Raw genomic sequence first — 455,678 nt, 5'->3', positions numbered from 1 at the left:
GACGGCTGCACCGAGGCGATCGGCGAGGTGGGCGGGTTCTCCTACTCGGTCGACGACTCGCAGCGGCTCTATCTCATCGAGACCGCCGAGAAGGGGCTCGACTGGCTGCGCCTGCACGCCAAGGGCCGCCCGGGGCACGGCTCGATGGTGCACGACGACAACGCTGTCACCGCCCTCGCCGAGGCGGTCGCCCGGGTCGGCCGGCACCGCTTCCCGGTGGTCGTCACCCCGACGGTCCGGGCCTTCCTCGAGGAGGTGTCCGACGTGCTCGGCATCGCCCTCGACCCGGAGGACCCGGAGACCGCGATCGCCAAGCTCGGCCCGATCGCCAACATCATCGGCGCCACGATCCGCAACACCGCCAACCCGACCCGGCTCGCCGCCGGCTACAAGGACAACGTCATCCCCGGCCGGGCCACCGCCACCATCGACTGCCGCAGCCTGCCTGGCCAGTCGGAGGTGCTGGAAGCGCAGCTGCGCGAGCTGGTGGGGCCCGACATCGCCATCGAGTACATCCAGCGCCAGCCGGCCCTGGAGACCACCTTCGACGGCGACCTCGTCGAGGCCATGTCGGCCGCGCTGCGGGCCGAGGACCCGGGCGCCCGCCCGGTGCCCTACATGCTCTCCGGCGGCACCGACGCGAAGGCGTTCTCGCAGCTCGGCATCCGCTGCTTCGGGTTCGCCCCGCTGCGGCTGCCGGCCGACCTGAACTTCTCCGCGCTGTTCCACGGCATCGACGAGCGGGTCCCGGTGGACGGACTACAGTTCGGCGTGCGGGTTCTCGATCGGTTCCTCCGCACCTGCTAACCCGTGTCCGGTGCCTGCGCCCGACGCGGACTCCCCATCTCGAAGGGACAACCTCGCATGACCGACCAGCACGGTGAGCTGGACGCCGCCCTCGAGCGTGTGATCGACGCGGCCCGTCGCCACCTGGCCGCCGTACGCGCCGCGCAGGGCCGCATCGACGACGACGACGTCTGGCAGGCGTACGTGGCGTTGAACAACGCCTCCTACGCGTACGACGAGCAACTCCTGGACGCCTTCGGCGAGGTCACCCCCTGGGACGTCGACTCGATCGACCCGGACGAGGCCGACGAGCGCTTCGGCGGCGGCGCGGAGGGCGTCGAGGCGACCGACCCGCACCCGCGGGTCATCTCGGTCCGCCAGCGCCGCGACTACCGGGTGCCCAGCATCTCGGCGCTCATGCGGGTCGCCGAGATCGCCCGCCGCGAGGGCACCCCGGAGGACGACGAGCCGGCACCCGTCGAGGGCGTCGGCGAGGCGGTGCTGGAGCTGCTGCAGAGCGGCGACGGCTCGCTCGGCGCACTGGACATCCCGGAGCTGGAGCCGCTCGACGGGGTGGTGATGGTCAGCGAGGTCGGCACCCCGGTCGACCTGGAGTCGTTCGACGACGACGACCCGGTGGGCCCGTTCCAGCCGGCCGCCGACGACCGGCTCGTGGGCCGGCTCGACGAGCACCCGTTCCTCGAGCTGGACGACGAGCACGACCACGCCCACTAGCCGCGTCACCCCGGGGTCCTGCCGTGCGGCACGGGCCCCGGGGCGCGGGCGTCGCTCCGGCGGCCGCCGGAGGGCCGCCGTCAGTACGACAGGCCCGGCTGCGGCTGGTTGATCCGCCGACGGCGCAGCATCACCTGCCGCGTCCCGTCCCGGAACAGCCGTACCCGGGCCAACTCCCATCCGGAGAACTCCGCCTGGATCGCCAGCTGCACCGCGGCGGTCACCCGGTCGACGTTCGGCGGCAACCGCAGCGGCGCGTATTCGTAGTCCATGGGCCCTATGCTGCCCAGCCCGGCGACCGTTTGCCACCCCTTGCAGGCGTGACCGGGACCGCTGCCGGGAGGTTCGTGCCGTCCTGGGCGTTACTCCGCCACGGAGTTGGCCGCGAGCAGCCCGGCCAGCGCCGGCGCGGACAGCGCGACGGCCCGGGCGCTGCCCGGGTCCACGGCGAGCCCCCACGACGGGTCCGGCCAGTCGGCGAACAGCTCGGCGCAGGGCATGGCCACGAACGGCACCCCGTCCCCGGCGAACGCCGTGAGGGCGTCCGGTGAGGTGAACACCGGCAGCAGGTTCGCCCCGGTCGCGTCGCCGACCACCGTCCAGGGGAAGTCGCCGTCGGGCGTCGGGTCGCCGGCCAGCGGGACGCACACCGTGGCCCCGGCCAGCAGCCCGAGGTATCCGGGCAGGTCCCGGCGCTCGGCGGCCGCGACGAGGCGGGCCGTCACCTCCGGCTCGGTCGTGCGCGACGCGGCCGCCGCGGGCTCCGGGCCGGCGCTTCGGCCGGACGCGGGGCCGCCGTCCGCCCCGCCCGCGGCGTGGGCCGCCGTCGCGCCGCCCGCGTCGGCCGCGGTCCGGGCCGCCGGCACGGCGGCGGGGCCGGCGGCTGGTGCGGCGGCGTCGGGTGCCGGGGGCACGGGCCGGCAGGAGAGTGCCGCCGGGTCGCCGGTCAGCACCTCGGCGGCGGTACGGGCGACGAACAGGCTGAGCCGGTCGAGCTGCTCCGGCGTGCGGGGCGTCTCGTACCACCAGGCGGCCCCGCCGGTCGACCGGCGCCAGCCGAGCGCCGCCAGCCGGGCCTCGTCGTACGCGGGACACAGCGCCCGGACCACGTCGCGGCGGACGAGCAGGCGCAGCCCGCGGGGGCCGGCCGACAGCTCCAGGTCGGTGTCCCGGTCGCAGCGGGCGAGCGTGTCGCGCAGACGCGCGACGATGTCCGGCCAGCTCGGCGGCGTCATGCCGGCGTGTCCGGCAGGCGGCCGCCCAGCCGTCCGAGCCGCTCCACGGTCTCCTCCAGCCGGCGCATCGCCGAGAAGTCGCCCGGCTTCCCGAACAGGTCGGTCAGCCCCGCGCCGAGCGTCGCGTCGAGCCCCTCGGTCCGTTCCTCCATCTGCGTGGTGGCGGCCGCCCGGGCCCGCCCGTACGCCTCGAGCACCACCTCCGCGACCCCCTCGGTGCCGAGGCGCAGCGCGGCCGGGGCGAGGGTGAGGCCGGTGAGCACGCCGGCGGCGTCGACGGTCGCCGTGACCAGACCGGACTCGTCGGTCGCGGTGCCGGACAGCTCGGCCAGGTCGTCGCGGAGGCCGGAGAACCGGCGCTCGATGTCGGCGATCCGGCCGGCCAGCGCGTCGAACGCGGACGACGGGTCAGTCATGTGGATCCTCCCCCGTGGACGGTCGCACCGGGGTGGTGCCCGGTGGCCGGGAAATCGTATCGTCGGTGCGCCGGACACACGGGGGAGGAACGGGCATGCCGCCGGACATCGAGGTCGACGTGCAAGCGGTCCGTCGACTGGAGACCGCAGCGAGACAGGTGGCCGGCTCGCTGGCCGCCCTGGAGGGGCGGATCGCCTCGGCGGGCGACGTGCCGTCGGACGCCTTCGGCCACCTGCCGTTCGCGAGCGACATGCTGCGCGACAAGTACGCCGAGCAGGTCACCGACGGCATGGACCTGTTCCGCGCCGCCAACGCCGCGTTCGACCGGGTCGCCGGTGCGCTCGGCGACACCGTGGCCGCGTACGAGCGCAACGAGCAGGAGATCGACGCCGGGTTCAAGGCCATCCAGTCGGGGATGCCCCGGTGAGCGGTCCCGCCGGCAGCGCCGTCCAGCTGTGGAACGGCCTCGACAACGCCCTCTCCGGCGTGGAGGACGCGGTCGACAGCGTCTGCCGCACGCTGGCCTGGCCGCTCATCCAGCTCGTCGACATGGTCGACGGTGAGCCCGCCGCGCTGCAGGCGAAGGCCACCGAGTGGGACGCGCTGGCCGCCCAGGTGCGGGAGCTGGCGCAGGGACACCGCAGCACCCGGGAGGCCGCGCAGCCCGGATGGCGGGCGCCCTCCGGCGACGCGTACGGCGAGCGGCTGGCCGAGGTCGAGCAGCAACTGCTCGACCTCGCCGAGCAGTTCGCGGCGACCGCGGAGTACCTGCGGGGCGTCGCCGAGGCCCTGCAGATCGTCCACGACGTGCTCGTCGACCTGTGCGTCGAGTTCGTGAACTGGCTGCTGGTCACACTGGTGACCGCCCTGGTCATGGCGCCGTTCACGGCCGGGGCGTCGTGGGCGACCGGCATGGCCGTCTCGGTGACCCGCGGCATGATCACGGTGACCCGGGCGCTCAAGGTCATCAAGCCGCTGGCCACCCACCTGCAGAAGGTCATCAGGCTGCTCCAGCGCGTGCTCGTCTACCTGCGCAAGCTGCGCAGCCACCTGGACAAGCTGGTCGACAAGCAGAAGGCGCTGCGCAAGGGCATGAAGTCCGTCAACAAGCGGCGCGCCGCCGGCAAGGCCGACAAGTGGTACCACAAGGTCACCGACCCGGTGAAGGGCACCTACAAGCTGGGCAAGTCGGGCTCGCCGTTCGACATGAGCAACCTCGATCGCGTGAAGGCCCTCCGCGAACACGGCCTCAGCGAGGGCGCCCGGGTGATCGGCCGGGACTGGGCCACCAACCTGCCGTGGAACGTGCCCAACAGTGTCGTGCACGGCGTCACCTGGGGTTCCGTGGCCCTGGTGAGCGGCCTCTCCGTGCCCGGGGCCGACCAGGTGAGCGACCGTGTCGACCAGGCGGTGCAGGACGGCGCCGACTGGATCGACCAGAATGTCTTCGGGCAGCCGCCCGCCGACCAGCCGGCGGGTCGCTAGGCCGGTCGAGGAGGCAGCACGTGACGTCAGGGGATCGGGGTCGGCTCGGTCGGCTCGCCGACGCGGTGCTCGGCGGCGCGCGGGCCGCCCGCGACAAGGCCCGCGAGCTGCGCGACGAGTTCCGCACCAGCGACGAGCCGGAGCGGGCCCTCGTGGCGCCGCTGGTCGCCGGCCAGGAGCTCCGTTACGTGGGGCTCGCCCCGGTCCGCACCCCCGAGACCCACCGCGCCGGCAGCCAGCTCGCCGACCGGATGGGCGACGAGCTGGCCGACGCGCTCGACCCGCGCGCGCTGTTCGGGCTGCTGAACATCGTCAACCCGGTGGTCTGGGTGGACGCGGTGATGACTCCGGTGCGGCTGGCCGCCGGCGTGCTGCTGCTGCCCGGCAAGGCCGCCGCCGTGGCGGCCGGCGTGCCAGAGGAGGAGGCGCCGGAGACGGGCCCACCGCACCAGCCGACCCAGCGGGAGCCGCTTCCGCTCACCGAGGAGCAGGAGGCGTTCCGGGCGCTGTTCCGCCTCAGCCGTTACCGGCCGCTCGCCGACCAGCTCGCCGAGATCGCCTACCGGCGCCGGTACGTCTTCAGCGGCGACCTCGCCAGCCTCGCTGGCAGCCTGCTGCTCTTCCTCGACCGCTACACGGGCACCCCGCTCGCGGTCACCGACACTCATCTGCATTTGCTGCGGATGGGGCGCCGCCCCGACGAGGGGCGTCCCGACCGGCGCCAACCGCGCGTGTTGTGGAGCGTCGAGCGCCGCCGGGTCACCCGCATCGACTCGGAGCACGGCGCCCGGCTCGTGCACTTCCCGTCCACCATCGCCTTCGACGACGGGTCGTGGATCCGGATCGTCAACCCGGCCACCCGCGACGACCAGTCCCGCTTCCTCGCCGCGGTCCGCGAGATCCCCGGCAAGCGGCCCACCCCCTGACCGGGCGGCCGTCGCGCGAATCCGCCGGCCACGCGCTGCCGCCTGCCGGCCGCCGGCTGCCCGCCAGCGGCTGCCGGCGGCGCCTGCCGCCGGGGACGCCGGTCGGGCCCGGTCGGTCAGCTGTCGCGTTCGGGGTAGCCGACGGGCACCGCCGACACGTCGTCCAGCGCCGTGGTGATCTCCTCGGGCAGCGTCATCCGCTCCACCTGCAGCGCGCCGAGCAACTGGCCGACCGTGCGGGCGCCGAGGATCGGCGCGGTCACCCCGGGCCGGTCCCGGACCCACGCCAGCGCCACCTCCAGAGGCGAGACCCCCAGCCCGCCGGCCGCGGTGGCCACCGCCTCGACGATGCTGGAGCAGCGTGGCTCCAGGTAGGTGGCGACGAAACGCTCGAAGTGCGGCGACGCGGCCCGCGAGTCGGCCGGGCGGCCGTGCCGGTACTTGCCGGTGAGCACACCCCGGCCCAGCGGCGACCAGGGCAGCACGCCCAGGCCCAGCGCGTCGCAGGCCGGCAGCACCTCCCGCTCCACGCCACGCTCCAGCAGGGAGTACTCGACCTGCGCGGCCACCACCGGGGCCCGCCCCGGCCACGCCGTCTGCCAGGCCGCCGCCCGAGCCGTCTGCCAGCCGGAGAAGTTCGACACCCCGACGTACCGCACCCGTCCGCTGGCCACCGCGTGGTCGAGCGCCGCGAGGGTCTCCTCCAGGGGCGTGTCCGGGTCGTAGCCGTGCACCTGGAACAGGTCCACGTGGTCGGTGCCGAGGCGGCGCAGCGACGCGTCGAGCGTACGCAGCAGGTGCCCCCGGGAGTTGTCGCGGCGCCGGCCGTTGCCCGGCCGCAGCCCCGCCTTCGTGGCGATCAGCAGCTCGTCGCGGGGGACCAGGGCGCCCAGCAACGACCCGATCACCGACTCGGCGTCGCCGTCGCCGTAGACGTCGGCCGTGTCGATGAGGTTGCCGCCCGCGTCGAGGTAACTCTTCAGCTGGGCGGCCGCGTCGTCGGCGTCGGTGTCCCTACCCCACGTCATGGTGCCGAGAGCGAGCCGCGAAACCGCCAGCCCGCTTCGGCCGAGCGGTCGCTGTTGCATGGGTGAACCTTATTTCGAACCCGCCGCAACCGATATCCTCGCTCCCGTCATGTCTCCCGGGTTCTGCCGGTGTTCCTGCCGGCGGAACGCCGGATCCCGCCCCGGCGAGCCGAAGCGGTGAGCCGGTGGTCGGGCCGTCCGCCGGCATTGCGTAACCTGATGCGACCTGTGGTGCGGATGGGGGAGGACGATTGCGACTCGGGCTCAGCCTCGGATACCAGACGGCGTGGAGCACGCCGGCCGACCACCTGGCCCTGGCCCAGGAGGCGGACCGGCTCGGCTATTCGGTGGTGTGGGCGGCGGAGGCGTACGGCTCCGACTCGCCGAGCATGCTCGCCTGGATCGCCGGGCAGACCGAACGGATCGACGTGGGCAGCGCGGTCATGCAGATCCCCGCGCGCACACCCGCCGCCACCGCCATGACCGCGGCCACCATCGACGCCCTCTCCGGCGGCCGGTTCCGCCTGGGCCTGGGGGTGTCCGGCCCACAGGTCTCGGAGGGCTGGCACGGCGTACGCTTCGCCAAGCCCCTGGCCCGCACCCGCGAGTTCGTGGACATCGTCAAGCTGGCGGTCGGCCGTAAGGAGGTCGCGTACGCCGGCGAGCACTACACCCTGCCGCTGCCCGGCGGCCCCGGCAAGGCGCTGCGGCTCAGCTTCCACCCCCCGCGCGAGCACATCCCGATCTACCTGGCCGCCGTCGGCCCGAAGAACCTGGAGCTGGCCGGGGAGATCGCGGACGGCTGGCTCGCCGTCTTCTACGCCCCCGAGTTCGCCGAGGAGCAGCTCGCCGCCGTCCGCGCCGGCCGGGCCCGCGTCGGCAAGGACCTCGCCGGCTTCGACGTGGTGCCGTCGGTCCCCGTGGTGGTCGGCGACGACGTGGCGGCCTGCGCCGAACTGGTCCGCTGGTACGCGGCGCTGTACGTGGGCGGCATGGGCAGCCGGCAGCAGAACTTCTACAACCAGCTGGCCACCCGGATGGGCTACGGCGACGCGGCGCGCGAGGTGCAGGACCTGTACCTCGCCAAGCGGCAGCGCGACGCGGCCGCCGCGGTGCCGCTGGAGTTCATCGACCGGACGTCGCTGCTCGGCCCGAAGGAGCGCATCGCCGAGCGGATGCGGGAGTACGCCGCGGCGGGCGTCACCACGCTGTCGGTGAACCTGTTCGTGGCGGACCGGGACAGCGGCGTGCAGACGCTGCGCACCGTCGCCGAGGCGCTGGAGCTGGCCGGAGTGGCCGAGTGACCTGGGTCGAGGCCATCGTCCTGGGCATCGTCCAGGGGCTCACGGAATTCCTGCCGATCAGCTCGTCGGGGCACCTGCGGATCACCTCGGCGCTCTTCTTCGGGCGCGACGCCGGCGCGTCGTTCACCGCCGTGACACAGCTGGGCACCGAGGCGGCCGTCCTCATCTACTTCGCCAAGGACATCTGGCGGATCGCGCGTACCTGGATCGTCGGCCTGTGGGACCGCTCGGTCCGCTCCAGCCTCGACTACCGGATGGGCTGGTACGTCATCGTCGGCACCATCCCCATCGGGATCTTCGGCTTCCTGTTCAAGGACCAGATCCGTACCGCCGGGCGCAACCTCTGGCTGGTGGCGACCACGCTCATCGTCTTCGCCTTCGTGCTCGCCTTCGCCGAGTACTGGGGCCGGCAGACCCGCACCCTCGAGAACTTCCGGATGCGCGACGGCGTCGTGATGGGCTTCGCCCAGGCCATGGCGCTCGTCCCGGGGGTGTCCCGCTCCGGCGGCACCCTCACCGCCGGCCTGTTGCTCAACCTGACCCGGGAGACGGCCGCGCGGTACTCGTTCCTGCTGGCCATCCCGGCGGTGGTGCTGTCCGGCGTGTTCAGCCTCGGGGACGTCTTCGAACCCGCGGCGCCGGGCACGGCCGCCCCGACCGTCGCCATGCTGATCGTGGCCACGATCATCGCCTTCGGCGTCGGGTACGCGGCCATCGCCTGGCTGCTGCGCTACGTGGCCCACCACACCCTGTACGTCTTCGTGCTCTACCGGGTGGCTCTCGGCACCCTGGTCCTCGCCCTGCTGCTGACCGGTCAACTCAGCGCCACCTGACCCGGGTCCGGACATGCCGCTGGCCGGCACCCCGTTCGGGGTGCCGGCCAGCGGTCGTTGCGTGCTTGTGTGGTTGTCAGCTGTTCCAGTACTGGGCGACCAGGTCGGCGGCCTGCTGTTCCCACTGGGCGTACGCGTCGGGGTAGGCGGAGACCTGTACCGTCTGCGCGGCCTGGGTCAGCGGCATGTCGTGCCAGCCGTCGATCTGCTTGAGGCCCTTCTGGAAGGCCATGGTGGAGTACTCGGGGTCGGTGATCTGCTCCGGCGTGCCCCAACCCGAGCTCGGGCGCTGTTGGAACAGGCCCAGCGAGTCGTGGTCGTTGGCGTCACCCAGGTGACCCAGGTTCTCCAGCTTCGACTCCTGCAGGCTCGTGGCGATGGAGATGACCGCGGCCCGCTCGTCGAGGCCGGACTTCTTCGTCGCCGCGATGATGGCCTTGGCGTTGTTGGTCTGCTCGTCGTCCAGGGCGATGTGCGACTGCGCGCCCTGGGTGCCGTGCGGGATCAGCTTGGCCTTGTCCACGGCCGGCTTGTCGGCCTGCACCACGGCGACGGGCTTCATGTCGTGACTCGGGGTCGCGGCGTGGGCGGCGATGGGGCCGGCGGCGACACCGGTGGTGAACGCCAGACCAGCGATACCCAGCACACTCTTACGCAGCATCGTGTTCTTCATGATCGTGTTCATGAGGAAAGCTCCTTTGGGGGTGAGACACCCACACGCCTCGGGGGCGGCTGTTTGCGTGGGTGCGAGCACCAACAGAGGCGCCCTTTCGTGAAACAGAAAGTCTGTGCGGGCGTGCCCTTGGGGGGTGGCTAACGCCCGGGGGAACGGCGCGGATGGGCGGGGGTGCTCCACCGCGCCGGGTCCATGTCCAACGACCGGCGGCCCGCCATCATTCCGGGGGCCTACGCTCGGCCGGGTCCGTGTGTAACGACCCGCGGCCCGCCATCATTCCGGCGGGCGTGTGCTCGGGCCGGGTCCGTGTGTAACGACCGGCGGCCCGCCGTCATTCCGGGGGCTGGCGGCCCGCGTCTGCGGGCTGCTTCCTCGGCCGTCGGGGATAGTCAACGCCCCCGGCCCGCCCACGATTCCGGCCCCACGATGCCACCGGTCACACCGTCAAACCGGTCAACACGGGCCGGATGACACGTCCGGCCGAAGACTGAACCGGACATCCAGGCACACATCTCGCGGTGGTGAGGATCCGGAGACGGCCTCGAAGATCCGTCGGCCCTGCGTTCGAGGCGTGACGTCCCGCTCATCGTCGACCCGCACCCGGCCCGCCCTCGACCTCGTGAACCCGGCAAACGCCCCGGCAGCCGTCCCGACACCGCGCGAACCGGACATTCAACCCAGCCGTCGAACCGCGGCCTGCCGTCTACGGCTCTACGCCTCACCGCGTTGGCTTCTGCGCGTCACCGCGCGAGCATGCGCCCGGGCAACCACGCGCCCGCGCAAGCATGGCGCCCGCGCAAGCATGGCGCCCGCGCAACCGTGGCGCCCGCGCAACCGTGGCGCCCGCGCAACCGTGGCGCCCGCGCAACCATGGCGCCCCGCGCAACCACGCGCCCGCGCAATCATGCGCCCGTCCCGACCTGAAAGCGGCGAACCGGACATTCATGCCACCGGTTCGTGCCTGCCCCGGCATGATCCACTCGACTTCCTGGAAGTCGCGGTGTCGGCCAGGGCCAGACACCGCGACATCAAGGAACCCGAGTCGATCAACGCCAACCCGCGCCGGCACTCCGGTCGGCACCCGCCAGATCGACTCCAGTTCGCCGATCTGGCGGTATCCGACGCATCGGGATACCGCCGTATCGCCGCAACGGAGTCGATCAAGACGGCGAGCCACGGCGGGCCACGCGGCACGCTCGGCGGACGGCGAGCGCCTCGACGGGGCGCGGTGGCTGCCGACGGCCCGCCGGTTCGCCGCCGGCCCGCCGGTTCGCCGCCGGTCCGCCGGCACGCCCGCCGGTCCGCCGGCACGCCCGCCGGTCCGCCGGCACGCCCGCCGGTCCGCCGGCACGCCCGCCGGTCCGCCGGCACGCGCCCCGGCCCGCCGGCACGCCGCCGGCACGCCGCCGGGCACGCCGCCAGCCCGCCGACGGCGCGCCGTCCACCGACGGCGCGGCGCTCGTGGCGCAGCCCTGGGCGCGGCGCCGGTCGCGGGGCAGGTTCTAGGGTGGTCACCGTGGCGACCCTTCTGCTTCTGCGACACGGCCGGACGACCGCGAACGCCGACGGTGGCCTGGCCGGCCGGCAACCGGTCGAGCTGGACGAGACCGGCCGGGCGCAGGCCACCGCCGTCGGGGAGCGGCTGCGCGCCGTACCCCTCGCGGCCGTCGTGACCAGCCCGTTGATCCGCTGCCGGCAGACCCTGGAGTTGGCGCTGCCGGACGCGTCCCCGGTGGTCGAGGAGGGGCTCATCGAGTGCGGGTACGGCGCCTGGGAGGGGCAGCCGCTCAAGAAGCTCGCCAAGGACCCGCTCTGGCCCGTGGTGCAGCAGCACCCGAGCGCGGCGGTCTTTCCCGAGGGGGAGGCGATGGCCGCGATGGCGGCGCGGGCCGTGGCGGCGGTGCGCTCGTGGGACGCCCGGGTGACCGCCGAGCACGGGCCGGAGGCGGTCTGGCTGGCGTGCAGCCACGGCGATGTGATCAAGGCCATCGTGGCGGACGCGCTGGGCGTACATCTGGATCTGTTCCAGCGGATCGTAGCCGACCCGGCCTCGGTGACGGCGATCCGCTACACGCCGTTGCGGCCGTTCCTGGTGCGCCTCAACGACACCGGTGGCGACCTGGCGGCCCTGGTGCCGCCCGCGAAGAAGCGGCGCCGGCGGGCGCCGCGGCGTACCGACTCGGACGCGGCCGTGGGCGGCGGCGCCGGCGCGTCCGCGTGAACGGTGACGGGGGACGGATGTGACGCCGATCGCCAGGAAGGGCCGGACGCGACGATTCGGGTCGGTGGGGTGCGCGGTGCCGTGGCACGCCGGATAGGGTCGTGGGTATGACCCACCAGGTGCACGCCTTCGAGCCGCCGGAGCGGTTCGTCGCCGGGACCGTCGGGCCGCCGGGGGAGCGGACGTTCTTCCTCCAGGCTCGCGGCGGCGGCCGGCTGGTCAGCGTCGCGCTGGAGAAGGTGCAGGTGTCCCTGCTCGCCGAGAAGCTCGAGGAGCTGCTCACCGAGGCGCACCGCCGGTTCGGGGTGGATCTGCCCGAGCCGCCGGCCGCCGTCGGCGACAACGACCCGCTGGACACGCCGGTCGACGAGGAGTTCCGGGTCGGCACCCTGGGGTTGGCCTTCGACGTCGACACCGCGACCGTGGTGATCGAGGCGATCGCGGCCGGCGAGACGGAGGCCGAGGTCGAGCTGGGCGGCCCCGAGGACGACGAGGACGACGAGGAGCCGGACGACGACCTCGACCGGCTGCGGGTCCGGCTGACCCCGCAGGCGACCCGCGAGTTCATCGAGCGGGCGCGGCGGGTGGTCAACGCCGGGCGTCCGCCCTGCCCCCTCTGCGGCCAGCCGCTGGATCCCGCCGGGCACCTCTGCCCGCGGCACAACGGTTACCACCGGTGACGTCGTCCAACACCCAGCCCCGACAGGACGGCAGCGCGGCGCTCCGGTTGCTGCGCGACGGCGAGCTCACCCTCGAGGGACGCCTCGTCGACGCGTCGAACGCCACGCTGCGCGGCGTGCTGACCCTCGACGGGGTCAGCGCCCACTGCGTCTACAAGCCGGTGCGCGGCGAGCGTCCCCTCTGGGACTTCCCGGACGGCACTCTGGCCGGCCGGGAGGTCTCCGCCTACCTGGTCTCCCGTGCCACCGGCTGGGATCTGGTGCCGCCGACCGTGCTGCGTGACGGCCCGTTCGGCCCGGGCTCCTGCCAGCTCTGGATCGACGAGCCGGCCGACGCGGAGCCGCTCGTCGGGTTCGTGCCGGACGAGGCCGTGCCGCCCCGCTGGTTCGCGATCGCGGCGGCCCGGGACGACGACGGCACCCCGTACGCCCTGGCGCACGCCGACGACCCGCGGCTGGCCCGCCTCGTGGTGCTCGACGCGGTGATCAACAACGCGGACCGCAAGGGCGGGCACGTGCTGGTGGGCCCGGACGACCGGATCTACGGCGTGGACCACGGCGTGAGCTTCCACGTGGAGGAGAAGCTGCGGACGGTGCTGTGGGGTTGGGCCGGGCGGCAGCTGCCACCGGACGCCGTGCAGATGCTCGACGCGCTCGCCGGCCAGGTGGCCGGGCCGCTCGGCGAGGAGTTGGCCGAGCACCTGACGATCAGCGAGGTGGCCGAGGTGGCCGCCCGCATCGACCGGCTGCGCGACAGCGGCCGATTCCCGCTGCCCCCCGAGGACTGGCCGGCCGTTCCCTGGCCGCCGGTCTGACGGCCGGCGGACCAGACCGACAGCCGCACGGCCCGGACGGACGCCGGGCGTACCCGCGCTGTCATGTTGATCACCCGCGGGCGTGCCCTCCCGGTGTCGGCCGGCTGGTTAGGCTGGCGGGCATGGAACCGTGGGCGGGACACGAGGTGCCGCGGCTGCCGGGCAGGGGCGGTCCGCTGGCGTTGTACGACTCGGCGCGGCGGGGTGTGTACCCGAGCGATCCGTCGGACGCGGCGCGGATGTACGTCTGCGGCATCACCCCGTACGACGCCACACACCTCGGTCACGCCGCCACCATGATCACGTTCGACCTGGTGCAGCGGGTGTGGCGGGACGCCGGGCGGCCCGTGCGGTACGTGCAGAACGTCACCGACATCGACGACCCGCTGCTGGAGCGCGCGGCGCGCGACGGTGAGGACTGGGTGGTCCTCGCCATGCGGGAGACGGCGCTGTTCCGGGAGGACATGGAGGCGCTGCGGATCATCCCGCCGGAGCACTACGTGGGTGCCGTCGAGTCGATTCCGGACATCGCGGAGAAGGTCCAGGTCCTGCTGAAGGACGGTGCCGCGTACCGCCTCGACGACGGCACCGGCGACGTGTACTTCGACATCGCGGCGGCGCCCCGGTTCGGGTACGAGTCGAACCTGAGCCGCGAGCAGATGCTCGAGATCTTCCCGGAGCGGGGCGGCGACCCGGACCGGGCGGGCAAGCGTGACCCGCTCGACCCGCTGCTGTGGCGGGGCGCCCGCGAGGGCGAGCCGTCCTGGCCCGGTGGCGAGCTGGGCGCGGGCCGCCCGGGCTGGCACATCGAGTGCGCGGTGATCGCCCTCAACCTGCTGGGCGACCGGATCGACGTGCAGGGCGGCGGCAACGACCTGCTGTTCCCGCACCACGAGGCGTCGGCGGCGCACGCCGAGCGGTTGACCGGTGAGGCGCCGTTCGCCGACCACTACGTGCACGCCGGCATGATCGGCCTGGACGGCGAGAAGATGTCCAAGTCGCGGGGCAACCTCGTCTTCGTCTCGCGCCTTCGCGCCGACCGGGTCGACCCCATGGCGATCCGCCTGGCGCTGCTGTCGGGCCACTACCGCAGCGACCGGACGTGGACCGACGAGCTGTTGGCCACCGCGCAGGAGCGACTGGCCCGCTGGCGGCAGGCCGCCGCCGCGCCCGCGGGGCCGTCGGGGGCCGAGCTGCTGGCGGGCGTACGCGCACGGCTCGCCGACGACCTGGACAGCCCCGGTGCGCTGGCGGTGGCCGACGCCTGGGCCGAGCAGGCCCTGGCGGGCGCGGGGGACGACGCGGCGGCTCCGGCGCTGTTCGCGGACACCGTCGACGCCCTCCTCGGCATCCGCCTCTAACACCCACCACCCGCCACCCGGCGACCGCTCCACGACGCTTGATCGACTCCGTCTCGCCGATGTGGCGGCATCCGGCACGTCGGGACACCGCCACTTCGGCGACATGGTGTCGATCAAAACGCCGGGACGCGCTCCAGATCGACTCGGCTTCCTGGAGGGGCGCGGCATCGGTCAGGCCACGGGCCGACATCCCGACTTCCAGGAACCCGAGTCGACCCTGAAGCCCGACGCCGCGGACGTCAGCCCAGGACGAGCCCCGGGTCGGGGTCCGGGTCCTCGGTGGGGGCCGGGACGCGGTACTCCTCGGTGAGGGTGGTCATCGGGCCGGGCCAGGTGGCCTGGGCGACCTCGATCGGTTTGTGCGCGCCGTCGTAGGCCACGTGCAGCAGGTGCAGCACCGGGGTGTCGGGCCGGATCTGGAGTGTCTCGGCCTCCTCACGGCTGGGCTGGCGGGCGCTGATCGTGTCGGTGGCCGTGACGTACCGCCGGCCGGTGGCCTCCTCGGCCTCCTGGTAGAGCGGGCGGCCGAACGCCTCGGCCCGTTCGAGCGACGTGCCGGCCGTGTCGGCGGGGAGGAACCAGGAGGCGCCGACCTCGACGGGTGAGTCCTCGGTGCGGACGAGGTGGCGGCGGCAGAGAAGTTCGGTGCCGTCGGTGACGCCGAACGCGTCGGCCACCTCGGGCGGCGCGGGGGAGCGGCCGACGGAGACGAGCTGCTGCCGGTACCGGGCGGCCAGGTCGGTGTGGTAGCCGCGGAAGCCGCCGTACCGTCCGCGGGACAGGCGGTTGAGCCGCCGCCGGGTGCCCCGGACGTACGTGCCGGATCCCGGCTTGGTGATGAGGACGCCCTCGACGCGGAGCTGGTCGACGGCGCGTTGCACGGTCTGCTTCGCGACGCCGAACAGCTCGGCCATGGCCGGGATGGACGGCAGCCGCTCGCCCGGCGCCCAGTCGCCTCGCCGCACCCGCGCCTTGAGCTGGTCGGCGATCTGCCGGTGCGGGAACTCGGCCGCGCCGGGGTTGATCTGCATGTCGGCCTCCTCGATCACATCTAGGTTCCTAGGATGCCGTAGGGAGGGTGAGCGGCGCCACCCCGACACGCGCACGCCCACGCAGGCCGACGGGGCGTCGGAGGACGGACAGCGGAAAGCCCGGGGTACGACGGACGCGTCGTGCCCCGGGCTACGGCGGGGGAGAGGCGGCTACCAGGAGCCGGCGGTCGGGCCGGCCGAGCCGCCGCGCCGCCGCAGGTACTTCTCGAACTCCTGGGCGATCTCGTCGCCGGTCAACGGGGTGATGCCCGCGTCGCCGACGCGCTCCTCCAGCTCGCGGACGTACTCGCCGAGCTCGGCGTCCTGCTCGGCGGCGCTGCGCACCCGCTGCTCCCACTCGGCGGACTCCTCGGCCAGGTCGGCCATCGGCACCGGCAGGTCCACGACCTCCTCGACCCGGTGCAGCAGGGCGAGGGTGGCCTTGGGGCAGGGCGGGTTGTTGGCGTAGTGCGGCACGTGCACCCAGAACGAGACGGCGTCCACCTCGGCGCGGGTGCACGCGTCCTGCAGCACGCCCACGATGCCGGTGGGCCCGTCGTAGCGGGTGGGGGTGAGCTGGTAGCGCTCGGCGGCCCGCGAGTCGGAGGCGCTGCCGCTGATGGGCAGCGGCCGGGTGTACGGCACGTCGGCGAGCAGCGCGCCGAGCAGCACCACCCGCTCGACCTCGAGGCTGTGGCAGATCTCCAGCACCTGCTCGCAGAAGGTGCGCCAGCGCATGCTCGGCTCGATGCCGCGGATCAGCACCACGTCGCGGTCGGTGCCCTCCGGGCTCGCGACCATGAAACGGGTCGTCGGCCACTCCACCCGCCGGGTCTCGCCCTCGGCCATGGTGATGGTGGGCCGGCTCACCTGGAAGTCGTAGAAGTCCTCCGGGTCCAGCTCGGCGACCTGCCGGGCCTCCCAGACCTGCTCCAGGTGCTCGACCGCGGCGGTGGACGCGTCCGCGGCGTCGTTCCAGCCCTCGAATGCGGCGATGGCCACCGGCGAGCGCAGCACCGGCAGCCCGTCGAACTCGGTCACGCCGTCACCTCACCCTGCTCGTGGCGGCCGGCGACGCCGGGCGCGGTCGTCCGCCGGTGGTGCACGGTGGCGTCCCTGTTCTCCTTCACGTCCGTCAGCCTACGTGCCGGGCCGGGCTGCGGCCCGTCGGCCGCGCCGGCCGGGCCACCGGACAACCGGACAGGAGCGGTCGAAACGGACACCGTGATCCCGCCGACATAATGTGGGACGACGGGCTGGGAACGGTCGCCGGGCCGCGTGCCGCACTAACCTGAACCCGTGCGGACTTCGTTGCTGGATGTGCTGGCCCATCGGATCCTCGTCGCCGACGGGGCGATGGGCACGATGTTGCAGGCCGCCGACCTCACCCTCGACGACTTCGACGGGCTGGAGGGCTGCAACGAGATCCTCAACGTGACCCGTCCGGACGTGGTCCGCGGGGTGCACGAGGCCTACCTTGCCGCTGGCGCCGACTGCGTCGAGACGAACACGTTCGGCGCCAACCTGCCGAACCTCGGCGAGTACGACATCCCGCACCGCATCCGGGAGCTGTCCGAGGCGGGGGCCCGCATCGCCCGCGAGGCCGCCGACGCCCACAGCACGGCCGACCGTCCCCGCTTCGTGCTGGGGTCGATCGGCCCGGGCACGAAGCTGCCGACCCTCGGCCACGCCCCGTACGCGGACCTGCGCGACGCGTACCAGCAGAACGCGGCCGGCCTCATCGAGGGCGGCGCGGACGCCCTGATCGTGGAGACCTGCCAGGACCTGCTCCAGGTCAAGGCCGCGATCGTCGGGTCGAAGCGGGCGATGGCCGAGCTCGACCGCGTGGTGCCGATCATCTGCCACGTCGCCGTGGAGACCACCGGGACGATGCTGGTGGGCAGCGAGATCGGCGCGGCCCTGGCGGCGATCGAGCCGCTCGGGGTGGACCTCATCGGGCTCAACTGCTCGACGGGCCCGGCCGAGATGGGCGAGCACCTGCGTTACCTGTCCCAGCACTCGCGGATCCCGCTGTCGGTGATGCCGAACGCCGGCCTGCCGGTGCTCACCGCCGACGGCGCGTACTTCCCGCTCACCCCCGTGGAACTGGCCGACGCGCTGGAGCGGTTCGTCGGCGAGTACGGCGTCTCGCTGGTCGGCGGGTGCTGCGGCACCACCCCGGAGCACATCCGCGTGCTGGCGGAGCGGCTGCACGGCGCCGCCGCCGCGCCGCGTACGCCCCAGCACGAGCCCGGCGTCTCGTCGGTGTACCACCCGGTGCCGTTCGCGCAGGACGCCTCGGTGCTGATGGTGGGGGAGCGGACCAACGCCAACGGCTCCAAGGCGTTCCGCGAGGCGATGCTGGCCGAGGACTGGCGGGCCTGCGTGGAGATCGCCCGCAGCCAGGCGCGGGACGGCTCGCACCTGCTGGACCTGTGCGTGGACTACGTGGGCCGGGACGGCACCCGCGACATGCGTGAGCTGGCCGGGCGCTTCGCGACCGCGTCCACCCTGCCGATCATGCTGGACTCGACCGAGCCCGCGGTGATCGAGGCGGGGCTGGAGATGCTCGGCGGGCGCTGCGTGGTCAACTCGGTGAACTTCGAGGACGGCGACGGCCCGCAGTCCCGGTACGCGCGGGTGATGCCGGTGGTCCGGGAGCACGGCGCGGCCGTGGTGGCGCTGCTCATCGACGAGGAGGGCCAGGCCCGCACCCGGGACTGGAAGGTCCGCGTCGCGGTGCGGCTGATCGAGGACCTGACCGGGCGCTGGGGGATGGACCGGTCGGACATCCTCATCGATGCGCTCACGTTCCCGATCGCCACCGGCCAGGAGGAGACCCGCCGCGACGGCCTGGAGACCATCGAGGCGATCCGCGAGATCGCCCGACGCTACCCGGGGGTCAACTTCACGCTGGGCATCTCGAACATCTCCTTCGGCCTGAACCCGGCCGCCCGGCAGGTGCTCAACTCGGTGTTCCTGCACGAGTGCGTGCAGGCCGGGCTGACCTCGGCGATCGTGCACGCCAGCAAGATCCTGCCGATGTCGAAGATCCCGGAGGAACAGCGCGAGGTGGCGCTCGACCTGGTCTACGACCGGCGCCGCGAGGGGTACGACCCGGTGCAGCGGTTCATCGAGCTGTTCGAGGGCGTCGACGCCGCCTCGGCGCGGGCCGGTCGCGCCGAGGAGTTGGCCGCGCTGCCGCTGGACGAGCGCCTCAAGCGACGGATCATCGACGGTGAGCGCACCGGCCTGGAGGCTGACCTCGACACCGCCATGGCGGAGGGTCGCGCACCGCTGTCGATCATCAACGACATCCTGCTCGACGGGATGAAGGTGGTCGGCGAGCTGTTCGGCTCCGGCCAGATGCAGCTGCCGTTCGTGCTCCAGTCCGCCGAGGTGATGAAGAGCGCGGTGGCGTACCTCGAGCCGCACATGGAGGCCGTGGAGGACGGCGGCAAGGGCCGCATCGTGCTGGCGACCGTGCGGGGCGACGTGCACGACATCGGCAAGAACCTGGTGGACATCATCCTGTCCAACAACGGCTACGAGGTGGTGAACATCGGCATCAAGCAGCCGATCAGCGCCATCCTCGACGCGGCCGAGGAGCACCGGGCCGACGCGATCGGCATGTCCGGCCTGCTGGTCAAGAGCACGGTCATCATGAAGGAGAACCTGGCCGAGATGGCCAGTCGCGGGGTCGCGGAGCGCTGGCCGGTGCTGCTCGGCGGTGCCGCGCTGACCCGGGCGTACGTCGAGGACGACCTGCGGTCGATGTTCCCCGGCCAGGTGCACTACGCGCGCGACGCGTTCGAGGGACTGTCCCTCATGGACCGGGTGATGGCCGCCAAGCGCGGTGGCGCGCCCGTGGTCGACCCGGAGCGGGAGGCGGCCCTCGCCGCAAGGCGGGCCCGCCGGGAGCGGCAGCGGACGGTCGTCACCGAGTCGCTGCCGGCGCTCGACGACGCCTCGGTCCGCTCCGACGTGGCGCGGGACGTCGAGGTGCCCGCCCCGCCGTTCTTCGGCACGCGCGTGGTCAAGGGCGTGCCGCTGGCGGACTACGCGGCGCTGCTCGACGAGCGCGCCACCTTCCTGGGGCAGTGGGGGCTGCGCGGCGCGCGTGGCGGCACCGGCCCGTCGTACGAGGAGCTGGTGGAGACGGAGGGGCGCCCCCGGCTGCGCTACTGGCTGGACCGGCTCATCGCCGACCAGGTGCTCGAGGCGGCCGTCGTGTACGGGTACTTCCCCGCGTACAGCGAGGGCAACGACCTCGTGGTGCTCGACGAGAACGGCCACGCCGAGCGGGCCCGGTTCTCCTTCCCGCGGCAGCGGCAGGAGCGGCGGCTGTGCCTCGCGGACTTCTTCCGCCCGCGCGGCGACGAGCTGGACGTGGTGGCGTTGCAGCTGGTGACCGTGGGGCAGCCGGTCAGCGAATACGCGGCGAAGCTGTTCGCCCGCAACGAGTACCGCGACTACCTGGAGGTGCACGGGCTGTCCGTGCAGCTCACCGAGGCGCTCGCCGAGCACTGGCACAAGCGGGTGCGCTCGGAGCTGACGTTGCCCGACGGCCGTACGGTTGCCGACGACGACCCGGCGGACCTGGCCGGCCTGCTGCGCACCGACTACCGCGGCTGCCGGTACGCGTTCGGCTACCCGGCCTGCCCGGACCTGGAGGACCGGGCGAAGGTCGTGGAGCTGCTCGGCGCGGAGCGGATCGGCGTGCAGCTGTCGGAGGAGTTCCAGCTGATCCCGGAACAGGCCACCGACGCCATCGTGGTGCACCACCCGGAGGCGAGCTACTTCAACGCCAAGTGATCAATGCACGTTCGTTGACCCGCGGCGGAGCACGCGACGTGGCCCCGATTTCGATGATCGTGCCGTCTCCAGGCCGTCGGGGCGGTCCTCGCTGGCCGGCAGTCAGTCTCGACGGAGAAACTCCAGGAGTCGGGCGGTGACTTCAGCGGGCTGTTCCTCGAAGATCCAGTGGCCAGAGTTCTCGATGACGCCGCCGCTCACCGTCGTGGCGTATCGCCTGGCCTGGCTCAATACCGCCTCTTCGAGGCTGCCGCGGGCACCGAGGGCAAGGACCGGCATGGGGAGCTTCGTCTTGCCGTACTCGGCGTTGTCGGCGATGTCTTGGGGGAAGGCCCGGAAGTATTCGAAGCTGGCCCTCAGGCGCGCGTCGTCTTGCAGGTACCGCGCGTATTCGTCGACATCTTCGTCACCGATACCGGTCTTCTGCACTCGCATCGAATCGATGAACCGCTCCACCCAGAGGGCCTCCCTGCCGTTCACCATCCGTTCGGGCAGCCCGTTGGAGAGGCTGAAGAAGCCGAAATTCCATGCGCCCGGTCCCTTGGGCGTCAGTGACGGGAACTGGTACAGATTCTGGTCCGGGATGGGCGCCTCCGTGAGTACGAGCTTGCTCACCTGTTCGCTGTGGGCGGCGGCGTACGCGTACGCGACCATGGTGCCGATGTCATGCCCGACGAGGCTGATGTCGCGTTCGAGGCCGAGTTGGCTGAGTAGGCCGTACACGTCGCGGGCGAGGGTCTTCTTGTCGTAGCCTCCGGCCGGGGCGTCACTTCCACCAGCTCCCCGCAGGTCGGGCGCGATGACCGTGTAGTGCTCGGCAAGCTCCGGCAGGATCTTCCGCCACATGTACCACGTCTGCGGATAGCCGTGCAGGAGCACCAGGGTGCTGCCCCGCCCCCCGCGGAGGTAGTTGATCGTGATGTCACCGACAAGTGCGGTCTGCTCGGTGAACGAGTCCGGAATGCGCTCGCCGTCCATATGGCCACACCCTCCCTCGGCAGATGCAGTCGGTGGGCTACCCGTCCCCTGGACCCGATACACGTGCTACGAGCGCGACCGAGCCCCCGGCCAGCGCCGCGGACCGATTGCGACCTCGTTGCCGGACTGTGGGGGACAATCGCCGTCCTGACCATGACCGCCTGCTAGCGTGCGCGGATGGATCATCTGGGGCTCGTCGCCTGGCCGCCCGATCCGATCAGGACGGAGCGGCTCGTGCTCCGTGAGTCCGAGGCGCGGGACCGTGCGGCGTTCATCGAGCTGCTCGCCTCGCCAGAGGTGAACACCTACCTCGGCGGCCCTCGACCGCGTGACGAGCTCGAGCGCGAAACGCCCGAGGTGCCCGAGCGGTGGCCCGGAAGTTTCGTCGTGGATCTCGACGGGGCGATGATCGGCCAGATCCTGCTCAGGAGGGCAACGGGACACCGTCGCCCGGCTGCCGTGGGGAAGGCCGATCTCGGTTACCTGTTCCTGCCGCGGGCGTGGGGATTCGGGTACGCCGCCGAGGCGTGCGCGGCGGCACTCGGCTGGCTCGCCGGCGTGCTTCCCGGCGAGCCGGTGGTGCTCACCACGCAGACCGCCAACACCGGCTCGATGCGTCTCGCGGCGAAGCTGGGGTTCGTTGAGGTGGAGCGGTTCGAGGCCTGGGGCGCCGAGCAGTGGCTCGGCATACGGGGTCTGCCCGGTGCTCGGCATGGTGCTGCGTAGACCGGTGGCGGTGGTGGCCGTCTGCCTGGTGACCGCGTGCGGTTCCCCGTCAACTCCCACAGTGGATCGATCGACGGAGGAGACGAGCTTCTCCACCGCGCAGGCGTCGGGCTCAGCCGTACCGGCGAAGCCGGTGGTCCCGGCGACCGGTGGGTCCGGCTACTCCGCGACGCTGTCCGGACGCCTGGTCGCGCCCGATTCCCTGCCGCCCGGGTTCACCGTCCAGATAGCGACCAGCATGCCGTCGGATGCCGGGGATCAACGCCCCGGCGTCGCCGTAGCCTGCTCGGAACTGATCCCCCTGCTGTCGGCAACCCGGCTGACCGGGACACCGTCGGCGATGGCCGCGGCCACCCTCGGCTATGACGGGGATCCCGACGACTTCTGGGTGGGAACCGAGGTCCTGCGGACCTACGCCGACGACGGTGCACGACGGGCGATGACCGACCTGCGAACCGTCATCGCCCGTTGCCCCACCGTCGCGTCGTCCGGCCAGGTCGTCGGAGGCAGCTACCGCTTCGCGGCCGCGCCGGGGCCGCCACTGGGTGATGACAGTGTGCACGTGAGCTGCAGCATGACGTCCGGTGCCGACACGCTGGAGTGCGACAGCGTCCTCGTCCGGACCGGAACCACCCTGGTGGTCGTCCAGGAGCAGGGCAACAAGCCCGGCGGCCACCGACACCTCACCCCACTCGCCGAAGCCGCGCTCCGCAGATACCGGTCGACCGGCACCACCTGATGGTGATCAGAGGCCCTGCCCGATCTCCACCAGATACCCGTCCGGGTCCCGCAGATAGCAGCGGATCTCCGTGCCGTGGTCCTTCGGCTCGGTGAGGAAGTCCGCGCCTCTGGCTTTCCATTCCGCATAGAGCTTCCGGATGTCCCGCACCCGCACGTTCATGGCACAGCTCAGAATGTTGGGATCGGGCGGTGCCTTGGCCTGGACCATCGGCTTGTCGTCCGTCGGACCGCCCTCGACGTTGATGATGATGTAGCTGTTGAAGAACTTCATGATCAACGGGTTTCTCTCGTGGACGCACGTCGCTCCGAAGACCCGCTCGTAGTACTCGCGGGAGCGGTCCACGTCCCGGACGATGAGCAGGGTCGCGAGGAACATGCCGTCTTCGGGCTCGAAATAGTCCGGAGCCGGGTTGACCAGGGCCATGACCACCCCCGTGTCACGTCAGGGGCGGCCGTATGCCCGGGAGGGCTCGACCTAAACGTCGGTGTCTCCCGCCCGTGGCACGGTCGTGTTCCGGTCGGCATGGTGCGTCGGCGGGGCGGGTTGCGCGGTGGGTCCGGCGCTCACGGCGATGCTGCCGAGCAGGGCGAGCGCCTGCGCCGAGGGTGTGCCGGGTTCGGCGTGGTAGATCACGAGAACCTGGTTGTCGGTGCCCGCCACGATCAGCTTCTCCCGGTGCAGATCCAGGTCACCCACTTCCGGATGGTGCAGCCGGGTCCGGCTGCTGGCGCGGCGGACGACGTCCTGCCGGGCCCAGAGCCGCCGGAAGCGTTCGCTCTTGATGGAGAGTTCGCCGACGAGCGCCACCAGGCGGGGGTCGGTCGTCTCGGCGCCCATGACGGCGCGCAGTTGGCCCACGGCGGCGGCGGTGGCCTGCTCCCAGTCGTCGTGGAGCTCGCGGTCCTGCGGATCCAGGAACGCGGCGGCCAGCCGGTTGACGCCGGGACGCATGTTGGGCGACAGCGCCTGGGCCAGTTGGTTCGCGGCGAGCACGGTCAGATAGCGGTCCTCGACGAACGCGGGCATGGGCAGCGCGTCGAGCAGGCGGAGCGTGCTGGCCGGTACCCTCTCGGCGCGGCCGTGCGGAGCACGCGTGGGCCGGGCCTGGGCGAGGGCGTACAGGTACGTCGTCTCGTCCGCGTCCAGTTGAAGGACCCGGGCGAGGGCGCCGAGCACCTGGGCGGACGGCGTGCGGTCGCGTCCCTGTTCGAGGCGCAGGTAGTAGTCGGTGCTGATGCCGGCGAGCATCGCGACCTCCTCGCGACGCAGTCCGGGGGTACGGCGCTGTCCCGTGGCGGGAATGCCCGCGTCCTCGGGCCGCAACCGCTCGCGGCGCGCCCGCAGGAACTCGCCGATCGGGTTCGTCCGCCCCTCCATGCCCCCACAGTAGGACGGCTGCCCGGCCCGGTGACTGTTCCTGATTTCCCCAGGAAGACGGGGACCTGTTTGCGCGCGCCCACATTGGCGATTCTGGACCGGTCGACCTGGCCAGCGGCCCGGTCATACTTCTCAGGTAAGGACAGGGATATGAGAACGTTACAGCTCGGCGGCCTCACCGTCTCCGCGGAGGGGCTCGGCTGTATGGGCATGAGTTCCATCTACGGCGCCGCCGACTGGGACGAGTCGATCGCGACCATCCGACGGGCACTGGACCTCGGCGTCACCCTGATCGACACGGCCGCCGCCTACGGCGTCGGTCACAACGAGGTTCTCGTCGGGCGGGCGATCGCGGGCCGACGCGACGAGGTGCAACTGGCCACCAAGTTCGGCATCGACCTCACCACGGCGCGGGGCAAGACTGTCATCAGGAACGAACCCGACGCCATCAAAGCCGCCGCCGACGCCTCGCTGCTGAGGCTGGGCACCGACTACATCGACCTGTTCTATCTGCACCGGGTGGACCCGCAGGTGCCGTTCGAGGACTCGGTCGGCGCCCTCGCGGACCTCGTCCAGGAGGGCAAGGTGCGTCACATCGGCCTGTCCGAGGTCACGGGGGACCAGTTGCGCGCCGCCCACGCGGTCCATCCGATCGCCGCGGTCCAGAGCGAGTACTCGCTCTGGACGCGTGACCCGGAGACGGTGGTGGCCGAGGCGGCCCGTGCGCTGGGTGTCGGTCTCGTCGCCTACTCGCCGCTGGGCCGCGGCTTCCTCACCGGCACCGTCGACCCCGCTCGACTCGCACCGAGCGACGGGCGCCGCCGCCTGGCCCGCTTCACCGACGAGGCCGCGGCAGCCAACCAGGCGATCGCCGACGGCGTGCGGCGGATCGCGGAGCGCAGGGGCGTCACGGCGGGTCAGGTGGCCATCGCCTGGGTCGCCGGTCGGGGCGAGGCCCTGGGCATCCCGGTGGTGCCGATCCCCGGCACCAAGCGGGTGGCGTGGGTCGAGCAGAACGCCGCCGCCCTGGACGTGCGGCTGACGGCGGACGACGTGGCAGCCCTCGACGCGTTGGCCGGTCAGGTCGTGGGCGCCCGCTACTAGGAACTGTCCGTCACGACTCGTGCCAGGTCCATCGCCGTCAGCACCGGTCCGGGGGAGGCCGTCACCCGGGGTCGCTGAGCCGTTCGGCCCGGGCGTGCAGGTAGCGCTGCTGCGCGAGGTTCGTCGACCGGTCGGCCGCCGTCCGGTAGGCGTCGCGGGCGGCGGTACGGTCGCCGAGCAGCTCCAGCAGGTGCGCCCGGGCGGCGGGCAGGCGGGGATCCCCGGCGAGCCGGTCGTCGGAGGCCAGCGCGTCCAGCAGGGCGAGGCCCTGCGGGGCGCCGCGGCTCATCGCCACGGCGACGGCGTGGTTGAGCGCCACCACGGGGTTGTCGACCATGTCGCGCAGCACCTCGTACAGGGCGGTGATCTGGGCCCAGTCGGTCTCCGCCGCGCTGGGCGCCTCGTCGTGCAGGGCGGCGATGGCGGCCTGCACCTGGTACGGCCCGACCGGGCCGCGGGGGAGGGCAGCGGCCACCAGCGCGACGCCCTCGGCGACCTGGTCGGCCTTCCAGCGGCCGCGGTCCTGCTCGGCCATCGGCACCAACTCGCCGTGCGGGCCGATCCGGGCCGGGGCCCGCGCGTCGGTGAGCAGCATGAGCGCGAGCAGCCCGGTCACCTCGGGGTCGTCGGGCAGGAGCCGGTGGACGAGCCGGGCCAGCCGGATCGCCTCGGCCGCCAGGTCGGCGCGGAGCAGACCCGGCCCGGACGTGCGCGCGTACCCCTCGTTGAAGATCAGGTAGAGGACGTGCAGCACCGCGGCGAGCCGTTGCCGCCGCTGCGCCTCGTCCGGCATCGCGAAGGGCACCCCGCTGTCACGGATGCGCTGCTTGCCGCGGGTGATCCGCCGGGTCATGGTGGCCTCCGGCACCAGGAACGCCCGGGCCACCTCGGCCGTGCTCAGCCCGCCCACGGCGCGCAGCGTGAGCGCGATCTGCGAGGCGGGGGAGAGCGCCGGATGGCAGCAGAGGAACAGCAGGATGAGGCTGTCGTCGCCGTCGGCGGGCGGTTCGTCGGCGGCCGGGGCCACCCGGTCGGCGGGGAGCACCCACCGGGCGACGGTGTCCTCCCGCCGGGCGCGTGCCTGCTCGCGGCGGAGCAGGTCGGTGAGCCGGCGGGCGGCCACCGCGATCAACCAGGCCCGGGGGTTGTCCGGTACGCCGTCGCGCGGCCACCCGGTGGCGGCCGCGATCAGCGCCTCCTGGGTGGCGTCCTCGGCCGTGTCGAAGTGGCCGTAGCGGCGTACGAGCGCGCCGAGGACCTGCGGCGCCAGCTCGCGCAGCAGGTCCTCGACGGACGTGGGCACCGTCAGCCGGCCAGGTCCTCGATGCCGTCGACCACCGGGCGCACGTCGACGTACTCGCCGGGGGCGTCCGGGTTCACGAACCCGGCGGCGATCTCGGTGGCGCGGTCGAAGCTCGCGCACTCGACGATCGTGAACCCGGCGAGGACCTCCTGCGTCTCCGCGTACGGCCCGTCGGTGACCACGGGCAGGCCGCCGTCGACCTGCACCCGCCGGGCGTGCACCGGCGCGGTCAGGCCGCGCGCGTCGACCAGCTCACCGGACTCGGCGAGCGCCTGGTGGACCTTCTCCATGTGCGCGTGCATCGCGGCGACCTGCTCGGGCGTCATCGCCGGCTTGTCGCCCGGGCGCCCGGTCAGCACGTCGTAGTCCTGCTGCGAGCCGTACAGCATGATCATGTACTTCACGGTCTGCTCCTTCCGCCGGCGCCCGTGCGGCGCCGCTCACCGGAGACGTCGTCGCCGCCGCCCGGTTCCGGACATCACCGGCCGGCTCACTCCACCCGACCGGTCGCGAGCAGGGCCGAGGTGGGCAGCCCGAGCAGCCCGTCCGTGTCGAGGTACCGCGCGGTGAGCCGGTCGTACTCCTTGCGGACCCGTTCGCGCAACTCCGCCGGCGCCCCCACCAGCAGGTGCCCGAGCTGGCCGATGCCACCGGCCGGTCCGGCCCACCAGTCGTCCGGGTCGGTCCGGTGCACCCAGGACAGCGTCTCGCACCGCACCGCCGCCAAGCCGGCGCCACGCAGCAGCCCGGTGAGACCGGCCGGCGTCCGGTCGAAGTCGTTCTCGGCGGCGAGCCGGGGCAGGTCGGGCCGCAAGGGTCCGCCGGCAGCGGCGTACGCCTGCCCCCAGAGCCGTTGCAGTGGCGGCTGCGGGTACGGCCAGACGGTGACCGCCACGTGCCCGCCAGGGCGTACCACCCGGGCCAGCTGCGCCATGGCGGCGCGCGGGTCGCCGACGTGGTTGATCACGAAGTTCGCCACCGCCGCGTCGAAGGTGGCGTCGGGAAAGGGCAGGTCCGGCAGCGCGGCCCGGACGAAGCGGCCGTCGGGCCGGGCCACGCGCGCCGCCGTGATCATGCTGGCCTCGGCGTCCACGGCCGTGACCGTCGCGCCCCGGGCGGCGGCGAGCGCCCCCACGGTGCCCGGCCCGGTGCCCACGTCCACCAGCCGGGCGCCGGACCGCGCTCCGGCCGCGTCGAGCAGCATGGGGGCGGGATACGCGCAGAGCCGGGCGTAGCTGCGGGCGTACGCGTGCGCCCGCCCCGCCCACCGACGGCGCTCGTGGTCGTCGAAGGTCGTCATCGGCGGTGAGCCTAGCCGCGCGCGGGACGCCACCGCGAGCGCGGCGCCGCTACCGTCGGCTCATGACACTGTGGATCGTGCTCGTGATCGTGGCCCTGCTCCTGGTCGGCTGCTTCGGTTACGTGTGGTGGCGGGACCGCGGCCGGCTCAGCTCGGCCGACGACGCGACGGCCGCCCGCGAGGCGCGGGGGTCCCAGCAGCGGTACGAGGTCGAGCGGCACCAGTCGCAGGGGGAGACCTGGAACACCGGCCGGCAGGGTGGCGCCTGACCGACACGGGCGCCGGTTCCTGAACCGGCCGCGCCGCCGCGCCGTGAACGATGACGCATGGGTGCGGCGCGGCCGGGGTACTGGCTGCGGCAGCACGGACGCCGGGGAGGGCACTGTGAGGATGGGCTCGGCACGTCGTTCTCGGGGTCTGCTGGCCGGCCTGCTGGCGGCGGTGGTCGCCACGGCCGGCTGCTTCGTGGGCGGGGTGTCGGGCCCGTCGCAGGGCGAGGAGCCGGCGCCGCGCCGGTCGGCGGCGGCGCCCGACCCGTCGGTCACCCGTGCCGACGGCACCACCAGCATCGAGGAGTTCGCCGACGACGTGGCCGACGCGCAGGCGGTGGCCGAGCGCTACTGGGCGGCGCAGTTCCGGTCGTCGGGGCAGCAGTTCCGGCCGGTCCGGCGCATCGTCCCCTACCAGCGGGCGGGGGAGGTCTCCTGCGGCGGGCAGCCGCTGCCGCGCAACAACGCCGTCTACTGCTCGCAGGGCGACTTCATCGCCTACGACGTCGCGTGGTCGGTGGCCGCGTTCCGGCAGGTCGGGGACGCGTTCGTGTTCTACCTGCTGGGCCACGAGTACGCGCACGGCATCCAGGTGCGCCTCGGCATCCGCTACGACTTCACCATTCAGCAGGAGCTGCAGGCCGACTGCATGGCCGGCGCGTACCTCGGCGACTCGGTGCGCTCCCGGGCACTCACCCTGGGCGAGGGCGACCTGGACGAGTTCCGGGAGGGGCTGGCGGCGGTGGGCGACGACCCGGACCAGCCCTGGTTCGCCGAGGGGGCGCACGGCACCGCCGAGCAGCGCACCGAGTCGTTCTTCCGCGGGTACGAGCGGTCGCTGTCGGCCTGCGACCTCGGCTGACGGCATTCCGGGGCCGGTGCCGCGCGGGCGGACGTTGGCGTGGGTCACCCGCGCGGGCACCGCGGCGAGCGGCGGGGGTGGCCCCTGAGAGGATCCGGGCATGTCCCTGGACGATCCGCGCACCAGCCGTCACCCCGCCGCCGTGCTCTTCGACATGGACGGCACCCTGATCGACAGCGAGAAGCTGTGGGACGTGGCGCTCACCGAACTCGCCGAGACGTACGGCGGGACGCTGTCCGACGCCGCCCGCAAGGCGATCGTCGGCACCAGCATGGCCGACTCGATGCGGATCTTCCACGACGACCTCGGCCAGCCCGAGCGGGACCCGGCGGTCAGCGCCGCGTGGATCGACGCCCGGATCCTGGAGTTGTTCGGGACCGGGCTGCAATGGCGGCCCGGCGCGCTGGCGCTGCTGCGGGCGGTCCGGGCCGCCGGCATCCCCACCGCCCTCGTCACCTCCAGCGTCCGGCCGCTCGTGGAGGTGGCCCTGGAGACCCTGGGCCGGGACAGCTTCGACGCGGTGGTCTGCGGCGACGAGGTGGACGCCACCAAGCCGCACCCGGAGCCGTACCTGACCGCCGCCCGGATGCTCGGCGTGCCGATCGAGCGGTGCGTGGCGATCGAGGACTCCGCCTCCGGTGTGGCGAGCGCCCTGGCCGCCGGGGCCGCCGTGCTGGCCGTGCCCGCCGAGGTGCCCCTGCCGGCCGCCGAGGGCGTCCACCAGGTGGAGAGCCTGACCGCCGCGGACCTGGAGCTGCTCGCCGCGCTGCTCGGGCAGCGGACCGCCGACCGGTGAACGCGACGAGGGGTCCCGCCGGCCGGCGGGACCCCTCGCGCATGCCGGGTCAGTCGTGGGCGATGGCGCCCAGGACGTTGATCCGGGCGGCCCGGATCGCGGGCAGGACCGCCGCGATCACTCCGACGACCGCGGCGAGGCCGAGGAAGACCCCCATCTGGGACCAGGGCAGGATCAGGTCGGTGATGCCCTCGTCCTGAAGCGCCTCGACCACCGCGGCGCCGAGACCGGCGCCCACGACGACGCCCAGCAGCGCGCCGAACACCGAGATCACCACCGCCTCCACGGTGATCATCCGCATGGTCTGCGCCCGCCGCAGGCCGATGGCCCGCAGCAGGCCGAGCTCCCGGGTGCGTTCCAGCACGGACAGCGCCAGCGTGTTGACGATGCCGAGCACCGCGATCACGATGGCCAGCGCCAGCAGGATCTGGATCATCGTGAGCAGCCCGTCGAGCTGGCTGGCCTGCTGGTCGATGAACGCGTCCCGGTCGGCCACCGAGACCTCGGGCGAGTCGGCGAGCAACGCCTCCACCTGCGGCTGCACGTCGGCCACCCGGGCGCCCGGGTCCAGTTGGACGAAGCCCTGGATCGGCTGCGGGATGGCGAAGTCGCGGGCCGCCTCGGCCGGCAGGAGCACCCCGCCGGTGAGCTGCGTGCTCGCGTAGATGCCGGTCACCGTGTAGGTGGTGGGTTCGCCGCGGGCCAGCTGCACCGGCACGGTCGAGCCGACCGAGAGCCCTCGGTCCTTTGCCGTGTCCGAGCTGACGAGCATCTGGCCCGGCCCGAGCCGGTCGATGTCACCGGCGGTGGGCTGCACCCCGAAGATCTGCCGCAGCGCGCCCGCGTCGCTGCTCGCCCCCACCCAGGTGCGTTCTCCGCCGACGACGGCCATGTCGCCGTACTCGCCGTCGACCAGGCGGACGCCGGGGATCGCGGCGGCCTTCTGGAGCACCGCCGGGTCGAACGTCGGCGGCCGGGGGCCGCTCTGCACGCCCGAGATCACCAGCTCGGCCTTGATGGTGTCCTGGGCGAGGCCACTGATGCTGCTCTTGGCCGAGTCCAGGATCACGGTCACGCCGGTGACCAGGGCGATGCCGACCATCAGCGCGGCGGCCGTGATGGCGGTGCGGCGCGGGTTGCGCCCGGAGTTGAGGCGGCCCAGCTTGCCCGGCACCGACCAGGCGAAGATCGCGCCGAGCAGGCTCACCACCGGGCGGCTGATCAGCGGGGTCAGCAGCGCCACCCCGATGAAGGCGAACAGCACCCCGGCCAGGATGGTGACGAGCGTGTTGCCCCCGGCGTTGCCGCCGAGGCCGAGCGCGAGCAGCACGGCGCCGACCGCCGTGACCAGCCCGCCGGTCACGGTGATCTTGGTGAGTGGTCGGTCCGGGGTCGCCACGTCCTGCATGGCCGCGATCGGGGGGATCCGCGACGCCCGCAGCGCGGGCAGCAGCGCCGCCACCACGGTGATCACGAGGCCCACCGCGAACGCGCCGATCACCGCCGACGCCGGGACACCGAGGCCGGCCAGGGTGAGGCCGCCCGCGAGGTTGCCGAACGCCCACGCCAGCAGCGCGCCGATGCCGATGCCGGCGGCCAGGCCGAGCACCGAGGCGATGAGGCCCACCGCGACGGCCTCCAGCACCACCGAGCCGATCATCTGCCGGCGGCTCGCGCCGACGGCGCGCATGAGCGCCAGCTCCCGGGTCCGCTGCGCCACGATGATCGAGAAGGTGTTGAGGATCAGGAACGTGCCCACGAGCAGCGCCACCGCCGCGAAACCGAGCAGGATCCGGTTGAAGAAGGACAGCGCCTCCTTGAAGCCCTCGGCGGCCTCGGTGGAGAGCTGCTCGCCGGTCTTCACCACGAACCCGTCGCCCACCGCGGAGGCCACCGCGTCGCGCAGCGACTCGTCGGACACCCCGCCGGCCGCCTTCACCGAGACGCTGTTGAACGTGCCCGGCTCGCCCAACATGAGCCGCTGAGCCGTCGGCGTGGTGAACATGATCTCGTTGGCGCCGCCGATCGAGTCCCGGTTGCCGCTGTAACCGAAGATCCCGACGATGGTGAACTCCCGCTTCGGCTCCAGCGGGGTGAGCACGCCCACCCGCTCGCCGAGCTGCACCTTTCCGGCGGTGGCCAGGCCCTTGTTGATGACGATCTCGTCGTCGGCGCGCGGCTCCCGACCCTCACGCAGCCGCACCACGTCCGACTCGCCCGTCCAGTTCTCGCCGAGCTGCGGCGGCCCGAACGAGGCGACCGCCTTGCCGTTGCTGCCGATGAGCCGCGCGCCGTCGGCGGCGACCACGCCGGTGGCCTCGGCCACGCCGGGCACCGCCCGGACGGTGTCGACCGTCGCCGCCGCGAACGGCGGCGCGGTCTGCTCGCCCTCCATCTCCGACATGGCGATCTTCGGCTTGGCCGCGACGTTGACGTCCACGCCCTCGTACGCGTCCGCGAAGATCGAGTCGAACGTGCGGCCGAGCGTGTCGGTGAGCACGAACGCGCCGGAGACGAACATCACCCCGAGCACGACCGCCAGGCCGGAGAGGATCAGCCGGAGCTTGCGGGCCAGCAGGCTCTTCAGCGTCGCCCGGATCATCAGCCGTTCACCTCGGCCGGGGCGTCCAGCTTCTTCATGGTGTCCAGCACCGTCTCGGCGGTCGGCTCGATCAGCTCGGAGACGATCTGCCCGTCGGCGAGGAACACCACCCGGTCGGCGTACGCGGCGGCCGTCGGGTCGTGGGTCACCATGACGATCGTCTGGCCGTGCTCGCGTACCGAGTTGCGCAGGAAGTTCAGCACCTCCGCGCCGGCCCGCGAGTCGAGGTTGCCCGTCGGCTCGTCGGCGAAGATCACCTCGGGGCGGGACACCAGCGCCCGGGCGCACGCCACCCGCTGCTGCTGGCCGCCGGACAGCTGCGCCGGCCGGTGGTCCAGCCGATCCCGCAGGCCGACCGTGTCGATCACCGTGTCGTACCACGCCGGGTCGGGCTTACGCCCGGCGATCGACAGGGGCAGCAGGATGTTCTCCTTGGCGCTGAGGGTGGGCAGCAGGTTGAACTGCTGGAAGATGAACCCCACCTTGTCCCGGCGCAGCTTCGTCAGCCCGGCGTCCCCCAGACCGGTGACCGTGGTGTCGCCGATCGACACCGTCCCCCGGGTCACCGTGTCCAGGCCCGCCAGGCAGTGCATGAGCGTCGACTTGCCGGACCCGGAGGGCCCCATGATCGCCGTGTACCGGCCCCGCTCGAACTCCGCGCTGACCCCCCGCAGCGCGACGACCTGAGCCTCGCCGCTGCCGTACACCTTCCACACGTCGCTCGCCCGGGCCGCGGCCTGCGCCTGCCGGCCTACCGTCGCGGTCACGTCGTCTCCCTCTTCCGATCGGTCGATCCGCGCCGCCCCCCGCTGGAATCGGCGCGGCAGTTCCCATCCTCGGCGCTTCCCGGCGCGGTTCCGTCCGCCTCCGGTCGGAGCCGTGGCGGATTTCCACGCTGCGGGTGCCCCCCATCCCGGCTCAGGGTTGCCCCTGACCGGCCGCGTCGTCGACGGGATTTCGACGACACCGCGGCCACGCTAGGAACTCACGCCGCGTGAGGGTCAACCGTGCCGAGCCGCTTGCGGTCACGGTAGGTGACGGAGGCAACCGCGCCGTCGCGCCCCAGAGTGAAAACGCGCGTACGTCGGAGGGGCAGCCGGACGGCCGGCGCTACGCCCGGGGGCGGACCAGGCCCGTCTCGTACGCCAGGACGACAGCCTGCACCCGGTCGCGCAGCCCCAGCTTGGTGAGCACGTGCCCCACATGCGTCTTGATCGTGGTCTCGCTCACCGACAGCGCCGCGGCGATCTCCGCGTTCGACAGCCCCCGGGCCACCTGCACGAGCACCTCCCGCTCGCGGTCGGTGAGCGCGGCCAGCGAGCGCGGCGGCGCGGCGTCCGGGTCGGGCAGCGCCTCGGCGAACCGGTCCAGCAGCCGCCGGAGGATCCGCGGCGCCACGACGGCCTCCCCGGCGGCCACCGTGCGGATGGCGGTCACCAGGTCCTCGGCCGGCACGTCCTTGGCCAGGAACCCGCTGGCCCCGGCGCGCAGCGCCCCCACCACGTACTCGTCGAGGTCGAACGTCGTGAGGATCAGCACCCGCACCGGCAGACGGGCGTCGACGATCGCGCGGGTCGCGGCCACCCCGTCCATGCGCGGCATCCGGATGTCCATGAGCACCACGTCGGGCAGCAGGCGACGGGACAGGTCCACCGCCTCCACGCCGTCGCCGGCCTCGGCCACGACGTCCAGGTCACCCTGCGCGCCCAGCACCATCCGGAAGCCCGTACGCAGCAGCGGCTGGTCGTCGGCGAGCAGGATGCGTACCGGCCGTGCCGCCCGATCGGTCATACCGTCTCCCCGTTCCGCCCGGTCACGCCGCGACCGACCCCGACCGCTCCACGGGAATCCTCGCGTACACCCGGTAGCCGCCGCCGGCCCGCGCGCCGGTCCGCAGGACACCACCGTAGAGCCCGACCCGCTCGCGCATGCCCACCAGTCCGTAGCCCAGCCGGCCCGTGTCGGGCACCGGTCCCCGGCCGGTGTCGGTGACGCCCGGCGTGCCCTCGACACGCACCGGCACCGGCAGGCCGGCCTCGCGAACCTGCTCGGCGAGCGTGTCGACGCTCGCGAGCCCCGGCTGCGGCGCGAGCTCCGTCCGGCCGCCGTGATCGTCGTCGCGGGTGAGCCCCGCGTCATCCCCGAGGAGGAGAGGTCACTCGTCGGCGCCGGGCGCCGCCGGCCGCGACCGGGCGTCGCGCAGCGGGTCGGCGCCGGCCGCGCCCAGCGGGAACGGCGGCGGTGTGCCGCCGAAGCTCGGGCAGAGCGCCTGGTGGTTGCACCAGTCGCAGAGCCGGCTGGGGCGGGGCCGGAAATCCTGCCGCGCCGTGGCCTGCTCGATCGCCCGCCACAGGGCCACCACCGTCCGCTCGAAGCGCAGCAGCTCCTCGGCGTCGGGGGCGTAGTCGCAGACCTCCGCGTCACGCAGGTAGAGCAGTCGCAGCACCCGGGGCACCACCCCGCGGGTGCGCCAGAGCACCAGCGCGTAGAACTTCAGCTGGAACAGCGCCCGCGCCTCGAACGCCTCCCGCGGCGCGCCGCCGGTCTTGTAGTCGACGACGCGCAGCGCGCCGTCCGGCGCGACGTCGAGCCGGTCGAGGTAGCCCCGGATGAGCAACTCGTCGTCGACCACCGCGGAGATCAGGCTCTCGCGCTCGGCCGGCTCGAGACGCTGCGGATCCTCCACCGCGAAGTAACCCTCGAGCAGCGCCGCCGCGGAACGGAGGAACTCGGCCACGGCCGCGGGATCGCCACCGGCGGGGAACAGCTCGGCCAGCTCGGGTTGCTCGGTGACCAGCCGGTCCCACTGCGGGGCCACCAGGTCGCCGGCGGCGGCCGGCGTGCGGCCGGTGGCCGGCAGGTCGAACAGCCGCTCCAGCACGGCGTGCACGAGCGTGCCCCGGGCCTGCTCGACGGAGGGCCGCTCGGGCAGGCGGTCGATGCTGCGGAACCGGTAGAGCAGCGGGCAGGTCTTGAAGTCGGCGGCCCGCGACGGCGACAGCGACGCCCGCACGGTCGCCGGAACCTCCGCGGGGGTCGTGGGCTGCTGCGTGGTCACCGGATCCGCCGTCATGTCCGGAAGGTTAGGGCACCGGTGTGACACCGCCCGCCCCCGCCGCCCGCGCGGCGGGCCGGGCGGAGTCCGTAGCATCGTCCCGATGGAGCAGACCTCCCGGCGGCGGCGCCGGCCCGGCGGCCCCGGCCTGACCGTGGGGCGGATCTTCGGGGTGCCGCTGCACCTCAACGGCTCGATGCTCCTGCTCTCCGCGCTGATGGCCGTGCTCTACGCCGAGTTCGCCCGCCACCAGCTCGACCTGCCGCAACTGAGCGGCTACCTCATCGGCGTGGGTTTCGTGTTGTCGCTGCTCGGCTCGGTGCTGCTGCACGAGCTCGGTCACGCGCTCACCGCCCGCCGCTACGGCATCGGCGTCCGCGGGATCACCCTGGAACTGCTCGGCGGCTACACCGAGATGGACCGCGACGCCCCGTCCCCCCGCGTCGACCTGGTCGTGTCGCTCGCCGGCCCGGCGGTCTCCGCGGTCCTCGGCGCCCTCGCCGTGGCGGCCACCCTGGCCCTGCCCGACCGGACGGTCGTCAACCAGCTCGCCTTCCAGCTCGCCGTGAGCAACGTCATCGTCGCGGTCTTCAACATCCTGCCCGGGCTGCCGCTGGACGGCGGTCGGGCGCTGCGCGCCGCCGTGTGGGCGCTCACCCGGGACCGGCACCGCGGCACCGAGGTCGCCGGCTGGGTGGGACGGGCCGTGGCCCTCGGCACCGGGGCGCTGGTCGTGGCGCTCACCCTCACCCGCTACCTGGCCCCGCTCGCGCTGCCGCTCATGCTGCTGGTCGCGTACACCCTGTGGCGCGGCGCCGGGCAGTCGATCCGGTACGCCCGCATCAGCCGGCGGTTCCCGCTCATCGACCTGTCCCGGCTGGCCCGGCCGGTATGGCCGGTGCCCACCGGCACCCCGCTCGCCGAGGCGCAGCGCCGCGGCGCCGAGGCCGGCCCCGCGGGCGCCGCGCTCGTGGTCACCGACGGCGCCGGCCGGCCCGTCGCCCTCGTCGACCCGGCCGCCGCCGCGGCGGTGCCCGCCGAGCGCCGGCCCTGGCTCGCGGTCGACGCGGTGGCCCGCTCGCTGGCCGGCCTGCCCGCGTTGCCCCTCGGCACGGACGGGGAAGCGGTGATGGAGACCGTGCAGACCCACCCGGGCGCGCAGTACGTCGTGACCGCAGGCGAAGATGTCGTCGGCGTTCTGCACATCGCGGATCTCGCCAGGCTCCTCGAACCCGACCGGAAGATGAACACGTGAGCGCAACTCCTCCCGCCGTCCCGGCCGACCCGGGCGCACCGGCGCCCGCCGACCGTCCGGGACTGCCGCCGGTGCACCGGGGCCCGTTCCGGGTCGGTGACCGGGTGCAGCTGACCGACCCGAAGGGGCGGATGCACACGATCACCCTCGAGCCCGGCAAGGCGTTCCACACCCACCGCGGCATCCTGGAGCACGACGCGCTCATCGGCCTGCCCGACGGCAGCGTCGTCACCACCAGCGGCGGCGGCACCGCGTTCCTCGCCCTGCGCCCGCTGCTCTCCGACTACGTGCTCTCCATGCCCCGCGGCGCCCAGGTGATCTACCCGAAGGACTCCGCGCAGATCGTCGCCATGGGCGACATCTTCCCCGGTGCGAAGGTGCTCGAGGCCGGCGCCGGCTCCGGCGCGCTCAGCTGCTCCCTGCTGCGCGCCGTCGGCACCGAGGGGGAGTTGCACTCGTACGAGGTGCGCGACGACTTCGCCCAGATCGCCCGCCGCAACGTCGAGGCGTTCTTCAACGGGCCGCACCCCGCCTGGCGCCTGCATGTGGGCGACGTGGCCGAGTGCCGGGAGACCGGTTTCGACCGGATCATCCTGGACATGCTCACCCCCTGGGAGACCCTCGACATGGTCGAGCGGGCGCTGCTGCCCGGCGGCGTGTTCATCGGCTACGTGGCCACCACCCCCCAGCTCTCCGAGCTGGTCGAGGCGCTGCGCGAGCGCGGCGGCTGGACCGAGCCGCGGGCGTGGGAGTCCCTGGTGCGCGACTGGCACGCCGAGGGCCTCGCCGTGCGCCCGGACCACCGCATGGTCGCGCACACCGCGTTCCTGGTCTCCGCGCGCAAGCTGGCGCCCGGGGTGACGGCCCCGCCGCGCCGCCGCAAGCCGAGCAAGGGCGCTGAGGCGTACGTCCAGCGCCGCCAGGTGCTGCGGGAGGCGGAGGCGGCACGGCAGGCCGTGGCCGCCCAGGCGGCCGCGGCGGGCGCCGCGACGGCGGGGGAGATGGACACGCCGTGACGGTCACGGGCGGTCTGGCATGAGCGGGCGGGTCGTCCGCGTCGATCAGAACGACGGCGGCGTCGAGCGGAGGGAGTCGGCGGCATGAGCAGCCCGGGTTACGGCGGTGGGGACCTGCCCGCGGTCTTCCCGGACTGGTCGCCCTACCAGGACCTGGAGTCGGCGGCGCGGGCCTACCTGCGGGACCCGGACGTCGCCCTGGAGGCGCTCGGCGGGGTGCTGCGCGGCGCGTCGGTGCTCGGCTTCACGCTCGAACGTTTCGTCAACGAGGTCAACGGGGTCTGGCAGGAGGTCGTCGTCTGCGACGGCAGCCGGCTGATCCTCTGGCACGGCGAGGACGTCCCGGCCGGCGAGGGGCCGCCCGGCTCCATGACCTCGTCGCTGCGGGTGGTGCCGGTCTCCACGGTCACCGAGGTGGGCTGCCGGCGGCGGCTCACCCGCTCCGACAGCGGCGAGGTCCGGGTCGACAGCATCGACGTCTACCTGCTGCTCACCTCGCTGGACGAGGCGCCCCCGCCGGAGGAGATGGCCGGCGCGCCCCGGCACGACGCGCTGCGGTTCGGCAAGACGCTGGACGACGGCGGCGCCGGCCAGATCGCCCGGTTGGAGGAGTTCGCCCGCCTGGTCGCGTCGGTGGTCGGCCGCCCGTTGCTCTGACCGGGCGCCGGCGCCCGGTCAGATTCGGCCCGGGCGGCCGGCGGTGCGGATCAGTCGTCGGCCTCGGGGCCGGCCACCTCGACGCCGTCACTGCCGCGCACCACGTGGATGCACTCGCCCGGGCACTCCTTCGCCGAGTCGATCACCTCGAGCCGCAGGTGCTCCGGCACGCCGACGCGGCTGCCGGGGGCCTGCAGCAGCTCGCCGTCGGGGCTCTTCACGTAGGCCAGGCCGTCGATGTCGAACTCGAAGACCTCCGGCGCGTACTGCACGCAGAGTCCGTCGCCGGTGCAGAGATCCTGGTCCACCCAGACCTGAAGCTCGTCCGTCGCGACCTCCGCCACCGGAGCACCCCCCATGTTCTCCCGTCCCACGCCCCGACGGTACCCGAACGGCCGCACCGGTCCCGCCGGCCCACCCTTGGCGATCAAGGTTCGGTGACAGGGGCGTTGCGCGGGACCGAATCGCGCTCATAGCGGCTAGTGTTAGGGCAGAACGTTCAAGCCCCCCGGGGAGGTGGGACGTGGCACGCAGCGACGACGCGGACTCGCGCGCCGCACGGTGGGAGAAGGAGGCCCACGATCTCTCCACGCAGGTCGCGTTCCTGCAAGAGGAACTCGCTCTGGTGCGGCGCAAGTTGACCGAAAGCCCCCGACACGTCCGGCAGCTCGAGGAGCGGCTGGCGGCCACCCAGGCCCAGTTGGCGCGGCTGACCGAGAACAACGAGCGGCTCGTGAGCACTCTCAAGGAGGCTCGCGCGCAGATCGTGACGCTCAAGGAGGAGATCGACCGCCTCGCCCAGCCACCGAGTGGCTACGGTGTCTTCCTGGCTCGGCACGACGACGGCACGGTCGACGTCTTCACCGGCGGCCGCAAGCTGCGGGTCGCGGTGTCGCCGTCGCTCGACGTCGCCGAGCTGCGACGCGGGCAGGAGGTCCTGCTCAACGACGCCCTCAACATCGTCGACGCGTTCGGCTACGAGCGGGTCGGCGAGGTGGTCATGCTCAAGGAGGTGCTCGAGAGCCCGGGCGGCGCGCCGGGTGACCGGGCGCTGGTGGTCTCGCACTCCGACGAGGAGCGCATCGTGCACCTCGCCGAGAGCCTGATCGGATCCTCGATCAGGGCCGGCGACTCGCTCATGATCGAGCCCCGCTCGGCGTACGCGTACGAGCGGATTCCGAAGAGCGAGGTCGAGGAGCTGGTCCTCGAGGAGGTGCCCGACGTCGACTACTCCGACATCGGTGGCCTCCAGGCGCAGATCGAGCAGATCCGCGACGCGGTGGAACTGCCGTTCCTGCACGCCGACCTGTTCCGCGAGCACCAGCTCCGGCCGCCGAAGGGCATACTGCTCTACGGCCCGCCCGGCTGTGGCAAGACCCTCATCGCCAAGGCGGTGGCCAACTCGCTGGCGAAGAAGATCGCCGAGCGGCGCGGCGAGGAGAAGCACACCAGCTACTTCCTCAACATCAAGGGTCCGGAGCTGCTCAACAAGTACGTCGGCGAGACGGAGCGGCACATCCGGCTGATCTTCCAGCGGGCCCGGGAGAAGGCCGGCGAGGGCACCCCGGTCATCGTGTTCTTCGACGAGATGGACTCGGTCTTCCGCACCCGCGGCTCCGGCGTCTCCTCCGACGTGGAGAACACGATCGTCCCGCAGCTGCTCAGCGAGATCGACGGGGTGGAGGGCCTGGAGAACGTCATCGTCATCGGCGCCTCCAACCGGGAGGACATGATCGACCCGGCCATCCTGCGCCCAGGCCGGCTCGACGTGAAGATCAAGATCGAGCGGCCGGACGCCGAGGCGGCCAAGGACATCTTCTCCAAGTACATCCTGTCGGGCCTGCCGCTGCACCCGGACGACCTCGCCGAGCACGGCGGCGACGCGCAGGCCACCGTGGCCGCGATGATCGACGCGGTCGTGCTGCGGATGTACTCGGAGACCGAGGAGAACCGGTTCCTCGAGGTCACCTACGCCAACGGCGACAAGGAAGTCCTGTACTTCAAGGACTTCAACTCCGGCGCGATGATCCAGAACATCGTCGACCGGGGCAAGAAGATGGCCATCAAGGAGTTCCTCACCTCCGGCCGTAAGGGGCTGCGCCTGCAGCACCTGCTCGACGCCTGCGTCGACGAGTTCCGCGAGAACGAGGACCTGCCCAACACCACCAACCCGGACGACTGGGCCCGTATCTCCGGCAAGAAGGGCGAGCGGATCGTCTACATCCGCACGCTCGTCTCCGGCGGCAAGGGCGCCGAGGCCGGCCGGTCCATCGAGACCGCCAGCAACACCGGCCAGTACCTCTGACGAACCGACGATGGGCCGGCGAGCGATGCGATCGCTCGCCGGCCCATCGTCGGTTCCGGTGGGGCCCGGACGCGTGGACCGTCAGCCGACGAAGATCCACCGCCTGGAGACCAGGTAGTTGACCACCGCCAGCGACGCGGTCGTCAGGACCTTCGCCAGGAGGTACGGGGTGCCGCCCCAGGTCAGCGCCGAGACCAGCACCACGTTCGCGGTGAGGTTCGCCAGCACCAGCGCGAGGTAACGCCCCACCTGCGGGACCACCTGCCCGGAGGAGCCGAAGGACCACGCCCGGTTGAGCGCGAAGTTGACCCAGAAAGAGGTCAGGAAGGACAGCGCCGCGGCCACCGGGATCGGAATTCGGAGAACTCCGTGATAGACGAAGAGCGAGCCCGCGTCCACCGCGACGCTCAGGCCGCCGACGAGGAGGAAGCGCACCGCGCTGTGCCGCGCCAGCACACGTACGGAGTACGCAACAGGTGACAGCAAGTGATCTCCAGCGAGGGAGCGGAGCCGCAGGCGCCGACGAGGCAGATTATCGTCCGGCTGTCCGCCCGGCGGGGCTTCCGACACGAGGAGCGAGGGTCGACGTGTCTGGTGTCGCGAGTCCGCCCGCGGTGGGCGACGCAACCCGCCCCCGCCACGGGGTCCGCCACTGGGCGCTCGCCCTGGTCGCGTTCTTCCTGGTCATCTTCGCGTGGTCGATGGCCGCGCCCTACGACGGCACGCCCGACGAGCGCGATCACGTCGTCCGTGGCGCCGGCGTCGCCGAAGGCCAGATCGCGCCACCGCCCGCGGCGGCCAAGAAGGGCACCGGCGCGTTCCAGACCGTCCCACGTGGACTCGTCCGCGAGCAGTGCTGGCAGTTCAAACCGGAGGTCTCCGCCGCCTGCGCCCAACCGCCCGGCAGCGACGACACCCCCACCCGCGCCGGCAGCGGCGCGGGACGCTACTTCCCGCTCTACTACGCCCTCGTCGGCGCGCCGCTGGCCGTCTGGCCCGGCTGGCCCGGGGTGCTCCTGGCCCGCGGCATCAGCGCGCTGCTCGGCGCGGCCCTGCTGGCCGGGGCGTACGTGGCGCTGCGCAACCGGACCCGGACCGGGCTCCTGCTGGGCGCGCTCGTGGCGGTCGCCACCCCGATGGCCGTGCACATGGCCAGCGCCGTGAACCCCAACGGTCTGGAGATCGCGGCCGGCATCGCGTTCTTCAGCGCCACCATCCCGCTCTTCCTCGGCGACCGCAGCGGCACGCGGAACCTCGTCGTGCTCGCCGGACTGAGCGGCCTGCTGCTCGCGGTGCTGCGCCAGACCGGCCCACTGCTGCTGGCCACCGCCTTCGTGGCCTTCGCCTTCCCGCTGCGGCACAGCAACCTGAAGGTCCTGATCCGGCGGCGGGCCGTGCTCGTCTGGGCGGCGGGGATCGTGGTGGCCACCCTCGCGGCGCTCGCCTGGAGCATCCGGCAGCACAGCTCCTATCTCGGCGACTACTCGCGGGGCAGCCTGACGACGGGCCAGGCGCTGCTCCTCGAGGCCGAGCGGTGGCGGGGCTACCTCGACCAGATCGTCGGGGTCACCTCCTGGCTCGACGCCCGGATGCCCTACCCGCCCTACCTCGTCTGGCATCTCGTGGCCGGCGGGCTGCTGGTGCTCGGGCTGGTCATGGGCAACCTCCTCGACCGGGCGCGGTTGCTCGTGCTGCTCGCCGGGGCCGTTCTCGTGCCGTCCGGCCTGCAGGTCGCGATGGTCAACGAGACCGGTTTCATCACGCAGGGGCGGTACATGCTGCCCCTGCTGTGCGGTGTGCTGATCTTCGCGGCCTGGGTCGCCGAACGACGGGGCTTCACGCCGGCGCAGGGACGCTCGTACGCCCGACTCGCCGTGGTGACCCTCCTGCCCGTCCACCTGTTCTGCCTCGCCTTCACCATGGTCCGTTGGCAGAACGGCCTGCCGAGGAACCTCGGGCTGAGCAGCCTGAACCCGCTCAGGGGTGACTGGCATCCGGTGGTCGGTTCGCTCACGCCGCTGCTCGCCGCCACGCTGGGGCTGGTGTTGCTGGGGTGGCTCGTCTGGACCGGCGCCTCGGGCGGGGACCAGGCCGCGGCGGACCACCCGGACGCCGCCCCGGACGACCGGCCGGGCCACGACGGGACCACGGCGCCGGACGGAAACGGAGGGACGGAGCCGTCCGAGCCGTCGCGCCTGCAACCTGTGCCGGCCCAAGGCGGACTACGCTCGACGTGGACGGGGGACCGGTCGGGCGAGCGGAGCGGGTAGGTCGATGAGCGTTAGACGGATCATGGGCACCGAGGTCGAGTACGGCATCTCCGTGCCCGGCCAGGCCGGAGCCAACCCGATGGTCACCTCCTCCCAGGTGGTCAATGCGTACGGGGCGCGCCCGGAACTCAACCGGGGCGGCCGCGCCCGCTGGGACTACGAGGAGGAGTCCCCGCTGCGCGACGCCCGCGGCTTCACCTACTCCGGTGCCGCCTACGACCCCGCGGAGGCGCTCGCCGACGAGGATCTCGGGCTCGCCAACGTGATACTCACCAACGGTGCCCGGCTCTACGTCGACCACGCCCACCCGGAGTACTCGACGCCCGAGGTGACCAACCCGCTGGACGTGGTGCGCTGGGACAAGGCCGGCGAGCGGGTGATGGCCGAGGCCTCCCGGCGCGCCGCCACCATTCCCGGCACCCAGCCCATCCACCTCTACAAGAACAACACCGACAACAAGGGCGCCAGCTACGGCGCCCACGAGAACTACCTGATGCGCCGGCAGACGCCGTTCGCCGACATCGTGGCGTACCTGACGCCGTTCTTCGTCACCCGGCAGGTGGTCTGCGGCGCCGGCCGGGTCGGCATCGGGCAGGACGGCAGCCAGAGCGGCTTCCAGATCTCCCAGCGCGCCGACTTCTTCGAGGTCGAGGTCGGCTTGGAGACCACCCTCAAGCGGCCCATCATCAACACCCGCGACGAGCCGCACGCCGACGCCGACAAGTATCGGCGGCTGCACGTCATCATCGGTGACGCGAACTTGTCGGAGATCTCCACCTACCTGAAGGTCGGCACCACGGCGCTCATCCTCAGCATGATCGAGGAGAAGGCGCTCAGCCCGGATCTCGGCATCGCCGACCCGGTGAGCGAGTTGCGTGCGGTCAGCCACGACCCGTCCCTCACCCACCTCATGCGGTTGCGCGACGGTCGACGGCTCACCGCCCTGGACGTGCAGTGGGCCTACTACGAGCGGGTGCGGTCCTTCGTGGACGACCGCTACGGCGTGGACGCCGACGAGCAGACGGTGGACGTGCTGGCCCGCTGGGAGAGCGTGCTGGACCGGCTCGGCCGCGACGCCATGCTCTGCGCCGACGAGCTGGACTGGGTGGCCAAGCTGCGGCTGCTTGAGGGCTACCGCGAGCGTGAGAAGCTCGGCTGGGGCTCGCACAAGCTGCAGCTTGTCGACCTGCAGTACTCGGACGTCCGCCCGGAGAAGGGCCTCTACCACCGGCTGGTCTCGCGGGGCGCGATGAAGACGCTGCTCAGCGACGAGGAGACCCGTCGGGCGATGACCGAGCCGCCGGAGGACACCCGGGCCTACTTCCGCGGCCGCTGCCTCGCCCAGTACGCCTCCGAGGTGGTCGCGGCGAGCTGGGACTCGGTCATCTTCGACGTCGGCCGTGAGTCGCTCGTCCGGGTACCGATGATGGAGCCGGAGCGGGGCACCCGCAAGCACGTCGGCGCGCTGTTCGACCAGTGCGCGAGCGCCAAGGACCTGCTGGAGACGCTGACCGGGGGCTGACCCGTCCGGTCCCGAGGGCCCGTCACCGCGTCAGACAACGGCGCGCGGCGGGCCTTCTGTCGCTCCCAGGGGGTAAGTTTCTCGCAGGAGATCGTGGAGGAGGCACCCAATGGCCACTCGTGACAGCGGCGGGCAGTCGCAGTCGGGCAAGTCCCGCCAGGGCGAGGAGATCGAGGACGTCACCACCGAGGCCAACCCCGAGGTCGCCGAGCGGCACGCGGAGATCACCGAGGACGTCGACGACCTGCTTGACGAGATCGACTCCGTCCTGGAAGAGAACGCCGAGGAGTTTGTGCGGGGTTACGTACAGAAGGGCGGCGAGTGAACCAACCGGTGCGGATCGGGCATGCCGCGCCGCTCGGATGATCAAACTGGCCGCCGGCGCTGCCGTGACCGTGGGGAATGGAAGTCGCTCGAAGAGTTCTGCGTGAGCAGCACGCGCCCAAGCGGTCGCGGCAGCTACTGCAAGCCCTGCTTCAACCGTCGATCCAAGGCCAGCTGTGCAGAGCGGGTCAGGGAGACGCGCGGCCGTGAGGTGAAGGTTGCACCTGATGTCCCGGACCGGCACCGGTTCCGCGCCGACTGTGGAACGGTGAAACCCGTAGTTCGACGAGCTCCTGGCCGACCAGGGCGGCCTCCGCGCGGTCTGCGGCACCCCCGATCCGGAACATCTGGACCACGATCATCGCACCGGATGGGTGCGCGGGATACTCTGCTTCAACTGCAACGGTGGTCTTGGCCGGTTCCGCGACAGTCCCGAGCGGCTGGCCAGGGCGATCACGTACTTGAGAGGAACCACGTGGCAGCGGGTTTTGATCCATCCGGGCGTCTACCAGATGTGTTCACCAACGCGGGGACGTCCTCCTTCACCTCGTTCCTGAGCAAGGTGGCTCCCGAGATGCTGCCCGGGCGGCGGCCGTTGCCCCCGGGCATGGCAGCCGACATGGCGCCGCACGCGACCACGATCGTGGCGATCTCCGCCGCCGGTGGCGTGGTGATGGCGGGCGACCGGCGGGCCACGATGGGCAACCTGATCGCCCAGCGGGACATCGAGAAGGTGCACCCCGCCGACGCGTACTCGCTCGTGGGCATCGCGGGCACGGCCGGCATCGGCATCGAGCTGATGCGACTGTTCCAGGTGGAGCTGGAGCACTACGAGAAGATCGAAGGCGCCATGCTGTCGCTGGACGGCAAGGCCAACCGGCTCGCCTCGATGATCCGCGGCAACCTGGGCGCCGCGATGCAGGGACTCGCCGTGATCCCGCTCTTCGCGGGCTTCGACCTGGCGGCCACCGACCCCGTGAAGGCCGGCCGGATCTTCAGCTTCGACGTCACCGGCGGCCCCTACGAGGAGACCGGCTACGACGCCATCGGCTCCGGCTCGCTGTTCGCGAAGTCGGCCCTGAAGAAGCGGTTCCGGGCGGGGCTCGCCATCGACGACGCGGTCCGGCTCGCGGTCGAGGCGCTCTACGACGCCGCCGACGACGACACCGCGACCGGCGGGCCCGACCTGACGCGTCGCATCTACCCGGTGGTGATGACCGCGACGGCGGAGGGCACCCACCGGCTCACCGACGCCGAGACGGCGGCGATCGCGGAGGCCGTGGTCTCCGCTCGGATGGAGAACCCGGGCGGCTGAGCCGGCCGGTCGGAAGTCGTCAGCAGTCGTCCGGACAGCGTCAAAGGAGAAACAGCCGCCGTGGCCATGCAGTTCTACGCCTCGCCCGAGCAGATCATGCGCGACCGCTCCGAGCTCGCCCGCAAGGGCATCGCCCGGGGGCGCAGCGCGGTGGTCCTGAGCTACGAGGGTGGGGTGCTCTTCGTCGCCGAGAACCTCTCCAGCGCCCTGCACAAGGTCAGTGAGATCTACGACCGCATCGGGTTCGCGGCCGTGGGTCGCTACAACGAGTTCGAGAACCTGCGCCGTGCCGGCGTGCGGATGGCCGACCTCAACGGGTTGAGCTACGACCGGCGGGACGTGACCGGGCGGGCCCTCGCGAACTCGTTCGCGCAGATCCTCGGGGCCATCTTCACCGAGCAGTCGAAGCCGTTCGAGGTGGAGATCTGCGTGGCGGAGGTCGGCGCGACGCCCGACGACGACGAGCTCTACCGGCTCACCTACGACGGATCGGTCAACGACGAGCCCGGCCGCATGGCGATGGGCGGCCAGGCCGAGGCGATCACCGGCGTGCTGAAGGCCGAGCACCGGCCCGACATGTCGCTCGGCGAGGCGGCCAAGGTGGCCGTGAAGGCGCTGAGCAGCGTGGGGGGCGAGGGCGGGGCCGCGCGCACCATCGCGGCCAACCAGCTGGAGGTGGCGGTCCTCGACCGGCGCCGGGTGGGACGGACGTTCCGCCGGATCACCGGCGCGGCGCTCACCGCGCTGCTGGACGGGGACGCCGCGAAGGCGGATCAGCCGGCCGCGGGTGGCCCGGAGACGCCGACGACCCCCACGGAGGAGTCGGGGAAGCCCACCACGTCGGCGGCCTCGGCGGACCTGGAGAACAAGCCCGGCACGCAGAGCGAGCAGTAGACCGTCCACCAACGCCGGGGCTCGCCGACAGGCGGGCCCCGGCGTTCGTGTCCGTCCCGTCGGCCCGTGCCGAGCGAGAAACGCCGGCCCGGCCGTCCGGGCGACCGGCTCCGAGCGGCGGGCGGTCAGCGGCGTCGCAGCAGCGGCTTCACCAGGGCCCAGTAGGCGCTGGCGACCACGTTGAACACGCCCATCCCGACGGGCACGTCGACGTTGGACGGCTCGACCCGTGCCGTCATCAGCTCGGCGATGACCCCGTCCGGGACACTCCGCTCGCTCTGCAACCGCCGACGTCGGGCACGCAACCAGGCCCGGTTGCGCCAGAGCCAGGCCCACCCGCGGAACTTCTGCCGCGCCCAGCCGCCGCCGAGCGCGGTCACGACCATGGCGGCCTCGGTGAGCAGGAGGATGGGGGCGAGCATCGCGAGGGTGCGCGCCTCGTACGCCGTGAGCAGGCTGATCAGGCGATTCCGCTCCACGAGGTAGAACTTCAGGGCGTTGCGCGAGAACGCGTAGTGGTGCCGGACGACCGCGTCCGGGACGTACTCCAGGCGCAGGCCGCGTTGCCAGAGCCGGAGGCTGAGCTCGGTGTCCTCGTGGTAGGCGAAGTACTCGGCGGCGAAGCCGTCGAGGTCCTGCCACAGGCTGCGACTGATCGCGAAGCAGCACCCGCTGAGCGACGGCACCGGGGTGCGCCGCGCGTGGGCCGAGGCCGGTTCACCGTTGCCACCCGACCAGGAGAGACCGATGAAGTGCAGCGGGTTCCCGGAGCTGTTGATCAGATCGGGAGTGTCGGCGAGACGGATCGAGCCCATGGCCGCGCCGACGCCGGGCTCCGCGGCGACAGCCACGATCTTCGCGACGGCGTCGGCCGCGACGACGGCGTCCGAATTGACGAAGACCAGCCAGTCGCCCCCGGCCTCGGCGGCGCCGATGCGGCAGCCGCCCGAGTAGCCGGTGTTCCCCTGGGGGCGCAGCACGCGTGCGCCGGGCAGTCCCTTGACCACGTCGATGCTGTCGCTCGTGCACCCGTTGTCCACGACGATCAGCTCGACGTCGACGCCGCCGCTGGCGAGCACGGCCTGGGCGGCGTCGACCAGCCACGGTTCCGGACCGTAGGCGAGCATCACGGCGCTGACGCGGGGACGACTCACCCGCTCCCTCCGGACGCGCCGCTGGCGGCGGTCGCAAGGGTCGGGGTGGGCGTCGGGGTGGACGGGCGGCGCCGCCGCAGGAGCAGCGCCATGGCGGCGACCACCACGACCGAGCCGACCGTGTAGCCGATCTCGACGCGCAGCGCGACGGACAGCGGGGCGAGCGTGGCGACGACCAGCGCGGCCACACCGACGGCCCACGCCACGGCCTGCGCACGGTGCCGGTCGAGCGCGAGCAGGGCCTGACCCAGCACCATGGCCCAGAGGTAGGCGAGGGTGGCCACCGCGAGCCACGCGAAGTCGGCGTGGCCCAGCACGTCGGGCGCGTCGAAGAGCGCGCCGACCAGCCAGGGGCCGAGCAGCACGGCGCCGAGCGCGCCGAGAAGGCCGAGCGCGGTGACGACGCCCAGCGCCCGGCGCAGCAGGCCGTGGAAGGCGGTGTGGTCGCCGGTCGCGGCGGACGTGGCGAGCCCGGGCAGCAGCGAGGCCTGCAGGGAGGCGAAGACGAACAGCGGGATCCGGACCAGCACGAGCGCGGAGAGCAGCGCGCCCGCGGTGGCCTCGTCCGACGGGGCGAGAACGCGCGCGTTGATCACGCCGACGTTCACGACGACCTGCGACAGCAGGCTGGAGGCGGTGAGCAGGCCGAGACCGCGCAGCAGCGCCGGCCAGGCCACCGGCAGGCCGCCGCCGACCGCGCGGAGCACCGGTGGCAGGGTGGCCACCACGCTGATCAGGGGCGCGGCGACCAGCACCGCGCCGTACCAGACGGGTGAGGTGACGCCGGCCAGGCCGAGGAGGGCGACGAGCACGATCCGCAGGCCGCCGTCGACGCCGAGCTGCCCGCCGTACCAGGGGAAGAGCTGCAGGCCGGAGAGGACGCCGCGGGTGGCGTAGGCCACGGCCATGCCCACGAGCGACCCGACGAGCACCCAGACCATGGCCCCGTCGCCGCCGAAGAGCCGGTCGGCGAGCAGGCGGTGGGCGGCGAGGATGACGACCACCATGAGCGCGAGGACCGCCGTGGCGAGGGCGGTGCCGCGGGCGAGCACGGGGCCCGGCGGCAGGCCCTGCGTCCGCCGGGCGGCCACGATCCGGGCGACCTCCTGCTCGACCGGCAAGAACAACCCGATGCCGAGGGTGAACACGATCGACCAGAGCACCGAGAGGGACGAGTAGTCGGCCTTCGTGAGGCTGTGCCCGGCCACCGCGAGGTGGACGTAGGAGGCGAGCCCGAGCAGGCCCAGCCCGGCGCCGACGGCGATGGTGCCGGGGGGAACGAGGTTCAGCAGGCGGCGCATCACCGGCGGATCAGGGCCAGGGTGAGGACGGCGAAGGCCCGGCCGAGGTAGATCATGGCCTTGGTGGGGGAGTGGCTGGGTGTGCCCGCCATCCGCTTGCGCATGGCCACCGGCACCTGCCGGATCCGGTATCCGCGGCGCGCGGTGTGCACCAGCGTCTCGACGGTGTCGCCGAGGTACTCCACCGGGTACCAACGCGCGAACATCTCGATGACCCGCCGGTTGGCGGCCCGGAAGCCCGAGGTGGTGTCGGTGAGCTTCGTCCGGGCGATGCGGGACAGGACCGCGCCGAGCATCACCATGGCCCAGCGACGGGGACCGCGGACGCTGTAGTCGCCCTCGCCCGCGAACCGGGCGCCGATCACCAGGTCGTTGTCGTCGAGCAGGTCGACCAGCTTCGGCACGTAGCGGGGGTCGTGCTGCCCGTCCGCGTCGATCTGGATCGCCACGTCGTAGTCGTGCTCGTGGGCGTAGCGGTAGCCGAGCCGCATGGCCCCGCCGACGCCGAGGTTGTACGGCAGGCGGGCGACGCGGGCGCCCGCGGCGGCCGCGACGGCGTACGTGCGGTCGGTGGAGCCGTCGTCGACGACGAGCACCTCGACGCCGGGCAGCTCACCGCGCACCTCGCGGACGACCTCGCCGATGGACCCGGCTTCGTTGAGCGCCGGGATGATGATCAGGACTCGCTTGCCGTTAACCATCGTGGGACACCAAATCGTTCCGGGCCGCCCGCTCGGCCTCGATCTCGGCGCGCAGCAGGGCGAAGTCTTCGGCCAGGGTGCGGGTCTCCTCCTCCAGGGCGCTGACCTCCCAGCTCAGGTGCACGCACACCAGCAGCAGGAAGACGATCCCGAGGAAGAGCACGAGGCTGACGCCGGAGGCGACGCCCAGGAGTTCCGCGACGTTGTCCAGCAGTCGGGGGAACAGCGACAGCGGGATCACGATCAGCAGCACGCCGAACCAGAGCATGCCGTACTTCTCGCGCAGCTGCCGGCGGCGCAGGAGCTCGATGATCGTGCCCAGCAGTATCAGACCGGTCAGGCCGGTGACGAGGGTGAGCTTCATGTGTCCTTCCACGGGGGAGCGGAGGAGGCGAAGGCGGCCGCGAGAGTGTCGTGCCAGTCCGGCATCGCTGTCAGGCCCGCGGCGGTCCACCGGCTGTGCCCTAGCACACTGTACGCCGGTCGGCGCGCCGGACGCGGGAGCCGGTCGCTCGTGGTGGCGCGGATCCGGTCCGGGTCGAGCTGGTGGAGCGTGAACGCGGCGCGGGCGAGCCCGTACCAGGTCGTCTGGCCGGAGCACGTGCCGTGGTAGATGCCCGGGGCGGCGCGGCCGGCGAGCGCCGCGTCGGCGAGTTCGACCAGCCGGGTCGCCAGGGCGTACGACCAGGTGGGCTGGCCGTGCTGGTCGTCCACGACGTCGAGGCGGTCGTGCTGCCGGGCCAGCCGCAGCATGGTGGCGACGAAGTTGCGCCCGTGGGCGCCGTAGAGCCAGGCGGTTCGCACGACGTAACCGGTGTCGGGCAGCAGGCGGGTGACGCTCTGCTCGCCCATGAGCTTGCTGCGGCCGTACGCGTTGATCGGCGCGGTGGGCGCGTCCTCCGGGTACGGCCGGTCGGCGTCGCCGGCGAAGACGTAGTCGGTGGACATCTGGATGAGGCGGGCCCCGGACCCGGCGCACGCCTCGGCGAGGCGGGCCACGCCGTGGCCGTTGACCGCGGTGGCGGCCTCCTCGTGCGCCTCGGCGCCGTCGACGTCGGTCCAGGCGGCGCAGTTGACCACGATGTCGTGCCCGACGACCGCGGCTCGTACGGCCGCGGCGTCGGTGATGTCGAGGTCGGTCCGGGTGGCGGCGGTCACCTTCAGGTCGGACCGGGCGCCGAGCACGTCGAGCAGGTCCCGGCCGAGCATTCCGCCCGCGCCGGTGACGAGCAGCCGTGTCATGCCGATGCGGCCTGCTTCAGCGGCTCCCACCAGGCCCGGTTCTCCCGGTACCAGCGCACCGTCTCGGCGAGGCCGTGGTCCAGGTCGATGCTCGGGGCGTACCCCAGCTCCTCATTGATCTTGGTGATGTCCAGCGAGTAGCGGCGGTCGTGGCCCTTGCGGTCGGCGACCGGGACGACCCGCTCCCAGCCGGCGCCCACGGCCTCGAGCAGCCGGCCGGTGAGCTCCTTGTTGGTCAGCTCGGTGCCGCCGCCGATGTTGTAGACCTCACCGGCGCGGCCCTTCTGCTGCACGAGGGCGATGCCCCGGCAGTGGTCGTGCACGTGCAGCCAGTCCCGCACGTTGCCGCCGTCGCCGTAGAGCGGCACGGTGCCGCCGTCGAGCAGGTTCGTGACGAACAGCGGGATGACCTTCTCGGGGAACTGGTACGGCCCGTAGTTGTTGGAGCAGCGGGTGACCACCACGTCCATGTCGTGGGTGCGGTGGTAGGCCAGCGCCAGCAGGTCCGAGCCGGCCTTCGAGGCCGAGTACGGCGAGTTCGGCGCGAGCGGCCACGTCTCCGTCCAGGAGCCGGAGTCGATCGAGCCGTACACCTCGTCCGTCGAGACGTGCACGAACCGCGCGGTGCCGTGCCGCAGCGCGGCGTCGAGCAGGGTCTGGGTGCCGAGCACGTTGGTGGTGACGAACGGCGCGGCGCCGGCGATCGACCGGTCGACGTGCGACTCGGCCGCGAAGTGCACGATCACGTCGTGCTCCGCGACGACCTCGTCCACCACGGCCGGGTCGCAGATGTCGCCCTGCACGAAGCGCAGCCGCGGGTCGGCCCGCACCGGGTCGAGGTTCGCCCGGTTGCCCGAGTAGGTGAGCTTGTCGAGTACCGTCACGGCGGACGGCTCGATCGGCGGCACGCCCGCGGCACTGCCGAGCGGCTTGCCCAGCAGCAGTCGGACGTACTCCGACCCGATGAATCCGGCTCCGCCGGTGACGAGGATCCTCACGGGTCCGGAAGTGTACGCGAAGCGGCGCCGCGACCGGGGGCGGCGGCCCGGGTCTCCGGTTCCCGGCGCGGCCGGTAGTCTCCTCGGGTGCGCGGAATCCTACTCGCCGGCGGCACCGGGTCACGGCTGTGGCCGATCACCCGGGCCGTGTCGAAGCAGCTCATGCCGGTCTTCGACAAGCCGATGGTCTACTACCCCCTCTCCACGCTCGTGATGGCCGGGGTCCGGGAGATCCTGGTGATCACGACACCGGAGGACCAGGACCAGTTCCGGCGGCTGCTCGGCGACGGCAGCCAGTGGGGCCTGCGGCTGGAGTACGTGAGCCAGGCCCGCCCGGAGGGCATCGCCCAGGCGTTCGTGCTCGGTGCGGACTTCATCGGCGACGAGGCCGTCGCGTTGGTCCTCGGCGACAACATCTTCCACGGCGTCGGCCTGGGCCGGCAGCTCGTGGCGCACGGCGACCTGATCGGCGGGCGGGTGTTCGCGTACCCGGTGGCCAACCCGGAGGCGTACGGCGTGGTCGACTTCGACGCCGACGGCAAGGTGCTCTCGATCGAGGAGAAGCCGGCGCGGCCGAAGTCCCGGTACGCGGTGCCGGGGCTGTACTTCTACGACAACCGGGTGGTCGACATCTCCCGCAAGCTCACCCCGAGCGCGCGCGGCGAGCTGGAGATCACCGCGGTGAACGAGGCGTACCGGGAGATGGGCGAGTTGTCCGTCACCGTGCTCGACCGCGGCACCGCCTGGCTGGACACCGGCACGTTCACCTCAATGATGCAGGCCGCCGAGTTCGTCCGGGTCATCGAGGAGCGCCAGGGCCTCAAGATCGGCTGTGTGGAGGAGGTCGCCTGGCGGGCCGGCCTCATCGACGACGAGCAGCTGCGGACGCTGGCCGCGCCACTGACGAAGAGCGGCTACGGCGACTACCTGCTCGGGCTGCTCGCGGAGTCCGAGGCGGTGGGCCGGTGAGCGCGAGGAGTGAGCCGGGTTTGCGAGCCCCGCAGTCGCGAACGGAGATGGCGCTGTGAAGATCCGGCCGCTGAGCATCGACGGCGCGTGGGAGATCACGCCGCAGCAGCACGGCGACCCGCGCGGCCTGTTCATGGAGTGGTACCGCTTCGACCGCCTCGCCGAGGCGGTCGGGCACCCGCTGCGGCTCGCGCAGGGCAACCTCTCCGTCTCGGCCCGGGACGTGGTGCGGGGCATCCACTTCGCCGACGTCCCGCCCGGCCAGGCGAAGTACGTGACGTGCGTACGCGGCGCCGTACTGGACGTGGTGGTCGACCTGCGGGTCGGCTCGCCGACCTTCGGCCGGTGGGAGGGCGTCCGCCTGGACGACGCCGACCGCCGCGCCGTCTACCTCGCCGAGGGGCTCGGCCACGGCTTCTGCGCGCTGACCGACGACGCGACGCTCAGCTACCTCTGCTCGACCACCTACAACCCGTCGGGCGAGCACGCGGTGCACCCGCTCGACGCGGACCTGGACATCCGGTGGCCGGCCGAGGTCCCGCAGCTGTCGGCCCGCGACGCCGCGGCGCCCACGCTCGCGCAGGCCCGCGAGAGCGGTCTGCTGCCGGACTACGAGACCTGCCGGGCGTACGTGGCGACCCTCGGGCCGGACGGTATGTCGCGGTCGGACGGGGTTTGACCGCACCACCGCGCACGACGTGTGGTGTGACAGTGACGAACGGGCCCTCCGGGCGGCTAATGTCACACCATGGAACGGCGAATCTTCGGCCTCGAGACCGAGTACGGCGTCACCTGTACCTACCGCGGGCAGCGGCGGCTCTCCCCGGACGAGGTGGCCCGCTACCTCTTCCGCCGCGTGGTGTCCTGGGGCCGGTCCAGCAACGTCTTCCTGCGCAACGGCGCCCGGCTCTACCTGGACGTCGGGTCGCACCCCGAGTACGCGACCCCCGAGTGCGACTCGGTGGTCGACCTGGTCGCGCACGACCGGGCCGGTGAGCGGATCCTGGAGGGGCTGCTCGTCGACGCCGAGAAGCGGCTGCACGACGAGGGCATCGCGGGCGAGATCTACCTATTCAAGAACAACACCGACTCGGCGGGAAACTCGTACGGCTGCCACGAGAACTATCTGGTCTCCCGGCACGGCGAGTTCGGCCGGCTGGCCGACGTGCTGATCCCCTTCCTGGTCACCAGGCAGTTGATCTGCGGGGCGGGCAAGGTGCTGCAGACCCCGCGCGGCGCGGTCTACTGCCTGTCCCAGCGGGCCGAGCACATCTGGGAGGGCGTGTCCTCGGCGACCACCCGCAGCCGGCCGATCATCAACACGCGGGACGAGCCGCACGCCGACGCCGAGCGCTACCGGCGGCTGCACGTGATCGTCGGCGACTCGAACATGAACGAGGTCACCACCCTGCTGAAGGTCGGCACGGCCGACATCGTGCTGCGCATGATCGAGGCCGGGGTGGTGATGCGCGACCTCTCGCTGGAAAATCCGATCCGCGCGATCCGGGAGGTGTCGCACGACATCACCGGCCGGCGCAAGGTGCGGCTCGCGTCCGGCAAGGAGATCAGCGCCCTGGAGATCCAGCAGGAGTACCTCGCCAAGGCGACGGAGTTCGTGGAGCGCCGCGGCGGCGACCAGACCGCCAAGCGGGTGGTGGAGCTGTGGGGCCGGGTGCTGCGGGCGGTGGAGACCGGCGACCTCGAGCCGGTGGCCCGGGAGATCGACTGGGTGACCAAGCTGCGGCTCATCGAGCGTTACCAGCGCAAGCACGACCTGCCGCTGTCGCACCCGCGGGTGGCGCAGATGGACCTGGCCTACCACGACCTGCGCCGCGGCCGCGGCCTGTACGCGCTGCTGGAGCGGCGTGGCGAGGTGGACCGGGTGGCCACCGACCCGGAGATCTTCGAGGCGAAGGAGACGCCGCCGCAGACGACGCGCGCCCGGCTGCGCGGCGAGTTCATCCGGCACGCGCAGGAGAAGCGGCGCGACTTCACCGTCGACTGGGTCCATCTGAAGCTCAACGACCAGGCGCAGCGCACCGTGCTCTGCAAGGACCCGTTCCGGGCGTACGACGAGCGGGTCGAGCGGCTCATCGCCAGCATGTGACGGTGTCCCGGCCGGCCGGCGCGGTGGCGCGCGTCGCCGCGGCGGCCGGCCGGGTACGCTGACCGGGCCATGACGACATCCCCGAGGCCCGAGCCCACCGAGAGCGGCCGGCAGCGCCAGAACTGGGTGGAGCGCCGCCGTGAGAAGATCCGCGCCGAGATCGAACGGAACCGGCGCGGCGAGTACACCGTCCCCACGTGGGTGCTGGCGCTCGCGCTGGTGTTGATCGTCGGTGGCTGGCTCGCCCTGATCTTCCTCGCCTGACGGCACCACCGGCGACCGCCTCCGCACCCCGCGATCGTGCACGTGTTGCCCGGGCATACCGGTCGACAGCCGCGAACCACGGGCCCGAACTGCACGATCGCGGCGAGGACAGGGGTGACCCGCGTGGGCCAGCGCCTGGCCCGGTCGGGTCGCCGCGGCGGGTAATCGGCCGCCGTCGTCGCCGCGAGTCCGCCGCCCGTGCTCCCCGAACCGGCCCGCGCCGGCGACCACCGGGACGCCACGACGCGGGAGGCGATCATGAACGACACGAGGGTGCCGCAGCCGGAGCGCGGCGGCAGGGGCTGGCGTGACCCGGGGCCGCGGGACGTCGTGCGGGACCGGGAGAACCCGGACCTGCTCGTCCCGCCCGCCACGGACGCGGGGACGGTGCCGAACCTGCGGTTCTCCTTCGCCGACGCCCACACCCGGATCGAGCAGGGTGGCTGGACCCGCGAGATCACCCAGCGGGAGCTGCCCGTCGCCACCGAACTCAGCGGCGTCGACATGGCGCTGGAGCCGGGCGCCTACCGGGAGCTGCACTGGCACAAGCAGTCGGAGTGGGCGTACGTGCTGCGCGGCAGCTGCCGCATCAGCGCGGTCGACCAGGAGGGACGCAACTTCCTCGACGACGTCGGCGCCGGGGACCTGTGGTTCTTCCCGCAGGGGGTGCCGCACCACATCCAGGCCCTCGACGAGGGCGTCGAGTTCCTGCTGGTCTTCGACGACGGCGCCTTCTCCGAGAACGGCACCTTCCTCATCAGCGACTGGTTCGCGCACACCCCCCGGGAGGTGCTGGCGAAGAACTTCGGCTGGGCGCCGGAGCTGCTGGACCGGCTGCCCGAACGGGAGAAGTACATCTTCTCGGGGCAGCTTCCGCCGCGGCTGGACCGGGACCGGGTGATCAGTCCGACCGGCGACGTTCCCCGCACCTTCAGCCACCGGATGCACGCCCAGGAGCCGCAGCGGTTTCCCGGCGGCACGGTCCGCGTGGCCGACGTCTCCACGTTCGCCGCGGCCACCACCATCTGCGCGGCCCTCGTCGAGGTCCAGCCGGGCGGGCTGCGCGAGATGCACTGGCACCCCACCGACGACGAGTGGCAGTACTACATCTCCGGGCAGGGCCGGATGGGCGTCTTCGCGAGCACCGGCGCGGCCCGCACCTTCGACTTCCGCGCCGGCGACGTCGGGTACGTGCCCTTCGCGTACGGCCACTACATCGAGAACCTCGGATCGGAGCCGCTGGTCTACCTGGAGATGTTCCGCACGCCCCGGTTCGCCGACATCTCGCTGAGCCAGTGGATGGCGAACACGCCGGCCGAGGTGGTGGCGGACACGATCAACCTGCCTCCGGAGGTGATCGCCGGGCTGCCGCGGGAGAAGCGGCCCGTCGTCCGCTGACCCGGGCCCGGTGACCGGGGACGCCGGTCACGCGAGCTGCGCGGCGGCGTGCCGGCCGGCGGCCGCCGCCGTGAGGAAGTAGGCGTGGTCGGCGTCCAGGCCGCGGCCCATGGTGGACAGCGGCACGCGGCTCGCCCGCAAGGCGGCGTCCAGCCCGTCGGTGGCGACCCGGACGATCCGGTGCCGGGCGGCGAGGGGCGCCAGCGCCGCGTCCACCTCGCCGGCGAGGGCCGGGTCGAGGCCGTCGGGCACCACGAGGTCGGCGGAGGCCAGCGCCACCCGGCCGTACGCGGTGAGGCTGTGGTGCGACACCCCACGGTGGCGGGGGCGCGGGTCGGCCGCCGAGACGCGCAGCGAGCCCACGGGCCGGCCGCCCAGCGTGGCGGCAGCGTTGACCGCCTCCCCGACCGCCACCCCGGAGAAGCCCCAGCGGGTGCCGGTGCCGAGGTTGCCGGGGCCCTGGGCGACGACCGCGACGTCAGCGTGGAGCACGTGCCGGGCCGCGAGCAGCCCGCTGTGCAGCGTTCCCGCCTCCAGGTCGCCGCCGAAGGCCTGCCCGACGCTGATCGTGCCCACCAGGTCGTCGCGCAGCCCGGCAAGGGTGCGGGAGAACCAGGCCGGCAGCGCGCCGCCGTCGGTGAGCACGTACGCGACGCGGGCGTGCGGCGCGTCCGCGCGGACGCCGGCGAGGATCGCCGGCAGCGCCGAGTGCAGGTCGGCGGTGACCACCGGCATCCCGCCGAGGTCCTCCGCGGCCTCCAGCACCGCGCGGTGCGGCGAGGCCTCCTCGTCGACGCCCAGCAGGATCGGCTGCAGCGGGGTGTAGCGGGTCTTCACGAGGTGACCGGCGTCGCGGGTGTCACGGGCCTGCGGCGGGTCCGGCGGCAGCCGGTCCGGCAGCGCCACCACGAGGGCGTACCCGCCGGTGCCCAGTCCCATGAGCAGCGCGCCGGCGTTGAGCAGCACCCGGTCGCCGGGCTCGGGACGGCCCACGAGGTGCGGGTAGGCCAGGGCCCGCATGGTGGTGCCGTCGGGCAGGGCCACGTCCAGCTCCACCGCCCCGGCCCACTGCCGCCGCAGCGCCGTCACCGTCCCGGACCGCCATCGCACCATGACGGGCACGCTAGCGGCGCGACCCGGAGCGCCCGCGCCCGGGGCCGCGGGCCCTGCGTCGCGCGTTCAGCGCAGGCCCGGGTCCACGGGGCCGTCCCCGAGCGGGGCCTCCGGCTCGCGACGAGCCGCACGGGCGCGGAGCGGGCCGCCCGTCGGGTCGAGGAACAGGTACCGGATCTCCGGGTAACGCTCCCGCAGCCGCCGTTCCGCCTCGTCGGCGGTGGCCTCGATGGCCGCGCCGGTGGCGTCGTCGCGGAAGTCGACCTTCGCGGCGACCAGGATGTCCTCGGGGCCGAGCTGCATCGTGAACAGCGTGCCGACCCGCTCGACCTCCGGCAGCCCGGCCAGGGACTGCTCCATCTCGCGCCGGATCCGCTCCGGCACCGCGCGCCCGACCAGCAGCGAGAGGTTGCTGTACGCGAGGGTCGCGGCGACGACCAGCAGCAGCACGCCGATGAGGACCGAGGCGACGCCGTCCCAGAGCTCGTCGCCGGTGAGCTCGGACAGGCCGACGCCCAGCCCGGCCAGGATCAGCCCGATGAGCGCGGCGCTGTCCTCCAGGAAGACGGCCTTCACCGTGGTGTCGGCGGTCAGCCGCAGGTACCGCCGGGGCGTGGTCCGCCAGCGGCGTGACTCGCGGCGCACCTGGCGCGCGGCCCGGGCCAGCGACACCGACTCGATGACGAACGAGACGGCCAGCACCACGTACGAGACGAGGTAGTCGCCGCTGTGCTCGTGCACGAGGATGGTCGTGACGCCGTGCGTGATCGCGAAGCCGGCGCCGCCGACGAACGTGAACACGGCCGCGAAGAAGGCCCAGACGTAGCTCTCCTTGCCGTACCCGAACGGGTGCCGGGCGTCGGCGGGCCGCGCGCCGCGGCGCAGGGCCAGGAAGAGCAGCACCTCGGTGGTGGTGTCGGCCACCGAGTGCGCGGCCTCGGAGAGCATCGACGCGGACCCGGAGATCAGGCCGGCCACCAGCTTGGCGGCCGCGATGGCGAGGTTCGCGGCACCGGCGACGACGACGGTGCCGACGCTCTCGGACTTGGCCTCCGCTTCGGACATGCGGCAACCCTATGGCCGCCCGCGCCGGACCGCCCGGGGAGCGGCGCCGGCCGTGCCGTACGCCATTCGCATCGGTCAGCCGGCGCGCCCGCGTGGGTGCACGCCCACGGCGCGCTGGCTGCTAGCGTCTACCCGTGTCCCGGACCCGTACCGAACGCCTGGTCAACCTGGTGATCTGTCTGCTCTCCACGCGCCGGTTCCTGACCGCCGCGCAGATCGCCGCGACCGTGCCCGGCTACGAGCACGATCCGGACGACGCGCGTGACCACGAGGCGTTCCAGCGCAAGTTCGAGCGGGACAAGGCCGAGCTGCGCGAGCTGGGCGTTCCGCTGGAGACGGGCACGGCGAGCGTCTTCGACGCCGAGCCCGGCTACCGCATCGCGCCCCGCGAGTACGCCCTGCCGGACATCCCCCTCGAGCCGGACGAGGCGGCCGCCGTCGGCATCGCCGCCCGGCTCTGGCAGCACGCGGGCCTCGCCGCCGCCGCGTCCTCGGGGCTGGCCAAGCTGCGCGCCGCGGGCGTGGACGTGGACCCGCAGGCCACGCTGGGCCTGGAGCCGATGGTCACCGTCGACCCGGCGTTCGCGCCGCTCACGGCCGCCGCCCGCGACCGCCGGGAGGTCGGCTTCGACTACCGGGTGCCCGACCGCGACGCCCCGACCCGCCGCCGGCTCCAGCCGTGGGGCGTGGTCTGCTGGCGGGGCCGGTGGTACGTGGTCGGCCACGACCTCGACCGGGACGCGACCCGCTGCTTCCGGCTCTCCCGGGTGGTGGGCCCGGTCCGGGTCACCAGCGATGCCGGCGCCTACGAGCCGCCGGCCGGCGTCGACCTCATCAGCCACGTGGCGCGGTGGTCCGGCCCGGTCGAGCGCACCGGGCGCGCCGTCGTGCTCGCCGCCCCCGGCCGGGCCGCGGGGCTGCGTCGCTGGGCGGTGGACGTCACCGCCGGGCCCGAGGGAGACCGGCTCGTCCTGCCGTACGCCGACCCGGACTGGCTCGCCGGCCACCTCGTGGGCTACGGCCCGGACGTCCGTGTGCTCGACCCGCCGGAGCTGCGCGAGGCCATCATCCAGCGGCTCAAGGAGATCGCCACCCGCCACGACGACCTCGCGGCCGCGGGGGGCCACCGATGACCCGGCCCGCCGCGCGGGGCGGGTCCCGCGCCTCCGCCGACCGGCTGGCCCGGCTGCTCAACCTCGTGCCCTACCTGCTGGCCCGCCCCGGCATCGAGATCGCCGAGGCGGCCGGCGACCTGGGGGTCACCGAGCGGCAGCTGCGGGAGGACCTGGAGCTGCTCTGGGTCTGCGGGCTGCCCGGTTACGGGCCGGGCGACCTCATCGACATGGCGTTCGACGGCGACCGGGTCACCATCACCTACGACGCCGGCATCGACCGGCCGCTGCGGCTCACCCCGGACGAGGCGCTCGCCCTGGTGGTTGCCCTGCGGATGCTGGCCGAGACGCCCGGGGTGGCCAACCGGGAGGCCGTGGAGCGCGCCCTCGCCAAGATCGAGAACGCGGGCGGCGACCTCGTGGCCGCGCCCGTCGAGGTGCGGCTGCCGGCCGACACGCGGCGGGTGGAGGAGCTGCGGGCGGCCGTCGAGCGCGGTCGGGCCCTGCGGATCACCTACTACACGGCGGCCCGCGACGAGACCACCGAGCGCACCATCGACCCGCTGCGCATGCTCATGGTCGGCGGTCGGGCGTACGTCGAGGCGTGGTGCCGCCGCGCCGAGGCGGTCCGGATGTTCCGGGCCGACCGCATCGACGCCGTCACCGAGCTCGACGAGCCGGCCGTCGTGCCGCCGCAGGCGCGTCCGCACGACCTCACCGAGGGGGTGTTCCGTCCCTCGCCGGACCTGCCGCTGATCACGCTGCGCATCGGCCGCGGCGAACGCTGGATCACCGAGTACTACCCGTGCGAGCGCGTCGAGCCCGGCGAGGGCGACCAGTGGCTCGTCTCCTTGCGGGTCACCGACCTCAACTGGGCGCGCCGGTTCGTGCTGGGCCTCGGCCCGGACGTCACCGTGGTCGCCCCGGCCGAGCTGGCCGACCAGGTCCGGGCCGCGGCCACGGCGGCGCTGGACGCGTACGCCCGTCCCGCGCCCGCCACCCGACGCGACCCGGACCCGGCCGCCGACCCGGCGGTGGCGGCCGGCCCCCGGTAGGCTGACCGCCGTGGTGATGTGGATCGTGCTCGCCGTGGTGCTGCTCGCCCTCGTGGTGCTCGCCGTGGCTGTCCGGGCCGTGCTGACCCGGCTGCCCGCGCTGCGCCGCGCCGCGGTGGCCCTACAGCGCCGCCAGGCGGAGGCGCAGGCGCTCGCCGGGTCCGCGGAGGCGCTCGGGGAGCGGGCCGAGACGCTCCAGCAGCAGCTTGCCACGGTCCAGCAGCGTGTCGAGCTGATCCAGGCCAGACGTCGCGGCTGACCGGGGGCCTTCCGGCGGGTCCGTGCCCCGCCGTCCGGTTCGCCGCCGTCGGCCCGTCGATCGACGGGTGTCGCGTCGCCGCGCGGTCCCGCCCGCTCGCGCGCAGGCTCGAACCCGGGCGGGTGGTTGACGGGACACTCCGGGTTGGTCAAGACTTCACCGGCCGGGGAGAACCACCGCCTCCCGGCGGGTGGCAACGGGCCGAGACGCACGTACGATGGGCTCCGTTACACCCCTGCTGTCTCACAAGCGACTGGAGCTTCCCATGGGTGCCCTCAAGCCGTGGCACATCGCCGTACTCGTGGTCGTGCTGATCCTGCTCTTCGGCGCGAAGCGGCTCCCCGACGCGGCCCGCTCGCTGGGCCGGTCCCTGCGGATCATCAAGGCCGAGACGAAGAGCCTGCACGATGACGACCGCGACCTGGCCGAGAAGGCCGACGCGCAGTCCGGCTACCAGCCGCTGCCGCCGCAGGCCGCGCAGCAGCCGCAGGCGACCTACCAGGCCCCGCCGCAGCAGCCGGTCGTCGACCCGGTGCAGCGCGTCCGCGACAACTGACCGAGGGGCCCGAAGACCGTGGCGGCCTTCGCGCTACGTAAGCGCGGCTCGAACAACTTCCAGCGGGCCGCCGACGGCTCGATGACGCTCATCGAGCACATCCGGGAGCTGCGCAACCGCCTGTTCCGCGCCTCCCTGGCCATCCTGGTCGGTTTTATCCTCGGGATCGTTTGGTTGGGCGGGCCGGTGCTGCACCTGTTGCAGCAGCCCTACTGCGACCTGCCCAACTCGCGGCTCGCAGACGGCCGGTGCAACTTCGTCCAGCTCGGGCCGGCGGACCTCTTCCTGCTCAACCTGAAGATCGGGTTGTGGGTCGGTCTGATCATCGCGGCGCCGATCTGGCTCTACCAGCTCTGGGCGTTCATCGCGCCCGGCCTGCACAAGCACGAGCGGCGCTACGCGTACGTCTTCACCGGGCTCGCCGCGCCGCTCTTCGCGGCCGGCGCGGTGCTGGCCTACTTCGTGACCGCCAAGGGCCTGGCGTTCCTGCTCAACGTCACCAACAGCGAAGAGATCACCACCACCCTCGACATCACCCGTTACATCTCGTTCGTCACGAACCTCATCCTGCTGTTCGGGGTGGCGTTCGAGTTCCCGCTCATCGTGCTCATGCTCAACTTCGTGGGCCTGGCCAGCGCGAAGCGGCTGTTGAGCTGGTGGCGGGTGGCGATCTTCGTGTTCTTCGCGTTCTCCGCGGTGGTCACCCCGACGCCGGACCCGTTCGGCATGACGGCCCTCGCCGTGTGCCTCTCCGCGCTGTACTTCGGCGCGGTGGGTGTGGCGTTCGTCAACGACCGGCGGCGTGGCCGGGGCCGGGAGGTCTACGCGGGCATCGGCGACGACGAGGTGTCGCCGCTCGATCTCGACCCGGAGCCGGTCGAGGCCGGGCAGCGCGTCGACGCGTCCGGGCCGATCGACGCGCCCGAGCCGATCGCCTCGCCGGCGCCGATCGAGCGCCGGTACGACGACATGACGTGACGTTGCGTCACCGCGCCGGCATCCGCCCGGAGCGCCCGCACGACACGCTGACGCGCGCACGCCGCCCGCACCGGGCGGCGTTCGCCGTACCGGTAGGTTCTCGGCCGTGACCGCGAAAGATCACCCCTCCGCCGACCCCGACGGTCCCGTGGCGGTGCTCGCCAACCCGGCGGCCGGCCGGGGCCGGCACCGGGGTCTGTTGCCGGCGCTGCTGTCTCGGCTGGCCAGCGCGGGCCGGGAGGTGCGGCTCCTGGAGGCGCGCAGCGCCGAGCAGGCCGAGGCCGTGTGCCACGCCGCCGTGGCCGACGGGGTGGCCGCGCTGGTCGCGGTCGGCGGGGACGGCACCGTGCACCGCGCGCTGCAGGCCGTCGCGGACACCGCGGTACCGTTCGGTCCCGTGCCGGCGGGCACGGGCAACGACTTCGCCACCGACACCGGGTACCCGCCCGACCCCCTCGCCGCTGCCGAGGTCATCGCCGGCGCGCTGCGCGCCGGTCGGGCCCGGCCGGTGGACCTGGCGCGGCTCACCGGCCCGACCGGTCCGACCCGCTGGTACGGGGCGGTGCTGGCCGCCGGCTTCGACGCGATCGTCAACGAACGGGCCAACCGGATGCGCTGGCCGCGGGGGCCCCGCCGGTACGACCTCGCGATCCTCGTGGAGCTGGCCCGGCTGCGTCCCCGCCGGTACAAGCTTCGCCTCGACGGCGAGCCGCACGAGGTGGACGCGGTCCTGGTGGCCGTGGGCAACTGCCCCAGCTACGGGGGCGGGATGCGGATCTGCCCGGACGCCGACCCGGCCGACGGCCTGCTCGACGTGGTGGTCGGCGGCCGCCTCGACCGGCGCACGCTGCTCCGGCTGAAGCCGAGCATCTACCAGGGCACCCACGTTCGGCACCCGCTCGTGACGAGCTACCGCGTCCGGACAATGGAGCTGGCGGCCGAGGGCATCACCACGTACGCCGACGGGGAGCGGACGCTGGAGCTGCCGGTGACGGTGACCGCCGTGCCGGGCGCGCTGCGGCTGCTGCGGTGACCCGTGCCCGCGCGGCGCCGGGGGCCCGGTCGGCTCAGGCGCGCAGGACCAGGTCGACCACCGCGCCGAGGCCGTTGGGCCGGCCCGCGTCGGCGCAGGGCAGCACGAGCGCGGCGCAACCGGCCTTCACGGCGCCGGCGTCGGCCGGTGTGTCACCCACCATCAGCGTCTCCTCCGGGTCGACGCCGAGCATCCCGCAGGCGCGCAGGAAGATGGCCGGGTCGGGCTTGCAGCGGCCCACCTCGTACGACAGCACGAACGCGTCGACGAGGCCGGTGAGCCGCCACGCGTCGAACAGCGGCCGAAGGTCGAAGCCGATGTTGCTCACCACGGCGACCCGGATGCCGGCGTCGCGCAGCGCGGCGAGCGTCGGGGCGGTGTCGGGGTAGGGGACCCAGCCCTCGGGCACCAGCACCCGCTCGTAGAGCGCGTCGGCGAACCCCTCGATGCCGGCGTCGACCGTCTCGGCGAGCCCGGTGTAGGCGCCCCGGTGGGCGTGCTCGTAGAGGTCCCGGTCGGCCCACAGCTCGGCCAGCCCGGGCGGCACCCGGGCGGGCAGGGGGCCGCCCGCCCGGCCGGCGGTGAGCAGCCGGTCGGCGAGCGCGGTGGCGCGGACCGGCTCCAGCTCCACCCCGCACGCGGCCGCGGCCCGGAGCACCCACTCGCGGGGCTCCTCGACCTGCGCGAGCGTGCCGTGGAAGTCGAAGAGCACCGCCTTGACCGGCCGGCGGGACGGCTGTGGACGGGCGGCCGAACGGTCGCCGCCCGGGGCGGATGTCTGGGATGGTTCGGGTTGCTCCGGCACGTCGTGCACCCTACCGACCGCCTCCGACGGCCGGTCCGGTCGGCCTTGTCCGGTGCCGTGCCCCGGCACGCATTAATCTTGGTGCCATGTCGAGTCCCGCCGAGCGGTACGCCGCGGCGCGCCGCCGGGCCGCGCAGGCCTCCCAGTTCCCGGCGCTGGAAGAGTTCACCCTTGACCTGGGATTCGATCTCGACGACTTCCAGCGGGAGGCGTGCCAGTCGCTGGAGCGGGGCAGCGGTGTGCTGGTCTGCGCCCCCACGGGCGCCGGCAAGACCGTGGTCGGCGAGTTCGCCGTACACCTGGCGCTGCGCGGCGGGGCCGCGGCCCCGGCCGGCGGCGCGGAGGCCGGCGCGGGCGGCGGCCGACGCAAGTGCTTCTACACGACGCCCATCAAGGCGCTGTCGAACCAGAAGTACCACGACCTGGTCGACCGCTACGGCGCCGATAAGGTCGGCCTGCTCACCGGGGACAACGCGATCAACGGCGACGCGCCGGTGGTGGTGATGACCACCGAGGTGCTGCGCAACATGCTCTACGCCGGGTCGAGCACCCTCGAGGGCCTCGCCTACGTGGTGATGGACGAGGTGCACTACCTCGCCGACCGGTTCCGCGGCGGCGTGTGGGAAGAGGTGATCATCCACCTGCCCGCCTCGGTGACCCTGGTGTCCCTCTCGGCCACCGTCTCCAACGCCGAGGAGTTCGCCGACTGGCTCGTCACCGTCCGCGGCGAGACGGCAGTGGTGGTCAGTGAGCACCGGCCGGTGCCGCTGTGGCAGCACATGCTGGTCGGCAAGCGGATGTTCGACCTGTTCCACGACGCCGACGCGGCCCGCAAGCACGACGTCCACCCGGAGCTGCTGCGCTACACGCGGGACACGATGCGCCGCCTGGAACTGGGCGAGGGGCGCAGCGCCGGCCCGGGTGGCGGCCGGCGCGGCCCCCGGTGGCGCGGCCCCCTGCGCCCCGACATCGTCGACCGGCTGGACCGGGAGGGCCTGCTGCCGGCGATCCTGTTCATCTTCAGCCGCGCCGGCTGCGACGCGGCGGTCCAGCAGTGCCTCGCCGCCGGGCTGCGGCTCACCTCGCCCGAGGAGCGGGCGGAGATCCGCCGGGTGGTCGAGTCGCGTGTCACGGCCATCCCCGGTGAGGACCTGGCGGTCCTCGGCTACTGGGAGTGGCTCGACGGCCTGGAACGCGGCCTGGCCGCGCACCACGCCGGGATGCTGCCGGCGTTCAAGGAGGTCGTCGAGGAGCTCTTCGTCCGCGGCCTCGTCAAGGCGGTCTTCGCCACCGAGACCCTCGCGCTGGGCATCAACATGCCGGCCCGCTGCGTGGTGCTGGAACGGCTGGTCAAGTACAACGGCGAGGCGCACGTCGACCTGACGCCGGGGGAGTACACGCAGCTCACCGGCCGGGCCGGCCGCCGGGGCATCGACGTCGAGGGGCACGCCGTGGTGGTGTGGTCCCCGGAGACGGACCCGCGGCACGTGGCCGGCCTGGCCTCCACCCGCACGTACCCGCTGCGGTCCAGCTTCCGGCCCTCCTACAACATGGCCGTCAACCTGGTGGGCACGGTCGGCGCGGAGCCGGCGCGGGCGCTGCTGGAGTCGTCGTTCGCCCAGTTCCAGGCGGACCGGTCGGTGGTCGGCCTGGCCCGACAGGTGCAGCGCAACACCGAGACCATCGAGGCGTACGGCGTGGAGGCCGCCTGCCACCACGGCGACTTCGACGAGTACTTCGCCCTGCGGGTGGCGATCGCCGATCGAGAGCGGGCGCTGGCCCGACAGGGGCAGTCCCAGCGCAAGGCGGCGGCCGTGACGTCGTTGGAGCGGCTGCGGGTCGGCGACGTGATCCGGGTGCCCTCCGGGCGTCGGGCGGGGCTCGCCGTGGTGCTCGACCCGGCGACCGGCGGCTTCGGCGAGCCGCGTCCGCTGGTGCTCACGCAGGACCGCTGGGCGGGGCGGGTGAGCCCCAGCGACTTCACGACCCCCGCCGAGGTGCTCGCCCGGATCCGGGTGCCGAAGCACTTCAACCACCGGTCGCCCGCGGCCCGCCGGGACCTGGCTGCCGCGGTGAGCGCCACCGGGCTGGACCGGCACGCGGGCCGCCGCGGCGGCCGGTCGCGGCAGCCGGTCGGCGAAGACCACCAGCTCAGCCAGCTCCGCTCCGAGTTGCGGCGGCACCCGTGCCACGCCTGCCCGGACCGGGAGGAGCACGCCCGCTGGGCCGAGCGGCGTCGCCGGCTGGAGCGTGACACCGAGGAGCTGCGGCAGCGGGTGGCGGGGCGGACGGGGTCGCTCGCCCGCACCTTCGACCGGATCGTGGCGTTGCTGACCGCCCGCGGCTACCTGACGTCAACCGGTGAGGTCACCGACGCCGGCCGGATGCTGGGCCGGATCTGGAGCGAGGCGGACCTGCTGGTCGCCGAGTGCCTGCGCCGCGGCGTGTGGGACGGGCTGTCCCCGGCCGAGCTGGCGGCCGCCGTGTCGGTGGTGGTCTTCGAGGCCCGCCGCGACGTGGACGAGCGGGCGTCTCTGCCGCGCGGCCCGGTGGCCGACGCGGTGGACGAGACGATGAAGCTGTGGAGCGACATCGAGGCCGACGAGGCCGCGCGGGGTCTCGCCGTGACCCGCGAGCCGGACCTCGGCTTCGCCTGGCCGATCTACCGCTGGGCCCGGGGCGAGGCCCTCGCCAAGGTGCTGGCGAGCGGTCACGAGATCGACGGGGAGATGCCGGCCGGTGACTTCGTCCGCTGGGCGCGGCAGGTGGTCGACCTGCTGGGGCAGCTCGCCGACTCCGGCGGCGCGTCGGCCGACCTGCGGTCCACGGCACGGCAGGCGATCGCCGCGGTCAACCGGGGCGTGCTCGCGTACCACGCCGCCGCCTGACGGGCGCCCGACGGGTCGGAGGCCGGCCGTGGGTGGCGGTGTGGGTACCCGGCCCGCGGTCCGGCCACTGGTCACCTGACGAGTCTGATGACTCAGAGGCATATTTATGCCTCTTAGTCATCACGCGCGACGGGACACCGCTTCCGGGCGCCAGGCGCGGGTGCCATGTCCTGCCGCCGGCGGTGGCGTCAGGGGCGGTCGGCGAGCGCGTCGACGAGGCGGCGCGTCGAGCCGGCGAGGTTCCACCGGCGGGCCAGATCCATGAGGCCGTCCGGGTCGACGGGGGCGGTCGGCAGCGCGGTGGGCAGCTCCGGCAGCGGCACGTCGAGGGCCACCCGGACCACCTTCGGCGCCACCGCCAGGTAGTCACGGGCGGCCGCGAGCTTGGTGCGCAGGCCCGGGGCGAAACCGGACCGGGGGTCGTCGAGCGCGCTGAGGATGCCGGCGAGGTCGCCGTACCGCTCGATGAGCCGCGCCGCGGTCTTCTCCCCGACGCCGGGGACCCCCGGCAGCCCGTCGCTCGGGTCGCCGCGCAGCGCCGCGAAGTCGGCGTAGCGCGCGGCGGGCACGCCGTAGCGTGCCTGGACGGCGGCGTCGTCGCAGTCGTCGAGCTTGGCCACGCCGCGGCCCACGTAGAGCAGGCGGACGGGTCGCGCGTCGTCGACCAGCTGGAACAGGTCGCGGTCGCCGGAGACCACCTCGACTGGTGCGGGCTGGGTAACCGAGAGCGTGCCCAGCACGTCGTCGGCCTCGTAGCCGGCGGCGCCCGCGGTGGTGATGCCGATCGCGGCGAGCACGTCGAGGATCACCGGCACCTGCGGGGTGAGCGTGTCGGGCACGACCTCGCCGCCCTCCGGGGCCAGCCGGTGCGCCTTGTAGGACGGCAGCAGCGCCACCCGCCAGTCGGGCCGCCAGTCGTGGTCCATGGCGCAGACCATCCGGTCGGGTCGGCGGGTGCGGACCAGGGTCGCGAGCATGTCGAGGAAGCCGCGCACCGCGTTGACCGGGGTGCCGTCCTCGGCCCGGGCCGCGGACTCGGGGACGCCGAAGTAGGCCCGGAAGTAGAGGCTCGGGGAGTCGATCAGCAGGATCGGAGGTCGGTGTGCCACGCGGGACAGCCTGGCACAGCCCACCGACGAACGACAGCACCCGGCCCGGGCGGTCAGCGCCGGTCGTCGCCCCGGTCGCCGTAGAGGACCGCCCGGCGGGCCACGGCCTGCACCAGGTAGCTGGTGACCAGGAGGACGACGGCGACGATGACCTCGACCCAGGCCGCCACGCCGTCGGCCACGGTGAGGCCGATCACGAGCAGCACCAGGCCGGCCAGCGCGAGCACTCCGGCCCACAACGGCCATCGCCGCCGTGCCGCGTGCCGCGCCGGCCTGTCATCTGCCACGTCGGTCCTTCCCGGTCCCGCTCCCCGTACGGGCGCCTCGTGTCAGGCTATCGACGGGCGGGCCGACCCGGACCGGGAACGGGTATGCGCGTCGCGGCCCGGCGCCGACGAGGCCGGGTCACCGGCCGGCGGGTTCCGGGGTCGGTGCGGGCGCGGCGTCCCGGTCGTGGTCGGTGAGGTCGCGCAGCCGGCGGACGGGGGAGAGCAGCAGCGCCAGCGGAGCGCAGACGACCGTGGCCGCGAAGACCAGCAGGGTGGCCCGGGCGCCGATGGGCCCGGCCAGCGCACCGGCCGCCAGGCCGCCGACCGGGATCGCGCCCCAGGAGACGAACCGGACGGTGGCCATCACCCGGGAGAGCAGATCGGGTGGGCTGGCGATCTGCCGGTAGGTCCGGGTGGTCACGCTGAGCACCACCACGCCGCAGGCGAAGACGATGTTGCCCACGGCGAAGGCCGCGTACGCCGGCCAGCCGGTGCCCAGGGGCACGAGGAACGCGCCGCCGACGGCGACCAGGCACGAGACGACCAGCGCCCGGGCGGTGCCGAGCCGGCCGGTGATGCGTGGGGTGAGCGCCGCGCCGACCAGCGAGCCGACGCCCTCGACCGCGAGCAGCACGCCGACGAGTCCGGCCGGGGCGTGCAGCTCCCGGACGAGGTAGAGCGGGTAGAGCGCGAGCTGCGCGCCGCACACGAAGTTGACGGCCGTCGCGGCCCACATGCCGGGGCCCATGACCGGGTGGTACGCCACGAAGCGCCAGCCCTGCCGGATCAGCTCGCTCATGGGCGGCGTGTGCGCCGGCGCGTCCGCGCGGCGGGCGGGCAGGGTGCGCAGCAGCACCGCGGAGGCCAGGTAGCTGATCGCGTCGACCAGCAGTGTGGGCACGGCGCCCAGCGCCTGCACGGCCAAGCCGCCGATCGAGGGGCCGCTGAGCTGAGTGGCGGCGTGGGTGGCCGAGGTGAGGCTGTTGCGTGCCTGCAACTGGTCGCGGTCGACGATGCTCGGCAGGAAGGTCGCGTTGGCCACGTCGAACAGCACGTTGGCGAAGCTGACCACGAGCGCCGTGACCACCAGGTGGGCGATCGTGAGCTGATCCCACCACCAGGCGAGCGGCACCGACGCGACGGCCACGGCGCGGGCGAGGTCGGCGGCGACCTGGGTGCCGCGCAGGGGTAGTCGCTGCGCGATCACCCCGGCGGGCAGGCCGATCACGATCCAGGCCACGTAGCTGGCGGCGGCGATCAGCCCCATCTGGAACGGCGTGGCGTCGAGCGCGGTCAGCGCGGTCAGCGGCAGCGCCACGGCGCCGACCGCTGACCCGAGCGCGCTCGTGGTGAACGCGGTCCACCACCGCCAGAACACCCCGGCTCGGCCCTCGATGTCCAAGTCACCTACCCCCGTCGGACGCGAACCAGAGAGTTCCAAACTGGAACGGACTATAGTCGAAGTGGATCCGAGTGCGGGAGGTGGGATGTGCGACGGGCCGACCTCGCGGACGCCGACTGCGGCATCGCGCAGGCGCTGGGCGTCCTGGGCGACTGGTGGACGTTCCTCATCGTGCGGGACGTGGCCGGGGGAACGACCCGCTTCGACGCGCTGCAACGGGAGCTGGGTGTCAGTCGGCGGGCGCTGACCGAGCGGCTCGGCGCGTTGGTCGCGCACGGCGTGCTGGAACGGCGGCCGTACTCACAGCACCCGCCCCGCTTCGACTACCTGCTCACCCGCAAGGGCGAGGGCCTGCTTCCGGCGTTGATCGCGTTGCAGGACTGGGGGACCCGGCACGTGATGGGCGACGGCGGACTCACCGCGACGGCAGCGGCCGGCTCGGCCGAGGCGCGGCGGGCGCACGACCTGGTCGGGCGTCGGCTGCCCGAGGTGAGCCTGCCCGGGCCGGACGGGTCGCCGGTCGCGCTGGCCGCGGCCGACGAGTGGACGGTGCTCTACTGCTTTCCCGGGGCGTACCCGCCGGGGAGCGCGGGCTACCCGCCGGGGTGGGAGGAGATCCCGGGTGCCCGGGGCTGCACGCTCGAGTCGGCGACCTACGCGGACCGCTACGCCGAGTTCCGGGCCGCCGGCGCCGAGATACGGGGCGTCAGCACCCAGCGTCCCGACCAGCTCGCCGACTTCGCGGCGTACGCCCGGCTGCCGTTCCCGCTCCTGTCGGACCAGGACGGTCGCCTGGCGGCGGGGCTGCTGCTGCCAACCTTCCGCGCCGGCGGTGTGGCACGGCTCAAGCGGATGACGCTGCTCGTCGACCCGGCCGCGGTGGTCCGGGCCGTCCAGTTCCCGGTGACGGACCCGGCCGGCTCGGTGGACGAGATGCTCGATTTCGTCCACCGGAGCCGGCCGGCCTGATCCGCTCCCGCGGCGAGGGTCAGGGCAGGACCCACCGCTGGTTGGCGCCGGCGAAGCAGTCCCAGATCTGCAGCCGGGTGCCGTCGGCGGAGCTGTTGTCGGTGGCGTCCAGGCACTTGTTCGACTGCGGGTTGCGCAGCGTCCCGTTGGACTGGGCCTGCCAGACCTGCGCGCCGCTGCCGTTGCAGTCCCAGAGCTGGACCTTCGTGCCGTTGGCGGTGCCGCCGCCGGCGATGTCGGCGCACTTGCCGAGCGCCCGCAGGGTGCCGTCGCCGCCCACCGTCCAGCGCTGGGCCGCGCTGCCGTTGCAGGTCCAGAGCTGGACCGCCGTGCCGTTGGCGGTGCTGGCCGAGGCCACGTCGACGCACTTGCCGCCGATGCCGGTGATCGGGCCGGTCCGCCCGCTCGGCGGCGGGGTGCCCCCGCCCATGACGGTCTCGTAGATGGCGCTCACGAGGGAGGTGCCGTCGTTGCGGTCCTGCGACAGTTCCCAGTTCATCATGCCGCCGGCGTTGGCCAGCGCCCACTGCGTCTTGCGCTTGACGGTGGGGATGCCGTTGTAGCACTGCTGGGTGCCGGCGACCGTGGTGCAGTCCCGGTTGGCGTTGGCCGGATCCATGCCCACGAGCGCCGAGTAGGTGTAGTAGCCGGGCCGGCTGTAGAAGGGCACGCCGAGCACGGCCTTGCTCGCCGGCAGGCCGCGCGCCTTCCACCCGTTGACCGCGTTGATCGACCAGTCGTAGTTGGCGTGCGGGCTGCCGCCGTCGTACGCCATGATGTTCAGCCAGTCGACGGCGCCGAACACGCTGGTCGGCACGCCCTGCACGTAGTAGCCCTCGGAGACGACGGCGGCGGTGAGCAGCTTGCCCCGGCTGTGCAGGGCGCTGCCGAGCTGGGACATGAGCAGGCTGTAGTTGTTGGCCGAGGTGCCCGGGTCGGGGTACTCCCAGTCCATGTCGACGCCGTCGAGGTTGTACTGGTTGACGAAGTTGACCACGTTGTTGACGAACGTGGTGCGGGTGCCGGAGTTGGCGGCGAGCGCCTCGAACGCCGAGTCGTTGCCGTCGTTCCAGCCGCCGATCGCGATCGACACCTTGACGTTGTTGGCGTGCCCGAGCGACACGAGCTGCGACAGCTTGCCGGGGTTCTCGACCGGGTTGAGGCCGCCGCTGCTGGTGGGCAGCGCGAACGCGTAGTTGATGTGGGTGAGCTTGTTGTACTGGATGGCGTTGACGTCGCCGCTCCAGGACGGCATGTAGCCGACGCTCTTGAAGCCGTTCGGCAGCACCGCGGCCTCGGCGGTGGCGGGGGAGAGGGCGAGGGTGGCGCCGGCGGTGGCCAGCGCGAGCAGGCCGGCCGCGAGGGCTGATCGGCGGGGGCGTGGTGAGGACATCGGGGGCCTTCCCGTGGACGGGTCGCGGTGGGGTGCCACCACGGGCCGGCGGGCCGCAGGGACAAGGGCCGCCGAACCGTGGCGTACGGGTGGAACGGGGTGATTTCCTCGAGGTGGCCAAATCTTAAAGAGTGTTAACTGTCGGAGTCAACGACGTCTCTCGATGAGTTGGAGAGCGCTTACCGACGCGCCGGTCCGCTAGGTCGCTCCCCAAACGACCGTTAAGCTGACGGCGTGGGAATCGACGAGCTCTACCCGCCGGAGCGGCTCGCCGCCGCCCGCCGCGCCACCGCCGCGGCCGGGCTGGACGCGCTGCTGCTCACCCCCGGGTCCGACCTGCGCTACCTCACCGGCTACGACGCCCGCGTCAGCGAGCGGCTGACCTGCCTCGTGCTGCCCGCCGAGGGGGAGCCGACGCTGATCGTGCCGACCCTCGAGCGGCCCGCCGCGGAGGCGTCGCCCGCGCCGGCCACCGGCGTACGCATCGTCGACCACGCCGACGGCACCGACCCGTACCCGCTGGTCGCCGCGGCGCTCGGCGGGCCGGTGGGCGCGGTCGGGCTCGCGGACCGGATGTGGGCCGAGCAGGTCCTCGCGCTGCGCGCCGCCCTTCCCGACGCGCGGCAGGCGCTCGCCGGGGAGGTCCTGCGGGAGCTGCGCATCCGCAAGACCCCGGCGGAGATCGCGGCGCTGGCGGAGGCCGGCGCGGCCATCGACGCGGTGCACGAGCGGATGGGCGAGTGGCTGCGGCCGGGCCGCACCGAGGCCGAGGTGGCCGCCGACATCGCGACGGCGATCCGCGCGGCCGGGCACGTACGCGTCGACTTCGTCATCGTGGCGGCCGGTCCCAACGGCGCGAGCCCGCACCACGACACCTCGGACCGCCCGATCGGGGCGGGCGAGCCGGTGGTCGTCGACATCGGGGGGACCATGCCCTCCGGCTACCGGTCCGACTGCACCCGCACCTACGTGGCGGGCGGGCCGGCGCCGGCCGAGTTCACCGACTACTACGACGTGCTCCGGGAGGCGCAGCGCGCCGCGGTCGAGGCCGTACGGCCCGGCACGAGCGCCGAGGCGGTCGACGCCGTCGCCCGGGACCTCATCGCCGACGCGGGATACGGCCCCGCCTTCCTGCACCGCACGGGGCACGGCATCGGGCTCGACGGCCACGAGGAGCCGTACGTGGTGGCCGGGAACGCCCGGCCCCTGGAGCCCGGCATGGCGTTCTCGATCGAACCGGGCATCTACCTCGCGGGGCGTCACGGCGCCCGGATCGAGGACATCGTCGTCTGCACGACGGACGGCGTACAGCGGCTCAACATCACCCCCACGGAGCTCACCCCACTATGACTGTCGACCGGATCCTCCCCACCGACGAGGCCCGCGACCTGCTGGACCTCGCCACCGACCTCGCCGACCGGGAACTCGCCCCGAAGGTCGCCGGGTTCGAGGAGCGCGCCGAGTTCCCCCGCGAGGTGCTGCGCACGCTGGGCCGGGCCGGCCTGCTCGGCCTGCCCTACCCGGAGGAGTACGGCGGGGCGGCCCAGCCGTACGAGGTGTACGTGCAGGTGCTCGAGATCCTCGCGAGCCGGTGGCTCGCCGTGGCCGAGGCGGTCAGCGTGCACACCCTCTCCTGCTATCCGGTGGCCCAGTTCGGCACGGACGAGCAGCGCAAGCTGCTGCCCGACATGATCGGCGGGGAGCTGCTCGGCGCGTACTGCCTCACCGAGCCGCAGGGTGGCTCGGACGCCGCGGCGCTCACCACGCGGGCGGAGCGCGACGGCGACGCGTACGTGGTCTCCGGCACCAAGGCGTGGATCACCCACGCCAGGTCGGCGGACTTCTACAACGTCTTCTGCCGCACCGGCGGGCCCGGCTCGAAGGGGATCTCCTGCCTGCTCGTCGACCCGCGCACGCCCGGCGTCGTCCCGCAGGCCGTCGAGCGCACGATGGGCCTGCACTCCTCGCCCGTGGCGCAGATCGCCTTCGACGGGGCCCGGGTGCCCGCCGAGCGCCTCATCGGCGGCGAGGGGGTGGGCTTCACCATCGCCATGTCCGCCCTGGACTCGGGGCGGCTGGGCATCGCGGCCTGCGCGGTCGGGCTGGCCCAGGCGGCGCTGGACTACGCCGTGGCGTACGCGAAGGAGCGCCGGCAGTTCGGGCAGGCCATCATCGACTTCCAGGGTCTCGGCTTCATCCTGGCCGACCACGCCACGCAGATCTCCGCCGCCCGGGCGCTGCTGCTCGCCGCGGCGCGGCTGCGCGACGCCGGCCGGCCGTACGCCGTGGAGGCGGCCAAGGCGAAGCTGTTCGCCACCGACGTGGCCATGCGGGTCACCACGGACGCCGTCCAGGTGCTCGGCGGGGCGGGGTACGTGGCGGACCACCCGGTCGAGCGGTACATGCGGGAGGCCAAGGTGCTCCAGATCGTCGAGGGCACCAACCAGATCCAGCGGCTGGTGATCTCCCGGGCGCTGGCGAAGGGCTGACCGACCGACGGTGGCGGTGCCGGTGCGATGTGTCGTGTGCGCCGCGCCGGCAACCGGGTCGCGCGACGCATCGTCGCCGTGCGGCGTTTTTACCGGTAGGTTGCACGCCGTGGAGGAGACCGACCGCGCCATCGTCGCCGCGCTGACCGCTGACGGCCGGCTGTCGTACACGGACCTGGCGGAGAAGGTGGGCCTGTCGGTCTCGGCGGTGCACCAGCGGGTGCGCCGGCTGGAGCAGCGGGGCGTCATCCGGGGCTACTCGGCGCGGGTCTCGTTCGAGGCGCTGGACCTGCCGCTGACCGCGTTCGTGGCGATCCGGCCGTTCGACCCGTCGCAGCCCGACGACGCGCCCGAACGCCTGGCCCACCTGCCGGAGATCGACTCGTGCTACTCGGTGGCGGGGGAGGACTTCTACCTGCTGCTCGTGCGGGTGGCCGGGCCGGCCGACCTCGAGCGGGTGCTCCAGGAAATCCGCACCGCCGCGAACGTCACCACCCGCACGACCGTGGTGCTGTCCACCCCGTACGAGAACCGGCCGCCGAAGATCAGTGCCGAGCCACCGAGTCGGGGGCGGTCCCGGGTGCCGGAGGAGCGGGCTGGTTCCAGCGCAGGATGACGTGCCGTCCGTGCTCGTAGCCGAGCACGCTGACGGTGGCGGTGTCCAGCCGCAGCAGGCCGCCGGCCGACGGCGGCAGGCCGATCCACCGCGCGCCGAGCACCCGCAGGCTGTGCGCGTGGCCGACCAGCCCGACCGTGCCCCGGTCGAGCAGGGGCGCGACGCGGGCGAGCACCCGGTCGAGCCGCTCGCCCACCTGCGCCGGTGACTCGCCGCCGGGGCAGCCGTCGGTCCAGATGTTCCAGTGCGGGTCGTCGTCGTGGATGTCCACGGTGGTGCGTCCCTCGTAGTCGCCGTAGTTCCACTCGGCGAGGTCCTCGTCGACGGCGTCCACGGTGAGACCGGCGAGCTGGGCGGTGCGCAGGGCCCGCATGCGGGGGCTGGCGAGCACGGAGACGAACCGCCGGCCGGCCAGGAACGCGGCGAGGGTGCGGGCCTGCCGCTCGCCGTCGGGGGTCAGCTCCAGGTCGGTGTACGAGGTGTGCCGGCGGCTGGCGCTCCAGGTCGTCTCGCCGTGCCGGATCAGCAGGAGCTCTCCCATGCGCCCAGTCAATCACGCGCCGGGGAGGCCGGGGCGCGGGTGCCGGGCACGGGCTACCCGGCCAGGGACTGGGTGCCGAGCACCGTGAGCAGGGCGAGTCGGTCGGCGTCCGCGGTGCCCGGCGCGGCGGTGTAGACCATGATCCGCAGGTCGGTGCCCGCGACGGTGAGCACGTCGCAGTCCAGCGTCAGCGTGCCCACCCGCGGGTGGTCGACGGTCTTGCGCGCGGCCTCGTGCCGGCCGACGGCGCCGGCGTCCCACAGCTCGGCGAACCGCCGGCTGTTCGCCCGCAGGTCGCCGATCAGCCGGCTCAGGCGGGGGTCGCTCGGGTAACGCCCGGCGGCGACGCGCAGGTCGGCCACCAGGGCGGCCTCGAACCCGCGCCGCTCCTGCGGGGTGATCCGGGCCCGGGAGCCGGCGCCGAGGAAGTGCCGCCACACGCCGTTGCGTTCCGCGCCCTGCCAGCCGGACGGGTCACCCATCAGCGCCGCGTACGGCGGGTTGGCCACCAGGAGCGTCCAGGAGGCGTCGTAGACCGCGACCGGGATGCCGGCCAGCCGGTCGAGCAGCCGCTGGACGCTGGGGGTGATCGTGGTGGGCATCGTCTGCGGGCCCGGCGGCGCCAGCCCGGCCAACCGGTGCAGGTGGGCGCGCTCGGGGTCGGACAGCCGCAGCGCCCGGGCCAGGGCGGCCACGACCTGCGCCGAGGGGTGGGAGGCGCGGCCCTGTTCGAGGCGGGTGAGGTAGTCGACGGAGATGCCGGCCAGCAGCGCCAGCTCCTCCCGGCGCAGCCCGGCCGCGCGTCGGGCCCGGCCCGCCGGCAGGCCCGCGGCCTCGGGCGGCACCCGGTCGCGCCAGCGGCGCACCGTCCGCCCGAACTCCGCCGTCGTCATGACCCCAGTCTGCCCCGCCGGCCGGCGCCCAGGGTGGCACTGGCATTCCCAGGAAAACCGGACGCTGGTCGGTCCCGCTGGCCCGGCGCAGCGTTGAGGCATGACGACGACACTGATCACCGGAGCGAACAAGGGTCTCGGCTTCGAGACCGCCCGCCGCCTGCTGGCCGCGGGGCACACCGTCTGGATCGGCAGCCGGGACGGGGAACGCGGCCGCGCCGCCGCCGAGCGCCTGGGCGCCCGGTTCGTCCCGCTCGACGTGACCGACGATGCCTCGGTCGCGGCGGCGGTGCGGACCGTCGAGGCGGCGGGCGGCCTGGACGTGCTGGTCAACAACGCCGGCGTCGAGGGCCGCAGACCGGACAACGGAATCGTCGGGGCTGCGGAGGTCACCGCCGAGGACATGCGGACGACGTTCGAGACCAACGTCTTCGGGCTGGTCCGGGTCACCCACGCGTTCCTGCCGTTGCTGCGGCGTTCCGCCGCGCCCGTGGTGGTGAACGTGAGCAGCGGGCTGGCGTCGGTGACCCTGCTGGCCGATCCGGCCGCGCCGGGGTACGGCTATCCCGGGGTGGCGTACCCGGCCTCGAAGGCGGCGGTCAACATGGTGACGGTCCAGTACGCGAAGGCGTTCCCGGAGATGCGGATCAACGCGGTGGAACCGGGGTTCACGGCGACGGACCTGAACGGGCGCACGGGCACGCAGACCGTCGAGGACGGTGCCGAGGTCATCGTCCGGATGGCCCAGGTGGGACGGGACGGCCCGACCGGCGGCTACTTCGACGTCCACGGCCGCCTGCCCTGGTGAGCGAACGCGGGCCGGCGCCTCCCGCGCGTCACCCGTGCGGGGTGTCCGGGGCGGCGGCTTCCAGCTCGGCGATGGTGCCCGACATGATGGTGCGGACGTGCGCGGTGATGTGCTCCGCGGGCCAGTCCCACCACGCCACCGCGAGCAGCCGGGCGATGTCCTGCTCGCGGTAGCGCGTGCGGATGAGGCGGGCCGGGTTGCCGCCCACGATGCCGTAGTCGGGTACGTCGCCGGTGACCACGGCGCCGGCGCCGATGATCGCGCCGTGTCCGATCCGTACGCCGGGCAGGATGGTCGTGCCGTGGCCGAACCAGACGTCGTTGCCGACGACGGTGTCTCCCCGGTTGGGCAGGCCGGTGAGCAGGTCGAAGTGATCGGACCAGGAGCCGCCCATGGTGGGGAAGGGGAAGGTCGAGGGGCCGTCCATCCGGTGGTTGGCGCCGTTCATGATGAACCGCACGCCCGTGCCCAGCGCGCAGAACCTGCCGATGACCAGCTTTTCCGGCCCGTAGTGGTAGAGCACGTTGCGCGTCTCGAACGCGGTGGCGTCGTCCGGGTCGTCGTAGTAGGAGTACTCGCCGACCTCGATCAGCGGGGACGTCACCAGCGGCTTGAGCAGCACCACCCGCGGTTGCCCGGGCATCGGGTAAAGGACGGTGGGGTCGGCAGGCACAGGCATGGGGATTCCTCATCGGTGGGGGTCCGCGGCCGTTTCATGATCGTCGCACCGCGTCGCTCGCGACATCCATTTGGCGGTCCCGCCCGACACGGTCGTGCCAGTGCCGGCGCCAGTGCCAGTGCAGTGCCGGCAACAGCGCCGGTGCCGGTGCCAGTCGGCGCCCGGTGGCAGTGCCGGCGCCTGTCGAGCTGCCCCGTTTTGGGGCACGCGGGTCGCGGCCCCGGGTGCACCGGGCGCGACACCGGCCCCGCGCCCCTTTTCCGTGGCAGCTCGACAGCGTCCGGTGGAGGTCGACGGCACGCCAGGATGAGGCAACGCCTGTCGCTCCGCCCACAACCTATCTTCCTAGGATGCTATACGCGACGTGCGCCCGCGCACCTCGTTTGCGGCAGAACGCGCCGGGCACGCACAAGGCAAACACCGCAATGGGGCGAGGAGGCACGATGAGCTTCACCGACAAGGCGAAGAACAAGATGGAGCAGATGAGCGGTGCCGCGAAGGAGCGCATCGGCGACCTGACGAACAACGAGCGCATGCGCGCCGAGGGCGCCACGCAGCAGAGCGAGGCGCGCGCGAAGGAGGGCGCCAAGGACCTGGGCCAGGGCGCGCGCGACACGTTCCGGGGTTGACCGGTCGGGCGGCGGCCCGGGGGCTCACAGCCCCGGGCCGCCGCTTCGCGTCCGCGGTCGGTGGCCGCCCGGGCTAGTCTCGCGGGCGTGACGGTCCTGCGGTCCCTCGTGCTGTTCGCCCTGGCCGCGCTCGCCGAGATCGGCGGGGCGTGGTTGGTCTGGCAGGGCTGGCGGGAGCACCGGGGGCTGTGGTGGATCGCCGCCGGCGTGGTCGCGCTCGGCGTCTACGGCTTCGTCGCGACGTTCCAGCCGGACGCGCACTTCGGCCGGATCCTCGCCGCGTACGGCGGCGTGTTCGTGGCCGGCTCGCTGGGGTGGGCGGTGCTGGTGGACGGGTTCCGGCCGGACCGGTGGGACCTCACGGGCGCCGCCCTCTGCCTGCTCGGCGTCGGCGTGATCATGTACGCCCCGCGCTGACCGGGCGGTCATGCCCCGTGTGCGGATGGCCGTCGACGAGCAGCATCGCGGTGAGCAGGACGATCACGACGGCCAGGTGCGGCGCGGCGCCGACCGTGGCGCCGAGTGGGGTGGTGGCCAGCACGAGGGCAGCGGTCACGAGCCGGCTGGGGCGCCCTCCGGTGCGGAGGACCCGGCGGCTGTCGGCGATGGCGAGCAGGAACAGGGCGACGCCGCCGGAGAGGGCGAGGGCGTTGGCCCAGCCGGCCGGGTCGGCGGGGTGGCTGACGACGGCGTGCAGGCCGGTGGCGGTCGCGATGACGCCGAGCAGCAGCACGAAGTGGGCGACGATGTAGACGCGGGCGGCGTACCGGCTGCGGGTGCCCTGGTCGGCGCGGTCGAGGGAGGCTTCGTCGGGTCCGGTGTCGGTGAAGTAGGTCCACCAGAGGGCGGCGGGCAGGGCGAGGGCCATCACGACGGCGAAGGCGGTGCCGTAGCCGAGGTGGTCGTGCGGTGCGCCCATGCCGATGGAGACGACGGTCTCGCCGAACGTGACGATGACGAGCAGGCTGTGCCGTTCGACGAAGTGGGCGGGGCGGATGTGGAAGTGTGCGGCCGCGCCCAGCCAGGAGTGGCCGGGCAGCAGGTACGGCAGGGCGGTCTGGGTGAAGACGGCGGCGGCCCAGAGTGCGGGTACGGCGGGTCCGGTGAGCAGGCCGGCGGCGATGACGAGCAGGGCGGCGCCGAGATTGTAGGGGGCGAGGCGCCGGACGGCGGCGCGTGCGGTGCTGTGGCTGAACAGGCCGAGGTGGACGGTCACGACGATCAGGTAGCCGATGCCGAAGAGCAGGCCGCTGCCGGTGAAGGCGTCGGGGATGGCGACGGAGGTGAGCAGGAACCCGGCCATGCCGGCGAAGAGCAGGAGTTTGCGGGTGGGGTTGCGGGGTGGGACGTGGTTGGTGAGCCACGCGTAGCCGGAGTAGAGGTACCAGAGCAGGCCGAAGATCAGGACGACGCGGCCGAGCCCGATCCAGCGAAGGTCGTCTTCGAGGAGGGCGACGAGTTGGGTGATGGTGAGGACGAAGACGAGGTCGAAGAAGACCTCGACGGGGGTGACCCGGTCGGCGGTGTCGGGGGCGGGTGGCCGTCGGTCCATGTCGGTGGAGGGTAGCGGCCGGCCGGGTGGGGCCGGTGGGGTCCGTGACGGCGTCACCCCCGGGAAGGGCACCTTCCCGGGGGCGACGGGCGTTGTCGTGTCAGTCGTCCTGGTGTGCGGTCCACCAGCGCTGTCCGGCGTCGGGCAGGGTGTCGATGGGGTCGTAGTAGGCGTACCGCTTGTTGAGTGCCTCCAGGTCGGCGGATTCGATGGAGGTGCGGTAGTTCTTGGTCCAGTAGGAGATGCCGCGTTCGCGGTCGTACTCGGTGAGCATGTGCACCCAGCGCTTGCCGACGAAGGGGACGTCGCAGACGATCCGCGGGGTGGCGTAGCCGGGCAGGTAGCCCATGATGTCGTGCTGGAGCTGTTGGGCGTGCCAGACGGGGACCCGCCAGTGTTCGGCGTTGGGGATCATGTCGCACATGTAGAAGTAGTACGGCAGGATGCCGGCTTCGCCCTGGAGGGCGAAGCAGAGGTCGAGCAGGTCGGTGCTGGTGGCGTTGACGCCGCGCATGAGCACGCCCTGGTTGCGGACGTCGCGGACGCCGACGTCGAGGGCGGTCTGGGCGGCGCGGGCGACCAGTGGGGTGAGTGACTGGGCGTGGTTGACGTGGGTGTGGATGGCGAGGTTGACGCCGCGGCGGGCGGCGGTGCGGGCGACGCGTTCGAGGCCTTCGACGACGTCGGGCTGGAGCCAGTGCTGGGGTAGTCCCATGAGGGCCTTGGTGGCGAGCCGGATGTCGCGGATGGTTTCGATCTCGAGCAGGCGCATGAGGTAGGACTCGAGGTTGCGCCAGGGGACGTTGGCGACGTCGCCGCCGGAGACGACGACGTCGCGGACGCCGGGGTGGGCCTTGAGGTAGGTGATGTGGGCGTCGTAGCGGTCGACGGGTTTGAGGGTGAGTTTGAGCTTGTCGACCGCGGGGGTGGAGTTGCCGACGAGGTCCATGCGGGTGCAGTGGCCGCAGTACTGCGGGCAGGTGGAGAGCAGTTCGGCGAGGACCTTGGTGGGGTAGCGGTGGGTGAGGCCTTCGGCGACCCACATGTCGTGCTCGTGGAGTGAGTCGCGGCTGGCGTAGGGGTGGGAGGGCCAGTCGGTGCGCCGGTCGGAGGCGACGGGGATCATGTAGCGCCGGATGGGGTCGGCGAGGAACGCCTCGGTGCTCATGGGCGCGAACGGGACCATGGTGTTGAGCATCTGGGGCGGCACGAGCATCGACATGGTGGCGTGTGCGGCCTGGTCGGTGGCGAGGTCGTCGTAGAAGGTCTCGTCGACGAGATCGCCGAGGACGGCGCGCAGTTGCTTGATGTTCTTGACGCAGTTGACCCGTTGCCACTGGGCGGATTCCCACTGGTCCCGGGTGACGTGGCGCCAGCCCGGGAAGCGGGTCCAGTCGGGTTCGACGAGTGGGGCGCGGCGGTATTCGTAGGGCTGCCCGGCGGTGGGTGCCGCGGTGGGGGTGGGGCGGGCGACGGGGATGGTCTCCACCGGTTGGGTCTGGGTCACGGCCCCTCCTCGTGGTGCGGGTGGTCAGCGGCCCGAAGGCTACTGGAAATTATCCGGTGAAGAAATTAGTCTGCCGGAAGTTTTCCCGCTACGCGAGCCTTGATCGGGGCTTCGGGCGGCTGGACAGGGGAGGTCGGCGTGACGTCACCGGTGGGTCTGCACCGCGTCGTGGAACCGGTGGGGGTGCTGCCGCAGGCGGCCTGGCGGCTGGACGCGAGCCCCGAGATCGCCGCGAACGAGGTGCGGATCCGGGTGGAGCGGCTGAACCTGGACGCGGCGAGCTTCCGGCAGCTGTGGGAGAAGCACGGCGGCGACGGGGACGCGGTGCGCGCCGAGGTGCGGGAGATCGTCTCGACGCGGGGGAAGATGCAGAACCCGGTGACCGGGTCGGGCGGCATGCTGATCGGCACGGTGGAGGAGGCCGGGCGGCGGTCGCCGCTGGGGCTGAAGCCGGGGGAGCGGGTCGCGACGCTGGTGTCGTTGACGCTCACCCCGTTGGTGATCACCGACGGGTTGGCGCGGTGGGACGGGCGCAGCGAGCAGGTGCCGTGCGACGGGTACGCGATCCTGTTCGCCCGGTCGATCGCGGCGGTGCTGCCGGCGGACGAGGATCCGCAGCTGTCCCTCGCGGTGTTGGACGTGTGCGGGGCGCCGGCGCTGACGGCGCGGGTGGTGTCACGCTACGTCGCCGACCGGGCGCGCGAGGGGGATTCCCGGCCGGTGACGGTGGCGGTGATCGGCGGCGCGGGTAAGAGCGGGTCGCTGTCCCTGGCGGCGGCGCGGCGGGCGGGCGCGGCACGTACCGTGGGCGTGGTTCCGGTGGAGTCGGAGCGGGACGCGCTGGCGGCGGCCGGTCTGGCGGACGTGGTGGCGTTGGCCGACGCGCGGGATCCGGTGGCGGTGTCGACGGCGGTGACCACGGCGCTGGGGGTGCCGGCGGACGTGACGGTGGTGTGCGTGGACGTGCCGGGCTGCGAGCACGGGGCGATCCTGGGCACCGCGGACGGCGGCACGGTGGTCTTCTTCTCGATGGCGACGAGCTTCGCGGGGGCGGCGCTGGGCGCGGAGGGCCTGGCGGCGGACGTGACGATGCTGGTGGGCAACGGGTACGTGCCGGGTCACGCGGAGCTGGCGTTGGGGTTGCTGCGGGCGGAGCCGGGGGTCCGTCGGCTGTTCGAGTCCCGGTTGGCGGCAGACTGATTCTCATGACGAACCCCTCGACGTTGTACCGCGGCGGAGTGCTGCACTGCCCCGCCGACCCGAACGCGACCGCGTTGCTGGTTTCCGGTGGGCGGATCACCTGGTTGGGGGTGGACGCGGACGCGCCCGCCGCGGACCGGGTGGTGGACCTTGCCGGCGCGTTGGTGACGCCGGCGTTCGTGGACGCGCATGTGCACGCCACGGACACCGGGTTGGCGCTGTCGGGGCTGGACGTGTCGGGGGTGCGGTCGGCGGGGGAGCTGCTGGACGCGGTGGCCGGGTTCGCGGCGGGGTTGCCGGCGGACGCGGTGGTGCTGGGGCACGGGTGGGACGAGTCGACCTGGGCGGCGCCCGAGTTGCCGGACGCGGACGCGGTGGGGCGGGCGGCCGGGGGCCGGCGGGTGTACCTGTCGCAGGCGTCGATCCATTCGGCGCTGGTGTCGCGGGCGTTGCTGGCGGCGGCGCCGGAGGTGGTGGCCGCGGCGGGGTACGACACGTCGGGGTGGCTGCGGCGGGACGCGCACCACGTGGTGCGGGCGGCGGCGTTCGGGTCGGTGACGCGGGCGCAGCGGGTGGCGGCGCAGCGGGCGGCGTTGGCGCACGCGGCGTCGCTGGGCATCGCGGCGGTGCACGAGTGCGGCGGGCCGGAGATCTCCGACGAGGAGGACTTCACGGGTCTGCTGGGCATCTCGGGGGCGGGCCTGCCGGAGGTGTACGGGTACTGGGGTGAGCTGGGTGGCGCGGCCCGGGCCCGGGAGCTGGGTGCGGTGGGCGCCGGTGGGGACCTGTTCGCCGACGGGGCGTTGGGGTCGCGGACGGCGCACGTGTCGCAGCCGTACTCCGACGGGGAGGCGGGGGCGTGCGGGCACGGGTACGTGACCGCGGAGCAGGTGCGTGACCATCTGGTGGGCTGCGCGGCGCACGGAATGCAGGGCGGGTTCCACGCGATCGGTGACGCGGCGATCGGCACGGTGCTGGACGGGTTCGCGCAGGCGGCGCGGGAGCTGGGTGTGGACCGGTTGCGGGCGGCGCGGCACCGCGTCGAGCACGCGGAAATCATGAGCAAGCGGTTGATCGCCGGGTTCGTGGAGTACGGGATCGTGGCGAGCATGCAGCCGGCGTTCGACCGGTTGTGGGGTGGCGCGGGCCGGATGTACGAGTCGCGGCTGGGTCTGGACCGGTCGTTGGCGTCGAACCCGATGGGCGCCATGCACGGTGTCGGGGTGGCGTTGGCGTTCGGGTCGGACTCGCCGGTGACGCCGCTGGACCCGTGGGGGTCGGTGCGGGCCGCGGCGGCGCACCACAACCCGGTGCAGCGGATGAGTGTGCGGGCGGCGTTCGCGGCGCACACGCGTGGCGGGTGGCGGGCCGTGCACCTGGACAACGAGGGGGTCCTGGCGTTGGGGGCGCCGGCGACGTTCGCGGTGTGGGAGACGCCGGCGGGTGTGGACCGGGGGCTGCCGGTGCTGCTGGCCGAGGATCCGGAGGCGCGGGGGCCGGAGGATCCGACGCCGTTGCCGGTGTGCCGGCGCACGGTGCTGCGCGGGAACGTGATCTACGAGGAAGGGTCTTCGTGACAGGAAAGCTTGACCTGGATCCGGCGCTGGTGGCGCGGGCGCGGGAGTTGGCGCGCCGCGCCGGGCAGCCGGTGGTGGACCTGGCCCGTAGTCACACGACGGTGTCGGTGGAGCGGGCGGTGCTGCGGTTGGCCGGTGTGGCGGGCGCGGACCCGGACGGTATCCCGTGGGTGAACCGGCTCGTGGACGCGGTGGTCGCGGACGTGGGGCTGGGGCACGGGGTGGCGGCCGCGGTGTTCGACGCCCTCGCCCGGGAGCAGATCACCGACGTGACGTTGCTGGCGCAGAAGGCGGCGGCCGGGTCGGTGCGGTTCAGCCAGCCCACCGGAAAGGCGGCCACGGCCGCCCGCCGCGCGGCCCGGAAGGCGGTCGCCGCGGGGGTGCGGCAGATCGACCGGCGGCGCGCCGAGCGGGAGCGCCTCGTCAAGCGGTACGGGGATCCGGCGCAGCGGCCGTGGATCTACCTGATCGTGGCGACGGGTGACATCTACGAGGACATCCCGCAGGCGCAGGCCGCGGCGCGGGCCGGCGCGGACGTGATCGCGGTGATCCGGTCGACGGGGCAGTCGCTGCTGGACTACGTGCCGGAGGGCGCGACGCGGGAGGGGTTCGCGGGCACGTACGCGACGCAGGAGAACTTCCGGTTGATGCGGGCGGCGTTGGACGCCTCGTCGCGGGAGCTGGGCCGGTACGTGCGGCTCACGAACTACGCGTCCGGGTTGTGCATGCCGGAGATGGCGACCCTCGCGGGTCTGGAGCGGCTGGACATGATGCTCAACGACTCGATGTACGGGATCCTGTTCCGCGACATCAACCCGATCCGCACGTTCGTGGACCAGCGGTTCTCCCGGCAGGTGCACGCGCGGGCCGGGATCATCATCAACACCGGGGAGGACAACTACCTCACCACCGCCGACGCGGTGGAGGAGGCGCACACGGTGACGGTGTCGCAGCTGCTCAACGAGTTCTTCGCCCACGAGGCGGGGTTGGCGGACTGGCAGTTGGGGCTGGGGCACGCGTTCGAGATCAACCCGGATCTGCCGGAGTCGTTCCGGCTGGAGTTGGCGCACGCGTTGTTGGCGCGGGAGCTGTTCCCGGACGCGCCGCTGAAGTGGATGCCGCCGACGAAGCACATGACGGGGGACGTGTTCCGGGGCAACCTGCTCGACGGGTTCTTCAACCTGGCGGGCACCATGACCGGTCAGGGGATCCTGCTGGTGGGGATGATGACCGAGGCGGTGGTGACGCCGTGGTTGTCCGACCGGGACATCGCCCTGCAGAACGTGCGGTACGTGCTGGGCGCCGCGGGTGGGTTGCACGAGGACTTCGTGCCGGCGCCGGGCGGGTTCATCCAGCGGCGCGCGAACCAGGTCCTCGGTGAGGCCGTGGAGCTGCTGGAACGCATCGGTGACCAGTCGCTGCTCACGGCGATCGCGGAGGGGACGTTCGGCATCATGAAGCGGCCCGCCGACCGGGGGAAGGGCCTCGACGGGGTGGCGGAGCACGAGGGCGACTACTACAACCCGGCCACGGACCTGCTGGAGCGGGCGGCATGACGGAGAAGAAGATCGTCCGGCCGTACGGGGACACCACCGGTGACGGCATGGTGCAGGTGTCGTTCACGCTGCCGGTGCCGCACGACAAGCGGGCCGAGGGCGCGGCGGTGCAGTTGGCCGCGAAGATGGGCATCGACCCGGCGATGCTGGTGCACGCGAAGCAGATGGGCGACGGCTACACGTTCTTCGTGGTGTACGGGCGGGTGAACCACCTGGTGGACCTGTCGGCGGTGCAGGTGGTGGAGCGTGACTTCCCGCTGCTGTCGGCGAAGGAGGTCAACGCCCTGGTGAAGCAGAGGATGCGGCGGAAGCTGTCGGTGGTGGGGGCGTGCATCGGCACGGACGCGCACACCGTCGGCATCGACGCGATCCTCAACGTGAAGGGCATCGCCGGGGAGAAGGGCTTGGAGTACTACCGGGAGTTGAAGGTCACCAACCTGGGCGCGCAGGTCAGCGTCCCGGAGCTGGTCGAGGCGGCCCGGCGGGAGAAGGCCGACGCGGTCCTCGTGTCCCAGGTCGTGACGCAACGCGACGCGCACCTGCACAACACCCGGGAGATGTCGGCCGCGTTCCGGGAGGCGATGCCCGCCGGGCGGCGGCCGCTGCTCATCGTCGGCGGTCCCCGCTTCGACGAGACGATGACCGACGAGTTGGGCGTCGACCGGATCTTCGGCCGTGGCACCACCCCCGGCGAGGTGGCGAGCTACCTCGTGCACGCCCTCATCACGAACAGGAAGGCGAAGGCCGCATGAGCGATCCGCGGGTCGGGTTGACCGTCACCCACCGCCGGTACGTGCCGTACTCCCACGCCCACTACGCGGGGAACCTGGTCGACGGGGCGTACGCGTTGGGTCTGTTCGGTGACGTCGCCACCGAGGTGTGCATCCGCACGGACGGTGACGAGGGGCTGTTCGCGTCGTACGCCGACGTGCAGTTCAAGGCCCCCATGAAGGCCGGTGACGTGCTGGAGGTGACGGCCACCGTCACCCGGGTCGGCACCCGCAGCCGCACCATCGACTTCGCCGCCCACGTGGTGTGCCGGGGCCGCCCCGACAGGAGCGAATCCGCTGCCGAGGTCCTCGCCGAGCCGATCGTGGCGGTCACCGCCACCGGCACGGTGGTCGTTCCGCCGCCGGCGTGAACCTCGCCGTCTGCGCCGACGTCGGGTCGACGTACACGAAGGTGGCGGTCGTCGACCTCGACGGCGGCGGGCTGGTCGCGGCGGCCGCGGCGCCCACGACGGTCGGGACGGACGTGCTGCGCGGCCTCGACGCGGCGGTGGCGGCGGCCACGGCGGGGCTGCCGGCCGGGGACGCGCCGTGGTACGTGTGCTCGTCGGCCGGTGGTGGGTTGCGGCTGGCGGTGGTCGGCTACGAGCGGCTCGTCACCGCGCAGGCGGGCCGGCGGGTGGGTCTGTCCGCCGGCGCGGACGTGGTGCACGTGGCCGCGGGCCGGTTGGGCGCCGCGGACCTGGCCGCGTTGCGGGCGGCCCGGCCGGACGTGGTGCTGCTCGTCGGCGGCACGGACGGCGGGGACGCCGACACGCTGACGCACAACGCGACGCGGCTGGCGCGGGCGCGGTGGCGGGTGCCGGTGGTGCTGGCCGGGAACGTCGACGTGCGCGACGAGCTGGCCGGGCTGCTGGCCGGGGCCGGGGTGCCGGTGACGGTGGCCGACAACGTGCTGCCCCGCATCGGGGTGCTGGCGCCGGCGTCGGCGCGGGCCGCGATCCGGGAGGTGTTCCTGCGGCACGTCATCGGGGGCAAGCGGCTGTCGCGGGGCGGCCGGTTCGCGCGGCTGGTGCGGGCGGCCACCCCGGACGCGGTGCTGACCGGTGTGGAGGTCCTCGCCGACGAGGTGGGCGGTGACCTGGCGGTGGTGGACGTCGGTGGGGCGACCACCGACGTGTACTCGGTGCTCACCCCGGACGAGCGGGCCGCCGGGCCGGGCCGGGAGGTGGCCGGCACGCTGTGGCGCGCCCGCACCGTCGAGGGGGACCTGGGCATGCGGTGGAGCGCGCCGGGCGTGGTGCGGGCCGCGGCGGAGGAGCGGCTGCTCGCCCCCGGTGAGCAGGAGGACCTGGCGCGGGCGGCCGCGGTGCGGGCGGCCGAGCCGGGGTTCCTACCCGACGGTGCGGCCGAGCAGGCCGTGGAGCGGCGGATCGCGGAGCTGGCCGCCACGGTGGCGCTGCGCCGACACGCCCGCGGCGGCGCCACCGGTGAGCGGGGCGGCCGGGACCTGCGGGACGTGCGGCTCGTCGTGGGCTCGGGTGGGGTGCTGCGGCACGCGCCGCCGGGTCACGCGGCGCAGGTCCTCGCCGCCGTCCTGGCCGACCACGCGGGCGGGTGGCCGCTGCCGCGGGCGGCGCGGGCCGTCGTCGACGTCGAGTACGTGTTGGCGGCCGGTGGGCTGCTCGCGCAGGAGCATCCGGGGGCGGCGGGGACGCTGCTGCGTCGTCACCTGACCACGGATTGACACCTGTCGGGGCGACACGCCGTGGTGCGACACGCGACAGGCCGGGGGCGGGTTGACAGGCCCCGGGGGGCAGCACGTACCGTCTTTGAGTCCTACTACGGGAAGCGGCTGTTGTTCGCTTCGTCCCTTCGTCCGCTGGCCGAGCGACACGTGATTTCGTCGCGGCGGCCAGGTCCAGCGGGCGGGGGTCGGCGGGGCGGCGCGAACCGGCCGCGGTAACCGGTGTACGGGCAGGGTGAGGTGCACGGCCAGTAGACAACGGCCGGGCGGGGGCAGCCAGTCCGCGTCAGGTCGGTCCGAAGGTCGGCGTGCCGCATCCTCGCCCCACCGGCCGGGGAGGGCCTGGGAGCATCGGGGCGCGGCGCGAGCCGCGCCCCGATTTTCGTGTCCGCCGGTCAGCGGCCGCGGGGGCGGGCCCGCACGTGCAGGCGTTCGCCCTGCGGGCCGAACAGGGTGATCAGCTCGACGGTGTCGGGGCCGGGGTTGAACAGCCCGTGCGGCACCCGCGTGTCGAACTCGGCGACCTCGCCCGGGGTGAGGGTGAGGTTGTGGTCGCCGAGCAGCAGTTGCAGCCGCCCGGACAGCACGTACAGCCACTCGTAGCCCTCGTGGGTCTGCTGTTGGCCCGGCCCGCCGTGGGGGGTGTTCGGGGGCAGGATCTGCTTGAACGCCTGCAGGCCGCCAGGGCGGCGGGTCAGCGGCAGGAACGTCACGCCGTGGTGCACGATCGGGCGGGCCCGCACCCGTGGGTCGCCGACCTCGGGGGCGCCGACCAGTTCGTCGAGGGGCACCTGGTGGGCGCGGGCCAGCGGCAGCAGCAGCTCCAGGGTGGGGCGGCGCCCGCCGGACTCGAGCCGGGACAGGGTGCTCACCGAGATGCCGGTGGCTTCGGCGAGCTGGCTCAGGGTGGTGCCACGCTGTTTGCGCAACGCCCGCAGCCGCGGGCCGACCGCGGCGAGCACCACCGCCTCGTCGTTTGCCATAGCGGCAACAATACTTGTCGCCCCAGCGTGTGGGGTGGAGCGTGGGCGGCGAACGGAGACGACCCAGGGGGTGGCAGGTGGACGACAGGTACGACGTGGTGGTGGTCGGCGGCGGCGCGGCCGGGCTGGCGGGGGCGCTCGCCCTGGCCCGGGCGCGGCGCTCGGTGCTCGTGGTGGACGCCGGGGAGCCCCGCAACGCCCCGGCCGCGCACGTGCACAACTACCTCTCCCGGGAGGGCACCGCGCCGGGGGAGCTGCTCGCCGCCGGGCGGGCCGAGGTGACCGGCTACGGCGGGCAGGTCGTCACCGGCCGCGTCGAGGCGGCCGCCCGCGACGGCGGCGACTTCACGCTCACCCTCGACGGCGGGCGTACGGTGCGGGCGCGGCGGCTGCTGGTCGCCACCGGGCTCGTCGACGAGTTGCCCGACGTGCCCGGGCTGGCGCAGCGGTGGGGCCGCGACGTGCTGCACTGCCCGTACTGCCACGGCTGGGAGGTGCGCGACCGGCGGATCGGGGTGCTCGCCACCGGGCCGACGGGGGTGCACCAGGCGCAGATGTGGCGGCAGTGGAGCCCCCACGTGCTGCTGCTGCACCACGGCGCGCCGCCGCTGACCGCCGACGAGGCCGAGCAGCTCGCCGCCCGGGAGATTCCCGTGGTCGACGGCCCGGTCGCCGACCTCGTGGTCGAAGGGGACGCGATCACCGGCGTCCGCCTCGCCGACGGTGAGGTCGTCGCGTTGGACGCCGTGGTGGTGGCGTCGCGCACCACGGCCCGCGCGGAGTTCCTCGCCGGGCTCGGCCTCACGCCCGTCGACGTGGAGATCGGCGGGCACGTCGTCGGCACCCAGATCCCCGCCGACGCGACCGGCGCCACCGACGTGCCGGGCGTGTGGGTGGCCGGGAACGTCGCCAACGTCCTCGCCCAGGTCATCGTCTCGGCCGCCGGCGGCCTCGCCGCCGGGGCGGCCATCAACGCCGACCTCATCGCCGAGGACACCCGCGAGGCCGTGCACGCCCGCCGCCACCAGGTCGCCACCATGTTCACCGAGGAGGCGTGGGAGGAGCGTTACTCCGCGCGTCCCTCCGTGTGGAGCGGAAGACCCAACCCGCAGCTCGTCGCCGAGGCCGCCGCCCTGACGCCCGGCCGGGCCCTGGACGTGGGCAGCGGTGAGGGCGCCGACGCGGTGTGGCTCGCGCAGCGGGGCTGGCAGGTCAGCGGCGTGGACATCTCCCGCACCGCGCTGAAGCGGGCCGCCGGCCACGCCGAAGCCGCCGGCGTGGCCGCCCGGATCGACTGGGTCCACGCCGACCTGCGCGAACAGCCGCCCGCCGAGGCCGCGTACGACCTGGTGAGCGCCCAGTTCATGCACCTGCCCGCCGACGAGCGGCGGGAGCTGTTCGCCCGGCTGGCCGCCGCGGTAGCCCCGGGCGGCACCCTGCTGATCGTCGGGCACCACCCGCGGGACCTGCGCACCGCGGCGCACCGGATGCACATGCCGGAGATGATGTACACCGCCGACGACGTCGCCGCGCAGCTCGACCCCGCCCGGTGGGAGATCGTCGCGGCGCAGGAACGGCCCCGGCCGGCCGTCGACCCGGAGGGGCGGGACATGACCGTCCACGACGCGGTGCTCGTCGCCCGCCGCCGGCCCTGACGGCACACCCGGCCGCCCGCGCCCGCGGGCGGCCGGGGCCGCCGGCCGGGTAGCCTTCACCCCCGTGATCGTGGTGAACCACCGGTGACGGCCGTCGACCGGGACGAGACGCGCGCCGACGCGGCGGAGCCGCGCCCGGCCGCCGCAGTGCGCCCGCTGCCGCTGCGCGTGGCGGCGCCGATGGCCGTCGCCGCGGGGCTGGCCCTGCTGGCGGCGTTCCCCCCGTACGGGGTGTGGCCGCTGGCGCCGGCCGGCGTGGCGCTGCTGGCCGCGGCGGCCCACCGGCGGCGGCTGCGCGCCGGCGCCGGCCTCGGCTTCCTCGCCGGCGTGGCGTTCTTCACCCCGCTGCTGGCCTGGACGAACCTGCACACCGGCTACCTGCCGTGGGTGCTGCTGTCCCTGCTGCAGGCCGGCTACCTGGCGCTGCTCGGCGCCGCCACCGCCTGGGTGTCCCCGCTGGCCGACCGGGCCCGCTGGTGCTGGGCGCCGCTGACCGGGCTGCTCTGGGTGGGGCAGGAGGCGCTGCGGGACCGGACCCCGTTCGGCGGGTTCCCGTGGGGGCGGCTCGCGTTCAGCCAGGGCGACTCGCCGCTGCTGCGGCTCGCGGCGCTCGGCGGCGCCCCGCTCGTGACGTTCGCCGTCGCGGTGGCCGGCGGGCTGCTCGTGGCGGCCGGGTGGCGGCGGTGGGACGCCGGCGCGTGGCGGAACCCACGCTGGTGGCGACCCGTGGCCGGGCTGACCGCCGGGGCGGTGCTGCTGTGCGCGGCGGGGCTGCTGATGCCCGTGGGACGCGCGGGAGGCGGCGCCACGGCCACCGTGGCCATCGTCCAGGGCAACGTCCCGCGGCTCGGCCTGGACTTCAACGCCCAACGGCAGGCGGTGCTCAACAACCACGTCGACGCGACCCTCGACCTGGCCGCCCGGGTGGCCGCCGGCGCCCAGCCCCACCCGGACCTGGTGGTGTGGCCGGAGAACGCCAGCGACATCGACCCGCTGCGCAACCCGACCGCCGGGGCGCGGATCTCCGAGGCCGCCGACACCATCGGCGCGCCCATCCTCGTGGGCGCGGTGCTGTCCGGGCCGGGCGTCGGGCAGGTCCGCAACGCCGGCATCCTGTGGCGCCCCGGCGCCGGCCCCGACCTCGACCAGCTGTACACGAAGCGGCACCCCGTGCCGTTCGCCGAGTACGTCCCGCTGCGCGACCTGGCCCGCATGGTCAGCAAGCAGGTCGACCTGGTGCGCGCCGACTTCGTGCCCGGCACCACCCCCGGCGTGGTACGCGCGGGGCCCGTGGTGCTCGGCGACGTGATCTGCTTCGAGGTGGCCTACGACGAGGTGGTGCGCGACACCGTCACCGGCGGCGCGCAGCTGCTCGTCGTCCAGACCAACAACGCCACGTTCGACGTGGCCGAGGCCCGCCAGCAACTGGCCATGGTGCGGCTGCGGGCGGTGGAGCACGGCCGGCCGGCGTTGATGGCCTCCACGGTCGGTGTGTCCGGGTTCGTGGCCCCGGACGGGCGGGTAAGCGACGCCACCGGGTTCAACACCCGCGAGGTGGTGGTGCGGCAGCTGCACCTGGCCGACGGGCGCACCCTCGCCACCCGGGTGGGCCTGTGGCCCGAGGCGGTGTTGGCCGGCCTGGCCGTGGCCGCCCTGGCCGCGGCGGCGGTCCTGCGCCGCCGGCAGCGCGTCGCGCCCGCATAGGACCAGCCGGTACGCCGGCGGGAGCGGAGGGGGACCGTGAACGAGGCGACCGACCCGACCCGGCGGGCCGCGGGCGTGCGCGGCGTCGGCCGGGTGCTGGTGGTGATCCCCACCTACAACGAAGCCGACAACGTCAGCGAGATCGTCGACCGCGTACGGCGGGCCGCCCCCGCCGTGGAGGTGCTCGTCGCCGACGACAACAGCCCCGACGGCACCGGCGCGATCGCCGACGCGCTCGCCGGCACCGACCCGCGGGTGCACGTCCTGCACCGCGAGGGCAAGCAGGGCCTCGGCGCCGCGTACCTGGCCGGGTTCGCGTGGGCGCGGGAGCGCGGCTACGACGCGGTCGTGGAGATGGACGCCGACGGCTCGCACGCCCCGGAGGACCTGCCCGCGCTGCTGGACGCCGCCCGCGACGCCGACGTGGTGATCGGGTCGCGGTGGACCAGGGGCGCGCAGGTGGTGAACTGGCCGCTGCGCCGCCTGGCGCTGTCGCGCTGCGGCAACCTGTACGCGCGGCTCGCCCTCGGCATGCCCGTCTCCGACGCGACCGGTGGCTACCGGGTCTACCGGCGCAGCGCCCTGGACGCCATGGACCTGGCCTCGGTGTGCTCGCAGGGCTACTCGTTCCAGGTGGAGCTGTCCAGGCTGGCCCACCGGGCCGGAATGCGTATCGCCGAGGTGCCGATCACGTTCGCCGAGCGGGAGCGCGGCGACAGCAAGATGAGCCCGCTCATCGTGGCCGAGGCGCTGTGGCGGATCACGACGTGGGCGGTGGCCGACCGGCGGCAGGCGATCCGGCGCGGCCTGCACGGCACCCCCAACGGTCAGGTGCGGTGGCCCTGAGCGCCACCGTGTCATGCTGGACGGGGGGCGACGGTGGCGCCGCCGGCGCCACGGCCGACCGGATGAGGTGAGATGCGCCGAGGACTGAGGTTCGTACCGCTGGCCCTGCTGGTCACGGTGGTGCTGGAGCTTGCCGTGTTCGTCCTCGTGGGGCGGGCCGTCGGGTTCGGCGCCGCGCTGCTGCTGGTGTTCGCGGTGTCGCTGCTGGGGCTGGTGCTCCTGCGGCGTGAGGGAATGCGGGCGTGGCGGGGCTTCCGCGCCGCCGCGCAGGCCGGTCAGCCGCCGGGACGGCAGGTGACCGACGGGCTCGTGGGGCTGCTGGGGGCGCTGCTGCTGGCGGTGCCCGGGCTGGTGACCGGCGTGGTCGGGCTGCTGCTCATGGTGCCGCCGGTGCGCGCCCTGGCCCGCGCCGCGGCGCAGCGGGCCGCCGAGCGCCGGGTGTCGTCGATGGTCGCCGGTGACCTGTTCGGGCCGCGCCGGGTCCGGGTGCGCCGGGGCGCGCCGCAAACCGCCCCGCCGCCGCAGGCCGAGGAGCCGGTCGTGGTCGACGGGGGCCGCGCGATCGAGGGTGAGATCGTCGACCGCTGAGCGTGGACACGACGGCGCCCCGGGGAGTTATCCCCGGGGCGCCGTGTCGTCGGTGTGGTCAGGCCCGGCCGCGGCGGGTGCGGACCTCCTGCAGCCGCTCGGCCAGGATGTCCTCCAGCTCCGCGATCGAGCGACGCTCGAGCAGCATGTCCCAGTGGGTACGCGGCGGCTTGGCCTTCTTCTGCTCCGGCTCGCTGCCGTCGACCAGCCGGGCGACGCTGCCGTCGAACTTGCACTCCCAGGTCGTCGGGACCTCGGCGTCGACGGCGAACGGCACCTCGAACTGGTGGCCCTTGGCGCACAGGTACTCGCGGGTCTGGCGTGGCGCGAGCTCGGTGTTGCGGTCGGATTCGTAGCTCACCGCGCCCAGGCGGCTTCCGCGCAGCATACGCTCGCCCATGATCGACTTCCCCTCGTTCGTGGTGCTGGTCTACTCGTGTAACGGTTGGTGCCCGCCGGGTCATTCCCGCCCTGGGGCGCGTGCCGCCCACGGCCGGAGCCTGACCAAGGGTAGCCGGCCGTCCCAGCGGCCCGGCGCGGTCACCCGCGGCCGGACGCGACGGTGAAGGTGTCTCGACTGTCCCGGCGATGTTAACCGCCCCGAGGTCGCCGAGGTTGCGCCCGCCCGGCGCACCGGCCCCGTCCGTTCACGCTGTGGAGCTGCGCCGTTTCGGGGCACGCGGCCGTACGGGTGCCGGTGCCTGTCGAGCTGCCCCGTTTCTGGGGCACGCGGTTCACCGCCGGGGTTCACCGGACGCCGGTGGTGACAACCGCCGCCCCATCCCTGGGGCAGCTCGACAGCGCGCCAGGCGATGGAGCGCGCTGGCCGGCGAGCGGTCGAACATCCCGGAGGCGTCAGGCCGCCGGGGTGGGCGGCAACGGCAGCGGCAGCCCGGGCAGGCCGTCGATGCTCGTGGCCACGTGGTCCTTCTTGTCGAAGTAGGCGCTCAGGGAGGCGTCGTCCTCACGGGCGAACCGCTTGCCGTGCAGGTCACGGTCGGCCTCGTACCGCATGAACGGCACGGCGTAGCCGCAGGTGTCGCGGATCAGATCCGCCCGCACCACGATGATCGCCCGCAGCCCGTGCAGGCTCGGGTCGATGTCCGGGAAGTGGCCGATCAGCTCCCGCCAGCGCGGATCGTCACGGAAGACCGGCTCACCGCGGCCGTGCACCCGGACGATGTTCGGTGGGCCCTGGAACGCGCACCACATGAGCGTGATCCGGCCGTTCTCGCGCAGGTGGGCGACGGTCTCGGCGTTGCTGCCCGCGAAGTCCAGGTACGCGACGGTCTGCTCGTCGAGCACCGCCCACGACCCGCGCAGCCCCTTGGGGGACAGGTTGATGGTGCCGTCGCCGGCCAGCGGCGCGGTGGCGGTGAAGAACAGCGGCTGCTCCTCGATGAAGGCCCGAAGCCGGCCCTCGATGCGTTCGTGTGTCTTTCCCACCCGGTCATCCTTCCCGTCGCCGCCTTCCGGAGTCGCCCCGCCCGGCCACCGTCCCAGCGTCCGGATCGGCGGCGGCGCGTCTCACCCCACCGCCACGTCGGCGCCGGCGCCCGCCGCGGGGGTGGTGCCGAGCCGCGCCAGGGCCGCGGCCAGGTCGCTCACCTGGCCGGCGAGCTGGGCGACCCGCTGCTGGGCGGCGTCCCGGTCGGCCTCCGCGGCGTGCAGGCGTACGGTCAGCTCGGAGAGCCGGCCCTCGACGGTGGCCGCGGCCCGACGGGCGGTGTCCAGCTCGGCGGCCAGGGCGTCGCGCCTCGCGGCGGCGCCGGCCAGCTCGGTCCGCAGGTGCTCGGCCGCCACGACGGCCTCCTGGCGCGCGGCCTCCGCCTGACGCCCGGCGGCCTCGGCGCGCTCCCGCGCCCGGTCGGCCTGCTCCCGGGCGCGCACGGCGTCGGCGGCGCCGGCCCGGGCGCGGGCGGTGTCGGTGCGGGCCTGCTCGATCTGCCGGCGCACGTCCTCGACCTCGGCCCGCCACCGCTCGGCACGGTCGACCGCCTCGGTCGCGTCGCGCACGGCCCGTTCGGCGTCGGCCCGCGCGGCGTCCCGCTCGGCGGTGACCTCGGTGGCCCGGCGCCGTTCGGCGTCGCGCTCCGCCCGCACGGTACGCAGCTCCTGCCGTGCCGCGTCACGATCCCGCTCGGCCTGCACCCGCAGCGCGTCCGCGGCCGTGGCGGCGCGGGACGCCTCGTCCCGGGCCACCTCGGCCTCGGCGGCCCGGCCGGCGTCGAGAGCGGCCTGCTCCGCGGCGTGGTGGGCGGCCTGGCGGGCGGCGTCCCGCTCGGCGAGCGCCGCCCGCGCCTGCTCGCGCGCCGCCGCGGCGGCCGCCGCCGCGTCCTCGGCGTCGCGGCGCGCCTCGTCCCGTTCGGTCTGCGCCGCCGCCACCGCGGTGGCCGCCTCGGCGCGGGCCTGCGCGAGCTGCCGCTCCACCCCCACCGGGGACAGTTCGGCGTGCAGCGCCTCGGTCAGCGTCTCGACGATCTGGTCGAGCCGGTCCACCGCCTCCCAGGTGCGCGCCACCTGACCGGGCAGGCCGGGGGCGTTGCGGTGCCGCATCCGGCTGTTGCGGGACGCGCGCTGGCAGGCGCCGTCGTTGTCGCGGCAGTACCGGAAGGGCCGGCCCGCGCCGACGCGTTGCGGCACCGGCCGACCACAGTGGGCGCAGGGACGGGTGTCGGCGGGGGTGGGGTCGGCGTCCATCGAGGCCGAAGTCTAGTGCGGCGGCCGGAGCCGCCCGCGGAGCCGACTCAGGGCACGGCCACCGCTGCGCGGGACCGGTCGGCCGCGATGCGCACCGCGAGGGCGCCCAGCACGGTGCCCATCACCCAGCGCTGCACCCGCAACCAGGCCGGCCGGCGGGCGAAGAACGAGGCCAACGTGCCGGCGGTGAGGACGATCAGCCCGTTGACCGTCAGCGCGATGCTGATCTGCGTCAGCCCGAGCACGAGGCTCTGGGCGGCCACGTGACCACGCTGCGGGTCGAGGAACTGCGGCAGCAGCGACACGTACAGGATGGCGATCTTCGGGTTGAGCAGGTTCGTCACGAGGCCCATGGTGAACAGCCGCCAGGGCCGCTCCGGTGGCAGCGGCGCCGGCGTGAACGGTGACGCCCCGCCCGGGCGCAGCGTCCGCCACGCCAGCCAGAGCAGGTACGCGGCGCCGGCCAGCTTCACCGCCGTGTAGAGCGCCGGCACCAGCACGAACACGGTGGCCAGCCCGGCGACCGCGGCCACCAGGTAGACCCCGAAGCCGGCGGCGACCCCGAGCAGCGAGACGAACCCGGCCCGCCGCCCCTGCGTCACCGACCGGGAGACCAGGTACACCATGTTCGGGCCGGGCGTGAGCACCAGCCCGACCGCCACCACGGCGATGCCCACCAGCGCGCCCGTACCGACCACGATCGCCTCCCACCGTTGTTGATCACCTCGACCGTACGGCCGCGCCCGCCGCCGGCCGAGAGCCAACCGGCGCACGGTGGACCGCGGGCCCCGGCGCCGGTGGGAATGCCCCTGGCCGGCTGGGCGCTGTGCGTACCGGCGAGGCGCCGACGGTCGGCGCGTTACCGTGTGTGGCGGGGAGGTGTCGAGTGACGAGCATGTGGGAAGCGGCCGTGGAGGCGCAGATCCGCTCCGCACAGGAACGCGGCGAGTTCGACAACCTGCCGGGCGCGGGCAAGCCGATCCCCGGCCGGAACCTGCCGTACGACGAGTCGTGGTGGATCAAGAGCTTCATGGAGCGGGAGAAGCTGCCCAGCGACCTGCTGCTCCCGACGCCGCTGCAGCTGCGCCGCCGGGTGGAGCGGGTGCCGGACGAGGTGCGTGACCTGCCCAACGAGGCCGCCGTCCGCGCCTTCTGTGCCCTGCTCAACAACGAGATCCTGGCCTGGCTGCGCCTGCCGACCGGCCCGCGGGTCGTCGTGCGGCCCGTCAACGTTGACGAGGTCGTCCGCCGCTGGCGCGACGAGCGCCGAGCCGCGGCAGCAGCGCCACCCGCCCCGGCGGCTGAGCCCGACGCGGGCACGCCCCGGCGGGTGTGGCTGCCGTGGCGCCGCCGTTCCGCGGCCTGACCCGACGCGCCCCGGTGCGGCAGACTGACGTCGTGTCGATCATCCTCTCCGCCCCGGCGACCGTATCCGCGCCGGAGCTGCTCCTGCGCCCCTGGCGGGACGACGACCGGGACGCGCTGCTGGCGGCCTACCGGGATCCGGTGCTGCGGCGGTGGACCAGGATCCCGGTGACCACCCCGGCGGACGCCCGCGACTGGCTGGACCGGGCGCGCCGGGAGTGGCGCGACGGCAGCCGGCTCAGCTTCGCCGTGCACGAGCCGGACGCCGACGGCGGGCACCGGCTCGTGGCGAACGTGGTGCTCAAGCGGGTCGCGCCGGGACGGCCGGACGCCGAGGTGGGCTACTGGACGGCCGCGCCGGCGCGCGGGCGGGGCGTCGCGGGCCGGGCGGTGGACGCCGTGAGCCGCTGGGCGTTCGCCCGGTTCGGGCCGTCCGGCCTCACCCGGCTGGAGCTGCTGCACCAGATCGACAACCCGGCCTCCTGCCGGGTGGCCGAGAAGTCCGGTTTCCGTTTCGTGGAGGTGCTGCCGGCCCGGCCGCCGTTCCCGCGGGACGGGCACCGCCACGTACGCCTCGCGGAGCCCGTTCGCTGAGAGGCGCGGGATTGCCGTCGCAGCGGCGGCTCGGTGGTTGTTATGGTTGGCGTGGCGAGATGATCAGACCAGGGAGGTCGGACATGGCAGGTGACGACGACATCTCCGGGTGACACCGGACATGTTCGGCCGCTGGCCGGCGCGGGTTCGCGCCGCCGCCGGGGCCGTGCCGTCGTTTCCTCGACCCTGTCTTCCGCCGGGCGGCGCCGCGGCGCGCCCGCCATCATTCTCCGAGGTCTGTCGCATGTCCCGCGCATCCATCGTCGTCTCCAACCTCTCCTTCTCCTGGCCGGACGACACCCCCGTCTTCGAGGACCTGTCCTTCACCGTCGGTGAGGGCCGCACCGGTCTCGTCGCCCCGAACGGGGCCGGGAAGAGCACCCTTCTCAAGCTGATCGCCGGCGAGTACGCGCCGACCGGCGGCACCGTGTCGGTCGAGGGCGTGCTCGGCTACCTGCCGCAGACCCTGCCGCTCGCCGCCGACCTGACCGTGGCGGAGGTGCTCGGCGTCGCCCCGCAGATCGCGGCGCTGCACGCCATCGAGTCCGGCGACACCGACGAGGAGCACTTCGCCACCATCGGCAACGACTGGGACATCGAGGAGCGCACCCGCGCCGAGCTGGACCGGCTCGGGCTCGGTGACGTCCCGCTGACCCGGCGCCTGCACACCCTCAGCGGCGGGCAGGTGGTCTCCCTCGGTCTGGCCGCGCAACTGCTGAAACGGCCCGACGTGCTGCTGCTCGACGAGCCGACGAACAACCTCGACGCCGACGCCCGCCACCGGCTCCACGCGGTGCTCGACGAGTGGCGCGGCGCGCTGCTGCTGGTCAGCCACGACCGGGCGCTGCTGGACCGGATGGACCGCATCGCCGAACTCGACCGCGGCGAGCTGCACCTGTACGGGGGGAACTTCACGGCGTACTCGGAGGCCGTGCGCGCCGCCCAGGAGGCCGCTGAACGCAACGTCCGCAACGCCGAGCAGGAGGTGAAGCGGGAGAAGCGGGAGATGCAGCAGGCCCGCGAGCGGGCGGCCCGACGGGCGAGCAACGCCGCCCGCAACCTGAAGAACGCCGGCCTGCCGAAGATCGTCGCGGGGGGACTGAAGCGCAGCGCCCAGGAATCCGCCGGCCGGTCGAACGAGACGCACGCGGCGCGGGTCAGCGACGCCCGTGCCCGCCTCGACGACGCCAGTCGCGCCCTGCGCGAGGACCAGGCGATCGTGGTCGAGCTGCCCGACACCACCGTCCCGGCCGGCCGGACCGTCTTCGAGGGCGCGGGCCTGCGGATCAGCCACGGCGGGCGGGCGGTCTTCGCGGGCGACGGCGTCGACCTGACCATCCGGGGGCCGGAGCGCATCGCGCTCTCCGGCCCGAACGGCGCCGGCAAATCCACGCTGCTGCGGCTCGTGAACGGCGACCTGACTCCCGACGAGGGCGGGCGGATCCGGCGGGCCGACGGGCGGGTCGCGTACCTGTCGCAGCGGCTGGACCTGCTCGACCTCGACCGGACCGTGGCCGAGAACCTCGCCGCGTTCGCCCCGGCGATGCCCGAGGCACAGCGGATGAACCTGCTCGCCCGGTTCCTGTTCCGCGGCGCCCGCGCGCACCTGCCGGTGGGGGTCCTCTCCGGCGGCGAGCGGCTGCGGGCCACCCTGGCGTGCGTGCTCAACGCCGAGCCGGCGCCGCAACTGCTGCTGCTCGACGAGCCGACGAACAACCTGGACCTGGTGAGCGTCGCCCAGCTGGAGAGCGCCCTCGGCGCGTACCGGGGCGCGTTCGTGGTGGTCAGCCACGACGAACGGTTCCTGCGTGACATCGGTGTGGACCGGTGGCTGCGGCTCGACGACGGCCGCCTGCGGGAGACCGGCCCGCCGGAGGCCTGAAGCGCCGCCGGCGCGCGCAGCCCGGCCGTGGGCGGCCCGAAACGGCGTTGCCCGGACCGTGGAAGCGGGGCTAGGGTCGTGCGCGTGACTGCCGGGTCGGCCATGGGCCACGAGCGAGTGAGGCACCCGGCCGCTGAGTGAGCGCGGCGCGGGCCCGCGGCCCGCCGCCCATCGTGTGCGAGCGCCTTCCCGTGATCCGAGCGGCCCCGTCGGCCGTTCCTCCTCCGAACCGTCCCGCCGCGGACGCCGCCGCCGGCGTCCCGCGGCGTCCCCGCGTACCTGCGAAGCGAAGAAAGCGGAGCATGCCCAACGACTTCAACCGACAGATCATCGACGAGTTCCGCGCCAACGAGGGCCGCGTCGGCGGACCCTTCGAGGGCGGGCGGCTCATCCTGCTCACCACCACCGGGGCGCGTTCCGGCGCGCCGCACACCACCCCGCTGGGCTACCTGCCCGACGAGAGCGGCCGCATCCTGGTCATCGCCTCGGCCGGCGGCGCACCCCGGCACCCCGACTGGTTCCGCAACATCCAGGCCGACCCGCACGTCACCGTGGAGGACGGCATCTTCACCTACCCGGCCCGGGCCGTGGTCCTCGCCGGTGCCGAACGCGACGCGGCGTTCACGCGCGCGGCCGAGGCCGACCCGGGCTGGTCCGCGTACCAGGCGAAGACGACCCGGACGATCCCGGTCGTCGCGCTGGAGCGCATCGGTGGCGGTCCGCCGCAGGCGGCGTCCTGGGGCGCGGCCCTCGTCCGGATCCACGACGCGTTCCGCCGCGAGCTGGCGCTGATCCGCCGGGAGGCGGCGACGGCCGGCCCACGGGTGGGCGCGCAACTACGGGTGAACTGCCTGGCCGTGTGCCAGGGGCTGCACCACCACCACACGCACGAGGACGACGGCATGTTCGTGGGCCTCGCGGCGCAGCGTCCCGACCTCGCGCCCACACTGGACCGGTTGCGGGACGAACACGTGCGGGTGGCGGCCCTCGTCGACCGGCTGCGGGCGGTCGTCGGCGACCAGGACACCGACCCGGCGGAGGTACGCCGGCAGGTCGACCAGCTCACCGACGAGCTCGAACGCCACCTCGCGTACGAGGAGGAGCAGCTCGTCCCGGTGCTCGACGCACTGGGGTGAGGTGTACGCCCGCGCCGCCGCTGTCGCCGCCGCTGTCGGCGGCGCGGGCGGCGGCGCGGGCGGCGGTCCACGGTGACCGAGGAGGTGTATCGCGCCGAGCCGGGAAAATCTGTCGCCCGTGCCTGTCGATTCGGGCGTCCGCCGTTCGTCTTCCTGGCACACGCCGGCAGCCACGACGATGGGAGTCACACGATGAAGTACATGCTGCAGGTCATCGGTTTCACCGACGCCGAGTTCGCCGAGGGTGAGGGGCCGGCCGCCGAGGAGTTCGTCGCCTGGCTGCAGGCGCTGACCGGCGCCGGCGCCCTGGCCGGGGCGGGGTACCTCGACGACTACAAGCTTGCCACCAGCGTCCAGGTCAACGGTGCGGGCGAGCAGCTCATCACCAACGGGCCGTTCCCGGAGAGCCGGGAGTACCTGGGCGGCTGGGCCATCGTCGACGTCCCCGATCTCGATGCGGCCCTGGCGTGGGCCGCGAGGTGCCCGGGGGCGAAGTACGGGCGGGTCGAGGTCCGCCCGGTACTGGGCTGACCGGTGCCGGACCCGACGGCGGCCGGCTCCGTCGAGGCGGTGTTCCGCGAAGACTGGAGCCGGCTGCTGGCCGTTCTGGCGGCGCGTCTCGGTGACCTCGACCTCGCCGAGGAGGTCGCCTCCGAAGCGATCGAGATCGCCCTGCGGCGCTGGCCGGTCGACGGCGTGCCCGACCAGCCGCTCGGCTGGCTTGTCACGACAGCCCGCCGCAAGGCCGTCGACCGGATCCGCCGCGACCGGACGTATGCGCTGCGTCTGGCCGAGCTGCAGGTGGAGACCGACCGTGCGGTCCCGCCCGAGGCCGCCGCGGGCCATGCGCTGCCCGACGAGCGGTTGCAGCTGTTCTTCACCTGCTGCCACCCCGCCCTGCCGTTCGAGGCGCAGACCGCGCTCACCCTGCGGTTCCTCGCCGGATTGTCGACGCCCGAGGTGGCGCAGGCGTTCCTGGTGCCGTTGCCGACCATGGCCCAGCGCATCGTGCGCGCCAAACGCAAGATCCGCGACGCTCGGATCCCGTTCCGCGTGCCCACCGGCGCCGAACTGGCCGACCGACTACCGGCCGTGCTGCGCGTCATCTACCTGATCTACACCGAGGGCTACGCGGCCAGCGCCGGTGATCAACTGCTGCGGATCCACCTCAGCGACGAGGCGATCCGGCTGGCCCGCATCCTGCACCGCCTGATGCCCGGCCAGCGTGAGGTCACCGGGCTGCTCGCGCTGTTGATCCTGACCGACGCCCGTCGGCCTGCGCGTGTCGATCCGGCCGGCATGCCCATCTCGCTGGAGGACCAGGATCGGAGCCTGTGGGACAGACACCTCATCGCCGAAGGCCGCCACCTTCTGGCCCAGGCACTGGACGGGCCCGCCGGGCCGTACGCGATCCAGGCCGCGATCGCCGCGCTGCATGCCGAAGCACCCGACATCGACAGGACCGACTGGGCCCAGATCGTCGCCCTCTACGATCTCCTTCTCGCCCGCGCCGGCTCACCGGTGGTCGCCCTCAACCGGGCCATCGCCGTCGCCATGCGCGACGGTCCCGAAGCCGGACTCGCCCTGCTCGAAGGGCTCGCCGCCCACGAACAGCTCCGCGCCTACCACCCGCTGCCCGCCGCGCGCGCCGAGCTGCTGCGCAAACTCGGCCGCGTCGACGAGGCCGCCCGCGCGTACCAGCTGGCGCTCGACCTGGTGGGCAACGAGGCGGAGCGGGCCTACCTGGCGCGCCGCCTGCGCGACCTCACCGAGGGGTGACGCCACCGGGCACGCGACCCGTGGGGGCAGCGGGCCCCGGGTGCGGCGCCCGCCCGGGCGCATGCGCCACGATGGGGCACCATGGACAAGCCAGCTCAGCGCCCCCGCGCCCGGGACCTCGGCGTCGTCGTCGGGACGCTGCCCACCGGGCCGCACAACGCCGTCACCGACGTTCCCGGGGTGCTCGTCGGGCACACCACGCTCGACGACGGTCACGACCTGCACACCGGTGTCGCGGCGGTCGTACCGGGCCAGCTCGGGCCGGGCCGGTGGACGCTGCCGGCCGCCGTGTTCACCGGAAACGGCTACGGCAAGCTCGTCGGCTCGACGCAGGTGGACGAACTCGGCGTACTCGAGTCACCGGTGGTCCTGACCGCGACCCTGTCGGTGTTCCGCGCCGCGGACGCGGTCCTGACCCACCTCATGCGCCACCGGCCCGAAGGCCTGTCGTTCAACCCCCTCGTGGGCGAGACCAACGACGGGCACCTGTCGGACATCCGCCGACGCCCGATCACCGAGGAACACGTACGGGACGCGATCGCCGCAGCGACGGGTGGTGTGCCGGCGCAGGGGTGCGTCGGCGCGGGCACCGGCACCACGGCCCTGGGGTACAAGGCGGGGATCGGCACGTCCTCCCGGACGGTGCCGCGGCCCGGCGGCGCGGTGACGGTCGGGGCGCTCACACAGTCGAACTTCGGCGGACTGCTGACCGTCCTCGGCGTCCCGATGCCGGTCGAGGAACTGGTCCCGGACGCCGACCGGGCGGAACCGGCCGGCAACTCGTGCATGATCGTGGTGGCGACCGACGCGTCCCTGGATTCCCGCCAGCTCGGCCGGATCGCCCGTCGGGCCGTCTTCGCCATGGCCCGGGTCGGCGCCGCGTACAGCAACGGCAGCGGCGACTACGCCATCGCGTTCAGCACGGCCGAGCCGGACGAGCCCCGGATCCCGGACGCGGAACTCACGCCCGTCTTCGCGGCCGTCCTGGACGCGGTCGAGGAGGCCCTGCTCGACTCGCTCTTCACCGCCACGACCACCCGGGGAATGGGGCACACCAGCCACGCCGTGCCCCACGAGGCCGTCCTCGACCGCCTGAAGGCGGCCAACCGACTGCCCCATCCCGCGTACGATCCAGGCCATTCCCCGAATGAGCCGCGCAGGAGCAGCCGATGATCACCGACGCCACGCTCACCCGCATCAACCAGGGGGTGCAGTTGCATCATCAGCAAGGCCAACGCGACGCGGCTCGGGACGTGTTCGCACGGATCTGGGACGAGATCGGCGGGGAGCGAGGCGATCCCCTGCACGTCTGCGTCCTCGCGCACGCGATGGCCGACGTGCAGGACGACGTCCACCAGGAGTTGCTCTGGGACCAGCGCGCGCTGGCCGCGGCCGACGCGCTCAGCGATGCCCGGGTCGCCGAGGCCGGAGTGACGGTGCCGGTGGCCGGGCTGTACCCGTCGTTGCACCTGAACCTCGCCGAGTGCCACCGCAAGCTCGGCGATCTCGACCGGGCCCGCGAGCATCTCCAGCGTGCGCAGGCGGGCATCGGCGCGCTCGGCGACGACGAGTACGGCCGGCTGATCAAGGGTGGCCTGGATCGGCTGACGCAACAACTGGCCTCCGGGTAGGCGCGTGCTGCCCACGCGATGTAGCGAGGGTGTGGCCGGACGGGCTCGGTGGCCCGCCCGGCCGCACCTTCGCTAGTCGCCGGTCATCACGATGAAGGTGAATCCGGCGCTCGTCGGACGGCGTAACGGGATCTCACACTTGACCCGGCGCAGGACCTCGTTCCTGCTGAGGTCGAGCCCCTGTGCGATGAGCCGATCGGGGCGTACCGGCACCGGATCCTCGAAGGTGACCTCCACCTGGACCGGCCACGGCTCGTCGAGCCGTGCCGACGGGGCGTCCAGCCGCCACGCCCCCGTCCAGTCGAGGGTGACGCGGTTGCGCCGGGCGAGCAGCGGATCCAACAGTCTGGACGCCACCAGTTCCGGATCGTTGACGCGGTAGCCGCGGAGCTCGGCCGGATCGAAGGATCTGACCGGCGTCCGCTCGTGCACGGTGAGCTTGCTCGTCCGATCGCAGGATACGCAGCGGACGAGCAGCCACACGTCCAGCAGTTTGCCGTTGGCGTTGACGCGGAACCTGCCCGGGCCGGTGGTGGCCGACTCCGAGCGGCAGTCCACGCATCGCAGGGTCAGCAGAGGCAGCCTGGTCCGACGAACGACCCAGGGCACCACGGTATGAGGTTGTGAAGACATGATCTCTCTCTGGACCTGACACGAGGCCGATTGCGCACGGCCGAGAACGCTGTATGACCGGGCGCGCGAGGGCAGCCCGGTAGCACCGACGGGAGCGTCGGCTACAGGTGGATGGAGAAGGTGTCAGGTCTAGAGAGCAGGCGGGGTCACGCGATCTTGTCCTCTGTCCTCACTGCGACGGGTCGCAGCCAACCTAGGGGAACGCGGATCGGAGGCTCAATCGCTTTTCGACCGAGACGATGTCCGCGCTCCCGGCGGGACCCGGTCCGCGACGCTTCCCAGGGGAGTGCCGGGGGCATCCGTGCGCTCGGGCGACATCAGTTGGGCCTGCCGAACCAGCGGTAGAGGTGGTCGTCCAGGTCCTGCTGGTCGTCGCCGATCCAGGCCACGTGGCCGTCGGGGCGTAGCAGGACGCACGGAACATCGAGTGCCGCGGTGGGGTCGCCGAGGTAGTCGACCCGGTCCGACCAGCCGTCGACGGTCAGGTGTTCGGTGCGGTCGAGCACCAGGCCGCGGCCGCGACGCAGCAGGCCGTAGAGGTGGCCCTGTTTCACGTCGATGCGCGCAGGCGGCGGCCGAGCAGGTCGGGGCCTGCGCCGAAGTCGTAGCGGATGTCGATCGCCGGCGTACGGCAGTTCCATCTGGGCGCGGGTGTTGTCCAGCACGCCCGCGGCGACCGGATGACGTTCGGCCTGGTAGGTGTCCAGCAGTGTCTCCGGCGCCCAGCTGCGGATCTGTGCGGCCAGATACCGGTCCAGCCCTCTTCCCCGGCCGCGTGCTCACCGCTCGAAATGGGCGGGGGCGGCTCCGGGGGAGGGGTGTTCGTGTGTGGCTGCCGCTGCCGCTGCCGCTGCCGCTGCTGGCAGACTGATCACGTGACAGGTCTGACCGCCGAGCTCGTGGCCGATAGCCGTGACCCGCAGACCCCGGCGCTCGCCCCGAACGGGCACCTGCTGTGCTACGTCCTCGCTCCCGCCAGCCGGAGCGGTGACCACCTCGACACCGAACTCTGGCTCGTCGACACCGATGGCGCCGTCGCGTCGCGCCGGGCGACCGCCGACACCGCAGCCGAGTCCCGGCCACGCTGGTCGGCCGACTCGGAAACGCTGTTCTTCCTCTCCGACCGCGCCGACCGCGGCACCCCGCAGCTGCACGGGCTCGCCCTCGCCGCCGGCACGATGACCACGTTGACCAGCTGGCGCGCCGGCGTCATCGACCACCTGCCGCTCACCGACCCCAACCTGGTCGCGCTGCTCGCCGAGGACGAACCCACCGAGCAGGACGCGCGCCGCGCCCGGGACCGCGACGACGCCATCGTCGTCGGCGAGCGCGAACCGCGTGCCCGGTTGCGCCTGCTCAACCTGCGCACCGGCCGGGTCACCACCCCGGACGTGTTCGGTGACCGGCACGTCGTGGAACTGCGGCAACGTCCCCACGGCGGCCCACTTGCCGTGCTGACCTGGGCCAGCGCCGACAACGACTACGGCCCGCGCACCGGCCAACTGCACCTGTTCGACCCCGCGACCGGGACTGCGGAGAACCTCGGACCGGTCGGGACCGACGCACGATCTCTGGCCTGGTGGCCGGGCGAGGACGGGTGGCACCTCGGTTACCTCGCGCTCAGCCCACCGGGTCTGCAGGCCGGCACCGCAGTGTTCGACCTGGCCGTGGACAGCCGCGTCCTGATCAACCGCACCGCTGGTCTCTCGATGTGCCCCACCAGCCTCTGCCAGACCGATGCGGCCCCGCTGGTCGTGTTCGCCGACGGCCTGAACACGACCCTGGGCCGGCTCGACCCCACCGACCTCACGACCCTGTCGCATCACGCCGGACGCCTCGACAGCCTCACCACCACCCCTACCGGCGAAGAGATCGCGGTAGTCACCGGCACCCGCTATCAAGCCCCTAACGTCCACATCGGACCGCCGACCGGGCCGCTGCGAAGAATCACCGACACCCGCCCGGAACTGGGCGGCATCGCACTCGGCACGCAACAACCGCTGGCCTACCGCGCCGCCGACGGCCTCCACCTGGACGGTCTGCTCGTACTGCCGGTCGGAAGAACCGCGGCGGACGGCCCGTTCCCGCTGGTCACGATCGTGCACGGAGGACCGTACGATCGCCACGCCGATCGGTGCCAGTTGTTCTGGTACCCGAGCGCGCAGTGGCTGGCCGCCGCTGGCTACGCGGTGTTGCTGCCGAACCCGCGCGGCGGCCAGGGGCATGGCCACCAGTTCGCCGCGGCCGTCGCCGGCCGGGTCGGACAGCAGGAGTGGACCGACATCCTGACCGGCATCGACCTGCTCATCGCCGAGGGCATCGCCGATGCCGACCGGCTGGGCATCGCTGGCTGGAGCCACGGCGGCTTCATGTCCGCCTGGGCCGTCGGCCAGACCGACCGCTTCCGCGCCGCGCTGGTCGGCGCCGGCGTCAGCGACTGGGGCATGCTCGCCGCGACGGGGGAGAGCGGCCAGTTCGAGGCCGCGCTCGGTGGCAGCACCGGCTGGTCGGGCATCGGTCCACACCCACATGACGCGGTCAGCCCGATCTCGTTCGCCAGCCGCATCCGCACGCCGGTGCTCATCCTGCACGGCGCCGAGGACACCAACGTCCCCCTCGGACAGGCCGTGTACCTCCACCGGGCGCTGCGCCACTTCGACGTCGAGCACGAGTTTGTGATCTACCCGCGAGAGGGCCACTCGATTCGGGAACGCAACCACCAACTCGACGTCCTGCGCCGGACCCGCGCCTGGTTCGATCGTTGGCTCCGGCCCTGACCGGGGGCGTGGCCGAGCTGTCGTTGCTTCCCCGCCCGTATCTGAGCTGACCCCAGACGAATCCCATGCGGAGGCGCGCGCCGACCTGACTCTGCGCGGCATCTGCTCGGCCCCGCTCGACATGTCGTGGGGGTACTCGCCAACACCTCTCTCGGCACCACGTCGGGCCGTCTCGCGCCATTATCGGATTACCGGTATTGATAATCCGATAATGAAGCCAGGCAAAGCGGACATAACGGCGCTACATCATAATGTCTGTTATGGTGTGCGTCCCTCGAGGCGGCGCGCCTCGGGCGGACAGCTCTCGCCGGAGTGGGTCAGTGGTCGGCGTTGTTGACCGGATCTGACGGCTGTCGGGTCAACGGAAGCGCGTACTGATGGGTCGCTGGTGCTGCGCGGCCGAGGCGGGCCCGGGACCGGGCTACACGAATGGCGGCGGTCAAGGTCGTGATGTCGTAGGCGCCGTAGTGGCGGCGGCCGTTGATGAAGAACGTCGGGGTGCCGGACACGCCGCTGTTGTCGGCCGAGTCGATGTCGCGTTCGATGCGGGCGGCGTGGGCCTGCTTCACCAGATCGTCGTGGAAGCGTTCCTGATCCAGACCGAGGTCGCTGGCGAATTTGACGAGATCGGTGATGTTCAGCTTGTCCTGGTGTTCGAGCAGCAGGTCATGCATCTGCCAGAACTTGCCCTGAGCGGCCGCTGCTTCGGCGGCCTCGGCTGCTAGCCAGGCTTGCGGGTGCACGTCTGACAGGGGCAGGTGACGCCACACGAAACGCAGGTCGGCGTGGCCCAGCAACTGCCGGACGACTGGCTCGGCCTTCCCGCAGTACGGGCACTGGAAGTCGCCGTACTGCACCAGCGTTACCGACGCATCGGCCGGGCCACGGACATGGTCGTGCTTCTCGTCGACCTCCGGGACGAGGTCGATCAACTCCGTCATGTCGCCGAAGAGCGCCCGGGTGCGCTTGTCCTTGGGCAGCATGTTGGTGACGCGGAACGCAGCCCAGGTCAGCGCGGAGGATACGACCGCGGCGCTGAGCACCCCGACTTTGACCTCGGCCAGTTGGTCGCCGCTGAAGGCCAGATTGGCGATCAGCAGCGACACCGTGAAGCTGACACCGGCGATCGTGCCGCTGCCGAGCACGCCCGCCCAGCCCACGGCCGGACGGATGCGGCCGTGGGAGACCCAGGTGAGCGCCGCGGAGGTGCCGATCACGGCGAGCGGCTTGCCGACGACGTACCCGAGCAGCACGCCCCAGGTGACAGGCGACGCGAACGCCTGGGCCAGGAACGGACCGTTGATGCTGATGCCAGCGTTGGCCAGGCCGAACAGCGGCACGATGACGTAGCTGGACCAGGGGTGGTAGATGCGCTGAAGGCGGTCGTTGGGAGACAGCGTGTTCGCGAGGCCGATCGAAGCCGTACGCGCGAGCTTGGGCGTCGGCTGCTCACGGAACGACCGGAACAGGCCGCTGACCTGCTCCAGCTCAGCTCGACCGGGGGAGTAGGCGAACGCGGTCAACCCGATGGCCAGTCCGGCCACCACCGGGTCGACTCCGCTGACCAGCAGCGATCCCCACATCACGATGGCGACCGGCACGTATGCCGAGTCACGTCGGACGCCGGCAGCGCGGATGGCCAGCATGACCGCGAACGCCGCTACGGCCACCACGATGGGCATCACTTTGATGTCGTCGCTGTAGACCAGAGCGATGACGATGAGAGCGATCAGGTCGTCGACCACGAACACGGTGAGCAGGAAGATCCGGACCCGGTCGGGCACGCCTCGGCCGAGCAGTGCCAGCAGGCCCAGCGCAAGCGCGGTGTCGGTCGACATAGCCACACCCCAGCCCTGCGCGCCCGGGCCGCCGCGGTTGATCGCCAGGAAGATCAGCACCGGGATCAGCATGCCAATCACGCCGGCCACGCTGGGCAGCACGAACCGTCGCCGGTCGCGTAGGTCGCCGAGGTCGAACTCGCGCCGCGTCTCAAGGCCGACGACCAGGAAGAACAGCGTCATCAGGCCGCTGTTGATCCAGGTGTGCAGGTCGCGGGAGAGCTCGAGGGGCCCGAGGCGCAGGGACAGGGGGGTGCGCCAGACGGCTTCATAGGAGCCGAGGTCGACGTTGGCCCAGAGCAGCGCGGCGACGATGGCGGCCACGAGTACGCCGGCACCGCCGGATTCTGTGCGCAGAAAGGCTCGCAGCGGCGCCGCCAGATTCCGCTTCCAGTCCTTCCGGCCGCTCATCTTGATCTCGGACACACGTCACCTTCCGTGGCGCTGGCCGGGCCAGCAGGGATAGCTAGATCACGTGCCGCGCGGCGGGCACGCGACCCCTCGTTCGGTACTGATCGCGCTGTCCCAGCTGTCGCTGGCTGTGCGGAGAGCGACGAGACCCGCCGATGCCGTACGGCAGGCGGGCGGTTGTCGGTGAGTTCATGGTGGGGACGACGGCGCGCATGATCGACGCGATGCTGAACCCGGCGGTACCCACGAGGAAGCGTGCGGCCGCGGACAGCACCGAGCTGATCGACGAGTTGAAGCTCTCCGCGTACGCCGACCTCTACACGCACGGCGCGCGCACGCGCGGTCATCACCGCGACCTCGTCCGGGCACGGATGCGAGGCGGGGCATGGCGTTCACGCTGTGGCGGTCGGCGGAACACTGTCGCTGCCTGGGACGGAACGACAACGCCTGCTGCTCGGCAATGATCGCCGAGCAGCACCCGGCCTCATTTCAGCGCGGCCCCACGAACTCCGTCCGTACGCTCCACGCGAACTGGATCAGCAGGGTCACCGGGGACCGCTCGGCGATCTCATGCATCACCTTCAAGTCGTCGGGGTCAGGTTCTTCGCTCAGCGTGATCGTGCGCTGCAGGTAACGCTCTGCGCCTTCCTGCTGAGGTTCGTGGTAGTCGATCTCGACGGTGATGTCACCGGCGGTGTCGTACTTGTAGTCGACATACTGCCGCAGCGTCTGAGCAGTGCACGACGCGAGCGCCATCAACAGGTACTCCGTCGGCGTCGGGCCTTCGCCGAGTGCGCCGTTGTGCGGTTCGTCGGCGACGAACGTGAAGCCGCGGGTGGTCATGTCCGTGCGGCGACGCTCAGTGGCCGGAAGGACAGCTCGGGCGGATGCGACGACACGATCCCGATTGGTTTCCATCAGCCGTGCCTTCCTGTGGATCCTGGTAGTGACGGTCCAGGTACGCGGATCCCGCAGCAGCCGCGCCGCAGTCTGAGCGGGGCCGTGGCCGGGCGTATCACCCCGTGACCGGGTACCTCCGCAGGCTAGCCTTCGCGGACTAGATCGTCCAGTTGATCGTTCGTTGCCAGAACCGCTCGGCCCTCGCGCACGGCCACCTTGGGTGTTGTAAGCTGCGCGGGTAGGCGGTCATGGCCAAGATCCACCAGCTGAGCTCGCTCAACGCCACGTCCAAAGTTGGACTTCTCGGTCCGTCAAGGCTAGGGTTGCCATGGTTCGGGCGTCACGGCGGCGATCGTCCTCGCCTTCCGCGACCGGGGTGGACTCAAGATCGGACGAGGTGATGAACATCGATGCACAGTAATCCGCAGGCGCAGTAGGAGGCGATCCAACGACGCGAGGAACGACTCGATGGCAGCTGTCTCCGCGTCGCTGCGGCGAGTAGAGCGAGAGCTTCGGGGCGTAGCGCCAGGCGGTGGCGACGCCGATGCCGAACCCGGCTGCGAGGCGGGCCTAGGTGTTGCGCTCAACTAACGGGCCGGCTCGCCGGGCGGCTCCACGAGGAACGATTTGATGTGGTCCAGCGCCATGTCCAGGGCGACTTCCATGGGTGCGACGTCGTGCGCGGCGTTCGCCAGCAGGTAGCCGCCTTGCAAAGCTGCCATCAAGCCCGTGGCCAACTTCTCCGGGTCGGCGTCCTGGCGCAGTGCGCCGCTGTCCCGCATCCGGTGCAGACCATCACTGATCAGCTTTTCCCAGGCCGCAAACGTCTCCGACAGCATCGATCGAGCCTGCTCATCTTGATCGGACAGCTCGACAGCCATCGACCCGAGGCCGCACCCGTACTTGCCGTTGTTCAGCGAGTTGGCCTGGACCAGCGCGTTACGCCACCGGACCAGCCCTGAGAACGATCTCAGTCGTTCGAGCCCTGCACGCTCGCGCTGAAGCACGAGCGCGCCTCGATATCTGACCAACGCGCGCACGAGATCCTGCTTGTCGGCGAAGTGGTGGTAAAGCTGCGACTTGCTCGTCTGGCTTGCCTCGCGGACGTCGTCAAGGGTCGTCGCGTTCACTCCGCGCACGAGCATCAGCCGGTTCGCCGCATCGAGGATCCGCTCCCGCGTCGCGATGCCCCGTTGACTGATCCGCCGCTGCTTCGTCGGCGCAGCCACCTGCTCGTCGCCCATCCCTCAAGTGTATCCAGCCTGCCGGATAATCCGTGGAGAATTGGACCTCCCAGTCCATCACCCGTCCTGTTGCATTCGTGCGATGGATGAACGCCTGCCCGGCCGTCTTGCTTGATTGAATGGGCGCCGCGTTCCCGATCGACCGATAAGGTGAGCCACCTATTCCGGACTATTTAGTCCTTGCTGTGGCACGCTACCGCTCTGGCGATGCGCTGATCCATACCCCCGCCAGAAAGCGACAAGAGGGAACCAATGCCGTGTATGTCACGCCTCAAGCCGGCTAGCCGGGTGGTGACGGCCGCTCGGACGGGCGTCTGCGGGCGCGGGCCGCGTCGGATGCGGCGATCCCGGTCAGGACGAGGGCGGCAGCGGCGGCGACCGCGACCGGCGGCAGGGGGAGCATCGCCGGCGTCAGGGCGGCCAGCGCGAGGACGCCGATCGGTCGGGACCGGGACACGCGGCCGAATACCGCGTGCTCGAAGCGGGCGCGCCCGGCCAGGTACAGCGCGGGTCCGCCGAGGATGACGGCGATCCAGGCCGGTGGGGTGTGCCCGAGTGGACGGGCGATGACCAGTTCGTCGCCGACGGCGGTAGCGACCACGCCGGCCGCCATGGCCAGGTGGGCGTATGACGCCGATCCGGCGAGGCGGACCGGGTCGGTGGACACCGCGATCGCTTCCGCCAGGACCTGCCCGGCGCGATGGATGTAGATCCTCCACAGCAGCACGGTGGTGGCGATCGACACCGCGAACGCGGCGGCCGCGTGCGGCGCGAAGCCGCTGCTGGTCAGCGCCAGCCCGGTGACCAGGATCAGCTCGCCGAGCGCGATGATGAAGAACTGCCGGTAGCGCTCGGCCAGGTGCTCACCGGAGATCGCAAGGTCTTGGCCGGCCGCACGGCCCGCCCCGGGGGTGGGGAAGCCGATTCTGCCGGCCGTGTGGTCAAGGACCACCGCGAGTGCCCACAACGCGCCACGCGCCGTACCGTTCACGAGCGCCCCCGTGATCCAGGGCAGCGCCGACAAGCCGTACCAGAACAGCCCGCGCACGCCGATGAGCCGCAGCGCGTGGCCACGCAGAACGGCCACGAGGACGAGCCCGCGGCCGAGCTGGATGGCGACGTAGGCGCCCGCGAAGATCAGGCCCGTGTCGCCGAACGCCTCGGGCACGGCGGCCGCCATCACCAGGCTGCCGACCATGGTCGCGATGACCAGCGCCTGGATCACCGATCGTTCCGGGTCCGTACGGTCGGTCAGCCACGCGGTGCTGGACCAGACCCACCAGATGGCTCCCAGCAGCACCAGCGTCCGGAAGGCGCCGCTCCACCCGAGGTCCTCGGCCAGGCCGCGCGAGAGCTGAGCGAGGGCGAGGACGAACACCAGGTCGAAGAAGAGTTCCAGGAACGTGGCCCGCTGTGGATCCCCGGCTTTCCGCACCAGCTCGGCCGCCCTGCTCGTCGCCATCGGCTCGCCCGTTCTGCCAGCTCTGATCCGGGTTTGGGGCCATTCTGACATGCGGTGGCGGCGGTGACCGCGGACGTGCGACCACTGCGGTGCCGGGCCGGCGCGCGGACCCGGGGTCCGCGCGCCGGAGGTGTCAGGCCGTCGCCCGCTTCGGGAGCTTCCACCCCGGGCGGGGGAAGTGGCAGGTGTAGCCGTTGGGGTAGGTCTGCAGGTAGTTCTGGTGCTCGGGTTCGGCTTCCCAGAAGTCGCCTGCCGGGGTGACCTCGGTGACGACCTTGCCGGGCCACAGGCCCGAGGCGTCGACGTCCGCGATCGTGTCCTCGGCGACCCGCTTCTGCTCGTCGCTGGTGTAGAAGATCGCCGAGCGGTAGCTGGTGCCGATGTCGTTGCCCTGGCGGTTCTTCGTCGTGGGGTCGTGGATCTGGAAGAAGAACTCGAGCAGCGCGCGGAAATTGGTCTTCTCGGTGTCGTAGATGACCTCGATGGACTCCGCGTGGGTGCCGTGGTTGCGATAGGTGGCGTTCGGGACGTCGCCGCCGCTGTAGCCGACGCGCGTGGACACGACGCCGGGCTGGCGCCGGAACAACTCCTGCATGCCCCAGAAACAGCCGCCGGCGAGGATCGCCTTCTCCGTGGTCACGTCGTTTCCCTACTTCTCGGTGTCACTCGTGAACAGGGTGCGGTATTCGCCGTACCCTGCGTTTTCCAGGTCGTCGAGGTGGATGAACCGCAACGACGCCGAGTTGATGCAGTAGCGCAGGCCACCCTTGTCGGGGGGACCGTCGTCGAAGACGTGGCCGAGGTGGCTGTCCCCGTGCAGCGAGCGGGCCTCAATCCGGATCATCCCGTGGCTGGCGTCTTCGCGCTCGACAACGTTCGCCTTGGCGATCGGCTTCGTAAAGCTCGGCCAGCCGGAGTTGCTGTCGTACTTGTCGACCGACGCGAACAGCGGCTCGCCGGACACGACGTCGACGTAGATGCCGGGCTCGTGGTTGTCCCAGTAGGCGTTGGCGAACGGGCGCTCGGTGCCGTCCTGCTGGGTCACGCGGTACTGCTCCGGGTCGAGCCGCGAAAGGGCCTCCGGGTTCTTGTGGTACTTGCTCTGCTGGGGCACAGCTCTCCCTTCCCGGCCTTTCGGGCCGGACATTGGGGAACGAGGCGAGGCGCACCTGAACGGGCAGGGGCTAAGACGTCCCGCGGGCCGGTGGTATTCCCTCAGCCACCATCTTCATGGACCATCAAGTCCATAGACGAGGTTGGCATACGGCCGGCGGGCCCCGCCTTTACGGTGGATGGCCTGTGCAACTCGCCCCCACCGTACCATCCGCCTGACCCTGAGCATGGACTTGACCGACCAGTTGGGCTGGGGCTAGGTTCGGGGCGTCCGACTGGGTGCGTCCGCTGGCGACGAACTTTCCGACCTGCCCATCGGCGCCGAGTTCCAGCGACCTCGCACGATTCCGGAAACCGGGTGCCGCCGGCCCTGATCGTCATTTGGGCGAAACGCCGCAATGCTGGTGAGAACGGGACTCGCACGTCACGACCGTGCAAACGAGGACTGGATACAGGGAGGCGCCGGATGAAGGCGATCGTGGTGACGGACGAGGCCGCGGGAGTAGCCGGGATGACGCTGGTGGAGCGGCCCGAGCCGGCACCGGCGCTGAACGACGTCGTCGTTCAGGTTTACGCGTCGGGATTCACTCCAGGCGAGCTGACCTGGCCCTCGACCTGGACCGACCGCCTCGGCCGTGAGCGCACGCCGTCGATCCCCGGGCACGAGCTGGCCGGAGTGGTCAGCGCTCTCGGCTATGGCACGACAGGACTGTCTGTGGGACAGCGGGTGTTCGGCCTCACGGACTGGACTCGCGACGGCACCCTGGCGGAGTACGCGGCTGTCGAGGCGCGCAACCTTGCGCCGCTGCCGGCCGACGTCGACTTCACGGTGGGCGCGAGCCTGCCGATTTCGGGCCTGACCGCGTGGCAGGGGCTGTTCGAGCACGGTCGCCTTCGGGCGGGGCAGAGCGTCCTCGTGCACGGCGCCGCTGGTGGAGTGGGCTCGATGGTGACGCAGCTCGCACACGAGGCCGGGGCCTACGTCATCGGCAGCGGACGCACCGCCGACCGTGAGACGGTGCTCGACTTCGGCGCGCAGGAGTTCGTCGACCTCGAGCACGATGCCCTGGAAGACATCGGCGGGGTCGATCTGGTGTTCGACGTCATTGGCGGCGACATCGGGAAGCGGTCCGCATACCTGGTCCGAGCCGGAGGAACGCTGGTGACCATCGCCGGGCCGCCGGAGGCACGGCCCGCAGATGGCTTGGCGGTCGATTTCGTCGTCGTGCCCGATCGCGCCCAACTGGGCGAGGTCGTCCGGCGCGTGCGGAACGGACGACTGCGGACAATCATCGGCACCGTCGCCACCCTCGACGGCACCGTCGCCGCCCTCAACCCGACCGAGCGGACCAAGGGGAAGACGATCATCCGCGTTCGCTCGTAGGGACTGGACGCCCGAGCACGAGAACGGCCCCCGCAGGAGCGAGAAGTACGCCGACGGCTGGGCCTGCACCTCCCGTCGACGACCTGCGGCTGGGCGAGTACGACCACCGCCACGAACCGGAATTGAGCTGATGACCATCAACGAGGGCACATCCCCTATGACCGCTCCCCACGCTCCCGGGTTCGACTTCCAGGTCGTCCACGACGAGAAACTCGCCACCTACAACGCCGTCGTCGGCGGCCGTGAGGTGGCCGGGCTGACCTACGACGTCGCCCGCGACAACCGGCTCGTGCTGCTGGCCACCTCGGTGATCCCCGAGTTCCGCAATCGGGGCATCGCCACCGAGCTGATCCGGCGCGTCCTGGACGACGTGCGCGTGCAAGGCAGGACGGTCACCATCCGGTGCCCGATCGTGCGCACCTTCATCGAGCACAACCCCGAGTACGCCGACCTCATCGACCCTGAGCACCCGGGAGTGACCCCGGGTCGCACCCACATGTCCTAAGCAGCTCTCCGGTAGGAAGTGTGACAATGACGATCAATCTCGAGGCCGAGGCGGCCACCCGGGAAGAGAACAACGCGGCGCTCATCGCTGCTCTGAACGAGACAAGTCTCCGTGACGTGGATTCCAGCTGGCAGCTCGATGTCGTCAACGACGCGGAGCACGGCCGATGGGTCGCCCTCCTCGGCGCCGACGCGATCGCCGAACTCACGTACCGGTTCGTGGGCGGCCGCGTCGTACTGCTGACGACCTGGGTCGACCCCGCCTACCGCAACCATCGGGTGGCCACGGAGCTCGTCGCTCGCGTGCTGGACGAGGTTCGCGAGAGCGGGAAGAAGATCACCATCATCTGCCCGGTCGTCGGTAGGTTCATTGCCCGCCACCCGGAATACCTCGATCTCATCGACAAGGTCCGCCCCGGCGCCGGCGCCTACCCCCAGCACGCACCCGTGAAAGGCGACCACGACGAGCTCGCCGCGTTCGAGAAGGACATGACGTAGCCGTTCGTCGTTCGACTCGTTCAGCAGGGACGCGGAGACACCGGAGACCCTCCGTTTCGTCGTGACGGGGGCAGGCGAGGACCGATACAGAGGGGTGTCCACATGAAAGCGATCGTGGTGACGGACCGGGCCGCGGGAACGGCGGGGATGAGGCTCGCGGAGCGGCCCATACCGGACGCGGCGAGGCTCGCCAGTCTTGAGGGCGCGAACTACGGCGATGTCGTCGTGGAAGTTCATGCGTCGGGATTCACCGGGAACGAGCTGGAATGGCCCTCGACGTGGATCGATCGCCTCGGCCGTGACCGGACGCCGTCGATCCCCGGCCACGAGGTGGCCGGGGTGGTCACCGCCCTCAGCTATGGCACAACCGGCCTGTCGGTGGGACAGCGGGTGTTCGGCCTCACGGACTGGACTCGCGACGGCACCCTGGCGGAGTACACGGTCGTCGAAGCGCGCAACCTTGCGCCGCTGCCGGGCGACGTCGACTTCACGGTGGGCGCCGGCGTTGCGATGGCGGGCCTGACCGCCTGGCAGGGCCTGTTCGATCACGGCCACCTCCTGGCGGGGCAGAGCGTCCTGGTGCACGGCGCGGCCGGCGTGGTCGGTTCGATGGCGACGCAGCTCGCCCGTCAGGCCGGCGCCTACGTCATCGGCACCGGACGTGCCAGCGGCCGGCAGACCGCGGTCGACTTCGGCGCGCACGAGTTCGTCGACCTCGACAACGACACCCTGGAAGACGTCGGCGGAGTCGATCTGGTCTTCGATGTCATCGGCGGCGACATCCAAAGGCGGTCCGCGGGTCTCGTTCGCGCCGGTGGAACGCTGGTGACGGTCACCGGGCCGCCGGAGGCGCGACCCGCTGACGGCCTGGCGGTCGATTTCGTTGTCGTGTCCGACCGCGCCCAGCTCAGTGAGATCGCCCGGTGGGTCCGGGACGGACGCGTGCGGACGAACATCGGCACCGTTGCGGCCCTCGACGACGCCGTCGCCGCGTTCAACCCGACCGAGCGGACCAAGGGGAAGACGGTCATCCGCGTTCGTCCATGAGGACTCGGAGGCGGAGCCGCGTCACCAGCCGGCGACCTCGACGGCCGAGTTCGGCCGGCGTGGACGGGCGCCACGCCTCGGGTCAGCGCGTCAACCGGTCGCGCAGGACGCCGACCCCGTCGCCGCCCAGTTCGTCGAGCACGACCGACCGACCCGTGAGGGCGAGCAGCAACGCCTCGGCCGCGCCGCGGACGGCGGCGCCGTCGCCCGACGTCCAGCCCAGGTCGGTGGCCTCGAACCGCAACCCTCTGGTGAGTCCCCTGGGGACGAAGCCCACGGCCCGGCGGCCGGTGAGGAAGTCCAGTGACACCCGCAGCCGTTCCGGCCGCAGATCGTGCGGCAGGCCGAGCGGACGGCGCATGTCCTGCCCGTGCACCTGAAGGTCGGTGAGTTGACCGTGGAACCCCACGACCGGCGCCTTGAAGGGCGTCTCCGCGTGCGTCCGCAGCGCCGCCGCGATGTCACCGGCCGGCCGGCGGGCGACCCGCTCTGCCAGCTGCGCGTTGGCCCGGTGCGGGTGGAAGCCGTTGCGAAGGAGAAGTGGCAGCAGCCAGCGGCGGGGCGCGGCGAGCGGTGCGACGAGGTGCCCGGCCACCTGTTTGACCGTCCACGCACCACACAGGCTCGGCGTGTCCAACTGATCCTGGTCGAGGGAGTCGATCAGGTCGGCGGCGCGGCGCCGCTCGTCCGCGATCATGGGCATGAGATCGGCTGCCGACGTGTCGGGTCGTGCGGTCACGCGTGGCCTCCCAACGGTCGAGCACGCCGCTCGTTGCCGGGGGCCCCTCGTCGTGAGCGAAGGGCGGTCCCGCCACGGTACCAGGGGTGCCGGTAGAAGACGTGTCACCGGGCGGGCGCAAAACGGCGCGAGGTTCGCGGGACTGACGTCGGTTTGCGGCTCGCGGGGAGGTACCGCGGCGCCTAACGCGCCGGGCGGCGAGCCAGTGTCCACGCTCAGCCGGTGGTGGCCGCGAGGCGCACCCTGTCGTGAGGCCTTCTGACGCTGGTGGTGAGTGTGCCCGCGCGCACCGCAGCCGGCGAGGAGCCGTTGTGCGGGGCGCGGACGCCGTGGCAGTCTGCTCGGGCCCGGCCCCCGAAGGAGGCGGTTGCCCATGTTGGCGATCCACGAGGTGCGCGTCGGCCACGGTGACGCGCCGGCCGTCCTCGAGGGCGTCTCGGTGACCGTCGAGCCCGGGCGGATCCTGGCGGTGACCGGGTCCTCGGGCGCGGGCAAGACGACGCTCCTGCACACGATGGCGGGGGTGTTGCGACCGCGCGCCGGCGCGGTCGCGATCGGCGGGGAGCCCCTGCGCGACCGCGACCACGCCGTGACCCGGGAGGTCGTCCTCGTCCCGCAGGACAACGGCCTCGCCCCGGTCCTGACCGCCGCGGAGAACGTGCACGTGGCGCTCGTCGCCCGCGGCGTGCCGCCGTCGGAGGCGCGCCGGCTCACCGTCGAGGCGCTGGGCCGGGTGGGTCTGTCCGGTCAGGCCGACCAGCTCGTCGACGAGTTGTCCGGCGGGCAGCAGCAGCGTACGGCGATCGCCCGTGGCCTGGCCCTGCGCGGCGCCGTGCTGCTCGCCGACGAGGTGACGAGCGAACTCGACGCGGGCAACCGGCAACGGGTGCTGGACCTGCTACGGGAGGAGGCGGGGCGGGGCGCGGCCGTCGTGTTCGCCACGCACGACCCGGAGGTGGCCGCCGCGTGCGAGGCGGAACTGCACCTCGTCGACGGACGCGCCGAGATCCGCCGGGCCGGGAAGCGGTAGGTAACCACGAGGTATCGATCGGCAAGCGCGGGCAGCGCGACAGCCGTGACGCTCCATAGCATTCGGGCATGCTCGCGGTCATCGCCGGAGCGCTCGTCGCCCGCCGGGCCCAGGCTGTGGCGGTGCTTCTGCTCGCGATGCTGGCCAGCGCCGCCGCCGCGATCGCGCCAATGTACGTGGCCGCCGCGGGGCGGACCCTCGCCGTCACGGAGCTGTCCGGGGCCGCGCCCGAGGAACGCCGGCTGCGCTTCGTCTCACCTGTGGAGTACCCGGGGATGCCGGGCGACCCGAACCGGGGGGTGTTCGGCGGGCAGGTCGAGAGGCTCGCTCCCGACGGCTTCGACGTCGTGCTCGGCGCGCAGGCCGGCGGGGTCGCGAGCGGCGCGGCGGGCACGGTGACCACCAGCGTGGTCTACCGGGAGGAGGTCTGCGAGCACGTCGCCGTGACGGGCGCCTGCCCCGCCTCCACCCCCGTCGGGCAGCCGCCCGAGGTGATGGTGAGCGAGGCCGCCGCCGCACACCTCGGCGTCGCCGCGGGCGGTGGGCTCACCTTCGAGGGCGTACCCGTGCGGGTGTCCGGCGTCTACCGCCCACTCGACCCGGCCGACCCGTTCTGGCAGGGCGCGGACTTCCTGCGGCCACCCGCGCCGGGTACGGCGCCGGTGTCCGCGGTCGGCAGCGTCACCGACGCCATCTTCTCCGCGCCGTCGTCGCGACTCGCGAACGAGCAGGCCGTCCTCCAGCGCTCGACGGCCGACGTGTTCGTCACCGAGCGCCTGATCCTCACCCGTTCCAGCGAGGAGCTGAAGACCCAGGTGGCCGGCGCGTTGCGCGCCGGGGCGCTCGACGGACTCGGCTCGGGCAGCGGCCTTCCGGCCCTGCTCGACCGCGTCACCCAGCAGCGCGACCAGTTGGCCTTCGGGGTGAGCCTGGGTGTCGCCCTGCTCGTGGGGCTCTGCTGGCTGGTGCTCGTCGTGGCGGTCGGGTCGGCGGCCGACGAGCGTCGGCCGGAGCAGGGCCTGTTGCTGCTGCGCGGCGTGCAGCGACGGCGGTTGTGGCTGCTGGCGACCGTCGAACACGCCGTCCCGGTGCTGATCGCGATCCCCCTGGGGTGCGTCGCGGGTCTCGCCGCCGCGCAACTGGTCGCCCGGCGCACGCTGGGCGGTGACGTCGACGTCTCGCTGACCACGACCGCCGTCGCCTACGCCACCGCGGCCGCCCTCGGCGCGCTCGCCGCAGCGCTGCTCGCGCAGGCCCGTGCCCTGTCCGCGCCGATCGTCGACCTGCTGCGGCGGGTGCCGGCACGGTCGCGGGGCTGGCGGGCCGGGGTGGGGGACGTCGTCGCGCTCTCCGTGGCGGTGGCGGCCCTGGTCCAGCTGCGCTCCGGCGGGGCGCCCAGCGGTCTGGCGTTGCTGGCCCCGATCCTCGGCGCGCTCGCCGTGGGCGTGCTCGGGGCGCGGGCCGCCATGGCGTTGGGGGCGGTGGCCGGCGCCCGGCTGCTGGCGCGGGGCCGGACGGGCACCGGTTTCGCGCTCGTGCAGGTGGGCCGGCAGCCGCGGTTCCGCCGGCTGATCGCGCTGCTCACGGTGGTCGTCGCGATGCTGGCCTTCACCGTCGCCGTGCGGGACGTGGCGTCGACGGCGTACGCGGACCGCGCCACCGTCGACGTGGGCGCGGCCCGGGTGGTCGGTGTGGAGGCGATGTCCCGCCGGCGCCTGCTGGGCGCCGTCCGGGCCGTGGACCCCGACGGGCGGTTCGCGATGGCGGCCGTGGCGATCTCCGCCGCCCAGACCGGCACGTCGGTCCTCGCCGTGGACTCCCCGCGGCTGGCCACGGTGGCGGCGGCGCATTCGTCGTACGGCTCGGCGCTGGCGGACATCCCGCAGCGGCTGCGCCCGGCCCCGCCCGCGGAACCGGTGCTGTTTCGGGCGACCGCGCTCACCATGGTGCTCTCCACCAACTACGACGCCGACGCGTTCGGTGGGAACGCGCCGCGGCTCTTCGTCACGGTCGCCAGCGACTCGGGCACCCGCCGGATCAGCGCGGGCCGACGCGTGGAGCCCGGCGTCCGGGTCGCCAACCGGATACCGGTGCCCGAGTGCGCGCGGGGGTGCCGGTTCGTCTCGTACGAGATCGTCGCGCCGGTCGTGCCCCTGCCGCTGCGGATCGGCTTCGACGAGGTGCGGTTCGGCGACACCGTGGGGTTGACCGGCGCCGCCCTGGCCGACCTGCCCCGCTGGCGCACGTCCGGCGTGGTGATGGCGAGCGTCTACCCCCGCGAGGACGGCGGCGCGCTGATGCTGGACGTCCCCGACGGGCGGTACGCGACGCCGGTCGGCCTCACCGTGGCGGACTCGCCGCACCCCCTGCCCGCGTGGCTGCCCCGGGCGACGGGCGTCGGGCCCGGGTCGGCGCAACCGTACGACGGGGTGGACGGCGAGACGGCGATGGCCACGGTGGCCGGCGTGTCCGACCGGCTGCCCCGCCTCGGTTCGTCCGGCGTGCTGATCGACCTGGAGTACGCGGACCGGCCGGCCGTGGCCGGGCAGGTCGGCGTCAAGGAGGTGTGGCTGGGTCCGGCCGCGCCCCCCGACGTGCTGGACCGGCTGCGCGGGCAGGGCCTCGTGGTGCGGTACGACCGGAGCATCGCCGCGGTGCGGGAGAGCTTCGACCGGGAGGGCCCGGCGCTGGCGCTGACGTTCAACCTGCTCGCGGCGCTGGCCGGTGTGCTGCTCGGCGCGGCGGGTCTGGTGGCCACGGCGGCCGCCGAGCAGCGCAGCCGAGTCGCCATGCTGGTGGCGCTGCGGCGGCAGGGGCTGCCGGCGCGGCTCGTCCGGGGCGGCTACGGGTGGCCGGTGGCGGCGGCGGTGGCGGCCGGGGCGCTGGCCACCGTGGTGGTCTGGCTGCTGGCGCGCGGCGGGCAGCGGCTCTTCCGCGACGGCCGGTCGCCCGTGCCGCCGCCGGACTGGCCGGACGCCCTCCGCCTGCTGGTGGTGCTACTGCCGGCGGTGGCGGTCCTCGGCGTGACCGCGACGCTGCTGGGCCGAGTCGTGGCCGCTTCCGTCCGCGGCCGGAGCGCCCGGTGAGTCCGGGGAAGCCCCGCGGGGGCGTGCCGGTCACCTGCCACCGGCTGATCCACATCTATCCGGCCCGGGCCGGCGACGTCGTGGCGTTGTCGGGCGTGGACCTGCACATCGCCGCCGGTGAGATGCTGGCGCTCGTGGGGCCGTCCGGCTCGGGCAAGTCCACGCTCGTGTCGGTCCTCGGCGGGCTTCTGCGGCCCAGCGCGGGACGGGTGTTCGTGGGGAAGCACGAGCTGTCGCGGCTGTCGCCGTCGGAGATCGCCCCGCTGCGGGGCGCCGTGATCGGCACCGTGCTTCAGGGCGCCCACCGCAACCTGCTGCCGTACGTGTCGGTGCGTCGCAACGTCTGGTTGGCGCAGCGGCCGGCGGCGCGGCGGTCCGGGAGGCGGGCGGATCCGCCCGAGGCGATCCTGGAGCTGGTCGGTCTCCCCGGAGCCGGCGCGCGGCTCGCCGGCGACCTGACCCCCGGGCAGCGGCAGCGGGCGGCGCTGGCCGTGGGCCTCGCGGCCGGGCCCGGGCTGCTCCTGGTCGACGAGCCGACCAGCCAGCTCGACGGGCCGGGCCGGGACGAGGTGCTCGCGGCCCTGGCGAGCGTCAACGCCGAGCGGGGGACGACGGTGGTCGTGGTGACACACGACGCCGAGGTGGGCGCCCGGCTCGGGCGGGCCGTCACCATCCGCGACGGCCGGGTCGGCGCGGAGGGTCGCGACGGGCGGGACTTCGCGGTGGTGGCCGGGGACGGCACCGTCCAACTGCCGCCGGAGACGTTGGAGGCGTTCCCGCCCGGCACGCTGTTCGCCGTCGAGCACACCGACGGCTCCGTCACGCTGCGGGCGAGCCGGCACACCGAGGGGCCGTAGCCGGCACACCGACGGGTCGTAGCCGGCAGGGCGGGTCAGCCGACGCGCCCGGGCCGGAAGAAGGCCGGCCGGAGTCGCGGGGCCAGCACGTCGGTGACCACGATGCCGCCGAGCACGAGCATGGTCGCGATGGCCACGAGCACCGGCGGCCAGCCGCCCGCGAACGGTGCCAGGATCCCGAAGACGGGCAGCCAGGCGAGCCGGCGCCACGGCACCACCCCGGAGACCCGATAGGTGAACAGCGCCCGCCCGAGGACGAGCAGGGTGGGGCCGCCCAGCATGAGGACCACCGACCGGGCGGGGGTGTGCCCGAGCGGTTGGCCGACGACCAGGTCGAAGGCGACGGCGACGCAGACCACGCCGAGAAGGATCATCGCGTGGGTGTACGGCCCCAGCCGGGACGCCCGGGCGAGCAGGTGCCGGGAGGTGATCTGCAGGATGTTGCCGCTGCGGTAGACGTAGATCTGCCACAGCAGCAGCATCGTCACGAACGCGCTCACGAACCCGGCGAGCCGGGGCATGGAGAAATCCGAGGTGCTGATCTTGAGAGTGGGCACCAGGATGATGTCGCCGAGGGCCAGGATGACGAACTGCTGGTACCGCTCACCGAGGTGCTCGGTCGCCTTCTCGTACTGCTCGAGCGGCACCCGGCCCAGCACGGGTATCGGGTAGCGCGCCCCGGCCGCGACGTAGTCGATCGTCAGGGCGACGACCCACAACGGCCAGCGCGCCTGCTCACTCGAGAGCGCTCCGAGGATCCAGAAGACCCCGGAGACCGTGAACCAGAACATGAAGCGGGCGGCGCGCTCCTGGGCGCGGTGCCGGTGCCGGTGCAGCGTGAGCACCAGGACCACACCCCGGATCAGGTGCGGCGCCACGTACGCGCTGGCGAACACCAGGGCGTGCCCGTCGGCGGCCCCCGGCAGCGCCGCGGCCGCGGCCACGGCGCCCAGCATGCTCACCATGAGGATGACCTGGATGGGGCGCTGCTCCGGGTCGTAGTAGTCGGTGGTGACCGAGGTGACCGACCAGATCCACCAGATGGCCAACAGCATGAGCAGCGTCTCGCCGGTGGACTCCCAGGAGGTTCGCTGGGTCATGAGCATCGAGATCAGCGCGAGGGCCGCCACGAACACCACGTCGAAGAGCAGTTCGAGCAGCGTCGCACGGTTCGACGCGTCCGGGCGGCGCACCAGGCTGGCGTCGCCTCGGGTCGTCATGCCGGCCTCCCGCCGCTCTCGCCGCGCCCCGGCCGCGGGGACCGTCGCCGGCGCCGCGTCCGGTGTACGCCGTGCACCGCCGCCCCGGGCGTCTCAGCCGATTATCGGCGTTGCTGGGAGGGATCTCCCGGCTTCGGCGATTCCGTGCCGTCCGTCCCGTGCGACCGACCCCTGCGGAAGCGACTCCCCGCAGCCAGGGATCGACGGTCCCCGGACAACTCGGCCCTGGGCCGGCGCCAGCGGCGGTGCCACCGTGGTCAGCGGCACGAAACACCACTGACCAGGGAGTTGTTGTGAAGGACGTGTCCGTACCTGATCTGACCGGACGGCTCGCCGTCGTCACCGGCGCCAGCGACGGCCTGGGCCTCGGCCTCGCCGTACGCCTGGCCGGGGCCGGCGCCGAACTGGTGCTCCCGGTCCGGAACCGGGCCAAGGGCGCCGACGCCGTACGGCGCATCCGGGCGGCCGCGCCGGAGGCCGTGGTCACCACCCGCGACCTCGACCTCGCCTCGCTGCACTCGGTGGCCGCGTTCGCGGACACCCTCACCGGCGAGGGACGGCCGATCCACCTGTTGATCAACAACGCTGGCGTGATGGCGCCGCCCACCCGGCACACCACGACCGACGGCCTGGAGTTGCAGTTCGGCACGAACCACATCGGCCACGTGGCGCTGACTGCCGGCCTCCTGCCCCTGCTGCGGGCGGGCCGGGCCCGGATCACCACCATGTCGAGCAGCGCGGCCCGCTTCGGCCGGCTCGACTGGGACGACCTCCAGAGCGAGCGGCGGTACTCACCGGTGCGGGCGTACAACCAGTCGAAGCTCGCCAACCTGCTGTTCGGGCTGGAACTCGACCGGCTCAGCCGCGCCCGCGGCTGGGGCGTCGTGAGCAGCGTGGCCCATCCCGGCACCACGCTGACCAACCTGTACGCCTCCGGCCCGAGCCTCGGTCGGGAGCGCCCGTCCCGGCAGGAGGCGGTCATGCGGCGGCTGGCCCGCTGGGGGCTGTTCGTGCAGGACGTCGAGGCCGGCCTGCTGCCCGCGCTGCACGCCGCCACGAGCCCGGACGCCGCCGGTGGCCGGTTCTACGGCCCGGACGGCATCGGCCAGTTCACCGGCGCGCCGACGGAGCTGGCCGTCTACCGGTCCGCCCGCAACCCGGCCGACGCGGCCCGGCTGTGGGACGTCTCGCAGCACCTCGCCCGCGTCACCTACCCGACCACCTGATCGCCGAAGGAGACGTCATGGACCGGAGGAGGCTCGCCGAGTTCCTGCGGACCCGCCGCGAGGCGCTGCAACCGGAGGACGTGGGGTTGCCGCGCGGGACGCGGCGGCGTACGGGCGGCCTGCGGCGCGAGGAGGTGGCGGCGCTGTCGGGCATGTCGACCGACTACTACAGCCGCATCGAGCAGCAGCGCGGCCCGCACCCGTCGGAGCAGATGCTCGCCGCGATCGCCCGGGGGCTGCGGCTCACCGTCGACGAGCGGGACCACCTGTTCCGGCTCGGCGGGTACGCGACCCCGCGGCGGGTGCCCCGCACCGACCACCTCAACCCGGGGATGATGCGCATCCTGGATCGGCTGGCGGACACCCCGGCGCAGGTGGTGAACCACCTCGGCGAGACGCTCAGCCAGACCCGCCCGGCGATCGCCCTGCTCGGTGACGAGACCCGCCACACCGGACTCGCGCGTAGCCTGCACTACCGCTGGTTCACCGACCCGGAGACCCGGCAGCGGTACGTGAGTGAGGACCACGCCACCTGGAGCCGGTTGATCGCGGCGCACCTGCACGCCGCGTACACCCGCGACGGCGCGGGCTCGCGCGCGGCGGAGCTGGTCGACGGGCTGCTCGCCGCGAGCCCGGAGTTCGCGGCGCTGTGGCGGGAGCATCCGGTGGCCGGGACGTTCTGCCCGCCGAAGCGGTTCCAGCATCCGCGGGTCGGGCGGCTGGAGCTGCACTGCCAGGTGCTTGTCGACCCGGACCAGTCGCAGACGCTGCTGGTCTACACCGCGGTGCCGGGCACCGACAGTCACGAGAAGTTGGCGTTGCTGTCGGTCGTCGGCGATCAGATGGCGGACCTTCCGGGCTGATCAGCCGGCGTGGCGTACCTCCGTCCGCCAGATCTCGGCCCACGGCCGTCGCAGGCCCGTGCAGAGCCAGATCGGCCCGCCGTTCTCGTCGTTGTCGACGTCGACGCGCTGGTCGACGCGGCCCGCGAGGGTGACGTCGGTGAACCATTCGCGCAGCTGGTCGGGGCGCTCCCAGCCGACGGCGATGGCCACGTCCGCGTCCGCGGGCGGGCGCCCGAAGTCGACCATGCTGTTGTGGCCGGAGTAGGCCGGCGGCAACCCGCGCGCCGGACCGTAGCGGGCCACGGCGCCGGCCTCGCCGTAGTTGCCGGTGAGGACGACCGCGCGCTGCCGCTGTTCGGCGGGGAGCGCCCGGTGCACGGCGGCGAGGGAGTCGGCGAACGCCGGCCAGCCGATCGTCTCGCCCGCGTCGTAGTTGACGTCGACCACGAACGCGGGCAGCCGGTCGGCGGGCAGGGTGGGCAGCAGCAGCACGGCGTTGGGCGCCACGAAGAGCAGCGCGCCGACGACGAGCAGGCCGCGGCGCAGCACGGTCGACCCGCGGGCGGCCCACGCGACGGTGAGCACGGCACCGGCGGCGGCGAGCACCAGCAGCAGAGGGGCGTCGTAGTAGCCCTTGCCGCCGGCGAGCAGCACGATCGCGAACACCACGAGCCACGCCCAGCCCAGCGCCCGGTACGCGCGCCAGACGGGCCGGCGCAGCAGGGCCACGAGCCCGGCGATCCAGATGGGCACGGCGTAGGGGCTCACGATGACGAACTGGAGGGTGAGCGCGTCGAGCCGGCCGCTGTAGGAGCTGTCGCCCCCGGAGATGGCGGCGGCGACCGACAGCTGCGGGAAGCCGTGTGCGGCCTGCCAGACGAGGGTGGGTGCGGCGAGCAGGAGGGCGACGGCGGCGGCCGCGTACACCCACGGGTCGCGTAGCAGCCGTCGCGGTCCGGCGATGGCGATCCCGGCGAGCAGGCCGACGGCGAGCAGTGCGGGCAGCAGCTTGTTGAGCATGCCGACGCCGACCGCCAGCCCGATGCCGAGCGCCCACCGGGCGTCGCCGGTGCGCAGCAGCCGGACCGCGTAACGGGCGGCAACGAGCCAGACCAGCATGTCGACGGTGGTGGTGCTGAGCAGGTGCCCGCCGGCCAGCACGAGACCGGAGCTGCCGGCGAGGAACGCCGCGAAGCTCTGCGCGCCGCGCCCCGCGCCCAGGTCTCGGGCGATGGCGGCGACCACCAGCACGCAGGCGCCGGCGATCAGCGCGGACGGCGTGCGCAGCGCCACGAGGCTGCCGGGCGCCACCGTGTCGGCGAGCCGGGCCAGGGCGGGGACCAGGGGGCCCTGGTCGACGTAACCCCAGTCGAGGTGTCGCCCGCAGAGCAGGAAGTAGAGCTCGTCGCGGTGGTAGCCGTAGCGGGTGGACAGCAGCAGCAACACCAGGGTCACCGCGCCGGCGACCAGCCAGGGCCCGCGGCTGCGGGGACCGGGGGCGGGCGGCGCCGCGACCGCGCTGGGCTCGTCGCGGCGCGCGTGGCGCCGGTCGGCGACGGATTCGGCCACGTCCATATCATGGCCGGCCGCCGTCCCCGCCGGTGTCCCGTGGGAGGCGCGGTCCGTAACGGATCGGCCACGACCCGGTGGTCAGGTCGTCGCCACGGCGTCGCGGGCCGGTTCGGCGGCCGCCGGTGCGGGCCACGCCACCCGGCGTACGCCCGGAACCAGCGCGGTGCCGGCGCAGGCCACCAGGACCAGCACGCCGGCGACCGCGAGGGGCACCGGGTCGCCCCAGACCCGTGCGGCGACCGGCGCGAGGGCGTAGCCGAGCGGCATGGCGCCGAGCGACACCAGCCAGTCGTACGAGGTGACCCGGGCCAGCACGTGCGGCGGGAACTGGCTCTGCACGACGGTCTCCCAGACCGGGTTGAGATAGCCCAGGGCGGTCAGCGCCACCCCGTACGCGACGACGACAGCCGGGGCGGGCGCGGCCACGGCGAGCAGGATCAGCGGCGCGGCGTAGCTCGCGAGGCCGAGGTTGGCCGTCAGCACCGGCCGGCGGGGCCGGACCCGGCCGGCGATCAGCGAGCCGGCGAGCATGCCCACCGCTCCGGCCTGGAGCAGCAGCAGCCACACCCCTTCGCCGCCGAGGCGGTCGACGGCGACGGCCGGGCCGAGGGTGGTCAGCACGGCTGCCGCCCCGTTCCACGTGCCGTGCCCGATCAGGCTGCTCCAGAACCACGTCCGGGTCCGCACCTCGCGCCAGCCGTACAGCAGGTCGGCGCTCATCGACCGCCGTTCGGGTCGCGACACCCGACGCACCTTGATGACCGCGAGCAGCGCGGCGCTGACCGCGAAGGAGGCGGCGTCGAGCACGAATGCCCAACCGGGTCCGGCCGCCCAGACAAGGGCCCCGGCCAGGGCGGGACCGGCGAGGCGGCTGGCGTTGGCGGTGGTGCCGAGCAGCGCGTTGGCCCGTTGGCGGTGCGCCGGATGGACCGTGCCGGCGACCAGCGGGGACGCGGTGGGCAGCGCGAACGCCGCGGCGGTGCCGCCCACCGCGGACGCCACGACGATCGGCGCGAGCGACGGGTCACCACCCAGGAGTTCGATGCCGACCACGAGTTGGGTGGCGCAGCGGGTGAGGTCGGCGACGAGGGCGACGAGCCGGGCGTCGAACCGGTCGGCCGCGATGCCGCCGAGGGGGAGCAGGACCAGCCGGGGCAGCATGGCGGCCCCGAGGACGAGGGCCAGGGCGGTGGTCGAGCCGGTGGCACGGAGCACGGCGAGCGCGAGGGCGGCGGGCACGACGGCGTCGCCGACGGCCGAGACCGTACGCCCGACGAACAGCAGCCGGAACGCCCGCAGGCGCAGGGGATGAGTCACCGCCACAAGATATTTCGATGCCAAACATTTCGGCAACGAATATTTCGACGCCGTAGTACTGTGAGTGGGTGACGACGCGCGACCGCACCGACCTGCACGTGGAGCGCTGGCTGCCCGTGCTGCCCGATCTCGACCCCGATGTCGAGGGCGCCGTGACCCGGATGCTCCTGCTCACCCGACACCTGCGGGCGGTGAAGGAGCGGGCGCTCGTCGACGCGGATCTCCCGGCGCACGAGTACGACACGCTGCACGCGCTGGCCGGGCGGCGGGGCCGGGCCGCCCCCTCGGAACTCGCCGCCGACCTCGGCGTGGCGCCCGCCTCGATCACCGCTCGGGTGGACGCGCTGGTGCGGCGGGGCTTCGCCGAGCGGATTCCGTCCACCACCGACCGACGGCGGGTGGACGTGGCGCTGACCGAGGCCGGTCACGAGGCCTGGCGGGGCGCGCTCGACCCCCGGGGTGTCGAGGAGCGCCGGCTGTTCGACGCGCTCGACCCGGACGAGCGGCGCCTCCTGTCCGACCTGCTGCGCCGCGTCCTGCTGCTCGCCGAGCGGCCGGCCGACTGAACCGGTGGCGCGTACGGGCGGAAATTCCGTGGCGTGGCGCGTACGCCCGCTGGCAGGGTGGCCGGCATGACGGCACAGGCTCTGGCTGGTTCGCTGGCCGACGACGCACGCCGGCGGGTCTTCGCGGCGGTCGTGCTGGGCGCGACCGACGTGCGGCAGGTCGTCGACCGTGCCGGCGTACCGGCGCGCGAGGTGGTGACGGCGCTGCGCCGGCTGGCCGACGCGGGCCTGGTGACCGGGTCCGACGGCGCGCTGGCCGTGGACGCGGAACGACTGCGGGAGCTGGCCCGCACGCCGCAGCCGGCGCGCCCCGCCGAGGCGCCGGAGGACCGCGTGCTGCGGACGTTCGTCCGCGACGGCGTGCTCGTGGGCCTGCCGGCGCAGCGCGGCCGGCGGCGGATCGTGCTGGAGCACATCGCGAGCCGGTCGTTCCTGCCGGACACCTCGTACCCGGAGCGGGCGGTCGACGACGCCCTGCGCCCGTGGTGCGCCGAGGGCGGGTCCGACCACGTGACGCTGCGCCGGTACCTGGTCGACGAGCTGCTGCTCACCCGGGAGCGCGGCGTCTACCGCCGGTCGGACGACGGCCGCGCCGGTAATTCCGTTGACCCCGCGGCGACGATCAACGGGTGACGACCGATCTCCGGGCGGCCTGGGCCGTCCGCCCCACCCATCCCGACCAGCCCGAGGCGGCGACTCTGCTGCGGGAGTACTTCACCGAGATGGTGGTGCGCTACCACGGCCGTCCCGCGGTGCCGGGCGAGGTCGAGGCCGCCATGATCGAATCGCCCAGCGGCGACCTGGTGGCGCCGACCGGGGTGCTCCTGCTCGCCCGGCACGAGGGGCGGCTGGCCGGCTGCGCGGGGCTGCGCTTCCAACCAGGCTGGGCGGAACTCACCCGGGTCTACGTCCGGGCCGAGCGGCGCGGCCGTGGCGGCGGCGCCGCCCTGCTCGCCGCGGTCGAGGCGTACGCGCGGAAGGCCGGTGCCGACCGGATCCGGCTGGACACCCGCAGCGACCTGGTCGAGGCCCGGGCCCTGTACGCGCGCCACGGGTACGTCGAGATCCCCGCGTACTCGCACGACATCTACGCCGAGCACTGGTTCGAGAAACGTCTCGGCTGAGCGGTTGACGAGCACGGCGGTTCGCGCTATCACAGAAGAGGAAGTTGAGTCGGCCGGACTCAACCCGAGACCTTCGGCCAGGAGAACCGAGGAGGCACGACAATGCTGATGCGCACCGACCCGTTCCGTGAGATCGACCGGCTCGCCGAGCAGTTCTTCGGCACCACGGCCCGCCCGGCCGTCATGCACATGGACGCCTACCGCGACGGCGACTACTTTTACGCGGCGTTCGACCTGCCGGGCGTCGACCCGGACAGCATCGACTGCACCGTCGAGCGCAACGTGCTGACCGTCCGCGCCGAGCGGCGCCGGCCCACCGACGACAAGGTCGAACTCGTGGCCGCCGAGCGTCCGATGGGGATCTTCACCCGTCAGCTCTTCCTCGGCGACACCCTCGACACCGACAACCTCGAGGCGGGCTACGACAACGGCGTGCTCACGCTGCGGATCCCGGTGGCGGAGCGCGCCAAGCCGCGGCGGGTGCCGGTCACGGCCAGCGCCAACGGACACAAGCAGATCAACGCCTGAGCGGGTCAGGGCGGGACGGCCGGTGCGGCCGTCCCGCTGCCCGCGGCGGCTCGGCGGGATAGAGGGCCGCGAGCCGGTGGGCCGTCGCGGTGAACCGCTCGCGCAGCTCCGCCGGGGCGAGCACCTCGACGTCGGCGCCGAGCTTGAGCAGCTCGACGTGGCCGTGCTTGATCGACTCGATCGGCACGGTGGTGCGCAGCCAGCCGTCCGCGTCGGGTTCACCGGCCGCCGCGTGGGCCGCCCGGCTCATGGCGGGCGGGGACACGTACGACATGAGCGCCAGCGCCGCCGGCGTCATCCGCACGTGCGCCTCGGCCCGGTAGACACCCTGCTCGTAGCGGTCGGCGTGCTCCTGCCAGCTCCGCGCCAGGTCGAAGCCGTCCGGCCGCTCGGCCGACTCGTCGAGCACCGTGAGGTCGAGGACGGCCGCCACCCGGTAGGTGCGGACCTGCCCGTCCACGGCGGCCACGAGATACCACCGGCCGGCCTTGAGCACCAGCCCGAGCGGGTCGAGCGTGCGGGTCACCTCCTGCGGCGCGCGCCACCGCCGGTAGCGCACGCGTACCCGCCGGTCGGCCCAGACGGCGGCGGCCAGCGCGGCGAGGTGCGGGGTGGGCTCCGGCTCCCGGAACCAGGTCGGGGCGTCGAGGTGGAAGCGCTGGCGGATCCGGCCGCCCCGGTCGGCCGACCCGGCCGGAAGCGCGGCCTGCAGCTTGAGTTCCGCGGCGGCGAGCACCGACCCGAGGCCCAGCTCGGCGGCGGGGCCCGGAACCCCCGCCAGGAACAGGGCCTCCACCTCGGCCGGGGTCATGCCGGTCAGCCGGGTGCGGTAGCCGTCGAGGAGCCGGTAGCCGCCGGCCGGGCCGCGGTCGGCGTACACCGGCACGCCGGACGCCCCGAGCGCCTCCACGTCCCGGTAGACCGTGCGGACCGACACCTCCAGCTCGGCGGCCAGCTCCGGCGCGGTCATCCGCCCGCGGCTCTGGAGGAGCAGCAGCAGGGACACCAGCCGACTCGCGCGCACCGACCGACGGTATCCGGACGACCGCGCGATGTCCCGGGCGCGCCTCACCCGCTTCGCCCCGCAGAACTGAGAACCTTTCTCGCATGGTTTCCTCCGAGGCCCCGGTGCTGGCCCGCCCACCGGCCGGGCCCGCGCTGCCCGCCGGCCCCGAGGACGTCACCGAGGCGTGGCTGCGCAACCGGCGGCTGTCCGCGCACACGCGCGACGCGTACCGGCGGGACATCGCCGGGTGGCTCACCTGGTGCGCGCAGCGGGAGCTGGATCCGCTGGGCGCGAGTTTCCTGCACGTCAACGAGTACGCCCGCGCGCTGGAGGCCACCCGCAGCCCGCGCAGTGGCCGGCCGCTGACCCCGGCCACCGTGGCGCGGAAGCTGTCCGCCCTGTCGAGCTGGTACGACTTCCTCGCCAAGCTGCGGGCGGTCGACGTGAACCCGGTCGCCGGCGCGGACCGGCCCCGCATCGACCGGGACCACTCGGCCACCGTGGGGCTCACCCCCGAGGAGGTGGACGCGCTGCTGGCCGCGGCGGAGGCGGAGACCGGCCCGACCGCGGCGCGCAACCGGGCGGCCGTCGCGCTGCTGGCCGACCTCGGGCTGCGGGTGAGCGAGCTGGTGTCGCTCGACGTCACCGACCTCGGCGCGGAACGGGGGCACCGCAGCGTGCGGTTCGTGGGCAAGGGCGGCAGCGCCCGCCGTCGCGCGCTCACCCCCGGCACGGCGTACGCCGTGGACGCGTACCTGGCGCAGCGCGCCGCCGCGGCGGGTGTGCCGGCGAGCGAGCTGACCGGGCCGCTGCTGGTGACCGCGACCGGCGCCCGGCTGGACCGGCACGCGGTGTTCCGGCTGGTCCGGCGGCTCGCCCGCTCAGCGGGCATCCCGGCGTGGGCGAGGTTGTCGCCGCACTCGCTGCGGCACGCCTTCGCCACCACGGCCCGCTCGGAGGGCGTGCCGCTGGAGGACGTGCAGGACGCGATGGGGCACGCCGACCCGCGTACCACCCGCCGTTACGACCGGGACCGGCACAACCTGGACCGGGACCCGGCGTACGTGATCTGGGCGGCCCGGTCCCGCCGACGGGGCTGACCCGGCCGGCGGCCCGCTGCCGGGCCGGCCGCACCCGCGCCCCGGGTACGGCCGGCCCGCTCGGTCAGCCCTGCGCGCGGGGGCAGATGCAGAACGGCTGCCCGATCGGGTCGACGAGCACGACCCACCGCTCGCCGCCCGGTTGGAAGGCGGGCTTGGACGCCCCGGCGGCCACGAACTCCTTCTCGGCGAGGGCCAGGTCGTCGACGTACAGGTCGAGGTGGTAGCGCTTCTGCGCGGCGTCGTCGGGCCAGGACGGCGGCCGGTAGCCCTCGACCAGCCCGAAGCCGATCGACACCCCGTTGCCGCTGATCATGGCGTACTCGGGCTGGCTGTGCGTGACGTCCCAGCCGAGCACCCGGTGGTAGAAGGCGGCGTGCGCGGCGGGATCGGAACTGTCGAGGTTGACCATGGCGAGGTCGGCGTTGACTGTCATGGGGCCACCCTCCACCGCGTACCTGCCATCTTCTGTCAGGTACGCGGTGCGATCAGCGCAGACGTCGCTTGACGGCCCGCGCGACCCGCTTCGGGTCGCGGATCACGGCCACCTTGCGGAGCGCCTCGGCCACCTGCCCGGCCCGGGAACCCTTGAGGGCGCGCAGCTCGGCCCGCAGCGCCCGCAGGCGGTTCTCCCGCACCTTGAGCTGCTGGTCACGGAACCGGATGGTGCGCTCCAGGCCGGCGACGTGGCCGGCCAGCTCGACCGCCCGCACCCGCGCCGCCTCGGCGTCAGCGAGCACGGCCCGCAGGTCGGGCCCCGTGTCGCCGGTGTCCGCGTCGACCGCGGCGGCCACGGCGTCGGCGATGCGGCGACCCCGGTCGAGCACCGCGGCGTCGGCCTCCTCACCGGACATCCCCAGCCACATCGTCACCAGGTCGTCGGCGGTCAGCCACGGTGGCCACGGGTGACGGTGGTGGCCGTCGACGAGGCGGTCCCGGAAGCGGTGCCAGGCGGCGGCCAGCAGCTCGGCGGGCGACGCCGGCTCGGCGGCGCGCCAGGCCAGCAGCCCGCGGGCCAGGCCGTCGCCGTCGACGCCGGTGTCGTCGAGGCGGACGACGAGACCCGCGCCGCCGGTGCGGGCCCAGTCGCCCAGCCGCGCCGCCACCCGGCGGAACCCCGGCACGTCCTCGGCCGCCGCGAGCCGCAGCAGCAGCCGCTCCACCGTCTCGGTGTCGGGCACCTCCGCGTCGGCGTCGAGAGCCACGAGGTCGCCCGCCCCGGTCGCTCCGGCGACGCTGACCCGCCACCGGTCCCCGTCCCGGTCCGCCACCAGCAACCGGCCCGGGCCGTCGGCCTCGGCGTACGCGGTGTGCGGGGGCGCGCCGGCGCCGCACACGGCGAGCCAGCCGGGCGCCACGGCGCCCAGCAGCCCCGCCCGGGCGGCGTCGTCGGCGCCCGGCGCCACGGGCGCGAGCAGCGGCTGCCGGGCCGCGGCGGCCTCCAGCGCGCGTACGGCGAGACGGGCCGCCGGGTGACCCGGGCGGCCGGCCGCGGCGGCGTCGACGTCGAGGAGGGTGTGCATGGTCCCCGCCACGTCGAAGCTCGCGTAGAGGGCGCTCACGTCGAGGCCCACGGCGGTCAGCGCGGCCCGGAACTGGACCGGCGAGGTGGGCCGGGCCGGGTCGTCGTGCAGCGGCCGCCACTCGTCGTCGCCGTGTCGCTGGGCGGCGGGCCGGCGGTCGAGCAGGTTAGGAAGGCCGAACTCGTTCGTGAGCCCCACGAGGACGGTCGCGCCCGCGGCCGCGAGCCCCGCCATCGCCGCCGCGCGGCGCGGCCAGTCCAGCTCCGGCGAATCGGCGCCGAGCACCCGGTCCAGGCCGTCCGCGGCCACGATCAGGTCGTACGCGGCGCCGCCCTGTTCGACCAGGCCGTCGAGCGCCCCGGCGACGACCCGCACGTTGCCGACGGTCAGCGCCTCGTGCAGCGCGGTCGCGTCGCTCACGGACCGGAGCAGGACCGTGACGGCCCCGCTGCAGGCGGCCACGGCCTCGACGACGTCGGCCTGGTGCGGGCCGAGCACGAGCGCGTGCGACGCCTGGGGCAGCAGGTCCGCCAGGAGCGCGGTGAGCGCCGGCCCGCCGGCCGGTGTCCGGGGGCCTGTCGCGTCGCTCCACGGCTGCATCTCGCCGCGGACCACCGCGACGCCGGTCGGGCTGGTGTCAGTCACGCTGGTTCCAATCGAAGAGCATCCGCAGCTCGGCGGGGGACAGGAGCCACGGCCGGCCGAGTTCCAGGTCGGTGATCTCCCGCGCGGTCGCGAGGTCGATGTCCTTGCCGTGCATCTCCGGCCAGAGCCGGGCCACGCGGGCCGTCCCACCGAACAGCGGGTTCTCGCCCTCCATGGCCATCGGGTCGCCGTAGACGGCAGGCTGGCAGCCGGCCGCCACACCGTAGAAGACGGCGGTGCTGAGCCGGTTGGAAGCCACCCGCTTGTGCCTGCGGAACGCCTCGAGCTGCTTGTACAGGAACCGCCGGTCGGTGCCCTCGTAGTTCCAGCCGCGGCGGCCGAAGCAGATCACGTCGAACCCGGCCCGCTCGTAGACGGCGCGCACCTCGGGACGCTCGTACTCGGTGTAGTAGAGGCTGACCGTCACGGGTTCGGTCTCGGTCTCGCGGATCTCGTCGATGAGGCGGGCGTGGTCACCGTGGATCTTGCCGCCCTCCCAGCCGTGGAAGAGGAACCACAGGGTGCCGCGGCGCTCGTCGTCGGGTGTGCGGCCGAGGTCCGGCTCCAGGTCCTGAAGGTAGAGCCAGGGCGCGCCCACCACGTGGTAGTTGCGCCGGCCGAGGAAGTGGCCGCGGCGGCGGGGCGCGTCGCTCCACACGTACCGCCACGCCCCGTCGAAGAACTCGTGCACCGGGTTCCAGCCGCAGGCGACGTTCCACCCGTGCTGCAGGTATCCGCGGATGCGGGGCGGGAACTCGTCGTCCAGACCGCAGTGCCGGGCGAGGATGTGCGCCTGGCCGTAGTAGTGGTTGTGATGGTGCACGTCATTCCACCTCCAGGTGCAGGCGGCCGGCCCGGGGCAGGATCCGCACGGCCGACGTCCCGACGGTCAGCTCGATCGGCAGCCGGGCCGTGAGGAACGCGTCGGCCTGCACCGCGTACGGCGACGTCCCGTCCGGTGGCACGACGAACAGCGTCCAGTCGGTCGCCTCCCCGGCCGTCGGCGCGGGTGGCAGCAGGTCGGTCAGCGTCACCTCGGCCGACCAGCCCTTCCCGTCGTGGACGTCGCGGCACGGCACGTCGACGTGCTCGTCGGAGCCGTCCCGGAAGCGCCGCCACACGACGCGACCCGGGTCGCGCCCCTCCCACCACGGGCCGGTGACGACGAGGCGCTGCCCGTCGGCCACCTCGGCGGCGTCCGCGTGCAGCCGCACCGGCCCCTCGAACAGGTTGACGTACTGGCCGGGCGAGCGGGTGACCGTCAGCAGCCGACCGTCGTGCACGGCGTACAGCGACCGTCGCAGGCCGGTGGCGAGCAGCAGCGGCCCGTTGCCGCCCTCGTCGAGGCGCGGCACCCGGGCGGTGCGCCGGCTGAACGGGTCGTCCGGGTTGGCCGTGTCGATGAGGTCAGCGATCGGGATCCGGGCCGTGAAGCCGCGCCCGTCGCCGTCCGGCCGCGTCCGCAGGGGGACGCGCAGCGTGCCCGAGGACCGCGCCAGGCGCAGCGCCGCGTCGGTGGCGGGCGCGGACAACCGCCCGGACAGGACCAGGGCCTCGCCGTCGACGCCCGCGTCGGTGACCTCGACCGGCCGCAGCAGGGGCCGCAACATGAACCGGTCGCCGCCGCTGGTCGGCTGCAGCCACAGGTCCTCGGTCACCCACGCGCCGTTCGGGTACTGCCCGCCGCCGTAGCCGACGGTCAACAGCGGGCCCCGGCGGCGCAGCGGGCCGACCCGCAGGTCGACGCTGAGGCGCGGCCAGGACCCGTCCGCCGAGACCCCGGTGAGCAGGTTGCGCGGCACGCGCGCCTCGAAACCGACCAGCGCCATCTCGCCGTGCGAGTCGCGGGCCGGGAACCGCCGCACCCGCAGCGGAGTCGTCCGCAGCCCGCGTACCAGGGACACCCGCAGCCGCGAGGTCTCGTCGAGCGGGTCGGGCGCGTGCCGGATGTCGGCGGTGCCCCGCACGACGAGGGCGGTGTCGTCCCAGTCGACGCCCGACACCGTCGTGTGCAGGCTCAGGTCGCGCCGGGGCAGCCGGTAGAGCCGGCGGGACACCGACCCGCCGCGCGGCCTGGGGTACGGCGTCGCGTACCGCCACGGCACGACCGGGTCGCGGCGGGCCCGGACGCCACCGCGCGCGCCGGGGCCGACGCGGAACTCGGCGAGCCGGCGCAGCAGGTCGGCGTCGCCGGCGGCGAGGGCCTCGATCTGGAGTCGTTCGAAGGACCGGGCGCGGCCCAGCACGTCGGCGTCGAGGCGGCGCAGCAGCCGCTGGCCCAGCTCCACGAGCGGCTGCTGGTCGTGCTCCGCGACGGTGCCGAACCCCTGCACGACGGTGGGCAGGTCGACCTCGGCGAGGTGGGCGTGCACCGTGGGCCGCAGCTCGGGTCCGCGCTCGTCGACCAGGTCGAGCACCATGAGAGCCGAGACGATCCGGTCGGCGAGGTTGCCGAAGACGTACTTCTGCTGGGTGATCGACTCGCCGGACTCCCGCTCCCGCCAGTAGTAGACGGGGGCGCTGAGGCAGTCGACGGTGACGGCGTCGAGGTGCGCCCGCAGCGCCACCGGGTAGTCCTCGTACCGCATGGCCGGGAACTCGTACCCGTTCTCGGTCCAGAACGACCGGCGGTAGACCTTGTTCCACACCATCCGGTCCAGCGCCAGCGCCGGGTACTCGAGGATGTGGGTGACCTCCCGGTCGGCCGCGAAGATCGTGCGGTGCAGGTACGCGGCCCGGACCCCGAGCGTGTTGTTGAACCGCCGGGCGTTGCCGCCGGCCAGTGAGGAGCCGGTGCGGTCGAGCGAGCCGACGAGAAGCTCGTACGCGTGCGGCGGCACCAGGTCGTCGCCGTCGACGAAGGTGAGGTACTCGCCGGTGGTCTGCGCGATGCCGGCGTTCCGGGCCGGGCCGACGCCCTGGTTCTCCTGCCGGACGAGCCGGAACCGCGGGTCGCGGGCGCAGAAGTCGGCCACCAGCTCGGCGCTGCCGTCCTGCGACCCGTCATCGACCAGCACCACCTCGAAGTCGTCGAACGTCTGCCGGGCGATCGACTCCAGGCAGTCGCCGAGGTAGGGGGCGAGATTGAAGAAGGGAACCACGATGCTCAGCCGCGGCGGCATTCAGGCCTCCGTCCGGTCGGCGCGGGACGGAGTGGACGACGCGTTGGAAACCACGACACCAGTTTTCGGGGAGGAAGCGGGCCGGGAAGCCGCTGCGGTGATCTTCGAGCGGCGCCCAGACTAGCCGAGCGCACCCCCCACCAACCCGGTCCACGCGCGACAATTCACCTGCGCTTCGGCACCCCGACACGACGGATTCACCCGGCCACCGGGCCGCCGCTTCAGCAGAGCAGCTCCAGGCCGTGGTGGGCGTCCGCGGCCACGTCCTCGTGCCGCAGCCAGCGGCGCGCCCACAGCCGGGCGGCCAGCTCCGCCTGCTCGTCGCCCCACGCCGCGTGCTCCACCAGCAGCGCGGCGGTCAGCGTGTGCGCCAGACGCAGGGCCAGGCCGCGCGCCCCGGCGACCACCGCCGTGGACTGCGGGTCGGCCGCGACGCCGGCGAGACGCTCGCGCAGCTCGCCGGTCACGCCCGCGAGGGTGTCGGCCAGCGCGGGCGAGACCGGCCGGGCCAGGTCCGCGGCGGCGTCGAGGCGGCGCAGCAGCGGCGGCCCGGCGTCCTCACGGGTCACGGCGCGCAGCACGTCGAGGGCGAGCACGTTGGTGGTGCCCTCCCAGATCGGCAGGACCTGCGCGTCGCGCAGCAGCCGCGGCACCCCCGTGTCCTCCACGTAGCCGGCGCCGCCGAAGCTCTCCACGTACTCGCTGGCGGAGGCCACCGCGAGCCGCCCGGTGGCCAGCTTCGCCAGCGGCGCCACGATGCGCAGCTCCGCCGCCGCGGCCGGGTCGGCGCCGACCTCCACCCGGCCGAGCAGCGCGAAGGCGTGTCCGGCGAGGACGAACGCGCCGGCCGCGTCGACGGCCAGGGCACCCAGGGTGGCCCGGTGCAGCGGGGACACGGCGAGGGCGCCGCCGGCCACGTGCCGTGCCGAGGCGTACGCCCGCGCGTAGGCGAGGCCACGGCGCATGCCGCCGGCGGCGGCCGCGGCGTTGTGCACCCGGGTCACCACCACCAGGGTCATGGCCCGGGCGAGCCCGGGACTCGCCGGGTCGCCCAGCGGCAGCGCGTACGCGTCGCGCAGCCCGATCTCGGCGGTGGGCAGCGCCCGGGTGCCCAGCTTGTCCTTGAGCCGGTGCACGGTGACGCCCGGCGCGGGCGCGTCCGGAGCCTCGCCGGTGGCCAGCGGCGAGTCCGCGGCGTAGCGGGGCACCAGGAACGGGGCGAGCACGCGGCTGCCCCGGCCGGCGCCCTCCGGCCGGGCCAGCGCCACGGCCATCGCCGAGTCGGCCGCCGAGCAGAACCACTTCTCCCCGGTCAGTCGCCACGAGCCGTCGGCCGCGGGACGGCCGGTGGTGCTGGAGCGGGCCAGGTCGGAGCCGCCCTGCGACTCGGTCATCCACTGGCCGCTGGTGATCGCCGTCGCCGGGTCGGTGGAGACGAGTCGGGGCAGCCAGGCGTCGCGTACCGCCGGGTCGACCTCGGGGAGGCTGAGCAGCGCGGCGGCCCCGTCGGCCATCGCCACCGGGCAGGAGAAGGTGGCCGACTCCGGCCCGTACAGGTGCAGCAGGGCGTGCTGGACGACCCGGGCCGCGGCGCCCCAGGTGCCGCGCGCCGACTCCAGGTACGGCAGGGCCACCACGGCGTGCCGCGCGGCGGCGGCGCGCTGTGCCTCCCACCCGGGGGACGTGTCGATCCGGTCGATCCGGGCTCCCCACGGGTCGTAGCGCACCAGCGTGGGCGGGTGGGCCTCGGCGTCGGCGTGTGCGGCGCGCAGCGGCCCGGTCACCTCGGCGGCGAGGTCGGCGAGGCGGTCCTTCGCGGCGGCGTGCCCGGCGGCGCCGAGCTGCCGCTCCAGCCAGGAGCGCAGCAGCGCGTCGCCGGCGTACGGGTCGTCGGGGGCGGGTACCGGCTGCACGTAGCGGCTCATGCTCTCGCTCCTGGCGGTGCGGGACGGGTGGGCCCGACGGTAGACGATGCGGTGGCGCCGGCGACAGAGGCGATTGCCGCCCGCGGGCGGGCGCGGTTCTCTACGGTCGGGGCGTGGGGGCCGGGCAGCCGTACAGTCGGCCGGCCCGGCGGCGCCAGCCGATGCGTACGGGGCTGGTGTTCGCCGGTGTCGGTGTGGCGTTGTGCTGCGTGGGGGTGGCCGGCCTCGGCGTGCGCAACCTGCAGGTGGTCACTCAGGCGGCCGGTCCGGTGCGGGAGACGGCGGACGACTTCCTGCGCGAGGTCACCGTCGGTGACACCGGCGGCGCGTACGAGCGGCTGTGCGCGGAGGCGCGCAGGAAGTGGAGCGAGGGCGGCTTCACGAGCTGGGTGCGGACGCCCCCGGAGGTGCGTGACTACGAGATCGTGGACGTGTCGGTGACGACGCGGGGCGGACGACCGCGCGGCACGGTGACCGTCGCGCTGACCCGCGACAGCGGCGCCACCGAGCGACGGGAACTGCCCGTGGTCCAGGAGGACGGTGACTGGCGGATCTGCGGTGACCCGTTCTGAGCCGGCGGCCCCCGGGCCGGTCCGGCCGGACCTGCTGCGGGAGCACCACGGCGTGGAGGCGACCACGTCGACCGAGCTGTTCTTCGACCTGGTGTACGTCTTCACCGTCACGCAGCTGGCCCAGTTCCTGATCCTGCATCCGCATCCGCTGGGCGCGTTACGGACCGTGATCCTCCTGGGGCTGGTCTGGCTGATCTGGATCTACACCACGTGGACGACCAACTCGTTGCGTCCGGACCGCAGCCCGGTACGAGCCATGCTGCTCGCGGTGATGCTGGGTAGCCTGCTGCTGTCGGCGGCGATCCCGGGCGCGTTCGCCGGCAGCGGTCTGCTCTTCGCCGCTGCCTATGCCGCCGTTCAGGTGGGGCGGTCCGCCTTCGCGGTGTGGGCGGCACGCGGCCATCCCGGGTTGGAACCCGGACTGCGGCAGGCGCTGCCCTATCGAATCGGCACCGCGCTGCTGGCCGTGATCGGCGGTCTGGTCGGCTCACCGGCCCGCGAGGCCATCTGGGCGGCGGTCATCGCCATCGACGTGATCGGGCTGGCGATCGGGTTCCCCACGCCGGGAGGGCGGCGCACCCGACCGGAGCGGTGGGAGGTGGAGGGCGGGCACCTGGCCCAGCGGTGCCAGGCGTTCATCCTCATCGCGCTGGGCGAGTCGATCCTCGTCACCGGCGGCATCGTGGCGCGGCACACCGACCGGGCGACGATGGGCGCGTTCCTGCTGGCCTTCGCCGGCTCGGTGGCCCTGTGGTGGGTGTACTTCGACCGGACGGCGCAGGCCGGTACCGCGGCGCTCACCCACGCGGGCGAACGGACCGGGCGGCTGAGCCGTTTCACCTTCAACTACCTGCACCCGGTGATGGTGGCCGGCATCATCGTCACCGCGGTCGCCGACGAGCGGCTGCTCAGCGACCCGGGTGGGCAGCTGGACGTGGGCACCGCGCTGGTCGTGTTCGGCGGCCCGGCGCTGTTCCTCGCCGGGCACGCCGCGTACCAGATGGTCCTGCTGCGGCAGCGGCCGGTCGGCCGGGCCGTGGCGGTGCCGGTGCTGCTGGCGGCGGTGCCGGTGGGGGTGGCCCTGCGCCTGCCCGTCGCGGCGGGCGCGGCGGTGGCCCTGCTCGTCACGGTCGGTGTGATCGTCACCGACCGGTTGCCCCGCGGCGGGACGGGTCAGGCCCGCGGGCCGAGGTCGCCGCTGCGGTAGTGCCGCCGGCAGAGCACCTGGTAGCGCACGTCGGCGCTGTCGACGGTGTCGCCGATGACGACCTGCTCGCCCTCGCGGGCCACCCGCCCGTCGACCACGCGGGCGTTGAGCAGCCCCTCCCGGCCGCACCAGCAGAGCACCTCGATCTGGATGCGGGCCACCTCGTCGGCCAGTTCGAACAGCCGCTGGGCGGCGGGGAACAGGCAGGAGCGGAAGTCGGTGGCCAGCCCGAAGGCGTACACGTCGACGTCGTAGCTGTCGACCAGTTCGGCCATCTGCTCGACGTGCTCCACCGTGTAGAAGCTGGCCTCGTCGCAGATGAGGTAGTCCACCCGTACGCCCTCGTCCCACCGGCCGCGCACCAGCGCCCGCAGGTCGAGGTCGTCGGTGACCTCGATGGCGCTGTGGGCGAGGCCGATGCGGGTGGTGACCTGGGGGCCCAGCGACCGGTCGATGCGGGTGGTGACCAGGCCGCGGCGGCCCTGCCGGGCGTGGTTGTAGTTCATCTGCAGCGCCATGGTCGACTTGCCGCAGTCCATGGGTCCCCAGAAGAACTTCAGCGCGGCCGCGTGCAGGGGCCGGCCGTCCAGTCCGCGTGCCGCGGCGCACCCGCTCGGGGAGTCGTCCGGGCCGGCGAGGGGGCGGGCCAGGCAGGTGGGTGCGGCAGCGGCGTCGTCGGTCACGGTCGGGCAGCCTAACCCATCGGCCGGGCTTGATCTTGACAGTGACCGCCGCCGTGCGGTCCGGCGTCGGTGGTCAGAGCACCCGGGGCGGGGTGTTGCCCGCGGCCACGATGGCCCGGCGGACCGGAACGGCCAGCAGGAGCAGGAACCCGACGACGAAGAAGATCAGCAGCGAGACCAGGCCGACGCGGTAGGACGAGGTGAGCTGGAAGACCAGGCCGAACGCCAGCGGCCCGAGCCAGCTGGTGCCCTTGTCGCTGATCTCGTAGAAGCCGTAGTACTCGCCCTCCTTGCCGGCGGGGATGAGCTGGCTGAACAGCGACCGGCTCAGCGCCTGGCTGCCGCCGAGGACCAGGCCGATCGCGGCGCCGAGGACCATGAACGGCAGTGGCGCCTCGGCGGGCAGCCGGAACGCGGCGACGATCACCACGGTCCAGAGCACGAGGCTGAGCAGCACGGTCTTCCACGCGCCGACGCGCCGGGCGAGCGCGCCGAGCAGCAGCGCCCCGCCGAACGCGAGGAACTGCACGAGCAGGATCGTGATGATCAGGGTGTTCTGCTCCAGCCGCAGCTCCTCGGTGCCGTACTGGCTGGCCAGGGTGATGACGGTCTGGATGCCGTCGTTGTAGACGAGGAACGCGAGCAGGAAGAACAGCGTGAGCGGGTACGCCTTGATCTCCCGCAGGGTGCGGCCGAGCTGCCGGAACCCGTCGGTGAGCACGTTGCCGCGGCCGGACCGGGCCGCCGCGGTGGGGTGCTCGCGCAGCCAGCGCAGCGGCACCAGCGTGAACAGGGCCCACCACACGCCGGCCGAGACGATCGACCAGCGGGCCAGGTCCAGGGTGCGCTGCGCGTTGCCCTCCTCGCTGAGGAGGGTGACGGCGACGAGGTTGAGCGCCAGCAGCAGGCCGCCGCCGAGGTAGCCGAGCGCCCAGCCGCGGCTGGAGATGCTGTCGCGTTCGTCGGGGCCGCCGAGCTGCGGCAGGAACGAGTTGTAGACCACGATGGCGGCGCCGAAGCTGATGTTGGCGATGAGGAACAGCGCCCCGCCGAGCAGGTAGCGGTCGCCGGTCACGAACGCCATGGCCACGGTGGCGCCCGCGCCCGTGAACGCGGCGCCGGCGAGGAGCCGCTTCTTGTGCAGCGACCGGTCGGCGATGGCGCCCATCACCGGCAGCACGAACACGGTGAGGAACACCGACAGCGAGATCAGGTACGGGTAGTAGGAGCCGGCGGCGACGCGGATGCCGAGCGGGTGGACGTACCCGTCGCAGGTGTCCGCGCCGAGTTCGCAGCCGGCCGCGAGTTCGGTGACGGTGGTGAGGAACGGCCCGAGGAAGACCGTGATGACCGTGGTCTGGAAGGCCGAGTTGGCCCAGTCGTAGACGTACCAGCCGGTGCGCTCGCGCGGGGTGCTCGCCGGGGGCGGGGTGTCGTGCACCGTGGGGGTCACGGTCTCGGCCATCGGGTCCTCTCGCCGGTCAGGCGGCCCAGTGGCCGCGGCTGCGGTAGACGTCGCGCAGCACGCCGACGTGATCGGTCATGATGCCATCCACACCAAGATCAAGTAACTCGTGCATCTCGGCGGGTTCGTCGATCGTCCAGACGTGCACCTGGAGGCCGAGCGCGTGGGCGTGGCGGAGGAACCGGCGGTCCACGACGGGCACCCGCCCGTAGCGGACCGGGACCTGGGCGGCCACCACCGACGGAGGCAGCCGCAGCGGGCGACCGGTGAGCGAGGCCATCCGCAGGCGGGCGACCCCGCGCATGCCCAGCGACGTGGCGACCCGGCCCTCGGTGAGCGCCCGCAGCCGGGTCAGCCGCGCGTCGCTGAACGAGGCGAGCAGCACCCGGTCGGAGGCGCCGGTGCGGGTCACGGTGGCCACGGCCGGCTCGACCCCGGGGTCGGACTTGACGTCGATGTTGAACCGCACGCCCGGCCAGGCGTCGAGCACCTCGTCGAGGCGGGGCACCACGGCGGCGCCGCCGACCCGTACCGAGGCGAGGTCGGCCCAGCGCAGGTCGGCGATGCGGCCCGGCTCGCCGGTGACCCGGCGCAGCGTGGTGTCGTGGAAGACCACGCTCACCCCGTCGGCCGTGGCGTGCACGTCGGTCTCCACGTAGCGGTAGCCGAGCCCGACGGCGCGGGCGAACGCCTCGGCGGTGTTCTCGTCGCCGTCGGCGGCGCCGCCGCGGTGGGCGAAGGCCAGCGGCGCGGGCGCGTCCAGGTAGGGATGACCGGTCAGCACGCAGCGCAGTATGCCCGCCGCCGGTGTCCATCCGGTGACCGGCAGGTTCGATCAACGCCAACCGTCTCCACGACCGAGCGCCTGACCGACACCATTCCGCCGATGTGGCGGTATCCGGCGGCACCGGACACCGCCACACCGCCGACCTGGTGTCGATCATGCCGCCCGCGGCTGTCGGGTCGCGCGACGGTCGGCGGCTCGGGGTGGTCGGGGCGCGCGACGGTCGGCGGCTCGGGGTAGTCGGGGCGTGCGACGGTCGGCCGCTCGTCGGCGACGCGTCAGGCCGGGGGCGGCGGCGGTGCGCGCGGCTGGTGTCGGCGAGGCCTCTCGGGTCGACGTGCCGGGGCCGGTCGGGGCGCCGCGGCACGAGCGGTGGAACGGACATTCGCCCCGGCCCGCCGACCCACCCGAGCGGTGCTGACGGCGCGAAGCGGTCATCGTCCCGGCGGTCGACCGGCCACCGGTCATGATCGACTCGACTTCCTGAAAGGCGCGGTGTCGACCGCGCCGGGACGCCGCGACCTCAAGGAAACGGAGTTGATCAACGCCAACCGCCTCCACCGACCGAGTCGAGAACGCCTGATCGACACCATTCCGCCGACGTGGCGGTATCCGGCGGCACCGGACACCGCCACACCGCCGATCTGGTGTCGATCACGCCGCCCGCGGCGGTCGGGGTGCGCGACGGTCGGCGGCTCGCGGCGGTCGGGGTGCGCGACGGTCGGCGGCTCGCGGCGGTCGGGGTGCGCGACGGTCGGCCGCCCGAGGTGGTCGGGGCGCGCGACGGTCGGCCGCTCGTCGGCGACGCGTCAGGCCGGCGGGCGGCGGCGGTGCGCGCGGCTGGTGTCGGCGGGGCGTCCCGGGTCGACGTGCCGGGGCCGGTCGGGCTCGTCGGGGCGCAGCGGCACCAGCGCGTCGGTGATCGCGTCGACGATGCGGTCGGTCGCCCGACGGGCGGCGCCGGCCGTGCCGGAGTCCACGCCGGTGAGGTCGACGGGTTCGCCGAAGTGCACGCGGATCACCGGGCGGCGGACGACCGAGCGGGCGAGGCCGCCCGGCAGGCCCTTCGGGGCCCGGTACGGCACCACCTCGTGCGAGCCCCACTGGGCGACCGGGATGACCGGGGCGCCGCAGGCGAACGCGAGCCGGGCGGCGCCGGTCTTGCCGCGCTCCGGCCACATGCCGGGGTCCAGGCCGATGCGCCCCTCGGGGTAGACGAGGATCACCGATCCGGCGGCGACCGCCGCCGCGGCGTCGTCGAGGGCCCGGCCCACCGCCGCCGTGCCCCGGTCGACCCGGATGTGCCCGGCGCGGCGCATGAGTGCCCCGACGACAGGTGTCCGGAACAGGCCGCCCGTGGCCATGATCCGGGGCGCCACGCCGCGCTCGCGGCAGGCCGCGGTGAGCACCACGGGGTCGAAGGGGCTGATGTGGTTGGCCGCCAGGATGAGGGGGCCGCGGCGCAGATCCTCGGGCACGTCGCCGGTCACCTCGAGCCGGGCGACGGTGGCGACGACGCCCCGGGCGAGCAGTTGGGCGGCGCGCCAGATCGCGGGGGGCTGCCAGGTGGCGGAGGCGGTGTCCATCAGCGGTGAATGCTCCCACGCTCGGGCGCGGGAGCGGCGGCGAGGGCGCAGCAACCCCTCCACCGGGGCCGAGTGGCCCGGCGTGATCAGGGTCATGGGTCCCGGGCCGGTTCGGGCCGCCCGTCCCCGCCGATTCGTCTACGACGAGCAGTAGTATTTACTACGTCTCGTAGTATGACCGGCAGGGGGTCCCAGGTGGACGCGCTCGACGTCGCCCGCTGGCAGTTCGGTGTCACCACCGTCTACCACTTCCTCTTCGTACCGTTGACGATCGGCCTCTCCGTGCTGGTCGCCATCCTCCAGACGCTGTGGCACCGCACCGGCAACGAGCGCTACCTCAAGCTCACGAAGTTCTACGGCAAGCTCTTCCTCATCAACTTCGCCACGGGCGTGGTGACCGGCATCGTCCAGGAGTTCCAGTTCGGCATGAACTGGAGCGACTACTCCCGCTTCGTGGGCGACGTCTTCGGCGCCCCGCTCGCCATCGAGGCGCTCGTCGCGTTCTTCCTCGAGTCCACCTTCATCGGCCTGTGGATCTTCGGCTGGGAACGGCTGCCCAAGCGGCTGCACCTCGCGAGCATCTGGGCCGCCGCCATCGGCACCAACCTGTCCGCGTACTTCATCCTCGCCGCGAACTCGTTCATGCAGAACCCGGTCGGCTACCGGATCAACCCCGACACGGGCCGCGCCGAGCTCACCGACTTCGTCGCCGTGCTCACCAACAAGGTCGCCCTGGTCACGTTCCCGCACACCCTCGCCGGCGCGTTCCTGGTGGCCGGGTCCCTGCTGGTCGCCGTCGCCCTGTGGCACCTGATCCGCAACCACGACTCCGCCGACACCCCGACCTACCGGTTCGCCGCGAAGTTCGGCTCCTGGGTGACCCTGGTGGCCGCGGCCGGCGTCCTGATCACCGGCGACATCCAGGGCAAGATCATGACCCAGGTGCAGCCCATGAAGATGGCCGCCGCCGAGGGCCTCTACAACACCGAGAGCCCCGCCTCGTTCTCCGTGCTCACCGTCGGCAGCCTCGACGGCACCCGGGAACTGTTCGCCATCAAGATCCCGTACCTGCTGTCGTACCTCGGCACCGGCGACCTCCACGGCACCGTGCACGGCATCGACGACCTCCAGGCGCAGTACGCCAGCCAGTACGGCGCCGGCAACTACGCCCCGATCATCCCGGTCACGTACTGGAGCTTCCGGTTCATGATCGCGTTCGGGATGGCCGCCGCCGCGATCGCCCTGCTGGTGCTCTGGACCCACCGCAAGGGCCGCGCCCCGCGCAGCAGGTGGCTGCTGCGCGCCGGTCTCGTCATGCCGCTGCTGCCGCTCGTCGCGAACTCCTTCGGCTGGATCTTCACCGAGATGGGCCGCCAGCCGTGGATCGTCTTCGGCGAGATGCTCACCCGCAACGGCGTCTCCCGCAGCGTGTCGCTGACCGAGGTGCTCACCTCGTTCACCGCGTTCACCCTCATCTACGCCACCCTCGCCGTGATCGAGTTCCGGCTCCTGGTCCGCTACGCCAAGGACGGTGTGCCCGACCTCACCCCGCAACCCGAGATCGACGACAGCCACGACGACGCCGAGCGTCCGCTCGCCTTCGCCTACTGACCTCCGGGAGCGCACCGTGGAACTCACCACCATCTGGTTCCTGCTCGTCGCCGTCCTCTTCACCGGCTACTTCATCCTGGAGGGCTTCGACTTCGGCGTCGGCATGCTGCTGCCCGTCCTCGGCCGCGACGACCGGGAACGCCGCGTGCTCATCAACACCATCGGCCCGGTCTGGGACGGCAACGAGGTCTGGCTCATCACCGCGGGCGGGGCCATGTTCGCGGCGTTCCCCGAGTGGTACGCCACCCTGTTCTCCGGCTTCTACCTGCCGCTGCTGCTGATCCTGCTGGCGTTGATCGCCCGCGGCGTCGCCTTCGAGTACCGGCACAAGCGCCCCGAGCCGTCGTGGAAGCGGCGCTGGGACGCGGCGATCTTCTTCGGCTCGCTGGTGCCGGCCGTGCTGTGGGGCGTCGCGTTCGCGAACATCCTGCGCGGGGTGCCGCTGTCGGCCGACCACGAGTACGTCGGCGGCCTGTTCGACCTGCTCAACCCGTACGCCCTGCTCGGCGGCGCGACCACCGCGGCGCTGTTCCTCACCCACGGCGCCGTGTTCGTCGCCCTCAAGACGGTGGGGGAGATCCGGGAGCGGGCCCGCGCGCTCGCCGTGCGGGTGGGCGTCGTGGCCGCGGTCCTCGCGGTCGCGTTCCTGGCCTGGACGCTCGACATTCGCTCGAGCACGGCCGCCGTGGCGCTCGCCGCCGCCGCGGCGCTCGCGCTGCTCGCCGGCCTGGTCGCGGCCCGGGCAGGCCGGGAGGGCTGGGCGTTCACCGGCACGGCCGTGGCGATCGGGCTGGCCGTGGCGACCCTGTTCGCGGCGCTGTTCCCGAACGTGCTGCCCTCCACCCTCGACGCGGCGGGGACGCTGACCGCCACGAACGCCGCCTCCACCCCGTACACCCTGAAGATCATGAGCTGGGTGGCTGTGGTGTTCACCCCGATCGTGCTGGCCTACCAGGGCTGGACGTACTGGGTGTTCCGCAAGCGCATCGGTGTGGTCCACATCCCGCAGCACTGACACCCTCCCGACGGCGCGCGGGGCGTATCCGCCCCGCGCGCCGCTAGGGTGGGGCGGTGACCGCGCAACCGTGGAGGCAGCTGTTCGACAGCGCGACGCCGCTCGTCGGCGCTCCGCTGGGCGGCGGGGCCGGCAGCCCGGCCCTGGTGCGGGCCGTCGCCGCGGCCGGCGGCTTCGGGTTCCTGCCGGCCGGCTACAAGACCCCGGAGGCTCTCGCCGCCGACCTGGCGGAGCTGCGGGCCAGCGGCACGCCGTTCGGGGTGAACCTGTTCGTCCCCGGCCCGCCGGAGATCGACGAGGAGACCTTCCGGCGGTACGCCCGCGAGATCGCCGCCGAGGGCGAGCCGTACGGGCTGGACCTGGCCGGCGCGCCGCGCGTGCACGACGACGACCACTGGGCCGACAAGGTCGATCTGCTGGTGCGGGAGCCGGTGCCGGTCGTCAGCTTCACGTTCGGGTTGCCCGATCCGGCCGCCGTGGCCGCGCTGCGCCGGGCCGGTTCCCGACTGCTGGTGACCGTCACGTCGGTGGCCGAGGCGCTCGCCGCCCGCGACCTCGGCGTCGACGGGCTCGTGGCGCAGGGCACCGAGGCCGGCGGGCACAGCGGCACCCACACCCCGCACCGCCCGGCGCCGCCGGTGTCCACCCGCCCGCTGGTGCGGGACGTGGCCGCGGCCACCGGGCTGCCGGTCGTGGCGACCGGTGGGGTCGCGGGCCCGGACGACGTGCGGGACCTGCTGGCGGCGGGCGCCGCCGCGGTGGCCGTGGGCACCCTGCTGCTGCGCACCGACGAGAGCGGCGCGAGCCGCACCCACCGTGACGCGCTGGCCGATCCGGCGCGCACGCGCACGGTGCTCACCCGGGCCTTCACCGGACGGCCCGCACGCGGCCTGCACAACGCCTTCATCGACCGGTACGAGCCGGCGGCGCCGCTGGGCTACCCGGAGCTGCACCACCTGACGCGGGACCTGCGCCGGGCCGCCGCCGCGGCCGGGCACGCGGACCGGGTGCACCTGTGGGCGGGCACCGGCTTCCGCCACGCCACGACCGGCCCCGCGGCCACGGTGGTGCAGGGGCTCACCGCGGCGCTCTGACCGGTCGCCGGGGTCAGCTCCCGGTCGCCGCCAGCTCGCGGTCGGCGCGCTGCCGGACCAGGGTGAGGACGCGTCCCGCCGCGGCCAGGTCGGCGTCGGGAATCTCGGCGTAGAGCCGCTCGGTGATGTCGGCGACGGCGTCGGCCACGCCGCGCTGCGCGGCCCGACCCGCGTCGGTGAGGGTCAGGGTGGAGGCGTCGCTGGGGTGCGGGCGCAGCAGGTCGGCGGTGGCCAGCCCGTCGAGGACCGTGTGGACGGTCGACTCGTCGAGCTTGAGCGTGCCGGTCATCCGGGCCACGAGGTGGGCGCGGATGGTGCTGCCGCCCTCGGCGGCGGCCGCGTTGAGCGCGACCGACTGGTGGAACGAGACGCCGAGGCGGGCGAGCTCGCGTTCGAGCAGCGCCCGGGTGGCGTAGTGGGTCTGGCCGATGACCTGGCCGTTGAGGGACATGACTCCTCCTGCGTGGGAATCGCCAATGTTGGCACGGCCAACATAACAGCAGTCGTGGGCGGTGCCAACGATTTTTGATAGGCTCGACCCATGGAGCCCGCCCCCACGCCACAGGCGCCCACACGCCTGCGCACCACCCCGAGCTGGCTGCTCAGCCAGACCGCCGCCCAGGCCCATCGGCTCGTCGCCGACGGGCTCGGCGCCCTCGGCGTCCGCGGCTACCACTACCGGCTCCTCGCCGCCCTCGCCGAGATCGGCCCGGCCAGCCAGGCCGACCTCGGGCGCAGCTGCGGCATCGACCGCAGCGACGTCGTGGCGGCGCTCAACGACCTCGCCGAGCGGGGCCTCGTCGAGCGCAGCCCCGACCCCGCCGACCGGCGGCGCAACGTGGTCACCCTCACCGGCGCCGGCCGCCGCGACCTGCGCCGGATGGAGGAGGCCCTCGACCGGGCCCAGGAGGCCCTCCTCGCACCGCTGTCCGACTCCGACCGCGACCAGCTCCTGCGGCTGCTGTCCACACTGCTGTCCCACCACGCCGCGCACTGACCCGCGCGGCCGCGGCTCAGGGCGCCTCGCGCAGCTCCGCCAGCCGGGCCTCGATCTCGGCCAACTCGGCGCGCAGCCTCTCGGCCTGCTGCTCCGCCTCGGCCCGCTCGGCGGCCAGGATCTGCTCCACCGCCTCGTGCACACCCGGCACGTCCACCAGCGCCACCATCCGCAGCGCCTCGGCCGGCTTCACCACGTACGGCTTCGCGAGCGCCTTGCTGCCCTGCTGCGCGGCCACCGTCCACTCGCCCTCGGCGTACGCCAGCGTCACCGTGAGCCCCGCGGGGCCCTTCGGCTTCGCCGCCTTCGCTGCCCGACGGGCCGGCTTGGCCGCCTCCACCGTCTCCACCTTCGACTCCTCCCGCGCCGGGCGCGGCGCCGGCACCCGGTCCAACACGAACTCCGGCTCGGCGGGCGCCGGCTCGGGCTCGGCCTCCGGCTGCGCCGGGGGCTCCGCCGCCCTGCGCCCCGCGCCGCGCGGCGCGATCGCCACGTCGGCGGGGGAGAAGGGCAACTCGTCGCGCCCGAACCGGACCACCACGAACTCGTCGGACCCGGCCGGATCGGTCAACTCCACGACCTGACCGACCTGCCCGGCGATCTGGCCCGCCGCCGCCGTGAACACCACCTTGGGCTTGCGGCCCGCCGCCAACGCCTCCCGGATGCCCTGCACCTCGTCAGTGGACAAACCCTGGCCCGCCATCACGCCCTCTTCCGTACACCTGTTTGATTGCAGCCTTGATACCAGCCGGCTCCGACAGCCGGAGGGTCAGCCCCCCAGGGCGCGCAACGCCGCGTCGGCGTGCTCGGTCATGCTCAGCTCGCTGCGCACCACCGCCCGCACCCGCCGGTCCGTGCCGATCACGAACGTCACCCGGCGGGTGCTCAGCGGCCCCAACGGCAGTCGCCGCCGCACCCCGAACAGGTCGGCCACCACACCATCGGGATCCGACAGCAGCGGATAGTCGAACCCGTGCAACCGGGCGAACTCCGCCTGCCGCGCCACCGGGTCCCGGCTGATGCCGACCCGCTGCGCGCCCACCGCCGCGAACTCCGCGCCCAGGTCCCGGAAGTGGCAGCTCTCCGCCGTGCACCCGCGCGTCATGGCCGCCGGGTAGAAGAACAGCACCACCGGCCCCGCCGCCAGGAACTCCGACAACGTGCGTACCGTCCCCGTCTGGTCCGGCAGCGCGAAGTCCTCCACCGCGTCACCGACATCCCGCACCGCGCACCTCCACCCTCGACATCGACGCGCGGCGAGCCTAGAGGATCACCCCCACACCGCCGCCACCTCGTCGGCCACCACGTCCGCCTGCGCCCGGCCCGCGCGCGCCGCCGCGGCCCGCCGCGCCGGGTCCAGCACGTCACGCCCGATCGCCGCCCGCGCCGCCGCGTCCGGTGACACCACCACGACCCGGGCGCCCTGCGCCCGCAGCCCGCCGACCTGCGCCGCCAGGCGGGGCATCGGCCCGAACGCCGCCGTCGTGGGCGCCAGCACCACCACCCGATCCGACCCGGCCGCCAGGTCCGCGTTCACCGGCGAGCGCATCCCGCCGTCCACGTACCGCCGGTCGCCGATCGTCACCGGCGGCCACACACCGGGCACCGCGCAACTGGCCCCCACCGCGTCCACGAGCGACACACCCGACTCCGCGTCGAAGACCACGAACTGGCCCGAGCGGGCGTCCACCGCCGTCACCAGCAACCGCCGCGCCGGCCAGTCCCGCACCGGCAACCGCGACTCGATCACCGCGCGTCGCGACGCCTCCGACTGCGTACGCGCCGACAGCGCCATCGCCCCGATCCGCGCCCGGGCCCGCACCTCGTCGCGGGTACGCGCGCCCGCCCACACGAGGCGCGCCACCGCCGCCAGCCCGAACCGGGCCGCCGCCTCACCGCGCGGCGGCGCGAGCTGCGCCGCGTACGACTCCTCCACCGGCCGGCCCGAGCGCAACTGGGCGCCCACCAGCGACCCGGCCGACGTGCCCACCACGAGGTCCGCCTCGCCCAGCGCCACACCCCGCTGGGCGAGGCCGGCCAGCAGCCCCCACTCCCAGGCCACCCCGGTCACCCCGCCGCCGCCCAGCACCAACGCCCGCGTCATGTGATCTTCCCCTCCCCGCCGGTCCGTGCCGGCCACGGTAACGTCGGCGCAGCCACACCGGCAGGGGAGAGACGCGTTGAACCCGGTCACTGTCATCACCGGCGGCAGCCGCGGCATCGGCGCCGCCACCGCCCGCCGCCTCGCCCGCGCCGGCCACGACATCGCCTTCGGCTACCGCCGCGACCACGACGCCGCCGCGGCCGTCCTCGCCGACGTCCACGCCGCCGGCCGCCGGGGCGTCGCCCTGCCCGCCGACACCACCGACCCCGACCAGGTCACGGCGCTCTTCGACGCCGCCGCCGACCTCGGCGCGATCACCGGCCTGGTCAACAACGCCGGCGTCACCAGCCCGATCGGCCCGTTCGTCGACCTCGACCCCGGCGACCTGCGCCGCGTCGTCGACGTCAACCTGATCGGCTACGTGCTCTGCGCGCAGCAGGCCGCCCGCCGGATGGCCGCCGGCGCCGCGATCGTCAACGTGTCCTCGGCCGCCGCCACCCTGGGCAGCCCCGGCGAGTACATCCACTACGCCGCCGTGAAGGCCGCCACCGACACCCTCACCGTCGGCCTCGCGAAGGAACTCGCCCCCCGCGGCATCCGGGTCAACGCCGTGGCCCCCGGCATCATCCGCACCGACATCCACGCCGTCTCCGGCGTGCCCGACCGCCCGGACACCGCGGCCGGCCGCATCCCGCTCGGCCGCGCCGGCGAACCCGACGAGGTCGCCGGCGCCATCGCCTGGCTGCTGGGTCCCGACGCGTCGTACGCCACCGGAACGGTGCTGCGCGTGGCGGGCGGCCTGTAACCCGCCGGCGGCCGGTGACCCCGCCCAGGTGGTTGCGGGCACGGCGGCGGCCCGGGACACCAGGCCCCGGGCCGCCGCCACGCCGGTCAGCTCGTGAACAGCTTCGCCGCCGTGATCACGGTCTGCACCACCCCGTAACCCAGCAGCACCGACACCACCAACCAGGAAATCCACAGCCGGGCCTGCTGCCCGCGCGGGTCTGCCTCGTTCATCGCGTACCGCTCCTTTCCGCTGCCGCGTCCACCGTGTCGCCCTCGTCCCGCGTCTCGGGTTCGTGGTACCGCTCCGGCACCGGCCGGATCAGCAGGTTCGCGAGGAACCCCACGGCCAGCACACCGACCATCGTGAACAGCGCCGGCCGGTACGCCTCCGCCGTCAACGTGCCCGGCTTGCCCTGCGCGTCCAGGAACCCGTTCACGATGAGCGGACCGGCGACCCCGGCCGCCGACCACGCCGTGAGCAGCCGCCCGTGGATCGCGCCCACCTGGTACGTGCCGAACAGGTCCCGCAGGTACGCCGGCACCGTGGCGAAGCCGCCGCCGTAGAAGGACAGGATCACGCAGGCCAGCAACACGAACAACGCCGTCGCCGCGTGCCCGAGCACCGCCAGCAGCACGTACAGCACCATGCCGACGCCCAGGTACACCATGTAGATCGGGCGGCGGCCGATCACGTCCGACGTCGAGGACCACACGAACCGACCGGCCATGTTGAACAGCGACAGCAGGCCCACGAAACCGCCCGCCGCCGCCACCGACACCGCCGAGGCGCCGCCGCCGTCGCGGAAGAAGTCCTGGATCATCGGGCTCGCCTGCTCGAGGATCCCGATGCCGGCGGTCACGTTGCAGAACAGCGCCACCCACAGCAGCCAGAACGAGCGGGTCTTCACGGCGTTCGCCGCGGACACGCTGGCCGTGGTCACCAGCGGCTTCGCCGCCACCTGCGCCGGGTCGAACCCGACCGGCCGCCAGTCCGGCGCCGGCACCCGCACGTTGAACACCCCGAACATCATGATCAGGAAGTAGCCGACGCCCAGCGTCACGAACAGCCACACCAGCGCGCTGCCCGAGGCCGTGGACCCCGCGTTCGACGGGTCGTACGCCGGGTCGTAGAACGACAGCAACTGCCGGGACAGGGGAGAGGCCACCATGGCCCCACCACCGAAACCCATGATCGCTAGACCGGTCGCCAGCCCCGGCCGGTCCGGGAACCACTTGATCAGAGTGGACACCGGGGAGATGTAGCCGATGCCCAGGCCGATGCCGCCCAGCAGCCCGTACCCCAGGTACAGCAACCACAACTGGCGAGTCGCGATGCCCACCGCGCCGACCAGGAAACCGGCCGCCCAGAAGCACGCCGACACGAACATCGCCTTACGCGGCCCGTTCGCCTCCACCCACGTGCCCGCCACGGCGGCCGACAGGCCGAGCATCACGATGGCGATGCTGAAGATGACGCCGATGGCCGTCTGCCCGCTGTCGAAGTGCGCGATGAGGGAGTTCTTGTACACGCTGGTCGCGTAGACCTGCCCGATGCAAAGGTGGATCGCCAACGCCGCCGGTGGTATCAGCCAACGGCTGTACCCCGGCGGCGCCACGGTGTGCCGACGGTCGAGTGCGGAAAGCATGCCGCTGGGTCCTCTCCGGAAGGGGGATGAAATCCTTTTCTCCTTCATCCCCCGGCCGACGGCCCGCCGCAAACCGGCTCACCCCCGCGACGTCGCCGGGCGGTCGCTGCGGTGAGCCGAACGGTCACCGGGTCCGTCGACCACCGGCCGCGCCGTGCCAGGATGACCCCCATGGGGATGGTCTTCGGTGAGGTAGCCGACACCTACCACGACGTCCGCCCCGGCTACCCCGAGGCCATCGCCGACGCCGTCCGCGACTACCACGGCGCCACGCCGGAACGGATCGTCGAGATCGGCGCGGGCACCGGCACCGGCACACGGGCCCTGCTCCGCCTCGGCGCGCCGATCACCTGCCTCGAGCCCGACCCGCGGATGGCCGCCCGCCTCGCCGCGAACCTGCCCCAGGTGACCGTTCGCACCGAGACGTTCGAGCAGTGGGAGCCACCCGCCGGCGGCGTGCCGCTGCTCGCCGCCGCCCTCGCGTGGCACTGGCTCGACCCGGCCACCCGCAACCGGCGCGCCCACGACGCCCTGCGCCCCGGCGGCACGCTCGCCGTCTTCGGCCACCGGTACGGCTACGCCGACCCCGCCCAGTCCCGCGCCATCGACATCGCCCTACGGGCCATCGACCCGGACGGGAAGAGTCGCCCTGCCGGCTGGTTCCACCTCGACGTCACCGCGAGCGGCCTGTTCACCGACGTCCGCGCCGACACCTTCGACCGGGACCTGCCCCTGCCCACCGACCGCTACCTCGACCTGGTGCGTACGTTCGGCCCGTTCCGCCAGCACACCCCCGATCAACAGATCCGGGCCCTCACCGCCGTCCGCTCCCTGGTGGACAACTTCGGCGGCGCCATCGTCCTGCGCCTGCGCACGACCCTCGTGCTCGCCCGCCGCCCACACGTTTAGGAAGGTTTACAGTGCAGCGGCGGCCCGGGTACGGTGCGTAATGATCGACCATCACCGATCATGACGAGCGCCTGGAGGTATCCGTGCGTCGCCGACACACCGTCACCCGACTGCTGGCAACAGCCACACTCGCCCTGCCCCTGACCCTCCCGGCGGCACCCGCTGCCGCCGCCACCCCCACCACGGCACCCACCCGCCAGCTCACCGACGTGATCCCCGCACCCACCGAGACCCACCCCGATCCCCGCGGCACGTTCACCCTCGGCCCGCTGACCGTCATCCGCACCTCACCCGGCTCCACCGCCGCCCGGCAGGTGGGCCGACAGCTCGCCGACACCCTGCGCCCCGCCACCGGTTACCCGCTGCCCGTCCTACCCGTACGCTCCACACCGCTGCCCGAGATCGCCCTGCTCCTCGGCGGCGCCGACGCGCGCGTCGGCCAACAGGGCTACCAACTCGACGTCACCCGCCGCGGCGTCACGATCCGCGCCAACACCGCCGACGGCCTGTTCGCCGGCACCCAGACCCTGCGCCAACTCCTGCCCGCCCAGATCGAGGCGCCCACCCGGCAGCGCGCCACCTGGGCCGTGCCCGGCGGCCGCATCGTCGACGTTCCCCGCTTCGCCTACCGCGGCGCCATGCTCGACCTGGCCCGCCACTTCCACACCGTCGACGAGATCAAGGCCTACGTCGACCTCATCAGTCAGTACAAAATCAACTACCTGCACCTGCACCTGACCGACGACCAGGGCTGGCGCATCCAGATCGACTCCTGGCCGCGGCTCACCACCGTCGGCGGCGGCCCCGGCACCGGCGTCGACGGCGTCGGCCCGGGCTACCTCACCAAGGCCGACTACAAGGCCGTCGTCGCGTACGCCGCGGCCCGGCACATCACGATCATCCCCGAGATCGACATGCCCGGTCACACCAACGCCGCCCAGTCCACCTACGCCGAACTCAACTGCGACAAGGTCGCCCCGCCGCCGCGCACCGACACCGCGGTCGGCTACAGCTCCCTGTGCATCGACGACGAGCTGACCTACCGCTTCGTCGAGGACGTCATCCGCGAACTCGCCGAGATGACCCCCGGGCCGTACCTGCACATCGGCGGCGACGAGGCCCACGCCACCACCGACGAGGACTACCGCACCTTCGTGCAGCGCGTCCTGCAGCTCGTCAGCAAGTACGGCAAGCGCGCCTACGGCTGGAACGAGATCATGCAGGCCGACCCGCCCACCGACGCGATCGCGCAGTACTGGGGCACCGGCACCACCAACGCCGACCTCGCCGAAGCCGCCGCCCGCGGCAACAAGGTCGTCATGTCACCGGCCAACAAGGCCTACCTCGACATGAAGTACGACCGCAGCACCCCCCTCGGCCTCTCCTGGGCCGCCTACATCGAGGTGCGCGACGCGTACGAATGGGACCCCGCCCAGCGCGTCACCGGCGTCGGCGAGAACGCCGTCCTCGGCGTCGAGGCGCCCCTGTGGTCGGAGACCCTGCGCACCCTCGACGACATCGAGTTCATGGCCTTCCCCCGTCTGCCCGCCATCGCCGAACTCGGCTGGTCGACGGCCGCCAGCCACGACTGGGAGTCCTTCCGCACCCGCCTGGGCGCGCAGGCGCCACGCTGGCGTTTGCAGGACGTCAACTTCTACCCGTCCCCGCAGGTCCCCTGGATCTGACCGCACCTGCCACCCCGCGACCGCGGCCCCCGGCCCCCAGCCGGGGGTCGCCGGCGGGAATCGACCGCAGGTGCACGACCAGCGCCGTCCCGGCCAGCACCGCCAGCAGCGCGCACACACCCGCCCAGCCCACCTGCCCGTAGGCGCGGGCGCCCAGCCACGAGCCCATCCCGCCACCGAGGTACGCGCAGGTCATGTAGGCGGTGTTGAGCCGGCTGCGGGCCCCGGGCCGCAGGGCGTAGACCCGCACCTGGTTGGCGACCATGCCCGACTGCATGCCGACGTCCAGCAGCAACGTGCCCAGCACCAGCGCCGCCAGACCCGGCACACCGCCGAGCCGGCCGAGCGCGAGGACGACGGCCGCGCCGACGACGGCGAGCAGGCACACCAGGTTCACCGCATCGGAGCCCCGACGGTCCACCTCGCGTCCCGCCATCGGCGTGCACACCATCGTCGCCGCGTTGACCAGGGCCAGCATTCCGACCGCCGGCGCCCCCAGGCCGTACGCCGGGCCGGTCAGCAGCAGTGCGACCGCCGTCCACACCGCCGAGAAACCCGCGAAGACCAACGCCTGGTACAGGCAGGAGCGGCGCAGCTCCCGCTCGGTGCGCAGCAGGCGCAGCGGCTCGGCCAGCAGCGCCGGATACCGGTGCGCCGAGCGCGGCCGCACGGCCGGCAGCACACGGGCGGCGACCACCGCGATCAGCAGCACCGACACCGCGGCCGCCAGATACGGCGCCCGCCACCCCCACCACTCGGCGAGCGTTCCCGCCGCGGTGCGGGACAGCAGCATGCCGCCGATCGAGCCGCTCAGCAGCGTCCCGCTCACCACCCCCCGCCGCTCGTCGACCGTCAGGTCGGCCGCGAGCGGACCGATGATCGGCGCGACCACGGTGGCCACCCCCACGAGGGCGCTCGCACCGACCAGCGGAGGCAGCGCGGGCGCGGCGCCCGCGGCCACCAGCGCCAGCCCGGTGAGGCCGAGCAGGGTCACGATCAGCGGGCGGCGCGGAACCCGGTCGCCCAGCGGCACCAGCAGGAAGATCCCGGCGGCGTAACCGAACTGCGCCGCCGTCACCACCACGGCCGCCGAGTCGGGCCCGACATGCAGGCCGGCGGCGACCAGCGGACTGGTCGTCTGCGGGAAGTAGACGTTCCCGACCGCCACCGCGCAGGCGAGGGTGAGCAGCATCAACAGCCGACGGCTCACTCGGTCCGCCGGCCGCGTACACGACCCGTCCGGAGACGAATCCGGCCGACCCGTCGTCTCGATCTCGTCTGCCATGCCCCGCAGTCCACGGCACCGGGGGAGAGCCACCAAACGATGTAGCCTTCGGCTTAATGATCAGCTTTGTGCTCGACGTCGGCGACCTCGCGGACACCCGCTTCGCGATCTCACCGATCCACGAGACCGTGCTCAGCCTGCGGGTGCTCCGCGAGCCCGGCCTGTACGCGCTGCACCTGCCGTGGCGCAGATCCGCCCTCGGCCACCTCCAGCCGCCGGGCAGGGACCTGCTGATGTCCCTCGTCGGCCCGGATCGCGCCCTACCGGACTTCCTGACCCCACGGCCGACGACGTTCGCCGCCACCTTCGACGACGAGCTGACCACCGTCCGCCGGACACCACCCGACCTCGTCCGCCGCGACGTCCTGGCCGCGTACCCCCGCGGTCACCTCCCGGACGTCCTCCGGGACCTCACCGCCGACGACGCCGCCGTCCTCGCACTGCGCGACGCCATCTGCGACGAGCTGCGGCGGTACTGGGACGCCGCGATCGAACCGAGCTGGCCGCGGATGCGACTCGTCCTGGAAGCCGACATGACCTACCGCGCCCGGCAACTGGCCGTGGGCGGGGCACGCCTGCTCTTCGCCGACATGCACCAGAACCTGCGCTGGCACGACGGCGTGCTGCACATCGACAAGATGATCGGCCGGCACCGCGTCGTCGCGTCCGGCCGCGGCCTGCTGCTCGTGCCGTCCGTGTTCGCGCACAAGCCCGCCCCGCCCGTCAGCCCCGACGAACCGCCCATGCTGTCGTACCCGTGCCGTGGGGTGGCGACGCTCTGGGCCCCGCCACCCACCCCCGACCCGACCGCTCTCACGTCGCTTCTCGGCGCGTCCCGAGCGCGACTGCTCGGCCTGCTCGACGAGCCGTTGCCGACCGTGGAGATCGCCCGCCGGCTCGCCGTGACCCCCAGTGCCGTGTCACAGCACCTCCAGGTCCTCCACGCGACGGGCCTCGTCACCCGCACCCGCGACGGCCGGCACGTGCTCTACCGCCGCAGCCACCTCGGTGACCAACTCACCGGTCAACCGCCGCGCCGCTGACGTGCCGGCTCGGCGCGGGGGAGAGGCGCGTCAGCCGACCGGCGACGGGTCCTCCGGCGGAAGCTCCACCGGGTACGGCTGGTCGAAGTCGGCGGAGCGGCTCACCTGCTCCCACGCCTGCGCCTCGGCGAGCTGACGCCGCGAGTAGTCCATCGCCGACTTCGCCGCGTACGCGCCCACGAGAAGGTGCGACGGCAGCACCCTGCGGCCGACGACGCGGACCAGGATCTCGGCGGCGCGGTTCGGGTCCCCGGCGGTCAGCAGCGGGTTGCCGGCCCGGTTGGCCATGGCGCCCACCGTCTCCTCGTACTCCGGCGGGATGTCGTGCACCCGCATCGACGAACCCGCCCAGTCCGTGGCGAAACCGCTGGGCTCGACGACGAGGGTCCGGATGCCGAACGGCGCCGTCTCGGCGGCGAGGACCCGGGTGAAGCCGTCGACGGCGAACTTGGCCGCCTGGTACGACGCGATGCCGGGCGACCCGCCGACCCGACCGCCGATCGACGAGAACTGGACGATCGTGCCGCCGCGCTGCGCCTTGAGCACCGGAAGCGCGGCCTTCGTCACGTGGTAGACGCCCCAGAAGTTCGTGTCGAACTGGCGGCGGAAGTCCTCGTCGGACCCGGTCTCCACCGGGGCGACGTTCGCGTACCCCGCGTTGTTGACGACGACGTCGATGCGACCGAACCGGTCGACCGCGGCCTGCACCGCGGCCACAGCGGCGGCCTGGTCGGCCACGTCGAGGGCCACCGGCAGGACCCGGTCGCCGTACCGGTCGACCAGGTCGGAGAGCTGCCCGGGCGTGCGGGCGGTGGCGACCACCTGGTCGCCGGCCTCCAGGGCGGCGACGGTGAGCGCGCGGCCGAAACCGCGGGAGGAACCGGTGATGAACCATTTCTTTGCCATACCCCTAGCAAAACGCGGTTTCGTTAATAGTGCAACCCCGTTGTGTTAGAGTGGGTGTGATGTCGACGACTCCCCAACGAGCCCGCAGCGCCGAGGCCAAACGATCACGCGAACGCGCGATCCTCGACGCCGCACGCACCCTCGGCGCCGCGCGCAGCGTCCGCGAGGTCACCCTCACCGACGTCGCGGCAGCGATCGGCATGCACAAGTCCGCCATGCTGCGCTACTTCGAGACGCGCGAGCAGATCTTCCTGACCCTGACCGCCGAGGGGTGGCAGGACTGGTCCGCGGCCGTCCGCGCGACCCTCCACGACCTCGACCCCGCCGACCCCGAGACCGTCGCCGCGACCATCGCCGACTCGCTCGTCACCAGGCCGTTCTTCTGCGACCTGCTCTCGCAGACCTCCCTGCACCTGGAACGCAACGTCTCCCTCGACGCCGCACACGCGTTCAAGAAAATCGTCCTGGCCGAGGTCGACACGGTCGTGGGGGAGCTGCGCCGCCTTCTCGGCCTCACCGAACTCCAGGCCGTTGACGTCGTGGCCACCGCGACGAGCATGGCGGGCGCCCTCTGGCAGATGGCCGCACCCGGCACCCAACTGCGGGCGCTCTACGAGTCGCACCCCGAACTCGCGCACGCCGTGGTCGACGTCGGCCCGCAACTCACCCGCATCCTCACCGCACTGCTCACCGGGATGCGGGCAACCACCGACTGAGCACAGGAAACGAGCCGGGGCGGCTCACACGAGCCGCCCCGTCTCATCCCACCGCCGAGATCAGCTGCCGACGCGGTACCGGCTGGTGATCGCGACGCGGTTGAAGGCGTTCATCACGGTCGCCAGCCAGGCCACCGCCGAGACCTGGTCCGCCGTCAGAACGGCCGCAGCGGCCGCGAAGTCCTCGTCGCTCACGTGCCCGTCCGGCACACGCGTGACCGCCTCGGTCAGGCGAAGGGCGGCCCGGTCCGTCGCGGAGAAGTAGTCCGTCTCCGCCCATGCGGGCAGCACCGCGATCCGCTCGGGAAGCTCACCCTTCTCGAGCGCGTCGCGCGTGTGCATGCGCAGGCAGAACGCGCACCCGTTGATCTGGGAAGCGCGAATCCGGAGCAGCTCGACCAGGAGCGGGTCGAGGCCCGCCGCGGCGGCCGCCGCCTCCACCTCCGACGACAGGGCGATGAGAGCCTTGTAGGCGGCCGGGTGCTGCTCACCGATGTTGACACGCTGTGCAGTCATGGTTCCTCTGATCCGTCCGTGTGAAAGCTATGACTTCGGGTCGTCGACCTTGAGCTCGTCCCCGGTGTCGGAGACGAACACCACCAGGAGCTTGGCCGGCTCCGTCGCGCTGGCGTTCTCGGTGACGACGTGATGGGCGCCCGGCTGCTCCACCCAGTTCTCACCCTGCTGGTACGTGGTCACGGGCTTGTCGTCGAGCTTGCTGCGCACCGCGCCTTCGAGGACGTAGGCGTACACGAACGCCTGACCGTGCCGGTGCGGCGCCGCGCTCGCGTCGGGAGGAAGCTCCACGACCGCCGAGGTGAACGTCTTGCCCTCCACATCCGGAAGAGCCTGCTGAAGCAGCGGTTTGAGGCTTTCGGTGGGACGCGCCGACGCCGAAGCCGACGCTGCGGCCGCGGTCATGGTCGGTGCCTCGACCTGGGTGGACTCGTGGGACGTCGAGCAGGCCGTGACCGCCGACAGCGTCGCCACAGCCAGAAGGCCGGCGGCGGCGATCCGCGTTCGGATCACGACAGGCCGCCTGGACGACGCAGACCAGCCGTCGTTCTCGGCCATGTGGGGATAGGGCATACAGGTCCTTACCGGGGAGGGGCGACCCGAGCGGCGCACAGCCGGCCCGCGCGTGTTCCTTCGTCGCCCGTTGGCGTTCTCACCAGGGAGACGAGCCGACCCCTCCGCGTGTGACAGCCCCGACCCGCACGAGTTTCTCCGGATTCATGACCCTGCGGTACGCGCTGACGAGACCGTCCGTGACCTCCACCGTGTCGACGGAGTACACCCGCCCCTCCCGGTGGAACACGAGGGCGAGCTCACCGCCCACCTCGGCGAGGTCGATACGGTCCGGGCGCCACCGGCGCCCCGTACGCACCATCACCTCGGCCACGCGCCCACCGCCGCGGATGAGCTTGCGCGCCGCGGACGCCTTGCCGCCGCCGTCGGTGATGTACACGACGTCCGGGTGCAGGAGCCTGACCAGGCCGGCCAGATCCCCGGCCTCGTACGCGGCCCGGAACGCCGTGAGGACCCGTTCCCGCTCCGCCTTCGACGCCTGCGGCGTGAACTGCCGCGCCCCGGCCACCCGCCGACGCGCCCGCGAGGCGAGCTGCCGGGCAGCCGGTCCGGAGACGTCCAGCACCTCGGCGATCCGGCCGAACTCGAGACCGAAGACGTCGTGCAGGACGAAGGCCACCCGCTCCGGCGGACTCAGCTCCTCCATGATCAGCAGCATCGCCGAGCTGACGGACTCGTCGACGAGCACCGGCTGCGACGCGTCCGGCCCCGTCAGCAGCGGCTCCGGCAGCCAGGGCCCCACATAGGTCTCCCGCCGGAAACGGGCACTCTTGAGGATGTCGTACGACCGTCGCGCGGCCACCGTCACCAGCCACGCCCGCAGATCACCGATCTCTCGAAGATCCGCTCCGGCCGCCCGCAGCCACACGTCCTGGGTCACGTCCTCGGCGTCGGCCACACTGCCCAGCAGCCGGTACGCCACACCGAAGACCGCGGGCCGGTGCCGCTCCCATCCGGCGCCGAGCGGGTCCTCCTGCTCCGACCGTCCCGACTCCCGCCCGACACCCATACCGATCGTCACCTCCCCAGCTGCCGACCCAGCGTAGCCAGCCGAACTCCCGGTCCACGCCGTGTGTGACGTGGTGCGAGGCACTGTGGGGTCTCGGGATGGGACGGCCGACGGGCGACGACACCGGCTGCGGTGCCCCCCGGCACCGCAGCCGATGCTCGTGATGGCCATGACATCACGCTTCGTAGTGGCCGGGCCGGGAATCGATCTTGTGATCGGGTCGGTGGGCGGTAGGGGAGGCGAGGGTTTCCGCGGTACGGGCAGCCGGGAGCGGCGGACGCAGGGCGCCAAGACCCACCACGAACGCCCAGACGAGCATCGGGAAGACGGCCACCCGCTCCATGCCGCCGACACCGAAGCCGAGGTCGATACCGGCGAGGAACAGGGCCGTGCCGGTCACACCGATCAGGCCCAGAGTGATGCTCACCCCACGCATCGGGGCGAACAACGGCGACCGCCCGGCCAGCCCGGCGATGAGCAGCCCGGCGTTGCCCAGGAAGAAGATCAGCAACGCCGCCAGGAAGTGGTTGTCCTCGTTCACGTCCGCCGGGTAGAGCCCGGCCAGCACGTGACCACCCGCACCGGCCAGGACGAGAACCGTGGTGGCCCGCGCGGCGACGCCGCGACCCAGCGCGCGCCGGGCCAGGAGCAGCCCGAGCGCGATGAGCAGCCCCGTGGCGACCATGCCGACGTTCATGGTCGTGTGCCAGGGCGAACAGACCTGGCGCGGTCGGGTGGTGTCCCAGAGGCCGCAGGTCACGTTGCCGAGATCACTGATGTTGTTGGTGGCCCAGCTGAACGGCGGACGGCGCCACGCGAGCCCGGCGATCACGTTCGCCGACAGGTACACGGGTGCGGCGAGCAGCAGGCTGTAGGCACCCAAGCGGTCGATTCTCACCGGTCCAGCTCACCAGCGGGCACCCCGCAGGCGCACGACGACCAGTACGCCGACGCGAGTGGTGCCAGCCATACCCGCTCTCACCGATCCGCGGTCGTCGACGCCTCGCGCCACCGGGCGGTCGCGCGGCCCTCGACCGCGCCACTCCTGGTCGACATGCTCGACTGGTCACGTGCGGTCCCGACGGACATGGTCCGCGAACCACACCTGGCGGGCGGCCCTTCGTTCCGGCCTACTCCGCCGGACGCTCGTCGTTCGGGTTCTCCCACACGAAGTTAATCTTGTTGCCTTCCGGGTCCACGAGCTCCGCCAGCTTGATGAAGCCGTAGTCGTGGATCTCGCCGCAGCGCACCCCCTCGCTCGCGAGTGTGTTGACGTGGGAGTCGATGTCCTCGACACCGATGACGACGCTGGTCTTGCCGGCAGCCTCCGGGTCATGAGAGACCTGGATCCACGCGTTGTCGGCGAGCTGCCACTCGGCAATGCCCTCCATGGGCTCGACATCGGGGCCGCGCCCGATCCACCGCTTGTACCAGGCGACGGCAGCGGCATGATCAGTGACCGGCAAAACCGCATTGACGTTCTTGAAGTTCGGCACGGTGGGCTGTCCCTTCAGGTAGATGCGTGCGCACTGTGACGTCCGGCGATCGGCGCACGCGGCGCCGGCGGGAGTGTTCAGGTCGTCCCGGCCGGGTGATCCGTCGTGCCCGCAGGGTAGGCGGGTCGTTCAAGGCGACGCTGTCGCTGAGGCGGGGTGACCAAGCGACGGGGGCTGGGACCAGATCACAGAGCCCCAGCTGGCTCAACTTTGTGAGAGAGCTCGGGAGGTGGCTCAGGGTTGTCGAGAATGGCTCGAGGCGAATGAGGGCCGACCACGGTGGATGGCACTCCGCTCGGCACGCTGACCGCCCCTGGGCGCTTGTTCGATAATGTACATTATGTCAAGTTGACTGGATCGGGCCCTCCCTCGGAAGGGGTCGCGGGCTGTCCGGGCGCCATCAACTGCGAGCGCCGACTCTGGCATCCGCGCCCCTCGGAGGCTTTGCTTCAGGTTGATCGACTCCGTTTCGGCGATGTGGCGGTATCCCGATGCGCCGGATGCCGCCACATCGCCGAGCTGGTGTCGATCAGCCCTCCCGGACGGCGTGATCGACTCGACTTCCTTGATGTCGCGGTGTCCGCCCGCGGTCGACACCGCGATTTCCTCGACGTCGAGTCGATCACGGCGGTGGGACCCCGGCGGCCGGGGCTGCGGCCGTCCGGAGCGGCCGGAACCCGGAAACGCCCCCGCCGCCGCCCGCTCGGCCCGCTCCTCGGCCCCACCCGCCAGGCCCACGCCCGCCGGCGTCCGATGATCGCTCCATTCCACCGATGTGACCGTCCGGCGCCCCGTCCCTGCCATGCCAGCGACACGGCGTGGATCGCCCGCTTGGTCGGCGTACTGCATGGTTCTCGGCGGGCTGTCCGGGCCTTGCCGACATCCACGCACGCTCGAAGCGCGCGCCGACGAAAGGTGCGAGCCGCCCGGCCCTCCCCTCCCTTGTTCAGCAACGCGAAAATCCTGCATAATATGCCTTATGCATGACAAAAAGGACGAATCGGTTGAGTTCTGGATCGAGGAGTTCCTGACCGCGCGGGCCACCCGCAAGCCCTCCCCCCACACCCTCGAGGCGTACCGGCGGGATCTGCGCACGGTGGCGGCGCTCGCCGGAGAGACGGCCGGCACTCCCCTCCCCCTCGACGCACTCTCCCCTCGCCTGCTGCGGGCGGCGTTCGCGCGGTTCGCCGCCCCGCGGGCCGCGGCGTCCGTCCACCGTGCCTGGTCCACCTGGAACAGTTTCTTCACGTTCCTGGTCGCGGAGGGGGCCGTGGCGGGTAATCCGATGCCGGCGGTGGGCCGGCCCCGGGCGCCGCTCCCCCAGCCCAAGCCGCTGCGGGGCGAGGACACCCCGGAGGAGCTGCTGGCCGGGGTGACGCGCGAGGTGGGCCGGCAGCGTGACCCGTGGCCGGAGCGGGACCTGGCGGTGCTGGCTCTGGCGCTGTGCGCGGGGCTGCGCCTCGGCGAGCTGCTGGCGTTGCGGGTCGCCTCGGTGGTGGGCCGGGAGGGTGAGCGGCGGGTGGAGGTGTTGGGCAAGGGTGGGCGTCCGCGTACGGTGCCCATCGAGGACGGTCTCGACCGCGTGCTGGACGAGTATCTGGCGAGTCGGCGGCGTCGGTTCGGGGCGCGCAGCGTACGGCCGGATGTGCCGTTGCTGGTGGATCGGCGGGGTGAGCCGTTGCGCCGGGGCGGGCTGCAGTATCTGGTGGAGTCGTGCTATCGGCGGGCGGGGATCGCCGACCGGGTGCCGCGTGGGGCGCGGTTGCACGCGTTGCGGCACACGTTCGCGACGCGGTTGGCCGAGGACGGGGCGAGCGCCGCGGAGATCATGCGGTTGCTGGGGCACGCGTCGTTGGCGTCGTCGCAGGCGTACATCGAGGTGACGGCGGGTCAGCAGCGGGCGGCGGTGCGGTCGAACCGTACGAACCGGGTGCTGGCGGGTCTGGTGGGTGGTGGCGCGGAGGTGCCGGGTGCGGGTGGGTGAGGCGCGGGCGGTGGCGGCGCGGTGGGTGCGGGAGCGGGCGGCCCGGGACGCGGGGGTGCGGGGGGCGTTCTTCAGCGGTTCGACGGTGGGGTTGGCGGACGCGGCGGTGCTGCCGGCGTCGTCGGATGTGGACGTGTTGCTGGTGCGGGACGAGCCGGCGGTGCGGCCGGGCAAGTTCCGGCACGAGGGTGTGCTGTTGGAGGTCAGCACGGTCACGTGGGGCGAGCTGGGTGGTCCGGAGGACGTGCTGGGGTCGTGGGTGTTCGGGCCGTGCTTCCGTACGGACACGGTGATCGTGGATCCGACGGGGCGGTTGGCGGCGTTGCGGGAGCGGGTGGCGGCGGGGTTCGCGGATCCGGTGTGGGTGCGGCGGCGTTGCGCGGGGGTGCGGCGGCGGGTCGAGGACGGTCTGCGGGTCCTGGACGGTGGGGCGCCGCTGCACGCGCAGGTGACGGGGTGGTTGTTCCCGACGTCGGTGGTGGCGTTGCTCCCGGTGGTGGCGGGGTTGCGGGATCCGACGGTGCGGCGGCGGTACGTGGTGGCGCGGGAGGTGCTCGCCGCGTACGGGTTGGCGGACCGGTATCCGGCGTTGCTGGGGCTGTTGGACGGTGGTGGGGTGCCGGCGGGGCGGGTGCGGGAGCACCTGGCGGGGTTGGCGCGGACGTTCGACGTGGCGGCGTCGGTGGCGCGTACCCGGTTCCCGTTCAGCGCGGATGTGACGGCGGCGGCGCGGCCGGTCGTGGTGGACGGTTCGCGGGAGATGGTGGAGGCGGGGTGGCACCGGGAGGCGATGTTCTGGATCGTCGCGACGTACGCGCGGTGTCACGCGATCCTGGCGTCGGATGCCCCGGAGCGGGGTGCCGGGTTGTCGCCGTTGTTCGAGGCGGCGCTCGCGGATCTGGGGGTGGCGTCGGTGGCGCAGCGGCGGCGTCGGGCGGATGAGGTGCTCGGGGGCCTGCCGGGCTGGTGGTCGGTGGTGGAGCGGATGGTCGCGGCGGTGTGAGGGGGTGCGGCGCTGCGGGGCCGGCCGGTCAATGGGCGCGGTGTCCGGAGCCGTCGGCGGTGGTGGGCAGGGGGCCGAGGACCGCGTTGACGATGTGGATGCGGGCGCGGGTGGCCTGGTAGTCGGCGCAGACGGCGTCGGCCTTGTCGCCGAAGCGGGTGGTGTCGCCGGTGCGGGTGACGGTGAGGGTGGCGCCGTCGAGGGTGGTGGCGGTGCCGGCGTCGGCGAGTTGGTCGAGGGTGTGGGTGCCGGCGATGAGGTGGGCCTTGACCAGGGTGCGGAGCTTGTCGTGGTCCCGGGTCATGAGGGTGTCCCAGGTGTCGTCGGAGAACTTGGCGAGGAAGGCGTCGTCGGTGGGTGCGAGGACGGTGATGCCGTCGCGTTCGAGGTCGGGTAGGAGGCCGCTGGTGCGCAGGGCCGCCTCGAAGGTGGTGAGGGTGGGCATCCACGTGAGGGCGGCGCCGACGGGTTGTCCGGCGAGGTAGGTGGGGTTGCCGGGTTCGTCGCCGGCGGGCAGTGCGGCGCAGAGGGGGCCGCTGATCTGGGCGGCGACGGGTGTGGTGTCGGGCCGGTCGGTGTCGCCGGTGCAGGCCGCGGCGGTGGTGAGGAGCAGGGCGGCCGCGAGGAGGGCGCCGGCGCGCCGCGGGGTGCGGGTGCGGGGGGACGTCACGACGGCCTCCTGGTTGTGGTGGTGCCGGCAGGGCGGGTGGTCCGCCCTGCCGGCACGGTCACCGGGTGGGTGTCACAGGGTGGCGCACTGGCCGGCGCGGGGGCCGGTCACGGTGTTGCGGATGTTGAGGTTGGTCGGTGCGGTGGTGTTGCCGGCGCAGGCCAGCGGGCCGGTGACCCGGTTGCCGACGAGCAGCGGCTGGTTGTCGGTGCGGTTGGCGGACAGGTCGACCGGGCCGGTGACGGTGAGGTCGATCAGGGAGATCGCGTCGGTGGTGCCGGTGACGCGGATCGGGCCGGTGACCTTGGTGTCGGCGAGCAGGACGCCGGCGGCGCCGCTGGCGTTGACCGGGCCGGTGATGGTGGTGCCGGTGGCGACGAGCGCGGCGCCGGGGCGGACGGTGACCGGTCCGGTGACGGTGGCGTCGTCGAGGCAGGCGAACCCGGTGACGGTGAGCGGGCCGGTGCGCCGGCCGGTGAGGGTCGGGTAGATCCGTTCGCCGTCGACGAGGTTCTCCACGCCCTGCCCGTCGAGGAGCAGCGGGATGAGGCCGCGTTCGGGCTGGTTGAGGGGGACGTAGTAGCCGTCGGCGGTCTTGACGACCTTCCAGCCGTGGTCGGCGATGCGCTCGGCGGCGGTGGTGACGGCGCCGGTGGGGCCGTCGGTGCGGGCGCCGTGGTACTGCTCCTCGGTGAGCTTGTAGGCGCAGGGGGCGTTGTCGAGGATCAGGTCGGCCGGCGGGGCGTCGATCGGCGGCGGGCTGCTGCCGGGGTGCGGCGCCGGGTGGGCGGGGATGGGTCGGGATCCGCGGAAGACGAGCCGGCCGGTGTTGGACGCCTGGAAGGTGACGGCGTCGGCGCGGGCGGCGTTGATGTCGCCCTGGTGGGCGCGGTGGTAGTCGAGGAACTGCTGGAAGGTCCAGAGGGCGGAGAAGGTCTTGCGGCGGCGGTTGTTGGCCGCGTTGCCCTCGTCGGGTCGGGTCTGCCCGCCGGAGCTGCGCAGCTCGAGCAGGGAGTTGACGACGTTCTTCAGGCCGAGGGTGTTGCGGAGGATGGTTTCCTCGCCGAGGCCGACGTTGCCGCCGCCGTCGCAGCCGTACGGGCAGGGCCACCAGCCGTCCTCGGCGCCCTTGGTGTACATGTGGCCTTCGATCATGTCCATGGACTCGTCGAAGATCGGCTGGGCGACGTTCTGGTGCCGCGGGGGCAGCATGGGCAGGTCGCCGGCGCGGGAGTTGCCGAACTCGTGGCCGTCGTAGCCGGCGACGGGCCGGTACTGGCGGATCATGTTGACGTACGCGGCGGTCTCCGGCTGGCGGATGAGCGAGTAGTCGCGGTTGAGGTCCTGGCCGGTGCTGTTGCCGCGGGTGTTGGCGGCGCGGCCGTCACCGTTGATCGTGGGGACGATCAGGACGGTGGTGTGGCTGAGCAGGTCGGTGACGCGGGGGTCGGTGCTGAAGGCGAGTTGCCGGGCCATGATGAGGCAGGCTTCGCGGTCGCCGGGCTCGTTGCCGTGGACGTTGCAGTTGATGGCCGCGGGTGAGGTGGCGGCGACGGCTTCCGGGGTGGCCGGCGGGGTGGGGTAGCCGATGACGAACATGTTGATCGGCCGGTTCTGCACGGTGCGGCCGATCTCGACGACGCGGACGCGGTCGCTGAGTTGGTCGATGGCGGCGGTGTAGGCGTACTCCTCGGTGTCGCTGGTGTACTGCGCGGCGTGGGTGGTCTCCCACTGGGTGCGCAGCTGCTCTCCGGGGACGTTGGGGTTGCCCCAGGGGGCGGTGGTGGTGCCGGTGACGGGCGTGGAGTAGGGCTGCTCGGTGGTGTCGAAGCGGGCCCGTACGCGCCACTGGAACCGGTCGCCGGGGTTGAAGCCGGCGTCGGCGAAGGTGGGTGACTGCTGGTTGATCTGCCGGTTGGGGCGCCAGATGCCGACGACGGTGGCGGCGCCCGTGGGGGTGCCGTTGGCGTCGACGGGGGTGCGTTCGATCTGGTAGTCGGTGGCGCCGTCGACCGGCTGCCAGGCGAGGGTGGCGTACCCGTCGCCCTGGCGGACGGTGAGGTTGGTGACCTGGTTGGGCTCGGCGGCGGCCTGCTGGGCGCTGGCCGGGGTGGCGAGCGTGGTGAGGCTGGCGGCGAGGAGTGTGGACAGTGCGATGAGGGTGGTGCGGTGGCGTCTCACTTGGCCTCCGTGGCGAGGACTGGTTGACCGTGACGCGGTTTGGACCAGCATGATCGTCATGGATCGGTCACGCAACGATCTTGAGGGAATCTTGCGCCTCGGCGGGTAAGGGCTGCTCTCCCCCGGTGCCGCTGACCGTCCGTCGCCGTGGTGGCGGGGTGGTTCAGCCCAGGTCGACGAGGAGCGGGCGGTGGTCGGAGATGGTGGACAGGGGTGTGTCGACGGCGGTGACCGGCGGGAGTTGGCGCACGGCCTGCCGGTCGGCGAGCACGTGGTCGAGCTGCACGCGGGGTTCGCCGGCCGGGTAGGTGGGGCGGCGGCCCAGCGGTCGCCAGCCGGAGACGACGCGGACGACGCCGGCGGGGAGGTTGAGGTCGCCGAGCAGGACGCGGGGTGCGGGCAGGGCGCGGAGCGCGCGGACGACCTGCCGGAGCTGGCGCAGGTTCCAGCCGGGGACGAAGGACAGGTGGGTGGCGGCGGCGGTGAGCGGCCCGTGTGGTGTGTCGAGGACGGCGGCGAGCACCACCCGCGGTTCGTCGTGGAGGAGGACGAGGCCGCCGCCGGGGCCGGGGACGTAGACCGGGGAGCGGACCGGTGCCCGGGTGAGGCGGGTGACGCGCCAGGTGCGTACGGGGTAGCGGCTGATCAGGCCGATGCCGTAGCAGGGTTCGCCGTGCCCGTCGTCGTCGCCGGTGAGGGGGCGGAAGCCTTCGCCGGGGGTGCCGACGATGGCGGCGGCGAAGCGGTGGTGGGGGGCGTCGAGGGCGCGGGCGGCGATGGCGGTGAGGTCGAGGTTGCCGCTGCGGCTCTGGTCGCGGTCGACTTCCTGCAGGGCGAGCACGTCGGCGTCGAGGGCGGTGACGGCGGCGGCGAGCCGGTCGGGGTCGACGAGCCCGTCGGTGAGGGATCGACCGTGCAGCAGGTTGAAGGTGGCCAGGCGCACTCCTGCACCCTACGACGCCGTGGCAGTCTTGCCGGGTGGTCAAGGTGTTGCTCTGTTCGATGCTGGTGTTCGTGGCGGTGGGCGCGGCCGGGGTGTGGTTGCGCCGCCGGCGGGGCCGCTGACCTGGCGGGTGCCGGGTGAGGCTGGCCACAGCGGGGGGCGGGCGCGCGGGGCGGGTCGGCAGAATGCCGCCCGTGGACGCCGCATCGTTGGTCACCCTGCTCGTGGCGGCCGGTACGGCCGGCTGGGTCGACGCGGTGGTGGGCGGCGGCGGGTTGCTTCTGCTGCCGGCGTTGCTGGTGGCCGCGCCCGGGGTACCGGTGGCCACGGCGCTGGGCACGAACAAGCTCGCGGCGATCGCGGGCACCGCGACGGCGGCGGCGACGTACGCGCGGCGCACCAAGATCGACTGGAGGTTGACGGGGCCGGCGGCCGGGCTGGCGGTGCTCAGCTCCGGGGTCGGGGCCGTGCTGGCCGGTGCGGTGCCGGCGTCGGCGTACCGGCCGGTCGTGCTCGTGGTGCTGCTGTCGGTGGCCCTGTTCGTGCTGCTGCGCCCCCGGCTGGGAGTGGTGTCGGCGCCGCACCGGCGCACCCCGGCCCGGGTGGCCGCCGCGGTCGCGCTCGCCGGGGTCGGCATCGCCCTGTACGACGGGCTGATCGGCCCGGGCACCGGCACGTTCCTGGTGCTGGCGTTCACCGCGCTGGTGGGGGCGGACTTCGTGCACGGCTCGGCGATGGCGAAGGTGGTCAACGCCGGCACGAACCTGGGCGCGCTCGTGGTGTTCGCGGCGACCGGGCACGTGTGGTGGCTGCTGGGCGCGGGGATGGCGGTGTGCAACATCGCGGGCGCGGCGCTGGGCGCGCGGATGGCGCTGCGCCGCGGCGCCGGGTTCGTGCGGATCGTGCTGCTGGTGGTGGTGCTGGCGCTGGTCGGGCGGCTCGGCTACGACCAGTGGCTGGCCGGCTGACATGCCGGTACGCGCCGAGCACGACCGGGCGGTCCTGGCCGGCCTGCTGCGGCGGGATCCGGTGCTGCACGCCTACCAGCTCGGCGACCTCGACGACTTCTTCTGGCCGTACACCTCGTGGTTTCGACGGGGCGACGAGGTGGCCCTGCTCTACCACGGCGCGCAACCGCCCACCCTGCTGGCGTTCGCCGCGCCGGCGCGCGCCGCGGGGCTGGCGGCGTTGCTCGCCGACCTGGCCCCGGTGCTGCCCGCCCGGCTGTACGCGCACCTCTCCCCCGGAGGCGGCGCTGGCGCCCGCCTTCGACGTCGACGGGCCGGCCGCGCACCACAAGATGGCGCTGACCGTCCCGGCGCGCCTGGAGCGGGTCGCCCCGGCCGGGGAGCCGTTGGGCGCGGCGGACCTGCCGCGGCTGCGGGAGCTGTACGCGGCCGCGTACCCGGGCAACTGGTTCGACCCGCGGATGCTGGACACCGGCCAGTACGTGGGTGTGCGCGACGGGGACGCGCTGGTCGCCGTCGCCGGGGTGCACGTGTGGTCACCGCTGTACCGGGTCGCCGCCCTGGGCAACGTCACCACCCATCCCCGGGCGCGGGGGCGCGGCCTGGGGGCGGCCGTGGTGGCGGCGCTGTGCCGCCGGCTGCGGGACACCGTCGACCACGTGACGCTGAACGTACGCGCCGACAACGGCACGGCGGTGCGGCTGTACGAGCGGCTCGGCTTCACCCGGGTGGCCGACTACGGCGAGTTCGCGCTGACCGCCCGCCGGTGAGCCGCGGCGCGACCGACCGGCGGGCGGGCTGGCGCGTGGGTCAGCCGTTGCGGCTGGGCGAGTCGAAACGGCCGGCGCGGATCTCCCGCAGGGCCCGCCGGCGGGTCTCGCCGCGCAGCGTGTCGACGTACAGGCGGCCCGCCAGGTGGTCGGTCTCGTGCTGCAACGCGCGGGCGAGGAAGCCGCTGCCGGAGATCGTCAGCGGCTCGCCGTGCTGGTCGAAGCCGCGCGCGGTGGCGTGCAGGGCGCGGGGGGTCGGGAAGTACAGGCCGGGGATGGACAGGCAGCCCTCCTCGTCGGTCTGGGTCTCCTCGGACAGCTCCAGGGTCGGGTTGACCAGGTGGCCGCGGTGCCCGTCGGCGTCGTAGACGAACACCTGGGCGTCCACGCCGATCTGCGGTGCGGCCACGCCGGCGCGGCCGGGGGCGCCGAGCAGGGTGTCCATGAGGTCGCTGACCAGGGCGCGGAGCTCGGCGTCGAAGCTGGTCACCGGCGCGCACGAGGTCCGCAGGACGGGGTCGCCGATGATCCGGATGGGCCGCATCGTCATGTCGGCAAGATTATCCGGCGTCGCGGCGGTCGCGAACGAGCACCTCGATGCCGTCGAGGATGCGGGCGAGGCCGAAGTCGAACGCCGCCGCCGGATCACTGGCGGCCTGGTGCTCCTGCCCGGCCGCCGCGCCGACGCGGGCGGCGAGGGGGAAGCGGCGGGGGTCCATGGCCTTCTCCAGGTACGGGGCGTGGGCCTGCCACCACTGTTCCTCGGTCATGCCGGTGCGTTCGGCGGCCTGCGCCTGCTCGACCGCGCCGCGTACGGCGCCGTGGACGAACCCGCCGACGAGGGTGACGACGGCGTCCATCTCGAGGTCGGTCAGGCCGATGCCGTCCACGGCGCGCAGCTCGCGTTCGTAGCGGGCGATCAGGTTGGGGCCCAGTGGAGGGCGGGTGGTGGCCACCTGCAGCAGCCAGGGGTGGCGCAGGTACAGCGCCCAGGACTCGCGGGCGAGGTGCTCCAGCCGGGCCCGCCAACCGCCGGTCGGCTCGGGGTCGGTGAGGGTCTCCCCGTAGACGGTGTCGAGCATCAGGTCGAGCAGCTCGCCCTTGCCGGGCACGTGCGTGTAGAGCGACATGGTGCCCACGTCGAGGCGTTCGGCGACGCGGCGCATGGACAGGGCGGCGAGCCCTTCGGTGTCGGCGACGTCGACGGCGGCGCGGACGATCCGGTCCACGGTCAGGTCGGTGCGGCCGCGGCGGCTGGCCGGTTCCCGGGTGCGCCACAGCAGGGCGAGGCTGCGGGCCGGGTCTCCCGTGCCGCTGTACTCCGTGGTCACGGCCCGGACTCTACCGCCGCCGTCGTCGTACCGGCCGGGGGCAGGCCGCGGGCGCGGACGCTCACGTGCACGATGCGCTGGGAGTTTCACTGTTCGTTCTGAGGGAGGACCGGATGTACCCACCGACGCAGCCGTACGCGCACGGCCTGCTCGACGTCGGCGACGGGCAGCTCGTGTACTGGGAGACCTGCGGCAACCCCGACGGCAAGCCGGCCGTGGTGCTGCACGGGGGCCCCGGCTCCGGCGCGACCGAGGGCTGGCGGCGCTACTTCGATCCGGCCCGCTACCGGGTGGTGCTGTTCGACCAGCGCGGCTGCGGCCGCAGCCGTCCGCACGCCGCCGACCTGGCCGTGGACCTGTCGGTCAACACCACCGCCCACCTCGTCGCCGACATCGAGCGGCTCCGCGAGCACCTCGGCGTGGACCGGTGGCTGGTGCTCGGCGCCTCGTGGGGCTCCACCCTCGGGCTCGCGTACGCCCAGCGCCACCCCGACCACGTCAGCGAGTTGGTGCTGTTCAGCGTGGTCACCACGACCCACCGGGAGGTCGAGTGGATCACCCGGGACATGGGGCGGGTGTTCCCGGCCGAGTGGGCGCGGTTCCGCGACGGGGTGCCGCCGGCCGACCGCGACGGCAACCTGGCCGACGCGTACGCCCGGCTGCTGGCCGACCCGGACCCCGCGGTACGCGAGCGGGCGGCCCGCGACTGGGTCGCCTGGGACGACACGCACGTCCGCACCGTCCCCGGCTGGCGGCCCGACGCCCGCTTCGACGACGCGCGGTTCCGGATGCTCTCCGCGCGGCTGGTCACCCACTACTGGCGCCACGCCGGCTTCCTGCCCGACGGTCAGCTGCTGCGCGAGGCGGGCCGGCTCGCCGGCCTCCCGGGCGTCCTCGTGCACGGGCGGTTGGACATCAGCAGCCCGCCGGACATCCCGTGGCGGCTGGCGCAGGAGTGGCCCGACGCCCGGCTGGAGCTGGTGGAGACCGCCGGGCACGGCGCCCGCCACGGCATCGGCGACCGGGTGCTCGCCGCGCTGGACGGGTTCGCCGCCCGGCGGTGAGAACGGCTCACGACCGGCCCGCAGCCGGACGACGGGCCCGGGCCGGCCGAGGTCGGCGCCCGGCGGCGGGGGCGCTCCGGTCCGTCCGGGGCACATTCCCGCACGGGCTGATGACTCTGCGGCATAAATATGCCGCAGAGTCATCACGCTCAACCGGCACACAGCCGGCCCCCGCCCCCGTGAGGTGGACGGGGCCGTCCGTCCCGACGGTGTCAACGTCAAGCGCGCTTCGCGCGGCCGTGCCTCAGCGACCGGAAAGGGCGGCTCGCACGGGGGCACTCTTGGCGGCCGCCTCGGCGACCTCGGCGTCGGGGTCGCTGCCCCAGGTGATCCCACCGCCGGCCCACACGTGCACCCGTTGCGCGTCGACGGCGGCGGTGCGGATGGTCAGGCCCAGGTCGATGCGGCCGGGGGCGACCCAGCCGAGGGCGCCCATGCTGGCGCCCCGGCCCACCAGCTCGAGGGCCGCGATCCGGTCGAGGGCGGCCCGTTTCGGGGCGCCGGTGACCGATCCTCCGGGGCAGACGGCGCGCAGCAGGTCCGCGAGGCCGATCCCGTCGGCGACCGCCGCGGACACCGTCGACTCGGCCTGCCACAGGTCGCACCAGCGGCGCACCGCGAACAGCTCGTCGACCCGTACGGTGCCGGTGCGGGCGAGCCGGGCCAGGTCGTTGCGTTCCAGGTCGACGATCATCACGTGCTCGGCGCGTTCCTTCGCGCTCGCCAGCAGCTCACGGGCGCCGGCGGCGGTGGCCGGGCGGGTGCCCTTGATGGGTCGGGTGACCAGCCGCCCGTCGCTCAACTCGACGAGCGTCTCCGGGGAGGCGCAGCCGATGGCCCATCCGGCGCCGGTCAGTGTGCCGCCGTAGCGGGCGCCGGGCAGCGCCCCCAGCCGGGCGAGAGCCGGCAGCGGGTCGCCGGCGTACCGGGCGCTGGCGTGTCCCACGACGTTGACCTGGTAGACGTCGCCGCGGCCGATGGCGTCGCGGACCGCCCGCACGGCCGCGGCGTGGGCGGCGGGGGTCCAGCTCTCCGACCAGTCGCCGAGCCGCCACCGGCCGCCCGCGGGGGGCGGGGGCGGCGGGTCGGCGTGGCCGTAGACCACCACGGCGACCTCGGGCAGGGCGGGCGCCGGGGTCGGCGCGCCGGTCGGGGCGCCGGCGAGCAGCGCGCCGGCGGCGGCCGAGACGTACAGGGCGGCGCCGCACGGGCCGCCGGCGCCGTGGTGGGCGGTGGCCGGGCGGGCCAGGTCGTCCAGCGGCAGGCCGTGGGCGGCCAGGAACTCCTGGGCGCCGGTGGCCGGGTCGCCGCCGTCGGCCGGGCGCCACTCCCACCGGGCGTGTTCGACCAGCGTACGGCGGCAGTCGGCGGGCGCCGCCGGCGCATCGACAACCGTAAGTAATGGAAGCGTGTCCACGCCGTCCGGCCCTATCTGCCTCATCCGTTCAGCGGAATTCGCGACTCGCACGCGTACTCCTGCTCGATGCCGGCCACTTTCGCTTGGTACTGTGCGTCACTGGTCATGTGAACCATGACACAGTGCCCCCACAGTCCGGAGAACCCGATGTGCCAGCACCAACCCACCTGCCCCTCCGCCGACGCCACCGACAGGGAAGCTGCCCGGGTCCTCGCCTGCTTCCCTGAGCAGGGCTGGAGCCTGCTCTGCAACGGCGTCATCATCTTCGAGGACACCGGTGAGCTGCTCCCCGACGGTCGCAGCATCGCCCCGCACCGCGGGCCCGCCCCTCACGCCCTCGTCGCCTGAGCGACGACACAGCGTAACCAGACGGCGCGTGGGCCTGGCCGGTCCCCCGGTACGGGACCGTTCGGCCAGGTCGACGCCCGCCGGGGCGGCCCCACGACCGCCCCGGCGCACACCGGTCAGCTCTCGAACGCCTCCGGCGACGGGCAGGAGCAGACCAGGTTCCGGTCGCCGTACGCGCCGTCGATGCGCCGCACCGGCGGCCAGTACTTCCCGGCCCGGTCCACGCCGGCCGGGTACGCGCCCACCGACCGCGGGTACGGGTGGGGCCACTCGTCGCCGCTGACCATCGCCGCGGTGTGCGGCGCGTTCGCCAGGGGGTTGTCCCCCGCCGGCCACTCCCCCGCACCCACCTTGTCGATCTCCGCCCGGATCGCGATCATCGCCTCGCAGAACCGGTCCAGCTCGGCCAGGTCCTCGCTCTCGGTCGGCTCCACCATGAGCGTCCCCGCCACCGGGAACGACATCGTCGGCGCGTGGAAGCCGTAGTCGATGAGCCGCTTCGCCACGTCGTCGACGCTCACCCCGGTCGCCTTCGTGAGCGGCCGCAGGTCGAGGATGCACTCGTGCGCCACGAGGCCCTTGTTGCCTGCGTACAGCACCGGGAAGTGGTTACGCAGCCGCGCCGCCACGTAGTTCGCGGCGAGCACCGCCACCCCGGTCGCCCGGGTCAGCCCCGACGCGCCCATCATCCGCAGGTACGCCCACGGGATCGGCAGGATCCCCGCCGACCCGTACCGGGCCGCCGAGATCGCCGGCTGCCCGTCGACGCGCGCCCCGCCCGGGTCGCCCGGCAGGAACGGCGTCAGGTGCGCCCGCACCGCCACCGGGCCCACACCCGGCCCGCCACCACCGTGGGGGATGCAGAACGTCTTGTGCAGGTTCAGGTGCGACACGTCCGCGCCGAAGCGGCCCGGCTTCGCGAAACCGACGAGCGCGTTGAGGTTCGCTCCGTCGACGTACACCTGCCCGCCGGCGTCGTGCACCTTCGCGCACAGCTGCGCGATGCCCGTCTCGTACACCCCGTGCGTCGACGGGTACGTCACCATGATCGCGGCGAGCGCGTCCCGGTGCTTGTCGATCTTCGCGTCGAGGTCGACGAGGTCGACGTTGCCCTCCGCGTCGCACGCCACCACGACCACCCGCATGCCGGCCATCACGGCGCTGGCCGCGTTGGTGCCGTGCGCCGACGACGGGATGAGGCACACGTCGCGGTGCTCCTCGCCCCGGTCCCGGTGGTACGCGCGGATCGCCAGCAGACCCGCGAGCTCACCCTGCGACCCGGCGTTCGGCTGCACGCTCACCGCGTCGTACCCGGTCAGCTCCGCCAGCCAGCCCTCCAGCTGGCCAATCATCTCCCGGTAGCCGGCGGTCTGCTCGGCCGGCGCGAACGGGTGCACGTGCGCGAACTCCGCCCAGCTGACCGGTTCCATCTCCGTGGTCGCGTTCAGCTTCATCGTGCACGACCCCAGCGGGATCATGCCCCGGTCCAGGGCGTAGTCGAAGTCGGCCAGCCGGCGCAGGTAGCGCAGCATCGCCGTCTCCGAGTGGTGGGTGCGGAACACCGGGTGGGTGAGGAACTCCGACGTGCGGTCGAGGGCCGCCGGCAGCGCCACGTCGACGTCACCGTCGACGCCCGGCACCCCGAACGCCGCCCACACCGCCTCCAGGTGCGCCACCGTCGTCGTCTCGTCGCAGGACATCCCCACCCGGTCACCGTCGACGAGCCGCAGGTTCACCCCGCGCCGCGCCGCCGCCGCGACCACCTCGGCGGCCCGGCCCGGCACCACCGCGGTCACCGTGTCGAAGAACGCGACGTCGGCGACCTCGACGCCGCCGGCGCGCAGCCCCGCCGCGAGGCGCGCCGCCATGCCGTGGGTACGCCGGGCGATCGCCCGCAGCCCGTCGGGGCCGTGGTAGACGGCGTACATGCCGGCCATCACCGCCAGCAGCACCTGCGCCGTGCAGATGTTGCTGGTCGCCTTCTCCCGGCGGATGTGCTGCTCCCGGGTCTGCAACGCCAGCCGGTACGCCGGGTTGCCGTCCGCGTCCTTCGACACACCCACCAGCCGCCCGGGCAGCATCCGCTCCAGCCCCGAGCGGACCGCCAGATAGCCGGCGTGCGGGCCGCCGAAGCCCATCGGCACACCGAACCGCTGCGTGGTGCCGGCGGCGATGTCCGCGCCGATCTCCCCCGGCGGGCGCAGCAGCGTCAGCGCCAGCAGGTCCGCCGCGACGGTGACCAGCGCACCGACCGCGTGGGCCGCCTCCACCAGCGGCGCGTGGTCGCGGACCGCCCCGGACGCCCCCGGGTACTGCAGGTGCAGGCCGAAGAACTCGCCCGGCAGCTCCTCGACGGCCAGGTCCAGCACCCGCACCTCGATGCCCAGCGGCTCCGCCCGGCTGCCGATCACCGCGATCGTCTGCGGCAGCGTGTCGGCGTCGACCACGTACACGCTGCTCTTGCTCTTCGACGCCCGCCGGGCGAGGGTCATGGCCTCCGCCGCGGCCGTGCCCTCGTCGAGCATCGACGCGTTCGCGGTGGCCAGCCCCGTCAGGTCGGTGACCATGGTCTGGAAGTTCAGCAGCGCCTCCAGCCGGCCCTGGCTGATCTCCGGCTGGTACGGCGTGTACGCCGTGTACCAGGCCGGGTCCTCCAGCACGTTGCGGCGGATCACCGCCGGAGTGTGCGTGCCGTGGTAGCCCAGGCCGATCATGGAGACGGCGACGGTGTTGCGACCCGCGAGGGCGCGCAGCTCGGCGAGGGCCTCCGCCTCGGTCGCAGGCTCCGGCAGGTCGAGGGTGCCGTGCCAGCGGATCACCTCGGGGATCGCCGCGTCCATCAGCTCGTCGATCGAGCCGTAGCCGACGGTCTCCAGCATGCGGCGCTCGTCATCCGGGTCGGGGCCGATGTGACGGGTGGCGAACTGCTCTGCGGTCATGGGCTGCGCTCCCGGGCGAGGTCGACAGGTCGGCCTCCCCCTCTGTCGCGCCCCGACGCGGCGCTCCACAGTGCCTGCCCCACGAGGTCCTTTTGCCTGAGAGGTTCCGGGGAGGATTTGCCCCTTCGGCGCCGCCCCGGGTGCTCCTGGGCGGTCTCTCCCACGTGGGTGTTACCGGCATGGTCAACGCTACCAGCGCCCGGGTTTCCCACCGCTGTCGTCCCCCGGGCCTGTGATCATGAGCGGCCGCGGCCGGGTCAGCCGGCCCCCGCGGACGCCCCCGCGCCCACCGGGTCCGACCCGGCCAGCCCGCCCGGGACCGGGCCGAGGATCCGGTCGGCCAGCGCCGGCAGCACCCGGCCCAGCGGCGCGTCCACCGTCAGCGCCGCGTACCCGTCACCCCGCGTCGGCCCCTGGTTGACGATCACCACGGGAATGCCGAGCTTCGCGGCCCGCAGCACGAACCGCCGCCCCGACATCACCGTCAACGACGACCCCAGCACCAGCAGCAGCCGGGCCCGCTCCACCAGCGCGAAACAGCGCGCCACCCGCGGCGCGGGCACCGTCTCCCCGAAGAACACCACGTCCGGCTTCAGCGTGCCGGCGGGGCAGAACGTGCAGTCGACCGTACGGAAACCGGCCACCGCGGCGTCGTCGAGGTCCACGTCACCGTCGGGGTTGACGGCGGCCACCCGCGCGTCGAAGCCCGGGTTGGCCTCCCGCAGCCGCCGGTCCAGCTCCTCCCGGGAGACCTGGTTGCCGCAGTCGAGGCAGACCACCTCGTCGAGCCGGCCGTGCAGCTCCACCACTGCCGGGCTGCCCGCCGCCGTGTGCAACCCGTCCACGTTCTGCGTGATCACGGCGTCGACGAGGCCGCCGTGCTGCAGCCGAGCCACCGCCCGGTGCCCGTCGTTCGGCTCCGCCCGCGCCATGAGCCGCCACCCGAGGTGGCTGCGCGCCCAGTAGCGACGCCGAGCCAGGGGGTCCCGGGTGAACGTCTGGTACGTCATCGGGGTGTGCCGACGCGCCACCCCGCTGGGCCCCCGATAGTCCGGGATGCCCGACTCGGTGGACAACCCCGCCCCGCTCAGCACCACGACACCACCGCCGGCCACCCGGTCGGCCAGCGCGTCGATCATCTCCGTCACGCCGTCCATGCTGCCTCAGCGCCCGCTCGGGCGCCCACCGGTCCACCCCCGGCCGCCCGGGGGTGGACCGCGCCGGACTCAGCGCTGCTGGTGGCGGGGCAGCGCGTTCTGCCGTACGCCCGCACCCGCCGCCACGGCCTGACCGGCCTCGCCGATCAGCCGGCTCATCGTGCGGGACAACTGCTCGCTGCCGTCGTCCAGGTGCCGCGCCGCCGCCTGCATGTGCGAGATCATCATCTCGCCGAAGATCCGCAACGCCTCCCGCGTCGCCACAGAGTCGTCGAAGGTGGGCCCCGCCGCGCTGCGATACTCCTGCACCGCCCGCTCGGCCTCCTGCTTCGCCTCCTCCGCGGCCGCCCGCATGTAGCTCTCGTACTGCGTCTGCGCGTACTCGGCGACGCGACGCGCGTAGTCGTGCGCCTGCGCGATGATCTGCTCCGCCTCCCGCTGCGCCGCGGAGAGCAGATTCACCTCCTTCGCCGCCGGCACGTTCGCCGACGCGTTCTTGCTCGGGATCACCCCGTGCCGGTGCAGCTCCACCCGGTCGTTGAGCCGCTCGTTCTCGGCCCGCAGGTTCGCGATCTGCGCCGAGAGCAGATCCAGCTCGTCGGCGACCTGCATCCGGAACCGGTCCACGTCGGCGTTGTCGTAGCCGCGCCGGGTGAACGACGCCGCCGCGAACTCCCACCGCCGCACCCGGTCGGCCGTCATCCTCACCTGGACGCCACCGGACACCGGAATCCCGTCGTACCTGCTAATCGGCGTGGCGCTCACCGCGCACCTCCCGAGTTGTCAGGGGCGGCGGAGTCGACCGCCGTCCGCCACGTCGGCCCGTACCAGTGCTTGCCGAACCCCTCGTGGTGCAGCTGCCCCGGGTGGTAGCCGGACCGGGTCAACGCCTGCACCGAGTAGTCGACCATCTCGTCGGAGCCGCACACGTACACATGCCGGGACCGCCAGTCACCGTCGGCCAACGCCCGGTCGACGGCGTGCACGAACTCCCCGGGACGCCGGAAGTCCGCACCGACCACGTACGTCACCGTCAACCACGGAAACGACGACGCCAACTTGTCGATCGCGTCCGTGTCGTAGAACTCGCTGCGGGACCGGGCACCCACGTACAGGTCCACCCGGCGCTGCGCCCCCTCGGCGGCCACCTGCTCCACCAGCGCCTTCACCGGCGCCCAACCCGTGCCGCTGGCCAGCATCAGCAGGTCGCTCGACCCGGCCGGCCACAGCGTCAACCGGTCACCGACCGGCGCCGCCAGGTGCAGCTGGTCGCCCACCGCCGCCCCGTACACCAGCCGCGACGACACCACACCACCCGGCGCCGCCCGCACGTGCAGCTCCAACGTGCCGTCCGCGCGCGGCGCGTTCGCCGGGGAGTAGTACCGCCACGACCGCACCGACGGATGCGACACACCGATCGACTGCCCCGGCGTGAACGGAAGCAGGTACTGCGGGCGCAGCGTCAGCACCGCCACGTCGAACGCCCGCCGCTCGTGCGCCACGACCTCGGCGACCCACCACGGCGGGTTCACCGCCTCCGCGGCCTGCGCAGCCTCGATCATCACCTGCGACACCAGCCCGTACGCGGCCGTCCAGTCCTGCGCCAGCTCGTCGGTCCACTGCTCGCCCAGGAAGTGCTGCAACGTGGCCAGCAACGCCTCACCGACGGCCGGGTAGTGCTCCGGGCGCACCGCGAACTTGCGGTGGTCGGCGCCCAGGTCCTGCAGGAACCCGACGAGCCGGTCCAGCTGGTCGACGTTGGTCACGATGTGACCCAACGCGGTGACCAGCCGGTCCCGCTGCCCGGCCATGTTCGTGGGGAACATCTGCCGGGTCTCGGGGTGGGTCAGGAAAAGAGTCGAATAGAAGTAGAGCGGCACCTGGTCGCCGTGACCGGCGACCAGGGACCAGCTCTGCTTGAGCCGTGCGACGTCCACGCTCAGGCGCCCGGACGGTTCCCGGTGGCCACCACCTGGTCCTGCACGTCGGCCAGCACGGTCTGCACGTGCGCCAGCACGTCCGCCGGCACCCCCAGCTCGGTCAGCGTCGTGATGAGGTGCCCGCCGACCTTCGCGTAGTGCTCCACGGGAATGTTCAGCGGCTTGTGCGCCTCGGCCAGCCCACGGCCGGTGTACTCGTTCGGCCCGCCCAGCACGACGGTCAGCATGAGGGCAAGGTGCCGCCGCTGACCGACCATCTCCACGTTGGTGAAGTAGCCGGCGAGATCCGGATCGGCGAGCACCTTGTCGTAGAACAGCTCGACGGCCGCCTTCACCGAGCTGGCACCACCGATCCGCTCGTAGTGGGAGACGGGGGTGGTCTCTTCCGTAACCGTCACGGTCGTTCCTTCCCATATGGAGGGGCGCGCGGGGGTGGCGCGAAGGGCAAACGGTCGGGCCGGCGCGACAGGTGACGCTCACAGCGACCTGGGCACCGGGGCGACCGCGTGTCGGACCTTAGCGTGTCGCGTCCGCCCGGTCATGGCCCCCCTATCGGATTCCTGACACCGCTCACCACGCAGCGTCACGAAACCGCCGTCCACCGTCGACACCAGCCGCGATCATCACCACACGAAGCGTCACCGACCCGGGGGTACCGTCCACTGCGGAACGGCCGCGGAGTCCGAGCCTCGCTGCCCACTCCCCGCCGTTGACCACCAGCGACGCCCGCTGCCCAATCACCTGACCAGCATCGGCCGACCCGGCGAGCCATGATCCGCCAGGAGGGCGATGCCCCCGCCCCGAACGGGCAAGCAGGCCACCTGCATCCGCCAACGGACACGCAGCGTCACCATGAAAATTGCGAGATTCGTCGGCGCGTCGCACACACCGACCGTCACCAACCCCAGAAACGGGCCGGTCAGCCACCCCATCGGGGCGGCCGCAGCGCCGACGAGCGAACCCTCAGCCCGCCCGCCGCCGTGCCCGCCGCGCCGCCAGCTCGTCACCCACCGGGTCCTGCGGCGCCGACACCGGGTCACCCGCCGCCCCCGCAGCCGGCTCCGCCGGCAGATGCGACAGCGAACCCTGGATCTCCTTGAACGCGCCGCCGATCGCGATGCCGAACACCCCCTGGCCGCCCTGCAACAGGTCGACGACCTCCTCCGGGGACCGGCACTCGTACACCGTCGTGCCATCCGAGATCAACGTGATCCCGGCCAGATCCTCCACACCACGCGACCGCAACGCGTCGATGGCCTTGCGGATGTTCTGCAGCGACACCCCGGCGTCCAGCAGACGCTTCACGACCTTCAACACCACCAGGTCGCGGAACGAGTACAACCGCTGCGTGCCCGAGCCCGACGCGTCCCGCACGCTCGGCACCACAAGCCCCGTCCGGGCCCAATAGTCCAGCTGCCGGTAACTGATCCCCACCGCGTGGCAGGCCGTCACACCCCGGTAGCCCACCGAACCGTCACCGTCCGTCGCCGACCCCGGCGACGCCACACCCGGCTCGTCCAGTTCCGTACCCGGATCGGAATTCCGCGGCTCGTGCATCCGGACAACCTCCCCGTCCGTGCGGTGCCGCGTCGTTTCCGGGACGCGACCCCTCGACACGGCAACCCTATAGCGACCTCGAGGAGTTACCGCGGAGAAACCACCGCGACACGCCGCGCAGCCACGCGGAAGATCACCACACGCGACGACACGTCACCCACCGTGACGGCCACCGGACCGCGCCGGCCGAGCCGCCACTCAGCCCGCGAAATCCTCCGGACGCACCTGCTCCAGGAACTCGCGGAACTTCTCCACCTCGTCCTCCTGCTCGTCGGGAATCACGATCCCCGCCTCACTGAGGACCTGCTCGGCACAACGAATGGGAGCACCCACCCGCAACGCCAACGCGATGGAATCGCTCGGCCGCGCCGACACCCGCACCCCGTCACCGATCAGAAGGTCGGCGTAGAAGACGTTCTCCTTGAGCTCGGTGATCTCCACCGCCCGCAACGGCGCGTCCAACGCCGCCAGCACGTCCCGCAGAAGATCATGCGTCAACGGCCGGGCCGGCTTGACCCCCTGCTGCTCGTAAGCGATCGCCGTCGCCTCGACCGCGCCGATCCAGATCGGCAGATAGCGGTCCCCCTCGACCTCCCTGAGCAGGACGATCGGCTGGTTACTGGGCAGCTCCACCCGAACCCCGACCACGCTCAGCTCGCGCACCGCCGCCTCCGTGTCGTTGTCACCTACGCCGCACCGCACCCTTCCCTGCACGGTACACGGACCGCGACACGGCCGTCCCATGCGCTACCCGCACCACGCCCGCGCCAGAAAGGGGTTACCCCCGCAAGCCTACGACACGCTTCCCCGAGCAGATCTTTCCGCACACCGCCCCCAGGCAGGGCACGCCGACGCCGGCTCACCGACCCAGCGTCGACCGCAACCCCACCCGCACCAACGCCGCGTGCAACTGCTGCGACAACGCCACCAACTCCCGCGCCGTCTCCGCCGCCCGAGCCCGCGCCGCCGGATCACTCTGCCGCACCAACGGCGCCACCAACTGCGCGAACAAACCGACCTCCCGGTCCGCCGCCGTCCGGTAACCCCGCAGATGCCGCGGCTCCAGGCCGTACGCCGCCAACCCCGCCACCGCACTCGCGATGATCAACGCGTCCCCGTCGTACCAACCCGGCGGATCCGACACCACCACACCGAGCCGCTCCAACTCCGACAGCGTCGACTCGTCCAACCCGCTGCGGGCCAACAGATCCGACCGGCCGAGCCGCACCTCCGACGACTCGACCGGCTCGTCCACCTCACGGCCCGGCACCTCACCACCGGGACCCACCGCCACCAACGTCGGGCGTGACCGCCCCGGCGCCGCACCGGTCGCATCCCACTCGGCCAACTGCTCCCGGATCACCCGCAACGGCAGATACTGGTCCCGCTGCGCGGTCAGCACGAACCGCAACCGCGCCACATCGTCCCAGCTGTACTTGCGGTAACCCGCAGCCGTCCGCTGCGGCTCCACCAGACCCTCGGCCTCGAGGAACCGCAACTTCGAGATCGTGACGTCGGGGAAATCCACCCGCAACTGCCCCAGCACCTCACCGATGCTCATCAGCGGCTGGGACCGGGCCGCCCCCGGTGACGTGGAGGCCGCAGGCTCGTTCACCCCCGGCCGGCCTCCTCCTCCGGGCGCGGACCGGCGATGAACACCACCCGGAACTTACCGATCTGCACCTCGTCACCATTGCTCAACGTGGCCGCCTCGACCCGCTCCCGGTTCACGTAGGTGCCGTTCAGGCTCCCCACGTCCCGCACCGTGAACGTGCCACCGTCACGGTGGAACTCCGCGTGCCGCCGCGACACCGTCACATCGTCGAGGAAAATGTCACTGTCGGGGTGCCGCCCACTCGTCGTCACGTCATGGTCCAGCAGGAACCGGGCACCCGCATTCGGACCCCGACGAACCACCAGCAGCGCCATCCCCGGCGGCAACGAACCGGACATCCGGCTCGGCACCACATCGGTGTCCGGCCCCTCCAGCACTTCGTCGAGCGAACCGAGATTGAGCGTCGAAGTGACGTCGAGCGGGGGGAACTCGTCGTCTGGGCGCGTCATGGGACCACCTCACGGATCTGTTCGGTCGGCGTCGGGTAATGGCGGGTCTGGCCGCCGGGCAGTCGCACACCCGGCGGCTGGCTCCCCGTGCCCGGGAAGGCAATTCCGCAACGCTCAACTATTGGGTTCTCGGTCGACTGGGCGAGCCTAGCCAGCGCCGAAATGCAGGGCAACCGGACGCGCGGACTCGACGGGCGCACCGGATCAAGCACACTCAGCTCTCGGTGAGCTCGCGGTACGCGCCCGCCGTCAGCAGCCCGTCCACCGCCGTCGGATCATCCGGAGTGATCTCCACCAACCAACCCGCACCGTACGGATCGGTGTTGATCACCTCGGGAGTGTCGCCGAGCGCCTCGTTGCGCGCGGCCACCGTGCCACCCACCGGGGCGTAGATCTCCGACACACTCTTGGTCGACTCGATCTCACCCAGCGAATCACCGGCCGCCACCACCGCACCCGGATCAGGCAACTGGACGTACACGATGTCACCCAGCGCGTCCTGCGCGAAGTGCGTGATGCCGACCCGGACCGTCCCGGTGCCGTCACCCGCCACCCACTCGTGCTCGGCGGTGTATCGCAGATCCTCAGGAATCACAGACGCGTCCCTCATCCATCGTGCTCCGGGCACCCGGCCCGCAGCGGCCGCGTCCGGTCAGGAGACCGGCCGGGCGTGTTCCAGCTTGATCGGCGCGTGCAGTGCCGAAACCTCGGCAGCCTCACGATCCTCAACGATCACGTTACCGCCGTCACCCTGGACCGACGCGACCACCCCACCCGGAATGTTCAACGCCGTACGCATCGTCGCCGGGTCACCGATCACCGTGATCGTGTACGGCCCCGTCAACCGCCGCCCGTCCACCATGAGCGACCCGTTCTCCCCGTCCAGGAAGTACGTCGACGCGATGATCCGCGCCGTCGCCCGATCACCACCGGCGATCTGCATCGCCTCCGCGCCCGCGCCCCGCAGCTCCTGCACCGCGTCCAACACCCGCGACGCCTTGATCGGCTCGCCACCGGCCTCGAACCGGACGCTCAGCCCCGGCCCCGTCGCCGGCAGCGTGCCCGCCAGGATGCCCAACTCGTCGGCCCGCCGCGTCGCCTCGTCCAGCGCCGCCTGGCGGCCCTGCTCACCCGAACGCAACTGCCGCTGACTCTCCTCCAGCGACGCGATGTCCTGGCGCAACCGGTTCTCCCGGGCATCCAGATCCGACAGGATCCGCACCAGGTCCTCCTGCCGGGTGGCGCCCGACGCCGGATCCGTCGACGTCGTCTTCAACTGCACCACCAGCGTGAACCCCAGCAACGCCAGCAACGCGGCGATCATCACACTCGCCGCCGACACCCGCGACCGCCCCGCCGCCGCAGACGATTCCGCGGCAGCCCCCGCATCCGCCGGCGCCTCCCCGGATGCCTCCGGGCGCTCCGGCGCCGGCCCGGACAGGTCCACCGTCCCGTCCTCGACCGGCTCCACACCCTCACCGGAACGCTCACGCCCCGGCGACTCCGGCGACGCCTCCGGCGCCAACGGACTCAACTCGTCCGGATCCGGCGCGTCCGGACGCGGATCCGGCTCACTGGCCGGACCCGCCGGCCGACCCGGCCCCGCCGGCTCCGGCCAACCCGTACCCGTCTCGGTCTGCTCGTCGCTCATCGCCTAGAACCTACGCCCGGAACAGGTGCCGGCGGATCGCCGCCACGTTCCCGAAAATCCGCACACCCAGCACGACCACCACACCCGTGGACAACTGACCACCCACACCCAGCTGGTCGCCCAGGTACACGATCAGCGCCGCCACCAGCACGTTCGAGATGAAGGACACCACGAACTGCTTGTCGTCGAAGATCCGGTCGAGCTTCGCCCGCACCCCACCGAACACCGCGTCCAAAGCGGCCACCACGGCGATCGGCAGGTAGGGCTGCAACGCCGCGGGCACGGTGGGATCGAGCCACACCCCGAGAACCACACCGGCGAGCAGCGCCAGCACCGCGATCATCGACCACCTCCGGAGGGGCTGGGAGACGTCCCGGAACCGGACGCCCCGGGACTGGCGGACCGGTCACCCGACGGCGAGGGGCTCGGGCGTACCGGTGGTTCCGCGTAGCGTAGCCGCGGCTCGGGAGCGGCCGGCAGAGTGAGGTCGTCGGCCTCCCGCACCCCGAACGACAGGCCGGTCGTCCGCGCCACGTCCTGCATCAACGCGGCGCTACGACTCCGCTCGAACGTGCGCTTCATCGACCCCGGCCCGATCGCCGACACCTCGTACGGCCCGGTCACCGGCCGGAAGTCCACCAGGATGGCCTCCCCCGCCGAGCGGATCGTCGACGTCGCCGTCAACCGCTGCCCGTTGATCGAGACAGCCTCCGCGCCGGCGCTCCACAGCGCGTTGGCCACGCCCTGAAGGTCGCTGTAGAGCACGCGCGGGGGACCCGCGGCGGTGCCGGTCACCGCGTCCGCGTTCCCGGGGGCGTCCGCCAGCCGGACCACCACCCCGTCGCCCCGCACCCGGCCCAGACCCGTGCCCGCCTCCAGGTCCCGCAGCCGCGCCGCCGCCGAACCGCTCAACGCGGCGTCCCGCTCCCGGCCGACCTCCTCGCGCAACTGGTCGGCCCGCGCGGACAGCTCGTCGGTCTCCCGCTCCCGCTCCTTGATCTGCGCCACGAGCCCCGACCGGGCCTGGCTGCGCCCCGGCTCGTCCTCCATCGTCTGCCGGTACGCCACCGCCAGGAGGAAACCCAGCACCACCAGCACCACGACCATGACGGTCCGCGACGACCGGGCCCGCCACGCCGGCGGCGGGCTCTCCCGACGGCGGGCCGCCGCGTCGGCGTACCCGGGATCGAGGGGATTGCGGAACAGTTCGGTGAGGAAGTCCGGCGCGTACACGCGCGCCGGACGTTCACGCTCGTCTCGTGCCGCGCTCACGCCGCCCTCCCCGCGCCGCGTGCGGCCCGGACGAGCCGGGACGCCTGGATCACGTACATGGCGCCGGCCACCCAGTAGAGCACCAGCCCCCACCAGGCCAACGCCCAGCCGATCGCGCCGGCCACCGCGGCGGCCCCGGGCGCCGCGGCCGCGAGCAGCAGCGTGGGGAACGCGGCGAGCAGCAGGAAGGTGGCCGTCTTGCCGACGTAGTGCACCGGCGGTGGCCCGTAGCCGAACCGGCGCAGCACCGCCAGCGACGCGAGCAGCAGCAACTCCCGGGCGAGCAGTGCCGCCGTGAACTGCCACGGCACCACCTCCCGGACGGTGAACGCCACCAGCGTGGCGAGGATGTAGAGCCGGTCGGCGAGCGGGTCGAGAAGCTCGCCCAGGCGGCTCACCTGGCGCAGCCGCCGGGCGATCCACCCGTCCACCCAGTCGGTGGTGCCGCCCACGGCCAGCACCACGACCGCCGCCACGTCGGCGTGGACGACCAGCAGGAGGTAGAGGAAGAGCGGCACGCCGAGCAGCCGCAGGAAGCTGATGAGGTTCGGCAGGGTGAGCACCCGGCCGGTGGCGGTGTCGCCGGAGGCCTGCGGATGCCCTGCCTCAGCCGGCCGACGCGACACCGAGCCTCCTCCCGCCACACGCGATCCGGCTCCCGGCCGAGGTCGGGCGGGGCGGGAAGACGTGCGCGCTGTCGGGCCGGCCACCGCCGGCGCCCTCTTCGCGGCCCCGCCGAACGGGACCTTCGCCTGAAGTCGGCCCGCGATCGACGATCGCGGGCCGGACGAGTTGCGCTGCCACTATATCGGGCCGTCCCCCGTTGCCCGCCTGCCCGGACGTCGTCGTGGTCGCCGTGCGGTTCGTGTGATGGGCCACACCACCTGTAAGGCATCCTAGGAAGATAGGTGGAAGCGGGTGCAGCGGCCGACACCGCTCCGGCCCGTCGGCGGCGCGCCTCAGGCGGTACGGACGGTCGGATCCTTCTGCGGCTCCCCGGCCGCCGACGCCGCGGCCTGCGCGAAGGCCAGCAGGGCGACCAGCAGGTCGTGCTGCGTCCGGTAGGGCATCCGGTCGAGCACCGTCGCCACCGCCCGCTGCCGGCGCACGGCCAGCTCCCGCAGGAGGTCCTCCCCCGCGGGGGTGGGCAGCAGCCGTACCTCGCGCCGGTCCCGCGGATCCGCCGTCCGGCGCAGCAGCCCGATCGCCTCGAGGCGGTCGCACAGCCGGCTCGCCGAGGAGGGCACCACGTCCAGCAGCTCGGCGAGCCGGTTGACGTTCGTCGCGGGGCGGGTGCTGATCAGCGACAACACCCGCAGCTGCGTCGGGGAGACCGAGACCTGCTGCCGGGACACGGCCGAGTCGAGCACGTTGACGAGCGCCTCGGCGGCGGCGTCGATCGCCGCGGCGAGATCCGAAGGTCCCTCCACCCGATGTCCCCTGCCATCGTCCCGCTGCTGACCGGCCGTGACGACCGCGCCTCTCACTCGGCGTCCCGACCACGGACACCGTGCCAGTCCAGGCAGACCACGACAGCGTCGTCGCCCAGGTCGGTGTCCGCGTGGTAGGCGTGCAGTTCGCGCATCACCGTACCAACTGCCTCGGCGGGCGGCTGCAACCGCGTCGACCGCATGGCCCGGGCCATCGCCCGTTCCCCGTACGGTTCCCCGCCCGGCGGGGTGGCCGCCCACACGCCGTCGCTCACCACGAAGAGACGGTCACCAGGGGCCAGCGCGAACTCCTGCACGTCGTACCGCGCCTCCGCGAACATGCCCAGCGGCAGCTGCTGGTCCAGTGCGATCGGCTCCACAGTGCCGCCACGCAGGCGCAGGACGTGCGGCGAACCCGCGTCCACGGCCCGCACCCGCCCGGCCCGCACGTCCAGTTCGAGGAGGAGCGTGGCCACGTGCCGCCGCCCCCGGTGCTGGTAGTAGAGCGTGTCCGAGGCCAGCTCCGCCTGCTCCACCAGCGCGCCGCCGGAGCGGCGGGCGTTGCGCATGGCGTTGACGGCGACCGCCGTGAGCAGCGACGCCGACAGCCCCGTGCCGTCACCGTTGAGCACCGTGACCGTCAACCGGTCACCGTCGAGGGACCAGTCGAAGTGGTCACCGCCCACCGTGTACGCCGGCTCGAGCTGACCGGCGAGGTGGAACGCCTCGTGGGAGACGCTGCGCCCGGGCAGCAGTTCCCACTGCATCTCCGCGGCCATGCTGAGCCGTTCGCGGCGCCGGACCCGGCGGTAGCGGTCCGTCTCGCGGTCGGCGGCGCGCAACGCCATCGCGAGGTCCCCGGCGATGTCGGCGACCCGTTCCTCGACGCCCGGCCCGGGTGATCCCGGCAACTCGATCATGAGGACGCCCAGCCGCTCCCCCCACACCGACAGCGGCATGTAGAGCCGGCACCGCCCGTCGTCGGCGGCGTCGTGCACCGGCCGCTGACTGCTGAAGCAACGCTGGACCACGCCCTGGCAGGCCAGAAATCCCGCGGACGGCAGCTCCGGGTCGAGCAGCGGCCACAGGCCGCTGATCCGGTAGTCGGCGATGAACACGTCGGTCCGGGTGGCACCCAGAACGGACCGGATCGCGCGGTCGGCGGCCTCCGCGAGCTGGTCGGGCGGCGCCGCACGGAGCGTACGCGCCACTGCGTCGGGGGTGTCCAGCATGGTTGTTCCTCCGGAAACTTGCTGTAAGGCAAGCATCATACGGAGGGCCTCCGACGGTCCGGACGGACGGTGCCCCCGGCGCCCGGTCAGTCGTCCCCGCGGACGGCGACCGCCCCGTGGAACGCGTCGGGCACCTGCTCCGGCGGACCCTCGGGCCGCCACCGGGTGACCGGGACGATGCCGTCGTCGGTGGGCGTCCATCGGCCGAGCAGCGGCCCGAACGCCTCCGGCGACCGCATCCGGAACGCCGGCCCCATCATGGCCAGCGCCTCCGGGTGCCCGGCCAGCTCCTCGGTGTCGAAGTCGATGGCCAGGCAGCTGCCCGGCGCGGCCGCCGTGTAGAGCTCGTCGAGGGTGCGGGCCAGCGTGTCGTCGTCGAGGAACGCCGCGAGGCCCAGGAAGACCACCCCCACCGGCCTCCTCCCCCACCCCGGCACGAACCGGTGCAGCTGCGCCGGGTCGATGGTGCCGATGTCCGTGGCGTCGCCGTAGCCGTAGCCGGCGCGGTCACTGCCGGCGAGGATGCGCTGCCCCAGCCGGATGGTGACGGGGTCGACGTCGGTGTAGAGCACAGTGGCCTCGGGCGCCGCCTCGTGCACGTTGCCCATCGTGGGCACCCCCGCGCCGAACACCAGGAACCCGTCCACCCCGCGCTCGGCGACGGCCCGCACGGCGCGGCCGAGGAAGGCACGCAACGCGCGGAACACCGGCGCGCACGGCCCGTACGCCCCCTCGAAGGCGCGTGCCGCCTCGACGTCGACCGGGAAGTGGTGGTGCCCACCGAGCCAGAAGTCGATCATACGGGCGGTGCTCGGCTGATCGGGTTCAACCATCGATGACGCTCCCTCTCCGGTGGTCGTCGCCAGCGTACCGACCGGGCGTCCTGCGCGGTATCGCTCCGCCGGCTCCCCACCGGCCGGAATACTGGCCCACAGTGGCGGGAGGTGGGCCGGTGAACTCGTCGGGCGGCGCGGCCGTGGTGGTCGGCGTGGACGGCTCCGAGCCCGCGCTGCGCGCGGTGCGCCTCGCCGCCTCCGAGGCGGCGCGCCGTCACCGGCCACTGCGGGTGGTGCACGGGTTCATCTGGCCGCTGCTGCACGTGCCGCTCACCGCCCCGCCCGACAACCCGCCGGGTGGCGGGCTGCGCGACCAGGCCCAGCAGGTGGTCGCCCGCGCCGTCGCCGAGGCGGAGGCCACGGCACCGGGGACACGCGTCTCCGGCGAGATCATCGACGGGGAGGCGTCCGCCGTGCTGCTCGGCGAGGCGCCGGCCGCCGCCATGATCGTGCTCGGGGACCGGGGGCTGGGCGGATTCTCCGCCCTCCTCGTCGGGTCCGTGGCCGTCCAGGTCGCCTCGTACGCCGACTGCCCGGTGCTCGTGGCCCGTGGCGCCGAGCGCACGGACGGGCCGGTCGTGGTCGGGGTGGACGGTTCGGAGGTGTCCACCCTCGCCGTCGCGTTCGCGGCCGACACCGCCGCCGCCCGTGGGACCGACCTGCTGGCGCTGCACGCCTACCGCCATCCCGTCTCCACCGGCCCGGGCGACATGCAGCCGCTCGTGTACGACGAGACCCAACTGAGCGGCGAGGAGGAGCGGATCCTCGCCGAGTCGCTCGCCGGGCTCGGCGAACGCCAACCGCAGCTGCGCGTCACCCGGCGCGCGGTGCACGCCCGGCCCGGTCCGGCGCTCGCCGAGGCGTCCCGCCAGGCCCAGCTCGTGGTGGTCGGCGGGCAGGGGCGCGGCGAGTTCACCGGGTTGCTCCTGGGGTCGGTGAGCCAGTCGGTGCTGCACCACGCCGACTGCCCGGTCGCCGTGGTGCCCGGCCCTCGCTGAGCACGGTTGGCCGCACCCGCAACGGGTAGACGCCCCGGGTACGCCATCGGCGACAGCGACCGGAGGAGGCAGTGATGCCAGGACCACGGCCGGGCAGCAACGCGTACGACAAGCAGCGGGCACGGATCCGCAAGGCGATCGACGACTCCGGACGACGGGTGCCCGACGGCCGCGCCGACCAGGTCGCGAACCGGATCCTCCAGGAGGACCGGGGCCAGCGTGGGGTGATCCGCGGCGAGCGCGTCTACGGCCCCAAGGGCGAGCGCGAACCCGGTGACCCGAAGTGAGGACGACCGAGCTGACCGACGGCGCCATCGCGGGCGCCGTCGGCAGCACCGCCCTGAACATCGTCACCTACCTGGACATGGCGCTGCGGGGCCGGCCGGCCAGCAGCACACCGGATGAGGCGGCCGGGCGCCTCGCCAGCGCCGCCCACGTGGGCCTGGGCACCCCTGCGAAGGCGCCGAACCGGCGTAACGGTCTGGGCGCGCTGCTCGGCTACGCCACGGGCGTCGGCGTGGGCGTCGGTTTCGCGTTGCTCGCCCGGGGCCGCCGGTGGCCGCTCGCGACGGCCGGTGGGCTGCTCGGCGCCGGCGCGATGGCCATGACGGACGGTTCGCTCACGGTGCTCCGGGTCACCGACCCGCGCACCTGGCGGCGCAGCGACTGGATCAGCGACATCGTGCCCCACCTCACCTACGGGTTGGCGGCCGCAGCCACGTGGAACCGGCTACGACCGCCCGCGAAGCGCTGGGGTCGCTAGCCCCGCGCGTCGCTCTCGTCGTCGGCCAGCGGCTCGCCGGCCGACCCGTACGGCGAGACCTGCCCCTTCGGGACCGGCCGGCCCTCGTCGCCGCGGGACGACCCGCGGTTGAGCGGATGGCCGGTCGGCTTCGGGCCCTTGCTGTACTGGCTCGTGGCGCCCTTGTCGTTGCGGCGCAACTCCTCCTGCTGCGGATTGACCACCGGTGTCTCCTTCCGCGCGGACGGCTTTCGGCATCGACCGCCTCCACGACCGGGTACCCGCCCCCGGCGTCGCCATTCGCGGGCCCGGCGGGGCTAGCCGGCCGTGGGACGGGTACACCTGCGGCGTGGCTGACGATCGGGCGGTGGCGCGGGTCCTGCTGGACCGGCAGGAGCACACGTACGCCGAGGAGGCCGGCATCCGGCTCGCCGACCGGCCGGCGCCGCTGTACCAGCTGCTGGTGCTCGCCACGCTGCTGAGCACCCGGATCCGGGCCTGCGTGGCCGTGGCCGCCGCCCGGGAGCTGTTCGCCGCCGGCTACACGACACCGCAGGCCATGGAGGCCGCGAGCTGGCAGCAGCGGGTCGACGCGCTCGGCCGCGGCCACTACCGCCGCTACGACGAGCGGACCGCCACCATGCTCGGCACGGGGGCGCGGCTCTGCCTCGACCGGTGGCACGGTGATCTGCGCCGGCTGCACCGGGAGGCGGGCGGCGCGCCCGCCGCGCTGCGCCGGCTGCTCACCGAGTTCCCCGGCATCGGCCCCACCGGCGCGGACATCTTCCTGCGGGAGGCGCAGACCGTGTGGCCGGACCTGCGCCCGTTCACCGACCGGCGGACCCTGTCCGGGGCCAAGCGCCTCGGCCTGCCCGAGTCGCCGGAGAAGCTCGCCGGCCTGGTGCGCGACGCCGAGTTCGGCCGGCTCGCCTCCGCCCTGGTGCGGGTGGCGCTCGGCGAGGAGTCCGCGGGCGAGGTCAACCGGGACGCCGCCGGCCGGTGAACCCGGCTACTTCGCCGGCTGGCTCGGCTTGGTCAGGTACCAGACCAGCAGCGAGGCCGCCAGCGCGAGTATCACCAGCCCGCCGGTGAGCCCTCGGCCCTCACCCGGGTCCCGCCCGGCGGTCCCGAAGTAGATCACCGCGAGCCCCGCGAGCACCGTCACGAACGTCCGCAACCCTCGGTCCTTCACACCTCGGACCGTACGGGCGGCCGGCGGCCCCCGGAGGCGTCATGAAACGGATTCACCCGTACGGCGAGGTACCGCCCGGTCAGTCGCTCTCCAGGTCGTCCAGACTGATGGCGTGCGTCATGAGCCAGCGGGCCAGGGCCGACATCCCGAACAGCCACAGCGGCGCCGACTCGGTGGTGCCGTTCGTCGCGAAGATCGCGAACCGGAGGTCCGGTGCCCGGTACGCCTCGATCCGCCACTTGTGCTGCTTGTCCCGCCAGACCGCGGAAGGGTCCATGGCGTCACCGTAGGTGACCGCCGGCGTGGGCGCGGTCGGTTCCCCGCCGCCCCCGCCCTCAGCCCACCACGATCCGGGCGTCGTCGGGCAGCCGCCGCGTCGCGCCACGCCGGTCCAGCAACTCCAGCAGCGGCACCGCCACCCGACGCGTCGTGTCCAGCGCCCGCCGGGCCTCGGAGAGGGTGAACGGCTGGGGCAGCTTGGCCAGCACCCGCACCGCCTCGTCGAGCACGTCGGGCAGGAGCACCACGTTCTCGGCGAGCCGCAGCAGCGCGCCCGCCCGCACCGCGGCGCCCACCTCCCGCGGGCCCAACCCCAGGTCGGCGAGCCGGTCCGCCTCCGGCGCCCGGAACGGCCGGTCGCCGTACTCGGCGCGGATGCGTTGGACCGCGCGCGCCACCGGTGCGGGCAGCGCGTCCACCTCGGCCGCCGTGACCCGGCCGCCACGCAACCGCAGCGGGGGCCGGACGAGCGCCTCCACGAGCGCCCGGTCGGGCAGGTCGAGCCGCTGCCGCAGCGCCTCCACGGGCGCGCCGGGCTCCAGCGGGTGCTCCCGGGCGTGCCGGGCCACCTCCTGGGCCAGGCGGACGCCGAGCTGCCGCCAGTGCCCCGGGTCGGCGAGCCAGTCGCCGGCCACCGGCTGGGCGTCGACCGGGACACCCATCCGGGTCAGGTCCGCGGCCCGGACGAGCCGGCGGCGGCGCAGTTCCCCGGCCAGGTCGGGCCGGCCGTTCAGACCCGCCAGGACCGTCGCGCGGGCCGCCGCGGCGCCGCGGCGGGCCAGCGGCGGCGGCGCCACGTCGAGCACCGTCACCCCACCGGCCACGTGTTGGCGGCCCGGGTCGCGCAGCAACGCCCGGTCGCCCACGAGCAGCGGCAGCGGCCGGGCCAGCCGCAGCCGCGCCGTGTCCGGGCCGAGCGGCCGGACCCGCACCGGCACCGCGGCCGAACCGACGTGCAGGGTGAGCGTGGCCGGCAGGTCCGTGGCGGGGTCGCCCGCGACGCGGACGTCCAGCACCTCCGTGCGGTGGAACCGCGCCGGGCTCAGCAGCGCGTCGCCGCGGGCGAGCCGGTCCCGCGGCGTGCCGCGCAGGTTGACCGCCACCCGGGCCACCGCGCCCACCTCGTCGTGGGGCGCACCGAGCGACTGCAGGCCGCGTACCCGCACCCGTTCGCCGCTGCCGGCCAGCTCCAGCTCGTCGCCGACCCGTAACCGCCCGGCGCCCAGCGTCCCGGTGACCACCGTGCCGCTGCCGCGGATGGTGAAGCTGCGGTCCACCCACAGCCGCACCGGGCCGTCGCCGTCCGGGGCGGGCAGCCGCGCCGCGAGCCGGTCCAGCGCCTCCCGCAGCCCCGGCAGGCCCGCCCCGGTCAGGCCGCTGACGGCGACCGCCTCCACGGCGCCCAGCGAGGTCGCCGCCAGCTCGGCGCGGGCCCGCCGCATGGCCGGGCCCGGGTCGGCCAGGTCCGCGCGGGTCACCACGACCAGGCCGTACGCGACGCCGAGCGCGTCCAGCGCGGCCAGGTGCTCGGCGGACTGCGGCATCCAGCCCTCGTCGGCGGCCACCACCATGAGGGCCGCCGGCACCGGGCCGACCCCGGCGAGCATGTTGGGCACGAAGCGCTCGTGGCCGGGCACGTCGACGAAGGCGACGGTGCCGCCGGAGGGCAGCGTCGTCCAGGCGAAGCCGAGGTCGATGGTCATGCCGCGGCGGCGTTCCTCGGCCCACCGGTCCGGTTCCATCCCGGTGAACGCCCGGACGAGGGTGGACTTGCCGTGGTCGACGTGACCCGCGGTGGCGACGACCCACACGTCAGTCGTCTTCCCTCGGCACGGCCAGCACGGCGGCGCGTACGACGTCGTCGGCCTCCGGCGGCACGCAGCGCAGGTCCAGCAGGAGGCGCCCGCGCACCACCCGGCCCAGCACCGGCGTCGCCCCGGTGCGCAGCGCCGCCGCGTACCGCTCGGGCAGGCTCAGCGCCCACGAGTCCAGCTCGACGCCCGGCGCGCCGCCCCCGCCCACCACGGCCACCGACGGCACCACCTCGGCCTTGCAGCCGTCCGCCCCGAGCCGGTCACGCAGTCGCTCCACCCGGGCGCGCAGCGCGCCCGGGTCGGCGTGCAGCGCCTCCCGGGTGGGGGTGGCCGGGCCGTGCAGGGTGGCCGCCAGCGCCGCGAGGGTGAGCTTGTCGACCCGCACCGCGCGGGCCAGCGGATGCCGCCGCAGCCGCTCCACGAGGTCGGCGGTGCCGAGCAGCAGCCCGGCCTGCGGGCCGCCGAGCAGCTTGTCGCCGCTGGCCGTCACCAGGTGCGCGCCGGCGCGCAGAGTCGTGGCGGCGTCCGGCTCGTCGGGCAGCAGCGGGTCGGGGGCGAGCAGCCCGGAGCCGATGTCGGCGACGACCGGCACGCCGAGCGTCGCCAGCTCCCGTACGCCCACGGCCGAGGTGAAGCCGGTGACCCGGAAGTTCGACGGATGCACCTTGAGCACGAACCCGGTGTGCGGACCCACCGCGGCGGCGTAGTCGGCCAGCGTCGTGCGGTTGGTGGTGCCCACCTCGCGCAGTCGCGCACCGGTGCTGGCCAGCAGGTCCGGCAGGCGGAACCCGTCGCCGATCTCGACGAGCTCACCCCGGCTCACGACGATCTCCCGGCCCGCGGCGAGCGCCGTGGCCGCGAGCACCAACGCGGCCGCGCCGTTGTTCACCACGTGCACCGCCCCCGCGGCGGGCACCGCGGCCGCCAGCGCGGCCAGCGCGTCCCGGCCGCGGCGGGCACGCCGGCCGGTCACCAGGTCCAGCTCCACGTCCGTGTGCCCGGCGGCGGCGACCAACGCGTCGACCGCGGCGCGGGACAGCGCGGCCCGACCCAGGTTCGTGTGCAGCACCACGCCGGTGGCGTTGAGCACCGCGCGGGGCTCCGGCGCCGGCAGCGCCGCGACGGCGGCGTCGCGTACGCCCTCGGGGCTGATCTCCCCGCGGCGGGCCCGGTCCTGCGCGGCGACCACGACGGCCTTGACCCGGTCCCGGCCGAGCGCGGCCGCCGCGGCGGCCAACGCCGGATCGGCGAGCAGCAGGTCGGTGCGGGGTACGCGACGCCGCGGGTCGGGGTGCCCGTCGCGCATCGCGTCATCTCCTACCGCGGTTGGCGGAGACGGACGGGAATCGAACCCGCCTGGCCCGGGTCCCGGACCACACCGGTTTTGAAGACCGGGAGGGGCACCAGCCGCCTGAACGCCTCCACCGAGTATTTGACCACAACGCACTCACGGCTGCGCGGCGAGATCGAGAAGAGGGGTCAGCCGGCGTCGGTGGCCCGCCGCCGGTTCGCCCGCTCCCGCTGCGGCACCACCGTGTACTTCGGATCGCGGGCGGAGGCCACACCCGCGTAGAAGACACCGAACCGGGTCGCCACCGAGGCGGCCAGCAGCGCGGCGCCCGACAGCGCGGACACCGCCCGGCTGCGCCGGCCCACGAGCGCGCCCACCACCCCGGCCGCCGTGAGCAGCCGGCCGGCGCGCAGCAGCCGGCCCGGCCGGCCCACGCGGTACGGCTCCGAGAGCAGGCCGACGCGTGTCTCCACCCGGTGCGACCCGCTGAGCTCCATCACCGCGCCGGCCACCGCCATCCGCCGCGCCGGCCCCGCCTCGCCCGGCGGCGCGGCGATCAGCCCGACGCCGGCGCCGCTGGCCAGCGCGCTGCCCGCGAAGATCACCGGCAGCTCCGGGTACGCCTCGTGCCACGACGGCACGGCCGTGTCGGCGAGCAGCACCCCCGTGTACGTGGCCAGCGCCGGCGCGGTCACGGCCGCGGCCAGCCCGGCGACCTGCCCCAGCGGGGTCAACGCCCGGCGGGCCAGACCGGGCAGCCCCCGCTCGGGCAGCCACGGCGCCGCCTCCGCGACCGCGGCCACCCCGGCCGCCGGCCCGAACACGGTGAGGATCCACGTGCCCATCGACATCGGCGAGGTCAGCTTCGCCACCCGCAGCATGTGGTGGAAGCGGTCGGGCCGGCCGAGATCCCGGATCAGGAACACGGTGCTGGCGGTGACCCCGGCGAGCGCCGTCACCCGCCCGGCGCGCCGCAGCGCCGGCCGGCCGGTGAGCTGACCGCCCGCCGCGAGCAGCGCCGAGCCGGCGGCGAGACCGCCGGTGAACAGGTACGCCGCGATGTCCCACTTCCACACCGGCGGCTTGAGGATCGGGCGGCCGTAGTACGAGACGAATTCGGCCTCCGGGACCCGCAGTTCCTCCCCGCCGCCGCGGCGGCCGACGCGGCGGCGCCCCGGCCGGGCGTCCCGGTCCGGCACCGGCGCGAAGCCCGCCTCGGCCGCCTCGACGTCGCTGCGCGGCGCGTACGACCGGAAGCTCGTCGACCGCGTGCCCTCCTCGACCGGCCGCCCCTCGGCGTCCGGCCGGCCGCGCTCCACGCGGTCACGAAAACGGCGGAACCGGTCGCCGACCGGCCGGTCCGGACTCACGACGACCCACCCCCCACGAACGCGACCACGGCGCCGGCCGCCATGGCAAGGGCGGCCAGGCCGGCCCGCTTCCACATCTTCGGCAGGTCCCGCGTGGTGACCACCGGGTCCGGCGGCAGCCCGTACACCTCCGGCTCGTCGAGCAGCAGGAAGAACGCGCCGTCGCCGCCGACGCCGTCGGTCGGGTCGTGACCGTAGAGCCGCGCCTCGGGCACCCCCCGGTCGTGGAGGGTGGCGACCCGGGCCGCGGCCCGCTCCCGCAACTCGTCGAGCGGCCCGTACTGGATCGACTCGGTGGGGCAGGCCTGCGCGCACGCCGGGGTCTTGTCGGCGCCGATGCGGTCGTAGCAGAGCGTGCACTTCCACGCCCGGCCGTCACCCTTGCGCTGGTCGATCACCCCGTACGGGCAGGCCGAGATGCAGTAACCGCAGCCGTTGCAGATGTCCTCCTGCACCACCACCGTGCCGAACTCGGTGCGGAACAGCGAGCCGGTGGGGCACACGTCGAGGCAGGCGGCGTGCGTGCAGTGCTTGCACACGTCGGACATCATCAGCCAGCGGAAGTCGCTGCGCGTCTCCGCGCCGGTCGCCCGCCCCGGCGGCTGCGAGCCGGGCATGCCCAGGAACTCGGGCCCGGCGGCCATCCGCGCCGCCGCCTCCGGCGAACCGGGCGGCACCCCCGGATCGGTGCCCGTCGGGTTGCCGGTCGTCGCGCCGACCGCCGCCGAGTCGGCGCTGACCGGGCCGTCGGTCGGGTTGCCGGCGAACGGCGGCGTGCGGTGCCCCGCGGGGCGCGGCTGCTCGATGAAGGCGACGTGCCGCCACGAGTTCGCCGTCAACGCGCCCGTGTTGTCGTACGACATGCCGAGCAGGTCCAGACCGGACGTCGGGACGTCGTTCCACTCCTTGCACGCCACCTCGCACGCCTTGCAGCCGATGCAGATGCTCGTGTCGGTGAAGAAACCCATCCGCGGCGGCGCCTCGGACCAGCCGGCCTCCGGTGCCGGGTCGAGCGGGCCGTAGAGGCTGTTCCGGTCAGGAATCATCGCGCGTCTCCACAACGCCGGGGGTGACCACCGGCGCGCGCCGGCCCGGCACGATGCCGGCACGCTGCCGGTAGGCCTCGACCAGCTCGAGCAGGGCCGCGCCGGTGGGCCGGCGGCCGGGCCGGATGTCGCACGTGCCCACCTTGCTCTCCTGGATCAGCACGTTCGGGTCGAGGGTGATCCCGAACAGGTCGTTGGCCGAGTCGCCGGTGACCAGCCCCTCGAAACCGAAGTGGTACGGCAGCCAGATCTGGTGGATCACCCGGCCGTCCACCCGCAACGGGGTGAGCCGGTCGGTGACGAGCGCCTTCGCCTCGATCACGGCGCGGCCGCTGACCAGGTGCGCCCAGCCCAGATGCGTGAGGCCCACCTCCGCGGCCAGCTCCGGGGACACCTCCACGAACATCTCCGGCTGCAACTCGGCCAGCGGCGGCACCGTCCGGCTCATCCCGCCCGCCGTGTGGTGCTCGGTGAGCCGGCTGACCGTGAACACGTACGGGAACACCGAGGAGTGCTCCTCCGGCGGGCTCGGGTTCACCGAGTTCACCGGGTGCGTGTACACCTTGCGGGTCGGGTTGGCCTGCTGCCCGTACAGCGGGTTGCGCAGCGGCGACTCGGCCGGCTCGTAGTGCGTCGGCATCGGCCCGTCCACGACCCCGCTCGGCGCGTACAGCCAGGCCTTCCCGTCGCCCTGCATCACGAACGCGTCGTCGCCGGCGATCCCCGCCGGCCCCGACGTGCCCGGCTCCGGCCGGTACGACGGCGGCTTCGTCTTCTCGAAGTCCGGCACGTCGTAGCCGGTCCACTCGCCCTTCTCCTCGTCCCACCAGACGTACTTCTTCCGCTCGCTCCACGGCCGGCCCTGCGGGTCGGCGGAGGCGCGGTTGTACAGCGTCCGGCGGTTCGCCGGCCACGCCCAGCCCCACTCCCCGGCCACCCAGTTCTGCTCGTGGCGGGACTTGCGGCGCGCGGCCTGGTTCACCCCGTCGGCGTACACGCCGCTGTAGATCCAGCAGCCCATCGCCGTCGAGCCGTCGTCCTTGGACTCGGTGAACCCGCCGAGCGGGCGACCGGTGGCCACGTCGTACCCGTTGATCTCGTAGAGCACCGCCTCGCCGCTCGGCTCCTCCAGCGGCCCGTGCGTCGGGTAGTTCCAGTTCAGGTCGAGCAGCGCCCGGTCGCGTGGCTTGTCCGAGCCGGCCAGCTTCTCCCGCAGCTTCCGACCCAGGTGGTAGAAGAACCACAGCTCCGAGCGGGCGTCGCCCGGCGGCTCCACGGCCTTCTCGCGCCACTGGAGCATCCGCTGCGTCTGCGTGAACGTGCCCTCCTTCTCCACGTGCGACGCGGCGGGCAGGAAGAACACCTCCGTGCGGCACTCCTCCGGCACGATCTCGCCGGTGGCCACCTCCGGGCCGTTCTTCCAGAACGTGGCGCTCTCGATCATGAACAGGTCGCGGACCACGAGCCAGTCCAGGTTGGCCATGCCGAGCCGCTGGGCGCGGCCGTGCGCCGAGCCCACGGCCGGGTTCTGACCGAGCAGGAAGTAGCCCTTCACCTTGCCGTCGATCATGTTGAGCACCTGCTGGTAGGTGCCGTGGTCGCCGGTCATCCGCGGCATGTAGCCGTAGCAGAAGTCGTTCTCCGGCGTGGCCGCGTCACCCCAGTACGCCTTCAGCAGGCTCGCGCAGTAGGCGCGGGCGTTGCCCCAGAAGCCCTTCTGCCCCGGGTGGCGGATGCTGTTCGCCCAGTCGTCGAACGTCACGTGGTTCGCGTGGTGCGGCATCGGCAGGTAGCCGGGCAGCAGGTTGAACAGCGTCGGGATGTCCGTCGAGCCCTGGATGCTCGCGTGCCCGCGCAGGGCCAGCACGCCGCCACCGGGGCGGCCGATGTTGCCCAGCAGGGTCTGGATGATCGCACCGGTGCGGATGTACTGCACACCGACGCTGTGCTGCGTCCAGCCCACCGAGTAGATGAGCACGCCGGTGCGCTCCCGGCCGGAGTTCTCCGTCCACGCCCGGGCCAGTTCGAGGAACTTCTCCTGCGGGATGCCGCAGATCCGCTCCACCATCTCCGGCGTGTAGCGCGCGTAGTGCCGCTTCAGGATCTGGTAGACGCAGCGCGGATGCTGCAACGTGTCGTCCCGCTGCGTACGACCCTCTATCGGCGCCCCGTGCGACTCGTGGCGCAGCCCGGCCGCGGTCTCCCGCTCCTCGCTGGTGTCGCTCGACCCGGAGGTGTCCTCCTGCCCCGCGTACTGCCAGCTCATCTGGTCGTACGCCCCGGTCTCCGGGTTGAAGCCGGAGAAGATGCCGTCACCGTCCTCGGCGTCGACGAACTCGTCGGTGACGATCGTCGCCGCGTTCGTGTACGCCAGCACGTACTCCCGGAAGTCCAGCTCGTTCTCCAGGATGTAGCGCACCACCCCGCCGAGCAGGGCGATGTCCGTGCCCGCCCGGATCGGCAGGTACGTGTCGGCCAGCGCGCTCGTGCGGGTGAACCGCGGGTCCACGTGGAAGACCTTGGCGCCGCGGAGCTTCGCCTCCATCACCCACTGGAAACCCACCGGGTGGGCCTCGGCCATGTTCGAGCCCTGGATGACGACGACGTCAGCGTTGGCGACGTCCTGCTGGAAGTCCGTGGCGCCACCGCGACCGAAGCTGGTCCCCAGACCGGGGACGGTTGCGGAGTGTCAAATACGGGCCTGGTTCTCGATCTGGAGCGCCCCCATCGCCGTGAACAGCTTCTTGATGAGGTAGTTCTCCTCGTTGTCCAGCGTCGCCCCGCCGAGGCTGGAGATGCCCAGCGTGCGGTTGAGCGGCCGGCCCTCGTCGTCGACGTCCTCCCAGGTCTCCTCGCGCGCGGCGAGCACCCGGTCGGCGATCATGTCGAGCGCGACGTCGAGATCCAGATCCTCCCACTCCGTGCCGTACGGCCGGCGGTAGCGGACCTTGGTCTGGCGCAGCGGGCTCGTCACCAGGCTCTTGCTGGCCGCGCCCTTCGGACACAACCGGCCGCGGGAGATCGGGCTGTCCGGGTCACCCTCGATCTGGGTGACCCGCCCGTCCTTGACGAACACCTTCTGCCCGCAGCCGACCGCGCAGTACGGGCACACCGACCGCGCCATGCTGTCGGCCGTCTCCGTGCGCGCCGTCAACTCCGCCGAGCGAGCCGACTGCGACGCCGCGCCGCGCCCGAGCGGGTCGGTGCCGGCGAGCTGCCGGTACACCGGCCAGCCCTCGATGAAGGTACGCAGACCCACCGCGACACCTCCCTCCGACCGTCGACGCCGACCCCATGAACATAAGCCAGCCGGCGCCGCCCCGCGACCAGAGCCCACGGATTTCCGATCTCGCTTCGGTTTCCGTGCGGCCACGTAGCCCTATCGTGGGAGGCGCGGACAGACAGCGCCGCCCCGAGCCGGGTGGCTCGGGGCGGCGCTGGGGTGTCGGTGTGCAGGTCGCCTCTCGGCGCGTGGCACGAACGCGGCTCCAGCCGAACGGTATTCCGCGACGGCAGTTATCAGGTGAGGCCCGGGGACACTGGGCACACCGACACCCCACACAACCTACCCACGCCCCCGCTTGTTCCCACCTGCCGAAACGCCGCTGGCCGGCACCCTCGCGGGGTGCCGGCCAGCGGTCGTTGCGTGCTTGTGTGGTTGTCAGCTGTTCCAGTGCTGGGCGACGAGGTCGGCGGCCTGCTGTTCCCACTGGGCGTACGCGTCGGGGTAGGCGGAGACCTGTACCGTCTGCGCGGCCTGGGTCAGCGGCATGTCGTGCCAGCCGTCGATCTGCTTGAGGCCCTTCTGGAAGGCCATGGTGGAGTACTCGGGGTCGGTGATCTGCTCCGGCGTGCCCCAACCCGAGCTCGGGCGCTGTTGGAACAGGCCCAGCGAGTCGTGGTCGTTGGCGTCACCCAGGTGACCCAGGTTCTCCAGCTTCGACTCCTGCAGGCTCGTGGCGATGGAGATGACCGCGGCCCGCTCGTCGAGGCCGGACTTCTTCGTCGCGGCGATGATGGCCTTGGCGTTGTTGGTCTGCTCGTCGTCCAGGGCGATGTGCGACTGGGCGCCCTGGGTGCCGTGCGGGATCAGCTTGGCCTTGTCCACGGCCGGCTTGTCAGCCTGCACCACAGCGACGGGCTTCATGTCATGACTCGGGGCGGCGGCATGGGCGGCGATGGGGCCGGCGGCGACACCGGTGGTGAACGCCAGACCAGCGATACCCAGCACACTCTTACGCAGCATCGTGTTCTTCATGATGGTGTTCATGGGGGAAAGCTCCTTTGGGGGTGAGACACCCACACGCCTCGGGGGGCGGCTGTGTGTGGGCGGGTGTGAGCACCAGCAGAGGCGCTCGGAAAGTCTGTGACCGGGCGTGCCTGGGATGGCTTACGTCCGGGAGGGTCGGTGAGAACTCGCGGGGGCGGTCTCACGCTGACCGTGTCCAGCGCGGGTGGGCGGGGGTGCTCCACCGCGCCGGGTCCATGTGTAACGACCGGCGGCCCGCCATCATTCCGGGGCCTGGCCGCCCGCGTCTGCGGGGCTGCTTCCTCGGCCGTCGGGGGTAGTCAACGCCCCCGACCCGCCGACGATTCCGGCCCCGGGATGCCACCGGTCACACCCCCAAACCGGGCACCACCGCCCAGCCGACGTGACCGGGTGAGAACCGAACCGGACACCCGGCCCTAGACAGCCCACACGACCGGCCGCTCGCGGACGGGCCGGGCACACCGGCAAGCCCGCCGGGCACTGAACCGGACATCCACCCCCGCCCACCGACCGGCGGAGGCATGATCGACTCCACTTCCAGGAAGGCGCGGTATCAATCCCGGGCGGACACCGCGACATCAAGGAAGACGAGTCGATCAACACCGTCGGACCTCGCCACATCGGCGGAACGGTGTGGATCAAGGGGGCCCAGGGGCATCCCCCGGGCGTCCGCGCCGCCGCCCCCGGGGTCGGTACGCGCGCGATCGCCCCGGCGGGCGCTACCCTGACACCATGCAGGGCGCCTCACCCACCGTCGCCGGCGTGGCCTTCCTGGCCCGCCCGGGTCGCCCCGCCGTCGTCACCCGCACCCTCACGGAGCTCACCGGTCCCACCCGCGGTGTCGTCGAGCTTCCGGTACGGCTGATGTGGAACGCGGACCGCACGTTCGACCTCGGCGACCCGGACCAGCTGCTCTGGCTGTACGAGAACGTGCTGCGCGAGACCACCCGCGCGGAGGACCTTCGCCAGTTGGTCGACGGGCGCACCCTGCGCCGGGTGTGGCGGCTGCTGAACCTGCCCCGCGGCGTGCGCCAGGCGTGGGAGAGTCGCCACCGCGCACTGCGTACGGCGTGAACACCCCGCACCTGCACGACTTCTACCGCGAGGTGGCCCGGGTGGCCCTCACGGCGGCCGGCCCGCACCGGTTCGTGCTCGGCGGGGGCGTGGCCTGGGCGGCACACGGGCTGGTGGCCCGCCCCACCGAGGACGTGGATCTCTTCGCCGACGTGGAGGGCGCCGCCGCGGCGGCCGCGGCCGGTGTGCGTACGGCGCTGGAGCGCGCGGGTTTCGACGTCGCCGACGCCGACCCGGACGGCGACCTCGGCGACCTCTTCGACGGGTACGGGCAGGACATGAAGGACTTCGTGGTGAGCCGGGACGGCCGGCAGATCCGGTTGAGCCTGGCCCGCCTCGACCGGCACCGCAGCCCCGTGGTCATGGACCTCGGGCCGGTGATGGACGTGCGCGACCTGGTGGCCAACAAGATCGCTGCCCTGGTCAACCGGCGTGAGGTGCGCGACTACATCGACGTCTCGGCCGCCCTCGACCACTACGACGTGGCGGAGCTGCTGGCGCTCGCCCGCCAGGTCGACCCGGCGCTGGACCCGGAGGACGTCCGCGCCGCGGGCCGCTACCTGGACCGCATCCCCGCCCAGCGGTTCGCCCGCTACGGTCTCGACGCCGCGGCCGTCACCCGCGTCCGCGAACGCCTCGCGGCCTGGCCCCGCTGACCGCCCACGCCCGGCGGCCCCGGGTGGTCACCCGGAGCCGCCGGCGGCGGCCAACGGACGTCACTTGGTGGGGCGGCCGCCCGTGACGCCCAGGATCTCCCCCGTGACGTAGCTCGACTCCTGCGAGGCGAAGAAGACGTACGCGGGGGCCAGCTCGGCGGGCTGCCCGGGGCGACCCATCGGGGTGTCCTTGCCGAACTCCTTCACCTGCTCCTCCGGCATGGTCGCCGGGATCAGCGGCGTCCAGATCGGGCCGGGCGCCACGGCGTTCACCCGGATGCCCTGCTCGGCGAGGTCCGCGGCGAGAGCCTTGGTGAAGTTCGCGATCCCCGCCTTCGTGGTGGCGTAGTCGAGCAGCTGCGGCGACGGGTCGAACGCCTGGATCGACGTGGTGTTGATGATGGCCGACCCCTTCGGCAGGTGCGGGACGGCCGCCTTGCAGAGCCAGAACATCGCGTACAGGTTCGTCTTGAGGACCCGGTCGAACTGCTCGGTGCTGATGCCGAGGATGCCCTTGTCCTGCGCCATCTGGTACGCCGCGTTGTTGACCAGGATGTCGATGCCGCCCAGGTCGCTCAGCGCCCGCTCGACCAGGTGGCGGCAGTGCTCCTCGTCGGTGAGGTCGCCGCGCACGGCGACGCCACGGCGGCCCGCCTCCTCGACCAGCCGCACCGTCTCCCGGGCGTCGGCGTCCTCCTCCTCGCCCAGATACGAGATCAGCACGTCGGCGCCCTCCCGGGCGAACGCGATCGCGATGGCCCGGCCGATGCCCGAGTCACCTCCGGTGATCACCGCGCGCTTGCCCTGGAGCTTGCCGCTGCCCCGGTACGACTCCTCGCCGTGATCCGGCTTCGGCGTCATCTCCCCCGTCGCCCCCGGCGGCGACTGCTGCTGGCCGGGCTGGCCGGACTGCTGGCCGTACTGCCTGGTCGGGTCCTGCTGGGTGTACTGGTCCTCACTCACCGCTGTCTCCTCGCACCTGCGGATCCGGTCCGCGTGGATCCGGTCCCCGACGGCCGTACCCTCCGGTCGCCCGGAGAAACGAGAACGCCGGGGCTGCCGTGGCGGGAGTGACAAGCGGTCGTTATGGTGCGCGAGGCGCCCACGAGGCGCGTCCACCCCCATGGAAGGGCACGTCATGACCTCTCCCTCCGGCCCGTCGCGCCGTCAGGTGCTCGTCGCCGCCGCCGCGGCGGCGGCCGCACCGCTCGTCGCCGCCGCCCCGGCCGAGGCGGCCGCGCGGCCACGCACCTGGGACCTCACCCTCCTGGGTACCTCGGACACCCACGGCAACGTCTACAACTGGGACTACTACCGCGACGCCGAGTACGACGACAGCAAGCACAACGACATCGGCGTCGCGAAGCTGGCCACCCTGATCAACCAGATCCGGGCCGAGCGTCGCGGCAAGGCCACGCTCGTGCTCGACGCCGGCGACACGATCCAGGGCACCCCGCTGGCCACCTTCTACGCCAAGCAGGAGCCGATCACCACCACCGGTGAGAAGCACCCGATGGCGCGGGCCATGAACATCATCGACTACGACGCCGTCACGTTGGGCAACCACGAGTTCAACTACGGTCTGCCCCTGCTGGACCGCTGGATCCGCCAGCTCGGCTTCCCGGCCCTGGCCGCCAACGCCGTCAACGTGAAGACCGGCAAGCCGGCCTTCCTGCCGTACGTCATCAAGAAGGTCTCCCTCGGCTTCGCGGCGCCGACCCTGCGGGTCGGCATCCTCGGTCTCACCAACCCCGGCGTGGCCATCTGGGACCGGGGCAACGTCGAGGGCAAGCTCCGCTTCGACGACATGGTCGCGACCGCGGCGAAGTACGTGCCGATCATGCGCGCCCGGGGCGCCGACATCGTGCTCATCTCGGCGCACGGCGGCGACAGCGGCACCTCCAGCTACGGGCCGGAGCTGCCGAACGAGAACCCGGTGGCGCTCATCGCCCAGCAGGTGCCGGGCATCGACGCGATCCTCTTCGGTCACGCCCACAACGAGGTCGTCGAGCGGTTCGTGACCAACGAACGGACCGGGGCGCAGGTGCTGCTCTCCGAGCCGTCGAAGTGGGGCCAGCGGCTCACCCGGATGGACTTCACGCTGGCCCGCGAGCACGGCCGGTGGACGATCACCCGGAAGTCCGCCACGATGCTGAACACGAACACCGTGGTCGAGGACCCGAAGGTCCTGGCCGCCGTGCGCGCCCAGCACCAGAAGACCGTGGCGTACGTGAACCAGGTCGTGGCGCAGGCCACCGTCGAGATGTCCACGGTGGAGTCGCGGTACAAGGACACGCCCATCCTGGACTTCATCAACCACGTCCAGGCCGAGACGGTCACCAAGGCCCTCGCCGGCACCCCGTACGCCGACCTGCCGGTGCTGTCCCAGGCCTCGCCGTTCAGCCGCACGGCGGTCTTCCCCGCCGGCGACGTGAAGATCCGCGACGTGGCGGGGCTCTACGTCTTCGACAACACCCTGGAGGCGGTCGTGCTGACCGGCGCCGAGGTGCGGGCGTACCTGGAGTACTCGGCGAAGTACTTCACCACCCTCGCGCCGGGCGCCCCGGTCGACCTCGAGACCATCAGCGACCCGTCGGTGCCGGACTACAACTACGACGCGCTCTCCGGCGTCGACTACGACATCGACATCTCGAAGCCGGTCGGCCAGCGGATCACCCGCCTCGTGCTGCCCGGCACGGACACGCCGGTGGCGGACGACGCGCAGTTCGTGGTGGCGGTCAACAACTACCGGCGCAGCGGCGGCGGGAACTTCCCCGGCATCGTGAAGACCCAGGTGTACAACGAGCAGCAGGAGATCCGCCAGCTGCTGATCGACTGGGCGCAGGCCAAGGGCACCATCGACCCGGCCGACTTCTTCCAGCCGAACTGGCGGCTCGTGCGCGAGGGCGTGCCGGTCTTCTGACGGCAGCGCTCTTCTGACGGCAACGCAGCGACGGGCCGCGGGCGGAGACGCCCGCGGCCCGTTCCGCGTTCTACGGGCTGTCCCGCGGCCCGATCATGCTCCGGGGCCGGCCCGCGCTCCGCGGCCGGCCCTGGCGAGGCTCACGCGCCGTGCCGCAGGTCCCAGCGTTCCGGACTGTCGCGCGGACGGCCCCGGTCCGGGTCGGTCTCGGTCAGCTCCACCCGGTCCTCGGGGCGTACGGCCGGCGGCAGCTCACCGAACCGGACGTGCCGCAGGAAGGCGTACTCCTCGTCGGTGAACCGCGGTTCGTCACACGTCTCGTCCATCGGCCACCTCCCTCGGCCACGACCATTCTCGCGCCGTCGAGGTGACCCGCGGGACCGTCCGTTCCGTCGTCGCCGGTTCGGCCGGGAGGCCGGAGGGACTCGGGGCTCCCCCGCTTTCCGGCGGGCGCGTCACACCGCGTACGGCATCCTAGGATCCTGGTTTATCGGAAGGGTCGCCAGCGCTGAGGCTCGCCGCTCCGAGCGGGCACGAGCTTTCGGATGAGCTCTCAGGACTGCGGGCGCGCCGACCCGCCCGGCGACCGGGACGCCGGAAGGCGCTCCAGCATGGCCAGGACGGCGCGTACCGACGGGCGCCCGAGCGCCTCGTCGAAGCTGGCCCGCCCCTGGCAGAACCGCACGAACATCCGCCAGCCCGGCGGCGTGGCCACCAGCGCGTGGAAGACCCCCGGCCGGCGCGAGAACAGGTCGAGCAGCCGGTGACCGGCCCGCATCGGCGGCAGCAGCCGCTCGGCGACCGCCCGCTCGTACCCGGCCAGGTCCCTCCGCGCCACCGCCTCCCCCGCCAGCGCGCCCGAGCGCAGCGCGAAGCTGATCCCCTCCCGGCTCCACGGCTCGAGCAGGCCCGCGGCGTCGCCCACGACCAGCACCCGGCCGCGGCGCAGCGGCGAATCCTCGGTGCGGCAACGCGTCAGGTGCCCGGAGTCGTGCGCGGCCGGCGCGTCGGCCAGCCCCAGCCGGTCGACGAACCGCCGCAGGTACTCCCGCGTCCGCTCCCCCTCGCCCCGCGCCGCGATGACGCCGACGGTGAGCCGGTCACCCTTGGGAAACACCCAGGCGTACGACCCCGGCAGCGGCCCCCAGTCGAGCAGGACGTGCCCACGCCACCGCTCCTGCTCCTCCCGCGGCACCTCCAGCTCCACCTCGAGGCCCAGGTCCACCTGCCGGTACGTGACACCCACGTGCCGGGCGGTCACCCCGGACGAGCCGTCCGCCCCGATCACCGTCCGGGCCCGCACGGTCGTGCCGTCGGCCAGCCGCAGGCGTACGCCCTCCGGGTCCTGCTCGATCGCCCGGACCGCGACCCGTTCGCGGACCTCGGCCCCGGCGGCCACCGCGGCCGCCCGCAGCCGGTCGTCGAACTCCTCGCGGCGCACCATGGTCACGAGTGGACCGCCGTGCCGGCGGGTGAACCCACGCCGCCCGTCCCACGTGAACGTCACCCGAGCCGTCCGGTCGTGCGCCGGCACCTCGATCCGGCCCTCGACGGCGGCCAACGAGGTGCCGATCAGACCGCCCCCGCACGTCTTGTAACGCGGGTGCGCGGCCCGCTCGACGACCAGCGTGCGTACGCCCGCGCGGGCGGCGGCGTGCGCGGCGGAGAGCCCCGCGGGGCCGCCTCCCACCACGGCGAGGTCCCAGACGATCACGGGAGCAGCCTAGGGCACCGGACGGCCGCGACGGTTGGCGGCGGGCCCGCCGGAACGAGCGCTCACCCCACGATCGGGTGGGCATCTTCGGTCACGCAGGGGGTAACCGGCGCAGCGCAACCACCTGCGCGAACGCGTACGGGAGCCGAGGAGGAAGCGATGCAGCAGGTGCAACTGTCGGACATCGAGGAACGGGTGTACCAGGCCGTCACGGCGCTGGAGGCTCGCGGCCAGGTGCCGTACCCCGACATGATCGCCGAGGAGTCCGGCCTCACCCAGGAAGAGCTGCAGGCGCCGCTGCACCTGCTCACCGAGAAGAACCTGCTGCACCGGGAGGACTCCCCGATGGCCGGGCTCGACTTCGGCCCGCGGTTCTGCGCCCGCCAGATGGCGTGACCGGCGACCGTCCACGACGATTCGCCCCCCGGTGACCGGGGTAGCGGTCAGGAATGCATGATCGACGGTCAACGGGGGGCACGATGAGCGCGGCGGGTGCGCCGCAACCGGCCGACATCGACCCGGCCGAGAACCGGCGACGCTGGCGGGCGCTCGGCGTCGGCCTGGTCGCCGCGTTCATGACGCTGCTCGACGTCAGCATCGTCAACGTGGCGGTGCCGTCCCTCGACCGCGCCCTGCACGCCTCCCCCAGCGACCTGCAGTGGGTGCTCTCCGGGTACGCCCTGACCTTCGGCCTCGCCCTGGTGCCCGCCGGGCGTTTCGGCGACGCCCGCGGCCGGCGCAACGCGTTCGTCTTCGGCATCGCGCTGTTCACCGTCACCAGCGCGCTGGCCGGCCTCGCCCCGTCCGCCGCCTGGCTGGTCGTCGCCCGGCTCCTCCAGGGCGCCGCCGCCGGCATCGTGAACCCCCAGGTCACCGGAGTCATCCAGGAGATGTTCCGTGGGCCGGAACGCGCCCGGCCGTTCGGGCTGCTCGGCGCCACCATCGGCATCTCCACGGCGGTCGGCCCCCTGCTCGGCGGGCTGCTCATCGCGCTCGGCGGGCCGGAGCACGGCTGGCGGTACGTCTTCTTCGTCAACGTGCCGGTCGGCATCGTCGCCGTCATCCTCGGCTGGCGGCTGCTGCCGAGCCGGGCGAAGGGCCACGGCGACCAGCACCGACTCGACCCCGTCGGGGTGGCGCTGCTCGGCATCGGGGTGCTGCTCGTGCTGCTGCCGCTCGTACAGGAGCAGCAGTGGCACGGGCTGTGGAAGTGGGCGCTCATCCCGGCCGGCCTGCTCGTCCTCGCCGGCTTCGCCGCGTGGGAACGGCGGTACTCGCGACAGCGGCAGCCGCTGTTCGACCTGCGGCTGTTCGAGTTCCGGTCGTACACGCTGGGCTCGCTCATCGCCCTGATCTACTTCGGCGGGTTCACGGCCATCTTCTTCATCTTCACGCTCTTCCTTCAGAACGGGCACGGGTACAGCCCACTCGTCGCCGGCCTCGCCATCACCCCGTTCGCGCTCGGCTCGGCAGCCGCCTCGGCGCTCGGCGGACGGATCGTGAACCGATTCGGGCGTCCCCTCGTCGCCATCGGGCTCCTCGCCGTGGTGCTCGGTCTCGCCGGCACCGGGCTCACCCTGCGCCTGTTCCCCGACGCGCCGGTGCCCTGGGTGACCGCCGGTCCGCTGCTCCTCGCCGGCATCGGCAGCGGCTTCGTCATCGCGCCCAACCAGACGCTCACCCTCGCCGAGGTTCCGGTGCCGCAGGCCGGCAGCGGAGCCGGCATGCTGCAGACCGGACAGCGGATCGGATCGGCCGCCGGCATCGCGGCCGTCGGGTCGGTCTTCTTCGCCGCGCTCGCCAGCAGCCACGGCAACTGGACGACCGCGTTCGAGCAGTCCCTCATGATGGCCACCGTGATCATCGCCCTGGGCCTGATCGCCGCAATCGTCGACATCATCCTCGGTCGTCGACACTCCTGATCCGGGTCCGGACATGCCACCGGCCGGGTCCCCGTGGTGGGGACCCGGCCGGTGATCGGATGGGTCAGCTGTTCCAGTACTGGGCGACGAGGTCGGCGGCCTGCTGTTCCCACTGGGCGTACGCGTCGGGGTAGGCGGAGACCTGTACCGTCTGCGCGGCTTCGGTGAGGGGCATGTCGTGCCAGCCGTCGATCTGCTTGAGGCCCTTCTGGAAGGCCATGGTGGAGTACTCGGGGTCGGTGATCTGCTCCGGCGTGCCCCAACCCGAGCTCGGGCGTTGCTGGAACAGGCCCAGCGAGTCGTGGTCGTTGGCGTCACCGAGGTGACCCAGGTTCTCCAGCTTGGACTCCTGCAGGCTGGTGGCGATGGAGATGACCGCGGCCCGCTCGTCGAGGCCGGACTTCTTCGTCGCGGCGATGATGGCCTTGGCGTTGTTGGTCTGCTCGTCGTCCAGGGCGATGTGCGACTGGGCGCCCTGGGTGCCGTGCGGGATCAGCTTGGCCTTGTCCACGGCCGGCTTGTCGGCCTGCACCACGGCGACGGGCTTCATGTCGTGACTCGGGGCGGCGTGGGCGGCGATGGGGCCGGCGGCGACACCGGTGGTGAACGCCAGACCAGCGATACCCAGCACGCTCTTACGCAGCATCGTGTTCTTCATGATGGTGTTCATGGGGGAAAGCTCCTTTGGGGGTGAGACACCCACACGCCTCGGGGGGCGGCTGTGTGTGGGCGGGTGTGAGCACCAACAGAGGCGCCCTTTCGTGAAACAGAAAGTCTGTGCGGGCGTGCCCTTGGGGGGTGGCTAACGCCCGGGGGAACGGCACGGGTGGGCGGGGGTGCTCCACCGCGCCGGGTCCATGTGTAACGACCGGCGGCCCGCCATCATTCCGGGGCCTGGCCGCCCGCGTCTGCGGGGCTGCTTCCTCGGCCGTCGGGGTTAGTCAACGCCCCCGACCCGGCGGCGATTCCGGCCCCACGATGCCACCGGTCACACCGTCAAACCGGGCAAGACCGGCCAGACGACACGGCCGCACCGAACCCCAACCGGACACAGGCCCCACGCGCCCCAAGCGGCCCGGCCGGACATGATCGACTCCGTTTCACCGAACTGGCGGTATCCCGACGGCCCGGACACCGCCACATCGCCGGAATGGTGACGATCAAGGCGGTCGGGACGGGACGGCCGGCGACCCCTCAGCCCGGAGGGTGGAGGCGGTCCTGCACCTTCGCGGCGCACCGGTCGAGCACGGCGCGCGCGTCCAGGCCCAGACTCTCGATCGCCACGAGCGCGGTGAATGCGACGTCCGCCAACTCCGCGGCCACGTCCTCCCGGGTGTGGGTGACGCCCTTGCGGGGGTTCTGCCCGAGCAGGCCGATCCAGGCGCCCGCCACCTCCCCCGCCTCCTCGGTGAGCTTGAGGAGACGGCAGGTGAGTTCCGCGTCCCCGGTGCCGTTGGCAGCGTCCAGCCAGGCGCGGGCCGCCCGCGCCGCCGCCCACACCGTTCCGCCACCGTCTCTCGCCGTGAAGTCGTCCACGCCGCCCAGTGAACCGGACGGCCCGCGGGGCGCGTACACGGGGACGACGCGGTGGCGGTCTCCGGTCGTACCGTCTGGGAGGTGCCCTGCGACGTGGCCCGGCCCCGCGCGACGCAGAACGCGATCGGCGGCGCGGAGGCCGCGGCGCTCGAGAGCCACCTGACACCCGAGTCAGGATCCCATTGACAGCGCTCGACGGCCGTCCTAGGTTCAGGGCGCTACCGGCCGGTAGGCATCCGCCTGGTCGCCCCCGGTGGGCGGCACCGTCCGAGGGGGAGCACGATGCTGTCCTCGTCCGCCCGCACCCTCCGCCGCGTTCTCTCCGCCGCCGCGACCCTGGCCGTCGTGGTCGGGCTCGCCGGCGCCGCGCCCGCCGCCGCCTCCGGCGCAGACGGCGACGGTACGCGGCCACTGCCCGGTTACACCATCGAGAACCCGCCGCTCGCGCCGCTGGTCGTCGGCGGGAAGCCCACGACGGTACGGCAGGGCGTGTACCGCCACGCCGGTTACATCATCGAGGTGCCCGCCCGGTGGAACGGCGACCTCGTCCTGTGGGCGCACGGCTACCGCGGCCAGGAGAAGGTCCTCACCACCGAGACGCCCGGCTTCGGGCTGCGCCAGCGCCTGCTCGAGCAGGGGTACGCGTGGGCCGCCTCGTCGTACGACCGCAACGGGTTCGACATCCGGTCCGGGGTACTCGGCACCAAGGACCTCGCCGACCACTTCGCGCGGACGGTCAAGCGTCCCCATCGGACGTACCTGGCCGGGGTGTCGATGGGTGGCTACATCATCGCCCGTTCCCTCGAGCAGTACCCGGGCTTCTACGACGGGGCGCTGCCCATGTGCGGGGTGCTCGGCGACCAGACGCTGCTCGACTTCTTCCTCGACTACAACCTGGTCGCGCAGGCGCTCGCCGGCGTGCCCGCGTACCCGACGCCCGCCGACTACCTCACCAACGCGGTGCCCCGGATCCAGGCGGCCCTCGGCCTGACCGGTCTCACCCCCACCGGGCCGGACACCACCAACGCGCGGGGCAAGCAGCTGCGGGACATCACCGTCAACCGTTCCGGTGGCCCGCGTCCCGGCGCCACCGCGGCCTTCGCCGTGTGGAAGGACTTCCTCTTCTCGATCAGCGTCACCAGCGGCGGCGACTCCCCCGCCGAGCGTCCCGGCCAGCTCTCCACGAACCTGTTCACGCGGTACGCACCGAACAGTCCCGTCGACGTGAACGCGAGCGTCCGGCGGGTGGCCCCGGAGAACCTACGGCAGCGACTGCTGCCCACGTTGACCGAGGTGCCGCGCGTCGCGGGACGGCCCACCGCGCCGGTGCTCAGCCTCCACGACCTCGGTGACCTGTTCGTACCGTTCTCGATGGAGCAGGCGTACGCCCAGGACGTGGCACGACACGGCCGGAGCCGGCTGCTCGTGCAGCGGGCGATCCGCGCCGCGCAGCACTGCGAGTTCACGCCCGCGGAGGCCGGCGCCGCCTGGGACGACCTCGTCTCCTGGGTACGCACCGGCGCGCGGCCGGCCGGCGACACCGTGACCGACCCGGCGGTGGTGGCCGGGGCGAACTACGGCTGCCGGTTCAGCGACCGGGCCGCGTACGCCGCCGGCGTCGGCACCCGCCGCCTCTACCCCGCCTGCTGAGATCCGGGCAGACGGAAGCGGCCGGCCCCGTTCGGGACCGGCCGCTTTCCATGCTCACCAGACCTGCTGGACGATGTCCGCCGCCTGGTCCTCCCACTGCGCGTACGCGAACGGGTACGCCGAGACCTGGACGGTCTGCGCGGCGTTGGTCAGCGGCATGTCCTGCCAGCCGTCCACGTTCTTCAAGGCGTTGAAGAACGCGCTGGACGCGTAGTCCGGGTCGGTGACCTGGTCAGGGGTGCCCCAACCCGACGACGGGCGCTGCTGGAACAGGCCCTGCGAGTCGTGGTCGTTGTACGCGCCCAGGTGGCCGAGGTTGTACAGCTTCGACTCCTGCAGCGACGTGGCGACACCGATCACCGCGCCCCGCTCACCCACGCCGGTCTTCTTGGCGGCCTTGACGATGGCCTTGGCGTTGGAGAGCTGGGCGTCGTCGAGCGGGATACGCGACTGGGCGCCCTCGACACCGTGCGGGACCAGCTGGCTCCGGCTCGGCTTGCCGGCGGCCGGCCTGCCGTCCCGGGAACCGGTGGTCAGACCCGACTCGGTCGAGGGGTCGTGCCTGTCCGCCCCGGGCTTGCCGGTGGCGAGGTCCACGGCGGCCATGGCGCCGTCGAGGGGGCCGCTCGTGACGGGAGCGGCTACCGCGGTCGGCCCGAATGCGAGGCCACCGATCGCGGCCACGCCCACCACGCTCAGTGCGGTCTTGCGGTAGGAATCCTTCGCGATGGCGGGGAGCCATCGGCTGAAGTCGAGCTTCACGATGGTTGCCCTTTCGATCGTGCGGAGCGCTCCGGGATGAGCGCTCCTCGGGGGAGGTCCGCACCGGAAATGGGTTTGGGCTCGGGCGGTACGGGAAACTCAACCAGCTTGGCGTGTCGGTCATTCCGGATATGACCGGGTGGGGGTCGGCTGGGATCCCGGTCACGGCGAGGCCCGGGACGGGCGTCGCGGCGGGGGCGAAAACCGCCCAGCCGGGCCGCTTTTCCTCTGAGCAGTGATCGGCTCGGCGCCCGGGGTACGGCGCGGTACTCAACCGCCGCCCGACGCCGCGTCTTCCGGGGACGGCGAGTCGATCGGGGTCGCGTCCTCGTTGATCGGCACCGTTACGGCGAGGTGGCGGTGTCCGGATCGTCTGGCCCGTCGCGTGGCCCGTGGCGCGCCCACGGCATGACGGCGGCGCGGCCCGGCCGGCCCTTGATCGACGCCATTCCGGCGATGTGGCGGGTCCTCGCCCCTTGATCGACGCCATTCCGGCGATGTGGCGGGTCCGCGCCCCTTGATCGTCACCAGGTCGGCGATGTGGCGGGTCCTCGCCCCTTGATCGTCACCAGGTCGGCGATGTGGCGGTGTCCGGGCCGCAGGGATACCGCCACATCGGCGAAGCGGTGTCGATCAAGCTCGCGGGGCACGATCGCCCGGCGCGGGCGGTCTTGATCGACTCCGTTTCCCTGATGTCGCGGTGTCCGGCCCTGGTCGACACCGCGACTTCCGGGAAGTCGAGCCGATCATGCTCCGGCGGGTCGCCGCTGAGGCCGAATGTCCGGTTCGCCGTGCCCTCACTCCTCACGCGGGTCGACCGGGTGATTGTGCGGTCCGCCGGTTGCCCTCGCTCCTGCTCACGCGGATCGGCTGGGGAAATGCCTGGTTCGCGGTTGCCCCGCTGCTCACCGGTTCGACGGTGTCGGGTTCGCCGACGGCGGCCCGGGACAGGCCCGTATCTCAGAACCGTCGGCCAGCGGCGGCCGTGGGGTGTTTGCGAACGGCTGTCCGGTTCAGTCTTCGACCGCTCACGCCGACTGGCTGGCGTTGTCCGGTTGGGGGTGTGACCGGTCGCACCGTGGGGCCGGAATCGTCGGCGGGTCGGAGGCGTTGACTATCCCCGACGGCCGAGGAAGCAGCCCGCAGACGCGGGCCGCCAGCCCCCGGAATGACGGCGGGCCGCCGGTCGTTACACACGGACCCGGCCCGAGCACACGCCCGCCGGAATGATGGCGGGCCGCGGGTCGTTACACACGGACCCGGCCGAGCGTAGGCCCCCGGAATGATGGCGGGCCGCCGGTCGTTACACATGGACCCGGCGCGGTGGAGCACCCCCGCCCACCCGTGCTGGACCCGGGCGCAGGCCCCGTGAGGCCGACCCGAACCCCAGAGCTTTCCCCCTTTTGTTTTGAGCGCCTGCTGGTGCTCGCACCCGCACGATGTCGTCCCCCGACGGCATGACGGGTGCCTCACCCCCGAGGAGCTTTCGATGAACACGATGCTGCGTAAGAGTGTGCTGGGTATCGCTGGTCTGGCGTTCACCACCGGTGTCGCCGCCGGCCCCATCGCCGCCCACGCCGCGACCCCGAGTCACGACATGAAGCCCGTCGCCGTGGTGCAGGCCGACAAGCCGGCCGTGGACAAGGCCAAGCTGATCCCGCACGGCACCCAGGGCGCCCAGTCGCACATCGCCCTGGACGACGAGCAGACCAACAACGCCAAGGCCATCATCGCCGCGACGAAGAAGTCCGGCCTCGACGAGCGGGCCGCGGTCATCTCCATCGCCACCAGCCTGCAGGAGTCCAAGCTGGAGAACCTGGGTCACCTCGGTGACGCCAACGACCACGACTCGCTGGGCCTGTTCCAGCAACGCCCGAGCTCGGGTTGGGGCACGCCGGAGCAGATCACCGACCCCGAGTACTCCACCATGGCCTTCCAGAAGGGCCTCAAGCAGATCGACGGCTGGCACGACATGCCCCTCACCGAAGCCGCGCAGACGGTACAGGTCTCCGCCTACCCCGACGCGTACGCCCAGTGGGAACAGCAGGCCGCCGACCTCGTCGCCCAGCACTGGAACAGCTGACAACCACACAAGCACGCAACGACCGCTGGCCGGCACCCCGAACGCGGTGCCGGCCAGCGGCGCCTCAACGCCGGGTCGGAGGCGGCTGGTCGCCCTCGGCGCCGGACCCGTCGTACGCGGCGCGCTCGTCCGGGCCGCGCAGCTCCTCGAACACGGTGATGTGGAGATCCGCCGGGGCGTCGAGGCGTGCGTTGAGCGACTGCCAGGGGGTAACCGTGGGCGGGGCCACCTGCTCCGCTCCCGCGGCGATCAGCCGTTCGGTGGTCGTCCGGGCATCGTCCACCTCGAACGCCAGCCGGATGCGTGGCGCGACCTGCCGGCCCACCTCCACCTCGTCGATCATCCGCTTCTGCGCCGGGTTGGCGATCTCCAGGGTGGCGCGGCCCGCGTCGAGGATCACGACCCGGGCGTCACCGTCGCCGGCGAAGGCCGCCTCCTCGGGCAGGCCCAGCGCGTCGCGGAAGAAGGCGACGGCGGCGTCGTGGTCGTCGGCCTCCACCACGAGCCGGAGCTGGCGGACGACGGGCGGACGGTCGACCTCACGTGTCATGCCCGGCGATGCTAGCCGTCCCCGCGCTCCCAGGCGGAGCCGTTGGTCGCGGCAGTGCGGAGGTTTAGAGTGGGAAAGCGCCGATGGGAAGGCGAGAAGGTGACGACAACCGCGGTGGTCGACCAGGTGCGCCTCGGTGACCACGTCTGCTGGTCGTACGACGACGAGGCGGTGGGCCTCGGCGCCGTGGGTCGGTTCGTCACCACGGGTCTGCGGCGGGGCGACAAGGCCCTCTGCTTCCTCGATGCGCTCGCTCCCGAGGTGGTGCTCGCCGACCTCACGGCCCGCGGTGTGCCGACCCGGGCCGCCCTGGCCGACGGCCGGCTGCGGCTGGTGCCGGCCGGCACGACGTACCGTCCACAGGGGCGGTTCGACCGCCCCGGCATGATCGCCAACCTGGTGGCGGAGACGGCGCGGGCGCAGCACGAGGGGTACGCGGGCCTGCGGCTCGTCGGCGACATGGCCTGGGCGTCGCGGGACCGGGGCGGGGCGGCCGAGCTGCGCCGGTACGAGTCGGAGGTCAACGCGCTGTTCCCGGACGGCCGGGTCGCGGCGCTGTGCCTCTACGACCGGCGGCGCTTTCCCGCCGAGCAGGTGCGGGCCGTGGCCGCCGCGCATCCGGCCACCGTGACGCCCGGCGCGAGCCGGTCGTGGAAGCCGCTGCTGCGCGCGTACCGGACGCGGAACCCGGACGGGCTGCGTCTCGTGGGTGAGATCGACGGCAGCAACGGCGACGCCTTCACGGCCATGCTCCGGGACGTCTCCGGGCGCGCGCCGGCCCACCATCCCGCCGTTTTGGACCTGTCGGAAGTGAGCTTCGCGGACGTCCGCGCCGCGCACGCGCTGCTACGGGCCGACGCGGCGAGGCCGCCCACCGTACGCTTGGTCGGCTGCCGGCCCAACCTGCGCCGGCTGCTCGACCTGATCCGCCCCGGGGCGGCCGGGATCCCGGCCTGACCACAGTGGTTGTCCAGCCGCGCCGGGCCCGCCCGGAAGGAACTCGACGTGAGCGACTACCAGCTCCGGCCCGTCGGACGGGTCGAGTCGCCGCTGACCGACCCGGCGACCGCGCCCAAGCAGGGTGACGAGGGCGCGCCGGACGCGTGGCTCGTCTTCGCGCCGGACGTCGCCCCCGCCGTACGGGACCTGCGGCCCGGCACCGACGCCCTCGTGCTGACGTGGTTCGACCGGGCCCGGCGGGACGTCCTCGCCGTGCATCCGCGCGGTGACACCAGCCGGCCCGAGACCGGGGTGTTCGCCACCCGGTCGCCGCACCGGCCGAACCCGATCGGCCTGCACCGGGTGCGGGTGCTGGCCGTCGACGGCCTGCGGATCCGGGTGGGCGACCTGGAGGCGATCGACGGGACGCCGGTGCTCGACGTCAAGCCGGTGCTGGGCGGCCCCGACGAGCGCTGAGGACCGCGACGGCGCTCAGTGACCGCGCCTGATCCACTCGTCCAGGTGCGGCGCCTCGGTGCCGATGGTGGTGTCGTCACCGTGCCCGGTGTGCACCACCGTCTCCGGTGGAAGGGTGAGCAGTCGGTCCCGGATCGACTCCACGATGGTGCCGAAGTCGCTGTACGAGCGGCCGGTGGCGCCCGGCCCGCCCGCGAAGAGGGTGTCACCCGTGAACACGGCGCCCAGGTCCGGCGCGTGGAAGCTGCACGCGCCCGGGCTGTGCCCGGGTGTGTGCAGGACCCGCAGCACCGTGCCGGCGACCTCGACCGTCGTGCCGCCGTGCAGGTCGCCGCCGGGTGGCACGTCGGGGTGGACGAGGTCCCACAGCACCCGGTCGTCCGGGTGCAGCAGGACCGGCGCGCCGGTGGCCCGGGCCAGCGCGGGAGCGGCCCGCACGTGGTCGTCGTGGGCGTGCGTGGCGAGGATGGCGCGGACCCGCCGCTCCCCCACCACCCGCAGGATGGCGTCCACGTCGTGCGGCGCGTCGAGGACGACGCACTCGGCGTCGTCGCCGACCACCCAGACGTTGTTGTCCACGTCGAACGTCTGCCCGTCGAGGGAGAAGGTGCCCGAGGTGACCGCGTGGTCGACGCGAACCGTCACGGGAAGACCACCACCGAGCGCAGCACGTCGCCCCCGTGCATCCGGTCGAACGCCTGCTCCACCTGGTCCAGCGCGATCTCCTCGGTGACGAACGCGTCGAGGTCGAGGCGCCCCTGCAGGTACAGCGAGGTGAGCATCGGGAAGTCACGGCTCGGCAGGCAGTCGCCGTACCAGCTGGACTTGAGGGCGCCCCCGCGGCCGAACACGTCGAGCAGCGGCAGCTCGACGGTCATCTCCGGGGTCGGTACGCCCACCAGCACGACGGTGCCCGCGAGGTCGCGGGCGTAGAACGCCTGCTTCCACGTCTCCGGCCGGCCCACGGCGTCGATGACCACGTCGGCGCCGAAGCCGCCGGTGGCGGCCTGGATCGCCTCGACCGGGTCCTGCGCGCTGGCGTCGACGGTGTGTGTGGCGCCGAACCGGCGGGCCCAGTCGAGCTTGCGGGCGTCGGTGTCGACGGCGATGATCGTCGTGGCGCCGGCCAGCGCCGCGCCGGCCACCGCGGCGTCGCCGACCCCACCGCAGCCGATCACGGCCACCGAGTCGCCGCGGGTGACCCCGCCGGTGTTCATGGCCGCGCCGAGACCGGCCATGATCCCGCAGCCGAGCAGCCCCACGGCGGCCGGTCGGGCGGCCGGGTCCACCTTCGTGCACTGCCCGGCGTGCACGAGCGTCTTCTCGGCGAAGGCGCCGATGCCGAGCGCCGGGGTCAGTTCGGTGCCGTCGGTGAGGGTCATCCGGCGGGCGGCGTTGTGGGTGGCGAAGCAGTACCACGGGCGGCCGCGCCGGCAGGCCCGGCAGACCCCGCAGACGGCACGCCAGTTGAGGACGACGAAGTCGCCCGGCGCCACGCCGGTGACCCCCTCGCCCACCTCCTCGACGACGCCGGCCGCCTCGTGGCCCAGCAGGAACGGGTAGTCGTCGTTGATGCCGCCCTCGCGGTAGTGCAGGTCGGTGTGGCAGACCCCGCACGACTGGATCCGTACGATCGCCTCGCCGGGCCCCGGGTCGGGCACCACGATGGTGGTGACCTCGACCGGCGCGCCCTTGCTGCGGGAGATGACTCCCCGGACCTCCTGGCTCACGGTTGCCCTCCTGTTCCTGCTGTGGCGGCGGGGGACGGCCGGCGCGGCCCGCCGGGTCGCGCCGACGACGGGGCGGGTGGACGACGAAAGGCCCCGGGCGAACCTATCGCGATCAATCCGCTCGGCACAGGGGTGGGAGCGGCGGGTTATCCCGTCCGATGGTGGGTAGGCGGGGGCACGTTCCGGCCTTCACCACAGGAGTGATCATGAAAGTCGCGCACGTACCGCTGCGGACCGCCATCGGCGCCTTCGTGCTGAACTCGGGATTGAGCAAGCGGAACCTGGAGGGAGAGGCGGCGCAGGGCATGCACGCGATGGCCGTCGGCGCCATCCCGCAGCTGCGCCAGTTCCCGCCCGACCGGTTCGCCAAGCTGCTGAGCTACACCGAGCTGGCGCTGGGCGCCGCCCTGCTCACCCCGTTCATCCCCTCGACGCTGGTGGGCCTGGGGTTGACCGCCTTCGGCGCGGGGCTGGTGCAGCTGTACCTGAAGACGCCGGGAATGCGGGAGCCGGGCGGTGTGCGCCCGACCCAGCAGGGCACCGGGCTGGCCAAGGACGTGTGGCTGGTCGGCGCCGGGCTGACCCTGGTGCTGGACGACCTCACGCACCGCCGCCTGGCCCGCTGACCCGCCCCGGCGCGGTGGCGACGCCACCGGCCAGGTCCGGCGGGACCGGCACGGAGGGCGGGGCCACGCGCGCCGCCGCGGCGAGCTGGCGGCGGGCGGCGTTGCGGTAGCGCAGCACCTGGACCGCGCCCAGCGCCCAGAGCGCGTACTGCACGGCGAAGGCCCAGCGGAACGCGCCGAGGTCGGGCGTGCTCCGGCCGGCCGGGGTCGCGAGGTCGAGCACCACGCCGACGGCGAGCACCAGCGCGATCGAGGCGACGAAGCCGCCGACGTTCACGATGCCGGTGGCGCTACCGATCCGGCTCGTCGGGTTGAACGTGCGGGCGTAGTCGAAGCCGATCATCGAGGCGGGGCCGTTGACGGCCAGGACCAGCACGAGCGCCACGAGCAGCCAGCGTGGCGCGGGCCCCGGCCAGGCGAGCACCGCGCCCCACACGGCGGCCGTGGCGGCCACGACCGTGAAGACCAGCACCGAGCGGTGGAACGGGTGCCGGGCGCAGAGGTGGGCGAGGGCCGGCCCGGCGAGCAGCCCGGTCACGGTCATCACGGTGAGCAGGCCCGCGGCCGCGGTGGGCGTGAGGCCCTGTCCCTGGACCAGGAACGGGTAGCCCCAGAGCAGGGCGAAGACGGCGCCGGAGAACTGGGTGACGAAGTGCGTCCAGAGCCCCAGCCGGGTGCCGGGCTCGGCCCACGCGTCGGCCAGGTCCCGGCGTACGGCGGCGGGGCGGGGCGGCGGGCCCGCGAGGGTCCCCCGGTGCGGGGTGTCCCGCACCGCCACGAGCACCAGGAGCACGGCTGTCGCGCCGGCCGCCGCGGCCACGAGGAACGCGGGGGTCCAGCCGAGGTGGTGCAGCAGGGCCACCAGGGGCACGGCGCCGAGGATCGCGCCGAGCTGCCCGAGCGTGCCGGTGAGCTGCACGATCAACGGGTTGGCCCGACCGGGGAACCAGAACGTCACGATGCGCAGCACGCTGATGAAGGTCATGGCGTCGCCCAGCCCGACGAGGACGCGGGCCGTCACGGCGAGCGGTACGTCGGTGGCGAGGGCGAAGCAGAGTTGGCCGGCGACCATGAGCGCGCCACCGGCGGCGAGGAGCCGGCGCGAGCCGAACCGGTCGAGCAGCACGCCGACCGGGACCTGCATGGCGGCGTACACGGCGAGCTGGGCGACGGAGAACGTGGCGAGCGCCGAGGCGTTGATGTCGAAGCGGTGCGTGGCGTCGACCCCGGTGACGCCGAGCGAGCTGCGGTGGAAGACGGCGACCACGTACGCGGTGAGCGCCACGCCCCACACGAGGGCGGCGGAGCGGCGGGGCGCGACGGTGGTGGTGACGGCGGCGCTCACCGCAGGGTCCGCAGCGCGGTCGCCGCGTTGTCGATGTGCGCGGCCACCGCGGCGAGCCAGCGGGCAGGATCGTCGTCGTCGAGCGCGGCGAGCTGCGCGGCGTGCTCGGTGAGGGCCGCCTCGGCCCAGCGGGGTGACAGGCGGAAGGTGGCCTCGCCCATGCGCAGCTGCCGGTCGCGCAGCCGCTGGTACAGCTCGGCGAGGATCTCGTTGCCGGCGGCGTCGACCACGGTGGCGTGGAAGGCCCGGTCGGCGGCCATGAGGGCGGTCAGGTCGCCGGCGGCGTGGGCCGTACGCATCTCGGCGAGCCACCGGTCGAGTTCGGGCTTCAGCGCGGCGCGGCGGTCCCACACGCGTTCGGCGGCGTGCAGCTCGACGAGCCGGCGGGCCTCGATCACGTCGGTGATCTCGCGGGCCGAGACGGGCCGGATCAGCGCGCCGCGCTTCGGGTACAGCCTGACGAGCCCCTCGGTCTCCAGCCGGAGCAGCGCCTCCCGCACCGGGGTACGGGAGACCCCGGTCGCCTCGGCGATCTCCCCCTCGCTCACGAGGAGCCCGCCCGGGTAGACCTGCTCGAGGATCGCGCGCTTGAGGTGCCGGTACGCGCGTTCGGCGGCGGAGGGCGCCGCCGACCGGGCCGGAGCGGAGGGATGCGTCATGTATCTATGGTGCGGCCCGTTCGTCGGGGCGCGTGACGTGGTCGCCGCGAACGTGGCGTGGCCCACGGCGGACACGACGACGGGGCAGCCCGGAGGCTGCCCCGTCGTCGCGCGTCCCGGTCGGCCCGGAGGTCGACCCGAAGGCGGTGGCGCTCAGAAGCCGAGGACGGCACGCCCCCCGACCACCGGCAGGCGCAGCTCGCTGTCGTTCGGGGCGACGCGCAGCTTCGTGCCGCCCAGCGGGAGCAGCGTGTACTCCTGGTCGCTGGAGAAGACCACCACGCCGATCCGGTGGCCGGCCGGGAACACGTAGTCCTTCGGCTCGAGCGTCCACCGGTAGTCGTACAGCTTGCCCTGCTTCACCGGCTCGGTGCGGGCCGCGCTCTTGCGGTTCTGCGGGTCCATCCAACCCCGGGTCACCACGGTCGGCGCGGCGGTGGAGCCGGCCGGGCCGTAGTCGACGAGGTAGACGGTGAGGTTGGCGTCCGGCTTGTTGTCGATCGCCATCCGCAGCCGCATCTCGGGACGCCCGGAGATGCGGACGTCCTGCGCGAGCGCCGGGGAACGGTACGCGAGCCGGTTGGCGCTCGCCGTGTCCGGGTCGGCCACGAGCGTGTCCGGGTGGAGGGTGCGGCCCTCGTCGACGAAGCTCTGCTCGACCCTGCCCTTCGGAGCCTTGCCCGAGGTGAGCGTCCCCGGGTCGGTGGCGTTGGTGGCGGCCAGCCGCACGGGCACCTCCCGGGCGGCCGGGTCGGGCCAGTTGGCGTACGTGGTGTAGACCCGGTCCTCGCGCTGCAGCACCGCCGTGGGCTCGTCCATGATCCCGTTGGGCACGTTCCACAGCCAGTAGTCGAACCAGCGGTTCTCGGTCTGCTTGTACGTCCACGTGCGCCCGTCGGGCAGAGTCACCGACGCGTTGTTGCCCGGGCCGCCGTGCCCGCCCTGGTGCAGCCAGATCTTGCGCGGGACGTGGCGCTTCGCGAGCTCGTCCCACCAGCCGGCGAAGTGCTCGGTCTTCACGTTCCAGTCGTTGAGGCCGTGCACCACGAAGACGCTCGCCTCGACCCGGCGGGCGTCGAGGTAGTCACGGTCGGCCCAGTACTTCGAGTAGTCGCCGGTGACCCGGTCCTGCTCCTCGGTGAGCGCCGCGATCTCGTCGGCGCAGCGGCCCTGCGCGCGCGCCTGGCCGGCCGTGAACTGGGCCAGGATGTCGGTGTCCTCACCCTGGTAGGTGCCGGGCGCGACGACGAGGCCGTTGGCCCGGTAGTAGTCGTACCAGCTGCTGATCGCCGACACCGGCACGATGGTCTTGAGACCCTCCACGCCGGTCGTGGCCACCTGGTTGGGCAGCGTCCCGTTGTAGGAGACGCCGGTCATGCCGACCGCGCCGGTGGTCCAGCCGGCGGTGACCGGCGCGCCGGCCGCGTCGTACCCCTTCGCCCGGCCGTTCAGCCAGTCGATGACGGCCTTGGTGCCGAGCGTCTCGGCCTGGTCGCCGCTCGTCGGGCAGCCGTCGGAGTCGGCGGTGCCGACGCTCTGGCCGAGCACCACCGCGTAGCCGCGCGGCACGTAGTAGTCGTCGAGCGAGCCGGGCAGGTTGGCCTTCGCCTCGGCGCGCTGGACGCCCATGTCGGCGGCGCGCAGGCCGGAGCGGCGCGTCACGCCGTTCTGCGGCAGGTCGTCCACCAGCACGCTCGGGTACGGCACGTCGCCCCAGGTGTCCTTGCGGTACGGGCTGTGCTCGAAGATGACGGGCACCTTGAGGCCCTGGGTGGCGGTCTCCCGGGGGCGGGAGATGTCGATGGCCACCCGGTCGAGGCGGCCGTCGTGGTCGGTGTCCACCGGGGTCTGGACGTACACCCGCTCCTCGACCGCGTCGGCGAGCGAGAAGACCGGCTGCGTCATGCCGTCACGGACCACGATGCCCGGTGGTGGGGCGGCCGCGGGCGGCGCCGCCGCCGACGCGGGGGCGGCGTTCAGGAGCAGTGCGCCGGACACGCCGACGCCGAGTAGTGCCAGAGGGGGGAGTCGACGCACGCGCGTCTCCCTTCGGTCGGGCTGGTGGCCGTGGCGGCCAGGGGTGGACCCGAAGATCCATTCGCCCACATGCTATGTCCGGTCGGCGGGTCGCGTCGATGACCCGGACGTCGATTCGTCCACGGTGGCCGGCCGCGCCGCGGCCTGGTCAGCCCGGCACGGTGGACGCCACCCGGGTCAGCAGACCATCGGCGTCCACCTCGAACCGTTCCCCGAGCCGACCGAGCCGGTCCGCGAGCCACCGGGCCTCGGCGACCCCGGCCCGCTCCAGGCGCATCCGCCGGGTCCGCAGCGGCGCCGCCCGCAGCGCGCGCAGCTCCCCCGTCGCGGCGTCCAGGGTGGGCAGCCAGAGCAACCGCAGCTCCGGGCGGTACGCGTCGTGCCCGCTGATCCCCTCGTAGTCGTCGACGAGGTCGCCGCAGCCGTACAGGACGAGCCGGTCGCGGTACACCTCGACGGGCCGGGGGTGGTGCGACGAGTGCCCGTGCACCACGTCGACACCGGCGTCCAGCAGCCGGTGCGCGAACGCCACGTGCTCCGGCGGGACGTCGTACCCCCAGTTCGACCCCCAGTGCACGGACAACAGGACCCGGTCCCCCCGCCCGGCCCACCCGGCGATCCGGTCGACGATCGCGTCCGCCGCGGCGGCGGAGGGCTCCGGCAGGTACGCCACCCCGGGCCGGTCGGCGGTGGCCGCCCAGTGCGGCGGCACCCCGCTGGACGGGCTGGCCAGCGAGAAGACGAGCAGCCGGCGTCCGCCGGGGAGCGGCACGGCGGCCGGGCGGCGGGCCTCGTCGGCGTCGCGGCCCGCGCCGGCGTACGCGATCCCCGCGCCGGACAGCGTGTCGAGGGTGTCGGTGAGACCCGTCGGCCCGAAGTCGAGCACGTGGTTGTTGGCCAGGGCGCAGACGTCGAGCCGGGCCGCCGTGAGGCAGGCGACGTTGTCCGGGTGCATGCGGTAGTGGATCCCCTTGCCCGGCTCGTGGGCGCCGCGTCCGGTCACAGCCGTCTCGAGGTTCACGATCCGCACGTCCGGGCGCAGGTCGTCGAGCAGCGGCAGGGCCGCGCCCCACGGCCACTGCGGCGGCACGGGACGCGGCACCGGCCCGCCGACCCGCTCGGCCAGCCGGACGTAGTCGCGCGCGTCGTGGACCAGGTCCTCCCGCAGGTCGGGCGGGCCCGGGTGCGGCAGCACGGCGTCCACGCCCCGGCCGGTCATCACGTCGCCGGCGAGGAAGAGGGTCAGCGTGTCGTCGGCCATGCGGGCACTCTGCCATCCGTCGCGTCGGGGCACGGCCGGATCCGCGACGGCGCACGCGTCCCGCGTGGGCTCGGGCGCCGCCGGCCCGCCGGTCCCGCCGTGGCGGGATCCGGCCCGCGCCGGCACGGCCGCTGGCTATCGTGTGGGCGACGGCGGCCCGAGGAGCGTGCGTGACCCAGACCCGATCCGTGCGGCCGTGGTACCGCCGGATGAGCCCTCGTCACCCGGACGAACCGCACCGCAGCGCCACCCCGCTGGAACTCTTCTTCGACCTCTGTTTCGTGGTGGCGGTGGCGCAGGCGGCCGGCAACCTGCACCACGCGGTGGCCGAGGGGCACGTCGGCCACGCGGTCGGCAGCTACCTCATGGTGTTCTTCGCGATCTGGTGGGCCTGGATGAACTTCACCTGGTTCGCGTCCGCGTACGACACCGACGACGACGTCTACCGGATCACCACCCTCGTGGAGATCGCCGGCGCCCTGATCCTGGCCGCGGGCGTGCCGCGCGCCTTCACCGAGGCGGACTTCGCCACCATCACCGCCGGGTACGTGGTGATGCGACTGGCCGCCGTCGTGCACTGGACACGCGCCGCCGCCGGCGACCCGACCCACCGCGCCGCCACGAGCCGGTACGCCGTCGGGGTCGTGCTCGTGCAGGTCGGCTGGCTGGTCCGGCTGGCCCTTCCGGGCGACTGGGGGGTGGCCTCCTTCGCGCTGCTCGTGATCGCCGAGCTGCTGGTCCCGGCGCTGGCCGAGCGGCCGGGAATGACGCCCTGGCACCCCCGGCACATCGTCGAGCGGTACGGCCTGTTCACCCTCATCGTGCTCGGCGAGGTGGTGCTCGCGACGTCGCTGGCGGTCCAGACCGGCGTGGACGCGGGCGACCGGCACCTGTGGTCGCTCGCCGCGGCCGGCGCGGTGATCGTGTTCGCGCTCTGGTGGCTCTACTTCGACCGCCCCGTGGAGGTGTCCACCCGGCTGCGGCTCGCGCTGTTCTGGGGGTACGGCCACTACCTGGTCTTCGCCTCGGTCGCCGCGGTGGGCGCCGGCCTGGCCGTCGTGGTGGACCACGAACGCGGCGGCGCGCACATCCCCGGGAGCACCGCCGGATACGCGGTGGCCGTGCCGATCGCCGTGTACCTGCTCACGCTCTGGGCGCTGCACGTACGCCGCCAGCAGCGTCCGGCGCTGGCCGCCGCCTTTCCCGCCGCGGCCGTCCTCGTGCTGCTCACCCCCTGGGGGCCGATGCCCGCGCACCTCGTGGCGGTCGTGATGTTCCTGCTGGTGGCCGTCACGGTGCTGGACCGGCGTCGGGCCGCCGTGCCCGAGCGGGCCGACGCGACCACCGAGGGCGGCACCGGACCGGTTTAGTGAACGCGACCCCCCGTACCCATCCGGTATGGGGCACGGCGGGCCGGAAGTGGGCAGAATTGGACCATGTCTCCCCGCCGATGGCTGCTGGCCGACCAGCTCGGGCCGCACTTCCTCGACGATCCCGACCAGCCGGTGCTGCTCATCGAGGCACGGGAGCTGTTCCGGCGGCGGCCGATGCACCGGCAGAAGGCACACCTGATCCTGTCCGCGCTGCGCCACCGCGCCGCGGAACTGGGCGACCGGGCGCTGCTGCTGCGCACCGGCACGTTCCGGGAGGCGCTCGACCGGGTGGGTGGGCAGGTGGAGGTGTGCCACCCGCACTCGCGGGCGGCCCTGCGCTTCGTCCGTTCCGTGCCCGGCCTCGCGGTGCTGCCGCCGCGCGGGTTCATCACCGACCGGGCCGACTTCGCGACCTGGGCCGACCGGCAGCCGGGTCCACTGCGGATGCCGGACTTCTTCCGGTACGCGCTGCGCCGGCACGGCGTCCTCACCGCCCCCGACCCGAACGCTGCCCCCGGGGGCGATCCGGCCCGGTGCCGGCCCCGCTCCGCCGCCTCCGCGCAGCCGGTGCCGCCGCCACCACCGGTCGTCGAGGACGACATCGACGGACAGGTGCGCCGTGACCTCGACCGGTGGGCGGCCGACGGGGTGCGGTTCGTCGGCCGGGACGGGCCGCGACGGTTCCCGGCCACGCACGCGGAGGCGCAGGCCCGGCTCACGCACTTCGTGCGGCACCGCCTGCCCGAGTACGACCGCTACGCCGACGTGATGAGCGTGCACGACCCGCTGCTCACCCACAGCGGGCTCTCCTCGTCGTTCAACCTCGGGCTGCTCGACCCGGCGCCGGCCGTACGCGCTGCGGAGGCCGCCTGGCGCGACGGGCTGGCGCCCCGGGCCGCGGTGGAGCCGTTCGTCCGGGGGCTGCTCGGCTGGCGGGAGTTCCTGTGGCAGCTCTACTGGTACGTCGAGCCCCGGCAGCAGGGCGCCCGCTGGCTGACCGCGACCGAGCCGCTGCCGCAGTGGTTCGCCGAGCTGGACGCCGACGCCGTCGAGGCGCGCTGCCTCGCCGACGTGCTGGCCGCCGTGCGGGACCGGGCGTTCACCCACCACGTGCCGCGGCTGCTGGTGCTCAACAACTACGCGCTGCAGCGCGGCTGGCGCTCCGCCGAGCTGGTCGACTGGTTCCAGCGCTCGTTCGTGGACGGCGCCGACTGGGTGATGAACGCGACGGTGCTCGGCATGAGCCACCACGCCGACACGCCCCGGGTCGAGACCCGCCCGTACGCGGTGGACGGCACCGACATCGACGAGATCAGCGACTACTGCGCGGGCTGCCGGTACACCCCCGAGCGGGCGCTCGGCGACCTGGCGTGCCCGTACACCGGCGGGTTCGAGACGTTCCTGCACCGCAACCGGGAGCGCCTCGTCGACGACCCGCGGCTCGCGGCCGAGCTGCTGCGCCGCGACGACCCGGAGCACCGCGAGGCGGTGCTCGTCCAGGAGGAGAAGCGGGGCAGCACCCCACCCTGACCGGTCACCCGGCCTCGGTCGCGGGTCGGCGTCGCGCCGCCCCGTCCTCCTCGCGGGGGTCGGCGATGGTGGCCGTGAGCACGCCCTGCGTGGCCGGTGCGGCCCAGAAGTCGAGCAGCAGCCGGTGGAACTCCTCGGCCCGCTCGACCTGCGGCAGGTGCCCGCAGTCGCGGAACAGGTGGGTGCGGGCGCGGGGCAGCAGGGCGCGGGCGGCGTCCAGGTGGGCCGCCGGGAGGATGAGGTCCCGGTCGCCCCAGACGACCAGCGTCGGCACGTCCAGGGCTGCCACCCGGGCCACCAGGTCCTCGCGCCACGGTGCCCGCACACCGCGGAAGCCGCCGAGGCTCCGGGCGGTCTCCAGCATCACGCGTGCGGTGTACGGCTGTCGGGCGGTCTCCAGGGCGTGGGCGATGCGCTCGGCCGTGGCGAACGCCGGGTCGTGGAAGAGGGCCAGCTCGGTGCGGCGGGCCAGCGCGCGGCTCGGGCGCAGCAGCAGCCGGCCCAGCGGGCGCAGCGCGAGCAGCCGCAGCGCGATCGTCACCTCCCGGCCGAAGCCGGCGCTGTTGACCAGCGCGAGGCTGGCCACCCGGGCCGGCTCGGCGACGGCGAGCTGCATGGCGACCGCGCCGCCGAGGGAGTTGCCGACCAGGTGCGCGGGGCGGTCGACGCCGACCACGTCGAGGTACCGGCCGACGAACCGGGCCAGCGCGTCCAGGGTGTACGGCTCGGTCATGGGCAGGGACCCGCCGTAGCCGGGCAGGTCGACGCTGTGCACCCGGAACCGCTGAGCGAGCAGGTCGTGCTGCTCGGTGAAGTCGCGCAGGGTCCGGCCGATGCCGTGCAGCAGCACCACCGGCGGCCCGTCGCCGTCGACGCGGTGGCGCACCCGCCGGCCGGCGACCGTCACGTGCCGGGGTCGCTCCGCCGCGCTCATGCCGCCTCTCCCGCACGCTCGGCCGTCGGCTGGCCGGCGCCGCGCTGGGCGGGCACGCCCGGTGGGGGCGCCGCGGCCGGGACGGCCCTGGGTGTGCGCAGGCCGAGGGCGAGGACCCGCCCGTACGACGCGGGCGCGACCCGGCCCAGCAGGTCCGGCAGCTTCGCCGACCAGCCGATCAGCACGCGGCCCCGCCGACGCGCGACGCCGCGCAGGATCACCTCGGCGGCCCGCGCCGGTGGGATGCTGAGCAGCTTCTCGAACTGCCGCCGGCCCTGCGCGTACTCCTCCGGGGAGACGCCGCTGCCGACGCGGGCGTTCGTCGCGATCCGGGTGTTGATCCCGCCGGGGTGCACGCAGGTGACGCCGATTCCGTCGTCGACCAGCTCGTGGCGCAGGGCCTCGGTGAACCCGCGCACCGCGAACTTGCTGGCCGCGTAGGCGGCCTGCCCGGCGGGGGCGATCAGGCCGAAGAGGCTCGAGAGGTTCACGAGGTGCGCCCCGGGCTCGGCCTTGAGCGCGGGCAGCAGCGCGTGGGTCAGCTGCGCCACGGCGCGGAAGTTGATGTCGACGACCCAGCTGAACTCCGCGAAGGTGACCTGGTCGAACCGGCCGCCGAGGGCCACCCCGGCGTTGTTGACGAGCAGCCGGATCCGCGGGTGCCGCTGCCGGATCTCCTCGGCGACGCGGGCGGTCGCCGCGGCGTCGGCGAGGTCGACCAGGTACGTGGTGACCGGCAGGTCCGGGTGTCCGTCGCGCAGCGCCGAGACCACCCCGTCGAGGCGGTCGGCGTCCCGGTCGAGCAGGACGAGGTGGCTGCCGCGCCGGGCCAGCCCGTACGCGAGGGCCTCGCCGATGCCGCTCGCGGCGCCGGTCACCACGGCCGTGCCGCCGGTGAAGTCGAAGTTACGCACGCTGCGCGCTCCTCTCCGGGCTGCCCGCGCGGGAGAAGCGCACGCCCTCGTCGGTGAGCCGGCCGTGCCGCATGAGCAGCACGTCCCGCGGATAGTTCTGGTACAGCCGCCAGGGCGCGGAGCGCCCCTGCTTGGGGAGTGCGTCCAGGCTACGTAGGACGTACCCGGACCGGAGGTCGATCAGCGGCACCCGGCCGTCGTCCGGCGGCGGCTGGGGGGTGACGATCTGCTGGCCGGTGCGGTCCAGGTGCCGCAGCAGCCGGCAGACGTACGTGGCGACCAGATCGGCCTTCAACGTCCACGAGGCGTTGGTGTAGCCGATGGTCATGGCGAGGTTCGGCACCCCGGAGAGCATCATGCCCTTGTACGCGACGGTCCGGGCGAGGTCGACCTCGGCGCCGTCGACGCGCAGCGTCATGCCGCCGAGCGCGAGCAGGTTCAGCCCGGTGGCGGTCACCACGACGTCGGCGGGCAGTTCCTCGCCGGAGGCCAGCCGGATGCCGTGCGCCGTGAACGTGTCGATGGTGTCGGTGACCACCGAGGCGCGCCCGGACTGCACCGCAGCGAAGAGGTCGCCGTCGGGGGCGATGCAGAGCCGCTGGTCCCAGGGGTCGTAGCGGGGCGAGAAGTGCCGGTCGACGTCGTAGCCGGCCGGCAGCCGCGCGCTGGCGGCCCGCCGCAGCAGCTTCTTGACGAGGCCGGGGGCGCGCCGGCTGAGCTGGAAGTTGGCCGTGGCGAGCAGGACGTTCTTCCACCGCACCACGGGGTAGAGGGCCTTCGCCGGCAGCCAGCGCCGCAGCGCGTCGGCGAGGGAGTCGCGCGAGGGCAGCGCCAGCACGTACGTGGGTGAGCGCTGGAGCATGGTCACGTGCGCGGCCTGCTCCGCCATGGCGGGGACCAGCGTGACGGCCGTGGCGCCACTGCCGATCACCACCACCCGCTTGCCCGTGTGGTCGAGGTCGGCCGGCCAGTGCTGCGGGTGGACCAGCCGCCCGGCGTACCGGTCGACGCCGGGCAGGGGTGGGATGTAGCCGGCGTCGTAGCGGTAGTAGCCGGCGCAGACGTAGAGGAATCCGCAGGTCAGCTCCACGGTCTCGGCGGTGTCGTCGCGGTGCGCCCGCACGGTCCAGCGGGCCGTGGCGCTGTCCCAGTCGGCGCTCACCACCCGGTGCCGGAAGCGGATGTGCCGGTCGACGTCGTACTCGCGGGCGGTCTCGCGCACGTAGTCGCGGATCGAGTCGCCGTCGGCGATCGCCTTCGGGTTCGTCCAGGGCTTGAAGACGTAGCCGAGGGTGAACATGTCCGAGTCGGAGCGTACGCCGGGGTAGCGGAACAGGTCCCACGTGCCACCGATGGCGTCCCGGGCCTCCAGCAGCGCGTACGTCTTGTCGGGGCAGCTGCGGCGCAGGTGGCAGGCGGCGCCGACGCCGGACAGCCCGGCACCGACGATGATCACGTCGACGTGGTCGGAGGCCATGGCAACTCCCTGGATGACAGTGGACGGACCCTATCCACGACCGTCGACGGCGGTCAACACCCTGTCGAGTTTCTCGACACGGTGTCGAGGCGGGGTAGGATCGACGGCCATGACGTCCGCCCGTACCGCCGCCGGAAGCGCGACCCCGCGCGGGCGGCGGGCCGCCCGGTCCGCCGGCGACCACCGCGAGATGGCGATCCTCGCCACCGCGGAGCGGCTGTTGGAGCGCCGGTCGTTCGCCGACATCTCGATCGACGACCTGGCCCGCGGCGCCGGCATCTCCCGGCCGACGTTCTACTTCTACTTCCCCTCCAAGGACGCGGTGCTGCTCACCCTGCTGGACCGGGTCACCGAGGAGGCCGACGCGGCCGCGGGCGACGTCCTGGACCGGGTGTCCGAGGACCCGCGGGCGCGGTGGCGGGAGCTGATCAGCCGGTTCCACGACACGTTCCGCGCGCACAAGGCGGTCGCGTTGGCCTGCGCCCAGGTACGCGGCACCAACGCGGAGGTGCGCCAGCTCTGGGCCGCGGTGATGCAACGGTGGGTGCAGGCCACCGAGACCGCCATCGCGGCCGAACGCCGGCGCGGCGCGGCCCCGGGCGGGTCACCCGCCCGGGACCTGGCCATCGCGCTGAACTCGATGAACGAGCGGGTCATGTACGCGACGTTCGCCGCCGACGGGCCCGCCGTGGCCGAGCCGGACGTGGTGGACGTCCTGCTCGACGTGTGGCTGTCGGCGATCTACCGCAACACCGCTCCCCCGCGGGCCTGACCCGCCTCCCGGCGGCGGGCCCGGGACGGGCCGCGACCGTGCTTCCCCGGCCCGACCAGATGCACCTGTGAGCGTGATGACTGAGAGGCATATTTATGCCTCTCAGTCATCACGCTGGCCGGGGAGGCGGGCCCCGAGCGGACCGGCGCCCCTCGGGGCGCCACGGCCGCCTCGCCGTCGGGTCGCGAAAGCGCTCCACAGTGGAGGGGCTGAGGGCATCGATTGTCGGCACGATGTGCCACCCTGGGACGGGTCGACGAGGTCACCGGAGGTGAGGACCACGCTACGCCTGCACGCTCTCGTCGCCGCGCCCGGCACCGGGCCGGTCACGCTCGACGTGCCCGCCGGGCGGACGGCCGCCCTGGTCGCCCCGCCCGGGCTGGGCACGGCGGTCGCCCGCGTCCTCGCCGGGCTGGCCGCGCCGCTGGCCGGCCGGGTGCTCGTCGGCGACCGCGACGTCACCGACCTGCCGCCGCCGCGCCGCCAGATCGGCTACGTGCCGGCCGGCGGGGCGCTGCTGCCGCAGCTGACCGTGCGCCGCAACATCGAGTACGGGCAACGCAAGCGCGAGCGGGTCCGCGACGTGGCCGCCGACTGGACGGCGACCGTCGTCGAGCGGTTGGAGCTGGCGCCCACCCTCGCGCTGCTGCCGCACCTGCTCTCCGACGCCCAGCGGTTCCGGGTCGCGCTGGCCCGCGCCGCCGCCTGCCTGCCCGAGGTGCTCGTGGTCGACCTGCCCTCCGGCATGGCCGGCGGCGGCCGCCTCGGCGACCTGCTCCCCCGGCTCTCGCCGCCCGACGCGCCGGGCGTGGCCGTGCTCGTCTGCACCGCCGACGCCGGCACGCTGGACGAGATCCCCACCCGGGTCGCCCTCGTCACCGAGGCGGAGGCCCGGTGACGGCGCCCCTGCGGCTGCGCCGCCGCACCCTGCTGCGCGCCGTCGCCGCCGGCGCCGCGGCGGCCACGGCCGGCTGCGCCGGCGACGGGCGGGCGGTGCAGGTCGCGGTGGTGTGGAGCGGCGCGGAGCTGGCGCGCTTCCGTGAGGTGGTGGCCGGGTACGACGGGCCGGTGCAGGTCATCAGCGCCGGCAACGACATCGACGCGTTCCTGCGGGCCCGCCACCTGGCCGGCACCAGTCCCGACGTGGCCATCCTGCCCCGGCCCGGCCTCGTCACCGAGTACGCGAAACGGAAGTGGCTCGTCGCGCTGCCCGACCCGCCGAGCGACACGGTTGCCGGCGGCATCGGCGACCTGCTCGTGCTCGACGACGGCCGCCGCTACGGCGTCTGGGTGAAGGCGGCGCACAAGTCGCTGTTCTGGCACCTGCCGTCGGCGCTGCCGGAGCAGCCGTCGACCTGGGACGAACTGGTCGCGCTGACCCGGCGGCTCGGCGCGCGGGCCCGCCGGGGCGACGGTCCGGCCCCGCTCGCCATCGGCGCGGCCGACGGGTGGGTGCTCACCGACTGGTTCGAGAACGTGCTGGCCGACGTGACGCCCGAGGGCTACGACGCCCTCGCCGGCTCGCACGCCGACTGGCAGGGCCGCCCGGTACGCGACGCGCTCGACCGGCTCGCCGAGATCTGGAGCGTCGAGGGCGCGTTCCCCGGCGGGGCGCGCCGCGCGCTGCTCACCCAGTTCGAGGAGTCGGTGATCCAGGTGGTGCGCTCCCGCCGGGCGGTCATGGTCTTCGAGGGCGACTTCACCGACGACGTGGTCCACCGCTTCCAGCGCGGCCCGGAGGCGCCGGTCACGTTCCGATTTCCCGGCAACCGGCCGGCCGGCGGCCCGCTCATCGTGGGCGGTGACGCGGCCGTGGCCTTCGCGCCGTCCGGGGTGGACCTGGTCGGCTGGCTCACCGACGCGGCCGCCTTCGGTCCGTGGCTGCGCGCCGGCGGTTACCTCTCGCCGAGTGTCACCGTCCCGCTCGACGACTACACCGACCCGGTCCGCCGCCGGCTGGCCGGCGAGATGCGCACCGCGGGCACGCTGCGTTTCGATCTCTCCGACCGGCTGCCCGGGCCGTTCACCGGCACCGACGGGGTCGGCATCTGGCGGATCATGCAGGACTTCTTCGCCGACGTGACCGGCGGCGTCCGTGCCGCCGAGGCGATCCGCCGTGCCACCGGCCAGCTCGCCGCGGCGGCACGCAGCGCGGGAGGTGGCCGGTGACCCGCCTGCCCGTGCTCGGCGAACCGGCCGTGCTCGACGACGTGGGGCCGCCGCGGCGTGGTCGGGCGTACCCGGCGGCAGGTGCCACCTCGGCGCTGCTGCTGCCGGCGGCGCTGCTGCTCGGCGGTCTGGTGCTCTGGCCCGTGCTGCGCACCCTGCACGCGAGCGTCACGATCGGCGGGCACTGGGTCGGCGCCGCGCACTTCCGCGAGGCGCTCGCCGCGCCCGGCACCACGGCGGTGGTCGGCCGTACGGTGCTGTGGGCGCTGCTCGTGCCCGCCGTGGTGACCGCGCTGGGTTACCTGCTGGCCGCGTCATCCCGCCGTTCGCAGGAGGGTGGCCTGGTCCGGCTGATCCTGGTCGTGCCGATCGCCCTGCCGCTGGTGGTCACCGGTGTCACGTTCCGGCTCATGTACGACCCGGACCCGTCCCGGGGGCTGGCCACGCTCGTCGCCGCGCGGCTGACCGGCCGTTCCGGCGACGCGGTGCCGCAACTGCTCGGCCCGCGCCTGATCACCGTGGCTCTCATGTCGGCATTCGTCTGGGCCTGGGTCGGTCTGGCCGTGCTCGTGTTCCGCGCGGCGCTCGACCGGCTCCCGTCGAGCCTCGCCGACGCGGTCCGCGCCTACGGCGGCACCCGGCGGCACGTGCTCTGGGACGCCCAGTTCCGGCCGCTGCTGCTGCGCACGGTGGCGGTGGTCTTCGCGCTGGTGGCGCTCGGCACGAGCCGGACCTTCGACCTCATCCTCGTGATGGCGCCCGGCTCGGTACGCGACGAGGCGGCGGTGCTCGCGCTGCGCGTGTGGCAGACCTCCGGCGGCACCACCACCGGCGAGGGCGCGGCACTCGGCGTGATCTGGCTGGTGGCGGTCGCCGCCGGCATGCTCGTGGCGGCGCTGTTCGTCCGGCAGGCGTGGCCTCCCCCGCGACCCGACGAGCCGTCGGTCCCCGCCCCGGAGGCGGCCCCGCCGCCGCGGAAGCTGACCCGGCTGCTCGCCGTGGGCTCCGCGGTGGCCTGGCTGGTGCCCCTGGCCGTCCTCGCGGCGACGTCGCTGCACGGGCCCGTGGACGCGGCCGCCGAGGGCTGGTGGTCGGCGCCGCCCAGCCTGGCCTCCTACCGCGACCTGCTCACCGGCTCCGAGCTGTGGCGGGCTCTCGCGTTCACGCTGGTGCTGGCCACGGTGGTCACGGCCACCGTGCTGGTCGTCGCGGTGCTCGCCGCGTACCCGCTGGCCTGGCTCACCGGACCGCCCGCGCAGCTCACCGGGCTGCTGCTGATGACCGCGGTCGTCGTGCCGGTGCAGGTGATCGCCGGGCCCGTCAACGAGGTGCTCGGGGTGGCGCTGTCCTCCGGCACCGCCCGCGGCCTCGCCCTCGTGCACATGGCCCTCGGCGTGCCGTTCGCGGTGCTGGTGCTGCGCAACGCGTTCGCCGACCTGCCCGCCGATCAGGTACGCGCCGCCCGGCTCACCGGGCGGCACTGGTGGGGCACGCTTCGCCGGCTGGCCCGGCACAACCGCCCGGCGCTCATCGCCGTGTCGGTGCTGGAGTTCGTGCAGGTCTGGAACGACCTGGTGGTCGGGCTGCTGTTCAGCGGCTCGGACGCGGCGCCGCTGGGGCTCTTCCTGGCCGAACAGAGCCGCGGCTTCGTGGCCAACAGCGGCGCGCTCGCCGCCGGCTCGGTGATCGCGTCCGTGCTGCCGGTGGTGCTCGTGGTGCTCGCCCGGCGGCATCTCGTGGCCGGCCTCGTCTCCGGCGGTGTCCGGTGACCGCGCCCGCGGGTTCCGGCCGGCCACCCCGCTGGCCGGTGCTGGTCGCGGTCGGCACGCTGGTCAGCGGCGTGGCCGGCAACCTCGCGAGCAACCTGCTCTCCGAACTCGCCGGCAGCGTGCTCGGGCCGGCCAGCATCGCCCTCGCCGTCACCGGCGGGATCGGCTGGGTGGTGTTCGAGGTCCGCCGCCGCCGGGCCGACCGGCAGGTCGTCGCCGAACCGACCGACGTGGTGGCGGCACCGGCGACCGGTGCGCCGACGCTGCCCTACCCCGCCGGTTTCACGGGGCGGGAGGCGCACGTGGCAGCCGTCGTCGACCTGCTCGGGCGGGAGCACGCGGTGGCCGTGCTGGGCCGCCGCGGCGTGGGCACCTCGGCCTGCGCCGTGCAGGCCGCGAACCTGTGCCGCGACGACTTTCCCGACGGGCACTACTACCTCGACCTGCGCCGCGGGGGCCGTCCTCGCTCCGCCCGACAGGTCCTCACCGCGCTGGCGCGCATCCTCGGCACGCCCCCGCCCTCCTCCGGCCGGGCCGACGCGCTGGCCGAGGCCGCCGACGCGCTGCGCCGCCAGCTCGACGGTCGCAAGATCCTGCTGGTGCTGGACAACGTGGACCGGCCCGAGCAGGTGCGGCCGCTGCTGCCGCCGACGGCCCGCAGCTGCCGGCTGCTGCTCGCCGGGGGGCCCGCGCTGAACGGCCTCGACGGCGTGGTGGCGTACTGGATCGCGGAGCCCGGCCCGGCCGAGGCGGTCGAGCTGTTCGCCGCCGCCGGCCAGGCCGCGCCCGCGGCCCGGGCCCGCCGCGCCGACCCGCGCGCCGACCCGACCGTCGGGTCGATCGTCGACCTGTGCGGGCGGCAGCCACGGACCGTCCGCGCGCTGGGCTACCGCACCGCGCAGCACGGCTGGCGGCACGTCGACGTGCTCGACGCCCTACGCCGCGCGGTCGAGACGCCCCCGCACCAGCGGATCACCGTCTCCCCCGCGGCCCGGCTGGTCACCGAGCGGGACACCGCGTACCACGCGCTGTCGGCCGAGGCCCGGCGGCTCTACCGGCTGATGTCGCTCAGCCCCGCCCCGGTGGACCGGCCGACCATCGCGGCGCTCGCCGGCCGGCGGCCCGAGCGGGTGGCCGTGCTCCTCGACGAGCTGGCCGCGGCGGCGTTCGTCGCCGGCGCGCCCGGCGACCGGTACGAGATCCGTCCGCTGCTCGTCGGGTACGCCCGCCTGCACCTGCGCGACGCCGAACCCGTCCGCCGGCGCGTCGCCGCGCAGGCGCGGCTCACGCGGCACCTCGCGAAGTGGGCCGAGCGGCACGCCGCCAACCTGGCCGCGCTCGGGTCGCCACCGGACCGGGAGTGGTCGCTACCGCTGGACGACGACCCGTACGGCTGGTTCGACCTGCACCAGGAGCTGCTGCTGGCGGTCGTGCGGGTGCCGGCCGGCGCCGCGGAGACGCTGCCCCGCCGCGTGCGCCGCTGGTGGTTCCGCCTGGCCGTGGCGCTGTGCGGGTGGCTGGCGTACGCCGACCGGCTCGACGAGTGGGAGGGCGTGTGCCGCACGGTGCTGGCCACGCCCACCGCCGACGACCGGCCGGAGATCGCCGGCTGGGCGCACAACGAGCTGGGCGTGCTGCGGCGGCGGCGGCACGACCCGCAGGGCGCGGCGGCCGCGCTCACCCTGGCCGTGGCCGAACGCGGCCGGCGCGGCACCGCCCAGGCGCGCATGAACCTCGGCCTGGCCCTGCTCGACCTCGGCCAGCTCGACGACGCGGTGGAGCACCTGGAGTTGTCCCGGCGGCACCGCTCCGGCGCCGACCGGGCCGGGCACGCGCTCACCGACCTGGGGCTGGGCGCCGCCCGGCTGGCCCGCGGCGAACTGGAGTCGGCCCACCACCACCTCGTCCGGGCGGCCAACACGTTCCGGGACCTCGGCGACGCGCGCGGCTACGCGGCCGCGCTCACCAACCTGGTGCTGGTGCACGCCGGCCTCGGCGAGCACCTCGACGCGGCGCAGGCGTGGCGGGCGGCGCTGCGCGAGTACGAGTCGGTCAACGACCGCACCGGCCGCGCCGCCGCGCTGCTCAACGCCGGCGCCACGCTGCTCACCACAGGCCCGGGGCAGGCACGGCAGGCGTACGAGATGCTCGCGGAGAGCCGGCGGCTGCGCGAGAGCAGCCGGCCGACCACGGGCCTCGGCCGTACCCTGCTCTACCTGGGTGACGCGGCGGCGGCCCTCGGCGACGCGGACGAGGCGCGCCGGCACTGGGTGGACGCGGCGGCGGTCGCCGAGGCGGTGGGCGACGCCGCCGGGCAGGCCGAGGCCGACGCCCGGCTGACTCGCGGGGACGACCCCGCGCCGGCCGAGACCCCGCTGAACGCCTGACCCGCCCCGGTCACCGTTCCATCCGCGCCCGAGCCCGCACCGAGCCGCGCCCGGGCGAGCCGCGGCGGGCCGCCGCGGGCCCGGCCGCCGCGCCGCGCTGAGCCGCCGGGCCGCGCTGCGCCGCGCCGCGTTGATCCGCCGGGCCGCGCTGCGCCGCGCCGTGTTGAGCTGCGCCGCGTTGAGCTGCCCCAAGATCCGGACAACTTCGGGGAAAGTGTGGCCTCGCACGCCGTCGAGGCCACACTTTCCGGGAAAGAGCGCGCATCTCGAGCCCCGGTCGGGCGGGCGTTACCGGGGCTCGAGATGGAGTGCGATGTCAGTCGGGCCGGCGGGCCGGCGCCGGCTCGACGGTCGCCAGGTAGGTGTCGAGGCGGTCGAGGCTCGTGCGGAACCCGGCCTGCGCCTCGGCGGTCAGGTAGGCGGCGGGGACGTTGGTCTGGTGGGTGATCACCTCGGTGCGCCCGTCGCCGAGGTCGGCGAAGGTGACCGTCGTCTTCATGCCGCCCTCGACGTCACGCTCGACCCAGACCAGCCGGTCGGGACGCCGCACCTCGACGTAGACGGCACGCATCGTGTAGGTGCTGCCGTCGGCGTCGTTGACCATCGTGGTCTCGAACGCCCCGCCGGGGCGCAGGTCCACCACGATGCCGTCGACCGGCGTGGTGGTGCCGACCGGGCCCCAGAAGTGGGTGAGGTGCTCGGGCCGGGTCATGCAGTCGAACAACAGCTCCGGTGAACCGCGGTGCACCCGTCGGAAGGTTGCCTCGCCGATCTCGGTCATGTGCCGGTCTCCTCGTCGTTGTGGTCGGCACGCAGCGCAGCCAGGTGCTCCGCGAGCCGGTCGTGGCGGTCGGCCCACATCCGCCGGTGCCGGGCCATCCAGCCGGCGGCCTCGTCGAGGCGTGCCGCGTCGAGCACGCAGGGCCGGGACTGCCCGGTGCGGGTGCGGGTGATGAGCCGGGCCCGCTCCAGCACCTTGAGGTGCTTGGAGATCGCCTGCTGGGTCATGGCGAAGGGCTCGGCGAGCTGGTTGACGGTCGCCTCCCCCTCGACGAGCCGCTCGACGATGGCGCGCCGGGTGGGATCGGCGAGCGCCGCGAAGACCAGGCTGAGGTCGTCCTCGACAACGGGCATGGGCTCACCCTATTCACAACCAGACGTTTGCACAACCGTTTGGTTGTGAAGTGGGAAGAGCGTCGGGCTCCGCGCTAGGAATGACGCCGTGATCACGACGATCCGGGACCGGCAACCGACGGACGTGCCGGCGTGCGTCGACGTGCTGGCCGAGGTGCACCGTCTCGACGGCTACCCGCTGAACTGGCCCGCCGACCCGAAGGGATGGCTGCGGCCGGCCGAGCTGCTGCGCGCGTGGGTCGCCGAGGACGAGGAAGGGACCGTCGTCGGTCACGTCGCGCTGCACCGCACCGACGGGCCGCCCACGGAACGCACCGACGGGCCACCGCTCGAGAACGCCGGCGAGCCGCCGACGTTCCGGCCGGCGCTGGAGCACGAGTCGGCGGCGGAGGTCGCGCGCCTGTTCGTGGCGCCTCGCGCCCGAGGCCACCACGTCGCCAGGCGGCTGCTCGAGCGGGTACGGCAGTGGGCCGCCGGCCGTGGCCTCGCCCTCACGCTGGAAGTCGTCGACGGCCCGGGCTCGGCCGCCGTCGCTCTCTACGAGCGCAGCGGTTGGCGTCACACCGGAACGACCACGGCGGACTGGACCGATCCGGCCGGCAGCCCCGTCACGATGCGCCACTACTCCCTCCCCCGGGACGCCCGCCCGCACTGACGTCACGCGCCGGCCGGCCGGGGCCGGAGCGGTGGACGGGCGGGCCGAGCCGGCCGTGGCGGCTCACCAGCCGGACCCGCCCGGCGTTGACCTGCGTAAATCCGGCTAAGATCGGCTGATTTGTCGCGTCGGCCGGCGGGCTCGACGATCCCGACGCCCCATGGGAGACGAGATGAGCAATGCGCAGCGGCGGTTCTTCGGCGGTCTCGCCGCCGACAGTCACGGCGTGGACGACGACCGGCCGCCACTGGTGCTGGTGCACGGGCTGACGTACGACCGGAGCCAGTGGGCGCCGACCCTGCGCGAGTTGGCCACTCTCGACCCCGACCGGCGGGTGCTGGCCCTCGACCTGCCCGGGCACGGCGAGTCTCCGGGGCGCGACTCCTACGGCGCGGGGGAGGTCACGGAGGCCATCCACGCGGCGGTGACGGACGCCGGGCTGGACCGGCCGGTGCTGGTCGGCCACTCGCTCGGCGGAGCGTTGGCGACGAGCTACGCCGCCCGCTACCCGACCCGCGGGGTGGCGAACGTGGACCAGCCGCTGCTGCTGGGCCCGTTCGGCGCGATGCTGCGCCGCAGCGAGCCGGTCCTGCGGGGCCCCGAGTATCTGCAGCTCTGGGGCTCACTGCTGGCCGGGATGGGGATCGACCAGCTGCCGCCGGACGCGCAGGATCTGGTGCGTACGGCCACCACCCCGCGGCAGGACCTGCTCCTCGGGTACTGGAACGACATCCTGGTGACCGCGGACGAGGCGTTCACCGAGCAGCGGGTGCGGGACCTGGAGCGAATCCGGTCGCTCGGCATCCCGTACCACTATGTGACGGGCGGCGAACCGGCCCCGGCCTACCGGGAGTGGTTGGAGTCGATGCTTCCCGACGTGACCATCGACGTGCTGCCGGGCGGCGGCGGTCACTTCCCGCACCTGGCCGAGCCGGCCGCGTTCGCCCGGATCATCGCCCGGATCGGCACCGGCCACCGCTGATCCGCACGGCGGCCGGGAAAAGCGGACGGCGACCGCCGCACCCGGGTGACGGGGTCATCCGGGTGCGGCGGCGACCGCCTCAGCAGGTGGCGGTCAGGCCGGCCCAGTCGGCGCGGTCGTTGTAGCCGCCGTCGCCCGCGTCGCCGACCACGAGGTCGAGCACCCGGACCCCGGTGAGGTCGACGTCCACCGGCTGGACGGCGTCGCGGGTCACGACGCCGCTGTCGTACAGAACCTTGCCGTCGCCGACGACCTGGAAGGTGGACGTGCCGCCCTCCGGGCCGACGTTGCGGACCGCGTCGTCGATGCCGACGACGGCGGTGAGCCGGCTGCACCGGTCGCCCACGTAGTAGCGGACCGTGGACGGCGAGGCGACACCGAGGCCGGTCGCGTACACCTGGCCGAGCATGCTGATCGGCGAACCGCCGCCGACGCTCTGGTCGACGGTCGGGCTCATCCACCCGCTGGTGGCGCTGATCCACGCGTGGTGCGACAGGACGGCCTCGCCGTCCGGCGGCGTCGGCGCGACGACCAGGGTGGACGCCGTCCGCTGGCGGACGGTCCCGTGGCCGAGGACGTCGTACGAGGTGGTGGCGGTCAGGGTGGCGGTGCCGGCGGTCGCGGAGGGCGGCAGGGCCACCGCGAAGGCCACGGAGGTGGCGCCGCCGGGGGCGAGCAGCTTCGGCGCCGGGCCGAGCGGACGGGCCGTCCAGCCCTCGGGCGTCGTCAGCGTGACCTGCGGCGCGAGAACGGGCAGCAGACCGTCGTTGCGGACGGCGACCTCGACCCGCGCCTCGTCACCGCCCGCGAGCACCGGCGCGGAGCCGGCCGGCAGCGCGTCGCCGCCGACGTGCGTGACCTGCGGGAGGCTGGCCGTCACGTGCGGAACGCCCGGCAGGCCGCTCGCGGCGCCGACGCGCAGCAGCGCCGCGCCGTGGGCCGGGACGGCCGCGCTGATGGTGCCGGCGCTCTCGGTGACCTGGTCGGTCCAGGCGTTGCGGACGGTGAACCGGTGGCCGGACAGGCCGACCGTGGACGCCTTCGTGGTGAGCACGGCCGGGGTCTCGCCCCGGTTGAGCAGCACCACGGCGCGGTCGCCGTCGGCGAGGCGCTTCACCCACGTCTCCGTGGTGCCGGCGGGGCCGACCCGGACGGCCTGCACGGCCGCGCGGTCCTGGTTGATGGCGAGCATGTCGGGGTCGGTGAGGATGCCGACGGACGTGTCGCTGAGCTTGCGGACGTCGCTGCCGATGACCAGCGGCGCGGCGGCCACGGCCCACAGCGTCATCTGCGTACGGAACTCCTCGTCGCTCATGCCGAGTTCCGGGGCGAGGTAGTCCGGGTCGTTGTAGCGGCCCGGGCCGGCGACCTCGGGGTGCCGCGCGTTCGCGTCGTAGTTGCGCAGCACGTCCTTGAACTTGATGTCACCGACGAAGCCCACGTCGGTGTACGTGCGCCACGACTGCGCGATCTCCGGCGCGTAGGTCCAGGAGTACGTGGACTGCTGCTCCTCCGGGTAGGTGCCCCAGTCGGGCGAGGTCACCGGGTTGCAGAGGTTGAAGATGATCGGGCGGCCGCTGGCGTTGTTCCGCAGGGCCTGCGCGAACTCGGTGTAGACGGTCTTCGGGTCGAGGTTCGCGGCGATCCCGCACAGGAAGTCGACCTTCACGGCGTCGAACTCCCAGGCCGCGAACTGGTCGGCGTCGCGCTGGTAGTGGCCGCCGCTGCCGAGCCCGCACTTGCCCGGGATGTAGGGGCCCGCGTCGGTGTAGATGCCGGCCCGCAGGCCCTTGGCGTGGATGTAGTCGACCAGGGGCTTGAGGCCCTTCGGGAAGCGGGTGCGGTCGGCCTGGAGGTCGCCGGCGGCGGTGCGGGGCTCCGGGTCCTGCCAGCCGCCGTCGAGCCAGACGATGTCGTACCCCGCCTTGGCGAGGCCGCGGGACACGAGGGCGTCGGCGACCTCCCGTACGGACTGCTCGGAGAAGTTGCCGCCGAGTCCGAAGTAGGTGTTCCAGCCCTGGTAGGGGGTGGGGCTGAGCACCTGCTGCGAGGCCGGCCGGGCGTCGGGGGCCGGCGCGGCCTGGGCCGGCGCGGGCACGACCAGCAGGCCTGCCGCGAGGGCGAGCAGGCCTGTGAGGGCTTGACGTTTCACATCGGATTCCTTTGCTCCCGGGGTGGGCGGACGCCCCGAGATCGTGCATCCGGTGACGAAGACGTGTCAATAATATTTCGTAAATTACGAGTTCTAGGGTTGGTCGACGCTCGCCCCGTGGTCGTCGTTCCGACCGTGCCGCCCGGGGGCTCCAGCCCCTCTCACGTCACGCGCGCTCGCCCGCGCCACGCCGCTTCCGGGCGGCGTACGCCCGCCGCATCTTCACGTAGTTGCCGCAGCCGGCCATCGAGCACCAGCGGCGCGCCTGGTTGCGGGAGGCGTCGTAGTAGGCCCAGCGGCAGGTCTCCCGGTCGCACACCTTGAGCCGCGCCCAGGTGCCGTCCTCGGCGCACCGCCGGACCGCGTCGACCAACGCGGCCAACGCCTTCTCGACCGCGCCGTCGCCGGCGGCCACGAGACGCGGGTGACCGCCGGTGAACGTGAGCCGCACGGGCACCCGCGCGAGGGCGTGGTCGAGGTGGTCGAGGGCGGCCGGGTCGCCGGGATGACCGGCGTGCCCGAGCAGGACCGACCGGAGGCCCTCGCGGATGGTGACGGCCACCGCGAGGTCCGTCGGCCCCAACCGCGCGTCGGGCGCGATCAGGTGCCGGGCCGCGAACCAGTCCCGCAGCCGGTCGGGTGTGGTCAGCTCCTCCTCGTCGACCTGCGGCTCGAGGGTGTTGACGAAGTCCCGCACCAGCCGGACGGCGGGTGGCACCGCGGCGTCGTCCTCCACCGGCGACCTCCTCGATCTCTACACCACCGTAACGCCTTGACAGGTGTGACGGCTTCTGCGAGCGTCCTATGTACACCAACGAAGCCGTTTCGCCGGTGTAGCAGGACGACGATCGTCCCGGAAGGAGGCGTCGTGGCCGCCACCCTCCGGGACGTCGCCCGCCTCGCCGGCGTGTCGGTCAAGACGGTGTCCAACGTCGTGAACGGGTACGCCCACGTCAGCGACGGGGTGCGCCGCCGCGTCCTGGAGGCCGTCGAGCAGATCGACTACCGCCCCAACCTCGCCGCCCGGCACCTGCGCACCGGCCGCACCGGGCTGCTCGCGCTCGTCCTCAGCGGTGTGCCGTGCGCGGACGAGTTGGCCCACGCCGTCATCCGCGTCGCGGCGGACCGGGGCTACCGGGTCGTCGTCGAGCAGGTCGGGTCCGACCGGCGGCCCGGCGCGCCGCCACGCGGTGTTCCGGCCGACGGGATCCTGCTGGGCGCGGACGTGGTGCCCCGGGATCTGGTCGAGGCGCAGGTGGCCGCCGGCACGCCGCTCGTCCTGCTCGGCGAGGGCCGCGACGAGCGCTGCGACCGGGTCGCCCTCGACACCGCGCGTGCCGCCCGGGACGCCACCGACCACCTGCTGCGCACGGGACGCCGGAGGATCGCCGCCATCGGCGCTAATCCGCGCGAGTCCCCCGCCGCGCCGCGTCCCCGGACCGCCGGCTACCGGGAGGCGCTGCGCCGTGCCGGCGTCACCGTGCCGCGCGCCTACCTGCGCGCCACCCCGCACCACCACCGCCGTGACGGTTACCAGGCCGCCCGGTCGCTCCTCGCGCAGAAGCGACCCCCCGACGCGATCTTCTGCTACTCGGATCCCCTGGCGATCGGCGCGATCCGCGCCGCGGCCGACGTCGGGCTGCGCGTGCCCGACGACGTGGCGGTCATCGGCCTGGGCGGCAGCGAGGAGGGCCGGTACTCCCGGCCGTCGTTGAGCACCGTGTCCGTCGACGTCGACGCCATCGCCCGGACGGCGCTCACCCGGATCGTCACCCGGATCACCTGCCCGGAGGTCGCGCCCGTCGAGGTCACCGCGCCGCACACCCTCCTGGCGCGGGAGAGCGCGCCGCTCGGCTGACCCTCGCGGGTCACCGGGCCCGCAGGCGCCGCAGCGCGGCGGCCACCGTGGCGACGCCCTCCTCGATGTCGGTCGCGGTGTTGGCGGCGTACCCGAGGACCAGACCGGGCCGGTGCGTCCGCTGGCAGTGCCACGACAGGGGCTGCACCTTCACCCCGCGCTCCAGCGTGGCGGCCGCCAGCGCCGCGTCCGCCACGTCGTCGTCCACCGTGACCATCAGGTGCAGCCCGGCGGCCGCGCCGTGCACCGTCGCGCCCGGCAGGTGGCGGCCGATGGCTGCGACCATCGCGTCCCGGCGGCGGACGTGGCGGCGCCGGAGCAGCCGGAGCTGCCGCTCCAGGGCGCCGGAGGTCATCAGCTCCGCCAGCACCACCTGCGGGAGCACGGAGGTGCCGAGGTCGGCGTTGCGCTTGGCCGCCACCACGGCGTCGCGGTGGCGCCGGGGCACGAGGAGCCAGCCGACCCGCAGCGCGGGCGCGAGCAGTTTGGAGACGCTGCCGGCGTAGCAGACGTGCTCCGGCAGCAGGGCCCGCAGCGCCGGCACGGGTGCGCGGTCGTAGCGGTGCTCGGCGTCGTAGTCGTCCTCGATCACCAGGCCGCCCTCGCGCGCCCAGTCGACGAGCCGGCGACGCCGGTCGCCGTCGAGCACCACGCCGGTCGGGAACTGGTGGGCCGGGGTGAGCATCACGGCACGGGCGCCGGTGGCGGCCAACTCGTCGACGCGCAGACCGGCGGCGTCCACGGCGACCGGCGGGGTGGCCACTCCCCAGTTGTTCAGGTGCTGCCGTACGCCGAGCGACCCCGGCTCCTCCACGGCGATCCGGTCGATGTCGTCGCGGCGCAGCGCCTGGGCGAGCAGGCCGAGCGCCTGGGAGACACCCGCCGTCACGATCACGTCCGCGGGGTCGGCCGCGATGCCCCGGTTGCGGGCGAGCCAGGCGGCGACCGCGGCACGGAGCGCGGGCGCGCCGCGCGGGTCGCCGTAGCCGAGGTCGGCCGCCGCGAGGCGCCGCAGCACGGTCCGCTCGGCGCGCAGCCAGTCCGCGCGGGGGAAGGCGGCCAGGTCGGGTACGCCCGGGGTCAGGTCGATGCGCGCGGGCGCCGCGCGTACGGCGTCGAAGATGTCGCTGCCCGGGGCGGACGGGAAGAGCGTGGCCGGCGTCGGCGCGGCGGCCGCCGGCGGGGCGGGCGGCGCCGGCGGCGCGGCGACGACCACGGTGCCGGCCCGCCCGCGACCCGCGATCCGGCCCTCCTCCCCCAGCCGCTGGTACGCCTCGGTGACGACGCCCCGGGAGACGCCGAGGTCGGCGGCGAGCACCCGGGACGCGGGCAGCCGGTCGCCCACGGCGATCCGCCCGTCGGCGATGGCGTCCCGCAGCCGGGCGGCGAGCCAGGCCGCCCGCCCACCGTTCGGCGCCTCGGCGACGTCCAGGTGCAGGAAATCCGATCCGGCCCTTATGGACCCCTCGACCGACCCGGTTTTGGCCCTGCTCATCGGACCATCCTGGCAGCAGGGTGGGAAGGGCGGCATCCGTGGGTGCCGCGGGCCACCGCACGGAGGGATCCTCGTGAGCATCGCGTTCCTGGTCACCACGCTGGTCGTGGTCGTCACCCCGGGCACCGGCGTGATCTACACGCTGTCGGCCGGCCTGTCCCGGGGCGCCCGGGCCGGCCTCGTCGCCGCCGTCGGCTGCACGCTCGGCACCGTGCCGCACCTGCTCGCGGCGGTCACCGGGCTGGCCGCGCTGCTGTCGGCCAGCCCCCCGGCGTTCCACGCCATGAAGTACGCGGGCGTCGCCTACCTGCTGTACGTCGCCTGGTCGACGATCCGCGACCGCGACGCGTTCACCCCGGCGGCGGATCCGACGCCCCGCCCGGCACTGCGGGTGATCGTCACCGCGGTGCTCGTGAACCTGCTCAACCCGAAGCCGACGCTGTTCTTCGTAGCGTTCCTGCCGCAGTTCGTCGATCCGTCCGGCCCCGGCGCCACCCGCGGGATGCTCGCGGCCGGCGGGGTGTTCATGCTGCTCACCCTCGTGGTGTTCAGCGGCTACGGGATCGCCGCAGCCGCCGTGCGGGACCGGGTGCTCGCCCGGCCGCGGGTCACGACCTGGCTGCGCCGCACCGTGGCCGGCACGTTCGTGGCGCTCGGCGTCTCCCTCGTCCTCGCCGACCGGTAGGAGGTCCTCCATGCGCTTCCAGCATTCCGCGCCCGTCCGGGCGGCGTTCCCGGACCTCGTCGCCGGTGTCGTCGTGGCCACCGGCATCACCCCGGACGTCGCCACCGGCGTCCGCGTCGGGGAACTCGCCGACCGTGCCCGGGCCCGCCTCGGCGGCGGCACGGAGGCCGGCCTGGCCGAGATCCAGGCGTGGCGGCGGGCGTTCGCCGCGATGGGCCTCAAGCCCACGCAGTACCGGTGCGCCTCCGAGGCGCTGCTGCGACGGCTACGGATCGACGGGAAGCTGCCCCGGCTGCACCCTCTCGTGGACCTCTGCAACGCGGCCTCGGTCGCGTACGGCGTGCCGGTCGCCGTGCTCGACCTGGACCGGATCTCCGGCGACCTGACCGTGCGGCACGCCCGCGGCGACGAGGAGTACGTGACGTTCGGCGGGAGCGTCGAGTGCCCGGAGCCCGGCGAGGTCATCTTCGCCGACGCGGCGGGACGGGCCCACGCGCGGCGCTGGACCAACCGGCAGAGCGGCTGGTCGGCCGTGCGCGCGGAGACGTCGCGGGTGCTCGTGGTGGCGGAGGGGCTGCACGCCACGGCCGCCGCCGACGTCGCCGCCCTGGTCGACACGCTCCGGGCCGACGTGGCCGCGTTCTGGTCACCGCCGGACGCGCACGCCGTGCTGACCGCGTCGGCGCCGGAACTCGACGTGCCAGCGCCGGAACTCGACGTGCCGGCGCCGGCCGGCGGTCAGGCGGACTCGCCCGGGGCCAGGTGCCGGTAGCCGGGGACGGTCTCGGAGAACCAGCCGGTCACGCTGGCCAGGCCGCGCTCGTTGAGCTGCGCGTCGTGGATGGTGTACGCCGCCCGCGCGCCCACCTCCCGCGCGAACGCGATCGCCTCGCCCAGCCGCATCCACGACGCCTGACCCGGCAGGAGCAGCGTCTCCACCGGCTCGTCGGGCACGTGCAGCGAGTCGCCCGGGTGGTAGAGGCCGTCGCCCACGACGTAGCCGAGGTTGGCGCAGTCGGGCATGCCGCCGTGGATCGCGGCGTGCCGGCCGCCCACCGCGGTCACCGGGAAACCGGCCGCCGTGAACCGCTGCCCGGCCCGCACCCGGGTGACCGTCAGCGGCGCCAGGTCGGGCAGGCGGGCGCCCTCCGGGGCGTACACGGGCACGCCGAGGCCGGCCAGCCGCAGCACGTCGACATGGTCGGTGTGCTCGTGGGTGAGCAGGACGGCGTCCGCGCCCGCCAGCGCGGACGGTTCGCTCCACACACCCGGATCGAGGACCAGCACCGCGCCGTCGTGCTCGAGGCGTACGCAGGCGTGGGTGAACTTGGTGAGACGCACCAGGCGATCCTCCCCGATCCGCTGGGATGATCGGGGGCATGGAGCAGCCAGCGCGGCGGGGGCACCGGTGCGTGCCGCACACCGCCGACGTACGGATCGAGGCGTGGGCGCCCACCCGCGAGGCGTGCGTGGCCGAGGCGGTGACCGCGCTCGTCGAGACGTTCACCGACCCGGCCGGCGCCCTACCCGGCCCGGAGCGGGAGTTCCACGCACCGGCCGCCGCCGACGCCGACCTGCTGGTCACCGTCCTCGACGAGGTGGTCTTCCGCATGGACGCGGCGGACGAGCTGCCGCTGACCACCGAGGTGACCGACGACGGGGCCGGGGGCCTGCTGGTGCGTTGGCGGGTGACCGCCACCGACGCGGTCGAGCTGGTGGGCGCGGTCCCGAAGGCGATCTCCCTGCACGAGCTGCGCTTCGGCCGCGACGGCGACCGGTGGTCGTGCGCGGTGACCCTCGACGTGTGACCGCGCCCGCGGTCAGCCCTTCACCACCCCGATCGGCACGAGCCGGGCCACCTTGCGGCACAGCCCCGCGCCCTCGGCCGACTCCACCACCGCCGACACGTCCTTGTACGCCGCCGGCATCTCCTCGGCCAGCCCGCGCCGGGACACCCCGCGCACCGCGACGCCCTCAGTCTCCAGCTGCCGGCGCGGATCGGCGCCCTTCTCCGCCTTGACGGCCTGCTTGCGGCTCTGCACCCGCCCCGCGCCGTGACACGTCGACGCGAACGCGGGCGAGCCGGGTACGCCGGTGAGCACGTACGAGCCGGTGCCCATCGAGCCCGGGATGAGCACCGGCTGCCCCACCCCGCGCAGGTCGGCGGGCAGGTCCTCGTGCCCCGGCGGCAGGGCGCGGGTGGCGCCCTTGCGGTGCACGCAGAGGCTGCGCCGGGCGCCGTCGACCTCGTGGCTCTCGATCTTGGCCAGGTTGTGCGAGATGTCGTAGACCAGATCCAGACCGTCGCCCGTCTCGCGGGTGAAGACCCTGCGGGCGGCGTCGGTCAGCAGCTGACGGTTGGCCCGCGCGTAGTTGGCGGCGGCCGCCATGGCCCCCAGGTAGGCGCGGCCCTCGTGGGAGGAGACCGGCGCGCAGGCGAGCTGGCGGTCCGGAACGTCGATGCCGTAGCGGGCCATCACCTTCTCCATGCCCCGCAGGTGGTCGGTGCAGATCTGGTGGCCCAGCCCGCGGGACCCGGAGTGGATCATCACGCAGACCTGGCCGGCGTGCAGGCCGAACGCGGTGGCCGCGGCCTCGTCGTACACCTCCTCGACGACCTGCACCTCGAGGAAGTGGTTGCCGGAGCCGAGGCTGCCGACCTGGCGCGCGCCGCGCTCCACCGCCCGCGCGCTCACCTCGCCCGGGTTCGCGTCGTCCACCGCGCCGTAGTCCTCGCAGCGTTCCAGGTCCCGCTCGACGCCGAAACCGCGCTCCACCGCGTACCGGGAGCCGCCGCGCAGCACACCGTCGAGTTCTGCCGGATCGGTCAGGTGCCAGACGGCGCCCTTGCCCATGCCACGCGGCGTGGCCTCGGCGAGCCCGTCCATCACGGCGTCGAGCCGGGGAGCCAGCTCGGCTCGGTCGAGCCCGGCCGCGAGCAGGCGGACCCCGCAGGAGATGTCGAAACCCACGCCGCCGGGCGAGACGACACCGCCGTGCGCCACGTCGGTGGCGGCCACCCCGCCGATCGGGAAGCCGTAGCCCCAGTGCACGTCGGGCATGGCGTACGACGCGTCGACGATGCCCGGGAGGGTGGCCACGTTCGCCACCTGGTCCAGCGACCTGTCCGCTCCGGCGTCGGGCAGCAGCGGCCGGGTCGCGAAGACCACGCCGGGCACCCGCATCGGGTCGTGCCGGTCGATCCGGAACCGGTACGGCGACTCCTCCACCAGCTCCATGGCACCCGGGCTACCCGGGCGCGCCGCGCTTACACGCCCCGGCCGGCGGCGCACCGCCACTCATGTGTCGCCGCGCCGACGCCCGGGTACTGCGCCCGACATGCCCGCACGTTTCGAGGACTACCCCCGCATCGCCATCGTCACCGGAGCGGACTCCGGCATCGGCAAGGCCTGCGCCGTGGCGCTCGCCGAGGCCGGCTTCGACATCGGCATCACCTGGTACGGCGACCCCGACGGCGCGGAACGCACCGCCGCTGAGGTGCGCGGCGCCGGGCGCCGCTGCGAGGTCGCCGAGATGGACCTGACCCGACTTCCGGACGCCGCCGGCGTGGTCGACGAGCTGGCCGACCGGCTCGGTGGCGTCGGCGTCCTCGTGAACAACGCGGGCACCGGGGCGTCCGTGCCGTTCGTCGACACCGGGTGGAGCCAGTGGCGGGAGGTGCTCTCGGTCGACCTCGACGGCCCGTTCCTCTGCGGGCAGCGGGCCGCCCGGCGGATGCGCGCGGCCGGCGCCGGAGGGCGGATCATCAACATCACCAGCGTGCACGAACACGCGCCGCGCGTCGGGTCGGCCGCGTACTGCGCGGCGAAGGGCGGCCTCGGGCTGCTCACCAAGGTGATGGCGCAGGAGCTGGCCGCGGACGGGATCACCGTCAACGCCGTGGCGCCCGGCGAGATCTCGACCCCCATGACCGGGCAGGAGGACGTCGACCCGTTCACCCAGGAGCGGCCCGGGGTGCCGGTGGGGCGGCCGGGCCACGCCCGGGAGATCGCCGCGGTGGTCACGCTGCTGGCCTCGCCCGCCGCCGCGTACGTCACGGGCGCGTCCTGGCCGGTCGACGGCGGCATGTTGATGATGGGGCCGCAGGCCAACGCCCTCACCACGCACGACTGGCGGCGGGTCGAGCCGTCGTGACCCGGGCCGCTACCCCGGTCGGTCGACGACCGACGCGCGGTTGACGTAGGCCACCTCGGCGGCGAAGGCCGCCAGCGCGACCACGGCGCCGACGCCGATGGCGTACGTCGGCGACAGCCCCGCGAGCGAGGTCAGCAGGGTGACGCCGAGGCCCCCGATCAGCGCGTTCACAGCGCCCACCATCGCCGCCGTGGTGAGCAGCATCTGCGGCCAGCCGGGCCGGCTGCCGACCGCCGCCCAGGTGGCCCGTGCCGGCTCGCCGCCCGACACCGCGTCGGCGAAGAAGTCCTGGTCGCCGGCGAGCCGCCGGTGGTAGTACGCCCGGATGCGCTGCATCCGGACGAGATCCACCTCGTTCTCCACCATGTTCTGCACGAGGCGCAGGAACGTGAGCAGGCCGGTGACCAGCAGGGTCGGCAGCACCGCCCCGAGGTACGGCGGGACGAGCGCTGCGGTGCTGGAGACGAATCCGAGCCCGACGAGCGAGGCCGACAGCAGCGTGAGGAACACCGTGGCCCGGCCGACCGACTCGTTGACCGTCGCGGTACGCGAGGTCTGGAGCACGAAGTGCTCGGTGGTGAGGGCCGTGAGCAGCGCCTGCTCGCGTTGCGCGTCGTCCATTCCTCCCACCGTCCCCGTCGACGGGCGCGTCACCGTCACCCTACGAGCCCCAGGGCTCGCCGACCGGGCTCGTCACGAACGGGACAGCGATCGGCAAAGCGGGCACGTATCCTCGGCCGTCAGAGCTGATCACCGGCGCCGCACCGGCGGCCGGGCCGGAAGGGGGCCGGGATGCGGCGGCCGGGCGGCTGGCGGAGGGGGCGCACGCCCCGGCAACGGCGGGCGTTCGCCGTCGGCGGAGGGCTGCTCGGCGCGGCCACGGTGATGCTGCTGGCCGCCTGGCGCAGCACCGGCTTCCTCAGTGACCTGCTGCTCAACCTGGGCGCCAGCGTGGTGCTCGCGGCCATCTCGTACGTCATCTTCGACCCGCTGTTCGAGGAGGCCCGCAAGGCCCGGGTGCAGGAGCACCTAAGCTTCGACCAGCAGGCGTTCGTGGCCCGGTTGCACCGCAGCGGTCGGCGGGTCCGCATCCTCGACACCTGGACGATCCTGCTGGAGCAACGGCACCGGGAGACGACCCTCGACGCGGTCCGGGCGGCCCTGCGCAACGGCGCCCAGGTGCAACTGCTGCTGCTCGACCCGGACTGCACGGCCGCGCAGCAGCGCTCCGAGGAGTTGGAGCGGCAGCGGGTCGACGTGCCCCGCCAGATCCGGGCCAACCTGCGGCACCTCGCGGCCTTCCACCGGTCGCTGGAGCCCGCGCTGAAACCCCGCCTCCAGGTGCGCATCTACGACGCGTCGCCGTCGATCCAGCTCTACCAGTGGGACGGCCAGGCCCTCATCTCGTTCTTCCCCATCGGCAAACTGTCGTTCAACGTCCCCCAACTCGAGGTCGACATGGACAGCCCGTGGGGCGGGTTCGTGCACGCCCGGTTCGAGGAGTTGTGGAAGCACCAGCAGGCCACCCTGCCGCTGGAGCGCTACTGGTCGATCACAGTGACGCTGCACGACGGCGACTCCGACGTGGCCGAGGTGCAGGTGCCGTACGTCCTGGTGGACGGGCGACACTACATCGACTGCCGCGCCTTCCGGCTCAGCCGGCCGCTCACCGCCCGGGCACAGTTGCCGGCGCGTACGCCCGGACCGGCGCGGGTGTTCGCGCTCGTCGACCCGGCGGACGGCGACCCGGTTCCGGTGGCGTCGGTGGCCCGGCACTTCGACCAGAAGTACGGCCCCGGCGACGGCGAACGGACCATCCTGCGGCTGGTCCCGCAGCGGGCCGCCGAGGCCCGTACCCCCGCTCCGCGCTCCCCCGCGGCAGCCGACCCGCCGGCGCGCTGACCCCGGTCGGCCGGTGCGCTCCCGGGCGGCGGGACAATGGTGGGGCGCCGGCGCGTCCCCGCCGGTGCGGGCCCACGAGCAATCGGCAGGAGAACGGTCACCGTGTCGGATGTCCCCCGCTCGGCGCCCCCAGCGCGAGACGAACTCCGCGCCGACTGCGCCCGCTGCTTCGGGCTCTGCTGCGTGGCCCCCGCCTTCGCCGCCTCGGCCGACTTCGCCATCGACAAGCCCGCGGGGCAGCCCTGCCCCAACCTCCGCCCGGACCACCGCTGCGGCATCCACGCCGAGCTGCGCGGCCGCGGGTTCCCCGGCTGCACGGTGTTCGACTGCTTCGGCGCCGGCCAGCGGGTCGCCCAGGTGACCTTCGGCGGTCGCGGCTGGCAGGAGGCCCCGGAGACCGCACGCGCCATGTTCGACGTCTTCGCGGTGGTGCGGCCGCTGCACGAGCTGCTCTGGTACCTGACCGAGGCGCTCGCGCTGCGCCCACCGGCCGCGCTGCGCGAGGACCTCGAACGGGCACGCGCGGAGACCGTACGGCTCACCGCCGGCAGCGCCCAGGAGCTGCTCGCGCTGGACGTCGACGCGTACCGGGACCGGGTCAACCCGCTGCTGTCGCGGGCGGGGGACGCGGCGCGGAGCCGGGGCGGGCGGCCCGGCCCCGACCACCGGGGCGCCACGCTGTTCGGTGCGGACCTGCGCGGCGCCGACCTGCGCGGGGCCAACCTGCGGGGGGCCGTTCTCATCGGGGCCGACCTGCGCGGCGTCGACCTGCACCTCGCCGACCTCACCGGCGCGGACCTGCGGGGCACGGACCTGCGCGGCGCCGACCTGCGGGGCGCGCTGTTCCTGCACCAGGCACAGCTCGATGCGGCGCGCGGCGACGCCCGGACCGCGCTGCCCGCCCGGCTCACCCGGCCGGCGCACTGGACCGCGCTGCCGGTGGTCCCGGTGCGCCGAACGCCCCGACCCCACCCGTCACGATCCGCGCGCCGGCGCTGAGGTCGTCGTCCCCGCGGATCCGCACCCCCCTGCGTCGTTGCGAATCCAGGCCTGGGCCGGGTTGATCCACCCAACTTCCGGGATGTCGTCCCCTCCCCGAGCGCCAGAGGCCACTAGATCCCTGATGTTGCGCAGATCTTGGCGCGGCGAGCGGGCCGGCGCCGCGCACAGCGCGGGCGGCGCGCACCGCGCCGCCGCCGAAGGACCGCGGCTTGATCCACGCAACTTCCGGGATGTTGTCCTCTCCCCGAGCACCGGACCCCACTAAATCCCTGAAGTTGCGCGGATCTTGGGTGCGCGACGAGCGGGCCGGCGGCTCGCACTGCTCGGGCCGGCGGCTCGCGCCGCCCGGGGGCCGCGACAGCGTCGCCGCCGAGGCGACGCGGCTTGATCCACGCAACATCCCGGAACTTGTCCCCTCCCCAAGCGCCAGAGGCCACTACATCCCTGATGTTGCGCGGATCTTGGACGCGGGCAGGCGGCCCGGCCGGCTCGCGGCGCGGCCGGCGCCGCTGCCGCCCGGGGCCGCCGGCACGAGGCGGCCCGCACGAGGCGGCCGGCACGAGGCGGCACGCACGAGGCGGCATGGGGCGGTAGTCCCGGCCACCGCCGCGGCGGGGCCGTCGACGCGCGCGGAACGGTTTACGACTCGTCTTCGGTGGCGCGCAGCCCCGCGTACACCGGGCACGCCGGGCAGCGTCCGCGGTCGCAGAGCCGGCAGAGGTGTGCCAGGCTGCGGGCGTCGGTGACCTCGTGGCGCAGCAGGGTCCGGGCGGCTTCGGCGAGGTGTGTCCGCTGCTCCGCGCTGAGCGGCGCCAGCAGCTCGGCGAGGGCCTCCTCGCGGGCCCGCAGGACGTCGCCCGCCGCGGCGGCGCCGGCCGGGGTCAGGTGCAGGGCGCGGCTACGGGCGTCCGCGCCGGGTCGCCGCTCGACCCAGCCCTGTTCCCGCAGCCGGCGGACGAGGTGCGCGGCCCCCGGCTGGGTGAGCCCCAGCACCTGACGCAGCCACTCGGCGGTCACGCCAGGTTGGTCCTTCAGCACGACGAGCGCCTCGGCCAGGACGCCGCCCGCTCCCGCCGGCCCCGTCACGGCGGTCCGCATCCGGGAACTGACGAGCAGGGCCAGCGCGCCGAGGAGGTTCGGAGCACCGTCGTCGGGTAGATACATAAGTCATGAATGTACCGCGTCGCGCCGTGGCCCTCATCGTCCTGATGAACCTCGCGTACCTGCCGGTGGCGATGCGGCAACTGCTCGTCGTCCTGCTCGGTCACCACCACACCGGCAGTTTCGCCAACGCCGGGATCGCGAGCGCGGCCTGCGGCGTCGGGTTGGCGCTCACCGCACCACTGGCCGGGCGGCTGCTGGGACGGCTCGGCGACCGGCCGGTCCTCCTCGCCACCGGCGCCGGGCATCTGGCCGCCCTGCTCGGTCTCGCCGTCGTCACCCACCCGGTGGGGTTCGTGGCGCTGGCCGCCGTGGCCGGCCTCAGCAGCCCGCCGGTGATGGGCAGCGGACGCGCCCGGATCGCCACCCTCGTCCCCGCGCCGGCACTCGGCCGCGCCTACGCCGTCAACGCGGTGGGGCAGGAGCTGCTCTACGTGGGTGGCCCCCTCGCCGTGACGCTGAGCCTCGCCGTGACCGGCCCGGCCGGCGCGCTCCTGGGCTTCGCCATCGTGGGCAGTATCGCGCTGGTCGCCACGGCAGCCGTGCTGCCCCGCGCGCGGCGCGACGGCCACACCGCGACGACCGCGACGCCGCCCACCGGCCGGGCCACCCTCCGGACCCTGCTCGGCACGCACGTCGCGTACACCACCTGCATGGGCGCCATGTGGGTGCTCGTTCCGGCGTTCGCCGCCGCCGTCGGGCAGCCCGACCAGGCCGGGCTGCTCGTCACCGTCTGGTCGGCCGGCAGCCTGGCCGGGGGCCTGCTGCTCGCGCGCCGCGGGCGGCCGGGCAGCCCGGCCCGGGCGTACGTCGGGCTCCTCGGCGTCCTCACCGTCACCTCGCTCGCCCTGCCACTGCCCCGCACGGTCGTGCAGATGGCCGTCGCGCTGGCCGTCTTCGGGCTCGCGCTCGCCCCGTGGCTGGCCGTCACCGACGAGATCCTGGCCCTGGCCACGCCCGCGCCCCGGCTCGCCGAGGCGTACGGCTGGCTGCTGACCGCCGGGCAACTCGGCGTCTCGCTCGGCTCGGCGACCAGCGGCGCCGTCAACGACCGGTTCGGAAACGCCGCCGCGTTCCTGGTGGTCGGCGGGGCGCTGACCCTCGCCCTCGCCACGGCCGTCGTGCGACGCCGCACCCTGCGCGCACCCCACCCGGCCGGCGCGACCGAGACCCAGCCGCCCCAGCCGGTGGCACCGGGTGGGGCGGTGAGCTGACGTTTCGCCGGTTTGCCCCCGGGTAGCCAACGCCGAGCGGGAACGGCACCGACAGGAGGCGACCGTGGGCTTTCGAACGCGGCAAAGCGAGCAGCCGGTCGATCCGGAGCACGCCGAGGACGAGGCCGGCCAGGCCCGGCTCGTCCAGGTCGAGGCGGACACCGACGTCCCGCCGCCGGACGACACCGATGTGCGGCCGGACATCGTCACCGAGGACGACGGGTCGGGAGTCGCGGGCGGGTCCTCCGGCAGCAGCGGCGGCGGCTCCGGCATGCCGGGACACCCGGACGCGACCCGCTGACCGTCGCCGCAGTCCGCGGGCTCGCGGTCCCGGTGCTCGGCCCGGTTTCGCGTCCCACAGGACGGGGCAGGAGACCCGCATGACCGACGAACGCCTCGACCGCAGCGACACCGACGAGCCCGATGGCACCACCGCGTTCCAGGCCTCGCTGCGGCAGCCCGGCGAGTCCCTGCCCGGGGCCGCCACCGGCGACGACTTCGCCGACCTGCCCGCCGAGGACGCCCGGCCCGCGCGCGAGACCAGCCGCGCGGGCTACGACGTGGACGACGTCTCCGGCGCCCTCGACCCGAACCGCTGACGGCCCCGGGCGCGCGTCGGGCCCCGCGCCCGACGCATGCGTCGGAACATGATCGACTCCGTCTCGCCGATCTGGCGGTATCCCCCGCACCGGAACCCCGCCACTTCGCCGATACGGAGTCGATCAAGCCCGGCCGGACGGCGACGAGGGCCCGAGAGGCGCGGTCAGCGGACGCCGACGGCCGCGCGCGCCTCGGTCATGCCCCGGTTGGCCAGCGCGTCGGCGCGCTCGTTCTCCGGATGGCCGTTGTGTCCCTTCACCCACAGCCAGGTGACCCGGTGGCGGGCGCAGGCCGCCTCCAGCCGCTGCCACAGGTCGGCGTTCTTGACGGGCTGCTTCGCGGCGGTCCGCCAGCCGTTGCGCTTCCACGACGCCAGCCAGCTGGTGATGCCGTTGCGCACGTACGTGCTGTCGGTGGTCAGCTCGACGGCGACCGGCCGGGTCAGACTCTCCAGCGCCTGGATGGCGGCCATCAACTCCATGCGGTTGTTGGTGGTGGGGCTCGCCTCGCCGCCGCACAGCTCCCGCTCGTGGTCGCCGTAGCGCAGCAGCGCGCCCCATCCGCCCGGCCCCGGGTTGCCGCTGCACGCACCGTCGGTCCAGATCCGCACCACTCTGCCGGCGTCCACCATGCCGGCAACCTACCCGCCACCCCGGTCGCCGCCGGGCACCGGGCCGCCAGCCTCAGAGCGTGTCGATGTCCGGGGCCAGGCGGCGCACCAGCCGGAAACGCTTGGCCACCACGGGCGTGTCGTCGTCCACGGTGAACTCGGGATCGCCGAGCTCGGCGCGCACCTCCGGGCTGTGCCAGAACGCCTCGTGCCCCGCCCGCCATTCGGCCACCGATTCGTCGCCCTCCCCCTCGTCGAGCACGTGCCGCAGGTCCACGTCCACGAGCCGGACCACCCGCACCTCGGTCGTCTCGATCACGGCCACCGGTCGCCGCGCGGAGTCCACCACCACCGAGCGCGCCCCGACGGAGGGCAGCGGCTCGCCCGCGCGCTCGTAACCCAGCGCCAGGGCCGTCGTCGTGGTCTTCGCCCCGGAGAGGATGGCGGTCACCAGCTTGTCGCGCAGCGGGCCGGGAAACGCGAACTCGGCGCGGGGAAGATGATCGAGGTCCATTCGGCCCAGGGTAGCGGCGCTCGGCTAAGGTCCGGTCCGTGGAACGGCACATCACCTTCGATCGTCTGCACAACTTCCGGGACCTCGGCGGATACCGGGCCGCCGACGGGCGCGCCGTGCGGTGGGGGCTCGTCTACCGGTCCGACTCCCTCGGCAAGCTGACCGGTGCCGACCTGGCGCGCTTCCAGGAGCTGGGCGTGCGTACGGTGATCGACCTCCGCTACCCGTGGGAGATCGCGGCGCGTGGCCGGGTGCCGGAGCTGGACGGGCTGGCCTGGCACAACCTCAGCGTCGAGCACCGCCCGTACGACCAGGCGACCATCGACCCGGCACTGGACCCGTGGCGCTACCTCGCGGACCGGTACGCGGAGGTCGCCGCCGACGGCGCCGAGGAGCTGCGCCGGGCGCTGGAGGTGATCGCGGACGCCGATGCGCCGCTCGTCTTCCACTGCGCCTCGGGCAAGGACCGCACGGGCCTGTTGGCCGCGGTGCTGCTCGCCCTGCTCGGTGTGGACGACGACCAGATCGCCGCGGACTTCGCGCTGACCGAACGCGCCACCGAACGGCTGGTCGCCGACTGGCACGCCCTGCACCCGGACCGGACGCTGGTCTGGCCCGCCTACGGGCGGGCACCCGAGGAGATCATCCGGCTCTTCCTGGCCGACCTGGCCGCCGCGTACGGCTCGGTCCGCGCCTACGCGACCGACCGGCTCGGCGTGGACGACGACCTCGTGGCCCGGCTGCGCGACCGGCTGCTCGACGCCTGACCCCTTCGGGACGGGCGCCGCGCCGGCGGGTCCGAGTGCGGCTAGGTGGCGGTCAGCAGGGGTACGCCCTCCACCACGGCCCGGATGCGGTAGTGCCGGGCGAGGATGCGGCTCACCTCGCCGGACGCATCCACCTTCGCCGGGTCGCTGTTGAGCACGACCAGCGCGGGCCGGTCCGGGCCGTCGAGCATGGCCCGCAGCCGGGGCAACGCGCCAGGAATCTTCTCGATGGGTCTGCCCCACAGGTACGGATAATCGGTCGCCCGTTGCGCCAGGAAGTAGATGTTGCTCTGGGAGACGAGCACGAAGATCCGGTCGTCCGGGGCGGTCGCGGCGCGGACCACCGCCGCAATCCGTTCGTCCCGCCGGGCGAGGCCGTAGTACGGAATCCGGTCCTGCCGTTCGGCAGTGGAGGCCGGCACCAGCGCGCCGAGCCAGACCAGCTGGGGCAGCAGGGCGATCGCGGCAGCGGCGAGCCGCAGCCCCGGCCGCGGGACGGCGGTGATCGCGACGCCGGCCAGCACCGTGAGCGGCGGCAGCAGCTGGACGTAGTAGTGCGGCCAGTACGAGCCGCCGAGGTTGACGCCGAGGGCGGCGGCGCCGAGCCAGGCGAGCAGGATCCACCTCGCGAACCGGGAGCCGCGCAGCAGCCGAACGCCGACGCCGGCTACCGCGGCCAGCACGGCCAGGTCCTGTGCCACCGTGCCAAGGCTGCCGGTGAAGTCCGCCCAGCGCGCACCAGGGCCGGTGGCTGGGCCGTTGAGCGCGGCGACCTGGTAGCCCACGAGGGCCGTCCAGTAGTCGCGCCAGCCGACGTGCCAGCCATGCACTGCCGACAACGCGACCGGCACGGCGGAGGCGGCCAGGAAGGGCGCCACCGGCGGGCCGGCCACCGGGCGGTGCCGCGCCGGGACGAGGAGCACCGCCAGACCGACGGCGATCCCGTCCACGCCGGACGGCTTCATGGTGACGGCGATCCCGGCCGCGAGACCGGCGGTCACGAGCCAACCCGCCGACGGGTACCGCCGCCAGAGCAGTGACGCGGCCACGGCGAGCGTCGCCGGCGCGCTGGCGAGCAGTTCACCGTTGAGGGTGAAGCCCTCGATGTGCGGGGCGACGCCCGCCACGGCGTACACGCCGGCCGCGACGACGCCCGCCCGAGGATTGACGAGGAGCCAGGCGATCAGCCCGACGAGCACCGTGATGGCGAGCCCCGCCGCCACGGCGCCGAGCCGGATGGTCCAGCCGGCGTCGTCGATCCACAGCAGGAAGCGGTACGTCAGCAGCAATCCCTGCGGCCGGTCCAGCCATGCCTCCCCGTACAGCCGGGCGCCCCGCGACCACTGCTGGACGACGTGCGCGTAGCCTCCCTCGTCCATGCCGAGCCCGGTCCCGACGAAGGGCAGGCGGAGCAGGGCGGCGGCCAGCGCGCACGCGAGGATCGCTCCGGCGGTCCGGCGGGTGGCGGGCCGGGATTGGTCAGGGCCGATCTGGTCTCATCCTCTCCTCCTCGGTCGGCGCGACGGGAGTGGCGATCAGGGAGCGGCGCTTACCCGTTCCGGTCCTCGTCACGCCTCGGAGCGCTCGGGCCGCGCGAGCGGCGTATGCCAGCGACCGGGACGAGCCGCCAGCCCGCCGGCCGCGCCCAACGATCCGCGCAACATCAGGGATGTGGTGGCCTCCGGCGTCGCGGAGGGCACAAGTTCCGGGATGCTGCGCGGATCAAGCCGCGTCGCCTCCTCGGCCGCTCTGGCAGGCTTGACCACCGTGAACGCTGACGGGTACGGGCCCCGCGCCGGGGCGCGGAAGACGATCGACGAGCCGGTGGCCGCCGGCCGGCAGCCGGAGGTGCGCGACGGCGCCCACCTCGGCGGGCGGGCGGTCCGCGTGGCGCAGGCGCCGGCCCCGGAGGCACACGCGCCGACCCGGGAACCGCACGCGCCGACTGTGGAGGTCCGGTGATCGACGAGGCGCGCGGCCAGGCGGTGATCCGACCGGCCGAGCCGGACGACGTGCCGGTGCTGCACCGGTTCATCGTCGAGCTGGCCGAGGCCGAGGACTTCCCCGGCGAGGTCACCGCCGAGGCGCGGGACGTGGCCGAGGCCCTGTTCGGGGCGCGGCCGGTGGCCGAGGCCGTGGTCGCGACGGTCGACGGGGAGCCCGTCGGGTTCGCGCTCTTCTACCCCACCTACAGCACCATCCTGGGCCGGCCGGGCATCCACCTGGAGGATCTGTACGTACGGCCCGAGTGGCGCGGTGGCGGGCTCGGGCAAAAGCTGCTCGCTCACCTCGCGGAGCTGGCCGTGCGCCGCGGCGGCGCCCGCCTGGAGTGGTGGGTGCTGCGGACGAACGACCCGGCGCTGCGTTTCTACCGGCGGCTGCACGCCCGCGCGCTCGACGAGATCGAGGTGCTGCGCCTCGACGGTGACGCGCTGCGGCGGCTCGCCGGCGACGAACCGGCCGGGTGAGTCACCCGGCGATGTGCTCGGGCGGGGCCGGGGCGGCGCCGCCGCGCACCGGGGCCGAACCGGAGGCGTCGCCCCCCTGTGGTCCCGGGGCGGCGCCGTCGCGCACCGCGGCCGGCACGGGCGGCGCCGGTCGCCGCGGGCCGAGCCGGTCGCGCAGCCGGTGCAGCGCGTCCCCGGCGGTGGCGGCGACCATCGGCAGCGGTCGGGTCGACCGCATCACGGCGAGGTCCTCGGCGGCCGTCGTGGTGCCGTCGAGGAACCGCAGCACCCGCTCGGCGGGGTTGCGGTCGAAGAGGCGGTCGAAGAACTCGGGGCCGCCGACCCGGCCCCGGTCCAGCGCCCGCAGCGCCACCGCGTCCATCCAGCGGTGCCGGCGAGGGTACGCGGGCGCCGGCACCGGCGGCCGGCCGGCGGCGAGGGCCGACGCGATCTGCTCGGCCTGGCGGCGCATGGCGGAGAACGTGAACCCGGTGGAGGGCCGGGTCGCGCCGCCGGCCGTGCCGAGGCGGACCACCCGGGGCGACGGCCGGGTCACGAACGGGCCGTCGGTCATGGGGATCACCCCGTTCTCGACCTCCCGGACGGTCAGCCGGGCGCAGTCGAGGCCCAGCAGGTCCCGGTACGCGGAGAGGGCGGCGTCGTAGCCGGCGCCGGTGAGCAGGGTGGGTGAGAACTCGGTGTACTCGACCAGCGCGTACCGGTCGCTGACGGGCAGCAGGTAGCCGAAGGACACGCCCCGGGCCGGTTGCGGGGTACGGAAGTCCATGAGCACCGCGCGCCCCGGGTCGAACACGGGGGTTTCCGCGGCCAGCCACCAGCCGCGGAAATGTTGCAGCCAGTGGGTGCGCCCGGGCCGCGCGGGCGGGCGCGGCCGCGAGTCGAGCACCCACCCGGCCCGCACCGTGGGGCCGCCCCCGGCCGTGCGGACCAGCACCCGCTCCCCGTCGTCGTCGACCCGGTCGACGGGAGCGAGCACCCGGGTCACACCGAGACGCCGCTCCGCCTCGGCCGCCCGCTCGTAGAGCGGCCCGGAGCGCAGCATGGCGTACCGCAGCGGGGCGAGGTCGAGGACCCGGCGCGCGGCGGGCGTGACCACCTCCGCCTGTCGCCAGCTCGCGCTGAGCAGCGGGTCGAGGTCGCCGCCGGGCTGGTCCCAGAACGCCCACGTCCGGTCCTGGCCGCGCCGACGCACCGGGTCGACGACGGCCACCCGCAGCCCCCGGATGCCGTGCCGGTCGAGCGCGGTGAGGACCAGGGTGGCGGCGCCGCCGCCCCCGACCAGGGCGAGGTCCACGTCGACCGGTGCGGTGTCGCGCATCCGTCCACGCTGCCACACGGCGCCCTCGCCACGGTCGCCGGTCGGCCGGTCGGCGGCCTCGCGGGCGGTCGGGGCGCGGGCGAGGCGGTCAGGAGAGCCAGCAGACGACGGCGTCACCGTTCTTCGCCGCCGCGGTGAAGTAGTCGCGCACGTACGGCAGGAAGTGTGCCACCCACTCCAGCTCCCCCGGGCGGTCCCAGGCCTGCGGGTAGATCTCGGCCCGCGCCAGCTCGGCCGGGTCGACCCCGCCGATCAGGTCCTCAGCGGTGAGGTCGGCGAGCGCGGCGGCCGCCTCGGCGACCTGCTCGGGGGTGAGGTAGCGGGGTGGCCCGTAGCCCCAGTCGGTCTCCGGGTCGGACAGGACCTCCTGGGCTGCCTCCCCGTCGTCGGGAAGTTTCACGAACCACTCCTCCCCGGCCACGATCGACACGGGGAAGCCCCGCCGGTCGAGCAGGAAGTCCAGGGCGTGCCAGGCCTTGTCGGTGCCGGAGCGACGGGGATCGGCCGGAGCCTCCGCCTCCTCCGCGGCCTCGATCCGCTCCGCCAGGTCGTACGCCCAGTCGAGGTCCTCCTTCGCCCGCGCCAGCTCCGCCGCCGAGACCCGCAGCCAACTCCCGTGCATGCCCATGGCCGCGACCCTAGACGGCCCGTCCGACATCGAGATCATCGCGTGAGCGCGGGCGCGTCGGCGTCGGGCGCGGGTGGGTCGGCGTAGGCGCGGGCCACGGTGGCCCGGTCGAACACCCGCCAGGTGGCGGCGGAGACGGCGACCGCCACCACGAAGCCCACCCAGTACGGCGCCGTCAGCCCGAACGTGTTCGCGACGACCCCGCCGAGCAGGGCGCCGAGGCAGTTGCCGCCCGCGGCCACGAAGAGCGTGGTGCTGGCGACCCGCCCCTGCAGCGGTTCCGGGGTCAGCCGCTGGCGCAGCGAGTTGGCCACGATGTTCCACAGCGCGCTGTGCGCGCCGAAGGCGAGCAACGCGACGCCGATCAGCGCCGCGCTGCGGGACGCCGCCAGCGCGAGGTGCAGACCGGCCTCGACCAGCAGGCCGACGCGGACGGTCCACGTGGCGCCGACACGGGCGATGAGCCGGTCGCCCACCACGGCGCCGAGCACACCGCCGGCAGCCATGCACGTGAAGAGCGCCCCGTAGCCCACCGAGTCGAGCCCGAGCCGGCGGGTGGCGAGCAGCACGAGCACCGCCGTGGCCGCCGTCAACGTGACGTTCAGCAGGCCGATGAGGACGGCCATCGTCCGCAGGAGCCGCTGCCCGGCGAGCCAGCGGAACCCCTCGAGGATCTCCGCCCGCACGGACCGCCGGCGCGGCCCGCCGGCCGGGTCGGTGCTCGCCGGGGCGCGGTAGCGGCCGCCCACGAGGGCGATGAGGACGGCGCTCAGGGCGTACGTGGCGGCGTTGACCAGGAAGGGGCTGCTGGCCGCGAGGGCGAAGAGGAAGCCGCCGAGCGGGCCGGCCAGCATCCCGTGCATCAGCGTGGTGCCGCCGTTCAGCCAACCGTTGGCGCGTTCCAGCCGGGCCCGGGGCACCACGGCGGGCAGCAGCGCCTGACTCCCGGCCCGGAACACGATCTCGCCGGTGTTGACGGCGAACAGCACGGCGTAGAGCAGCGCCACGCCCGCCCGGTTGGTCACGATCGCGACGGCCAGGACCGCCAGCGCGGCGACGCGTACCCAGTCGATGACGACCAGGAGCCGCCGCCGGTCGACCCGGTCGACCAGGACACCGCCGGGCAGCGCGAACAGCAGCCACGGCAGCCACGCCACGGCCGACGCCGCGGCCACCACGAGCGGGTCGTCGCTGCGCGACGCCACGAACAGCGGGGCCGCGACCGTCGCCAGCCCGCTGCCGAAGGCCGACAGGGTGCTCGCCGCCCAGATCTTCGCGAACCTCGGCCCGAGCCGCTCCCCCGTCCGTCCCGTCACGGCGAGCGAACCTACCAGCGTGGGGCGACACCCGGCCGGGTCGGCACGGGCCGCCCGCAAGCGGTCAGCGGGGGCGGGACGGGCCGGCCGGAGCGCGTGAACCGACCGGAACGTGCCGGCGTTTCCGCAGCTCCCTCCCCTGCCGGGTGGACACGTGACGGCAAAGAGGATTTCTCATTTTCACCGGATCGAGGGGCCAACCGCCCTAGTGTTGGGCACACCGGTGCTTGTTGCGGAGTTGGCCACCCGAACGACGTCCCAGTGCTCAGCGGACGAAAAGTGAGGGAAGACGCGTATGAAACCGAAGACAGTCCTCGTGTCGGCGGCGGTCGGCGTAGGGCTCGGCACTCTCCTGCTGCCGGGCGCCGCCCTCGCCGAGACGATCGTGTCACCGGCCAGCACTCCGGTGGGCGGCACGGTCGTGCTCACCGCGACAACCTGCAATCCCAAGTCGGGAGACGCGATCTTCCGCGTCACCGGCCCCAACCGCGACGAGAACGTACGCTCCACCACCGCCGCGCCCGGCGGTGGGCTGAGCGCCGAACTGTTCACCGCCGGCTTCACGCTCGGCACCTACACGGTCACCGCGACCTGCGGTGACGGCAGCGCCGCCGGCAGCGCGACCTTCACCGTCACGCCGATCGGCGGTGCCCCCGCCGGTACCGGCGGCAGCGGCGACGGCACGGGCGCCCTCGCCGCGGGCGGCACCCTCCTCGGCGCGGCCGCGGCCGGCGCCGTCCTGCTGCTGCGCCGCCGGCGCCCCACGTCCACCATCGCCTGACAGACGCCCACCATCCCTGGGTACGGGTGCCCGCACCGGCGACGCCGGTGCGGGCGCCCCCACGGACGGATACGGAGGTGCACCCGTGTGGCGAACACGTGCGGACGGACAGCCGACGGCTCTCGCCGTCGCGACCGTCGCCCTCGTGGCCGTGACCGGCGCCGGACTGGTCACCGCCGGGCTGAGCGCCGACCCGCCTCGCCCTCCGCAGCCGGTGGCCACCACGCCGGCGCCCTCCCGACCCGCGCCCGACCTGTCCCCGTTGCCCTCGTCGGCGCCGACGCTCGTGCGGATCCCGGCGATCGGCGTACGGGCGGAGGTCGTCCCGGTCGGCGTGGACGGCACGGGCGTGGTGGAGGTGCCACCGGCCGACCGGCCCGGAGTCGCCGGCTGGTACCGGTACGGGGTCACCCCCGGCGAGACGGGCAACGCCGTGCTCGTGGGGCACGTCGACTCGCGGGCCGGCCCGGCGGTCTTCTTCAATCTCGGCCGGCTGCGGCCCGGCCACACCGTCCGGGTCGCCCGCGCCGACGGGAGCGTCGCGACGTTCACCGTGGACCGGGTGGCCGCGTACCCGAAGGACCACTTCCCCCACGACATCGTCTACGGGCCCGCGACCACGGCGGGGCTGCGCCTCGTCACCTGCGGCGGCCGGTTCGACGAGGGCTCGGGCAACTACACCGACAACATCGTCGTGTTCGCCACCCGCACCGGGTGAGCGCCGCCGCGCACCCCACCCTCCGCCGCGAGCCGGGCGCGCCCCCACCATCGCGATCCGCGTACGGTAGGCCGGCAGTCGGCGACGCGGAGGTGAGCGGTGGATCAGCGGCCGGTACGGACCCGTCCCGGTCTGGGGCTGCACGCCCTCCTCGACCGGCTGCTCGGTCGCGACCCCGACGCGGAGGCCCCTGTCCGGCCCCAGTCCAACCCGGACGCCGTCGTCGACTGCGCGGTCTACGTGCGGGGCCGGCGCGAGCCCGGCCGCCCGCACTACGCCGACGCGTACGCCCGCAGCCGGCGCGGCCGGGACGCGTTCGTCTGGCTCGGGCTGCACGAGCCGGGGCCGGCCGTCATGGCCGCCGTGGGCCGGGTCTTCGGCCTCGACGAGCTCACCGTCGAGCAGGCGCTCGTCGACGGGCACCGCCCGACGGTGCAGCGGCACGGCGACGTGACCCTGCTGGTGCTGCGCACGGCGGGGTACGTGGAGCACGACGAGCTGACCGAGGACTCCGAGGTCATCGACACCGGCGACGTCATGATGTTCCTCGGCGACCGCTTCGTGATCACCGTCCGGCACGGCGCGGCGGGGGCGCTGACCCCGGTGCGCGCCGACATCGAACGGCGCCCGGCGCTGCTCGCCGAGGGCCCCTGGGCGGTGGCGTACACGGTCTGCGCCCGGATGGTGGACCTCTACCTGGAGGTCGCCGGCCACGTCGAGCGGGACCTCGAACGGGTGGAGGAGAGCGTCTTCGCGCGCGAGCGCGGCGCGGACATCCAGCAGCTCTACCAGCTCAAGCGCGAGGTGGTGGAGTTCAAGCGGGCGGTGTTGCCGCTGCAGACCCCGCTGCGGACGCTCCTCGACCAGCACCCCGCCAACCCACCGCGCACGCTGCACCGCTGGTTCGCCGACGTGGACACCCGGCTGGCGCGGGCCGTGGACCGGGTCGCCGCGTACGACGACCTGCTCACCTCGATCGTGCAGTCCCGCCTGGCTCAGCTCGCCGTCGAGCAGAACAACGACATGCGCAAGATCGCCGCCTGGGCGGCCATCGCCGCGGCCCAGACCGGCATCGCGGGCATCTACGGCATGAACTTCACCCACATGCCGGAGCTGGGCTGGCGCTACGGCTACTGGGGGGCGCTCGCCCTCATGGCGCTGGCCGCCGCCGCGCTCTACCGGCTCTTCCGCCGCTCCGGCTGGCTCTGAGAGGCACTTGCGACGGCGGGGTCGCTCAGGGGTGGTGGCGACGCAGGAAGGCGCGGACCTGGTCCCGGGCGTTGTCGGCGATCTCGGGGCCGTGCGTGAAGGCCGCCAGGTCGTACTCCAGCTCCCCGAGGACGTGCGCGGTCTCCTGCGTCATCCGGAAGTCGGTGCACAGGAGCTTCACCGGCCACCGGATGCCGGCCACGTTGAACAGCGCGTCACCGGTGATCAGCACCCGGGTGGGTTGGTGCAGCAGGGAGACGTGCCCCGGGGAGTGGCCGGGCGTGTGCACCACGCGCAGGCCGCCCGCGACCGGCAGCAGGTCGCCGTCGGCGAGCGGCTCGGCCACCTCGACGGCGGGAAAGCGGCCGCCGGAGAGCCGGCTGAACAGTCGGCCCCCGGACACCGTGGGATCCCGGAGCGGCGACTGGCCGGCCCGCGCGTACTCGACGTCGGCGGCGTGGGCGACGACGGGCGCGCCGGTGTGGCGGGCCACCTCCGCCGCGCCGCCGGCGTGGTCCGGGTGGGCGTGGGTGAGGACGATCCGGACGACGTCCGCCGGGGTCTTGCCGATCGCGGCCAGCCCGCGCACGATCCGTGCCGGCGCCCGCTTCAGGCCGCAGTCGACCAGCGTGACGCTGCCGTCGTCGTCGACGAGGGCGTACGAGTTGACCATCGCCCGTCCGGCGGTCGGGATGCGCCAGACGCCGGGGGCGAGCGGAACCGCGGGGGTACGCGCCATGCCGGCGAGCGTACGGGACATCGGCAACGGTGCCCGGCCCCGCACACCCCCGCGACGCGGTCGGACGCACGCCGCTAGCCTCGCGAGGTGATGTGGAAGCGGTACGTGGCGATCGGCGACAGCACCACCGAGGGGCTCGACGACCCGGACGGCGCCGGCGGCTACCGGGGCTGGGCCGACCGGTTCGCCCTCGCGGTGGCCCGGGCCCAGGGCGGGTTGGAGTACGCGAACCTGGCGATCCGGGGCCGGACGACGGGCCGGATCCGCGCCGAGCAACTGCCGGTCGCCCTCGACCTCGCTCCCGACCTGGCCACCGTGGTGGCCGGGATGAACGACGTGCTGCGGCCGTCGTTCGACGTGGACGTGGTCGCGGCGGACGTCGCCGCCATGCAGCGGGCGCTCGTCGCGCAGGGCGCCACCGTGCTCACCTTCACCCTTCCCGACCCGGTGCCGGTGATGCCGATCGCCCGCCCGCTGCGCGGCCGGGTGCTGGCCCTCAACGCGGCGCTGCGCCGGGTCACCGCGCAGACCGGGGCCACGCTGCTGGACCTCGGCGCCCACCCCGTGGCGTCCGACCCGAGGCTGTGGAGCGACGACCGGCTCCACGCCAACACCGCGGGCCACGAACGGATCGCGGCGGCGCTGTCGTTCACGGTGGGATTGCCGGGGGCCGACGACTCGTGGTCCCGGCCGCTGGCCGCCGCTCCGCGTCGCCGCCGGCCCGAGGTGATCCGTGCCGAGCTGGCGTGGACCCGCCGGCACCTGCTGCCCTGGCTGGCGCGGCACCTGGGCGGTCGTTCCTCAGGGGACGACCGGGTGGCCAAGCGGCCCGTGCCGCTGCCGGTCGACCTGGACTGAGCCCCGGCCGACCGGCAGCGGTCCCCCGCTCAGTCCAGGTCGGTGCAGACGTTGTGCGTGGTGCCGTGCACCATCGTGACGGTCTTCTCGAGCGTGGGCGCGAACTCGACGACGTAGACGCCGTCGATGATCCAGATCCCCCGCGGCAGGGTGCCGCCGTTCTCCCGGAAGCCGAACAGCACCGGCCCGGTGACGTACCAGGTCATCGAGCCGTCCGTGCCGTACTCGACGAGCGAGGTGCCGCTCGCGTCGACCTCGGTGGTGGCGCCGGTCTCCAGGTTCGTCACCTCGCTGATCAACGCACCCGTGTAGAGCTCCCGACGCGGTGAGCCGTCGGGGTACTCGTCCAGCACGAGCTTGCGCACCTCGTCCACCACCGGTTCGACCCGGACGGCGAAGTCGCACCGCGCCCCCGCCGGCTGCTCGAACGGCTCCTGCGGGGCGGGAACCCAACCGCCGTGCCCGGTGCCGCGATCGACCGTTCCGGCGGACGCGGCGCCGGGCACGGCCACGGCGAGCACTGCCGCCGCGAGCACCGCTCCGAGGCTCCTTCTCCAACGCATGGTGACTCCATCACTTGTTCGGTCGGTAGGACCGCACCAGGATTCCCCGCACGTCTCACCGCCGGCTCACCGCGCGGTACGGCCGACGCCTGTCGGAACGGCCTCCGGCGGCCGGCCCGGGCGACCTTCTCACCACCGGCTCACCGCCGTCCGTCCTCGATCCCTTTGACAACCGTCCACGGGTGTCGGAGCGTCACACCCCTATGGAATTCCGACTGCTCGGACCGTTCGAGGCGTATCAGGACGGCCACCGGGTCGACCTCGGTTGCCGCCGGCAGGAGCGGTGCATCCTCGCCGTCCTCCTGCTCGACACCGGTCACCTGGTCCCCACCGACCGCCTCATCGACCTGCTCTGGGACGGCCGCCCACCCGCGTCGGCGCGCCGGGCCGTGCACACCTACATCGGCCGGCTCCGGGCGTCGCTCGAGCCGTACGGGGTGCGGATCCGCACGGGCGGCGACGGCTACCTGGTGGAACCGGGCGCCCACCGGGTCGACGTCGACGAGTTCCGCGCGCTCGCGCACCGGGCGAGCGGCGCCACCGACCCGGCGGAGCGACTGCGCCTGCTCGACCGGGCGTTGGCTCTGTGGCGGGGGCCGCTGCTCGCCGGAACGGCCGACGGGGTGCTGCGGGAACGCCTGCACGGCCCGCTCGAGGAACTCCGGCTCACCGGGCTCGAACTGCGGGCCGAGGCGCAACTGGCTCTCGGCCGGCACGCCCGCGCCATCAGCGAGCTGACCCCGCTCGTGGCGCTGCACCCGACGCGGGAGCAGCTCGCCGCGACTCTCATGACCGCCCTGTACCGGGGCGGGCGGCAGGCCGACGCGCTGGGGCTCTACCGGACGATCCGGCAGACGCTGGTGGAGGAGCTCGGGATCGAGCCCGGCCTGCGCCTGCGTGAGGTGCACCGACGGATCCTCCGCGACGACCACCGGCTCGACCGGCCCGGCCGCCCGGTGTACGAGGTGCGGGTCCGCGACGAGGACCTGCCGTGGAGCGTCGGCGGGCATCCGGCGCTGGAGTTCTGCAACACGTTCGCCGGATGGGGGCACGAGCCACCGCTGCCCGGCTCCGAGTGGCTCCGCGCGTACCGCACCCTTGCCGTCTGGACGGGGCACGTGGGGCTGACCGACGACGCCGCGGTGAACCGCCTGATCGAGCTCGCCCGGCGCGACCCCGAGGCGGCCGCGGCGGAACTCGACGCGGCGCGGGCCCTGCGCACCCACCTGTACGCCTGCCTCACCGACCCGGACGACCGGCCGGCGTTCGACGCCGTGGCCCGGTACGCGGAGGCCGCCGCGCGGACGCTGACGTTCCGGCGCGAGGCCGACGGTCGCGGCCGGTGGTGGCCCGACCTGTCGGCCGGTCTGCGGCTGCCGGTGCACGCGGCCGCCTGGAGCGCCGCCGAGCTGTTGGCGGACCCGCGCCGGTTCACCATCCGCGTGTGCCCGGACCCGCGATGCGGCTGGCTGTTCGCCGACGAGAGCGGCATGCGGCGGTGGTGCAGTCTCGCCACCTGCGGCCGACCCGCCGTCGACGCGCCCTGTCAGGTCGCCTGACCGACTCCGGACGCCCGGCCGGCGGCCACGAGCGGTCCGTGACCCGTCGGTCAGCGCCCGATCGGCGGCCGGCCGCGGGCGTGCGCAAGGATGGGACCGTGGCGAAGCGTGGCGGCCGGCGGAGAACGGCGGGTGAGCGGCAGCCGGCCTGCCCCTGCGGGTCCGGCCGCCCGTACGGCGACTGTTGCGGCCCGCTGCACCGCGGCGAGATCGACGCGGCCACCGCCGAGGCGTTGATGCGCTCCCGGTTCAGCGCCTTCGCCATGGGGGACGTCGGGTACCTGCTGCGGACCTGGCACGAGAGCACCCGCCCGGCCCGGCTCGACCTCGACCCGGGGCGGCGGTGGATCCGGCTGGAGATCGACGACACGGCCGGAGGCGGGCTCCTCGACAACGCCGGGACCGTCGCGTTCCGTGCCCACCACCGGGACGCCGGCGGCGCCGGCACGCTCGCCGAGCGGAGCCGGTTCGTCCGCGTCGACGGTCGCTGGGTCTACCTCGACGGCGAGCACGACTGACCCCGTGTCGGACCCCACCGGCCGGCCGCCGGGGGTTATGCTGACACCGGCGCCGTTCCGCGCCTCACCTCCCTCCCGGCGCTCACGCCGCCGGCCCGCGGAGGCAAAGGGGGCCCGAGCCCTCGGGACGCGGCACCACATGCCCCATTCCGGCGGGGTCGACGGGAGCGTGAGTCCCTGCGATCGCGCCGTCGTCAGGGAGCATGTGATGACCAGTCAGAAATCGTTCAAGGCCCGGGTACGCGCCCGCATGGACAAGACCGGCGAGAGCTACACCACCGCCCGTCGGCAGTTGCTCGCCCGGGTTCCCGCCACGAGCGACCCAATCACGGGCAAGCCGCCGACCGCGGCCGCTCCGCCACCGCCCGCCGACGCGGGAACGCCCACTCCGGAGACGCACACCCCGGAGACGCCCACCGCGGACCAGACCGATCGGATCGCCGACGCGCTGCTGCGCGAGCGCACCGGCCGCGGCTGGCAGGAGTGGTTCCGCCTGCTCGACGCGGAGGACGCGACCCGACGCACCCACACCGAGATCGCCCGGTGGCTCGTCACCGCCCACGAGGTGCCGGGCTGGTGGGCGCAGACGGTGACGGTGGGGTATGAGCAGGCCCGCGGGCTGCGCCGGCCCGGCCAGCGACGCGACGGCGGCTACAGCGTGACCGGCAGCCGGACGGTGGCCGTGCCGGTGGAGCGGCTCTTCGCGGCCTTCGCCGACGAGACGCTGCGCGCCCGCTGGCTGCCCGACGTTGCCGTGCGGCTGCGGACGGCGACCCCGCCACGGTCCTTCCGTGCGGACTGGGCCGGCGGCCCGACACGGATCGTGGTCGGATTCGAGGCGATTGGCGAGACCCGGTCGCGGGTCGCCCTGCAACACGAGAAGCTGACCGGTGCGGGGCAGGCGGCGGAGCTGAAGGCGTACTGGCGGGACCGGCTGGCCGCGCTCAAGCAGCTCCTCGAGGCGGACGGAGACCAGCGGTGACCATCACGACCTTCATCAACCTGCCGGTACGCGACCTGAGCACGGCCGCCGAGTTCTTCCGGTCGATCGGCTTCACGGGCGAACACCCGTCGGCGGACGCCACCGGCCTCCAGCTGAGCCTCAACGACACCACCCAGCTCATGCTGCACATCGCGTCGGCCTTCGCGGAGTTCACCGGGGTGGCGGTCACCGACACGTCCACCAGCCGAGAGGTGATCGTGGGGCTGGTCGTCGACAGCCGGGAGCGGGTCGACGACCTGGTCGACCGGGCGGTCGCGGCCGGCGGGGAGGCGCTCGGCCCGGGCCAGGACACCGGCCCGCTCTACATGCGCGGCTTCCGCGACCTCGACGGCCACCAGTGGTCGTTCCTGCACCTGACCGGCTGACCGGCGGGACGGGCGGCGCGGGTCAGCCGAAGCTGACCCGCGCCAGCCGGAACTCCCACAGCTCCCGGTCGCCGAGCACCTGCACGGCGCCCGCGGCGGGCAGCAGCAACGCGTGCGACCGTGGCCCGAGAAGCTCCCGTCGCTCGGGCTTGACCGCTAGCCAGCACCCCCGACACCGGCGCCCGTCCGAGGCGCGTCCGATGCCACGCGGCCGGGGGACGCGCGACCCCGGATCCGGCCGCCCGCCAGGAGCAGCGCCGCCACGACGAGGTACGGCGCGGCGGCCACCGCGAACGCGACCGCGTTGCCGGCCGCGGTGGCGAGCAGGCCGTAGCCGGCGTACACCGCGATGATCGTGACGTCGGTGGCCATGCCCGCCAGGGACGTGACGGTGGCCCGGCTCGGGCCGGTGATCCGGGCCTGCAACCGGGCGTCGGCCAGCACCGTGGCGAGTTGCCAGGCCCCGAACGCGACGGCGATCAGCACGAAGCCGGCGGGGTGGCGGGTCAGCGCGCCGGCCGCGAGGGTGACCGCGCCGAGGCCCAGCAGGGTCGCGTACCCGCGTGTCGTCAGCCGCTCCCCCAGCGGGGCGAGCAGCCCGCCCACGGTCACCCCGACCCAGACGGGCAGGAGCAGCAGCGGCACGCTCCGGGCGTCGGCGACGGTGTCCCGGGCCAGCAGCGGGGTGTACTCGTCGAGGGCGCCCCACACCGCGGCCACCACCGCGACCAGGCCGACGGCGGCGCGTACCGGGGCCACGGTGCGGGCCTCGGCGAGCCCGAGGCGCAGGCTCGCCGCCCAGCCCACGCCGTCGTCGCCCGGCGGTCCGTCCGCGGCGGCGCCCCTCCCCGCCCGGCGGTCCGGCGGGAAGAGCAGCGCGACGGCGGCGGCGAGCAGGCAGGCGAGGACGCTCGCCGCGCCGACGGCGAGATAGCCGCCGGCCGCCAGCACCGGCCCGGCCAGCACGATGGAGGTGAGCGCACCGACGACGCCGGCGGTCTTCGCGCGCCCGGTCACCCGGGCGTACCGGCCGGCCGCGCCCCGGCTGTCGAGTTCGGTGAAGACCAGCGCCTCCAGCGCGCCGGAGCCGAGTGCGGCGCCCGCGCCCCAGAGCACGAAGCCGACGGCGAACGCCGGGTACGACGGCAGCAGCACCCACACGGCGAAGCCGGCCGCGGTGACCAGCGGCGCCAGGCAGAGAAGCAGCCGCCGGGAGACGGCGTCGGCCCAGGCGCCCGAGGGCACCTCGAGGAGGATGGCGCTGGCCGACCAGAGGACGAAGAGCGAGGAGATCTGCCCGACCGACAGGCCGGTGTCGGCGAACAGCAGCGTGTAGACCGGGTAGAGCAGGACGAGGTCGCCGAGGAACGCGTACGCGTAGAGGGTCGCCGCCAGGCGGCGGGTGCCGCGGCCGGGCGCGAGTGCGGTGGTCACCGAGGTGGGGCCTTCCCGTGAGGACGATCCGGACGCCGAAGGTGCGGCGGCCGGGGCGGCCCACGGGAGGATCTTTCAGCGGTGCGTCAACATCGCCACGTCATGTCGCCGATGCTAGCTGGCGGACGGGCGGTCGTCGGCCCCAAACGCGCGGCGGGCCGGGAACGCGCACGCTCCGGCCCGCCAGCGCTCGTGACGGGTCAGCGCCCCGACCGTGGGTCGAACGGCGGGATGACCACGGTGGCCTCGCTGTCGTCCGCCGCACGCGGGCCGGGCACGGCGGTACCGGCGCCCGGGGTGCCCTCTCGGGACACCACCTGCGTCGTGTCCTCGTCGGCGGGCCGGCTCGTCACCTGCGTCGTGTCGTCACCGTCGGGCCGGGACACCACCTGCGTGGTGTCCGTGTCGGCGGGCCGGGTCACCACCTGCGTCGTGTCGAGGTCGGCCGTGCGGGGGACCGTCTGCGTCGCGTCCGGAACGGCCAGCGGGGTGACCACCTGCGTCTGCTCCGGGTCGGTCGCCCCTGTCACCTGGGTGGTGTCGGCGTCGTCGCCGGACGGTCGGGACGACGCGGTGGCCTCCTCCCGCTCCTGCCGCTCCGCCCGGTAGGCACGGGCGGAGGTGGCGATGACCGTCGACTCCTGCTCGGCGCGGGACAGCCAGGACTCCCACCGGTTCTGCATCGGACGGACGAGCCCGCCGCCCACGCCGACCACGAGGATCCCACCGGCGGTGGCCAGCACGGCGATCAGCACGGGGGTGGTGACGGTGGTCGCCACGCCGATCTGGTTGAGCGCCGCGATGACGCCCAGGCCGAGGAGGAAGACGTACGCGATGGTCGCCAGCAGCCGGCCGTACGAGAGGCCGCCCAGCGCGCCGCCGATGATGTCCTTGACGGCGCTGGCGATCGCCGCCGCGACGACCACGATGACGATCGCGACGAACGCCCGCGGCAGCCAGCCGATCACGGCGGCGAGCAGGTCGGAGATCGGGTTCGGTCCCCAGATGCCGAAGGCGAGCTGGAGGGTGACCAGCAGCAGCCCGTAGTAGACGAGCTTGGCGACGATGTCGCTGGCGTCGTACCGCGAGCGGCTCAGGGCGCGGCGGACGCCGCCGCGTTCGACGGCGCGGTCGAAACCGACCCGTTCCAGCACCCTGTCCGCGATCTTCCGCGCGGCCTTGGCGATCAGCCATCCGGCCACCAGGATCGCGAGGAAGGCGACGGCCTTCGGCACGAAGAGCATCACCGAGCGGAGGGCGTCGCCCACCGCGTCGCCGACGTTGTTCCGCATACAGGTCCTCCACAGCGGGATGGGTCGCAGATGTCCGTGCCGACCTACCCGACCTGTACCGGACTTCAAACGCCGAACGGGACGCCGCCTGAGGTTTTCACGGCGCGGGCGTCTGCCCCCGGCCGTCACCCTCGGCGGCGCCCGCCACGTTCCCGGTGACCGGGCCCAGGTCCGGTGGCTGGGCGGCGGGCTGGAGGTTCGGCTCGGCGGTGGCCGGCCCGCCCGGCGACCGGGCGATCTGGTCGAAGAAGCGCAACAGCTCGACGGGGAACGGCATCACGAGGGTGCTGTTCTTCTCGGCGGCCACGTCCACGACCGTCTGCAACAGTCGCAGCTGATAGGCGCCGGGCGTGGCGGCCATCGCCCGGGACGCGTCGGCGAGGCGGCGGGACGCCTGGAACTCGCCGTCGGCGGCGATGACCCGCGCCCGCCGCTCCCGCTCGGCCTCGGCCTGGCGGGACATCGAGCGCTTCATACCCTCCGGCAGGGAGACGTCCTTGACCTCGACCCGCTCGATGAGCAGGCCCCACGGCTTCTCGGTCGGCGCGTCGATGACCGACTTCAACTCGGCGTTGATCCGGTCCCGGTCGCCGAGCAGCGTGTCCAGATCGGCCTTGCCGATCACCGAGCGCAGCGCGGTCTGCGCCACCTGGAGCACGGCCGAGGGGTAGTCCCGCACGTTGACCAGCGCCTTCACCGGGTCCACGACCCGGTAGTAGACGACCGCGTCGACGGTGAGCGTGACGTTGTCCCGGGTGATGGCGCCCTGCGCCGGCACCCCGATGACGGTGGTCTGCATGCTGACGCGGACCATGCGGTCCGCGATGGGCACGATCAGGTGCAGGCCGGGCTGCCGGACGCCCTCGAGCACCCGCCCGAACCGGAAGACGATGCCGCGCTGGTACTGCTGCACCATGCGAAGGCTCAGCGCGAGCGCGATCACCAGGATCACGACCACGATGACGATGGCGACCACCACGGCGCCTCCCATGGCACCCCCGATCCGTACGACGGCCGTGTTGCGCGACGGCGCATACCCGCTGCTGCGCCGGACAGTCCTGCCGGCGACGACGGGGCGCGCGGGCCGCGGACCCTGGATTGGATCTCGTTCCGGCGGCCGTCGGTCTCCCTACGATGGCGTCCCGCCGGCCCCTGGAGGACGTCATGCTGGAGCGTTTCGCCGACCTGACCACGCCGCTGATCGCGGACGCGTGCGTACGCCTGGGGCTGCCGCCGCGCGCGGCGCCGCCCGGAATCCGGCCGGTGACGCCGGGCTCGCGGCTCGCGGGGCGGGTGCTGCCGGCGCGGCACTACGGGAGCGTCGACGTGTTCCTGGAGGCGTTCGGGCAGGCGGCGCCGGGCGACGTGCTGGTGGTCGACAACGGCGGCCGGACGGACGAGGCGTGCGTCGGTGACCTCGCGGTGCTGGAGGCCGCCGCGTCGGGCGTGGCCGGCCTCGTGGTGTGGGGGCTGCACCGGGACACCGCCGAGCTGGCGGAGATCGGTGTGCCGGTGTTCAGCTACGGCAGCTACCCGCCGGGGCCGGTACGCGTCGACGAGCGCGAACGGGAGGCCCTCGTCAGCGCCCGCGTGGGCGTTCACGAGGTGACCCGGGACGACCTGGTGTTCGGCGACGACGACGGGGTGCTCTTCGTGGCCGCGGACACCGCGGGCGAGGTGCTCGCGACCGCGGCCGGGATCCGGGAGGTCGAGCGCGCGCAGGCCGTGCGGATCCGGGCGGGCGACACGCTGCGCCGGCAGACGGCCTTCGACGACTACCTGGCCCGGCGCGCCGCCGACCCCGCGTACACGTTCCGCCGGCACCTGCGCCGGATCGGCGGGGCCATCGAGGAGTGACCACAGCGGCGGCCGGTTTGACACCGATCGACCTCTAGCGCGCAGAGGAGCATGGCAATATCCTCCACATCACGCGCGGCCTCTGGAGCTACTTTTCACACCCCCGCCCGGCCGCAGAGGAGCTGTCATGCACGTCGACCATTCCGAACTGGACCGTCGCACCCTGCTGCGGGCCGGCCTCGGCGCCGCCACCGTCGCGGTCGTCGGGAGCGAACTCGCCTTCCCGGCCGCCGCCCAGGCGGCCCCCGGCGCGGACCTGGACTGGATCATCAGCTGTGACGAGTGGGGGGCGCGCCCGCCGGCGGACCCTCTGTCGATCAGCGCGATCGCGACCAACAAGATCATCGTGCACCACATGGCGTTCCCCAACGTCACCGACTACTCCGAGGCGCAGGCCGTCAAGCTGGCTCGCGACTGCCAGAACCTGCACATGGACGGCAACGGCTGGTCGGACACCGGGCAGCACTTCACGGTGAGCCGGGGCGGCTACGTGCTGGAGGGCCGCCGGGGCAGCCTGGAGCGCCTCCAGGCGGGCGACCGGCAGATGATCTCGGCGCACTGCCCGGGCGAGAACGGGCGCGCAATCGGGATCGAGAACGAGGGCACGTACGTCACCGAGACGCCGCCGCAGGCGCTGCTCGACTCGCTCGTCAAGCTCTGCGTGACCGTCTGCCAGCAGTACGGGCTGCACGCGCACGACATCTTCGGCCACTGGGACTTCCGCAACACGCAGTGCCCCGGCGCGGCGTTCTACCGGCAGTTCCCCGCGCTGCGCCGCCGCGTGTTCGAGGCGCTGGACACCGACCTCGCCGACGTGCCGGCCCGCCGCTGGCCCGACCTGTGGCGTTTCGTCAGCTCCCCCGCCGTGCAGGTGGCGCAGTACCTGCTCGCGTACCGCGGCTACACCGTCCCCGTCAACAGCGTCTTCGACGCGGCCACCGTGGCCGCCGTGCAGGACTGGCAGTACCGCAACGGCATCCCGGTGGACGTCGACGCCACGCTCACCCCGCAGACGTGGGAGACCCTCGCCCCCGAGCTGGACAAGGACGCGACCGGGCTGCCGGTCAGCGCCGTGCAGTTCATCCTCAACATCAAGGGCTACACCGACGTCACCGTCACCGGCGAGTACGACCACGCGACCCGGCAGGCCGTCCAGGACCTCCAGGGTCTGCACGGCCTGCCCCGCAACGGCAAGGTGAGCACCAGCACCTGGTGCGCGATCGTCGGCGGCGTGGTGAAGCAGTCCTTCAAGCGCCACTGAACCACCGCGGGTGCGCGGGGGACGGCCGACCCGGCCGCTCCCCCGCGCGCCGTCGTCGCCACGCACACCAGCAGCGGAAACACCCTCGCGCCTCGTTGTCCCGCGCTCCCGGGTCTGTCACGATGACGCAGGTCACGACCAAGGAGGGTGCTGTGGCTTCGCGACTCAACCCGTATCTCAACTTCCCCGGCGACGCCCGGGACGCCATGGAGTTCTACCAGCGGGTCTTCGGCGGCTCGCTGCGGATGAACACGTTCGGCGAGTTCGGCAGCCAGGATCCGGCGACCGCCGACCAGATCATGCACGCCATGCTGGAGACCGACCGCGGCTTCACGCTCATGGCGTCCGACCTCCCGCCCGGCATGGAACACCAACCGGGCACGAGCGTCAGCATCAGCCTCAGCGGCGACGACGCCGACGAGCTGCGCGGCTACTGGGAGCAGCTCAGCGAGGGCGGCATCGTCACGATGCCGCTGGAGAAGCAGATGTGGGGCGACGAGTTCGGCATGTGCACGGACCGCTTCGGCGTCCAGTGGATGGTGGACATCACCCCGCCCCAGGGCTGATCCCCGCGCTCGGGCGCCGCGACGGCGGGCCGGGCGGTTTGCCGCACGGTGATCGCGGAAAGAGTGCGGGACATGACGTGGGCACGGCGAGTCGTACCCGCCGCGGCGGCCGCCGTCGCGGCCCTCGCGGCGCGGGACCTGTTCCAGCGCGATCACGCGCTGCTGCGCAACTTCCCGGTCCTCGGCCGGGCCCGGTACCTGCTGGAGGGCATCGGCCCGGAGCTGCGCCAGTACATCGTGGCCGGCAACAACGAGGAGCGGCCGTTCACCCGGGACCAGCGCCGCTGGGTGTACGCGTCGGCGAAGCAGGAGAACAACTACTTCGGCTTCGGCACGGACAACGACATCGAGTACACCCCCGGCTACCCAATCATCAAGCACCGCACGTTCGGCCGGGCGGTGCCGCCGTCGGCCCCGGGCGCCGGGCACGACGTGCGGTTGCCGTGCGCCAAGGTGCTCGGCGCCGCGCGCGGCCGGGCCGGCGCCTTCCGCCCCGAATCGGTCGTGAACATCTCGGGGATGAGCTTCGGGTCGCTCTCCCGCAACGCCGTCGAGGCGTTGAACCGCGGCGCGGCACTGGCCGGCTGTCTCCAGAACACCGGTGAGGGCGGGCTGTCGCCGTACCACCGCAACGGCGGTGACCTGGTGTTCCAGATCGGCACCGCGTACTTCGGCTGCCGGGACGAGCGGGGGCGGTTCAGCCTGGAGCGGCTCAAGGACCTGGTCGCCGGCGCGCCCGTCCGGGCGCTGGAGATCAAGCTCAGCCAGGGCGCCAAGCCCAGTCTCGGTGGCCTGCTTCCGGCGGCCAAGGTGTCCGCGGAGATCGCGGCGACCCGCGGCATCCCCGCGGGGCGGGACTGCGTGAGCCCGTCCCGGCACGCCGAGTTCTCCGACTGCGACAGCCTCCTCGACTGGGTGGAGCTGCTCGCCGCCGAGACCGGCCTGCCGGTAGGCATCAAGTCGGCCGTCGGCGACCTCGGGTTCTGGCGGGACCTGACCGACCTCATGCGTGACACCGGCCGCGGCGTCGACTTCGTGACCGTCGACGGCGGCGAGGGCGGCACGGGCGCGGCGCCGCTGATCTTCACCGACTCCGTCTCGCTCCCCTTCCAGCAGGGCTTTCCCCGGGTCTACAAGCTCTTCGCCGAGCGGGGGCTGCACGAGCGGGTGGTCTTCGTGGGCGGCGGCAAGCTCGGCCTCCCCGACAACGCCGTGGTGGCGTTCGCGCTCGGCTGCGACATGGTGAACGTCGGCCGGGAGGCGATGCTCGCCATCGGCTGCATCCAGGCGCAGAAGTGTCACACCGACACCTGCCCCACCGGGGTCGCCACGCAGAACCCGTGGCTGGCCCGGGGTCTCGACCCCGCGCGCAAGTCGGTGCGGGCCGCCAACTACCTCCGGACGCTGCGCCGCGACCTCATGAAGGTGGCCGAGGCCTGCGGGGTCGAGCACCCCGGCCTGATCGACACCGACGCGGTCGAGTTCCTGGACGGCCGCACCGGCTCCACGCCGCTGCACGAGGTGTACGGCTACCGCCCCGGGTGGGGGCTCCCGTCGGCCGAGGACCGGGCGGAGATCATCCGTCTGATGGCCGGCGAGGCCCCGCAGGGCGGGAGTGCGCCACCGTCGTCCACTGCGGTGGGCTGAACCGCCGGGCCACGGATAAATCGGGGGCAGCCCGGCATCCGCTGTCCCTATCGTCGGCCGATGTTGATCAGACGCGAGACCCCCGCCGACGTCGACGCCGTCCGCGCGGTGCACACCGCCGCCTTCGCGGCGTCGGACGCGCCGGACACCGTTCCCGTCGAGGCCACCCTCGTGGACGCGCTGCGGACGGACGACGCGTGGCTGCCCGCGCTGTCGCTGGTGGCCACCGATCCGGACGGCGAGGTGGTGGGGCACGTCGTGTGCACGCGCGGGTGGGTGGCCGGCCGGCCCGTCGCCCTCGGGCTCGGGCCCCTCGGCGTACGGCCGGACCGGCAGCGCGCCGGGGTCGGCTCGGCGCTGATGCACGCGGTGCTCGGCGCGGCGGACGCCCGCGACGAGCCGCTCGTCGTGCTGCTCGGCCACCCCGACTACTATCCGCGCTTCGGGTTCCGGCCCGCCGTGGACCACGGCGTCACCCCGCCCGTGACCGAGTGGGGGCCGCGGTACTTCATGGCCCGCCCGCTCACCGCCTGGGATCCGTCGATCCGGGGCGAATTCGCGTACGCGGAACCGTTCCGCCGTCTCTGACCTTTCCGACCGTGACCGGACTGTTGCATTCTGGTTGCCATGGGAGAGGTGCTGCCGATGCCCAGCCTCGGTGACCTGTTCGCCGACACGCGGGGCGAGGACCGGACGATGCGGGTGAGCTACCACCCGGAACGGGAGGCGGTCGTGCTCTCCCTGTGGAGCGGCGGTGTGTGCCGCGGCTCCTTCCGGATGCCCACGGGCGACGTGCCGCGCCTGCTGGCCCTGCTGAGCAATGTCGTCGCGGGCGGCGCGCCGCCGGCCCTCGCCCCGCCCGACCGGACGGACCCACGGACCGCCGTGCTGGACCGGGCCGCGGCGCCCCGGCCGGCCGCCGGCGACGACGGCGCCGCCCACCGCGACGCGCTGCCCGTCGTCCCGGCGCCGCGGGTCGCCTGACTCCCGGGGCACACGTTCCGGCAGGTCACTGCCGCGATCACGGCGGCCGTGCGAACATATGTTCGTGTCGACCGGGGCCACCATCCTGCACGCCGACCTCGACGCGTTCTACGCCTCTGTCGAGCAACGGGACGACCCGCGGCTGCGCGGCCGGCCGGTGATCGTCGGCGGCGGCGTCGTGCTGGCCGCCAGTTACGAGGCGAAGGCGCGCGGCGTCCGCAGCGCCATGGGCGGCCGCCTGGCACGCCGGCTCTGCCCGGACGCCGTCGTCGTGCCGCCCCGGATGTCGGCGTACACGGCGGCGAGCCGGGCGGTGTTCGAGATCTTCCGACGTACGACGCCGCTCGTGGAGGGCCTCTCGGTCGACGAGGCGTTCCTCGACGTGGGCGGCCTGCGCCGGCTGTCCGGGCCGCCGGCCGCCATCGCGGCCCGGTTGCGCCGCGAGGTCCGCGACGGCGTCGGCCTGCCCATCACGGTGGGCGTGGCCCGCACGAAATTCCTCGCGAAGGTCGCCAGCGGGGTGGCCAAGCCGGACGGCCTGCTCGTCGTCCCGCCGGCCGGGGAGCTGGCGTTCCTGCACCCGCTGCCGGTCGAACGGCTGTGGGGCGTCGGGCCGGTGACGGCCGCGAAGCTGCGGGAGCGGCGGATCCGCACCGTCGGCGAGGTGGCCCGCCTCGGCGAGGCCGCCCTCGTGTCGCTGCTCGGCGCGGGCGCCGGCCGTCACCTGCACGCCCTGGCGCACAACCGCGACCCGCGTCCCGTGCAGCTCGGTCGCCGGCGCGGCTCGATGGGGGCGCAGCACGCGCTGGGGCGCGGGCCCCACGCGCCCGCCGACCTCGACGCGATCCTCGCCGGCCTGGTCGACCGGGTGGCGCGGCGGTTGCGGGCGGCCGGCCGCAGCGGCCGCACGGTCGTGCTGCGGCTACGCTTCGCCGACTACACCCGGGCCACCCGGTCGCACACCCTCGGCAAGGCGACCGACGACACCCGAGTCGTGCGCGACGCCGTCCGGGCCCTACTGCGGGCGGCGCTGCCCGAGATCGGCCGTCGGGGCGTGACGCTGGTCGGCGTCGCGGTCGCCAACCTGGACGACGCCCCGGTGCAGCCGCCGCTGCCGTTCGCGCGCGACCCCGGCGCCGATCTCGATGCCGCCGTCGACGCCGTGCGGGACCGGTTCGGAGCCGGGGCGCTCACCCGGGCGGTGCTGCTCGGTCGGGACGCCGGCCCGGAGATGCCGCGCCTGCCGGACTGACCCGACCGCACCGTCCGGAAGGGATCGCGCGCCAGGGGGATGGCGGCGTTTCGGCGGACGCCGGCGCGGGTGACCGAAGCCGATCAGGGCGGCGGAAAAAGTGCCGGACGCGGGGGCGCGATCGCCGCAGAAACCGGTTACAGTGCTCGGACCGAACCATGCGACACACCAGGAGGTGCCTCCGTGACGAGCACCAGCGACCACCCGCCGGCCGACGCCCGATCCGACTGGGAGTCGCGGATCTCGCTGCGCAGCGACGAGGAGGGCACGACGGACGGCACACCCGTCCTCGCTCCGCCGGACGGCGTGACGGCGGTGGCGGGCATCGGCCACGTCCGCCTCTCCTGGGCGCCGGTGCCGGGTGCGGTCGGCTACCTGGTGCACCGCGCACCGGTCCGCGACGGCGCCGTCGAGGGTGAGCTGACGCCGGTCGACCACCTCGGCGGGGACGTCCTCTCCGTGCCCGACACCTGGTACGTCGACACCACGGGCGAGCCGGGCCAGCCGTACGCGTACGCCGTGGCCGCCGTTCCCGAGGTCACCGTCACCGGGCCGCTCGGCACGCTGGTGACCTGCGCGTCGCTGCCCACGCCGGGGACCGTCCCCACCGTCGACCTGGTCGTCGACGCGGCCGCGGCGGGCACGCCCCTGGCCCGGCCCTGGCAGCCCATGATCGGCAGCGAGCGGCTCTCGCAGCTGCTCTGCACCGACCTCTCGGGCGGCCGCGAGATCGGCGTGGAACTGCTCGCCGCGCTGCGCCGCGTGCGGGACGAGATCGGCGTCGAAACCGTCCGCGCGCACTCGATCCTGCACGACGACCTGGGCGTCTACCGCGAGGTCGACGGCGCGCCGGTGATCGACTTCAGCGGCGTCGACCGCGTCTACGACCTGCTGCTCTCCACCGGGCTGCGGCCGGTCGTCGAGATCGGTTTCATGCCCCGCGACCTGGCGAGCGACCCCGAACGGACGGTCTTCCAGTACCGCGGCGTCATCTCCCCGCCCAAGGACTGGGACCGCTGGGCCGACCTGGTCCGCGCCCTGGTCGCGCACCTGCTCGACCGGTACGGCGAGGAGGTGCTGACCTGGGACTTCGAGGTGTGGAACGAGGCCAACCTGGAGGTGTTCTGGTCGGGCACCCGCGACGAGTGGATGCGGCTCTACGACGTGACGGCACGCGCGGTCAAGGACGTCGACGCGCGCATCCCCGTGGGCGGGCCGTCGTCGGCCGCCGCCGGCTGGGTGGACGCCCTGCTCGCACACGCCCGCCGCTCCGGCGCGCCAATCGACTTCGTCTCCACCCACACCTACGGCAGCCCGCCGTTGGACCTGCGCCCCACCCTCGCCCGGTTCGGGTTCGGCGACGCCCGGATCCTGTGGACCGAGTGGGGTGTGACCCCCACCCACTTCCACCCCGTCAACGACGGCACGTCCGCCGCCACGTTCCTGCTCACCGGCATGCGCTCGGCGGCCGGCCGGGTCGACGCGCTCTCGTACTGGGTGGCGAGCGACCACTTCGAGGAGCTGGGCCGGCCGCCGCGGCTGCTGCACGGCGGCTTCGGCCTTCTCACCGTGGGCGGGATCGCCAAGCCCCGCTACCACGCGCTGCGCCTGCTCAGCCAGCTCGGCGAGACCGAGCTGCCGGTGCGCGCGACCGGCGACGGCGCCGACGGGCTGGTGCAGACGTGGGCCAGCCGGCGGGCGGACGGCGGCCTCGCCATCCTCGTGTGGGCCGCCACCCTCGACCAGTCCAAGCGCGACGGCGACCCCGCGCTGGCCCGGCGGATCCGCCTCGCCGTCGACGGCGCGGCCGGTCGGACCGTGACGCTGACCCGTCTCGACCGGGAGCACGGCGACATCACCACCCTCGCCGAGCGCCTCGGCGTCGGCGACTGGCCGGTGGGCGAGCAGTGGGACGCGCTGCGCGCGGTCGACGCGCTGGTGGCGGAGAAGGCCGAGACCGTCGCCGAGGGCGACGCCGCCGTCGTGGAGGTGCACCTGCCGCAGCCGGGCGCGGTCCTCGTCGAGGTCGCCGGGAGCTGAGCGGTGACCACCACCGGGCCCAGGGCGGCCGCCGACGGCCACGGGCGCACGCCAACGGCCAGCGGGATCCGGGTACGGGCCGGGCGCGGCCAGGTCGACGTCGACTGGGACCCGGTGCCCGGCGCCGCCGGCTACCTCGTGCACCGGGCCGACGGCGACGGCCCGTACCGGGTCGTCGACCACCGCGGCGGTGACCTCCTCGCGGTGCCCGGCCCCCCGTACGCCGACACCACCGTCGAGCCCGGACGGACGGTGCGTTACGCCGTGCGCCCGGTGCACGATCCGGACCGGCCCGACGGCGACCCGCTCGGGCCGGCGTCGGCGCCCGTCGCGGCGCGCGCCGACGGCGACGCCTTCGTCGAGGTCGACGTGGACGCGGCGAGCCCGGCGGGGCCGCTGCACCGACCGTGGCGGGACATGGTGGGCTCCGAGCACCTGAGCCTGCTGCTCAGCCCCGACCGGGTGGGCGGCGAGCCGATGGGCGCCGGCCTCGCCGCCGCGCTGGGCCGGGTGCACCGCGAGCTGGGCGTCCGGCGGGTCCGCGCGCACGGCATCCTCGGCGACGACCTCGGCGTCTACCGGGAGGTCGACGGCCGCCCCGTGCACGACTTCACCGGCGTCGACGCGGTGCTCGACGCGCTCGCCCCCACCGGCCTTCGGCCGGTGCTGGAACTGTCGTTCATGCCCCGGGCGCTGGCCCGGGACCCGTCCCGGGTGGTCACGGCGGCCGGCGTGTCCAGCCCACCGAAGGACTGGGACCGGTGGGCGGCGCTCGTCGGCGACCTCGTCCGGCACCTGCGCGCCCGCGTGGGCGACGCCGAGCTGCGCCAGTGGGCCGTCGAGGTGTGGAACGAGCCGGACCTGGACTGCTTCTGGACCGGCAGCCGCGAGGACTACCTGCGGATGTACGACGTGACCGCCCGCGCGGTCCGCGCGGCGTGTCCCGGGCTGCCGGTGGGTGGCCCGGCGACGGCCGCCACGAAGTGGATCGAGCCCTTCCTCGACCACGTCGACGCCTCCGGCGCGCCGCTGGACTTCCTCTCCACCCACGTCTACGGCAGCCCGCCACTGGACCTGCGCGCGGCGCTGTCCCGGCACGGGCGGGACGGCACCCCGCTGCTGTGGACGGAGTGGGGTCCCTCCCCCACCCACTTCGCGCCGGTCAACGACTCGGTGCTCTCGGCCGCGTTCGTGGCCACCGGGATGCGGGAGGCCGCGGACCGTGTGGACGCGCTCGCCTGCTGGGTGGCGAGCGACCACTTCGAAGAGCTGGGCCGGCCGCCCGCGCTGCTGCACGGGGGCTTCGGCCTGCTGTCGGTCGGCGCGCTCGGCAAGCCCCGGTTCTGGGCGCTGTGGATGCTGGAGCGGCTCGGGCCGGTGCAGCTGCCCGTCCGGCTGGCCGGTGACGGCGCCGGCACCCTCGTACGCGCCTGGCCCTCGCTCGACCCGGAGACCGGGCGGGTGGCGGTGGTGCTGTGGAACGGCACCCTCGACCAGGGAGTCCTCGACCGGCCCGCGCAGCGCCGCCGGCTGGGCCGCGCCGTGCGACTGCGGCTGGGCGGGCTGGGCTCCGGGCCGTACGAGGTGCGGCACCGACGGCTGGACGACGAGACGTCCAACCTGGCCGCCACGGCGCGGCGGCTCGGCGTGGACGGCTGGCCCACCGACGAGCAGTGGGCCGGGCTGCGCGCCGCCGACACGCTCGCCGACGCGGCCCCGCGCGCGACCGTCACCCCGGACGACGGCCGGCTCAGCCTGCCGATCGCCCTGCCCCTGCCCGCGTTGTCCCTCGTGGAGTTGACCCCCCGATGACCGCACCCTGGTGGCGCGAGGCCGTCACCTACGAGGTGTACGTGCGCTCCTTCGCCGACGCCGACGGCGACGGGCTCGGCGACCTGCCGGGCCTGCGCGCGCGCCTGCCGTACCTGGCCGCGCTCGGCGTGGACGCGGTCTGGGTGACGCCGTTCTATCCCAGCCCCGACCACGACGCCGGCTACGACGTCACCGACCACCGCGCGGTCGACCCGCGACTCGGCACCCTCGCCGACGTGGACGGCCTGGTCGCCGACGCGCACCGGCTCGGCCTTCGGGTGGTGGTCGACCTGGTGCTCAACCACGTGTCGTCCGCGCACCCGTGGTTCGCGGCCGCGCGCGCCGCCGGTCCCGGCTCGCCGGAGCGCGCCCGGTTCCACGTCCGGCCCGGCCGCGGACCCGACCGCGGGCAGCCGCCCAGCAACTGGCCGTCGATCTTCGGCGGGCCCGCGTGGACGCCCTTCGGCGACGGCGAGTGGTACCTGCACCTGTTCGACGCCGAGCAGCCGGACCTGCGACACGAGCATCCGGAGGTGGCCGCCGACACGCTGGCGACCCTGCGGTTCTGGCTGGACCGCGGCGTGGACGGGGTGCGCTTCGACGCCGCCGGCTCGCTGTCGAAGGACCCCGGCTACCCGGACCTGCCGGACGGCTGGCGGCCCGGCGACGCGGCGCCGTTCAGCGACCGGGAGGACGTGCACGAGATCTACCGGCGCTGGGCGCGGGTGCTGGCGGCGTACCCGGGCGACCGGCTCGGGGTGGCCGAGACCTGGGGCGGGCCCGAGGTGCTCGCGCCGTACGTGCGGCCCGACGAGCTGGGCCAGGCGTTCGCCATGGACCCGCTCTACTGGCCGCTGCGGGCGGACCCGTGGCGCGACGGCGTCGAGGCGCTGCTCGCCGCCACGGGGCGGCACGGGCGGCTGCCGGCCTGGGTGCACGGCAGCCACGACGTGCGGCGGGCCGCCGACCGGTGGGGACCGGACGGGGCGCGGGCGGTGCTGCTCACCATGCTCGCCCTGCCGGGCGCGGTCTACCTGTACGCCGGGGACGAGCTGGGCCTGCCGGAGGTGGCGCTCGCCGACGACGCGATCCGGGATCCGGTGTTCCGCCGCTCCGGCGGGGCCGACCGGGGTCGCGACGGCGCCCGGGTGCCGCTGCCGTGGACCGGCGGCCCCGCGCCGTACGGCTTCGGGCCGGCGGGGTCGGACCCGTGGCTGCCCCAGCCCGAGGGGTGGGGCGGGCGGTCGGTGGCGCGGCAGCGGCACGACCGGGGCTCCCCGCTGGCGCTGACCCGCGTGGCGCTGGCCCTGCGCGGCACCTGGTGGCGGGGCCGTCCGGCGGAGCTGACCTGGCGGGACGCGCCCGCCGAGTGCCTGGCGTTCCAGCGTGGACGCGGCGGCCCGACGTGCCTCGTGAACCTGGGCGACGCGCCGGTCGACTGGCGTCCGTACGGGGAGCGGCTGGTGCTCGCCAGCTCCCCGGCCGACGACAAGCTGCCCGCCCGCGCGACCGCCTGGCTGGCCTGACCGCTCCGGAGCCGGCCCGGGGCGCCGTCCCCCGGGCCGGCCCCGCGTCAGCTCGACGGTGTGGCCTCGCGGCCGCCGGCCGTCGCGAACGGGTTGGGGATCGAGTCGAGCAGCAGCCTCGTGTAGTCGTCGCGGGCCGCCCCGATCACCTCCCGGGTCGGGCCGCGCTCCACGAGCGTGCCCTGGTGGAGCACCAGCACCTCGTCGGCGAGCAGCCGCGCGCTGAGCAGGTCGTGGGTGATGTAGAGCATCGCGAGCCGGCGGTCGCGGACCAGGTCACCGAGCAACTCCAGGATCTCGGCGCGGATCGACACGTCGAGCATGGAGATCGGCTCGTCGGCGATCAGCACCTGCGGGTCGGGCGCGAGCGCCCGCGCCGTCACCACCCGCTGCCGCTGCCCGCCGGAGAGCTGGTGCGGCAGCTTGTCGAGGAACTGCCCGGCGGGGGCCAGCCCGACGCTCTCCAGCAGCACTGCGGCGCGCTCGCGGGCCGCCGCGCCACGCAGGCCGGCGAAGTTGGCCAGCGGGCGGGACAGGGCGTACGCGACGGTGCGGGTCGGGTTCAGCGCGCTGAACGGGTCCTGGAAGACCATCTGCACGTGCCGCCGGTAGTCGCGCAGGGCGCGCCCGCGCAGCCGGTCCACCCGGATCTCGCCGCCGTCGCCTCCGGTGAACCGGACCTCGCCGGCGCTCGGGCGCTCCACACCGGTGACGATCCTGGCGAGGGTGGACTTGCCGCTGCCGCTCTGCCCGACGAGGGCCGTGACCGCGCCGGGGCGCAGCGCCAGGGACACGTCGCGGACGGCGTCGACGGTGCTGCGGCGCCGGCCGCGCCGGGTCGTGTAGCGCTTGCTCACGCCCTCGACGCGGAGCACCGGCTCGGTGGCGTCGGCCGGCGCCGTGCGCGGGCCCGACGTGCCGGCCGCCGGGAAGTGGCTGGCGAGGCTGGCGGTCGCGTCGGCGCCGCCGAGGGTCACGGCCGGCAGCCGGTCCTCCTGGGCGACCAGGCAGCGGACGAGGCCGTGCCGGTCCGGGAGCAGATCGGGGTGCGTGGCCCGGCAGGCGTCCTCGGCGTGCGGGCAGCGGGGTGTGAAGAGGCAGCCGGCGTGCGGCCGGGACAGGTCCGGCGGCCGGCCCGGGATGTAGCTGACCCGCACGTCGGGAAGCCGCGGGTCGGCGTACGAGCCGAGCAGCCCGCGGGTGTACGGATGCCGGGGCTCGCGCAGCATGTCGGCGGCGGGACGGTCCTCGACGATCTCACCGCCGTACATCACCATGACCCGGTCGGCCATCTCCAGCACGGTGCCCAGGTCGTGGCTGATGAACAGCACCGCGAAGCCGAGTTCCCGGCGCAGTTCGGCCAGCCGGGTGAGGATGGCGCGCTGCACCACGACGTCGAGCCCGGTGGTCGGCTCGTCGAGCAGCACCAGCTTGGGACGCAGCGCGAGCGCCAGCGCGAGTGCGACCCGCTGCTTCATGCCGCCGGAGAGCTCGTGCGGGTACGCCCGCAGCACCCGGCGGTCGAGGGCGACCAGGTCGAGCAGGTCGCCGGCCCGCTGGGTCACGTCGCCGGGCACCCGGTGCGCGGCGAAGGTGTCGGCGAACTGGGCCTCGACCCGGATCACCGGGTTGAGCGAGTTCATGCTGCTCTGGAAGACGGTGGCGAGGTCCACCCAGCGCAGCCGGCGCAGCTCCTCCTCACCGGCGGTGGTCAGGTCGACGCCGTCGAAGGTGACCCGGCCGCCGGTGATGTGCGCCGGCGGCGAGAGCAGCCGCAGGACGGCGTTGCCGAGCGTCGACTTCCCGCAGCCCGACTCGCCGAGCAGGCCGACGAACTCGCCCTCGGCGATCCGGAACGAGACGTCGTGCACGGCCCGGTTGGCCGGCAGGTCGCGCGGCGTGTACGTGACGGAGAGGTGGTCCACCTCGAGCAGAGCCATGTCAGTCCTCCCGCAGGTGGGGGTTGCTCAGCGCGTCGATGCCGAAGTTGATCAGCGTGAACGAGGTGATCAGCAGGGAGAGGGCCAGGCCGGGGGCGATCAGCCAGGCCCACTGCCCGGTGAGCATGGCGCCGCCGACGCTGGCCTGGTTGAGCATGGTGCCCCAGCTCACGGTGAGCGGGTCGCCGAGCCCGAGGAAGGCGAGGCCCGCCTCGCCGCCGATGGCGCCGAGCGCCGCGCCCATGAAGCCGACCACGATCAGCGAGGTCATGTTCGGCACGATCTCCCGGGCGATGATCCGGGCCGTGCCGTCCCCCGCGAAGCGGGCCGCCGTGATGTAGTCGCGGGTGCGCAGCGTGATGATCTGCGAGCGCTTGATGCGGGCGCCGTACGCCCACCCGGTCACGCTGATCACGATGACGATGAGCCACAGGCCGCGGACCGGCGCGTACGCCGCTAGGGTCACCATGAGCGGCAGCGCCGGCACGACGAGGCCGAGGTTGATGAGGAACGACAGCACCTCGTCGACCCAGCCGCCCAGGTAGCCGGCCGTGAGGCCGACGACCAGCGCGATCAACGTGGAGAGCACCCCGGCCGCGAGGCCGACCACGAGGGAGGTGCGGGCGCCCACGACCAGTTGGCTGAGGACGTCCTCGCCCTGGGCCGTGGTGCCCAGCCAGTGGCTGCCGGTGGGGCCGAGCGACGTGGGGAAGGCGTCGTCGCGCGGGTCGTAGGGCGTGATCAGCGGCGCGAAGACCGCGACCAGGACGAACGCGGCGAGCATCAGCAGCCCGGCGCGGCACTTGCGGTTGCGCCAGAGGATGACGAACCAGCCGGGCAGACGGGTGCCGCGGGCCACCGCGCTGGCGGCGGCCTGGACGCCCTCGGTGTCGGGGCGGGGCGCGGGTACGGCGGGGGCGGGGGTGCTCACGCGGCCCCACCCCGCTCGACGTGGACGGTTCTCATACCGACTCCACCTTTCGGACCCGGGGGTCGAGGAACCCGTAGAGCAGATCGGCCAGGAAGTTCGCCACCAGGACGCCGATCGTCGTGAACAGGAACAGGGCCTGCATGAGCGGGTAGTCGCGGCTGGACACCGACTCGAGCAGCAGCCGGCCCATGCCGGGGTAGTTGAAGACCGTCTCCACGAGCACCGTGCCGCCGAGAATGCTGCCGAGCGCGATGGCGAACCCGGTGACGTTGGGGAGGATCGCGATGCGGGCGCCGTAGGTGATGGCGACGCGACGCCGGGGCAGGCCGCGCGCGACGGCGAGCCGGGTGTGGTCCTCGCCGAGGCTCTGGACCATGTTGTTGCGCATGCCGATGATCCAGCCGATGGGCCCGGTGATGAGCAGCGCCACCGCGGGCAGCACGCTGTGCTGGAAGGCGTCGGAGACGAACAGCCAGTTCCAGCCGGGCGAGCTGCCGCCGCCGTAGCCGCCGCGCTCCGGAAACCAGCGCAGGGTGATCGCGAAGACGTAGACCAGCAGCAGGGCCAGCCAGAAGAACGGCAGCGTGCCGAGGAACGTGGAGCCGAGGGTGATGACGGAGTCGACGCGGCTGTTGCGGCGGTACGCGGCCCACGTGCCGAGCAGGGTGCCCACCACGAACGAGATGATCTGGGTGACGCCGACGAGGATGACCGTCCACGGCAGCGCCTGCCCGATCATGTGCGTGACGCTGTACGGGAAGTACGTGTACGAGATCCCGAAGTCGCCGTGCAGCACCGCGCCGAGGTACTGGACGTACTGGTCGAAGAGGTTGCCGTCGGGGGTGCCCAGCATGACCCGGATCGCCTGCACCTGGGCCGGGTCGATGCTCTCGCTCTGGCCGGCCAGCCGCGACACGATGGCCTCGGCCGGGTCGCCGGGCTGCAACCGGGGTATCAGGAAGTTGAGCGTGACGGCGGCCCAGAGGGTGGCCAGGAAGAACAGGAAACGTCTGGCGAAGTAGGCCACGGGAGCCATCCCTTCTCCTCCGAGGGGCCGGCCGGCGCCGCTCGCGCCGGCCGGCCCCTCGGCTACTTGGCGTCGGCCCCGGCGGGCTTGAGGTTCGTGATGATCAGCAGGTTGTCGCTGGGCGCCGCGTACGGGTTCTCCTCGTTCGGCCAGCCCACGGCCTTCGTGGTGCGGTACTGGAACCACTTGGCGCCGTACCAGAGCGGGATCACCGGCACCTGCTCGGTCATGACCTTCGTGAGGTCGGCGACGGCGGCCTTCTGCGCGGCCTCGTCGGTGGCGGTGCGCAGCGTGTCGATGAGCTGGTCGGTGTGCGGGTCGTTCCAGCGGACAAAGTTGCTGACCGCCTTCTTGCCGACCGGCGCCGACTGGTCGCTGGCGAGCGGCTCCTGGAAGTTGCGGAACATGTTGCAGCTTCCGCCGTGCACACCGAGCACCATGTCGTAGTTGCCGATGGCCCGGTCGTTCTCGTACGCCTCGGGGGTCGGGGTCTCGGCCCGGACGGTGAAGCCGAGCGCCGTCAGGTTGGCCACGATGATCCGCTGCGCCTGCACCCAGTCGGTCCAGGAGCCGGGCACCCGGAAGCTGAACGAGATCGGCTTGCCGTCCTTGCCGACACGCTTGCCGTCACCGTTGCGGGGGTAGCCGGCGGCCGTGAGGTCGGCGTCGGCCTTCGCGGCGTCGTACCCGGCCACGCCCTGGTTCGGAATGTCCTTGGGCAGCCAGTCGGCCTGCCCCGGCACGACGAGGCCGGTCTGGCTCGCCGGCTTGACGTAGCCGAGCTGCGCCTTGTCGACGATCTCCTGCCGGTTGAACGCCGGCACGAGAGCTTTGCGGAAGGCGGTGTCGTTGAACGGCGCCTTCGTGAGGTTCATGTAGACGCTGATGGTGCCGCCCGAGGGGTACCAGTACCTGTTGTGCTCCGGGTCCCGGTCGACGTACGCCTTCTTGATGTCCGGCACGAACATGGCGTTGGTGTCGTACTCGCCGCGACTGAGCTTGAGCTGGTCGATCTGCCCGCCGCCGTCGGCCTTGTGGAACCGCAGCTCGTCGACCTTGACTTTGTCGGCCTGCCAGTAGTCGGGGTTGCGGCCCAGCGTGAGCTGCTGCGGGTTGAACGCCTTCACGGTGAAGGGGCCGGTGCCCACGGGCTTGTCGGCGTTGACGAACGTCACCGGGTCGGCCACCGTGGACCAGACGTGCTTCGGCACGATCTTGATCTCGCTGAACAGCGTGAACGCGGACGCGCCGGGCTGCGTGAACCGCATGGTGACGGTCTGCGGGTCGGTCGCCTCGACGGCGCTCAGGTAGCGCCAGATCCCCTTGACGTCGAGCGCCTTGTGCCGCTTGAGCATGTCGTAGGTGAAGGCCACGTCGTCGGCCGAGAACGGCTTGCCGTCGTTCCACCGCACGCCCGAGCGCAGCTTCCACACCAGCGTCCGCGGGTCGGTCCAGGTCCACTCGGTGGCGAGCCACGGCTTGGCCTGGCACCCGTAGTTGTCGTAGGTGATGAGCTGCTCGAAGAGGTACTCGGTGGCGCCGAGGCGGGTGGCGTCCAGGTACGGGTTGTAGTTGGCCTGCGGGTTGCTGCCGCCGCCGAAGTCGCCGTAGTCGAGGAACGCGATGCGGCCGTCGGTGCCCGGGCCGGACGCCTGTTCGGTTCCGGTGCAGCCGGCGGCGGCCAGGACGACGGCCGTCGCCACCGCGGCGATCCGGACGAGTCTCGTTCGTTTCACTTGCCGGTACCTCCAGTGGGGGGTTCCGCCGGGCAGCCGCAGCTGCGGCGCACGACGAACTGGGTGGGGAGGACGATGCTGTTGGGTGCCGCCGCGCCCGGGGCGTCGACGGCGTGGAGGATCAGCCGGGCGGCCTCGGCGGCCAGGTCCCGGATCGGCTGACGCACGGTGGTCAGCGGCGGCGAGACGAGCGCCGCCATGGGCGCGTCGTCGAAGCCGGTGATGACGAGGTCCTCGGGCACGCGGAGGCCGCGGCCGAGCGCACCCACGAGGACGCCGAGGGCGATCTCGTCGTTGGCGCAGACCACCGCCTGCGGGGCGGGGTCGGGCCCGGTGAGCAGCCGCTCGGCGGCGAGCACGCCGTCGGGCTGCTGCATGGCGACCCGCACCGGCTCGGGTGGCGGGTTGCGGTCCAACTCCCGGTAGGCGTCCTGGAAGCCGGCCCACCGGTCACTCACGTCGGGCGACCCGTCCGGGTTGCCGACGAAGACCACGTCGCGCAGGCCGTGGTCGACCAGCAGGTGCCGGGTCAGCCGGGTCACGGCCGGAGCGTTGTCGACGCTCACCGACGGCACCGTCTCGGGGCCGCGCCCGGCCAGCACCACGACGGGGACCATCTCCGCCAGCCGCAGCAGCGCGGGGTCGGAGATCGTGCCGCCGACGACGGCGACGCCGTCGACGCGGCGGGCCATCTCCAGCACCTGGTCGTCGGAATCCTCGCGCAGGTGCGTGCAGAGGATGTGCACACTGGCCCGCGCCGGCACGGCCTCGGAGTCGAAGCCCTGGATCAGCTCGGTGAAGTAGGGGCCGGACAGGCCGGGGAAGACCAGGCCGAGCGCGCCGTGCCGGCGGGCGGCGAGGGCGCGGCCGAGGTGGTCCGGCCGGTAGCCGTGTTTCTCGATCGCCTCGAGGACCCGCCGGCGCATGTCCTCCGACACCTGGCCGGTGCCGTTGGAGACCCGGGACACCGTGGCGACCGAGACGCCGGCCAGCCGGGCGATCTCCCGAACCGTGACCCGACTGTTGCCCATGGCTCCCTCGATCCGTAACGTGCGGTTAACAGAAACCGGTTTCAGGCACCATAAGCAGGCGTCCGCCGGAGCACAAGAGGGCCGCCTGAAGATCGCGCCGAGAGGAAGAGTCAGACCCCATGTCGCGAGTGCTTCTCCACGACCGCAGGATCGTCGTCGACGGTCGCCCCCGCCTGCTGCTCGCCGGCGAGGTGCACTACTTCCGGTTGCCCCGCGCCGCGTGGGCGGACCGGCTGGACCGGCTCCGCGAGTGCGGTGGCGACACCGTGGCGACGTACGTCCCCTGGCTGTGGCACGAACTGCCCGACGGCCGCGTCGACCTCACGGGGCGAACGCACGAGCAGCGGGACCTGGCCGGCTTCCTCGACCTGGCGCACGAGCGCGGCCTGTACGCGGTCGTCCGGCCCGGCCCGTTCATCATGGCCGAGGTCAAGAACGAGGGCATCCCCTACCGCGTGTACGACGAGCACCCGCACCTGCTGCCGACCACCTGGGACGGCCGGCCCATCACCACCCGCACCGTCGACTACCTGGCCCCGGAGTTCCTGGCCGCCGCCGACGGCTGGTACGCCGAGGTCATGCCCGTGATCGCCGAACGGCTGGCCGACCGCGGCGGCCCCGTGATCGCCGTCCAGCTCGACAACGAGATCGGAATGCTCTCCTGGGTCACCAACTCCCCCGACCTCACCGACGGCGTCTGCGAGGACGTGCGCCGTTGGGCCGTCGACCGGTACGGCAAGGACGGCGCGGCCGAGCGGATCGGCGCCGACCCCGGCGACCCCCTCGCCTGGGCGGCCGCGCTGCGCACGCCCGCCGAACCGAGGTCCCTCACCCTGCACGACGACCTGGGCCGCTACATGCGCGACCGGTACCGGCGGTACGTCGCCACGCTGCGTGACTCCGCGGAGCGGCACGGGGTGCGCGGCGTCCCGTTCCTCATCAACGTGCACGGCACCGGCGGCGGCCGCGGCCGCACCTTCCCCATCGGGATCAGCCAGCTCTTCGAGGCGTACCGGGGGCAGCCCCAGGTCACGTCCGGCTCGGACTACTACCTCGGCGACCTGACCGTCACCAACGTCGCCGACCTCTACGTGGGCAACGCCTTCCTGGCCGCCGTGCACGACGCACACCAGCCGCCGACCTCGCTCGAGTTCGAGGCCGGCAACGGCGACTACGGGCAGGACCTGTCGACGCTCTACCCGCCCGAGGCCGTCGAGCTGAAGGCCCGGCTCTGCGTGGCACAGGGCAACCGGCTGCTCAACCTGTACCTGTTCGCCGGCGGTTACAACCCGCCACTCGCGCAGCCCGTGGGCGACGGCAACGACCGGATCGCCTTCACGGGCGAACGGCACGGTTTCGCCGCGCCCGTCGACCCCGAGGGGCGGCTCAACCCCACCTTCGACGCGGCCCGGCGGGCGCTGCACGCCGTACGTGGCGTCGCCGACGTGCTCGCCGACTCCGACGAGGAGAACGACGGCGTGGCCCTCGGTTTCGTGCCCGACCACTACCTCACCGAGTACCACCACCCCGCCTCGGCGTCCCGCGCCGCGCAGATCGCCGACCTGGAACGGTTCCGCGGCATGGGTCCCCGCGACGTGCTGGCCCGAGCGCTGCTGCTCGCCGGCTTCTCGTTCCCCGCCGTCGACCTCCAGTCACCCCTGCCGACGGACACCCCGCCGGTGATCGCGCTCGGCTGCGCCGCCACGCTGGGCCGCGAGGTGCAGCAGCGGCTCGTCGACCACCTGCGCGGCGGCGGGCGGTTGCTGCTGCACGGCGTCCTGCCCGAACGCGACCACGACGGGACCCCCTGCACCCTGCTCGCCGACGCGCTCGGGCTCACCGTGGCCGGGCGGGTCGAGGACGGGCCACAGTGCTTCCCGTCGGTGGTCGGGCACGGCTGGGCGGCCGGCCGCGCCGAGGCGCGCGTCGGCTACGCCCAGCGGCTGGCTGGCGCGATCGGCGAGCCGGTGTTCACGGAGGTGGGCTCCGGCGAGCCCTGCGCCGTCGAGGTGTCGGTGGGCGCCGGGCGCGCCCTCGTGATCGCCGCCGACGTCCCGTGCGACCTGGACTTCTGGCGGGCCGCGCTGGAACGGCTCGGCGCGCGCCCCCGGCTCGCTCCCGCGGCCGACGGCCCCGGGCTCGTGCTCACCTCGACAGTCGACCGCGCCGGTCAGCGGCTGCTGCACCTCGTCAACGTCGCGCCGTCGGCGGTCACCGTGACGCTCGGCTGGCACGGCGCCCCGGTGCTCGCCGGACGCCGGCTGCGGGTGCCCGCCCGCACCGGGCTGATCCTGCCGTACGGGATCCGGTCGGCGCGGCCACGCTCGTGGAGACGACCTGCGAGCTGGTCTCCCGGGACGGTGACACGGTGCTGCTGCGCCCCACCCAGGGCGACGACGAGGTGGTGCTCGCGACCGACCGACCGGTCACGGCCAGCCGCGGCACCGTGCACACCGCCGACGGCCGGGTCACCGTTCACCTGCCCGGCGCCCCGCACAACGAACCCGTCCGCCTCAAGATCGGCTGACCCCCCGGCCGCTTCTCCCCCGCGCCCCGCCCCGGTGATCATGAAGTTATTGCCGATCGACACGGCGTGTCGCGGCAATAACTTCATGATCACCAGCGGGGGCGGGGGCGGGGCGCGCGCGGAGTCGGCGCGGTCGGGGGGTCAGGCTCGTGGGGTGATCTCGGTGAGGACGCGGCGTTGGAAGGCGCGGGCCTGCGCTCCCGTCGGTGGGGTGCCGCCGCGGCGGGCGGCGATGGACCGCTCGATCACCGGTGCGTCGACGTCGCCGTCGGCCAGCAGCCGCTCGCCCGCCGCCGTCTTGGCCAGCCAGGTGCCGTGGCGGAACCGGACGAGCGACCGGCAGGCGCCGAGCACCGCGTCCTCGGCGCCGGCCGCCGGCTCGTCGCCGGGCGGGGTCGGCAGCGCGAGCCACCAGCTCAGCGCCTCGACGAGGAGGCGGCGCAGATCCGCGGCGCTGACGTCGGCGAACACCTCGGCGGCCGGCGGGCCGAGGAGCGCCTGCCCGTGCTCGTGGAGGATGCTGCGGTCCAGCGCGTACCAGAAGTGCCCGTCCGCCGCCGGCCGGTCCCCCGGCGCGTACGTTGCGCGGAACGGCATCCGCGCGCCGGTGTTCAGCTCGACCTCGAAGCCGGGCTCGGCCGTGCCCGACGCGGCGACGGCTCGGCGGTAGGCGACCAGTTCCAGCCCCCGGGCCGGGCAGGGCAGCGCCTCGTGGCGCAGGCCGGCCACGAGGGCGCGCTTGTCCTCCTCGGGCAGGGGGTCGGCGCAGACGAGCGCCACGTCGATGTCGCTGCGGCCGGGCTGGTACGCGCCGAGCCCGACCGAGCCCGCCGCGTACGCGCCCACGAGGTTGTCGCCCAGCACCTTGGACGCCACCGCCACGAGGTCGGCGAGGTAGCGTCGAACGTCCGTTTCCATGCCGGCCATCTGACCCGATCGACGGCGGTCGACCTCACCCGGGCGGGCGCGCGGGCCCGGAGGCCGTGTCGCGCACCCGCGCGGGCGCCGAATTACTTGATCTTGCGCGTGGTCCGGACCACGATGTCCTCGTACTCCGGGTGCTTCTCGAGCCAGCCGGCCAGGAACGGGCAGATCGGCACGACCGTCCGGCCCTTCGCCCGCGCGTCGTCCATGACCGCCCGGGCCAGGGTCGACCCGAGCCCCCGGCCCTCGAACGCGGGATCGACCTCGGTGTGGGTGTAGGCGATGATCGTGCCGGTCAGCTGGTAGGTGACGAGGCCGGCGAGGGCGCCCTTCTCGTCCCGCGCCTCGAAGCGGTCGCGCTCGGGCACGTCTGTCACGGTGAACTGCATGCCGGAAAGTGTCGCAGGCCGCCGGCCGCGCCGCCCACGTGACGGGCCTCGCAGCGCGTCCCGCGCCTCAGGCGCGGCGGGCGCGCGGCCTGCCCACCTGCGCGCGCGTCGATGCCCGGTAAGGCACCCGGAGGGCACGCGCCGATTACGCGCCGGTGCTACGGTCGGCGGCCGTGGAGCATCGTCGTCTCGGCCGGAGCGGCCTTCAGGTCAGTGAGATCACGTACGGCAACTGGCTCACCCACGGCGAGCTGGTGGCCCGGGAGGCCGCGCTCGCGTGCGTCCGCGCCGCGCTGGACGCCGGCATCACCACCTTCGACACGGCCGACGTCTACGCCCTGGGCGCCGCCGAGTCGGTGCTGGGCGAGGCCCTGCGCACCGTGCGCCGGGAGTCGGTGGAGATCGCGACGAAGGTCTGCCTGCCCACCGGCGACGGGCCGAACGACCGGGGGCTGTCCCGCAAGCACGTCCTGGAGTCGTGCCACGCCTCGCTGCGCCGGCTCGGGACCGACTACGTGGACGTCTACCAGGCGCACCGCTTCGACGGGACGACGCCGCTGGAGGAGACGCTCGTGGCGTTCGACGACCTCGTCCGCCAGGGCAAGGTGCGGTACCTGGGCGTGTCGGAGTGGACGGCGGGGCAGATCACGGCGGCGCTCGACCTGGCCGACCAGCTCGGCCTGCGCAGCCGGATCGTGTCGAACCAGCCGCAGTACAACATGCTGTGGCGGGTGATCGAGGCCGAGGTGCTGCCGTTGTGCCGGCGCGAGGGCATCGGCCAGCTCGTCTTCCAGCCGTTGGCCCAGGGGGTGCTGACCGGCAAGTACCGTCCCGGCGAGCAGGCCCCGCCCGGTTCCCGGGCGACGAGCGGCGGACGCGCCCCCCGGTTCATCGGCCGGGTGCTCGGTGACGCCCTCCTCGAGCGGGTGCAGCTGCTGCGGCCGGTCGCCGAGGAGGTCGGGGTGTCGATGGCCCAGCTGGCGATCGCGTGGACGCTGCGGCAGGACGGCGTCAGCTCGGCGATCATCGGCGCGTCGCGGCCGGAGCAGGTGGCCGAGAACGCGGGCGCGGCCGGGATCCGGCTGGACGCGGGCGCGCTGGCACGCGTCGACGAGGTGCTGGGCGACCTCGTCGACCGCGATCCGGCCAAGACCGCGCAGATGATGGCCGTGAAGCCGGAGTGGGCGCGGACGTCCGCGTGACCCGCGCCGCGGGGCTGACGCAGTCCCGGCGTTCCCGACCGGAACACCGGGACCCGACCGCCCCGTCACGCCGCCGGTTGCTCCCGGTCGGCGGCGCGGCCCAGCGCCACCATGCGCAGCGTCTCCTCCCGGCGACGCACCAGCAGGGCGCCGGCCAGGAAGGTCACCGGCGGCACGAGGACGAGCACCGCCCACTGCACGGGAGCCAGGGGCACGGGGTGTCCCATGTGCATGTTCGAGTAGTTCCACCCGGCGAGGGTGGCGTCGATCACCAGGGCGAGCACCGCCACCGGCAGCAGCATGACGGCGATCCGCCGGCGTACCGGAGGCGGGAGGGTGACCAGCGCCAGGCCGACGGCCAGGCCGGCGGCGGCGAACCCGGCGACGTAAAGCCAGAGCGTGGTGGAGCTGGCGGCCTCCAGCCCGTAGAGGACGTGGAAGCTGCCGCTCCCGGCGTCGCGGGTCGGGCTCAGCGTGCGGTTGATCTCGAGCAGCGCGGCCGCGGTGACCGGCGCGAGCAGCAGCGGCAGCGCCCGGCGTACGCCGAGCACGGCCCACGCCCGGCGGCGTGGGGCCGGCACGGTGAGCGCGCCGGCCGCCACGACGGCGAGCAGGAGCTGGGGCAGCGTGTCCACCACGTAGGTCGGCTCGTCGACGGTCCGCGGGGCCACCAGCACCCACCAGGCGACGACGCCGGCCCACGCCAGACCGGCGGCGGCCCACCGCAACCCGGAGAGCGCGGCGGCGCACACCCCGCACCAGCCGGCCACCCGCAGCCAGTCGGCCGCGCTGGGACCCCGCCCCGGCCCGCCGAGGACCGCTGTGGCGGCGGAGGCGAGCAGGAGCATGACGGCGAGCAGGCCGGTCACGGCCGCCGCGTCGGCCCAGGCCGGTGCGGTGAACCCCCGTGCGCCCACCCGCAACCGGGCCCGCAGGCCGGCGCCCACCAGGTCGCGCACCTCACCGGCGGCCGGGCGACGCTGCCCGGGCCGCGCGCCGGCGAGGAGCACGGCCACCATCTCGTCCTCGTAGACCCGGCGGTGCTCCCAGGGGTACGCGGCCAGCAGCCGGCGGTAGCGGCGTTCCAGCTCGTCGGCGCTCACGCCGCTCCCCCTTCCGGAAGCAGTCCGGCGCGGCGCAGCCGGAGACGGGCGGCGTCGGCGTTGCGGCGCAGCCGGGCGGCCTCGTCGGCGAGCCGGCGGGCGCCCAGCGCGGTGAGCCGGTAGTAGCGGCGCAGCCTGGACTGCACCACCTCCTCGCGGTCGACCTCGATGAAACCGTCGGCGCGGAGCCGGTCGAGGACGGCGTACAGGGTGCCGGCGCGCAGCCGCACCCGGCCGTCGGATATGCGCAGCACGTCCTCGATGACGGCGTAACCGTGGCGCGGAGCGTCGGCCAGCGCGGTGAGGATCAGGAACGTCGGCTCCCGGACCGGGCTCTCGGACATGGCGGCAGCATATAACGGCTGCCGGCATATGACGTCCTTGTGGACTGCCGCATTTACATTTAACAACCTTAACGATAGCCTCCGCTCCATCGATGAGGAGGCATGTCATGCGAGTTCCCGGTAGGACGATGGCGCTGCTCGCGGGCGCGACGCTGGTCGCCGCGCTCGCCGCGACGCCCGTCAGCCACGGCTTCGCCACCACCACCGCCGCCAACGCCGCACCCGCGGCCTGCTCGGCCCCGGAGTGGACGGAGGGCGTCGCCTACCCGGCGGGCAGCCGGGTGACGTACGCGGGCCGGACCTACCAGGCCCTGGTCACCCACACCCCGCCGGCCGGATCGGGCTGGACCCCGGCGGCGACGCCCGCCCTCTGGACCGACCTCGGCGCGTGCGCCGGCACGCCGTCGCCCACGCCCACCGCCACGCCGTCCCCCACACCGAGGCCCACGCCGACCGCGACGCCCACCCCGACCCCGACGCCCACCACGCCGGGCTCGGCCACGTGCGCCATCAAGCCGAGACCCACGGGCAAGGTGCTCCAGGGTTACTGGGAGAACTGGGACGGCGCGGCGAACGGCGTCCACCCACCCCTGGGCTGGATCCCGCTCACCGACGCGCGGATTCCCGCGCACGGCTACAACGTGGTCAACGCGGCGTTCCCGGTGATCCGCGCCGACGGCACGGTGCTCTGGGAGGACGGTATGGACGCCACCGTGAAGGTGCCGACCCCCACCGAGATGTGCCAGGCCAAGGCCGCCGGGCTGACCGTCCTCATGTCGATCGGCGGGGCCACCGCCGGCATCGACCTCAGCTCCACGGCCGTCGCCGACCGGTTCGTGGCGACCATCGTCCCGATCCTCAAGCGGTACAACTTCGACGGCATCGACATCGACATCGAAACCGGCCTCACCGGCAGCGGGAACATCAACCAGCTCTCCCCCTCCCAGGCCAACCTCATCCGCATCATCGACGGTGTGCTCGCGCAGATGCCGCCGGCCTTCGGGCTCACCATGGCGCCGGAGACCGCGTACGTGACCGGGGGCAGCGTCACCTACGGGTCGATCTGGGGCGCGTACCTGCCGGTCATCAAGCGGTACGTCGACAACGGCCGGCTCTGGTGGCTGAACATGCAGTACTACAACGGCAGCATGTACGGCTGCTCCGGCGACTCCTACCCGGCCGGCACCGTGCAGGGCTTCACGCGGCAGACCGACTGCCTCGACGCCGGCCTCGTCATCCAGGGCACCACCATCCGGGTCCCCTACGACAAGCAGGTCCCGGGGCTGCCCGCCCAGCAGGGCGCGGGCGGCGGCTACCTGACCCCGGCCTCGGTGGCCCAGGCGTGGAACACCTACCACGGTGGCCTGAAGGGCCTCATGACCTGGTCGCTGAACTGGGACGGCAGCCGCGGCTGGACCTTCGGGGACAACGTCCGGGCGCTTCAGGGCCGCTGAGCCGGCGGGTGTTCGACGGCGACGCGCACCGGCCCCACCCGCAGGACGCCGTCGGTGAGCGGCGTGCACCGCACGCCGCCCCGGCGGCGCAGCGCCTTCCACGCGCCGGGGCCGATCGCCACGTCCATCCAGGCGCACGGGTTGGCCGGCCGGTTGACCCGCAACCGGACCGGCCCCGCACCAGAGTCCAGCACCAGCACGGCGCCGACCAGTTCGTCCACGGCGATGCCGGCGGTGAGGATGTTGCGCCGGACCTGCCGCAGGTCGGCTCCCGGCGGCAAGGACTCCTGGGCGATCAGCGTGACGCTCGCCTCCCGGTGCGCGGGGCGGCCGAAGTAGCGGTCGCCCACGATGCCGAGGCCCGCCCGGACCCGGATCTCGTCGACCAGCTCACCCTCGGGGGCCGGCGCCGGCCCGTCGGCGGGCCGGCCAACGTACCGGTGTACGGGCGAGGCCAGCAGTTGCACGACCCGCGGCTCGGGAGACCGCGTCACGATCCACGCACCTGGCGGAAGGTGATCGAGTAACGCAGGCGCGGCACCGGCGGGATGCTGTGCTGCCAGCTCGACCGGGCCGCACCGGCCAGCACGTACGCCGAGCGCGGCGCCAGCTCCACCTCGTACACCCGGCGCTCGTCGCCTCTGCCGCGCTGGAAGCGCAACAGGCACTCGGCGCCCAGGGAGAGGCCGACCACGGTGGGGCCGAAGGCGGGCGCGTCCCGGTGCCAGCCGATGACGGCGCCGGGCGGGTAGCGGGTCACCAGTGCCTGCGCGAGGCCGTCGACCGGCACACCGGCGAGCCGGGCGCAGCGCTCGCGCACCTCGTGCAGCTCCACCGGCAACGCCTCCGTCTCGGTGAGCTGGAACGAGCCGTAGTCGTAGTCGTAGCCGAAGTGACGCACCGTCCGGCGGGCGATCTGGCCGTGCATCCGGACCTCGCCGAACTCGTAGGCGCCCAGGGCGGTCAGCAGTGACCGTTCCTCGTCCGGGTCCACGAGATCCGGCTGGTACGCGAGCCCCACCGGCCGCTCGTGTACACCGCGCATCCGCCCCACCCGCCCGACGCTAGCCGGCCCGCCCGCCCCGCGGGTCGGAACCACGACAGCGCCGCGGATCACACCGTAGACCACAGTGGACGCCACGGTGGTAGGAAATAGGCGAACCTCACCATGGGAGATCATCATGACCCGTCCGTCCCTGACCCGCCGGTCGCTGCTGGCCACCGGCGGCGCCGCCGTCGTCGCCGTCGGAGCGGGCGCGGCCGCCCGGCCGGCCGTCGCCGCGCCCGCCGAGTCCTCGCGCGAGGGCGACCCGCCCACCCCGGCCGAGGCGCTGCGCCGCCTGTTGCGGGGCAACCACCGGTTCGTGACCGGCCACAGTCGGCACCCCCACCAGAGCCTCGACGACCTGCACGAGCTGGCCGCCGGCCAGCACCCGTTCGCCGTCACCATCGGCTGCGCCGACTCGCGCGTCGCCCCCGAGCTGCTGTTCGACCAGGGGCTGGGCGACCTGTTCGACAACCGGGTCGCCGGGAACATCGTCGACGACCTGCTGCTGGGCAGCGTCGAGTTCGCGGTCGAGGAGTTCGGCAGTCCCCTGATCGTCGTCCTGGGCCACGAGCGGTGCGGGGCGGTCACCGCGACCATCGAGGCGATCCACTCCGGGGGCACGGCGCCCGGCCACATCGGCACGATCGTCGACAGCCTCCGCCCGGTGGTCGAGCCGGTGCTCGACGAGCCGGGCGACGCCGTCGAGAACGGGGTCCGGGCGAACGTGCGGGCGCAGGTCCGGTCGTTGCTCGAGCGCAGCCCGATCGTCGCCGCGAAGGTGCACGAGGGCGCGCTCGCGGTGGTCGGCGCCCGCTACGACCTCGACAACGGCCGGGTCACCCTGGTGTCCTGACCCCGGCTCGTCCACCGGTCGCGGGCCCCCCAACCCGGGTGGGCCCGCGATCCACTCCGTTCCGGCGATGTGGCGGCATCCCCCGGTGCTGGATACCGCCACATCGGCGGACTGTAGTCGATCAAGGACTGCGGAACGGTGATGCGCTAGCCGCCCTTGACGTGGGGAGCGCGGCGGGCCAGCATCACGACCGCCAGGATCACCACCACGAGCGCGAGCGCCTCGCCGAAGGCGGCCGCGGGATCACCCCGGATCGACTCGTCCAGCCAGACGAGGCCCACCACGATCGCCACCAGCGGGTCGGTGACCGTGATCGCGGCGAGGGCGGGGGCGCCCAGCGGGCCGGCCTGGTACGCGTTCTGGCTCAGCAGCACGCCGAACGGGCCGAGCACGAGGATGGCGTACGCCTGCCACTGGGTGAACACCTGCAACGGGCTCTCCGTGAGGTGGAACGCCAGGCTGCTGATGAGCCCCGCGGTGACGCCGTAACAGACGCCCGCGGCGAGGGCCAGCGGCATGGGGCGCCAGCGCCGGTCGAGCTTCACCGCGGCGAGCAGGCAGAGACCCACCGAGGCCACCACGGCCACGCCGAGCAGCAGCGCCGACCAGAACGACTCGAGGCCCCGCCCCTGGCCCCGTCCCGGCTCGGCGATCACCAGGAACGCCGCGAGCCCGAACAGGCAGAGGGTCGACTCGAGCAGGATGGTGCGGTCGGGGCGGTCGTGCGCGAACGCCGCGAAGAGCAGGACGTACCAGACGAGCCCGGTCACCAGCAGCGGCTGCACCAGGATGAGCGGGATCAGGCTGAGCGCCGCGACCTGGAAGGCGAACGCGGCGGCAGCGAGCACCACCGACCAGCGCCAGGCGCGTACGTGCACCAGGTGGGCCAGGAGGGTGGGCCGCCCGGCCGGTTCCTCGGGCACCTGCCGGCCGGCGCGGAACTGGAGCACGCCGGACGCCCCGAACGCCGCGGCGGCAGCCAGGGCGATCGGTATGCCGGCAACCAGCTCTCCCGTCGCGTTCACCGCACGCCAACCGGCCCGGTCACAGGGACTCCTCACCGTGGTCGTCCGCGTTGCCGCCACCGGCTCCGACACCAGGCGCCCGCCACGGGCGACCCGCGTCCGGCGGGCCTCGCGAGGCACCTGCGGTGGCTCGCCGCGCCTTCCCGACATAGCCCGGGATAAACGCGGGCGCCGGCCGCCCACCGGCCGGACGCAGTGCGGTCAATCACCGCAAGAATACGCAAATGGTGATTAAGCTGATGATTGTTCCGAGGAGGTGCCGTCGCGCACCTCCGAGCCGCGAGCCGCCTGGGAGCACTGACATGTCACCCATCGCCCCCACGTTGCTGCCCCTCGCAGTCGTCCGGCCCCGGGCTCGGATGCTGCGGATGCGCGTGCCGGGCGAGGGCTACGGCGCCGCTCACGGCCAGCGCGAACCCCAGGATCGCCACGGGCAGGAAGCCGGGGCGCACGCGGTCGCCGAGCAGCAGCCAGCCGGCCGCCGCGGGCGCCAGGGTCTGCCCCACGATGGACGAGGCGGAGGCGACGGTCACCGAGCCCCGCTGGAGCGCGGCCGCGTAGAGCAGCACGCCGGTCAGGCCGGCGAGCACCACCGCGTACGTGGCCGGGCTGCTGACCAGGGCGCCCACGGTGTCCGCGCGGCCGAGCAGTCGGGCGCCCAGCGCCGCCGAGCCGAACGACAGGCCGGCCAGCAGACCGGGCACGGCGGGGCCGCACATCCTCGGACTGCCGAAGTAGGCCCCGACGGCCACCACGACGACCGCCACGAGCAGCCACCAGCCGGCGCTCGTGGGCACCCGCTCGGGGGGCGTCGCCATCGCGGAGAGCACCAGCAGCACCAGACCGGTGATCACCCCGCCGATGGCGGCCCAGTCCCGCGCGCTCAGCCGCACGTGCAGGACGCACATGGCGATGAGCGCCACCATGCCGAGGTTCGCGGCGCCGACCGCCTGCACCGCGAAGATCGGCAGGGTCCGCAGCGCGGTGAACGTCAGCAGGGAGGACGCCGCGTCCAGCACCAGGCCCACGACGTACGGGCCGTTGCGGACCAGCCGCAACAGCAGCCGCGGGTCCACGTGCGGTGTGGCGGCCAACCGGCGTGCCCCGATCGACTGCACGATCGCAGCGGTGGCGCTGCACAGCGCGGCGATGATCGCCAGCACGAAGCCCACAGCCATGTCACGATCCCGAAGTCGACGGCGCCGGACGCGGCCGGCGAAGGCACCTGCGCATACCCGTCTGCGGCCAGGTATCGCACGAACCGGGCGGGTGACCTGTGACGGCTCCCCACGACGCGGCCGGGCCGACGCCGGCCGAACCGGTCGCCCGACGCGTGCTGGTCGTCTCCGCCGACATCGGCGGCGGGCACGACGCCACGGGCCGGGCGCTGGAGGAGCGCGTCCACGCCCTCTGGCCGGGCAGCCGGGTGGGCTGGGTGGACACCCTCGAGGTCATGGGGCCGGGCGTCGGGCCCGGTTTCCGTCGCACGTACGTCACCAACGTCGCCCTGACCCCGTGGTTGTACGAGTTCTTCTGGGCCGCGCTCTGGCGCCACCGGTGGTTCGCCGGCACCGCCAAGTGGTTCACCGGCTCCTGGGCCGGGCGGCGGCTCGCCCCGGTGGTCGAGGCGTTCGACCCCGACGTGATCGTCTCGACCTACCCGCTCGGCAGCGCCGGTCTCGCCTGGCTGCGCCGGCACCGCGGCCTCGGCGTTCCCGTCGGCGCCTGGGTGTCCGACTTCGCGCCCCACCCGTTCTGGGTGTACCCGGAACTGGACCTCAACGTGGTGGTCCACCCGGCCGCGCTGCCGGTGGCCGCGGTCGCGGCGCCCGGCGCGCCACTGGGGGTCTGCGCGCCGCCGGTCGTCGACACCTTCCGCCCCGGCGACCGGGCCGACGCCACGCGCCGCTGCGACCTCGACCCGGCGCGGGCGGCGGTGGTGGTGGCCTGCGGGTCGTACGGCTTCGGGGCCGTGGAGGAGGCGATCCGCGCGCTGGTCGACATCGGCGAGGGGATCCAGGTGGTGGCCGTGTGCGGGCGCAACGAACCCCTCGCCGCGCGGCTCGCGAGCCTCGACGTCCCGCCCGGACGGCTGCTCGTGCGGGGCTGGGTCGACGACATGCCGACCCTGCTGCAGGCCGCCCGGCTGCTGGTGACCAACGCGGGCGGGGCCACCGCGCTCGAGGCGCTCGCCACCGGCACGCCGATCGTCATGTACCGGCCGATCGCCGCGCACGGCGCGGCCAACGCCGCCCTCATGGCCGCCGCCGGGCTCGCCGAGACGGCGCACAGCCCGGAGACGCTCGTGGCCGGCGTCCGCACCCGGCTCGACCGGCCGGCCCACACCGTCGAGGTCCCGTCCGACGCGCGGCTGCCCGACCTCGGGCTTCCGGCGGTGGCGGAGTCCCGCCCTACGGCGGCCGGCGCGCGGGGCCCGGGCCGCCGGCGGGCGCGGCCGGCGAGCTGGCCGCTGCGCGCGCAGGACGCGTTCTTCCTGCACGTCGAGACGCCCACCGAGGCGCAGCAGGTCGGCACCGTCATGGAGCTGGGTCCGCGCCCCGACGGGCGGCCGGTGACCGGAGCCGACGTGATCGCCCTGCTGGCCCGGCGGCTGCCGGCCATCACCACGCTGCGCCGCCGCCTGGTGGATCGGGGCCGCTGGCGCCGCCCCGGCTGGGTGGTCGACCCGTCGGTGGACCCCGCGGCCCACGTCGACGAGGTCCGGGCCTCCGCCGGTGACGACGGCGGCGCGCTGGTGGACCGGTTCTGGTCCGAGCCGCTGCGCACCGACCGGCCGCCCTGGCGGATGCTGCTCGTGGGCGGGCTGCCGGACGGGCGTACCCGGCTCGCCGTCAAGCTGCACCACAGCCTCGGCGACGGGCTCTCGGTGATCGCCGTGCTGCAACGGCTGCTCGACCGGGCCGACGAGGCTCCGGCCCGGACCGGCCCCCCGGGCCGGGGCCGACCGGCCGCCGTCGCGCCGCCGGCCGGCGACCGGACCGGCGTCGGACACGCCCGCGAGGCGGCCCGCCAGGTCGGAAGGACCGTCCGCGGCCTGGCCCGGCTGGCCGCCCAGGGCCCCGCTCCCCGTACGCCGCTCAACCGGCGACTCGACTCGCCGCGGCGGCGCCTGCTCACGGCCACCCTGCCGGCCGCCGACGTGCTCCGGGCGGCGCGCGCCTGCCGGGCGCACCCGAGCGAGCTCATGCTCGCCCTCACCGCGGCGGCCCTCGGCGCGGCGCACCCGGCCCCCGCGCCCCCGCGGCTGCGGGCCATGTTCCCCGTCTCCCGGGACGCCCGGCGGCGTGCGCCCACCCACGGCAACTGGACCGGCGCCGTCACCCTCGACCTCCCGCTCGCGCCGGCCCCCGCGCGGGACCGGATCGCCGGTGTACGCCAGGCGCTGCGCGCCGCCCTGGGCAGCGGGGAGGCCGAGGCGGCCGGGCTCGTGATGCGGGCGATGGGCACCCTTCCCGCGCCGCTGCACGGTGCGCTGGCCCGGCGCGTCTACACCAGCCGCCGGCTCAACGTGGTGGTCTCCTACGTCCCGGCGCACTTCCACCCGCGGCTGCTCGCGGGCGCGCCCGTCCGGGCCGCCACGCCGGTCGTGGCCCTGGCCGAGGGGGTCCACCTCGGCATCTGCGTGCTCCGCTGCAACTCGACCTTCGACGTCGGCGTGATCCTCAACGAGGCCCTCGCCGACGTCGGCGAGGGCGTCGTGGCCGCCCTGCGGGCCGGCCTCGCGGACCTGCTCGCCGAGGCCGGCGCCGGACGCGACGACGGGGCCGCGACCGGCGCCCGCTCCCCGGCCGGCGGCACGGGCGGCTCGGCCGGAAACGGGACGGGCGGACCGGTCCGGCGCGACGTGGGCCCGCCCGCCGAGCCCGGCACGGCGGCGGGCGACCCGTCGGGGCGGCGGATGCCGGGCGCGGCTCCGCCCGGAGTTCCGCGATGCGCCTGACCGGCGCCGTGGTGCTGGTCACCGGTGCGTCGTCGGGCATCGGAGCGGCGGTCGTCCGGCGGCTCGCCCGGGCCGGGAGCCAGGTCGTGGCGAGCGGCCGGGACGAGTCCCGGCTGGCCCGGCTCGCGGCCGAGACCGGCGCCGCCACGCTGCCGACCGACCTCAGCCGCCCCCACGCGGGGCGGGAGCTGGCGGAGCGGACGCTGGCCCGCTACACGCGCGTCGACGTGCTCGTGAACAACGCGGGCGTCGGGTGGGCCGGCCCGTTCGGCGGGATGGCCGACGCGCTCGCCGACGACCTGCTCGCCGTAAACCTGCGCGCCCCGATCGAACTGACCCGCGCGCTGCTGCCGGGCATGTGCCACCGGGGCGGCCACCTGGTCTTCGTGACCTCGATCGCCGGCCGGTTGGGCGTCAACGGCGAGGCCGTCTACGCGGCCAGCAAGGCGGGTCTGGACGCGTTCGCGCAGAGCCTGCGGCTGGAGCTGGCCGGCCGGCGGGTGGCGGTGAGCACCGTGGTGCCCGGCGTGGTGGACACGCCGTTCTTCGCCCGCCGGGGGCAGCCGTACCGGCGGCGACGCCCCCGCCCGCTGCCCCCGGACCGGGTCGCCGACGCGATCGCCGACGCCGTGGCCGGGGACCTGGCCGAGGTGTACGTGCCCCGCTGGCTGCGCCTGCCGGTGGCCGTACGCGGCGTGCTGCCGGCCGTGTACCGCCGCCTCGCGTCCCGGTTCGGCTGAGCCGGCTCAGGTGGTGGCCCGCATGGCGCGCAGCGACTCGCGCAGCGAGGACATGGTGGCCATCACCGCCGTCGGCTCGTACCCGCAGTGCGCCATGCAGTTCGCGCAGCGCGGGTCCCGGCCCCGCCCGTAGCTGTCCCAGTCGGTCGACTCCAGCAGGTCGCGGTAGCTCGACGCGTAGCCGTCGCCCATGAGGTAGCAGGGGCGCTGCCAGCCGAGAAGGGAGTACGACGGGATGGCCCACGCCGTGCACGGGAAGTCGACCTTGCCCTCGAGGAAGTCGAGGAACAGCGGCGAGTGGTTCAGCCGCCAGCGGGCGCGGCGGCCGCCGGAGAAGGCCTTGCGGAACAGCTCCCGCGTCTCCGTGACGCCCAGGAAGTGCTCCTGGTCCGGCGCCTTCTCGTACGCGTACGCCGGGGAGAGCATCATCTCGTCGACCTTCAGGTCGTCGTTGAGGTAGTCGAGCACCTCGATGACGGTCTGCGGCGTGTCGGTGTTGAAGAACGTTGTGTTGGTGGTGACGCGAAACCCCCGCCGCTTCGCGTCACGTACGGCCTCCACGGCGGCGTCGAACACGCCGTCCTTGCACACGGCCGCGTCGTGCCGCTCCCGCAGGCCGTCGATGTGGACGGTGAACGCGAAGTACGGCGACGGGCGGAACTTCTCGATCTTCTTAGGCAGCAGGACGGCGTTGGTGCAGAGGAAGACGAACTTCTTGCGCCGCACCAGTTCGGCGACCATCTTGTCGATCTCGGGGTGCATGAGCGGCTCCCCACCGGCGATGGAGACCATGGGCGCGCCGCACTCCTCCACGGCGGCGACCGCCTGCTCCACCGGCATCCGGCGCTTGAGCAGGCTCGCCGGCTGTTGGATCTTGCCGCACCCCGCGCACTTCAGGTTGCAGGCGAACAGCGGCTCCAGCTCCAGCAGCAGCGGGAACCGCTTCTGCCGGCGAATCTTCTGTCCGGCCAGGTATCTCGCGATACGCAGGCTTTGACGCAAGGGCATACTCACGGCTGGCGTACCTCCTTCGGCAGGGTGAAAACCACGTCCTCCACGGCAGCGGTGTGCTCGCTCACCTCCTCCGCCCCGAGCGCGGTGAGCGCGGCGACCACCTCGTCGACGAGCCCCGGCGGCGCCGAGGCGCCCGCGGTGACGCCCACCGTCCCGGCGGCGGCGAGCCACCGCAGGTCGATGCCGCTCACGTCGTCGATCAGGTGTGCCGGCGCGCCGGCGCGCTCGGCGACCTCGACGAGTCGCCGGGAGTTCGAGGAGTTCGTCGAGCCGATCACGAGGACGAGGTCGGCCCGGGCGGCGACGGCCGTGATGGCCCGTTGCCGGTTGGTCGTGGCGTAGCAGATGTCGTCGGAGCCGGGGCCGGCGAGTGCCGGGAAGCGGCGGCGCAGCGTGTCGAGGATCCCCGCCGCCTCGTCCACCGCGAGCGTGGTCTGCACCAGGTAGGACACCCGTTGCGGGTCGTCGACCTGCACCGACTCGGCCGCGGCCGGGTCGGGCACCAGCCGGATCCGGTCGGGCGCCTCCCCCAGGGTGCCGTCGGTCTCCTCGTGGCCGGCGTGCCCGATGAGCAGCACCGTGTCGCCCCGGCCGGCGAACCGGCGGGCCTCGGCGTGCACCTTCGTGACGAGCGGGCACGTGGCGTCGATGACCGGCAGCCGCCGGTCGGCGGCCTCCTGCCGCACGGCGGGCGCCACGCCGTGCGCGGAGAACACCGTGAGCGCCCCGTCGGGCACCTCGTCCAGCTCCTCCACGAAGATCGCGCCCCGGGCGCGCAGGTCGGCCACCACCCGGGCGTTGTGCACGATCTGCTTGCGGACGTAGACGGGCGGGCCGTGCCGGTCGAGCGCCTGCTCCACGGCGGCTATCGCCCGCTCCACCCCGGCGCAGAACGACCGGGGCGAGGCCAGCAGCAGCCGGCGCACGCTGCCGGCCGCCGCGGCCCACTCGGTGAGCGCGGCCGCCACCACCGGAAGGACCCGCAGCGCGGCGCGTACCCGTCCCAGGGTCGCCGGGGAGTAGAGCGACCCGCCCGCGGTGTCGGCGACCACCCGGACGCACACGGCCGGCCGGTCGGCGCAGCCGGCCAGCAGCCAGGCGGACTCCAGGTCGGCCACCAACGCGCCGGACACGGCCAACCGCTCCCGGTCGGCGCCGTCGACGAGCCGGTGGGTGCTGACCACCGGTCCCACGTGCACCCGCAGCCCGCGGCGGCGCAGCGCGGCGGCGAGCAGGTCGGCTCCCGGCAACCGCACCTCGCCCGCCGGCGCGTCGGGCGCCAGCGGGTCGGCCCGCACCACGTCGGCCACCACCACGTCGCCGGTGGCCAGACCGGGTGCGAGCGCCCCGCCGATGCCGGCCACCGCGACCGGGGCCTGCCCGGCCGGACGGCGGGCCGCCACCGAACGGGCCCGGCGCGGACCGATGCCGGTTCGGCAGAGGGTGAGCCGCCCGTGCGGGTCGGGGCCGCCCAGCCCGCGCCGCAACGCCGACACCTCGGGCCGCATGGGCGCGTACAGCGTCCACGCGGGAGCCTCGGTGGGACCGGGCCGGGTCACCGCGTCACCGTGGTCTCGGAGCCGCCGGTCCGGGTGTCCAGGATCCGGCCGAGCGCGCTGATGGGGAAGACCAGCCGGTACAGCCCGTAGTTGATGTAGAAGTCGCCGGGAAAGCCGGTGCCGGTGTACTGCGGCTCGTCCCAGCCGCCGTCGGGGCGCTGGCGGTCGACCAGCCAGCGCACCGCCCGCAGGGCGGCCTCGCCGGTGCCGTGACCGGCCGCGTGCAGCGCGAGCAGCGCCCAGGCGGTCTGCGACGCGGTGGAATCTCCTCGCCCGATCCAGGACCGGTCCCGGTAGGAGCGCAGGTCCTCGCCCCAGCCGCCGTCGGCGTTCTGGTGCGCCCGCAGCCAGTTCACGGCCCGGCCGATGGCCGGGTGGGTGCGCGGCACGCCGGCCGCCACCAACGCGGGCACCACGGCACCGGTGCCGTACACGTGGTTGGCGCCCCACCGGCCGAACCAGGACCCGTCGGGCTCCTGGTGGCGCAGCAGCCAGTGCACCCCGCGACGCACCGGCATGGTGCCCGCGAAGTTCTCGGCCGCGAGCGCCTCCACGACGTGCGCCGTCACGTCCGCGCTGGGCGGGTCGATGACCTCGCCGAAGTCGCAGAACGGCAGGTCGCCGAGGATGGCCCGGGTGTTGTCGGCGTCGAACGCGGCCCAGCCGCCGTCGCGGCACTGCATGCCGAGCAGCCAACGGGTGGCGCGCAGGATGGGAGCCTCCGCCGGCACGCCGGTCCGCCGCAGGGCCATGATGACCTCGGCGGTGTCGTCGGTGTCGGCGTACCCGTCGTTGTCGAACTCGAAGGCCCAGCCGCCCACCGGCGTCCGGGGGCGGCGTACGGCCCAGTCGCCGCGGACCCGGATCTCCTCGTCCCGCAGCCACCGGCCGGCCCGGTCGAGAGCGGGATGCTCGGCCGGCAGCCCGGCGTCGGAGAGCGCCGTCACGGCGAGCGCGGTGTCCCAGACCGGCGACTGGCACGCCTCCAGCCAACGCACCGGTCCCTCCGGGGTCTCCGTGCGCACGGTGAAGCGGTCCAGGCCGGCCAGCCCGGCGCGCAGCACCGGGTGGTCCAGCGGGTAGCCGAGCAGGTGCAGCGCCATCAGCGAGTACACCCAGGGCGGCTGGATGCCGCCCCACGAGCCGTCGGCCTCCTGCCGGGCCACGATCCACTCGGCGGCGCGGCGCAGGGCGTGCCGCCGCACCGGGCCCCGGGCGACCCGCTCGTACCCGCCGGCGAGGCGGTCCAGCCGGTACAGCAGCCCGGGCCGGGTGGTCAGCCGGGGCGGGCGCGGTGGCGTCGTGGCCGTGCGCAGCTCGTCGACGCCGAAGCCCAGCGAACGCACGGGGCGCAGCGCGCGGACGATCGAGAGCGGGACGATGGTCTGCCGCGCCCAGCAGGCGAAGTCGTAGACGTTGAACGGCACCCACGACGGCAGGAGCACCAGCTCCGGCGGGACGGCGGGCAGCCGGGACCACGGCCAGTGACCGAACAGGGCCAGCCAGAAGCGGGTGAACACGCGGCTCGCCGCGAGGCCGCCGTGCGCCCGGACGTACGCGGCGGCGGCCGCCATGTGCGGCGCCTCCACCGTGTCGCCGGCCAGCCGGAGGGCCACGTACGCCTCGATGGTGGTGGACAGGTCGCCCGGCCCGCCGTGGAAGGTCGCCCAGGAGCCGTCCGGGAGCTGCTGGGAGCGGATCCAGCGGGCCGACTCCGCGGTCTGCTCGGCGGTCCGGATGCCGAGGAACTGCCGCAGCATCAGGTCCTCGGCGTCCATCGTGACGTTGGTGGCGAGGTCGCCCTTCCACCAGCCGGCCTCGTCCTGCAACCCGAGCAGGTGCTCGCGGGCGCGGCGCAGCGCCTCGCGGGCGTCGTCGAGCGGGTCGGCGCCGGTGGGCCGGTCCGCCCCGGCGGTGGCGGTCTTCGGGGTGAGCAGCTCGGTCATCAGTGGTCCCGTCCCGTGATGAAGTCGGCCACGTCGGCGAGTTCGCCGCGTACGTCCTCCGGCAGGTCCAGCGCGTCGAGCTCGGCGCGGGCCTGCTCGGTCTCCCGCCACGCCCGCTGCTGCGTCCACTCGCGGGCGCCGGTCGCCTCGACCAGTTCGCTGGCCCGGGCCACGTCCTCGTCGGTGAGCGGCGCGGGCGCGCGGTACAGCTCGGCGAGCGCCACGCCCGCGGGATCGCCGCCGGTGAGGGCCCGTACGACGGGGATGCTGCGCTTGCGGGCGCGCAGGTCCGACCCGACCGGCTTGCCGGTGCGCCGGGGATCGCCCCAGATGCCGAGCACGTCGTCGACGAGCTGGAAGGCCAGCCCCAGGTGGAACCCGAAGCGGGACAGCCCGTCGACGAGCGTGGCCGGCCCCCCGCAGAGCAGCGCGCCGAGCGCGCACGACCCGGCCAGCAGGGCGGCCGTCTTGTTGCCGGCCATCGCGAGGCACTCGTCGAGCGTCACGTCGTCGCGCCGCTCGAAGTCCAGGTCCGCCATCTGGCCGGCGATCAGGGCCCGCACGTCCCGGGCGAGCCGGCGCGCGGCCGGCTCGCCGCCGGGCACCTCGACCAGCGCCTCGTACGCCAGCCCGATGAGCGCGTCACCGGCGAGGATCGCGGGGCCGACGCCGAACACGGTCCACGCGGTCGGCCGGTGGCGGCGTTCGGTGTCGCCGTCCATCACGTCGTCGTGCAGCAGCGAGAAGTTGTGCGCCAGCTCGACGGCCGCCGCCGCCGGCGCGCCCGCCTCCGGGGCGGCGCCCGCGGCCCGCGCCGACAGCAGTGCCAGCGCCGGACGCAGCCCCTTGCCCTGGGAGGCGGCCGGTGACCCGTCGGCGTCCCAGTAGCCGAGCTGGTAGCCGGCCACCAGCCGGTTGCCGGCGTCCAGGCGGTCCAGCAGGGCCCGGATGGCCGGCTCGACGTACGTCTGGATCTGGTCCGTGCTGCGGCTGCGTACAACGGTCATCGTGCGGCCTCCGTGTGGTGTCGGGGCCGGGACACGAGACGGCGGGCGAGGATGTCGGCGGCCTCGTGGCCGCTGCGCACCGCGCCCTCCATCGTGTCCGGCCATCCGGTGTCGGTCCAAGCGCCGGCGAGCACCAGCCCGGGCAGCCGGGTGGCGGACGCCGGCCGGTACGCGCGGGTGCCGGGCCCCTGCCGGAAGGTGGCCCGCGGCTCCCGGGTGACGAACGCGTCGCGTACCGGGGTGCGCCGCGCGGCGGGGAACAGCTCGCCGAGCGCGCGGCGCTGGGTCGCCACCAGGTCGGCGGCCGGGCGGTCGATCTCGGCGTCGGCGGCGGAGAGGGAGACCACGAGGTGCTGCTCGTCCCCGGCGTCCGGCCCGGACCGGTCGAAGATCCACTGTGCCGGGGACTCGACGGCGGCGGCCATGGTGAGCGGGGCGACCCGGCGCGCGTACCGCAGGTGCACGTTGACGATGGGCGACGCGCCGAGGCGGGCCCACCCGGCCGCCCCGGGCGCGGCCGCCGGCGGCACGAGCGCGGCCGCGGCCTGGTGCGGCACGGCAAGCACCACGCCGTCCGCGGCCAGTTCCGCGCCGTCCACGCCGATCCGGAAGCCGGTCGGTTCCGGGTGGATCCACCGCACCCGGGAGCGCAGGCGCACCCGGGCGCCGAGCCGGTCGAGGACCCGCCGGGCGGCGACCCCGTGCAGCTCGGTCAGCGGCACCAGGGGTCGGCCGATGTCGCCGCCGTCCGCGGTCTCCAGCAACCCGGTGCGGAACACGCGGGCGGCCAACGCCAGGGACGCCTGCGCGCTCGACACGTTGAGGGCGGCCACGGTGACGAGGTCCCAGAGCCGGCGCACGGCGCGCGGGCTCTGGCCGTGCGCGGCGAGCCACTCCCCGAAACCGAGCCGGTCGGTGCCGGGGGCGTCCGGGTCGACGTGGCGCAGCGCGGCGCACGCCCGCGCGGCGGCGAGCCGCTCGGCCGGGCCGAGCAGCCGGTAGCCGGCCAGCGCGGGCAGCAGGTGCGCCGGGGCGGGCAGCCCGCGGCGGGTCAACACGTGCGGAGCACGTCCCGGCAGCAGCACCGGCACCGCGAAGCGCGGTTGCAGTTCCGTCCCGGCCGTGGTGCCGAGCCGCTCCAGCAGCCCCCGGTACGCGTGGTAGCAGCGCAGGAAGACGTGCTGGCCGGTGTCCACGGTGCGGCCGTCGCGGCGGAACGAGTAGGTGGCCCCGCCGAGTTCGGGGCGGCTCTCCAGCAACGTCACCGGCAGGCCGAGGTCGGCGAGCCGGATGGCGGCCGCGATCCCCGCGAGCCCGCCCCCGACGACGCACACCCCGCCGCCGCCGGGCGACGTCCGGGCCGGGCCGGTCATGCGGAACGCCCGACGAGCGCGCGTGCCGCGACCCAGGCCTTCTCGCGCCCGGGCAGGGAGACCCGGCTGCGGGTGACAGCGAGGGGGTCGGCCGCGATGCGGGCGAGCAGCCGCCGGTAGATGCCCGCCATGGCGGCGGTGCAGGCCGCGCTGCGCCGGTCCAGCAGCGGCAGCAACCGCAGTCCGGTGTCGTACCAGCGGGCCGCCCGGGCGGCCTCGAAGCGGACCAGCGCGGCCAGCCGCTCCGGCGCGTCGGTGAACCCGGCGCCGCCCGGCTCCAACGCGCACCCGAACCGATCGAGGTCCTCCGCCGGCAGGTAGATCCGCCCGTCGGCCCGGTCCTCCACGAGGTCCCGCAGGATGTTGGTCAGTTGCAGCGCCACGCCCAACGCGTCGGCCAGCGGGGCGGCCGGCCCCGGCGCGGTCGTGCCGAACACGCCGAGGGAGAGCCGGCCGATGGACCCGGCCACGCAGCGGCAGTACCAGACGAGGTCGTCGAAGGTGTCGTACCGGCGGCCCGTGACGTCGGCGGCGCACCCGTCGATCAGCTCGTCGAAGGCCGCGAGGGGAATGGGCATGCGGGCCGCCGCGTGCCCGAGGGCGCTGAGCACCTCGTCGCCGCCGTCGTCGGCGGGCAGGCGGTGCAGCGCGGCCCGGGTCTCGGCGAGCCGGTAGAGCTTCTCGTCCGGCGGCAGGTCGCCGTCGCCGATGTCGTCGATGCGCCGGGCGGTCGCGTAGATGGCCGACAGCGCGCGACGCTTGGCCGGCGGCAGCAGCCGGATGCCGTACGCGAAGTTGGCGGCCTGGCTGCGGGTGATGTCCTCGCAGCGGCGGTAGGCGGCCTGGACGCCCGCGGTCGTGGTCATCCGGCGCTCCGGACGGTCGCGCCCAGGAACCGGCGCAGCACCCGCTCGCGGCGGGGCCGTACGGCGACGCGCAGCGGGTCGTGGCCGGCCTCCGCGAGCGCGTCGAGGGTGGCCCGGCCGCCGGCCAGGTATCCGCCGACCGCGAGCCGCGCCCAGCCATGCAGCGCCGACACGAGCGGGGCGCCGGCGTCGAGCCAGGCCCGGGCGCGTTCGGCCTCGAAGGCGACCAGTTCGCGCAGCGGCCGGGTCGCCGAGGGCCGGGACAGGTCCTTTTCCGTGACCCCGAACCGGTCCATGTCCTCGGCCGGCAGGTAGATCCGGCCGCGCCGGTGGTCCTCGGCCACGTCCTGAAGGTGTTCGACGAGCTGCAACGCGGTGCAGATCCGGTCGGACAGCTGCCGTCGCGCGGGCCCGACCTGCCCGAACACGTGCAGCACCAGCTCGCCGACGGGGTTCGCGGACAGGGCGCAGTAGTCGACGAGCTGCGCGAAGGTCTCGTACCGGGTGATCCGCTGGTCGACCCGGTTGGCCTCGACGAGGCGGATCAGCGCGTCGACGGGCAGCCCGCACTCGGCCACCGTGGGCGCGAGGGCGCGCACGACGGGGTGGCGCACCGGCCGGCCGGTGCGCAGGACGTGCAGCTCCGCCTCGATCCGGTCCAGTTCGGCGACCCGGTCGACGGCCGGGGCCTGCGGCTCGTCGCCGAGGTCGTCGACGTGGCGGGCGTACGCGTAGACGGCCAGGAGGTGGCGGCGGTACCGCTCGGGCAGCGCCCGCAGCGCGACCGGGAAGTTCTCCTCCGCCCGGGCCTGGGCGAGCCGGTGCACCGCGGGCACGACGGTCTGCTGGCTCATCCCTGGTCTCCTTCCTCTCGGGCGCGTGTTCGACGGCGGTGGCTCATCCGGGCAGCGGGGTCAGCCGCGTCTGGATCCGGTTGCGCACCCACAGGTCGAACTGGGCCGGGAGGGTGGACACCTGGTGCAGGACGGCGGCGCAGATGCCCGGCGGGTCCAGCCCGTGCTCGGCGAGCAGGCCGGCACGCTCGCCGTGCGGGATGAACGCCGTCGGCAGTCCGAGGGCCCGGACCGGCGCTCCGGCGGACGCGTCGGCGAGCGCCTGCGCCACGGCGGTGCCGATCCCGCCGTCGCGGATGCCGTCCTCCACGGTGACGACGAGCGCGTGCTCCCCGGCCAGGGTGGCGAGCGCGGGGTCCACCGGGCGGACCCAGCGCGGGTCCACCACGGTGCACTCCACGCCGGCGTCGGCGAGCAGGTCGGCGGCCCGCAGCGTGGCCGCGGCCATGGCGCCCACGGCGACCAGGAGCACGGGCGCCGCGCTCGCGGTACGCAGGACGTCGACGCCGCCGGTGCGGTACAGCGCGGGGATCTCGTCGCCGACCCGCGCCTTGGGAAAGCGCAGCACGGTCGGCCCGTCCTCGTGGGCGACGGCCTCGCGCAGCTCCTCGCGCAGCGTGGCCTCGTCGCGGGGCGCGGCCACCCGCAGGCCGGGTACGGCGCCGAGCAGCGCGAGGTCCCACATGCCGTGGTGACTGGGGCCGTCCGGGCCGGTGATGCCCGCCCGGTCGAGCACGAGCGTGACCGGTAGGCGGTGCAGCGCCACGTCGAGCAGCACCTGGTCGACGGCCCGGTTGAGGAAGGTGGCGTAGACGGCCACCACGGGGTGTTTGCCGCCGAAGGCGAGCCCGGCCGCCGAGGTGACCGCGTGCTGCTCGGCGATGCCGACGTCGACGGTCCGGTCGGGGTAGCGGGCCCCGAAGCCGGCCAGGCCGGTGGGACCGAGCATCGCGGCGGAGACCGCGACGACGTCGGGGCGGTCCCCGCCGATGGCGAGCAGCTCGTCGGAGAGCGCGTCGGTCCAGGTCCGGGCGGGTGTGCCGGTGGGCTGCCCGGTGAGCGGGTCGACCACGCCCACGGCGTGCAGCCGGTCGGCCTCGTCGGTCTCGCTCGGTTCGTGCCCGTACCCCTTGCGGGTGACGCAGTGGACGACGACCGACCGGTCGGCGGCGCGGGCCTTCTGGAGCGCCGCCTCGACCTCGGCGACGTCGTGGCCGTCGACCGGGCCCAGGTAGGCGAGCCCCAGGGCCTCGAACACCGTGGTGCCGGCGTCGGCCGCGCCGCCGTGCCGGGCGGCAAGGTGCGCGGCCAGGCCGCCGACGGTCGGGGCGTACGACCGGCCGTTGTCGTTGAGCACGATCACCACGCGGCCCGGGGACGTCGCCAGGTTGTTGAGCGCCTCCCAGGCGAGCCCGCCGGTGAGCGCGCCGTCGCCGATCACCGCGACCACCCCGCGGTCGGAACGGTCGAGGGCGTAGGCGCGGGCGAGGCCGTCGGCGTAGGAGAGGGCGGTCGAGGCGTGGGAGTTCTCGACGAGGTCGTGGGGGGACTCGGCCCGCCGGGGGTAGCCGGAGAGGCCGCCGCGCCCGCGCAGCCCCGCGAAGCGGTTCCGGCGGCCGGTGAGCAGCTTGTGCACGTACGCCTGGTGACCGGTGTCGAAGATGATCCGGTCGTCGGGTGAGCGGAACACCCGGTGCAGCGCCAGCGTCAGCTCGACCATGCCGAGGTTGGGCCCGAGGTGGCCGCCCCGCCGGCAGACCGCGTCCACGAGGAAGGCCCGGATCTCGGTGGCGAGCAGCGCGAGCTGGTCGCCGGTGAGCCGGTCGAGGTCTGCGGGCTCGTTGACATCGTCAAGCAGGGACATCATCTCTCCGTCCGGGCACGCGCGACTCCGCGGCGACACCGTGTGGTTCACCGGCCGGCGGGGTGGCCGCCGGCGTGGGTCGTGCTGCGACGCTCGTTCACCGCACGCTGCGGGTGCGATGGCCCGCGCCGCGTGTGCTGCGGGTAGGGCCGGGGACAACGGGCCGCTTGGAACCTGCGCAAAATCACCTTAACCCTACGGATCTCTCCAACCGCCTGAAATCGGTTCGAATACCTCCGGCAGGCGGGCCGAGCGGGCGTTAGGTGCGCTGGTCGTCCTCGAGGGCACGGGTGACCACCGTCAGGTCCTCGCCGCCGAGGCCCCGATCGACCGCCCGCTGCCACTGCGTGGCGAGGCTCCCGGCCACGGGGAACCGGTCCGGGTCGACCTCGCGCAGCGCGAGGTTCACGTCCTTGAGGGCCAGCGTGAGCGGATACTGCGGGGTGTAGTCGTCACGGCCGACCCGCTCGAGCTTCTCGGCGGCCCACGACGACACGAGGGGGCTGCCCTGCAACGCGCCGAGCACCGCCGAACGGTCGAGCCCGAGCGCCCGGCCCAGCGCGATGGACTCGGCGATCCCCTCGTTGACGAACGCCAGCAGGAGGTTGTTGGCCAGCTTGACCCGGGAGCCGGCCCCGGTGGGCCCGACCCAGACGGTGCGCTGCCCGACCGCCTCGAAGACCGGGGCGACCCGCTCCCGGACCTCCTCGGGCCCGGAGGCGAGGACGACCAGTTTCCGCTGCTCGGCGGGGCCCCGGCTGCCCGCCACGGGCGCGTCCACGAGGACGACGTCCGGGCGCTGCTCCGCCACCGTCCGAGCCAGTCGCTCGGTGGCCGTCACCCCGATGGTGCTCATCTGGGCCCAGACCGCGCCGTCGCGCATCGCCGCCAGCATGCCCCGGTCGGTGGCGATCGAGGTCACCGCGTCGGCGTCGGTCACCATGGTGATCACGACGTCCGCCCGGCCGACCGCGTCCGCCGGGCTGTCGGCCACCTGCGCGCCCTGCTCGCCCAGCCGGCGCGCCGGGTCCGGGCTGCGGTTCCAGACGACCGTGGGCAGGCCGGCGCGCAGGATGTTGCCGGCCATCGCCCGCCCCATGCCGCCGAGCCCCAGTACCGCCACCCGCTGCTGTCCCGCCATCGGCACCCCTCCTTCCCGGCAGCGTACGGTCGGTGACGGGCCGTCACGGCGGGAACGACGACGCCGGGTGGTCTCTTCCGTCCGCGGATCCCCGGGCCCTACCCTCGGCCGCATGACCGCCACCCCGAAGCGCCGCCGATCCTCCTCCCCGCTGTTCCAGACGGTGGGGCCGCTGCTCGTGGCGCTGCTGTCGGCGGCGTCCTGGTACGCGTGGCTCGGGTGGGACGACGAGTACCGGGTGGACCCGGTGACCGGGGCGGTGAGCGGCCCGTACGCGGTGTGGCAGGTGCTCGGGTGCGCCCTCACCCTGCTCGCCGTCTTCGTCGCGGCGCTGCTCGTCGGAGTCCGGCCGGTGCCGGCCGGCGCCGCGCTCACGCTCGCGTTCTCCGCCGCCGCCGCCGTGACCTGGGCACGCCGCGACGACAGTGGGCTCTACGTGATCGGGGTCGGGCTGCTGCTGGTCGGTCTGGCGGCGGGCACCGCGGTCGTGTCGGTCCTCGTACGCGCGCTGCGGCGCACCAGCGCCGTGGACGCGCGATAGGCGCGATGCCGCGGAGGCATCCGGCCCGCCGGGTGCCGCCGGGCGTGGGCCGAGGCCGACCGGATCCGCGGCCGGTGACCGACGCCCGCCACGCTCGCTTCGGCCGGTCACCGGGTCCACTGCGGATAGGGTCGGTCTGGTGCGGACCAAACAGGACCTGGGCGAGGCGATCCGGCGCGACCGGCGGGCGGTCCTGGTCGTCAACGCCCACTCGCGCCGGGGCCGCCACCTCTACGACCGGGCCTGCGCGCTGTTGGCGACGGCCGGTTTCCACCTGCTCGGGAACTACCCGGTCGAGCGGGTGCAGGAGCTCGAGTCCACCCTCGCGGCGGCCGCCGACCTCGAGCCGGACCTGCTCATCGCGGGCGGCGGCGACGGCACCCTGAGCGCCGCGGCCCGCCTGCTCGCCCACCGCGACATGGCGCTCGGGCTGCTGCCCCTGGGCACCACCAACAACTTCGCCCGCACGGTCGGCGTCCCGCTCCGGCTCGACGAGGCCGTCGCCGTCCTGACCGACGGCACGGTGGTCGACGTCGACCTGGGGCTCGCCGGCGACACGCCGTTCACGAACCACGTCGGCGTCGGCCTGTCCGCCGACGTCATGCTCACCACGCCGCCGCGCCTGAAACGCGTCACGGGCCGGGTCGCGTACCCGCTCACGGCCCTGGCCCTGCTGACCCGGCACCGTCCGCTGCGGGCCACGATCCGCGCCGCGGGCGCGGAGCACACGTACGTCACCCGCCAGTTGTACGTGGCCAACGGGGGCTTCCACGCGGGACGGCCGATCGCGGCGGACGCGGACGCCGACGACCGGCTGCTCGTCGCGTACCCGGTCGGTGGCGCCACCCGTCGGGGCCTGCTGCGCGACACGGTCCGCAACGCGACGACCGGCCATCGCCGGACGCTTCACGAGGAGCCCTTCCTCGCCGTCGGCGAGCTGTGGCTGGAGACCGACCGCCCGGCGCCCGTGGAGGTCGACGGGGAGCTGCGCGGGCGTACGCCGATCCGCGTCGGCCTCGCGGCCAACGCGCTGCGGGTGATGGCGCCCGCCGGCACCGTCGACCGCTGACACCGCGCCGACCGCCCACGTATTGCTTGTTGCCAATGCGTCGGGGGGCGTACGACGATTGTCGAGGGGGCCATTCCCATAAGGAGGTTCTCCATGACAGACGTTACCGAGGCCCCGGACGTCCGCACCTATCCGCTGGGAAAGAGTCGCCCTCCGCTCGCCGTCGCCGACCTGCCCGAGCCGGAGGAGGTGTTCGGCGTACGCCGGCTCGGCCTCCCGCAGTTGTTCAAGTACGCCCTCGGCCCCAGCCTCATCGCCCTCGGCATCTCGATCGGCAGCGGTGAGTGGCTGCTCGGGCCGCAGGCGGTCGGGCAGTTCGGGTTCGTCGGGGTCGGCTGGGTCATCCTCGTCTCGGCCGTCCTCCAGACGTTCTACAACGTCGAGTCCTCCCGGTACGTGATGGCCACGGGCGAGGCCCCGGTCGTCGGGTGGGGGCGCGTGCCGCCCGGCTACCTGCTGTGGGTGCCGGTCGCGGTGTTCCTCGTCATCTTCGCGTTCATCGCCGGCGGCTGGGCCGCGTCCGCCGGCCAGGGGCTGTACGCGCTCATCCACGGCGAGGTGCCGCCGACCGGCGCCGAGGAGCCGCGGCTGTGGGCCATCGCGCTGCTGGTGGTGGTCTTCCTCATGACGGCGGCGGCCCGCCGGATCAGCCGCACCCTGGAGCTCGCCAACTGGGTGATGGTGGGCGTCATCCTCGTCGCGCTGCTGTTCATCACGCTTCTCGTGGTGCCGGGCAGCCTGTGGTGGGAGGGCATCCGCGGGTTCGTCACCCCGGCGGCCCCGCCGGAGGGCATCACGGCGACGCAGCTCGGCGGTCTGGCCGGGTTCACGGCCCTCGCCTCCGGCCTCAACTGGTACGTGATGGGCCACTACCGGGACAAGGGCTACGGCATGGGCTACCGCACCGGCTACATCTCCGGCCTGCGCGGTGACCGGCGGGAGCTGCTGTCCAGCGGCGTCACGTTCCCCGACGACGCGGCGAACGCCGCCCGCTGGAAGCGGTGGTACCGGCTGCTGCTCACCGACATGTGGGGCATCTTCTTCGTCGGCGCCATGCTCGGGATGCTGCTGCCCACCATCCTCATGGCCCAGGCGGTGCAGCTCTCCGGCGAGGCGCCCACCACGGCCACCGTGCCCACGTTCGTGGCGGCCGCGCTCGAGCCGGAGTACGGCAGGGTCATGTTCTACGGGATGCTGGTCATCGGTGTGCTGATCCTGTTCAGCACGCAGCTCGGCATCTTCGAGGGCATGGTGCGGGTGACGACCGACGCCGCGCACGCCACCAGCCCGCGGCTGCGCCGCCTCATCGAGGGTGACCCGCGGCGGTTCTACTACCCGTTCATGCTCCTGCTGCTCGTCATCATCGCGGTCGTGCTGCACCTCGCGCTGCCGGTCAGCCTCGTGCAGTGGTCGGCGAACATGTCGAACCTCGGCGCGCTGATCTTCCCGTTCATGCTGATCTACCTGAACCGCCGCCTGCCACGCGCCGCCCGCCCGAGGTCGTGGCACTACGTACTGCTCATCGTCAACGTGCTCTTCTTCGGGTTCTTCTTCGTCAACTTCATCGCGGACTTCGTCGGCGACCCGCTGGTCACCTTCTGACCCCACGGCTCCCCTCCTGGCGGACACGGCAGGAGGGGGGCCGCTCAGCGGACGAGGTCGCTCACCGGGCGGGCACGCAGGGACGCGTCGAGGACCTGGGCGGTGTGTGCCACGGCGAGGGTGGCGCCCAGCCGCTGCGCGGCGGCGGTGATCTGCAGAAGGCAGCCGGGATTGGCGGTGACGAGAAGGTCGGCGCCGGTGGCGAGCACGTCGCGGGCCTTGCGCTCGCCCAGTTGCGCGGCGGGCTCCGGATTCAGCACGTTCCACACGCCGGCGGATCCGCAGCAGATCTCCGGGTCGGCGATCTCGCGCAGGTCCAGCCCGGGGATGCCGCGCAGCAGCTCACGCGGTTGCGCCCGGACGCCCTGGGCGTGCGCCAGGTGGCAGGCGTCGTGGTAGGCCACCGTGACCGGCAGCGGGTGGCGCGGCGCCACCGGCCCCAGCTCCACGAGCAGTTCGGACAGGTCGCGCACCGAGTCGGCGAAGGCGGCGGCCCGGCCGGCGTACGCGGGGTCGTCGGCGAGCAGCTCGCCGTACTCCTTGAGCGAGGATCCGCAGCCGGCCGCGTTGACGACGAACCGGTCGATGCCGGCGCCGTCGAAGACGTCGACGAGCGCCCGGGCGAAGCGCCGCGCCTCGGCCCGCCGCCCGTTGTGGACGCTGAGGGCGCCGCAGCAGCCCTGGCGGTCCGGCAGGATCAGCACGTCGCAGCCTTCGGCGGCGAGGATCCGCGCGGTGGCGGCGTTCACCTCGGGGAAGAACGCCCGTTGCACGCAGCCGGTGAGCATGCCGACCGTGGCCCGCCGCGGGCCGCGGGCCGGGATTCGCCGGGGCAGGCGGGTGGACCGCCCGATCCGGGGGGCCAGCGAGTCCAGCGCGGCGAGCGTCGGGGCGAGGCGCAGCAGGCCGGTACGCCGTACGAGCCCGCGCAGGCCGCTCGCCTGGTACGCGCGCAGCGGGCCGCGCAGCAGGCGTAGCCGCCGCGGGTACGGGAACAGCCCGAACACGGCGCCGCGCAGCGCCCGCTCCCGCGGCGGGCGGGGATGCCGGCGCTCCACCTGCTGGCGGGTGTCCTCGATGAGCCGGTCGTAGCGGACGCCCGACGGGCACGCGGTGACGCAGGCCATGCAGCCGAGGCAGCGGTCGACGTGGGCCACCATCGACGGGGTCAGCGGCTCGCCGTCGAGCCCCTGCCGCATCAGGTGGATGCGCCCGCGGGGCGAGTCCATCTCTTCGCCCCACAGCACGTAGGTGGGACAGGTGGGCAGGCAGAACCCGCAGTGCACGCAGTCGTCGACCAGGTCCCGCCGCGGCGGGTGGTCGTCGTCGAACGCCGGCCCGCCCGGCGCGGCCGCGACCGGCCCCGTCGGGTGCGGTCGGTGGCCGTCGTCCGCGCCGGCGACCGGCCCGAGCACGTCGCGGGGCACACCGTCCGGTCGCCCGGCGCGGCGCGGGGCGGGAACGTCGCTCACGTCAGATCCCTCCCACGAAGCGGCCCGGTGCGAAGCGCGCGTCCGGGTCGAACTGCGCCTTGACCCGGCGCATCAGCTCGAACCCGCCGACCGGCCCCCACAGGTCGACGCGGTCCCGCACCGGCCCGGGGGCCGTCAGCACGACGGTGTGCCCGCCGACGGCCGCGGTGGCGGCGCGCAGGTCCGCCACGATCGCGGCGACGGCGTCGGGCGGGGCGGTGGCGGGCAGGCCGCCGTAGAGGACCCCGGTGCCGGCCGAGCCCCGCACGGCCAGGGGGACGCCGTGCCGCCGGTCCGCCTCGGTGGCGGCGGCGAGCAGCGCCGGGACGCCGGAGAGTGCGGCCGTGAGCTTGAGCCCGACGCCCCCCTTCCGCCAGGGGTACGCGGGCCACCACTCCGGCGGCTCGTCGGAGACGGCGGCGTTCCCGAGCAGCCGCCGGGTCGCGTCGGCCCGCTCCCCCACGCCGCGCGGTGTGCCCTCCAGCAGCACGGCGACCTCGACGCCGCCGCCGGGCGTCGCGTCGACCTCGAGCGCGCTGGGCGCGACCTGCGCGGCGAGGACGGCGGCGGTGAGACGGCCCGCCTCCGCGGCGTCGCCGGCCCGCCGGCGCAGGAAGGCGCGCGCCACGGGGAGCGGGTGCAGCCGGAACGCGCACTCGGTGACGAGCCCCAGGGTGCCGTACGCCCCGGTGAGGAGCTTGCCGAGGTCGTAGCCGGCGACGTTCTTCACCACCTTGCCGCCGGCCCGGGCCACCGTCCCGTCCGGACGGACCATGGTGACGCCGATCAGCAGGTCGCGTACGGTGCCGTAGCGCATGCGCCGGGGGCCGCTGGTGTTCGTGGCGACGACGCCGCCCACGGTGGCCGCCGCGCCGGGCGGCAGCGGCGCGTCGAGGGCGAGTTGCTGACCGGCGGGGGCGAGCTTGGCCTGGAGCTCGGCCAGCGGGGTGCCGGCACGGACCACGACGATGAGGTCGCCGGCCGCGTGTTCCACCACGCCCGTGAGCCGGCCGGTGTGCAGCAGCAGGTCCAGCCGGCGCGGCGGATCGCCCCAGTCCTGCTTGCCGCCGCCGCCGGTGACCGTCACCGCCAGGTCGCGGGCGGCGGCGACCCGCAGCAGCGCGGACGCCTCCGCCGGGGATCCGGGCGTCGCCACGTACCGGGGCGCGACGCCCGCCACGGCGTCGCCGGGCCCGGCCGGCCGGACGAGGTCGGCGCCGGCGGTACCGGCGGTACCGGCGTCGACGGCGGCACGGAGGGCGTCGAGCACGTCGTCGGGCATCAGAACACCTCCGCGAGGCCGGCCTCCTGCAACGGGTGCACGCCCCGGCGACGGCCGGGCGCCTCACCGCAGAGCCGCGGTGTGGGGAACACCTTCCCCGGGTTGGCGAGGCCGCGCGGGTCGAAGGCGCACCGGAGCAACTGCATGGTGTCGAGGTCGTCGTCGGTGAACATCCGCGGCATGTAGCCCACCTTGTCCATGCCGACGCCGTGCTCGCCGGTGATCGAGCCGCCGTGCGCGACGCAGATGTCGAGGATCGCGCCGGAGACCTCCTCCGCCCGCTCGGCCTGCCCGGGCACGCCGTCGTCGAAGAGGACCAGCGGGTGCAGGTTGCCGTCGCCGGCGTGGAAGACGTTGGCCACGCGTACGCCGCGCTCGGCGGAGATCTCCGCGATGCGGCGCAGCACCTCGGGCAGGGCGGTGCGGGGGATCACGCCGTCCTGGACGATATAGTCGGGGCTGATCCGGCCGACCGCCGCGAACGCCGACTTGCGGCCCTTCCAGATCAGCGCCCGCTCGGCGTCGTCGGCGGCGATCCGGATCTCGGCGGCGCCGTGGTCTCGGCAGAGGCGCTCGACGTCGACGAACTGGGCGTCGACCTCGGCGGCCGGGCCGTCGAGCTCGACGATCAGGACGGCGCCGGCCCCGGCGGGATAGCCGCACCGTACGGCCGCCTCCGCCGCCTCGATGGCGAGCGCGTCCATCATCTCGACAGCGGCGGGGACCACGCCGGCGCCGATGATCGCCGAGGTGGCGGCGCCGGCGGCGTCCGTGCTCGCGAAGGCGGCGAGCAGCGTGCGCACCGACTCCGGCGAGCGGGTGAGCCGCACGGTGACCTCGGTGGCGATGCCGAGCGTCCCCTCCGAACCGACGAACGCGCCGAGCAGGTCGTAGCCGGGCGCGTCGGGCGCGCGACCGCCGAGGCGTACGAGGTCGCCGTCGGGGGTGACGACCTCCAGCCCGGTGACGTGGTTGGTGGTGAAGCCGTACTTCAAGCAGTGGGCGCCGCCGGAGTTCTCGGCGACGTTGCCCCCGATGGAGCAGACCTGCTGGCTCGACGGGTCCGGCGCGTAGTGGTAACCGTAGGGGGCGGCGGCCCGGGTGACGTGCAGGTTGATGACCCCCGGTTCGACCACGGCCCGTTCGTCGAGCGGGGCGACCTCGCGGATCGCGCGCATCTGCGAGGTGACGATCAGCACCCCGTCGGCGTGTGGCAGCGCGCCGCCGGACAGGCCGGTGCCCGAGCCGCGCGCCACGAAGGGCACGCCGGCGTCGACGCAGGCCCGGACGGTCGCGGCGCACTGCTCGGCGGTGCGCGGGATGGCCACGAGGGCGGGAACGACCCGGTACTGGGCCAGCCCGTCGCACTCGTAGGTGCGCAGCTCCTGCCGGTCGCTGATCACCTGGGCGTCGCCGAGGTGGGCCCGCAGCGTCGCGGCGAGGGTCGTGACGTCCGTCGTGGTCATCGTCGGCCTCCCGTCGCCGCCTGGAGGTGTCAGGGCATCCGCTCGTACGCCGGCAGGGTCAGGAAGTCCACGAAGTCGTCCGCCACGGCGACCTCCATGAACAGGGACCGGGCGGGCGCGTAGTCGGCCGGGTCGCCGGGCAGTTTCGCCAGTTCCTCGTCGGCGAGACGCTCGACGAGCTCCCGGTCGACCTTCTCGCCGGTGTCGTCGAGGGTGATGCCGGCGTGCAGCCACTGCCAGACCTGCGAGCGGGAGATCTCGGCCGTGGCGGCGTCCTCCATGAGGTTGAAGACGGCGACGGCCCCGGTGCCGCGCAGCCAGCTCGCGAGGTACTGGATCCCGACGCTGATGTCGTTGCGCAGGCCCGCCTCCGTGCGCCGGCCCGGTGTGCTCCGCACGTCGAGCAGGTGGGCCGCGGTGACGTGCACGTCGTCGCGGGTCCGGTCGAGCTGGTGCGGCCGGTCGCCGAGCACGGCGTCGAAGACCTCGCGGCAGACCGACACGAGGTCGGGGTGGGCGACCCACGAGCCGTCGAAGCCGTCGCCCGCCTCGCGGGTCTTGTCGTCGCGGACCTTGGCCAGCGCCGTCTCGTTGACCCGCGGGTCCCGCCGGCTCGGGATGAACGCGGCCATGCCGCCGATGGCGTGCGCGCCGCGCCGGTGGCACGTGCGGACGAGCAGCTCGGTATACGCGCGCATGAACGGCGCGGTCATGGTCACGGCGTTGCGGTCGGGCAGGAGGAAGTCGGCGCCCCGGGTGCGGAACTTCTTGATGACGCTGAACATGAAGTCCCACCGCCCCGCGTTGAGGCCTGCGGAATGGTCGCGGAGCTCGTAGAGGATCTCCTCCATCTCGAACGCGGCCGGGTACGTCTCGATGAGCACGGTGGCGCGGATCGTGCCGTGCGGGATGCCGAGGCGGTCCTGGGCGAGCAGGAAGACGTCGTTCCAGAGCCGGGCCTCGAGGTGGCTCTCCATCTTGGGCAGGTAGAAGTAGGGGCCGCTGCCACGGTCGAGCTGCCGTCGGGCGCAGTGGAAGAGGTAGAGGCCGAAGTCGACGAGGCTGCCCGAGGTGCGTTCGCCGTCGACGAGGATGTGCTTCTCACCGAGGTGCCAACCGCGCGGTCGGACCACGATGGTCGCCAGCTCCCCGTCGTCCAGGCGGTAGTGGCGGCCGTCGGGCGCGGTGAAGGCCAGGGTCCGGTCGATCGCGTCGCGCAGGGTGAGCTGGCCGCCGATCACGTTCTCCCACAGCGGGGTGTTGGCGTCCTCGAGGTCGGCGAGCCACACCTTGGCGCCCGAGGTGAGGGCGTTGATCGTCATCTTCGGGTCGGTCGGGCCGGTGATCTCCACCCGCCGGTCGAGGAGGCCCGGCGCGGGCGGGGCGACCCGCCAGTCACCGTCGCGGACGTGCCGGGTGTCGGGCAGGAAATCCAGCGACTCCCCCGCCGCCAGGGCGGCCTCGCGCTCGGCGCGCCGGGCCAGGAGGTCACGGCGGCGGGCGTCGAAGGCGCGGTGCAGCTCGGCGAGGAAGCCGAGCGCCTGCGGGGTGAGGATCTCCTCGTAGCGGTCGTGCCGGGGACCGGTGACCTCGACGCCGTCGGGAAGCTGCATGAGGGGCTCCTCGCCGTGGGATGACCCGGTCCAATAGATCCACGGGAATTGCTGCCGTCGACTCTAGTGGCCGGGACGCCGTACCGCGAGGGGCGCGGTCCATCCCCGAGGGACTTTCGTGTAGCAAACCTTCTTGACGATTCATAGATGTGTAGCTAAGTTTCAGCCATCCCGGCTGAGAGGCAGTCGTCTATGAAGACCCGTCTCGTGACCGCTTCCGTCCTGCTGGCGGCCCTGGGCGTCACCGCCGCGCCGCTCCCGGTCCACGCCTGGCCCCCGCCCACGCCGGCCCCCGCCGGCGAGCACGGCTGGGTGACCTCGACCCTGCGGCACATGAGCCTGGAGCAGAAGGTCGGCCAGCTCTTCGCCACCTACGTCTACGGCGGCGACGCGACCGAACCCAGCGCCGCCGACCGGGCCGCCAACCGCGCGGCCTTCGGTGTCGAGACCCCGGCCGAGGTGATCGAGCGGTACTCCCTCGGCGGCGTCTGCTACTTCTCCTGGTCGCACAACCTGGACAGCCCGCGCCAGATCGCCACCCTCTCGAACGGCCTGCAACGCGCCGCCCTCGGCGACGGCCGCAAGGGACGGGTGCCCCTGCTCCTCTCCACCGACCAGGAGCAGGGCGTGGTGCTGCGCATGCCGCCGCCCGCCGCGCAGTTCCCGGGGGCCATGGCGCTGGGCGCGGCCCGCTCGGCCGAGGCGGCGCGGACGGCGGCCGTCGTCACCGGGCGGGAGCTCGCGGCCGTCGGCATCCGGCAGCCGTACGCGCCGATCGCCGACGTCAACGTCGACCCGGCCAACCCGGTGATCGGCGTCCGGTCCTTCGGGGCCGACCCCAACCTCGTGGCCGGGCTGACCGTCGCGCAGGTCGCCGGTTTCCAGCGCGGCGCCGGCGTGACCGCCGTGGCGAAGCACTTCCCCGGGCACGGCGACACCGGCACCGACAGCCACACCAACCTGCCGGTGATCGACCACACCCGCGAGGAGTGGGACCGGATCGACGCGCCGCCGTTCCGGCGGGCGATCGCCGCCGGCGTCGACTCGATCATGACGGCGCACATCGTGGTGCCCGCCCTCGACCCGTCCGGCGACCCGGCCACGCTGTCGCCCCGGATCCTCACCGGTGTGCTCCGCGGCGAGCTGGGCTTCCGCGGGGTCATCGTCACCGACGCGCTGAACATGGCCGCCGTGCGGCAGCGGTACGGCGACGACCGGGTTCCCGTCCTGGCGCTGAAGGCGGGGGCCGACCAGCTCCTCATGCCGCCCGACCTGCGACTGGCCCGGGACGCGGTGCTGCGGGCCGTGGCCACCGGCGAGCTGACCGAGCGGCGCGTCGACGAGTCGGTCCGCCGCATCCTCGCCATGAAGTACCGGCAGGGCCTCTCCCGGCCGCCGTTCGTGGACGTCGACCGGGCGGTCCGCACCGTCGGGGCGCCCGCGCACCAGGCCGCCGTCGCCCGGGTCACCGACCCGACCCTCACCGCGGTCCGCAACGACGCCGGGCTGCTGCCGCTTTCCCGTGCCGACCGGTCGGTCCTGGTCACCGGCTGGAACACCGCCGCCTTCGCCCCGATCGAGACGGTCGCCGCCGGGTTCACGGCCCGGGGCGCCCGCGCCACCGCCCGACCCGCGACCCTGCCGTCGGACCAGGTGATCGCCGCGACCGCCGCCGAGGCGGCCGCGCACGACCTCACCGTCGTGCTCGTGAACAAGGCGTGGGACACCACGGTCACCGACCCGCGGGCCAGCCAGCAGCGGCTCGTCGCGGCGCTGCGCGCCACCGGGAAGCCGGTCGTCGTGGTGGCGGTGCGGGACCCGTACGACATCGCGTACCTGCCCGGCGTGAGCACCTACCTGGCGACGTACTCGTACACCAGGGCCGCGATGGACGCCCTGGTGCGCGCGCTGCACGGCGAGCTGTCGCCGCGCGGCCGGCTGCCCGTCACCATCCCGACGGCCGACCGCGGGGACGTGCTCTACCCGTACGGCCACGGCCTGACCTGGTAGGAGGGACCATGCCACGCAGGAGCCGCCGACCCGCCGCCGTCCGCACCGGGCCGCTACGGGCCGCCACGCTCGGCCTCACGGTGGTCGTGCTGGGCGCCACAATGCCCGCGACCGGCGCGACCGCCGCGCCCGGCACCGACCGGCCGGCCCGCGGCACGGCCGCCGCCACGCGCCCTCCGGTCACGTCGGGCCCACCGACGGTGACGCCGGCCGACATCCGGTTCCGGCACGACACGCTGCGCCGCGGCGCGGCACGCCAGGTGGGGCTGCTTCCCGAGCAGGTGGACCGCATGCCCGCCGACCTGGCCGCGTACCTGGAGCCGACCCCGGACCACCCGGGGCACCCGACGTACGCCGGCGCCGTCGTGCTCGCCGCCAAGGACGGCGTCGTCGTGCAACACGCGGCCGTGGGCACGGCCGTGCGGTACGCCGAGGTGGGGCCGGCGCCCGACCTGACCGGTGTGGAGCTTCCCGCGGACCAGCAGATCCCCATGCGGCCCGACACCATCTTCGACCTGGCCTCGGTGTCCAAGCTGTTCACCACGATCGTGGTGATGCAGCAGGTCGAGCGTGGGCGGATCGACCTGGACGCGCCCGTGGCCCGGTACCTGCCCGAGTTCGCCGCCGGCGGGAAGGAGGCGGTGACCGTACGGATGCTGCTCACCCACTCCTCCGGGCTGCCGGCCTTCACGGCCCTGTGGAGCAGGTACCCGACGCCCGCCGAGCGGTTCGCCGCGGCACTCGCCACGCCGCTGGCGGCCGGGGCGACGCCCGGCGGCCAGTACGTGTACTCCGACCTCGGGTTGATCGCCCTGGGCGTGCTCGTGGAGCGGGTGACCGGCCGGCCGCTGGCCGATCTGGTCCGCGACGGCGTCACGGCCCCGCTGGGCATGACCGACACCGGCTACAACCCGGGACCGGAGCGGCGGGCCCGCATCGCCGCCACGGAGTACCAGCCGTACGCCGGCCGGGGCATGGTCTGGGGTGAGGTCCACGACGAGAACGCCTGGTCGCTCGGGGGCGTGGCCGGGCACGCGGGAGTCTTCTCGACGGCCACGGACCTGGCGGTGCTCTGCCAGTCACTGCTCAACGGCGGCGAGTACCGCGGGCGGCGGATCCTGCGTCCGGACACGGTGCGGGCGATGCTCGTCAACTACAACGCCACGCTGGAGCAGGCGTACCCGGAGAGCGACCGTGGGCTCGGCTTCGAGCTGAACAAGCACTGGTACATGATGGGTCTCTCCTCCCCCGTCGCGTTCGGGCACACCGGTTTCACCGGTACGTCGCTGGTGGTCGACCCGCTGTCCCACTCGTTCGTGATCCTGCTCAGCAACCGCGTGCACCCCGACCGCAACTGGGGCAGCAACAACGTCGCCCGGCGGGCCGTGGCGCGGGACCTCGCCGAGGCGATGCCGGTGCGCCCCCGCTCGTCGGCGGCCTGGCGGGCCGATCCGCGGGACGCCGCCACGGTCACGCTCACCGCGCCGCTGCGCCGGGCGGCCCGCGACGCCACCGCGAGCTTCCTGCTCTGGTACGACACCGAGCCGCGCTTCGACACCGCGCGGGTCGAGGTCTCCACCGACGGCGGCGCCACCTGGACGCCGACACCGATGGTGCTGCGCGAGGGAGACCGGCGGTGGCGCAGCGACGGCACCCTCACCGGCCACGGTGGCCGGGTGTGGTGGCAGGTGTCGGTGGACGTGCCGGACGGGGCGACCCACCTACGCTGGAGCAGCAGCACGGACGTGTCGAGCCAGGGCCGGGGCGTCTACGTCGACCGGATCGTCGTTGCGGGCCGGGACGGTCTGCTCTTCCAGGGCGAGGGCGCGGACGCGCCGCGGCTGGTCGCCGACGGGTGGTCGCTGGCGCGCACCTGAGCGGGGGCGCTGCGGGCGCCGGAGGCGGGCCGACGCCCGCACCGGCGCCCGTGCCGGTGCCGTAGGACCGGCGACCAGGATCATGGCGATCCCTTCGCCTGCTGTGGTCCGAGCAGGCGATGCGAGCTGCGTCCTGCTCCTCCGTCAGGGCTGAAGGTCGACGACGCCCCTACCGCTCGCGATGTCGAGCGGTACCGACACCTGGTCGTGGGTGATCAACCAGACACCGTCGATCTTCTGGAAGCCGTAGGTGATCCTGACCCACATGCCGTCCGTCGCCGTCCCGTTCCGCAAGGTGCCGCTGGTGCGGGCGTAGGCGTAGCCGAACGCCACGTCGTCGCCCACGACGACGGTCAGGTCGCGGACCTCGTAGGCCAGACGGTCGAAGAACTCGAACACGCGCGTCCAGGCCGCGAGTTTCGCCGCTGTCCCGACGTGCCGCAGCGGCGGCTCGATGTCGAAGGACACGACGTCTGGCGCGTAGAGCTGCTTCAGGCCCTCGACGTCCTTGGCCGTGACCCGTTCGACAACCGTTTCGATCTGCCGGCGGATCCCGGCTTCGTCATGCTTTCCCATGCCGCTGACACTATGACGTGGGAGTTATCTTGCCTAAGACCGATATTGCTATGGCGTTATAGACGGGGAAGCATGATGGAGCTGAACTCTCTCCGGCAGTTCCTGGTGGTGGCCCGGCTGGAGCACCTGAGCCGGGCTGCCGACGAGCTGCGCGTCGCCCAGCCGTCGCTGAGCCGCACCATCGCCCGCCTGGAAGGCGAACTCGGGGTGCCGTTGTTCGACCGGGGCGGACGGCTGCGGCTGAACGACACCGGCCGGCTCTTCCGCGATCACGTCGAACGCGCCCTCGGCGAACTCGACGCGGGACGGCGTGCCGTCGCCGAGGCCGCGAGTCAGGGCCTGGGCACCGTGAGACTGGCGTCCGAGACCTTCCTCACCCTCACCGGGCCGCTGGCGGCCTTCAAACGCGCCCATCCCACCATCGAGGTGGAACTCCACTGGTCGCCGTCGGAGGACATGGGCCGCCGCCTGCGCGCCCAGGACGTCGATCTGTGCATCGCCTCGCAGCCGATCCACGCCGACGGACTCCAGTCGGCGCACCTGTTCGACGAAGCGGTGGCGGTGGTCGTACCCCTCGGTCACCCGCTGGCGGACCGCACGACGGTGACCCTCGACGAACTCGCCGACCAGCCCTTCATCACCGCCCGCAGGGGACATTGGCTACGCCGGCTGCTCGACCGCCTCTTCGCCGCCCGAGGCCTCACTCCGAAGATCGTCTGCGAGAGCGACGAACACAGCGCCATCGCCAGCCTGATCAGCGCCGGGCTCGGCATCGGTCTGGTCCCCGCCTTCGCCCGCCGCAGCGCCCCCGACGCCCCGGTCGCCTGGATCACCGTCGACAGCGCCGACTGCCGACGCACGGTCACCCTCTACTGGGGCGCCGACAGCCACCTGTCAGCCGCCGCCCGCCTCATACGCACCACGATCACCCGCTGGGACTGGGCAACGGGCGCGCCGCATCCCGAACAACCTCGGATAGCACGCCTCGCGTGATCCACTTCCGGCCCGGACAGCGCCTTCTCGGGCCCGGGCCGGTCACCTTGGGGTCGACCGCGGCAAGCCTGGAGGACGACGCCCGTGCCGGAGGGCCGGCGCGTCCGCCCCCCCCCGGAATCCGCGCGGCCTTCGGAATCGGCGTGCCTGGTCACGGACGGAACAACGGTATTGGGATCCCGGATGGTCGGCGCCCCGCGGGGGACGGCGCCGAAATACCGCGGAACGGAGGGCCCGACCGGCGGCGGGCATTGTCCGCAAATACCCGATCAATTGATGCGGCCTCGCGCGGGCAGGCCGAGGGCCGAATCCCCTTCCATTTACCGTCCGGCGCGGCGTCGCCCTTCCGGCGGCATGGGAGCGGCCGCGAGCAGGACTCCTGCACCGACGCGACCCGACCGTCGAACAATCCGGTCAAACAGCTAAAACGCCTCGCGTCCGGTCCGGTCACGGTGTCATGAACACGCCAACCCCCTGGCCCGTCCTCCCTGGACGAGCCATTCATGGGTGCCGCAGCGCAAATGTTGTTTACCGGAGCGATATAAAGGCCCACTAGGGTCGGTTCGCAGATCGACCAACGTCATCGACATTCCATCCCGGTGCAAGTGGGGAACCGGAAGAGGTGGACAATGCGGGGGATCCCGGTCGCATCCATGGTCATCGGCATCGCGTCGTCGCCCGCCGCGCGCCGCCGTCTCGCGCAGTTGCTCGGCGGCACCGAGGCGTTCCTCATCGTCTCCAGCGTCGCGCAGGCGCGGGAGTTCCTCGGCGTGGCCGAGGCGCCGCCCGTCGCGGCGGCGGCGCCACCGGCGCCCGTGGCGGCCGCCGACGTCACGGCGGATGCCGAGCCGGCCACGTCGCCGCCGGCCCTGGTCGTCGACTCCGACCGGCGGGTGGTGCGCTGGGAGGACCGTGAGATCGAGCTGACGCGCCTGGAGCACGACCTCCTGCTGTGCCTCCTGGGCGCGCCGGGGCAGATCTGGACGTACGAGCGGCTGCACCTCACGGTCTGGGGCAACGAGCATCTGGGCCGCGGTTCCGACATCCACTCGCTGGTACGCCGGATCCGGCGCAAGCTGGCCACGCTGAATGCCTCGGCGACGATCGACGCGGTCCGCGGGGTGGGCTTCCGCCTCGCCTCGGTCTGAGCGGTCCGCACCGCCCGGCGCGCGCCGGTCCGGGCGTCACGCGACAGGGTCCGGCCCGCCTGGTCGAGACCAGGCGGGCCGGGTCGTGCGTCAGGTGTCAGGCGTCAGCACCGGATCGGCGACAACGCGAAGTCCTCCACCGTGGGCGTCGTGACGTTGATCTTCGTCTGACGGGTCTGGGGCTTCCAGCCGTCCTTGGCGACGATCATCGTCATGGGGTTGTTGCGGCGGTCCATCCAGTACGCGTACTTCCCCTGCGCGTCGGTGGCGAAGGTCCACGACATCGCCCACGAGTCGATCTGGACGACCGCACCGGGCAGCGGCGCGCCGCCGCCCTGGCAGCTCGTCCCGGTGACCGTACCCATCAGCTTGCCCCAGGTCTTCGGCGCCTGCACGTTCATCGTCACGGTCACCGGAGCCACGGTGTAGGGCGTGTTCTCCCGGATGGTGACCTCACCGCTGTACGTGCCCGGCTGGTCCACGTTCGCCGTCATCCCGACAGTGGCGGTGACCTTCTCGCCCGGCGCGAGCGTGACCTCGGACTTGTCGATCGTCATCCAGCTCACGTCGGCCGCGTCCTCGGCGCACCCCTCGAAGCCGGGGAGCACCTCGCTGTCGGGCGTCGAGGCGAAGCCTCCGGACGAGCCACCGACCTTGTAGAAGCCGCACGCCGCGCCACCGCGGTACCGCGGGGTGTTGGCGTTCGGCAGGGTCGACCACGAGTCGGTGGCCGGGTCGTAGGCGAAGCCCGCGTTGGTGATGGCGCCACCCTGCGACCCGCCGACGACCAGGAGCTTGCCGCTCGCCACCGCGAACGCGCTGGCCCAGTTGTCGGCCGGGGCGTCGGCGATCGGGCTCCAGGAGTTGGCGCCCGGGTCGAACACGTAGCCGGACTTCTGCGCGGCGGCGCCGTCGTTGCCGCCGGTGCAGTAGACCCGCCCGTCGATGCCGCCGCACGAGGGGAACGCCACCGACTTCGGGTAGTTGGGCAGCGTCTCCCAGCTGTCGCTGCCCGGGTCGTACCGGACCACGCTGTTCGACATCGGCGTGCAGGCGGAGGTGGTGCACCCGCCGACGGCGTAGAGCTTTCCGTCGACGACCGCCTGGCCGGCCGCGGAACGCGGCGCGGGGTTGTCGGCCACCTCGGTCCAGCTGTTGGCCCCCGGATCGTACGACCAGGTGGTGCCGTCGGGGCCGGCCGCCGCCCAGCCACCGGTCGCGATGATCTTCCCGTCCACGACGCCCACCGTCATGGCGTTGCGCGCGTCGGGCAGATCGGCGATCTGCGACCAGGTCTGGGCGACCGGGTCGTAGGCGTAGTTCTTCGTGGTGGACGCGGACCCGTCGCCACCGCCGATGGAGTAGACCTTGCCGTCCAGGTTCACCACCCGGTTGTCCATGATGTTCGCCGGGTAGTCGGCGATGTCCGTCCACGGGGCGGCCTGGGGGCCGACGGCGGCGGACGCCGCCTGCGAGGACTTGTCCGACGCCTTCGCGGCGAACGACGTCGCCGCCTGGAGCCGCTGCTCCGGGGCGCCGGTGGACCCGAGCATCTGCTGCCGGCTCACCCGGGACCCGTCGGCCCGGAGGATTTCGAATCCGGCGTCGCGCTCGCCGAACGCGACCTCGACCGGCGCCCCACCGGTGTTGGTCACCGTGAAGCTCTTGGTGACCTTGCCGGACGGCATCTGGACGGTCCCGCTCAGCGACGTCGGCGCGACCGACAACCGGCCGGCCGCCAACTGGAAGTTCGCGGCGGTCGCCCAGTCGGCCTGGACGTCGACGTTCTTGCTCTGGCTGACGTAGTTGCCGGCCGTCGCGGTGAACTTGTGCGTCCCGGTGAGGGAGGAGAACATCCAGTAGAAGCCGTCCTCGAGCCCCGGGTCGTCCGGCGTCGCCACCGTGGTGGCCTTCTCCGCCGGGCGATCGGCGCTGGTGACGGTGGCGCCGTTGACGTAGCCGTTGGTGTTCTTGTCACGGACGTGGCCGAGCACCAGGCCGCCGTCGACCGGCTCGCAGGTGACCGTGCTGCCGATCAGCACGTTGTCGACCTCCCACCACCACTCGTACGAGGCGTCGTAGTAGTGGAACCGCACCTGCACCTGGGACTTGCCGGCCGCCTGCGGGATCGGGATCTCGGTGACCCGCGGCCCGGACGCGTCCGTCGTCTGCTGGAGCACGCTCGTCCAGGTGGCACCGCCGTCGACGCTGAGGTCGACGTCGGCGCGATCCGGGCCCAGCCAGTTGAAGTCCTGGTTGAACCGGATCACCGGGGCCGTCACGGCGGTGAGGTCGACGACCGGGCTCACGAGGGACGTGTCCTGCTGCCCGCCCGAGCCGTAGTGGTCGCTGTCGACGATGGCGAAGCCGCCGGTGCCGCCGGTCAGGTTGCCCCGGTTGCCGTCGTCGGTGAACTTCCACACCTGGCCGGAGTTCGCGTGGTCCACGACGGACCAGCCGGCCGGCGTGGTGTCGCCGTCGAAGGTCTCGTAGACCCCGTCGGAGCCGTAGCCGTAGCCGGGCGCCAGGGAGCAGGAGTCCGACTTCGCCGGCACGGCCACGTTGGCGGTGACGTTGCGCGAGGCGACGACGACCTCCTTCGTCACCGTCTCGTAGCCCGGGTACTGCGACTCGACCTTCAGGATGTACGTCGCACCGGCCGGGACGGTGAGGCTGTACCGGCCGTTGGCGGGCGTGGTGTAGTCGGACAGGCCGCCGGGGCCCACGACCGTCACCTTGGCGTAGAGCGGCCACCCGTGCCCGGAGCCGTCCGTGACCGATCCGCTGACCGTCACGCTCGGCACCGCGCTCAGCGCGACGTTGAGCGCGGTGGTCGCGTTGGGCGTCACCGTCGCCGGGGTGGTCTTGCTGGCGTACCCGAACGCCGACACGGTGACCTGGTAGTCGCCGGCCGGGAGCAGCGAGGTGTACGTGCCGTCCGCCCCGGTGGTCAGCTGGCGGTCGGCCGGGCCGGTGAGGCTGACGGTGGCGCCGGCGATCGGGGCGCCCGTGCCCGCGTCGGTGACCTTGCCGGCCAGGGTGCCGGTGTCGCCGATCGGCGCCGCGTTGAGCAGCGCGAGCGCGTCGAGGCGGCCCTCACCGAACACGTTGTTGTCGTCGGCCGTGCCTCCGCACTGGTCGTCGGCCGAGTCGACCGCCGAGTTGTCGAGCAGCCCACGGGTGCCGTCGACGTCGCCGACGAGGCCCGGCGCCGCCGACCACAGCAGCGCGATCGCGCCCGCGAGGTGCGGGGCCGCCATCGAGGTGCCGCTGATGCTGGCGTAACCGTTGCCCGGGACGCTCGAACGCACGTTCACGCCGGGCGCCGAGACGTTCGGCTTGATCTCGCCGTTCTGGCCGGCACCCCGGCTGGAGAAGCTGGCGATGTTGTTGTTCACGTCGTACGCGCCGGCCGAGTAGTTGCTCGCCAGGCTGCCCGGGGAGCCGCTGGTCTGGCAGGCGGGCCCGCTGTTGCCGTTGGAGAAGACGCCGAAGATGCCGGACGCCTTCCAGGCCAGCGTCACGTCCTCCATGAACGGGTCGTTGGACGGCAGGCGGGTGCCCCACGAGTTGTTGATGATGTTCGGCCGCTTGGTGACGTCCCCGTTCTGGCCGTTCAGGTCGGTCGGCTCCAGCATCCACTGGCCGGAGTTCACCAGCGCGGCGTCGCTCGGGCAGCAGCCGTTCGCGGCGATCCACTTGACACCGGGAGCGACACCGACCTGGTTCGCGCCGCCGTCGGAGCCGGCCATCGTGCCCATGGTGTGGGTGCCGTGGCCGTCACCGTCGCAGGGGGTGGCGCAGGTCCCGGCGGCGTTGAACCAGTTGTAGTTGTGGTCGAACGTGCCGTCGCCGTTGTTGCCCCGGTAGGAGTTGACCAGCGCCGGGTGGTCGAACTGGACGCCGGTGTCGATGTTGGCGATGGTGATGCCCTCGCCCTTGACGCCGTACTGCGACCAGACGTCGTCGGCGTTGATGTTGGCGACGCCCCACTCGAGGGCGTTGACCACCTTCTCGTTGTCGCCCTTGGTGGTCTTGGGCACCTCGTACGCGACGGGCGCGTAGAGGGCCTCCACCTCGGCGTGGGCGGCGAACTTCTGGGCCATCGGCAGCGAGCCGCCGCTCACCCGGATCGCGTTGGTGGCCCAGAAGGTCTGGTACTTCGCGCCGGAGCCGTCGAGTTCGGCCTTGACCTTCGCCTGGCTGTCGGCGGCGGTCTTCTTGAGCGCCTCGACGACCGCGGCCCCGCGGGCGTTCCAGTCCTTGATCTGGCTGGCCTTGCTCAGGTCCGCCTTGTTCGTGAAACGGATCCAGAAGTCGCTCTCGCTCTTGCCCTCGAGCTGCCGGGTGAGTTCCGGTCGGATCTTGTCCGCCGGCGAGGGCGCGCCGGCGCCGAAACCGCCTGACGCGGCCTGGGCGCCGGAGCCGGTGGCCGCCAGTGCCGTGGCGACGAGGACCGTCGCCGCACCGGCGCTCACCAGCGATCTGGCTGCGCGCCTCCAGTGTGGACGTCTGAACATTCGGTGCTGCCTCCTTCAGAACGACCCAGGGGGTGAATTGGGCCATGGTGAAGGTGCAGGGGTCCGCCTCCGCTGTGGACGAATGTCGGTACGGACGAACCCCTCCATGCCCCCCCCATGCACCGCGCGGGTCACGCCGGTTGCCCGGTTGGACACTATGATCGAGAAAAAGGACGATCAAGAACGTGCCGTAAGCAAGTTGTCACTAACCGTTTGCCGACCGGCTCGCCGGTCTGACAACAACTGTCAGCATCATGTTGGAACCGGGCAGGCTGGCTGCCCTCGTCTCCGGGTGGGTGCGATGGCCGAAGACGACGACACGACGGCACCGGGTCGGCCCGATCCGGCGGACGACCTGTTTCCCCTGGTCATCGCCGTGACCCCGTCGCCGGCCGAGCGACTGCGGCTCGCGGAGCGCCTCGACGGGGCGGCGCCGCTGCTGCTCGTCGCCGACCTCGACGAGCTGCGTCGGCTGATCGCCGCCCCCGGGCGGTTTCCCCGGCCCGCGTCTCCGCCGGCCGCGACCACCGGCGAGAACGGTCTTCTCATCGACTCCACGCGCTCCACCGCCCGCTGCGGCGACCGCGAGATCCCCCTCACCCGGCTCGAGCACGATCTGCTGGCGTGCCTCATCACGGCGCCCGTACGGGTCTGGAGCTACGCCGAGCTGCACCGCGCGGTCTGGCACGACGAGGGCCTGGTGCGGAGGGCCGACGTGCAGTCGCTGGTCAAACGGCTGCGGCGCAAGCTCACCGAGCTGCACACCGGGATCACCATCGACGCGGTGCGCGGCGTCGGCCTCCGGTTGACCGACCATCGCCAGCCACGGGTGGGGGGCGGCTGAGGCTGCCCATTGTGGGCAGGGCTGCCCGGGAGCGTTCCCGTCGCCGTGACGCGATCAGATGAGGCCGGCGCGCCGCCACAGCGCCCGACCCGGCCCGGCCACCAGGTCGAGGCTCGCGAGGTGGTCGTACACCCGGGCGGCGGACCAGCGCAGGGTGGCGCGCCAGTGCGGGTTGGCGCGGGCGGCGGCACGGCCGACCCCGGGCGGGATGCCCACGGCGGCGTACGCGGCCGGGTGGACGAGCCGGTTGCTGATCGAGTAGGCGGCGCGACCGATCAGCAGCCGGGCGTACGCCATCGCCACCGGGCCGGCCGCCGCGACCTGGCGCGCGACCTCCTCCCGGGCGAACCGCACGTGCCGCGCCTCCTCGACCACGTGGATGCGCGACACCATCCGGATGAGCGGCTGGAGGGACTCGTCGGCCATGATCTCCCGTTGGAACGCGTCGAGCACCTCCTCGGCGATGAGGATCGCCGCGTACATCTGCGGGCCGGTGGCCGTGGTCTTGAGGAAGCGCCCGAGCGCCTGGTCCCACCGGCCGGCCCGGTAGACCGGGCAGCCCATCGCCTCGATGAGCCGGCCGAACATGACCGAGTGGCGGCACTCGTCGGCGACCTCGGTGAGCGCGTACTGGGCGTGCCGGCTGGTCGGGTCGGCGTCGTAGTAGTGCCGGATGAGCATCTGCATGAGGATGGTCTCGAACCAGACCCCGGCGCTGGCCGCGCTGGCCACCTCGTGCCGGGTGAGGGTGACCCGCTGCTCCTCGGTCATCCCGTCCCACAGACGGGTGCCGTAGAGGCTGCTGCGGTGCGGTGGAAGCCAGTAGGCGCCCGGCACGTGCGGTGCGGCCCAGTCGATCTCGACGGTGGGGTCGTAACTCGTCCGCAGCGAGGACGCGAGCAGGCGGTCGGCGGTGGCCTCGCGCTCGGGTCCGGCGGGTGTGGCCGCCATGACGCCTCCACATTGACGTGACGCGCGGTAACTGTTACGAGTAGTAGCATGCAATCGGGCTCGACCGATGTCAATGGACCCGGCCCCTCCGACGGCACTGCAGCGAGTGCGGCGACCGACCGCCGCCGGGCCCGGTGGGCCGACCACCGCGAGCAGCGGCGCCAGGACCTCGTGGCGGCCGCCGTACGGGCTCTGCTGCGGCACGGGCCGCAGGTCGACATGGACCAGGTGGCGGCCACGGCGGGTGTCAGCAAGCCGGTGCTCTACCGCTACTTCGCCGACAAGTCGCAGCTCTGGCTGGCCGTGAGCGAGGTCGTGGCCGCGCGGGTGGTCGAGGCCGTCGCGCCCGCGATCGAGCAGGTCCGCGAGGAACGCGACCTCGTCCGGGCCACGATTGACGCCTACCTCGGAGTGCTCGAGTCGGAGCCGGCCCTGTACCGCTTCCTCATGCACCAGTCCGGCCATCCGGGCGTCCACCAGGTGATCGCCGGCTCCGGTCGGCGGGTGGCCGCCGGGCTCGCGCGGGTGATCGGCGACCGGCTGCGCGCGCTCGGCCTCGACGCCGGGCCGGCCGAGCCGTGGGCATACGGCCTCGTCGGGTTCGTGCAGGCGGTCGGTGACTGGTGGACCAGCCACGGCCAGCCCATCCGGCGGGAGGCGCTCACCGACTACCTCACCACCCTGCTGTGGAGCGGGATCGAGGGAGTACGCCGCAGCGCGGACCTGCCACGCGAGCTCACCCGGGCGCACGAGCGGATCACACCGTGAGCTACCACGGTCCCGCCGACGTGGCGGGCCACCCGGTGCGGGTGCACCTGACCGGCCGCCTCGAGCCGGTCGACGGCCGTTTCCACTGGAGCGGCCGGGTCGAGCCCGATCCGCACGTGGCGGGGCTGCTGCGGGCCGGCCGGCGCGACGTGGAGCTGCGGATCGCCCAGCGGGTGACGGCGGCCCGGCTCGCCGAGGTGGACCCCTGGGGTGGCGTACGGGTCACCGGCGTGGGCGCCCCGCCGTGGCCGCCCGAGGCTACGCCGAGCCACTGACCGGGGCGGCGCCCTCGCCGGACCATGACATTGATATCGGTATCTTCGCATGTAACAATTAACAGACTTAACAATTGCTCCGCCGTACGGCAGAGCGTTCGCCGCCGACCGGTCCGCCCTCCCCCACGGCACCGCCCGTGACGAGCGCGTCCGTCGCCGGCGGATTTGCCCCAGGATCTACCGCTTCGGGCGGCGGGAAAGGATCATGACATGGTGCGACGACGGATCGGGAGCCTCTCCCGCCGACCCCATCTCCGGCTCGCCGCCGCGTTCGCCGCGGTCACGCTAGCCGTGCCGGCCGGCCTCGTGGTCGGCGCGTCCACGGCGTCCGCGGCCGCCGTCGGCGCCATCACGGGGTACGGCGGAAAGTGCGTCGACGTCGCGGGCGCGAGCCCCGCGAACGGCGCGGCCGTCCAGCTCTACGGCTGCAACGGCACCGCCGCCCAGCAGTGGACGGTCGGCGACGACGGGACGATCCGGGCGCTCGGGAAGTGCCTGGACGTGGCGGCCGCCGGCACCGCCAACGGCTCCCGCGTGCAGATCTACGACTGCAACGGCACCGCGGCCCAGCGATGGTCGGCCACCGGCGGGCAGCTAATCAACGCCGGCTCGGGCAAGTGCCTCGACGCGACCGGCCCCAGCTCCGCCGACGGCACCCCGTTGCAGATCTGGACCTGCACCGGCGCCGCCAACCAGACCTGGACGCTGCCCACCGGCGGCGACACCACCCCTCCCCCGACTGGCGGGTTCACGCACCCCGGTGTGCTCGTGAGTCGCGGCCAGCTCGACTTCGTGCGCGGCCGGGTGCAGGCCGGCGCCCAGCCTTGGACGTCGGCCTTCAACCAGATGATGAGCAGCAGGTACGCGTCCCTGTCGCGGACGCCCGCGCCCCGCGCCGTCGTCGAGTGCGGCTCCTACTCCAACCCCAACTACGGCTGCACCGACGAGCGGGAGGACGCCATCGCCGCGTACACCGACGCGCTCGCCTGGTACCTCACCGGCGACGCCCGGTACGCACAGAAGGCCATCCAGATCATGGACGCCTGGTCGGCCACGATCACCTCGCACACGGGCAGCAACGCGCCGTTGCAGACCGGCTGGGCGGGCTCGGTCTGGCCCCGCGCCGCGGAGATCATCCGCTACACGTACAGCAGCTGGCCCAACGCCACCCGGTTCGCCACCATGCTGCGCACCGTGTACCTGCCGGTGGTCCGCAACGGCTCGAACAGCAACGGCAACTGGGAGCTGACCATGATGGAGGCCGCGACCGGCATCGCGGTGTTCCTGAACGACCGGGCCGGCTACGACGCGGCGGTCACCCGCTTCTTGAACCGGACCCGCGCGTTCATCTACCTGCCCAGCGACGGCGCACTGCCGTACACGGTGCCGGGCAGCGGCCTCGACACCAGCGCCGAGATCATCAACTACTGGCAGGGCCAGTCCACGTTCGTGGCCGGCCTCGCCCAGGAGACGTGCCGGGACTTCACCCACACCGGCTACGGAATCTCGGCGATCTCGCACGTCGCGGAGACCTCCCGGATCCAGGGTCAGGACCTGTACCCGCAGGTCGGCGAGCGGTTGCGGCAGGCGCTCGGCTTCCACTCCCGGTACCAGCTCGGCGAGGCGCCGCCGTCGTGGCTCTGCCGCGGCAGCCTGACCCGCGGCCTGGGGCCGATCACGGAGGTCGGCTACAACGCCCTGGCCAACCGTCTCGGCAACGCGATGACGAACACGCAGACGCTCACGCTCCAGCAGCGGCCGGCCGGCAGCAACAACCTCTTCGTGGCCTGGGAGACCCTGACCCACGCCGACAACCCCAGCTGACCCACGGCGCCGCCCCCGGGTGGGATCTTGCGCCGGAACGCCCCTCCGGGCACGTTTCCGGCCAAGATCCCGCCCGCTCCGGGCGGTGTGTGATCCTGGGCGGCGTGGAACTGAGGCACCTGGAGTACTTCGTCACGGTGGCCGCGGAACGCAGCTTCACCCGGGCGGCGAACCGGCTGCACGTGGTGCAGTCCGCGGTGTCCGCCGCGATCGCGGCCCTGGAACGGGAGCTGGACGCCACCCTGTTCGACCGCAGCGCGCAACGGGTGTCGCTGACCGAGGCCGGCGAGGCGCTGCTGCCCCAGGCGCGGGCCACCCTCGACGCCGCCGAGGCGGCCCGGGAAGCGGTGCACGACGTCGGCCGGGAGCTGCGCGGCACGGTGGTGGTCGGGTGCCTGACCGGCGTGGGCGGCATCGACTTCGCCGGCCTGCTCGGCGAGTTCCGCACCCGTCACCCCCGGGTCGGCCTGCGGTTGCGCGCCGCCACCTGGAACGGCTCGGCCGGCCTGGCCCGCTCGCTGGTCGACGGAGAGATCGACGTGGCGTTCCTCGGGGTGAGTCGCCGGCCGTTTCCGAACCTGCGGACCCGGATGCTCGTGCCGGTTCCCCAGGTGCTCGCGGTGCCGGCCGGGCATCCGCTCGCCGGACGCGAGACGGTGACGCTCGCGGAGGTGGCCGACGAGACCTTCATCGACTGCCCCGCCGGCTACGCCAACCGCACCACCAACGACCAGGCGTTCGGCGCGGCCGGTCTGACCCGGCAGATCGCCATGGAGGTGGCCGACGTCACGGTCGCCGCGGAGTTCGTGCGGCACGGGCTCGGCGTGGCCATCCTGCCCGTACGCAGCGTGCCGCCGGGGCCGGACGTGACGGCGCTGCGGGTCACCGACCAGTCGCTGGACTGGGCGCTGCACGCCGCCACCGCCACGGGCCGCCGGGTCAGCGCGGCGGCGTCCGCCCTGCTCACGATGGTCGACGGCCACCTGCTGCCCTGATTCGGGGCCGACGGACCGGCGGTGTGGGCGGCGGGCACGGGCGCGACGGATACTCGGTCCCGGTGTGACCTGCTCCTTCACCGGTCGATCTTGATAGCTCGGATGTGGCATCGTGGCGAGGATGGAGCCGCAGGTGGACGCCCGCAGGCGCCACCGGCTGCCCGAACCGGTGCGCGTGGGCCTGCGGGTGCTGCGCGGCTACCGGCCCACGGTCGCGCGCGTACGCGCCCTCGTGCGCAGCATGGCGACCTCGTTCGTGGTGCTCGCCACGACGCTCTGGCTGCTGCCCGGGGTCACCGCGAGCGGCCTCGTCGCGATGCTGTGGCTGGTCGCCCTCGTCACCGTGGTCGGCGCCGTCCTGCGCCCGCTGCTGCTCGCGCTGGCCACCGCACTCGGCGGGCTCGGGGCGCTAGCCATCGGCGTGGGCGTGCAGGCCGTCGTCATGTACGTGGCACTGCGGCTCGACCCGAAGGCGCACGTCGCCGGGTTCGCCGTCGCGTTCCTCGCGGCGTGGGTCGCCGTGGCGCTCGCCAACGTCGTGAACTGGCTCGCCGACGCCGGCACCGACGACACGTTCGTGAGCGAGACGCTGCGCCTGATGACCCGGGTGCGGCGGGCGACACACCGCCGCCGGCGGCCGTCGCGGCGCGACCGGAGCGTGGCGGACCCGCCGACCGACGTGCCCCAGGGCGAGGGTCTGCTCGTCATCCAGCTCGACGGAGTGGCGGCCCCGCTGGTGCAGTGGGCCGTCCGCGCCGGGAACCTGCCCACCATCGGGCGGTGGCTGCGCTCCCACAGCCACCGGATGACCCGCTGGCACACCGGGCTGCCGGCCACCACCCCGGCCGCACAGGCCGGCCTGCTCCACGGCGACGTCCGTCACGTGCCGGCCTACCGGTGGTACGAGAAGGCGACGGCCGAGCAGCCGACGGGTCGTCTCGTGGTGACCAGCCGTCCCCGGGACGCCGCCGACGTGGAACGGCGCCTCGCCACCGGGAACGGGCTGCTGCGCGACGGCGGGGTGAGCATCAGCACGGCGTTCTCCGGCGACGCCCCGACCAGCCTGCTCACGGTGAGCCGTGCCGGGCTGCCCGGCCGCTCCACCCCGGGCTACGCGGCGTTCATGACCAGCCCGTACGGCTTCGCCCGCGCCGTCGTGCTCAGCGCCGGGCAGGTGCTGCGCGAGCTGCACGAGGCGCGCCGGCAGCGCCGGCGGGACGTCCAGCCGCGCGGCGAGCGGGGTGGCTCGTACCTGGCCCTGCGCCCGCTGGCCAGCCTCCTGAACGACCTCAACGTGTCGCTCATCGCCGAGCAGATGGCCCGCGGCGCGCCCGTGATCTTCTGCGACTTCGTCGACTACGACGAGGTCGCCCACCACGCCGGGCCGGCGCGCCCGGAGGCGATGGCCGCGCTCGAGGCGCTCGACCACACGCTCGGCATCCTGGAGCGGTTGGCGGCCGAGGCCGCGCGGCGCTACCACATCGTGGTGCTCAGCGACCACGGGCAGAGCCAGGGCGCCACGTTCCGTCAGCGCTACGGCGAGTCGCTCGCCCAGGTCGTGTCCCGGCTCGCGGCGCCATCCACCTCCGACGACCCGACAGCGCCGGCCGTCACCACGACCAGCGCCGAGGCCGCCGGCCGGGTGGAGCAGTGGGTGCGGGTCAACACGCTGCTCACCGAGGTGGCCGGGCGGGGCGGGATGACCGCCGCGGCGACGCGGGTGGCCGCCCGGCCGGGGCACGACGGCGAGGTCAGCCTGGGCCCGGCCGACGGCGAGGAGGCGGCGACGCGTACCGACCCGGAGACCGTGGTCGTGGCCTCCGGCAACCTGGCGATGATCTACCTGACCCGCCACCCGGGCCGGCTTGCCCGGGAGCGCATCGACGCCGTGGCGCCGCGGCTCGTCGAGGGCCTGGCCGCGCACCCCGGCATCGGGCTGGTCGTGGTCGACTCCGCGGTGGGGCCCGTGGCCATCGGCCCGCGGGGGTCGCACCGGCTGCGCGACGGGCACGTCGACGGCGACGACCCGCTGGCCCCGTACGGGCCGAAGGCGCGCCGGGACCTGCTGCGCCACCAGACGATGGCGCACGTGGGCGACCTCGTGGTGATCAGCGCCATCGACCCGAGCCTGGAGGAGGTCGCGGCGTTCGAGGAGCTGGTCGGGTGCCACGGCGGGCTGGGTGGCTGGCAGACCGAGGCCCTGCTCGTGCACCCGGCCGAGTGGGCGCAGGACGGCGAGCTGGTCGGCCCGGACGCCGTGCACCGGCAGCTGCTCGCGTGGCTGCGCCGGCTCGGCCTCCGCCGGCCCGACGACCCGGCCGGCGGGATCGCGCCGGAGGGCGGATCGGCCGCCGACCCGGCAGCAGTTCCCGAGCCGGCCGCCGTGCCGCTCGCGGTCACGGCGTCGCCGGTGGTGGAGCCGGCGCCGTCCGCCGCCGGCTCCACCAGCTCAGTCCCTGGCTGACAAGCAGCACGAGGACGATCGCGGCGAGCACGCTCTGCCACGGCTCGGGAAACACGGCCCGGCCGACGACGCCGATCGCGGCGTACAGGACCGACCACGTGAGGCTCGCCGGGGCGTTCGCGACGGCGAAGCGCCGCCAGGTCAGGCCCGACACCGCGCCGGCGAGCAGGACCGGGACCCGGCCACCCGGGATCAGCCGGGACACGAGGAGCATCGACACTCGCCCCTCGCGCACCCGCGCGGACATCCGCTCGAACCGCTCCGGATCACGCAGCCACCGCAGCCGGCGGGCGATACGCTCGCCGCCCCAGGCCAGCACGACGTAGGTGGCCAGGTCACCGGCGTACGCCCCGAGCGCGCCGGCGGCCACCACGAGGACCACGGTGAGCGGATGCTGGTGGGCGGCGAGCGCGGCGGCGCCGCTGACCGCCGCCCCGGTGGGGACCACGGGGACGACGGATCCGAACAGCACCACGACGATCAGCCAGGCGAGCGCACCGAGCGTCGCCGTCATGAGCGGGCCACGGCGAGGGACTGGCCGGGACGCAGCACGCGGACGTGGGTGCCCGGCGAGATGGTCCCGGCGTGGCGGGCGAACTCCTCCCCGGGTGGGAGGAACCGGTCCGGCCGGACGCGCTCACAGCCGACCGGCCAGAAGGTGCCGAAGTGGATGGGAACGGCCGACGCCGCGGACGCCCGCCGCACCGCCTCCGCGGCGCCCGCCGGGTCGAGGTGACCGTGGCCGAGGGTGGGGCCCCAGCCGCCGACCGGGATCAGCGCCAGGTCGAGCGGCCCGAGCTTGCCCATCTCGTCGAACAGGCCGGTGTCACCGGCGAACCAGGTGCGGGCCTCGCCGTGCACCACGTAGCCCACGGCGGCCGCCCGGTGCCGCGACCAGGGGCCGCGAGCGTCGTCGTGGGCCGCCGGCACGGCCGCCACCGTGACGTCGCCGACCGTCGTCGTGTCGCCGGGTGCCAACTCGACGCAGGGGCCGGCGGCCGCGCCGAGCGCCCGGCGCACCAGGCGGGCCGCGCCCCGCGGCACCACGAGCGGGGTGCCGGCGGGCAGTCGGCGCAGCGACGGGAAATCCAGGTGGTCGGCGTGCAGGTGCGACACGAGGACGGCGTCCGGGGCCGCTGGCAGGCGCGGTGTCGGGCCGCGGCGGCGGCGCAGGTGGGCGAGCCGGTCCCGCAGCAGCGGATCGGTCAGCAGCCGGGTGCCGGAGTCCTCGATCCACAGCGTGCTGTGGCCGTACCAGGTCACCCGTGCCGCCTCGGTCACGCCTGCCACCGTATCGGACCTGGCCGGGCCGCCTGAACTACGGTCGGAGGCCGGGCCGGGCACACTTCCCGCATCTTTTCGGCTGGCATGTCGAAAGCGGCCGGGGCCCGTTCGACAACCGGGTGACGACGCCGGCGGGAAGCGCGGGCGGCACGAGAGAGGAGGACCCCGTGAAGGTCATGGTGTTGATCAAGTTCGCCGGTGCGGACGAGGACCGGCTCACCCCCACCCGCGAGGTGGTCGAGGCGATGGCGGCGTACAACGAGCGGCTGGTCAAGGCTGGGATCATGCTCGACGGCGGTGGGCTCCGGCCCAGCGCCGAGGGCATCCAGGTGGTCTTCGAGGGCGGCACCACGTCGGTGGTCGACGGGCCGTTCACCGAGTCCAAGGAGGTCGTCGGCGGCTACTGGCTCTGGCAGGTCGACTCGGTCGAGGAGGCCGTCGAGTGGGCGCGGCAGTGTCCCGACTCGCCGGACACCGGCGTGCGGTCGGTGCTGGAGATCCGCCCGCACGTCGAGCCGGAGGACTTCGCCGCCGAGTACACGCCGGAGAGGCGCGGGCGGGAGACGCGGATGACCGCGGCGGTTCCTGCCCGGCACGGGCGGGGCTGACGGCGCGGGTCGGGTGGAGGAGGCGGAATGGACGCGCGGCGTACGGTCGAGGCGGTGTGGCGCATGCACTCCGCGCGCCTGGTCGCCTCCCTCACCCGGCTCGTGCGGGACGTCGGGCTGGCCGAGGACCTCGCCCAGGAGGCGTTCCTGTGCGCGCTCGACCAGTGGCCGCGCGAGGGCGTACCGGCGGAACCGGCCGCCTGGCTGGCGACCGTCGCCCGGCGCCGGGCCGTCGACCTGATCCGGCGGGAGCGGATGCGCGACGACCGGTACGCGCGGCTCGCCGCGGACCTGCGGAACGGGCCACCGGACGGCACGGCGAGCGACGAGGAGCTGCTCACGCTGGTCTTCGTGGCGTGCCATCCGGTCCTGTCCCGAGAGTCGCGGGCCGTGCTGACCCTGCGCATGGTGGGCGGGCTCGCCACCGAGGAGGTCGCCCGCGCCTTTCTCACGCCCACCGCCACCGTCGCCCAGCGCATCTCGCGGGCCAAGCGCACCCTCGCCGAGGCGGAGGTGCCGTTCGCGCTGCCCGACGCCGACGACCTGCCGAAACGGCTGGCCGCCGTCCTGGAGGTCGTCTACCTGATCTTCAATGAGGGGTACGCGGCCACCTCCGGCGACCGGTGGATACGCCGGGACCTCGCCGAGCAGGGCATCCGCCTCGGCCGGGTCCTCGCCGGGCTGATGCCCCGCGAGCCCGAGGTGCACGGCCTCGTGGCGCTCATGGAACTGCAGGCCTCGCGGTTCGCGGCCCGGACCGGCCCCGACGGCCAGCCGGTGCTGCTCGCCGACCAGGACCGTTCCCGGTGGGACCGGACGCTCGTGACGCACGGCCTGGCGGCGCTGGGCCGCGCCCGGGCACTGGGCAAGCCGCTCGGCCCATACACCGTGCAGGCCGCGATCGCCGCCTGCCACGCCCGCGCCCACACGTTCGACGACACCGACTGGGACGCGGTCCTCGCCCTCTACGACGCGCTCGTCCAGATCGCGCCGTCGCCCGTGACCGCGCTCAACCGCGCGGTGGCGGTGCTCCACGTGGACGGGCCGCACGTCGCCCTCGAAGCCGTCGAGGCGCTCCGCGCGGACCCGAGGATGGCCCGCTACCACCTGCTCGGCGCCGTACGCGGCGACCTCCTGCTGCGCCTCGGCCGGCACGCCGAGGCCGCCGAGGAGCTGGAGCGGGCCGCGGAGCTGGCGCCCACCCGGCACGAACGGGCGATGCTCATGGCGCGCGCGGCCGCGGCGACGCCGGCCTGACCCGGCGCCCCTCCCCTCGTCCCGCGACAGCCCGTCCGAGGCTCCCGTGTGACCGGCGCCACAGCGTCCAGGTGTCGGCCCACGACTGTCGGCTCCGACCGACGGGTGCGGCGGCACCGAAGGCGGTGCCGCCACGGAACGGACGAGGAGTGACGCGATGACCAAGGTGACGGCACAGATGTCGGTGTCGCTGGACGGTTTCTACGCCGGTCCCCGGCACACGGGCGACGGCGACTGGATGGCGTCCGCCGAAAGCGCCGGGTTCTTCCGGATCACCCGGTGGGTGACCGAGGGGCTCGCGTGGCGCGAGCGGCAGGGCTTCGCCGGCGGCGAGCGGGACACGAACTCCGACGTGATCGCCGAGACGTTCGAGGCGGCCGGCGCGTACGTGATGGGCCGGCGCATGGCCGACGGCGGCGAGGTGCCCTGGGGCGAGGAGCCGCCCTTCCGGGCGCCGGTCTTCGTCGTCACGCACCGCCCGCGCCCCCGTCTGGACCGCCGGGGCGGCACCAGCTTCACGTACGTCACCGACGGGGTGGCCGCCGCCGTCGAGCAGGCGCGCGCCGCTGCGGGCGGCAAGGACGTGGCGGTGGCCGGCGGGGGCAGCCTCGTCCGGCAGGTGCTGCGGGCCGGCCTGCTCGACGAACTGGAGCTGCACGTCGTGCCCGTCGTGCTGGGCACGGGTCTGCGGCTCCTCGACGCCGACCTGGACCTGGGCGAGAAGGAGGCGATCGAGCTGACCCCGACGCGTGTGATCCACGATCCGCAGGTCACCCACATCCGGTACGCGGTGCGGGGCCGCGCTCCCCTCGTGCTCGACGACCGTGGCAGCGGCGGGGGGCCCACCCGCGTCACCGGCTGACCGCCCCACATGGCACGAGCCCGGACGGCGCGCGCGGAACCGATCAGCAGAGCGGGCGGAGTACTTCCTCGAAACGGGCCTTGTCCCGCGAACAGCCGATTACCGTACGTAAGCGTGACGACCATTCGGGTTACCTCCGCGGCGCTCGGCGCCCTGCTGACCCTGCCCGCCGTCGCGGCGACACCGCCGAAGGCCGCGCCCGCCGCCCCGTCGCGGGCGGCGGGCGCGGCCTCGGCGCGGGCGGCGGCTGCGTCGGACGTTCCCTGCCCGGCCGTGAAGCCGCCGGTGCCGCCGCCCGCCCTGCCGTCCCCGCCACCGGTCGACGCGGCCCAGCGCGCCGTCGGCGGTCCGGCCCTGGCGACGGCGGGGCTCGCGAGCCCGCCGGGCGCGCCCAGACCGCCGGCGGTCACGGCAACCGCCTGGCTGGTGGCGGACCTCAAGACCGGTGAGGTGCTGGGCGGGTGCGGGCCGCACGAGCACCGCACGCCCGCCAGCGTCCAGAAGCTGCTGTTGGCCGCGGCGCTCATGCCGCGCCTCGATCCCGCGCAGACGGTGGAGGTGACCCGGGCGGACCTGCGTGACCTCGATCCGGCCAGTTCGCTCATGGGCGTGGTGCCCGGCGGCCGGTACTCGGTCGAGAGCCTGTGGCTGGGGCTCCTGCTCCGGTCGGGCAACGACGCGGCAAACGTGCTGGCCCGCCTCGGTGGGGGCGCGGCCGGCCGGCAGGGCGGGGTCGACGCCATGAACGAGGAGGCCCACCGGCTGCACGCGAACCAGACCCACGCCGCCACCCCCTCCGGGTTGGACGGCCCCGGCCAGTACACGAGCGCGTACGACCTCGCGCTCATCGCGCGCGCCACGTTCGCCCGTGAGGACTTCCGGCGGTACGCCGCCACGACCCAGGCGGAGATCCCCGCGGGGCCGGCGAATCCCGGGTTCGTCATCACGCACGACAACACGCTGCTCGGCCACTATCCCGGCACGCTGGGCGGCAAGACGGGGTTCACGGACCTGGCGCGGCAGACGTACGTCGGCGTGGCCGAGCGTGACGGCCGCCGGCTCGCGGTCACCCTGCTCGGCGCGGAGACCGCGCCGCTGGGCAGCCTCGGCGAGTCGGCCGCCCTGCTGAACTGGGGTTTCGCACTTCCGCGCGGCACGTCCGTCGGCCACCTGGTGGCGCCCGACGAGAAGAAGTACGAGCAGCCCGTCGTCCCGGTCAAGGGCGAGCGGGAGGAGACGACCGGTGGGCACTCGTCCCGGTCGCTGACGGTCGGGCTCGGTCTCGGCGGCGCCGCCGTGGTGACCCTGCTGCTCCTGGCCGTTCCCTGGTGGCGCCGGAACGCCCGGCGAGGCGCGGGAGGCTGACCGGCGCGCCGGGCCGGGTGGACGCCGAACGACCGCGCGCTGCGGTCACGGGCGTACCGGTCCGCGGCCGCCGCCCGAGGTCACCCTGCGTCAGGTGACAGGCAGTCACTTCCGGCGCGGGGGTCGCACCACCGCCGCGGACGCTTTGCTCTGCACCCACCGATGCACCACGTCGCTGGCCTGGGGAAACCCGGAAGCGGACGATGGCATCGCCCAGCGCCGCGGTGACGGACCGTCACTGGTGCGTATGGGGGTGCAGAGCAAAGGATCCGCGGGTGGGCGGTGGGGGCCTGGCAATCGGTCACGTCAGGTCACCACGTCCCGGCCGTCCCCGGCCACCAGCTCGGAGCGGCCCGAGGCGGCCGGGACGGCCCGAGGCGGCCAGGACGGCCGGGACGGCCCGGGAATCACCGGCTGCCGGGGCGGACCCGCCGTCGGGGCCGCCCCGACGTTCCGGGACCGGCGGGCCCGTGTGAGGATCCCGCGCATGCGTGCGGTGGTCTTCGACGAGTTCGGCGCCCGACCCGAGGTCCGCGACGTCCCGGATCCGGTGCCGCCGGCCGGTGGAGCGGTCATCCGCGTCGAGGCCACCGGGTTGTGCCGCAGCGACTGGCACGGCTGGCAGGGGCACGACCCCGACATCCGGCCGCCGCACGTTCCCGGCCACGAGTTCGCCGGCGTGGTGTCGGCGGTGGGCGCCGGTGTACGCGGCTGGCAACCCGGCGACCGGGTCACCGCGCCCTTCGTCTGCGCGTGCGGGCGGTGCCCGGCCTGCCTGGCGGGCGACCAGCAGGTGTGCGAGCGGCAGACCCAACCCGGGTTCACCCACTGGGGGTCGTTCGCCGAGTACGTGGCCGTGCACGACGCCGACGTCAACCTGGTCCGGCTCCCCGACGAACTGGACCACCCGGCGGCCGCGGCGCTCGGCTGCCGCTTCGCCACGGCGTTCCGGGCCGTGGTCGGCCAGGGGCGCGTCGCGGCGGGCGAGTGGGTGGCGGTGCACGGCTGCGGCGGTGTCGGCCTTTCCGCCGTGATGATCGCGGCGGCGTCCGGCGCCCGCGTGGTGGCCGTCGACATCGCTCCCGGGGCGCTCGACCTGGCCCGACGCTTCGGCGCCACGGTCTGCCTCGACGGCACCACCCTCACCGGCCCGGGCGCGGTGGCCGCCGCTGTCCGGCAGGCGACCGGGGGCGGCGCGCACCTCTCGCTCGACGCGCTCGGCAGTCACGCCACCTGCGCCGCCTCCATCGAGAGCCTGCGCCGGCGCGGCCGGCACGTCCAGGTCGGACTCCTGCCCGCCGCGCAGGGCCGCCCCGCGCTGCCCATGGACCTCGTCATCGCGTACGAGCTGGAGCTGCGCGGCAGCCACGGCATGCCCGCGCACGCGTACCCGGAACTGCTGCGCCTCGTCACGGCGGGCGTGCTGCGTCCCGCCGACCTGGTCACCCGGACCATCGGGCTGGCCGACGTGCCCGACGCGCTGGCCACGATGGACGGACCGGCCGCCGGCGGCATGTGCCTCGTCCGTCCCTGACCGAACGGTCAGCGCGCGGGGCCTCCCGCTGACGGTCATCTGTGCGATATTCGGGTCGCAGGCCGGTGTCCCCGACCACCGGCCGGATTGGCCGCACCGCACATGACGACCGAGGAACTCGCGTCACCGACGCGGGCCGGCGCGCGGATCACCGCCGTCGGCCTCCACGAGACCGTGCCCGACGGTCGCCGGATCCTGGACGACGTCTCGCTGACGATCGAGCCCGGTGAGGTGGTGGCCGTCCTCGGCGCCAGCGGCGCCGGGAAGACGACGCTGCTCGAGATCCTCGCCGGCGTCCGGCGGCCGGTAGGGGGCACCGTGGAACACGACGGCGTCGCCCCCACCGGCGCCGTCGGGTTCGTGCCGCAGGACGACATCATCCACCGCGAGTTGCCGCTGGAGCGGACGCTGCGGTACGCGGCGCGGCTGCGGTTGCCCGCCGGGACGGGCCCGGCCGAGGCGGCGCGCCGGGTAAGCGACGCGCTGGCGGGCCTGGGCCTGGACGACCGCGCCGCCGTGCCGGTGGGGCGGCTCAGCGGCGGGGAACGCAAACGGGCCAGCATCGCGGTCGAGCTGCTGACCCGTCCCGGCGTCCTCCTCCTCGACGAACCCACGTCCGGGCTCGACCCGGCGGTCGCCGTGGACCTGCTGCGCGCGCTGCGGTCACTCGCCGACGCCGGGGCCACGGTCGTGCTCAGCACCCACCAGGTCACCGACGTCGACCTGTGCGACCGCGTCGTCGTGCTCACCCGCCAGGGCCGGCTGGCGTTCGCCGGCGCCCCGGCCGCCGCCCGGGAGTTCTTCGGCGTACGGTCGCTCGCCGAGGTCTACCTGCGGCTCGACGAGACCGACGACCCGGCCGCCTGGCCCACCCGGTTCGCGGCCCGGCGCCCCGACCCACCCCCGCCAGCCGTCACGCCCCGCCCCGCCGCGCCGGCCCCGGGACCGGGCCGGCTGCGGCAGTGGCGGGTGCTCGCCGCCCGCAACGCCGAGATCGTCGCCCGCAACCGGCTCACCCTCGCCATCCTGCTCGGCTCGCCCCTGATGGTGCTCGGCATGTTCGCGCTGCTCTTCCGCCCCGGCGCGTTCGACCCCGCTCACCCCGGCCCGACCGTCACCGTGATGATCCTGTTCTGGATCGCGTTCGGCGGCTTCTTCTTCGGTCTGACGTACGGGCTGTTGCAGATCTGCACGGAGGTGCCGATCCTGCGCCGGGAGCGGCTGGCCGGTGTGCGCTTCGCGCCGTACCTGCTGGCCAAGGTGACGGTGCTGCTGCCGCTGCTGGCCCTCGTGGACCTCGCCCTGCTCGGCGTGCTGCGGGCCACCGACCGGCTCCCGCCGGTCGACGGCCCCGACTTCGCGGCCCTGTACGCGACGCTGCTGCTCTCCTCCGCCGCCGCGCTCGCCCTCGGCCTGCTCTGCTCGGCGGCCGTCTCGGACGCCGCCCAGGCGACGCTCATGCTGCCGATGCTCTGCTTCCCGCAGGTCCTCTTCGTGGGGGCGATCCTGCCCGTCCCCGCCATGGCGGCGGGCGGCCGCTGGCTCAGCTACGCGATGTCGAACCGGTGGGCGTTCGAGGGGCTCGGCCACAGCGCCGGTGTGGAGCGGCTCTGGCGCGACGGCGCTTCGCCGCTCGGCCCGCCGCTGCTGGCCACGTACGGCGACAGCTTCTCCCGGCCAGTCTGGGTGAACTGGCTTGTCCTCGGCGGCTTCGCGCTGCTGTTTCTCGCCGCCACCTGGGCGGTGCTGCTGCGCAAGGCGTCCCGCCGTGCGGTCTGACGCCGCCCACCCGGCGCCCGTCACCGCGTCGCTGGCGGCGGACCCCGCGTACGCGGCCACACGCCGGATCGACGCGCTGCGCGCCACGGAGTACCAGCACCTCGACCGGGACGGGCACGTCTACCTCGACTACGCGGGCGCCGGGGTGCCCGCGCGGGCGCAGGTCGTCGCGCACCAGGAACGCCTGCTCGCCGGCCTGTACGGCAACCCGCACTCGGAGAACCCCACCTCGGCGGCCGCCGGTGCGCAGGTCGAGGCGGCGCGCCGCGCGGTGCTGCGGTTCTTCCGCGCCGACCCCGCCGAGTACGCGGTCGTCTTCACCCCGAACGCCACCGGCGCGTGCCGCCTCGTGGGCGAGGCGTACGGGTTCGCGCGGGCCAGCCCGCTGGTGCTGACCTGGGACAACCACAACTCGGTCAACGGCGTCCGGGAGTACGCCCGAGCCGCCGGGGCGCCGGTCCGGTACGTGCCGCTGACCGGCCCCGACCTGCGGGTCGCCGAGGCCGACGTGGTCGCGGCGCTCACCGCCGGTCGAGGCGGCCGGCGCTGGCCGTGGCGCGGGGCGGCCGGCCGCGGTCTGTTCGCGTATCCGGCGCAGAGCAACTTCACCGGGGTGCAACACCCGCTCGGGTGGGTGGAGCTGGCGCAGCGGCACGGGTACGACGTCCTGCTCGACGCCGCCGCGTTCGCCCCCACGAACCGGCTGGACCTCGGCGTCGTACACCCGGAGTTCGTGTGCCTGAGCTGGTACAAGCTGTTCGGCTACCCGACCGGGGTGGGCGCTCTCGTGGCCCGGCGGGATGCGCTCGCGCGGCTGCGCCGGCCCTGGTTCGCGGGTGGCACGATCCGCGCGGTCAGCGTGCAGGGCGACTGGCACCGGCCCCTGGACGACGAGTCCGGGTTCGAGGACGGCACGCTGAACTTCCTCGGCATCCCCGACGTGGCGTTCGGCCTCGACTGGCTCGACGGGATCGGCGTCGACCTCGTCCACACCCGGGTCGGCCTGCTCACCGGTTGGCTGCTGGAGCGTCTGGCCGCGCTACGGCACGGCAACGGCCGGCCGCTGGTCCAGCTCTACGGCCCGGCCACGGCCGACGGGCGCGGCGGGACCGTGGCGTTCAACTTCCGCCACCCGGACGGGTCGCTCGTCGACGAGCGGCTGGTCGCGCGGGAGTCGTCGGCGGCGGGCTTCTCCGTGCGGACCGGCTGCTTCTGCAATCCGGGCGCGGGCGAGGGCGCGTTCGGGATCGGCCGCGGCTCGCTGCGCCGGACGCTGCTCGCGCGCGTCGAAACGATCGACCAGTACCTCGCCGCGCTACGGCTGCCCACCGGTGGGGCCGTGCGTGTCTCGTTCGGCCTGGCCTCGAACGCCCGCGACGCCGAGCGGTTCGTCGCCTTCGCCGAGTCCACCTACCTCGACCGGGAGCGCCCCGCCGACGCGGCGCTCGCACCCCGGACCCGCTGCTGAAGACGACGGCCCGCCCGTCACCGGGGGAAAGATTCGGGTAGCGACCCGAGCCGTCAGAGAGTCGAGTAGCTTCGGGTTTGGGCCGAGTGCTGATCACATTCGGACGGGCGTCCCGCATCGGGAACAGCGATCCCGGCCCTCGACCTCCGGCGTGATTCCCGGGGAGGCTCCGCGGTCGACCGGGCACCGGTGGAACGCCAGGTTGTCAACGGAGCAGGATGCGAGGGCGTCGACATGCGGGGCAGGCAGACCGGAACGACCGAGGCGGCGCAGGGCGGAGACGTCCGGCACGGCGGGCACCTCTACCTGCAGACGAACGAGACACGCAACGCCGTCATCCACTATCTGCGTTCCGCCGACGGCATGATCACCGAGGTGGAGCGTGTTCCCACCGGCGGCGCCGGCTCCGGCACCTTCAAACCCATCAGCGGGCAGGAGAGCGCGCCGAACGCGTTCGAGGGCGCCGGCAGCGTCATCCTCAGCCCGGATCTGCGGTTCCTGTTCGCCACGAACGGCGGCGACAACACGGTCTCCAGCTTCGGCGTCGGCGACGACGGCCGACTTACGCTGGTCGACGTCAAGCCGACCGGGAACCCGGTGACCGGCCGCAGCGGCACGGCGAAGTCATTGGCGTACGCCCCGTCGATCGGCACGCTCTTCGTGCTGCACTCGTTCGGGCCGGATCACGTCCGCCTGATGTCGGTCGACGGCGCGGGGAAACTCTCGCTCCGCCTCCCCCGTTACACGGCGAACACGCCGGACAAGCCGAACCGCGTGGCCACCATGGTGACGCTCTCGCCGGACCAGCGGTTCCTCTTCGTCGGCACCACGTTCGACCAGCCGCCCACCGCGAATCCGGACGGGTCGGCGATCCTCTGGGTCCGTGGGCCGGACGGCCAGCTGAAGTCCATCGCCTCGAACGAGCCCGATCCTGACGGCCTCATCGTCTTCCCCGTACTGCCGGACGGCAGCCTCGGCCAGCCCTCGCTCTACGACGCCCACGGCGGCTCACCCTTCTACATCGCCTTCCTGCACAACCGACCCGACACCTTCGTCGTCGGCCAGGCCGTGGGCGACGGCATCGTGATGGGCACCATCGACGGCGAGGGCCGGGTCGACATCGGCCGGCTCGTACAGATCGACACGAGCGCGGGCAAGCCCTCCGAACTGTGCTGGATGTCGGTCTCCCCCGACGATCGGTGGGTGTTCACCACGAACTTCGGCTACAGCGGCATCAGCACCTTCCGCATCGACGGCCCCGAACCCGTGGTGGCCCAGGACCCCGCCTGTCCGAGGGTGCCCGGCGACGGCACGTTCCGGGCGCTCAACGGCACGGTGAGCAGCGGCCCCAGCGACAACTGGCTGACGCCCGACGGCGCGTACCTGTACCAGATCTACGGCAACGCCTCGAAGCTCGTGGGGTACGCCGTCCAGGCGGACGGTTCCCTGCAGGAGATCTGCAGCGCGCCGATCCCGTACAACAGCCCGCAGGGCCTCGCAGGCGTGTGACCGCGCACCCCGGCGGTCCCCCGCGCCGATCGTGACGCGGCTGTTTACCCGTTTGGTCCGCTGTGCCCCATTGACTCTCCTATGGTGTTCACGGACGCCGTCGCGCGACCACTCCCACCGCCCGCGCGGCGTCGACACCAGAGGAACACCACGATGCACCTCACGCCCAAGGAGCTGGAGAAGCTGACCATCCTGTCCCTGGCCCAGATCGCCACCGCGCGTCGCGGCCGTGGGGTGAAGCTCAACCACCCGGAGGCGGTGGCCGTGATCGCCGCGGCGGCGCTCGAAGGCGCGCGCGAGGGCAAGTCGGTGGAGGAGGTGATGCATGACGCCAGTCATGTCCTCACCCGCGCCGACGTGATGGACGGCGTGGCCGACATGGTGCCGATGGTCCAGGTGGAGGCGGTGTTCACCGACGGCAGTCGGCTGGTCACGGTGCACGCGCCGATCCAGTAGGCGCAGGCGGCGGACCAGCGGGCGCCCCGGAGAGCAGACGAAAGGCGAGGAAGCGGTGGCGAAGGACTTCAGCCGGCACCCCGGGCCCACGGCGAAGCACCGGTGGCCCATCGGCGGATACATCCTGGCCGACGAGCCGCTGGAGCTGAACGCCGGCCGGCCGACCATCCGGATCGAGGTGGTGAACACCGGCGACCGCCCGATCCAGGTCGGCTCGCACTTCCACTTCTTCGAGGCGAACCGGAGCCTCGAGTTCGACCGTGCGGCGACCTTCGGGTGGCGGTTGGACATCCCGGCGGCCACGTCCGTCCGGTTCGAGCCGGGCGACCGCAGGACGGTCCAACTCGTGCCGTACGCGGGCCGGCAGCGGGTCTACGGATTCAACGGCCTGGTCAACGGGTGGACCGGCACCGGTCCCGTCCCGGGCTACCAGCCGGACCGGCCGGAGGCCCTGCGGCGGGCCCGCAGCCGGGGATTCCGGTCCACGTCCGCCCAGGACGACACCGCGACCTAGACACAGCCCGACCAGGGCCGCGGAGCGCGGCCGGGAGCGACACGATGAGCCAGATATCCCGGCAGGAGTACGCCGGACTGTACGGGCCGACCACCGGCGACAAGATCCGGCTGGGCGACACGGACCTGTACATCGAGATCGAGCGTGACCTGCGGACACTCGGCGACGAGGCGCTGTACGGCGGTGGGAAGACCCTGCGCGACGGCATGGGCGCCAGCGCCCAGTTCACCAGCGCCAACGGGGTCGTCGACCTGGTCATCACCAACGTGACCGTCCTGGACGCCAACCTCGGCGTGGTGAAGGCGGACGTCGGGATCAAGGACGGCAGGATCGCCGGCGTCGGCAAGGCCGGCAATCCCGACACCATGGCGGGGGTCACGCCGGAGCTCGTGGTCGGCCCGGGCAGCGACGCGATCTCCGGTGAGCACCTCATCCTGACCGCCGGTGGCATCGACACGCACGTGCACCTCGTCGCGCCGCAGCAGGCGTACGCGGCGCTGAGCAACGGCATCACCACCATCTGGGGTGGCGGGACCGGCCCGAGCGACAGCTCCAACGGCGTGAACAGCACACCCGGGCCGTGGAACCTGCACGCCATGATGCGCGCCTTCGAGGGCATTCCCATCAACATCGGGCTGATCGCCAAGGGCAACAGCTCGGGGCTCGGGCCGCTGGAGGAGCAGGCGCTCGCCGGGGCGGCCGGTTACAAGCTGCACGAGGACTGGGGCGCCACGCCGCAGGCGATCCGGTCGGTGCTGACGGCGGCCGAGCGCTTCGACATCCAGGTGGCGGTGCACACCGACACGCTCAACGAGAGCGGCTACATCGAGGACAGCATCGCCGCGTTCGAGGGCCGGACCATCCACACGTACCACACCGAGGGATCCGGCGGCGGCCACGCACCCGACATCATCAAGGTCGCCGGTCAGATCAACTGCCTGCCGAGTTCCACCACCCCCACGAACCCGTACGGCGTCAACAGCCAGGCCGAGCTGTTCGACATGATCATGGTGGCCCACAACTTCAGCCCGAAGGTCCCCTCGGACGTCGCGTTCGTGGAGAGCCGGGTCCGCGCGGAGACCATCGCCGCGGAGGACGTCCTCCATGACCTGGGCATCATCTCGATGATGTCCAGCGACTCCCAGGCGATGGGCCGTATCGGGGAGAACTGGCTGCGGGTCATGCAACTGGCCAGCGTCATGAAAGCCGCCCGGGGCCCGCTGGCCGAGGACGCTCCCGGCAACGACAACTTCCGGGTGCTCCGGTACGTCGCGAAGATAACCATCAACCCCGCGATCACCCAGGGCATCTCGCACCTGCTCGGCTCCGTCGAGCCGGGCAAGATCGCCGACCTGGTGCTGTGGGAGCCGGCGTTCTTCGGCGCCAAGCCCAAGATGGTGATCAAGAACGGGATGATCCTCTGGTCGATCATGGGTGACCCGAACGCCTCGGTGCCCACCCCACAACCGGTGCTCTACCGGCCGATGTTCGGCGCGTACGGCACGGCGCTGAGTGAGAGCTGCGTGACCTTCATGTCTCAGGCGGGTCACGAGGCCGGGGTGGGCGAGAAACTCGGCCTCCGCCGACAGGTCCTGCCGGTACGCGGAACCCGCGGGCTGACCAAACGCCACATGGTACGCAACGACGTGCTGCCACACATCGAGGTGGACCCGGAGACCTTCGCGGTGAAGGTCGACGGCGTGCACGCCACCGTGCCACCGGCTCGGAACCTCCCGCTGACCCAGTTGTACTTCTTCAGCTGACCGGCGCCGGAGCCGACGGGCACCGGCGCCCACCGACCGGGGCGGCGGCCGGTCCCACGACCGGCCCCGCAACGGACACCACCATCGCCACAATCAGTCAATCGGGAGCGAAGGACGACGAGATGCTTGTCGAATCGGTGCTGGGCAACGCCAACGAGCCCACCTGGGAGACCCGGCTCGGCGCGGTCCGGGTGGATCGCCTCATGCTCGACCAGTGGGAGGCGCAGAAGAACCGGCTGCGCAAGCACACGGTGGACGGTGTCGAGGTGGCGCTGTCGCTGGGACGGGGCAACCGGTTGCGTGACGGCGACGTCCTGCACTGGGACGAGGCCCGGGCGACCGCCATCGTCGCGCACGTCGAACTGGGCGAGGTGATGGTCGTCGACCTCGGTCGCCTCGCCAAGGAGCCGGCCGAGCTGGGCCTGCGGTCGGCCGTCGAGCTGGGTCACGCCATCGGCAACCAGCACTGGCCTGCGGTCGTCAAGGGCACCCGCATGTACGTGCCGCTCACCGTGGACCGGAAGGTGATGGACTCGGTCATGCGGACGCACGACCTGAGCGGCATCTCGCACAGCTTCGTGCCCGGCACCGAGGTCATCGCGTACCTCGCGCCGCACGAGTCCCGTCGGCTGTTCGGCGGCGCCGACTCGACGCCGCACACGCACCTGCCCGAGCCCGTCGACTGATGACGGCATCCGGGTCGACGATTCCGGCGACGATGCGGCTCCTGCAGTTCGGCGACTCCATGTTCCCGGTCGGCGCCTTCTCCTTCTCCGGCGGACTGGAGATGGCGGTGCAGGCCGGTGTCGTCCGGGATCGGGAGGAGCTCGCGGAGTTCGTCCGTACCGTGACGCACGTGGCGGCGACCGGGGACGGCGTGGCGCTGCTGCACGGGCACCGCGGCGCGCTCGCCGCGGATCTGGGCCTGGTACGCCGGGCGGACGAGGCCGTCCACCTCCGCAAGCTGTCCGAGGAGGCCCGGACGATGACGCTGCGGATGGGTCGCAAGCTCGCCGAGGCGGCCGCGCAGATCATCGGGGACTCGATGCTCGACAGGCGGTTCCGGGACGCCGAGACGGACGGCGTCCCGGTCACCTACCCCGTTGCGCTCGGTGCGCTCTTCGCCAGCGTCGGGCTCACCGAGCAGGACGCCTTCGCCGTGCACCAGTACGGCGTCGCGGTCACCGTGCTCGGCGCCGCGCTGCGGCTCATGCGGGTCGACCACCTGGACACCCAGTCGATCCTCTACCGGGTCAACGCGACGGCCGCCGAGGAGTACCGGCGCGCCGCGGTCGCGGGTCTCGACGACATGGCCGCCTTCGCGCCCATGGTGGACGTGCTGGCAGCGGCCCACGTCCACGCGCACGTCCGCATGTTCATGAATTGACGGCACAGTTTTCGGGAGTGGTGATGAGATCAGTCAGTCGGATCGGCGTCGGAGGACCGGTCGGAAGCGGCAAGACGGCGATCATCGAGGCGGTCGTACCCCGCCTGGTGGACAGTGGGCTCCGGGTGCTCGTGGTCACCAACGACGTGGTGACCACCGAGGACGCCACCCACGTCCGACGGGCGTTGACGGGGGTCCTCGTGGCGGAACGGATCATCGGAGTGGAGACCGGCGCCTGCCCCCACACCGCGGTGCGGGAGGACCCGAGCATGAACCTCGCCGCCGTGGAGGACATGGAGGCGCGCTTCCCCGACAGCGACCTGGTGCTGATCGAGAGCGGTGGCGACAACCTCACGCTCACGTTCAGCCCCGCGCTGGTCGACTACTTCGTCTACGTGATCGACGTGGCCGCCGGCGACAAGATCCCCCGCAAGAACGGGCCGGGGATCTCGCAGTCGGACATCCTCGTGATCAACAAGATCGACCTCGCCCCACACGTCGACGCGGACCTCGAGGTCATGGCGGCCGACGCGACCCGGATGCGTGGCGGGAAACCGTTCGTGTTCACGAACTGCAAGACCGGCGTCGGCATCGACGACCTCATCTCACTGATCCGGTACCACGCGCTGTTCGACCTGCCGCAGGCGGCCGACCCCGGCCGGGCGCCCGCCGACCGACAGCCGGAGGCGGGGCGGGTCCCGGCGTGATCCCGCTGGACGCCGCACCGGAGCTGGCGCCGTACCTCGACGAGCCGGCCCAGCTGCCCGGCGGCGCTCCGGGCAAGGTCGGGCTGCTGCGACTGGCGTTCGAGCAGCGTGGCGGCCGGACGGTGCTCGCGGACCTGTTCCGCCAGGCGCCGCTTCTCGTCCAGCGGGCCCTCCACTGGGATGCGGCGATGCCCGAGATGGCTTGCGTCTTCGTCATCTCCACCTCGGGCGGGACGCTCCAGGGAGACCGGTACCGGATCGACGTATCGCTCGGTGCGGGGGCATGGGCACACGTCACCACTCAGGCGGCCAACAAGATCCAGGCCATGGACGCGAACTACGCCACACAGCTCCAGCGCATATCCCTCGCCGAGGACGCGTACCTGGAATTCCTTCCCGAACCGACCATCCCCTACCGGCACAGCCGCTTCGTCAGCCACACCGCGGTCTCTCTGCCCACGTCGGCGACGGTCCTGTACGCGGACATCCTGCTGCCCGGCCGCAAGCACCACCGCGACGGCGAGGTCTTCCGGTACGACCTCTACTCCTGCACCGTCCGAGCGGCGCGGCCCGGCGGACCCGGGCTGTTCGTCGAGAAGTACGTCGTCGAGCCGGCGCGGTTCGGTGTCGACCGCCGCGGGGTGCTCGACGACCTCCACGTCTTCGGCAACGCCGTGCTGCTGACCTCGGCCGCGCGGGCCCGCCGGGTGGCAGAGCAGGTGCCGCCCGTCTGGGACCCCGACGTTCCGCTCGTCGCCGGTGTCAGTCGGCTACCGAACGACGCCGGTCTGAGCTACAAGGTGCTGGGGCGGGAGACCGAGCCGGTCCGAGCCCGGATCCAGGAGTTCTGTGCCGTCGCCCGGGCGGTCACCGTCGGCCGGGGTGCGCCCTCCGTCTTCGCCTGGCGATGAACACCGCAGGCGGCCTCGCGGTGGCCGTCTTCAGGCTGGCGCCTCCGACACCTGCTCGGCGGCCCGGCGGACGTCGTCGAGCAGCACCTCCATGTCGCGGCGGGTGGTGCGGTAGTTCACCACACAGCCGCGCAGCGCGAAGCGCCCGTCGACGCTCGCGTTGGACAGGTACGAGCTGCCGCCCTGCTGGAGTACGGTCAGGATCCGCTCGTTGAGGCGGTCGAGCGCCTCCTCGTCGGCGGCGGTCCGGGCCGCGGTCCGGGCCGCGGGCGGCAGGTAACGGAAGCAGAAGATGGACAGCTCGACGGGGGCGAGCAGCTCGAAGTCGTCGCTGGCGGCCACGAGGTCGGCCAGGTGGCGGGCGCAGTCGAGGTTGCTCTCGATCGCCTCGCCGAGGGCCCGCGTGCCGGCGTACGCCATGAGCATCCAGAGCTTCAGCGCCCGGAACCGTCGGGACAGGTCGGGGCCGTAGTCCCAGAACGCGAACGCCTCGGCGGGCTGGGTCTGGGTGATCCGGACGTAGTCGGCGTCGTCGAGGGCGAAGGCGGCGCGCGCCGCCTCGGGGTCGCGGTAGATGAGGCAGCCGCAGTCGGCGGGCAGGTAGAGCCACTTGTGCGGGTCGAGCGAGATGGAGTCGGCCTCGGACAGGCCGTCGAACAGCGGGCGGGCCGAGGGAGCGAGCCGCGCGAACCCGCCGTAACAGGCGTCGACGTGCAGCCACAGGCCGTACCGCCGGGCGACCGCCGCGATCTCGCGCAGCGGGTCGACGGCGCCGGTGACCACCGTGCCCGCGGTGGCCACCACGCAGAACGGCTCCGCCCCCGCGGCCAGGTCCTCCTCGATCCGGCGTACGAGGTCGTCGACGTCCATCCGGAAGCGGTCGTCGACAGCGATCTCCCGGACGTTCGCGCGGCCGATGCCGAGCAGCGCGGCCGCCTTGTGGACCGAGTGGTGGCTCTTGGTGGAGACGTAGACGCGCAGCGGCGCGGGATGCGCGCCGGCCCCCTGTGCGGCCACCGCGTCGCCGCAGTGGCGGTGCCGCGCCGCGGCGAGCGCCGTGAAATTGGCCATCGAGCCGCCGCTCATGAGCAGGCCGTCGGCGCCCGGGTCGCAGCCCAGAGCCTCCTTGATCCAGTCGATGACCACGTGCTCGAGTTCGGTGGGGGCTGGCGCCGACCGCCACGCGGGAAGGTTCGCGTTCAACGCCGACGCGAGGAGGTCGGCCACCGACGCCACGGCGGTGCCCGGCGCCGAGATGTAGCCGAAGAAGCGGGGGTGCCCGCTGTGCCGGCTGCCGGGCGCGACGACCTCGCGGAAGACCTCCAGCAGGTCGGCGAAGTCGCGGCCCTCGACGGGCAGCGGCTCGGCGAGCTGCTTTCGCAGCTCTGCGGCGGTCGCGCGGGGGGCGATGGGCAGGTCCCGGACGGCGTCCTGGTAGGCGGCGACCCACTCCAGGGCGGCCGCACCCATGTCGCGGACGGTGGCCGGTGACGGGTCCAGGGCGGTGTCCGGGCGCGCCGGGGGGTTGGCGGTCATGGCCGGAGGATAGTTCGCCTTCCGCCCGTCCGCGGCACCCGCGCGTGCCCCTTTTCGCGGGCTGCGGGGCAGCGTCCCGAAACGCGTATCGGATATCCGACTCGGCACGGATGCGAATGTGATCGATGCTGTGAGGGAGGCTCGGGATCGTCGGGGCCGGCGGCCGTGACGCGCCGCCGGACGCGCACCGGAGGGCGGAGCATGATGCACGGCCAGGACTGGCCCATCCACGACGCCGTCCACGGCGTGATCGACTTCGACGACCCGGCGCTGTTCGCCCGGCGCGACCTCCTCCAGTTGCTCCTCGAGTCGCCACCGCTGCAACGCCTGCGCCGGCTGCAGCAACTGCCCTTCGGCGATCACGCCTTCCTGTCCTCCACCCACAACCGGTTCTCGCACGCCGTGGGCACCGCGCACATCGCGCTGCGGCTGCTCCAGCGTCTGCACCGGACCGGCTTCTTCACCGCAGCCGCCGTCGCCGACCTGCGGAAGTCCCTGCCCCGGCTGGCCGCCGGGGCCGACGACGCCACCTTCGTCCGCCGGGTGGGCGAGCACGTGGTGTTCGCCGGTCTGCTCCAGGACATCGGCGAGCTGCCGCACAAGCCATCGGTGGGCCTGTTCCTGTACCCGCACGCCACCATCGCGACCCGGGTCGCAGGCGACCTCGAGGTGTCCACGTACGGGATGTCGGACAAGGAACTCTTCACCCTCAACGGCGTCGTCGACCTGTTCCAGGCGCACGAGCCGCTACGGTCCGGGCTGGACGTCGGGGTGCTCGGCTACCTGATCGCCGGCCAGCCGACGCCGGACATCCACGTGACCGACACGCTGGCGGCCGTCCGGCAGATCGTGGACGGCGTCGTCGACGCGGACCGCCTGGACTACGTGCACCGGGACTCGCACCACTCCATCAACAGCGGCCTCTCGGTGGCCGACCACGTCATCGACTCACTGGTCACGTACGACCGGGACGGCCCGATCTTCAACTCGACCGGCCCCGTCGCCAACTTCCTAATGCTGCGCGCCGTCCTGCGCTCCCAGGTCTACTCGGCGCCGGCGGTGCGGTTCCGGGTCACCCTGCTCGCCGTCGTCATGTCCGAACTGCTCCGGCGGCACCCCGACTGGATGACGAAGTACTTCGACGCCGGCTACGGCACGCTCAGCGGCGAGGCGTTCCTGCGCCTCGACGACACGTCCCTGTTCGCGAACCTGCACCGACTGCGCGTCGACCGCGAGGCCGAGGTGCTGGACCGTCACGTGGCCCGGGCCGCCGACGTGCTGCTGCACGGGGGCACCCCCTACGAGTACCACTGGCTGGACCGTCCGGCCACCACCGAGGAGCCGACCCCGGTCGCGCTGCGGCCCGACATCTTCGTCGACGCCTACTGGGACTACGAGACGCATCGGCTGTACCGCCCGGCGTCGGTGCGGGTCTGCGGGGCGCCGCACGCCGACCCCACCGAGACGGTGCCGCTGGAGCGGACCGCCGGCCACGTCAGCGAGTTCCTGCAGATGATGTGGGACGCCCCGCCGGTGCAGAACAACGTGCTGTTCTTCGTACCGCCGCACCGCAGCGAGTGGTTCCGGTCGACGGCGGCGCTGGGCGAGGCGGAGCGGCGGGGCCTCTACCAGGCGGCCATCACGCGCGACGCCGAGGTGCGACTCTCCGTCGTGGACGACACCCGGGACGAGGCGACGCACACCGGCCCGGCCATCTTCGTGTCGTTCTGCTGGGAGGACATCGACTCCATGCGCGCGGTCCTGCGCCTGCTCTACGAGCGCCGCCGCCGCTACTACGCGTTCGTCGAGGACTACCACGGTCTGGGCGGCAACACCAGGAAGAACGGGTCGCGGTACGCGGCGCAGGCCGACGCCGCGATCATCCTGCTCTCCCCTGCGTACGCGAGGCGCGCCACGGACGCGAAGGGCAACATCTACCCGGAGCTGATCGCGCTCGGCCGGAAGGTTCCGGCCCAGCGGATCGTCCCCATCACCCTCGACGTGAAGGCCGTCTACCGGGAGGAGCTGGACAACTTTCCCTGGGCGCTCATCGGGTACGAGGAGGCGCCGTTCCTCGGCGCACCCATCCGCAACGCCACCACCAGCCAGATCGCCCGTGCCCTGGACACCGCGCTCAGCGTGATCGACACCTCGTGGAAGGACCCGGCGGACGCGACACGTCGATGAGTCGACGATGACCGGTGCCCCATCCCCTACGCTGCACGCATCCACCCACATCCCCACTCGACGAAGGTGCATGACCGCGATGAGCATCGCAACCGACCGCAACGCCGCCGTACTGGCCCTCGACGTGGACGGGGTGCTCGTGCATCCGAGTGCACGCTTCGACGGCGGACCGTGGGACAGCCAGATCCAGGACGAGCTGGGAATCGAGCCGCGGGCGCTGGGCCAGCGGTTCTTCAAGGTCTACTGGCCCGAGATCATCGTGGGTAAGCGTGATCTGCGCGAGACGCTGGAGAGCGTCCTGCCGGAGCTCAACCCCGACGTGTCGGTCGACGACTTCCTGCGCTACTGGTTCGTGAACGACGCGCGCGTGGACGAGGACGTCGCCGCGGAGGTGCGTACGTGGCGGGAGCGCACCGGCGGGCGGTGCATCGCCGTGACGAACCAGGAGAAGTACCGGGTCGCCTACCTGACGGAGGAGGTCGGCCTCGGCGAGCTGTTCGACCACATCGTCTGGTCCGGCGAGCTCGGATTGACCAAGAGCAACCTCGGCTTCTACCTGGCGGCGCAGGCCACGGTCGGCTGCGACGACCCGCGCCGCATGTGGTTCTTCGACGACGACGAGGCGAACGTCGCCGTGGCGACCGAGGCGGGCTGGCGGGCCCACTACTTCGTGGGGCTGCCCGAGATGCGGCAGGTGCTGGCGGAGACGTACCGGTAGCGGCGCGTCGGCCGCCGGGGGTGCCTCAGACCGCGGCGGCCACCACGAGCCCGAGCAGGGTCAGGTAGGCCACGGCGAACACGACGGGCACCCACTGTTCGAGGTACGCCAGCGGCCAGTAGAGCGACCTGTCCCGGCCCGAGCCCAGGCCCTTCCACTCCGCCCGCCAGTACGGCGACGCCGGCAGCCGCTCCTCGATCATGCCCACCACCCGGTACTTCGCGGACGCGAGCTGCCGGTAGGAACGCAGGATCCACAGCCACGCGCCACACTGCACGACCAGCATCGCCACCGGCAGGACGAACGCGGCCGGTGGTATCCGCACGCCCTGCGCCCACACCACGTTCACGGCCGTGAACACGGCGGTGTTCACCGTCAGGAAGAAGGTGTTGGCGGCGCCGCGACGGGCGCTCACGCGATCGGCCATCTCCACGTAGAGCTTGTACTGCTCGAGGATCGCGGCCTGGTAGCCGTCTCCCGCCTCGGCGTACGACCGGGCGTCGACGCCGGGCGTCCACAGGGCCGCGCGGATGGCGTCGACGTCCACCTGGCCGCGCCCCAGATACCGGCGCGCCGCACCCGTCAGCATCGCCTGATTATCGGTGTCCTGCCGCGTGCGGGCCAGGGGCCACCGGCCTGAGACGGGTGCGGCGGTCCGCTCGCCATTGCGGCCCCATCGGCCCTTGTGCCCGGAGCGGGGAAACCATAGTGTCCATTCACATCCAGTGACCGTCGTCACTACGGTCGGCGACCGGACGGCGGTGCATCCACCGAGAGGGGTGCGACATGGCCGAGAGTGTCGCGAGCGACCTGGCCATCGCTCGGCTCATCCAGCGGCTCGGCGGTAGCAAGCGCCGGAGTGCCCTGGACGAGCGGGCCCACGACACGTCGGAGCGGAGGACGGACACGCCCGCCCGACCCGACGATTCCGACGAGCCGAAGCCGGCGTGAGCCGATCTTGGAAAGTCGATGGCGCGACCTCGTCGTGCTCGACTACGAGGTCGACTTTCCCACCGCGTCCCGCCTCGAACTCGCGCTCTACAGCACCGGAGCCGCACTGGCTCCCGGCGCGCTGCTCGGTGAGCGGCAGCGGTGGGGCGTCCATCGGCACCCGGGGCTCCTCGAGGTTCCCGCGAGCCACTACGACCGGGTGCTGGACGAGTTCGGCGTCCGCTGCGCGGACCCGCGGTTCGTCCGAGGCCTGGGCGAGCGGCTGGCCGCCTGCGTCGGTCGGCTCGCCCGGGCCACCGCCGACCTGGCCGGAGCGGAGCCGCCGGACACGACCACGATCCGCGGGGTCGTCGACGCGCTGACCGAGCTCATGGCCTTCCACGTCCTCAACTGGGCGCTGCCGCTTCCGGAAATCGAGGGCTGGCTCGCGCGCTTCACCGAGGACGGGGATGCGGCCCGGGCGCTCCTCATGCGCCTGCTGGTCCCGACCACTCCGGCTCACCTCGTGGACGTCGCCGCCCTCACCGCGGCCGCCCACCGCGACATCCACGCCGGCGCGTGGTCACCCGGGCGGGCCGCCGACCTGTCCGCCCGCATCGGCCACCTCCAGGCCCCGGGCCTCGCGGTGCGGCCTTTCGAGGATCCCGCGACGCTCGAGGCGTACGTACGATCCCTCGACGCCGGCGACGTGGACCACCTCGGCGCCATGCGAAGGTCACGGAACGCGGCGCAGGACCGGCTGGCCCGGGACACGAGCATGCTGCTGCTCGCGACCGGCGGCGAACCCGCCGACGTCGACCGGGCGTGGGCCTACACGGCGGTGTGCCGCCTGGCCGCCGAGGAGGAGGAGCAACGCCGGCGCTGGCAGGGCGCCTCGCTCCGGGCGATCCGGATCGCCGCGGAGCGCGCCGGTGTCCGACCCGACGCGATCCTGCCCAGCGCCTGTGACGCCGACGGCGCGGCACCAGAGCACACGACGCCGGTGCTCGACCCGTCGGACGAGGCGTGGGCATGGCTGCGCTCCTGACCGACCTCACCCGCGCCGGGCCCACCTCCGCCGGCGCGAACGCCACGGCCGCGGAGATCGGCGGTAAGGCGGCGGGCCTACGCCTCGCGCAGGCCCTCGGATGGCGGGTGCCGCCGACGGCCGTGATCGCCGCGAGCGGTGTGCCGCAGGGCGACGACCCGGTGGACCCGGCGTGGCTGCGACAGGCGTCCGCGGAAATCGTGGCGTGGGCGCGGTCCCGGAGCGTGGGGCACCTCGTCGTACGCTCGTCGGCCACGGTGGAGGATCAGGCCAGGCACAGCTACGCGGGCGTGTTCTCGTCGGCGTTCAGCCCCCTCGACGGCGACGGCCTGGCCGCGGCGCTCGGGTCCGTGCTCGCCTCCGCTTCCTCCCCCGTGCGGTCGGCCTACGAGGAGGCCGCCGGCCTTCCCCGCGCGGCCGGCCGGCTCGCGATCCTCGTGCAGGCCACCGTGCCGGCTCGAAGCAGCGGCGTGGCGTTCGGCTGGCAAGGCCCGGGCGGCCGCCGGGCGATCATCGAGGGCACCTGGGGTCTGGCGTTGAACCTGGTCGCCGGAGTGAGCGTCGGTGACTCCCACCGGGAGGGCGCCGGGGCGAGCCACCAGGTCCGGCCGAAGCCGCTCGCCGTCTATCCGGTCGCGGGCCGCCGTCTGCGTCCCGGCGACGCGGTCGCCGCCCATCCCGGTGCTGCGGCGAGCGGCAAGGTGGTGTTCGTCGACGAACGGGCGGGCCTCGCGTACCTGCGCATGCCACCCGGCCTCGCCGACCGGGACTGCCTGCACCCGCGGCTCCTCGACGACCTCCGGTCCGTGCTGGGCTGTCCGGTCCCCGGATACGACACCGGCATGGACGTCGAGTGGGTCGAGGACGTGCGCGGCACGGTGTGGGTGGTGCAGCTACGCCCGTTGACCGCCGCGCCGCCGGACCCCGGCGACGGGCCGGCTCCGTCGTCGGCGGACGGGCCGCTGAGGGGCGAGCCGGGGGCGCCCGGGGTCTGGCGCGGCCCCGTCTCCCACGCCGGCCGCCTCGGGGCGTACGCGGCGGAGGACGGGCGGGTCCTCGTCTGTGGTGCGGCCCGGCCGGAGTTGCTGCCCGCCATCTCCCGCGCCGCGGCCATCGTGAGCTCCGACGGCGGGCTGCTCTGCCACATCGCCATCGTCGCCCGCGAACTGGGCAAGCCCTGCGTGATCGGTCTGCCGCAGGCCGAGACCGCGCTCGTCGAGGACGAGGTCGTCGTCGTGGACGGCACCGCCGGCACCGTACGCCCCGCCCCGGCCGCCACCGACGCGCCGCGCGCCGAGGGCTCGGGCAGCGGCGACACCGCTCTGCGTTTCCTGCCGCCCGACGAGGCCCCCGCCCCGGACGACCCGGTGGTGGCCGCCGCCGAGGTGGCCGTCCTAGTGCTCACCCCGCACGCCCGGGTCACACCCGACATGCTGGCGGCCACCTCCGGAAACCTCGTCGTCGTCGCCACCGGCAGCCTCGCGCGGGACCTGGGTCGCGACCCCGACTGGCGGGCGTGCCACCTCGCCGGCCGGTGGTCGTTGCTGGCGCGGGGCACGACCGACTCGCGCGCGCTGGATCGGGTGGCCGACCTGCTGTCGAGGGCGGGAGCGCCCCGATGAGCCGGACGTTCGACGTGTTCGAGGGCCGGTTCGGCGACGCGCCGACCCGCGGCGTCCGGTTCCTGGTGGGCGCCGAGTTCCTCGGCCCGCTCCTGGCTTCACCCCTGCGGGACCGGCTCGCCCGGGTCGCACGGCTGCCGCACGTCGTCGGTCCGGTCGTCGCCCACCCGGACGTCACCGCCAAGCCCTTCGGCTTCCCCGCCGGCGTCGCGCTGACCACGGCGAGCGGATGGCTGTACCCGCTCTCGGCACCCGACATGGGCTGCGGCTACCTCGTCGTCGACTCCGGCATCACCATCGACCCCGACGGCCACGACACCGCCAAACTCGCCGCGGCCTACGACGCCATGACCTCCCGCATCGGCGTCGACTCGCCCGAGCGACCCGACGTGTCCGTCGACGTCCGGGCCGTCCTCACGGCGGGCCTGTCGGCGGTCGGGCCGCCACGCACGTTCGACGCGGCGAAGGCCGGGGCCGAGGAGAACAACAGCTGGCCCGCCGACGTCACCCTCCTCGACGCGGGTTTCATCGACGCCGCGCTCCGCCGGAGCCTCGGCAGCGCGGCCGGTCACTTCCTCGCCTGCTACGTCGTGCAGCGGCCACTGCTGCCGTCCGCGCCGCCCGCCGGGCGGATCGTCGTCGTGGTGCACGTCGGCGCCGCGCCGATCCGCGACCACCTCAACCGTCGCGGCGTCTTCCTCGAGCTGGCCGAGGAGGCCGTACGCCGGGGCATCTCCACCGAGCGGGACGCCGCCGACGGCCTGTTCGGCGTCGACCTCGAGACCGAACGGGGCCGGGCCCTGCTCGGCGCCGCGATGGCGGCACGTAACTTCGGGTACGCCAACCGTCAGCTCGTCGCCGACCGGGTCGTCGCGGCGCTCGCCGAGGCCCTGCCGGCCTGCGTCGTGGCGCCCGCCGTCCAGCTGCGGCACGTCGACCACACCGCGTTCGAGCGGACCGAGGGCGGGATCCGGTCCCGCCGTGGCCTGCAACCGGTGCACGCGGACCGGCCGCTGTTCGTCACCGGCGGCGAGCACACCCACGCCTACCTCTGCGCCACCGGCGGCAACCCGGCGATCGGCGACGGGGTGTGCTGCCACGGGGCACCCGTCCGCGACACACCGACCGTCCCACCCTCGGTCTGGGACCGGCCCGACCTCGACGTGCCACCCGCCACGCTCCGCGGGTGGGTGGCCGCCATGGTCGCCAACACCCGCTTCGACGAGGAGCGGTTCTGGACCGACGTGGCCAACCTCGAGGGGGTGGTCGGCCAGCTCGCCGCCCTGGACCTCGCCCAACCGGCCGCACGCCTGCGGCAACTCATGAACTACCGGGAGACCGGGCTGTGACCGCGTGGTGGGCCGGCGAGGCGAGGGACGCCGACGAGCAGCGCCGACACCTGCTCGACGGCTACGCCGCCCGGGTAGCCGACGACCTGACCGCCCCTCTGCTGGCGCTGCGGGCCCCCGTCTCGGTGATCGGCGCGGACGGGGACACGGTGCGGGGCGCCGACGGCAGCGCGTACGTCGACCTGCGGTGCGGGGCGGGCTCGGCGGCCCTCGGGCACCGGCCGCCACCGGTCGTCGCCGCGCTGCACGACGCCCTGGGCAGCACGGACATCGGCGACCAGCAGCTCCCGAGCACGCTGCGCGTCGACCTCGCCACGGCGCTCGGCGCCACTCTGCCGCACGGCCCGTGGCGGTGGCAGTTCTGCGGCAGCGGCAGCGAAGCCGCCGAGTTCGCCCTGCGTACGGCGATGGCGGTGACCGGACGCAGCCGGCTCGTCGCGCTCGAGGACGGCTACCACGGCCGGACCGGCCTCGCCGCGGCGGTGACGGACCCCCGGCACCTGCCCGGCCCCTACCCTCGCCTCGCCGTCGAGCCCGTCCGCATCCCGCCTGAGGGCGAGGCGGGCCTGTCCCGCGTCGACGACGGCGTGGCGGCCGTGATCGTGGAGCCCGTCCAGTTGACCGACCGGGTCCGCCCACTGGATCCGGAGTGGCTGCGCGCCCTGCGCCGGCGCTGCGACCGGGCCGGCGCGATCCTCGTCCTCGACGAGGTGAAGTCGGGTCTGGGCCGGTGCGGGCCGGTGTGGGCGCACGAGGCCAGCGGCGTCGTGCCGGACATGCTCCTCGTGGGCAAGGCCTTGTCGGGCGGCCTCTACCCGGTGGCCGCGTACGGGCTGCGCGACGACGGGCCGCTGCGCGGGTGGCGCAGCCCGCTGCGTTCGTCCTACGGGGGCAGCCTGCTCGGCATGGCGGTCGGCACGGCGGCGCTCGCCCAGCTCGTCGACCCCGCCAACCGCCGGCGGCACCGGCGCACGGCCGAGGCGCTCGAACGCCGGTTGCGCCGCCACCTGTCCCACCTCGGGGCCTCGGCGCCGCGGCTCACCCGGCACGGCGCGGCGTTCGCGCTGACCTTCGACGAGCCCGACACCGCGCTCTTCGTGGCCGCGGACCTGCTGCACCGCCGCGTGCTGGTGCCGATGCCGGCCGGCGACACGATCGTCCTGCTTCCGCCGCTCACCATCTCGACGGCCACCGCCGAGACGGCGTGCGCGCGCATCGCCGCCGCCGTGACGGCCGCCGCCACGGCACTACGACCCGGGCAGGGGGCGACGGCATGCTGATCTCCGCCGACTCGCACATCCTCGACCCGCCACACCTGTGGCGGCAGTGGCTGCCGGCCCGCTACCGGGATCGGGGCCCGCAGCTCGTGGAGGACGCCGACGGCGGGCACGCCTGGCGCTACGCGGGCGCTCGCGATCCGGAGCCCATCGGGCTGGCCGGCCTTCCGGGCCGGCCGGCGGACGAGCTGCGGCCCAGCGGAGTCCGCTACGACGAGATCCGCCCCGGCACCTTCGACGGCGCCGCGAGGGTCGCCGACCAGGACGCCGACGGCGTCGCCGCCGAGGTCATCTTTCCCAGCGCCCGCCCCCTGGGGCACTTCCTCGACGATCCCGACCGCGACCTCGTGCTGGCCGGTGTGGACGCGTACAACCGGTTCATCGTCGAGGAGTTCTGCGCGGCCGCGCCGGACCGGCTCTTTCCCGTGGCCCAGCTGCCCACCACCGGTGTCGACGACTGCGTCCGTACGCTGCGGGTCAGCGCCGAGCGGGGCTTCGTGGCGGCGGTGCTGCCGTGCTGGCCCACCGGTGGCGACCATCTCGACGCCGACAGCGCCGCCTTCTGGAGCTGCGCCGAGGACCTCGGCCTGCCCATCTGCATGCACGTCGGGTTCCGCTCCCGGCAGGAGCGGCTCCTGCTGCGCGAGCTGCACGAGCGCCGCCTCGACGACGAGCTGACGAGCGTCCGGTTCCACCCGTACGGCCCGGACCACGCGCCGCGTCCGCTGACGTACCACCACCGCGCGCCGAACTTCGGGGTGAGCCTGGGCCGGGCCGCCGCGGTGCTGAGCGACCTGCTGCTGTCGGGGTTGTTCGACGCCTACCCGCGGTTGCGGATCGGCCTCATCGAGACCTGGGTCGGGTGGATTCCCCGGGCCCTGGAGGCCGTGGACGACATCTGGGCCCGCAACCGTTTCCTGCGCCACGTCCCGCTGCGGCGGCCGCCGTCGACGTACTGGCACACCAACATGACCGCCTCCTTTCTCGACGACCGTGCCGGTGTCGCGGCGCGGCACGTCATCGGCCTCGGCAACCTCATGTGGTCCACGGACTATCCGCACTTCGGCACGTTCTGGCCCCGGTCCCGGGAGGTCGTCGACGCGAGCCTCGCGGGGGTGCCGCCCGACGAGCGCCACCGCATCCTCGCCGGCAACGCCATGCGCTTCTACGGGCTCACGAACCGGGTCCGTCCGGCGTGACAGCCCGCGTGCTGCCGCACTGGGTCACCGTCGGCGCGGCTCTCGACCGGCTCGCCCTGCTCGATCTCAAGCGCCGGCTCCTCCGGCTGGAGGGGCACCGTCGCACGGCTGTCGACGAGCACGGTCGGCTCCGGGCGGCCTGGCTCGCGGCCGGCCTGCCCCCACCGGAGACGACGGCGCCCTATCCGCTGCTGTCGTCCGTGCACCGGACGCTGTGGCGGCTGGAGAACGCGGTGCGGGACGCGGAGCGGCGGCGGGCGTTCGGGCCGGAGTTCGTAGCCCTGTTCGCGCGGATCCAGCGGTCGAACGCGGATCGGGCCGGGCACCGGCGGCTCGCCGATGCCGCCCTCGCGGCCGGCGGCGGGGCGGGTCTGCTGGAGGTCCCCGCCGGGCTGGACACCTACGCCGACCAGATCGCCATCGACGAGGTACGTCATGGGCGCGACCCGGCCCACCCCTTGACCCTCGCGAAGGTCCTACGCGACGTCTGGCTGTCCGACGGTCTGCCGGACCTCTTCGACGGGGCGGACTACCGGCGGTTGCGACTGGCCAACGACCGGCTCTGGAGCGTCAAGGACGATCTGGACGCCGGGCTGGCGGGCAGCGGCCCGGCGGTGGCCACCTGCCGCAGCCTCTACCTGGTCAACGACGCCCGGAGCCGGGTCAAGCGGCGTATCGCGGTGGCGCTCGGGTCGGCGCTGCGCGACGTCAAGGAGTACGCGGCCTATCCGCTGCCCGCCTCGTGGGATCCGGCGCGCCTCGACTGGCGGGTCGGCTGACCCGGCCGGCTACGGCGCGCCCGGCGCCTCGACGGCCGGTTCCTGCGGCATCCGCGCGGACACGGCGATGACCGACACCAGGGGGACGAGCAGCAGCACCGGCGCCCAGCCCGTGAGGTGCACGGCGACCAGCGCGCCGACGGCCGCGCCGGTCATGAGTGCCAGCAGGATCTGGATCTTGGGTCGCAGGGTGTGCCAGGGGCTGCGTGCGGCGACCCCGCCGATGAGGCTCGTGAGGGTGCCCGTCAGGTAGGTCGACGAGAGCCCGGGCACGCCGAAGCGTTGGATCGCGCTGCTCTGCACGCCGAGCGCCGCCGCCGACAGCATGAGGAGCACGAGGTCGACGTTGTCCGAGTGTTCCGGGAGGTTGACCTCCCAGACGACGAGGAAGACCAGGAACACGCCGAGTTCCAGCAGGAGCGCCCGGGTGACGGGACGCGGCCACACGGGGTCGCCGGGGCGGGCGGCGCCGGCGACCCGGGCGCCCGCGAGGACGCCGACGACGAAGCTGACGATGGCGCTGCCCGAGGTGACGGCGAGTTCGGCGTTCTCCCGGCCCGCGGACATGCCGAGCAGGACCATGTTGCCCGTCATGACGCTGGAGAAGGCACCGCCCAGGGCGAGGAAGCCGACGGCGTCGGCGCACCCCGTCAGGAAGGTGAGGACGACGACGAGGGTGTGCCGGCGGCGCAGGAGGCCGTCCGGTCCGTTCGTCGTGGTACGGGGCCGTACGTCTGGCTCTGTTCTCGCCACTGTCGGTTGCCCTTCACAGATTGTTCTTCGTATACACTTTGCCGAACGGTTTCACGGAGAGGCGGTCAGGTTGGCTGAAGACCTGCGGGACAAGCTCGGCGCTCAACACCTGCCGCTACGCGACCAGGTCCTCGCCGCACTACGGACCGCCATCATCGACGGTGACTACCTTCCCGGGGAGCGGCTGACCGAGGACCGGCTGGCCCAGGACTTCGGGGTCTCCCGCAACCCGGTGCGGGAGGCGCTGCGGGTCGCCGAGGCGGAGGGCTTCGTGGTGATCCTGCCGCGGCGCGGTGCGGTGGTCGCCTCCCCCAGCAGCGGGACGATCGCGGACATGTTCGCCGTCCGGGAGCGCCTCGAGGCACTGGCCGCCCGGCTGGCGGCCGAGCGGGCCACGGCGGCCGACGTGGCGGCCCTGCGGACCCTGCTGGAGCAGGGCCGGGAGGCCACCGAGCGGCGAGACCTGCGCCGCGTCGCCGAGCTGAACAGCGCCCTGCACCTGCGGATCCTCCAGATCAGCGGCAACCCCTGGCTGTCCTCGATCGCCAAGGCGCTGTACCTGCATGTGCAGTGGGTGTTCCGGCTGGGCGCCGCCGAGCGCGCGCCGCACTCCTGGGCCGAGCACATCCAGCTGGTCGACGCCATCGAGTCCGGCGACGGCGACCGGGCGGAGCGCGCCGCGCTCACCCACCTCGACGCCGCGTCGGCCGCGGCCTACGAGAACGCCGAGGGTGGGTACGGCGTGGCCGGTGGTCACCGGCCGCAGGCGTAGCCCTGCATGCCACGCGGGTTCGCTCCGGCCGCCAGCACGCCCGTCCGCGGGTCGCGGGTCACGGCGCACATCCGGCCGAGGCTCCACGGGTCGGAAAGCCGCACCTCGTGCCCCCGCGCGCGCAGCGCCTCGACCACGTCGGCGTCGAGCCGGTCCTCCACCACGAGGACACCGGGCTCGATGCCGCGCGGGTAGAACGAGGCCGGGAGGCTCGCGGTGTGCCACATGGGGGCGTCGATGGCCTCCTGGAGGGACCGGCCGCCGGCCAGGTGCCGCAGGAGGAACAGCAGCTGCCACTGGTCCTGCTGGTCGCCGCCCGGCGTGCCGCACGCCAGGACGGGTTCGCCGTCACGGTGGACCATGGTCGGGCTCAGGGTGGTCCGCGGCCGGCGTCCCGGTGCCAGCGACGAGGCGAGCCCCTCCTCCAGCCAGAACATCTGGAGCCGGCTGCCCAGGGGGAAGCCGAGTTCCGGGATGGTGGGCGAGCTCTGGAGCCAGCCCCCGCTCGGGGTCGCCGAGATCATGTTGCCCCAGCGGTCGACCACGTCGACGTGGCAGGTGTCGCCGCGGGTCACACCGTCGGCCTTGACGGTGGGCTCGCCCGTGGTGGCGTCGAGTTCGTCGCCGCGGCGCCGGGCGCCGCCGCGCACCTGGGCCGGCAGGTGGGGCTCGGAGCCGTCGGGGCGGCCCGGTCGCAGATCCGCCGACGCCCGGTCGCCCACGAGGGCGGCGCGCTCGCGCGCGTACTCCCGGGACAGGAGCGTCTTGGCGGGCACGTCGCCGTCGCCGTACCAGGCCTCGCGGTCGGCGAAGGCGAGCTTGAGGGCCTCGGCCTGGGCGTGGATGCCGGCGGCGGTCGAGGGGTCGTACACCGCCGCGTCGTCGAGCGCCTCGAGGACCGACAGGGTCTGCAGCAGCACCGGCCCCTGGCCCCAGAACCCGGTCTTCGCCACCGAGTAGCCGTTCCAGTCGAGCGTGACCGGCTCCTCCCAGGTGGCCGAGAAGGCGGCCAGGTCGGCGCCGGTCACGAGGCCGGCGTGCGGGCTTCCACTGGAGTCCTGGAACGGGCGCCGGCTGAACCGGTCGATCGCCTCGGCCACGAACCCCTCGCGCCAGGCCCGGCGCGCGGCCTCGATCTGCGCCTCCCGGTCGCCGCCCGCCGCCGCGGCCGCGTCGACGAGGCCGCTGAGGGTGCGGGCGTACGCCGGGTTGGCGAACAGCTCGCCCGCCGCGGGCGGGCGGCCGCCGCGCAGCCACAGCTCGGCGGACGTGGGCCAGTGCTCCTCGAAAAGCGACCGCACGGCCGCCACGGTGTCGCCGACGCGGGCCACGAGGGGGTGCCCGGCGCCCGCGTACCCGATGGCCGGCTCGAGCACGTCGGCCAGGGGCAACGTGCCGTGGTCACGCAGCAGCAGGAGCCAGGCGTCCACGGCACCGGGCACGGCCGCCGCGAGCGGACCGGACCCGGGAATGAGGTCCATCCCGAGCGACCGGAAGTGGTCGATGGTGGCGCCGGCCGGCGCCGGCCCCTGCCCGCAGAGCACCCGCGGCGTCGGGTCCTCGGCCGTCACCACGATGGCGGGCACCTCGCCGCCGGGCCCGTTGAGGTGGGGTTCGACGACGTGCAGGACGAAGCCGGCCGTGACGGCGGCGTCGAAGGCGTTGCCGCCGCGTTCGAGGATGCCCATGGCCGCCTGGCTGGCGAGCCAGTGCGTCGACGACACCATCCCGAACGTGCCCTGCAGCGTCGGCCTGGTGGTGAACGTCATGACAACACCTCATTCGTCTCGGTGGCCCGAACGTCGGGCCGGGTTCCGTCCGGCTGGACCAGGTGGCAGGCGGCCATGCCGTCGCCGTACGGGATCTGCGCCGGCACCTCTGTGGCGCACCGGTCGAACGCGAGCGGGCACCGGGTGCGGAAGCGGCAGCCGGACGGGGGGTCCAGCGCCGAGGGCAGGTCGTCGCCGAGCAGCACCTGCTGGCGCTGCCGCTGCCGCTCGGGGTCGGCCACCGGGGCCGCCGACAGCAGGGCCTGCGTGTAGGGGTGGGCGGGTCGCGTGAAGATCTGCTCGCGGGAGCCCTTCTCGACGAGCTGGCCGAGGTACATGACGGCGATGTCGTCGGCGAGGTACTCCACGGCCGACAGGTCGTGGGTGATGAACAGGCAGGCGAACCCGATGTCCCGCTGGAGGTCGGCGAGCAGGTTGAGCACGGAGGCCTGCACGGACACGTCGAGCGCGCTCGTCGGTTCGTCCGCGATGAGCAGCATCGGCTCGGAGATCAGCGCCCGCGCGATGCTGACCCGCTGGCGCTGCCCGCCCGAGAGTTCGTGCGGATAGCGGCGGGCGACCTCGGCGCGCAGGCCCACCCGCCCGAGTTCCGTGGCGACGCGGGCGTCCCGGTCGCGCCGGGAGATCCGCCGGCCGGCCAGGCGCAGCGGCTCGGCCACGATGTCGCCCACGAGCATGCGCGGGTCCAGCGAGCCGGCCGGGTCCTGGAAGACGATCGACACGTCGCTGCGGTGCCGGCGCAGCTGCCGCCGGGACAGGTGCGTGACGTCCGCGCCGGCGATCCGGACGGCGCCCGCCGTGGGCTCGACGAGCCGCACCACGCATCGGCCCACCGTCGACTTCCCGGAGCCGCTCTCCCCCACGAGGGCCGTGACGCGGCCGCGGGGGATGGTGAGGGAGACCCCGTCCACGGCCCGGACGGGGCCGAAGTGCATGACGAGGTCGTCGAGTTCGAGGGCCTTCTCCGGCGGCGTCATGCGGTCGCCTCCTCAGGGTGCGTCCGAGGGGTCGGGCAGGGATGCCAGCAGGCCGCGAGGTGGTCGGCGACCGCCGGCCGGACCGCCTCCAACGGGGGCGCGGCCTGCCGGCACCGCGTGTCGGCCGCCGGGCAGCGGTCGGCGAACGTGCAGGCGTCCGGCTGGGTGGACAGGACCGGCACGAGACCGGGGATCTCCTGCAACCGTTGCGTGCCGGCGTGCACGCCGGGCGTCGGCGAGGCCGACAGCAGCCCGGCCGTGTACCGGTGGTACGGGAACGCGAACAGGTCGGTGACGGGCGCCCGCTCCACGACCCGCCCGGCGTACATGACGACGACGCGGTCGGCCACGTCGGCGATGACGCCGAGGTCGTGGGTGATGATGAGGATGGTCGTGCCGAGCCGGTCGCGCAGGTCGCGCAGCACCTGGAGGATGCCCGCCTGGACGGTGACGTCCAGGGCCGTGGTCGGCTCGTCGGCCACCAGCACCTTGGGGCCGCAGGCCACCGCCATGGCGATCATCACCCGCTGGCGCATGCCGCCGGAGAGCTGGTGCGGGTAGTTGTCGACGCGGGTGGCGGCCGACGGGATGCCGACGAGGGAGAGCAGCTCGACGGCGCGTGCCCGGGCCGCCCGGCGGGACGTCCGCTCGTGGACCTGGAGCACCTCGGCGATCTGGCGTCCGACCGTGAGCACCGGGTTCAGCGAGGTCATCGGCTCCTGGAAGATGTACGCGATCTCCTTGCCGCGTACGCGCCGCAGCACCGACTCCCGCCTGCCCACCAGCTCGGTGCCCTGTAGTCGCACGGAGCCCGTGACGCGGGCGCTGTCGGGCAGCAGGCCCGCGATGCTCATCGCCGTGACGCTCTTGCCGCAGCCCGACTCGCCCACCATCCCCACGATCTCTCCGGGGGCGAGGTCGAGGTTCACCCGGTCGACCGCCGAGACGCTGCCGCTCTCGGTGCGGAAGGCGACCGACAGGTCGCGTACCTCCAGGACGGGCGTGCCGAGCGCGGCCGGGGCGGCGCCGGCACGTTCGACGGTGGTCATCGCCGGTCTCCCTTCGGGTCGAGGGCGTCGCGCAGGGCGTCACCGAAGACGTTGAACGCCAGCGCCAAGCCCATGATCACGACACCGGGAAGGACGGCCGCCCACGGCGCGCGGGCCGCAAACTGCTGGGCGGTGGCGAGCATGGTCCCGAGGCTGGGGGCGGGCGGCTGGATGCCGAGACCCAGGAACGAGAGCACGGCCTCACCCAGGATGGCGGCCGGGATGGCGACCGTGGCCTGCACGAGGATGACCGACGTGGCGTTGGGCAGGATGTGCCGGGCGAGCACCCACAGGTCGCTCGCGCCGTCCACGACGGCCGCCGCCACGAAGTCGAGCGACTTGAGCCGCAGCGTGTCCGAGCGCACCACGCGGATGACACCCGGGATCTGCGCGATCCCGACGGCCACGGCGGCGTTGGTGAGGCTGGCGCCCCGGATGGCCGCCAACCCGACCGCCATGATCAGGAACGGGAACGCGAGGAGCAGGTCGGTGAAGCGCGAGATGACGGCGTCCCAGGCCCGGAAGTAGCCGGCGGCCAGTCCGAGCGGGACGCCCACGACGAGCGACGTGGCCACCGCGAGCAGCGCCACCTGCAGCGACGCCCGCGCCCCGAGCATGATGCGGGACAGGACGTCCCGGCCCAGGTCGTCGGTGCCCAGCACGTGCCCGGCGGTGCCGGGCGGGGCGAAGGTGTGGGCGAAGTCGGTCTGTTCCACGGCGTACGGGGCGAGCCACGGGGACAGCACGGCGACGAGCGCCGCGAGCGCGAGCACCGCGAAGCTCACCACGGCGAGCGGGTTCCGTCGCAGCCGGCGGAGGATCCGGGTGCGGCGGGTGACGCTGGCGGGGCCGGCCTCCGCCATCGGCACACTGAGGACGGTCATGCCGGGTCTCCCGTCACGCGGATGCGCGGGTCGATGACGGAGTAGAGCAGGTCCACGAGGAAGTTGATGACGATGTACGCGGTGGCCGTGAGCAGGACGACCGCCTGGATCACCGGGTAGTCCCGCTGGAACACCGCGTCGATGGTCATCTTGCCGAAGCCCGGCAGCCCGAAGATCTGCTCGGTGACGACCGCCCCCGAGATGAGGCCGCCGAGTTGGAGGCCCACGATCGTCACCACGACGATGAGGCTGTTGCGCAGGGCGTGCCGGGTGATGACGGCGCGCGGGCGCAGGCCCTTGGCCTTGGCGGTACGGACGTAGTCCGAGGAGAGTGAGTCCAACATGGCCGACCGGGTCTGCCGCATGATGATGGCGGCGAGGCCGGTGCCGAGGATCACGGCCGGCAGGACGATGTGGTGCAGGTTGTCCACCGGGTTCTCCAGCACCGGCACGAACCCGGACGCCGGGAAGAGCCCCGTCGCCACGGAGAGGTAGAGGATCGCCAGCAGTCCGAGCCAGAAGTGCGGCACGGACAGGCCCACCAGCGCGAGCCCGTTGGCGAGCCACTCCGCGGGGTGCCCGCGGCGTACCGCCGCGAGCACCCCGGCGCCGACGCCCAGCGCCGCCGCGAGAAGGATCGCCAGGAGGGCGAGTTCGACGGTGACGGGCAGGGCGGTGGCCAGCATCGAGGAGACCGGGATCCCGGTCCGGATCGACTCGCCGAAGTCGCCCTGCACCAGCCGCCCGACGTACTGCGCGAACTGCACCGGCAGCGGCTGGTCCAGCCCGTAGTGGTGCCGGATGGCTTCCAACGCCTCCGGGGAGCGGTCCTCGCCCGCGAGGGCGAGGGCCGGGTCCCCCGGAAGAGCGCGTACGCCGAGGAACACCACGATCGTCGACATCAGCAGGGTCAGCGCCGACTGCCAGGCGCGTGTGATCAGATACCGGGCCACGGGGAACCTACTTGCTGAACCCGGCGAAGGCCGCGCGGATCACGCCGTCGGGGAACACCTGCAGGCCCTGGATCTTCTTCGAGAAGGCGGTGAGGTTCCGCTGCCGGTACAGGTAGATGAGCGCGTCGTCCTGCTGGAGGATCGTCACGGCCTGCCCGTACAGCTTCTTGCGCTCCTCGAGGTCGTTCGACTGGCGGGCCTTCGTCAGCACGTCGTCGAGCTGCGGGTTGCTGTAGCCGGCGACGTTCTGGCCGCCGCCGGTGCCCACGAAGTTCGTGATGTTGGCGTCCGGGTCGATCCGGCCGCTCCAGCCAAGCTGCAACAGCTCGAAGTTGCCGCGGTCCTGTTCGTCGAGGAGGGAGGAGTACTCGACCGGGTTGATCTTGAGGTCGAAGCCGCCGTCCTTGACCATGGCCTGCAACGCCTGCGCGAGGCGCAGCGTGTCGGGCGTGTTCGACACCAGCATCGTCACCGGGTACGGCGTCTGGACGCCGGCCTCGCCGAGCAGTTGCTTGGCCTTCGCGGGGTCGTGCGCGGGGCACGCCTGCGCCTCGGGTGACGAGAACGGGCTCGCCGGCGAGATCGGTGAGCAGGCGACGGCGGGGATGCCGTTGAAGACCGCCTGGACGAGGGCCTTGCGGTCGATCGCGTGCTCGAAGGCCTGGCGGACCTTGGCGTTCTGGGCGGTGGGGCGGTTGATCGGCTTCGGGGTGGTGCGCACGCCGTCCACGTTGCCGATGTTGAACGTGAGCCCCTGGTAGCCGAGGGACTGCGACTGGAGCACGGTGAGCGCGGAGTCCTGCTGGAGGGCCGCCACGTCCTGGGTGGAGACGCTGTCGGCGACCTGGGCATCGCCGGAGCGCAGGTTGGCGGCGCGGATGCTCGCGTCGGTGAGGATCCGCCAGGAGATCCCGTCCAGGTGCACCTTGCTCGCGTCGTAGAAGTTGGGGTCCTTCACGACGTCGATGGAGTTCTGCGGCACCCGCTTGGCGAACTTGAACGGGCCGACGCAGACCGGGGCGCTCGCGAAGTTGTCGCCGAGGCTCTGGACCGCCTTCGGGCTCATGATCATGCCGGCGCGGTCGGCGAGAGCGCCGACCAGCGGCGCGAAGGGCTGCTTGAGCCGGATGACGACGGTGTGCGCGTCCGGCGTGTCGACGGCCTCGATGGGGCCGAGCTCGCTCTTGCGCGCCGAACGCGCGTCGGCGAGGTGCCGCTCCAGCGTGGTCTTCACCGCGGCGGCGTCGAACTGCGTGCCGTCGGCGAACTTCGCGTCCTGTCGCAGCGGGATGGTCACCGTCTTCCCGTCGCTGCTGGTCGTGGGAAGGGCGGTCGCCAGCTGCGGTACGACCTGCGCCCGCTCGTCGACGTCGTAGAGCTTCTGGCACATGGCCTGGAAGACGTAGCGCGAGTAGAGGCTGCGCGACAGGGTCGGGTCGAGCGCGTCGGGCTCGGCGGAGAGCGCGATGACGAGCGTCCCGCCGTCCTTCACGGCGGCCGGGTCGGCCGGGGTGCCGAAGGAGTCCTGGCCGGCCGACTGGCTGTCCCCGGACGAGGTGCCGCCCTCGTCGTCGGACACCGGCGAGCAGGCCACGACGGTGCAGGCAACGGCGACGGCCGCCACGGCGGCCCGGAGTGGACGGAGTCTGCGCGCGCGCGTTTCGCTGGAGAAGAAGTTCGTCATGGGGAGCTCCTCGAATGGGCGATTCGGGGAGCGTATGTTGTATACGATGATGCCGCAAGACCCCTGTGGCTCCCCCTGCGACTGGCGGAAATCGCCGGCCCGCGAGGCGGTCGCGCGCTTGTCACCGTGCGGAAGAATCGCGGTCAGGACACGGCGGCCGGGCCGCCCGGCGGCGACGCCGGGCGCGGCGGGGAAGGCGGGCCTCGTATGGCGAAACCGGATCGGCAGCAGCGACTGCGCGGCTACTGGGACCGGCACGCCGAGTCGTACGACCGGCAGATGGACTTCGCCGAGCGGCGCCTCTTCCGCGACACGCGCGACTGGATCTGCGCACGGGCGTCCGGCGACGTGCTCGAGGTGGCGGTCGGCACCGGCCTCAACCTGCCGCACTATCCCCCGCAGGTGCGGCTGACCGGGGTGGAGTGGAGCCCGCGAATGTTGGCGATCGCCCGGCGCCGGGCCGCCGAGTTGGGACGTGACGTGGACCTGCGGCCCGGGGACGCGCAGGCCCTCGACCTGGCGGACGCGTCGTTCGACACGGTGGTGTGCACGTTCTCGTTGTGCGCGATCCCCGACGAGCGGCGCGCGCTCGACGAGATGCGGCGGGTGCTGCGACCGGGCGGCCTGCTCCTGCTGGCCGACCACGTCCGCGCCGCCGCGTGGCCGGTGCGCCTCGCGCAGCGGCTCGTCGAACTGGTGAGCGTGCCGGTGGGTGGGGAGCACTTCCTCCGCCGTCCGGCCGACCAGGTGCGGAGCTGGGGCTGGCCGGTGGAGGCGCAGGACCGGTTCGCCCTCGGCATCGTCGAGCGGCTCGCCGCCCGCAGACCGCCGGCCTGAGCCCGGGCGGGCGGGACCGCCCACGCGGGCGGGCTAGCCGTCGTCGTCCCGCGTCCAGCGGCGCGAGCGTTCCCGGAGCTCGTCGAGACGCGCCCAGTGGTTGTCGACCGCCTGGCGGCCGGACGCGGTGAGGCGGATCCAGGTCTGCGTACGCTTGCCCAGGAACTGCTTGTCAATCTCGATGAGGCCGCCCGACTCGAGCTTGCCGAGATGGGCCGACAGGTTGCCCTTGGACAGGCCGGTGAGCCGCTGCAGGAACAGGAAGTCCGCCTGCTCACACGCCGCGAGCGCCGTGGTGATCGACAGCCGGGCCGGTTCGTGGACCAGTTTGTCCAGCCCGGCGAGCTCCTCGAACGGACCGGTCACGAACGTTCGGCCGGGACGGGACCGAGCGTGCGTCGGAGCAGCAGATGGCTCCACGCCGCGAGGACGGCGGCACCGGCGCACGAGGCGAAGATCCAGCCTTCGGTGTCGGACAGCGGGTGCGTGCCCGACGGGCCGGACAGCGGCGTCAGGCTCAGGGCCGCGCCGGCGATGCCGATCACCAGGAATGCCGGCGCCAACGGACGCTCGCGCCACGCGCCGGCGAGCGCCCCGACGGACAGGACGAGCCCCTGCGGACTGACGGGCACCTGCGGCCCGAGCGCGTCCACGAAACCCACCACGGTGAACAGGCCGACGACCGGCCAGAGCAGGAAGGTGTCGTGGGTCTTGTCCCGGTGCGGCCGGACCTGGCCGTAGCGGCGGCGGTAGTGGGCGACCGCCGCGACCGTCGCCGGCACGGCCAGCACGGCGGCGACCAGCACCACCCAACCCCGCACCCACCCGTTGGCCCAGGCCATGGCGAGGGCGCACCAGGTGATCAGCGGCAGGACGGCGAGGCCCTGGAGGACCTCGAAGTGCGCGGTGACATATCGCAGGTTTCGCCACTCAGCTCGGTCGACCATCACGCCCTCCCCGGTCGCCGTCGGTCGGACACCGTCCAGAGTAAAGCGTCACAGACCGGTTTGCAACGCAGACCGGGTGCCGAGCGGTGGGCGGTGACGTGCCGCCGGCGACGTCCGGTGGGACGTCGCCGGCGGCACGCGGCTCGCCTGCCCGGCGCTCAGGGGCCGGTGACCTCGTTGTGCGGTCGCGGCCGGCCCGGCTGGGTGGGCAGGCGCGTGATGGGCGGCAGGATCAGGCCGACGAGGGCGACGATCGCGATGACGGTGAACGGCAGGGTGTAGCTGTTGCCGCTCGCCTCGAAGAGCACGGCCGTGACCAGCGGCCCGACGACTCCCCCGATGCTCCACGCCACGATCATCGCGCCGTAGATGGCGCCGGCGTTCGGGGTGCCGAAGTAGTCGGCGGCGGTCGCGGGCATCGTCCCGAAGCCACCGCCGTACGCCAGGTAGACCAGGGCGGCGAGCACCGCGAAGAGCCAGAACGCTGCCGCGTGCGGCAGGATGAAGAAGCAGATCGCCTGCAACAGCAGCATCCCGAGGAACGCGGTCATCCGGCCGATGCGGTCCGACAGCCACGCCCAGGCCACCCGGCCGCCGCCGTTGAACAGGCCCAGGATGCCGACCAGGGTGGCGGCGCTCGCCGCGGTCGCCCCCGTAACGGACTCGATCGCGTCGGACGCCTGCGAGATCAGGGCGATGCCGCAGGCCACGTTGATGGTGAGGATCGCCGTCAGCAGGTACCACTGCCGCGTACGCAGCGCCTCGCCCAGGCTGTAGACGCGGGTGCCGGCGACCGCCCGCCCGCCGGCCTTCGGCGTGAACCCGGGGACCTGGTAGCCGGGCGGCGGGTTGCGGAACACGGACGCCCCGAGCAGGACCGCGATGAGGTACGCGATTCCGAGCGGCAGGAACACGCTGGGCTTGTCGTCGGTCGAGTTGAGCAGCGACTTCGCCACGGGCGCCACGATCACGGCGCCGAAGCCGAACCCGGCCACGGCGATGCCGGTGATCAGGCCCCGCCGGTCCGGGAACCACTTGGCGAGCATGGCGATCGGCGTGATGTAGACGGCGCCCAGACCGATGCCGCCCAGCACGCCGTACGTAACCACGAGCAGCCAGAGCTGGTCGCTCGACGAGGTGAGCGAGGCCAGGATGTTGCCGATCCCGTAGAGCAGGCCGCCGCCGAGGGCCACCGGTCGCGGCCCCCGACGGTCCTGGATGCGGCCGCCGATGAGGCTGCCGATGAAGATGGTGCCGATCGCCACCTCGAACGGCAGCACGGCCTCGGTCTTGCTCCAGCCGAACTGCTCCTGGAGCGGCTTGTTGAACACGCTCCACGCGTAGACCGCGCCGAGCGCGAGTTGGACGAGCACGGCGGCGGCGACGAGCCACCAGCGGCCGGCCGTCGGTCTGCTGGTCCCCGGTTCACGTGCGGTGTGGGCCATGAGCGATGTCCCCCCGTGTGTCGACTCATGGGCTGCCGCCTGCGCGCCGCTGTCGTCGACGAGCGGCGCCGGCGCGCCCCGATCTGGGTGCGCAGACCATGGCGTACGAGGTGAAACGCGAGCAAGTCTGACAATAGACGGCGAACCGGCGCCGTGCGGCGGGTTACGCGATCACGCCACCGCCGACGCGGGGCCCGTCCCGCCGCGCGTCACGGTCGAGCCGTCGACCCGCGCAGGTTGTCGATGGCGAGGTCGAGGACGGCCTCGAGATGGCCGGTCTCGCCGGTCGAGAGCAACAGGAGGACGCCGCCCTGGATGCCGGCCAGCAGCGCGGCCGCCGTACGGTCGGCGTCGACCTCCGCGGCAATGTCCCCGGTCGACTGCATGTGCCGGATACCGTCCGCGATCGCGGTCTCCCAGCGCAGCATGAGCCCGGTGATCACGGCCCGGGCCGCCGGGGCGCGGCGGCCGGTCGGGCCGAGCAGCCCTCCCAGCGGGCACCGGTCGCCCTGCTCGCGGTAGCGGACGACCAGCCGGTCCCGCCACGCCTCCCAGGCCGCCCAGGACGTGAGGTCGCCGAGCATCGGCTGCTGGTCGGCGAGCACCTGGTCGGCCTCGTGCTGGGCCACCGCCAGCAGGAGCTCCTCCTTGCCGCCCGGGAAGTAGTGGAAGAGCTGGCTCTTGCTGGTCGCGGTGCGGGCCATCACGTCTTCGAGCCGGGTCTCGTCGACGCCGCGCTCGCGCACCTCGTCGGCCGCGCCCGCGACGATCCGCCGTCGGGTCGCCGCACCCTTGCGGGTCAGCGTCTGCGCCATGGGGCCTCCCACTGTCGGTGCCGTCCAACGTTAACGGGACGCCGGGCGCCGGCCGCCGGGAAAGGGGCGGGCGCCCGGCCGTCAGGCAGTCGCCCGCGTCGCCCCGTTGAAGACCGGAGGGGCGTATCCGGCCGGCTTGTCGCCGATGCCGAGCCCAGGGTTGACGATCCACGACTGGTACTCGGGCGTGAACATCGAGTACGGCGCGGCTGGCGGCTCGGCGCTGGCCGCGTCGAGCCGCTCGCGCAGCTCCCCCGGGATCTCGAAGTCGAGCGCGGCCAGGTTGCCGTCCACCTGTTCCGGGCTGCTCGCGCCGATGATCACCGATCCGACTGCCGGCTGGGTGGCCACCCAGTTGATGGCCACCTGGGCCATGCTCCGACCCAGTTCGGCGGCGACCCCCTCCAGCGCGTCGATCACCCGCCAGTCCCGGTCGCTGACGGGGCGTCCGGTGGCGCCCGCCGCACCGAGCCGGCCCGCGCCGGCCACACCGTCGGCCGTCCGCCGGTACTTGCCGCTGAGCAGCCCGCCACCGATCGGGCTCCAGGCCGTGAGCCCGAGCCCCAGGGACTGCGCCATCGGCACGAACTCCGGCTCGATGCCGCGGGTGAGCAGCGAGTACGGCACCTGCAGGTTGATCATCGGTGTCAGCGCGTGCGCCTCGGCGTAGGTCTGGGCCCGGGCCGCGTACCAGGCCGGCACGTCGGACAGGCCCGCGTACCGGATCTTGCCGACGCGGACGAGGTCGTCGAAGGTCCGTACGACCTCCTCCGGTGGGGTGATCCGGTCCCAGGTGTGCAGCAGGTACAGGTCGAGGTGGTCGGTGCCGAGCCGGCGCAGCGACGCCTCCAGGGCACGGATCATGTGCTTGCGGCCGTTGCCGCTGGCGTTCGGATCCGCCGGGTCGGTGCTGTTGGTGAACTTGCTGGTGAGCACGAGCCGGTCGCGCGCCCCGGCGGAGGCGATCAACCGACCGAGGATCCGCTCGCTCTCCCCCGCCGTGTAGAAGTCCGCCGTGTCGACGAGGTTGCCGCCCGCGTCCAGGTAGCGCCGGAAGATCGGTTCGGCCTCCTTCTCGGTCTTGCCGTACGCGGCGTGGAAGCCGTCGGTGCCGAAGTTCATGGTGCCGAGCGCCAGGCGGCTCACCCGCAGACCGGACCGCCCGAGCAGGTAGTAGTCGCGCATCACGTGTCTCTCCAGACTGCCTGTCCGCCACTGTCGTGGCCGGCCCGCGGCGGGCCGCCCGTCGAACTGTTGCGCGGCAGAAATGGACCCGCAAGTCCAGAACGTGCGGGTGTCGACAGGGCGAAGTCGCATGGCCCACGGGTCCGGGGGTAGGACCCGGAGCGGACGAGGACCGTCGGTGAGGAGAACGAGCGTGACGACCGTGCCCAGCCCCTCGAACGTGTCCATCGGGCTCCGGCGGGCGGCCCACGTGGGGATCGCCGTCCGCGACCTGGACCGCTCGGTGGCGTTCTACCAGGCACTTCTCGGTGTGGAGCCCGGCGGGCACCCCGCTTGCCGGAGCTGTGGACCGGTCGGAAGCCGGCTGACCGCACGTCCGGTACGGCGCCAGCCAAGCGCCCCATCCGGAACCGGCGCGCGATCTCGCCGGCCGGGTCAACGCCACCACGGCCGTCCCGCCGCTGCCGTCGCGCGGCCCACCGGCCCGACCAGCTCGTCGCTGATCTCGTCGGCGCTGCGGATCCACTCGGCCGTGAACACCAGTAGCAGCGCCGGCCCGGCCTCCGCCCCGTCCCGGCGCCGGCGATCCAGACACGCCAGCACCGCCGCTTCCGCGTCGGGCCCCTCACCAGACGGGCGCGGCGAATCGGCGGCTCGCCCGCCCAGCCGGTCCGCCAGTCGCTCCAGCCGGCCCAGCACGGCCTGCCGCGCCGACCGTACCGGCTCCACCACGTCCGCACACCCGTCCGTTCGCTGGCCGAACTCGACGACCGCGCTCTCCAGCAGGTTGGCCGCCATGGCCAGGTAGTTGGCCGCGACCACCAGGGCCAGCGCGCTGCTGGGATCGAGGGGTGCGCTCGGCCGCTCGGACAGGTAGTCGCCGAGCGCCAGTTCCGCCCTCATCCGTCGGCCCACGGACGGGGTGGGCCGCCGGTCGACGGTGCCGCCGGTCAGTGCCCGGTCGAGTGCGTGCCGGAGCTGCCCGGTCGCGGCTCGTTGATAGGCGGCGGCGGTACGGACCAGTTGCCGACGTGCGCCGTGCGGCCACAGCAGCAGGCTGAGCGCGACGCTGAGGGCCACCCCGATGCCGACGTCCACGAGCCGGATCAGACCGAGTCGCCAGCCCACCGGGGCGAGGAGGTTGAAGATGATCAGCAGGTCGACCGTGAAGGCGGCCTGGCTGAGCAGGAGGCGCTGGGAGCCGGACGTGTACGCGGCCAGGAACACCGCGGGCGGAAGCAGCGCCCACAGCAGATCCGGGCGGTCGGCGGTCACCACGATCAGGGCCGAGCCGACAGCCACGCCCACGACGTTCCCGGCGACGGCCCGGGCCACCGAGCGGGCGGTGCCCAGGGCACTGCTGCGCAGCACCTGCAAGGTGCCCAGCACCACCCAGAACGCGTGCGGCAGACCCAGCCGCCCGGCGATCCACACCGACAGGGCCAGGCCCACACCGGTGCGCAGACTGTTCTGCAGGGCCGTCGAGGCCGGTGCCGCCGACGCGGCCAGCCACTCCACGTGCCGGTGCCGGGCCCGCCGGTCGTCCGGCTCCTCATGCCCCGGCCCGCCGGGGCGCCAGCTCGTGCGGTTGGCTGTCACGCCGATGTTGCCCGCCACGGCACCCGCGAGGTACGCGAGCACGCGCACCGTGTGGTCGACGGCCAGGGCGTCGACGATCTGCCGGGTCGGCGTCGACCGTGCCAGTAGCTCGCTCACCCGCCGCTCCATCGCGTACCGGTGTGCGGTGCGTTCCCGCTCGAGGACGCGGACCTCGGGTGGCTCGCCGGCCGTGTCCAGCGCGGCCGCGCCGGCCCGCAGGGTGCCCGACACCGCCGCCACCAGGCGCTCTTCCGTACCGGTGCCCCGCCGGGACCGCCCCGTCCGGTACAGCGGGTGACCGGCGACACCCACGAGCAGCTGCAGGTCACCGATGAGTTCCGCGTACGCGCGTCGCCGGCGTCGCGACCCGATGGTGCGGCTCGCCGTCGCGGCGAACCGGGTGCGCGTCTCGGCGACCGCCCGGGCGGCCGCGTCCCGGCACTCCCCCAGCCGGTGCGGATCACGCCCCAGCGCGTCCACCAGGTCCGCAGCGGCGCGGCAGGCCGTCGCGGCGGCCCGATTCAACACCGACGGACCGCCTCTGGGCAGCACCAGAAGGCCCGCGAGCGTCGCCGCGACCCCGGCGAACACCCATCCCCCCACCCGGGCGGGGATCTGTGTGGTCGCGGGCGGCAGCGTGACCGACAGGACGAACGCGAGCAGCAGACCCAGCCGTGCGCTGGCGACATGGCCGCCCACCACGGCGGCGAGCAGCGTGATCACGACGGCGACCACGAACATCGTCGCCGCCGCGGCCACCGCCGTACCGGAGGCGAGCGTGCCCAGAGCCACCAGGACAGCCCCGCACGCCGTGGCGAGCAGGTAGGAACGAAGCCGTTCCCGGGCCGTCCCGCCGAAATCGGTCATGATCAGGAGAGCGAAGCCGCCGAAGACGGCGAACGTGGCGAACGACGGTTCGCCCACCACGTACCGCCCGACCGCGAACAGTCCTGGCAGGACGAGGGCGGCGCGGACCGCGCCGCGCGCCGCGGTCCGCTCGGGATCGCCCAGTGCGGCCACCACACGGCGTACGCCCCGGTCGAGACGGCCTCGCGCGCTCACCATGCCCACCTGATCCACGGCCGACGGGCGGTCGGGCGACCCGCCAAGGGCCGGCTGCTGCCGCCCGTCGACCTCCCGGCTGGGCCGTCCGCCGCCGTCCCGGCGCGCACCGCCCGGGCGCGGTCCCGCCCGCGCCTCATGCTGCCACTCAGGCCCGCGGCACCGTCACGAGGCGCTCGCGGGGTGGTACGACGAGTCCCGCGCCGCTCGACGCCCCTCTCGCGTACGCGGTGTCGCGGAAGCACCCTGTCACGGCCGCAGCTCGTTGATTTTGTCGCGCGCCACGGTGGCCAGGGTGGCGATCTTGTTGGGCTGGCCGCGGAGGAACGCCTCCGTGAAGTGCTTCGCCTGCTCGTAGCGGACCTTGCCGGGCATCGGCGGCTCGTCCGGGTTGACGTCGCAGTCGACGAGGGCCGGGCCGGGGTGCGCGAGGGCCTCGCGGACCCCGGCCCGCAGTTCCCTCGGATCGGAGATCTTGACGCCGAACGCGCCGCACCCGCGCGCCCACGCCGCGAAGTCGGCCTCCGGCGGCCGGTGGCGGACGGCGTACTCCGGGTAGCCCAGGATGATCTGCTCCCACAGGATCTGTCCGTACGAGTTGTTGTTGTTGATGATGACCTTGACGGGCAGTTGGTGCCGCACGGCGGTGAGGAACTCGGCCATCAGCATGGCGAACCCGCCGTCCCCGATGAACGCGATGACCTGGCGCCCGGGGTACGCGTGCTGGATGGCGATCGCGTACGGCAGGCCGGGCGCCATCGTGGCCAGGTTGCCGGAGAGGTAGTACTCGCGGTCCCCCCGGATCGTCCAGTGTCGCGCCGACCAGGTGGCGATGGTGCCGGAGTCGCAGGTCAGGATCGCGTCGTCGGCCGCGGCGTCGTCGACGCAGGCCATGAGGTACTGCGGAGCGATCGGGTGCCGCTGCGGGTCCTCCAGGGTCGCCATGTCGGAGAGCCACGTGTCCCGCTCCCGCTGGTACTTCGTGAGGAACGACCGGTCGGTGCGGGCCCGCAGCATCGGCAGCAGCTGCCGCAGCGCGAGCCGCGCGTCGGCGGTGACGGCCGCGTCGAGCGGCAGTCGCATGCCCATGAGGCTCGGGTCGACGTCGATCTGCACCACCCGCGCCTGCCCCGACGAGGGCAGGTAGTTGGCGTACGGGAAGGAGGTGCCGACCATCAGCAACGTGTCGCACTCCTCCATCAGCTCCTCGCTGGGGCGGGTGCCCAGCAGGCCGAGGCCGCCGGTGGTGAGCGGGTCGTCGTCGGGCACGACCATCTTGCCCGGCAGCGTCTTCACGATGGGGCTGGCCAGCGCGTCGGCCACGGCGAGCACCTCCGCCCGCGCGCCCCGGGCGCCCACGCCCACCAGCATGGCGACCTTCGTCCCGGCGTTGAGCACCTCCGCCGCCCGATCGAGGTCGGCCGGCGCGGCCGGCAGCGGCGGCTGCGACACCACGGGGCTGCTCTTCGGCGGCTTCCCCGGGCTCACGTGCCGGTACGGATCCTGCGTCGCGGCCGCCACCTGCAGGTCGTTGGGGAAGGTCAGGTGCGCCACGGTGCGCTTCGTCAGGGCGTTGCGGATGGCGATGTCCAGCACGCCGGGCATCTGCTGCGGATTGGTGACCATCAGGTTGTAGGCGGCGACGTCCTGGTAGAGGTGGGTCGTGTGCACCTCCTGCTGGTAGTGCGAGCCGAGCACCGACGTCTCCTGCATGCCGGTGATCGCCAGCACCGGCACGTGGTCGAGCTTCGCGTCGTACAGCCCGTTGAGCAGGTGGATGGCGCCCGGCCCGGAGGTGGCGGCGCAGACACCGAGCCGGCCGGTGGCCTTCGCGTACCCGGTGGCCATGAAGGCCGCGGCCTCCTCGTGGTGCACCAGGACGAACCGGAGTCTGTCCCGGTGCCGGCGGAAGCCCTCCATGAGCCCGTTGATGCCGTCGCCCGGCAGGCCGAAGACGGTGTCGACCCCCCACTCGACGAGCCGCCGGGCCAGGCACTCCCCCACGATCTCCTGCACGTCGCCCTCCTCGTTCCGGGTCGCTGCGATCCGCCTCGGCGGCCGAAGCAGCGCCGACCCGGACACCGTCCGCCAAGGGGGACGTGCGGGCGGCTACCCGTTGCGTCGGGCCACAAACCCCGAACCGGCACGGGTTGGATCCGTTCCCGTGCCGGTGGACGTGTCGGCGGGACGGTCCGGACCGCGGCGGGCGCGGGCCGCCAGATATCCGAGGACGACACCGGCCGCGAGGACGAGTCCGGTCCGGGCGGACCGGGCCGAGCGGAGCTGTTTGAGTCCCTGCCGGGGATCGACGACGCTGCCCGCCACGTCGCCGGCCGTGCCCACGACCACGTCACCGAAGCGACCCAGGTTCACGCCGTCCACCACCCTTCGTCACGTGCCGCCAGGCCGGTACCCGTGCCGCCACCGCCGAAACCGCCACCCACGAGGGCCGCCGCCGTCCTACAGCTCGATGTGGGACCCCATGATCACTGCTCGCGGGGCAGGCAGAAGTGCTCGGCGGCGTCGGCGGTGATGAAGGAGGTGGTGAGGAACAGTCGTTTGCGCCAGCGCGGCATCGTCCGCCGGTCACCGGGCCGCAGCTCGATCTTCGAGAGGAAGTACGACGCCTCCTCGACCTGGAGCTGCCCCTCGGTCGCGTCCGGGCTGAGCCTCCGCAGCACCTCGGGGACGTCCGGTGTCTCCATGTAGCCGAACCGGGCGCTCACGTGGGTGATCCCGTCGTCGGCGTACCCGAGGTCGTCCACGACGATCTGCTGCTCCGGCGGTACGCGGGGCACCGGCTGTGTGTCGATCGAGAGGATCAGCACGTGGTCGTGGCGTACGTGGTTGTGCTCGACGTTGGCGCGCATGGCGAGCGGCGCCGTCTGCTTGCCCCGGTTGAGGAAGACGGCCGTGCCGGGGACGCGTCGGGTCAGCGTGCCGTCCCGCCGCAACTGGTCGACGAACTCACGCAGGGAGCCTTCGCGACGTTGGCGTTCGGCCGTGATGATCTCGCGGCCCCGCGCCCAGGTGGTCATGACGGTGAACGCGGCCAGGCCGATGAGCAGCGGCAGCCACGCGCCGTGGAACAGCTTGGTGCCGTTGGCCGCGACGAACAGCACGTCCACCGCCAGCAGCGGGATCGCGCCCAGGGCGAGCACCCACAGCGGGGCCTTCCACCGCCACCGGCCCACGTAGAAGAACATGAGCGTGGTGATCGCGATCGTGCCGGTCACCGCCATCCCGTACGTGAAGGCCAGGGCCGTCGAGCTGCGGAAGGCGAAGACCAGCGTGAGCACGGCGACCAGCAGCAGCCAGTTGACCCACGGCACGTAGACCTGCCCGAACGTGGACTCCGAGGTGTGCTGGATCCGCAGCCGGGGCAGGTAGCCCAGCTCGGCCGCCTGCGACGCTACGGAGAACGCGCCCGTGATCACGGCCTGGGAGGCGATGACCGTCGCGGCGGTGGCCAGCAGGACCAGCGGCAGGCGTCCCCAGTCGGGCACGAGCAGGAAGAAAGGACTGGAGATGTTGGCCGGGTCGTCGAGGATCACCGCGCCCTGGCCCAGGTAGCTCAGCGCGCACGCGGGAAACACGAGGACGAGCCACGCCCGGGTGATCGACCGGCGGCCGAAGTGGCCCATGTCGGCGTACAACGCCTCGGCGCCGGTGACGGCCAGCACGATCGCCGCGAGCGCGAAGAACGCGACGTCGAAGCGGCCGGCCAGGAAGCCCAGGGCGTACGTCGGTGACAACGCGCGCAGGATGTCGGGGTGGGCCACGACGCCGTTCACACCGCACGCCGCGACCGTCACGAACCAGACGATCATGATGGGCCCGAAGAGGCGGCCCACCGCGCCGCTCCCCCGGCTCTGCAGCAGGAACAGCACCAGGATGATCACCCCGGTGATGGGTAGCACGAGCTCGTGCAGCGACGGTTCGACGACCCGGAGTCCCTCGACGGCGGACAGCACCGAGATGGCCGGCGTGATCATGCTGTCGCCGAAGAACAGCGCGGCGCCGAAGATCCCGAGCCCGGCCAGCAGGGTGGTCGTTCGCGTCGCGCCACGCTTGGCCCCCCGCCGGAGCAGGGTGATGAGCGCCATGATGCCGCCCTCGCCCTCGTTGTCGGCGCGCATGGCGAGCAGCACGTACGTGACGGTCACGATGATCATCACGGACCAGAACACCACCGACACGACGCCGAACACGTTCTCCGTGCTGACCGGCACGGGATGCGGGTCGCCGGGATTGAACACCGTCTGCATGGTGTAGATGGGGCTCGTGCCAATGTCGCCGAACACGACGCCCAACGCCCCGACGACCAGCGCGAGGCGGACGGTGTCGCGCGCGTACGGGCTCGTGGCGCCCAGGGAGCGGGACGCCGGCCCGCTGGCCGGCGTGCCCGGTTGCTCCCGCTCGCTCACGGCGGTCCTCCCTGCGGCGAACGGCCGCGCCCGCCTGACGCCCCGGGCACCCCCGGGCCCGGTGTCACCACACTGCGGACATTACCGGCAGCGTCCCGCGTCGCGTGGCAGGTCCGCCAGCCACGGGCCCGATCGCACGACCGTCCCGCCCGGCTCGGCCGGGCGGGACGGCGTCGTATCTTTCGGTGGCGCGTCGGCGGCGTCAGCCGCCGAGGCTCGCGGCGGCGGACGCGATGGCCGAGGCGAAGTAGCTCACCTGCGTGTAGACGCCCGGGTAGTTGGGCCGGGCGCAGCCGTTGCCCCAGCTCACGATGCCCACCTGGATCCAGGCGTTGGTCGCGTCGCGGCGGAACATGGGGCCGCCCGAGTCACCCTGGCAGGTGTCCACACCGCCGCTCGGGTAGCCGGCGCAGATCTCCTCGGCGGGGATGACGTCGCCACCGTAGGAGGCGGCGCAACTGGAGTCGCTGACGAACGGGACGGTCGCCTTGAGGAGGTACCGCTGCTGAGGGCCGCCCTCTCGCGCGGCGCCCCAGCCGGCCACGGTGAAGGTGCCGTTGTCGTACGCGGTCGTGTTGGCGATCTTCAACGTGCTCAGGCCGGTCACCGGGGTGGCGAGCCGGATCAGGGCCCAGTCCTTGCCGTTGCCGTTGTAGCCGGGCGCCCGGTAGACGTAGTTCGACCGGACGGTGATCCGGCTGGACGACTGGAGGTCGACCACGCCGAGGGTCGCCGTGATGCTGGTGTTGGCGCCGGTCGCGCCCACGCAGTGGGCCGCCGTGAGGACGAGCCGCGGGCTGTACAGGGCACCGCCGCAGCCCATCGAGAGTCGCACCATGAACGGGAACTCGCCCTGGGCGGCGCGGGTGCCGCCGACGACGTACGGCGTCATCGTTCCGTCGGCCGCCGCGGCGGGTGCCGCGACGGTGAGGCTGCCCGCGGTCACCGCGGTCAGCGCGGCGGCCACCAGGCCGGTGAAGGTGCGCCAGCGAACCATGATTCCTCCGCATCAGGACGGCACGCCTCGGAAGCGCACCTGATTCACGAATGCGGACATCATATTGAGATCAATGAATAGCACCGCACATACCGTTCGGGTCGTATCCCGGGGTTATGGCGCGCGGGCCGCCGGGCACGAGACCGGCCGGCGCGGGGTCACCGATTTCACCTGCCGGCGGCAGGAGAGGTTGCAACAGTGGTCGGGTGACCAGCGGAGAGGAGGAGGTGGCCGGGCACGGGACGCGCGGCCGGCGCGCCCGGGTCGCGACGCACGGCGGGGTGACGCGGGCCGAGCTCTTCCTCGACCTGGTGTTCGTCTTCGCCTTCATCAACGTCGCAGGCCTCATGGCCGAGCGCTCGACTCTCGACGCGCTGGTCCAGGGCGGGCTCGTGCTCCTGCTGCTGTGGCGCAGTTGGGCCGGGTACGCCTGGGTCGGGAACCTCGTCCGGCTCGACCGCGGGGTCCTGCCGATCGTCATGTTCACGGTGGCGACCGTGCTCCTGCTGGTCGCCGTCGCGATGCCGGAGGTGTTCGTCGACCGGCACGACGGGCACTCCGCGCCCCTCGTCTTCGTCGTCGGCTTCCTGACCATCCGAGCCGTGTCGCTGCTGATCATCACCCTGTGCCAACGAGGCTCGACGCGGCCGTCGTCCCCGCCCGCCCGGCGGGCCTGGCTGCCCCTGGCCGCCAGCGCCGTCCTGCTGCTGTGCGGGGCGCTGCTGCCCGGCCACCTCGCGCCCGGACAAAGCCGCGCGCCGCTGCAGATCCTGCTCTTCGCCGCGGCGACCGCCGTCGACTACGTCGGGCTGCGCGCCGCGGGCGCCGGCAGTTGGCACCTCACGTCGGTGCGGCACTGGGCGGAGCGGCACAACCTGATCATGCTGGTCGCGCTCGGCGAGACGATCATCTCGATCGGCACGAGCCGGGGGTTCGCCGGCACGCCGCCGATCACCTGGTCGGTGCTCGGCGGTTCCGGGCTCGCCCTCCTCGTCGTGGCGTTCCTCTGGTGGGCGTACTTCGACATCGCGGCACTCGACGCGGAGCAGGCGCTGGAGTCGACGCCACCCCGGGCCCGGTCCCGGCTGGCCCGCGACGCCTACACCGTCCTGCACCTGCCGATGATCGCCGGGCTCATCCTGGTGTCGTCCGGGCTCAAGCACGCGCTGGGCGCCACCGAGGTCGACACCGCGAAGAAGTGGGACACCGCCGGCCTGTTCAGCCTCTACGGCGGGGTCGTCCTGTACCTGCTCGGGATCGTGGCGTTCGAGTGGCGCATGGTCCGGCGCATCGGTCGGGGCCCGCTGCTCGGCATCGCCCTCGTCGCGCTGCTGGCGCCCGGGGCCCTCCAGGTGGGGGCCGTGCCGTCGCTCGGTATCCTCGCCGGCGCCCTGGTCTGCGTGGTGCTCGCGCACGTGACGGTGCTGCGGGAACGCCACCGCCACCTGCACCGGGCCATTGCCATGATGGCCGGCCGCGAGGTCGAGGTCACCCCGGAGGATCTGTTCCTCGACCTCGTGTTCGTGTACGCGTTCATCCAGGTCACCGTCCTCATGACCCGGCAGCCGGGGGCCACCGGCGTACTCCAGGGACTGGCCGTCCTCGCGCTGCTGTGGTGGTCCTGGATCAACCACACCTGGTTCACCACGATGGTGCGCGGGTCGGCGAACATCCGGCGGTTGCTCGTGCTCACGGAGGTGGCCCTCACCCTGACGCTCGGGATCGCCACGCCGCAGGCGTTCGGCCACGTGCCCGGTGGGCTGTCCGGTCCCGCGATCGTCGTCGTCTCGTACGCGGCGGTGCGCGTCCTGCAGCTGGCCGCGCTCTGGGTCTCGCTCCGGCGGGACGCCGCGCTCCGCACCCCGGTGCTGCGGGCCGCCGCGCCGACGTGCGTCGCCGCCGCGCTGCTCGTGGGCGCCGTGCTGGCCGCCGGGGCCACCGGCGACCCGGTGACGCCGCCGACCATGGCGCTCTGGGTGGCCGGCATCGCCGTCGACCTGAGCGGCGGCTACCTCATCGGGTCCCGGAACTGGCAGCTCGGGCCCGGGCCCGTGAGCCGGTGGATGGGCCGCTACAACCTGATCATCCTCATCGCGCTCGGCCAGGCCGTGATCTCCACCGGGATGGCCGCCGCCGGCTCGCCCTCCTCCGGATCCGCGCTCCTGGGCGTCGCGCTCGGCGCCCTCCTGCTGTCCACCCTCTGGTGGACCTACGTGGGCACCGACGTCGTCGTCGGCCAATGCTTCGCCGAGCTGACCACGCCGTGGCAACGGGGCGCCCTGGCCCGGGACGCCTACACGTACCTGCACCTGTTCCTGGTCGTCGGCCTCGCCCTTGTCGCCTTCGGGTTGCGGACGGCGTTGGCCCCGCCCGGGCAGCTCCGCCCGGGCGCGCCGTCCGGGCAGGTCGTCCTCGTGTGCGGGCTGATCGTCTTCCTCCTGGCCGACCACCTCGTGTGGCGGCGCGCGCGCCGTACGGTGGGCCGCCGGCGGGCTCTCAGCCTGCTGGTGGCCGCGCTGGCTCCGCTGACCGTGCTGCTGCCGGCGCGGGAGGCGTTGGTCGTGCTCATCGTGGCCCTGTCTGTCGTGCACCTGCTCGCGCGTACGGCCACTCCGCGGCTGGACAGGGAGCTCGACGGCGCCGCCTGAGCCCGTTGTGCGTCGCACGGCGGGCACCGCCGACCGTCCCCACCGGACCGTGGCGCTTCCGGACGGGTGCCGCGCTGTTCATCGCGCGTTCCGGCCGGTGTCACATCCGGCGGGTGGGATGAGCGAGATCAACAGCACATCCCACCGCTGTCCGGAAGGCATCCCCATGTCAGAGTCCCCCCTGATGCTGCCCCGTCGCCGTTTCCTCGCCCTCGGCGGTGTCGCCGCGGGAGCGGCGTTCCTCGCCGCCGAGCCCGCCTCGGCGTCCGCTCCGGACGACCGGATCACCCTGCCGGGCTACCCGTTCACGCTCGGCGTCGCCTCCGGAGACCCGACCCCGGACGGTGTCGTGCTGTGGACCCGCCTCGCGCCGGACCCGCTCGCCGTCGACGGTCTCGGCGGCATGCCCCGCCGCGCCGTGACCGTGCGCTGGGAGATGGCCGAGGACGAGCACTTCCGCCGGGTGGTGCGCCGTGGCGTGGAGCGGGCCACGCCCGAGTGGGCGCACTCGGTGCACGCCGAGGTGCACGGCCTGCGCCCGGACCGCGTGTACTGGTACCGGTTCCGGATCGCGGACGAGGTCAGCCCCGTGGGCCGCACCCGCACGGCGCCGCGTGCCGGTGCCACCCTCGACTCGATGTCCTTCGCCTTCGCGAGTTGCCAGGCCTACACCGACGGCTACTTCACGGCGTACGAGCACATGTCCCGTGAGGACCCGGACCTCGTCGTTCACCTCGGTGACTACATCTACGAGGGCGGCGGGGCCGGGTCCATCGGCCGGGCGCACCTGCCGGCCGCGGAGACGTTCTCCCTCACCGACTACCGGATCCGGTACTCCCAGTACAAGCTCGACCCGGCCCTCCAGGCGGCGCACGCGGCCGCGCCGTGGGTCGTCGCCCCGGACGACCACGACGTGGAGAACAACTGGGCCGGCGACCACTCCCAGCCGGACACCGAGCCGGACCAGGACCCGGCCGTCTTCCGGCTCCGCAGGGCCGCCGCCTACCAGGCGTACTACGAGAACCTGCCGCTGCGCGCCTCGTCCATGCCCCACGGCCCCGAGATGCAGGTCTACCGGCGCCTGCGGTTCGGCGACCTCCTGCAGCTCGACGTGCTCGACACCCGGCGGTTCCGCGACCAGCAGCTCACCGACCAGTCGCTGCGCTGGGACACCAACCGGCAGATGCTCGGCGCCCGGCAGGAGGCGTGGCTGCTCGCCGGCCTGGGCGCCTCCACCGCCCGCTGGAACGTGCTCGGCAACCAGGTCTTCGCCATGGAGGCCGACCACACCGACGGCGCGGCCGAGACGTTCGGCATGGACACCTGGGACGGGTACGCGGCAGCGCGCCAACGGCTCTTCGACGGCGTGGCACGGCGCCGTGTCGACAACTTCCTCATCGTCACCGGCGACGCCCACCGCAGCGTGGCCGCCGACCTCAAGCTCGACTTCTCCGACCCGGGCTCGCGCACCATCGGCACCGAGTTCCTCGGCACCTCGATCAGCTCCGGCGGAAACGGCGTCGACACGGACGCGCTCGGGGTGACGTGGCTCGCCGAGAACCCGCACATGAGGTTCCACAACTCGCAGCGCGGATACCAGGTGTGCCACCTGGGCCGCCGGGAGATGCGTACGGACTACCGGGTGGTGCCGTTCGTCGACGCCCCGGGCGCCCCGGTGGTGACGCGGGCCAGCGTCCACGTCGAGAGCGGGCGGGCCGGCGTCGCGCACGTCTCCGCGTAGGCGGTCGACGGCGGCGCAGCGGCCGGTCTCCACCCGGTCCCGCTCCGCCGCCGTCGAACCTCCGTCGTGGTCGCCGGCGTCGGTGCGTCAGGCGTCCAGCGGGGCGGGCAGCGCCTTCGCGTGGAGGACGACCAGGCCGGCGACCGCTCGTGTGAGCGCCACGTACAGCCGGTTCAGGCCGCGGGGTTCGGCGGCCACGATGTCGGCGGGCTCCACCACGATGACGTGGTCGTACTCCAGTCCCTTCACGAGGCTGGCCGGCACCACCACGACGTCGGGCGCGTCGACGAGCGGGGCGAGCTCCTTCGCCGCCTCGTCGGTGGCGATGACCGCGGCGGTCGTGTCGCGCGGCACCCGCCGGACCGCCTCCCGTACCGCGGCGGGCAGGTCGTCGACGTGCCGTACGGACACCGTGCCGCCGGGCCGGTACGAGCGTGTCGGCGCGACGCCGGGAGCGAGGACCCGTGCCGCGTAGTCGGCGATGACCTCGGGCAGCCGGTATCCGGTGGGCAGGTCCAACATCCGGGTCTCACACTTGCCGAGCCGGGCGAGCAGGTGCGGCCACGAGCCGGCCGCCAGCGGGTGCGTCGCCTGCCCGAGGTCGCCGACGACGGTCATCGACGCGTACTCGGCCCGGCGTGCGATCATCCGGCACTCCATCGGTGACAGGTCCTGGGCCTCGTCGACGATCACGTGCAGGTAGGGATCCTCGGTGGGCGGGTCGTCGTCGGGCTCGGCGACCGATAGCGGCCGATCGAGCACGGGCACGTAACCCTCCTCGCCGTGCGGGTCGAAGCCGTCGGTCCACCCGACGACCCGGTGACCCTCGCGGAGGATGACGGATTCGGCCCAGCGCTGGGCCGCGGTGATCGCGTCGTTGTCGATCGTCGGTCCCGCGAGGGCGATCGGCGTCGGGTGTCCGGGCGCGTACAGCTCCCACCCGTCGCGCAGACCGCAGCTGAGGACGAACGTCGCCACGTGTCGGGTGCCGGTGGTCAGCTCACGCAGCTGCCACTCGGGCTCGGGCGCCCTCGGCGCGGCGGGCGGGTCGCCGAGCAGCACGGTCAGCTCGTCGAGCAGCGGCACGTCGTCCACCGACCAGTCGGACCTGCCGCGGTACGAGCCGGCGAGTGTCTCGGCGGCTCCGGCGTCCAGACCGACCACCCGCGCGCTGTCGGCGAGCCACGACAGCACGGTCGTCGGGGTCAGCACGGGCCACCACGCCCGCAGGAACCGGCGGAACTCGGGGCGGTCGGCGAGGTCCTCGGTGACCAGGCTCCGGTCGAAGTGCGCGCCGTCCACCCTGGCCCACAACGCGTCCAGGAGGGTCGCGGCGGCGACCGGGCGGGCGGCGTTGGGCGCGGTGCCGGCCGCCTCACAGCCGTCCCGTGTGCGGCGGCGCACACCCGCCAGGTCGTCCGCTCCGAGCGTGAGCACCTGCCCCGCGTACACGAGCCGCAGCCGGTCCGGCGCCGTCGGCGGCGACTGCCACATGAGCTCGACCAGCACCCGCCGCATGCCGTCGCCGCCCTTGATCTGGGCGACCTCCGGCGGGTCGCGGCGGGTCGCGGTCACCCCGTCGACCAGTTCGCCGAGCGACCGCAGGTGCACGCTGTCCTCGCCGAGCGAGGGAAGGACCCGGCTGATGTAGGTGGTGAAGACGGTCGAGGGGCCGACCACCAGGATGCGACCGCCGGCGAACCGGGCGCGGTCGGTGTAGAGCAGGTACGCCGCACGATGCAGGGCGACCTGGGTCTTGCCGGTCCCCGGCCCGCCGGTGATGACGGTGACGCCCCGGGCCGGCGCGCGGATGGCCGCGTCCTGCTCACGTTGGATGGTCGTCACGATGTCGCGCATCCGCGGGCCGCGGGACCGGCAGAGCGCGGCCAGGAGCGCCCCCTCCCCGAGTACACGCAGGCCGTCGACGTCGTCGGGGGACAACACGTCGTCGTCGAGGTCGACGACCGTGGAGCCCCGGCAGATGATGACCCGGCGACGCACCACGCCGAGTGGCTCTCCCGGGGTGGCCCGGTAGAAGGGTTCGGCGGCGGGCGCCCGCCAGTCGACCAACAGTGGTTCCCGGTCCTCACGCACGCCCAGCCGCCCGATGTGGTACGTCTCGCCGTCGTCGAAGTCGAGCCGGCCGAACACCAGGCCTTCCGCTTCCGCGTCGAGCGCCCGCAACCGCGCGGCGGCGCGGTAAACCAACGCGTCACGTTCCACCAGTCCGGCGATCGAGCCGGCCGCCGCCCTCCGGTGCCCCTCGCGGGCGAGTTCGTCGGCCTGCGCCCGCATCCCGTCGAGCCGCGCGTAGACGCGGTCGACCACCTGCTGCTCGGCGGCGATTTCCTGTCTCCTGACGTCGGGCACGGCGCTCCCGGGTGAGTGCGGGCTGGGGCTCGACGAGCGTACGTGCAGGTCACGGGGCAGAAATCAGCATTCGGGCCGATCCGGACAGGCGGTCGCGTCGGTACAATGGAAGGGCGACAGGATGTGTCGCGGCCGGTGCCGGCACCGTGCGAGATTGGCCCGTCCTCACCATCACCGGGTCACAGCGGGCGGGCGGAAACCGGTGGCGGTCGTCGATAGGGTGCCAACTGTGCGACGACGACTCACTGCTGTGCTCTCGATAACCCTTGCCGCCCTCCTCGCCGGATGCGGCAGCAACTCCGGTGGCTCCGCCACGCCCTCACCCACGACCTCCCCCACCCCCGCCGACCCGGTTACCGCCATCAAGCAGGCCATGGACCGCACCCTCTCGGGGCCGGTCACCATGGACGCCTCCGTCAAGGCCGGGCCCGCGTCGGTGACGCTCACCGGCAAGGTCGACCCGGCCGCCCGGCTCCTGCTCATCACGGGCACCACGCCCGAGCCCATGGAGGCCCGGCTCATCGGCGACGCCGCGTACATCAAGACGGAGTCCTCCGACGGCGACAAGCCGTGGATGAAGCTCGACCTCACGAAGCTCCGGCCGAACAGCTCGCTGCGCCAGTCCTTCGACTTCCAGTCGCAGACCGGCATCGTGGGCGGTGTCGTGTCCGCGGAGGCGCTGGGCGAGGGCCGCTACCGCGGCACCGCCGACCTCGACAAGGCGGCCGAGGTCGCGAGCACCAACGCCGGAATGCGCGACGGCATCCAGTCGTCCGCGAAGCTCGCCAAGGATCCGAAGGCGATCCCGTTCGAGGCGACGGTCGACGGCGAGGGGCGGATGACCGCCCTGTCCTACACGGTGGCCACGAAGACCATGGGTGACATCGTGACCGAGATGAAGATGAGCGGTTTCGGCGAGCGGCTGGCGGTGACCGCGCCGCCGGCCGGCGACACCGAGGAGGCGTCCGAGGAGATGTACGCGTTCCTTTGACCGGCACGCCACCGACTCGGGTCGGTGTCTCGACGAGCGTGGGCTGCGGTGCTTCCGCGGCCCACGCTGCGTCGTATCCCCGGGAAATTCGATTGCCGGACGTCGTCCACGCGACGAGGGTGTGTCCATGACGTTCTGACGGACAGTCCCCGGTCTGCATCCACCGCTCCGGCACCCGATCGGGTGCCGCGCTGACGTCCGTCTACACCCTTCCCGTGAGAAGTGAGCGTCGTTGTCCTCACCCCACTCCCCTTCGGAGTTCCGGTCACCGTCCCCCGCCGCCACCGTCACCGTCTTCGCCTCCCCCACGAGCTGGATCGAGTCCGAGGCCCTCGCGCAGTGCCACCAGGTGGCCGCCCTCGACGGCATGATCCATGTCGCCGGCATGCCGGACCTGCACCCCGGCAAGGGCGCACCGATCGGCGCCGCCATGACGTCGCGCCTGCTCTATCCGCTCCTCGTGGGCTCCGACATCGGATGCGGCATCGCCGTGTTCCCCGTGCGGCTCCGGCGGGCCGTACCCGAACGGCTCGCCGCCCGGTTCCCGGACCTCGACCGGCCGCTGGACCCGGAGCGCGACGCCGCCGACCCCTCCTGGACGGTCGTGGCGGGCGACGTTCCGGCCGGTCACGTCGACGGGCTCGGGACGGTCGGTCGGGGCAACCACTTCGTCGAGCTGGCCCGGATCGGGGCCGTCCTCGACCCGGACCACGCGAGCCGTCTCGGGCTCGACGCGGGCGATCTCGTGCTCGTGGTCCACAGTGGCTCCCGCGGGCTCGGCGAGCGCATCCTGCGAGCCCACACCGAGGTCCACGGTGCCGGTCCCGCGCCCGATCCCGCCGCCTACCTGGAGCTGCACGACGCCGCCGTGCGGTGGGGGTCGCTCAACCGGCGGCTACTCGCCGCGCGGGTCGCCCACGCCCTCGGCTTCGCGCCCACCGAACCGATCGTCGACCAGTGCCACAACCTGGTCGAGGTCCGCGACGGCGGCTACCTGCACCGCAAGGGAGCGGCGCCGGGTGACGGCCGTGACGTGCTCGTCGCCGGCACCCGCGGCACCCCGTCCTACCTGGTGGCCGCCCACGCCGGGCCGGACGCCAACCACTCGGTCGCGCACGGCGCGGGCCGCAAGATGTCCCGCGCCGACGCCCTGCGCCGGGGTCGCGCCAAGCACACCGTCGAGGAGCTGCGCCGGACGCCAATGGGGTCGGTGGTGGTGTGCGGCGACCGCCAGTTGCTCTTCGAGGAAGCGCCCTCGGCGTACAAGCGCATCGAGCACGTGATCACCGATCTCGTCGACCACGGTCTCGCCACCCCCGTGGCCACCACGGTGCCGCTGGTCACCTACAAGACGCCCGACGCCGGCCCGGCGCACCGGGCGGACCGGCGGGCCGGCCGCCGCGGCGGGGGCCGGCGGTGAGCGTCCACCTGTTCCTGTCCGCCGGGCACGGCCCGCGCGAGTGCGCCTGGGCGCTGGCCCGGTTGCTGCACCGCCTGGAGGCCGACGCCGCCCGTCGGGGCCTGGCGGTCTCCCGGGTCGAGACGGTTGCCGCCGGGCTAGGGTCGGCCGAGCTGCGCGACGTGCGTCGGGTCGAGGACCCGGGAGAGGAACGAGCGGGTGCGCTCGTGCTGCGGCGCGCCGAGCACGTCCTGCGGCGGGCCCTGCTCGACGACCACGCCGCCGTCCATGAAGACGACCCGGTCGGCGACGTCGCGGGCGAACGCCATCTCGTGGGTCACGACCAGCATCGTCATGCCGTCCTCGGCCAGCGTGCGCATGACCGTGAGGACGTCGCCGACGAGTTCCGGGTCCAGCGCGGACGTCGGCTCGTCGAAGAGCATGAGCTTCGGGTCCATCGACAGCGACCGGGCGATCGCCACGCGCTGCTGCTGCCCGCCGGAGAGCTGCGCGGGGTACGCGGCGGCCTTGTCGGTGAGACCGACCCGCTCCAGGTTCTCCCGCGCGGTCCGCTCGGCCTCGGCGCGGCCGCGCCGCAGCACCCGGCGCTGGGCGATGGTGAGGTTGTCGAGCACGGTCAGGTGCGGGAAGAGGTTGAACGACTGGAAGACCATGCCGATGCCCCGGCGTACGGAGTCGATCTCCACGTCGGGGTCGGTCATCTCGACACCGTTGACCCAGATCCGGCCGGCCGTCGGCTCCTCGAGCAGGTTGACGCACCGCAGCAGGGTGGACTTGCCGGAGCCGGACGGCCCGATGACGCACACCACCTCGCCGTGGCCCACCTCGAAGTCGATGCCCTTGAGCACCTCGAGCGGCCCGAAGGACTTGTGCAGGTCGCGGATCTCGACGGCGGGCCGGGGTTGCGTGGTCGTCATGTGGGTCACCGAGCCTTGGCGTAGCGGAGTTCGAGGCGTCGTACCACCTGGGAGAGGGGCAGGGTGATGATCAGGTAGGTGAAGCCGGCCACCAGCAGCGGAGTGGCGTTCACCCGGTCGTTCAGGGTGTCCCGGCCGAACTTGGTGACCTCGATGGTCTGTGCCGTGACGCCCAGCACGTACGCGAGCGACGAGTCCTTGGTGAGCAGGATCAGCTCGTTGGTCAGCGGCGGGATCACGATCCGGAACGCCTGCGGGATGATGATCGTGCGCATCGCCGTGAAGTGGGACATGCCCAGCGTGCGCGCGGCCTCCATCTGCCCCTTCGGCACGGCCTGGATGCCGGCGCGGATGGTCTCGGCCATGTACGCGGCGGCGGTCAGCCCGAGGCCGATGGCGATCGACCCGAACACGCCGCCGGGGATCTCCCGCTCCGGGAACGCGATGGGGATGCCGTACCCGACGAGGAACAGCACGAGCAGCGCGGGCAGGCCCCGGAACAGCTCGATGTACGCCGTCGCCACCCAGCGGTACGGCGCCACGCGGGACAGCCGCATCAGCGCGAGGATGGTGCCGAACACGAGGCCGAAGGCGAACGCGCCGAGCGTGTAGAGGATCGTGTTGCGCAGCGCGACGGTGATGACCGTCGGGAACATCGACTCGATGATGTCGACGCGGAAGAACGCCTCGCGCAGCCGGCCCCAGTCGGCGGCGACGAGCACCGCGACGACGATGACGACGAAGGCCAGGTACTGGAGCCAGAGGGACAGCCGCTCTCGTTGGCGGCGTCGCAGCTTCACGGTTCGACGCTCCTTGAACTGTGCGGGGTGGCCGACGCGGAGGGCGCGCGTCGTGGCGCGCGCCCTCGGCGTCCAGGTGTCAGATCAGGAGTTCGGCAGCTTGCCGATCCACTTCTCGTAGATCTTGTCGTACGTGCCGTCCTGCTTGGCCTTGGCCAGCACCTCGTTGATCTTCTTGAGCAGCTCGGGGTTGCCGTCCTTCTTCACCGAGAACCCGTACTGCTCGCCGGTGTCGAACTCGGCCGTGACCTCGAAGCCGCCCGGGTGCTCCTTGATGTACTCGGTCCAGACCGGCAGGTCGTTGACGGCCGCCTCGATCTGGCCGTTGGCGAGGGCCTGCTGCTCGGCGGCGAGGTCCTCGAACTCGACGAGCTGCAGGCCCTTCTCCGCCTCGTGCTTGCGGGCGTAGTCGCGGCCGGTGGTGGCCGCCTGGACGCCGAGCTTCTTGCCCCGGAGGTCGTCGAGGGACTTGTACGGCTTGCCGGTCTTCACCAGCAACGCCTGGGTGGCGTCGAAGTACGGGTCGGAGAAGTCCATGACCTTCTGCCGTTCCTCGGTGATGGTCATGCCGGCGGCGGCCGCGTCGCACTTGCCGGTGTTCAGGTCCTGGCCGGACTTGATGCCCTCGAACGGCGTGTCGATGATCTTCTGCTCGACGCCCAGCTCCTTGGCGACCAGGTCCATCACGTCGACGTCGAACCCGACCACCGTGCCGCCGGCGTCCTTGGACTGGAACGGCGCGTACGGCAGGTGGGTGCAGACGGTCAACTTGCCCTTCTCGACGAGCTTCACGCCGCCCGCCTGGACCTCGCCCTCGTCCTTCTTGGCGCACCCCGCGGTGACCGCGAGGGCGGTGATCGCCACGAGCAAGCCAGCCTTGCGGACCGCGCTTGGGAAAGTCACGGCGTGTCCCTCCGATTCGGCGCCCTGCCAGGGCCGCCAGTTGATGCGAAGACGGTGTGACAGGGGACGGTACCTGATGCGAAGACCTGTTCACAGATGGCGTCCGGCGTTGAGTCGATCCTGCAACCCGTGACGCTCGGTGAAACCCGGCATCGGGGGGACAACGGGACGTCACGCGTGCCGCTGTCCGCCCCGGATCAGGCGAGGATGGCGTCCACGACCTCGGTGGCGCGCCACTCGTGCTGCGCGTACAGCCACCCGAACGCCGACACCTGCACGGCCTGGGCCGCGTCGGTCAGCGGGAGGTCCTGCCAGCCGGGGATCTGCTCGAGGGCGGCGAGGAACTGGCGGGTGGCGAACTCCGGCTTCATGAGGTCCCGCACGCTGCCCCAGCCGGAGCTGGGCCGCTGCTGGAAGAGGCCGACGGAGTCGTGGTCCCAGCCGATGGCCTGGTGCGGGTAGTTCTGGGACTCGGGCAGCACGCCGCTGGCGTAGTTGTAGAGGTTGCTCTCCTGCATCGCGGTGGCCACCGCGATCACCATGGCGCGGCGCGGCACGTCCATCTTCTGGGCGGTGCGGACGATCGCCTTGGCGTTGTCCATCTGGGCCTGGTCCAGGCCGGCGACCGGCCTGATCCGGCGCGGCTTCGGCTTCGCGCTCACCTTCCGGGTGGGGGTGGGCTTGGCCGTGGTCGACGGGGAGTGTTCCGGGGTGGGGCTTCCGGTGGCCGGCGTGCCGGGCTCGGGCTGCCGGGCCATTCCGCGGGAGGCGGCGTCGGCCTCCGCGCGCTGGGCGATCTCGGCGCGCTGGTCGGGGGCCGGCGAGTCGTGCCCGGTGTCCGCGCCGATCACGCTGACGCCGACCAGGCCGAGGCAGCACACGGCGCCGGTGGCCACGGCCACCCGGGCCCGGCGGGGTCGCGCGGCGAGCGTGTCGCCGCGGCGGGCGATGCGGGTGAGCAACGAGCCGACCGTTGCGAGTCGGGACTGCGGGACGCTGGTTGACCGATCGGCGGAAGGGGTATCGTCCGAACGGTCAGCCGGGCCACCAGGGCCGTGTGGGTCGTCGAGGGTGCCGTCGTTACGCATCCGACGAGGCTAGGCAGGCATTTACGCCAGGACCCGCGCTGATCACGTGGCAGTTTTCACAATCCGAGCCCCGAAAACCGGAGGGCCGGGGGCGGCGCGGCGGCGCCGGGGAGGACCCTCGCGATCAGGGCAAACCTCCGTTACGGGCGAGGCCGGCAAGGGTCGGGGACGAAGGACGCGTAACACCGACCCCCGTCTCGTGATCCACTAACTCGTCCCTTCGGGTGATGTCGGATTCGGCCGTTGGCGGGAGTCCGGTCCCACCTCGACCCGGTTCGGGATGATCCACACCGGTTCGTCGACGCGGCGGTGTCCCGGGCACAGGGACACCGCCACATCGACGCGACGGAGTCGGTCGATCCGACTACCGGAGCCGGAACAGCGCCGTGAGGGTCGTCCCGTCGTCGGCCGTGGCCGTGGCCGCCCAGCAGGTGCCGGGCGCACGGGGCGTCTTCCAGTCGTAGACGAACCATCCGTTCCGGGTGTCGTAGCGCAGACGGGCGCCGCCGCCCGAGGTCCCGGCCTCGGCGTCCGCGCCGGCGGAGTCGGCACAGCTGATCCGCCGGACGCCCACGCTCACGGCGTCGGTGTCGGTGATCTCCTGCGCGGCGAACAGCTCGAACTTCAGCGGCACGGTGCTACCGCCCTTGACCGTGTTGACCACGCCGCCCATGTCGACCGGCGGGTGGAAGCCCTTCGCCGTCCACGGCAGCACCGTGTACGTCTGGCTGGCCGTCCCCACGTTGCCCGCCGCGTCGGTGGCCGTCGCCGTGAGGGTGTGCGTGCCGACGGCGGTGCGGTAGCCGCTCACCACGCAGTTCCTCGGACCGGAGGTGGCGTCGCTCGCGGTGCAGGTGGGCGCGGGCGGGACGGCGCCGAAGTACGCGATGCCGACCGTGGCGTCGAACCGGGCGGCCGGTGCGACCGTGTCGACCCTGACCGTGGCCGTCTTCGCCGCCTCGACGTTTCCGCCGGAGTCCACCGAGCGGAACTCGACCCGGTGGGCGCCCTGCTGGTCGACCGTCACGGGCCGACCCGGATACGCCGTCCACTCCCCCTCGTCGAGCCGGTACTCGGTGCGGTCCACGCCGAACGGGTCCTCCGCCCAGAGGGTGAAGGACGGGGCGGTCCGGTACCACCCGGCGTCGCCGTCCGGCGCCGCGGGCGACCACGTGACCGTCGTCTCCGGAGGCACCGAGTCGTCACCCACCGTGAGGACCAGGGTGGTCCGCGTGGTGCCGGCCTCGCTCACGTACTCGGGAAGTATCAGGTCGCCGACCACCGTGTGACGGCCGGGAGTCGCCAGGACGCTCTCGTCGAAGTGCCACCGCACCCCGATGGTCTGGTTGTCCCGCGAGCCGTCGTTGTACGAGACCTCCACCCGGTCGGGCAGCCACGGACGCTGGCCCACCTCGACGGTCTGCGCGAACGTCTCGGCGCCCTGGATCGAGATGCCGTCCGGGGGCGTCTCGGGACGGACGTAGACCCGCGCCTCGGCGATCAGGCCGTAGAGGTCGTTCGTGCCGTGGACCACGAACGGCTCCACGTTCGTCTCGGCCACCATCTCCGGCGTGATCTCCTGCCAGTCGAACCCGATCCGGCCTCGGGCGCCGCTCGCGTAGACGGCGTCGAGCGTGTCCGGAAGCGTCGGGACCTGCCCCACCGTGGTCCGCAGGAGCACGGGCTGGCGTACGGAGTCGACCGTCTCGCCGTTCGCCCGCCAGCGCAGGACGCCGGTGCCGGCGCCGGCACCCATCAGGCCCCAGACGCGGATGCGCAGCCGACTCGTGCTGATCGGCGCGAAGTCGAGGTGGTTGGACGCGTTGACGGCCAGCGCGTCCGCGTACGTCGACCCGTTGGTGAGCGTGACCGGCGTCCAGGTGGTGCCGTCCTCGGAGGTCTCCACGGCGTAGGTCGTGGCCGTGGGCCGCCGGGTGCCGCCGTTGTCGTCGTACCAGTAGATGTCGGTCGACGACAGCCGCACCGGCGAGTCCCAGGTGTACTGGATCCATGCTGCCCGCTCCACGCTGGTGCCGTTGCGCTGCTGGCCCCAGTTGCCCCAGCCGTTGCCCGCGCCGGGGCTCGAACTGCTCGGGTCGCCGGGGTCGTTGACCCGGTCGTGGTTCTCCCACGGGGAGGTGCCGCTGGTCGTGACGCTCGCCGACGCGCCGAACTCCGCGACGATCTCCCGCTCGGTGAGCGTCACCGGCAGGGTCGTCTCCGTACGCCGGTCCCCGTCGTCGGCGAAGAACCGGAACACGTAGTCACCGGCGACGGTGCCGGTCACCCGGGTGGTCAGCGCGTGCTGGTCGGCGTAGACGACGCTCGCCCCCGGCGGCGCGGAGACGGTCTCCCACCCCACGGCGAGCTCGTGGTCGTAGGGGACGCCGTCGTCGGCGGCCGTCGCCACCAGGCGGGTGGACAGGTTGCCGTCGGCGGAGCCGTCCCGGACGGCCGTGACGACGGGCGCCTGGTTCGCGACGGGCGGCACCTCCCGGCCCGAGTCGAACACCTGGATCTCGGCGATCGCCGTGAAGAAGGTCGGGCTGTTCGTGAACGCGACGCGCACCCGGTCCGCCGTGACGGTCCGGAACAGCGCCTCGTTGAACTTGGCCGCCGGCACAGCCGGGTTCTTGAACTGGTCCGGGACCGCCGACCAGCCGCCGTGGCCGTCCGGGACCTGCACCCACCAGCGGGCGGGCTCGCGGTAGCCGCCGGGCTGCCGGTCGCTCACGAAGGTCACCTTGACGTTGTCGAAGGACCGGGCCGACCCCAGGTCCAGCTCGACGTAGCCGTTCTTCTCGGTGGTGCCGTGGTTGCCCCAGTACGGCTCGTTGGCGGTGTTGCCGTCGGTGACCGCGCTGAGCGACACCGGCCGCTCGGTCTCGGCGATCGCGCCCGGGGTGTGGTTCATCGAGGTGCTGCTCCAGCCGGGGGTGTGGAACTGCCGCCACGGCGTCGGCCGGGCGCCCTGCTGGGTGTACGACGAGCGCAGGGTCGCGCCGGCGGCGAGGTTCGGCGCGTCCTCGGTGAGGTCGATGCCGGCCGTCTTCAGGTACGCGACCACCCGGTCGTCGGAGATGGCGGTGTCCACGGCCGTCGGGAACTCGTGGCCGGTCGTGGCCGTGAACGTCACGGTGAGCCCCGGCTCCGCGTCGACGCGGTTGGTGTTCGGGTCGTAGGTGAGCTTGCCGAGCCTGTCGGTGCTGACCTTCCTCTCGCCGTCGACGAAGAGGCTGTAGCCGGCGCCGAGGCCGTACCTGCTGCCGTCGGGGTCCCAGACGACCGTGAGGTCGTGGCCGTGGTACCGCACGTTGTTGACCATGAAGTGGTCGTAGCCGAAGCGGATCGGCCAGAGTTCGATCTTGTCGTCGGAGCGCGGCTGGAGACCGGCCATGTCCTCGACGAAGATGTAGTTCATGTTCCCGAGCATCACGTGGTTCGGGTTGTTGCGGTTGTACGTCTTCGTCGTGGGGTTCCAGTTGGAGTAGTACTCCGCCTGGTTCGGGGCGCGCAGGTCCGCGTTCGGGTAGATGCTCCAGGCCATCCAGTCCAGCAGCCGCTTGGCGTACGCCGGGGTGAGGTACTTCTGCTCGGGGTCGTAGTGGCGCAGGGCGGACCGGACATCGCGGTACTGGACGGTGAAGTTGATGTTCGAGAAGTTGTTGGAGCCGCCGATCCCGTAGGCCGCCCGGTCGTACTGGTTGGCGGTGTAGAACGGGAAGATCGGGAAGTTGTCGCCGTAGGTCAGGAAGCGGAACCCGTCCACGTACCGCTGCCACTGGTCGAACGGTATGAGGTTCTGCGCGTAGACGTCGTAGAGGTTCGACTCCTTGGCCGGCACCAGGTCCCGGGCGTCCGCCGGCAGGGGGTTGGGCCGGCCGTTGGAGCTGGCCGCCGAGGTGGCGCCGTGCGACGTGCCGGCGAGGAACATCCGCATGTCGGGGCTCCACAGCCGGCCGAGGATCGCCTGGCGGACGGCGTCGGCCCGGGCGGCCGTGGCGTCGACCGTCGCCCGGTCCGCGCCGGAGATCTGGTAGAGCTGCCGGGCGGCGTCGAACGCGCCCCAGACGTACGCCGACTCGGGCCGCTCGATGGTCCGTGCGCCCGGCGCCCCGGCGTTGGCCTTGGGGAACCCGAAGCTGATGGCGTCCGCGTCGTTGCCGGGCATGTAGTTGGTGTCGTAGGCGATGAGGTTGTCGTGGTTGCCGTCGTAGTGCTCGAGTTGCCCCACGCCGTCGCCGGCGAAGTAGTCGGCGAACCGGCGGGCGATCTCCGTGCCGCCGCCGTGCACGTTGTACGCCTCGAGCCCCGCCGTGCCGAGGTACTGCGAGTAGTGGTTGTTCCAGCTGGTGTGGCCGGGGCTGTCCAGGAACGCCGAGGAGCCGGACAGCTCGCCGATGTTGAGGATCTGCCCGTACGGCAGGTACGGCGTGCGCAGCCACTTCGTGTCCTGCAGGTGCATGGGCTGCGTCAGCGCGACCGCGTTCTGGTAGAGGTTCGACCCCTCGACCGTGGTCGGGTACTGGTAGACGTAGCCCGGCGCGTTGGCGTCCAGGCTGTTGTAGCGCTCGCCCCACCAGCGGTAGACGATCGCCTTCTCCAGCGCGGGGTCCGGCACGTCGATGTAGGGGACGTCCTGCGCCCAGCGGCGGTGGAACGCGGTGATGCCGGTGCGCACGGCCTCGGCGGGCGCCATGGCGGCGTACTCACGGTAGCTCCGCACGGTCTCGGGCAGCGTGGCGGAGGAGACTGCGCCGACGACCGACAGCGACACCGAGCCCCCCGCGGGCACCGTGACCTCGCGGTCGAGGTTGGTGCCGGTACGGGCGAAGCCGGCGCCGGTGAGGTCGACGGTCACGGTGTTCCACGCGGTGTCGGCGAGCCCGTTGTTGGCGCCGCTCGTGATGGTCCGGGTGCCGGTCAGCTCGGCGTCGCCGGCGCCGGGCTGCGTGGCGAGCGGCGACGCGGCGCGGACGGTGAGCGTCACCGGGGCGCCGCCGGCGTTACGGAAGTCGATGGCGGTGACCGCCACGTTGTCGTAGGTGATGAGCTTCGTGAGCTCCGCGGTGACCCCGGTGGCGCCGATCGTGTACCGGCCCCGGGCGTGGCTCGGGGCGTTGAAACGCTCGGCGGCGACCTCGGTGACGGTCTGCCCCGGCACGGTCACCGTGTAAAGGTTGCCGAGGTTGTTGGGGCCGCCCACGTACGTGTTGCCGGCGAAGCCCATGACCGCGAACGCGTTCGCGTTGGCGCCCCGCAGGTACAGGGAGCGGCCGCGGGTCATGAGCACGGCCGCGCCGAGTGGCCCACGGACGCCGAGGACCCGGTCCACGTAGTAGTCCGTACCGCCGGCGGCCAGGTCCTTCTCGAAGATCGACTGGTGCATGCTCCGCGCCGTGAACGGCACGCCCGGCTGCAACTGCGCGGCGACCTCGCCGACGTTGCCGTAGACCGGGTCGCCGATCTCCATCGAGTGGTGCAGGCCGTCGGTGTAGACGCCGACGTCGCCCTCGTTGCCGGGCAGGATCGGGGGGTCCGCGTGGGCCGCGGACGGCAGGCCGACCACTCCGCCCAGCACCAGCGCGGCCACGGCGGCCCAGGTGGGCAGCCTCCGCGCGCGTCTCCTGGCCATGTCTACCTCCGTGTGTGGGGGCGGGTTCACCCCTTGATGGCGCCCGAGGTGAAGCCGCGTACGTAGCTGCGCTGCATGAAGGCGAAGAGGACGAGACACGGCACGGCCATGAAGACCACGCCGGCCTCCAGCGCGGCGTAGTCGATCGACCCGTGGCTCGCGGTGCGCATGTTGACCACGGCGAGCGTGGTCGTGAACTTCTCCGTCGAGTTGAGCAGGATCAGCGGCGCGAAGAACTCGCTCCACGAGGTGAGGAACGCGAACAGCCCGACCGTCACGAGGCCGGGACGCACGGCCGGCAGCAGGACGCGGACCAGGGTGCCGAAGCTGGCGCAGCCATCCATCTGCGCGGACTCCTCCAGCTCGTGCGGCACCGCCTCGAACGAGTTGCGCATCATGAAGATCGAGAACGGGAGCTGGAACAGGATGAGCACGAGGCTGAGCCCGACGAGCGTGTCCTCCAGGCCGAGCCAGCCGAGCAGGACGTAGAGGGCGATCAGGATCGTCGCGTACGGCACCATGAGGATCGCCAGGGTGAGCAGGAAGAGCACGTCGCGGCCGGGAAAGCGGAAGCGGCCGAAGGCGTACCCGCCGAGGGTCGCGACCACGAGCGTGCCGCCGACCGTGAGAGCGCTCACCACGATGCTGTTGAGCACGTGGTGCGGCCGGATGCCGTTGTCGGAGGTGAACAGCCGGTCGTAGTTCTCGAGACCGAAGTCGGAACCGGTGCGCACCGACGCCCATCCGCTCCACAGCAGCGGGAACAGGAACAGGATCGCCAGGGCGGCGCCGGTGACCGAGTAGCCCCACCGGGAGCGGGCGCGGGAGTCGGGCATGGCGGCCTCCTCAGTGGGACCGGCGGCGCAGGACGCCGAGCTGGACGACGTTGAAGACGACGAGGACCGCGAGCAGCACGACCGAGATGGCGGCGGCCGACCCGAGGTCGAGACGGATGAACGCCTCCCGGTAGATCACCATGACGAGCGAGGTGGTGCTGTTGTCGGGGCCGCCGCGGGTCAGGATCCAGAACTGGTCGAACGCCAGCAGCGACCCGGTCACCATGAGCGTGAGGACCAGCGCGATGGTGGGCCGCAGGAGCGGCAGGGTGATGCGGCGGAAGGTCTGCCACCGGCCGGCGCCATCGACGCGGGCCGCCTCGTAGATCTCGGGCGGGATCGCCTGGAGGCCGGTCAGCAGGATCAGCATGTTGAACCCGGCGAAGCGCCAGAGCACGAGCACGACCGCGGAGGTGAGCGCCGAGTTCGCGCTGCCGCTGGTCCAGGAGACGTACCCGTCGACCAGCCCGAGCCGGCCGAGCAGGTCGTTGACGGGACCGATCTCGTCACTGAGCAGGCCGAGGAAGAGCAACGAGGCGCTCGCGAAACCGACGGCCATGGGCAGCAGGAACGCCGTGCGGAACAGGCCGACGCCCGGCCGGCGGTGCTGGACGAGCAGCGCCAGACCGAGCGAGATCGCGAACAGCAGGACGGTGATGACCAGGGTGTACTTCACCGTGAACCAGGTCGCCGAGCGGACGAGGTCGTCGTCGGCGAGGCCGGTGAAGTTGTCCGGCGCGTTGAGGGTGGGCGGTGCGAGCAGCGGCCACCGGTGCAGCGACATCCACCCGACCAGCACCAGCGGGACGAGGAAGAACAGGACCACCATCACCGCCGTGGGGCTGGCGTACGCGATGCCCAGCCAGGCACGACGGGCCCGGCGTCGGCGCAGCGGGCGGCTGACCGGCGTCGTCGATCCCGGCTCGGCCGTCCGTTCCCGGGCCGGATTGGTCATGGTGGTCATCGTGTCCTCCGTGGACGGGCGGGACCGGGCCGGACGGTCCGGCCCGCCCTGGCCGGCTCAGCTCTGTTGCAGGGACTTGGTGATGTCGGTGTTGCCCTTGCTCAGCGCGGCGGCGGCGTCACCGAAGAGCGCGCCACGGACGGTCTGCAGCCACGGGCTCTGCGGGTCGTTGAAGGACGCGTTGAAGTTGCGGGCGTACGGCGTCCTGCCCTTGGCCATCAGCGAGTTGATCAGCACGATCCGCTCGTCGGCCTGGGAGTACTTGTTCGAGGCGAGGTCCGTGCGGGTGGGCACGCCCTTGTTCTTCGCGACCACCTCGACCTGGGCCTCGTCGGACATGGTCCAGGCCAGGAAGTCCCAGGCCTGCGCCGCCTTGCCGCTGGTGGCGCCGATGCCGATGGCGTCGCCGCCCACGAAGGTCGACTCGCCGCCGTCGGGCCCGCTGATCGGCGCGACGCCCATCTTCACACCCTTCTCCTCGATGAGGCCGAGCCACACCGACGGGCCGGGCGCGATGCCGATCTTGCCGTTCTGGAGCGCCCCGAGCCAGGTCGGGCCGGCCTCGTCGCGGGAGGCCGGGGCGGCGACGCCCTCCTCGTAAAGGGACCGGTAGAGGGCGAAGACCTCCGCCATCTCCGCGGAGTCGACCCGGGCGCTGGTGCCCTTGTCGTCGAGCACGTCACCACCGGCGGCCCACACCGACGGCCAGAAGGTGAACTCGACGCAGCCGCCGCAGTTGCCCCCGAAGTACGTGCCGTTGACGTCGCCGCCCAGCTTGTCGACCGCGCGCGCCTGCTCGGCGAACTCCTTGAGCGTGGTGGGCGGCTTCTCGGGATCGAGGCCGGCCCGGGCGTAGAGGTCCTTGTTGTACAGCAGCACCGACATGTCGATGGTGTGCGGCACGGCGTAGACGCGGTCCTCCCAGGTGCCGGCTCGTACGTGCGCCGGGGCCACCTTGTCCTTGACGTCGAGCCCGCCGAACCGGTCGGTCACGTCGAGCCACAGGCCCTGCGACGCGTACTGCGGCGCGAAGACCACGTCGGCGGCGAACAGGTCGGGCAGCGCCTTCGCGCCGGCCGCGGACGCGAGCTTCGCCGGGTACTCCTCGTTGGGGTACGCCGTGACCTGCACCTTGTTCTTGTGCGTGGCGTTGTACGCCTCCGCGTACGCCTTGCTCATCGCCTCGGTGGCCGCGCGGGTCCACAGGGTGAGGGTGGCGCCGTCGTCGACGGCCGCCTCGCCGCCGCCGGTCGCGTCGTCGCCGCACGCGGTGGCCACGGTCATCAAAAGCGTGGCGGCCACGAGGGCGGCCGCCCGTCGGGCACGGAATCTGGCCATTCGTACTCCTTCGACGAGTGGGCTAGCGGGCGTCGGTGGTCGTGGGCAGCCAGACCCGCATGGTGGCGGGTCCGCGGCGGGCCCAGCGGTGGTAGGGCAGGAGACGGACGGGCGCGAGCGGCGTCTCGTCCGTGGCCGGAGCGGTCACGCCGTACGGCCAGGCCCGCTGCACGGGCGCGGCGAGACGCGCCCACACGGCGACGCGGTCGGCGTCGTCGCGGGGCGCGCGTCCGGGGTCGACACGGAGCAGGTCGAGGTCGCCGACGGGGTCGCCACTCGTGGATTCCGCACAGTAGACGACGGGGCCGCGCTCGACCGCCACGCAGCCGCGGACCGCGTCGATCCGTGGGTCCGGGACCGTGAAGCGCGGCGCCATCGGCAGGTGGAGCCGGATCTCGTCGCCGGCCGCGAAGTCGCGCCGCAGGGTCAGCCGGCCCGCGGGGGCGGGCGCCGACACGCCGTCCACCTCGACCGTCGCCCCCTCTGCCCAGGCGGGCACCCGCAGGGTGAGGGGCCAGGGGCCGCCGTCGGTGGCGTCGACGCGGACCGTCACGGTACCGCCGTCCGGGTAGTCGGTGCGCACGTCGAGGGCCACCCGACGCCCGTCGGCGAGGCGGGTGTCGATGCGGGCGTCCGCGTACTGCAGCACGCGCAGCCCGTCGCCGTCGGCGGCCACGAGGTACGTGCCGAGGCTCGCGAGCAGCCGCGCCACGTTGGGCAGGCAGCACGAGACCTCGAACCAGGGCGCGCGGGGACCGCCGCCGAAGCCGAGTTGCTCCTCGTCGTCGGGCAGGGCCCGGGTGGGGGTCCGCTGGTGCAGGGTGTGGGCGTAGAAGAACGCACGTCCGTCGTCCTCGACCGCGGTGGCGACCACGTTGTAGAGGATCCGCTCGATCACGTCCGCGTACCGGTCCTCCCCCGTGGCCAGCAGGAGACGCCAGGCCAGCATCACCGCGGCGACGCCCGCACAGCTCTCCGAGTACGCCCGGTCGGCCGGCAGAACGAAGTCGTCGCCGAACGCCTCGTCCGCGTACCGCGAGCCCATCCCGCCCGTGAGGTAGGTGCGCCGGGCGAGGGTCCGGTCGAACTGCCCGGCCACTGCCCGCAGCAGCTCGTCGTCGCCGGTCTCCACCGCCACGTCGACCGCGCCGCAGGCGAGGTAGAGGGCGCGGACCGCATGGCCACGCAGGACGGTGGCCTCGCGGACCGGGACGTCGTCGCCGTAGTACGACCAGCCGAACTGGTGCGGCGGGAGGCTCTGGCGCCCCCGCCGGTCGACGAAGAGCGCCGCCTGGTCGAGGTAGCGCCGTTCGCCGGTGAGGCGGAACAGCTCGACGAGCGCGGTCTCGATCTCGGGATGGCCGCAGACGCCGGGGTTGCGCCCTGGTCCGAAGGTGGCGCACACGTGGTCGGCGACGCGGCGGGCGATCCCCAGCAGCGCACCGGGGCCGTGCACCCGCGTGTGCGCCACGGCGGCCTGGAGGAGGTGGCCCGCGCAGTACAGCTCGTGGCCCGAGGCGAGGTCGCTGTAGCGCGGTGGCTGGCCGGGACGGCCGAAGGCCGTGTTGAGGTAGCCGTCGGGCTCCTGGGCGGCGCCGATCGTCGCCACCAGCTCGTCGATCTCGCGGGTCCGCGCCGGGTCGCCGCGGCGGCCGGTCTCCCAGGACATTGCCTCGATCAGCTTGTAGACCTCGGAGTCGGCGAACTCCCGCCCGCGCCGCTCGACCGGCCCGGCGGCGTGGCCCAGCGCGAAGTTGCCGATCCAGCCCACCTTGTCCATCCAGGCGCGGGCATGGTCCAGGGTGGCCTCGCCGTTGACGCGCTGCCGGTGGGCCCAGAACCCGCCGGTGACGCGCGACTCGGCGAGGCCGAGCGGACGCAGGGCGCCGCGGGAGGGATCCGCCGGCCGGCCGCCGGTCGGGTCGGAAGCTGACATCCGCTACCTCCTGGCTCGGGTGACCGGGGTCACTCTGGCGCCCACCCTCGCGCACGAAAACCTTTTCGGCAAGACGGTCCGCCGGTAACGAATTGGCGACACAGGCCCCGTACTCTCACGCTCTAAACTCGGCTTTCCGCCGAAACACCACGTCGAAAGGTTTTTCGATGGGCAGGCACCGCACGCAGGCCGTGACGCTGACCGACGTCGCGCGCAGGGCCGGCGTCTCCGTCGCCACCGCCTCGAAGGCGCTCAACGACCGCGCCGAGGTCGCACCGGCGACACGGGAGCGCGTGCTCCGGGCCGCGAGCGAGCTGTCGTTCCACCCCAACGCGCTCGCGCGCGGTCTGATCTCGGGCCGCACCCGCACGATCGGCCTGCTCACCGACGAACTCGGCGGCCGCTTCTCGATTCCGATCCTGCTCGGCGCGGAGAACGCGCTCGGCAACGAGCAGATGTCCGTCCTGCTCTGCGACGCCCGCGGCGACGCGATCCGCCGCCAGCACTACATTCGTACGCTGCTCGCCCGCCGCGTCGACGGCTTCATCGTCCTGGGCGACAGCAACGACGTCCGACCGTCCCTGACCCGTGACATCCCCGTTCCGGTCGTCTACGTCTACGGCGAGTCCGCCGACCCCGACGACGTCTCGCTGCTGGCCGACGACGAGGGCGGCGCCCGCCTCGCCGTCGAGCACCTCGTCGCGCTGGGGCGACGGCGGATCGCCCACGTCACCGGTCCGCACAGTTACCGCGCCGCCCGCGACCGTGTCACCGGGCTGCGCGCCGTGCTCGACGAGCACGGGCTGACCCTGGCCGGCCGGGAGCCGCTGTACGGCGAGTGGTCGCAGCGCTGGGGCCGGCACGCCGCGCACATGCTCCTCAGCGCCGACCCGGGCATCGACGCGGTCTTCTGCGGCAACGACCAGATCGCGACCGGTGTCGCGCAGACGCTGCTCGACCTCGGCCGGCGCATCCCCGACGACGTGGCCATCGTGGGCTACGACAACTGGGAGGACTTCGCGACCGACTGCCGCCCTCCGCTCACCACCGTCGACCTGAACCTCGAGCGGCTCGGCGCGAGCGCGGTGCTGCACCTGTTCTCGGCCCTCGACGGGAAGCCCTCGCACGGCGTCCTGCGCCAGCCCTGCCGGCTCGTGGTCCGTGAGTCCACCGGCCCGTCGGGGCCGCCCAGCCAGCGGCGCCCGGGGCCGCCGAACTGACCCGCCGCTCCGAGCCGAACGCCGGAGGACGGACGCGCTCCCATCGGGGCTACAGTGATCGATGACGTCGAGCAGAAGGCGGTAACAGGTGCCACGGGGAGGAGCAGCGGGCCCGGCGGGGACCGGCAACGTGGGCCGGCCGCGCGCCACGGTCATGCGGGACGTGGCACGGCTCGCCGGGGTCTCCCACCAGACCGTCTCGCGGGTGCTGAACAACCATCCGAACGTGCGGCAGGAGACCCGCGACCGGGTCGTCCAGGCGATGGAGGCACTGAACTACCGCCGCAACCTCGCCGCCCGCACCCTGGTCACGCGGCGCTCGGGCACGCTGGGCATCGTCGGGTTCGAGAGCACCCTGTTCGGTCCGGCCTCGATGTTGTACGCCATCGAGGACGCGGCCCGCGCCGCCGGCTACTTCGTCACCGTGGCCACCGTGCGACGCCTCGACCGACAGTCGGTGCTCGACGCGGTGGACCGCCTCGCGCAACAGTCGGTGGAGGGCATCATCGCGATCTCGCCGAAGCCGGCCGTCACCAACGCGCTGGTCCAGGTGGCGTCGGTGCTCGCCTGCGTGGGCGTGGGCGCCGCAGGCGACGACGCCGTCCCCACGGTCCGGGTGGACAACCGCGCCGGGGCGGCCCTCGCCACCCGTCACCTCCTGGACCTCGGGCACGCGACGGTGCACCACGTGGCGGGCCCGCCGGACTGGCCGGAGGCGGTGGAGCGGGTCGAGGGCTGGCGCGACACCCTCTACGCGGCGGGCGCGGTCGTGCCACCGATCCGGCCCGAGGAGTGGAGCGCCAGGTCGGGCTACGAGCAGGGCCAGAAGCTGGCCGCCGACCCGAGCGTCACCGCCATCTTCTGCGCCAACGACCAGATCGCGCTGGGTGTGCTGCGGGCGCTCCACGAGGCCGGCCGGCGGGTGCCGGAGGACGTGAGCGTCGTCGGGTTCGACGGCATGCCCGACTCCGAGTATTTCCTGCCGCCGCTGACGACAGTGCGTCAGGACTTCGCGGAACTCGGCCGGCGGAGCATCGGCATGTTGCTGCGGAAGATCGAGTCGACCGGGCAGCCGGCCGAGCACATGCTCCTCGAACCCGAGCTCGTCCTACGCGACAGCTCGGGGCGGCCGCGGAGCTGACTTCCCACCCGACGGCCGAGGTCGGTGGGTGGCGCCTCCACCCGCCCCGGCAAGCGGGGCCGGGCAGGTCGGCGACCGGGAGCGGGGTCGAGTTGGTCGCGCGGTCGAGGGCGGCCACCCGCGGTCGTCACGCCGCATCCGCCCTACGGTGTGTGAGCACCACGGAGAGTCACCCGCTCGCGGCGAACGCCTCCCCCGCGTGGACGCTTTGCTCTGCACCTGTATGTGCACCACCGGCTCTGAGCTGGCGAATCAGGTAGCGGGCGTCCGGGTGGGGTCCTACGGACAGTAACTGGTGCATCGGTGGGTGCAGAGCAAAGGATCGGAGGTGGTGCCGCGGAGGAGGCGGCGAAACCACGGCCCGTGACGACCCGCCGCAGAGGCACAGCGGCGCAGAGGCACAGCGGCGCAAAGGCACAGCGGCGCAAAGGCACAGCGGCGCAGCGGCGCAAAGGCACAGCGGCGGGGCGCCCACTCAGACCCGCAGCGGCAAGCGGTCCTGGTGCAGGCGGAAGCCGTCGAGGTCGCGTGTGTCGCCCGCGAGGCGCAGGCCGGGAAGGCCCTGTGCGATCCGCTCGAACATGATCCGGCTCTCCAGTCGCGCCAGGTGGGCGCCCAGGCAGAAGTGGATCCCGTACCCGAAGGCGATGTGCCGCCGCACGTCGGTGCGGTGGATGTCGAACCGGTGCGGCTGGTCGAACACCGCGGGATCCCGGTTGGCGCCCCACAGCGACAGCCCGACGCGGTCGAACGCCGGGATCCGCCCGCCGCCGATCTCGACGTCCTCGAACGCGAACCGCGGCGGCACGATCTCGACCGGTCCCCGGAACCGCAGCGTCTCCTCGACCACTGCGGCCGCCAGCGTCGGGTCCTCCCGCAGCGCCCGCCACTGGTCCGGATGGGTGAGCAGGAGCCGGATGCCGTTGACGATCAGGTCGACGGTCGTCTCCTGACCCGCGATGAGCAGCAACTGCACGAGGGCCACCAGCTCGTCGCGATCCAGCCGGTCGCCCAGGTTCTCCCGGGCCACCAGCTCGGACATCAGGTCGTCCGCCGGCTCCGCTCGGCGCCGCGCGGCCAGCTCGTCGAGATAGGCCGCGAACTCGACCGTGGCCACGGGGGCGTCCGCGCTGGCCGACACGATGGCGGCGGACCAGGCCCGGAACCGCGGCCGGTCCGGCTCCGGGACGCCGACCAGCTCCGCGATGACGTTGACGGGTACGGGATCGGCGAGGTGGGTGACCGCGTCGAGGTGGCCCGCCCGGCGCGCGTCGGTCACCAGGCGGTCGGCGAGGTCGGCGATCCACGTCTCCAGCCGGGCCACCGCTCGGGCCGTGAAGCCGCCGCTCACCAGCCCGCGGAGTCTGGTGTGGTCCGGCGGATCGAGGCTGATGAGCTGTCGGGCCTCGATCCGCGCCACCTCGTCACGGTGGTGACCGACCGGTTCGTGCGCGGCGGCCGGGCAGTGGCGGTGGATTTCGTGCCCGATCGCCGGATGGCGCAGTGCCGCCAGCACGTCGGCGTGCCCGGCAACCACCCAGAACCGGTTGCCCGCGGGGTCGATCTGGAGCACCGGACGCCCGGCGGCGCGCACCCGGTCGTAGAACCCGTGCGGGTCGCGGCGGACCGCCGGGTCCCACAACTCCGCGGGGCCGAACGCCGGGACCACGCCGCCTCCTCGGTCGGGGACCGCTTCCCCGGAAGTTGAGCGCTAACATAGATACGTTTCCGCAGCGTGTCAAACACCTCGTCCTACTTGTACGTAGGGATTGACGGTCGCGTTAGTTAACGTTCACACTTCCGGGCACAGGCGGTCCCGTCCGTCGATGGCGCAGCCGCGCCGGCAGCGCGGCACCGGCTTCCCTGGACCCGCCCGTCAGGCAGCGCGACGTGAACGCGATTCCGATGTGGAAGGACGAACCTCAGTGGCCCCATCCGACAAGCTCTCCGTCAACCGACGTCAACTTCTCCAGGCATCGGCGGCCGGCGTGGCCGCGGCGGCCGGCGCCACCGCGCTCCCGGCGGCGGCGCAGGCGGCGGAGGAGACCGGCGCGGCGACCGCCCCCACGACGACCGGCCCGGTCGCGGCGGATCCCGGCCCCGGCGGAACCGCGCCGGTGCGGCCCTTCTCGCTCCGCGACGTGAAGCTGGGCGACGGCCTGCTCCAGGAGAAGCGCGACCGTATCAAGAACTTCCTCCGGCAGTACGACGAGCGGCGCTTCCTCGTGCTGTTCAACAACCAGGCCGGTCGCCCCAACCCGCCCGGGGTCTCGGTGCCCGGCGGCTGGGAGGACGGCGGGCTGCTGAGCGGCCACTGGGCCGGCCACTTCATGACGGCGCTGGCTCAGGCGTACGCCGACCAACGCGAGCCGATCTTCAAGACGAAGCTCGACTGGATGGTCGGCGAACTCGCCGCGTGCCAGGCCGCGATCACCGCCCGGATGGGCGACGGCGACGGCCCGGGCGGCGACGACCCGCAGGAACCGCAGATCGGCCGCGTGTCGGGCAGGTTCGGCAACGGGCTCCGGCTCAACGGCTCCAGCCCGGCCCAGTACGTGGACCTCCCGCAGGAGGCAATCAGCCAGCTCGCCGACTTCACGATCGCCACCTGGGTGAACCTCGCGTCGGCGCAGAGCTGGAGCCGGGTGTTCGACTTCGGTCAGAACACCACGGTCAACATGTTCCTGACGGCGCGCGCCGGGGTCACCGGCAACGTGCCGCGATTCGCGATCACGGTCGGCGGCGCCGGCGGAGAGCAGCAGATCAACGGCGATGCGGCCGTGCCGACGAACGAGTGGGTGCACCTGGCCGTCACGCTGTCGCAGAACACCGGCACGCTGTACGTCAACGGTCGACCGGCCGGCACGAACACGAGCATGACCCTCAACCCGTCGCACCTCGGCAACCCGGGCAACCGGTGGATCGGCCGGTCGCAGTACGGCGACGCGCCCCTCGACGCGACGATCGACGAGTTCCACATCTTCGACCGGGCGTTGAGCCAGCAGGAGGTCCAGTCCCTGCTGGACTCGCCGGCGGGCTCCACGGGCGGCGGGACCATCGCCTGGTACCGGTTCGACGAGGACGGCGGGTCCACCCTCAGGGACTCCTCGCCCAACGGCCGGGACGCCGGAGCGGTGGCGGCACCGAGCGGCACCGACCTGTGGGTGCCGACCCACCCCGGCTACCTGGGCGCCATCCCCGAGGACGCGGTGCTTCGCCTCGGCCCGCCGAGGTGGGCGGTCTACGGCGGGAACAAGGACACCAACACCTGGGCGCCCTGGTACACGCAACACAAGATCATCCGTGGCCTGCTCGACGCCTACTACCACACGGACAACGCCACGGCGCTCGACGTGGTCGTCAAGATGGCCGACTGGGCGCATCTCGCGCTGACCGTCGGGGACAAGAACCACCCGGCGTACACGGGGCCGATCACCCGGGACAACCTGAACTACATGTGGGACCTGTACATCGGCGGCGAGTTCGGCGGTGCCAACGAGGTGTTCCCCGAGATCTACGCGCTCACCGGCGACGCGCGGCACCTGGAGACCGCCAAGTGCTTCGACAACCGTGAGTCGCTGTTCGGCGCCTGTGTCGAGAACCGGGACATCCTCGTCGTGACGCCCGAGAACCGTCCCGGCCGGCGCCGGCCCGACCGGCTGCACGCCAACACGCACGTGCCGCAGTTCATCGGGTACCTGCGCGTCTACGAGCACAGCGGCGACCGGGAGTACTTCCAGGCCGCGAAGAACTTCTTCGGCATGGTGGTCCCCCACCGCATGTTCGTGAACGGCGGGACGAGCGGCAACTACCCCGGTTCCAACAACAACATCGAGCTGTTCCAGAACCGCGACAACATCGCGAACGCGATCGCCCAGGGCGGGGCCGAGACCTGCACCACGTACAACCTCATCAAGCTCGCCCGCAACCTGTTCCTCCACGAGCACGACCCGGCGTACATGGACTACTACGAGCGGGGCCTGCTCAACCAGATCACCGGCTCGCGGGCCGACACGGCGAGCGTGAGCAACCCGCAGGTCACGTACTTCCAGCCGTTGACCCCGGGCGCCAACCGCAGCTACGGCAACACGGGCACCTGCTGCGGCGGGACGGGCTTGGAGAACCACACCAAGTACCAGGAGACGATCTACTTCAAGTCGGCCGACGGTCGGACCCTGTGGGTCAACCTGTACGCGCCGTCCACCCTGACCTGGGCCGAGAAGGGCTTCACCGTCACGCAGGAGACGAGCTACCCCCGGAACGACCGCACGAGGCTGGTCGTGAACGGCCGGGGTCGGCTCGACATCAAGCTGCGGGTGCCGGGCTGGACGGAGAAGGGCTTCTTCGTCACGATCAACGGCGTGGCCCAGAAGGTCCACGCGAAGCCGGGCAGCTACCTGACGTTGAGCCGGACCTGGAAGCCCGGCGACACGATCGACGTCCGGATGCCGTTCAGCATCCGCATCGAGCGGGCGCTGGACCGCCCCGACACGCAGGCCGTCTTCTGGGGTCCGCTCCTCCTGCAGATCCTCGGCAACCCGGGCAACGGCAGCTACCGCGAGCTGTCGCTCTACCGCCACCTCAAGCGGGACGGCGACTACGCCCGTTCGGCCATCACCCACGCCGGGACCACCCCGGCCGGTGACATGCTCTTCACCACCCACGGGTTCACCCTGCGGCCGTACCACATCAGCGACACCCAGCCCGTCTCCTCGTACTTCCGCCGGGTCGAGCCGACGATCGTGTTCGGCTCGATCGACACCGGGGTGCCGAACCGCAAGCGCAACGACGGCCTGCCGCACTACGACGTGCCCGTGACGGGGATCCCCTCGCCCGGCACGGATGGCCCGACGTTCCTCGACCTGGTGTGGGACCAGGCGCCCTTCGCCAACCACGGCCAGTTCGTCTCGGCCGTCGCGCGCACGGCGGAGGCGTTCCTCCAGGCGGGGACCTTCAGCGAGGCCGAGAAGGATCTCGTGGTCTCGCACGCCGCGCGGGCGGACAAGGAACTCGCCCCGTAGGCACCCGGCGGCGGGCGCGGCGCGTGCCCGCCGGGCGGCGGCCCGGTCCTCGGACCGGGCCGCCGGACGACCGACAGTGTGAGCGCTAACAGGAAAGCCGGACGGACACGCAGGTCAATGGCCTGCGTGTCCGTCCGTCTGCGCTCGCGCACGGCATCGACGTCCGCTCCACGATCCACAACAGGGCTACACGCCGGACCGCATCACTCCACGAACGACGGCCAGAGCGTTACGAGCCTGTTTCCAACACGGTCTTGACGCCTTCGATGTGAGCGCTAACACTATGGCCAGCAGGCGAGCGGAGGATGTCATGAGCGTTTCGGCCGAGCCGGACGACCGGTTCGTCATCGGCGTCGACTTCGGAACGTTGTCGGGGCGGGCCCTGGTGGTGCGCGTCCGCGACGGCGCCGAACTGGGCACCGCGGTGCACGCCTATCGCAGCGGTGTCATGGACTCGGCGCTGGCCGCCGACGGGCAGCCCCTGCCGGCGGACTGGGCCCTGCAGGACCCCGACGACTACCGCGACGTGCTGCGGCACGCCGTGCCCGCCGCGCTCGCCGCGAGCGGTGTCGCGCCGGACCGGGTCGTCGGCATCGGGATCGACTTCACGGCCTGCACCGTGCTGCCCACCCTGGCCGACGGCACCCCGCTGTGCGAGCTGCCCGACCTGCGCGCCCGCCCGCACGCGTACGTGAAGCTGTGGAAGCACCACGCCGCCCAGCCGCAGGCCGACCGCATCAACGCCCTCGCCCACGAGCGCCGCGAGCCCTGGATCGGCCGCTACGGCGGCAAGATCTCGGCCGAGTGGCAGTACGCGAAGGCGTTGCAGCTCCTCGAGGAGGATCCCGAGGTCTACGGCCGGGCGGACCGGTGGATCGAGGCCGCCGACTGGATCGTGTGGCAGTTGTGCGGCGTCGAGACGCGCAACGTGTGCACCGCGGGATACAAGGGCATCCACCAGGACGGCCGCTACCCGTCCCGGGACTACCTGGCCGCCCTCAACCCGGAGTTCGCCGACTTCGTGGCGAAGATCGACGGCCCGCTGGCGCCGCTGGGCGGGCGTGCCGGCGGCCTGACCGCCCAGGCCGCGGCGTGGACGGGCCTCCCGGAGGGCATCGCCGTGGCGGTGGGCAACGTGGACGCCCACGTGACCGTCGCCGCCGCGCAGGCGCTCGACCCGGGCCGGCTGGTCGCCATCATGGGCACCTCCACCTGCCACGTGGTCAACAGCACCGAGCTGGCCGAGGTCGCCGGCATGTGCGGCGTGGTCGACGGCGGCATCAGCGCGGGGCTCTGGGGGTACGAGGCGGGTCAGAGCGGTGTCGGCGACATCTTCGGCTGGTACGTCGACCACGCGGCTCCCGACGGGTACGCCTCGCACGAGCTGCTCACCGAGCAGGCCGCAGCGCAGCCCGTGGGCGCGCACGGGCTGGTGGCGTTGGACTGGTGGAACGGCAACCGCTCGCTGCTGGTCAACCACGACCTGAGCGGGGTGATCGTGGGTCTGACCCTGGCCACGCGCCCGCCGGACATCTATCGGGCGCTGCTGGAGTCCACGGCGTACGGCACCCGGATGATCATCGAGGCGTTCGCCGAGGCCGGCGTGCCGGTCGACGAGCTGATCGTGGCGGGCGGTCTCACCGGCAATCCGCTGCTCATGCAGATCTACGCCGACGTCACGAACCGGCCGCTCGGCATCATCGGCTCCGCCCAGGGGCCGGCGCTCGGGTCGGCCATCCACGCGGCGGTCGCGGCGGGGGCCCATCCCGACGTGCCGGCGGCATCGGCGGCGATGGGCCGGGTCGACCGCGACGCGTACCTGCCGGATCCGGAGCGGGTCCGCGCCTACGACGCGCTGTACGCCGAGTACCGGCGGCTGCACGACCACTTCGGGCGGGGCGGCGACGACGTGCTCCTGCGCCTGCGCGCCATCCGCAACGCCGCCCGATCGGCGTCCGTTCCCACGCCGGCCGGCGAGGCCGCGCTCCCCGAGAAGGTGATGGCATGAGCGACGAGGTGGCCCGGCTGCGCGAGACGGTGGCCGGTCTGCACGCCGAGCTGGTCCGGTACAACCTGGTGGCCTGGACCTCCGGCAACGTGTCGGCCCGGGTGCCGGGCCGGGACCTCATGGTGATCAAGCCGAGCGGCGTGTCGTACGACGACCTGCGGCCCGACAACATGGTCGTTTGCGATCTCGACGGTGTCGTGGTGGAGGGTGACCTCGCGCCGTCGAGCGACACGGCGGCGCACGCGTACGTCTACCGGGCGATGCCCGACGTCGGCGGCGTGGTGCACACCCACAGTGGCTACGCGACCGCCTGGGCCGCGTGCGGGCAGGCCATTCCGTGCCACCTCACCGCCCAGGCCGACGAGTTCGGGGGCGAGATCCCTCTCGGCCCGTTCGCCCTCATCGGCGGCGACGACATCGGCAAGGGCATCGTGGCCACCCTGTCCGGGCACCGCTCGCCGGCGGTCCTGATGCGCAACCACGGTGTCTTCACCATCGGCCGGACGGCGAAGGCCGCGGTCAAGGCCGCGGTGATGTGCGAGGACGTCGCCCGCACCGCGTACCTGGCCCGGACGCTGGGCGAACCGGCGCCGATCGCCGCCGAGCACGTCGACTCCCTCCACGCGCGCTACCAGAACGTCTACGGGCAGCCCACCGTCCCGTCGGCGCGCCGGTAGCGCTGCCCGTACCCCGGTCGACCCGCCGCGCGGATCGGCTGGTCATCCGCACCCTGGCACCACGACCGCCCGGGCGTCCCGCGCGCCGGCACGGCCGGGCACCGCAGGTACCCCACCTCACCGCCAAAGGAGTCAGCACATGAGGATCACCGGCAATCCCCTCACCCGCCGACGGTTCGGCGCCATCCTGGCGGCCGGGCTGCTCGCCACCGGCCTCGGCGCCTGCGCCAACAGCGACACCGGCAGCAGCGGTGGTGGTGGCGACGACGACGGCAAGCTCGTACTCGGGTTCTCGCAGGTCGGCGCGGAGAGCGGCTGGCGCACCGCGAACACCACCTCGATCAAGGAGGCCGCGGCCGCGGCCGGCATCGAGCTGAAGTTCGACGACGCGCAGCAGAAGCAGGAAAACCAGATCAAGGCGATCCGGAACTTCATCCAGCAGAAGGTCGACGTCATCGCCTTCTCGCCGGTGGTGGAGTCCGGGTGGGACACCGTCCTCAAGGAGGCCAAGGACGCGAAGATCCCGGTGATCCTGACCGACCGCGCGGTCGACTCGGCCGACAAGACCCTCTACAAGACCTTCCTCGGCTCGGACTTCATCAAGGAGGGCCGGCTCTCCGGGGAGTGGCTGCTCGAGGAGACGAAGTCCGCGACGGGCCCGGTGAACATCGTGGAGCTGCAGGGCACGACCGGCTCGGCGCCGGCCAACGACCGGAAGAAGGGTTTCGCGGAGGCCATCGCCGCCAACCCCAACCTGAAGATCATCGCGTCGCAGAGCGGCGACTTCACCCGCGCCGGCGGCAAGGCCGTCATGGAGCAGTTCCTCAAGGCCAACCCGAAGATCGACGTGCTCTTCGCGCACAACGACGACATGGGCCTGGGCGCACTGGAGGCCATTACGGCGGCCGGCAAGGTCCCCGGCAAGGACATCAAGATCATCACCATCGACGCCGTCAAGGACGGCATGCAGGCCCTGGCCGACGGCAAGTTCAACTTCATCGCCGAGTGCAGCCCGCTGCTCGGGCCCCAGCTCATGGACCTGGCGAAGAAGGTGAAGGCCGGCGAGGAGATCCCCGCGCGTATCGAGACCGAGGAGACCACCTTCACGCAGCAGTCGGCCAAGGAGGCCCTGCCGACCCGCAAGTACTGATCGACCGCGGCCTGCCCGCGGGCGGTCGGGCCGGCGGTGTGGACCACACCGCCGGCCCGGCCCCTCTCCCCCGTCGCCCCGGGTCGGGGCGCCACGGTCGCGCACTCGACGACAATCACGAAAGGTCTGGTGGGATGTCGGACAGGCATCCGGTCCTGACGATGACCGGGATCAGCAAGCTCTTCCCGGGGGTCCGTGCGCTCGACGGCGTCGACTTCCGGATGTTCCCCGGCGAGGTGCACGCCCTCATGGGCGAGAACGGTGCCGGCAAGTCCACCCTCATCAAGGTGTTGACCGGCGTGTACGGCGCGGACGCCGGCACCGTCACCCTGGACGACGCTCCGGTCTCCTTCTCGGGCCCGATGCAGGCCACGGCGGCCGGCGTGAGCACCGTCTACCAGGAGGTCAACCTCTGCCCGAACCTGTCGGTGGCGGAGAACATCTTCATCGGGCGCCAGCCGCGCCGGCTCGGCTCGGTGAGCTGGCGCGAGATGCGCCGCCGCGCCGCGGCTCTGCTGGCCCGCCTCGACCTGGACATCGACGTCGGCGAGCTGCTCGGGAACTACTCCCTGGCCGTCCAGCAGATGGTGGCGATCGCCCGGGCCGTCGACGTCCGGGCGCGGGTGCTGATCCTCGACGAGCCGACGTCCAGCCTGGACACCGACGAGGTGGCGCAGCTCATGCGCATCATGCGGCAACTGCGGGACGAGGGCATCGCGATCCTGTTCGTCACGCACTTCCTCGACCAGGTGTACGAGATCGCCGACCGGATCACCGTCCTGCGCAACGGCCGGCTCGTCGGTGAGTACCCGACCGCGGAGCTGCCCCAGTTCGCCCTGGTCGAGAAGATGATCGGCAAGGAACTGGACACGTTGGAACGCCTCGACGAGCAGGCCGGGCAGGATCGGGCCGCCGTCGAGGCGGGCACGCCTGTCGTCGAGGCCACCGACCTCGGGCGCAAGGGGTCGGTCGCGCCGTTCAGTCTCACCATCCACCGGGGCGAGGTGGTCGGCATGGCCGGGCTGCTCGGCTCGGGGCGTACCGAGGTGGCCCGGTTGTTCTTCGGCGCCGACCGGGCCGACCAGGGAAAGCTCGCCGTGGACGGCCGGCCGGTCGCGATCCGCGGGCCGGTCGCGGCCATCGAACGCGACATCGCGTTCTGCTCCGAGAACCGGCGCACCGAGGGCCTGGTGGGCGAGTTGTCGGTGCGGGAGAACATCATCCTGGCGTTGCAGGCCGCCCGCGGGTGGTTGCGGCCGGTGCCGCGACGCCGGCAGGACGAGCTGGTGCGGCGCTACATCGAGACGCTGAGCATCCGCCCCGCCGACCCGGACATGCCGGTGCGCAACCTGTCCGGGGGGAACCAGCAGAAGGTGGTCCTCGCCCGGTGGTTGATCACCGAGCCGCGCCTGCTGATCCTCGACGAGCCGACGCGAGGCATCGACATCGGCGCCAAGACGGAGATCCAGCGCCTGGTGGTGCAGCTCTCCGACGGCGGCATGGCGGTGCTGTTCATCTCCGCCGAGCTGGAGGAGGTGCTGCGCCTCAGTCACAAGGTCGCCGTGATGCGCGACCGGCAGCTGGTCACGGAGCTGACCAACGACGACAGCCTCGACGCCGAACGCGTCATGCGCGTCATCGCCAGCGGCACGGAGCAGAGGGGACGGGACGAGGCATGAGTACGGGCAGAAGCGACTGGCGGACACGGCTGCCGGCCGTGACCGGTCACCGGCTGTTCTGGCCGGTCGTGGTGCTGGTGCTGCTCCTCGTGGCGAACGCGGTCTACCGGCCGAGTTTCCTCGCCGTCGAGGTCAAGAACGGGCACCTGTACGGCAGCCTCGTCGACATCGTGCGGCTCAGCGCCCCGCTCATCCTGGTCGCCCTGGGCATGACCCTGGTGATCGCCACCGGCGGGATCGACCTGTCCGTCGGGTCGGTGGTCGCCGTGAGCGGCGCCGTGGCCTGCCTCTACATCAGTGAGCAGCCGGACCAGAACAGCGTCGGCAGTGTGCTGGTGGCCCTGGCCATCGCGTTCGGCATCGCCCTGCTGCTCGGCCTCTGGAACGGGGCGCTGGTCGCCGTGATCGGCATCCAACCGATCATCGCCACCCTGATCCTCATGGTCGCGGGGCGGGGGCTCGCCCAGCTCATCACCTCCGGGCAGATCATCACCGTCAACAGTGATCCCTACCGGATGATCGGCGTCGGGCACGTGCTGACCCTGCCGTTCGCGATCGTCATCGCGCTGGCGGTGACGCTGCTCGTGGCGGTGCTGACCCGGCGTACGGCGCTCGGGATGATCATCGAGGCGGTCGGTGGGAACGCCGAGGCCAGCCGGTTGGCGGGCATCCGCGCACGGCGGATCACGATCCTGGTGTACGTGGCGAGTGCCGCCTGCGCCGCCGTGGGGGGGTTCATGATGACCGCGAACGTGTCCAGCGCCGACGGCAACGCGGCCGGGCTGTGGGTCGAACTCGACGCGATCCTCGCCGTGGTCATCGGGGGCACCTCGTTGGCCGGCGGCCGGTTCTACCTGGGTGGCACCGTCGTCGGCGCTCTCCTCATCCAGACCCTGACCACCTCGGTCTACGCCATGAACATCGACCCGCAGACCTCGCTGCTGTTCAAGGCCATGGTGGTCATCGCGGTCTGCCTCATCCAGGCGCCCGCCTTCCGCGCCCGGTTCCGCCGCCGGCGGTCCCGGGGCGCGGCGCCCACGGCTCCGGTCGGCGAGACCAGGAAGGAACAGGTTCCGGCATGAGCACCACCTCACTCACCGGGCGGCTGGCCCGGCCCGCGTCGTGGCGGGTGCCCCGCCGGCAGGTGCCGGTGCTGGTCAGCCTCGCGCTGCTCCTCGTCATGTACGGCATCGGTGTCTCGCAGTACCGCGCCTTCTCCAACATCCAGGTCATCTTCAACGTCTTCATCGACAGCGGGTTCCTGCTCGTCGTCGCGGTCGGCATGACGTTCGTGATCCTCACCGGCGGCATCGACCTGTCGGTCGGCTCGGTGGTGGCCATGACCGCCATGGTGTCGGCCGCCCTGCTGCGCGAGGGCACGCCGTCCGCGCTGGTCTTGCTCATCGCGCTGCTCATCGGCCCGACGCTCGGGTTCCTCATGGGCTGCGTCATCCACTTCTTCGAGATCCAGCCGTTCATCGTCACGCTCGCCGGCATGTTCTTCGCGCGCGGGCTGTGCACCTGGATCAGCTCGGTGTCGATCCCCATCACGGACGGCTTCTGGACGGGCGCGGCGCAGGAGCGGATCCACATCGGCGAGAACTTCGTGACGGTCAGCGTCCTCGTCACGGTCGCCGTGGTGGCGGTGGCCGCGTACACGCTCGCGTACACGCGGCTCGGGCGCAACGTGTACGCGATCGGCGGCAACCCGCAGTCGGCGCTGCTCATGGGCCTGCCGGTGGGTCGTACGCGGATCGCCGTCTACACCATCAGCGGGCTCTGCTCGGCCATCGGCGGCATCCTCCTGTCCTTCTACACCCTGTCGGGGGCGCCGCTGATCGCCGTGGGCATGGAGTTGGACGCGATCGCCGCGGTGGTCATCGGCGGAACCCTGCTCACCGGCGGCGCGGGCTACGTCCTCGGCACCGTGCTGGGCGTGCTGGTACTCGGCGTGATCCAGACCCTCATCACCTTCGACGGCACCCTCAACTCCTGGTGGACCAAGATCGTGATCGGCGGCCTGCTGTTCGCGTTCATCGTGCTCCAGCGCCTCATCGGCTTCCGCAAGAAGTAGTCCTCCCCGCGATGATCGGAAGGCAGACCCCCATGACCCACCCATCTACGGCCCCCGAGGTCTGGTTCCTCACCGGCAGCCAGGGCCTCTACGGCCCGGAGACCCTGCGTCAGGTGGCCACCCAGTCGCAGCAGATCGCCGCGCACCTCGACGCCGACCCCGCCATTCCCGCCCGGGTGGTCTGGAAGCCCGTGCTCACCTCCAGCGCGGAGATCCTGGCCGTCTGCCGCGATGCCGCCGCGCAGGGGGCCGTCGGCGTCATCGCGTGGATGCACACGTTCTCGCCCGCGAAGATGTGGATCTCCGGGCTGGACGCGCTGCGTACGCCGCTGCTGCACCTGCACACCCAGGCGAACGTGGCCCTGCCCTGGTCCGAGATCGACATGGACTTCATGAACCTCAACCAGGCGGCCCACGGTGACCGGGAGTTCGGGTACGTGCAGACGCGGCTCGGCGTCGCCCGCAAGACGGTCGCCGGGCACGTGAGCAACCCGCAGGTCGTCGCGCGGATCGCGGCGTGGACCCGGGCCGCCGTCGGGTACGCCGCCATGCGGTCGCTGCGGCTCGTCCGCTTCGGCGACAACATGCGCGACGTGGCCGTGACCGAGGGTGACAAGGTCGAGGCGGAGCTGAGGTTCGGCGTCTCCGTCAACACGTACGGGGTGAACGACCTGGTGGCCGCCGTCGACGCGGTGCCCGACGCGCGCATCGACGTCCTGGTCAAGGAGTACGACGACGCGTACCGGCTGGACCCGGTGCTGCGGCCCGGCGGTGAGCGGCACGACTCGCTGCGGTACGCCGCGCGGATCGAGGCGGGGCTGCGGGACTTCCTCACGGCCGGCGGCTACGGCGCCTTCACGACGAACTTCGAGGACCTCGGCGGGCTGCGGCAGCTGCCCGGCATCGCGGTGCAGCGGCTCATGGCCGACGGGTACGGCTTCGGCGGCGAGGGCGACTGGAAGACGTCGGTGCTCGTGCACACGCTGAAGGCGATGTCGGTCGGAACGAGCGGCGGCACGTCCTTCATGGAGGACTACACCTACGACCTCACGCCGGGTCAGGAGGTCGTGCTCGGCGCGCACATGCTGGAGGTCTGCCCGAGCATCGCCGCCGCCACGCCGACCGTGGAGATCCACCCGTTGGGCATCGGCGGTCGCGAGGACCCGGTGCGGCTGGTGTTCGACGCCCGGCCCGGTCCGGCCGTGGTCCTCGGGCTGGCCGACATGGGCGAACGCTTCCGTCTGGTCGCCAACGAGATCGACGTGGTCGCTCCGCCGCAGCCGCTGCCGAAGCTGCCCGTGGCCCGGGCGGTGTGGCGGCCGCGTCCGAACCTCGCCACGTCGGCGGAGGCATGGCTCACCGCGGGCGCGCCGCACCACACCGTGCTGTCGCAGGCCGTCGGCGTCGAGGAGCTGCACGACCTCGCCGAGATGAACGGCACGGAGCTGGTGGTCATCGACGCGGAGACGACGCCGCGACGCCTGGCCGACGAGATCCGCTGGAACCAGGCGTACTACCGGCTGGCCCGGGGGTTCTGAGCCGATCCGACCGCGTCGATCGGCCGTCGGTGCGCTCCCGTCCCGGGAGCGCACCGGCGCTCCGCCCCTGGTGGGAGGCCGGTTCCGGCCGGGGCGGCGGGGCTACGATGACCATGAGGGGGACCTGATCATGCACCAGCAGCCGGCCGCGCGCGCCGCAGTCATGAGCGACGTCGCACGGCTCGCCGGCGTCTCGCACCAGACCGTGTCCCGGGTGCTCAACAACCACCCGAGCGTCCGCCAGGAGACCCGGGAGCGGGTCCTGCGCGCCGTGCACCAGCTCAACTACCGTCCCAACGCCCTGGCCCGCGGGCTGGCGGCGCGACGGTCGAAGGTCATCGGCGTGGTCAGCTTCGACACCATCCTCTACGGCCCGGCCGCCACCCTGCTCGGCATCGAACGCGCGGCCCGCGCCGCCGGCTACGGGATCAGCATCGTCACCCTGGAACGCCTCGACCGGTCGGGGGTGGCCGCCGCCATCAACGCCCTGAGCGAACAGTCGGTGGCCGGTGTCGTGCTCATCGCACCCATGGTCAGCGCCGCGGTCGCCGTACACGGCCTGCCCACCGGGGTGCCCGCGGTGGTGGTCGAGCCCGGCGGCGACGGTGAGCTGCCCAGCGTGGCGGTGGACCAGGTGGCGGGCGCCCGCCTGGCCGTCGAGCACCTCCTCGCGCTCGGGCACGAGACCGTCGTGCATGTCGCCGGGCCCCGGGACTGGCTGGAGGCCCGCGACCGGGTCGAGGGGTGGCGGTTGGCCCTGGAGGCGGCCGACCGCCGGGTGCCGCCGGTCATCACGGGCGACTGGAGCCCCCGGGCGGGCTACGAGATCGGGCAGTCCCTCGCCGAGCGCCGGGACGTCAGCGCGGTCTTCTGCGCCAACGACCACCAGGCGCTCGGGCTGCTTCGCGCACTGCACCAGCGGGGCGTACGGGTGCCCGAGGACGTCAGCGTGGTCGGGTTCGACGACATCCCGGAGGCGGAGTACCTGTCCCCTCCCCTGACCACCGTCCGCCAGGACTTCGACGAGGTGGGCCGCCGCTGCGTGGCGGCTCTCCTGGACCTGCTGGACGCCGGTCCGTCGCCGGCGCGGACACACCCGTCCCCGGTCGAGCCGACGCTCGTGGTCCGCTCCAGCAGCGGCGGCCGGCCGTCCTGAACGAGGGTGCGCGGCCGGTGCGCCGTGTCCGGGATCACCCCGCGTCTCCGCGGGTTTCTGCTTGATCAGCTTCGGGTACCTCCGTGGCCCGCACGTCCCCCACGGCGTGCGGAACGACGGAAGGGCAGCGCCGACGCGGGCGGCGCACGCGGGGCGAAAGGCAGGTCACTCGGTGGTGAATTCGTCCGTGAGGCCGACGAGGTCGAGGATGCCGCGGATGATCCGGGACGGCTCCCGCACCACGAGCATGCAGCCGGCCGAGGCGGCGCGCTGGCGCGCCGTGAACAGCGCCGTGACGCCCGCGGCGCAGAAGAACGTCACTCCGCTCAGGTCGAGCACCAGCACGGCAGGCGCGTGGCGGGTCAGCACCGTGTCCACGAGGTCGGTCAGCAGGGGCGCGCTCGCCATGTCGACCTCCCCCCGGGCCTCGACCAGCGCCGCGGGGCCCTCCCGGCTGAGCACGAGGGTCAGGATCGGATGGCGGACGATTTCCAGCGCTGCCGTCGACGGCAGGGCGTGATGCACGGACATGAACCGCTCCTCGGTGAGGACGTCGGGACCGGGGTGGTGCCCGTGCCCGGCGTGGGCGGGCGGCACTGGTCCTGGGCTCATGTCCGAACCCACTCCGACCCTAGCCGCCGACCGCCCGATCCGCACCCTGCTCCTCGGGGAGGCGCGGGCCGGGCGACGGTACGATGCCGGCCGGCTCGCCTTGGCACGCGAACCGGGACGGTGGCGTCACCGTCGGTGGAACTGAACGGACACATGTGACGAGGAGGTAGCGGTGGTGTCCGGTGCTGCTGAATCACACCTGGCGTCGGCGTACGGTCGGCTGTTGACCCTGCTCGCCGATTCGCCCCATGTCGACGGGTTCCTCGACCAGGTCGTCCGGGTCGCGCCGGAGGTCGTGCCGCCCGCCGTGGCCTGCGGGCTGACGATGCGCCGCGACG

417 protein-coding genes, 1 tRNA gene, 5 pseudogenes and 1 riboswitch (2 of these 424 only partly in view) are annotated in these 455,678 nt (G+C 73.5%); of the genes and pseudogenes, 214 read left to right on the top strand and 209 right to left on the bottom strand.

Annotated features, from left to right (window positions below; genetic code table 11):
• Positions 1–807, top strand: the 3' portion of a protein-coding gene (locus tag ACSNOA_RS18110) for a M20/M25/M40 family metallo-hydrolase (protein ID WP_436659819.1). The gene continues 522 nt to the left of window position 1, outside the view; only the last 807 of its 1,329 coding nucleotides appear in the window; the start codon falls outside the window, past its left edge; its stop codon occupies positions 805–807.
• A 57-nt stretch (positions 808–864) separates the two neighbouring features.
• Positions 865–1,521: a hypothetical protein gene (locus ACSNOA_RS18105; protein ID WP_436659817.1), complete on the top strand. Its 657-nt coding sequence runs from the start codon at positions 865–867 to the stop codon at positions 1,519–1,521.
• 80 nt (positions 1,522–1,601) lie between these two features.
• Here ACSNOA_RS18105 and ACSNOA_RS18100 read toward each other — a convergent pair whose 3' ends face one another.
• From ACSNOA_RS18100 to ACSNOA_RS18090, 3 genes are all read right to left on the bottom strand, one after another.
• The gene (locus ACSNOA_RS18100; protein WP_436659815.1) at positions 1,602–1,793 is read right to left on the bottom strand and encodes a DUF5703 family protein; all 192 of its coding nucleotides are present in this window, start codon (positions 1,791–1,793) and stop codon (positions 1,602–1,604) included.
• A gap of 90 nt (positions 1,794–1,883) precedes the next feature.
• A complete protein-coding gene (locus tag ACSNOA_RS18095) occupies positions 1,884–2,756 on the bottom strand; it encodes an SseB family protein (RefSeq protein WP_436659813.1) in 873 nt (290 codons plus the stop codon).
• On the bottom strand, positions 2,753–3,172 hold the full coding sequence (locus ACSNOA_RS18090; protein WP_436659811.1) for a YbaB/EbfC family nucleoid-associated protein: 420 nt from the start codon (positions 3,170–3,172) through the stop codon (positions 2,753–2,755). The genes ACSNOA_RS18095 and ACSNOA_RS18090 overlap by 4 nt, the downstream gene beginning before the upstream one ends.
• Before the next feature lie 95 nt (positions 3,173–3,267).
• On the opposite strand from ACSNOA_RS18090, the gene ACSNOA_RS18085 reads away from it, so the two are divergent.
• From ACSNOA_RS18085 to ACSNOA_RS18075, 3 genes are read left to right on the top strand one after another with little or no spacing between them, the layout of a single operon-like run.
• Entirely contained in the window at positions 3,268–3,600 is a 333-nt protein-coding gene (locus ACSNOA_RS18085; protein WP_436659809.1) for a hypothetical protein, read from the top strand.
• Entirely contained in the window at positions 3,597–4,658 is a 1,062-nt protein-coding gene (locus tag ACSNOA_RS18080) for a WXG100 family type VII secretion target (RefSeq protein ID WP_436659807.1), read from the top strand. The genes ACSNOA_RS18085 and ACSNOA_RS18080 overlap by 4 nt, the downstream gene beginning before the upstream one ends.
• A 20-nt stretch (positions 4,659–4,678) precedes the next feature.
• A complete protein-coding gene (locus tag ACSNOA_RS18075; protein ID WP_436659805.1) occupies positions 4,679–5,584 on the top strand; it encodes a hypothetical protein in 906 nt (301 codons plus the stop codon).
• 116 nt (positions 5,585–5,700) lie between these two features.
• On the opposite strand, the gene ACSNOA_RS18070 is transcribed toward ACSNOA_RS18075, so the two are convergent.
• A complete protein-coding gene (locus ACSNOA_RS18070) occupies positions 5,701–6,672 on the bottom strand; it encodes an aldo/keto reductase (protein WP_436659803.1) in 972 nt (323 codons plus the stop codon).
• A 191-nt stretch (positions 6,673–6,863) separates the two neighbouring features.
• On the opposite strand from ACSNOA_RS18070, the gene ACSNOA_RS18065 reads away from it, so the two are divergent.
• Together ACSNOA_RS18065 and ACSNOA_RS18060 are read left to right on the top strand one after the other, a co-directional pair.
• Positions 6,864–7,916, top strand: coding sequence for an LLM class F420-dependent oxidoreductase (locus ACSNOA_RS18065; RefSeq protein WP_436659801.1), 1,053 nt, complete (start codon positions 6,864–6,866; stop codon positions 7,914–7,916).
• Positions 7,913–8,749 carry an undecaprenyl-diphosphate phosphatase gene (locus ACSNOA_RS18060; protein WP_436659799.1) on the top strand — a complete coding sequence of 279 codons (837 nt, stop codon included), beginning with the start codon at positions 7,913–7,915 and terminating at the stop codon, positions 8,747–8,749. Before ACSNOA_RS18065 ends, ACSNOA_RS18060 begins: the two co-directional genes overlap by 4 nt.
• A 76-nt stretch (positions 8,750–8,825) precedes the next feature.
• On the opposite strand, the gene ACSNOA_RS18055 is transcribed toward ACSNOA_RS18060, so the two are convergent.
• Positions 8,826–9,422: a hypothetical protein gene (locus ACSNOA_RS18055; RefSeq protein WP_436662360.1), complete on the bottom strand. Its 597-nt coding sequence runs from the start codon at positions 9,420–9,422 to the stop codon at positions 8,826–8,828.
• A gap of 1,510 nt (positions 9,423–10,932) precedes the next feature.
• Between ACSNOA_RS18055 and ACSNOA_RS18050 the strand changes: the two genes are divergently transcribed.
• The 4 genes from ACSNOA_RS18050 (at position 10,933) to mshC (ending at position 14,502) form a co-directional block, all read left to right on the top strand.
• Positions 10,933–11,646, top strand: a complete 714-nt coding sequence (locus ACSNOA_RS18050; protein WP_436659797.1) for an MSMEG_4193 family putative phosphomutase — start codon at positions 10,933–10,935, stop codon at positions 11,644–11,646.
• Positions 11,647–11,753: 107 nt separating this feature from the next.
• Positions 11,754–12,326, top strand: coding sequence for a DUF3090 domain-containing protein (locus ACSNOA_RS18045; protein ID WP_436659795.1), 573 nt, complete (start codon positions 11,754–11,756; stop codon positions 12,324–12,326).
• Positions 12,323–13,141: an SCO1664 family protein gene (locus tag ACSNOA_RS18040; protein ID WP_436659793.1), complete on the top strand. Its 819-nt coding sequence runs from the start codon at positions 12,323–12,325 to the stop codon at positions 13,139–13,141. The genes ACSNOA_RS18045 and ACSNOA_RS18040 overlap by 4 nt, the downstream gene beginning before the upstream one ends.
• Positions 13,142–13,263: 122 nt before the next feature.
• The gene (mshC, locus tag ACSNOA_RS18035; protein WP_436659791.1) at positions 13,264–14,502 is read left to right on the top strand and encodes a cysteine--1-D-myo-inosityl 2-amino-2-deoxy-alpha-D-glucopyranoside ligase; all 1,239 of its coding nucleotides are present in this window, start codon (positions 13,264–13,266) and stop codon (positions 14,500–14,502) included.
• Between the two features lie 239 nt (positions 14,503–14,741).
• Here mshC and ACSNOA_RS18030 read toward each other — a convergent pair whose 3' ends face one another.
• Positions 14,742–15,533, bottom strand: coding sequence for a GntR family transcriptional regulator (locus ACSNOA_RS18030; RefSeq protein WP_436659789.1), 792 nt, complete (start codon positions 15,531–15,533; stop codon positions 14,742–14,744).
• Between the two features lie 171 nt (positions 15,534–15,704).
• A complete protein-coding gene (locus tag ACSNOA_RS18025; RefSeq protein WP_436659787.1) occupies positions 15,705–16,574 on the bottom strand; it encodes a PAC2 family protein in 870 nt (289 codons plus the stop codon).
• Positions 16,575–16,832: 258 nt separating this feature from the next.
• Between ACSNOA_RS18025 and metH the strand changes: the two genes are divergently transcribed.
• On the top strand, positions 16,833–20,348 hold the full coding sequence (metH, locus tag ACSNOA_RS18020) for a methionine synthase (RefSeq protein WP_436659785.1): 3,516 nt from the start codon (positions 16,833–16,835) through the stop codon (positions 20,346–20,348).
• Positions 20,349–20,450: 102 nt separating this feature from the next.
• Here metH and ACSNOA_RS18015 read toward each other — a convergent pair whose 3' ends face one another.
• Positions 20,451–21,326, bottom strand: coding sequence for an alpha/beta fold hydrolase (locus tag ACSNOA_RS18015; RefSeq protein WP_436659783.1), 876 nt, complete (start codon positions 21,324–21,326; stop codon positions 20,451–20,453).
• Positions 21,327–21,503: 177 nt separating this feature from the next.
• On the opposite strand from ACSNOA_RS18015, the gene ACSNOA_RS18010 reads away from it, so the two are divergent.
• Positions 21,504–22,052, top strand: a complete 549-nt coding sequence (locus tag ACSNOA_RS18010) for a GNAT family N-acetyltransferase (protein ID WP_436659781.1) — start codon at positions 21,504–21,506, stop codon at positions 22,050–22,052.
• 61 nt (positions 22,053–22,113) lie between these two features.
• The gene (locus ACSNOA_RS18005) at positions 22,114–22,791 is read left to right on the top strand and encodes a hypothetical protein (RefSeq protein ID WP_436659779.1); all 678 of its coding nucleotides are present in this window, start codon (positions 22,114–22,116) and stop codon (positions 22,789–22,791) included.
• 6 nt (positions 22,792–22,797) lie between these two features.
• Here ACSNOA_RS18005 and ACSNOA_RS18000 read toward each other — a convergent pair whose 3' ends face one another.
• Both ACSNOA_RS18000 and ACSNOA_RS17995 read right to left on the bottom strand, forming a co-directional pair.
• Positions 22,798–23,217 carry a VOC family protein gene (locus tag ACSNOA_RS18000; protein ID WP_436659777.1) on the bottom strand — a complete coding sequence of 140 codons (420 nt, stop codon included), beginning with the start codon at positions 23,215–23,217 and terminating at the stop codon, positions 22,798–22,800.
• 51 nt (positions 23,218–23,268) lie between these two features.
• Positions 23,269–24,171: a helix-turn-helix domain-containing protein gene (locus tag ACSNOA_RS17995; RefSeq protein ID WP_436659775.1), complete on the bottom strand. Its 903-nt coding sequence runs from the start codon at positions 24,169–24,171 to the stop codon at positions 23,269–23,271.
• Positions 24,172–24,321: 150 nt separating this feature from the next.
• Between ACSNOA_RS17995 and ACSNOA_RS17990 the strand changes: the two genes are divergently transcribed.
• The gene (locus tag ACSNOA_RS17990) at positions 24,322–25,275 is read left to right on the top strand and encodes an aldo/keto reductase (protein ID WP_436659773.1); all 954 of its coding nucleotides are present in this window, start codon (positions 24,322–24,324) and stop codon (positions 25,273–25,275) included.
• A 61-nt stretch (positions 25,276–25,336) separates the two neighbouring features.
• Here ACSNOA_RS17990 and ACSNOA_RS17985 read toward each other — a convergent pair whose 3' ends face one another.
• The 3 genes from ACSNOA_RS17985 to ACSNOA_RS17975 all read right to left on the bottom strand — a co-directional run bounded on the left by ACSNOA_RS17985 (position 25,337) and on the right by ACSNOA_RS17975 (position 27,878).
• Positions 25,337–26,584 (bottom strand): RNA polymerase sigma factor, encoded by a 1,248-nt coding sequence (locus ACSNOA_RS17985; protein ID WP_436662359.1) that lies wholly within the window; start codon positions 26,582–26,584, stop codon positions 25,337–25,339.
• Positions 26,581–26,973, bottom strand: a complete 393-nt coding sequence (locus ACSNOA_RS17980) for a YciI family protein (protein ID WP_436662357.1) — start codon at positions 26,971–26,973, stop codon at positions 26,581–26,583. The genes ACSNOA_RS17985 and ACSNOA_RS17980 overlap by 4 nt, the downstream gene beginning before the upstream one ends.
• A 95-nt stretch (positions 26,974–27,068) precedes the next feature.
• On the bottom strand, positions 27,069–27,878 hold the full coding sequence (locus ACSNOA_RS17975) for a class I SAM-dependent methyltransferase (RefSeq protein WP_436659771.1): 810 nt from the start codon (positions 27,876–27,878) through the stop codon (positions 27,069–27,071).
• Between the two features lie 62 nt (positions 27,879–27,940).
• Here ACSNOA_RS17975 and ACSNOA_RS17970 point away from each other — a divergent pair, with 62 nt between their 5' ends.
• The 3 genes from ACSNOA_RS17970 (at position 27,941) to ACSNOA_RS17960 (ending at position 29,805) form a co-directional block, all read left to right on the top strand.
• On the top strand, positions 27,941–28,147 hold the full coding sequence (locus ACSNOA_RS17970) for a hypothetical protein (RefSeq protein ID WP_436659769.1): 207 nt from the start codon (positions 27,941–27,943) through the stop codon (positions 28,145–28,147).
• 115 nt (positions 28,148–28,262) lie between these two features.
• Positions 28,263–29,009: a neutral zinc metallopeptidase gene (locus ACSNOA_RS17965; RefSeq protein WP_436659767.1), complete on the top strand. Its 747-nt coding sequence runs from the start codon at positions 28,263–28,265 to the stop codon at positions 29,007–29,009.
• Positions 29,010–29,151: 142 nt separating this feature from the next.
• Positions 29,152–29,805: an HAD family hydrolase gene (locus tag ACSNOA_RS17960; RefSeq protein ID WP_436662355.1), complete on the top strand. Its 654-nt coding sequence runs from the start codon at positions 29,152–29,154 to the stop codon at positions 29,803–29,805.
• A gap of 49 nt (positions 29,806–29,854) precedes the next feature.
• Here ACSNOA_RS17960 and ACSNOA_RS17955 read toward each other — a convergent pair whose 3' ends face one another.
• The 5 genes from ACSNOA_RS17955 to ACSNOA_RS17935 form a co-directional block, all read right to left on the bottom strand.
• Positions 29,855–32,407 carry an ABC transporter permease gene (locus ACSNOA_RS17955; RefSeq protein WP_436659765.1) on the bottom strand — a complete coding sequence of 851 codons (2,553 nt, stop codon included), beginning with the start codon at positions 32,405–32,407 and terminating at the stop codon, positions 29,855–29,857.
• Positions 32,407–33,174: an ABC transporter ATP-binding protein gene (locus ACSNOA_RS17950; protein ID WP_436659763.1), complete on the bottom strand. Its 768-nt coding sequence runs from the start codon at positions 33,172–33,174 to the stop codon at positions 32,407–32,409. Before ACSNOA_RS17950 ends, ACSNOA_RS17955 begins: the two co-directional genes overlap by 1 nt.
• A gap of 343 nt (positions 33,175–33,517) precedes the next feature.
• On the bottom strand, positions 33,518–34,198 hold the full coding sequence (locus ACSNOA_RS17945) for a response regulator (RefSeq protein ID WP_436659761.1): 681 nt from the start codon (positions 34,196–34,198) through the stop codon (positions 33,518–33,520).
• Positions 34,199–34,220: 22 nt separating this feature from the next.
• A complete protein-coding gene (locus tag ACSNOA_RS17940) occupies positions 34,221–34,430 on the bottom strand; it encodes a hypothetical protein (protein ID WP_436659759.1) in 210 nt (69 codons plus the stop codon).
• A gap of 132 nt (positions 34,431–34,562) precedes the next feature.
• The gene (locus tag ACSNOA_RS17935; protein WP_436659757.1) at positions 34,563–35,480 is read right to left on the bottom strand and encodes a RecB family exonuclease; all 918 of its coding nucleotides are present in this window, start codon (positions 35,478–35,480) and stop codon (positions 34,563–34,565) included.
• Positions 35,481–35,565: 85 nt separating this feature from the next.
• Here ACSNOA_RS17935 and ACSNOA_RS17930 point away from each other — a divergent pair, with 85 nt between their 5' ends.
• The 3 genes from ACSNOA_RS17930 (at position 35,566) to ACSNOA_RS17920 (ending at position 38,390) form a co-directional block, all read left to right on the top strand.
• On the top strand, positions 35,566–36,717 hold the full coding sequence (locus tag ACSNOA_RS17930) for a M50 family metallopeptidase (protein ID WP_436659755.1): 1,152 nt from the start codon (positions 35,566–35,568) through the stop codon (positions 36,715–36,717).
• Positions 36,718–36,779: 62 nt separating this feature from the next.
• Positions 36,780–37,733, top strand: a complete 954-nt coding sequence (locus tag ACSNOA_RS17925) for a tRNA (adenine-N1)-methyltransferase (protein ID WP_436662353.1) — start codon at positions 36,780–36,782, stop codon at positions 37,731–37,733.
• A gap of 84 nt (positions 37,734–37,817) precedes the next feature.
• Complete coding sequence (locus ACSNOA_RS17920; protein WP_436659753.1) at positions 37,818–38,390, top strand: hypothetical protein; 573 nt, start codon at positions 37,818–37,820, stop codon at positions 38,388–38,390.
• A gap of 50 nt (positions 38,391–38,440) precedes the next feature.
• On the opposite strand, the gene ACSNOA_RS17915 is transcribed toward ACSNOA_RS17920, so the two are convergent.
• Positions 38,441–38,734: a ferredoxin gene (locus ACSNOA_RS17915; RefSeq protein ID WP_436662351.1), complete on the bottom strand. Its 294-nt coding sequence runs from the start codon at positions 38,732–38,734 to the stop codon at positions 38,441–38,443.
• A 179-nt stretch (positions 38,735–38,913) separates the two neighbouring features.
• Here ACSNOA_RS17915 and arc point away from each other — a divergent pair, with 179 nt between their 5' ends.
• On the top strand, positions 38,914–40,695 hold the full coding sequence (gene arc / locus ACSNOA_RS17910) for a proteasome ATPase (protein ID WP_436659751.1): 1,782 nt from the start codon (positions 38,914–38,916) through the stop codon (positions 40,693–40,695).
• Positions 40,696–40,776: 81 nt separating this feature from the next.
• On the opposite strand, the gene ACSNOA_RS17905 is transcribed toward arc, so the two are convergent.
• Positions 40,777–41,181 (bottom strand): GtrA family protein, encoded by a 405-nt coding sequence (locus ACSNOA_RS17905; protein WP_436659749.1) that lies wholly within the window; start codon positions 41,179–41,181, stop codon positions 40,777–40,779.
• Positions 41,182–41,282: 101 nt separating this feature from the next.
• On the opposite strand from ACSNOA_RS17905, the gene ACSNOA_RS17900 reads away from it, so the two are divergent.
• From ACSNOA_RS17900 to prcA, 6 genes are all read left to right on the top strand, one after another.
• Positions 41,283–42,965 carry a DUF2142 domain-containing protein gene (locus ACSNOA_RS17900; RefSeq protein ID WP_436659747.1) on the top strand — a complete coding sequence of 561 codons (1,683 nt, stop codon included), beginning with the start codon at positions 41,283–41,285 and terminating at the stop codon, positions 42,963–42,965.
• Between the two features lie 4 nt (positions 42,966–42,969).
• A complete protein-coding gene (gene dop, locus ACSNOA_RS17895; RefSeq protein ID WP_436659745.1) occupies positions 42,970–44,487 on the top strand; it encodes a depupylase/deamidase Dop in 1,518 nt (505 codons plus the stop codon).
• Between the two features lie 109 nt (positions 44,488–44,596).
• Positions 44,597–44,812 (top strand): ubiquitin-like protein Pup, encoded by a 216-nt coding sequence (locus ACSNOA_RS17890; RefSeq protein ID WP_088993750.1) that lies wholly within the window; start codon positions 44,597–44,599, stop codon positions 44,810–44,812.
• Positions 44,813–45,104: 292 nt separating this feature from the next.
• A complete protein-coding gene (locus ACSNOA_RS17885; RefSeq protein ID WP_436662349.1) occupies positions 45,105–45,368 on the top strand; it encodes an endonuclease VII domain-containing protein in 264 nt (87 codons plus the stop codon).
• Positions 45,287–46,126, top strand: a complete 840-nt coding sequence (gene prcB / locus ACSNOA_RS17880; RefSeq protein ID WP_436659741.1) for a proteasome subunit beta — start codon at positions 45,287–45,289, stop codon at positions 46,124–46,126. The genes ACSNOA_RS17885 and prcB overlap by 82 nt, the downstream gene beginning before the upstream one ends.
• 60 nt (positions 46,127–46,186) lie before the next feature.
• Positions 46,187–47,020: a proteasome subunit alpha gene (gene prcA, locus ACSNOA_RS17875; RefSeq protein ID WP_436659739.1), complete on the top strand. Its 834-nt coding sequence runs from the start codon at positions 46,187–46,189 to the stop codon at positions 47,018–47,020.
• Between the two features lie 125 nt (positions 47,021–47,145).
• On the opposite strand, the gene ACSNOA_RS17870 is transcribed toward prcA, so the two are convergent.
• From ACSNOA_RS17870 to rfbB, 6 genes are read right to left on the bottom strand one after another with little or no spacing between them, the layout of a single operon-like run.
• Positions 47,146–48,174, bottom strand: a complete 1,029-nt coding sequence (locus ACSNOA_RS17870) for a glycosyltransferase family 2 protein (RefSeq protein WP_436659737.1) — start codon at positions 48,172–48,174, stop codon at positions 47,146–47,148.
• Entirely contained in the window at positions 48,171–49,475 is a 1,305-nt protein-coding gene (locus tag ACSNOA_RS17865; RefSeq protein WP_436659735.1) for a polysaccharide biosynthesis protein, read from the bottom strand. Before ACSNOA_RS17865 ends, ACSNOA_RS17870 begins: the two co-directional genes overlap by 4 nt.
• A complete protein-coding gene (locus ACSNOA_RS17860) occupies positions 49,475–50,176 on the bottom strand; it encodes a glycosyltransferase family 2 protein (protein ID WP_436659733.1) in 702 nt (233 codons plus the stop codon). The genes ACSNOA_RS17865 and ACSNOA_RS17860 overlap by 1 nt, the downstream gene beginning before the upstream one ends.
• On the bottom strand, positions 50,169–50,540 hold the full coding sequence (locus ACSNOA_RS17855) for a DUF2304 domain-containing protein (protein ID WP_436659731.1): 372 nt from the start codon (positions 50,538–50,540) through the stop codon (positions 50,169–50,171). The genes ACSNOA_RS17860 and ACSNOA_RS17855 overlap by 8 nt, the downstream gene beginning before the upstream one ends.
• A complete protein-coding gene (rfbD, locus tag ACSNOA_RS17850; RefSeq protein ID WP_436659729.1) occupies positions 50,537–51,418 on the bottom strand; it encodes a dTDP-4-dehydrorhamnose reductase in 882 nt (293 codons plus the stop codon). Before rfbD ends, ACSNOA_RS17855 begins: the two co-directional genes overlap by 4 nt.
• Positions 51,415–52,416: a dTDP-glucose 4,6-dehydratase gene (rfbB, locus tag ACSNOA_RS17845; protein ID WP_436659727.1), complete on the bottom strand. Its 1,002-nt coding sequence runs from the start codon at positions 52,414–52,416 to the stop codon at positions 51,415–51,417. The genes rfbD and rfbB overlap by 4 nt, the downstream gene beginning before the upstream one ends.
• Before the next feature lie 87 nt (positions 52,417–52,503).
• Between rfbB and rfbA the strand changes: the two genes are divergently transcribed.
• From rfbA to ACSNOA_RS17820, 5 genes are all read left to right on the top strand, one after another.
• Positions 52,504–53,385, top strand: coding sequence for a glucose-1-phosphate thymidylyltransferase RfbA (rfbA, locus tag ACSNOA_RS17840; protein WP_436659725.1), 882 nt, complete (start codon positions 52,504–52,506; stop codon positions 53,383–53,385).
• 55 nt (positions 53,386–53,440) lie between these two features.
• A complete protein-coding gene (locus ACSNOA_RS17835) occupies positions 53,441–54,064 on the top strand; it encodes a dTDP-4-dehydrorhamnose 3,5-epimerase family protein (protein ID WP_436659723.1) in 624 nt (207 codons plus the stop codon).
• Between the two features lie 69 nt (positions 54,065–54,133).
• Positions 54,134–55,492, top strand: a complete 1,359-nt coding sequence (gene pafA / locus ACSNOA_RS17830; protein ID WP_120782635.1) for a Pup--protein ligase — start codon at positions 54,134–54,136, stop codon at positions 55,490–55,492.
• 69 nt (positions 55,493–55,561) lie between these two features.
• The gene (locus tag ACSNOA_RS17825) at positions 55,562–55,756 is read left to right on the top strand and encodes a hypothetical protein (RefSeq protein ID WP_436659720.1); all 195 of its coding nucleotides are present in this window, start codon (positions 55,562–55,564) and stop codon (positions 55,754–55,756) included.
• 258 nt (positions 55,757–56,014) lie between these two features.
• Positions 56,015–57,154, top strand: a complete 1,140-nt coding sequence (locus ACSNOA_RS17820; protein WP_436659718.1) for an oxalate decarboxylase family bicupin — start codon at positions 56,015–56,017, stop codon at positions 57,152–57,154.
• Between the two features lie 27 nt (positions 57,155–57,181).
• On the opposite strand, the gene ACSNOA_RS17815 is transcribed toward ACSNOA_RS17820, so the two are convergent.
• Both ACSNOA_RS17815 and ACSNOA_RS17810 read right to left on the bottom strand, forming a co-directional pair.
• Complete coding sequence (locus tag ACSNOA_RS17815) at positions 57,182–58,267, bottom strand: DUF3866 family protein (RefSeq protein WP_436659716.1); 1,086 nt, start codon at positions 58,265–58,267, stop codon at positions 57,182–57,184.
• A 66-nt stretch (positions 58,268–58,333) separates the two neighbouring features.
• Positions 58,334–59,332: a cation diffusion facilitator family transporter gene (locus tag ACSNOA_RS17810; RefSeq protein ID WP_436659714.1), complete on the bottom strand. Its 999-nt coding sequence runs from the start codon at positions 59,330–59,332 to the stop codon at positions 58,334–58,336.
• A gap of 134 nt (positions 59,333–59,466) precedes the next feature.
• Here ACSNOA_RS17810 and ACSNOA_RS17805 point away from each other — a divergent pair, with 134 nt between their 5' ends.
• The 6 genes from ACSNOA_RS17805 to ACSNOA_RS17780 all read left to right on the top strand — a co-directional run bounded on the left by ACSNOA_RS17805 (position 59,467) and on the right by ACSNOA_RS17780 (position 64,325).
• The gene (locus ACSNOA_RS17805) at positions 59,467–60,465 is read left to right on the top strand and encodes a helix-turn-helix transcriptional regulator (RefSeq protein ID WP_436659712.1); all 999 of its coding nucleotides are present in this window, start codon (positions 59,467–59,469) and stop codon (positions 60,463–60,465) included.
• Entirely contained in the window at positions 60,462–61,499 is a 1,038-nt protein-coding gene (locus ACSNOA_RS17800; RefSeq protein ID WP_436659710.1) for a helix-turn-helix transcriptional regulator, read from the top strand. Before ACSNOA_RS17805 ends, ACSNOA_RS17800 begins: the two co-directional genes overlap by 4 nt.
• A 16-nt stretch (positions 61,500–61,515) precedes the next feature.
• Positions 61,516–61,758, top strand: a complete 243-nt coding sequence (locus tag ACSNOA_RS17795; RefSeq protein ID WP_436662347.1) for a hypothetical protein — start codon at positions 61,516–61,518, stop codon at positions 61,756–61,758.
• 265 nt (positions 61,759–62,023) lie between these two features.
• Positions 62,024–62,314: a Sec-independent protein translocase subunit TatA gene (gene tatA, locus ACSNOA_RS17790; RefSeq protein WP_120782627.1), complete on the top strand. Its 291-nt coding sequence runs from the start codon at positions 62,024–62,026 to the stop codon at positions 62,312–62,314.
• 81 nt (positions 62,315–62,395) lie between these two features.
• Complete coding sequence (tatC, locus tag ACSNOA_RS17785; RefSeq protein ID WP_436662346.1) at positions 62,396–63,292, top strand: twin-arginine translocase subunit TatC; 897 nt, start codon at positions 62,396–62,398, stop codon at positions 63,290–63,292.
• 106 nt (positions 63,293–63,398) lie between these two features.
• A complete protein-coding gene (locus ACSNOA_RS17780) occupies positions 63,399–64,325 on the top strand; it encodes a diacylglycerol kinase (RefSeq protein WP_436659707.1) in 927 nt (308 codons plus the stop codon).
• 34 nt (positions 64,326–64,359) lie between these two features.
• Here ACSNOA_RS17780 and ACSNOA_RS17775 read toward each other — a convergent pair whose 3' ends face one another.
• A complete protein-coding gene (locus ACSNOA_RS17775; protein ID WP_436659705.1) occupies positions 64,360–65,130 on the bottom strand; it encodes an HAD family hydrolase in 771 nt (256 codons plus the stop codon).
• Positions 65,131–65,216: 86 nt separating this feature from the next.
• Here ACSNOA_RS17775 and ACSNOA_RS17770 point away from each other — a divergent pair, with 86 nt between their 5' ends.
• A complete protein-coding gene (locus ACSNOA_RS17770) occupies positions 65,217–68,018 on the top strand; it encodes a DEAD/DEAH box helicase (RefSeq protein ID WP_436659703.1) in 2,802 nt (933 codons plus the stop codon).
• Positions 68,019–68,206: 188 nt separating this feature from the next.
• Here the strand turns inward: ACSNOA_RS17770 and ACSNOA_RS17765 are convergent, their stop codons facing one another.
• The 3 genes from ACSNOA_RS17765 to ACSNOA_RS17755 form a co-directional block, all read right to left on the bottom strand.
• Complete coding sequence (locus tag ACSNOA_RS17765; RefSeq protein ID WP_436659701.1) at positions 68,207–69,127, bottom strand: 5'-3' exonuclease; 921 nt, start codon at positions 69,125–69,127, stop codon at positions 68,207–68,209.
• 53 nt (positions 69,128–69,180) lie between these two features.
• Positions 69,181–69,414: a hypothetical protein gene (locus ACSNOA_RS17760; RefSeq protein WP_436659699.1), complete on the bottom strand. Its 234-nt coding sequence runs from the start codon at positions 69,412–69,414 to the stop codon at positions 69,181–69,183.
• A 118-nt stretch (positions 69,415–69,532) separates the two neighbouring features.
• Positions 69,533–70,798 carry an MFS transporter gene (locus tag ACSNOA_RS17755; protein WP_436659697.1) on the bottom strand — a complete coding sequence of 422 codons (1,266 nt, stop codon included), beginning with the start codon at positions 70,796–70,798 and terminating at the stop codon, positions 69,533–69,535.
• A gap of 87 nt (positions 70,799–70,885) precedes the next feature.
• Here ACSNOA_RS17755 and ACSNOA_RS17750 point away from each other — a divergent pair, with 87 nt between their 5' ends.
• Positions 70,886–71,767, top strand: coding sequence for a winged helix-turn-helix transcriptional regulator (locus ACSNOA_RS17750; protein ID WP_436659695.1), 882 nt, complete (start codon positions 70,886–70,888; stop codon positions 71,765–71,767).
• A 19-nt stretch (positions 71,768–71,786) separates the two neighbouring features.
• On the opposite strand, the gene ACSNOA_RS17745 is transcribed toward ACSNOA_RS17750, so the two are convergent.
• Positions 71,787–73,160 carry a glycosyl hydrolase family 18 protein gene (locus ACSNOA_RS17745; protein WP_436659693.1) on the bottom strand — a complete coding sequence of 458 codons (1,374 nt, stop codon included), beginning with the start codon at positions 73,158–73,160 and terminating at the stop codon, positions 71,787–71,789.
• A gap of 234 nt (positions 73,161–73,394) precedes the next feature.
• On the opposite strand from ACSNOA_RS17745, the gene ACSNOA_RS17740 reads away from it, so the two are divergent.
• The 3 genes from ACSNOA_RS17740 (at position 73,395) to ACSNOA_RS17730 (ending at position 76,265) form a co-directional block, all read left to right on the top strand.
• Complete coding sequence (locus tag ACSNOA_RS17740) at positions 73,395–74,510, top strand: M24 family metallopeptidase (protein ID WP_436659691.1); 1,116 nt, start codon at positions 73,395–73,397, stop codon at positions 74,508–74,510.
• The gene (locus tag ACSNOA_RS17735) at positions 74,507–75,649 is read left to right on the top strand and encodes an acyl-CoA dehydrogenase family protein (protein WP_436659689.1); all 1,143 of its coding nucleotides are present in this window, start codon (positions 74,507–74,509) and stop codon (positions 75,647–75,649) included. Before ACSNOA_RS17740 ends, ACSNOA_RS17735 begins: the two co-directional genes overlap by 4 nt.
• Positions 75,650–75,758: 109 nt before the next feature.
• Positions 75,759–76,265 carry an Lrp/AsnC family transcriptional regulator gene (locus tag ACSNOA_RS17730; RefSeq protein WP_436659687.1) on the top strand — a complete coding sequence of 169 codons (507 nt, stop codon included), beginning with the start codon at positions 75,759–75,761 and terminating at the stop codon, positions 76,263–76,265.
• Here ACSNOA_RS17730 and ACSNOA_RS17725 read toward each other — a convergent pair.
• Together ACSNOA_RS17725 and ACSNOA_RS17720 are read right to left on the bottom strand one after the other, a co-directional pair.
• Positions 76,195–76,806 carry a histidine phosphatase family protein gene (locus tag ACSNOA_RS17725; RefSeq protein ID WP_436659685.1) on the bottom strand — a complete coding sequence of 204 codons (612 nt, stop codon included), beginning with the start codon at positions 76,804–76,806 and terminating at the stop codon, positions 76,195–76,197. The genes ACSNOA_RS17730 and ACSNOA_RS17725 overlap by 71 nt on opposite strands.
• Positions 76,807–76,859: 53 nt before the next feature.
• On the bottom strand, positions 76,860–77,699 hold the full coding sequence (locus ACSNOA_RS17720; RefSeq protein WP_436659683.1) for a helix-turn-helix transcriptional regulator: 840 nt from the start codon (positions 77,697–77,699) through the stop codon (positions 76,860–76,862).
• Positions 77,700–77,799: 100 nt separating this feature from the next.
• Between ACSNOA_RS17720 and ACSNOA_RS17715 the strand changes: the two genes are divergently transcribed.
• Positions 77,800–78,507, top strand: a complete 708-nt coding sequence (locus ACSNOA_RS17715) for an SDR family NAD(P)-dependent oxidoreductase (protein ID WP_436659681.1) — start codon at positions 77,800–77,802, stop codon at positions 78,505–78,507.
• Positions 78,508–78,535: 28 nt separating this feature from the next.
• Here the strand turns inward: ACSNOA_RS17715 and ACSNOA_RS17710 are convergent, their stop codons facing one another.
• Positions 78,536–79,186 carry a CatB-related O-acetyltransferase gene (locus ACSNOA_RS17710; protein WP_436659679.1) on the bottom strand — a complete coding sequence of 217 codons (651 nt, stop codon included), beginning with the start codon at positions 79,184–79,186 and terminating at the stop codon, positions 78,536–78,538.
• 443 nt (positions 79,187–79,629) lie between these two features.
• On the opposite strand from ACSNOA_RS17710, the gene ACSNOA_RS17705 reads away from it, so the two are divergent.
• Complete coding sequence (locus ACSNOA_RS17705; protein ID WP_436659677.1) at positions 79,630–79,815, top strand: CsbD family protein; 186 nt, start codon at positions 79,630–79,632, stop codon at positions 79,813–79,815.
• An 87-nt stretch (positions 79,816–79,902) separates the two neighbouring features.
• A complete protein-coding gene (locus ACSNOA_RS17700) occupies positions 79,903–80,232 on the top strand; it encodes a YnfA family protein (protein ID WP_436659675.1) in 330 nt (109 codons plus the stop codon).
• Here ACSNOA_RS17700 and ACSNOA_RS17695 read toward each other — a convergent pair.
• Positions 80,213–81,367 carry a low temperature requirement protein A gene (locus tag ACSNOA_RS17695; protein ID WP_436659673.1) on the bottom strand — a complete coding sequence of 385 codons (1,155 nt, stop codon included), beginning with the start codon at positions 81,365–81,367 and terminating at the stop codon, positions 80,213–80,215. The two genes, ACSNOA_RS17700 and ACSNOA_RS17695, sit on opposite strands and share 20 nt — an antisense overlap.
• Positions 81,368–81,467: 100 nt before the next feature.
• Entirely contained in the window at positions 81,468–82,874 is a 1,407-nt protein-coding gene (locus ACSNOA_RS17690) for a KamA family radical SAM protein (protein WP_436659671.1), read from the bottom strand.
• Between the two features lie 150 nt (positions 82,875–83,024).
• On the opposite strand from ACSNOA_RS17690, the gene ACSNOA_RS17685 reads away from it, so the two are divergent.
• From ACSNOA_RS17685 to ACSNOA_RS17660, 6 genes are read left to right on the top strand one after another with little or no spacing between them, the layout of a single operon-like run.
• On the top strand, positions 83,025–84,074 hold the full coding sequence (locus ACSNOA_RS17685; protein WP_436662345.1) for a zinc-binding alcohol dehydrogenase: 1,050 nt from the start codon (positions 83,025–83,027) through the stop codon (positions 84,072–84,074).
• Positions 84,075–84,079: 5 nt separating this feature from the next.
• Positions 84,080–85,651 carry an amidohydrolase gene (locus ACSNOA_RS17680; protein ID WP_436659669.1) on the top strand — a complete coding sequence of 524 codons (1,572 nt, stop codon included), beginning with the start codon at positions 84,080–84,082 and terminating at the stop codon, positions 85,649–85,651.
• Positions 85,648–87,207 carry a lysine 5,6-aminomutase subunit alpha gene (locus ACSNOA_RS17675; protein WP_436659667.1) on the top strand — a complete coding sequence of 520 codons (1,560 nt, stop codon included), beginning with the start codon at positions 85,648–85,650 and terminating at the stop codon, positions 87,205–87,207. Before ACSNOA_RS17680 ends, ACSNOA_RS17675 begins: the two co-directional genes overlap by 4 nt.
• The gene (locus ACSNOA_RS17670; protein ID WP_436659665.1) at positions 87,204–87,959 is read left to right on the top strand and encodes an OAM dimerization domain-containing protein; all 756 of its coding nucleotides are present in this window, start codon (positions 87,204–87,206) and stop codon (positions 87,957–87,959) included. The genes ACSNOA_RS17675 and ACSNOA_RS17670 overlap by 4 nt, the downstream gene beginning before the upstream one ends.
• Positions 87,956–88,348 carry a hotdog domain-containing protein gene (locus ACSNOA_RS17665; protein ID WP_436659663.1) on the top strand — a complete coding sequence of 131 codons (393 nt, stop codon included), beginning with the start codon at positions 87,956–87,958 and terminating at the stop codon, positions 88,346–88,348. Before ACSNOA_RS17670 ends, ACSNOA_RS17665 begins: the two co-directional genes overlap by 4 nt.
• Positions 88,345–89,682 carry a glutamate mutase L gene (locus ACSNOA_RS17660; protein ID WP_436659661.1) on the top strand — a complete coding sequence of 446 codons (1,338 nt, stop codon included), beginning with the start codon at positions 88,345–88,347 and terminating at the stop codon, positions 89,680–89,682. The genes ACSNOA_RS17665 and ACSNOA_RS17660 overlap by 4 nt, the downstream gene beginning before the upstream one ends.
• A gap of 395 nt (positions 89,683–90,077) precedes the next feature.
• Here ACSNOA_RS17660 and ACSNOA_RS17655 read toward each other — a convergent pair whose 3' ends face one another.
• Positions 90,078–90,665 (bottom strand): helix-turn-helix domain-containing protein, encoded by a 588-nt coding sequence (locus tag ACSNOA_RS17655; RefSeq protein WP_436659659.1) that lies wholly within the window; start codon positions 90,663–90,665, stop codon positions 90,078–90,080.
• Positions 90,666–90,742: 77 nt separating this feature from the next.
• On the opposite strand from ACSNOA_RS17655, the gene ACSNOA_RS17650 reads away from it, so the two are divergent.
• The 4 genes from ACSNOA_RS17650 (at position 90,743) to ACSNOA_RS17635 (ending at position 95,458) form a co-directional block, all read left to right on the top strand.
• Positions 90,743–92,320, top strand: coding sequence for an FAD-dependent oxidoreductase (locus ACSNOA_RS17650; protein WP_436659657.1), 1,578 nt, complete (start codon positions 90,743–90,745; stop codon positions 92,318–92,320).
• A gap of 180 nt (positions 92,321–92,500) precedes the next feature.
• A complete protein-coding gene (gene lnt / locus ACSNOA_RS17645; RefSeq protein ID WP_436662343.1) occupies positions 92,501–94,024 on the top strand; it encodes an apolipoprotein N-acyltransferase in 1,524 nt (507 codons plus the stop codon).
• 36 nt (positions 94,025–94,060) lie between these two features.
• Positions 94,061–94,870: a polyprenol monophosphomannose synthase gene (locus tag ACSNOA_RS17640; RefSeq protein WP_436659655.1), complete on the top strand. Its 810-nt coding sequence runs from the start codon at positions 94,061–94,063 to the stop codon at positions 94,868–94,870.
• Positions 94,871–94,942: 72 nt separating this feature from the next.
• Positions 94,943–95,458, top strand: coding sequence for an FxsA family protein (locus tag ACSNOA_RS17635; RefSeq protein WP_436659653.1), 516 nt, complete (start codon positions 94,943–94,945; stop codon positions 95,456–95,458).
• A gap of 58 nt (positions 95,459–95,516) precedes the next feature.
• Here ACSNOA_RS17635 and ACSNOA_RS17630 read toward each other — a convergent pair whose 3' ends face one another.
• From ACSNOA_RS17630 to ACSNOA_RS17615, 4 genes are all read right to left on the bottom strand, one after another.
• Positions 95,517–95,858, bottom strand: coding sequence for an RNA polymerase-binding protein RbpA (locus tag ACSNOA_RS17630; RefSeq protein WP_046564157.1), 342 nt, complete (start codon positions 95,856–95,858; stop codon positions 95,517–95,519).
• A 455-nt stretch (positions 95,859–96,313) separates the two neighbouring features.
• Entirely contained in the window at positions 96,314–96,904 is a 591-nt protein-coding gene (locus ACSNOA_RS17625) for a pyridoxamine 5'-phosphate oxidase family protein (RefSeq protein ID WP_436659649.1), read from the bottom strand.
• A gap of 81 nt (positions 96,905–96,985) precedes the next feature.
• Positions 96,986–98,158, bottom strand: a complete 1,173-nt coding sequence (locus ACSNOA_RS17620) for a hypothetical protein (RefSeq protein WP_436659647.1) — start codon at positions 98,156–98,158, stop codon at positions 96,986–96,988.
• A gap of 47 nt (positions 98,159–98,205) precedes the next feature.
• Positions 98,206–98,856 (bottom strand): LysE family translocator, encoded by a 651-nt coding sequence (locus ACSNOA_RS17615; protein WP_436659645.1) that lies wholly within the window; start codon positions 98,854–98,856, stop codon positions 98,206–98,208.
• A 197-nt stretch (positions 98,857–99,053) separates the two neighbouring features.
• Between ACSNOA_RS17615 and ACSNOA_RS17610 the strand changes: the two genes are divergently transcribed.
• From ACSNOA_RS17610 to ACSNOA_RS17575, 8 genes are all read left to right on the top strand, one after another.
• Positions 99,054–99,524, top strand: coding sequence for a DUF1992 domain-containing protein (locus tag ACSNOA_RS17610; RefSeq protein ID WP_436662341.1), 471 nt, complete (start codon positions 99,054–99,056; stop codon positions 99,522–99,524).
• Between the two features lie 32 nt (positions 99,525–99,556).
• Positions 99,557–100,117, top strand: coding sequence for a GNAT family N-acetyltransferase (locus tag ACSNOA_RS17605; RefSeq protein WP_436659643.1), 561 nt, complete (start codon positions 99,557–99,559; stop codon positions 100,115–100,117).
• A gap of 244 nt (positions 100,118–100,361) precedes the next feature.
• Positions 100,362–101,999, top strand: coding sequence for a ribosomal protection-like ABC-F family protein (gene abc-f, locus ACSNOA_RS17600; protein WP_436659641.1), 1,638 nt, complete (start codon positions 100,362–100,364; stop codon positions 101,997–101,999).
• Positions 102,000–102,301: 302 nt separating this feature from the next.
• Entirely contained in the window at positions 102,302–103,135 is an 834-nt protein-coding gene (locus ACSNOA_RS17595) for a nitroreductase/quinone reductase family protein (RefSeq protein WP_436659639.1), read from the top strand.
• 192 nt (positions 103,136–103,327) lie between these two features.
• On the top strand, positions 103,328–103,666 hold the full coding sequence (locus ACSNOA_RS17590) for a YciI family protein (protein ID WP_436659637.1): 339 nt from the start codon (positions 103,328–103,330) through the stop codon (positions 103,664–103,666).
• A gap of 3 nt (positions 103,667–103,669) precedes the next feature.
• On the top strand, positions 103,670–104,914 hold the full coding sequence (locus ACSNOA_RS17585) for an RNA polymerase sigma factor (RefSeq protein WP_436659635.1): 1,245 nt from the start codon (positions 103,670–103,672) through the stop codon (positions 104,912–104,914).
• 81 nt (positions 104,915–104,995) lie between these two features.
• Positions 104,996–106,087 (top strand): P1 family peptidase, encoded by a 1,092-nt coding sequence (locus ACSNOA_RS17580; protein ID WP_436659634.1) that lies wholly within the window; start codon positions 104,996–104,998, stop codon positions 106,085–106,087.
• Positions 106,084–106,545, top strand: a complete 462-nt coding sequence (locus tag ACSNOA_RS17575) for a tetratricopeptide repeat protein (RefSeq protein WP_436659632.1) — start codon at positions 106,084–106,086, stop codon at positions 106,543–106,545. Before ACSNOA_RS17580 ends, ACSNOA_RS17575 begins: the two co-directional genes overlap by 4 nt.
• A gap of 72 nt (positions 106,546–106,617) precedes the next feature.
• On the opposite strand, the gene ACSNOA_RS17570 is transcribed toward ACSNOA_RS17575, so the two are convergent.
• Both ACSNOA_RS17570 and ACSNOA_RS17565 read right to left on the bottom strand, forming a co-directional pair.
• Complete coding sequence (locus ACSNOA_RS17570) at positions 106,618–107,103, bottom strand: DUF1062 domain-containing protein (protein WP_436659631.1); 486 nt, start codon at positions 107,101–107,103, stop codon at positions 106,618–106,620.
• 392 nt (positions 107,104–107,495) lie between these two features.
• Positions 107,496–107,924: pseudogene (locus ACSNOA_RS17565) on the bottom strand (FAD-dependent monooxygenase); the annotation flags it as partial.
• A gap of 129 nt (positions 107,925–108,053) precedes the next feature.
• Between ACSNOA_RS17565 and ACSNOA_RS17560 the strand changes: the two are divergent.
• Positions 108,054–109,955, top strand: a complete 1,902-nt coding sequence (locus tag ACSNOA_RS17560) for a S9 family peptidase (protein WP_436659630.1) — start codon at positions 108,054–108,056, stop codon at positions 109,953–109,955.
• 317 nt (positions 109,956–110,272) lie between these two features.
• Here the strand turns inward: ACSNOA_RS17560 and nhaA are convergent, their stop codons facing one another.
• Positions 110,273–112,219, bottom strand: a complete 1,947-nt coding sequence (gene nhaA / locus ACSNOA_RS17555; protein ID WP_436659628.1) for a Na+/H+ antiporter NhaA — start codon at positions 112,217–112,219, stop codon at positions 110,273–110,275.
• A 140-nt stretch (positions 112,220–112,359) separates the two neighbouring features.
• Between nhaA and ACSNOA_RS17550 the strand changes: the two genes are divergently transcribed.
• Positions 112,360–112,668, top strand: a complete 309-nt coding sequence (locus ACSNOA_RS17550; RefSeq protein WP_436659627.1) for a hypothetical protein — start codon at positions 112,360–112,362, stop codon at positions 112,666–112,668.
• Positions 112,669–112,693: 25 nt separating this feature from the next.
• On the opposite strand, the gene ACSNOA_RS17545 is transcribed toward ACSNOA_RS17550, so the two are convergent.
• The 5 genes from ACSNOA_RS17545 to msrB form a co-directional block, all read right to left on the bottom strand.
• A complete protein-coding gene (locus tag ACSNOA_RS17545) occupies positions 112,694–113,122 on the bottom strand; it encodes an OsmC family protein (protein ID WP_436659626.1) in 429 nt (142 codons plus the stop codon).
• Between the two features lie 569 nt (positions 113,123–113,691).
• Positions 113,692–114,348 carry a TetR/AcrR family transcriptional regulator gene (locus ACSNOA_RS17540; protein ID WP_436659624.1) on the bottom strand — a complete coding sequence of 219 codons (657 nt, stop codon included), beginning with the start codon at positions 114,346–114,348 and terminating at the stop codon, positions 113,692–113,694.
• A 280-nt stretch (positions 114,349–114,628) separates the two neighbouring features.
• Complete coding sequence (locus ACSNOA_RS17535) at positions 114,629–115,810, bottom strand: low temperature requirement protein A (protein WP_436659622.1); 1,182 nt, start codon at positions 115,808–115,810, stop codon at positions 114,629–114,631.
• Between the two features lie 133 nt (positions 115,811–115,943).
• Positions 115,944–116,450 carry a peptide-methionine (S)-S-oxide reductase MsrA gene (gene msrA / locus ACSNOA_RS17530; protein WP_436659621.1) on the bottom strand — a complete coding sequence of 169 codons (507 nt, stop codon included), beginning with the start codon at positions 116,448–116,450 and terminating at the stop codon, positions 115,944–115,946.
• Between the two features lie 9 nt (positions 116,451–116,459).
• Complete coding sequence (gene msrB / locus ACSNOA_RS17525) at positions 116,460–116,924, bottom strand: peptide-methionine (R)-S-oxide reductase MsrB (RefSeq protein WP_436659619.1); 465 nt, start codon at positions 116,922–116,924, stop codon at positions 116,460–116,462.
• Between the two features lie 465 nt (positions 116,925–117,389).
• On the opposite strand from msrB, the gene ACSNOA_RS17520 reads away from it, so the two are divergent.
• The 4 genes from ACSNOA_RS17520 to ACSNOA_RS17505 all read left to right on the top strand — a co-directional run bounded on the left by ACSNOA_RS17520 (position 117,390) and on the right by ACSNOA_RS17505 (position 120,356).
• Entirely contained in the window at positions 117,390–118,307 is a 918-nt protein-coding gene (locus tag ACSNOA_RS17520) for an NADP-dependent oxidoreductase (RefSeq protein ID WP_436659617.1), read from the top strand.
• A gap of 157 nt (positions 118,308–118,464) precedes the next feature.
• A complete protein-coding gene (locus ACSNOA_RS17515) occupies positions 118,465–118,812 on the top strand; it encodes a GNAT family N-acetyltransferase (protein ID WP_436659615.1) in 348 nt (115 codons plus the stop codon).
• A 26-nt stretch (positions 118,813–118,838) separates the two neighbouring features.
• Positions 118,839–119,309: a GNAT family N-acetyltransferase gene (locus ACSNOA_RS17510; RefSeq protein ID WP_436659614.1), complete on the top strand. Its 471-nt coding sequence runs from the start codon at positions 118,839–118,841 to the stop codon at positions 119,307–119,309.
• A gap of 102 nt (positions 119,310–119,411) precedes the next feature.
• Entirely contained in the window at positions 119,412–120,356 is a 945-nt protein-coding gene (locus ACSNOA_RS17505; protein WP_436659613.1) for an NADP-dependent oxidoreductase, read from the top strand.
• Between the two features lie 82 nt (positions 120,357–120,438).
• Here the strand turns inward: ACSNOA_RS17505 and ACSNOA_RS17500 are convergent, their stop codons facing one another.
• Positions 120,439–121,095 carry a maleylpyruvate isomerase family mycothiol-dependent enzyme gene (locus ACSNOA_RS17500; RefSeq protein ID WP_436659611.1) on the bottom strand — a complete coding sequence of 219 codons (657 nt, stop codon included), beginning with the start codon at positions 121,093–121,095 and terminating at the stop codon, positions 120,439–120,441.
• Between the two features lie 373 nt (positions 121,096–121,468).
• Here ACSNOA_RS17500 and ACSNOA_RS17495 point away from each other — a divergent pair, with 373 nt between their 5' ends.
• The 3 genes from ACSNOA_RS17495 (at position 121,469) to ACSNOA_RS17485 (ending at position 126,068) form a co-directional block, all read left to right on the top strand.
• On the top strand, positions 121,469–122,125 hold the full coding sequence (locus tag ACSNOA_RS17495; RefSeq protein ID WP_436659609.1) for an ABC transporter ATP-binding protein: 657 nt from the start codon (positions 121,469–121,471) through the stop codon (positions 122,123–122,125).
• Positions 122,126–122,193: 68 nt separating this feature from the next.
• Positions 122,194–125,211 carry an FtsX-like permease family protein gene (locus ACSNOA_RS17490; protein WP_436659607.1) on the top strand — a complete coding sequence of 1,006 codons (3,018 nt, stop codon included), beginning with the start codon at positions 122,194–122,196 and terminating at the stop codon, positions 125,209–125,211.
• Positions 125,208–126,068 (top strand): ABC transporter ATP-binding protein, encoded by an 861-nt coding sequence (locus tag ACSNOA_RS17485; protein WP_436659605.1) that lies wholly within the window; start codon positions 125,208–125,210, stop codon positions 126,066–126,068. Before ACSNOA_RS17490 ends, ACSNOA_RS17485 begins: the two co-directional genes overlap by 4 nt.
• A gap of 35 nt (positions 126,069–126,103) precedes the next feature.
• On the opposite strand, the gene ACSNOA_RS17480 is transcribed toward ACSNOA_RS17485, so the two are convergent.
• Positions 126,104–127,288, bottom strand: a complete 1,185-nt coding sequence (locus ACSNOA_RS17480; protein ID WP_436659603.1) for a low temperature requirement protein A — start codon at positions 127,286–127,288, stop codon at positions 126,104–126,106.
• A 293-nt stretch (positions 127,289–127,581) separates the two neighbouring features.
• Here ACSNOA_RS17480 and ACSNOA_RS17475 point away from each other — a divergent pair, with 293 nt between their 5' ends.
• Both ACSNOA_RS17475 and ACSNOA_RS17470 read left to right on the top strand, forming a co-directional pair.
• A complete protein-coding gene (locus ACSNOA_RS17475) occupies positions 127,582–128,514 on the top strand; it encodes an SDR family oxidoreductase (RefSeq protein WP_436659601.1) in 933 nt (310 codons plus the stop codon).
• Between the two features lie 17 nt (positions 128,515–128,531).
• Positions 128,532–129,377, top strand: a complete 846-nt coding sequence (locus ACSNOA_RS17470; protein ID WP_436659599.1) for a helix-turn-helix transcriptional regulator — start codon at positions 128,532–128,534, stop codon at positions 129,375–129,377.
• Here the strand turns inward: ACSNOA_RS17470 and ACSNOA_RS17465 are convergent, their stop codons facing one another.
• Both ACSNOA_RS17465 and ACSNOA_RS17460 read right to left on the bottom strand, forming a co-directional pair.
• The gene (locus ACSNOA_RS17465) at positions 129,378–130,934 is read right to left on the bottom strand and encodes a glycosyltransferase family 39 protein (protein ID WP_436659598.1); all 1,557 of its coding nucleotides are present in this window, start codon (positions 130,932–130,934) and stop codon (positions 129,378–129,380) included.
• A 75-nt stretch (positions 130,935–131,009) separates the two neighbouring features.
• Positions 131,010–132,248 (bottom strand): MFS transporter, encoded by a 1,239-nt coding sequence (locus ACSNOA_RS17460; protein WP_436659596.1) that lies wholly within the window; start codon positions 132,246–132,248, stop codon positions 131,010–131,012.
• A 68-nt stretch (positions 132,249–132,316) separates the two neighbouring features.
• Between ACSNOA_RS17460 and ACSNOA_RS17455 the strand changes: the two genes are divergently transcribed.
• The 4 genes from ACSNOA_RS17455 (at position 132,317) to ACSNOA_RS17440 (ending at position 134,466) form a co-directional block, all read left to right on the top strand.
• A complete protein-coding gene (locus tag ACSNOA_RS17455) occupies positions 132,317–132,814 on the top strand; it encodes a MarR family winged helix-turn-helix transcriptional regulator (protein WP_436659595.1) in 498 nt (165 codons plus the stop codon).
• A gap of 66 nt (positions 132,815–132,880) precedes the next feature.
• Entirely contained in the window at positions 132,881–133,447 is a 567-nt protein-coding gene (locus ACSNOA_RS17450; RefSeq protein ID WP_436659593.1) for a DUF2087 domain-containing protein, read from the top strand.
• Positions 133,444–133,938, top strand: a complete 495-nt coding sequence (locus ACSNOA_RS17445; protein WP_436659592.1) for a GNAT family N-acetyltransferase — start codon at positions 133,444–133,446, stop codon at positions 133,936–133,938. Before ACSNOA_RS17450 ends, ACSNOA_RS17445 begins: the two co-directional genes overlap by 4 nt.
• Positions 133,939–134,040: 102 nt before the next feature.
• Positions 134,041–134,466 carry an Hsp20/alpha crystallin family protein gene (locus ACSNOA_RS17440; RefSeq protein WP_436659591.1) on the top strand — a complete coding sequence of 142 codons (426 nt, stop codon included), beginning with the start codon at positions 134,041–134,043 and terminating at the stop codon, positions 134,464–134,466.
• On the opposite strand, the gene ACSNOA_RS17435 is transcribed toward ACSNOA_RS17440, so the two are convergent.
• Positions 134,456–135,490 (bottom strand): helix-turn-helix transcriptional regulator, encoded by a 1,035-nt coding sequence (locus tag ACSNOA_RS17435; RefSeq protein WP_436659589.1) that lies wholly within the window; start codon positions 135,488–135,490, stop codon positions 134,456–134,458. The two genes, ACSNOA_RS17440 and ACSNOA_RS17435, sit on opposite strands and share 11 nt — an antisense overlap.
• Before the next feature lie 83 nt (positions 135,491–135,573).
• Here ACSNOA_RS17435 and ACSNOA_RS17430 point away from each other — a divergent pair, with 83 nt between their 5' ends.
• The gene (locus tag ACSNOA_RS17430) at positions 135,574–136,572 is read left to right on the top strand and encodes a tyrosine-type recombinase/integrase (RefSeq protein ID WP_436659587.1); all 999 of its coding nucleotides are present in this window, start codon (positions 135,574–135,576) and stop codon (positions 136,570–136,572) included.
• A 64-nt stretch (positions 136,573–136,636) separates the two neighbouring features.
• Here the strand turns inward: ACSNOA_RS17430 and ACSNOA_RS17425 are convergent, their stop codons facing one another.
• The 5 genes from ACSNOA_RS17425 to ACSNOA_RS17405 form a co-directional block, all read right to left on the bottom strand.
• Positions 136,637–137,008: a VOC family protein gene (locus ACSNOA_RS17425; RefSeq protein ID WP_436659585.1), complete on the bottom strand. Its 372-nt coding sequence runs from the start codon at positions 137,006–137,008 to the stop codon at positions 136,637–136,639.
• Positions 137,009–137,060: 52 nt separating this feature from the next.
• Positions 137,061–138,740 carry a hypothetical protein gene (locus ACSNOA_RS17420; protein ID WP_436659584.1) on the bottom strand — a complete coding sequence of 560 codons (1,680 nt, stop codon included), beginning with the start codon at positions 138,738–138,740 and terminating at the stop codon, positions 137,061–137,063.
• Positions 138,733–139,563: a hypothetical protein gene (locus tag ACSNOA_RS17415; protein ID WP_436659583.1), complete on the bottom strand. Its 831-nt coding sequence runs from the start codon at positions 139,561–139,563 to the stop codon at positions 138,733–138,735. The genes ACSNOA_RS17420 and ACSNOA_RS17415 overlap by 8 nt, the downstream gene beginning before the upstream one ends.
• 1 nt (position 139,564) lies before the next feature.
• Positions 139,565–141,862, bottom strand: a complete 2,298-nt coding sequence (locus tag ACSNOA_RS17410) for a glycosyltransferase (protein WP_436659582.1) — start codon at positions 141,860–141,862, stop codon at positions 139,565–139,567.
• Positions 141,863–142,083: 221 nt separating this feature from the next.
• A complete protein-coding gene (locus ACSNOA_RS17405; RefSeq protein WP_436659580.1) occupies positions 142,084–143,787 on the bottom strand; it encodes an acyl-CoA dehydrogenase family protein in 1,704 nt (567 codons plus the stop codon).
• Positions 143,788–143,948: 161 nt separating this feature from the next.
• Between ACSNOA_RS17405 and ACSNOA_RS17400 the strand changes: the two genes are divergently transcribed.
• Positions 143,949–144,359, top strand: a complete 411-nt coding sequence (locus ACSNOA_RS17400; protein ID WP_436662339.1) for an Rv0361 family membrane protein — start codon at positions 143,949–143,951, stop codon at positions 144,357–144,359.
• Positions 144,346–145,566, top strand: a complete 1,221-nt coding sequence (locus ACSNOA_RS17395; RefSeq protein WP_436659578.1) for a low temperature requirement protein A — start codon at positions 144,346–144,348, stop codon at positions 145,564–145,566. Before ACSNOA_RS17400 ends, ACSNOA_RS17395 begins: the two co-directional genes overlap by 14 nt.
• Here the strand turns inward: ACSNOA_RS17395 and ACSNOA_RS17390 are convergent.
• From ACSNOA_RS17390 to ACSNOA_RS17375, 4 genes are all read right to left on the bottom strand, one after another.
• Positions 145,533–146,249, bottom strand: coding sequence for a thymidine kinase (locus tag ACSNOA_RS17390; protein WP_436659576.1), 717 nt, complete (start codon positions 146,247–146,249; stop codon positions 145,533–145,535). The two genes, ACSNOA_RS17395 and ACSNOA_RS17390, sit on opposite strands and share 34 nt — an antisense overlap.
• Before the next feature lie 73 nt (positions 146,250–146,322).
• Positions 146,323–147,714 (bottom strand): MFS transporter, encoded by a 1,392-nt coding sequence (locus ACSNOA_RS17385; protein ID WP_436659575.1) that lies wholly within the window; start codon positions 147,712–147,714, stop codon positions 146,323–146,325.
• Between the two features lie 16 nt (positions 147,715–147,730).
• A complete protein-coding gene (locus tag ACSNOA_RS17380; RefSeq protein ID WP_436659573.1) occupies positions 147,731–148,498 on the bottom strand; it encodes a glycerophosphodiester phosphodiesterase in 768 nt (255 codons plus the stop codon).
• Positions 148,499–149,307: 809 nt separating this feature from the next.
• Positions 149,308–150,084 carry a lysophospholipid acyltransferase family protein gene (locus tag ACSNOA_RS17375; RefSeq protein WP_436659572.1) on the bottom strand — a complete coding sequence of 259 codons (777 nt, stop codon included), beginning with the start codon at positions 150,082–150,084 and terminating at the stop codon, positions 149,308–149,310.
• A 195-nt stretch (positions 150,085–150,279) separates the two neighbouring features.
• On the opposite strand from ACSNOA_RS17375, the gene ACSNOA_RS17370 reads away from it, so the two are divergent.
• From ACSNOA_RS17370 to ACSNOA_RS17360, 3 genes are read left to right on the top strand one after another with little or no spacing between them, the layout of a single operon-like run.
• On the top strand, positions 150,280–151,695 hold the full coding sequence (locus tag ACSNOA_RS17370) for a cytochrome ubiquinol oxidase subunit I (RefSeq protein ID WP_436662337.1): 1,416 nt from the start codon (positions 150,280–150,282) through the stop codon (positions 151,693–151,695).
• A 16-nt stretch (positions 151,696–151,711) separates the two neighbouring features.
• Complete coding sequence (gene cydB, locus ACSNOA_RS17365) at positions 151,712–152,710, top strand: cytochrome d ubiquinol oxidase subunit II (RefSeq protein ID WP_436659571.1); 999 nt, start codon at positions 151,712–151,714, stop codon at positions 152,708–152,710.
• 56 nt (positions 152,711–152,766) lie between these two features.
• Positions 152,767–153,804, top strand: coding sequence for an NAD(P)H-dependent flavin oxidoreductase (locus tag ACSNOA_RS17360; protein ID WP_436659569.1), 1,038 nt, complete (start codon positions 152,767–152,769; stop codon positions 153,802–153,804).
• 13 nt (positions 153,805–153,817) lie between these two features.
• Here ACSNOA_RS17360 and ACSNOA_RS17355 read toward each other — a convergent pair whose 3' ends face one another.
• Entirely contained in the window at positions 153,818–154,255 is a 438-nt protein-coding gene (locus ACSNOA_RS17355) for a MarR family winged helix-turn-helix transcriptional regulator (RefSeq protein ID WP_436659567.1), read from the bottom strand.
• A gap of 90 nt (positions 154,256–154,345) precedes the next feature.
• Between ACSNOA_RS17355 and ACSNOA_RS17350 the strand changes: the two genes are divergently transcribed.
• Positions 154,346–154,801, top strand: coding sequence for a MarR family winged helix-turn-helix transcriptional regulator (locus ACSNOA_RS17350; RefSeq protein WP_436659566.1), 456 nt, complete (start codon positions 154,346–154,348; stop codon positions 154,799–154,801).
• Positions 154,802–154,817: 16 nt separating this feature from the next.
• On the opposite strand, the gene ACSNOA_RS17345 is transcribed toward ACSNOA_RS17350, so the two are convergent.
• The 3 genes from ACSNOA_RS17345 to ACSNOA_RS17335 form a co-directional block, all read right to left on the bottom strand.
• Positions 154,818–155,504: a hypothetical protein gene (locus tag ACSNOA_RS17345; RefSeq protein WP_436659564.1), complete on the bottom strand. Its 687-nt coding sequence runs from the start codon at positions 155,502–155,504 to the stop codon at positions 154,818–154,820.
• Positions 155,505–155,570: 66 nt separating this feature from the next.
• A complete protein-coding gene (locus tag ACSNOA_RS17340; RefSeq protein WP_436659563.1) occupies positions 155,571–156,026 on the bottom strand; it encodes a peroxiredoxin in 456 nt (151 codons plus the stop codon).
• Between the two features lie 45 nt (positions 156,027–156,071).
• Positions 156,072–156,905 (bottom strand): patatin-like phospholipase family protein, encoded by an 834-nt coding sequence (locus ACSNOA_RS17335; RefSeq protein WP_436659560.1) that lies wholly within the window; start codon positions 156,903–156,905, stop codon positions 156,072–156,074.
• A 76-nt stretch (positions 156,906–156,981) separates the two neighbouring features.
• On the opposite strand from ACSNOA_RS17335, the gene ACSNOA_RS17330 reads away from it, so the two are divergent.
• Entirely contained in the window at positions 156,982–157,710 is a 729-nt protein-coding gene (locus tag ACSNOA_RS17330; RefSeq protein ID WP_436659559.1) for an SDR family oxidoreductase, read from the top strand.
• Between the two features lie 86 nt (positions 157,711–157,796).
• Here ACSNOA_RS17330 and ACSNOA_RS17325 read toward each other — a convergent pair whose 3' ends face one another.
• Positions 157,797–157,922: an MFS transporter small subunit gene (locus ACSNOA_RS17325; protein ID WP_436659558.1), complete on the bottom strand. Its 126-nt coding sequence runs from the start codon at positions 157,920–157,922 to the stop codon at positions 157,797–157,799.
• On the bottom strand, positions 157,919–159,337 hold the full coding sequence (locus tag ACSNOA_RS17320; protein WP_436659557.1) for an OFA family MFS transporter: 1,419 nt from the start codon (positions 159,335–159,337) through the stop codon (positions 157,919–157,921). Before ACSNOA_RS17320 ends, ACSNOA_RS17325 begins: the two co-directional genes overlap by 4 nt.
• Positions 159,338–159,508: 171 nt before the next feature.
• On the opposite strand from ACSNOA_RS17320, the gene ACSNOA_RS17315 reads away from it, so the two are divergent.
• Positions 159,509–160,246, top strand: coding sequence for a class I SAM-dependent methyltransferase (locus tag ACSNOA_RS17315; RefSeq protein ID WP_436659556.1), 738 nt, complete (start codon positions 159,509–159,511; stop codon positions 160,244–160,246).
• 83 nt (positions 160,247–160,329) lie between these two features.
• Positions 160,330–161,931: a beta-N-acetylhexosaminidase gene (locus ACSNOA_RS17310; protein WP_436659555.1), complete on the top strand. Its 1,602-nt coding sequence runs from the start codon at positions 160,330–160,332 to the stop codon at positions 161,929–161,931.
• Here ACSNOA_RS17310 and ACSNOA_RS17305 read toward each other — a convergent pair.
• A complete protein-coding gene (locus ACSNOA_RS17305; RefSeq protein WP_436659553.1) occupies positions 161,894–163,141 on the bottom strand; it encodes an MFS transporter in 1,248 nt (415 codons plus the stop codon). The two genes, ACSNOA_RS17310 and ACSNOA_RS17305, sit on opposite strands and share 38 nt — an antisense overlap.
• Before the next feature lie 131 nt (positions 163,142–163,272).
• Between ACSNOA_RS17305 and ACSNOA_RS17300 the strand changes: the two genes are divergently transcribed.
• Complete coding sequence (locus ACSNOA_RS17300; protein WP_436659551.1) at positions 163,273–164,259, top strand: helix-turn-helix domain-containing protein; 987 nt, start codon at positions 163,273–163,275, stop codon at positions 164,257–164,259.
• Between the two features lie 30 nt (positions 164,260–164,289).
• Here ACSNOA_RS17300 and ACSNOA_RS17295 read toward each other — a convergent pair whose 3' ends face one another.
• Entirely contained in the window at positions 164,290–165,165 is an 876-nt protein-coding gene (locus ACSNOA_RS17295) for an SDR family NAD(P)-dependent oxidoreductase (RefSeq protein ID WP_436659550.1), read from the bottom strand.
• Between the two features lie 59 nt (positions 165,166–165,224).
• On the opposite strand from ACSNOA_RS17295, the gene ACSNOA_RS17290 reads away from it, so the two are divergent.
• Positions 165,225–165,881: a TetR family transcriptional regulator gene (locus tag ACSNOA_RS17290; protein ID WP_436659549.1), complete on the top strand. Its 657-nt coding sequence runs from the start codon at positions 165,225–165,227 to the stop codon at positions 165,879–165,881.
• Between the two features lie 60 nt (positions 165,882–165,941).
• On the opposite strand, the gene ACSNOA_RS17285 is transcribed toward ACSNOA_RS17290, so the two are convergent.
• From ACSNOA_RS17285 to ACSNOA_RS17265, 5 genes are all read right to left on the bottom strand, one after another.
• A complete protein-coding gene (locus tag ACSNOA_RS17285) occupies positions 165,942–166,397 on the bottom strand; it encodes a carboxymuconolactone decarboxylase family protein (protein ID WP_436659548.1) in 456 nt (151 codons plus the stop codon).
• Between the two features lie 27 nt (positions 166,398–166,424).
• Positions 166,425–166,955 (bottom strand): cupin domain-containing protein, encoded by a 531-nt coding sequence (locus ACSNOA_RS17280; protein WP_436659546.1) that lies wholly within the window; start codon positions 166,953–166,955, stop codon positions 166,425–166,427.
• Between the two features lie 94 nt (positions 166,956–167,049).
• Positions 167,050–167,991, bottom strand: a complete 942-nt coding sequence (gene sigJ / locus ACSNOA_RS17275; protein WP_436659545.1) for an RNA polymerase sigma factor SigJ — start codon at positions 167,989–167,991, stop codon at positions 167,050–167,052.
• A gap of 163 nt (positions 167,992–168,154) precedes the next feature.
• Positions 168,155–168,877, bottom strand: coding sequence for a DUF998 domain-containing protein (locus tag ACSNOA_RS17270; protein WP_436659543.1), 723 nt, complete (start codon positions 168,875–168,877; stop codon positions 168,155–168,157).
• Positions 168,878–169,109: 232 nt separating this feature from the next.
• Positions 169,110–169,475 (bottom strand): VOC family protein, encoded by a 366-nt coding sequence (locus ACSNOA_RS17265; RefSeq protein WP_436659542.1) that lies wholly within the window; start codon positions 169,473–169,475, stop codon positions 169,110–169,112.
• A 979-nt stretch (positions 169,476–170,454) separates the two neighbouring features.
• Between ACSNOA_RS17265 and ACSNOA_RS17260 the strand changes: the two genes are divergently transcribed.
• Positions 170,455–171,459 carry a tyrosine-type recombinase/integrase gene (locus ACSNOA_RS17260; RefSeq protein WP_436659540.1) on the top strand — a complete coding sequence of 335 codons (1,005 nt, stop codon included), beginning with the start codon at positions 170,455–170,457 and terminating at the stop codon, positions 171,457–171,459.
• A complete protein-coding gene (locus ACSNOA_RS17255) occupies positions 171,452–172,462 on the top strand; it encodes a hypothetical protein (protein WP_436659539.1) in 1,011 nt (336 codons plus the stop codon). The genes ACSNOA_RS17260 and ACSNOA_RS17255 overlap by 8 nt, the downstream gene beginning before the upstream one ends.
• Before the next feature lie 28 nt (positions 172,463–172,490).
• On the opposite strand, the gene ACSNOA_RS17250 is transcribed toward ACSNOA_RS17255, so the two are convergent.
• The 3 genes from ACSNOA_RS17250 to ACSNOA_RS17240 form a co-directional block, all read right to left on the bottom strand.
• A complete protein-coding gene (locus ACSNOA_RS17250; protein ID WP_436659538.1) occupies positions 172,491–173,132 on the bottom strand; it encodes a fasciclin domain-containing protein in 642 nt (213 codons plus the stop codon).
• Between the two features lie 72 nt (positions 173,133–173,204).
• The gene (locus ACSNOA_RS17245) at positions 173,205–175,313 is read right to left on the bottom strand and encodes a M14 family zinc carboxypeptidase (RefSeq protein WP_436659536.1); all 2,109 of its coding nucleotides are present in this window, start codon (positions 175,311–175,313) and stop codon (positions 173,205–173,207) included.
• Between the two features lie 163 nt (positions 175,314–175,476).
• Positions 175,477–176,256 (bottom strand): endonuclease/exonuclease/phosphatase family protein, encoded by a 780-nt coding sequence (locus ACSNOA_RS17240; protein WP_436659534.1) that lies wholly within the window; start codon positions 176,254–176,256, stop codon positions 175,477–175,479.
• A 194-nt stretch (positions 176,257–176,450) separates the two neighbouring features.
• Here ACSNOA_RS17240 and ACSNOA_RS17235 point away from each other — a divergent pair, with 194 nt between their 5' ends.
• Both ACSNOA_RS17235 and ACSNOA_RS17230 read left to right on the top strand, forming a co-directional pair.
• A complete protein-coding gene (locus ACSNOA_RS17235) occupies positions 176,451–177,224 on the top strand; it encodes a sulfite exporter TauE/SafE family protein (protein ID WP_436659533.1) in 774 nt (257 codons plus the stop codon).
• Positions 177,225–177,556: 332 nt separating this feature from the next.
• On the top strand, positions 177,557–177,994 hold the full coding sequence (locus ACSNOA_RS17230; protein WP_436659531.1) for a GNAT family N-acetyltransferase: 438 nt from the start codon (positions 177,557–177,559) through the stop codon (positions 177,992–177,994).
• 40 nt (positions 177,995–178,034) lie between these two features.
• Here ACSNOA_RS17230 and def read toward each other — a convergent pair whose 3' ends face one another.
• A complete protein-coding gene (gene def, locus ACSNOA_RS17225) occupies positions 178,035–178,544 on the bottom strand; it encodes a peptide deformylase (protein ID WP_436659530.1) in 510 nt (169 codons plus the stop codon).
• 10 nt (positions 178,545–178,554) lie between these two features.
• The gene (locus tag ACSNOA_RS17220; RefSeq protein WP_436659529.1) at positions 178,555–179,325 is read right to left on the bottom strand and encodes a TetR/AcrR family transcriptional regulator; all 771 of its coding nucleotides are present in this window, start codon (positions 179,323–179,325) and stop codon (positions 178,555–178,557) included.
• 113 nt (positions 179,326–179,438) lie between these two features.
• Here ACSNOA_RS17220 and pip point away from each other — a divergent pair, with 113 nt between their 5' ends.
• Positions 179,439–180,389 (top strand): prolyl aminopeptidase, encoded by a 951-nt coding sequence (pip, locus tag ACSNOA_RS17215; protein ID WP_436659528.1) that lies wholly within the window; start codon positions 179,439–179,441, stop codon positions 180,387–180,389.
• 244 nt (positions 180,390–180,633) lie between these two features.
• On the opposite strand, the gene ACSNOA_RS17210 is transcribed toward pip, so the two are convergent.
• On the bottom strand, positions 180,634–181,830 hold the full coding sequence (locus ACSNOA_RS17210; protein ID WP_436659527.1) for a chorismate-binding protein: 1,197 nt from the start codon (positions 181,828–181,830) through the stop codon (positions 180,634–180,636).
• Positions 181,831–181,953: 123 nt separating this feature from the next.
• On the opposite strand from ACSNOA_RS17210, the gene ACSNOA_RS17205 reads away from it, so the two are divergent.
• Positions 181,954–182,154, top strand: a complete 201-nt coding sequence (locus ACSNOA_RS17205; RefSeq protein WP_436659526.1) for a DUF5999 family protein — start codon at positions 181,954–181,956, stop codon at positions 182,152–182,154.
• A gap of 116 nt (positions 182,155–182,270) precedes the next feature.
• On the opposite strand, the gene gcvP is transcribed toward ACSNOA_RS17205, so the two are convergent.
• The 17 genes from gcvP to ACSNOA_RS17120 form a co-directional block, all read right to left on the bottom strand.
• Positions 182,271–185,093 carry an aminomethyl-transferring glycine dehydrogenase gene (gene gcvP / locus ACSNOA_RS17200; RefSeq protein ID WP_436659525.1) on the bottom strand — a complete coding sequence of 941 codons (2,823 nt, stop codon included), beginning with the start codon at positions 185,091–185,093 and terminating at the stop codon, positions 182,271–182,273.
• 74 nt (positions 185,094–185,167) lie between these two features.
• A riboswitch (glycine riboswitch) is annotated at positions 185,168–185,266 on the bottom strand.
• A gap of 84 nt (positions 185,267–185,350) precedes the next feature.
• On the bottom strand, positions 185,351–186,250 hold the full coding sequence (locus tag ACSNOA_RS17195; RefSeq protein ID WP_436659524.1) for an NAD-dependent protein deacetylase: 900 nt from the start codon (positions 186,248–186,250) through the stop codon (positions 185,351–185,353).
• 69 nt (positions 186,251–186,319) lie between these two features.
• Positions 186,320–187,015, bottom strand: a complete 696-nt coding sequence (locus ACSNOA_RS17190; protein ID WP_436659523.1) for a DivIVA domain-containing protein — start codon at positions 187,013–187,015, stop codon at positions 186,320–186,322.
• The gene (locus ACSNOA_RS17185; protein ID WP_436659522.1) at positions 187,012–188,187 is read right to left on the bottom strand and encodes a globin domain-containing protein; all 1,176 of its coding nucleotides are present in this window, start codon (positions 188,185–188,187) and stop codon (positions 187,012–187,014) included. The genes ACSNOA_RS17190 and ACSNOA_RS17185 overlap by 4 nt, the downstream gene beginning before the upstream one ends.
• Before the next feature lie 2 nt (positions 188,188–188,189).
• A complete protein-coding gene (locus ACSNOA_RS17180; RefSeq protein ID WP_436659521.1) occupies positions 188,190–188,588 on the bottom strand; it encodes a group I truncated hemoglobin in 399 nt (132 codons plus the stop codon).
• 565 nt (positions 188,589–189,153) lie between these two features.
• Positions 189,154–189,747, bottom strand: coding sequence for a MerR family transcriptional regulator (locus tag ACSNOA_RS17175; RefSeq protein WP_436659520.1), 594 nt, complete (start codon positions 189,745–189,747; stop codon positions 189,154–189,156).
• Positions 189,748–189,945: 198 nt separating this feature from the next.
• Entirely contained in the window at positions 189,946–190,410 is a 465-nt protein-coding gene (locus ACSNOA_RS17170; RefSeq protein ID WP_120782534.1) for a bifunctional nuclease family protein, read from the bottom strand.
• Positions 190,411–190,606: 196 nt separating this feature from the next.
• Positions 190,607–191,308, bottom strand: a complete 702-nt coding sequence (gene ftsR, locus ACSNOA_RS17165; protein WP_436662335.1) for a transcriptional regulator FtsR — start codon at positions 191,306–191,308, stop codon at positions 190,607–190,609.
• 50 nt (positions 191,309–191,358) lie between these two features.
• A complete protein-coding gene (gene odhI / locus ACSNOA_RS17160) occupies positions 191,359–191,811 on the bottom strand; it encodes an oxoglutarate dehydrogenase inhibitor Odhl (protein ID WP_007071101.1) in 453 nt (150 codons plus the stop codon).
• A 214-nt stretch (positions 191,812–192,025) separates the two neighbouring features.
• Entirely contained in the window at positions 192,026–192,406 is a 381-nt protein-coding gene (gcvH, locus tag ACSNOA_RS17155) for a glycine cleavage system protein GcvH (protein WP_436659518.1), read from the bottom strand.
• 57 nt (positions 192,407–192,463) lie between these two features.
• Positions 192,464–193,462, bottom strand: coding sequence for a DUF881 domain-containing protein (locus ACSNOA_RS17150; protein WP_436659515.1), 999 nt, complete (start codon positions 193,460–193,462; stop codon positions 192,464–192,466).
• Positions 193,463–193,472: 10 nt separating this feature from the next.
• Positions 193,473–193,805 (bottom strand): small basic family protein, encoded by a 333-nt coding sequence (locus tag ACSNOA_RS17145; protein WP_091588778.1) that lies wholly within the window; start codon positions 193,803–193,805, stop codon positions 193,473–193,475.
• A complete protein-coding gene (locus tag ACSNOA_RS17140) occupies positions 193,802–194,734 on the bottom strand; it encodes a DUF881 domain-containing protein (protein WP_436659514.1) in 933 nt (310 codons plus the stop codon). Before ACSNOA_RS17140 ends, ACSNOA_RS17145 begins: the two co-directional genes overlap by 4 nt.
• Positions 194,731–195,360: a CDP-alcohol phosphatidyltransferase family protein gene (locus ACSNOA_RS17135; RefSeq protein ID WP_436659512.1), complete on the bottom strand. Its 630-nt coding sequence runs from the start codon at positions 195,358–195,360 to the stop codon at positions 194,731–194,733. Before ACSNOA_RS17135 ends, ACSNOA_RS17140 begins: the two co-directional genes overlap by 4 nt.
• A 333-nt stretch (positions 195,361–195,693) precedes the next feature.
• A complete protein-coding gene (locus tag ACSNOA_RS17130; protein ID WP_436659510.1) occupies positions 195,694–196,164 on the bottom strand; it encodes a MarR family transcriptional regulator in 471 nt (156 codons plus the stop codon).
• Between the two features lie 53 nt (positions 196,165–196,217).
• On the bottom strand, positions 196,218–197,396 hold the full coding sequence (locus ACSNOA_RS17125) for a PP2C family protein-serine/threonine phosphatase (RefSeq protein WP_436659509.1): 1,179 nt from the start codon (positions 197,394–197,396) through the stop codon (positions 196,218–196,220).
• 86 nt (positions 197,397–197,482) lie between these two features.
• Entirely contained in the window at positions 197,483–198,229 is a 747-nt protein-coding gene (locus tag ACSNOA_RS17120; RefSeq protein WP_436659507.1) for an SAM-dependent methyltransferase, read from the bottom strand.
• Positions 198,230–198,348: 119 nt separating this feature from the next.
• On the opposite strand from ACSNOA_RS17120, the gene ACSNOA_RS17115 reads away from it, so the two are divergent.
• From ACSNOA_RS17115 to ACSNOA_RS17105, 3 genes are all read left to right on the top strand, one after another.
• Positions 198,349–199,230 (top strand): universal stress protein, encoded by an 882-nt coding sequence (locus ACSNOA_RS17115; protein ID WP_436659505.1) that lies wholly within the window; start codon positions 198,349–198,351, stop codon positions 199,228–199,230.
• A 74-nt stretch (positions 199,231–199,304) separates the two neighbouring features.
• On the top strand, positions 199,305–199,517 hold the full coding sequence (locus ACSNOA_RS17110) for a phosphatidylethanolamine-binding protein (protein WP_436659504.1): 213 nt from the start codon (positions 199,305–199,307) through the stop codon (positions 199,515–199,517).
• Complete coding sequence (locus tag ACSNOA_RS17105; protein ID WP_436659502.1) at positions 199,514–199,993, top strand: hypothetical protein; 480 nt, start codon at positions 199,514–199,516, stop codon at positions 199,991–199,993. The genes ACSNOA_RS17110 and ACSNOA_RS17105 overlap by 4 nt, the downstream gene beginning before the upstream one ends.
• Here the strand turns inward: ACSNOA_RS17105 and ACSNOA_RS17100 are convergent.
• Entirely contained in the window at positions 199,990–200,196 is a 207-nt protein-coding gene (locus tag ACSNOA_RS17100; protein ID WP_436659501.1) for a hypothetical protein, read from the bottom strand. The two genes, ACSNOA_RS17105 and ACSNOA_RS17100, sit on opposite strands and share 4 nt — an antisense overlap.
• Positions 200,197–200,321: 125 nt before the next feature.
• Here ACSNOA_RS17100 and ACSNOA_RS17095 point away from each other — a divergent pair, with 125 nt between their 5' ends.
• Positions 200,322–200,975: a hypothetical protein gene (locus ACSNOA_RS17095; RefSeq protein ID WP_436659500.1), complete on the top strand. Its 654-nt coding sequence runs from the start codon at positions 200,322–200,324 to the stop codon at positions 200,973–200,975.
• Positions 200,976–200,981: 6 nt separating this feature from the next.
• Here ACSNOA_RS17095 and ACSNOA_RS17090 read toward each other — a convergent pair whose 3' ends face one another.
• The 9 genes from ACSNOA_RS17090 to ACSNOA_RS17050 all read right to left on the bottom strand — a co-directional run bounded on the left by ACSNOA_RS17090 (position 200,982) and on the right by ACSNOA_RS17050 (position 211,222).
• Positions 200,982–201,149, bottom strand: coding sequence for an amidophosphoribosyltransferase (locus ACSNOA_RS17090; RefSeq protein WP_436662334.1), 168 nt, complete (start codon positions 201,147–201,149; stop codon positions 200,982–200,984).
• 94 nt (positions 201,150–201,243) lie between these two features.
• A complete protein-coding gene (locus ACSNOA_RS17085) occupies positions 201,244–201,441 on the bottom strand; it encodes a hypothetical protein (RefSeq protein ID WP_120331337.1) in 198 nt (65 codons plus the stop codon).
• Between the two features lie 58 nt (positions 201,442–201,499).
• On the bottom strand, positions 201,500–203,254 hold the full coding sequence (gene selB, locus ACSNOA_RS17080) for a selenocysteine-specific translation elongation factor (RefSeq protein ID WP_436659499.1): 1,755 nt from the start codon (positions 203,252–203,254) through the stop codon (positions 201,500–201,502).
• Position 203,255: 1 nt separating this feature from the next.
• On the bottom strand, positions 203,256–204,563 hold the full coding sequence (gene selA, locus ACSNOA_RS17075; protein ID WP_436659497.1) for an L-seryl-tRNA(Sec) selenium transferase: 1,308 nt from the start codon (positions 204,561–204,563) through the stop codon (positions 203,256–203,258).
• Between the two features lie 21 nt (positions 204,564–204,584).
• A tRNA-Sec gene (locus ACSNOA_RS17070) sits at positions 204,585–204,680 on the bottom strand.
• 56 nt (positions 204,681–204,736) lie between these two features.
• The gene (gene nrfD / locus ACSNOA_RS17065) at positions 204,737–205,747 is read right to left on the bottom strand and encodes an NrfD/PsrC family molybdoenzyme membrane anchor subunit (RefSeq protein WP_436662332.1); all 1,011 of its coding nucleotides are present in this window, start codon (positions 205,745–205,747) and stop codon (positions 204,737–204,739) included.
• A gap of 167 nt (positions 205,748–205,914) precedes the next feature.
• Positions 205,915–206,961 carry a 4Fe-4S dicluster domain-containing protein gene (locus ACSNOA_RS17060; RefSeq protein ID WP_436662330.1) on the bottom strand — a complete coding sequence of 349 codons (1,047 nt, stop codon included), beginning with the start codon at positions 206,959–206,961 and terminating at the stop codon, positions 205,915–205,917.
• A complete protein-coding gene (gene fdh / locus ACSNOA_RS17055; protein ID WP_436659494.1) occupies positions 206,954–210,223 on the bottom strand; it encodes a formate dehydrogenase in 3,270 nt (1,089 codons plus the stop codon). Before fdh ends, ACSNOA_RS17060 begins: the two co-directional genes overlap by 8 nt.
• A gap of 402 nt (positions 210,224–210,625) precedes the next feature.
• Complete coding sequence (locus ACSNOA_RS17050) at positions 210,626–211,222, bottom strand: hypothetical protein (RefSeq protein WP_436662329.1); 597 nt, start codon at positions 211,220–211,222, stop codon at positions 210,626–210,628.
• A 744-nt stretch (positions 211,223–211,966) separates the two neighbouring features.
• Between ACSNOA_RS17050 and ACSNOA_RS17045 the strand changes: the two genes are divergently transcribed.
• Both ACSNOA_RS17045 and ACSNOA_RS17040 read left to right on the top strand, forming a co-directional pair.
• The gene (locus ACSNOA_RS17045; protein ID WP_436659492.1) at positions 211,967–212,308 is read left to right on the top strand and encodes a hypothetical protein; all 342 of its coding nucleotides are present in this window, start codon (positions 211,967–211,969) and stop codon (positions 212,306–212,308) included.
• Entirely contained in the window at positions 212,305–212,964 is a 660-nt protein-coding gene (locus ACSNOA_RS17040; RefSeq protein WP_436659490.1) for a nucleotidyl transferase AbiEii/AbiGii toxin family protein, read from the top strand. Before ACSNOA_RS17045 ends, ACSNOA_RS17040 begins: the two co-directional genes overlap by 4 nt.
• Before the next feature lie 60 nt (positions 212,965–213,024).
• Here the strand turns inward: ACSNOA_RS17040 and ACSNOA_RS17035 are convergent, their stop codons facing one another.
• Positions 213,025–213,927, bottom strand: coding sequence for an SDR family oxidoreductase (locus tag ACSNOA_RS17035; RefSeq protein ID WP_436659489.1), 903 nt, complete (start codon positions 213,925–213,927; stop codon positions 213,025–213,027).
• Positions 213,928–214,102: 175 nt separating this feature from the next.
• Between ACSNOA_RS17035 and ACSNOA_RS17030 the strand changes: the two genes are divergently transcribed.
• On the top strand, positions 214,103–215,887 hold the full coding sequence (locus ACSNOA_RS17030; protein ID WP_436659487.1) for a bifunctional metallophosphatase/5'-nucleotidase: 1,785 nt from the start codon (positions 214,103–214,105) through the stop codon (positions 215,885–215,887).
• A gap of 140 nt (positions 215,888–216,027) precedes the next feature.
• Here the strand turns inward: ACSNOA_RS17030 and ACSNOA_RS17025 are convergent, their stop codons facing one another.
• A complete protein-coding gene (locus ACSNOA_RS17025) occupies positions 216,028–216,213 on the bottom strand; it encodes a hypothetical protein (RefSeq protein WP_436659485.1) in 186 nt (61 codons plus the stop codon).
• A gap of 227 nt (positions 216,214–216,440) precedes the next feature.
• On the bottom strand, positions 216,441–217,601 hold the full coding sequence (locus tag ACSNOA_RS17020) for a geranylgeranyl reductase family protein (protein WP_436659484.1): 1,161 nt from the start codon (positions 217,599–217,601) through the stop codon (positions 216,441–216,443).
• A 159-nt stretch (positions 217,602–217,760) separates the two neighbouring features.
• Here ACSNOA_RS17020 and ACSNOA_RS17015 point away from each other — a divergent pair, with 159 nt between their 5' ends.
• Both ACSNOA_RS17015 and ACSNOA_RS17010 read left to right on the top strand, forming a co-directional pair.
• On the top strand, positions 217,761–217,997 hold the full coding sequence (locus tag ACSNOA_RS17015) for a hypothetical protein (protein WP_436659482.1): 237 nt from the start codon (positions 217,761–217,763) through the stop codon (positions 217,995–217,997).
• Positions 217,998–218,080: 83 nt separating this feature from the next.
• Positions 218,081–219,523: an MFS transporter gene (locus tag ACSNOA_RS17010; protein ID WP_436659480.1), complete on the top strand. Its 1,443-nt coding sequence runs from the start codon at positions 218,081–218,083 to the stop codon at positions 219,521–219,523.
• 64 nt (positions 219,524–219,587) lie between these two features.
• On the opposite strand, the gene ACSNOA_RS17005 is transcribed toward ACSNOA_RS17010, so the two are convergent.
• Entirely contained in the window at positions 219,588–220,181 is a 594-nt protein-coding gene (locus ACSNOA_RS17005; RefSeq protein ID WP_436662327.1) for a hypothetical protein, read from the bottom strand.
• 536 nt (positions 220,182–220,717) lie between these two features.
• Entirely contained in the window at positions 220,718–221,059 is a 342-nt protein-coding gene (locus ACSNOA_RS17000; RefSeq protein WP_436659479.1) for a MazG-like family protein, read from the bottom strand.
• A gap of 282 nt (positions 221,060–221,341) precedes the next feature.
• Between ACSNOA_RS17000 and ACSNOA_RS16995 the strand changes: the two genes are divergently transcribed.
• Entirely contained in the window at positions 221,342–222,709 is a 1,368-nt protein-coding gene (locus ACSNOA_RS16995; protein ID WP_436659477.1) for an alpha/beta hydrolase family protein, read from the top strand.
• Positions 222,710–222,763: 54 nt separating this feature from the next.
• Here the strand turns inward: ACSNOA_RS16995 and ACSNOA_RS16990 are convergent, their stop codons facing one another.
• Positions 222,764–223,471, bottom strand: coding sequence for a hypothetical protein (locus tag ACSNOA_RS16990; RefSeq protein ID WP_436659476.1), 708 nt, complete (start codon positions 223,469–223,471; stop codon positions 222,764–222,766).
• Between the two features lie 1,489 nt (positions 223,472–224,960).
• Between ACSNOA_RS16990 and ACSNOA_RS16985 the strand changes: the two genes are divergently transcribed.
• The gene (locus ACSNOA_RS16985; protein ID WP_436659475.1) at positions 224,961–225,554 is read left to right on the top strand and encodes a hypothetical protein; all 594 of its coding nucleotides are present in this window, start codon (positions 224,961–224,963) and stop codon (positions 225,552–225,554) included.
• Between the two features lie 64 nt (positions 225,555–225,618).
• On the opposite strand, the gene ACSNOA_RS16980 is transcribed toward ACSNOA_RS16985, so the two are convergent.
• Entirely contained in the window at positions 225,619–226,104 is a 486-nt protein-coding gene (locus tag ACSNOA_RS16980; protein WP_436659474.1) for a VOC family protein, read from the bottom strand.
• A gap of 99 nt (positions 226,105–226,203) precedes the next feature.
• Between ACSNOA_RS16980 and ACSNOA_RS16975 the strand changes: the two genes are divergently transcribed.
• Positions 226,204–227,061 carry an MEDS domain-containing protein gene (locus ACSNOA_RS16975; protein ID WP_436659472.1) on the top strand — a complete coding sequence of 286 codons (858 nt, stop codon included), beginning with the start codon at positions 226,204–226,206 and terminating at the stop codon, positions 227,059–227,061.
• A 48-nt stretch (positions 227,062–227,109) separates the two neighbouring features.
• Positions 227,110–227,520, top strand: coding sequence for a tRNA (N6-threonylcarbamoyladenosine(37)-N6)-methyltransferase TrmO (gene tsaA / locus ACSNOA_RS16970; RefSeq protein WP_436659470.1), 411 nt, complete (start codon positions 227,110–227,112; stop codon positions 227,518–227,520).
• A gap of 15 nt (positions 227,521–227,535) precedes the next feature.
• Here tsaA and ACSNOA_RS16965 read toward each other — a convergent pair whose 3' ends face one another.
• On the bottom strand, positions 227,536–228,165 hold the full coding sequence (locus tag ACSNOA_RS16965) for an MBL fold metallo-hydrolase (RefSeq protein ID WP_436659468.1): 630 nt from the start codon (positions 228,163–228,165) through the stop codon (positions 227,536–227,538).
• Positions 228,162–229,250, bottom strand: a complete 1,089-nt coding sequence (locus ACSNOA_RS16960) for an S-(hydroxymethyl)mycothiol dehydrogenase (RefSeq protein WP_436659467.1) — start codon at positions 229,248–229,250, stop codon at positions 228,162–228,164. Before ACSNOA_RS16960 ends, ACSNOA_RS16965 begins: the two co-directional genes overlap by 4 nt.
• 206 nt (positions 229,251–229,456) lie before the next feature.
• Between ACSNOA_RS16960 and ACSNOA_RS16955 the strand changes: the two genes are divergently transcribed.
• A complete protein-coding gene (locus tag ACSNOA_RS16955; protein ID WP_436659466.1) occupies positions 229,457–229,876 on the top strand; it encodes a hypothetical protein in 420 nt (139 codons plus the stop codon).
• Here ACSNOA_RS16955 and ACSNOA_RS16950 read toward each other — a convergent pair.
• The 4 genes from ACSNOA_RS16950 to ACSNOA_RS16935 all read right to left on the bottom strand — a co-directional run bounded on the left by ACSNOA_RS16950 (position 229,851) and on the right by ACSNOA_RS16935 (position 235,178).
• The gene (locus ACSNOA_RS16950) at positions 229,851–231,221 is read right to left on the bottom strand and encodes an MFS transporter (RefSeq protein ID WP_436659464.1); all 1,371 of its coding nucleotides are present in this window, start codon (positions 231,219–231,221) and stop codon (positions 229,851–229,853) included. The two genes, ACSNOA_RS16955 and ACSNOA_RS16950, sit on opposite strands and share 26 nt — an antisense overlap.
• Positions 231,218–231,880, bottom strand: coding sequence for a GntR family transcriptional regulator (locus tag ACSNOA_RS16945; protein ID WP_436659462.1), 663 nt, complete (start codon positions 231,878–231,880; stop codon positions 231,218–231,220). The genes ACSNOA_RS16950 and ACSNOA_RS16945 overlap by 4 nt, the downstream gene beginning before the upstream one ends.
• Positions 231,881–232,033: 153 nt before the next feature.
• On the bottom strand, positions 232,034–233,917 hold the full coding sequence (locus tag ACSNOA_RS16940) for a Xaa-Pro dipeptidyl-peptidase (protein WP_436659461.1): 1,884 nt from the start codon (positions 233,915–233,917) through the stop codon (positions 232,034–232,036).
• A 148-nt stretch (positions 233,918–234,065) separates the two neighbouring features.
• Entirely contained in the window at positions 234,066–235,178 is a 1,113-nt protein-coding gene (locus ACSNOA_RS16935) for a CapA family protein (protein WP_436659460.1), read from the bottom strand.
• 170 nt (positions 235,179–235,348) lie between these two features.
• Between ACSNOA_RS16935 and ACSNOA_RS16930 the strand changes: the two genes are divergently transcribed.
• Together ACSNOA_RS16930 and ACSNOA_RS16925 are read left to right on the top strand one after the other, a co-directional pair.
• A complete protein-coding gene (locus tag ACSNOA_RS16930) occupies positions 235,349–236,548 on the top strand; it encodes a low temperature requirement protein A (protein WP_436659458.1) in 1,200 nt (399 codons plus the stop codon).
• Between the two features lie 66 nt (positions 236,549–236,614).
• Complete coding sequence (locus tag ACSNOA_RS16925) at positions 236,615–238,081, top strand: cryptochrome/photolyase family protein (protein WP_436659456.1); 1,467 nt, start codon at positions 236,615–236,617, stop codon at positions 238,079–238,081.
• A gap of 4 nt (positions 238,082–238,085) precedes the next feature.
• Here the strand turns inward: ACSNOA_RS16925 and ACSNOA_RS16920 are convergent, their stop codons facing one another.
• Genes ACSNOA_RS16920 through ACSNOA_RS16910 form a run of 3 tightly spaced genes read right to left on the bottom strand, consistent with a single transcriptional unit; the run spans position 238,086 to position 241,406 of the window.
• Entirely contained in the window at positions 238,086–239,015 is a 930-nt protein-coding gene (locus ACSNOA_RS16920; RefSeq protein ID WP_436659454.1) for an alpha/beta fold hydrolase, read from the bottom strand.
• The gene (locus tag ACSNOA_RS16915) at positions 239,012–239,929 is read right to left on the bottom strand and encodes an SDR family NAD(P)-dependent oxidoreductase (RefSeq protein WP_436659452.1); all 918 of its coding nucleotides are present in this window, start codon (positions 239,927–239,929) and stop codon (positions 239,012–239,014) included. The genes ACSNOA_RS16920 and ACSNOA_RS16915 overlap by 4 nt, the downstream gene beginning before the upstream one ends.
• On the bottom strand, positions 239,922–241,406 hold the full coding sequence (locus ACSNOA_RS16910) for a flavin-containing monooxygenase (RefSeq protein ID WP_436659450.1): 1,485 nt from the start codon (positions 241,404–241,406) through the stop codon (positions 239,922–239,924). Before ACSNOA_RS16910 ends, ACSNOA_RS16915 begins: the two co-directional genes overlap by 8 nt.
• 109 nt (positions 241,407–241,515) lie before the next feature.
• On the opposite strand from ACSNOA_RS16910, the gene ACSNOA_RS16905 reads away from it, so the two are divergent.
• From ACSNOA_RS16905 to ACSNOA_RS16885, 5 genes are all read left to right on the top strand, one after another.
• Entirely contained in the window at positions 241,516–242,178 is a 663-nt protein-coding gene (locus ACSNOA_RS16905; RefSeq protein ID WP_436659449.1) for a TetR/AcrR family transcriptional regulator, read from the top strand.
• A 271-nt stretch (positions 242,179–242,449) separates the two neighbouring features.
• Positions 242,450–243,076 (top strand): ATP-binding cassette domain-containing protein, encoded by a 627-nt coding sequence (locus tag ACSNOA_RS16900; RefSeq protein WP_436659447.1) that lies wholly within the window; start codon positions 242,450–242,452, stop codon positions 243,074–243,076.
• Complete coding sequence (locus ACSNOA_RS16895) at positions 243,073–244,347, top strand: extracellular solute-binding protein (RefSeq protein ID WP_436659445.1); 1,275 nt, start codon at positions 243,073–243,075, stop codon at positions 244,345–244,347. The genes ACSNOA_RS16900 and ACSNOA_RS16895 overlap by 4 nt, the downstream gene beginning before the upstream one ends.
• On the top strand, positions 244,344–246,116 hold the full coding sequence (locus ACSNOA_RS16890) for an ABC transporter permease subunit (protein WP_436659443.1): 1,773 nt from the start codon (positions 244,344–244,346) through the stop codon (positions 246,114–246,116). Before ACSNOA_RS16895 ends, ACSNOA_RS16890 begins: the two co-directional genes overlap by 4 nt.
• Positions 246,113–248,503, top strand: a complete 2,391-nt coding sequence (locus tag ACSNOA_RS16885; protein WP_436659442.1) for a hypothetical protein — start codon at positions 246,113–246,115, stop codon at positions 248,501–248,503. Before ACSNOA_RS16890 ends, ACSNOA_RS16885 begins: the two co-directional genes overlap by 4 nt.
• Positions 248,504–248,819: 316 nt before the next feature.
• Here the strand turns inward: ACSNOA_RS16885 and ACSNOA_RS16880 are convergent, their stop codons facing one another.
• Together ACSNOA_RS16880 and ACSNOA_RS16875 are read right to left on the bottom strand one after the other, a co-directional pair.
• A complete protein-coding gene (locus ACSNOA_RS16880; protein WP_436659441.1) occupies positions 248,820–249,284 on the bottom strand; it encodes an SRPBCC family protein in 465 nt (154 codons plus the stop codon).
• Complete coding sequence (locus ACSNOA_RS16875; RefSeq protein ID WP_436659440.1) at positions 249,281–249,637, bottom strand: ArsR/SmtB family transcription factor; 357 nt, start codon at positions 249,635–249,637, stop codon at positions 249,281–249,283. Before ACSNOA_RS16875 ends, ACSNOA_RS16880 begins: the two co-directional genes overlap by 4 nt.
• An 88-nt stretch (positions 249,638–249,725) precedes the next feature.
• On the opposite strand from ACSNOA_RS16875, the gene ACSNOA_RS16870 reads away from it, so the two are divergent.
• Positions 249,726–250,292: a GNAT family N-acetyltransferase gene (locus ACSNOA_RS16870; RefSeq protein ID WP_436659439.1), complete on the top strand. Its 567-nt coding sequence runs from the start codon at positions 249,726–249,728 to the stop codon at positions 250,290–250,292.
• Positions 250,293–250,464: 172 nt separating this feature from the next.
• Positions 250,465–251,274, top strand: a complete 810-nt coding sequence (locus tag ACSNOA_RS16865; protein WP_436659438.1) for an alpha/beta fold hydrolase — start codon at positions 250,465–250,467, stop codon at positions 251,272–251,274.
• Positions 251,275–251,353: 79 nt separating this feature from the next.
• Here ACSNOA_RS16865 and ACSNOA_RS16860 read toward each other — a convergent pair whose 3' ends face one another.
• Positions 251,354–253,426 carry an NPCBM/NEW2 domain-containing protein gene (locus ACSNOA_RS16860; protein WP_436659436.1) on the bottom strand — a complete coding sequence of 691 codons (2,073 nt, stop codon included), beginning with the start codon at positions 253,424–253,426 and terminating at the stop codon, positions 251,354–251,356.
• 166 nt (positions 253,427–253,592) lie between these two features.
• Positions 253,593–254,162 carry a CGNR zinc finger domain-containing protein gene (locus ACSNOA_RS16855; protein ID WP_436659434.1) on the bottom strand — a complete coding sequence of 190 codons (570 nt, stop codon included), beginning with the start codon at positions 254,160–254,162 and terminating at the stop codon, positions 253,593–253,595.
• 132 nt (positions 254,163–254,294) lie between these two features.
• On the opposite strand from ACSNOA_RS16855, the gene ACSNOA_RS16850 reads away from it, so the two are divergent.
• Positions 254,295–255,284 (top strand): LacI family DNA-binding transcriptional regulator, encoded by a 990-nt coding sequence (locus tag ACSNOA_RS16850; RefSeq protein WP_436659432.1) that lies wholly within the window; start codon positions 254,295–254,297, stop codon positions 255,282–255,284.
• A gap of 10 nt (positions 255,285–255,294) precedes the next feature.
• Here ACSNOA_RS16850 and ACSNOA_RS16845 read toward each other — a convergent pair whose 3' ends face one another.
• Positions 255,295–256,779, bottom strand: a complete 1,485-nt coding sequence (locus ACSNOA_RS16845; RefSeq protein ID WP_436659430.1) for a PLP-dependent aminotransferase family protein — start codon at positions 256,777–256,779, stop codon at positions 255,295–255,297.
• 73 nt (positions 256,780–256,852) lie between these two features.
• Here ACSNOA_RS16845 and ACSNOA_RS16840 point away from each other — a divergent pair, with 73 nt between their 5' ends.
• Together ACSNOA_RS16840 and ACSNOA_RS16835 are read left to right on the top strand one after the other, a co-directional pair.
• The gene (locus tag ACSNOA_RS16840; RefSeq protein ID WP_436659428.1) at positions 256,853–257,464 is read left to right on the top strand and encodes a LysE family translocator; all 612 of its coding nucleotides are present in this window, start codon (positions 256,853–256,855) and stop codon (positions 257,462–257,464) included.
• Positions 257,465–257,474: 10 nt separating this feature from the next.
• Positions 257,475–258,236: a B3/B4 domain-containing protein gene (locus tag ACSNOA_RS16835; protein ID WP_436659427.1), complete on the top strand. Its 762-nt coding sequence runs from the start codon at positions 257,475–257,477 to the stop codon at positions 258,234–258,236.
• Here ACSNOA_RS16835 and ACSNOA_RS16830 read toward each other — a convergent pair.
• Complete coding sequence (locus ACSNOA_RS16830) at positions 258,203–258,805, bottom strand: MBL fold metallo-hydrolase (protein WP_436659425.1); 603 nt, start codon at positions 258,803–258,805, stop codon at positions 258,203–258,205. The two genes, ACSNOA_RS16835 and ACSNOA_RS16830, sit on opposite strands and share 34 nt — an antisense overlap.
• A 26-nt stretch (positions 258,806–258,831) precedes the next feature.
• On the opposite strand from ACSNOA_RS16830, the gene ACSNOA_RS16825 reads away from it, so the two are divergent.
• A complete protein-coding gene (locus ACSNOA_RS16825; RefSeq protein ID WP_436659423.1) occupies positions 258,832–259,272 on the top strand; it encodes an archease in 441 nt (146 codons plus the stop codon).
• Between the two features lie 12 nt (positions 259,273–259,284).
• On the opposite strand, the gene ACSNOA_RS16820 is transcribed toward ACSNOA_RS16825, so the two are convergent.
• A complete protein-coding gene (locus ACSNOA_RS16820; RefSeq protein ID WP_436659422.1) occupies positions 259,285–260,703 on the bottom strand; it encodes an RtcB family protein in 1,419 nt (472 codons plus the stop codon).
• A gap of 100 nt (positions 260,704–260,803) precedes the next feature.
• Between ACSNOA_RS16820 and ACSNOA_RS16815 the strand changes: the two genes are divergently transcribed.
• Positions 260,804–261,619: an SDR family oxidoreductase gene (locus ACSNOA_RS16815; protein ID WP_436659421.1), complete on the top strand. Its 816-nt coding sequence runs from the start codon at positions 260,804–260,806 to the stop codon at positions 261,617–261,619.
• A gap of 9 nt (positions 261,620–261,628) precedes the next feature.
• Here ACSNOA_RS16815 and ACSNOA_RS16810 read toward each other — a convergent pair whose 3' ends face one another.
• Complete coding sequence (locus tag ACSNOA_RS16810; protein ID WP_436659419.1) at positions 261,629–262,240, bottom strand: hypothetical protein; 612 nt, start codon at positions 262,238–262,240, stop codon at positions 261,629–261,631.
• 171 nt (positions 262,241–262,411) lie between these two features.
• Between ACSNOA_RS16810 and ACSNOA_RS16805 the strand changes: the two genes are divergently transcribed.
• Together ACSNOA_RS16805 and ACSNOA_RS16800 are read left to right on the top strand one after the other, a co-directional pair.
• Entirely contained in the window at positions 262,412–263,521 is a 1,110-nt protein-coding gene (locus ACSNOA_RS16805; RefSeq protein WP_436659418.1) for a DUF5919 domain-containing protein, read from the top strand.
• Positions 263,522–263,623: 102 nt separating this feature from the next.
• Entirely contained in the window at positions 263,624–264,520 is an 897-nt protein-coding gene (locus ACSNOA_RS16800; RefSeq protein ID WP_436659417.1) for a pentapeptide repeat-containing protein, read from the top strand.
• A gap of 642 nt (positions 264,521–265,162) precedes the next feature.
• On the opposite strand, the gene ACSNOA_RS16795 is transcribed toward ACSNOA_RS16800, so the two are convergent.
• Positions 265,163–265,687 (bottom strand): MarR family winged helix-turn-helix transcriptional regulator, encoded by a 525-nt coding sequence (locus ACSNOA_RS16795; RefSeq protein ID WP_436659416.1) that lies wholly within the window; start codon positions 265,685–265,687, stop codon positions 265,163–265,165.
• Between the two features lie 5 nt (positions 265,688–265,692).
• Here ACSNOA_RS16795 and ACSNOA_RS16790 point away from each other — a divergent pair, with 5 nt between their 5' ends.
• The 3 genes from ACSNOA_RS16790 (at position 265,693) to ACSNOA_RS16780 (ending at position 267,497) form a co-directional block, all read left to right on the top strand.
• Complete coding sequence (locus ACSNOA_RS16790) at positions 265,693–266,898, top strand: MFS transporter (protein WP_436659415.1); 1,206 nt, start codon at positions 265,693–265,695, stop codon at positions 266,896–266,898.
• 64 nt (positions 266,899–266,962) lie between these two features.
• Positions 266,963–267,199, top strand: a complete 237-nt coding sequence (locus tag ACSNOA_RS16785; RefSeq protein ID WP_436659414.1) for a preprotein translocase YidC — start codon at positions 266,963–266,965, stop codon at positions 267,197–267,199.
• Positions 267,200–267,278: 79 nt separating this feature from the next.
• Positions 267,279–267,497 (top strand): hypothetical protein, encoded by a 219-nt coding sequence (locus ACSNOA_RS16780; RefSeq protein ID WP_436659413.1) that lies wholly within the window; start codon positions 267,279–267,281, stop codon positions 267,495–267,497.
• Positions 267,498–267,661: 164 nt separating this feature from the next.
• Here the strand turns inward: ACSNOA_RS16780 and rnhA are convergent, their stop codons facing one another.
• Both rnhA and ACSNOA_RS16770 read right to left on the bottom strand, forming a co-directional pair.
• Positions 267,662–268,129 carry a ribonuclease HI gene (gene rnhA, locus ACSNOA_RS16775; protein WP_436659411.1) on the bottom strand — a complete coding sequence of 156 codons (468 nt, stop codon included), beginning with the start codon at positions 268,127–268,129 and terminating at the stop codon, positions 267,662–267,664.
• A 52-nt stretch (positions 268,130–268,181) separates the two neighbouring features.
• Complete coding sequence (locus tag ACSNOA_RS16770; protein ID WP_436659410.1) at positions 268,182–268,622, bottom strand: ASCH domain-containing protein; 441 nt, start codon at positions 268,620–268,622, stop codon at positions 268,182–268,184.
• A 38-nt stretch (positions 268,623–268,660) separates the two neighbouring features.
• Between ACSNOA_RS16770 and ACSNOA_RS16765 the strand changes: the two genes are divergently transcribed.
• The gene (locus ACSNOA_RS16765) at positions 268,661–269,389 is read left to right on the top strand and encodes a tyrosine-protein phosphatase (RefSeq protein ID WP_436659409.1); all 729 of its coding nucleotides are present in this window, start codon (positions 268,661–268,663) and stop codon (positions 269,387–269,389) included.
• A gap of 41 nt (positions 269,390–269,430) precedes the next feature.
• Here ACSNOA_RS16765 and ACSNOA_RS16760 read toward each other — a convergent pair whose 3' ends face one another.
• Entirely contained in the window at positions 269,431–270,768 is a 1,338-nt protein-coding gene (locus tag ACSNOA_RS16760) for a hypothetical protein (protein WP_436659408.1), read from the bottom strand.
• A 388-nt stretch (positions 270,769–271,156) separates the two neighbouring features.
• On the opposite strand from ACSNOA_RS16760, the gene ACSNOA_RS16755 reads away from it, so the two are divergent.
• Positions 271,157–271,351, top strand: coding sequence for a hypothetical protein (locus tag ACSNOA_RS16755; protein ID WP_436659406.1), 195 nt, complete (start codon positions 271,157–271,159; stop codon positions 271,349–271,351).
• Positions 271,348–271,857, top strand: a complete 510-nt coding sequence (locus tag ACSNOA_RS16750) for an N-acetyltransferase family protein (RefSeq protein ID WP_436659405.1) — start codon at positions 271,348–271,350, stop codon at positions 271,855–271,857. Before ACSNOA_RS16755 ends, ACSNOA_RS16750 begins: the two co-directional genes overlap by 4 nt.
• 1 nt (position 271,858) lies before the next feature.
• Here the strand turns inward: ACSNOA_RS16750 and ACSNOA_RS16745 are convergent, their stop codons facing one another.
• The 3 genes from ACSNOA_RS16745 to ACSNOA_RS16735 form a co-directional block, all read right to left on the bottom strand.
• Positions 271,859–273,175 (bottom strand): lycopene cyclase family protein, encoded by a 1,317-nt coding sequence (locus ACSNOA_RS16745; RefSeq protein WP_436659404.1) that lies wholly within the window; start codon positions 273,173–273,175, stop codon positions 271,859–271,861.
• Positions 273,176–273,263: 88 nt separating this feature from the next.
• Entirely contained in the window at positions 273,264–273,803 is a 540-nt protein-coding gene (locus tag ACSNOA_RS16740) for a DUF1877 family protein (RefSeq protein ID WP_436659402.1), read from the bottom strand.
• Between the two features lie 35 nt (positions 273,804–273,838).
• Positions 273,839–275,119 carry an MFS transporter gene (locus ACSNOA_RS16735; RefSeq protein ID WP_436659401.1) on the bottom strand — a complete coding sequence of 427 codons (1,281 nt, stop codon included), beginning with the start codon at positions 275,117–275,119 and terminating at the stop codon, positions 273,839–273,841.
• A gap of 295 nt (positions 275,120–275,414) precedes the next feature.
• On the opposite strand from ACSNOA_RS16735, the gene ACSNOA_RS16730 reads away from it, so the two are divergent.
• The 3 genes from ACSNOA_RS16730 to ACSNOA_RS16720 all read left to right on the top strand — a co-directional run bounded on the left by ACSNOA_RS16730 (position 275,415) and on the right by ACSNOA_RS16720 (position 277,827).
• Positions 275,415–275,900 (top strand): hypothetical protein, encoded by a 486-nt coding sequence (locus tag ACSNOA_RS16730; RefSeq protein ID WP_436659399.1) that lies wholly within the window; start codon positions 275,415–275,417, stop codon positions 275,898–275,900.
• An 85-nt stretch (positions 275,901–275,985) separates the two neighbouring features.
• Positions 275,986–276,618 carry a class F sortase gene (locus ACSNOA_RS16725; protein WP_436659397.1) on the top strand — a complete coding sequence of 211 codons (633 nt, stop codon included), beginning with the start codon at positions 275,986–275,988 and terminating at the stop codon, positions 276,616–276,618.
• 99 nt (positions 276,619–276,717) lie between these two features.
• Complete coding sequence (locus ACSNOA_RS16720) at positions 276,718–277,827, top strand: magnesium and cobalt transport protein CorA (protein ID WP_436659395.1); 1,110 nt, start codon at positions 276,718–276,720, stop codon at positions 277,825–277,827.
• Between the two features lie 25 nt (positions 277,828–277,852).
• Here the strand turns inward: ACSNOA_RS16720 and ACSNOA_RS16715 are convergent, their stop codons facing one another.
• Positions 277,853–278,566, bottom strand: coding sequence for an MBL fold metallo-hydrolase (locus ACSNOA_RS16715; protein ID WP_436659393.1), 714 nt, complete (start codon positions 278,564–278,566; stop codon positions 277,853–277,855).
• A 90-nt stretch (positions 278,567–278,656) separates the two neighbouring features.
• Here ACSNOA_RS16715 and ACSNOA_RS16710 point away from each other — a divergent pair, with 90 nt between their 5' ends.
• Complete coding sequence (locus tag ACSNOA_RS16710; protein ID WP_436662325.1) at positions 278,657–279,424, top strand: SGNH/GDSL hydrolase family protein; 768 nt, start codon at positions 278,657–278,659, stop codon at positions 279,422–279,424.
• Between the two features lie 29 nt (positions 279,425–279,453).
• On the opposite strand, the gene ACSNOA_RS16705 is transcribed toward ACSNOA_RS16710, so the two are convergent.
• Positions 279,454–279,987 (bottom strand): hypothetical protein, encoded by a 534-nt coding sequence (locus ACSNOA_RS16705; protein ID WP_436659391.1) that lies wholly within the window; start codon positions 279,985–279,987, stop codon positions 279,454–279,456.
• A 203-nt stretch (positions 279,988–280,190) separates the two neighbouring features.
• Here ACSNOA_RS16705 and ACSNOA_RS16700 point away from each other — a divergent pair, with 203 nt between their 5' ends.
• From ACSNOA_RS16700 to ACSNOA_RS16685, 4 genes are all read left to right on the top strand, one after another.
• Positions 280,191–281,546, top strand: a complete 1,356-nt coding sequence (locus ACSNOA_RS16700) for a BTAD domain-containing putative transcriptional regulator (RefSeq protein WP_436659389.1) — start codon at positions 280,191–280,193, stop codon at positions 281,544–281,546.
• 98 nt (positions 281,547–281,644) lie between these two features.
• Positions 281,645–282,064 carry a YchJ family protein gene (locus ACSNOA_RS16695; protein WP_436659387.1) on the top strand — a complete coding sequence of 140 codons (420 nt, stop codon included), beginning with the start codon at positions 281,645–281,647 and terminating at the stop codon, positions 282,062–282,064.
• 208 nt (positions 282,065–282,272) lie between these two features.
• Complete coding sequence (locus tag ACSNOA_RS16690) at positions 282,273–283,046, top strand: hypothetical protein (RefSeq protein WP_436659385.1); 774 nt, start codon at positions 282,273–282,275, stop codon at positions 283,044–283,046.
• Positions 283,043–283,432 (top strand): VOC family protein, encoded by a 390-nt coding sequence (locus tag ACSNOA_RS16685; RefSeq protein WP_436659384.1) that lies wholly within the window; start codon positions 283,043–283,045, stop codon positions 283,430–283,432. Before ACSNOA_RS16690 ends, ACSNOA_RS16685 begins: the two co-directional genes overlap by 4 nt.
• Before the next feature lie 156 nt (positions 283,433–283,588).
• Here the strand turns inward: ACSNOA_RS16685 and ACSNOA_RS16680 are convergent, their stop codons facing one another.
• The 3 genes and pseudogenes from ACSNOA_RS16680 to ACSNOA_RS16670 all read right to left on the bottom strand — a co-directional run bounded on the left by ACSNOA_RS16680 (position 283,589) and on the right by ACSNOA_RS16670 (position 287,149).
• Positions 283,589–284,866 carry an MFS transporter gene (locus tag ACSNOA_RS16680; RefSeq protein WP_436659382.1) on the bottom strand — a complete coding sequence of 426 codons (1,278 nt, stop codon included), beginning with the start codon at positions 284,864–284,866 and terminating at the stop codon, positions 283,589–283,591.
• 643 nt (positions 284,867–285,509) lie between these two features.
• A pseudogene (locus ACSNOA_RS16675) lies at positions 285,510–286,158 on the bottom strand (mechanosensitive ion channel family protein); the annotation flags it as partial.
• A 125-nt stretch (positions 286,159–286,283) separates the two neighbouring features.
• Positions 286,284–287,149 (bottom strand): annotated as a pseudogene (locus tag ACSNOA_RS16670) (SPFH domain-containing protein).
• 173 nt (positions 287,150–287,322) lie between these two features.
• Here ACSNOA_RS16670 and ACSNOA_RS16665 point away from each other — a divergent pair.
• From ACSNOA_RS16665 to ACSNOA_RS16620, 10 genes are all read left to right on the top strand, one after another.
• A complete protein-coding gene (locus ACSNOA_RS16665) occupies positions 287,323–288,015 on the top strand; it encodes an RraA family protein (RefSeq protein ID WP_436659380.1) in 693 nt (230 codons plus the stop codon).
• A gap of 127 nt (positions 288,016–288,142) precedes the next feature.
• On the top strand, positions 288,143–289,276 hold the full coding sequence (locus tag ACSNOA_RS16660; RefSeq protein WP_436659379.1) for a peptidoglycan recognition protein family protein: 1,134 nt from the start codon (positions 288,143–288,145) through the stop codon (positions 289,274–289,276).
• 152 nt (positions 289,277–289,428) lie between these two features.
• On the top strand, positions 289,429–289,842 hold the full coding sequence (locus ACSNOA_RS16655) for a VOC family protein (protein WP_436659377.1): 414 nt from the start codon (positions 289,429–289,431) through the stop codon (positions 289,840–289,842).
• Positions 289,843–289,914: 72 nt separating this feature from the next.
• Entirely contained in the window at positions 289,915–291,489 is a 1,575-nt protein-coding gene (locus ACSNOA_RS16650; protein ID WP_436659376.1) for an FMN-binding glutamate synthase family protein, read from the top strand.
• Positions 291,490–291,549: 60 nt separating this feature from the next.
• Positions 291,550–292,077, top strand: a complete 528-nt coding sequence (locus ACSNOA_RS16645) for a GNAT family N-acetyltransferase (protein WP_436659374.1) — start codon at positions 291,550–291,552, stop codon at positions 292,075–292,077.
• 39 nt (positions 292,078–292,116) lie between these two features.
• Complete coding sequence (locus tag ACSNOA_RS16640) at positions 292,117–292,473, top strand: hypothetical protein (RefSeq protein ID WP_436659372.1); 357 nt, start codon at positions 292,117–292,119, stop codon at positions 292,471–292,473.
• Between the two features lie 64 nt (positions 292,474–292,537).
• Entirely contained in the window at positions 292,538–293,725 is a 1,188-nt protein-coding gene (dinB, locus tag ACSNOA_RS16635; RefSeq protein WP_436659371.1) for a DNA polymerase IV, read from the top strand.
• Between the two features lie 183 nt (positions 293,726–293,908).
• On the top strand, positions 293,909–295,765 hold the full coding sequence (locus ACSNOA_RS16630; RefSeq protein ID WP_436659369.1) for a GH39 family glycosyl hydrolase: 1,857 nt from the start codon (positions 293,909–293,911) through the stop codon (positions 295,763–295,765).
• Positions 295,766–295,768: 3 nt separating this feature from the next.
• Positions 295,769–297,577, top strand: coding sequence for a GH39 family glycosyl hydrolase (locus ACSNOA_RS16625; protein WP_436659367.1), 1,809 nt, complete (start codon positions 295,769–295,771; stop codon positions 297,575–297,577).
• Positions 297,574–299,103, top strand: a complete 1,530-nt coding sequence (locus tag ACSNOA_RS16620; RefSeq protein ID WP_436659365.1) for an alpha-amylase family glycosyl hydrolase — start codon at positions 297,574–297,576, stop codon at positions 299,101–299,103. The genes ACSNOA_RS16625 and ACSNOA_RS16620 overlap by 4 nt, the downstream gene beginning before the upstream one ends.
• 47 nt (positions 299,104–299,150) lie before the next feature.
• Here the strand turns inward: ACSNOA_RS16620 and ACSNOA_RS16615 are convergent, their stop codons facing one another.
• Genes ACSNOA_RS16615 through ACSNOA_RS16595 form a run of 5 tightly spaced genes read right to left on the bottom strand, consistent with a single transcriptional unit; the run spans position 299,151 to position 305,768 of the window.
• Positions 299,151–301,043: an ABC transporter ATP-binding protein gene (locus ACSNOA_RS16615; RefSeq protein ID WP_436659363.1), complete on the bottom strand. Its 1,893-nt coding sequence runs from the start codon at positions 301,041–301,043 to the stop codon at positions 299,151–299,153.
• A 1-nt stretch (position 301,044) separates the two neighbouring features.
• Positions 301,045–301,974: an ABC transporter permease gene (locus tag ACSNOA_RS16610; protein ID WP_436659361.1), complete on the bottom strand. Its 930-nt coding sequence runs from the start codon at positions 301,972–301,974 to the stop codon at positions 301,045–301,047.
• Between the two features lie 31 nt (positions 301,975–302,005).
• Complete coding sequence (locus ACSNOA_RS16605) at positions 302,006–303,010, bottom strand: ABC transporter permease (protein ID WP_436659359.1); 1,005 nt, start codon at positions 303,008–303,010, stop codon at positions 302,006–302,008.
• A 53-nt stretch (positions 303,011–303,063) separates the two neighbouring features.
• Complete coding sequence (locus ACSNOA_RS16600) at positions 303,064–304,737, bottom strand: ABC transporter substrate-binding protein (protein ID WP_436659357.1); 1,674 nt, start codon at positions 304,735–304,737, stop codon at positions 303,064–303,066.
• The gene (locus ACSNOA_RS16595) at positions 304,734–305,768 is read right to left on the bottom strand and encodes a LacI family DNA-binding transcriptional regulator (protein ID WP_436659355.1); all 1,035 of its coding nucleotides are present in this window, start codon (positions 305,766–305,768) and stop codon (positions 304,734–304,736) included. Before ACSNOA_RS16595 ends, ACSNOA_RS16600 begins: the two co-directional genes overlap by 4 nt.
• Before the next feature lie 119 nt (positions 305,769–305,887).
• Here ACSNOA_RS16595 and ACSNOA_RS16590 point away from each other — a divergent pair, with 119 nt between their 5' ends.
• Positions 305,888–308,965 carry a beta-galactosidase gene (locus ACSNOA_RS16590; protein WP_436659353.1) on the top strand — a complete coding sequence of 1,026 codons (3,078 nt, stop codon included), beginning with the start codon at positions 305,888–305,890 and terminating at the stop codon, positions 308,963–308,965.
• 340 nt (positions 308,966–309,305) lie between these two features.
• Here the strand turns inward: ACSNOA_RS16590 and ACSNOA_RS16585 are convergent, their stop codons facing one another.
• Positions 309,306–309,608, bottom strand: a complete 303-nt coding sequence (locus ACSNOA_RS16585; protein ID WP_436659351.1) for a GNAT family N-acetyltransferase — start codon at positions 309,606–309,608, stop codon at positions 309,306–309,308.
• Between the two features lie 173 nt (positions 309,609–309,781).
• Here ACSNOA_RS16585 and ACSNOA_RS16580 point away from each other — a divergent pair, with 173 nt between their 5' ends.
• The gene (locus ACSNOA_RS16580) at positions 309,782–310,810 is read left to right on the top strand and encodes an aldo/keto reductase family protein (RefSeq protein ID WP_436659350.1); all 1,029 of its coding nucleotides are present in this window, start codon (positions 309,782–309,784) and stop codon (positions 310,808–310,810) included.
• Positions 310,811–310,875: 65 nt separating this feature from the next.
• On the opposite strand, the gene ACSNOA_RS16575 is transcribed toward ACSNOA_RS16580, so the two are convergent.
• Both ACSNOA_RS16575 and ACSNOA_RS16570 read right to left on the bottom strand, forming a co-directional pair.
• Positions 310,876–311,913: a hypothetical protein gene (locus ACSNOA_RS16575; RefSeq protein WP_436659348.1), complete on the bottom strand. Its 1,038-nt coding sequence runs from the start codon at positions 311,911–311,913 to the stop codon at positions 310,876–310,878.
• Positions 311,910–312,257, bottom strand: a complete 348-nt coding sequence (locus tag ACSNOA_RS16570) for a PadR family transcriptional regulator (protein WP_436659346.1) — start codon at positions 312,255–312,257, stop codon at positions 311,910–311,912. The genes ACSNOA_RS16575 and ACSNOA_RS16570 overlap by 4 nt, the downstream gene beginning before the upstream one ends.
• Positions 312,258–312,364: 107 nt before the next feature.
• Between ACSNOA_RS16570 and ACSNOA_RS16565 the strand changes: the two genes are divergently transcribed.
• Entirely contained in the window at positions 312,365–313,711 is a 1,347-nt protein-coding gene (locus tag ACSNOA_RS16565) for a glycosyl hydrolase family 18 protein (RefSeq protein ID WP_436659344.1), read from the top strand.
• On the opposite strand, the gene ACSNOA_RS16560 is transcribed toward ACSNOA_RS16565, so the two are convergent.
• The gene (locus ACSNOA_RS16560) at positions 313,699–314,205 is read right to left on the bottom strand and encodes a molybdenum cofactor biosysynthesis protein (RefSeq protein ID WP_436659342.1); all 507 of its coding nucleotides are present in this window, start codon (positions 314,203–314,205) and stop codon (positions 313,699–313,701) included. The two genes, ACSNOA_RS16565 and ACSNOA_RS16560, sit on opposite strands and share 13 nt — an antisense overlap.
• Positions 314,202–314,756 carry an alpha-ketoglutarate-dependent dioxygenase AlkB gene (locus tag ACSNOA_RS16555; RefSeq protein WP_436659340.1) on the bottom strand — a complete coding sequence of 185 codons (555 nt, stop codon included), beginning with the start codon at positions 314,754–314,756 and terminating at the stop codon, positions 314,202–314,204. Before ACSNOA_RS16555 ends, ACSNOA_RS16560 begins: the two co-directional genes overlap by 4 nt.
• Positions 314,757–314,892: 136 nt before the next feature.
• Here ACSNOA_RS16555 and ACSNOA_RS16550 point away from each other — a divergent pair, with 136 nt between their 5' ends.
• A complete protein-coding gene (locus ACSNOA_RS16550; protein WP_436659338.1) occupies positions 314,893–315,612 on the top strand; it encodes a carbonic anhydrase in 720 nt (239 codons plus the stop codon).
• Positions 315,613–315,758: 146 nt separating this feature from the next.
• On the opposite strand, the gene ACSNOA_RS16545 is transcribed toward ACSNOA_RS16550, so the two are convergent.
• Together ACSNOA_RS16545 and ACSNOA_RS16540 are read right to left on the bottom strand one after the other, a co-directional pair.
• Entirely contained in the window at positions 315,759–316,637 is an 879-nt protein-coding gene (locus ACSNOA_RS16545) for a DMT family transporter (RefSeq protein ID WP_436659337.1), read from the bottom strand.
• A gap of 305 nt (positions 316,638–316,942) precedes the next feature.
• On the bottom strand, positions 316,943–317,815 hold the full coding sequence (locus ACSNOA_RS16540) for a hypothetical protein (RefSeq protein ID WP_436659335.1): 873 nt from the start codon (positions 317,813–317,815) through the stop codon (positions 316,943–316,945).
• A 98-nt stretch (positions 317,816–317,913) separates the two neighbouring features.
• Between ACSNOA_RS16540 and ACSNOA_RS16535 the strand changes: the two genes are divergently transcribed.
• Together ACSNOA_RS16535 and ACSNOA_RS16530 are read left to right on the top strand one after the other, a co-directional pair.
• Positions 317,914–320,598 carry a wax ester/triacylglycerol synthase domain-containing protein gene (locus tag ACSNOA_RS16535; RefSeq protein WP_436659333.1) on the top strand — a complete coding sequence of 895 codons (2,685 nt, stop codon included), beginning with the start codon at positions 317,914–317,916 and terminating at the stop codon, positions 320,596–320,598.
• Positions 320,589–321,338 (top strand): SDR family NAD(P)-dependent oxidoreductase, encoded by a 750-nt coding sequence (locus tag ACSNOA_RS16530; RefSeq protein ID WP_436659331.1) that lies wholly within the window; start codon positions 320,589–320,591, stop codon positions 321,336–321,338. The genes ACSNOA_RS16535 and ACSNOA_RS16530 overlap by 10 nt, the downstream gene beginning before the upstream one ends.
• A 6-nt stretch (positions 321,339–321,344) precedes the next feature.
• Here the strand turns inward: ACSNOA_RS16530 and hpnH are convergent, their stop codons facing one another.
• The 10 genes and pseudogenes from hpnH to ACSNOA_RS16480 form a co-directional block, all read right to left on the bottom strand.
• Positions 321,345–322,346: an adenosyl-hopene transferase HpnH gene (gene hpnH / locus ACSNOA_RS16525; RefSeq protein WP_436662323.1), complete on the bottom strand. Its 1,002-nt coding sequence runs from the start codon at positions 322,344–322,346 to the stop codon at positions 321,345–321,347.
• Positions 322,347–322,348: 2 nt separating this feature from the next.
• Entirely contained in the window at positions 322,349–323,320 is a 972-nt protein-coding gene (gene ispH, locus ACSNOA_RS16520) for a 4-hydroxy-3-methylbut-2-enyl diphosphate reductase (RefSeq protein ID WP_436662321.1), read from the bottom strand.
• A gap of 99 nt (positions 323,321–323,419) precedes the next feature.
• Positions 323,420–323,860: pseudogene (locus tag ACSNOA_RS16515) on the bottom strand (phosphorylase family protein); the annotation flags it as partial.
• A 47-nt stretch (positions 323,861–323,907) separates the two neighbouring features.
• Positions 323,908–325,857: a squalene--hopene cyclase gene (gene shc / locus ACSNOA_RS16510; protein ID WP_436659330.1), complete on the bottom strand. Its 1,950-nt coding sequence runs from the start codon at positions 325,855–325,857 to the stop codon at positions 323,908–323,910.
• Positions 325,857–326,864, bottom strand: coding sequence for a polyprenyl synthetase family protein (locus ACSNOA_RS16505; protein WP_436659328.1), 1,008 nt, complete (start codon positions 326,862–326,864; stop codon positions 325,857–325,859). The genes shc and ACSNOA_RS16505 overlap by 1 nt, the downstream gene beginning before the upstream one ends.
• Positions 326,861–328,237, bottom strand: coding sequence for a hydroxysqualene dehydroxylase HpnE (gene hpnE / locus ACSNOA_RS16500; RefSeq protein ID WP_436659326.1), 1,377 nt, complete (start codon positions 328,235–328,237; stop codon positions 326,861–326,863). The genes ACSNOA_RS16505 and hpnE overlap by 4 nt, the downstream gene beginning before the upstream one ends.
• Positions 328,234–329,103: a presqualene diphosphate synthase HpnD gene (gene hpnD / locus ACSNOA_RS16495; RefSeq protein WP_436659324.1), complete on the bottom strand. Its 870-nt coding sequence runs from the start codon at positions 329,101–329,103 to the stop codon at positions 328,234–328,236. Before hpnD ends, hpnE begins: the two co-directional genes overlap by 4 nt.
• Positions 329,100–329,957 (bottom strand): squalene synthase HpnC, encoded by an 858-nt coding sequence (hpnC, locus tag ACSNOA_RS16490; RefSeq protein ID WP_436659322.1) that lies wholly within the window; start codon positions 329,955–329,957, stop codon positions 329,100–329,102. The genes hpnD and hpnC overlap by 4 nt, the downstream gene beginning before the upstream one ends.
• A gap of 43 nt (positions 329,958–330,000) precedes the next feature.
• Positions 330,001–331,821, bottom strand: coding sequence for a 1-deoxy-D-xylulose-5-phosphate synthase (locus tag ACSNOA_RS16485; protein WP_436659320.1), 1,821 nt, complete (start codon positions 331,819–331,821; stop codon positions 330,001–330,003).
• A 259-nt stretch (positions 331,822–332,080) separates the two neighbouring features.
• Entirely contained in the window at positions 332,081–332,962 is an 882-nt protein-coding gene (locus ACSNOA_RS16480) for an NAD(P)-dependent oxidoreductase (RefSeq protein ID WP_436659319.1), read from the bottom strand.
• A 112-nt stretch (positions 332,963–333,074) separates the two neighbouring features.
• On the opposite strand from ACSNOA_RS16480, the gene ACSNOA_RS16475 reads away from it, so the two are divergent.
• The 3 genes from ACSNOA_RS16475 to ACSNOA_RS16465 all read left to right on the top strand — a co-directional run bounded on the left by ACSNOA_RS16475 (position 333,075) and on the right by ACSNOA_RS16465 (position 336,174).
• Positions 333,075–333,503, top strand: coding sequence for a hypothetical protein (locus ACSNOA_RS16475; RefSeq protein ID WP_436659317.1), 429 nt, complete (start codon positions 333,075–333,077; stop codon positions 333,501–333,503).
• A gap of 139 nt (positions 333,504–333,642) precedes the next feature.
• Positions 333,643–334,572: a diacylglycerol/lipid kinase family protein gene (locus ACSNOA_RS16470; RefSeq protein ID WP_436659314.1), complete on the top strand. Its 930-nt coding sequence runs from the start codon at positions 333,643–333,645 to the stop codon at positions 334,570–334,572.
• Positions 334,573–334,665: 93 nt separating this feature from the next.
• Positions 334,666–336,174 (top strand): Nramp family divalent metal transporter, encoded by a 1,509-nt coding sequence (locus ACSNOA_RS16465; protein WP_436659312.1) that lies wholly within the window; start codon positions 334,666–334,668, stop codon positions 336,172–336,174.
• 44 nt (positions 336,175–336,218) lie between these two features.
• Here ACSNOA_RS16465 and ACSNOA_RS16460 read toward each other — a convergent pair whose 3' ends face one another.
• Genes ACSNOA_RS16460 through aceB form a run of 4 tightly spaced genes read right to left on the bottom strand, consistent with a single transcriptional unit; the run spans position 336,219 to position 342,007 of the window.
• Positions 336,219–337,646, bottom strand: a complete 1,428-nt coding sequence (locus ACSNOA_RS16460; protein WP_436659310.1) for a (Fe-S)-binding protein — start codon at positions 337,644–337,646, stop codon at positions 336,219–336,221.
• 1 nt (position 337,647) lies between these two features.
• Positions 337,648–338,928 (bottom strand): FAD-binding oxidoreductase, encoded by a 1,281-nt coding sequence (locus ACSNOA_RS16455; RefSeq protein ID WP_436659308.1) that lies wholly within the window; start codon positions 338,926–338,928, stop codon positions 337,648–337,650.
• Positions 338,928–340,394 (bottom strand): FAD-linked oxidase C-terminal domain-containing protein, encoded by a 1,467-nt coding sequence (locus tag ACSNOA_RS16450; RefSeq protein ID WP_436659307.1) that lies wholly within the window; start codon positions 340,392–340,394, stop codon positions 338,928–338,930. The genes ACSNOA_RS16455 and ACSNOA_RS16450 overlap by 1 nt, the downstream gene beginning before the upstream one ends.
• Positions 340,395–340,423: 29 nt before the next feature.
• Positions 340,424–342,007 carry a malate synthase A gene (gene aceB, locus ACSNOA_RS16445; RefSeq protein WP_436659305.1) on the bottom strand — a complete coding sequence of 528 codons (1,584 nt, stop codon included), beginning with the start codon at positions 342,005–342,007 and terminating at the stop codon, positions 340,424–340,426.
• A gap of 192 nt (positions 342,008–342,199) precedes the next feature.
• On the opposite strand from aceB, the gene ACSNOA_RS16440 reads away from it, so the two are divergent.
• Positions 342,200–344,017 carry a glycoside hydrolase family 3 protein gene (locus ACSNOA_RS16440; protein ID WP_436659304.1) on the top strand — a complete coding sequence of 606 codons (1,818 nt, stop codon included), beginning with the start codon at positions 342,200–342,202 and terminating at the stop codon, positions 344,015–344,017.
• An 8-nt stretch (positions 344,018–344,025) separates the two neighbouring features.
• The gene (locus ACSNOA_RS16435; RefSeq protein ID WP_436659302.1) at positions 344,026–345,894 is read left to right on the top strand and encodes a serine hydrolase; all 1,869 of its coding nucleotides are present in this window, start codon (positions 344,026–344,028) and stop codon (positions 345,892–345,894) included.
• A 144-nt stretch (positions 345,895–346,038) separates the two neighbouring features.
• Here ACSNOA_RS16435 and ACSNOA_RS16430 read toward each other — a convergent pair whose 3' ends face one another.
• A complete protein-coding gene (locus tag ACSNOA_RS16430) occupies positions 346,039–346,470 on the bottom strand; it encodes a YybH family protein (RefSeq protein WP_436659301.1) in 432 nt (143 codons plus the stop codon).
• A gap of 75 nt (positions 346,471–346,545) precedes the next feature.
• On the opposite strand from ACSNOA_RS16430, the gene ACSNOA_RS16425 reads away from it, so the two are divergent.
• Both ACSNOA_RS16425 and ACSNOA_RS16420 read left to right on the top strand, forming a co-directional pair.
• Positions 346,546–347,463 carry a LysR substrate-binding domain-containing protein gene (locus tag ACSNOA_RS16425; protein ID WP_436659300.1) on the top strand — a complete coding sequence of 306 codons (918 nt, stop codon included), beginning with the start codon at positions 346,546–346,548 and terminating at the stop codon, positions 347,461–347,463.
• Positions 347,464–348,092: 629 nt separating this feature from the next.
• Positions 348,093–348,611: a winged helix-turn-helix domain-containing protein gene (locus ACSNOA_RS16420; RefSeq protein ID WP_436659299.1), complete on the top strand. Its 519-nt coding sequence runs from the start codon at positions 348,093–348,095 to the stop codon at positions 348,609–348,611.
• 104 nt (positions 348,612–348,715) lie between these two features.
• Here the strand turns inward: ACSNOA_RS16420 and ACSNOA_RS16415 are convergent, their stop codons facing one another.
• Positions 348,716–353,089, bottom strand: a complete 4,374-nt coding sequence (locus ACSNOA_RS16415) for a S8 family serine peptidase (RefSeq protein ID WP_436659298.1) — start codon at positions 353,087–353,089, stop codon at positions 348,716–348,718.
• A gap of 343 nt (positions 353,090–353,432) precedes the next feature.
• Between ACSNOA_RS16415 and ACSNOA_RS16410 the strand changes: the two genes are divergently transcribed.
• On the top strand, positions 353,433–353,975 hold the full coding sequence (locus tag ACSNOA_RS16410) for a winged helix-turn-helix domain-containing protein (protein ID WP_436659296.1): 543 nt from the start codon (positions 353,433–353,435) through the stop codon (positions 353,973–353,975).
• Between the two features lie 54 nt (positions 353,976–354,029).
• Here ACSNOA_RS16410 and ACSNOA_RS16405 read toward each other — a convergent pair whose 3' ends face one another.
• Positions 354,030–354,926: an AurF N-oxygenase family protein gene (locus ACSNOA_RS16405; protein WP_436659295.1), complete on the bottom strand. Its 897-nt coding sequence runs from the start codon at positions 354,924–354,926 to the stop codon at positions 354,030–354,032.
• Between the two features lie 48 nt (positions 354,927–354,974).
• Between ACSNOA_RS16405 and ACSNOA_RS16400 the strand changes: the two genes are divergently transcribed.
• The 5 genes from ACSNOA_RS16400 (at position 354,975) to ACSNOA_RS16380 (ending at position 361,252) form a co-directional block, all read left to right on the top strand.
• Positions 354,975–355,694 carry a TetR family transcriptional regulator gene (locus tag ACSNOA_RS16400; RefSeq protein WP_436659294.1) on the top strand — a complete coding sequence of 240 codons (720 nt, stop codon included), beginning with the start codon at positions 354,975–354,977 and terminating at the stop codon, positions 355,692–355,694.
• Positions 355,691–355,969 carry a DUF4873 domain-containing protein gene (locus ACSNOA_RS16395; protein ID WP_436659293.1) on the top strand — a complete coding sequence of 93 codons (279 nt, stop codon included), beginning with the start codon at positions 355,691–355,693 and terminating at the stop codon, positions 355,967–355,969. The genes ACSNOA_RS16400 and ACSNOA_RS16395 overlap by 4 nt, the downstream gene beginning before the upstream one ends.
• 210 nt (positions 355,970–356,179) lie before the next feature.
• Positions 356,180–357,793 carry a ricin-type beta-trefoil lectin domain protein gene (locus ACSNOA_RS16390; protein WP_436659292.1) on the top strand — a complete coding sequence of 538 codons (1,614 nt, stop codon included), beginning with the start codon at positions 356,180–356,182 and terminating at the stop codon, positions 357,791–357,793.
• Positions 357,794–357,897: 104 nt separating this feature from the next.
• On the top strand, positions 357,898–358,788 hold the full coding sequence (locus ACSNOA_RS16385; RefSeq protein WP_436659290.1) for a LysR family transcriptional regulator: 891 nt from the start codon (positions 357,898–357,900) through the stop codon (positions 358,786–358,788).
• A gap of 121 nt (positions 358,789–358,909) precedes the next feature.
• Positions 358,910–361,252, top strand: a complete 2,343-nt coding sequence (locus ACSNOA_RS16380; protein ID WP_436659289.1) for an alkaline phosphatase family protein — start codon at positions 358,910–358,912, stop codon at positions 361,250–361,252.
• Here ACSNOA_RS16380 and ACSNOA_RS16375 read toward each other — a convergent pair.
• Together ACSNOA_RS16375 and ACSNOA_RS16370 are read right to left on the bottom strand one after the other, a co-directional pair.
• Positions 361,185–361,766 (bottom strand): DedA family protein, encoded by a 582-nt coding sequence (locus ACSNOA_RS16375; RefSeq protein ID WP_436659288.1) that lies wholly within the window; start codon positions 361,764–361,766, stop codon positions 361,185–361,187. The genes ACSNOA_RS16380 and ACSNOA_RS16375 overlap by 68 nt on opposite strands.
• Positions 361,763–362,533, bottom strand: a complete 771-nt coding sequence (locus ACSNOA_RS16370) for an MBL fold metallo-hydrolase (RefSeq protein ID WP_436659285.1) — start codon at positions 362,531–362,533, stop codon at positions 361,763–361,765. The genes ACSNOA_RS16375 and ACSNOA_RS16370 overlap by 4 nt, the downstream gene beginning before the upstream one ends.
• 179 nt (positions 362,534–362,712) lie before the next feature.
• Here ACSNOA_RS16370 and ACSNOA_RS16365 point away from each other — a divergent pair, with 179 nt between their 5' ends.
• The 15 genes from ACSNOA_RS16365 (at position 362,713) to ACSNOA_RS16295 (ending at position 378,656) form a co-directional block, all read left to right on the top strand.
• The gene (locus ACSNOA_RS16365) at positions 362,713–363,144 is read left to right on the top strand and encodes a YciI family protein (protein ID WP_436662320.1); all 432 of its coding nucleotides are present in this window, start codon (positions 362,713–362,715) and stop codon (positions 363,142–363,144) included.
• A gap of 27 nt (positions 363,145–363,171) precedes the next feature.
• Entirely contained in the window at positions 363,172–364,401 is a 1,230-nt protein-coding gene (locus tag ACSNOA_RS16360) for an RNA polymerase sigma factor (protein ID WP_436659284.1), read from the top strand.
• Positions 364,402–364,558: 157 nt separating this feature from the next.
• On the top strand, positions 364,559–365,263 hold the full coding sequence (locus ACSNOA_RS16355) for a dihydrofolate reductase family protein (protein ID WP_436659283.1): 705 nt from the start codon (positions 364,559–364,561) through the stop codon (positions 365,261–365,263).
• A gap of 114 nt (positions 365,264–365,377) precedes the next feature.
• Positions 365,378–366,628, top strand: a complete 1,251-nt coding sequence (locus ACSNOA_RS16350) for a D-alanyl-D-alanine carboxypeptidase family protein (protein WP_436659282.1) — start codon at positions 365,378–365,380, stop codon at positions 366,626–366,628.
• Positions 366,629–367,115: 487 nt separating this feature from the next.
• Positions 367,116–368,162, top strand: a complete 1,047-nt coding sequence (locus ACSNOA_RS16345) for a zinc-dependent alcohol dehydrogenase family protein (RefSeq protein WP_436659281.1) — start codon at positions 367,116–367,118, stop codon at positions 368,160–368,162.
• A gap of 102 nt (positions 368,163–368,264) precedes the next feature.
• A complete protein-coding gene (locus ACSNOA_RS16340; RefSeq protein ID WP_436659280.1) occupies positions 368,265–369,941 on the top strand; it encodes an ATP-binding cassette domain-containing protein in 1,677 nt (558 codons plus the stop codon).
• Complete coding sequence (locus tag ACSNOA_RS16335) at positions 369,931–371,409, top strand: aminotransferase class V-fold PLP-dependent enzyme (RefSeq protein ID WP_436659279.1); 1,479 nt, start codon at positions 369,931–369,933, stop codon at positions 371,407–371,409. Before ACSNOA_RS16340 ends, ACSNOA_RS16335 begins: the two co-directional genes overlap by 11 nt.
• Positions 371,410–371,643: 234 nt before the next feature.
• On the top strand, positions 371,644–372,918 hold the full coding sequence (locus ACSNOA_RS16330) for a lactonase family protein (protein ID WP_436659278.1): 1,275 nt from the start codon (positions 371,644–371,646) through the stop codon (positions 372,916–372,918).
• Between the two features lie 153 nt (positions 372,919–373,071).
• The gene (locus tag ACSNOA_RS16325) at positions 373,072–373,374 is read left to right on the top strand and encodes an urease subunit gamma (RefSeq protein WP_436659276.1); all 303 of its coding nucleotides are present in this window, start codon (positions 373,072–373,074) and stop codon (positions 373,372–373,374) included.
• 55 nt (positions 373,375–373,429) lie between these two features.
• Positions 373,430–373,888: an urease subunit beta gene (locus ACSNOA_RS16320; RefSeq protein WP_436659274.1), complete on the top strand. Its 459-nt coding sequence runs from the start codon at positions 373,430–373,432 to the stop codon at positions 373,886–373,888.
• A gap of 44 nt (positions 373,889–373,932) precedes the next feature.
• Entirely contained in the window at positions 373,933–375,651 is a 1,719-nt protein-coding gene (locus tag ACSNOA_RS16315) for an urease subunit alpha (RefSeq protein WP_436659273.1), read from the top strand.
• Between the two features lie 122 nt (positions 375,652–375,773).
• The gene (gene ureE, locus ACSNOA_RS16310; RefSeq protein WP_436659272.1) at positions 375,774–376,337 is read left to right on the top strand and encodes an urease accessory protein UreE; all 564 of its coding nucleotides are present in this window, start codon (positions 375,774–375,776) and stop codon (positions 376,335–376,337) included.
• A 32-nt stretch (positions 376,338–376,369) separates the two neighbouring features.
• On the top strand, positions 376,370–377,038 hold the full coding sequence (locus ACSNOA_RS16305) for an urease accessory protein UreF (RefSeq protein ID WP_436659270.1): 669 nt from the start codon (positions 376,370–376,372) through the stop codon (positions 377,036–377,038).
• Positions 377,039–377,061: 23 nt separating this feature from the next.
• The gene (ureG, locus tag ACSNOA_RS16300) at positions 377,062–377,745 is read left to right on the top strand and encodes an urease accessory protein UreG (protein ID WP_436659268.1); all 684 of its coding nucleotides are present in this window, start codon (positions 377,062–377,064) and stop codon (positions 377,743–377,745) included.
• Entirely contained in the window at positions 377,742–378,656 is a 915-nt protein-coding gene (locus tag ACSNOA_RS16295; RefSeq protein ID WP_436659266.1) for an urease accessory protein UreD, read from the top strand. The genes ureG and ACSNOA_RS16295 overlap by 4 nt, the downstream gene beginning before the upstream one ends.
• A 30-nt stretch (positions 378,657–378,686) precedes the next feature.
• Here ACSNOA_RS16295 and ACSNOA_RS16290 read toward each other — a convergent pair whose 3' ends face one another.
• Complete coding sequence (locus ACSNOA_RS16290) at positions 378,687–380,192, bottom strand: pyridoxal phosphate-dependent decarboxylase family protein (RefSeq protein ID WP_436659265.1); 1,506 nt, start codon at positions 380,190–380,192, stop codon at positions 378,687–378,689.
• 201 nt (positions 380,193–380,393) lie between these two features.
• On the opposite strand from ACSNOA_RS16290, the gene ACSNOA_RS16285 reads away from it, so the two are divergent.
• Both ACSNOA_RS16285 and ACSNOA_RS16280 read left to right on the top strand, forming a co-directional pair.
• Positions 380,394–382,379, top strand: coding sequence for a hypothetical protein (locus ACSNOA_RS16285; protein WP_436659263.1), 1,986 nt, complete (start codon positions 380,394–380,396; stop codon positions 382,377–382,379).
• A gap of 79 nt (positions 382,380–382,458) precedes the next feature.
• Positions 382,459–383,097, top strand: a complete 639-nt coding sequence (locus tag ACSNOA_RS16280) for an HAD family hydrolase (protein WP_436659261.1) — start codon at positions 382,459–382,461, stop codon at positions 383,095–383,097.
• Between the two features lie 25 nt (positions 383,098–383,122).
• Here ACSNOA_RS16280 and ACSNOA_RS16275 read toward each other — a convergent pair whose 3' ends face one another.
• Positions 383,123–383,686: a RipA family octameric membrane protein gene (locus tag ACSNOA_RS16275; protein WP_436659259.1), complete on the bottom strand. Its 564-nt coding sequence runs from the start codon at positions 383,684–383,686 to the stop codon at positions 383,123–383,125.
• Between the two features lie 197 nt (positions 383,687–383,883).
• Here ACSNOA_RS16275 and ACSNOA_RS16270 point away from each other — a divergent pair, with 197 nt between their 5' ends.
• Genes ACSNOA_RS16270 through ACSNOA_RS16240 form a run of 7 tightly spaced genes read left to right on the top strand, consistent with a single transcriptional unit; the run spans position 383,884 to position 391,301 of the window.
• Positions 383,884–384,048, top strand: coding sequence for a hypothetical protein (locus ACSNOA_RS16270; RefSeq protein WP_436659257.1), 165 nt, complete (start codon positions 383,884–383,886; stop codon positions 384,046–384,048).
• 7 nt (positions 384,049–384,055) lie between these two features.
• The gene (locus ACSNOA_RS16265) at positions 384,056–385,075 is read left to right on the top strand and encodes a hypothetical protein (protein ID WP_436659256.1); all 1,020 of its coding nucleotides are present in this window, start codon (positions 384,056–384,058) and stop codon (positions 385,073–385,075) included.
• Positions 385,060–386,697 (top strand): PEP/pyruvate-binding domain-containing protein, encoded by a 1,638-nt coding sequence (locus ACSNOA_RS16260; protein WP_436659254.1) that lies wholly within the window; start codon positions 385,060–385,062, stop codon positions 386,695–386,697. Before ACSNOA_RS16265 ends, ACSNOA_RS16260 begins: the two co-directional genes overlap by 16 nt.
• Positions 386,694–388,046, top strand: a complete 1,353-nt coding sequence (locus ACSNOA_RS16255; RefSeq protein WP_436659253.1) for an RtcB family protein — start codon at positions 386,694–386,696, stop codon at positions 388,044–388,046. The genes ACSNOA_RS16260 and ACSNOA_RS16255 overlap by 4 nt, the downstream gene beginning before the upstream one ends.
• On the top strand, positions 388,043–389,326 hold the full coding sequence (locus ACSNOA_RS16250; RefSeq protein ID WP_436659252.1) for an aminotransferase class III-fold pyridoxal phosphate-dependent enzyme: 1,284 nt from the start codon (positions 388,043–388,045) through the stop codon (positions 389,324–389,326). The genes ACSNOA_RS16255 and ACSNOA_RS16250 overlap by 4 nt, the downstream gene beginning before the upstream one ends.
• Positions 389,320–390,522: an amidohydrolase family protein gene (locus ACSNOA_RS16245; protein WP_436659250.1), complete on the top strand. Its 1,203-nt coding sequence runs from the start codon at positions 389,320–389,322 to the stop codon at positions 390,520–390,522. The genes ACSNOA_RS16250 and ACSNOA_RS16245 overlap by 7 nt, the downstream gene beginning before the upstream one ends.
• Positions 390,519–391,301, top strand: a complete 783-nt coding sequence (locus ACSNOA_RS16240; protein ID WP_436659248.1) for a hypothetical protein — start codon at positions 390,519–390,521, stop codon at positions 391,299–391,301. The genes ACSNOA_RS16245 and ACSNOA_RS16240 overlap by 4 nt, the downstream gene beginning before the upstream one ends.
• A 9-nt stretch (positions 391,302–391,310) precedes the next feature.
• Here ACSNOA_RS16240 and ACSNOA_RS16235 read toward each other — a convergent pair whose 3' ends face one another.
• Positions 391,311–392,054: a YoaK family protein gene (locus ACSNOA_RS16235; RefSeq protein ID WP_436659246.1), complete on the bottom strand. Its 744-nt coding sequence runs from the start codon at positions 392,052–392,054 to the stop codon at positions 391,311–391,313.
• 70 nt (positions 392,055–392,124) lie between these two features.
• On the opposite strand from ACSNOA_RS16235, the gene ACSNOA_RS16230 reads away from it, so the two are divergent.
• Positions 392,125–392,826 carry a GntR family transcriptional regulator gene (locus tag ACSNOA_RS16230; protein WP_436659244.1) on the top strand — a complete coding sequence of 234 codons (702 nt, stop codon included), beginning with the start codon at positions 392,125–392,127 and terminating at the stop codon, positions 392,824–392,826.
• Here ACSNOA_RS16230 and ACSNOA_RS16225 read toward each other — a convergent pair.
• The 6 genes from ACSNOA_RS16225 to ACSNOA_RS16200 are packed head-to-tail and all read right to left on the bottom strand — an operon-like array spanning position 392,808 to position 400,163.
• Positions 392,808–394,595 (bottom strand): gamma-glutamyltransferase family protein, encoded by a 1,788-nt coding sequence (locus ACSNOA_RS16225; RefSeq protein WP_436659243.1) that lies wholly within the window; start codon positions 394,593–394,595, stop codon positions 392,808–392,810. The genes ACSNOA_RS16230 and ACSNOA_RS16225 overlap by 19 nt on opposite strands.
• Positions 394,592–395,593, bottom strand: coding sequence for an ABC transporter ATP-binding protein (locus tag ACSNOA_RS16220; RefSeq protein ID WP_436659241.1), 1,002 nt, complete (start codon positions 395,591–395,593; stop codon positions 394,592–394,594). Before ACSNOA_RS16220 ends, ACSNOA_RS16225 begins: the two co-directional genes overlap by 4 nt.
• Positions 395,590–396,642 carry an ABC transporter ATP-binding protein gene (locus tag ACSNOA_RS16215; RefSeq protein WP_436659240.1) on the bottom strand — a complete coding sequence of 351 codons (1,053 nt, stop codon included), beginning with the start codon at positions 396,640–396,642 and terminating at the stop codon, positions 395,590–395,592. Before ACSNOA_RS16215 ends, ACSNOA_RS16220 begins: the two co-directional genes overlap by 4 nt.
• Positions 396,639–397,526 (bottom strand): ABC transporter permease, encoded by an 888-nt coding sequence (locus ACSNOA_RS16210; protein WP_436659239.1) that lies wholly within the window; start codon positions 397,524–397,526, stop codon positions 396,639–396,641. Before ACSNOA_RS16210 ends, ACSNOA_RS16215 begins: the two co-directional genes overlap by 4 nt.
• Complete coding sequence (locus ACSNOA_RS16205) at positions 397,523–398,479, bottom strand: ABC transporter permease (protein ID WP_436659238.1); 957 nt, start codon at positions 398,477–398,479, stop codon at positions 397,523–397,525. Before ACSNOA_RS16205 ends, ACSNOA_RS16210 begins: the two co-directional genes overlap by 4 nt.
• Positions 398,480–398,486: 7 nt before the next feature.
• Positions 398,487–400,163: an ABC transporter substrate-binding protein gene (locus ACSNOA_RS16200; RefSeq protein ID WP_436659236.1), complete on the bottom strand. Its 1,677-nt coding sequence runs from the start codon at positions 400,161–400,163 to the stop codon at positions 398,487–398,489.
• Between the two features lie 207 nt (positions 400,164–400,370).
• On the opposite strand from ACSNOA_RS16200, the gene ACSNOA_RS16195 reads away from it, so the two are divergent.
• Complete coding sequence (locus ACSNOA_RS16195) at positions 400,371–401,000, top strand: class I SAM-dependent methyltransferase (RefSeq protein ID WP_436659235.1); 630 nt, start codon at positions 400,371–400,373, stop codon at positions 400,998–401,000.
• A 33-nt stretch (positions 401,001–401,033) separates the two neighbouring features.
• Here ACSNOA_RS16195 and ACSNOA_RS16190 read toward each other — a convergent pair whose 3' ends face one another.
• The 10 genes from ACSNOA_RS16190 to ACSNOA_RS16145 form a co-directional block, all read right to left on the bottom strand.
• Positions 401,034–401,366: a transcriptional regulator gene (locus tag ACSNOA_RS16190; RefSeq protein WP_436659234.1), complete on the bottom strand. Its 333-nt coding sequence runs from the start codon at positions 401,364–401,366 to the stop codon at positions 401,034–401,036.
• Positions 401,363–401,947, bottom strand: a complete 585-nt coding sequence (locus ACSNOA_RS16185; protein ID WP_436659232.1) for a hypothetical protein — start codon at positions 401,945–401,947, stop codon at positions 401,363–401,365. The genes ACSNOA_RS16190 and ACSNOA_RS16185 overlap by 4 nt, the downstream gene beginning before the upstream one ends.
• 158 nt (positions 401,948–402,105) lie before the next feature.
• Positions 402,106–403,392 carry an L-lactate MFS transporter gene (locus ACSNOA_RS16180; RefSeq protein ID WP_436659231.1) on the bottom strand — a complete coding sequence of 429 codons (1,287 nt, stop codon included), beginning with the start codon at positions 403,390–403,392 and terminating at the stop codon, positions 402,106–402,108.
• A 209-nt stretch (positions 403,393–403,601) separates the two neighbouring features.
• The gene (locus ACSNOA_RS16175; RefSeq protein WP_436659229.1) at positions 403,602–404,207 is read right to left on the bottom strand and encodes a TetR/AcrR family transcriptional regulator; all 606 of its coding nucleotides are present in this window, start codon (positions 404,205–404,207) and stop codon (positions 403,602–403,604) included.
• 81 nt (positions 404,208–404,288) lie between these two features.
• Positions 404,289–405,392 (bottom strand): aldo/keto reductase, encoded by a 1,104-nt coding sequence (locus ACSNOA_RS16170; protein WP_436659228.1) that lies wholly within the window; start codon positions 405,390–405,392, stop codon positions 404,289–404,291.
• Positions 405,393–405,827: 435 nt separating this feature from the next.
• Positions 405,828–408,053, bottom strand: a complete 2,226-nt coding sequence (locus tag ACSNOA_RS16165) for an FUSC family protein (protein ID WP_436659227.1) — start codon at positions 408,051–408,053, stop codon at positions 405,828–405,830.
• Between the two features lie 249 nt (positions 408,054–408,302).
• Complete coding sequence (locus tag ACSNOA_RS16160; protein ID WP_436659225.1) at positions 408,303–410,069, bottom strand: thiamine pyrophosphate-dependent enzyme; 1,767 nt, start codon at positions 410,067–410,069, stop codon at positions 408,303–408,305.
• A gap of 93 nt (positions 410,070–410,162) precedes the next feature.
• A complete protein-coding gene (locus ACSNOA_RS16155; RefSeq protein WP_436659224.1) occupies positions 410,163–410,426 on the bottom strand; it encodes a hypothetical protein in 264 nt (87 codons plus the stop codon).
• Positions 410,427–410,539: 113 nt separating this feature from the next.
• Positions 410,540–412,480 carry a potassium transporter Kup gene (locus ACSNOA_RS16150; RefSeq protein ID WP_436659222.1) on the bottom strand — a complete coding sequence of 647 codons (1,941 nt, stop codon included), beginning with the start codon at positions 412,478–412,480 and terminating at the stop codon, positions 410,540–410,542.
• Positions 412,481–412,682: 202 nt separating this feature from the next.
• Positions 412,683–413,477 (bottom strand): S1 family peptidase, encoded by a 795-nt coding sequence (locus ACSNOA_RS16145; RefSeq protein WP_436659220.1) that lies wholly within the window; start codon positions 413,475–413,477, stop codon positions 412,683–412,685.
• 206 nt (positions 413,478–413,683) lie between these two features.
• Here ACSNOA_RS16145 and ACSNOA_RS16140 point away from each other — a divergent pair, with 206 nt between their 5' ends.
• Positions 413,684–416,125, top strand: coding sequence for a low temperature requirement protein A (locus ACSNOA_RS16140; protein WP_436659218.1), 2,442 nt, complete (start codon positions 413,684–413,686; stop codon positions 416,123–416,125).
• Between the two features lie 166 nt (positions 416,126–416,291).
• Positions 416,292–417,866, top strand: a complete 1,575-nt coding sequence (locus ACSNOA_RS16135) for an alkaline phosphatase D family protein (RefSeq protein ID WP_436659217.1) — start codon at positions 416,292–416,294, stop codon at positions 417,864–417,866.
• A gap of 87 nt (positions 417,867–417,953) precedes the next feature.
• On the opposite strand, the gene ACSNOA_RS16130 is transcribed toward ACSNOA_RS16135, so the two are convergent.
• Positions 417,954–420,236 carry a HelD family protein gene (locus ACSNOA_RS16130; protein WP_436659215.1) on the bottom strand — a complete coding sequence of 761 codons (2,283 nt, stop codon included), beginning with the start codon at positions 420,234–420,236 and terminating at the stop codon, positions 417,954–417,956.
• Between the two features lie 229 nt (positions 420,237–420,465).
• Here ACSNOA_RS16130 and ACSNOA_RS16125 point away from each other — a divergent pair, with 229 nt between their 5' ends.
• The 3 genes and pseudogenes from ACSNOA_RS16125 to ACSNOA_RS16115 form a co-directional block, all read left to right on the top strand.
• A complete protein-coding gene (locus ACSNOA_RS16125; protein WP_436659214.1) occupies positions 420,466–421,227 on the top strand; it encodes a hypothetical protein in 762 nt (253 codons plus the stop codon).
• 232 nt (positions 421,228–421,459) lie between these two features.
• Positions 421,460–422,647 (top strand): RNA ligase RtcB family protein, encoded by a 1,188-nt coding sequence (locus ACSNOA_RS16120; protein ID WP_436659213.1) that lies wholly within the window; start codon positions 421,460–421,462, stop codon positions 422,645–422,647.
• Positions 422,644–422,778, top strand: a pseudogene (locus ACSNOA_RS16115) (peptide chain release factor H); the annotation flags it as partial. The gene ACSNOA_RS16120 and the pseudogene ACSNOA_RS16115, both read left to right, overlap by 4 nt.
• Positions 422,779–422,784: 6 nt before the next feature.
• Here ACSNOA_RS16115 and ACSNOA_RS16110 read toward each other — a convergent pair.
• The 9 genes from ACSNOA_RS16110 to ACSNOA_RS16070 all read right to left on the bottom strand — a co-directional run bounded on the left by ACSNOA_RS16110 (position 422,785) and on the right by ACSNOA_RS16070 (position 437,064).
• Positions 422,785–423,564 carry an amino acid ABC transporter ATP-binding protein gene (locus tag ACSNOA_RS16110; protein WP_436659211.1) on the bottom strand — a complete coding sequence of 260 codons (780 nt, stop codon included), beginning with the start codon at positions 423,562–423,564 and terminating at the stop codon, positions 422,785–422,787.
• Positions 423,565–423,569: 5 nt separating this feature from the next.
• On the bottom strand, positions 423,570–424,364 hold the full coding sequence (locus tag ACSNOA_RS16105) for an amino acid ABC transporter permease (RefSeq protein ID WP_436659209.1): 795 nt from the start codon (positions 424,362–424,364) through the stop codon (positions 423,570–423,572).
• Positions 424,365–424,448: 84 nt separating this feature from the next.
• Positions 424,449–425,267 (bottom strand): basic amino acid ABC transporter substrate-binding protein, encoded by an 819-nt coding sequence (locus tag ACSNOA_RS16100; RefSeq protein WP_436659207.1) that lies wholly within the window; start codon positions 425,265–425,267, stop codon positions 424,449–424,451.
• A 197-nt stretch (positions 425,268–425,464) separates the two neighbouring features.
• A complete protein-coding gene (locus ACSNOA_RS16095) occupies positions 425,465–426,355 on the bottom strand; it encodes a peptidase M23 (protein WP_436659205.1) in 891 nt (296 codons plus the stop codon).
• A gap of 364 nt (positions 426,356–426,719) precedes the next feature.
• Entirely contained in the window at positions 426,720–431,990 is a 5,271-nt protein-coding gene (locus ACSNOA_RS16090; RefSeq protein WP_436659203.1) for a PxKF domain-containing protein, read from the bottom strand.
• Positions 431,991–432,016: 26 nt separating this feature from the next.
• Positions 432,017–432,826, bottom strand: coding sequence for a carbohydrate ABC transporter permease (locus ACSNOA_RS16085; protein ID WP_436659201.1), 810 nt, complete (start codon positions 432,824–432,826; stop codon positions 432,017–432,019).
• A gap of 10 nt (positions 432,827–432,836) precedes the next feature.
• Complete coding sequence (locus ACSNOA_RS16080; RefSeq protein ID WP_436659199.1) at positions 432,837–433,790, bottom strand: carbohydrate ABC transporter permease; 954 nt, start codon at positions 433,788–433,790, stop codon at positions 432,837–432,839.
• 57 nt (positions 433,791–433,847) lie between these two features.
• Positions 433,848–435,128 carry an ABC transporter substrate-binding protein gene (locus tag ACSNOA_RS16075; protein ID WP_436659198.1) on the bottom strand — a complete coding sequence of 427 codons (1,281 nt, stop codon included), beginning with the start codon at positions 435,126–435,128 and terminating at the stop codon, positions 433,848–433,850.
• 22 nt (positions 435,129–435,150) lie between these two features.
• Positions 435,151–437,064, bottom strand: coding sequence for a glycoside hydrolase family 127 protein (locus ACSNOA_RS16070; protein WP_436659197.1), 1,914 nt, complete (start codon positions 437,062–437,064; stop codon positions 435,151–435,153).
• 167 nt (positions 437,065–437,231) lie between these two features.
• Here ACSNOA_RS16070 and ACSNOA_RS16065 point away from each other — a divergent pair, with 167 nt between their 5' ends.
• Together ACSNOA_RS16065 and ACSNOA_RS16060 are read left to right on the top strand one after the other, a co-directional pair.
• Positions 437,232–438,284, top strand: coding sequence for a LacI family DNA-binding transcriptional regulator (locus tag ACSNOA_RS16065; protein ID WP_436659195.1), 1,053 nt, complete (start codon positions 437,232–437,234; stop codon positions 438,282–438,284).
• 154 nt (positions 438,285–438,438) lie between these two features.
• Complete coding sequence (locus ACSNOA_RS16060; RefSeq protein ID WP_436662318.1) at positions 438,439–439,425, top strand: LacI family DNA-binding transcriptional regulator; 987 nt, start codon at positions 438,439–438,441, stop codon at positions 439,423–439,425.
• 475 nt (positions 439,426–439,900) lie between these two features.
• Here the strand turns inward: ACSNOA_RS16060 and ACSNOA_RS16055 are convergent, their stop codons facing one another.
• Complete coding sequence (locus ACSNOA_RS16055; RefSeq protein WP_436659194.1) at positions 439,901–441,094, bottom strand: cytochrome P450 family protein; 1,194 nt, start codon at positions 441,092–441,094, stop codon at positions 439,901–439,903.
• 256 nt (positions 441,095–441,350) lie between these two features.
• Between ACSNOA_RS16055 and ACSNOA_RS16050 the strand changes: the two genes are divergently transcribed.
• The 9 genes from ACSNOA_RS16050 (at position 441,351) to ACSNOA_RS16010 (ending at position 454,728) form a co-directional block, all read left to right on the top strand.
• Complete coding sequence (locus ACSNOA_RS16050) at positions 441,351–444,446, top strand: beta-L-arabinofuranosidase domain-containing protein (RefSeq protein ID WP_436659192.1); 3,096 nt, start codon at positions 441,351–441,353, stop codon at positions 444,444–444,446.
• Positions 444,447–444,756: 310 nt separating this feature from the next.
• Positions 444,757–446,454, top strand: a complete 1,698-nt coding sequence (gene araB / locus ACSNOA_RS16045) for a ribulokinase (protein WP_436659190.1) — start codon at positions 444,757–444,759, stop codon at positions 446,452–446,454.
• Positions 446,451–447,131 (top strand): L-ribulose-5-phosphate 4-epimerase, encoded by a 681-nt coding sequence (locus ACSNOA_RS16040; RefSeq protein ID WP_436659188.1) that lies wholly within the window; start codon positions 446,451–446,453, stop codon positions 447,129–447,131. The genes araB and ACSNOA_RS16040 overlap by 4 nt, the downstream gene beginning before the upstream one ends.
• Positions 447,132–447,270: 139 nt before the next feature.
• A complete protein-coding gene (locus ACSNOA_RS16035; RefSeq protein ID WP_436659186.1) occupies positions 447,271–448,281 on the top strand; it encodes an ABC transporter substrate-binding protein in 1,011 nt (336 codons plus the stop codon).
• A 134-nt stretch (positions 448,282–448,415) separates the two neighbouring features.
• Entirely contained in the window at positions 448,416–449,960 is a 1,545-nt protein-coding gene (locus ACSNOA_RS16030; RefSeq protein WP_436659184.1) for a sugar ABC transporter ATP-binding protein, read from the top strand.
• Positions 449,957–451,042 carry an ABC transporter permease gene (locus ACSNOA_RS16025; RefSeq protein ID WP_436659182.1) on the top strand — a complete coding sequence of 362 codons (1,086 nt, stop codon included), beginning with the start codon at positions 449,957–449,959 and terminating at the stop codon, positions 451,040–451,042. The genes ACSNOA_RS16030 and ACSNOA_RS16025 overlap by 4 nt, the downstream gene beginning before the upstream one ends.
• On the top strand, positions 451,039–452,034 hold the full coding sequence (gene yjfF / locus ACSNOA_RS16020) for a galactofuranose ABC transporter, permease protein YjfF (protein WP_436659180.1): 996 nt from the start codon (positions 451,039–451,041) through the stop codon (positions 452,032–452,034). The genes ACSNOA_RS16025 and yjfF overlap by 4 nt, the downstream gene beginning before the upstream one ends.
• Positions 452,035–452,066: 32 nt before the next feature.
• Entirely contained in the window at positions 452,067–453,572 is a 1,506-nt protein-coding gene (gene araA, locus ACSNOA_RS16015) for an L-arabinose isomerase (RefSeq protein WP_436659178.1), read from the top strand.
• A gap of 130 nt (positions 453,573–453,702) precedes the next feature.
• Complete coding sequence (locus tag ACSNOA_RS16010) at positions 453,703–454,728, top strand: LacI family DNA-binding transcriptional regulator (RefSeq protein ID WP_436659177.1); 1,026 nt, start codon at positions 453,703–453,705, stop codon at positions 454,726–454,728.
• A 165-nt stretch (positions 454,729–454,893) separates the two neighbouring features.
• On the opposite strand, the gene ACSNOA_RS16005 is transcribed toward ACSNOA_RS16010, so the two are convergent.
• Positions 454,894–455,340: an STAS domain-containing protein gene (locus ACSNOA_RS16005; protein WP_436659175.1), complete on the bottom strand. Its 447-nt coding sequence runs from the start codon at positions 455,338–455,340 to the stop codon at positions 454,894–454,896.
• A gap of 223 nt (positions 455,341–455,563) precedes the next feature.
• On the opposite strand from ACSNOA_RS16005, the gene ACSNOA_RS16000 reads away from it, so the two are divergent.
• Positions 455,564–455,678: the start of a GAF and ANTAR domain-containing protein gene (locus ACSNOA_RS16000; protein ID WP_436659174.1), read on the top strand. Its footprint extends 590 nt past the window's final position; only the first 115 of its 705 coding nucleotides appear in the window; its start codon is at positions 455,564–455,566; the stop codon falls past the right edge of the window.

Origin of the sequence: Micromonospora sp. URMC 103 (genome assembly GCF_051386435.1) — a bacterium.
GTDB lineage: Bacteria > Actinomycetota > Actinomycetes > Mycobacteriales > Micromonosporaceae > Micromonospora.
This window is presented reverse-complemented; position numbering and strand designations above follow the sequence as displayed.

Coding starts and splice junctions, on each gene's coding strand:
- ACSNOA_RS18105 (WP_436659817.1), top strand. CDS start 865: ATGACCGACCAGCACGGTGAGCTGGACGCCGCCCTCGAGCGTGTGATC.
- ACSNOA_RS18100 (WP_436659815.1), bottom strand. CDS start 1,793: ATGGACTACGAATACGCGCCGCTGCGGTTGCCGCCGAACGTCGACCGG.
- ACSNOA_RS18095 (WP_436659813.1), bottom strand. CDS start 2,756: ATGACGCCGCCGAGCTGGCCGGACATCGTCGCGCGTCTGCGCGACACG.
- ACSNOA_RS18090 (WP_436659811.1), bottom strand. CDS start 3,172: ATGACTGACCCGTCGTCCGCGTTCGACGCGCTGGCCGGCCGGATCGCC.
- ACSNOA_RS18085 (WP_436659809.1), top strand. CDS start 3,268: ATGCCGCCGGACATCGAGGTCGACGTGCAAGCGGTCCGTCGACTGGAG.
- ACSNOA_RS18070 (WP_436659803.1), bottom strand. CDS start 6,672: ATGCAACAGCGACCGCTCGGCCGAAGCGGGCTGGCGGTTTCGCGGCTC.
- ACSNOA_RS18055 (WP_436662360.1), bottom strand. CDS start 9,422: ATGAAGAACACGATGCTGCGTAAGAGTGTGCTGGGTATCGCTGGTCTG.
- ACSNOA_RS18045 (WP_436659795.1), top strand. CDS start 11,754: ATGACCCACCAGGTGCACGCCTTCGAGCCGCCGGAGCGGTTCGTCGCC.
- mshC (WP_436659791.1), top strand. CDS start 13,264: ATGGAACCGTGGGCGGGACACGAGGTGCCGCGGCTGCCGGGCAGGGGC.
- ACSNOA_RS18030 (WP_436659789.1), bottom strand. CDS start 15,533: ATGCAGATCAACCCCGGCGCGGCCGAGTTCCCGCACCGGCAGATCGCC.
- ACSNOA_RS18015 (WP_436659783.1), bottom strand. CDS start 21,326: ATGGACGGCGAGCGCATTCCGGACTCGTTCACCGAGCAGACCGCACTT.
- ACSNOA_RS18010 (WP_436659781.1), top strand. CDS start 21,504: ATGGATCATCTGGGGCTCGTCGCCTGGCCGCCCGATCCGATCAGGACG.
- ACSNOA_RS18000 (WP_436659777.1), bottom strand. CDS start 23,217: ATGGCCCTGGTCAACCCGGCTCCGGACTATTTCGAGCCCGAAGACGGC.
- ACSNOA_RS17995 (WP_436659775.1), bottom strand. CDS start 24,171: ATGGAGGGGCGGACGAACCCGATCGGCGAGTTCCTGCGGGCGCGCCGC.
- ACSNOA_RS17990 (WP_436659773.1), top strand. CDS start 24,322: ATGAGAACGTTACAGCTCGGCGGCCTCACCGTCTCCGCGGAGGGGCTC.
- ACSNOA_RS17980 (WP_436662357.1), bottom strand. CDS start 26,973: ATGATCATGCTGTACGGCTCGCAGCAGGACTACGACGTGCTGACCGGG.
- ACSNOA_RS17975 (WP_436659771.1), bottom strand. CDS start 27,878: ATGACGACCTTCGACGACCACGAGCGCCGTCGGTGGGCGGGGCGGGCG.
- ACSNOA_RS17970 (WP_436659769.1), top strand. CDS start 27,941: ATGACACTGTGGATCGTGCTCGTGATCGTGGCCCTGCTCCTGGTCGGC.
- ACSNOA_RS17955 (WP_436659765.1), bottom strand. CDS start 32,407: ATGATCCGGGCGACGCTGAAGAGCCTGCTGGCCCGCAAGCTCCGGCTG.
- ACSNOA_RS17945 (WP_436659761.1), bottom strand. CDS start 34,198: ATGACCGATCGGGCGGCACGGCCGGTACGCATCCTGCTCGCCGACGAC.
- ACSNOA_RS17935 (WP_436659757.1), bottom strand. CDS start 35,480: ATGACGGCGGATCCGGTGACCACGCAGCAGCCCACGACCCCCGCGGAG.
- ACSNOA_RS17930 (WP_436659755.1), top strand. CDS start 35,566: ATGGAGCAGACCTCCCGGCGGCGGCGCCGGCCCGGCGGCCCCGGCCTG.
- ACSNOA_RS17920 (WP_436659753.1), top strand. CDS start 37,818: ATGAGCAGCCCGGGTTACGGCGGTGGGGACCTGCCCGCGGTCTTCCCG.
- dop (WP_436659745.1), top strand. CDS start 42,970: ATGAGCGTTAGACGGATCATGGGCACCGAGGTCGAGTACGGCATCTCC.
- ACSNOA_RS17890 (WP_088993750.1), top strand. CDS start 44,597: ATGGCCACTCGTGACAGCGGCGGGCAGTCGCAGTCGGGCAAGTCCCGC.
- ACSNOA_RS17865 (WP_436659735.1), bottom strand. CDS start 49,475: ATGCGCCGCCTGCTGAACCTCGTTCCCCCCGGCACCATCGCCGTCGGC.
- ACSNOA_RS17860 (WP_436659733.1), bottom strand. CDS start 50,176: ATGGTTAACGGCAAGCGAGTCCTGATCATCATCCCGGCGCTCAACGAA.
- ACSNOA_RS17855 (WP_436659731.1), bottom strand. CDS start 50,540: ATGAAGCTCACCCTCGTCACCGGCCTGACCGGTCTGATACTGCTGGGC.
- rfbD (WP_436659729.1), bottom strand. CDS start 51,418: ATGACACGGCTGCTCGTCACCGGCGCGGGCGGAATGCTCGGCCGGGAC.
- pafA (WP_120782635.1), top strand. CDS start 54,134: ATGGAACGGCGAATCTTCGGCCTCGAGACCGAGTACGGCGTCACCTGT.
- ACSNOA_RS17825 (WP_436659720.1), top strand. CDS start 55,562: ATGACGACATCCCCGAGGCCCGAGCCCACCGAGAGCGGCCGGCAGCGC.
- ACSNOA_RS17820 (WP_436659718.1), top strand. CDS start 56,015: ATGAACGACACGAGGGTGCCGCAGCCGGAGCGCGGCGGCAGGGGCTGG.
- ACSNOA_RS17815 (WP_436659716.1), bottom strand. CDS start 58,267: ATGGTGCGATGGCGGTCCGGGACGGTGACGGCGCTGCGGCGGCAGTGG.
- ACSNOA_RS17810 (WP_436659714.1), bottom strand. CDS start 59,332: ATGTCCGAAGCGGAGGCCAAGTCCGAGAGCGTCGGCACCGTCGTCGTC.
- ACSNOA_RS17800 (WP_436659710.1), top strand. CDS start 60,462: ATGACCCGGCCCGCCGCGCGGGGCGGGTCCCGCGCCTCCGCCGACCGG.
- ACSNOA_RS17795 (WP_436662347.1), top strand. CDS start 61,516: ATGTGGATCGTGCTCGCCGTGGTGCTGCTCGCCCTCGTGGTGCTCGCC.
- tatA (WP_120782627.1), top strand. CDS start 62,024: ATGGGTGCCCTCAAGCCGTGGCACATCGCCGTACTCGTGGTCGTGCTG.
- tatC (WP_436662346.1), top strand. CDS start 62,396: ATGACGCTCATCGAGCACATCCGGGAGCTGCGCAACCGCCTGTTCCGC.
- ACSNOA_RS17770 (WP_436659703.1), top strand. CDS start 65,217: ATGTCGAGTCCCGCCGAGCGGTACGCCGCGGCGCGCCGCCGGGCCGCG.
- ACSNOA_RS17745 (WP_436659693.1), bottom strand. CDS start 73,160: ATGTCCTCACCACGCCCCCGCCGATCAGCCCTCGCGGCCGGCCTGCTC.
- ACSNOA_RS17735 (WP_436659689.1), top strand. CDS start 74,507: ATGACTGTCGACCGGATCCTCCCCACCGACGAGGCCCGCGACCTGCTG.
- ACSNOA_RS17725 (WP_436659685.1), bottom strand. CDS start 76,806: ATGGGAGAGCTCCTGCTGATCCGGCACGGCGAGACGACCTGGAGCGCC.
- ACSNOA_RS17720 (WP_436659683.1), bottom strand. CDS start 77,699: ATGACGACGGCGGAGTTCGGGCGGACGGTGCGCCGCTGGCGCGACCGG.
- ACSNOA_RS17715 (WP_436659681.1), top strand. CDS start 77,800: ATGACGACGACACTGATCACCGGAGCGAACAAGGGTCTCGGCTTCGAG.
- ACSNOA_RS17710 (WP_436659679.1), bottom strand. CDS start 79,186: ATGCCTGTGCCTGCCGACCCCACCGTCCTTTACCCGATGCCCGGGCAA.
- ACSNOA_RS17705 (WP_436659677.1), top strand. CDS start 79,630: ATGAGCTTCACCGACAAGGCGAAGAACAAGATGGAGCAGATGAGCGGT.
- ACSNOA_RS17695 (WP_436659673.1), bottom strand. CDS start 81,367: ATGGACCGACGGCCACCCGCCCCCGACACCGCCGACCGGGTCACCCCC.
- ACSNOA_RS17680 (WP_436659669.1), top strand. CDS start 84,080: ATGACGAACCCCTCGACGTTGTACCGCGGCGGAGTGCTGCACTGCCCC.
- ACSNOA_RS17670 (WP_436659665.1), top strand. CDS start 87,204: ATGACGGAGAAGAAGATCGTCCGGCCGTACGGGGACACCACCGGTGAC.
- ACSNOA_RS17665 (WP_436659663.1), top strand. CDS start 87,956: ATGAGCGATCCGCGGGTCGGGTTGACCGTCACCCACCGCCGGTACGTG.
- ACSNOA_RS17655 (WP_436659659.1), bottom strand. CDS start 90,665: ATGGCAAACGACGAGGCGGTGGTGCTCGCCGCGGTCGGCCCGCGGCTG.
- lnt (WP_436662343.1), top strand. CDS start 92,501: ATGGCCGTCGCCGCGGGGCTGGCCCTGCTGGCGGCGTTCCCCCCGTAC.
- ACSNOA_RS17635 (WP_436659653.1), top strand. CDS start 94,943: ATGCGCCGAGGACTGAGGTTCGTACCGCTGGCCCTGCTGGTCACGGTG.
- ACSNOA_RS17630 (WP_046564157.1), bottom strand. CDS start 95,858: ATGGGCGAGCGTATGCTGCGCGGAAGCCGCCTGGGCGCGGTGAGCTAC.
- ACSNOA_RS17620 (WP_436659647.1), bottom strand. CDS start 98,158: ATGGACGCCGACCCCACCCCCGCCGACACCCGTCCCTGCGCCCACTGT.
- ACSNOA_RS17610 (WP_436662341.1), top strand. CDS start 99,054: ATGTGGGAAGCGGCCGTGGAGGCGCAGATCCGCTCCGCACAGGAACGC.
- abc-f (WP_436659641.1), top strand. CDS start 100,362: ATGTCCCGCGCATCCATCGTCGTCTCCAACCTCTCCTTCTCCTGGCCG.
- ACSNOA_RS17595 (WP_436659639.1), top strand. CDS start 102,302: ATGCCCAACGACTTCAACCGACAGATCATCGACGAGTTCCGCGCCAAC.
- ACSNOA_RS17590 (WP_436659637.1), top strand. CDS start 103,328: ATGAAGTACATGCTGCAGGTCATCGGTTTCACCGACGCCGAGTTCGCC.
- ACSNOA_RS17580 (WP_436659634.1), top strand. CDS start 104,996: ATGGACAAGCCAGCTCAGCGCCCCCGCGCCCGGGACCTCGGCGTCGTC.
- ACSNOA_RS17575 (WP_436659632.1), top strand. CDS start 106,084: ATGATCACCGACGCCACGCTCACCCGCATCAACCAGGGGGTGCAGTTG.
- ACSNOA_RS17550 (WP_436659627.1), top strand. CDS start 112,360: ATGCCGTACGGCAGGCGGGCGGTTGTCGGTGAGTTCATGGTGGGGACG.
- ACSNOA_RS17545 (WP_436659626.1), bottom strand. CDS start 113,122: ATGGAAACCAATCGGGATCGTGTCGTCGCATCCGCCCGAGCTGTCCTT.
- ACSNOA_RS17540 (WP_436659624.1), bottom strand. CDS start 114,348: ATGGGCGACGAGCAGGTGGCTGCGCCGACGAAGCAGCGGCGGATCAGT.
- ACSNOA_RS17535 (WP_436659622.1), bottom strand. CDS start 115,810: ATGGCGACGAGCAGGGCGGCCGAGCTGGTGCGGAAAGCCGGGGATCCA.
- ACSNOA_RS17520 (WP_436659617.1), top strand. CDS start 117,390: ATGAAGGCGATCGTGGTGACGGACGAGGCCGCGGGAGTAGCCGGGATG.
- ACSNOA_RS17515 (WP_436659615.1), top strand. CDS start 118,465: ATGACCGCTCCCCACGCTCCCGGGTTCGACTTCCAGGTCGTCCACGAC.
- ACSNOA_RS17510 (WP_436659614.1), top strand. CDS start 118,839: ATGACGATCAATCTCGAGGCCGAGGCGGCCACCCGGGAAGAGAACAAC.
- ACSNOA_RS17505 (WP_436659613.1), top strand. CDS start 119,412: ATGAAAGCGATCGTGGTGACGGACCGGGCCGCGGGAACGGCGGGGATG.
- ACSNOA_RS17495 (WP_436659609.1), top strand. CDS start 121,469: ATGTTGGCGATCCACGAGGTGCGCGTCGGCCACGGTGACGCGCCGGCC.
- ACSNOA_RS17490 (WP_436659607.1), top strand. CDS start 122,194: ATGCTCGCGGTCATCGCCGGAGCGCTCGTCGCCCGCCGGGCCCAGGCT.
- ACSNOA_RS17480 (WP_436659603.1), bottom strand. CDS start 127,288: ATGACGACCCGAGGCGACGCCAGCCTGGTGCGCCGCCCGGACGCGTCG.
- ACSNOA_RS17470 (WP_436659599.1), top strand. CDS start 128,532: ATGGACCGGAGGAGGCTCGCCGAGTTCCTGCGGACCCGCCGCGAGGCG.
- ACSNOA_RS17465 (WP_436659598.1), bottom strand. CDS start 130,934: ATGGACGTGGCCGAATCCGTCGCCGACCGGCGCCACGCGCGCCGCGAC.
- ACSNOA_RS17450 (WP_436659593.1), top strand. CDS start 132,881: ATGACGGCACAGGCTCTGGCTGGTTCGCTGGCCGACGACGCACGCCGG.
- ACSNOA_RS17440 (WP_436659591.1), top strand. CDS start 134,041: ATGCTGATGCGCACCGACCCGTTCCGTGAGATCGACCGGCTCGCCGAG.
- ACSNOA_RS17430 (WP_436659587.1), top strand. CDS start 135,574: ATGGTTTCCTCCGAGGCCCCGGTGCTGGCCCGCCCACCGGCCGGGCCC.
- ACSNOA_RS17425 (WP_436659585.1), bottom strand. CDS start 137,008: ATGACAGTCAACGCCGACCTCGCCATGGTCAACCTCGACAGTTCCGAT.
- ACSNOA_RS17410 (WP_436659582.1), bottom strand. CDS start 141,862: ATGCCGCCGCGGCTGAGCATCGTGGTTCCCTTCTTCAATCTCGCCCCC.
- ACSNOA_RS17405 (WP_436659580.1), bottom strand. CDS start 143,787: ATGAGCCGCTACGTGCAGCCGGTACCCGCCCCCGACGACCCGTACGCC.
- ACSNOA_RS17400 (WP_436662339.1), top strand. CDS start 143,949: ATGCGTACGGGGCTGGTGTTCGCCGGTGTCGGTGTGGCGTTGTGCTGC.
- ACSNOA_RS17385 (WP_436659575.1), bottom strand. CDS start 147,714: ATGGCCGAGACCGTGACCCCCACGGTGCACGACACCCCGCCCCCGGCG.
- ACSNOA_RS17375 (WP_436659572.1), bottom strand. CDS start 150,084: ATGGACACCGCCTCCGCCACCTGGCAGCCCCCCGCGATCTGGCGCGCC.
- ACSNOA_RS17355 (WP_436659567.1), bottom strand. CDS start 154,255: ATGTCCCTCAACGGCCAGGTCATCGGCCAGACCCACTACGCCACCCGG.
- ACSNOA_RS17350 (WP_436659566.1), top strand. CDS start 154,346: ATGGAGCCCGCCCCCACGCCACAGGCGCCCACACGCCTGCGCACCACC.
- ACSNOA_RS17345 (WP_436659564.1), bottom strand. CDS start 155,504: ATGGCGGGCCAGGGTTTGTCCACTGACGAGGTGCAGGGCATCCGGGAG.
- ACSNOA_RS17335 (WP_436659560.1), bottom strand. CDS start 156,905: ATGACGCGGGCGTTGGTGCTGGGCGGCGGCGGGGTGACCGGGGTGGCC.
- ACSNOA_RS17325 (WP_436659558.1), bottom strand. CDS start 157,922: ATGAACGAGGCAGACCCGCGCGGGCAGCAGGCCCGGCTGTGGATTTCC.
- ACSNOA_RS17320 (WP_436659557.1), bottom strand. CDS start 159,337: ATGCTTTCCGCACTCGACCGTCGGCACACCGTGGCGCCGCCGGGGTAC.
- ACSNOA_RS17315 (WP_436659556.1), top strand. CDS start 159,509: ATGGGGATGGTCTTCGGTGAGGTAGCCGACACCTACCACGACGTCCGC.
- ACSNOA_RS17300 (WP_436659551.1), top strand. CDS start 163,273: ATGATCAGCTTTGTGCTCGACGTCGGCGACCTCGCGGACACCCGCTTC.
- ACSNOA_RS17295 (WP_436659550.1), bottom strand. CDS start 165,165: ATGGCAAAGAAATGGTTCATCACCGGTTCCTCCCGCGGTTTCGGCCGC.
- ACSNOA_RS17290 (WP_436659549.1), top strand. CDS start 165,225: ATGTCGACGACTCCCCAACGAGCCCGCAGCGCCGAGGCCAAACGATCA.
- ACSNOA_RS17285 (WP_436659548.1), bottom strand. CDS start 166,397: ATGACTGCACAGCGTGTCAACATCGGTGAGCAGCACCCGGCCGCCTAC.
- ACSNOA_RS17280 (WP_436659546.1), bottom strand. CDS start 166,955: ATGGCCGAGAACGACGGCTGGTCTGCGTCGTCCAGGCGGCCTGTCGTG.
- ACSNOA_RS17260 (WP_436659540.1), top strand. CDS start 170,455: ATGCATGACAAAAAGGACGAATCGGTTGAGTTCTGGATCGAGGAGTTC.
- ACSNOA_RS17230 (WP_436659531.1), top strand. CDS start 177,557: ATGGCGCTGACCGTCCCGGCGCGCCTGGAGCGGGTCGCCCCGGCCGGG.
- def (WP_436659530.1), bottom strand. CDS start 178,544: ATGACGATGCGGCCCATCCGGATCATCGGCGACCCCGTCCTGCGGACC.
- pip (WP_436659528.1), top strand. CDS start 179,439: ATGTACCCACCGACGCAGCCGTACGCGCACGGCCTGCTCGACGTCGGC.
- ACSNOA_RS17210 (WP_436659527.1), bottom strand. CDS start 181,830: ATGAGGCAGATAGGGCCGGACGGCGTGGACACGCTTCCATTACTTACG.
- ACSNOA_RS17205 (WP_436659526.1), top strand. CDS start 181,954: ATGTGCCAGCACCAACCCACCTGCCCCTCCGCCGACGCCACCGACAGG.
- gcvP (WP_436659525.1), bottom strand. CDS start 185,093: ATGACCGCAGAGCAGTTCGCCACCCGTCACATCGGCCCCGACCCGGAT.
- ACSNOA_RS17195 (WP_436659524.1), bottom strand. CDS start 186,250: ATGGACGGCGTGACGGAGATGATCGACGCGCTGGCCGACCGGGTGGCC.
- ACSNOA_RS17175 (WP_436659520.1), bottom strand. CDS start 189,747: ATGCACGAGCCGCGGAATTCCGATCCGGGTACGGAACTGGACGAGCCG.
- ftsR (WP_436662335.1), bottom strand. CDS start 191,308: ATGAGCATCGGTGAGGTGCTGGGGCAGTTGCGGGTGGATTTCCCCGAC.
- odhI (WP_007071101.1), bottom strand. CDS start 191,811: ATGACGCGCCCAGACGACGAGTTCCCCCCGCTCGACGTCACTTCGACG.
- ACSNOA_RS17150 (WP_436659515.1), bottom strand. CDS start 193,462: ATGAGCGACGAGCAGACCGAGACGGGTACGGGTTGGCCGGAGCCGGCG.
- ACSNOA_RS17145 (WP_091588778.1), bottom strand. CDS start 193,805: ATGATCGCGGTGCTGGCGCTGCTCGCCGGTGTGGTTCTCGGGGTGTGG.
- ACSNOA_RS17125 (WP_436659509.1), bottom strand. CDS start 197,396: ATGCTGGACACCCCCGACGCAGTGGCGCGTACGCTCCGTGCGGCGCCG.
- ACSNOA_RS17120 (WP_436659507.1), bottom strand. CDS start 198,229: ATGGTTGAACCCGATCAGCCGAGCACCGCCCGTATGATCGACTTCTGG.
- ACSNOA_RS17110 (WP_436659504.1), top strand. CDS start 199,305: ATGCCAGGACCACGGCCGGGCAGCAACGCGTACGACAAGCAGCGGGCA.
- ACSNOA_RS17085 (WP_120331337.1), bottom strand. CDS start 201,441: ATGGACCCTTCCGCGGTCTGGCGGGACAAGCAGCACAAGTGGCGGATC.
- selA (WP_436659497.1), bottom strand. CDS start 204,563: ATGCGCGACGGGCACCCCGACCCGCGGCGTCGCGTACCCCGCACCGAC.
- ACSNOA_RS17050 (WP_436662329.1), bottom strand. CDS start 211,222: ATGAAGAACACGATGCTGCGTAAGAGTGTGCTGGGTATCGCTGGTCTG.
- ACSNOA_RS17045 (WP_436659492.1), top strand. CDS start 211,967: ATGCAGGGCGCCTCACCCACCGTCGCCGGCGTGGCCTTCCTGGCCCGC.
- ACSNOA_RS17030 (WP_436659487.1), top strand. CDS start 214,103: ATGACCTCTCCCTCCGGCCCGTCGCGCCGTCAGGTGCTCGTCGCCGCC.
- ACSNOA_RS17025 (WP_436659485.1), bottom strand. CDS start 216,213: ATGGACGAGACGTGTGACGAACCGCGGTTCACCGACGAGGAGTACGCC.
- ACSNOA_RS17015 (WP_436659482.1), top strand. CDS start 217,761: ATGCAGCAGGTGCAACTGTCGGACATCGAGGAACGGGTGTACCAGGCC.
- ACSNOA_RS17010 (WP_436659480.1), top strand. CDS start 218,081: ATGAGCGCGGCGGGTGCGCCGCAACCGGCCGACATCGACCCGGCCGAG.
- ACSNOA_RS17005 (WP_436662327.1), bottom strand. CDS start 220,181: ATGAAGAACACGATGCTGCGTAAGAGCGTGCTGGGTATCGCTGGTCTG.
- ACSNOA_RS16995 (WP_436659477.1), top strand. CDS start 221,342: ATGCTGTCCTCGTCCGCCCGCACCCTCCGCCGCGTTCTCTCCGCCGCC.
- ACSNOA_RS16985 (WP_436659475.1), top strand. CDS start 224,961: ATGAACACGATGCTGCGTAAGAGTGTGCTGGGTATCGCTGGTCTGGCG.
- ACSNOA_RS16980 (WP_436659474.1), bottom strand. CDS start 226,104: ATGACACGTGAGGTCGACCGTCCGCCCGTCGTCCGCCAGCTCCGGCTC.
- ACSNOA_RS16955 (WP_436659466.1), top strand. CDS start 229,457: ATGAAAGTCGCGCACGTACCGCTGCGGACCGCCATCGGCGCCTTCGTG.
- ACSNOA_RS16945 (WP_436659462.1), bottom strand. CDS start 231,880: ATGACGCATCCCTCCGCTCCGGCCCGGTCGGCGGCGCCCTCCGCCGCC.
- ACSNOA_RS16935 (WP_436659460.1), bottom strand. CDS start 235,178: ATGGCCGACGACACGCTGACCCTCTTCCTCGCCGGCGACGTGATGACC.
- ACSNOA_RS16925 (WP_436659456.1), top strand. CDS start 236,615: ATGTCTCCCCGCCGATGGCTGCTGGCCGACCAGCTCGGGCCGCACTTC.
- ACSNOA_RS16920 (WP_436659454.1), bottom strand. CDS start 239,015: ATGAGCGCGGCGGAGCGACCCCGGCACGTGACGGTCGCCGGCCGGCGG.
- ACSNOA_RS16910 (WP_436659450.1), bottom strand. CDS start 241,406: ATGGCCTCCGACCACGTCGACGTGATCATCGTCGGTGCCGGGCTGTCC.
- ACSNOA_RS16905 (WP_436659449.1), top strand. CDS start 241,516: ATGACGTCCGCCCGTACCGCCGCCGGAAGCGCGACCCCGCGCGGGCGG.
- ACSNOA_RS16880 (WP_436659441.1), bottom strand. CDS start 249,284: ATGACCGAGATCGGCGAGGCAACCTTCCGACGGGTGCACCGCGGTTCA.
- ACSNOA_RS16875 (WP_436659440.1), bottom strand. CDS start 249,637: ATGCCCGTTGTCGAGGACGACCTCAGCCTGGTCTTCGCGGCGCTCGCC.
- ACSNOA_RS16865 (WP_436659438.1), top strand. CDS start 250,465: ATGAGCAATGCGCAGCGGCGGTTCTTCGGCGGTCTCGCCGCCGACAGT.
- ACSNOA_RS16845 (WP_436659430.1), bottom strand. CDS start 256,779: ATGAGCAGGGCCAAAACCGGGTCGGTCGAGGGGTCCATAAGGGCCGGA.
- ACSNOA_RS16835 (WP_436659427.1), top strand. CDS start 257,475: ATGCGCTTCCAGCATTCCGCGCCCGTCCGGGCGGCGTTCCCGGACCTC.
- ACSNOA_RS16825 (WP_436659423.1), top strand. CDS start 258,832: ATGATCGGGGGCATGGAGCAGCCAGCGCGGCGGGGGCACCGGTGCGTG.
- ACSNOA_RS16820 (WP_436659422.1), bottom strand. CDS start 260,703: ATGGAGCTGGTGGAGGAGTCGCCGTACCGGTTCCGGATCGACCGGCAC.
- ACSNOA_RS16815 (WP_436659421.1), top strand. CDS start 260,804: ATGCCCGCACGTTTCGAGGACTACCCCCGCATCGCCATCGTCACCGGA.
- ACSNOA_RS16810 (WP_436659419.1), bottom strand. CDS start 262,240: ATGGACGACGCGCAACGCGAGCAGGCGCTGCTCACGGCCCTCACCACC.
- ACSNOA_RS16805 (WP_436659418.1), top strand. CDS start 262,412: ATGCGGCGGCCGGGCGGCTGGCGGAGGGGGCGCACGCCCCGGCAACGG.
- ACSNOA_RS16795 (WP_436659416.1), bottom strand. CDS start 265,687: ATGTATCTACCCGACGACGGTGCTCCGAACCTCCTCGGCGCGCTGGCC.
- ACSNOA_RS16790 (WP_436659415.1), top strand. CDS start 265,693: ATGAATGTACCGCGTCGCGCCGTGGCCCTCATCGTCCTGATGAACCTC.
- ACSNOA_RS16780 (WP_436659413.1), top strand. CDS start 267,279: ATGACCGACGAACGCCTCGACCGCAGCGACACCGACGAGCCCGATGGC.
- rnhA (WP_436659411.1), bottom strand. CDS start 268,129: ATGGTGGACGCCGGCAGAGTGGTGCGGATCTGGACCGACGGTGCGTGC.
- ACSNOA_RS16770 (WP_436659410.1), bottom strand. CDS start 268,622: ATGGACCTCGATCATCTTCCCCGCGCCGAGTTCGCGTTTCCCGGCCCG.
- ACSNOA_RS16760 (WP_436659408.1), bottom strand. CDS start 270,768: ATGGACGAGGGAGGCTACGCGCACGTCGTCCAGCAGTGGTCGCGGGGC.
- ACSNOA_RS16745 (WP_436659404.1), bottom strand. CDS start 273,175: ATGCGCGACACCGCACCGGTCGACGTGGACCTCGCCCTGGTCGGGGGC.
- ACSNOA_RS16740 (WP_436659402.1), bottom strand. CDS start 273,803: ATGGGCATGCACGGGAGTTGGCTGCGGGTCTCGGCGGCGGAGCTGGCG.
- ACSNOA_RS16730 (WP_436659399.1), top strand. CDS start 275,415: ATGAAACCGAAGACAGTCCTCGTGTCGGCGGCGGTCGGCGTAGGGCTC.
- ACSNOA_RS16715 (WP_436659393.1), bottom strand. CDS start 278,566: ATGGCGCGTACCCCCGCGGTTCCGCTCGCCCCCGGCGTCTGGCGCATC.
- ACSNOA_RS16710 (WP_436662325.1), top strand. CDS start 278,657: ATGTGGAAGCGGTACGTGGCGATCGGCGACAGCACCACCGAGGGGCTC.
- ACSNOA_RS16705 (WP_436659391.1), bottom strand. CDS start 279,987: ATGCGTTGGAGAAGGAGCCTCGGAGCGGTGCTCGCGGCGGCAGTGCTC.
- ACSNOA_RS16700 (WP_436659389.1), top strand. CDS start 280,191: ATGGAATTCCGACTGCTCGGACCGTTCGAGGCGTATCAGGACGGCCAC.
- ACSNOA_RS16690 (WP_436659385.1), top strand. CDS start 282,273: ATGACCAGTCAGAAATCGTTCAAGGCCCGGGTACGCGCCCGCATGGAC.
- ACSNOA_RS16665 (WP_436659380.1), top strand. CDS start 287,323: ATGCTGGAGCGTTTCGCCGACCTGACCACGCCGCTGATCGCGGACGCG.
- ACSNOA_RS16660 (WP_436659379.1), top strand. CDS start 288,143: ATGCACGTCGACCATTCCGAACTGGACCGTCGCACCCTGCTGCGGGCC.
- ACSNOA_RS16650 (WP_436659376.1), top strand. CDS start 289,915: ATGACGTGGGCACGGCGAGTCGTACCCGCCGCGGCGGCCGCCGTCGCG.
- ACSNOA_RS16645 (WP_436659374.1), top strand. CDS start 291,550: ATGTTGATCAGACGCGAGACCCCCGCCGACGTCGACGCCGTCCGCGCG.
- ACSNOA_RS16640 (WP_436659372.1), top strand. CDS start 292,117: ATGGGAGAGGTGCTGCCGATGCCCAGCCTCGGTGACCTGTTCGCCGAC.
- ACSNOA_RS16620 (WP_436659365.1), top strand. CDS start 297,574: ATGACCGCACCCTGGTGGCGCGAGGCCGTCACCTACGAGGTGTACGTG.
- ACSNOA_RS16615 (WP_436659363.1), bottom strand. CDS start 301,043: ATGGCTCTGCTCGAGGTGGACCACCTCTCCGTCACGTACACGCCGCGC.
- ACSNOA_RS16605 (WP_436659359.1), bottom strand. CDS start 303,010: ATGGCTCCCGTGGCCTACTTCGCCAGACGTTTCCTGTTCTTCCTGGCC.
- ACSNOA_RS16595 (WP_436659355.1), bottom strand. CDS start 305,768: ATGGGCAACAGTCGGGTCACGGTTCGGGAGATCGCCCGGCTGGCCGGC.
- ACSNOA_RS16590 (WP_436659353.1), top strand. CDS start 305,888: ATGTCGCGAGTGCTTCTCCACGACCGCAGGATCGTCGTCGACGGTCGC.
- ACSNOA_RS16585 (WP_436659351.1), bottom strand. CDS start 309,608: ATGCAGTTCACCGTGACAGACGTGCCCGAGCGCGACCGCTTCGAGGCG.
- ACSNOA_RS16570 (WP_436659346.1), bottom strand. CDS start 312,257: ATGTCCGAGAGCCCGGTCCGGGAGCCGACGTTCCTGATCCTCACCGCG.
- ACSNOA_RS16565 (WP_436659344.1), top strand. CDS start 312,365: ATGCGAGTTCCCGGTAGGACGATGGCGCTGCTCGCGGGCGCGACGCTG.
- ACSNOA_RS16555 (WP_436659340.1), bottom strand. CDS start 314,756: ATGCGCGGTGTACACGAGCGGCCGGTGGGGCTCGCGTACCAGCCGGAT.
- ACSNOA_RS16550 (WP_436659338.1), top strand. CDS start 314,893: ATGACCCGTCCGTCCCTGACCCGCCGGTCGCTGCTGGCCACCGGCGGC.
- ACSNOA_RS16540 (WP_436659335.1), bottom strand. CDS start 317,815: ATGGCTGTGGGCTTCGTGCTGGCGATCATCGCCGCGCTGTGCAGCGCC.
- ACSNOA_RS16530 (WP_436659331.1), top strand. CDS start 320,589: ATGCGCCTGACCGGCGCCGTGGTGCTGGTCACCGGTGCGTCGTCGGGC.
- hpnH (WP_436662323.1), bottom strand. CDS start 322,346: ATGCCCTTGCGTCAAAGCCTGCGTATCGCGAGATACCTGGCCGGACAG.
- shc (WP_436659330.1), bottom strand. CDS start 325,857: ATGACCGAGCTGCTCACCCCGAAGACCGCCACCGCCGGGGCGGACCGG.
- ACSNOA_RS16505 (WP_436659328.1), bottom strand. CDS start 326,864: ATGACCGTTGTACGCAGCCGCAGCACGGACCAGATCCAGACGTACGTC.
- hpnE (WP_436659326.1), bottom strand. CDS start 328,237: ATGACCGGCCCGGCCCGGACGTCGCCCGGCGGCGGCGGGGTGTGCGTC.
- hpnD (WP_436659324.1), bottom strand. CDS start 329,103: ATGACCACGACCGCGGGCGTCCAGGCCGCCTACCGCCGCTGCGAGGAC.
- hpnC (WP_436659322.1), bottom strand. CDS start 329,957: ATGAGCCAGCAGACCGTCGTGCCCGCGGTGCACCGGCTCGCCCAGGCC.
- ACSNOA_RS16485 (WP_436659320.1), bottom strand. CDS start 331,821: ATGTCCCTGCTTGACGATGTCAACGAGCCCGCAGACCTCGACCGGCTC.
- ACSNOA_RS16480 (WP_436659319.1), bottom strand. CDS start 332,962: ATGGCGGGACAGCAGCGGGTGGCGGTACTGGGGCTCGGCGGCATGGGG.
- ACSNOA_RS16475 (WP_436659317.1), top strand. CDS start 333,075: ATGACCGCCACCCCGAAGCGCCGCCGATCCTCCTCCCCGCTGTTCCAG.
- ACSNOA_RS16465 (WP_436659312.1), top strand. CDS start 334,666: ATGACAGACGTTACCGAGGCCCCGGACGTCCGCACCTATCCGCTGGGA.
- ACSNOA_RS16455 (WP_436659308.1), bottom strand. CDS start 338,928: ATGCCCGACGACGTGCTCGACGCCCTCCGTGCCGCCGTCGACGCCGGT.
- ACSNOA_RS16450 (WP_436659307.1), bottom strand. CDS start 340,394: ATGACCACGACGGACGTCACGACCCTCGCCGCGACGCTGCGGGCCCAC.
- aceB (WP_436659305.1), bottom strand. CDS start 342,007: ATGCAGCTTCCCGACGGCGTCGAGGTCACCGGTCCCCGGCACGACCGC.
- ACSNOA_RS16440 (WP_436659304.1), top strand. CDS start 342,200: ATGAAGACCCGTCTCGTGACCGCTTCCGTCCTGCTGGCGGCCCTGGGC.
- ACSNOA_RS16435 (WP_436659302.1), top strand. CDS start 344,026: ATGCCACGCAGGAGCCGCCGACCCGCCGCCGTCCGCACCGGGCCGCTA.
- ACSNOA_RS16430 (WP_436659301.1), bottom strand. CDS start 346,470: ATGGGAAAGCATGACGAAGCCGGGATCCGCCGGCAGATCGAAACGGTT.
- ACSNOA_RS16425 (WP_436659300.1), top strand. CDS start 346,546: ATGGAGCTGAACTCTCTCCGGCAGTTCCTGGTGGTGGCCCGGCTGGAG.
- ACSNOA_RS16420 (WP_436659299.1), top strand. CDS start 348,093: ATGCGGGGGATCCCGGTCGCATCCATGGTCATCGGCATCGCGTCGTCG.
- ACSNOA_RS16410 (WP_436659296.1), top strand. CDS start 353,433: ATGGCCGAAGACGACGACACGACGGCACCGGGTCGGCCCGATCCGGCG.
- ACSNOA_RS16405 (WP_436659295.1), bottom strand. CDS start 354,926: ATGGCGGCCACACCCGCCGGACCCGAGCGCGAGGCCACCGCCGACCGC.
- ACSNOA_RS16400 (WP_436659294.1), top strand. CDS start 354,975: ATGCAATCGGGCTCGACCGATGTCAATGGACCCGGCCCCTCCGACGGC.
- ACSNOA_RS16390 (WP_436659292.1), top strand. CDS start 356,180: ATGGTGCGACGACGGATCGGGAGCCTCTCCCGCCGACCCCATCTCCGG.
- ACSNOA_RS16380 (WP_436659289.1), top strand. CDS start 358,910: ATGGAGCCGCAGGTGGACGCCCGCAGGCGCCACCGGCTGCCCGAACCG.
- ACSNOA_RS16375 (WP_436659288.1), bottom strand. CDS start 361,766: ATGACGGCGACGCTCGGTGCGCTCGCCTGGCTGATCGTCGTGGTGCTG.
- ACSNOA_RS16365 (WP_436662320.1), top strand. CDS start 362,713: ATGGTGTTGATCAAGTTCGCCGGTGCGGACGAGGACCGGCTCACCCCC.
- ACSNOA_RS16360 (WP_436659284.1), top strand. CDS start 363,172: ATGGACGCGCGGCGTACGGTCGAGGCGGTGTGGCGCATGCACTCCGCG.
- ACSNOA_RS16355 (WP_436659283.1), top strand. CDS start 364,559: ATGACCAAGGTGACGGCACAGATGTCGGTGTCGCTGGACGGTTTCTAC.
- ACSNOA_RS16345 (WP_436659281.1), top strand. CDS start 367,116: ATGCGTGCGGTGGTCTTCGACGAGTTCGGCGCCCGACCCGAGGTCCGC.
- ACSNOA_RS16340 (WP_436659280.1), top strand. CDS start 368,265: ATGACGACCGAGGAACTCGCGTCACCGACGCGGGCCGGCGCGCGGATC.
- ACSNOA_RS16330 (WP_436659278.1), top strand. CDS start 371,644: ATGCGGGGCAGGCAGACCGGAACGACCGAGGCGGCGCAGGGCGGAGAC.
- ACSNOA_RS16325 (WP_436659276.1), top strand. CDS start 373,072: ATGCACCTCACGCCCAAGGAGCTGGAGAAGCTGACCATCCTGTCCCTG.
- ACSNOA_RS16315 (WP_436659273.1), top strand. CDS start 373,933: ATGAGCCAGATATCCCGGCAGGAGTACGCCGGACTGTACGGGCCGACC.
- ureE (WP_436659272.1), top strand. CDS start 375,774: ATGCTTGTCGAATCGGTGCTGGGCAACGCCAACGAGCCCACCTGGGAG.
- ACSNOA_RS16305 (WP_436659270.1), top strand. CDS start 376,370: ATGCGGCTCCTGCAGTTCGGCGACTCCATGTTCCCGGTCGGCGCCTTC.
- ureG (WP_436659268.1), top strand. CDS start 377,062: ATGAGATCAGTCAGTCGGATCGGCGTCGGAGGACCGGTCGGAAGCGGC.
- ACSNOA_RS16290 (WP_436659265.1), bottom strand. CDS start 380,192: ATGACCGCCAACCCCCCGGCGCGCCCGGACACCGCCCTGGACCCGTCA.
- ACSNOA_RS16285 (WP_436659263.1), top strand. CDS start 380,394: ATGATGCACGGCCAGGACTGGCCCATCCACGACGCCGTCCACGGCGTG.
- ACSNOA_RS16280 (WP_436659261.1), top strand. CDS start 382,459: ATGAGCATCGCAACCGACCGCAACGCCGCCGTACTGGCCCTCGACGTG.
- ACSNOA_RS16275 (WP_436659259.1), bottom strand. CDS start 383,686: ATGCTGACGGGTGCGGCGCGCCGGTATCTGGGGCGCGGCCAGGTGGAC.
- ACSNOA_RS16270 (WP_436659257.1), top strand. CDS start 383,884: ATGGCCGAGAGTGTCGCGAGCGACCTGGCCATCGCTCGGCTCATCCAG.
- ACSNOA_RS16260 (WP_436659254.1), top strand. CDS start 385,060: ATGGCTGCGCTCCTGACCGACCTCACCCGCGCCGGGCCCACCTCCGCC.
- ACSNOA_RS16255 (WP_436659253.1), top strand. CDS start 386,694: ATGAGCCGGACGTTCGACGTGTTCGAGGGCCGGTTCGGCGACGCGCCG.
- ACSNOA_RS16245 (WP_436659250.1), top strand. CDS start 389,320: ATGCTGATCTCCGCCGACTCGCACATCCTCGACCCGCCACACCTGTGG.
- ACSNOA_RS16225 (WP_436659243.1), bottom strand. CDS start 394,595: ATGACGTTCACCACCAGGCCGACGCTGCAGGGCACGTTCGGGATGGTG.
- ACSNOA_RS16220 (WP_436659241.1), bottom strand. CDS start 395,593: ATGACGCCGCCGGAGAAGGCCCTCGAACTCGACGACCTCGTCATGCAC.
- ACSNOA_RS16215 (WP_436659240.1), bottom strand. CDS start 396,642: ATGACCACCGTCGAACGTGCCGGCGCCGCCCCGGCCGCGCTCGGCACG.
- ACSNOA_RS16210 (WP_436659239.1), bottom strand. CDS start 397,526: ATGACCGTCCTCAGTGTGCCGATGGCGGAGGCCGGCCCCGCCAGCGTC.
- ACSNOA_RS16200 (WP_436659236.1), bottom strand. CDS start 400,163: ATGACGAACTTCTTCTCCAGCGAAACGCGCGCGCGCAGACTCCGTCCA.
- ACSNOA_RS16195 (WP_436659235.1), top strand. CDS start 400,371: ATGGCGAAACCGGATCGGCAGCAGCGACTGCGCGGCTACTGGGACCGG.
- ACSNOA_RS16185 (WP_436659232.1), bottom strand. CDS start 401,947: ATGGTCGACCGAGCTGAGTGGCGAAACCTGCGATATGTCACCGCGCAC.
- ACSNOA_RS16180 (WP_436659231.1), bottom strand. CDS start 403,392: ATGGCCCACACCGCACGTGAACCGGGGACCAGCAGACCGACGGCCGGC.
- ACSNOA_RS16175 (WP_436659229.1), bottom strand. CDS start 404,207: ATGGCGCAGACGCTGACCCGCAAGGGTGCGGCGACCCGACGGCGGATC.
- ACSNOA_RS16170 (WP_436659228.1), bottom strand. CDS start 405,392: ATGCGCGACTACTACCTGCTCGGGCGGTCCGGTCTGCGGGTGAGCCGC.
- ACSNOA_RS16145 (WP_436659220.1), bottom strand. CDS start 413,477: ATGGTTCGCTGGCGCACCTTCACCGGCCTGGTGGCCGCCGCGCTGACC.
- ACSNOA_RS16135 (WP_436659217.1), top strand. CDS start 416,292: ATGTCAGAGTCCCCCCTGATGCTGCCCCGTCGCCGTTTCCTCGCCCTC.
- ACSNOA_RS16110 (WP_436659211.1), bottom strand. CDS start 423,564: ATGACGACCACGCAACCCCGGCCCGCCGTCGAGATCCGCGACCTGCAC.
- ACSNOA_RS16095 (WP_436659205.1), bottom strand. CDS start 426,355: ATGCGTAACGACGGCACCCTCGACGACCCACACGGCCCTGGTGGCCCG.
- ACSNOA_RS16090 (WP_436659203.1), bottom strand. CDS start 431,990: ATGGCCAGGAGACGCGCGCGGAGGCTGCCCACCTGGGCCGCCGTGGCC.
- ACSNOA_RS16085 (WP_436659201.1), bottom strand. CDS start 432,826: ATGCCCGACTCCCGCGCCCGCTCCCGGTGGGGCTACTCGGTCACCGGC.
- ACSNOA_RS16080 (WP_436659199.1), bottom strand. CDS start 433,790: ATGACCACCATGACCAATCCGGCCCGGGAACGGACGGCCGAGCCGGGA.
- ACSNOA_RS16075 (WP_436659198.1), bottom strand. CDS start 435,128: ATGGCCAGATTCCGTGCCCGACGGGCGGCCGCCCTCGTGGCCGCCACG.
- ACSNOA_RS16070 (WP_436659197.1), bottom strand. CDS start 437,064: ATGTCAGCTTCCGACCCGACCGGCGGCCGGCCGGCGGATCCCTCCCGC.
- ACSNOA_RS16065 (WP_436659195.1), top strand. CDS start 437,232: ATGGGCAGGCACCGCACGCAGGCCGTGACGCTGACCGACGTCGCGCGC.
- ACSNOA_RS16060 (WP_436662318.1), top strand. CDS start 438,439: ATGCGGGACGTGGCACGGCTCGCCGGGGTCTCCCACCAGACCGTCTCG.
- araB (WP_436659190.1), top strand. CDS start 444,757: ATGAGCGTTTCGGCCGAGCCGGACGACCGGTTCGTCATCGGCGTCGAC.
- ACSNOA_RS16040 (WP_436659188.1), top strand. CDS start 446,451: ATGAGCGACGAGGTGGCCCGGCTGCGCGAGACGGTGGCCGGTCTGCAC.
- ACSNOA_RS16035 (WP_436659186.1), top strand. CDS start 447,271: ATGAGGATCACCGGCAATCCCCTCACCCGCCGACGGTTCGGCGCCATC.
- ACSNOA_RS16030 (WP_436659184.1), top strand. CDS start 448,416: ATGTCGGACAGGCATCCGGTCCTGACGATGACCGGGATCAGCAAGCTC.
- ACSNOA_RS16025 (WP_436659182.1), top strand. CDS start 449,957: ATGAGTACGGGCAGAAGCGACTGGCGGACACGGCTGCCGGCCGTGACC.
- yjfF (WP_436659180.1), top strand. CDS start 451,039: ATGAGCACCACCTCACTCACCGGGCGGCTGGCCCGGCCCGCGTCGTGG.
- araA (WP_436659178.1), top strand. CDS start 452,067: ATGACCCACCCATCTACGGCCCCCGAGGTCTGGTTCCTCACCGGCAGC.
- ACSNOA_RS16010 (WP_436659177.1), top strand. CDS start 453,703: ATGCACCAGCAGCCGGCCGCGCGCGCCGCAGTCATGAGCGACGTCGCA.
- ACSNOA_RS16005 (WP_436659175.1), bottom strand. CDS start 455,340: ATGAGCCCAGGACCAGTGCCGCCCGCCCACGCCGGGCACGGGCACCAC.